The sequence below is a fragment of the Pseudochrobactrum algeriensis genome (genome assembly GCF_018436245.1).
Taxonomy (GTDB): Bacteria; Pseudomonadota; Alphaproteobacteria; order Rhizobiales; family Rhizobiaceae; genus Pseudochrobactrum; species Pseudochrobactrum saccharolyticum.
Genome location: NZ_CP075361.1, coordinates 2,067,752 through 2,427,500 on the forward strand (window position 1 = coordinate 2,067,752; position 359,749 = coordinate 2,427,500).

Sequence of the window (359,749 nt, forward strand, 5' to 3'; positions counted from 1 at the left end):
CACGAGAATGGGCAAACTGGCGCAATTCATTACGAAGTTCTTCTTCACTCGCATCCAGATCCAGCCACTCCACCTCATTACGCGGCGTCATGATGGATCGCACCGGACGATCAGCCAGATCCAGCACGCCGCGGATCATTTCCTTTTCTTCCGGACGGAACACATCTGCCGCAGCAGTATGTTCTGCAATCACGTCAACAGTTTCCGACAGAGCATTGTCGCTGCCGCGGCCACCGCCAAGAAGGCGCAGCACGGCACCGGCAGTGCGTTCACGCAGATCATTGGTCGTCACGCGTTTTTCACGATTGTGACGGCCGACCTGATTGGCAGCTTCGATAAGGATCGAGAAGCCGATTGCCGCATAGAGATAGCCCTTAGGCACGTGATAACCGAAGCCTTCAATCACCAGACTGAAACCGATCATCATCAGGAAGCCAAGACACAGGATAACCACGGTCGGATGTTTGTTGACGAATGTCATCAGCGGCTTGGAAGCAACCATCATCACTGCCATAGCAACAACGACAGCAATCATCATCACCGGCAGATGCTGCACCATGCCCACAGCGGTAATCACGCTATCGAGCGAGAACACGGCATCAAGAACAACGATCTGCGCAATAACCTGCCAGAACACCGCATGAACCGGATTACCTTCCTTGACGGCATTTTCACCTTCAAGACGCTCATGGAGTTCCATCGTACCTTTGGCAAGCAGGAACACACCACCGACGATCATAATGATATCGCGGCCGGAGAAACCAAAGGAGAAAATGGTAAAGAGCGGCTGTGTAAGCGTTACGATCCACGAGATCGAGGCCAGCAAACCAAGGCGCATCAAAAGCGCAAGCGCAAGGCCGAGCAGTCGCGCTTTATTACGCTGGCTCGGTGGCAATTTACCGGCAAGAATAGAAATAAATACGAGATTGTCGATACCAAGAACAATCTCAAGAACAATCAGAGTAACCAAGCCTATCCAGGCATTGGGATCGGCAATCCATTCCATGGGTTGTCGTTTCCTAGAATTTCTGTTGCGGGATGCGGTTGCAAGCCTGTTTTTGGCCAGCCAAACGCGCAAGCACTGGTTCGGCACTGAATCCGGTTACCAAAAACCGTATCAGTTCCGTTCCGCTACCGGTTTTGAAATCAGATAACCGGACATGCTTATTGGCAGTGTGATTTCCTGCTGATCGTGCAGGATCATAAATCCCTTTCTTCAGAGCCGCTTCAGGCACCTGAAATAAGGCTTGATACATCACAGAGAAAAACAGAAGGATTTTATCCCGCGGGCCGGTCTCCTTTGCAGAAAACAGGCGGGCGATGACAGCTGCAGCACCGGCAGTCTTATCACGCAGAAATTGTACAGGACGGGAAACATGCACAACCGGTGGAACAGAGGTCTGATATGTCAAAGACCTGTTTTGTCTGCCAGCGGCGTGCAGGAAAATTGTGTTTCGGATTGTTACCAGTTCGGAGCGGCAACAATCCGGAATAGACGAATCGTCAGAAGTATCTTCCGGCATCGGAGTTTTTAAAGACCCATTTTAGGCGCAATTTGCGCGGTTAAACATTTCATATTCAGCGTAAAGCTTATTAAAAATCAGACCATTGCACGATGAAAGGCTGTCTGCTGGACTGATAATTTGCATTTATAATGAATACAAATGCAAATCTAATCAAGTTCGTCCGGTGATTATTTTGCCAAACCTCTGGTAATACGGCAACAATTTTACGTGTCTGTGTATATCAGACACTGCCCCGACATTTATGACAGGAACTATTATTCAGCCGGTGTTGCAGAGATTTTATTCTTCGCGGCACCGCGCCTGCGCTCATGTTTAGGGCGTGCACGCATAAAGCGGACACCAACAATACTGACAACTGTCGCCAGCACTGTAAGAGCAACAGCCATCCATACCCAGTCAGTACCATCGAGACGTGCAAAAATGCCCGCCCCTTTACCGGCCAGCCAGCCCGGCAGGATCATGACCGGCGCCCAAACCAGCGCGGAGGTAATATTAGCGGTCTGAAAACGCTTCTGATCCATGGACATCATGCCCGCAACCAGCGGCACGGTACAACGCACAGGGCCGAAGAAACGGCCAAAAAACACGGCAGCAAAACCATATTTGCGGAACAGCAGGCGTGCCTGCGCAATATGAGAACGGTATTTGTTCAGCGGCCATTGATGAATAACACGACGTCCGAGCCACCAGCCGAGCAAATAGGAAATAACATCGCCGATAACGGCACCGATAACAGCGCCGATCATGACGGGAATAGGATCGATAATACCGGCCCCGACCAGACCGCCGATTGCCAGCATGATTGGTGTTGCCGGAATCAGCATACCGATCACAGCCAGAGACTCACCAAATGCTATCAACCCGACAATCGGTCCGGCCCAAGCCTGATTGGCCGAAATAAACTGCCCGAGATCGCCGATAAAACCGTCCATTGAACCCTCAGATCATGCAAAGCATGAAAATTTCCGCGCTGCTTCGCCATCATTCCTGTAAATGATTAATACTGCCCGGAAGGCGGATTAACCAGAACCATAGCAGACGCTATGCCAGTTTTTTTGCGCCTAATTATGGCACAAAGACAAAACTCTGATGACAAAACCAGTCAGCAGCAACAATATTCAGCAGTCTGTATAGCTGTTAGATTATTAAAAATCCGATATGCAGGCTGAAACTTAATTCAGCGTGATATACCTATATGTCTGCAATGCAAACTATATGTGCAATGATTTATCACGTATCAAGGCTATTTAGCCGCCTGTTTTGCGGTTTATGAATCGAAACATCTTAGTCAGGCGTAAAAGCACAATCCGGATCAGTCACTTGCCTGCCTCACATCACAAGACATGAAAATTGCACATTTTTTTCAAAAAAATAATTTCATGACTAGACAGGCCTTCGGCTCCACTTTATAGAACCGCTCACTTACTGAATGATTATTCAGAAAAGTGGGTGCGTAGCTCAGTCGGTAGAGCAGCTGACTCTTAATCAGCGGGTCACAGGTTCGATCCCTGTCGCACCCACCAAGCTTTTCAATAGCTTAGTGGAATCCTCCCCAGAACGAACTGCTGTAGCTTACAATCAGTTTACAGATTTTGTGCAATCTCACTCCCTAATCAGCATGAGATTGAATGCACTAGAGCACTCTTTATGCATCTCTGGCAGGAACATAGATGAGCTGGAAGATTGCCATGCAGTTCACAAACAACCCCATCTAAATGAAATTGAAACCGTGTCCGATGCAAGGCTAGAGGCTGCAAAGGTCAGATGCGCATAGCTATGGTCAGGCTGGATGAACTGTCCGGCTTTACCTCAGGGGTGGTATGAGTAGAGTAACTCACGCTGTATTAGATAGTTTTAATTTTGTGTTGCAACACGAAGTGCAAGGCCTGCAAAAATAGTTCCCATTACCCACTGCTGCATCTTGATCCACCTAGTGTGACGCAACACGACAAAGGAAATTGAACCAGCTGTTACTATTACTACTGACTGAACCGTAATTGCCGACAGTATCTGCACTAAGCCTAGTGTCAAAGACTGCACAAACACACTCCCTTGTGCTGGGTCAATAAATTGAGGGAGCAGCGCTAAGTAAAGCATCGCAACTTTTGGATTTAATAAATTTGTCAAAAACCCAACTATAAAAAGCTTTTGATAACAATCAACATCAACTCGACGAGGTGTTAACGAAAGTGTTTTCTTTGGCCGCAGGGCTGCCCACGCCAGGAAAAGCAGATACAAAGCCCCCCAGATAACGCAGCACCTCATAAGCGTAAGGCACTGCGAAAAACGCCGCAGTTATTCCCAAGGCACTGCACAAGACATAAACAACAAACCCCATTGCAATACCGAAGAGAGAGATAAAACCTGCTGTTTTTCCCTGACAAACAGTACGTGAGATTAAATAAATCATATTAGGCCCCGGAATGAGAGCCATTCCAAATGTCAAGCTTGCGAAGGCTAATACCGTAGACATTGTCGGCAAGGAGTGATCTCCAATAAGCGCCAGATAACGATGAGTTTATGAATGGCAACTATTGAGAATTAATCAGTTTTTCGTCCGTACCCAACTTGCAACGCTTAACTCAAAAACGGGTCGATGGATGTTACTTTTCTCCTGAGCTAAAACAGCCAACACCTAGTCGAGACCCTTAATTGTCTCTTTGGCACTTTCCCACGTCTCTTCCTTTAGCTTTTTCATACCTTCGCGCAATTGATTGACACGCCCATCAAAGTCAACACGACGTACGTAATCATCACGTGTTCTGTTGATCCTCTTGTGCAACGCATCGTCACCAGACTTGATAGACGCAGCAAGAGACCGGAATGAAACGGCTATAGAGGTAGATATCCCGATCAGCCATTGATATCATCCGAACAACTATCGGCATTAGCCACGTAAACCACCAAGCTCAACACTGCCTAGGCCGTCGATTGCCTCATTAATACTTATCCTGCTCTGTATTTAGCCCACACCCTCCATCAAAAGGCTAATATTGTACTCCGTTTAGCTAGCTTACTTAAGCGTCGCTGCCTTGTTAACTGTCATAGGTATCAAGCTAAACGGAGAGAAAAATGATAAGGTTTGTTACAGCGACTTTCATTATTGTTTTTGCAAGTACAGCAATAGCAGCCGACAAGGCCAGCGTGGAAGAAGGTGCGCGTATCGCTGTGACCGGCGGATGCCATGACTGCCACACAGAAGGCTTCGCTGAAAGTGGTGGTAAAGTCGATCCCAAGAAAGCGCTGTTAGGAAATCAAATCGGGTTTCAAGGGCCTTGGGGGACGACTTATCCGGCTAATTTGCGTATTTCCCTCTCCAAAATGAGCGAAGATGAGTTCGTAAAATACGGACATACAATGAAAGCCCGTCCACCTATGCCGTGGTACGGAGTAAATGCCATGACTGACCATGAGTTGCGGTCATTATATCAATATGTGAAGTCACTTGGGGAAATTGGGCGTCCCGCCCCAGAATATGTGGAACCAAACCAGACATCAAAAACGCCGTTTATTGTCTTCGCTCCACCCAATATGCCCGCTCATTAATTTGCAATTCCCGCATCGCAACCAATAGCACAGTTTGTCTATTTCCTTCGTGCCCTCTAATCAGAGGGGCAAGGGTGAGCAGTATCGTATTCACCAATTTTTCAATAGCTTAGTGATTTCTCGCAAGAACATAACAGCGTAGCTGCATATAAAAACCGTGCATATTTATATGTGATTTTAGCGACAGGTTCGCATGTTACAAAGCTCTGCCATTGTTATTTATTCCTGCCCTGTGGCTCCAGAAATTGCCCTTATTGCAACAGCAATTTCAGCAGCAATGCTTTTATCGAGCGGTAAGAACGGGCGTGGAAGCACAGCATCGGACAAAGACAGCTGATTAAGCATTTCATAAACAACACGCAGGCTGCCATGTCGTTGAAACAAAGACCAAACCGGCTGCAAAATCCCGTTAAGTTTATGTGCCAGCTCTGCATCTTTTCTTTCAGATGCCCGTGTTAAACTGACACAAATCTCAGGCAACACGCCTCCCAAAACGCTATACCAAACATCCGCTCCTTTGAGCAAAGCTTCGGAGCATTTCCAGTCACCGCTATAGCCACACGAGAACTCCGGCGGAACTGAAGCGCGTTGCTTCAGTATATGCTGCTCCACATTACTATCTGCCGGCAATGCATTTTTGATGCCGACAATCCCCGTCACTCTGGATAGACGGGCTATTAACGCATCAGAGAAGTTAAAGTGCGTCGTTCCCGGATTGTCGTAGATACAGATCGGCAGCTGACTATCTCTAGCAACACTAGCATAGTGCTCAAAAACCTCGTCCTGCGTTAAACTTGTGTATGAAACAGGCGCTAAAAGCCCTACTGTAGCTCCTAAAGACTTCGCGTCCTGTGCAAATTTAACGGCATCATCAGTCCGCAGAGCGCTTACGCCGACAATTAGCGGCACCCTGCCTTTAATTTGCTGATGCGCTGCTTCTATCGCCTTTTTTCGCTCTGCATAATTCAGATACATATATGTACCTGTACTGCCGAGAAGCCCGATTGAATCGACCCCGGCGACAATCATTCTTTCGATTAGCGAACATAGGTTTTCTATGCAGACTTCGCCATATTCATTGGCAGGCGTGATCGGAAACGCAGAGAGACCGGTTAATACTGACATAAAATTTCTCGCACCTACCGGTTAAACCACGGTTTTTTGTATGAGTATTTCACTATTCGGTGCCATTTTCCTGATCCCGCTCACAAGCATATCCCCTGCTTCATCAAGAGCAGATGCAGGCATTGCTTTTAAACTTTCCAATATAAACCACATACGGCCTCCAGCATAATCAAGCCGCGTCCTACTTCCTTGACGCCAGTTCCAGCGCCTGCATGTAACACCCAGATCATCACGCCAAATCACCTCCCCCGGCATCGGGTTCTCAATGACGTCCTCGCCGTTATTCTTAGTGTCAAAAATCTCGGTTCCTTCAGCAAGCATCAATTGAGGACGCCCTACATAGGCATCGTAATTTTCCCCGCCTACCGGCAGCGCATAGCGCAAGCTAATTGCATTATAGAGGTCAACAACAGGACTGATTGCAGGAATGCGCCCCTCTTTCAAAACGCGTTTTCTAAGTGCCTGAGCAGAACATGGAGTGCGATTAGGCTTCGCACCAAATCTCAGATAGATGTCGGCCCAACCAGCCAGGTGATCCTCTGCCCATGATGGTCCGCCTGCCAGCACATAAGCACACGCATCGTCCAGAATAACTGGATCAGCCTCATTCATGACACCCGCTTTGGTATCGACATAGATACTCAGCGCACGAAAATCCGGCGCTATTGCCATTATTTTCTCAGAAATAAACGGGGCTTCAGGCATTCAGTTAAACTCCGGTAATTTACTCACGAACCAATAAGAAGGCGGGCAGCAATTCCCCACATTACAAATGCAATAATAACCTCAAGAATTCTCCACGCTGACGGCTTTGCGAATAAAGGCCGCAACCACTTTGCCCCGTAACCAAGCGAAAAGAAAAATAAAAATGAAGCTAAGATTGCACCGGCAGCAAACATAAACTCAAAACCTGAAAACTGGGTCGAAATAGAGCCGAGCAGCATCACCGTATCGAGATAAACATGCGGATTGAGCCATGTGAGCGCGAAACAAGTCAACACAGCTGCTTTTAAGCTTTGCTTTTCAGCAGAATTACCGGATGCAAGGGTTTCAGATGATCGCAATGCCGAGCGCATATTAGCCGCTCCATAGAATATAAGAAATGCGGCTCCGCCATAGCGCATGACCGGATCAAGCCAGGGCGCCATGCCGATAATCGTACCAAAGCCCGCTACCCCCAATGCGATCAGAATTGCATCGGACAAAGCGCAGGTTAAAGAAACGGCAAAAACATGCTCATTGCGCAAGCCTTGCCGCAGCAGGAAAGCATTTTGCGAACCAATGGCAACGATCAGGCTCAGCCCCATCGTCATGCCTGTAATGAATACTGATAAGCTCATATCTGAATTTTAAACTCGGCTGGAATTGCAAACCGTGTTATCAGAAACGTGGGTTTAGTAAAATTAAACAATCTAATTCAAAGTAAGGGAAACTAATGCATGATTGACTATCCTGCCGCTCTTGCTGTCAAGATGGTTGTACAAACCGGCAGTTTTGAACAGGCTGCCAAAGCTCTGCATGTTACACCCTCTGCAATCTCTCAGCGTGTGAAAATCATAGAGGAACGTCTCGGCGTGTCTTTGATCGAGAGAGGAAGCCCGTGCGTGGCAACAGAGAAAGGTGAATGGCTTTGCCGGCATCTGGAGCATGTCAGCATGCTTGAAAGCGAGCTGGCCAAGCATTTGCCAAATCTGGCTGAGATGCAAAACTCAGCGATGCAACGAATTACCATCAACATAGCTGTAAATGCAGACAGTATAGGCACATGGTTCCTAAAGGCTATGGCTCCTTTTGTGCAGGATACAGGCTATTTACTGAGCATTGCGATTGATGATGAAGACTATACGGCTGAATGGCTTGAGCGCGGCCGGGTACTTGCGGCAGTTACATCACTTTCAAAGCCAATAAAGGGCTGCCGTGTTTCGCAGCTGGGAGCATTGCGCTATCAGGCAACGGCCACCCCCGCCTTTATTGAGAAGCATTTTACCAATGGTATTGCAGAAGGAATTGCTAAAGCACCGGCACTCTCATTCAATCAGAAAGACCGGCTGCAACAGGAATGGATTAACCGGACAATGGGGCGTACTATTAATATACCCACGCATCGGATACCTTCAACACAAGGTTTTATCGATGCCTGTTTAGCCGGAATGGGCTGGGGTATGAATCCGGTTCATATCGTGCATGAACACATCAAATCTGGTTATCTGGTTGAACTGGTTCCTGACAGTGCTTTGGAAATTCCTCTGTTCTGGCAGGTCAACCATCTGGCAGCGAATGAACTGACCAATCTCACCCATCAGGTTACACAGGTTGCAAAGCAATTTTTGATCCAGCCGTGAATTTGCTTTCAAAACATGCCCGTTTTGAGTACAACCTGCTATATCCTTCCAACAAAAAGCACACCTTACGTCGGGCAGTGCTTCCTGTACCGGTTATGACTGTTCTTATTAATCAACCGCATCCATCCATCGACAAAGCGTCAATCCAGATTTTGGTTGCCAGATTTTACGGCCGTGCCCGTGAAGATGCATTAATTGGCCCGATCTTCGCAGATGCAGTGCATGATTGGGATCATCACATCACGCAGATTTCAGAATTCTGGTCGGCGGTCATTCTCAAAACCGGTGGCTATGAAGGTCGCCCGATGCCGCCTCACCTGAAGCTCAATTTAAAAAGCGAGCATTTTGACCGCTGGCTCAGCTTGTTTGAGCAAACTGCACGGGAAATTTTTCCTGAGGAAGCCGCCATTATCTTTATTGATCGGGCGCGCCGCATTGCCGACAGTTTTGAAATGGCGATTGCCGCCCATGCCGGAAAAATAATTGCACCGCGTCATTCCCGCCGGATTGTTTAACTATTCACTAAAGCAGACATTCTACACAATTCTGACTGACTTCGGATATTGAATCCGCACAATCATTTCTTTGCTTGAAGACATAGATCGCCACCTGCCGGAAGCTCAGAAAACAGTTTAACATCAGCATCATAGCGATAGGCTATGATATGTGTCGTACAGTTATCCTCATACCGTGCGCAGGTTTGCATCGATACACAGAGACGGTCACCGGCACCCCAGACTTTAGCGGGTGGCCTGTCATAAATCCCCTCATAAATAGTCTGCGACTGCACCTCACCATCAGTCCAGTTCAGCATAATTTCCGAACGGGAATGGTCATAACCGATACTGCTATAGCCGATCTTATATTCAACAGTAGCAGGATTGGACATAAATGCAGTGCCTGAAGCTATATTTTCCCAGTCTGCAACATCTTCGGCATAGGCAGAAACCGGGGTAAAAATAGCAACAACACAAAGCAGGTAGACAGCCCTTCTTGCAGACAAAAAATGAGCAACATCCTCTGCGAAGAACCGGCTGAAAATCATTTTACCCCAACTATCCTCTTCATGCATATCCCGACACCTAGAACGGTTTACGTCCAGATTGGATCATTGCGCTCGTTCTAGATTCTTTATTTGCTCGCATTATCACGGGCGTCAAGTTGATCCAACTTGCTGTGAAATGCTCTAGAACGGCATGCCTTCGCTTACCGGTCTTAACTGATTACCTGCCTGTAGAACAAAACTTTCACAGCGAACAAAACTACAGAAAATTATAGCTGGGCAACACGCCCTTTGACTTGCCATTCTCCACGGACAGGAGATTGATATGGCAGGGTTCTGGATATGTATTTTTGTGATACTCGCCATAAACGGGGCAATCGCACTTTATTATGCTGGTGGCAGACGCGACAACTAATTGGTCAGCCGGACCGTTGCAGTTCCACATGCTATCGCCTCTTGCTTTACTCCGGAAGCCGCGTTTTATTCTCCTCGGGTTTTAATATTTAAATCGGAGGGCAGAATGCGGCAGATTTATTTTCTATTGATGATTATAGGCGCAGTATTCCCTTTATATTTTTTCTGTTTGTTCCTGATCGAAAACAGGTTCAACTCAGCTTTATTTTTTGAGCATTTATTTGCAAACAATATCTCACGCTTCTTCGCAGCAGATGTCGCTATATCCGCACTGGTACTGATTATCTTTATCATTCATCAGAGCCGGAAACTTAAAATGCCTTCCGGATATTATGCTCTGATCGGCTTAGCTGCGGGCGTATCCTTCGCGCTGCCATTATTCTTATATCTGCGGGAAGGTCATATTGAGAAAATGAGCATCCGCGCGGAACTGTAAGAGCTTCTGCCACAACCACTTCTTTGGAACATTCTGCAGATCACCACGTTTTCCTCTTCATCACCACAAAGATGCGAGGAAGCGAATGGAAGCGTTTCAGGCAGCAATCACAACCACGTTCAGCGCCGATAATTTCAATGTCTGGCCGCATGTTATCGCCCTTGCTGCGGCCTATATATTGGCTTTGCCCATAGGCTGGCACCGGGAAAGAGAGGAAAGAAGCGCAGGCCTTCGAACTTTCCCCTTAGTTGCCGTAGCCAGCTGCGGCTTTGTTCAAGCGGCTGAAAGCATCACTGCAGACAATCCGGAAGCGCTTGCCCGTATTATAGAAGGTGTCATCACCGGCATGGGATTTATCGGCGGCGGTGCAATTTTACGCCTCAGCACTTCAGTCAAAGGGACAGCAACAGCCGCAAGTCTTTGGGCCACCGGTGCTGTCGGCATCGCATGTGCGATGGGCACATTTGATGTCGCAATCATCATTGTGGTTTTCGCATTACTGACCCTGTGGATGTTCTCCAACGGAAAATCTCAGACAGATGATCCCGATACCTCCGCGCCTGAAACAACGACCAACAAAAAAGGCAGCCAATAAATAGCTGCCTTCCCATCTCGTAAGATCAAACCGTCAGTACCGAAAGATCACGGGCATTCCTGATCCCGGACAAAACGGGCTTTAACAAAACCGCGCAATGTACCGTCTTCATAGGAATAGCTGACCGGACACCAGCGCTGCCCCCACGGAATTGTCTTCGGTGTGCATTCCCCCTTCAGAGCCAGAACACCATAATTATTGGCAGGAATTGAAATCACAATTCTGCTTTTTGCAGAGGGTCTCGCACGAACATTCAGCGCATCACCGGCATCAACATTCACAACGCGAAGACAACCCGGCCCTGTTGTTGCATGTGCCGAAACCGGAAAGACTGCCAGTGCCAAAGCGATAATTATAGGTTTTGAAAACATACCGGACTTCCTGTCGTAAATTACAGTTGCACAATAACATTCAAAACTGTACCGGGCATGAACATAGCCTCAGTAATACCAAATTATTTGATTTGTTTACTTTTTCGACACATGAAAGTTATACGCCCCTTTATCAATATTCATAAATATGACTGAGGTAAAATGTTAGGGCGTATTCTGAACGGTGTTGAACGCACATATCTGATCCGTGCCTGGTTAATTGGTGCTTGTTTCTTCGCTTTAATGGTCACGGTAGCTTTGCAGGCAAAAAACGGCGCACAGTTCGCCCCGCTTTTCTATTTTGCAATTTGCACGCTTATGTTCCCGTTTTCAAAACTCGTCTGGGATGAGCTGAAAAATCTCGTCATGGGACAGAATATATTCCTGATGAATGCGCTGATCCTGATGATGCTGAAAGTATTCATCAATGCGCTGCTATGGGCTTTCGCACCATTTATCGCCATCATTGGTATCGGATATATTTGGTATCGCACCAAATCGAATGATTGAGAGCACTCAAAATCATCAGCAAAAAGGCAGCCTGAAGGCTGCCTTTTTCATTTTATCAGCGCTTTAAACAACCATCAGCCTTTGGACATATCCAGCGGCGGCTCAACGCCTTCGCTCAGTGGGCTGATATAAGGTGTGCGGGTGGTCTGCGCCGCCAATGCTGCCTTGGCATCTGCCATCAGCACCGGATCACTCAGCACGGCAAGACCGGTTGCGGCCATTGCTTTTGCCACATGCACCATAGCTTTATGTGCTGCCGGTGATTTACCCTGCGCCACCACCTGCCATGTGTGAAAAGGCGTACCAATAGCCACTGTCGGCGCATGAACCTGCACAGTCGGCACCACCCAGCTGACATCGCCAATATCAGTCGAGCCGATCTGCGGCTTATGTGGCTGATCAAGCGGCACCAGAAACTCGGCCAGTGGTGCATCGGTCTCCGGCATACCAATCACATTATAAACGGAAGAGATTTCTTCCGATGAAAGCGTTGCGCGGATTTTGCGGGCATAATCACGATCCTGATCGTCAAATTCCGGTGCGCCCAGCTCCTGCATGGTGCTATACAGTGCCTGTTCCAGCGGCTTGTTGCCCAGCGTATTGGAAACCGCGCTGACGATCTTCATCTCCATACGGGTTTCGGTCATCATCGCAGAACCTTGCGCAATCTTATTCACGCGGTTGACCAATGAAAGCATAGTCTGCAAATCCATCGCACGGATAGAATAACGCACGCGTGCATGGGCTTGCACCACATTCGGCGCAATGCCGCCGGTATCCAGCAGCGCATAATGGATACGCGCATCAGACGGCATATGCTCGCGCATGTAATTGACACCGACATTCATCAGTTCCACAGCATCGAGTGCACTGCGTCCAAGATGCGGCGCAGCAGCCGCATGAGAGGCACGTCCGGTAAAGATGAAATCCGCACGGGTATTGGCCAGTGACAAAGCCGGAGCCACTTCCCAGAAGCTGTAAGGATGCCAAGAAATCGCAATATCTGCATCGTCAAAAGCACCGGCACGCACCATGAAAGCCTTGGCCGCACCGCCCTCTTCCGCAGGGCAGCCATAATAGCGCACACGCCCCGGAATTTTATGCTCAGCGAGATAGTTTTTGAGTGCAACTGCCGCAAGCAATGCGCCAGCGCCCAGCAGATTATGGCCGCAGCCATGGCCATGACCACCCGCTTCAATCGGCTGATGCTCAGACGCACCGGCTTCCTGACTGAGACCCGGCAGCGCATCATATTCGCCCATAAAAGCAATAACCGGCCCGCCTTCGCCGGCCTCGCCGATCACAGAGGTCGGAATACCGGCAATGCCCTCGGTCACACGGAAACCATGATGCAGCAGCTCGGCCTTATGTTCAGCCATAGAGCGCTCTTCGGTATAGCAAACCTCCGGCATTCCCCAGACGCGGTCGCTCATTTCGATGAGGCGCTGCTTTTCGTCCTCAACCTTCTGCCACAAGTCCTGACGGTCATTCATGCTCATTGGATCATTCCTGCATAAAATTAGAGATTGGTTGCTTCTTCAAAGACCAGTTCGGATGCAGGCGGGATACGCCCCTCAAACCAGTAAGCCGCGGCTGCACGCGACATAGCCGCACCATCATGACCAACGCCGGCCACATCAATCAGCTTCCAGTTGAACGGCATGCCTAAGCGCTGCGCCTGTTTCTGCGCAAAATCATAGACGAAATATGCGCGTTTATAGCGGGAAGGTCCCTGCGCGAATGCTTCCGGCTGATCCGGCAAATTGGGATCAGCCTCATCAATATCCTGATCACCGGCGAAGATATGCATCGGATAGGCAAACCAACGGGCAAGCTGTGTCTCGTCGAGACCAATACCGCCCATGCCCTCCGGAAATTTACGTGTCAGATCAGGCAAAGTGTACCAGCCCGGATTGGCCGCAACAACGTCAGAGAAAATACCGTGATCCTGCGTGGCAAGCAGACGGTGCGAGAACTGACCGCCAGCCGAATGGCCATATAAACGCGCCTGTTTCTGCGTGGTCACACCTCCGGCCTGAAGGGCTGCAAGAACACGCGCAGGCACACCATAAAGCCAGCCCTGCTTTTCACGCACAAGCCCTGCACTTTCATCGAGGATCAGCCCGTTATTATAGCTTTCCGCCATCGGGAACTGAGCATCAGGGAATGTCGGCGCAACAATCAGCAAGCGGTGTTTTTCAGCTGCCGGAATCCAGAAATCACGATATTCATCGCCATTGCGCAGCATACCATGCTGCACGATAATCACCGGATCTTCAGGACGATAGCTTTCAGGGCGGTAGAAGTTTACTTCCAGCGGTCTGTCCGGATGATACTGATCAACAAACGGCAGCGTGCTGCGTCCGGTTTCTGGACGAAGAATGGTGGTAGTCATTATGTCTCCGGATTATGCAAATGACAGGCAGCGCTCTGGTCGGCTGTCACATCTTTTAGTTCGGGGCGGCGCTCGCGGCATACCGGCATGGCATGGGCGCAACGCGGATGAAACGGACAGCCGGAAGGCGGATTAAGCGGTGATGGCAGATCACCGGTCAGCGGCTGGAAATCGCGTTTGCGACGGCTGATCGACGGGCTGGCATTAATCAGTGCCGCGCTATAGGGATGCGCAGGCTTGCTGAAAATTGCAGATGCGGAACCAATCTCGACAATGCGGCCGAGATACATGATGGCAATCCGGTCGCTGATATGCCGGACAACACCAAGATCATGGCTGACAAACAGATAGGTCAGCCCGTAGCGGGCACGCAAATCCATAAACAGATTGATCACCTGCGCCTGAATAGACACGTCAAGTGCGGATACCGGCTCATCACAAACCAGAAAATCAGGTTTCACTGACAAAGCGCGGGCAATGCCGATACGCTGACGCTGGCCACCGGAAAACTGGTGCGGATAGCGGTCACGATAGGCGAGATCCAGCCCCACCTCTTCAAGCGCTTTGTTAACCGCACCGGCAATCTCGGCTTTCGGCATCAGGCGATGCACCTTCAGAGCCTCGCCGACAATTTGATTGACCTTCATGCGCGGATCAAGTGAGGCGTAAGGATCCTGAAAAATCATCTGTACTTTCAAAAGAAAGTCGAGCTTTTCACGGCCTTTGAGTTTTTCAACGGCGCGACCGTCATAAAGCACATTGCCTGCGGTCGGCTGATAAATACCTGTAGCCATACGGGACAGAGTGGACTTCCCGCAGCCGGATTCCCCGACAAGTCCCAACACTTCGCCGCGTTTGATACTGAGATCAACACCATCTACCGCACGCAAAACCCGCGCCGGTGCAGCCTGCCCTGTCAGGCGCAGAATGCGGTCAGCCATTGTGGATTTGGAGTGAAAATGCTTTTTCACCCCGCGCATTTCAAAAAATGCATCACTCATGGTCTTGCCTCCTGAGAAAATGCCTCACGGACAGGCAGCGATACCGGATTGTGACAACGGAAAACCCGCCCGTCGATCACCTGCTGTTCGGGATTAACTTCTGTACAAACCGGTTTGGCGCGCTCACAGCGGGTGCGGAACGGACAGCCGCTTGGCCGGTCATCAATGCGCGGTGCATTGCCGTCGATCTGATGCAGGCGTTCCCCGGGTTTTACCATGCCGGAAGACGAGTTCAGCAGACCTTGCGTATAAGGATGCAACGGTCTGTCCAGCACATCATCGACCGCACCGGTTTCAACAATCTGCCCCGCATACATCACCGCCACACGATCAGCGAGTTCTGCCACCACAGCCAGATCATGAGTAATCCACAACACGGCCGTGCCGGTTTCCCGTGCCAGCTTCTGCACTTCATAGAGGATCTGGCTTTGAATGGTCACATCCAGAGCCGTGGTCGGCTCATCGGCAATAATCAGATCGGGATTGTTGAGCAAAGCGGTGGCAATTGCCACGCGCTGGCGCATACCACCAGAGAACTCATGCGGATATTGTTTCAGCCGTACTTCCGGTGAGGAAATACCGACCCGACCCAGTGCGTCCGCAGCTTCTTTCATCGCCTGCGCTTTACCACAGGAACGATGTTCAAGGATCGCCTCACACATCTGCTCGCCGATGGTCAGCACCGGATTGAGCGTGGAGAGCGGGTCCTGAAAGATCATCGCAATGCGGTCGCCGCGTAAATTACGCAGACGTTCATCGGATGCTTCACGCAGATTTTCGCCATTGAACAGGATTTCGCCTTCAACAATTTCCCCCGGCGGATCAATCAGTTGCACCAGAGAAAAACCGGTGACAGATTTACCGGAACCGGATTCTCCGACGAGGCACAGCACTTCGCCACGCGCAATGCTCAGATCAATGCCGTCAACTGCCGACCATGCGCCACCCAGCAGGTGAAATACGGTTCTTAAGCCCTTTACTTCAAGCAAAGCTGTCATCACACGCCTCTCACATTAAAGCTGCGACGCAGGCGGTCACCAACAAAATTGAGCGAGATAATCAGCAGAACCAGTGCAATCCCCGGAAACACGGCAATCCAGTATTCGCCCGACAACAGATAATCAAATCCATTGGCAATCAGAAGGCCGAGCGAAGGCTGCGTCACCGGCACACCAACACCGAGAAACGACAAGGTGGCTTCCAATGTGATGGCACTGGCAATACTGATGGTGGAGATTACCAGCACCGAGCCGATAGAGTTCGGCAGCAAATGCCGGAGCATAATATAATGGGTCGGCAGACCGAAATTGACAGCCGCTTCAATATATTCTTTACGGCGTTCAACCAGAGCAGAGGCACGCATCAGGCGGGCATATTGCGCCCATTGCACCAAAATAATCGCGAGGATCACTTTATCAACACCGCGCCCGACCGAGGCTAGCAGCACCAGTGCCACCAGCATTGACGGAAAGCCGAGCATAAAATCCACCACACGCATGATAATCGCATCGGCAACACCACCAAGTTGTGCGGCCAGCAATCCGGCACTCACACCGATGGTCATGGCACCAAGTGTCGACAGCAGACCGACCAGCAGGCTGGTACGCAAACCATAGAGGATGGCGCTGACCATATCGCGGCCTTGCGCATCCGTGCCCAGCCAATAGACGGAACCGGTCATACTTGCGGAACCCGGTGCAAGGCGGTTATCCATCACACTGAGGGAAGCCAGATCATAAGGGTCTTGCGGGGCGATAAAAGGTGCCAGCACCGCCAGCAGAACCAGCAGCCCGAGCAGAATACCCGCACCGCGTGTTGTCGGCCTGTTGCGGATGCTGCGCAGCACTTTCTGGCGCAGCGGTGTATTGGCATAATCCGGAATAATCGGCTTATTCATACCATATCTCCGGACAGTTTAACCCGCGGGTCGAGAACCGCATAGAGCACATCGACCATGAAATTCACGGCGACGAACAGCAGCGTGGCCAGCAGCACATAGGCAACCACCACAGGGCGGTCGAGCTGGTAGATACTGTCAATCAGCAGCTTGCCCATGCCGGGCCACGAGAACACGGTTTCGGTAATGGTTGAGAAAGCAACGAGACTGCCGAATTCAATGCCGACAACAGTCACAACCGGTATCAGAATATTGCGCAGCACATGACGGTTGACGATGCGCTTGCGGCGTACACCTTTGGCGCGGGCGAATTTCACATAATCCTGTGTCATCGCTTCCGTAGTGCCGGCGGCCACAAGACGGATCATCAGCGCCATATTCGGAATAGCCAGATTAAGCGCAGGCAGGATCAGATGCCGCAGACCATTGGTGGTAAACAGACTGGTCTGAATGCCCAGCACAGAGACCGTTTCGCCCCGCCCTGCGGTCGGCAGCAAGCCAAGTGCCACGCTGAACAGCAGTACCAGCATCATACCTTTCCAGAAACTCGGTAGCGAGAAACCGATGACTGTTCCCGCCATGATGAAACGCGACGGGCGGCTGTCCGGATTGAGACCAGCCAACAGTCCGAGCGGAATACCGACAACGGCGGCAACTGTCATCGACAGCAGCACCAGTTCAAATGTTGCAGGCAGGCGGGCAAGAATAAGCGAGACCACCGGCACGCCGTGAACGAAAGATGTGCCGAGGTCGCCTTTCAGGGCATTGCCCAGAAATGTGAAATATTGCTGCCATACCGGCAGATCGAGCCCCAGCCGTTTGATCAGAGCCAGCCGTTCGGCAGCACTGACCTGCGGTGGGACAAGAAGTTCAATCGGATCACCAATGCCATATACGGCAAAGAAAACAGCGACCGACACGGCAAGCAGCACCAAGGCGCTCTGGATAAGTCGCTGCAAAATATAAGCTGTCATGACATGCTTCTCGGACTATCATTCTGTCAGGATGGCCGAAGCATGACGCAGTGAAATGAGCTGATTTAACTGCGCCATGCGGCCACGAAAGAATCCGGAGCGGTCTCAATATTCCAGCCGGAATGTAAACCGCTCTGGCTTAGCCTTCAGTTACTTGGCCGGCTTGGCAGACATAGCCATCGTGAACTGGTCTGAACGACCGGTATAAGTGACATTGGCCTTATGCGCCCAGATACCGCTTTCGAAATGCAGCGGAATGAAAGCATAGTCTTTCATCACTTCGGTCTGCGCCTGCTGAAGCAGTTCCGAACGCTTGTCATTGTCCATTGTTGCAACAGCTTCATAGATCAGCTTGTCAAAAGCAGGGTTGGAATAGCCGCCATAATTGGAGCCGCCCAAAGTGCCTTCTTCATTCGGCTTTGCAGGCCACTGGCGCAGGAAGGATGAAGCCTCACCACTGGTGGAACCCCAGCCGCCGATTGCCACACTCAGCTCTTTCTTGGAACGGCGCGGGAAATAAATGGCGCGGGTCATCGCATCCACATCCGATTTAATGCCGATCTGCGTCAGATATTGTGCCACAGCCTGCGTGATCTGGCTGTCATTAATATAGCGGTCATTGGTGGTGGAAAGTGTCAGCTGGAAACCGTCCGGATATCCGGCTTCAGCCAGCAGTTTCTTGGCTTCCGCAGGATCATAACGCAGTTCCGGCGGGTTTGGCAGCGTACCGAACATGCCCGTAGGCAGGAACTGATAGGCAGGTTCCGCCGCACCGTCCATCAGACGGGAAACAATAGCATTACGGTCAATCGCCAGCGACATAGCCTGACGGACACGCACATCTTTCAGCGGGTTTTTGCCGTCAGCAGCTTTGACATAAGGGCTTTCATCACGCGCCACATCAAGCTGGTAATAAATCACACGTGTTGAAGGTGTGATCGTATAACCGAAACGCTTGTCATCCTTGATGCGGGACAGATCGCGGGCAGCGGGATTTTCAATAATATCATAGTCACCGGCGAGAAGACCGGCGAGACGCGGACCGGCATTCGGAACCGGCAGGAAGCGTACAGCTTCCCATGGCTCGGCCTCGCCCCAATATTTATCGTTGCGTTCCAGCTCGATAGCAGAACCGCGCACATAGCTTTTCAGCTTGTAAGGGCCGGTGCCGATTGCAAGTTTGCCATCATTGAAATCACCGACCACCGGCCATGCACCGGTCACACCGCAATTCTGCTCCGGTGCGAAACTGATCTTGTCGTGTTTGACGATTGACGAGCTCAGAATACCCACAGTACCGATAAAGGACGGAAGCAGCGGCTCAGGCGCTTTGGTCTTAATCACCAGTGTCTGCGCATCAGGTACTTCAACAGACTCAAAATTCGCGGTAATGTCCGCAAAGGAACCGGCAATCGCTGTTTCGTTTTTCAGCGTGCGGCAGAAAGTAAAGATCACATCATCGGCAGTAAAAGGTGAACCATCAGAGAAAGTCACGCCTTCCCGCAGTTTGAATGTCCAGGTATTCTTGCCGTCATTCTCCCATGAACTTGCAAGAGACGGATGTACATTCTGCTTTTCATCCTGACGGGTCAGTCCGTCAAATATATGGACTGCCAAAGCATTATTCGGTGTCAGATCATGATAATGCGGATCAATTGCAGTCGGTTCTGATCCGAGCGCAATGCGCAGTGTTTCAGCCGATGCCGCACCGCTCATCAAAGCAGAGCTCAGCAGAGTTGTTCCCAGCAGACTCGCCACGAGCATTTTTTTATACATAAAAGTCTCCGTTCCCCAACGAATGTCATTTTTGATATGATTGTCATTATATTTGACATGGTTATTTTCAAAAATAGAGTATATGAAAATTTTATGCCGTCAACACCGGAAACCATCATGTCGCAAACTTTGAATCCCAAGTCCGATTTTGCCAACCGCATGTCTGCGGCATATCCTTCTTTCAGCAAATCCTATCGCCGGATTGCCGATTTTGTTCTGGCAAAACCGCTGGATGTCGTTGCAATGTCTATTGAAGGGCTGGCTCATGCCAGTGGCAGCTCGACCGCCACAATCACCCGTTTCGTGCGTGCGGCAGGCTATAGCGGCTATGGTGAGTTTCGTGAGAAAATTGTCTCGGATTTTCAGTTTTCACCGTCAGAAAACAGATTAAACAGCGCTGAAAACGCCCAATCCGGCCAGCAAAGTGCCTATTTGCATACTGTTCTGGCCGATTGTTCCGACAATATCAAAGACACGATTGCCAATATTGATACGCCTTCATCGGAGGCATTTATTGAAGCCATTATTAATGCCAGACGCATCATCATTCTTGGTACCGGCGCCAGCCATTATGCAGCGACATTGTTGGAAGAAGGACTGGCTCTCTATACGGAGAAAAACGTATCCAATATTCTGTCGCGCGGCGCATCCCAATATTCCAACAATTTTGTGCGCTCGGTGGATGAAGGTGATGTGGTTATCGCTATTTCCATGCCGCGTTATTCCAACAATACCGTGCAGCTTTCCAAAGCTGCCAAGCAAAAAGGCGCAGTGATTCTGGCAATCACCGACAGCCCGACATCACCGCTCGTTCAGGTTGCTGATACGATCTTTTTCGCACCGGCACGAAACCGTTTGCTGCCGAACTCTCCGGCAGCAATCTTTGCGCTGGCAGATGCCATCGTGACAGCGGTCGCGGCACGCCGCCCCGACATTGTCGCCTCCACAATCGGAAGCCCGCCGGAAGATCTGTTTTTATAAATAAAACAACATCATCCGGCAGATTATTGAATCAAAATCAGATCTTTACCCGTTCGGATTTCGGATCATAAGGGCTGCGTAAATGTATCTGCGCGCGATAGCGCTGACCGGCAACATCAACCTCAAAATCCCCCTGCTCCAGCCAGTCTTTACTAGCGCTCTCCGCATGACTGACCAGCCCCAGTGCAACAGCACAGCCCAATGTATGACCATGAGCGGCAGAGCGGATTTCTCCGGCAGGCACGCCATTGCGCAGGATCAGTTCCCCGCCCCACAAAACGGCATCTGCATCATCAAGTGTCAGTTGCACAATGCGCCGCTTCAGAATATTATCCGCCTTGAATTTCACCAGCGCATCCCGCCCGATAAAACCACCGGCCTTATCCATCGCCACGGTAAATCCTAGTCCGGCCTCATAGGGATTAATATCCGGCGTCAGTTCGCGGCTCCATGCACGATAACCTTTCTCAAGACGCAGGGCTTCCAGCGCATAATATCCCGCATCACGCAGGCCGAATTCCTGCCCCGCTTCCTGCAGCGTTTCATAAACACCAACAGCAAATTCAACAGGCACAATCAGCTCCCAGCCAAGCTCCCCCACATAAGTCATGCGGTTGGCAAAAGCGGTTGCATAACCCACGCCGATTTCACGCACCTGACCAAACGGAAATACTGCATTGCTGAAATCCGTATCGCTCAGTTTTTGCAATAGGCTGCGCGACTGCGGCCCCATCAGTGCCAGCACTGCATAGGCGGAGGAAACATCGGTGACCGTTACATAATCTTCGTCGTTGATATGCCGGTTAATCCAGTCCGCATCATGCACTGCCTGCGCGGAGCCGGTAATAATCAGAAACTTCTCAGCGCCAAGCCGCAGCACAGTCAGATCTGTTTCATAACCGCCGCGCTCATTGAGCATGCCCGTATAAACCGACGACCCCACCGGCACATCAATATCAGCGACACAGAGATGGTTGAGAACCCGACAGGCATCACGCCCCTGTATCAGCAGCTTGGCGAAGGAACTCTGATCAAAGAGAGCAACACGCTCGCGCACAGCCTGCATTTCACGCCCGACATTCTCATGCCAGTTCTGCCGCCCGAAACTATAGACCGTCTCCGGCTTCTGCCCCTTATCCGCAAACCAGTTCGCGCGTTCCCAACCCATTTTCGAACCGAAACAAGCTCCCTTCGCCTCCAGAAGATGATAAAGCGGCGACCGGCGGAACGGCCGTGCCGTATCAAGCTCACGGTTCGGCCAGGGCATGGCATAATGCAGACCAAGTGTTTCTTTAACGCGGTCATGTAACCAGCGCTGATTATTGTTGAAACCGGCAAAGCGACGAATATCCACCGGCCATAAATCCATCGTCGGCGCACCATTGATAATCCATTCCGCGAGCGCACGTCCTGCACCGCCGGCACTGGCAATACCCATAGAGTTAAAGCCCGCACCGACAAAGAAATTCTTCAGTTCCGGTGCCTCACCGAGAATAAAATTATTATCGGGAGTGAAGCTTTCCGGCCCGTTATAAAACTTCTTCACTTCTGCTTCCGCCAGTTGCGGCACGCGGATCAGAGCGTTTTCCATCAACGGCTCAAACTGATCCCAGTCATCTTCCAGCAAAGCAAATTCAAACTTATCGGGGATACCCTGCATACCCCATGGTTTGGCCTGCGGCTCAAAACCGCCCATGACCAGACCACCAACCTCTTCCTTGAAATAAATATAACCGTCCGGATCACGCATAACCGGTAAATCCGGATGCACGCCTTCAATCTTGCCGGTGACGATATACATATGCTCGGCAGAATGCAGCGGAACCGTTACGCCGCACATCTGTCCGACTTTACGCGCCCATTGCCCCGCGCAATTGACCACGATTTCTGCAGTAATATTCCCGCGATCCGTTTCAACACCGCAAGCACGGCCATTTTTCACGGTAATACCGGTCACCTGAACCCGTTCCAATATTCTGGCACCGCGCATTCGTGCGCCGCGCGCCAAAGATTGTGTCAGATCACTGGGATTGGCCTTGCCGTCATCCGGCAGCCAGACAGCCCCCTGTAAGTCATCCGTGGCCATAACCGGCCAGAGATCGCCTGCCTCACGGGCTGAAATCACCTCGACATTAACACCCTGCGCACGGGCAGAGGCAGCGGTGCGCTGCAAAACAGTCATGCGATCTTTGCTGCGGGCAACAGACAGGGAGCCGCATTTCTTCCATCCGGTCGCTAAGCCGGTCTCTGCCTCAAGTTCGCTGTAAAGCTGTGTGGAATAGCGGATCAGGCCGGTCATATTGGCATGGCTGCGCAACTGCCCCACCAGTCCTGCCGCATGCCATGTTGTGCCGCAACTCAGACTGCCCTGCTCCAGCAACACAACATCTGTCCATCCAGCCTTGGTCAGATGATAGGCAACGGAACAGCCGATAATGCCCCCGCCAATAATCACCACCCGCGCTTGAGACGGAAAGCTGTCTGCTTTGTCTTTATGATCTGCATTATGCTCTGTCATGACCTCACTCCCTCCGGTTGAGATCACTATAAAAATAAAGCAACAAAAAACAACATTAAATGCAACAAAAAATCACATTTATGAAATATGTAAACGGAGACCCTTCTCAGCCAGTGCTGCCACAAACTGCGGCTCCGGTCTGTGATCTGTAATAATACCTGCGGCTTGCTCATAATGTGCAACACGAAGCGGCGTCATGCGCCCGAACTTCTCCGCACTGGCCAGAAACCATGCTTCACCAGCAACAACGGCAAGCCGTGAGCGCAATTCCGCACCATTACGGGTAAAGTCCGTAATCTCGCCCTCGGCAGTAATGCCGCCCGTGCCAAGAAATGCCAGATCAAACCGGAAATGCTCCAGCGCCTGCAGCACATCAATACCGCCGCTGGCCTCTTCCTCAGGGCTGATCTCACCGCCTAAAATATGCACGCGTATGGTCGGCACATGGCAAAGCTGCAATGCAATTCGCAAACTTGTGGTGCAGATTGTCAGATTTTCCGGTGCTTTATCCTGTTGTGTTAAAGCCTGTGCAAGAGCCAAAGTCGTTGTGCCGGAGTCCAGAAAAACTACCATGCCGGAACGGATCAGAGCACAGGCGGCTTGACCTATCGCGGCTTTGCCTCCGCTATTTTCCTGACTACGCAACCCGAAGGCCGGCTCATGAAGCTGGATTTTTGTTGCCCCGCCATGAACCAGCGCCAGCAATCCCCGCTGTGCCAGCAGTTTCAGGTCACGGCGGATTGTCTCCCGTGAGACATCAAAAAACGCAGCAACCTCACTGATCCCCGCCACGCCATCTTCATTCAGCCTGCGCAGAATTTCATCATGACGCTGCGATGCCAGAATCCGTTGCCCTGACAGGTTTTGAGGATCAGATTGCGATGAGGTTTCTGTCATAGACAACTCCAGATACAGAAATGTTGCATCTTGTGACTTTTAGCAAGAACCAGCCACGCAATGCAACATGATCTAAATCTTCAGATAGCCTTCGGCAACCTTAACCGCACTGCCGCCGATACGCGCACCGGTTAGCTTCTTCGCAGCCACATCCAGCTCCAGCCGGATGCGCGATGGTCTGCCCATCTGAATACCCTGCTCGATCCATAGCTGCGTAAGCCCGTCTACAGGCTGGTCAAATTCGTTGATAGCACCGGCAAAGGCGGCAACCGCAGAGCCGGTGGCCGGATCTTCATAAACATGCTTGCCGGATGTGAACATCCGCGCATGATAATTGCTCTCAAAAAGCCGTGTCTCGCGGGTATAGATGTAGAAAGGTATCGCACGACCTTCGAAGGCCTGCATATGATCTTCCACAAAAACCGGATCGACCACAACTTTGGCAGCGGCAATCATATTCTTCACCGGCACCAGCACAAACGGCTTACCGCCGCTCCACACCGAAGGCACGTGATTTTCAAAGCCGATTTCATGTGTATTGAGGCGCAAGGCAGCGGCGGCCTGCTCTTTCTCTACGGTGATATTCACGCGCTCAGGCAGGCGTGGCAGGTCAAACTCGGCGAAAGCCGCCGACGGTCCTTCCGTGTCGCCGGAGCCTGCGCAATGAACCGCAACACGTACCGGCCCGACTTTTTCCTCAAGTGTCATAATCAGGTCGGTCTGAGGTTTCTGCCCGTTACAATTTTTATAGGCCAGCGCAACCGCCGTACCCACAGTCGGATGACCGGCAAAATTCAACTCATAATCCGGCGTAAAAATCCGTATCGAAGCTGTGTGCAGCGGATTGACTGCGGGAGCAACAAACACGGTCTCCGAGAGATTGAACTCGCGGGCAATGGCCAGCATCGTGGCATCATCAAGCCCTTCAGAATCATGAACAATAGCAAGCGGATTACCGTTTAGAGCTTTCTCTGTGAAAACATCATAGATCTCGTAGAAACGCCCCTGTACAGCCATGCCGTTCATATTCCCTGCCCTTTAAGATGATCCATGTCCGCCCCGCTCCGGAACTTTCGAAAGTACCGTATCTGATTCAACACATTTGCATTGCCGGTTAAAACATTCAAATGATTCATGAAGTGCATAATATGCAATTCAAATCTCAGCCGCCCGCATCATATGCCGTTACTATTGCGCAAAATACCAGTCGGTGAAAGTACGAATATAATCGGGACTGCGTTCATCCAATATGCCGCCCTGCCCGATCATCAGCACCCGCGATAATTCCGGTTGCCTTTGCGCTGCGATAAATTCCTCCGCCTGCCTCTGCAATTCATTCGCCGTGCGGTCGAAATAATAACAACGGAACAGCGCCAGACTGCGATCACACATAACCAGACTATAGCCGCCGGTGCGCACCGCATGGTTCAGATCAATTCCGGTTTCCTCCAGCACTTCACGTCTGGCATTTCCGTCAAGATCAACCACACCGTCAACAATATCCTGATCGTCATTGGAGCCCGCCGGAAAATAAATCCGGCCGCCGACAGCGTTGTGTGAGGCCATTTGTCCGAGCAATAGCTGATTATCTGAGGAGACGATGACACCGCTGCCGAAAATATGAAACGGCTTGTCCGTACTTTTGTCTTTGCGCCAGTAAAGCAGACTGCGAAAACTGGTACGCTGATAGGGCGCACGCAAAATACCGTCTGCTAAAACGGCCTCTGCCGCCAGATAAATTTCTCCGTCATAGAGTGTCGGATTGCTTGCTACTTCCTGCTGCCAGTTTTCATCAATAGCCTTCTGATTCCGGACAACATAATCAGGAACACCGTCAACAACCTGTATCCTGACGTCACGGACAGGATAAACCCTGTTCTGATCTCTGCTTTGCATTCGTCTGCTCCGTTAGACTGAGCCTGTCCTTAAAGCTCAAGTGTGACGGCAACAGGACAATGATCACTTGCTTTTGGTCTGTCCCAGCCTATACGCGGGAAACGCGCCACATCCTGCCCTTCAGGAAATAAGGTGCGGTAAGGCTGCCCATTGCGGATAATTTCCGGCACAGCCTGTGCATTGCGCTGCGCCAGAGCCGGTGATGCCCAGATATAATCCAGCTGGCACAGGTGGCGCTCCTGCGGGCCACGTGTGTGATACAATGTCCAGCGATCGAGCTCCGGCCGCCGCTCTACCAGATTGACCGCAAAACCGTCATTCAGAAACACATTCAGGCAATTATCCGGCTCCTGAACCGGCGTAAAATCATAGCCGCCCCACTGGTCGCCGCTTATCGCGAGCTTCTCGTAATAATCATTGAAATCACCGCAGATCACCCATGAAGCATCCGCAGCACCGTCACGGCCAAATTTTTTCTCGATAATCATACGAACCGCCTGTGCCTCGGCCAGCCGTACCGGCAGCGTTGTCAGCTTCGGATCCTGACCATAGCGCACACCGCCCATGGATTTGAAATGCGTAACAAAGACCGTCAGCGGCTTGCCGCCGATGCGCAGATCCAGCATCAGACAATCGCGTTTAAACACCCGCTCATGGGCTTCAATCCCCACGGAGGACAGTACAGGATCATAAATACCAAGATCCTGATAGGTCAGATGCGCATTGCTCTCCAGCTTCACCAGCTCAATCGTGTGGCCGCTGCGCGTTACGTCACGCATCATCACGCTGACATCAATACCGCGGCTGTCATTGCCGTCGATCAGATATTTATGTTTGTAGCCCTGCCCCACCATCTTGAACAAATAGCCATATTCAAAAGCGTTCAGCGCAGCGAGATCATCAACCTCCTGCAGGCAGAGAATATCCGCCCGTGTCTGCGCAATCGACAGAGCAGATAATTGCCGCGTATCATCCGTATGCGCCACCATCCGCGCCTGTTCGAGCTGACGGTATTGTGTTTCATTATCAATGGCAAAGAGCTGCAATGAGCGATCCTGCCGCAACTCATTGCGATAACCGGTAAAATCAAACCGGCGCATCAGGTTTTCAATATTGAATGTCGCTAAGGTGAATAATACCGGCCCTTCTGGCTGAACATTATCCATAACCGGTGTTGATTGCGCAGAAACCGTCTCAGACATTAAGCTACTCATCATTGCGTTCACATCAGGCTTACAGGATAAACCGGCGCTCCAGAGCAGTTTACGACCGGATTGGATCACAGCGCTCGCTCTATTTCCTGTTTACGTATGCCGTTATCGGAAAACCGATGCCCGCTCTTCCGCAGCATGCGATAACTCAACCTAAACACCATATGTTGAATTGCAATCAGTGATATTGCCTGCAACTGATTTTCTTCAGAAAGCCTGCCTCTTAAATTGGCAGCATTTTTATACTATATTAGCCTTAAGCTATATAAATTCACGAACGGATATCCCTATGTCCAGATTCATTCTGAAAACCGCATTCACAGTGGGCATTGCCCTGCTCTCCGGTGCATCGGCCTATTCAGGCGGCAACCAGATCAGCGGCGGCATTCCCTCTCTGAACCCGACCGGCCTTCTGATTGTCGGCGGCATTACCGGCGGCAACCGCGCAGACCCTGCCAGCCGGAACTGTTACGGCTCCACACTCTGCAAAGAAAGCGGTGCCTATTATACGGAAGACGGCGTGCTGCATTATAAAAACGGCGATCCGCTGGTACAGCGTGGTGCTACAAAACGCATCGGCTCGGCAAAATCAGCCAATGCGGGCGATAATATCAATCATATGCAGTGGTGCAGCAATCAGTACCGCTCATATCGGGCGTCCGATAATACATATCAGCCTTTTGCCGGCAGCCGCACCACCTGCAATTCGCCGTTCTGAAATTGACTTCTCAAATAATTATGCCCCTTCAGCCATTGATCGCGGAAGGGGCATAAATGATTTACAGCAGGCGCTGAAGCTTAGTCTTTGCTGACTTCGGTAATATAGTTGGCATCAGCCACCATATTGAAGTTCTTGACATTTTTGGCAGCAACAGCCGTTTCAATCTGCTGATAAAGCATCACGAACGGGCTTGTCTCCTGAAAATCCTTCTGGATTTTGTGATACATCTGCTCGCGTTTTGCAGTGTCTGTTTCTTTTGCCGCATCCATGGTTTCCTTGGACATTTCCGGAATGTCCCATGAACTGCGCCATGCTGTCGTTTTCATCGACACTTCATCGCCATTATCCGGATTATAGGAGAAGGTCGATGCATTGGTATGCGGATCCCAGTAATCAGGACCCCAGATACCCAGCGAAAGCTGATGTTTGCGCGCACGCACTTTTGTTGTCGTCAGCTTGCCGTCACCCTGCAACAGCTCAACTTTGATGCCCGCTTTGGCAAAAGTCTGCTGAATGCTTTCAGCAATACCAACGCCTGGCTGTGTATTCCGCACATCGAGCGTCACACTGAAACCGTCTTGCAGACCGGCATCGGCCAGAAGCTGCTTCGCCTTATCAACATCCAGTTTGAACGGCTTGTCATCAATCGCGCCGAACATGCCAAGCGGCAGGAAGGACTGATGTGTGCGGCCGATACCTTTAATCAGCGTATTTTCAATCGCATCATAATCAACGAGATATTTCATCGCCTGACGCACTTCCAGCTTGGCAAGGTTAGGCACATTCTGGTTGGCAGTCAGATAATAGGTGCGCCCCTTCGGAGCACTGAGAATATTGAAATCGCTGTTCTTGGCAAATTCTGCAATATCACCCGGCTCAAGGTTACGGGCGACATCAATATCACCGGCCTGCAACAGCAGACGCTGCGACACGCTTTCCTTCACATGACGATAAATAGCACGTTTTACAGCCGGTTTTGGGCCACTGTAATTCTCATTGCGCTCCAGCAGGATCACTTCATTCGAGCGCCACTCTTTCAGGCTGTAAACACCGGAACCGGCATAATTACGCTTGAGCCAGTCATAACCGAAATCTGTATCAAACGGCTTGGCTTCTGTTTTCTCGGTTTTAACCGCATGTTCTTCAACCAGCTTGCTGTCGACAACAGAAGCCACACTGGAAGACAGCCCATTGAGCACGAAGCTCGGCGCGAAAGTTTCTTCCGTGGAGAACACGACCGTATAATCATCCGGCGCAGTCACCAGCTTTTCCACATTGTCTTTATTCAGACCAAACTGGCTGATGATGAATGCAGGGCTGAGATCAAGCTTGATCGCGCGGTGCAGGGAATAAACAACATCCTGCGCCGTCAGCGGATTGCCGGAAGCAAATTTCTGCCCCTGCTTAACCTTGAAAGTAATGGTCTTGCCATCTTCCGAGACCACCCAGCTTTCCGCAATCTGCGGAATGATCTTGGTCGGATCTTTCGGATCTGTGGTCACCAGACGCTCATAGGTGTTGGTCAGAATTTCCGACGTGGTGATCTCGAAAATTTCTGCCGGATCGAGAGAAATCACATCATCAATGGCCATTGCCACAACCAGCGTATCCGCCGGCGTTGCCGCCTGTGCAGCAACCGCTGACAGACCAAGCACCGACGCACAGGCCAGAGCCAGCGTGTATTTTTTAATTATAGTCATGAGTTTCCCCTCAATCTCTCCGCCTGAATCCTGTCGCTGTATAAGGACTCAGATTTATAAAATTATAACAAGGTCAGGCTACAGGATTGCCGGACAAAGCCAAGCATCTTTTTGCAAAGAAAGCCGTAAATTCAGCAGGTTAAGCACCAAAGCATATCGCAATTAAATACATCCATTTAACGGTGATATACTTCAGCTGAAACTCTGTCCGTGAAGATATAAAAAAGCCGGAGCAACGGGCTCCGGCTTTTTTTCATTCAATGAGATTGCTTATTCTCAATTTTTCTCATGGGCACGGATCAGATTGCCAAGGCGCTTGATGCCCTCATCAATCATCTCGTCATTGGCACAGGAATAAGCGAGACGCAGCGTATTGGCACCGGTGCCATCCGCATGGAATGCTTTACCCGGAACAAAAGCCACTTTCTCTGTCTCAATCGCAGCGGCCAGGAGATCAGCACCATTCATATAATCCGGAAGATTGACCCAGACGAACATACCGCCCTCAGGCTTTGTCCATGTGGCCGATTTCGGCATATATTTATCCAGCGCTTCCAGCATTTTATTGCGGCGGTGCGAATAGACAGAACGGATTTTTGCAATCTGCGCATCAAAACCATTGGCAGCAACATGATGCACAGCCAGCTGATTGATGGTTGAGGAATGCAGATCAGCAGCCTGTTTCATCAGTACCAGTTTGCGGATGACTGTCGCATTGGCAACGACATAACCAACACGCAAGCCCGGTGCCAGTGTCTTGGAGAAGCTGCCGGAATAAATGGTGCGGGTATTTTCAATCGAGCCTTTGCGCTCAATTTCCAGCGCTAGAACCGGCGGGATCGGCGTGCCGTCAAAACGCAGATACTGGTAGGCAGCATCTTCGATCAGCGCGATATCCATTTCATCGCCCAGATCGATTAGCTTTTCACGGCCTTCACGATCAATGGTTTCACCGGTCGGATTGCTGAAATCAGCCGAGAAATAGGCAAATTTTACCTTACCTCCAGCCTTCTCTGCAGCTTCTTCATAGGAAGCCGGAGTGCGGTTGCCGTTTGGCTGCAATGTATCATAGGTCGGCTCATAGGCATTGAAAGCCTGCAGCGCACCGAGATAGGTCGGACGCACAACCAGCGCCGTATCATTCGGCGACAGGAACAGCTTGCCGAGATAATCCAGCGCCTGCTGCGAACCGGAAGTGATGAAGATATTTTCGGCAGTGCAAGGCACGCCGATTTTTGCCATTTCACCCTGCAGCCATTCGCGCAGCGGCTTATAGCCTTCACTTACCGAATATTGCAGCGCGGCATCGGATTTGCCCGTGGCGAAAATATCGGCATAAGCTTCTTTAAACTCTTCAGCCGGAAACAATTTCGGATCAGGAATACCACCCGCGAAAGAAATAATATCCGGACGCTCAAGCAGTTTCAACAATTCACGAATTTCCGACGCTTTCATACGCGATGAACGTGTTGCGAATATTTTTTCCCAATCCAGCATGGGGGTTCCTCATAAAGTCAAAAGAGATGCCGTGAAATAGACCATAAAACTTAACTAAAAGCTGTGTGCCTTTGGTTATCACCTTATGCGTATTTCACAACAAAACAAGCAAAATATGTCAGCAATACTGACCTTTATTCATTTTATTGCGATTTGGCAGACGAATTCGTTACATTTGAACAAAACCACCCGTACAAAACTAATAATCATGCATTTTCAGCAAGCGATCGCACCATCATCACTTCGTCATACATTTCACCATTCAACGATATCCAGTTCGGCCGGCGTCCGAATTCCGTATAACCTTCGCGCATATAGAGCTGCAAAGCAGTTTTGTTTTCAGCAAGTACACTGAGTTCAAGCTGACTGAAACCATTATCACGCGCATAGATCTCAACAGCCTGCATCAGCTTCTGACCAATATTCCGGCCACGCATTTCGCTTTTCACATAGACCATCACAACAATCGCACGATGGGATGTCCGCGCGCCATCCTGAGGCCACAAACCAATTAGCCCGACAGCTTTACCGCCGTCGAAAGCAGCAAAAACCGGTGTGCTTAACTTTGCACGCCAGTCAGCTTCAGAGAATTTCACCCAGTCCTCATAGGCCGAACTATAGGCTTCCGGATGCAGTTGCAGAGCTTCCAGCCTGATCTCGCGCATGATTGCAAAATCATCAGGCATCAGCTGCCGGATTGTTATTCCTGTCATTTTTCCGTCCTCCCGCTAAAGCGGTTCCTGTTAATATTGAATCAGCAGAACCGCTCTATCTTTTTATTTTTACGCGTATCTTATCCGATCGTAGCGGGATTAAAAAATCAGTCCAGTGGACTGATTTTCCCGCGAAGGCGGTTCCCGCTTTTCAGGATACGCTCTAGCAGTACTGCCAGAAATAATCAGGCCCGCACAAACAAATCTTTGTGCGGGCCTGATCTTCATAATTTTAGAATGCCAGTTTGGTTGCAGTTCTTACAACCAGTATGCCTCTTAGCAAATTAGTTGCGGGCCTTGTCAACCAGCTTGTTCTTGGAGATCCAAGGCATCATGCCGCGCAGCTTGGCACCAACTTCTTCGATCTGGTGATCGTCGTTCATACGACGGATACCCTTGAAGCGTGCAGCACCGGCACGGTATTCCTGCATCCAGTCGGATGTGAATTTACCGGTCTGAATGTCGTGCAGAACGCGCTTCATTTCAGCTTTGGTTTCTGCAGTGATGATGCGCGGACCGGTTACATATTCGCCCCACTCAGCAGTGTTTGAGATCGAGTAGTTCATGTTGGCGATACCGCCTTCATAGATCAGATCAACGATCAGCTTCACTTCGTGCAAGCACTCGAAATATGCCATTTCAGGTGCGTAACCGCCTTCAACCAGCGTTTCAAATCCGGCGCGGATCAGTTCAACCAGACCGCCGCAGAGAACTGCCTGCTCGCCGAACAGATCGGTTTCGCACTCTTCCTTGAATGTGGTTTCGATAACGCCGGAACGACCGCCGCCAACGCCCGAAGCGTAAGACAGAGCCAGATCATGGGCATTGCCGGAAGCATCCTGATGGATAGCGATCAGGCAAGGTACGCCACCGCCCTTCTGGTATTCGCCGCGCACGGTATGACCCGGGCCTTTAGGCGCGATCATCACAACGTCGACAGTCTTTTTGGTTTCGATCAGACCAAAATGAACGTTCAGACCATGAGCAAAAGCAATGGCAGCGCCGTCACGCAGATTGTCATGGATGTGTTCTTTATAGATGTCAGCCTGCAATTCGTCAGGGGTTGCCATCATCATCAGGTCTGCCCATTTCGCAGCATCTGCAACGCTGAGAACTTCAAAACCGTCAGCTTCAGCTTTTTTAACAGTGGCAGAATCCATGCGCAGCGCGATGCGGACATGTTTGGCACCGGAATCCTTCAGGTTCAGCGCATGGGCGCGACCCTGGCTACCGTAACCAACGATAACAACATTTTTGCCTTTAATCAGATTTACGTCTGCATCACTGTCATAATAAACGCGCATAGGATATTCCCTTCCTTCTATGCTATTAGTCTGTGCCGTTTTTCCTCAAAACCGGCACTATTCCACACCGGCAAAATCAGGCACCGGCTTTATTTCCGTAAAGAGCAAAAAACTGTCGTGTTGCCGTTCTGGCATCACGGATAATTTCTGCATCACTGACCTCATGACGGTCGCCGAGCAGCAGACGGATCTGCATATCGCGCACCACAAGGCCGAAGAACGAGGCAAAAGCCTCATTAATATCATCAAAGTCCAACAGACCTGCATCGCGTCCGGTTTCAAGCACCGGCTTGAGACGACGCGCCATAGCGATCGGACCATTATTCAGAACGATCTCACCAAGATCCGACTTACCGGAACCCGCATGGCTGACCGCTAAGCGGTTCAGTGCGATGGATGTGCTTCCGGACAGAACCAGCAACCAGTCGCGGGCAAAATGCTCCAGACTGGTAAAGAGAGATTCTTCATCCAGCCCTTCCCGCGCCACCGGCACAACACGCACTTTCGACGCCTGCCACTGCACAGTTGCGGTCAGCAGACCGTCACGGTCGGTGAACCATTTATACAGCGTTTCCTTGGAGCAGCTTGCACGTCGTGCAACACCTGCCATCGTAAGACTGTCACCACCCTCAACGAGGAGTTCCAGCGCGGCATTCAACACATCCTTCTGACGATCTGTCAGATCTGTGCCGGTTCCGACATTGCTCACGACATTCTCAGGTTGCTGCAACTGCACGCTTCCACGCTCCTTAATTCTTGTCTGAACAGCAGCCTAACGAGATTCTCATCATGCGTACCGTACGTTACGGTTCGGACTATGCCGCCAGTTTACCAACAATGCAAGAGGGATTTTATGCCGAAACAAATTTTATAGGCTATTTCCCCTGCCCGCTACAGGCAGGGGAAAATAATACAGCATTCTCAACACCGCAAAGGCCGGTTTATGCCTGAGGCCAATATCGCCATTCGCAACCATGTCCGGTGTCTTTTTGGCCAGACACTCAGAGATTAACCTGTGTACCGATCTCCACCACACGACCGGTCGGAATCTGGAAATATTCCGTGGCATCGGATGCGCTGCGGGCAAGCGTAATAAACAATTTCGCCTGCCAGAGCGGCATTGGTGAACGCGGAGAAATACGCAAGACGCGTCGCGATAGGAAGAATGACGTGGTCATGATGTCATATTTCCAGCCAAGCTTGCGACAAATCCCCAGCGCGCGCGGAATATTCGGCGACTGCATATAGCCGAAAGTCAGTGTCACCTGCATAAACCGGTCGCTATATTGCGAGACGCGAGCACGATCATCCTCATCCACCCAAGGGCGCGGTGCTGTCACCACGGTCAAGATCACATTGTTCTCGTGCAGAACCTTATAATGTTTGAGACTATGCATCAGGGCGGTCGGCACACTGGACGGATCACCGGTCAGAAAAACCGCTGTGCCGGGCACGATAACCGGCTCCTTACGCGCCATCTGGCTGACAATAATATCCAGCGGCACTTCTGTTTTGCGGGTTTTCTGGAACAGATGGCGGCTGCCGCGCACCCATGTCCACATCACCAGCAGCACCAGCGCGGCCACAACAATTGACGCCCAGCCGCCCTGATGCACTTTGACCAGATTAGCACTGAAGAACATCAGATCAACAATAGCGAAACCGGCAATCGTCAGCACCACAACCGGCAGGCTCCATTTCCAGAGACGACGCATAACAAAGAACAGCAGAGTTGTTGTCACCAGCATATTACCGGTCACCGCAATACCATAGGCTGCTGCCAGATTTGTCGATTTCTGGAAGGTTACCACCAGCAGAACGACGGCAATGCCAAGCAGCATATTGATGCGCGGCATATAAATCTGGCCGTGCAATGTTTCCGATGTATGCAGCACTTCAAGCCTTGGCAGAATATTCAGCTGCACCGCCTGCCGCGCCAGCGAATAAGTACCAGTCAAAACCGCCTGACTGGCAATAACCGTGGCAACAGTTGCCAGCAGCACCATCGGCAGCAGCGCCCAATGCGGCATCATCTGGAAAAACGGATTGCGTACTTCCTCGCCGCCCGCAGCGCTATGCGTCAGAATGAAAGCACCCTGCCCGAAATAATTGAGGATCAGGCTCGGAAACACAACCCACAGCCATGCCCGCACAATCGGCTTGCGGCCAAAATGACCAAGATCGGCATAAAGCGCCTCGGCACCGGTAACCGCCAGAAAGATCGCACCGATCGTGGCAAAGGACGTGGCCGGATTACCACCAAGAAATGCAAAAGCGTAATAAGGATTAAGCCCCGCCAGAATGCCCGGATCATCAAAAATATGGATAAAGCCTGTGAGACCAAGTGCCAGAAACCAGATCAGCATTACCGGTCCGAAAATACTCGCCATACGTCCTGTACCGTGCTTCTGGACAAAAAACAGCACAACCAGAATAGTGATCGTAATCGGCACCACATAGGGCGTCATATCCGGCGCAACAATTTCCAGCCCCTCCACTGCGGAAAGTACAGAAATTGCCGGTGTAATCACCGCATCACCGAAGAACAGCGACGCACCGACAATACCGATGCCGAGAATAATATCCGGACGATTGGCAAAACTGGAGCGCACCAGCGCCATCAGCGAGAGAATACCACCCTCGCCGTTATTGTCCGCACGCAGCACAAACAACACATATTTCACGGTCACAATCAGCGCCAGCGACCAGACGATCAGAGAGATCACGCCAAGAATTTCAGTGCGCAGCAAATTGCCGTCGGTGATTGAAGCGTGCAGCGCCTCACGAAATGCATAAATCGGGCTGGTACCGATATCGCCATAGACGACGCCAAGCGCGCCCATCATTAAAAGCTTCAGATTTCCCGTATGATTATGAGGATCAATAATTTCCTCATCTGCGCTGACCGGCGCATCCTGATTGGCAATATCTTCACGCTGCGCCTGATTCATAAAATACCTTTTAAATACCTTTTGATACAGAATGAGCACAGATAGCCGGATATAATTACAAGAAAACAGACTTATCCGATGCTCAGTATAACCATGTTCCGGCCATAAAGAAAACTGCCGGAAAGGCCGTATATAAATGCTCAATCCTACACAAAAACAATGTGCATCAATGCATAACTGCCCTGATGAGGCATAACAAATACGGATAGCTCATCAGGGCATAAATTGAATAAAATCAAAATATTACAAAAGAAAACTGAATCAAAACACAAAAAGCACTTTAGCCGAGTGCTTTGATAAAACGCTGCACCGACTGGCGCATACCATATTCCAGTGCATCTGCTGTCAGGCCATGACCGATAGAAACTTCGCTCAATGTCGGCATGACTTTTACCAGTGCAGGCAGATTGGCAACCGTCAGATCATGCCCCGCATTAATGCCTAACCCGAGTTCCGCAGCTTTCAACGCGGCCTTTTCCAGCAATGCCAGTTCATGCGCCTGCGTTTTAGGATCAGCATAAGCGCCGCCATAAGGGCCGGTGAAAAACTCCACGCGGTCGGCACCGGTCTCTTTCGCAATCTCAAGACCATCCGGCATTGGATCAGCAAACATTGAAACACGCATGCCGCGGGATTTCAGCCGCTTGGTCACTTCGCTCAGCATCACCTTATGTTTGGCAAAATCCCAGCCGTGATCCGAGGTATTCTGCGCCGGATCATCCGGCACCAGTGTCACCTGTTCCGGCTCGTGTTGCTCCACCAGAGCCAGAAACTCTTCCGACGGATAGCCTTCAATATTGAATTCAGCCTGAGGGAACTCATCATCAATCAATGCACGAATATCTGCCAGATCAGAAAAACGGATATGGCGCTGATCAGGGCGCGGATGCACAGTCAGACCGGAAGCACCGGCATCAAGTGCAATACGCCCCAGACCGGTCACACTCGGCCAAGGCAGATCACGGCGGTTACGCAACATTGCCACCGCATTAAGATTAACCGACAGAGTTGCAACCATGATCCGAGCTCCCTGCTATGTTCGCCATCGCAATAAAGCAGTTCCATTTAATTTTAAAACGTTGGAACCGCTCTGGCTTCTTATATTTACGCATTATCCCACGCAAAACCGCTTCACACTTTTGCTGGAAATGCTCTAGCGAACGATTGTTAGTTTTTCCGCCGCACGGGTAATTGCCGTATAGAGCCAACGCTCACGCGTATCGCGGAAAGCATAGCTCTCATCAAACAACACCACATTATTCCACTGCGAACCCTGCGCTTTATGGGTGGTCAGCGCATAGCCATAGTCAAAATCATCAAAACGCTTTTTAGTCTGCCAAGGAATTTCCGCATCCGGATCTTCAAACTGCGCCTTCAGAAGCTTGATCTTGGCAACGCCGCGACCCGGCTCTTCATCCTCCGGTGCAATCAGCAAATTAATGCCGGGCTTCACGGTTTCCTTGGAAGATGTCATCACCTTCCAGAGCGAACCGTTGAGCAGCCCCTTGGCCGGATCATTGCGCAGGCAAACCAGCTTGTCACCGGATTGCGGATATTCTGCCGTAAAGCCTTTGAGCTCACGCAGACGCTGATTATAACGCTTACGGGTGCGGTTAGTGCCGACAAGCACCTGATCGGCATCCAGCACTAGTTCCTGATTAACTTCCGCCTTGCTGATGACCCGTGCGGCACCGTAATCGCCATAAGGGATTTCGCGGCCTTCACGCACATCCAGTGCCAAACGGATAATCGGATTATCCTGAGCCTGACGGTGAATTTCTGTCAGCAGATAATCCGGCTCGTGTTCGGTAAAGAAGCCGCCACCGCTGATCGGCGGTAACTGACCCGGATCACCAAGCACCAGAATTGGTGTGCCGAATGTCATCAGATCGCGGCCAAGCTGCTCATCGACCATCGAACATTCATCAACAACAATCAGTGCAGCTTTGGCAACAGGGCTTTGACGATTGAGCGAAAAAGTCGGAGAGATCGACGTTTTACCGGTTGTCTCATCCTCAATCGCTTCTTCGCCTTTCGGGCGGTAAATCAGCGAATGCAGCGTGCGGGCATTGCTTGCACCTTTGGAGCGCAGCACCTGTGCAGCCTTACCGGTGAAAGCCGCAAACTGCACCTCACCATCCACATGCTCGGCGAAATAGCGCGCAAGCGTGGTCTTACCCGTTCCCGCATAGCCAAAAAGGCGAAAAATCGGTGAACGGCCTTTAGCCAACCATTGCGCAACAGCCTGCAGCGCGTTGTCCTGTTCCGGTGAAAATTCCATTATGCCTCTGCCATCATGCCTTCCATTGACCGGATTCGTCCCGAAAGAGCAAGGTTTATCACTTCAGCATCGGCCACAGGCTGACCACCAGCAGAGCCGCCATCGTCAGATTGAACCATTTAAGCCGCACCGGATCTTCCAGCCACTGACGTAACAAACTGCCGAAAGCCGCCCATGACGACACGCTCGGCACATTAATCACAGCAAACACAACACCAATCAGCAGCACGGAAAGCGAATAGGCATCATGTACCGTATAGCTCGCCATTGCTGTGACAGCCATCACCCATGCTTTCGGGTTCACCCATTGAAACAACCATGCCTGCATGAAACTCATCGGCTGTGCACTCTCATCATCGACACGACCGACAGACGTCGATGTGGCGATTTTATAGGCCAGATAGAGCATATAGGCACCACCGGCGAATTTCAGCCCTACATACAGCGCCGGCGCGGTTTCAAGCACAGCACCCAGACCATAGCCGACGCCAAGCAGAAGCGACAGAAAGCCGATGCCAATTCCCAGCATATGCGGAATGGTACGGCGGAAACCGAAATTTACGCCGGAAGCCAGCAACATCAGATTATTCGGCCCCGGTGTGATGGATGTCACAAAGGCAAACACCACCAAGGCCATAAAAACATCATAAGAAAGCAACATCTTGAAAACGCTCTCGTTGCAAAAAACAACACCGCTGTCTCAGACAGAGAACAGCGGTGCCGCTTTCAATCACTTATCAGAAAGAACTACATTCCTTCTGCGCCGCGGATCATAGCAGCTACGCCGGTGCGGCAAACCTCAATCAGACCGAGCGGCTTCATAATCGCGATAAATTGATCGATCTTCGCGCCTTTACCGGTAATTTCAAAAATGAAATGTTCGACCGTTGCATCCACAACTTTGGCTTTGAAAGCATCCGCCAGACGCAGCATTTCTGCACGGTCATCACCTTTGCCAACCACTTTGATCAGTGCCAGCTCACGCTCCACAGGACGTTCATGACCAAGCTGCTGGGCATGATAGGTCAAATCAACCACGCGATGCACCGGAACAATACGTTCCAGCGAGTGACGGATCTGATCCAGCACATTGGCTGTGCCGCGCGTTACAATGGTAATCCGCGACAGATGCTTTTCGTGCTCGGTTTCAGAAACCGTCAGGCTTTCAATATTGTAACCGCGACCGGAAAACAGGCCAATAACACGGGCAAGAACACCCGGCTCGTTATCAACCAGTACCGATAGTGTATGTGTTTCAACTAGCTGGGTTTCTTCGGTCAGAAAGTAAGCTGAACCGGAAGCTGCATTTTGTGCGTTCATAATGAATATCCTTGTTCCGGTATTAGACGAGGTGACGGTCTTTGGCGTCAATGGCATTGGCAACAGCTTCATCCGTCGCTTCATCCGGCAACAGCATTTCATTATGCGCCTTGCCTGAAGGGATCATCGGGAAGCAGTTCGCCAGATTGGCAACGTGACAGTCAAAAATCACCGGACCGTCTGTTTCAATCATTTTCATGATTGCATCATCCAGCTCATCCGGCTTGGAGCAACGGATACCTGTGCCGCCATAGGCTTCAGCCAGTTTAACAAAGTCCGGCATCGCTTCTGTATAAGAATGCGACAGACGGTTACCATGCAACAGCTGCTGCCACTGGCGCACCATGCCCATATACTGGTTATTCAAAATGAAAATCTTGATCGGCGCATTATGCTGAATGGCCGCAGACATTTCCTGAATACACATCTGTACCGAAGCATCACCGGCAATATCAATAACCAGCGCATCCGGATGGGCAATCTGTACACCCAGAGCCGCAGGCAAACCATAACCCATGGTGCCCAGACCGCCGGACGTCATCCAGTGATGCGGCTCCTCGAATTTCATGAACTGAGCAGCCCACATCTGGTGCTGGCCAACCTCTGTGGTGATATAGGTCTTGCGATCTTTGGTCAGTTCCTGCAGACGTTCCAGCGCATATTGCGGCATAATCACATCGCGGCTGTGCTTATAGGCCAGAGAATTGCGCGCGCGCCATTTATTGATCTGCTGCCACCATGCGCCCATGTCCTTTTTGTCAGGACGCTGAGCAGAGGCACGGTACTGACGCACCATATCTTCCAGAACATGTGCAACATCACCGATAATCGGCACATCAACGCGAACGGTCTTGTTGATCGAAGACGGGTCGATATCAATGTGGATCTTCTTGGAATTCGGTGAGAAAGCATCAAGACGACCGGTGATACGGTCATCAAAACGCGCACCGATACACAGCATAACATCACATTCATGCATGGTCATATTGGCTTCGAATGTACCATGCATGCCGAGCATACCCAGCCAGTTCTTGCCCGATGCCGGATAAGCACCCAGCCCCATCAGGGTCGATGTGATCGGGAAATCTGTAATCTCAACCAGTTCACGCAGCAGTTTCGAGGCTTCAAGACCGGAATTGATAACACCACCGCCGGAATAGATAACCGGCTTCTTCGCATTGGCCAGCAGTTCAACAGCAGTGCGGATAGCACTCTGATCGCCGTTCAGAACCGGATTATAGCTGGTGCGCGGGCTGGTTGCCGGTGGCGTATACATGCCGGTAGCAAACTGGATGTTCTTCGGAATATCGATAACAACAGGACCCGGACGACCGGTACGCGCCACATGGAATGCCTCGTGCAGAACACGCGCCAGATCATTCACATCCTTAACCAGCCAGTTATGCTTGGTGCAAGGACGGGTAATACCGACAGTATCGGCTTCCTGAAACGCATCTGTACCAATGAGACTGGTCGGAACCTGACCGGTGATGCAAACCAGCGGAATGGAATCCATCAGCGCATCCTGCAAAGGTGTTACCGCATTGGTGGCACCCGGACCGGAGGTCACCAGCATAACACCGACTTTGCCGGTTGAGCGGGCATAGCCTTCAGCGGCATGGCCTGCGCCCTGCTCGTGACGCACCAGAATATGCTCGACTTTTTCCTGCTGAAACAACTCGTCATAGATCGGAAGTACCGCACCGCCCGGATAGCCGAAAATATGCTCAACGCCCTGATCGATCAGTGCCTGCACAACCATTTCCGCACCGGTCATTTCCCGTTTGCCGGTTTCGTTCTGCGCTGCGGCTGTGGTGCCACTTGTATCTGTACTCATTGTCTTTCGATGTCCCGTCTGCTGTTCCGGTGATTACTTCCCTGATATCCACCGGAAGTCCCGTACTGTTTAGCTATATTCGTTGTGTGAAGATAATAAAAAAGGCCCCCCTGAGGGAGCCTGTGTTTCGCGCATGGGAGCTTTCGCCGGATGGTTACACCATCCTGCCCATACGCTTACCCACCACGAGAATAATTTTCTTAGCCATAAGGGGAGATTAAACAGCTGTTTTTTTCACGTCAATGGCAAAAAACGTAATCTTGTTATTTTCTTTGCCGGTTCGGACAGAAAAGCACCGCTTGATGCCAAGCCTGCGTCCTTCATGAATCTAACAGACAAACAAGGCCTGCAAGCCATTGAAATATTAGAGCATAATTCCTTAAACCTGGATCAGTTTAAGGTAAAATTATGCTCTAATTTTAAAGTGTTAGAGCGACCTTTGTGTGCCAAGTCTGGCACACGGCGCTCTAAAGAAAAATCAGCGGCCGGTCATCTTCTGCAAAGCAACACGCGCCTTTTTATAAAGAGCCGGTGCTTTATCCTTACCATTCCATTCGGCAACCGCAGACACCGCATGAATAATATGGCTGTCATGCCCCATCCGCAATTCGCAGGCTTCCAGCTCCTTGCAGATTCTCGCCGCCATCTTCTCTGCATCCCTTTCCTGCAGATCCGGCACGATCAATGCGAATTCACCATCGCCCATATGTGCCAGAACATCATGATAGCGGGTGCAATTGCGGATACATAAAGCCGCTTCCATCAGCAAGCGGTCAGCTGTATCACGGCCACGCTGCTCGCACAGCAATTGCAGTTTCTCAATACCAATCAGCAAAACGGTAACAGGGTGATTGATCTTGCCGAATTGCAGCAAATATTCGTGCAGAGCGGCATCGAAATAAGGACGGCTTTGCAGCCCCGTCAAAGGATCATTGAAGCTGATCTGATCCAAATCTTTGGAGTTGCGCGCAATCATCCATGTGATGATTTTCAGCTGGCCTTTGTTTTTGACCTGCATACGGATTTGCGGCAACAGCATCAGGCCACCGGCTGCCCCCGCAGCCACCAGCAACAGCAAGGCAATGCCCAAAGGCGTATCCGACAGGGAGCCGGATTTATACGGTTCACCAAGATCATGCATCAGCCGGTACTGCATAAACAGCATCAGGCCTGCGCCGCAGAGCAGCACAATCATGATGATGAAAAACAGTTCAGCCCGCAGATAACGCATGATCCCCCCGTTGACCCGTTGTATCACAACAACAGATTTAGGTGGGAGATTAAATCTTAAGTGTTTCACCTGCGTTAACAACAAAGCCTGCTCAGGCGAAGTAATCTTCCGCCCGTTCCAGACGCCGCCAGTCATCACCAAACTGGTTACGGAACCATGTCATTTGCCGCTTGGCATATTGGCGCGTGGCAATCACCGACAGTTCCACCGCCTGTTCGCGCGATATCTCACCCTTGAGCCAGCTTTCGATCTCGCGCACACCAATGGCTTTCATCACCGGCAGAGCCGCATCCGGCTGCAAAGCCAGCAACGCCTGCACTTCCTGCACGGCGTTACCCTGCATCATCAGATCAAAGCGCTGCGCAATACGCTGGCGCAACCATGTCCTGTCCGGCATCAGCACCAGTTTCTCTGCGCTGTCGGGATCAATCAGCGCCCTGCCTGTACTATTTTGCCATTCAATGAGAGAGCGTCCGGTACTGTCGACAACCTCCAGCGCGCGGACAATGCGCTGACTATCACCCGCCTTCAGCCGCTCCGCCATTTGCGGATCGCGCTTTTGCAACTCCTCATGCAGAAGCGGCGCACCATCTTGCGCCATACGGTTGCGCCAGTAATCGCGCACTTCGTCTTTCACCTGCGGCATATCCGAAAGACCGCCGAGCAGCGCTTTAAAATACAATCCGGTGCCGCCGGTAAAGACTGCGACGCGCCCCTGCAATTCAGGTTTTGACAGCAGTGCTTCCACTTCCTGTAGCCAGCGACCGGTGGAATAAAGTTGCAATGGCGAGACATGGCCGTAAAGATAATGCGGAACAGTTTGCAGATCATCGGCTTGAGGACGTGCCGTCAGCTGATTCAGCACATCATAAACCTGCATGGAATCACTATTTATGATATAGCCGCCGCAATCCCGCGCGAGCCGCAATGCCAATGCTGATTTACCGCTGGCAGTCGGCCCCGCGATCAGAATTGCCTTTTGCTTGTCTCTCTGCTCTATCACTCACGACTCTCCAAACGCACAAAGCGGAACCGGTATTATGTCCCAGCCAGCCTCACTTGTTGCCACACTGATCTGCAATCCTGCCAATCCGGTTCTGACACCTGAATTGGGGCATAAAGCCTGCGAGGCGGCTGATACGCAAGCCCTTTACTGGCTTGCAGATGGTATTGCCTGTGATCTGCCGCTGAAAACCGGCACAGATATCACAGAAACTGCGGCAAAGATCAGAGCAGTTCTGGGCGACGCCCCTGTGGATATTATCATTCAGGAGCAGGATACCCGTCGCAAGAAGCTGCTGATTGCAGACATGGATTCCACCATGATCCAGCAGGAATGCATTGACGAACTGGCAGAAGAAGTTGGCCTGCGCGAACATATTGCCGGTATCACCGCCCGTGCCATGAATGGTGAAATTGCTTTTGAACCGGCATTGCGCGAGCGCGTTGCCCTGCTCAAAGGTCTTCCGGTCAGCATTATCGATCAGGTCATCGCCAACCGCATTACACTGACACCGGGCGGGCGTGAGTTGATCGCGACCATGAAAAAACACGGTGCCTATACGGCGCTGGTTTCCGGCGGCTTCACCAGCTTCACCTCCCGGATTGCTGCGCAACTCGGCTTTGACGAAAACCGCGCCAATATTCTGCTGGATGATGGTGCACATCTCACCGGTCTGGTTGAAGAACCGATCCTTGGCGCTGATGCCAAGAAAGTCAGCCTTGATGATATCTGTGCCAAACTCGGCATTACCGCTCGGCAAGCGATGGCAGTGGGCGATGGTGCCAATGATCTGCCGATGATTAAACATGCAGGCAGCGGCGTAGCACTTCATGCCAAGCCTGCTGTTGCAGCACAGGCGCGCATCCGCATTGACCATGGCGATCTGACTGCCCTGCTCTATATTCAGGGCTATCGAAAAACGGATTTTGTAAAATGACCGCTATTATTGAAACGCCCCGCCTGATCCTGCGCAACTGGCAGGAAGATGACCGTGCATTTTTTCACGAGATCAATTCCAATCCGGTGGTGATGGAATTCTTCCCTGCCCTGCGCAGCCGTGAGGAATCCGATGCACTGATGGATCGCATTGTGGCCATGGTCAGAGAAGACAATTTTGGCTTTTACGCCGTGCAGGAAAAAGCAAGCGGCAATGTCGTCGGCTTCACCGGATTGATGAAAACTGATATCCCTCCATTTGTACCAAAGGGTGTGCTGGAAATCGGCTGGCGCTTAGCACAACGCTATTGGGGCAAAGGTTATGTCACCGAGGCAGCGCTTGCCTCATTGGCTTATGCTTTTGAGAAACGCGGGCAAGATGAGGTGGTGTCCTTTGCCGTGCATAATAATCACCGCTCAACATCGGTGATGAAGCGCATTGGCATGGTCAACAAGCCGGAACGCGATTTCGACCATCCGAAAGTGCCGGATACACATCCGCAACTGAAACGCCACGTGCTCTACACGATCAACAAAGAGCAATGGTTGAATCAACGTGACAAGACGACTGCTTAAACCATTCAACTGATTCAATATTTCAAAATAAAAAGGCCGGAGGATGCGCCCATCCTCCGGCCTTTTCTGCATTCTTGTTGATGTCAGATCAGTCAATGCGCAGGGTTACAAAGCGCAGCTCACCGCTTGGCGCGGCCAGCATCAGCAATGCATTTTTACGTCCCTGCTGACGCAGTTTCTCGATTTTCTTTTGAATGTCGGCAGGCGCCTTCACAACTTCCTGCGCGAATTCAACAATCACATCGCCTGCATTAACCCGCTTTTCTTCGGCGGCTGATTTGCCTTCAACAGCACTAATCACCACACCTTCTACATCGGCGGAGATTTCATACTGCTTGCGCTGCGCGTCATCCAGCTTGCCAAGCGTCATGCCGAGCACCTTTACTGTCTCAGCCTCTTTGGCCTTAGTACTGTCCTTGGCAGCCGCAGCTTTATCTTTATTCTCATAATCTTCGAGACGGCCGAGTTTGATCTTCACAGTCTGCTCTTTGCCTTTGCGCAGCACCAGAACGCTGACCTCTTTGCCCACCGGACTTTCAGCCACGACACGCGGCAGGTCGCGGGCACTTTCCACATCCTTACCGTCAAATTTCAGAATAATGTCGCCTGGCATCAATTCTTTATTCTCAACGCCGCTATTGGCAATCAGTCCGGCAACCAGCGCACCCTTAGGCTCACTCATGCCAAAGCTCTCAGCCACATCGTCCGTTACCGGCTGAATGCGCACGCCGAGCCAGCCGCGGCGGGTTTCACCAAATTCTTCCAGCTGCTGAATAACGGAAACAGCCAGCTCAGACGGAATAGCAAAACCGATACCGATAGAGCCGCCGGTCGGAGAAATAATCGCGGTATTAATGCCTATGACCTTGCCGTTCATATCAAACAACGGGCCGCCGGAGTTACCACGGTTAATCGCCGCATCGGTCTGAATGAAATTATCGTAAGGCCCCGCCTGAATATCGCGGTTGCGGGCAGAAATAATACCAAGGGTCACAGTACCGCCAAGGCCAAACGGATTACCGATTGCCATCACCCAGTCACCGATCCGAGATTTCTCTGAATCGCCAAATCCTACTGCTGTGAGCTTGTGTTTCGTCGGATCAACCTTCAGCAGCGCAATATCGGTTTTGGTATCCGTGCCGAGCAGTTCTGCTTTCAGCTTTTTACCATCGGTGAAATTCACCTCGATTTCATCAGCATCGGCAATGACGTGATTGTTGGTGACAACCAGCCCCTTCTCCGCATCTATCACAAAACCGGAGCCCAGCGACTGCATCTTGCGGGCAGCACTGCCACCGTCTTTTTGATTTTCCTCAGAGAAGAAATCGTCAAAAAATTCCTGAAACGGCGAGCCTTCCGGCAATTGCGGCGCAGGCTCGGCCTTTTCCTCTCCGTTTTCATCTTTCACGGTTTGGGATGTGGAAATATTGACAACAGAATCCAGCAAGCCCTGCGCCAGATCGGCAATGGAAGCAGGTCCCGCAGTGGCAGTTCCGGCAGCCAGTCCGAGCGGCGCCAGCTTGCCGGCAATGGCCGGCTGTGGTGCCTGCGGCGGGTTTGCAGCGGTCTGCTGCTGCGCCTGAGCTGTCATAGCGCCCAGCAGCACCGTGCTTACAGACAAGGCGGCAAGTGCGGTACGCAGGGGAAATGAAACCGTGCTTTTAGTCTGATTGCGAACCATCTGAAACTCCGCCTGTTTTGTTATTTAGAGCGCCGTGCACCCGATCGGGCGCACAAAGGTCGTTCCAACTCTGATACTTACAACGGATTGCAAGCAAAATACGGCCAGAGCATGTCGCAGTTAAATGTCTTCATTTAATATCCGCAACATACACTCACCTGCAATCCGAAGCGCCTCTATGAGCTGCCTGAATGCAATACGCTCAGGTTTAAACCCATTATGCTCTGCTTTTAAAGTGTTAGAGCGACCTTTATGCGCCCGATCGGGCACGCGGCGCTCTGAAGCACATTATCAGAAGTTTGAAGCCCAAGCAGTCGCTATGATTTAATGCTGCAAATTCTGAAAAAAAGAGGCGTATGAAATATCATACGCCTCTTTGTAATTTTATCCGGCAGATCCGCCTCTGACCAGCCATATCACCCCGACGCCAAGCGCCAGTGCAACAATACCTGCTATTCGCAGATAATTTTCCGGAGCTTCTGACACGTCTTTAGCCATACGTCTGGCAAAGTGCGGGAAGCCGCCATAGAGAAGCCCCTCTAAAACGAGGAGCAATCCTATGGCTGTAATCAGGTCACTCACAGCGGCATCCGGTCCTTACTGTACGCTCTGACCGGCATTCGCAGGCTGCTGCGGCAGTTTACCGGCGGCATCCTTAAAGAAGCGGAAGAACTGGGAATCCGGCGACAGAACCATGGTTGTGCCTTCAGCCTGCAAGGACTGACGATAAGCATTCATCGAACGGTAGAATGCATAGAAGTCAGGATCCTGTTTTGCAGCTTCCGCGAAGATACGACCACGTTCACCTTCACCCTCACCGCGCAGCACTTCAGAATCGCGGTTGGCTTCGGAAACGATTTCCACAACCTGACGGTCAGCAACAGCTTTGATACGCTGGGCTGCTTCACGACCACGGGCACGCAGACGCTCAGCTTCGGCAAGACGCTCGGCCTTCATACGGTCGAAGGTCTGCTGGGAAACTTCAGCCGTCAGGTCAGTACGGCGAATACGCACATCCTCAATGGTCAGACCAAGGGATTCCGCATCCGGACGCAGCTGGTCGCGTACTTCACGCATCATACTGCCACGTTCTTCCGACAGCGCCGATTCAAAGCCGCGCAGACCATAGACCTGACGCAGAGCCGCATCAAGACGGGTACGCAAACGCTGTTCAGCAAGCATTGTATTTGCCGAAACAGTCTCACGGAATTTACGGGCATTGGTAATGCGGTAAACGAGGAACGCATCCACATCATAGAATTTACCGCCGGAAACCTGAACGCGGATATCGTCCAGATCAAAGCGCAGCATACGGTCATCAATGATCTGCACATTGTCTGCTTCAGCGAAAGCAAATGGCAGTTTGAAGTAGAGACCAGGCTCTGTTTTCACGTCAACGATCTGACCGAAACGCAGAACGATAGCCTGCTGGCGTTCATTCACCACGAAAACCGAGGAATAAACCAGAAATGCGACAACAGCGATCGCACCAACAATAAAAGGCAAACGATTCTGATTCATTACTGGTTGCCTCCTGCTTTGCCCTGCTGACGCATCAGTTCAGTCAAAGGCAAATATGGCATGACATTATTGCCGCCTTCGATAATCACTTTATTGCTGTCTTTCAGCACCTGCTCCATGGTCTCAATGAAGAGACGGTCGCGGGTAACATCAGGAGATTCTTTGTAAATATTCAGGACAGAGTTAAAGCGCTGGCTTTCACCTTCCGCTTCCTGAACCATACGGGTTTTATAACCGGCAGCATCTTCACGAACCTGCGCAGCCTCACCGCGTGCCTGACCCAGTTTCTGGTTGGAATACTGGTTAGCTTCTTCTACAAAGCGGTCTTCATCCTGCTCAGCACGTTGCACTTCGTCAAAGGCATCAGCCACTTCACGCGGCGGTGCGGCATCTTCGATGGAAAGAGCAGTTACCTGAATACCGGCGCCATAGCCGTTCAGTGTATCCTGAACAATATCACGAACCGACTGGGCAATCGCCGCACGGTTGTCACGAAACACATCCTGTGCAGGACGACGGCCGACGATTTCACGGATCGCGCTTTCAGAAACCTGACGAACCATATTGTCAGGATCCTGTACCTTGAACAGGTAAGAACGCGGATCGGAAACACGGTAAAGTACGGAGAACTGAACATTAACAATATTCTGGTCACCGGTCAGCATCAGCCCCTGTGTGGCACCGCGAGTGCCCTGACCGCCAATATTGATCTGGCGTTCACCGGTCGAAACTTTTTCATAAGTTTCAATCGGCCAGAGATGGAAATGCAGACCCGGTTCGGAAATGGTTTCTTTCGGCACACCGAAGCGCATTTCAACCGCAAGCTCATCCGGCTGCACGGTATACATGGACTGGAACAGCCAGAAACCGGCGAGCGCAAGCGCACCGACAATATACAAAGCAGGGCCGCCGCCACCGCCGCCACCGCCCGGCATCACCTTTTTAAGGCGATCCTGACCTTTGCGCAAAATATCTTCGAGATCCGGAGGCGTTCCGCCCGAGCCGCCAGGCCCGCCGCGCGGTCCTTTAGGGCCTTGTCCCCATGGTCCGCCCTGATTAGAGCCGCCATTATTGGAACCGCCGTTGCCGGATCCGCCATTCTTATCGCCGCCGCCCCATGGGCCGCCGCCATTTTGATTACTCCAGGGCATCCTCACCTCTCGTGCCAGATGTCAGAGGCGGAACACCTCTATTCATCAATCAGTATGTTCCGTTTATAGGTACGCAAAAGCAGTCTTTCAACGCAGGACACGCAGATTCATCACGCTTTTGTAATTTTCTGGCAAAATAGTTGATCGACATGGTAAAAAACAGCTTTTTATGCAGCTGTCTTTTCGTTTAGCGCCGGTCGTAAACCACATAGCGGGTCGGGTAATTATCTTTCTCGCCCGCCGGTACGTCTTCTTCACTGGTGATCTGCCAGACCTGCGGATCAACAGGACCGAAAAAAGCATCACCATCTATGCTGGCTTTAATATGTGTCACATGCAGGCGCGTCGCCTTGTCCATTGCCTGCGCATAAATCTGCGCACCGCCGATAATGCAGATCTCATCAGTACCGGATTCGCGTGCTGCTTTTTCACCGGCAATCAGCGCTTCATCAATTGAGGGCACAACCAGCGCACCTTCCGCGCTGTAACCGGCATCACGGGTAATCACAATATTGGTGCGGTTCGGCAGCGGGCGGCCAAGGGATTCCCATGTCTTGCGGCCCATCACCACCGGCTTGCCGAGCGTAAGCTTTTTAAAGCGCTGCAAATCCGTGGAAAGACGCCATGGCATACCATTGTCACGCCCGATCACACCATTTTCTGAAACGGCGACTACAAAAGAAATAATCATGGTCATCACACCGCAATCGGCGCTTTGATAGATGGTTCGGCCTCATAGCCAACCAGTTTGAAATCCTCAAAGCGGAAGGCAAACAGGTCTTTTATATCAGGATTGATTTCCATGACCGGCAGCGCTTTCGGCTCGCGGGTCAACTGCAACTTCGCCTGATCGAAATGATTGTGATAGAGATGCGCATCACCAAGCGTATGCACAAAATCCCCCAGTTTCAGACCGGCAACCTGCGCGATCATCATGGTGAGCAGCGCATAGGATGCGATGTTAAACGGCACGCCGAGGAAAATATCAGCTGAACGCTGATAAAGCTGGCACGACAATTTACCGTCAGCCACATAGAACTGGAACAGGCAATGGCATGGCGGCAGCGCCATTTCATCAACCAGCGCCGGATTCCACGCAGATACAATCAAACGTCTTGAATTAGGATTCTTCTGCAAATCCCTCATAAGATTCGCAATCTGGTCGATATGCGCACCATCCGGCTTCGGCCATGAACGCCATTGCGCACCATAGACAGGACCGAGATCGCCATTCTCGTCTGCCCACTCATCCCAGATGCTTACACCATTCTCTTTGAGGTAGGAGATATTGGTGTCGCCACGCAAAAACCACAGCAATTCATGGATGATAGAGCGCAGATGCAGCTTTTTGGTTGTCAGAACAGGAAAGCCCTGAGCCAGATCAAAACGCATCTGATAACCGAAAACCGAGCGTGTGCCGGTACCGGTGCGATCACCGCGGTCAGTGCCATTGTCGAGAACGTGCTGAAGAAGATCAAGATATGTACGCATAGATGGTCTTTAGCCTTTTTCAGCGAAAATATCACGCGCAATCTGCGGCAATGCACAATGTGGGCATGCACAGTTATTTGATCGCAGCAGCTATAAAAAAAGCCCCGCTGAATGCGGGGCTTTTTAAACTTATCAGAGGCTTTCCAGCTTACCGAGTGCTTTTGCAGTCAGGTAATAGAAGGTCACACGCTGCTTGCTGTGATCACCCTTCATAGTTTCAGCCACACTGGCGATAACCGCATTTGCTTTTTCAGCATCTTCAATGCCGAGCTTCTTGCCGATCCAGCTGGTGCGTACACGCGCCAGTTCTTCAGGGTCGGATGCAGCAACCAGCGATGCATCGCGGCTGCGCAGAGCAATACCAAGATGTTTTACAATTTTAGCAACAACAGCCTCATCGGCAGCAGCATCGTAACGGCGTACGTCGGCTAGATAATCAGTCATGAAACCAGTCTCCTTCAATCTGACCGCTTTTACGGCCGTTAAACCAGAAAAAGTAAATAAGACAATTGCTCAATATCATAGCTGAATCGACATTCAGCCTATTTACCTCTGTATTATGGAAAGATTGACCAGCAGACAAAACCTGTCAATGCCGTAAAACCTCTATTCTTTCAGAAAACACACCAAACTGTTATTTTAGTCTTTTTCAATAAATGATTGCCCGACTTCAATAAATGATTGCCCGACAAAATCGCCGGAGTTTTATATTTTTCACAGCTGAAAGATAAGGAAAGCCCTTTCCCCTCTTTTCAAGCGCACGGAAGCCACCTATATAAACCTTGTCGGCTTGACCGGCTATGGTGATAAATGGACTGCGTAATAAACCTATTGGACCCGGGGGCGGTACCCGGCGCCTCCACCAGAATACAGCTTAAACTGAAACGGCTGTATTGTGGCGGGGGCGAAACAGGATCGACAAGGGCGTAAAGGTTGATCTTTCACTCGGCATTGTACCACCGTTATCGGGCTAATTGAGTAGTTGCAAATGACAACAAAGCTCAGGGTTATGCTCTCGCTGCCTAATGGCGGTGCGGGAAACCCAACCTAAGTCCTTAGGGTTAGCCCCTTAAGGCGGGGTTCGGAGGCACCTGGCAACAGAAGCCTCCACTTCTCCCCTTTACAAGATGGTATGAAAAAGGCACCGGAATTTCCGATGCCCTATTTTAGTCACTCAGTGAATTTCCGTCACATGCGATGACGGCTTTTTAAGCCCGTGCCGCATGATGGTCAGATAGGTCAGTACCCAGCCAGAAAAACCGCAAAGCGCAATGGCGACCAGCATCGGCAGAACATTCCCTGTCATAATGAATGAGCTGAGCGCCATAGCAGCCGCTGCGACCAGCAATTGCAATGTACCGAGCAAAGCTGCTGCCGTTCCGGCAATCTCACCATGATCATCCAGCGCCAGAACACTGGTGCCCGGCAATACCAGTCCGAGAAAACCATTACCGATGAACAGGAAGGTCATAATCATCCACAGGCTCTGTGTGAGGAATATGGCTGCAAGAACCATGATAACCATCGTCACCAGATAGCCGGTTACCGCATAGGAAACGACCTTACCCAGCCCGTAACGGCTCGCCAGCATGCCATTGAGCTGCGAAACACCGAAAAACGAAATCGCATTGAGTGAGAACACCAGCGAATATTCGCGCGGGGTCAGACCGTATTTCTCAATGAAGATGAAGGATGAATTGGCGATATAGACAAAGAATGCGGCCATGCAGAAGCCGCCGATACAGGTCAGGCCGATAAATTTGCTGTCGCGGATCAGAAATGCATAGCCGCGCAATGCACGCCCTACCCCGCCGGATATACGCTGTTCAACGGGACGCGTCTCTTCCTGCGCGAAAAAGACCAGCGCAAGACCGAGAATAGCCGCCAGCAGAACAGCCCAGAACACGCCGCGCCAGCCAAAATCTTCAATGATGAAACTGCCGGTCAAGGGTGCCAGAATTGGTGAAATCGAAAAAACCAGCATCAGCATCGACATCAGCCGTGCCGCATCCACACCGGTATACAGATCGCGGACAATCGCGCGCGGCACAACCATACCCGCACTCGCCCCCACGCCCTGAATAAAGCGGAAGAAAATCAGCATCTCGATATTGGCCGCCATTGCCGAACCGACACTGCCCGCCGCAAAGAGCGCAAGCCCCAGATAAAGCGGCAGTTTACGACCGTAAATATCCGAAAACGGCCCGCAAAACATCTGCATCAAAGCCGTCGCCAGAAAAAACACCATCAGGCTCATCTGCACGGCGGCATCATTGGCGTGTAAATCTTTGGCAATTGTCGGCAGTGCCGGCAAATACATATCAATAGCGAACGGCCCGATAGCCGAAATAAAACCGAGCACAAGAGCTGTGCGGTACAAACGAGCGGACATGCGTTTAACTTTCAGAAGCGCAATAAAAATGAAGACAGATTATTTCTCCGCCTCTGCACAGAGATCATTATCCACGAGATAAATCAGTCGCTTGTCATCGCATTCGGATTTGTCACATCATCCGGACTGACGGGAGCGCAAAAATAGAAGTGAAGCGGAAAATGGTCAACCGTCAATTTCAGGCGATTTATCCTGTAACACACGGATCTGAACGGCAATTATTTGAGAAAGTTCTTTCACCTTTCATTACAGCGGTATATTGATAAATGAGACAGGGTTGCAGCATTTTTCTCGCACAAGCGATAAAAGCTGCTGTATCAATCCATCAGATTATATTGTCTCGGCCAGAATGACCGGCGCATTTCATTTCAACGGAAATGCCCTGATCCTTGATTATCAATTGATCATACGGCAATGCTGACTTAGACAACATATATGACAACACTCCTCGAATCCGCGGGATAAGGATTTAATGGTTCAGGATCTTATCCGTTACGATATTCTTGCTCAGGATGCGCTGCGCGGCGTTATCCGCAAAGTGCTCATGGAAGTGAATAAGGCCGGTCTGCCCGGCAATCACCACTTCTTCATCACCTTTCTGACAGAGGCACCGGGCGTTCGCATTTCATCTCGTTTGAAGGAAAAATATCCTGAACAGATGACAATTGTTATGCAGCACCAGTATTGGGACCTGGTGGTTACCGAGCAGTTTTTTGAAGTCGGTCTTTCCTTTGGTGAAATCGCCGAAAAGCTGGTCATTCCGTTCTCCGCAATCCGCGGCTTCTACGATCCGTCAGTGAATTTCGAACTGGAATTTGATGTGTCTGTTGCGCTGCCGACCGGTGACAATGACACGGATGATCTGGAAATCGTATCGGAACTGCGTCTGCAGGATGATGCGGAAGAAGATGAAACAGAAGCACCGGCCAAGCCTGCTAAAAAGCCAGCCAAAAAGGCTGACCGCAGCAAGACAACGGCCAAGGAAGACAGCAGCGAAACTACAGATAAGGAAGAGGCTCCGAAGCCTTCTGCCGATGTTGTATCGCTGGATGCTTTCCGCAAAAAATAAACAGATGCAATATTCCGGCCGGCAGCGGCCGGAATATATTCATGAGAATATTCTATTTTGAGAGGGCATAGTCATGAGTGACATTATCAATCTCAAACAATTCAAAAAACGCAAAGCCCGTGCGACGAAAGAAGTTGAAGCGGATGCCAATCGCATCCTGTTCGGTCGTACCAAAGCGGAAAAATCTTTCGATAAAAATCAGAACGATAAGCAAGTCCGGTTCCTTGACCAGAACAGGCTGGAACCACGCAGCTCCGTCTCATCTGTTGATGAAAAAGAATGAGTGATAAAACCGCCCGTCCGCCATTGAGCACAGCAGCACGCAGCAAAGCACAGTTGCGTAAACATTCGATCACATTGCACGGCCATGCCACCAGCTTCTCGCTGGAAGATGCATTTTATGACATCATTGTGCAGATTGCAGCGCAGAACGGTCAGTCGCTGGCTTCACTCATTGCCATGATTGATGATGAACGCGACCGCAACAGCAATCTGTCTTCCAGCCTGCGCCTCTATGCGCTGGACTGGGTATTGAGCATCAAAGCACCTTAAGAACTGCGACATGCTCTAAAACCCAAACCGGCGGTAATTTTACTGTAACTGCGTTTCGGGCAGAGTTTGCAGAAACTCATCAAGGCTTGGTTTGAAATCAGGCGCGGTATTTGGCTGCTGCGGTGTTTCCTGCGGAAGTATTGTTCCTGCACCCGCAGCTTCTTCCGCACGTCTGCGCAAGGCCTCTTCTGCCTCAATACGCTCGCGTTTGCGGGCTTCAGCTTTCGCAGTATAATAATCAGCCTCGCGCTTCAGACGCTGCTTTTCAATAATCAAAGCCTGTGCCGCTTCTACCCGCTGTTGTTCCCGCAACAAGCCGCGTTGCGTCAGAAACTGCACCATCGGCTGATAATCGAACTGCACCTGCGGCTGCTGCCATCCGCCGGAAACCGTGAACTGCAATTGCGGGGTCACATCATTCCGCTCATGCTGCGGCAACACCAGATCCAGCCGCCCGCTGCCACCCCAGAGAAAGCGGTTCAGGTCAAACTGCAAATCCGCCTGCACAATGGCTCTTTCATTCTCTGCCTTAACAGACGGCGCACGGATAATCCCTCCGGCAAGCGACAACGGAGCCTGAATCCGAGCAGCGCTTATTTGTCCGTCCTGTGTCAGGCTTTTCGACAATGTGCTGCGCTCGGCTTCGGCCTGTTTCGGCTCAACCTGAGAGAGCGCCGTATCCGACAATTCATCGGAGCGTCGCAACAAATCCGGTAAAGCTGTGAGGTTAAATCCTGCAATAACAGGCTGCTCGACAGTCACCGTCCCCTCACCGGCCAGAGAATGCACCAGATCAGCCATCGACTTGCCGCTGCCCGTAAAGCCCAGCTTGATATCGCTAGCACTGCTCACTGGCGGCTGCATATTTTCTGGATGATAAAGCACCTGCATATCCCCGCCGGAAAGACGCAAATCCCCGTTGGTGAGCAAGGTTCCGTTGGCATTATTCAACTCCAGCTTGCCAGATAATTTGCCCTTGGCCCACTCACCGCCAATATCACTGAGCTGTAATTGCTGGTCGTTTTTGATAATACGCGCAGAGAAATCGCTGAATGTCGCTGCATCAGTCAGTGCAGCCTGTGCGGCACTCACTTTCAGATCCATACCCAGCGGAAGATTGGTTCTGTTACCAAAACCGGTCTCAGACCAGCTCCTGCCGTCAGCACCGGTGATATCTGCAACCGACAGACCGCTCATTGCCGCAAATAATGCAGCCAGATCAAAACGCTCCAGCTTTATCTCGCCACGCAATTGCGCAACCGACTGCTCGCTGAGCGAGCCGTCCAGTCTGGCACTGACAGTCTCATTATCCAGCTTGCCCTGCAAATTCGGCAGCCGGACAATATTTTTCCCAAACTGGAAATCACTGACAATATCCACCGGCAAACCTGAGCCAAAACCACGGCCAAATGGCAGGGCATAACCGGCGGTGGCCAGAAACGGCTCCAGATCATCGCTTTTCAGCACGGCTTTACCGCTGGCCGTCAGCTCATCACCGGTCAGCGTAATCACACCATCAAGACGGGCATTGCCATCATCGCCGCTGATTTCAAGAACGGTCTTCATACCGGCAACCGGCGCGCCCTGCGCCTGCAGATTAATCTCCGCCTCTCCCATCAGTCCCAGCGGCACAACAGGCAGGCCGAGTAGCGCCAAGGCAGCTTCACCCGAGGCCGCTTTGGCATTGGCCGTCAGCGATAATTGCATCGGCTCGGAACCGGCCAGTGTCCCTTTTGAGGATCCGGCTACAGACAGGATCAGCGCACCGCTCTGACCATTCAGGCTAAAAGAAAATTCGGCAATATCGGATTTTGTACCATCTGCCGAATTGCTACCCGCTTTGACACGGCTGCCCCGCGCTTTGGTATCTTTTGCTTCCGTTTTCTCGGTTCCGGCATCGTCGGTTTTCTGCACATGCGCTCCGTCTCCGAACAGGTTAACCGCATTCACAAGCAGATCGAGCTTGGTGCCGGAGAATAAATCCGGATAGGCATTGGCTCTGGCGGAAAGCGCAGAAATAAGCGGCTCACGCGGGAAAACTGCATCGAGCTGGCGTAAGACAGGACTGAGATCATCAGCCAGAATTGTCGCATCAAGAGACGCATTGACCGAATTATCAAACGGCCGCAATGATCCGGTTGCAGAAACGGTTGCGCCTTCCAGACCACTGACCAGCAGCCTGTCAAAATCCAGTTTGCCATTGCTCAGACGAAATGCGGTATCCAGCTGTTCCGCTTCCAGCCCTGCAAATTTAACGGGGCCAGCCTTGAGATTGACCGTCAGGTTTTCACCGGCAAGTGCTGACAGATCACCTTCCCGCAGGAACATCCCGCTCAGCAACTGCATTGTACCCGCATCCAGAGCCTTGCCCTGAATATTCAGTACCGAAGATGCCGCGCGGCTTTCACCGCCACTGCGTTCAAAACTACCCTGCAGAACGGTCTCACCCAGCACAATTTCCAGATCATCGACACGCTGGGCATCTTTATTCAGATTAATCTTGCCGGAAAATCCGGCGGCAGGAACCTGCCCCGCCAGCGCTTTGCCGCTATCGCCGGACAACCATGAAGCAAATCCGGCAGGCTGGCGCGAAGCCAGCAGGAAACTGCCGTCAAAGCCGAAATTTGCCCCGAGCTGCAATTTGCCCTTGGCCTCAATCTGGGTACGCCCCGGAAGATCAGCCTGTAACTGACTGATATTCCATGAGTCCTTGTCCGGTTCAGCACGGATAATCACAGAGCGGATGGTTGTTCCGCTTGCCACAATAGCTGGCAGCCGCAGATCAATATTGCCCGGAATATCCGGCACCGGAACACGCTCCAGCAATGTCTGCAAGAAATCAATTTTCTGCCGGAAAGACATCACCGGCTGCGTCGGTGCAACAGTCTCATCTTTGAGGCTGACATCCGGCTTCATCCCGTCAAGATAGACCTGCTGGCCATCCGCACTAATCATGAAATGCGGGTTCTCAGCCAGATCAAGCTGTGCCTTACCATTAATCACATAAGGAGCATCGGCATCACCCTGCTCCATCCGGAATTCTTCAATGTTGAAGCCGCTGTTCTGTGCTTCGAATTTTCCGGTCAGCCGCAGCTTGTCAAGGGTAACAGCAGAGGTAACGCCCTGCTTTTTCCGCTCTTCATCGCTTAAGGTAAGAAAGGAAAACTGCCCTTTATAAACAGGCTTGCCGTCAGCAACCGTTACATCACCTTCTGTATCCAGCGTCAGCGGCAGATCAGAAGGACGCAGGCCGATGCGCAAACGCAGCGGATTATCCGGTTTTTTCTCGGCCGTATTGATATCAACATTGAAAACCTGCCCGTCGGCCTGCAATGTGCCGTTGATACGCCACGGCCCCATCAAACTGTCCGCAGACAGGGTGGCATTGATGGATTGCAATTCCTGACGACGCCCGCGCACTTCATCCTGCAGCGTTATTTGCCCGTCGCGTAAAGTCAGCTTTTCCAGCTTTATTCTGGAGCCGGCCAGATCACTGTTTTCCGGTAAAACCCAGTTGAGATGTCCCTGCTTGTCCAGTCCTGCAAAAAGATGCGGTTTTTCCATCCGCATATCAAAAATCAGAATTTCACCGCGCAAGAAGGGCATTAATTCCGCATCCATGGAAAACTGATCCATGGTCAGGGCTCTCTGGCCGTTTTTTCCTTCAACGCGCACATCAGAAAAAGTAACGGACGGAAACGGAAAAAGCCGTGCTTTGGCTGTCCCGTTCACATGCACCGGCCGGCCTAAAATCCGGCTGGCCTCCAGTTCAAAACGGTCGCGATAGCCTGTCCAGTCGATAAAAGGCGGTACGACCAGCGCCAAAGTCAGCACCAGTACCAGCAAACCACCAATAGCAACGAACAAACGCCCCAAAGTCTCACTCCGACTGAGTACAGCCATCTACTAACAAAGCTGCTCTGCAGTCATTGTCATTTATGAATCACATTTCAGCGCGCACCATAGCGGCTCGCAGCCTGCGACAACAAGGTAATTTCACCATGACAAAGGCTGTATGCACCTGAATAGAGCCGTAAACTCGTGCCCAAAGATAAGGACACGGCTTGATCCTCTGGTATCTAACCGCTACAGCTGTCACATGACAGCCAATATCATTTTGTTTTCATATCTTCGGCCGCTTACGCTTCACACCCGAATTGACTTTATATCTGTGACATTATCATGAATTATTCAACGTCCGAGACCAATTCCCAACTTATGGAAACCATTCCTGATTTCTATGAGACAGCCGTTTTCAAGCGGGATATTTTCTCGGAAACCCGTGCTGGCTATTTTGTCGGCGAGCCGGAAACCCGTATCATCCGCCGCGTTGTCAGCGCAGCCCCGTGGTGGTCAAGCCCGCTGGCATGGTGGCTGGCGCGCCGTGAAATCCGCGGCCTCAAAAAAGTGCGCGGCATCAAAGGCACACCTCAGCTTCTGGCAACTGACAAACACGGCTTGTTCCGCACATGGACGGACGGCACGCCGCTGCATCTGGCACGCCCGTCCCATCGTGAATGGTATTTGTCTGCCCATCGTATTCTGCGCGATATGCGCCGCATGGGCGTTACCCATAATGATCTGCAAAAGCCGCAAAACTGGCTGATGACACCGGAAGGTGAAGCCGCTGTAATTGACTTCCAGCTGGCATCTGTGCATCGCCGTCGTGGCGCGTATTACCGGTTGATGGCCTATGAAGATTTCCGCCACCTCATCAAACAGAAGCGTAATTTCGCACCTGATCTGATGACACCAACGGAAAAACGCATTCTGGCACGCCGGTCGCTACCGTCACGTATCTGGCTGGCAACAGGCAAAAAAGTCTATAATTTCGTTACCCGTGGCATTTTCAACTGGTCTGACGGTGAAGGTACGGGCGACCGTATTGATAATGAAGGTCCGGCAATTATTGCGGCGCTGAAATCCGACCCGCGTGTGAAGGATGTGTCTCTGAGTCTCTATTCCCTGCCTGCAAAAGGTGTAGGGATTTATGCTTTTGTTGAAACACTGAATGCCGATGAGAAATCACTGCGTGCACGCCTTAAAGGTTATAAAGTCGAGCTGATCCAGCCGGTTGCCCATTTACCACGCCGTGAGGACGGCACTGTACGCGAAGATATTCTGCGCCTTGTTGCCATGAACCAGATGACAGAACTGGACGATCTTCTGCTGCGCGAGCCGGATATGCGCCCGCTGGTGGAGGCGCTTGCCGCGCATCGTCTCAATTTCACGGATCGCCGTATCACGCAGATGGAGTAGTATTTTCCAGCCTGTAAATTTTAAAAAACGCAACGAATGAAGTGCCTGCAAGCTCTGCAGGTACTTTATTTGTTCTGGTCTATGGCGTTTCGCTTAAGAATCATTACATTCGGAACTATGTCAGACTTTCCAGACGATATTCCCTTCTTCGGGGAGCCGGATGTACCGGCTACACCTAAACCGCAATCTGGTCCAAAAGCCGGGATTGCCGCGCGGGCTATGCAGGCGCGCAACCAGCAACGCGGTGAACCAGATTATCTGCAAGGGCTAAACCCTGAGCAGCGGCAGGCGGTCGAAACGACTGAAGGGCCGGTTCTGGTTCTGGCCGGTGCGGGCACCGGCAAAACCCGTGTTCTGACCACGCGTATTGCGCATATTATTCAGCAGGGTCTGGCATTCCCAAGTCAGATCCTCGCAGTGACCTTTACCAATAAAGCCGCACGCGAGATGAAAGAGCGTATCGGCCATCTGCTTGGCGGCGCGGTTGAAGGTATGCCATGGCTTGGCACATTCCACTCCATCGGAGTGAAGATGTTGCGCCGCCATGCGGAACTGGCCGGACTGCGCTCTGATTTTACTATTCTTGATACGGACGATGTGATCCGCCTGCTCAAACAGCTTATTCAGGCTGAAGGGCTGGATGACAAACGCTGGACGCCGCGCTCTTTCTCGATGATGATCGACGGCTGGAAGAACAAAGGTTACGGCCCGTCTGAAATTTCAGAGGGTGATGCCCGTGCTTTTGCCAATGGCAAAGGGCGTGAACTTTATTATGCCTATCAGGAACGGCTGAAAACGCTGAATGCCTGTGATTTTGGTGATCTGCTGCTGCATCCGATCCGGATTTTCCGCAAACATCCGGACATCCTGCGCGAATATCACTCGAAATTCCGCTATATTCTGGTGGATGAGTATCAAGATACCAACACCGCACAATATATGTGGCTGAGACTGCTGGCGCAAAGGCCTAAATTTACAACACCTCAAGATAACACTCCCAACGCGACCGACTGGTCGTCGGCTGACTTTTCAGCCGCCCCTGCGGAGCACAGCCGCGATAGCGGCGACAGCGTGAGCACAAAGAAAATCAACACAGACAGACCTGCGCAGCAGGTCAATCTGTGTTGTGTTGGCGATGATGATCAGTCGATCTATGGCTGGCGCGGGGCGGAAGTGGATAATATTCTGCGCTTTGACAAGGATTTTCCGGGCGCGACTATCATTCGTCTTGAGCGCAATTACCGTTCCACACCGCATATTTTGGGTGCAGCATCCTATCTGATTGCCCATAATGAAGGGCGCTTTGGCAAAACACTGCTGCCGCAGGCTGCGAGTGAAGATGACCAGAAAGTGCATGTGCATGCGGCTTGGGACTCAGAGGAAGAAGCCCGTGCGGTCGGTGAAGAGATCGAACAGGCTCAGCGTCGCGGCCATCTGCTTAATGATATGGCTATTCTGGTGCGTGCCTCGTTCCAGATGCGTGAGTTTGAAGACCGTTTCGTAACACTCGGCCTGAATTACCGCGTTATCGGCGGCCCGCGCTTCTATGAACGTCAGGAAATCCGCGATGCGATGGCTTATTTCCGCGTTGTTGCCCAGCCTGCCGATGATCTGGCCTTTGAGCGCATCGTCAACACACCGAAGCGCGGTCTTGGTGAGGCAAGCCTACGACTAGTACATGATTATGCACGTGCAAAAAATATGCCTATGCTGCTCGCGGCAGAAGACCTGATTGCAACAGAAGAGCTGAAGCCCAAGGCCCGTTCCGCACTGCGCGAAGTGGTTGAGAATTTCCGGCGCTGGCAGGGGCTACTCGACAATAAATCCCATACGGAACTGGCAGAAATCATTCTCGATGAATCCGGCTATACGGCGATGTGGCAGAATGACCGCTCCGCCGAAGCACCGGGACGTCTGGAAAACCTCAAAGAACTCATCCGCTCCATGGAAGAATATGAAAGCCTGCGCGGCTTTCTCGAACATGTGGCGCTGGTGATGGATACGGAACAGAATGAAGGCATGGATGCTGTCAGCATCATGACCCTTCACTCGGCCAAAGGGCTGGAATTTCAAACTGTGTTCTTACCGGGCTGGGAAGAAGGCCTGTTCCCGCATCAGCGTGCGCTGGATGAAGGCGGCCGTTCAGGGTTGGAAGAAGAACGCCGCCTCGCCTATGTCGGCCTGACCCGCGCCAAGAAAAACCTGCATATCTGGTTTGTATCCAACCGCCGTATTCACGGCATGTGGCAGACCACGATCCCGTCCCGCTTTCTGGAAGAATTGCCGGAAGAGCATGTGGATATTGCGGAGTCCGACAGTTCCTATGGCGGCGGTTATGGTCAATCACGCTTTGATGCTGTGGGACGTGGTGATCCGTTTGCCAATTCCTATTCCACACCGGGCTGGCAGCGGGCGCAGCAAAACCGCTCCGATGCGACACGCAACAATTGGGGTTCCCGCTCCGGTGCCAATGTCGAGCGCATCGGTTATGGCGAAACAGATTCCGGTTTCGGTGCCGGTCGCGGCTCGGTCAAAGGCAAGGTCATTGACGGCGAGCTGGTGGCAAAATCCGTTTCCTCAACACCATCAGACTTTAAGGTCGGCGACCGTGTTTTCCATATGAAATTCGGCAACGGCAATGTCGTCTCAATTGACGGCAACAAACTGACCATCGACTTTGACCATGCCGGACAAAAACGCGTCATCGACAGTTTTGTGAAACGGGTATAAAAATCTGCAGATGCCTGAGTTTAGAAATAATATTCTAACATTGATATGTATGAGAGTATAACTTCATCAAGTAGATGCCCGCCGCAGCATGACATTGCTTAACCGAGCCATGAATCTCCGTTAAATTTCGAACCAACGAGCGAAGGAGCAAATTTGCCCCTTCGCTTCACTTGTTTTGAAAGAAAAAATCATGTCCGTCGCTCATGTGAAAAAACCTTCTGCGCAGGCCAAGCCACTCTATCTGAATTTCGGTTTTCAGGTATTGACGGCGATGGTTATCGGCCTGTTGCTCGGTCTCGTTGCCCGCAATATGGGGCCTGATATCAACGGCAATGCCAACTGGCTGTCTGTAAGCTTACAAACAATCGGCTCGATCTTTGTGCAGATGCTGCGTGCGCTTGTGCCGCCGCTGGTTTTCACCGCGATTGTGGCCTCTATCGCCAATCTGGCTGCGCTTAACAATGCCGCCAAGCTGGTCTGGCAGACCCTGCTGTGGTTCGCCATCACATCCTTTATCGCTGTGCTGATCGGTATTGCGCTGGGTCTGATTATTCAGCCTGGTATCGGCTCCGGTGTAGCCGCAGAAGCCGCCAAAGCGCCAGCCTCTTCCGGCTCATGGCTCGACTTCCTTAAAGGCTTGGTGCCTGCCAATATGCTCGGCCTTGAAGCCAGCACCAAGCTGAACAACGGCGCTGCATCAACTTCGCTGAACTTCAACGTGCTGCAAATCCTCGTTATCGCCATTACCTTCGGCGTTGCGGCGCTGAAAGCCGGTGATACTGCCAAGCCTTTCCTCGCCTTCAACCAGTCTTTGCTCGTTGTGGTGCGCAAAATTCTGTGGTGGGTTATCCGCCTCACCCCGCTCGGCACTATCGGTCTGCTTGGCCGCGCTGTTGCCCAATATGGCTGGGAAACACTGGTTCAGCTCAGCTGGTATGCCGCAGCCGTCTATATCGGTCTGGCAATCGTGCTGTTCGTGGTCTATCCGGCTATCCTGATCTTCCACGGCCTGAAACCATCTCGCTTTTTTGCAGGCGCGTGGCCTGCAATCCAGCTGGCTTTCGTGTCCCGCTCTTCCGTTGGCACACTGCCGGTAACTGAAGCCGTGACCGAGCGTAATCTGGGTGTGCCGCGTGAATATGCAGCTTTTGCTGTGCCTCTTGGCGCCACCACTAAAATGGATGGTTGTGCTGCAATCTATCCGGCGATCTCGGCGATCTTTATCGCTCAATATTTCGGCCTGCCACTCGGCCTTCAGGAATATGTGCTGATCGCTTTTGTCTCGGTACTGGGTTCGGCTGCAACTGCCGGTCTCACCGGTGCGGTGGTGATGCTCACCCTCACACTCTCCACCCTCGGCCTGCCGCTGGAAGGTGTCGGCCTGTTGCTGGCGATTGACCCTATCCTCGATATGGGACGTACCGCTGTTAACGTTGCCGGTCAGGCACTGGTACCAGCCGTTGTTGCCAAGCGCGAAGGTATTCTTGATGAGGCTGTCTATAACAGCGAGAAGAATATCGACGATATCGATCCTTCACATCTGACAGCGCAAGGCGTTGCTGCTTAAAACAACCTAAAACAAAAAAGCCGGAGGAAACTTCGGCTTTTTTATTATCCGCCGGTCGCCACATCATAGATCAGTTTCAGGTTCAGCACGATCACGATCAGTGCCACAATCCATGCCGCCCCTGTCAGCCATAAAGGCGCGCGCAGAGCACCCATCTTTTGACGGTCTGATGTGAACAAGATCAGCGGCACAATGGCGAATGGCAGTTGCAAACTCAGCACCACCTGACTGAGGATCAGCAGATTGGCAGTTCCCTTATTGCCATAGAGCATCGTCACAATAATCGCCGGTATAATAGCAATACCACGCGTAATCAGCCGCCGCAGCCATGGCCGGATGCGAAAATTGATAAAACCTTCCATCACGATCTGCCCCGCCAGTGTCGCCGTTACTGTCGAGTTCAGCCCCGCACAGAGCAGCGCAACACCAAACAGGATTGGTGCCAGCGTGCTGCCAAGCAGCGGCGCGATCAGGGCTTCGGCCTGTTCAATCTCCACCACATCGGTACGGCCGACCTTGTGAAAAGTCGCTGCAGCCAGAATAAGAATAGACGCATTGACGGCCAGAGCCAGCATCAGCGCAATGGTGGAATCCCACGTGGAATAGGAAATCGCTTCGCGTTTTTCCTCTAAGTTACCGCCATATTTACGCGTTTGCACAATGCCTGAATGCAAATAGAGATTATGCGGCATCACGGTCGCCCCGATAATCCCGAGCGACAGATACAGCATTTCCGGATTGGTCACGATTTCAGTGGTTGGTGCAAAGCCACGGATTACAGCGCCCCAGTCGGGATCAGCCAGTGCAATCTGCACCAGAAAACACAAAGCAATAATGCAAAGCAAAACCAGCACATAGGCTTCAATCCAGCGGAACCCCTTGCTCTGCATATATAGCACGACAAAAACATCGAGCGCGGTCAGCAACACACCGAGTTCCAGCGGCATACCAAACAGCAGATTAAGCGCAATCGCTGTGCCGATTACCTCGGCAAGGTCGGTGGCACAGATTGCAATCTCCGCGCCGATCCATAAGAACCATGCCATCGCCGGAGAATAAGCGTCACGGCAGGCCTGCGCCAGATCGCGTCCCGTCGCCACAGCCAGTCGCGTGCAAAGTGACTGGAGCAGAATAGCCATGATATTGGAAACCAGCGCCACAACCAACAGCGTATAGCCAAAGCGTGAGCCACCGGCGATAGATGTCGCCCAGTTGCCGGGATCCATATAGCCGACCGCCACCAGATAACCCGGCCCTGCAAAGGCGGCAAATTTTCTCCACCGCGTGCCATGACGCGGAATTGTAATGGAACCATTGACCTCAGCCAGCGATTTCGCTGCCGGTTCCTGACGCCATGCGCCGGAATTATCAGCACCTTCCGCCAGTGGAAATTCATTTTTCTTCATGAAAAATCTTCGTGCGCAAATAGTAATGAAACTCATTTGCAACTAGGCGCTCAATTTTAATATCCGTCAAGAGAAAATACTGAAGTATAAAAGCAGCATAAAAAATGCCGGTTAAAACCGGCATTTTCTTATAAATAATTTATTGCGGCTTACCTTTTTCCCACATCACATCACCGCGATAAAGCGGCACGGTTGAGAGCGACGTCTTGGCAGAACCGTCCTGCACCTGTGAGGCATGTGCCAGATAAATCAGCGTATTATTGGTCTGATCATAAATGCGGGTAATCACCAGCTTCTTCCAGATCAGGCTGGTGCGCTCGGAAAATACCCGCTCACCGCCTTTGCCCAGCTTGATATCTCCGATGGTAATCGGCCCTGTCTGCTCACAGGAAATCGACGCATTGGACGGGTCTTCAAACCAGTTCCCCTTCTGCAGCCGGTCAATCATACCGCGCGAGAAAGATGCCAGATGGCAGGTCACACCCTGCACTTTCGGATCGCTGACCGCATCAATCACAATATCATTGCCGAGCCAGTCCACACCAACTTTGCCGATTTCCTCCGCCTGCACCATGCTGACACTTGTCAAAGGAGACAAGGCCAGCATTGCACCCAGAGCTGTAACGGTCAGAAATTGCTTCATAAACATCTCCTGCATTCAGATTTGAATCAAATATGGAATGGCTCACGCATCCTCTGCCAAAGGCAGCCACTTATCGAGAAAAGCATTAATCTCCATGGTCTGAATATCCGGCAGCGCTTTATAAATCAGTTCCACCGGCCAGTCCCACCATGCACTCTGCAACAGGCGCTCAACCGTCTTCTCATCAAAACGCGGTCGCAGAATTTTTGCAGGTACACCGGCAACAATCATATAGGGTGGCACATCTTTAGAAACCACTGCGTTAGCGCCGATCACGGCACCGGTGCCGATGCTCACACCGGGCAATATCACCGCGCCATGACCGATCCAGACATCATTGCCGATTGTCACCCGTCTTGAGGAACGGTGTGCACGATACTCCATATCCACACCGATATTGCGGAAATATTCATTCGGCCGGTAGGTCATTTTATGCATGGTCAGGCGTTGCATCGGATGTTCCAGCGCATTGATCCGCACATTGGAAGCAATGGAGCAAAAATGTCCGATCTCAGCATAAATTCCCTCGCCGTTGCGCTCCAGATAGGTAAAATTACCGATCTGTACATCACGCAGGATCACCCGCTCAGCGATTTCGGTATATTGTCCGAGTTTAACGGATTTCAGCTGCGCGCTCGGATGAATTTTCGGCTGCACATCACGCGAAAACTGCAAAACATCCTCACTCATCACGTTTTATTCCTGCATAAGTTCAATTTCAAAAATTTCTGAAATTTCATAAAAGATGGGAAAATCACACAGACAGCCTTTGCCAAACTGCCACAAGCCAGCTATAACATTATTATGACGACAGCTGATAGACAGGCCAACGGACACGAGAGCAGAAAATTGCTTTGGATTAGCGGCGTGGTATTAATCACCGCTCTGGCCGCTGGCGCTTTGTTTGCAGGCTGGATGAATTACAGCGACACCATATTCATGACCATGCTCATGGATGGTATTTCATGGTGCTTCTGAGGATCTGATTTATGCGTAAATATCTTCCTGTTCTGGTGCTGTTTGTTGCCGCTTTCACAATCGGCATTGTCGGCTTTCAGGCCTATCGCGACAAACAAATGGCCTCCGGCGAAGAGAGCCCCTATGGCGGCGCATTCAAGCTTGTCTCTATGAATGGCAGTGAAATCACTGATCAGTCTCTGCGCGGCAATCCTTCAGTCGTGTTTTTCGGCTATACCCATTGTCCGGTTGTCTGCCCGACCACCCTCTTCGATCTCGACAGCTGGCTGAAAGAGCTCGGCCCTGAAGGCGCGGCTATTCGCGGCTATATGGTCACTGTTGATCCTGAGCGTGACACACCGGAATATATTCAGAAATACATTACCAATGTCTCCGACCGTATCACCGGTATTACCGGCGATCCGAAGGACATTGCTGCGATGCTGAAATCCTATAATATCTACGCCAAGAAAGTTGATGAAGACGGCGAGAATTACACGATGGATCACACCGCCTCCATCCTGCTTCTCGACAAGAATGGCCGTCTGCGCTCAACCATCGCCTATGGCGAACCGTCAGAAACAGCAATTTCCAAGCTGAAACGTCTGGCAGCAGGCTGATTATAGCGGATAGCATTCGCATCTGACCAAGCTTCGTGATAGAGCAGTTTTCCTGAGTAAGGAAACTGCTCTATTCTTTTTTATAACTCCAATTCAGAGACCCCACATGGCACAGTACCGCTTATATCTCACACGGGACAAAGATCAGGCTGAGCAGATTTTCGATCTGCTGGAACCGGTATTTGAAGAAGACGGTCTGCCGCTGGCCAATACTGAAATTGATGAAGACAAGCAGATTTATGAAATCTCGCTTTATACCGAAGATAAAGCCGGTGCTGATGAAGCCCTGCCGCGCATGGCCGCTTGTCTGGGTCTGAAGCCGGAAGAAATCGGCGTGGAAGAACTGCCGGATATTGACTGGGTTCTGCATTCTCTCGAAGGTCTGAAGCCTGTTCGAGCCGGTCGCTTCTTTGTTCACGGCTCCCATGACCGCGACAAGCTGCAGGATGGCGATATCGGCATTGAAATTGATGCAGGCCTTGCTTTTGGCACCGGTCATCACGGCACTACCGCCAGCTGCCTTGAGATGATCGAAGAAATTGTTGCGCTTGAAGAGCCGAAAAATGTGCTTGATCTCGGCACCGGCAGTGCGGTTCTGGCCATTGCCGTTGCCAAGTTGCGCGATATTCCGGTTCTGGCCACCGATATTGATCCTGTTGCGGTTGATGTGGCGCAGGAAAATGTGGAGAAGAACGGCGCGGATAAATGGGTTTCCACCCTCACCGCCACCGGTTTTGACAATCCGGAAATGCAGGCGCGTGCGCCATTTGATCTGATCATTGCCAATATTCTTGCCAATCCGCTGATTGAACTGGCAAGCGAGATGCGCGCCCATGTGAAAAATAATGGCTCGCTGATCCTCTCCGGCATTCTGGAAACGCAACGCGACAGCGTGATTGCAGCTTATGAAGCAGCAGGCATCGAGCATCACAAAACTATTTACAAAGAAAGCTGGGTTGCTCTTCACCTCAAGCCAAAGCTCTGATTATAATGAGGGTCTAACCTTTTTCAGGATCAGAATCTCATGTTTCAGAACTTTGAAGTCAGCAGCAATCCGGCAACCGGTGCGCCGCGTGTAGCCAAATTGCGCGAGGAATTAAACCGTCTGCAACTGGACGGTTTTCTTGTACCGCGTGCCGATGAGCATCAGGGCGAATATGTGCCGCTGCGTGCTCAGCGCCTTGGCTGGCTGACAGGCTTCACCGGTTCTGCCGGTGCAGCGCTGATCCTGAAGAATAAAGCCTATGTCTTTGTTGACGGGCGCTACACATTGCAGGTGCGCACTCAAACAGATCCGGCCGTGTTCGACATTGAAAGTCTGGTCGACAATCCGCCTGCCTCATGGCTGGAGAAAAACGGCAAAGGTCTGGTGATCGGCTTCGATCCTTGGCTGCACACAATTGCAGAAACCCGCGCACTGAAAGCAGCACTCGAGGCACAAGGCGGTCAGCTCGTGCCGGTGCAGGACAATCTGGTTGATCTGGTCTGGACTGACCAGCCTGCCGCCCCGCTTGAACCAGTGACTATTCAGCCGCTGCAATATGCCGGTCAGGAGCCACGTGCCAAACTGAACAACCTGAGTGAAGCAGTTGCGGCAAGCGGTGCCTCAGCCACTATTCTGACAGACCCCGCCTCCATCGCATGGGCATTCAATATTCGCGGCCGCGATGTCAGCAACACACCATTGCCTTTGAGCTTTGCGCTGATTGCGGCTGACGGCCAGCACATTCTGTTCATTGATAAGCGCAAGCTGCCGATTGAAACCGAAGCCTATCTGACGCAGCTGACCAAAATCACTGCGCCAAATCTGATGGAAAACACGCTGGCTCAACTGGCAGGTGAAGGTGCAAGCTTCATGCTTGATCCTGCACTGGCTGCGGAAAAGCTGCGCATGATTATCACGCAGGCCAATGGCACAGTGGTTGAAGGCACCGACCCTGCCCGCCTGCCACGCGCAATGAAGAACAAAGCCGAACTGGACGGCTCCCGTGCTGCCCATGAGCGTGACGGCGTGGCCATGGTCAAGTTTTTCTCATGGCTCGACAGCCAGCCTGCCGGCAGCGTGGATGAAATCAGCGCCGCTCAGCAGCTGGAAGAAAGCCGTCGCACAGTCGGTGAAATGTTCCAGAAGCCTCTGGAAGACCTGTCTTTTGACAGTATCTCCGGCGCAGGGTCTGACGGCGCCATCATCCATTACCGCGTCAATACCGATACCAATCGCAAGCTCAAAGATGGCGAACTATATCTGATTGATTCCGGTGCGCAATATCGTGACGGCACCACGGATATCACTCGTACCGTGGCGATTGGTGAAGTCTCTGCTTTTGAGAAGAAGACTTTCACACTGGTGCTGAAAGGCGTAATCGCACTGTCACGTCTGCGCTTCCCTGTCGGCACACGCGGTCAGGATATTGATGCCTTTGCCCGTGCCGCTCTCTGGCAGCATGGCTATGACTATGCGCATGGCACCGGCCATGGCGTTGGCTCCTATCTCGCTGTGCATGAAGGGCCGCAGAGCATTTCCAAGCGTGGTGCGCAGGAACTCAAAACCGGTATGATCCTCTCCAATGAGCCGGGCTATTATCGTCCGGGCGAATTCGGCATCCGTATTGAAAATCTGATCATCGTCAAAGAGCCGCAAGCAATTGATGGTGGCGATATCGCGATGCATGAGTTTGAGACACTAACCTTCTGCCCGATTGACCGTCGTCTCATTGATGTTTCACTGCTCAATGCGGATGAACTGGCATGGCTCAACGATTATCATGCACAGACACGCGACAAGCTGCTGCCGCATTGCTCGGAAGACGAAAAGAGCTGGCTGATTGCTGCGACCGAAGCCCTGTAAAGCCTGCCATACAGACATAAAAAAACCGGCGATTTCGCCGGTTTTTTTGTATTTTAAAAAGGCATATATTGGCGCAGCAGCACAATCAGCACACCGCCGAAAATACACAGCGGAATAATACCGATACGGAATGCCGCCAGCGTGCAGAGCACCATAGTCAGAAACTCTTTCCATCCTGCATTGAAAGCCGCCGGAGCAACAAGCGTTGTCAGCACCGCCGCAGGCACGGCATTAAGACCGGCCTCAACACGGTAATGCACACGCTCAAACTGTGAAAGAATGAGATGCCCGCCAATACGGGTAATATAGGTCAGCACAGCCGCGCCGAAAATAATCCAAACAGTTGAAGACATTACTGCACGTCCTTCACAGTTTTCACCGGTTCATCATCCAGCGTAATCACGGTTTCACGGCCAGACAGTGGCTTGGCAATCACAACAGCCATGACAATACCGCCGATTGCACCAACGGTGACATGCCACGGCGAGCCGATCCAGAAATAAGCAGCAACGGAAGTCACAGAACTCGCCGCAACAATCGGGAACCAGTTTGTACGGGAGCGAAAGCCCATCACCAGCCCGAGGAAATAGATCGGCAACAGCATATCAAGACCGATGGCTTTCGGATCGCCGATCATCCCGCCGAAAGTCGCACCAATATAGGCTTCAATCACCCATGACAGATAAAGCGGAATGGCCAGCCCCATATACCAGACAAAGGTAATCGGCTTTTTCTGCTCCGCCTGCTTTTCACTTTCCGCATATTGAACATCGGTCAGGAAAAAGAAGGCCACAATCTGCTGCAAAGGCGTGAAATGCTTAATCAGTCGTCCTGTGCCTGCAGAATAGAGCACATGGCGGAAATTCACCGCGAAAATCGACAGCAGGATCATCCATGGTGCAACATGTTTGCCAAACAGCTCCATGCCCACCAGCTGGCTGGCACCGGCAAACAGTGCCGCGCTCATCCAAACCGATTCACTGACATTCAGGCCGTTATCAACGGCAACAACACCAAACAAAATGCCAAAAGGCGCGACCGCCGCCATAACCGGCCCGCCGCGTCTTGCACCATCCCAGAATTGTGCAAGTTTACCTGTCTGGGTACCAGACAGGATTTTTGGATTACATCCATCCATCATCATTACCAGTATTTTTCAAACGCGCCTTAAAGCCCGCGTTTACATTTGAGGAATGGACTAAAGCAGAAAACTACTCTCCGTTCCCACACTGGTTATGAATAGGCTGATGCATAAAACCAATCAAGTGCAGGGCAGACACACCTGCCCTGTCATAAAGGGTAATATTTAATCCCACCAACAAGCGTAAACCACGCATCTTCGTCGATCACCTCAATGCCCAGCTCCGCAGCTTTGGTGAGTTTTGAGCCTGCCCCCGGCCCTGCAACCACCAGATCTGTCTTTTTTGAAACCGAACCCGCTGCTTTTGCGCCATAGCGCTCCGCCATAGTCTTGGCTTCATCGCGCGACATACGCACAAGCGATCCGGTGAAGACAATCGTTTTACCGGCAACTGGTGAGCCGCTCACGATTTCGTGAACTTCATCCAGTGGTGTTACCTCTGCCAGCAATGCATTCAGCACTTCCGTGTTATGCGGCTCCTGATAGAAGTCGACAATCGCTTCAGCAACAATTGTGCCGATGCCTTCCACATCCGTCAGGTCACGCCATGCATCATTGCCCTTGTCGCTCTTATCCTGCGGCACCAGAGCGGCTAGCGCCACTTCTGCCAGCTTGGCATAAGAACCAAAGGCACGAGCGAGTTTCTTGGCATTGACCTCACCGACATGGCGAATCCCAAGCCCGAACAGAAAACGGCTCAGCGCAATCTCCCGCCGCTCATTAATCGCGGCATAGAGTTTCTTCACCGATGTCGTGCCAAAGCCCTCAATATTTTCCAGCTTCTTTAGCGATACAGCCTGTCGTTTTTCCAGCGTGAAAATATCTGCAGGTGTGCGAATTTTTAAACTCTCATCTTCGGCATTGAAGAAGAACTCAACCTGCTTTTCGCCCAAGCCCTCAATGTCAAAAGCATTACGCGAAACGAAATGGCGAATGCGTTCAACTGCCTGCGCCTCGCAGATCAGACCACCGGTGCAACGGCGCACCGCCTCACCTTCTTCGCGCACCGTATGGCTGCCACAGACAGGGCACAGACGCGGGAATTCATAGGCAACGCTCTCCGCAGGGCGTTTATCGGCGACAATATCCACGATCTGCGGAATCACATCACCGGCACGCTGAATTATGACGGTATCGCCGACGCGGATATCACGCCCTTCACGCAACGCATTGCCCTTTTGGTCAAATCCGCGAATATAATCTTCATTATGCAGCGTGGCATTGGTCACCACCACGCCCCCGACTGTAATCGGCTCAAGGCGTGCCACCGGCGTCAGCGCACCGGTACGCCCGACCTGAATATCAATTCCTTTGAGAATGGTGAAAGCACGCTCTGCCGGAAATTTATGCGCAATCGCCCAGCGCGGGCTGCGCGAGATAAAACCAAGGCGCTGCTGCAAAGCCAGATCGTCGATCTTATAGACCACGCCGTCAATATCATAACCGAGCGTGGCACGCTGTTCTTCAATCGCGTGATAGTGAGCAACCAGTTCCGGCACACTCTCAAAACGGCGCATCAGCGGATTGATTGTGAAACCATAGGATTTGAACTTTTCCACCATGCCCATTTGCGTAGTGGCAGGCATTTCACTCACCTCACCCCATGCATAGGCGAAAAAACGCAACACACGGCTGGCGGTGATTTTACTGTCCAGCTGGCGCAGCGACCCTGCTGCTGCATTGCGCGGATTGGCAAAAACCGGTTTACCGTCTTTTTCCTGTTTTTCATTAAGCGCCGCAAAATCGGCATGGCTCATATAGACTTCACCGCGCACTTCCAGCACATCCGGCGCATCGCCTTTCAACACCTGCGGAATATCGGCAATTGTACGCGCATTATTGGTGACATTCTCGCCTACAGAGCCATCGCCGCGTGTCGCAGCACTCACCAGCCGCCCCTGCTCATAACGCAGCGAGAGCGACAGCCCGTCAATCTTCGGCTCTGCGGTAATACCAAGCGGGCTGCCCGGAAAGAGTTTGAGGAAGCGATAAATACGTCCGACAAATTCACCCACATCCTCATCGCTGAAAGCATTATCCAGCGACAACATCGGCACATTATGGGTGATTTTGGAGAATTTCTCGGAAACCGCTGCACCGACTTTCAGCGACGGCGAATCTTCGCGGATCAAATGCGGAAAACGTTGCTCAATTGCCTGATTGCGGCGGCGCAAAGCATCATATTCCGCATCAGAGATTGTCGGTGCATCCTGCGTATTATAGCGGAAATCATGTTCGGCGATGGATTTAGCCAATAAGGCCAGCTCAGCTGCGGCCTGTTCTTCGCTCAAATTTTCAACGCTGATTTCGCTCATCTTCAACCCGTCTCCGTTTACGAATTGAATATAGCACCGATAGTTAAAATCAAATATTCACGGATGATTTTTATGCAGTCAGCGCGCCGTTTTCTCTTAACAATCGCTCTGCGGCAGCACGGGCTTCATCAGTCACACTGGCACCGGCGAGCATACGCGCGATTTCTTCTTGCCGCTCTGCGACTTCCATCGTGCGGATAGAAGTGCGCATCTGCTCGCTCTCCCCTTGCGCCTTGGCGATCAGGAAATGCGTTGTCGCACGGGCGGCAACCTGCGGCGCATGGGTGACAGAAAGCACCTGCACATTGGAAGAAAGACGTGCAAGACGCTGACCGATCGCATCAGCCACTGCACCGCCCACACCGGTATCAATTTCGTCAAATACCAATGTCGGTGCCGAGCCGCGATCAGCAAGCGCAACTTTGAGCGCCAGCAGGAAGCGGGACAACTCACCACCCGAGGCCACTTTCATCATTGGCCCTGCGCGTGTTCCCGGATTGGTTCGTACCCAATATTCAACAATATCAATACCTTCAGCACTGCGGTTTTCCGCATCTGTTTCGATATTGACGATAAATTCTGCACGTTCCAGCTTCAGCGCCGGCAATTCCTGCATCACAGCCTGCGTCAGCGATTGTGCAACCTTTACACGCTCTGCCGACAAAGCAGCCGCTGCCGCGTCATAAATTAGGCGATTTTCCTGAGCCTGCTTCTCCAGCTGCTCCAGCTTTTCCGCACCTGCATCCAGATCCTGCAAATCCGCATCCATCTTGTCGCGCAATGCAGCCAGATTAGCCACCGGTACAGAGAATTTACGCGAAGCTGCACGCAGCGCAAACAGACGCTCTTCTACGGTTTCCAGCACGCGTGGATCAAAATCAATCTCGCGCATTGCCGTATCAATCCCGCTCTGCGCATCGCCGAGACGATCCAGAGCCTCATCAATCGCTTTAATCACCGGCTCCAGCAGATGCGGTGCTTCCGGCATTTTGCGCTCAAGACGGCGCACCAAGGCAGCCAAAGTCGGCACCGGCGATTCATGACCGGACAGCAGATCATTGGCTTCGCTCACATCTGTCGCGATCTTCTCAGACTTCATCATGATAGAGCGCTTTTCAGCCAGCTCGTCTTCTTCGTATTCTTGCGGATTGAGCTTATCAAGCTCTTCAGCCGAGGCGCGCAAATAATCCGCCTCACGCGCTGCGGCTTCCACTTTAGCGCGATGCTTGACCAGAGCACTCTCACTGTCGCGCCATTGCTTATACAAACGACGCAGCTGCAAAGTCTGCCCGTCCAGTCCGCCAAAAGCATCCAGCAATGTGCGATGCAAATCTGTGTCAATCAGCGCACGGTCATCATGCTGGCCGTGGATTTCCACCAGATGACGGCCAAGTTCACGCAGCAAGCCAACGCTTGCCGCCTGATCATTGATGAAAACACGCGAACGGCCGTCACTATTCTGCACACGACGCAGAATAATATCGCCGTCATCATTGATTTCATTATCTTTGAGAAAATTACGGGCGGGATGATTGATGCCGACATCAAACACCGCCGTCACCTGCCCCTGCTCCGCACCATGGCGCACAAGGGAAGCATCGCCTCTGGCACCAAGCGCCAGAGACAAACTGTCGAGCAAAATAGATTTACCCGCACCGGTTTCACCGGTGAGGACAGACAGACCTTTTTGAAACTCGATATCGAGTTTCTCAATCAGGACAATATCGCGGATCGACAGTTGCGCTAGCATGGCTGCCTTTTATAGCATTTTACAGTCAAATGGCCACATTGGGCATCGTATAAATGCGGGGAAACAATAAGGCAGAGCAAGCTGAAATTATCTTGTAATCTCAACTTGCTCTGTTTTCATTAAGCGCCGCCAGTGATGAACGAAGATGCTTTGGAAAGCCACGAACCGGTGTTTTCACGCGGCTCAAGACCACCACCCTGCAAGAGCTTATAGGAATCTTTATACCAAGGGCTGTCCGGGAAGTTCTTACCCAGAACCGCAGCAGCAGTCTGTGCTTCAGAGGTCAGACCCAGAGCAAAATAAGCCTCAGTCAGACGAGCCAGCGCTTCTTCCACCTGACGGGTGTTGGAATATTCCTCAACCACATTGCGGAAACGCTTGATCGCGCCGAGATATTCCTTGCGCTCAAGATAGTAACGGCCGACCTGCATATCCTTACCGGCGAGCTGGTCGCGGGCAAAGCGGATCTTGGTCTTGGCGTCTTCAACATATTCCGATTTCGGGAAGCGATCGACAACTTCCTGCATCGCAGCAATCGCACGGCGGCTTGCCGCCTGATCGCGCGTTACATCCGGAATCTGACGGAAATAGCTCAGGCCGATAATGTAATAGGCATAAGCGGATTCATCCGAAGTCGGGTAAAGCGTGTTGTAGCGCTTAGCCATCGAAATGGCCTCTTCATAATTACCTTTGCGGTAATTGGTGAATGCGGACATCACCAGCGATTTGCGCGCATATTCTGTGTAAGGATGCTGACGGTCAACAGCGGCGAATTTCTTCGACGCTTCGTCCAGACGTCCGGCTTCGAGATTGGCAAGACCTTCATTATAAAGCTTGTCTGCCGGATCAATGCTCTCGACATATTTGGACAGGTCAACATCTTTGTCACCGGAGGCACAACCTGCAAGCGCCATTGTCAGCACGACAGCACTGGTCGCCATAGCCAGCTTGGTCATTTTACGAATTTGAGAACCCTCAGCACCAGTAATATTGGCTGCAGTATCTGGGAATTTAGAAATCGTCATGCTGTCTCCGGTGTTTCGGCAACACAAATCATGGGCAAATCATTCCTGTGTCAGAGGGTTCATAAACCATAGCTGAGAACAATCGGCAATGTTAATACAAGTTTATTCGCACTGCTTCGAGACTGCAATGCCTGCCAGACACGACTTTTTCAACCCGTACAGTCATAAAACAGCAAAATCTCTTACAAACCGCCATCACACTGCATGTGTTCGCGGCTCAATTAAGGCTGACAGAACAGACTCTCAAAGAATCATTGAGTAATTTATCCTGATTATCATTTATAGCTGTGTGCTGTGTTCTTCAGATAACAAAAACTCAGCTTTCCAGCCGATAGTGATCCGGTTTTTCCAGCAATGCCTTTACCAGAAGCGCGTTCAGCTTATGACCGCCGCGATAGGAGCGGAACAGGCCACGAAACGGATGACCTGCCAATGCCAGATCACCAACAGAATCCAGCAATTTGTGACGCACGAATTCGTCCGGATAGTGCAGCCTGTCAGGATTAAGCACCTCACCCTCATCGCCGATAGCAATAGAATTTTCCAGCGACGAGCCAAGCGCCAATCCCATGGAGCGCAGTTTTTCTACATCGCGCATGAAGCCGAAGGTGCGTGCTTTGGCAATTTCACGCTCAAAAACATCCGCATCAAGATCAAAGCTGAAAGACTGGCGGCCGATAGAGGCGACAGGAAAATCAATTTCCACCTCATAGCGGGTACCGTTATGCGGTATAAACTCTGCCCAGTTCTGTCCGTCTTCCACACGCACGGGTTTCAAAATAGTCAGATACTGACGCGGGGCATCCTGCTTCACTAATCCGGCCTTACGGAATGCACTGATAAATTCAGCCGAACCGCCACCGAGGATCGGCACTTCAGGGCCGTCAATTGCAATAGTCAGATTATCAATGCCAAGCGCTGCAATCGCTGCCATCAAATGTTCAATCGTGCTGACACCGAAATCAGCAGAACCGATAGACGTATTCAGCGTTGTCGAACCAAGCGAAGCAGACAATGCAGGAATGCTCTCACGCCGCCCCTCACTATTGTGACGAATAAAAACAATACCGTGGTTCACAGGCGCCGGACTGATATCCAGCGTAACAGGTTTGCCGCCATGCACACCAAATCCCGAGAGCGGGAATGATCCGGCTATTGTTTGCTGCATAGTTTTCATAACAATCCTGTTTCCTGTCTTATCTGCCAGTTCCATATAGGACGCTCAGCCTCAAGGCTCAATCTTGTTTCCCGATAAAACACCAGCCTTAAAACAAAAAAACACCGCGTCCCTGATGAGAACGCGGTGAAATTTAAGCAAAAGGTATTTTATCAGATCAGTTGGCCTGACGGCGCAGGAACGCCGGGATTTCAAGCTGATCATCTTCAGAAGCCATGCGCGGCTGTGCACGACCCTGACTGTCAAGCTGACCGTTGCGCGGTGCGTAGATCGAGGCATCCTGCGACAGCGGACGACGCTGTTCAGGGGCACGAGCCTGCATCGGGGCGGCTGGCATTTCACGTTTCTGAGCCGGTTCCAGACGGGCAGTCGGCTGTTCGTCATCACGGCGGGACAGGCTGGCAGTCAGACGACGCAGCAGACCAAGCGGGCCGCGTTCTTCATGTGCCTGCTGTGCCGGCTGCGGAGCCGGTGCGCGACGGGCATTCATTTCCGCCTGAACAGCCGGAGGAAAGTCCGATACGCTTGGCATACGCGGAGCCTGACGCGGCTGCTGCGGAGCCAGAGCCGGATCCATGTGCTGCTGCGGCTGGAACTGCGGCTGAGGTGCCAGATTATGCGCTGGCTGCTGCATCTGCGGCTGAACCGGAGCCTGCATCTGCGGGCGCGGAGCGGCTGGCTGCTGACGCATTTCCATCATATCCGGTGCAGGTGCCTGAAAAATACGGCTCTGCGGCTGGAAAGCAGCATCATTGGTGGCGGCTGGCGGCGCATAAGAACGCTGCTCACCTTCACCCAGATGCAGAGACTGCTGAGCCGGAGCGGCGTGTTCAACAGGTTTAGCCTGAGCAACAGGCTGCTGAACAGGAGCCTGAGCGGCTGGCTGCGGAGCTGGTTTAGCTACTGGTTTCGCTGGCTGGCGAAATTCCAGCGGCGCAGGCGCCGCGTCTCCGATCTGCTTATCGATTCCGGTAGCAACGACAGAAACACGGATCACACCTTCGAGACCTTCATCGAAGGTCGCGCCGAGAATGATCATAGCATCCTGATCGACTTCTTCACGGATACGGGTAGCAGCTTCGTCAACTTCAAACAGTGTCATGTCACGGCCACCTGTGATCGAGATCAGCAGGCCGCGCGCACCGCGCATGGAGGTTTCATCCAGCAGCGGGTTCGCAATAGCGGCTTCAGCAGCGGCAATCGCACGACCGTCGCCGGAGGCTTCACCGGTGCCCATCATGGCCTTGCCCATTTCGCGCATAACCGAGCGAACGTCAGCAAAGTCAAGATTGATAAGACCTTCTTTAACCATCAGGTCGGTGATGCAGGCAACACCGGAATACAGCACCTGATCGGCCATCGCAAAAGCGTCGGCAAAAGTGGTTTTGTCATTGGCAATACGGAACAGGTTCTGGTTCGGAATGACGATCAGAGTATCGACATTCTTCTGCAGTTCTTCGATACCCATATCAGCCGTTTTCATACGGCGCTGGCCTTCGAAGTGGAAAGGTTTGGTGACAACACCAACGGTCAGAATACCTTTTTCGCGCGCTGCACGGGCAACAACCGGCGCGGCACCGGTACCTGTACCACCGCCCATACCGGCGGTTACAAAGCACATATGTGTGCCGTTCAGGTGATCGATGATTTCATCAATGCACTCTTCAGCGGCTGCGCGGCCGACTTCCGGCTGCGAACCTGCACCCAGACCTTCGGTCACAGCTGCACCCAGCTGAATAATACGTTCAGACTTGGACATAGTCAGAGCCTGGGCGTCGGTATTGGCCACAACAAAATTTACGCCACGCAAACCGGCGTTAATCATGTTGTTGACAGCGTTACCGCCACCCCCGCCCACACCGAAAACGGTGATGCGCGGCTTCAGCTCGGTGATATCCGGCTTTTGCAGATTGATTGTCATCAGTTTCGTTCCTTTTGCCTTTCACCGCTTCGCCGCCGCGGTGCCGTATTCTGATTTATTTTTTGTACGCATACCCCGGAAGGAACCGCGTTTTCATTTTGAAATTATCCGGTCATTTACCATGATTTGGCAAAAAGCCCAGAGTGTAATCGGGTCAGAAATAAAAAATCTCAAACCCTTGTTTCAAAACTGCTTTCCTTCAATTTTACTCCTCAGGAAAGCTGCAGCACCTTCTTACTAAAAACTTGTTTTCAGCCATTGGCCGACCCGTGAGATACGTCCGCCGGAGCCGATAAGACGACCACCGGAGGCAGCACGAACAGACCGTTCTTCAATGCCTGCTACCTGCGGATAAATCAGCAGGCCTACTGTTGCCGAGAATGCCGAACCTTTTGCAGCTTCCGGCAATCCCGCAATTCCTAAAGGGCGCCCGATACGGACATTGCGCGCCAGAATACGGCGGGCAACTTCCGGCATACCGGTCAGCTGGCTTGCGCCACCTGTCAGCACAACACGCTTACCTACAATATGACCAAGTCCCGAAGCATTCAGCCGATCACGAACCAGCTCCAGTGTTTCTTCAACACGGGCACGAATGATACGGGTGAGAACTGAACGCGGATACTGGTTCGGCACATCCCGATCGTCATCGCCGATCGGCGGAACGCTGATAAGGTCACGGTCATCGGCAGCGCTTGGCAGCGCCGAGCCATACATAACCTTGAGCCGTTCAGCATCTTCCATACGGGTGGAGAACCCGCGCGCCACATCCATTGTTACATGCATACCGCCAATGGCAATGGCGTCAGCATGGATAAATTTGCCTTCCGAGAATACGGAAATCGTTGTGGTGCCGCCGCCCATATCAATACAGGCCGCGCCCATTTCCGCTTCATCATCCACCAGAGCCGCCAGACCGCTGGCATAAGGTGTAGCGACAATCGCTTCAACAGAGAGATGGCAGCGATTGATGCACAATTCGAGATTGCGCAAAGGTGCGCTGTCTGCGGTCAGTACATGCATATCAACGCCGAGTGAATCGCCCAGCATTCCCATCGGATCGCGGATACCGCGTTCACTGTCGAGCGTGTAACCAATCGGCAGCGAGTGAACCAGATGACGCTCAGCCTGCAGCGCCTGTTTGGCACCGGCAGCAAGCACACGGCGGATATCGGTTTTCTCTACTTCATGGCCGCCCAGATCAATGCTCGCATTGAAGGTTTCGCTTTTCAGGCGACCGGAAGAAATATTGACGATCAGCGATTCAACGGTCAGACCGGCCATACGTTCAGCCGCATCAACGGCCAGACGGATCGACTGCTCGGCCGCATCCAGATCAATCACCACACCGGATTTAACGCCGCGGGATTTCTGATAGCCGATACCCAGCACATCCATACGATGCGTACGGCCCGGCAGAAACGCGCTTTCATCCCGTGGGCGCAGACGCGCAATCACGCAGGAAACCTTGCTCGATCCGACATCAAGCACAGTCAAAAGTCGCGTGCGGCGACCTGAAGATGCGGAACCGGAAGTGTTTTTTGCAGACCAGATACTCATACGCGCCTACCCGCTGCCTTGGCAGCCTTCGCAGCTTTTTCACGGTCTTTCAGCATTTTCTCACGGCTTTCCATACCGGTCGGTGTGAGCTGTACAGTCACACGGTCATCCAGACGCATGTCGAGGCTGAGAATATCCCGACCAAGAATATTTTTAGTCCGCTGCAGGGTTTCAACCTCTGCCAGAGCACGCTTTACATCCTGCTCAGGCAACAAAACCCGCACACCATTATCAAACAGCAGATCCCAGCGACGGTCAGAAACCCGCGCATAGGCACGCACTTTGGCGGCCAGATCAGGATAGGCTGCGACTGTTTCAATAAAAGCCTTGCCGCGCTTCTGCGCACCTTCGCCCACCACCAGCGGCAGCGAGGCATAACGGGAACCGTTCAGCGGAACGATCGGCTTGCCTTCTTCATCCACCAGCAGCAAATCACGGCCGGACTGCCAGACTGCAAATGCCTTACGCTCCTGCAGAGAAACCACAACCGAGCCCGGATAGACTTTGCGGATTTCAACACCGGCCACCCAAGGCAATGTTTCAATCGCCTGACGTGCCTCATCCGCATTGAAACCGATCAGAGATGTCTCTCCGTCCAGTCCGAGCTTTTCAAGAATATCAATTTCAGAGGTTTCATTATTACCGGCAACGCTCACCTTCTCGATTGCAAAACCGAAAGTTGATGCCGTTGCCTTCACAACCTCATGCGTATGGTTACCAATGACCATACCGTAAATGCCGGTCGCACTCAGAAAACCGATCATGCCGAAAGTGCCCGCATAACGCGGAACATTAACCCCGCCGCCGAACAGGCGCGAGGCAATACGGAAAGGCTTGCGCAGAAAACGCGGAAGAACAAAAGCACCACCGTGCGAAAGTGATGTACGGGACATCATCGCATCACGATTACTTCTGTCAGATCTCGCCTTTATCGCATGCACGAGGCATCCTCCACCATCCAGCTCAACAACTCACCGAATGAATACCCTTCAGCCTTGGCAATATCCGGCACCAGAGAGGTCGGCGTCATACCCGGCTGTGTATTCACTTCAAGCCAGATCAGCTCACCGTCACCGGAGCTGCCCTCATCAAAACGGAAATCGGAACGACTCACGCCGCGACATCCGATTGCCTGATGTGCCTGAAGTGCCATTATTTGTATTTTTTGGTAAATATTTGGTGAAATTTTCGCAGGACATTCATGCCGCGAGCCACCATCTGCATATTTTGAGTCATAATCGTAGAAGGAATGTGCCAGCGGAATGATCTCACACACTCCAAGGGCGCGATCACCCATCACAGCGCAGGTTAATTCACGTCCGGCGACATAGCGCTCGACCATAACCTCGTCGCCGTATTTCCATTCATCCGAACCGAGAATCTGCGGCGGAGCGCTCTGCCCTTCGCGCACGATCACCACACCGAAGCTGGAACCTTCACGCACCGGCTTTACCACATAAGGCGGCTGCATCGGATGCTGATTACCGATATCAAAACGGTTCATCACGCGCGACGGCGCGACAGCCACACCGGCAGCACCGGCAACAAGCTTGGCGCGACCTTTATCCATTGCCAGCGCCGAGGCCAGCACACCGGAATGCGTGTAAGGAATTTGCAGATATTCGAGAATACCCTGAATGGCACCATCCTCACCAAAAGGACCGTGCAATGCGTTAAACGCAACATCAGGCTTCAATTCAGCAAGCACAGCAGCCACATCGCGGCCGACATCAACACGCGTCACACGATAGCCCTGCTCTTCAAGCGCTTTGGCGCAGGCAGCACCCGAGGAAAGACTGACCGGACGCTCCGATGAAAATCCGCCCATCAAGACAGCAACATGTTTACCTGTCATTTTAACCATGTCCCCTCTGCCAGCAACGCTGATACACATAAAACAAAAACTCTGAGCCCGCCGGAGCTGAGCCGCATGTCGAACAGACACGCAAAACACATTAAAAATATTCCCTGGCACGCCGTACAATCAAAAAACTGAACCAAAATTCAGACAATCATACAGCGCTCCGGCGGAAGATTTCCGCAGAACCCCAAGGCAAAATTAACTTGCCGACCCAAATCACTAACGCTTGTTCACTATAAGAATCAGAGAGTTGATTCTATGGCAAGCCCTTACAAAAAATTACGCCTGCAAGATCCGAATCAGATTCGGGTGAAACTACTGATTTATTATGGTTTTTTGATAATTAGTTTGTGCGGAAATTTATTTTAGCAAAATGCAAAGACAGGACTCTTGACAGGGGCAAATCACCCGCAAAACCGCGTAAAACGCCCCTCAAAAACAAATCACCGCTGCCCTCCCAAATCAGAGAAAACAGCGGTGATTTTACAAAACTTCAGCGGCCTTCCCAAAAACAGAACGACCACTGCAAAAGAGTAAAAGATTAATCGAGAAATTCGGTGACTTCGCGCCCTTCGAGGAACTGGCCGAGACGGCGGATTTCCCAATGGAGATTAATACCGGAATTCGCACGCACTTTATTGCGCACAGTCTCGCCCAGCAGCTCCAGATCATAACCGGTGGCATTATCGCCATTAATCATGAAATTGCAGTGCATATTCGACATATGCGCACCGCCGACAGTGAAACCACGGCAACCGGCTTTATCGATCTCTTTCCACGAAGATGTACCTTCAGGATTTTTAAAGGTTGAGCCGCCGGTCTTCTCGCGGATCGGCTGCACAGTCTCACGATGGTTCTGCACTTCATCCATGGCGGCGCGGATTGCAGCCGCTTCGCCACGCGGTCCTTCAAACAGCGCACTGGTGAAAATCAGATCTTTCGGCGCGGAACAATGGCGATAGGCATAGCCCATATCCGCATTACTCAGAATGTGCAGATTGCCTTTACGATCAAGCGCGCGCACTTCGACAACACGCTCACAGGTTTCAACACCATTGGCACCGGCATTCATGCGCAATGCACCGCCGATACCGCCCGGAATACCGTGATAGAAATGGAAACCGGCAATTTCAGCTTCAAGCGCAGCCGCAGCCACACGTTTGTCAGGCGTTGCCGTACCGGCACGCAGTTGCGTATCCGAAACCCGCTCGACCTCACCAAAGCCTTTGGCAGACAAACGCACCACAAAACCCGGAATACCGCCTTCACGCACCAACAGGTTCGAGCCGATACCGACAGTCATCACCGGAATTTCTTCCGGCACATTTTTCAGGAACTCTGCCAGATCATCTTCATCGGCAGGCTGAAACAGAACTTCCGCAGGGCCACCGGCACGAAACCATGTGATCTTATCCATGCCGGAATTTGGTGTCAGACGTCCGCGAATACCGGACAAAGGTTTTTCGAGCTGCTTTAACAGCGCTTCACCATCAAGCTTTACAGCCATTTTCAACCATCTCTCTTAAATCGATCCGGACTTCAAATTTTCCGGATTATAAGCATCGCAATAATTCGGATAAGGTCAGGAGAAAGGCGGCAGGATCAAGGCATTATCCCTGATCCGTACCGGTATTTTTTTAAGTCCGCTACATTTCAGTGTCTGAATCAAAAAGCGGCAGACGCAAGCGAAAATGGTGATTTTAGAGCATCCGAACGGAGCGTACATATTGTACGTGAGTACGGAAGCGGAGAAAATTGCCATTTGCAGCCAAGTCGGGCGACTTTTGGATCAGACACTCAGGCTGCGCTTGTACCACCTAACTGCTTAGGCAATGCGTATGCCCATTGCGTGATATTACCGGCACCGAGGAACACGACAAAATCGCCTTCCTGTGCCAGCGCTTTAATCGCTTCAGGCAAATGCGCAGGATCTTCCAGATAACGTGCATCGCGGTGACCGGCAGTTTTGATCTTGCTGACCAAGGCCTCCGAGGTCACACCCTCAATCGGATCTTCACCGGCGGTATAAACCGGCGCAATCATCACTGTATCCGCATCATTGAAGCAGGTGGAGAAATCGTCGAACAGGCTCGCCAGACGCGTAAAGCGGTGCGGCTGGGCAATCGCAATCACGCGCTTCGGCGCGGCTTCGCGGGCAGCTCTCAGCACAGCTTTGATTTCCACCGGATGGTGGCCGTAATCGTCAAAGATTTCAACGCCGTTCCACGAACCGGTATGGGTGAAGCGACGCTTCACACCACCAAAACCCGACAGACCTTTGCGAATATCATCGGCAGTCAGACCAAGCTCATGCGCCACAGCAATGGCTGCAGTCGCATTGGACACATTGTGACGACCCGGCATCGGCAGACGCAGATCTTTGATCTCAACGACTTCGCCCTTGCGATCACGGATTACGACATCAAACACCGAAACGGCACCATCCATGCGATGATTGGAGAAACGCACATCGGCCTGCGGATTTTCACCATAGGTGATCACGCGACGGTCTTCGATACGGCTGACAAGTGCCTGCACTTCCGGATGATCAAGGCACATAACACCGAAACCATAGAATGGCACATTCTCAACAAACTGACGGAAAGCCGCACGTACATTATCGAACGAGCCGTAATGGTCGAGATGCTCAGGATCAATATTGGTGATAACCGCAATATCCGCAGGTAATTTGAGGAAAGTACCGTCGCTCTCGTCGGCCTCAACCACCATCCACTCACCCTCACCCATACGGGCATTGGTGCCATAGGCATTGATGATACCGCCATTGATAACGGTCGGGTCCAGATGACCGGCTTCCAGAAGGGTAGCAACCATCGAGGTCGTGGTGGTTTTGCCATGGGTACCGCCGATGGCAATTGCCTGACGGAAACGCATCAGCTCGGCCAGCATTTCCGCACGACGCACGATTGGCAGCAGATTTTCCCGCGCTTCAACCAGCTCCGGATTATTCGGACGGATAGCAGTAGAGACAACAACCACATCAGCCTTGCCGATATTTTCAGCTTTATGACCGACAAAAACCTCAATGCCCTTGTCACGCAGACGCTGCACATTGGCGCTGTCAGCCTGATCTGAGCCCTGAACTTTGTAGCCCAGATTATGCAGCACTTCCGCAATGCCGCTCATGCCAATGCCGCCGATCCCGATAAAATGAACCAGACCAATATTCAGAGGCATTTTCATGCGCGTTTTCCTTCTTTGTATTCAGAAACAGACAATCCCGCTGCAATAGCTTCTGCAAGATCAGCAAGCAACCGTGTTGCATCAGGACGACCGGAACTTTTTGCCCGCGCTGCCATATCTGCCAGCCGTTGCGGCTCATTCAGCGCTGCAATCAGGATTTTTGCCAGTTTTTCCGGTTTCAGGTCTGCCTGACGGATAACCTCGCCGCCACCGGCCTTTGCCAGCGCCTCGGCATTGGCGGCCTGATCGTGGTCAAGCGCAAACGGAAACGGCACCAACAGGCTCGGACGGCCAATTGCTGCAATTTCAGAAACCGTGGAAGCGCCGGAACGGGAGAGAACGAAATGCGCCTGCGCCATCATCTCCGGCAGATTGCCAAAGAATGGCGCGACCTGCGCTTTAACGCCGAGCTTTTCATAGGCTTTACGGCAAATCACTTCATCTTCAGGACGCGCCTGCTGAGTGACAAACAGTCGTTCACGCTCATCAATTTCAAGCAGCGCAATAGCTGCAGGCACAACGGTTGAAAAATACTGCGCGCCCTGACTGCCGCCAAACACCAGAAAACGGAACACATCCGGCTCGGTAGAAGGCTTATAGGCAACACCAGTCTGCGCCATAACGCTCGGGCGCACCGGATTACCTGTCTGCACCGTTTTAGCCGCATGAGTGCCGCTCTCGGCCGACAGGAAACCACCGGCAATCGCTGTCACGCGGGCGGACAGGCCTTTATTGGCACGCCCCATCACCGCATTCTGCTCATGAATAATGGTCGGAATATTCATGCGTGATGCCGCATAGAGTGGCGGCAGCGTCGGATAGCCGCCAAAACCGACAACCAGCTTGGGATTCAGACGGCGGAAAAGCTTGCGGCAATCGAGATTACCCTGCCACAGGCTGTAAAATGTCTTCGCCAGTGCAATCGGATTTTTACCGGCAATGGTTGCGGAACGCACGACATGGACATGGTTTTCATCAAAACCGGAAACAAAACGCTGCGCACGTTTATCCGTTACCAGATGTACATCATAACCGTCATTTGTCAGCTCATGCGCGAGCGCTTCAGCAGGGAATAAATGCCCGCCGGTACCGCCCGCCGCCAAAACGATAACACCTTTTGTCATCATCATCCGTTCTGTATTTTTTAACAGGCAGCCCCGAACAATCATTCGCCGGAACTGCGCAATTCGTCTAATAATTTAAAGCACAGGAATACGTTCGCCCGCGCCTTTCAGCGAGGCAGACATACGGCGCTCAGGATTTTGACGTGTCAGCGCCAGCAGGAAACCCATCGTAATCGCTATCGCCACCAGCGATGAACCGCCATAGGAAATAAACGGCAGTGTCATCCCCTTTGCAGGCATCAGATGCAGATTCACTGCCATATTAATGATCGACTGGAAGCCAAATAAAATCACGATACCGGAAATGGCCAGACGCGAGAAAGCATCACGCTCTCTCATGGCAACAACAAGCCCGCGAATAACGATAAAGGCAAACAGCAGCATAATCAGAATACACAGGATAATACCGTATTCTTCCGCAGCCACCGAGAAAATAAAGTCCGTATGACTGTCAGGAATAATACGCTTGATCGTCCCTTCACCCGGCCCCTGCCCGAACCAGCCGCCGCTGATAATCGCTTCGCGGCCGGTATCAACCTGAAACGTATCACCTTCACCGGTCATAAAGCGGTCAATACGGCCCGCCACATGGGGAAGGAATGTATAGGCACCCAACCCCAGCACGACCGCACCACCGCCGAAAACGACAATCCACATCCATGACATGCCCGCCAGAAAGAACATAGCGCCCCAGCTCACAGCGGTCAGCGTGGTTTGCCCGAAATCCGGCTGCGCCATCAGCAGCGTTGCAACCAGACCGAACAGGATAAGCGCCATGAAACTGCCCGGCATATCGCCGCTGCGCTCTTGTTCGGAGAACAACCATGCACAAATCACCACAAAAGCCGGTTTCATAAACTCGGATGGCTGGATAGAAACTCCGGCCAGAGAGACCCAGCGCCGCGCACCTTTGACTTCAATCCCGAAAAACAGGGCTGCAACCATCAGCAACAGCGAAATTCCAAGCAGAGCCAATGCAAAACGGCGCACCAGACGCGGGCTGAGAAAGGACGTGCCGATCATAGCGATCAGCGCAGGGATCATGAAAAAGATCTGGCGCTCAACAAAGTGAAAGCTGTCGAGACCAATACGCTCCGCCACCGCAGGACTGGCGGCGTAAGACAGCAAAATGCCAAGCCCCATCAGTGCCAGACAAGCAGCCAGAAAATAACGGTCAATCGTCCACCACCAATTGGCGACAGGGCCTCTGTCTACGCGGCTAACCATCAGTCTGCCCTCCCGATCGGTGCAAATCCCTGCAGCGTCATAACTTTATCGCGGAATGCTGCGCCGCGTTTTTCAAAATTCGGAAACTGGTCAAAACTGGCACAGGCCGGTGACAACAGCACAACCGGCTCATCAGCCGCATCCTGTGCCGCATCCAAGGCTGCATGATCAATTGCAGCATCCAGCGTATGACTGATTTCAAACGGCACATCATTGCCCAAAGTGGCCGCAAATTGTGCTGCCGCCTCACCGATCAGATAGGCTTTGGTAATGCGCGGGAAGAAGGTGCGCAGACTTTCAATGCCGCCGCTTTTCGGCAGGCCGCCCGCAATCCAGTAAAGTTGCGGGAAAGACGACAGCGCGGGCGCGGTTGCTTCCGCATTGGTTGCCTTTGAATCATTAATAAACAGGGTTTTACCCTGATGGCCGACCTGCTCCATACGATGAGCAAGCCCCGGAAAACTACGCAGACCGGCGCAGATCTGGTCAAGGCTCAGACCGACAGTCAGGCAGGCGATGATTGCGGCCAAAGCATTTTGTGCATTATGCGCGCCGCGCAGAGAACCGATACCCTCCAGCGACAACAGCAATTCAGCCTTACCATTCTGTGCACGATAAATCTGTGCGCCCTGCGCATAATAACCGTCCTGCAAAACCTGATCTTTGGAGAAACGGATCAGCTTCTTGCCAGCTTTTTCCAGCCGGTCGGCAACGGCAACACAATAAGCATCATCAATGGCGACAATCGCCGTATCACTGCCTGCAACCAGACGCTCTTTAATGGCGGCATAATTTTCCATCGTGCCGTGACGGTCGAGGTGATCGGGCGTCAAGTTCAGTAAAATACCCGCTGTCGGATTGAGTGAAGGCGCCAGATCAATCTGATAGGACGAACACTCAACCACATAATTACGGCCATCTGCCGGTGCTTCAAGCGACAGCACAGCAGTACCGATATTGCCGCCAAGCTGCATATCACGGCCTGAGGCTTTGATAATATGGGCAATCAACGCAGTCGTGGTAGATTTGCCATTGGTGCCGGTAATGGCAACAAACGGTACATCATTGCCTGCAGCCAGCGCTGCATTGCGCTCACGACAAAACAGTTCGACATCACCGATAACCGGCACCTGCGCCTGATGTGCCAGTTCCGCGCTCCAATGCGGCTGCGGATGGGTCAGCGGCACGCCGGGAGAGAGGATAAATGCACTGAAACCTGACCAGTCTGCCTCGCGCAAATTCTGTGTGAGAATGCCTTCCGCTACCGCACGGGCAACACTGTCCGGATTGTCATCCCATGCTACAACCTTCACGCCACCGGCGATCATAGCTTTTGCCGTTGCAATACCGGAACCGCCAAGGCCAAACAGCGCAACAGTCTTATCTTTAAAGGTCAGGGTTGGGATCATGGTCAGGCCGCCAGTCGACAATGCGTTCAGTCAATAATGTAAAAACAACTTCGCCGGATTATCGCTCCGGCATCTTTATAAACAATGAAGCTGCCCGTATTACGGGCAGCCTGATTATTGTAATCTTAACGCAGTTTCAGCGTTGAAAGACCGATCATCGCCAGAATAATCGCGATGATCCAGAAGCGGATAACCACCTGACTCTCAGTCCAGCCTTTTTTCTCAAAATGGTGATGGATCGGTGCCATCAGGAACACACGCTTGCCGGTCAGCTTGAACCAGCCAACCTGAATAATCACCGACAATGCTTCCATAACGAACAGGCCGCCGATGATTGCCAGCACGATTTCATGCTTGGTCGCAACCGCAACCGCACCCAGCATACCGCCCAGTGCAAGCGAACCGGTATCACCCATAAAGATCGCGGCAGGCGGAGCGTTGAACCAGAGGAAGCCCAGACCGGCGCCGATCACAGCACCGAGAATAACAGCCAGCTCACCGGTGCCTGGTACAAAGTGGATTTGCAGGTAATCCGCAAAAATCGCGTTACCCGACAGATAAGCAATAAAACCGAAAGAAGCTGCGGCAACCATCACCGGAACAATCGCCAGCCCATCAAGACCATCGGTAAAGTTGACCGCATTACCGGAACCAACCATGACAAAAGCGGCAAAAGGAATGAAGAACCAGCTCAGATCCAGCAACATGCCTTTCAGGAACGGGAATGTCAGCGAGGACGAAAACGGCTCCTGACCGGTGCGCATGATGACATAGGCAGCAATTGCAGCAATGATGAACTCAAGCCCGAGACGCGCTTTGCCGGAAAAACCTTTATCCGACTGTTTTGTCACTTTCAGATAGTCATCGTAGAAACCGATAGCACCGAAGCTGATTGTTACCAGCAACACAACCCAGACATAAACGCTTTTGAGATTGCCCCAGAGCATGACCGAAGCCAATGTTCCGAACAGGATCATCAAACCGCCCATGGTTGGCGTACCGGCTTTCTTGAAGTGAGTCTGCGGGCCGTCAGCACGGATCGGCTGACCGCGCCCCTGCCGGACGCGCAGACTGTCAATAATGCGTGGCCCAAGTAAGAAGACCAGCAAAGCTGATGTAATCAGTGCACCGCCGGTGCGGAAAGTAATATAGCGGAATACGTTGAAAAACGACAGATGATCCGCAGCATTGGCTAATAACATCAGCATCGGGTGAATGCCCTTCAGGTCGGTATCGGCACTTTAACACATCGCATTACACAAGAAATGCAGTGCTTAGTTCCTGTTATTCTTTAGCAGCCAGCTATGACTGTATATGAAAATCCGGTTTTACACTTTGAACATAAAACCGGCCTGTTTATTCTGCGGCCTCAGAGACGGCATATTTTTTCAGCAATGCATTGACGATTTTCACAAAGCCGATCGACTTTGACGATTTAATCATCACCACATCTCCGGGACGCACTGCTTTGACTACAAGTGGAAGCAGTTCGTCAACGCTTTCCCGATACTCAACCTGAATTTCTGCAGGCATTGCGGATTTCAGGGCACTCATATGCGCGCCGCCGATGAAAAGCATATTCACATGTGCATCCACAATCGGACGTGCCAGATCCCCATGTAGCTTGGAAGATTGTTTGCCCAGTTCCAGCATATCGCCAAGCACTGCAATGCGCCGTCCCTTCTCAATCCCCTCGCCTTGCGGCTCTGTAGTCTCAAGCAGTGACAGTGCAGCGCGCATGGATGCCGGATTGGCATTATAGCTTTCATCAATCAGCGTGAATGTGCCGTCACCGTGACGCAGACGATATTGCGCGCCGCGTCCGGCTTCAGCCTGCAGACTTGCCAGCGCCAGCACAACCTTCGTCATATCCGCGCCAACCAGATGTGCAGCGCCCATCACCGCCAGCATATTCTGTACGATGTGCCGGCCGGGAGCGCTGATTTTCACAGCCGCTTCCTGACCGCCGAGCGAAACCGTGATGCAGGAGCAATCCGTCTTCATCACCAGATCACGCAGCTTGTAGGTTGAACGGGCATTTTCACCGAATGTGGTGATGTGCTCAATACCGGCAGCAGTTGCCAGCGCCTCCAGCTGTTTGAAGCGTTTGTCATCGCGGTTCAGCAATGCATAACCACCGGGCAGCACGCCTTCAAAAATCTCCGCTTTGGCAACGGCAATTTCTTCGAGATTAGCAAAATGCCCCAGATGTGCAGGCGCAATCAGCGTAATGACAGCCACATGCGGCTGAACCATTTTCACCAGCGGGCGAATTTCATCATGATGGTTCATACCGATTTCAAAAACACCATAATCGGTATCTTCCGGCATCCGTGCCAAAGTCAGCGGCACACCCCAGTGATTATTGAATGAAGCGGCGGAAGCATGAACCTTGCCGCAATCAGACAGAACATGGCGCAAGGCTTCTTTGGTGGTGGTTTTACCCACAGAGCCGGTAACAGCAATGATCTGCGCTTTGGAGCGTGCGCGGGAAGCAATGCCAAGGCGGGTCAGTGCGGCCAGCACATCATCCACCACAATCATCGGCACCTGTAATTTACCCAGAGCAGGCAAACGCGCTTCGGTCACAACCAGCAGGCCTGCACCGGCAGCCATAGCAGCGGTTGCAAAATCATGCCCGTCAAACACATCACCTTTAATCGCGAAAAAGGCTTCACCCTTTCGCAGCGTGCGGGAATCGATCGAAATACCGGTAATACCTTCAGGAAGGTGACCGACCGGCCGCCCTTCCATCGCTTTTACCATGTCAGACGATTTCCAAAGCAAATCACTCATTTAAAACGCGCCTCAAGCGAACGGGCAACTTCTGCATGATCGGAGAATGGCAGTGTCACATCATTGATGGTCTGCCCTTCTTCATGCCCCTTGCCCGCAATAATTACTGTATCGCCTGCCTGTGCGAGCAGCACAGCATGGCGGATAGCTTCATGACGGTCACCGATTTCCAGTGCATCCGGTGCCGCAGCCAGAATTTCTGAGCGGATAGTAGCCGGTACTTCCGAACGCGGATTATCGTCGGTGACAATCACCACATCGGCCAGACGGGTGGCGATTTCCCCCATGATCGGACGCTTGCCTTTATCGCGGTCACCGCCACAGCCAAACACCACAATCACACGACCGGTGGTAAACGGGCGAACTGAAGTCAGCACATTTTCCAGCGCATCTGGTTTATGGGCATAGTCCACATAAACAGGCACGCCGTCTTCAGTGGAGCCGACCAGATCCAGACGACCCGGCGCACCTTTCAGACGCTCCAATGCTCGGAAAGCCGCATCCGCTGGCACACCGGAAACAATTGCCAGACCGGCTGCAACCAGTGCATTCGCCACCTGAAAATCACCGGCCAGCGGCAAAGCAAATTCGTAAATCTTACCGGCATGGCTCAGCTCAACATGCTGGCGATGGCGCTCGTGTTCCACGCGTTTCAGCGTAATGAAATCACCTTTACGACCAACGGTTTTGACATCAGAACCGGCAGCAACAGCGGCTGCAATCGCCTGCGATGAAAAGGCATCATCGGCAAAAATAATCGCCGGAGCACCTTTTGGCAGCAGCGTATCAAACAGGCGCATTTTGGCGCCGAGATAATCTTCAACCGTCGGATGATAATCCATATGGTCGCGGCCGAGATTGGTAAAGGCTGCGGCTGTCAGCTTCACGCCGTCCAGACGACGCTGATCCAACCCGTGCGATGAGGCTTCCATACAGGCATGGGTCACACCTTCATCCGCCAGTTCTGCGAGAAGTTTCTGAAGCTCCACCGGATCAGGCGTTGTCAGCGAGCCATATTCATTCCGTGTCGGGGAGAAAACGCCGGTTGTACCGATGCTTGCTGCCGCAAAACCTGCATAGGCCCAAATCTGCTGGGTAAAGGAAGCCACAGAGGTTTTGCCGCTGGTGCCGGTAACGGCAGTCATTATCTGCGGTTGTTTGCCATAGAATGTTGCAGCAGCCATTGCCAGCGCATGGCGCGGGTCTTTGCTGCGCAGCACAGGCACAGTGATGCCTTCGGCATTCATGTCTTCATCGGCCAGAATTGCAACTGCACCGCGTTTGACAGCATCAGCCGCATAGGCCGAACCGTCATTTTTCACGCCTTTCAGAGCCGCAAACAAGCTACCCTTCTGTACCTTACGGGAATCGGAACTCAATCCGGAAATCTCAGTCTGCGCGACTGAGTCCGTCATATCATTTACATAGGCTGCGATATCTTGAAGTTTCATGCCATTCAGATCCCGATTTTGAATTCATTTCATGTGACATAATAAGTGCTCAAGGCATTATTACGTCACATTGATCCCCTGCTCAGATCAGTCATTCTCATAAGCTGCCAGAATTGGTGCATTATCCTGCGCAAAATCAGGCGACACACCCAGGAATGATGCTGACCGGCGAATGATATTTGCAACCATTGGGGCAGCATTGAGTCCGGCGGTCGCAGAAAGTTTGCCTTCCTCCGGTTTTGGCTCATCAATAATGGTCAGAACCACATAGGTCGGGTCATCCATCGGGAATGCAGCAAGAAACGCATTAAAACGGACATCTTTGGAATAACGGCCGTTAATAACCTTTTCCGCTGTACCGGTTTTACCGCCAACACGATAGCCCTTTACCTCAGCACGACGACCGGAACCGATCTCGGAATTGAGACGATAGAGATAACGCATATCATCGCTGGTTTTAGGTTTCAGCACCTGCGTGGCAACAGCATTGGCCTCGTCTTGTGTGCGTGGCAGGAATGTCGGCGGAATGAGCTTGCCGCCATTGACCAGCGCCGCAGCAGCAACGGCTGTCTGCAAAGGTGTGGTCATCATACCGTGACCATAGGAAATGGTAATGGAGTGTACCTTCTTCCACACGCGCGGCTCAACAGGACGTGCCACTTCCGGCAGTTCGGTCTGCATACGATCCAGCAAACCGACGCGCTTCAGAAACTCGCGATGGCCTTCAATACCAATCGCGTCAACTTCTTTACCCGAACCGATATTGGAGGAATAAATAAACACTTCTGCCAGTGTCAGCCAGCGTGCCTTACCGTGGAAGTCGCGAATGGTCTGACGACCGATCGTAATCGGGCGGGTCGCATCAAATTTGCTTTCCAGATTGAACTTACCGGAATCCAGCGCCATCGCTGTGGTGAAGCTCTTGATCGTCGAGCCCATTTCATAAGTACCGGCTGACATCCGGTTCAGACGGTCTTTCTCCAGCGCATTATACGGATTATTCGGATCAAAATCCGGCACCGAAGCCATAGCAACCACTTCACCGGTCTTGGCATTCAGCACCACGGCTCCGGCAGCAATCGCACGATATTTTTCAACAGCGCGCACCAGTTCGTCGCGCATAATATGCTGCACACGCAGATCAATCGACAGGCGGAACGGCTCGAGATTGTCCGGCTGGGCAAGGCCTGCCATACGCAGATCGCTCAACCCCTGACTATCGATATATTTTTCCATACCGGCAATGCCCTGATTGTCGATATTGACCAGACCGACAATATGAGAAGCCGTAGGCCCGCCCGGATAGAAACGGGATTTCTCTGTGCGGAAACCGATACCCGGCACACCCAGCGCCATGATCTGGCTCTGCTGACGCGGTGTCAGACCGCGCTGAATCCACACAAAACCCGCACCGCTTTTCAGACGGCGATAGGTGCTTTCCCAGTCAAGATTAGGCAGAACCGTTGCCAGCAGTTCCAGAGTTTCGTCCGGATCGGCAATCTTTTTCGGCTCGGCATAGAGCGAAGCGGTTTTGATATCCGTCGCCAGCACTTCGCCATTGCGGTCAAGAATATCCGGCCGTGCTGCAAGCGTGCTGGCCGCACCGGCGCGATAACCCTCATTATCGCCGCCCTGCATACCGTAATAAACGAGACGGCCGCCAATCACCGCATAAATACCAACAAAGCAGGAAATCGCCATAATCAGACGATTACGCGCGCGGTTTCCGTGTTTCTTGCGGTTTCCGGCAAAGGCAACACTGTCATTGAGCGGAGACGTGGCAATGCCGCGCTCACTCTCGAGCGCGGCACTGTCAAATTCAGGTGCCTGCCCCAGAACCGGAGCATCATCTGATGAGGATTTTTTGTTTTTACGCCGGAACCAGCTGCTTTTTCCGCTCATGGCCGCACTCCCGGAACCACAACACGCATCGGTGCCGCATTTGAAACCGCACCCGCCGGTGTAGTTTGCGCAACGCTGCCTGTGCTCATCGTATCAACAGATGCAATCAGATCGGCACTGCCGCCGATCAGTTTTTCAATATCATCAGCCTGTTTCATCGGAATATCATCGAACAGACCGATCTGCGTCACATCAACCGGCTGCAGTTTCAGCTGTGACTGATAAATATCGGACAGACGCTGCAAACGGTTCGGCTGGGTCATCAGGCTCCAGTCTGCTTTCAGCAGATTGATCGTGTCTTTTTCAAAAGCGATCTGACGCTGAATTTTCTTGATCTCAACCACCTGCTTTTCAGCATCATGTTTGATCTTATAGGTCACGGTTGCCGCCACCAGCATGACTGCGATCAATATAATATCTATAGTTCGCATCATGATGATTTCCTCTTCGCATTATCAGTTTCTGGCAGAACAGGCAGGGTTGGCAGGCCGAAAATACTGTAATCCGCTTTAAGCGGCGGATATTCTGTGCGTATACCGGCGCGTAGCTTGGCCGAACGCGCACGCGGATTGCGCTCCGCCTCTTCCTCGCTGGCACCCACTGCTCCTTTGACTGCAGGCGCGAAACTGCCCTGACGCATATGCGCCTCCGGCAAATGGCGTGAGCCGCCGCCGCCGCCCGCACGGTCGGCAAAGAAGCGCTTCACAATACGGTCTTCCAGCGAGTGGAATGTCACAACAACCAGACGGCCACCCGGCTTCAGCGAACGTTCTGCAGCAATCAATGCACGCGCCAGTTCACCCAACTCGTCATTCACATAAATACGCAGTGCCTGAAAAACACGGGTCGCCGGATGAATTCGGTCTTTCGGATGACGCCCGACCAGCATCTCAATCGCATTGGCGAGATCACGGGTGCGGCTGAACGGTTCGCTCTCACGGCGTTTTTCGATCATGCGCGCAATGCGTCCGGCATGACGTTCCTCACCGAGAAAATTAAAGATGCGTGCCAGATCACCCATTTTATACTGGTTAACCACATCAGCAGCACTCAGGCCCTGCGAGGACATGCGCATATCCAGCGGCCCGTCTTTCTGGAAAGAAAAACCGCGGTCAGCCTCGTCAATCTGCATAGAGGAAACGCCGATATCCAGCACAACACCATCAGGCTGCACATCGCTCAGCACATCTTCCATCTGGGAGAAGCGTGCCTGCACCAGACGCAAACGTCCCTGATATTCTGCAACCACCGCCTGTCCGGCAGCAATTGCATTCGGGTCGCGGTCAATGGCCAGAACTTCGGCACCGGTTTTGAGAATTCGTTTTGTGTAGCCGCCAGCCCCGAAAGTGCCGTCCACATAAAGCTTACCGGCTTCAGGCTGCAAAGCACTGACAACCTCTTCCAGCATAACCGGAATATGGCGGGAATAGTCTTCATGCTCTGATGCGCCCGCCTGTGTATCAGCGTGCGGTGTCAGTTTGTCTGCCTGCGCTTCCGGAACCATAATTTCCTTCGGTCCTGTCATTGTTTTGCTTTCTTCAGCGGACCCAGCGTGAGAACGGCAGATCCTTGCCCGCCAGCGGTTAAACCGCGGCTGCAGATTTCAGCATTTTGCATACCGGCCAATGCCGGATGCAGCACAAAATGTCTGGAAACTGAACAAAGTCTGGACGCAACAAACTGCATTAAGAAATACCACCGGGGTAAGGTAGGCGTCAACGCAGGCGCAAAAACCGCTCCGAACGTTGCCATATTATCGATTTTTGCGACTGCGCAGCCGGCCGGACACGCAATACGCCGTGAATAAATTTATCCAATATTAATATTAAGGAAGGGTTATTATACGGGCACAGTTATGATTTATCAGCGGTTAAAATGACGCTTTGTGCAGCATCTTTTGCCGAAATATTTAAACAGAATTGTCAGCCGGTCTGTAAGCCGGGTTCTGTATGGCCGGACTGTTTCCAGCCCGACGCGGCAGCCATTCATCTGGGACGGATGTCGCCACCCGCCTCTTGCAACCCACCCGGACGGCTATCCGGAAACTGATTACCAGACCGAAGCCTGATGCGCCGTCCCTATTCGGTCTTGCTCCCGATGGGGTTTACCGTGCCACTCCCGTTACCGGCAGCGCGGTGGGCTCTTACCCCACCCTTTCACCCTTACCTGCCCGATGCCCTTACGGGCGATGGCAGGCGGTCTGCTCTCTGTTGCACTTTCCCTGAGGTCACCCTCGCCGGGCGTTACCCGGCATCGTGTTTCCATGGAGCCCGGACTTTCCTCACTTGCCACCTTTCGGTATTGAACAAGCGCGGCTGCCCGACCGGCTGACATGCGTCTATAGGCTTGATCTGTCATAAAACGCAATAAAAAAGCTGGGCTCCGGCGACGGAAACCCAGCTTTTGTATAAAATCTCAGCCCTGCTGTGTAAGGGCTGTTTAGATTTAGGTTATGGCGTACAAATTGTCCCGCCAGAGCCTGAATATAAACAGGCATAGAGCATTTGCAGTTAACTGACCTCAGTTAACGGTCGCAATTGTGCTCTTAGAATGAACGCATGAAGTCTTTAACTTTGCTGCAATATTTTGCAGATGTCGGGTTCATACGCTTGGCACCGTGACCGGCATTATATTTCAGAATTGTGCCGCAGGTTGTACCGCCGCCGAGCTTCTGAGCCTGCGCAAGATATTTCATGCCATATTGCACATTGGTTGCCGGATCATAGAGGCCTTTTGCCGAACCGGTATAACCCAGACCGCGTGCAGTACCGAGCTTGATCTGCATCAGGCCGATTTCACCGGCGCTGCCACGAACATGTGCCTGATAATTGCTTTCATTGCGCACAACCGCATGAGCCAGTGCCAGCGGCACACCATAGGAAGATGCATAACGGGCAATGATGCCGGAATAAGGCTTGCCCGACTTGTCTGTCTGCGCCTGCTTGGTTTCTGCTTTGCCGCTGATCTGATTATTCAGATCAATGCGGGTGCGAGCGGAACGACGCTCAATAACCGGCATTTTGGCAGTACGGGAAGCCTGTTTCTGATAGGCAGTACGGCTGGTATCAGCCTTGTTTTTAGTCGCGTCATTCTTCTTTGTTGCAGTCTTTTCTGAAGCTTCTTTTTTCGCTTTCAGGATGTCTACAAGATTTGTTTTTTCAAGTACCGGTGCACTCATGGCTGGTGTCAGACCGAACGAAACCACCGCCCCGCTGAGAGCGCATAAAAATCCAATTTTTTTAATCATAAACCTTAACCGTTGGAACTGTTGCATAATCCGTCGAAAGGTTTTGCAAGACATGCAAAACCAGCTTTCAACGCCCTTCCTTCTGGGAAACAGTCCGCCCCATCACCAGACTTGCTCAAGGAAATTGAGGTTGTATCTGACGGGGAAATGCAGCCGAAGATTGTCGGGGCAAGTCACAGATTGCAAAAACCTGTAACATTAGCGGATTATTTCTTGCGGCCAACAATAAGGTCTTTTTAAAAATCAGCTGGTTACGGTTTCACGCAAATTCGTAGAAATAAGCTTGTGCAGTGTCTCAATTGTCGAGATATCCGCCACACCATCAATCTGAATCGGGCGAAAATGGCGCTGAAATGCGCTCAGCACCACTTTGGTCCGCTCGTTAAACTCGCCATTAATGGTGATATCATAGCCATACATTGCCAGCATGGACTGCAAGGCCTCAACCGGCTGCCCCTGATCGCCCATGGCAAAAAACCGTCCGCCGCGGATCGGAGCCGGTTCAACCCAATGACCGATCCCTGCTTTAAACAGGGTCTCCCACGGAAAATTCTCGCCCGGATCAATCTTGCGTTCCGGTGCAATATCCGAATGGGCAAGCACATTCTCCGGCGCAATATTATAGCGTTCGCAAATCGAGCGGCAGAGAGAGATCACAGATGAAATCTGCGCATCAGGAAAAGGCGGAAAATTCTCCAGCACACCCGGATTGACGATCTCGATACCGATAGAGGCAGAATTGATATCCCGCTCCCCTTTCCAGCAGCTCTGGCCTGCATGCCATGCGCGTTCGCTTTCCGCGACCATCTGCACAACCTGACCATCTTCATGCACGAGATAATGTGCCGAGACTTCACGTTCAGGACATTTGAGAATATCCAGAGCCTCCTGCGCAGTCGCAAGCCCTGTATAATGCAGGATCAAAAAACGCGGTTCTTTACCGTCTTTGCGCGGGCCGAAATTTGCAGATGCATCAATAACAGCGCCCTCATAGTCAGCTTTGCTCAGCAAGGCGCGCGGGGCGGCCTGATTATTCTGCGCCAAACCGGCCTCCGGTGTTGAATTATCCTGCATAGTCATGCTGACCCAATTGTTTCTCAAGTGTCGCCCAGGCTGCATTGATCGCAGCCAGACGGTGATTGGCTATTTTCTGAAATTCATAGGGCATACCGCGGGCAATCACCAGATCCGGATGGTTCTGACGCACAAGTTTGCGATAATGCTGCTTGGCCTCAGTAAATCCTACACCGCGCGTCAAACCCAGAACGGCATAGGGATCGGAAGGGCCGAGATTGACATGCCTTCCGGCGATCAGCAAAAACTCGTCTTCCTCAATACCAAAAATTTCAGCTACACGCCTCAGGAACTGCATTTCCTTATCGTGTACATAGCCATCGGCTTTGGCGATATAGAACAAACCGTCGAGAACATCGGAAAGCGCACCGCAAGGCTCATCCGCTCCGTTTTGCTGCGAGGAACGACACAGTGAAGCAATTTGACGGGCATAGCTCTCAAAACCGGCCACATCCTGTTTGGCAAGATTATACAGCCTTGAGACGTGATCCGCCTCTTTTTCCGGCACTTCAAAAATATCCTGAAAAGCCCGTACTTCGTGCTGTGAGACAATGCCATCAGCTTTGGCCATTTTGGCAGACAGCGCGATCATAGCGATGGAAAAAGCAACGCGACGGCGTGTTTCCGCATCACCCTCAAAATAGGTGCGGACGGCTTCAATCACTCCGGAAAACGCACTGTAAGCCGTCTGCGTTAAAAAATCAGCGATACTGGACCAAATCGACATAAGCTTATGTAATTCAAAACAACTCTGATGAAAACCATCAAGCGCGAAGAGTTGAATGAAATTCAGCCGACATTGCTTATGGTCAATACCGGAACGCTACGAGCCTTGCCCGGAACGAGGCGTGTAAAAGCATAAAGCAGAGAACATTTCCGGCAATTCACACCAAACCTGAAATGCTCTTATAGTCTTACATCAGGCTTACATGGATTTTGCAGATGACTGTTCCGTGCGCATCTGACTTTCCATGCGCACACGTACAAAATCTTCTGCAGTTTTTTTAGCTGCCGCAGCCTGATCTGACGTCTGACCGACACTCAAAGCAGTTTTCTCCGCATCATCACCGGCTTTTTGCACTGCAACCCTCACATCTTCTTCCGTGAGCGGTTTCTTCAGCTCAGGTAAAAGCACGGCAGGACCTGCCACACTGTTCTGCGACGCTTTGGCATCAATTTCAGCCAGTTCCTGATCGGCCTTTGACTGCAATTCCTGCTCCGAATGAGCAATTACGGCTGCAACACTGTCAGTCTGTTTTTCTGCGGTCTTGTCATGCGTCAAAAATCCGCCGGAAAAGACCAGACCGGTCAGCACACCGACAGCAAGTATAAAAGCCAGCAGACGATACATTTGACCTCCTCAACCGCCTTCAGCAAGGCGGTTTACAATCTCTCGTTAATGCCGGAAATATTTAATTGTTCCGCTTTTTATTCCGGCAATTCTGACAGTATCCCCGTCAAACCTGTATAAGTTATGACCCAACTAATCAAAAAATATTTATAAATCAAACAGTTTGGCACAAGACATTGACCGCCTGAGACAAGATGCGCACGTCGGCATCCCGCTGGTGGGAGGAATTATCCTTATTCCTCTAAAGGAAAAATTTAACCTTTTGCAGTAAGAAAGCATTCATGATTTCCCTGTGATTGTTGTGAGATGATACCCGATGAAGCCAGCAGCACTTGCCGTTCTCAGCCTTGTGCTGAGTGCATGTACATCTGTGGATTATGATTTTTCAGATGTAAAACCGTCGGCAGGTTCTGTCTCCGGCACAGGGATTGCTCTTCCTTCTTCCAGCGCCAAGGCGCCGCGTTTCTATGATCGCAAGCCTCATGACTATACCGGTAAAACCCCTTGGCATTATCCGGTCCATGGTACGGATGTCTCCAAATATCAGGACAAAGTTGACTGGCAGCAGGTGCGCAACAGCGGCATTTCTTTTGTCTTTATTAAAGCGACAGAAGGCGGCGACCGCGTTGATGACCGCTTTGCGGAACATTGGGCAGGTTCACGCGCAGCCGGTATTCCGCGCAGTGCCTATCATTTCTATTATTTCTGCCGCAGTGCAGCCGATCAGGCACGCTGGTATATCCGCAATGTACCGAAAGACCCGAACGCCTTGCCGCCGGTTCTGGATATGGAATGGAACCCGCTGTCACCATCCTGTAAACTTCGCCCTGATCCGGCTGTTGTGCGCAAGGAAATGCGTACATTCCTGACCATGATCGAGCGTCATTACGGTAAGAAGCCGGTCATCTATACCACGGTTGATTTCTTCGATGACAATGACCTGCGCAGTTTCAGCGATTATCCGTTCTGGCTGCGCTCCACAGCCGGTCATCCGGATGAAAAATACGGCCCTCACCCGTGGGTCTTCTGGCAATATACCGGCACAGGCACAATTCCGGGCATCAAGGGTGACGCTGATATTAACGTATTCGCGGGCAATCATGCCCAGTGGAGAAAGTGGCTGGAAAGCAACAAAGTCAGATAAAATCGCCTTCACTGCGTGAATCTGACTTTACCATCTTCTTTTTCACAAAATGTTTATGCAGGACATAATTCAGAAAACTTGAACGCTCTGGTCAAAACCGGCCCGATCAACCAAAACAGCAAAACCTTACCGAGGTTTGCTGCAGAAAGAACTGAGTTATGTCACGCCCTGCCTCCCTGTCTGCCTTCAGATCAGTTTTTAAACCACTTCTGACTGCCGCTACTCTTCTCTCTACTGCAAGCTTTGCTTTTGCTACTGCGACACAGCCTGCGGCTCCCTCGGCAGCACCATCCGCACCGGCCGCTGTCGCGATTGAAAAGCCGGCCTGCGGCGGTGATTATAATGTCTGGCTTGAAGGCGTTGTCACTGAAGCCAAAGCTGCCGGTATCTCAGACAAGGCACTTACAGAGCTGCATAAAGCCCAGCTTGATGAACGCACATTGAAGCGTGACCGCACGCAGACCGTTTTCAACCTGACCTTTGCCGAATTCTCCAAACGCCTGATTTCCGAACAGCGCCTGAAAAAAGGCCGCGAAAATCTCGTTAAATATGCAGATGTCTTCAAGAATGCCGAAGACACCTATGGCGTTCCGGGGCCAGTGATTGCTGCATTCTGGGGTCTGGAAACAGACTTCGGCGCTATTCAGGGCGATTTTGACACGCTGAACTCGCTCGTTACGCTGGCTCATGATTGCCGTCGTCCGGAGCTTTTCCGTCCGCAGCTGATCGCTTTGCTGAAACTGATGGATAAAGGCGTTGTGGATGCCGGTACCATGGGCGCATGGGCAGGCGAAATCGGCCAGATGCAATTGCTGCCGAAAGATTATCTGGAACGCGGTGTCGATGGCGACAATGACGGTAAAGTAGATTTGCGCAACAGCGTGGCTGATGCAGTAATGACTGCAGCCCGTATGTTGTCTGAACTCGGCTGGCAGCGCGGCGAACCGTGGCTGGAAACCGTGCAGCTGACACAGGATCTGCCATGGGAGAATTCCATCCGCACCTATCGCCTGCCACATTCGAAATGGAGCGGCTGGGGTGTAAAGTCTGTCAATGGCAATGCACTCGGCGCTGATGACGGTGACGCCTCCCTGCTCATCCCTATGGGACGCAAAGGACCGGCATTCCTCTCCTACCGCAATTTTGATATTTTCGTCGAGTGGAACAAATCCATTGTCTACGCAACAACTGCTGCCTATTTCGCATCGCGTCTGGCTGGCGGTGAGCCTTTCCTGCTCGGCACACCAGAGGCCGGTCTTTCAACAGAAGAGCTGAAAGAACTGCAGAACAAGCTCGTTGTACGCGGCTATGACATGGGTCGAATCGATGGTGTTTTCGGCACCATGACCAGAGATGCCGTGCGCACTGAACAGCTCCGTTTGGGCATGCCTGCCGATTCATGGCCGACACGTGAATTGCTCGAAAAGCTATAAATTTAGTGGGATTTTGATGCCGTCTGTAAAAAAATTTACGGCGGCATCAAAACTTTTGACACCTGCCTAACATATTGTATTTTTTACAAGTTTAAAATTCTGCATTGATTGCGAAAGCCGCCTTCGCCGCTCCGCCCAGTCCCCTCCCATGAAATTAGACTTTTCTTTGGCCGTTTATGTCGATAAAATGACACAAACGGGAAATGTGCTGACACAGTTAAAAAACAGTCAATTTGATCGTGAGACCATGCCTCTTGCATGGGTGGTTAAAGAGACTGGAAGCGGCATTTCCGGTTTAGAGTTAAGAGAAGCGGCTCCGGCATATTCCCTCAGATCGGGTTCTGTCAGGAGTGACTTTCCGGCCTTTGAATGTTGTTCATACGGCATTTGAAAACTGAACTTACAACCTGCTCAGGAGGCAATCCATATGGGTTTAACGCGTTCAATCAATGCCTTGGTATTTTGCGCAGCTTTTGTTTTTGTCGCAGCAATGATTGTCGGTGTATTTCCCTGACCTCGCATATTCACCATCTGAATTTCAGATGCTGACCTGATATCTGCATTTCGGTTTCATAATCAGAAAATATACAGATTACGGTCTTAATCAGAGACATTTTGCAGGCATCACTTTTACAGATACCACCGGCATATTTGGCATTCCGCAAAAGTAGATAAATCAAGTCCTGTCATTTTTTAAAAACGAAAAAGCCCTGCGGAAACATTTTCCGCAGGGCTTTTTCGTTTCATCCCATATATTTTAAGCTGCGACCGGCGCCCTCACCCCAAGCAAATGGCAAATCGCAAAAGCCAGATCCGAGCGGTTCATGGTGTAGAAATGAAAATCATTCACACCGCGCTCGATCAGATCATTCACCTGTTCGGCTGCAAGCGCCGCTGACACCAGCATATGTGTCTGCGGATCATTCTCCAGTCCGTCAAAACGATCTGCCAGCCATGCCGGTATGCGCGTTCCTGCGCGTTTGGAGAAATTCGCCACCTGCTTGAAATTATGGATCGGCAAGACACCCGGAATAATCGGAATATAAATGCCTGCGCGGCGCACACGCTCTACATAACGCTCATAAAGATCATTATCGAAGAAGAACTGCGTAATCGCGCGGGTTGCACCATTATCGACTTTGCGTCGCAGCATTTCAATATCAGTAGCAAAATCCGGACTTTCCGGATGCTTCTCCGGATAGGCAGAGACGCTGATATCAAAATTGGCAATGGATTTAAGACCGGCCACGAGATCGGCACCATTCTGATAGCCACCCGGTGTCGGCTGATAGGCTTCACCGATGCCGCTTGCAGGATCGCCACGCAGCGCCACAAAGCGCGTCACACCCAAAGAGGCAAAGGAGCGAACAATCGAATTGACCTCTTCCTTGGTTGCATCCACACAGGTCAGATGCGCGGCAGGCGTAATGGATGTTTCTTTGATGATACGGGCAATGGTTTTATTGGTGCGCTCGCGGGTCGAACCGCCCGCACCATAGGTCACCGAAACAAAAGCCGGATTAAGCGGCGCCAGACGTGTCACTGTCTCCCAGAGACGATCTTCCATCTCTTCGGTTTTCGGCGGGAAAAACTCGAAGGATACACGGATCGGATGCGCGCTCTCGGAACGGCGCTGCTGGCCAAAACTAGACATCGGAAATCTCCGTTATTCTTGCCGTCATAGTTTGCACCATGGGGCAAATATTCATGGTCACGTCACCATGAAGAAAATCAAAACTGCGCCTGCCCGCGCCTGAATGGCGCAAAGCTAAACATTAGAATGCTACTCAATATTGCCGATGCCCCTCAAAGTGCGCCTCAAAGTGTGCCTCAGGCAGCATCGGCGATCAGCATTCGCGGATCACGCGCAAGCCACAGTTTAATCACCAGTCCGGAAGCCTGCCCGCCCTGCGGCTCAAGCGCTTCAATCTTTTCCGGTTCAAGCCCTGCAGCTCTCATCCAGCCGGTCATTTGCTCGTCGCTGAAACCAAGTCGCAAATGGGCATGTTCGTCACGCAGGAATTCGAGATCATGCGGCGCAAAATCCACCACCAGTAAACGCCCCTGCGGGCGCAGCGCACGCGCAGCCTCACGAATGGCCGATTGCGGCTCATCAAGGAAGTGCAGAACCTGATGGATTGTCACCAGATCATAACCGTCGCGATCAACCGGCAGCGCATAAATATCGCCCTGACGCACCTGCGCATGGGCAACACCAGCCTGATCCAGATTGGTACGCGCAACTGTGAGCATATCGCGGTTGATATCAATGCCCACACCGCGCACATAAAGCGGGCTGAACATTTCCAGCAAACGGCCGGTACCGGTGCCGATATCCAGCATAGACTGGAAAGCCTGTTCACCGACAATACCACGCAGCGCATCTTCAACCATTGTTTCGTCAATATGCAGCGAGCGGATCTGATCCCAGCTTTCTGCATTGGCGCTGAAATAGGCAGTCGCACGCTCATGGCGCTCGGCCTTCACCTGTGCCAGACGCTCCTGATCGCGCAGCAGCAGCGGATCCTGATTATCCTGCCAGCCGATCAGTGCACGGGAAAGCCCCTGATGGATCGGCGTTTCCGACAGGCGGAAATAGGCCCATGACCCTTCCTGATAGCGGCTGATTAAACCGGCTTCACTCAGCAATTTGAGATGGCGGGATACACGCGGCTGCGACTGGTTGAGAATGGATGTCAGATCAGAAACTGTCAGATCACCACCGGCAAGCAGCGTCAGAATACGCAACCGGCTTGGCTCTGCCGCAGCCTTCAGCACTTCCACCATTTCTTCCAGAGCCAAAGGCTTGCCAGTCATACCGCACTCCGCATTTAAAACACATAAAGATATGTTTATGTGATCTATGCGATTATTGCAACTAAAATCAACTGATAAAAGTTTTAAAATACCATATTTGATTTAAGCATAATCACGGCAAAGCACATTACAGGAAGCTTCCATGGCCGCATCCGCAAAACGCCGCAAAGAGATCGAACTGGCGCTCCGCTTATTGGCACCACATACGCCTTATTTTGATACAGAGCAAATCCGCGAAGCAGCTGCCGCGCCGCATATGCGCAGCCTCACCGCACAAAATGCTGTACGCCTGACACTGCTCGCATATATCCGACACAGCTACACAGATTATGACAGACTCCGCGATGAAGGGCTGGATAAAGACAGCGCACTTTACTGGATTCAAGATCAGATTTCAGAAAAACTCACAGAATGGCAGGCATTAAACTTACTTCCTGACAGTAATTACAGTGACCAATAAAATAAATATATGGAAGATTAAAAATGTAATTTAAATCATTAAGAGGGTTTTTAAATGCCATATACATTTCAAATACAGTCATCATTAAATCAAAACTATATTATTCCCAACACGAGTACCTTAAAAAACAGTTTTATTAATTACACGATACAAGGAATAGACAAAGCTGGAAACAATAAAAAATTAGAAACATATTGGATTTCCAAAACAAATCCAAAACTTTTAACTGCAGAATTAAGTCAACCAGTACTCATGTACAATCCAAATAAAAATCTCTTCTTTGGCGATAGCGAACAAATCATACCGATGAAATCCCCCAATCAAGGAAAAACTGGATCGGTTGCCGGCGCCTTTAATTTTACAACCTCGGACATATCGCCAAGGTTTATTTTCAAACTTGTGGGTTCACAATACGAAATTTTTCTCGATGACTACCGTGTAACAGATAAAACAGCGCTTACAAAAAAACTTGTTATGGATAAAACCAATGCAAGTCGAGTATTAATTACAGACGCAGAAATACTTCGCGACGGACTTAATGTAGACGACAAATGGATAGTCACGATTGTTTCTTAATTTCTATGTTTTTAAATAAAAGGCTTTGAAAATGTCACAATACTTAAATATATACCTGTACGACAATAAAGCAATCAGCCAATTCCAGCTTGCTATTGATTATATTGGCGACGGCAACAATCTGCTTTTAATGGAATATCAAGCCGAAGCAGTATCCCCGTTTTATCCTGACGCCACAGATAAGGGGCAGTATTTTGTGGTTGACAGTTTCCCGGATTGGAACACTGTCACCAATGGGGAAAGAGTAAATATCCCTGAATTCCCGATTTATAATCCCTGGTCTGGCGGTTTCTTAAACACAACAGGCCAGCAGACAGGTGATACAACAAATGCTGGCGGAACCATTGTAGGAACTTCAACTTTCTTATCCCCGAATAGTGTTGATAAATTCAACGTTTTTGCCCTTAACTCTTTTGGAAGTTGCTATATTTATAAAGTTGTAAAAACCCCAAATGCAGCAGGTACCGGAACTGTTGATACCATACATTATCTTGCATATGACGTGGTAAACCACACAATTTGTTATTTTCCAACAACTAAACCTGATGAATCAGGAGGTCAATACTTTGTGGAATGGAGAATTGAAAAAATAGATACTACTCCTATACCTTCCGCTTGAATAATATCTCTAAAAAATAAATTTATAAGCTACGCGCTCCAATCCGGCGCGTAGCAGATTTGTTCCAGTATTCGTACAGCTACCTTATCAGAAGCTGCAGCTGCACCTGTGCGCTCTACCCAGCCGGTCTGACCACGCAGATATTTCGCTGCTTTTACAAAGTTAAGCGCCAACACAGCCTCATTCTGAGCGCCAATATGCTGCGCAATTGATGTTCCGGCGATTTTGCACGGTGCATTCAGCCCGTTCAGCTTCAGTGTCAAACCACTGTCAAAAAACAGCACCGTACCGGCAGGCAGCAATGTGAAATCTGCGATGCCCTCCACCACAATATTGGCCCCGATCCATTCCGGCCTGATCGCATCAAGCCCCATTGCCGCAGCAATTTTTTCCAGTTCTTCAAGAGAAATCAGAGAGAGCTCACGGTCATTACGGATCACCGTGCCCCGCTGATACCACGGCTCACGGCCACCGGCTCTACGCGTCATTCCATAATGATGATCACCAATAATGCCACCATGATCACAGTGCAATTTGTCTACTGCTTGCGTGACAAAATCCTGCCCTGAAGCAATATAAAGACCACGGACACGACCTGTAACTTTGCGTGCCGCTATGCGTTTGCCATGAATATTATCAAACAAATCTGTCATCGCGGCTCAGCTTTCACCGCGGACAACAACCATAAATACGCGCGGGAAGTGCAACAGCACCTTGCCGTCCACCGTCAGCGGATAATGTTCTGCCAGCCGCTCCGTATATTCTTCCAGATAATCGCGTTGCTCTTCTTCATTCAGCGGATTTAAAAACGGACGCAGGCCGGTGCTTTTTACCCATTCAGTAATTGCTGCATGCCCCTCAAGCGGGTGATTATAAATCGTGCGCCAGATGTCGATATGGGATGCGAGTGGTATCAGAGCATCATAATAAGCATTCACACTCGGCATTGGCGGACGAGGCGCTTTATTGAGACGTTCAATCCAGCGACTGTCTTTTGCCACTTGTCGCATCATACGATGGGACGGTTCATTCCAGTTATCCGGCATTTGTACAGCCAGTGCGGCACCTGATTTCAGCCCCTTCAACAAGCGCTGCAAATGCTGAATATGCTCCGGTATCCACTGGAACACCGCATTTGAAAACAGCAGATCAACATCCGCATCCGGCTGCCATTGCGTTACATCGCTTAAATAAAACGGCACATCAGGCAAACGCGCCTGCGCCTTTTCAATCATATCCGGCGACGCATCAAAACCGGATAGTTGCGCCTGCGGCCAGCGCTTTTTCAAGGCCTCAGTGGAGTTACCGGGGCCGCAACCAATATCAACAATGATGGCAGGATCTTTCAGCGGAATACGGGCGATGAGATCATTAACCGGTCTTGTGCGCTCATCCTCAAATTTCAGATATTGCTGTGCCGACCAGTCTTTCATCGTGATGCTCCTCTGTCTTACCTGTAACAAGCAATCTATAGCACCGGTGCATTTTGCCAAGCACTTTACAAACAAAAACGCCCTCCTTTCGGAGAGCGTTTCCATAACTTCAAATCTGGAGTCAAAAACTACAGGCAGTGCCATTTGCAGCCCTGCATGCGGCTTTTGAACCAGAAATTTTAGCGTGTCAGCGGCTTATAGGTCACCCGCTTCGGATTGACGCTTTCAGGTCCGAGACGACGTACCTTATCTGCTTCGTAATCTTCGAAGTTACCTTCGAACCACTCCACATGGCTGTCGCCTTCAAAAGCCAGAATATGCGTGGCCAGACGGTCGAGGAACATACGATCATGCGAGATGATAACAGCGCAACCAGCGTATTTTTCCAGCGCATCTTCTAGCGCCGCCAGTGTTTCTGTGTCCAGATCGTTGGTCGGTTCGTCGAGGAGCAGCACGTTGCCGCCAGCCTGCAACATCTTTGCAAGATGCACGCGGTTACGCTGACCGCCGGAAAGATTGCCGACTTTAGCCTGCTGGTCGCCGCCCTTGAAGTTGAACGCACCGCAATAAGCGCGGGAGTTCATTTCAAACTTGCCGAGCTTGATAATATCGTTACCGCCGGAGATTTCTTCCCAGACATTCTTGTTCGGGTCGAGGTGGTCGCGGCTCTGGTCAACATAACCGAGCTTAACAGTATCACCGATACGCACGCTACCGGTATCCGGCTGTTCCTGACCGGTGATCATTTTGAACAGGGTCGACTTACCGGCACCGTTCGGACCAATAACACCAACGATACCGCCCGGAGGCAGTTTGAATGTCAGGTTGTCGATCAGCAAACGATCGCCAAAGGATTTGGACAGGTTTTCAACTTCGATAACCACCTGACCAAGACGCTCACCCGCAGGAATGAGAATCTGTGCATCGCCCGGACGCTGATTTTCAGCCGCTTCAACCAGCTTGTCATAAGCTTTAATACGGGCTTTCGACTTGGACTGACGTGCCTTAGGGCTCGCTGCAATCCACTGGCGTTCACGCTCAAGAGCTTTCTGGCGGGAATCGTCTTCACGGCCTTCCTGAATCATGCGCTTAGCCTTGGCTTCCAGATAGGCAGAATAGTTGCCTTCATAAGGAATACCGCGACCGCGATCAAGTTCGAGAATCCAGCCGGTCACATTGTCAAGGAAGTAGCGATCATGCGTGATGAGCAACACAGCGCCCTTATATTCACGCAGGTGCTTTTCCAGCCATGCTGTGGTTTCAGCGTCCAAATGGTTGGTCGGTTCGTCGAGCAGCAGCAGGTCTGGCTTGGAGAGCAGCAGCTTGCAAAGTGCAACGCGGCGACGCTCACCACCGGAAAGCGTGGTCACGTCAGCATCTGCCGGCGGGCAGCGCAGCGCTTCCATTGCCATTTCAACCTGACTTTCCAGATCCCAGAGATTCTGGCTGTCGATAACATCCTGAAGCGCCGCACCTTCGTCAGCAGTTTCATCAGAATAGTTCATCATCAGCTCATTATAACGGTCAAGAATGGCCTGTTTGTCAGCCACACCTTCCATCACATTGCCGAAAACAGTCTTTTCAGGATCGAGATGCGGCTCCTGAGCCAGATAACCACAGGTCGCACCATCGGCGAGCCAGGCTTCACCGGTAAACTCTTTATCGAGACCAGCCATAATCTTGAGGATTGTCGATTTACCGGCGCCGTTAGGGCCGAGAATACCGATTTTCGCATCAGGATAAAATGACAGGTGCAGATTTTCGAGAATCTTCTTTGTGCCGTAGTTTTTATTCAAACCCGACATATGATAAATAAATTGACGTGCCATTGGGTGGCTGTTCTCCGAGAATTTGAGCCCGTAATGTGTGGGAATTCGCTTTGATGCGCTATTTAGGCTAAATATTGCGCAGGGGCAATGCCAGAACAGAGGCGAAGCAGGCGCGATAAGCATCTTCCCCTGTTTAACCTCTGAGGGTCTGAATAAAAAATCACCATTTGCAGCCAAGTGGGCGACTTTTGGATCAGACACTGAATAGCTATTATTATTACAAGTATAGTCTCCGCACTCCTGAAACAAGGTTTCACAATGCCGTTTGACAATCCTGAAATCCTGTTAAGTCCGAGCGGTGCAAAACTGGCATTGCGTTTTCAACCGGCGAAGAAAACGGCAATCGGCAATATACAGATCAGCCATGGCCTTGCCGAACATGCTGCCCGCTATCAGGAATTTGCGGATTATCTCGCGGAGCATGGATTTAACGTCTATGCCCATGACCATCGCGGACACGGGCTTACCAGCGCACCGGATGCACCGCTCGGCCAGTTCGCAGCCAAAGATGGCGATGAAAAAACTCTGCAGGATATCGGCTTTGTTGAAAAGACAATCCGCGAAAGACATGAGCAACTGCCGCTCATTCTCTTTGGCCACTCCATGGGGGGATTGGTAACACTGGCCGCTTTATGCGGAAAATTCTGCACGCCCGATGCAGCGGCCATATGCAATTCCAATTTTGCTAATGTCTTAAATCAGACGCTGGCTTTCACTTTACTCAAAGCCGAGCGCATGTTTCTCGGCTCCGATGTACCGAGCCATTTCCTGCCAGCCATGACTTTCCGCACATGGGCAAAGCAGGTGAAAAATTACCAGACGCAATTTGACTGGCTGTCCCATGATACAGCGGAAGTTGCGCTCTATAATAATGACCCGCTCTGCGGCTATGATCCGTCCGTCAGTATGTGGATCGATGTTTTCCGTTTTATGCGTCGCTGCAACAATCCTGCACCGCAACAAGCGATACCGCTACATATGCCACTTTATTTACAGGGCGGCGGACAGGACCCTTCAACTGAAGGCGGCAAATCCCTGCTTGCACTGGAGAAAAAACTGAGAACCTCCGGCTTCAGCAATATCACCACACAGATTTATCCGGATATGCGTCATGAAAGCCTGCATGAAACAGATCGCGCGCGTTTCACGCAGGACTTTACAGCATGGGCATTAAAGGCAATCGCCTGACAGAACTTTAAGCCAACCACTTGTCATAATCAGACACCAACAAATGCAGTGGCTGGACATCATCTTCCACATCAGAGAACCGGCCGATCGGTTCACGGAAGATATTATCCGTCAGATCATCATTGACGGTTGAAACCTCGCCGATCAGCACATCACCACCCTCGCCCCAAAAAGCATGCCAGTTACCGGGCATCAAGGTCACGCTTTCACCCGGATCAAGCTTCAGCAAACCTCCGGCAGACAGGCGCTTGATACGTCCGTCACAGGCAACAACTACGTCGCTTTTATCGTCAATCGAGCCATCCGGATTGGAATTGAACATTTCCAGTACCAGCTTGGCACCGCCGCGATTGATAATATCCTCTGCTTTCACCACATGGCGATGCATCGGCGACAGCTGGTTCTCGCGCGAGATCATGATCTTCTCCGCATAAAGCATACCGGTACCTTTTTGCAGATCTCCGGCCTGTCCGTTGCGCACGGTAAACAGGAACAGTCCCATTTCATCGAAACGCCCCTGCCCGTAATCAGTAATATCCCAGCCGAGACGCGCATTGCGGATTGCTGCACTGTCATCACTCACACGGGTGCGCATTTCCTCCGGCGACCAATAGGCAAAAGGCGGCATGACAAAACCGAAAGACCGGATAAAGCGGTCACTTTCACGGATAATTTCATTAATTTCCGAGCGTTTCATAAATGTTTCCTCCAGCGGTCATCCGTTTGATACGGGTCTTGTCTGCGCAACAGAAAAGCACGGCCTGCCCCGTCTGACCAGTCCCTTTTCGGTTACAAAATATTGCCGCCGATAAATTTCCGGATGCGGCGGTTTGGCGTGTCGTCTTTACGCGAAGCCCATGTCGTTTTCGTATGCGCGTCCGCCATATTTCAATGGTTGAATACGGATAATCAGAGCAGATTTTTTGAGAAATATTCTGAGACTTAACTCTTGTCGTCAATCTTAATACCCATACGGGATCAGGCTTTTTCATGTCGCACATAAGCCACTCCGGCAGCGACATATTTTAAAGTCCGGCACCCCCGATGAACAACGCTATGCGAGGCATATTATGGACGTCCGCAATCAGATGCTGAGTGACTTGTTGGGGCGCGACCCGAATTTCAGTCTCGGACAGAAATTCTACACAGATCCGGACTTTTACAAGCTGGATCTTCAACATATCTGGTACCGTGAATGGGTTTTTGTCGGCCATGATTGTGAACTGCCGAAAGCAGGCAGCTATATCACTGTGCAAATCGGTGATTATCCGGTGATTGTCGTGCGTGACAGTCAGGGCGGCATCCGCGCTTTTCACAATACCTGCCGTCATCGCGGCTCGCGTATCTGCACTGCGGAAAAAGGCACCGCTGCCCGCCTCGTCTGCCCTTATCATCAGTGGACTTATGATCTGGATGGTAAGTTATTGTTTGCCCGTCAGGTCGGACCGGATTTCAAACCGGCAGATTTCGGCCTGAAAACCGTGCATTGCGAAACTGTCGCCGGTTACATTTATATATGTGTCGCGGATGAAGCACCGGATTTCAACGCTTTCCGCGCAACAGTTGAGCCTTATCTGGCTCCGCACCAGATTAAAGATGCCAAGATCGCCTTTGAAAGCACGATCATTGAAAAAGGCAACTGGAAGCTGGTCTGGGAAAACAACCGCGAATGCTACCATTGTGCCGCCAACCATCCGGAACTGTGCCGCACCTATCCTGAAGCTCCAAGCGCCACCGGCGTACAGGGCATGATGGAGGATGAGGAAACCAACCAGCTCTGGAAGCGCTGTGAAGATACCGGCCTGCCTGCCAAATTCAATATGTCCGAGAACGGCCAGTATCGTATTGCCCGCATTCCGCTGCTGCGCGATGCCGACAGCTATACAATGTCCGGCAAGCCCGCTGTGGCGAAAAGCCTGAGCTCTGAAGTCAGAGCGTCCAAAATCGGCGCGATGCTGCTGTTCAACTATCCGTCCACATGGAACCATGTGATGATCGATCATGCGATTTCTTTCCGCGTGCTGCCGATCAGCGCCGAGGAAACCATGGTCACCACCAAATGGATGGTCAATAAAGATGCGGTTGAGGGCGTCGATTACAATCTCGATGAACTGACCCATGTCTGGATCGAGACCAATGATCAGGATCGCCGGATTGTGGAAGAAAACGCCCGCGGCATCCGTTCACCGGCCTATCAGCCGGGGCCTTATTCCGTGGAGCATGAAGGCGGCGTCATGCAATTTATTGAATGGTACGCCAATTTCATCACCCCACGCCTGCAAGGCGAAGTTGCTAAACTCAGCCGCGTGGCCTGATGCTCAACGCAACATCCCGGAGCGCAACACAGCGCTCCGGACAATATCATGACAGGCAGGTTCACTATGAACCCACCTCAAGCCCCCTTCAGGTGAAGAGCAGCACGAATGAAATATCTTGATGAAATGCTGCCGTGGAACGACAGGCTTCAGGTTCTGGAATGTGATGCGGCGATAGAAGAAGCGCCGGACGTGATGACTTTCTCGTTCCGCACGCCGGAGAATAATAACTGGTTCCGCTATATGCCGGGTCAGTTCATCACGATTGAGATACCCGCAGCACCGGAACCGGTCATGCGTACCTATACGCTGTCTTCCACGCCGTCGCGCCCTTATTCCGTGTCCATCACCATTAAGGCACAGGCGGGCAGTATCGGCACCCGCTGGATGCTGGATAATATGCGTCCGGGTATGCAGCTGAAAGCTTTTGGCCCTGCCGGTGACTTCTCGCTCGTTTCGCATCCGGGCAAAAAATACCTGTTCATCTCGGCCGGTTCCGGCATCACACCGATGATGTCGATGACCCGTTTCCTTTATGATACGCAACCGGCCAGCGATGTGGTTTTTCTCAATTGCGCCCGCTCACCGGATGAAATCATTTTCCGTAAGGAGCTGGAACTGCTTGCCAGCCGCATGGATAATCTGCGTCTGCAGCTGGTTGTCGAGCGTTCCATCGCCCGTAATGTCTGGAGCGGCGTTCATGGGCGCATCAGCCACAGTATTATTGATATTTCCGCGCCGGACTTCAAAGACCGCACAGTCTTCTGCTGCGGCCCCGAGCCGTTTATGCGCGCTGTACGTGACATGCTTGAGGCCAATGGCTTCAACATGGACAACTATCATCAGGAAAGCTTTCAGCCGGCTTCGGAAGCACCCGCCATACCGGTACCTGCTGCACTTGAAGCCGCAGCCGGTGATGCGGAGACCGAAGCGCCGAGCGTTATTTTCACATTATCCGGCATGGAAGTGCAATGCAGCCCGACAGATACTGTGTTGCTGGCAGCTCGTAACGGCGGGTTGAAAATACCAAGCGCCTGCGAGTTTGGTGTCTGCGGTACGTGCAAAGTCAAATGCCTCAGCGGCGAAACCGTCATGAATCATAATGGCGGTATCCGCGATGATGAAATTGAAGAAGGCTATATTCTTGCGTGCTGCTCGCATCCTTTGGGTCGGGTGGAAATCGAAGCCTGATCCTCTTGACCTTTCCGCGTGCTTTCGTCACTGATCGCTCTCAGACGTGACGCAGCGGGAGAATGGGATGCCACAACACGATCAGAAAAACTCCGCCTTTATTGTGATTGATATTCAGAATGATTTTTGCCCCGGAGGCGCGCTGGCTGTAGCCGGCGGGGACAGTATCGTTGCAGGCATCAATCAGGAGATTGAGCACTTTGACCATGTCATCCTGACACAGGACTGGCACCCCGCAGGTCATTCCAGCTTCGCCTCGACCCATGAAGGCCGCGAGCCTTATGAAATGGTAACAATGTCCTATGGCAAACAGACTTTGTGGCCGGATCATTGCGTACAGGGAACCCATGGAGCGGAGTTTCATAAAGACCTGCAATGGACAAAGGCCGAGCTGGTGATCCGCAAAGGCTATCGTAAAGCTATCGACAGCTATTCCGCTTTCTTTGAGAATGACCACATGACCCCGACCGGTCTTGGCGGCTATTTGCGTGAACGCGGCATTAAACATGTAACACTGGCGGGTCTGGCCACGGATTTCTGTGTGGCCTATTCGGCACTGGATGCAGCGGCACAAGGTTTCAAGGTCACTGTGTTGCCGGATTTAAGCCGCGCCATTGATATTGGCGGCTCGCTGCAGACCATGATGAGCCAGATGCGCAATGCGGGCGTAGCGTTCCGTTAAAACTGCTTTCACTCCGCAATTAACAAGGCAGCGCTCGACGGCTGCCTTTTTTGCTTTATATAGACGCCTTTATCCTCCTACCCGTTTTCCGGAACAGAAAGCCTCACCGTGATTGAGAAAAAAGACGTTGTAATTATCGGTGCAGGCGCAGCCGGAATGATGTGTGCAATCCGTGCCGGTCAGCGCGGACGTTCCGTCGTACTGATCGACCATGCGAAATCCCCTGGTGACAAAATCCGCATTTCCGGCGGCGGCCGCTGCAACTTCACCAATATTCATGCAACGGCAAAAAACTATCTGTCTGCCAATCCGCATTTTTGCAAATCCGCGCTGGCACGCTTCACGCCGCAGGATTTCATCGCCATGGTCGATAGTTACGGCATCAGCTGGCATGAAAAAACATTGGGGCAGCTGTTCTGTGACCATAGCGCCAAAGACATCATCAATATGCTGCGCACGGAAATGCAGCAGGCGAATGTGCGGCTCGACCTCAACACCACGGTTTCGGACATCAGCAAAACCACAGACGGTTTTCTGATCACAACAAGCTATGGCAAAATCGAAGCGCAATCGCTGATCATTGCCACGGGCGGCAAATCCATTCCGAAAATGGGAGCCACTGGTTTTGCTTACACTATTGCCGGTCAGTTTGGGCACAGCCTGATTGAACCCCGCCCCGGTCTTGTACCCTTGACGCTGGAACCCAATCTGCTGGAACAGCTCAGCCCGCTTTCAGGGATAGCCGTCGATGCCGAGCTTAAACATGGCAAAACCCGATTCCGAGAAGCACTGCTTTTCACCCATCGGGGTATGAGCGGCCCTGCGATTCTGCAGATTTCATCCTATTGGCGCGAGGGCGATGAGGTTGTTTTGACCATTGAACCGGACTTTGACTTCCTCACATTGTTAAAAAATGCACGAAAAACGACTGGCAAACAATCTGTCCAGACAGCCCTTGCAGAAAAACTGCCCCGCCGTTTAGCCCAGTTTTTCACGGAAAAGACACAATTGAACAAGCCTCTGGCTGATTTGTCCGACAAGATCTTAACAAATCTCGTTGCCGCAATTCAGGATTGGCATATCAAACCGGCAGGTTCCGAAGGATATCGCACGGCGGAAGTTACACTCGGCGGTATCAGCACTGATGAGCTCGACTCAAAGACGATGGAATCCAAAAAGGTACAAGGCCTTTATTTCATTGGAGAATGTGTGGATGTAACCGGCTGGCTTGGCGGATTTAACTTCCAATGGGCATGGGCATCGGGCCACAGCGCAGGTCAGGCCGCATAATATTTACGTGACAAATCACACGTTTTCGTGAGCGGCGCGCAGAATTACATTGTGTCCAAAAGGTGTCAAGACGATCACATTTACTTCAAGTCGATAAGAGCTTGCTGTTGCATATTTGTGACAGACATTTCCGAGGGTATATTTTATGTTTCTAACGAAATCTAAAAGGAGTTCATCACATGAAATATACAACTCTGGCAGCTGCTCTGCTTCTCTCCTCCACAAGCGCTTTCGCAGCTGATGCTATCGTTTACAACGAACCAGCTCCTGCTGTTGTAGCTGACACTTTCTCCTGGACAGGCGGCTATATCGGTCTTAACGCCGGTTATGCAGGCGGCAAGAACAAGTTCAACGGTTACGACAACTTCGCAGTATCCGCTAAAGACAATGCAAGCGGCTTCCTCGGCGGTATTCAGGCCGGTTACAACTGGCAGTTCGACCAGACCGTTGTTGGTATCGAAACCGACTTCCAGGGCGGTAACCTGAAATCCGATGCAGAAGTAACTTACGGCGCGACCACATACGGTGCAGAAGCCAAAATCAACTGGTTCGGTACAACCCGCGTTCGTCTCGGTTACACACCGGTTGACCGCTTCATGGTTTACGCAACAGGTGGTGTTGCTTACGGTAAAATCAAAGCTTCCGCTTTTGATGGCACAACAAGCTTCTCCCAGTCCGACACTAAAGTTGGTTACACTGTAGGTGCCGGTGCAGAATACGCTGTTACAAACAACGTAACTCTGAAGACCGAATACCTCTACACCGACCTCGGCAAGCTGAAACTGGATGATGTTAACGGCGTTCGCTTCGGTGAAGTTAAGGCTCCGTTCCACACAGTACGCGTTGGTGTGAACTACAAGTTCTAATCCATACTGGCGAACTAAAAAAAAAGCCCCGCATTGCGGGGCTTTTTTTTATTTCTGAACAGCCAACTCAAACCGGCAGCAAAAACGCCGTCACAAAAGGTCTTGCAATTCCCTGCCGGTGGTCAGCCCGTATTCTTTATCACCATACCCATATTATAATCCCCGGCACCTACCCCTCGGCATGGTTTATGCTTATCTATACATCAGCACTATGATGTATAGGGAGAGATATGAATAAGTCCTATTTCGCAATTCTTCTGGCTTGCAGCCTGTTTCCGTCTTCACTTCATGCCGCCCCTATCGGCGAAGTGATTGCCGAAATGGCAGGTAAATGCTGGAAATTGCCGGAGAAAATTGACTATCAAAAAGCATCAGCCATTTTTGAAGTCACTTATAATGCGGATGGTGAGTTATTGGAGATCATCACTGTCGAATATCGTCCTGTGCGGGAAGCAGGCAAAGTCTTTGCTCTCAGCGCACAACAGGCACTTCTAGATTGCGCCAATAAAACCGATGTTAAATCCAGAACAATACGGGTGGTCATGAATTACACCGCGCCAAGATCCAATGAGCCCCTGATTATGAAAAGGTCTCTGCGGTAATATCGGCGCAAATTTCCCGAACAGAAAACCTATATCAGTAAGCCGAGTTCTTTTTGCTTTTTCTTTGACAGTCCCTGCGCAACAAGATGGTAAGATTGCAGGATATAATCCTTCAGCTCATCATCATTGAGACCCGGCTCCGCATAATGCTGTATCCACTTCATGCCGCGTGAGGCAAGATATGGCGCAGGGCGCAACCCCGGCTGCTCTTGCAGCATTTCAAATGCAATATGGCTGACTTTGAAACTGAAACTCGGCTGGTCATTATGCCAGCCGCCGATGACAAAAACCTTGCCGCCGACTTTCCACACATGTGAACCACCCCATTGAACAACATAAGTTGTTGCCGGCAAGCTGCTGCAAAAGGCATTATATTCGTCATAAGTCATAGCTACTCACCACATCAAAAAATGATCTGCACGGATCAGAGATAATATCTTACTGTTTTTAAACACCAAGATGTTAAACTACGCACTTCCGTCCTTTTCACCATTTAAGAAGCATCCGACATTTATGGCCAGTGAATTATCAAACCTAGAATCCGCAACAAAATATCTTTCCCCTACCGACAAGGACCGCTTCTTCAAAATTAAGCGCGACATGGAAGCATCCGGCGCTTCACGAAAAAGCATTGAGGAACGCCTACGCGCCTTTCTATGGGATGTTGTTGAATCCGATGATGATGATGAAAACGAGGAAGACGCGCTTTAAGCAAAAGCCGTCTCCATGAAACCAGTTATGAACTCGGCTGCAACTCTTATAATATTGGCTTTGCTGCACGGAAGCAGCAAAGCTCTCGGGAAGGTTGTTTCGGGAACAGATGTCTCTGAAATACTGATTAGCTTCACCGGAGCCATATTTATCGGTACTGCCGTAACATGGGCTGTGGTCTGGTTTGTTTTAAGATTGCTCCAGAAGCAGGAACTCACAATCACAGTGACCAACTGGATTTTAGCCGCAGCAACAATCACCAGCTTTGCGCTGGCAATAATGCGCATATAATAACGCTAACAAATCCAAGTGAGGATGGTGGGCCCGGAGGGACTCGAACCCCCAACCAAGCGGTTATGAGCCGCCGGCTCTGACCAATTGAGCTACAGGCCCACGCAATTCCGATCTACCTGAATCGAAACATGATCGCAAGACTAACTCGCTTATCAGCCAAAACATTATCAATCAGTGTTTAAAGACATACCGGATATTGACGGTGACCCAGCATATCATTCTGTAAAACAAGATATTTCCGTAATCTTAGCGCCCAAAGCTGTATTCTCATCCGCATAAAAAATCAGGCTGCGAATCTGTTCGATTCACAGCCTGACAGGAAATCAATTCAACCGGTCAATGCCGGATTAGCGCAAGATCGGGCAACCGCGCGCTTTACCGAAGAGCACGCTCACCGGACGGCCATGGCGATAACCGGAGACGCGGATCGTTGAGCGGTTGCTATGCACACGCATCCCGCGAATGCCCATACGCGATGCTTTGGAGACCGCATTGCGCGGTGTGCAGGAATAGCGGTTCGGACGATATTGCGGACGGTTATAATGGCCATGACGATGGTTCACCTGCACCAGCCGCGCACCGGTTGTCGCCACACCGCTGACGGCGAGCGATACTGCAGGCGATGCGGCTTGTGCCGATGCACCCGCCGAGAAAACACCGGCAAGACCGATCAGGCCGGAAACAATTGCTGCCTTCATTGAGAAACCCGACATATTGTCCTCCTTGGATAATTCTTTGCTTGTTGCGATATCCAATATTTAGCAGGCTATTTCTGAATGCAGCAGCAATCAATCATTCATTTGCAGTTCATCTGATCACTTTTTATCAGGCAATATGACCGGTCATATGTTTCAGATATGCCTCTTCATCCGGCAGATCATGATCATAGGCAGTGATCTTGCCACGCACGGAAATACCGGCTTCATGCACTGTTTCTTTGGAGCCGGAAACAAGCGGATGCCACCACTCCAGATCCCTGCCCTCTGATACACGACGATAACCGCAGGTTTCCGGCAACCAGCGCACGGTCTCAATGATTTTCGGTGTCAGAAATACGCAATCCGGCACGGTTTTTCTGCGGTTCGGATAATCCGAGCACTGGCAGCTTGTACCGTCCAGCAAAGTACAGGCAACACTGGTGCCGTAAATCTCGTCAGTATCATCATCCTGCAATTTATGCAGGCAGCACTGGCCGCAGCCATCACAAAGGCTTTCCCACTCCTGCTTGTTCAGCTCACGCAATGTTTTGGTTTGCCAGAATGGTTTCTTCATAACGTCCTCACCTTCCCGCAGCATTTTAGCAAATTTACTGCAGCCGGATAAATCAATTTCAAAATAAAAGGCCCGGTAAACCGGGCCTTATGTCTCGTCAATTTCGCCTCGGTTTAACGAAATAAATTGTCGCCCTGCTCGTCAATAATCTGACGGGCTTTGATGAGGGTAATATTTACCGCATCATCCATGGTTGCGAAACGATCCGCGCGGATGAATTTATGTTCTTTCATCTCGCCAGCGATTTCCTTGCGGATCAGACCGCAGGTCTGAAACTGTCCGGCTTCGGCAAACGGCGTTGCCAGAATAACAAAACCTTTATGCTCACTGCTGACCGGCTCAGCCTGAGCCTTGCTGTCTGCTGTCTCAGAAGAACCAAAACCGAAAAGGCGTTTAAGAAAAGACATTCTATCCCCTAGAGCATTTCGCAGTTAAATGGGATCATTTAACGTCCGCGACAATGCGACAGTTAAAAGAATTTAGAGCGAGCGCAGCGGCTAGTATTAAACACGACACGCTCTAAAAAATGCCGCCACCACAGGGATGACGGCACTTTCTTATGCTTTTTAGCTATCCAGGAACGAGCGCAATTTACGCGAACGGCTCGGATGCTTGAGCTTACGCAGTGCTTTCGCCTCGATCTGACGGATACGCTCACGGGTAACCGAGAACTGCTGACCAACTTCTTCCAGCGTGTGGTCGGTGTTCATACCGATACCAAAACGCATACGCAGAACACGTTCTTCACGTGGGGTCAGCGATGCCAGAACACGGGTCGTGGTATCACGCAGGTTTGCCTGAATGGCCGCATCAATCGGCAGCAGCGCATTCTTATCTTCAATGAAGTCGCCCAGATGTGAATCTTCTTCATCACCCACCGGCGTTTCAAGGGAGATAGGCTCCTTGGCGATTTTCAGAACCTTGCGCACTTTTTCAAGAGGCATAGCCAGCTTTTCAGCCAGTTCTTCCGGTGTCGGTTCACGGCCGATTTCATGCAGCATCTGGCGCGATGTGCGAACGATCTTGTTGATCGTTTCAATCATATGCACCGGAATACGGATGGTACGCGCCTGATCCGCGATAGAACGGGTGATCGCCTGTCTGATCCACCATGTCGCATAAGTTGAGAACTTATAACCACGGCGATATTCGAACTTATCAACCGCCTTCATCAGGCCGATATTGCCTTCCTGAATAAGATCAAGGAACTGCAAACCACGGTTGGTATATTTCTTAGCGATGGAAATCACGAGACGCAGGTTTGCTTCAACCATTTCCTTCTTGGCAATGGTTGCTTCGCGCTCGCCCTTCTGCACCTGATTAACAATGCGGCGGAATTCGCCGATCGATATCGCGGTTTCAGTGGCCAGATTCTGAATTTCCGAACGCAGATTATCAATGCCGCGTTTTTCCTTGGCGACAAAGTCCTTCCAGCCGCGGGCTGTCAGGGTTGCAAGACGGTCAGTCCAGTTCGGGTCAAGTTCATTGCCCTGATATTCTTTGAGGAATTCTTCACGGCGCACGCCGAAAGATTCCGCAAGACGCAGGAGTTTGCCTTCGTTCTGAACGAGACGTTTGTTAATGTCGTAGAGCTGCTCAACCAGCGATTCAATACGGTTCTGGTTCAGCGACAGCGACTTAACGGCCTTGATCAGCTGATCTTTCAGTTCCTTGTAGCGGCGCTCCTGAGAGGTCGACAATTCACCGGCAGCAGCCAGACGGCCTTCAACCTGCTGATCCTGCAATTTGCGCAGTTTCTTATAGGTATCAGCGATCAGATCGAGGGTTTCCATGACCTGAGGACGCAATTCGGCTTCCATCGCAGCAAGCGACAGATTGGCCTCATCATCTTCATCCTCGTCATATTCTTCCTGAATTTCACCGCCGACATTGGTGATATCATCGTCATCGCGTGAGCGACGGCCACCCTTGTCATCACCGCGCGCAGGCTGTTCTTCCACACGCTCGATAACCGGTGCCTGTTTGGCTTCAGGACCCGCATAAGTAGTTTCAAGATCAATGATTTCGCGCAGCAAAATCTGCTGGTCGTTCAGTGCTTCACGCCAGATAATCAGAGCCTGGAATGTCAGCGGGCTTTCGCAAAGCCCTGCAATCATAGTTTCGCGGCCAGCTTCAATACGCTTGGCAATCGCGATTTCACCTTCACGCGACAGGAGTTCAACCGAACCCATTTCGCGCAGATACATACGCACCGGATCATCGGTACGGTCTGTCGGCTCTTTTTTGGTGGTCGTTGTCGCCAGCGCGGTACCGCCGGCTTCTACCAGATCACCGCCGCTTTCTTCGCTGTCATCGTCGCGCTCTTCTGCGTCAGCATCCTGCTCGTCATCTTCAACAACATTGATGCCCATATCGGACAACATCGACATTGTATCTTCGATCTGCTCGGATGTGACTTCCTCAGAAGGCAGCACGGCATTCAGCTCGTCCATCGTGACATAGCCACGCTTCTTGGCGAGCTTAATCATCTTCTTGACAGCGTCGTCCGAAAGGTCGAGAAGCGGCCCATCGGTCGCGCCATCGCGCTCGACTTCAGCTTCTTCGTTTTCCTTTGCCTTCGTTGCCATATATTTATCTCCAGACGATCGGTTTGTTTTGTCCATCGGGCAGAATGAACAACAAAACAAACGATTCGCGTTATGCCCCGTGACTATCGATAGTATCGGCAATAGCGCTTTCGCGTTAAAACCGGATTAACCGTGCTGATTACCGGCTGCGGCAATTAAAACAACGGTTTGCAAATTTCATATTTACAGAGCCTTCTCAGCCCCGTATTGACCTCATACCGGTCATAAACTCCGGTCATGACATTGTTCAGATGCTGTGTATTATCGCCTTTCAGCGACGGACAGGCTCTCACCGATACAATTAAAGAATGCGACTCATATGATTCGCATGGAAAAAGCGAATCATTTATGCAGATTCGCGACAGAGTGACGCCGGTTAAGCACCGAACAATGCAGTTCTGAGCAGTTTTTGTTCAAATTATCTCTGTTTGGCGACCTTATTCACATATCTGCTTATCCTCAGAAACCGCCGGGCGGGCGTCCTGAAGACTGACCGAAACCTTCAATAAGCGCTTCGGTTGCATCGGCCTTGCGAATTTCGCTCTGAATATCAATCAAACGCGCAAAAACCTCGGCTGACGCTTCAGTAGAAAGAGCTTCTTCTACGGCTCTTAGTTCCTTATGTAGTGTCCGTGCGCGCAGATGCAAGTGCATCGCCTGTTTGAGGGCTTCACGGGCATCATCTTCGGCTGCCAGCAGCGTTGCAGGCCACAGACGCGCACGGCGCACCACCAGCTCCAGCTCATCCAGCAATTCTGAAAAACCGTTTTCATTGAGGATTTTACGCATCATCTTACCGTCTTCGGCAAGATGGCTGGCCATCACATCCAGAACCGCGGCATGAAGCGCCGTCAGCCCCGCATGGGTCAGTTCCAAAGTGGCTACAACCTCAAAATTCTCATCAATCAGCGCCGGATGATTAATCAGCGTCAGAACGATCGTCGCCTCGCGCAGACTTGGTGCGGATGAACCACCTTTCACAATCGCGGAACGGGTCAGACTGTCAGAAGCCTTGGTTGAGGCCGCATTGCCAAAGCCACCACCGAAACCGCTACCTTTACCGCGCTGCGGCTGGAAATTGCCCTTACCGCCGAAGCCGCCTGCCTGCTTACCGGCATTCTGCCGCCCCCATTTAGGACCGAAGAAGCTCTGTGACTTCTCACGCATATGCTGGCTGTAATAATGCTTAACGCTTTCGTCTTTGATGCGCGCCACATGGGTGCGCATCCGTGCATCAAGTTCAGCACGGCGCTCCGGCGTTTCAAAATTACCGCCCGCAGTTTCCCGCATCCACAGCATTTCCGCCAGCGGCTTGGCATCCTGCAACACAATTCTGAAAGCAGAAGCGCCCTGCTCCTTGACCAGATCGTCAGGATCCTTGCCCTCAGGCAACAGAGCAAAAGCCAGCGATTTACCCGGCTGCAAATTCGGCAAACCGGTATCCACCGCACGATAGGCTGCGCGAAGACCGGCCTGATCACCGTCAAAGCACAAAACCGGCTCAGGGCTGATCCGCCAGAGCAAAGCCATCTGCTCCTCGGTCAGCGCTGTACCAAGCGGCGCTACAACCTCGTTGAAACCGGCCTGAGCCAGTGCGATCACATCCATATAGCCTTCAACGGCAATGACCGGTTTGGCTTCTTCGCCATTTTGCGCCTGACAGGCACGGCGCGCGCGTACCATATTGTAGAGCACGCGACCTTTATGAAATAGTTCGGTTTCCGGTGAGTTGAGATATTTCGCAGGCGCATCCGGTGACATTGCACGTCCGCCAAAGGCGATCACGCGATTGCGGCTGTCAGTAATCGGAAACATAATGCGGTCGCGGAAACGGTCATAAGACACCGCAATGCCTTCGCCATGCACAACCATGCCGCATGCTTCGATCTGCTCACGGGTTGCACCTTTAGAGGCCAGATATTCCTTGAGAATATTGCGCCCTTCCGGCGCATAACCAATGCGGAACTCAGCCTGCGTCTGTGCATTCAAACCACGGTCGCGCAAATAAGAGCGGGCTTTGGCACCAACGGATGCCTGCAACTGATCTTCAAAAAATGCTGCGGCCAGTTCCATCACATCATAGAGCGTGCCGCGCTTTTCCTCGCGTCTCTGCTGCTCGGCATCCATAACCGGCATCGGCACACCGGCCATATCGGCAATACGTGCGACAGCCTCGGGAAAGTTCAAACCTTCAAGCTCGGTGAGAAAACGGAAATGATCGCCCGTCACACCACAGCCGAAACAATGATAGCGGCCTTTGCGATCCTCACAGTGAAAGCTCGGGCTTTTTTCACCATGAAAGGGACAACACGCCCAGAAATCCCCCTTGGACGCATTGGTTTTCTTGCGATCAAAACTCACGCGTGTCCCGATCACAGACGATATCGGAACGCGGTCGCGGATTTCATCAAGGAAGGACGGGGGGAAACGCATGCGCCTTTAAATTCTCTCTCAGTTCTCTTGCCAGAACAATACTGACTTCGGGGGACATCAAACTTGTCCCCTCACCTTAATAGCACGGAATACAGAAAAACACGCCTCAACAACGCATCTTTCCCCGATACTCACATGCCCGCTCCTGTGCAAGTGCAGCCTCTCCTATAAGCGGGCAGCACAGTTGTCATAATTATCGCTTATCATCGTATACAACGGGACAGCAATATTATCCTTCAGCACCTGAAAATGCAGGATTTTGATTTAGTCGGCTAATTGTCATAAATTTGTCATAAAAACTTTAAATACCATCTGTTAGAGGTAAAATCCCTCTTCCAAATTAAGCATAATGTGCCTAGATTGATTAGCCAGTGCATGATTTTCGCACTGCATTTTTATCCGTCCTGAACATTCCGCCAAATCACTGCAGCAATGCTGTGCATGCGCGAACAGGAACGGAGCATCCGGAGACAATCCGGGGAACCACAAAGGATGAGCTAATCATCCGGTAATAAAAAAGGAATACGCATTTGAATGGTTCAGTCGTCCTCCTGCATCTTGCAGGGGCAGTCGCGTTGCTCTTATGGGCAACCCGTATGGTTCGGGCAGGCGTTGAAAGCGCCTATGGCGACCGGTTACGCCGACGACTGCGCAAATATATGCAAAAACCGCTTCTGGCGGTCAGCTTCGGTGTTTTGCTGGCTGTATCCCTACAAAGCTCCACGGCCGTCACTTTGCTGGTCGGCTCTTTTGTCGGCGCAGGCTTTGTCAGCGGTGTGGCCGGCCTTATGGCCGTGCGCGGCGGTGAGCTCGGCTCTGCCCTTGTCGTTAAAATCCTGAGCTATGACCTGACTTTGCTGGTGCCTTTGGCACTTGTGGCAGGCACATTCATTTCCATGTCTTCCGAGCGGCTGTTCTGGCGGCAAAATGGTAAGATTCTGGTCGGCATTGGTCTGCTTATTCTCTCGCTTGAACTCACAGGGGAAGCGACAACGCCATTGCGCGACAGTCAGTTGCTGCCGGTGATTGTCAATTATCTGGCGAGCGATCCGGTCACCACCTATCTGCTTGCAGCGCTGATGACATGGCTGTTCCATTCATCAATTGCCGCGATCATTCTGCTGACATCTTTCGCCTCACGCGGCCTCATTCAGCCGGATCTGGCGGTGGTGATGGTGCTCGGCGTCAATCTTGGCTCTTCTATCATCGCCCCCCTGCTCACACGCAATGCCCCGCCGGAAACCCGCGTGGTGCCGCTCGGCAATCTGCTGATGCGCGGCGCAGGCTCTCTCGTTATCCTGATCCTGTTTCTGTCCTTTAAGCCTCCGGTCGAGTTTCTCGGCTCCGATCCGGTCAGTCAGGTTGTGAATGCGCATATCCTGTTCAATACCATTATTCTGATTGCAGGTATTCCGCTGTCAGGACTTGTGCTGCGCGCTACGGAAGCACTGGTCAATCTTAAAGCCAAACCGGAAGCACCGGCAGAAACTGTTTTCACGCAGGAAATCAGCGCGCTGGATATGAGTGTCATCAACTCCCCGCCGCTTGCCCTCGGCAATGCAACCCGTGAAGTTGTGCGCACCTGCGAAACCGTTGACGTGATGCTGCGACGGATTATGGATCTTTATGAAAAGCCGGATCAGGTCGGCATTAATGAACTGGCAAAACTGGATGACCGTCTGGATGCCCGTCATGCCGCAATCAAGCTTTATCTGGCGAAACTGGCTACCAAAAACCTGAGCGAAGATGAAGCTCTGCGCACGCAGGAACTACTCGGCGCCTGCGTTAAACTGGAACAGGTCGGCGATATTATTGTGCGCAATATGCTTGCCCATGTGCAGAAGAAAATGGATCGTAAGCTGGAGTTCACCGAAGAAGGCTGGGACGAACTGACCGAATTCCACGCTATGGTTGTTTCCAATGCGCATCTGGCCTTCAACGTATTGGTGTCACGCGACAGCTATACGGCGCGCCAGCTCGTGCATGAAAAAGACCATCTGCGCGATATGGAGAAACGCACCAGCGAAATGCATTTCCAGCGCCTGCGTGAAGGAACTGTGCGCAGTGTCGAGACCAGCTCGATCCATCTGGATACGATCCGCGATCTCAAGCAGATCAACTCGCTGCTGGCTTCAATGGCCTATCCGGTACTGGAAGAAAAAGGCATGCTCGGCGGCACCCGCCTGAAAACAGTAACGGAAAGCTGAAACAAAAAAGCCCGCTTTAATCGCGGGCTTTTTCTCAATTATTCAGGATCAGCTACCGAGCAGTTCTTTCAGCACACCGCTGGCCTTAGCGAAATCCATCTGGCCGGTATAGCGCTCTTTAAGAACCGCCATTACCTTACCCATATCGCGCAGGCCTTCCGCACCGACTTCGGCAATGGCGGCGGCGCTGTTGGCGCGAATTTCTTCATCGCTCAACTGCTGAGGCAGAAATTCTCTGATGATCTCGATTTCAGCGCGTTCATTTTCAGCCAGTTCAATACGATTGCCTTCTTCGTACATCTTGGCGGATTCTTCACGCTGCTTGATCATCTTGGCAAGAATTGCCAGAATTTCATCATCCGATACAGGGTCTTTGCCTGCACCGCGATTGGCAATGTCGCGATCCTTCAGAGCAGCCATAATCAAGCGCAGCGTTGAAGCACGCATTTTTTCATGGGCTTTCATAGCCGTTGTCAGAGCTTGCGAAATTTCCTGACGCAGCATTTCTTATCTCCTTGGCAGGACAGCATTATATATTCGTATCCGGCCTGTTAAATTTATAAAATCCGGTCAGAGCAAGGCGCGGTCAGTTGTCTTTTTATGATCACGCGCGTGATGCAAATTTTTACAGAAATCAGAGCGTGCGCGCAGAACAGAATAAAGGCGATACGCTCCTGAATGCAATAAAGCTGGCCGGAATAAGCAAATCAAAGGCCTTATAGCGCAATTTGCAGTCTTGGCAAAACCATCCGCTTATTTTCTTCGCGCAGCCTCATTATTGTCTCTGCAATATACAAGCAGAAAGCGGCTCATTCAGACTGTTTTTATGAAGGCAAACTACAGGCCGCGTACTGGTCGCCGCTTTTCCCGCGAAAATATCCGTCACAGCAATTGACCGCAGGGCAAGATTTCTTTACATTATTAATCTTAGCAGAAGATTTTTTTCATTCTCGCGACGGAGCTCATTGTATCCGGCGCGTTTTTGCACATCTGGTGTTTATCATACCGGGTTGCATCTGCACATATAACACATAGTTGCCGTTCAGATGGCCGACCACAAAGCCGGTTCCGGACGCGACATGCCCCACAGCACAGCGCGCAATTTTGATCAGGAGTGCCTCAATGACCGAAACCACACCCAAAACCGCACCCTGGACGACTTCCAAGCCAACAGCTGTTCTTGTTTTGGCGGATGGCACAGTGATCGAAGGCAAAGGTGTCGGCGCAGTCGGTGCGATTGAAGCGGAAGTCTGCTTCAACACCTCCCTCACCGGTTATCAGGAAGTTCTGACCGACCCGTCCTATGCAGGCCAGATCGTGACTTTCACATTCCCGCATATCGGCAATGTCGGCACCAATGAAGAAGACAGCGAGCGCCTCAATCCGGCCAGCCGCTCCGGTGCAGTCGGCACAATCATCAAGGCTGATATTACTGCCCCTTCAAACTACCGCGCCACTCAGGATTTCGACAAGTGGCTGAAGCAGCACGGCATTATCGGCCTCAGCAATGTTGATACACGCGCACTGACCGCCCTGATCCGTGAAAAAGGCGCAGCCAATGCCGTGATCGCTCACGATCCGAGCGGCAATTTCGACATTCCGGCTCTGAAAAAACGCGCTAGCGCTTGGGCAGGTCTCGTAGACCTCGACCTCGCCAAAGATGTTACTTCCGGCCAGTCTTCTGTATGGACAGAAAAGTCATGGGTCTGGAATGAAGGCTATGGCAGCCAGACAGAAGAACAGTTCCATGTCGTTGCGGTTGACTATGGTATCAAACGTAACATTCTGCGTCTGTTTGCAGATCTTGGCGGCAAGGTAACGGTTGTTCCGGCCACGGCAAGCGCTGAAGATATTCTGGCACACAATCCGGACGGCGTATTCCTGTCCAACGGCCCTGGCGATCCGGCAGCTACCGGTGAATATGCAGTGCCAACCATTAAAAAGCTGATTGAAACTGATATTCCGCTGTTTGGTATCTGCCTCGGCCACCAGATGCTGGCACTGGCAACAGGCGGCAAGACAGTGAAGATGCATCAGGGTCATCACGGCGGCAACCATCCGGTGAAAGACCACACAACCGGTAAAGTTGAAATCGTATCGATGAACCACGGCTTTGCGGTGGATGCGGACAGCCTGCCTTCAGGCGTGGAAGAAACCCACATCTCGCTGTTTGACGGTACGAATTGCGGATTGCGGATTATCGGCAAGCCGGTCTTCTCGGTACAGCACCATCCGGAAGCTTCTCCGGGTCCAGAAGACTCGTTCTACCTGTTCCGCCGCTTTATCAACCTGATCCGCGCACGCAAAGGTCAGGAACCTCTGCCGGAACGCGAAGCGGCCTGAGCTTAACAAGCAGGACACAAATAAAAAGGCCGGTGATTTTCACCGGCCTTTTTCTATACTCGTAGTTTGATTTTTCTATCAAGCGCGAGGTCATATTCGGGATGATGACGTGGCGAAAATAGTGTCTTACGAGAACCGGAACGGAGCGTACTATAGTACGTGAGTACCGGAAGCGCTGGAAGGCGCTATTTGCAGACCGTCAGCACCCGAATATATTAAATGGGGTTGTTGAAAGTATCACAAGCATCAACCCGCCCTGTGTCAAAGCCGCGCTTAAACCATTTGGCACGCTGTTCAGAGGTACCGTGGTTGAAGCTTTCCGGCACAACATAGCCCTGCGAGCGCTTCTGCAAAGTATCATCACCGATCTGATGGGCGGCGTTCAGAGCTTCTTCGAGATCGCCTTGCTCCAGCAGACCTTTCTGCTCAGTGAATTTACCCCAGACACCGGCAAAACAATCGGCCTGCAATTCCACGCGCACAGACATGGCATTGGACTGTGCTTCGCTCATACTTTGGCGCATCTGGTTAAATTTCGGCAGAATACCGAGCAGGTTCTGCACATGATGGCCAACTTCATGCGACAGCACATAGGCATGGGCAAAATCGCCGGAAGCGCCGAAACGCTTGTCCAGTTCACGGTAGAAACTCAGATCGATATAAACCTTCTGGTCGCCCGGGCAGTAGAAAGGCCCCGAGGCAGCAGAAGCAAAACCGCAGGCAGATCTTACCTGACCGTCAAACAACACCAGAACCGGCTTTTTATAGGTCTGACCCGCAGACTGGAAAATACCGCTCCAGACTTCTTCTGTTTCTTTCAAGACAACACGACTGAAACTGGCCGCTTCATCATCGGCGCGCGGCGTGGAAGCACCAATATTGGAAGAGCCGCCGGATGTCTGTGTGCTCTGGATAGAACCGTCACCGAACAGGATAGGCAGCGGATTAATACCGGCCATCCATAAAACAAGTGCCATAACACCCAGAATAAGAATGCCGGAAAGCCCGCCGCCGCGCACAACACGGAAACCCGGCCCGCCGAGTCCGCCACCGCCTCTCAGACCACCTCCGCCATTCCCACGGCGATCCTCAACATTGTCACTCTCTTCGCGACCTTGCCAGCGCATCAGCGCTCTCCTTATTTTACATAATTCTGTGGCAGCTATAATAAAACGGAAATGCTCTGCCCGCTACTCTGCCCGCAGTCTATTTAGCAAAGATAAAACACAGGACATTTCAAAACAGGCTGACAACCGGTCAAATTTCAATAAGAATTGTTATAAACGCATATTTTCTCCCAAATAACGTATTTAAGGGGTTACTTTCCGCAAATTGATTACCTATAAGACACGCTTAGCCCAGACGCATCATATAGCCTCTGAACCCGACGGTCATACCGTTCGGGCTTTTGTCGCAGAGCCGAATAAGCGCTAAACACAGGATGAGACCATGCCAAAACGCACAGACATCAAATCGATTCTGATTATCGGAGCGGGACCAATTGTTATCGGTCAGGCATGTGAATTTGACTATTCAGGCACACAGGCCTGTAAAGCCCTGAAAGAAGAAGGGTACCGGATCATTCTGGTGAATTCCAATCCGGCCACGATCATGACAGATCCTGATCTGGCGGATGCTACATATATTGAGCCGATCACACCGGAAGTTGTTGCCAAGATCATCGCCAAAGAGCGCCCTGATGCGCTGCTGCCAACCATGGGCGGCCAGACTGCACTAAACACCGCGCTATCGCTGAAGCGCATGGGTGTGCTTGACCGCTACAATGTGGAAATGATCGGCGCAGACGCCAAAGCCATTGATAAAGCCGAAGACCGCGCACTGTTCCGCGAAGCCATGGCAAAAATCGGCCTTGAGACACCAAAGTCCATGCTGGCCAATGCCACAGACGTTAAAGACGAAGACCGCAAAGCCCATAAGATCAAACGCGAAGAGCTGAAAGCCAAGCTCTCCGGCGACGATCTCGACAAAGCACTCGACAAGCTGGAAACCGAATGGCAGCTCGGCGAAACCGACCGCAAGCAGCGCTACATGACCCATGCTATGGGTTTGGCAGCACAGGCGCTCGATCATGTTGGTCTGCCTGCCATTATCCGCCCGAGCTTTACCCTCGGCGGCACCGGCGGCGGCATTGCCTATAACCGTTCGGAATTTTTTGAAATCGTCGAAGGCGGCCTTGATGCATCGCCAACCACCGAAGTACTGATTGAAGAATCTGTGCTCGGCTGGAAAGAATATGAAATGGAAGTTGTACGCGACAAAGCGGACAACTGCATTATCATCTGCTCAATCGAAAATATCGACCCGATGGGCGTTCACACCGGTGACAGTATCACTGTCGCCCCTGCCCTGACGCTGACTGATAAAGAATATCAGATCATGCGCGATGCCTCGATCGCAGTGCTGCGTGAAATCGGCGTTGAAACCGGTGGTTCGAACGTACAGTTCGCGGTTAATCCTGAAAATGGTCGTCTGATCGTTATTGAAATGAACCCGCGTGTGTCCCGCTCGTCAGCGCTGGCATCCAAAGCAACCGGCTTCCCGATTGCTAAAGTCGCCGCCAAGCTGGCTGTCGGCTACACCATGGACGAGCTGGAAAACGATATTACCGGCGGTGCAACACCTGCTTCGTTTGAACCAAGCATTGACTATGTTGTTACTAAAATCCCGCGTTTCGCTTTCGAGAAATTCCCGGGCGCCAATAATGTTCTGACCACCGCGATGAAATCGGTCGGTGAAGTGATGGCTATCGGCCGTACCTTCCAGGAAAGCCTGCAGAAAGCTCTGCGCGGTCTGGAAACCGGTCTGACCGGTCTTGATGAAATCGCAATCCCGAATATTGAAGACGGCGATGAAAAAGGCGCAATCCGCGCAGCTATCGGCACACCGACACCGGATCGTCTGCGTATGGTTGCACAGGCCATGCGTCTCGGCATGCCGCTTGATGAAATTCACGCAGCCTGCAAGATCGATCCTTGGTTCCTTGAGCAGATGGCCGAGATCGTTGCGACTGAAGATCGTGTCCGTGAACACGGCCTGCCGCAGGATGCGGAAAATATGCGCTATCTGAAAGCCATGGGCTTCTCAGACAGCCGCCTTGCAAGCCTGATCCGCAAAGATGCCAAGGATGTTGCCAAACATCGTGCAGAACTGAGCGTGCATCCGATTTTCAAGCGCATTGATACCTGCGCTGCGGAATTCTCTTCACCAACGGCTTATATGTATTCGACCTATGAAACGCCGTTTGCAGGTGTTGAAGCCTGTGAAGCGGATGTATCCGAGCGCAAAAAAGTTGTGATCCTCGGCGGCGGTCCTAACCGTATCGGTCAGGGTATCGAGTTCGATTATTGCTGCTGCCATGCGGCTTTCGCGCTGAGCGATGCCGGTTATGAAGCGATCATGATCAACTGTAATCCGGAAACGGTTTCCACGGACTATGACACATCGGACCGTCTGTATTTCGAACCGCTGACCGATGAAGATGTGATCGAAATTCTGCGCAAAGAGCAGGAAAAAGGCACTCTGCACGGCGTGATCGTGCAGTTCGGCGGCCAGACCCCGCTGAAACTCGCCAATGCACTGGAAAAAGCCAATATTCCGATCCTCGGCACCTCACCGGATGCGATCGATCTGGCGGAAGACCGTGACCGCTTCCAGAAACTGCTGATCAAGCTCGGCCTCAACCAGCCGAAAAACGGCATTGCCTATTCCGTTGAACAGGCACGTCTGATCGCTGCAGACCTCGGCTTCCCGCTGGTGGTTCGCCCGTCTTATGTTCTGGGTGGCCGCGCCATGCAGATCATTCATGACGAACGTATGCTGCAGAAATATCTGCTGGAAACCGTGCCTGAACTGGTGACCGAAGATATTAAAGCCAAATATCCGAATGATAAAACCGGCCAGATCAACACCCTGCTGGGCAAAAACCCGCTGTTGTTTGATACCTATCTGACCGATGCTATCGAAGTGGATGTCGACTGCCTCTGCGACGGTAAAGACGCTTATGTTGCCGGTATCATGGAACATATTGAAGAAGCCGGTATTCACTCCGGTGACTCAGCCTGCTCCCTGCCGGTTCACACATTGAGCGATGAAATCGTTGCTGAACTCGAACGCCAGACCATTGCTATGGCCAAGGCGCTCAATGTCGGCGGTCTGATGAACGTGCAATATGCGATCAAAGACAATGTAGTCTATGTGCTGGAGGTCAATCCGCGTGCATCGCGTACCGTGCCTTTTGTGGCTAAAACCAACGGCACACCGATTGCCAAGGTTGCAGCACGCATTATGGCCGGTGAAAGCCTTGAACAGGCACTCGCAGCCTATGGCGGCAAGCCTGATGTGAAAGCACAGCGCCACATCGCCGTGAAGGAAGCCGTGTTCCCGTTCGCCCGCTTCCCGGGCGTAGACACCCTGCTCGGACCTGAAATGCGTTCGACCGGTGAAGTCATGGGTCTCGACTATGACTATGCACTGGCCTTTGCAAAATCACAGCTCGGCGCAGGCGTTGATCTGCCACGCGACGGTACAGTGTTTGTCTCCGTCCGCGATGAAGACAAAGCGCGCATCGTAGCGCCTGTTAAGCGTCTGGCAGACCTCGGCTTTAAAGTTCTGGCAACCGGTGGCACACAGCGCTATCTGGCTGAACAGGGTATCGAAGCCACCAAGGTCAACAAGGTTCTGGAAGGCCGTCCGCATATTGAAGACGCCATCCGTAACCGTCAGGTGCATATCGTCTTCAATACCACAGACAGCGTCAGTGCGGTTTCCGACAGCAAATCGATCCGCCGTGCGACCCTGATGCACAAACTGCCATATTACACCACACTGGCTGGTGCAGAGGCGGTTTCTGAAGCGATTGCCGCGCTCAAGGCCGGATCACTGGAAGTTCGTCCATTGCAGGATTACTTCAAGAAAGCCTGATAAGCACATAAACGATCAAGCAAAAGGCAGCCTTATAAGGCTGCCTTTTGTGTTTTCAGCACTGTAATTCCTGCTCCGGATACATCGCTCCCCTGCATTGAACTCTACAGAGATACTTTTCGGAGAGTGGCAATTTGCAGAAATATTCTCACGCGTTGTAAAGGTTTGCCGGAGATTTATTCTCCGTCCATGTGCGTTTTCCTGAGAAGCCGCCTTGTATTGGTCAAAAATGTCGCATATGTTGAGTTCATCGAATTTTCGGTCGAGTGATTTTGCGGCCCGCACGGCAACGCCTTGCTTCTCATGATCTTCCATCAACAACTTCGATCCACCGGGAACGTCGCAAGGCGAACCTGAATTTACTATGAACTTGAAGGAATTTCCCATGGCTACGGGAACAGTTAAGTGGTTCAACACGACCAAGGGTTTCGGTTTTATTCAGCCTGATCAGGGCGGCACAGACGTGTTCGTTCATATCTCCGCTGTACAGCGCGCTGGCTTGGCTCAGCTCGATGAAGGCCAGAAAGTCACCTATGAAATCGTGCAGGACCGCCGCTCTGGTCGTTCATCTGCCGACAACCTTGTTGCAATGTAATTTGCGATAAGGTTAAGAGCTGCATTTCATGCGGCTCAGGGTTGAGATACAGGGCGTTGAGGTCACACTGACTGACAATCTGGGATCGAATAAAAGGCGGGTTTTCCCGCCTTTTCTTTTTTCTGCACATCCCAAATATAAAACGCCGCAATTACGCTGCGATGCAAAAGCTTTCCTTGCACTTTGCCTGTGATTGCGACATAAAGCTGTAGCCTCTGACTGAACAGTCCGGCTCTATATCAGCGTTGCTCCCCACCGGCATAAACAGCCTCAAAACTGTAAACTCCCCGGATATCATATGCGACCAGATCAATCTGCGCTCGCGAAGGGCTCAACAACGTCGCTATAGCGGCTGCTCAGGCACCGGCAGCAACGCTTAAACACACGCGGTTGAGGAGATTGCGCTGTGTTTTAGGTTTTCTTTTATCCTCCGGCTCATCAGCCGGATCGCCAGTTCCATTCAGGAGTAATGATCATGGCATTCCTCGCCGACGCACTGTCCCGCGTAAAACCATCTGCCACAATCGCTGTCAGCCAGAAAGCACGTGAGCTGAAAGCTAAGGGCAAAGATGTTATCAGCCTTGGTGCAGGTGAGCCGGATTTTGATACCCCTGATAATATTAAGCAGGCAGCCATCGACGCAATCACCCGCGGCGAAACCAAATACACCCCTGTTTCCGGTATTCCTGAACTGCGCAAGGCAATTGCTGCGAAGTTTAAGCGTGAAAACGGTCTGGATTACACCTGGGAACAGACCATTGTCGGTACCGGCGGCAAGCAGATCCTGTTCAATGCATTGATGGCAACCCTCAATCCGGGTGATGAAGTTATCATCCCTGCGCCTTACTGGGTAAGCTATCCGGAAATCGTTGCTCTGTGCGGTGCAACACCGGTAACTGTTGAAACCACAATGGACAACCAGTTCAAGCTGCAGGCTGCCGATCTGGAAGCTGCGATCACGCCAAAAACCAAATGGCTGATCCTCAACATGCCTTCCAACCCGACAGGTGCCGCTTATTCTGAAAGCGAAATCAAAGCGCTCACCGATGTGCTGCTGCGTCATCCGCAGGTCTGGATCCTGACCGACGATATGTATGAGCATCTCGTTTACGGCGAATTCAAATTCATGACCCCTGCGCAGGTTGAGCCAAAGCTCTATGACCGTACCCTGACCATGAACGGCGTTTCCAAAGCCTATGCCATGACCGGCTGGCGCATTGGTTATGCAGCAGGCCCGCTGCAGCTGATTAAAGCTATGGATATGGTTCAGGGTCAGCAGACCTCCGGTGCCTCCTCCATCGCACAATGGGCAGCGGTTGAAGCTCTCAACGGCCCGCAGGATTTCATCGAAAAGAACAAGGCAATCTTTCAGGGTCGCCGCGATCTCGTTGTTTCCATGCTCAATCAGGCCAGCGGCATCACCTGCCCGACACCGGAAGGCGCATTCTACGTCTATCCGTCCTGCGCAGGTCTGATCGGCAAAACCGCACCTTCGGGCAAGGTTATCGAAACCGACGAAGATTTCGTTTCCGAATTGCTGGAAGCAGAAGGCGTAGCCGTTGTTCACGGTTCAGCCTTTGGTCTCGGACCAAACTTCCGTATTTCCTATGCGACTTCAGAAGAGTTGCTGGAAGAGGCCTGCATCCGCATTCAGCGTTTCTGCGCTTCCCTGCGCTAATACGAAACGCATAAAGTATCTGAAGCCCCGAACATATCGTTCGGGGCTTTTTTATTGCGCACAAAACTCTGCCTGCATAAGCAGGGTCACATAGAATACGGAAAAAGAGATGGCTTTTGTCGCCCTGAAATTTGGACAAAAAAAAGCCGGACATAAGCCCGGCTTGGAATTTTGAAGGCGTCATATGGACAAGCCTTCAGAGGGGAACACTTAGGATGCGCAATGGGAGGAGGAGACGCATCACTAAGATGAGTTGTATATGCTCCTTTAAGCCTGGTTTCACAACGCCCGATATTGCAAAGCAGCCATGCATTTTCAGATAGCTCAGCATCTTGAAACCGGTTTTTCTGCACAGATGGGCGTTAAACAACAAAAAAGCCGGTAAAACCGGCTCTTTTTAACGTCAATTGGTCTGTTTCAGAAGGACCAGTTTCTCGCTTTGGAGAAAATGAAATCACGGAAAACATGCAGCTTGGCCGCATTTTTCAACGCTTCCGGATAACAGAAGAATGTATCGAAGGAAGGAATCTCTCCCAAAGCCGGCAACAAACGCACCAGCCCTGATGTTTTATCGACCATATAATCCGGCAGAACCCCGATCCCGACACCGCTGAGAACCGCGCGGCGAATGGAAAGCAGATTATTGACCTGCAAGGTCGGAATGCGCGCACCGCCATCAGTGCGACCTGCTGTTTCCAGCCAGTTCAGCCCCATCAGATAGGACGGTGCGGATTCACCAAAGGTTACAATGCGATGCTCATCCAGCTCTTCAATAGCATTGAGCTTACCATATTTGGCAATATAGCCTTCAGATGCATAAACATGCATATGCACGGTAAACATGCGGCGCTGGATGAGATCCGGCTGCTGCGGCTGGCGCAAACGCAAAGCACAATCCGCATGACGCATGGTCAGATCAAGCTCTTCATCATCGAGAATGAGTTGCACCTGCACATCAGGATAGAGATCGGCAAATTCTTCCATCCGCTCGATCAGCCAGCCGGAACCAAGCCCGACCGTTGTCGTCACACGCAGGCGACCGGAAGGCTTTTCACGGTTTTCATTGAGTTTGGAGCGGACATTTTCCAGTTTCATCAGCACATCATGTGCTGTGCGATACAAAACTTCGCCCTGTTCAGTCAGAATAAGGCCACGCGCATGACGATAGAACAGCGCCACACCGACATCCTGCTCAAGCGCGCTGACCTGACGCGAAATCGCAGATTGCGACAAGTGCAATGTCTGCGCCGCATGGGTAAACGAGCCGGCCTCAGCAGCGGCATGAAAAATGCGTAGCTTATCCCAGTCAAGTGGTGCCACCACACTATCCCCTTTTCATGCAATGCCCGCCTTTATAGCAACGGACATTGCTTTTCATCCTCCGGCACAATGCGGTTCATCCGCTATGCACTTCCCATTTCAACTTCTCGCCGATGTCCGACAGTAAATCAGAATCAGCTTATAACTGCCACAAGACAAAGAACTAAATTTTGTGGCAACTTTAAAGAGCCAGAGCATTTTCAACAAAAACGAAAACCGGTTTTGCAAAGAAAATGTAGCCGAAACAAAGAAACAGAGCGGTTTTACGATTCAGGGTCATTCAAAACCGCTCTGCAGTGCAGAATTATCAGGTGCCGGTTGTTTAAACCACGAGCTTTACCACTCAGGCTTCCGGTTGTGCTGCCAGCCAGCGCTCAGCTTCAAGCGCAGCCATACAGCCCATACCTGCCGCGGTCACAGCCTGACGAAAAATATCATCCGTCACGTCACCGGCAGCAAATACACCTTCAATGCTTGTCGCGGTTGAATCCGGTGCAGTCCACAAATAACCGCTATCCTTCATCTTCAGCTGATCTTTGAACAATGACACCGCCGGTGCATGACCGATTGCGACAAATACACCATCAGTTTTCACTTCGCTGATCGCACCGCTCACCGTATCTTTGAGCTTTGCTCCGGTTACAACCGGCCCCATCGGCGGATTGGCAGGATTACCGGTGATTTCCTCAACCGCATGATTCCAGATGATTTTTACATTTTCGCGCTTCAGCAGACGTTCCTGAAGAATTTTCTCGGCACGGAAACTGTCACGGCGATGCACAACAGTAACTGATTGAGCGATATGCGAAAGATACAGTGCTTCTTCGACAGCAGTATTACCGCCGCCGACAACAATCACATCCTTGCCGCGGTAGAAGAAACCGTCACAGGTTGCACAAGCAGACACACCGCCGCCCATGAAATGCTGTTCGCTTTCAAGACCAAGCCATTTGGCCTGCGCACCGGTCGCAATAATCACAACATCACTGGTAAACACCGCACCGCTGTCGGTTTTCGCCGTGAACGGACGCTTTGACAGATCAACTTCCGACACCAGATCATAGACAATTTCAGCGCCGACATTTTCAGCCTGCTTGGCCATTTGTTCCATCATCCACGGCCCCTGCACGGTTTCTGCATAGCCCGGATAATTTTCAACATCGGTGGTAATCATCAGCTGACCGCCCTGCTCCAGACCGGTGATGATAACCGGTTTCAGCATGGCACGAGCCGCATAAATAGCTGCCGTATAACCGGCAGGTCCTGAACCGATAATGAGGACAGGAACATGGCGCTGTGTCATAGACTTTTCTCTTTCCGCGTAACTTCATTGCCGCGCATTACAGAATAAAATCCGTATTGCACCCAGATAGTGTGAAACTAGGTTTCGCAGTCTCCGATTACAAGCTGAAGCGGGGCTTAATCACAGGCAAGTTTATCCATCAGTCAGAAAACTGCGCTTGTGTTTCTGAGAAGTCACAAATCGGCTTTTGTGTCTGCCCCCCATAGGAAATGCATAAAAATTTTGCTAGATTCCTATAGTTTTCCTATAGAGTTACCAAACCCGTGCTGCTTTACGCATAAACAGGCAGTCCTGCTGACGGGAAGAGTTATTACAGCCGAGAGGGCAGGATCATATTTCGCTTCGTTAGTAATATTTGCGCGCGTTTAGGCATGATGATGGCCGTCGCCATGCTGTTTCCTGCAATGTTTGATTTGCGCGACGGTACACCGGACTGGCTGATTTTCATCCGCTCCTCCCTGTTTACCGCCGTTGTATCGTCACTGGTCTTTCTCTCCACGCAAAACAGCCATGTCCGCTTTTCGCCGCGTCTCGGCTTTCTGCTCACAGTCTCACTCTGGGTAACGGCTGCCCTGCTCGGCTCAATTCCGTTTTACTTCTCCCATCTGCCGATCAGCTTTGCGACAGCCCTGTTTGAATCCACATCCGGCATTACCGCCACCGGTTCCACGGCATTGACCGGTCTCGACCAGATGCCGCGCGGCATTCTGATCTGGCGCTCATTGCTATGCTGGATCGGCGGTATCGGGTTTATCGGTTTGGCGCTGTTACTGCTGCCGTCTCTGCGTATCGGCGGCGTCCAGCTTTTCCATATGGAATCTTCGGACAAGTCCGAGAAAATTCTGCCGCGCGTCAATCAGCTAGCGATCGGCATCATTGTCGCTTATTGCGGCCTGACCATCCTGTGTATTGTTGCATATTTTGCCGCCGGAATGGGCATGTTCGATGCCATCAATCACGGGCTGACCACGATCTCCACGGCCGGTTATTCGACACATGACAGTTCTTTCGGCTTTTTTGATGGTAATAAAGCCATTCTGATTGTGGCTATGGTCTTTATGACGCTCGGCTCCCTGCCGTTCATTCTTTTCATCAAAGCTGTCATTCCGCAGCAAATGCCCAATCTGCTTGATCCGCAGGTCAAGCTTTTCCTGTCATTGATCCTTATCTTCACATTCGGGCTGGCAGTGATGCTGCGCATCAGCTCCGATATGCCTTTCGGCACTGCTTTGCTGACCGCGGGCTTCCATTTCATTTCCGTTATCACCACCACCGGTTTTGCAATGGAGGATTACACACTTTGGGGCCCTGCGGCTGTCGGCGTGTTCTTTCTTGCCTCCTTTATCGGCGGCTGTGCCGGCTCCACTTCCGGCGGCATGAAAATCAACCGCATCATCATTTTGTGGCGCACCACACAAGCCAGCCTCACCCGTCTGGTCATGCCGCATGCGGTTGTCAAAGCCCGCTACGGCACATCAGAAATCACCCCGGATATTGCCCAGAGCGCCCTGCTCTATCTGTTTCTGTATTTTGCCTCGCTGGTGCTGGGCACGATGGCATTGTCCATCTTCGGGCTGGATTTTGTCTCCGCCTTTACCGGCGCGCTTACCGCCCTCTCCAATGTCGGCCCCGGCCTTGGCGAAACCATCGGCCCTGCAGGCAACTTCTCCACCATCAATGACAATGCGCTCTGGGTGCTGAGCTATCTGATGCTCGCCGGACGTCTGGAGCTGATTACTGTGGTCATTCTGTTCACCCGTGCCTTTTGGGTACGCTGAACAGTGACAATCACGAAAAACTGATCCGGTTCCGGAAAAGAAAATGATGCAGAATGGTTGATAATTTCAATTAAGCATTCTCATTGTTTCATTCATGATATAATGCAATGACTCTAAAGCAATTCTTGGAAAGCCCGTCACTGGCACTGAGCCTTGCATTGTTGTTATATAATTGCTTTATGCACTTCTGAGACTTCCATTCTGCCTCCGGCAGTTCACAGCCCTTTTATTGCCACCCTCTTACGGAGTTCCTATGCCGATTAAGGTTGATCTTGATGATATTGACTGGAAAATTCTGCGGGAACTGCAAAATGACGGGAGGATGACAAATGTCGAGCTGGCGGAACGCGTCGGCATCTCGGCACCGCCATGCCTGCGCCGTGTTCGCAAGCTTGAAGAAAGCGGCATCATTCAGGGCTATCAGGCGATCATTAAAGGTGAAGCTGTCGGTCAGGATCTGGTGGCTTTCTGCTCAGTCGGTCTGAAACACCAGTCCGATGGCGAATTGAAAGCCTTTGCCGAGAAAACCAAATCCTGGTCGCTGGTGCGCCGCGCATGGATGGTGTCCGGTGAATCCGATTTTCTGCTGCATTGCGTTGCACCAAATCTCAACGCGTTCCAGACTTTTGTGATTGAAGAACTGACCGCGACGCCGAATGTGGATTCCGTGCGCACAGCACTGACCATCAAGCCGGTCAAAGACGAAGTTCTGATCGCAATTTAAACGCGACACATCTCAGAAAATGAAAAAGCCGGTGAAAACCGGCTTTATTTATGCCTGCTCGAAAATCCGTTGGTAGAAATCACCGATTGTTTTCGCTTCGCGTTCCAGCGGGAAAAACTCGCGCACCCGCTGCAAACCTTTTTCCGCATGCTGTGCGGCAAGTGCGGGGTCGCGCAGATAATTTTCAATCGCAGGCGCCATAGTCGCACCGGACGGCACAACATAACCGGTTTCACCTTCAACCACAATTTCCGGATAGGCACCGGCATCGCTGGTCACCACTGCGGTTTGTGAAGCCATGGCTTCAAGCGGCGTCAGGCCAAAACCTTCGGTACGGGACGGCGCAACATAGACATCCAGACGGCGATACCATGCACTGATACTGTCGCCCGCAGGATCGGCACTGACAAACGGCACCTCACCCAGAAAAATAATCCGGTCAGCCAGACCCGCTTTTCTGACCTTTTCCTGCAGTTCTTTTTCAAAGCCAACATGCTCGGCTGTAGCACGCCCTGCCACCACGGCCGTCCAGTCAGGATAGCGCGGCAACAGCTCAATCATCGCATCGACAAAAAGATCGGTGCCCTTCTGATGCCGCACACGGCCAAAACAGCCAATAGCATATTTTCCGGGCAGACCGGTTGCCGCGAAACGATCCTGCGCGCTTTGCGGCGGGCGGAACTGTTCCAGATCAATACCGTGCATGCTGACAGTATTCGGCACGTCCAGATAGCTCGCAGTGCGGCCACTGGTTGCCAGAACACCGTCCATACGACGGATCAGCCATTTGGTAAATTTCTTATGATGGCGTTGTGAAGCCGAGGTAAAAATCACCTTCAGCTTCATCCGCAGCACATCACGCATAATAATGCCGGCCAGCATTTCAACATTGCGGCGGGCATGCCAGATGCGGAATTTTTTGCCGGACGCAGGCTTGCGCCATAATCCGGCAAGATCACGCAAATTCACATGCGGAAGATCATCCGGCAATCCCCGCCCGACAGCTGCAATCCTGATCCCCATTTTGCGTTGCACCGGCACCAGCTGGACAATCGTCGAGGTGACGCCGGAGAGACGCTTTTTAAAATTCGGAGCCAGAATATCAGTGTCAAAAAGGGATACGCGCACTGGTTAAATAAATCTCATACCAAGGATTTCATAGGAACGGGCGCCGCCCGGTGCATTGAATTCCACAGTATCGCCTGCGCTTTTACCGATCAAGGCACGCGCAATCGGTGACGAGATAGAAATGCGGCCTTTTTTAACATCCGCTTCCTGATCACCGACAATCTGATAAATGCGCTCTTCTTCGGTATCTTCATCAATGAGCGTAACAGTCGCGCCGAATTTGATGGTCGTACCTGTCAGCTTTGAAATGTCGATCACTTCAGCACGGGCGATAAAGTCTTCAACTTCACCGATACGGCCTTCATTGAGGCTCTGTGCTTCTTTGGCTGCATGATATTCGGCATTTTCAGAAAGATCGCCGTGCGCGCGCGCTTCCGAAATCGCCTCGATAATGCGCGGACGCTCTTCCTGCTGACGCCAGCGCAGTTCCTCTTTCAGCTGATCGAAGCCAGCCTGTGTCATAGGGAACTTTTCCATGCCCTGTCCTTTCTCATGCCTGATGCGCGGTCTTCAATCGCGCTAAAGCACTCCGCAGCCTTAAAACCACGAAAATGCAGAAACAAAAAATGAGACTATCTCCCGGCTAGCAGAGCACCATGCACCCTGTCGGGTGCACAAAGGTTGCTCTAACATTTATATTTGCAGCGTAATTTTACCTTAAACTGTTTCAGGCTTAAGGAATTATGCTGCAGCAGCCGGAGAACACCCCCGAGACTCAAAAATAAAACGGTCGCCGAAGCGGTGCTTCGGAACCGTTCATCATTCATCATCTGTTTCAGTTATCGTGCCAGCTTTGCAAACAAAAAGAAAGAGCAAAAAGCATCGGCAAAAAACTTGTGAAAAACTCGGGGCCTGCCCGCCCCACGCCAAGCTTTTCTGAAACATTTTTTTAAAAAAACAGATCTTTTTTACTGAAAACCTGAGACAGCTTTTACATGAACACAACACCATGAAAACGCTGAAACAATATATAAGACTTCAGTATAAAGTATTATAAGTCCGAAAGTTTCAAAAAAACTACAGCTGACAGCGTGAGAATCATTTCGGATATACGTTGTAACATCATATATTATGCTGAAATCCGGCTTGCTTTCCTGCAATAATACAGCATAGTGGCCGCGGTTCAGCACATAGTGTCAGCCTGCTCAGATCCGGTTTGCCCTCAGCTTTGTTGCCTATCATACAGAGAAAAGCAGTTCCGGCCTGCCGGACAGTTCCGTCTTCCGCAAGACAAACATGATCTGAACTGTAACGATCCACGTTTATTGCATTCCGCAGGCATATCATGACCCAGTCACGCGCTAATTTATTGCTTCTTTTTGCCGGCCTGATCTGGGGTCTTGGCTTTGTTGCCCAGTCAACCGCCATGGAAAATATCGGCCCGCTGACCTTTATCGGTCTGCGCTTTATCGTGGCCACTGCAACAGTTGCACCTTTTGCCTTTATGGAAGCCGGACGCGCATCCAAACCACTGTCCTTTTCCGATCATAAAGCCTTCATGATTCTCGGCAGCATGTTGTTTTCCGGTATGGTTCTGCAGCAAACCGGCCTGCTCACCACTTCAGTCACCAATGCAGGCTTTCTCACCGGTCTTTATGTTGTGCTGGTGCCGATTTTAGGCGTGATTTTATTTTCCCAATGGCCGCATCCGGTCGTATGGATCTGCGCAGTACTCAGTCTTACAGGCATATTCATGCTGTCCGGCGGTTCGCTTGACGGTTTCAGTCAGGGCGATTGGCTGATGATTGCCGGTGCATTTTTCTGGGCTTTGCAGGGATTGTTCATTGCCCGCTATGCATTGCGCATCGGCAGACCGGTCACCATGGCCTGCGTTCAGTTCGCAGTCGTTGCATTTGCCGGCATTGTTTGCGCTGCGATTTTTGAACAGATCGAATGGCAGACCATTCAGGCCGCAGCGCCGGAAATTCTGTTTACCGGCATGTTCTCATCCGGCGTGGCGTTTACATTGCAAGCCATCGGCACCCGTTACACCAGCGCACCACAGGCAGCTATTTTCCTGTCTTCCGAAGCTTTATTCGCAGCCCTGTTCGGTGCAATCCTGCTCGGTGAACGTCTGCCATTCATCGGCCTTGCCGGTTGTGCGCTGATTTTCCTGTCCATGCTGATGGTCGAAATTGTACCCCGTCTGCGCTTCAAAAAACCGGCAACCGGCAAGACAAGTCTTTCAGAGGTTCCGGCAGAAAACCTGTAAGGCAAGCCGTTACAGCTATGGTTTAAAAGACACGACAGCACGTTAAACCGCCGGATTTATCAGTGCGGTTTAGTTTTACAGATTGCCAGACTTGTTAATTACTGCTTTTAAAAACACTGAACATCCGGTTACGTACACGGAAGATGTTCCGCTTGGTTGAACAGTAACAGGCTTGGCAAGGATAGAGCAGCGAATGACTCGTATTTTGTTTCTGGCATTCGTTTCCATCATTATCAGCGGCTGCACCGGCTCCCGCGCGGTACTCTGGCACGGCCCCAATTCCAATCCGGCTTCTGTAGCTGCAGCCAATGCTGCCATTATCAAACCGGCTCAGCCAGCTTCCGTCGTCCCTGTTTATGTAGCCACAAGCCGTCAGCGCAGCGATGATTTTTCAATGCCTTACAATGCGAAACGTTCAGATAAGCTGAATTTTTCACGCGTTGATATCGGCATCCCGAAATCCCATATGAAAGGCGTTGTGGAAAAGACCGGCTATAAGCCGGATCCGGCTAAGCATTTCGCGGCAGTCAGCTTCCAGCCTTTTGATAACAGCCAGATTTTCGTCAATCAGCTGAATCAGGCTCTGGATCAGCACTCGGCAAAAGATCAGGAACTGCTGATCTTTGTGCATGGCTATAACAATAATTTTGCAGACAGCACGTTCCGCGCTGCCCAGTTTACCCATGATTACGGGTTGAAATCCGTAACCGTGCATTATGCATGGCCGTCTGCGGCCTCGCTCGGCCTTTATGTCTACGACCGCGACAGCGCCAATTTTGCGCGCGACGGTCTGGCAGAATTGCTGAAACTGGCATCAAAGACCAAAGCCAAGCGGATTTTGCTGGTTGGGCACTCCATGGGCAGTTTCGTCACCATGGAAGCCCTGCGCACATTGGCACTCAATGAAGAACGGACTGCACTGAACCGTCTGACCAATGTTCTGCTGGCTGCCCCTGACATTGATCTGGATGTGTTTGAAAAGCAGGTCAAAGATGTGAAGCCTCTGCCTCCTATGGCCGTTCTGGTTTCGCGCAATGACAGTGCGCTGAATATTTCAGGCCGCATTACCGGCGGACATTCCCGCGTCGGCGACGGTTCCAGCATTGAAACGCTGCAGAAATATGGCATTGCCGTGCTGGATGCCAGCACGGTTGACGGCGGAGATCACAGTGTCTTTGCCTCTTCGCCAACGCTGATGGCACTGGTTAGTGACGGCAGCCTGTCCTTCAATACTTTGAAAGGCGAAGGTCAGACATCCGGTCAGGCCATATTGGCCGATGGTACAAATGTGATTACCGGTGCCGCTTCTATGGTTATCTATCTGCCGGGACGTATTTTAACTGCGGCTGCCACAGGCTTCCAGCAATAGTTTCAAGCTCTCACACCATCCCCGACCTGTTTTGACTTCGGGGATGGTGTAAAATCTGTTTTCTGCAGTAACCACATTTTGCAATATTGATTTTATCCCTATCAATAAAAGCCTATATTGAGCCGGTAAGCATTCAGGCTGCATTCACATAATTCCGTATATATTCTGACAAACGAAAAAGCTCCGCTATCCGTCCGTCCACATTCCGAATGGATGTATGACGGAACCGGAACAGGTGCTTATTCGTTTATAATTCATGGCGCCCTTTGATGCTCTGAGCTCAGAAAGCCTCTGACATGAAAAGCGCGCAGATTGTTCTGCTGCAAAAACAGACAATTCATCACGGGGAGACCGAAAAATGAAACTTGGTATCAAATCGGCAATTATTGCCCTTGCTTTATTCTCCGCCACAGCCGCACAGGCTGCGAATGCGATTGTAACAACCAATCTTAATCTGCGTACCGGCCCCGGCACGAATTATCGTACGCTCGGCTCTATTCCGAACGGTGCACGCGTTGATGTAAACGGCTGCACCAGCGGTTATGGCTGGTGTCGGGTCAATTACGCAGGGCGCTCGGGCTGGGCATCTTCACGCTATCTCGCAGTGCGTGAAGGATCATCCGGCAACTACAGTAATAATAATTTCGGCAACACAGCTGCCGCCATCGGCATTCCGCTGATTGCCGGTGTAGTTATCGGCTCGGCGATCAACAATGACAGGTATGACCGCTGGGATCGTCCATATTATCGTCCGCACCGCCCATATTACCGGCCGAATTATCGTCCGGGCTGGAACGGTCACCGTCCGGGTCGCCCGGGCTGGGAAAACGGCCATCGTCCGGGACGTCCGCACTGGAACCGCCCGCGTCGCGGTGGTGATGGTCCGCACGGCCAGTAATCACTAAGCCTCTAAAAACGCCGCAGAGATTTTCTGCGGCGTTTTTTTGTTTCTGATAATTATCGGTCAGAATGAAAACGTACCCTTTTCGTTCTATACTTATATGCCTATATTCGCTAATGTCTGACTACCCGCTTTCTTTTGATCGGGTTACAGACTGGCTGTATCCATCACCTGTCCTTCGCTTCTGCTTGCCGAGAGAGTTCTGACATGTCCAAAAAAGATAAGTCATCACAGCCCCCTGCTGATTTGAACAAGCAGAAACAGGACGCTGGTTTCGGTGAAACACCTCATAGCTCAGGTTTCGGCGAGGTGCCTCAGGCAGAATTTTCAGGCATTCCGCTCTCCTCTTCGGTCGGAGACTGGTCGCGGATGATCAGTGAAATGGCGGAACAGCCGGAAGCCATGCCTTCCGCACCAGTCGCTAAAAAACCGGCAGCAAAAAAGACAGAAGCGAAAAAAGCACCTTCATCCCGCGCCAAGGCAGCCACGCTGAAAGAACGCGTCGCGGCAGGTCTGAATCCTGTCTCCGGCATGGATATCACCATGGAAGATGCAGCCAATATGCCTTCCAGCGGTGCCACCGCAACCGTGGAAGCTCTGTCTGCTTTGATTGAATCCGGCAATCCGCTGTTCAAAAACGGTAAACTCTGGACACCGCATCGGCCGGAACGCCCTGCCAAATCTGAGGGCGGCATCCAGATTAAAATGGAAACCGAATATACTCCTTCCGGTGACCAGCCGACAGCCATCGCCGATCTGGTAGAAGGTATTGAAAACAGCGATCAGACACAGGTACTGCTCGGCGTGACCGGTTCAGGTAAAACCTTTACCGTTGCCAATATTATTGAGCGCACCCAGCGCCCTGCTCTTATCCTCGCGCCGAATAAAACACTGGCCGCCCAGCTTTACGGAGAGTTCAAAAGCTTCTTCCCGAATAATGCGGTCGAATATTTCGTTTCCTATTATGATTATTATCAGCCGGAAGCCTATGTGCCGCGCTCCGATACCTTCATTGAGAAAGAATCCTCGATCAATGAAGAAATCGACCGGATGCGCCACTCCGCAACCCGTTCGCTGCTGGAGCGCGATGATGTGATTATCGTCGCCTCGGTCTCCTGTATTTACGGTATCGGTTCGGTCGAAACCTATACGGCAATGACCTTTGAAATGACCATCGGCGACCGTCTCGATCAGCGCCAATTGCTTGCCGATCTGGTGGCGCAGCAATATAAGCGTCAGGATATCAATTTCGTGCGTGGCTCTTTCCGTGTGCGTGGCGATACGATTGAGCTCTTCCCTGCCCACTTGGAAGACCGTGCATGGCGTATCTCGCTCTTTGGTGACGAGATTGAAACCATTACGGAGTTTGACCCGCTGACCGGTCAGAAAACCGGCGATCTCAAATCCGTTAAAATCTATGCGAATTCGCACTATGTGACGCCGCGTCCGACCCTTAATCAGGCAATCAAATCCATCAAGGAAGAGCTGAAGCACCGCCTCGTCGAGCTGAACAATGCCGGACGCCTGCTCGAAGCCCAGCGTCTTGACCAGCGCACAACCTTTGATCTGGAAATGCTTGAGGCGACCGGCTCCTGCGCCGGTATTGAAAATTATTCGCGTTATCTCACCGGCCGCCAGCCGGGTGAACCGCCGCCGACTTTGTTCGAATATATTCCTGACAATGCTCTGGTTTTCATCGATGAAAGTCATGTTACCGTTCCGCAGATCGGCGGCATGTATCGCGGCGACTTCCGGCGTAAAGCGACACTGGCGGAATACGGCTTCCGTCTGCCTTCCTGTATGGACAACCGCCCGCTGCGCTTTGAGGAATGGGATGCCATGCGGCCGCAAACAGTCGCAGTTTCGGCAACGCCGGGCAAATGGGAAATGGAGCAATCCGGCGGTGTATTTGCCGAGCAGCTGATCCGCCCTACCGGCCTGATTGACCCGCCGGTGGAGGTGCGCTCTGCCCGTTCGCAGGTGGATGATGTGTTGGGAGAAATCCGCGAAACAGCAAAGAACGGCTACCGCTCTCTGGTTACAGTGCTGACCAAACGCATGGCCGAAGACCTGACAGAATATCTGCATGAACAGGGCGTGCGCGTCCGTTACATGCACTCGGATATTGATACGCTGGAGCGTATCGAGATTATCCGCGACCTGCGCCTTGGCGCATTTGATGTGCTGATCGGGATCAACCTGCTGCGCGAAGGTCTGGACATTCCGGAATGTGGCTTCGTCGCTATTCTCGATGCGGATAAAGAAGGTTTCCTACGCTCGGAAACCTCGCTGGTGCAGACAATCGGCCGTGCAGCGCGAAATGTCGATGGCCGCGTTATTCTTTATGCCGATACAATCACCGGCTCTATGCAGCGCGCGATGGAGGAAACCAGCCGTCGCCGTGAGAAGCAGGTCGCCTATAATACCGAACACGGTATTACTCCGGCATCGGTGCGCAAGAATATCTCGGATATTCTCAATTCCGTTTATGAGCGGGATCATGTGCGCGCGGATATTAGCGGCTTTGCAGAACAAGGCGGCATGGTCGGCAATAATCTCGGAGCACATCTTGAGCATCTTGAGAAGAAGATGCGTGACGCCGCAGCCGATCTCGACTTTGAAACAGCCGCAAGACTGCGTGACGAAATCAAACGTCTGCGAGAAAAAGAACTGGCTATTGCCGATGATCCGCTGGCGCGTGAAGCGGAGCTGTCCCTTGAACGGCCGTCCAGAGGTGGCAGAACATCGCCGTCGCCATCACTGTTTAAAAAGCCGTCGCTCGACAATATGGGGCCCGGAACGGATATGGCGAAACCGCTCGGCCCGCAGAGTGACGATGATCCGGCTCCGGTCAGACGGCATCGCGCCGGTGCAGGCTCCTATGAAGATCCGGTGGATGTGAAGCGTAAAACCCGCCGCTCCGGCAAGACCGGACGGCCCGGCAAATAGCGTCTGCTTCTTGACCGTATTGACAGCACAAGACGGAAAACGCATGAAAGCGATGTGCGTTTTCCATTTCTTAGAGCGTCGCGCACCCTTTCCGGCACACAAATATCGCTCTAACACTTTATATTTGCAGTATAATTTCACTTTAAACTCATTCAAGTTTAAGAAATTATGCTCTGGCATTAACATATGTCTCAAAACCCGCGCAGGACTTTTGCGATATATTCTGACAGGATCAGCCTATGCGCCTTCCGGCCGGATTATTTGCTGCACTCATGCTGTCTGTTCCGGTCTCTGGTCTGTCTGTTGCCTTTGCACAGCAGCAGCAGGAAAAACCGGCTGAATCTGCCCCTCCCGTAACGGAGAAAACACAGAGCGAGAAGTCTGACACCGCTGCGAAACCTGCGCCGGATGTTGCGCAAATCTGCCGCCTGATTGCCGGATCGGCTGAAAAACATGGCATTCCGCCGAATTTCTTTGCCCGCTTGATCTGGAAAGAAAGCCGCTTTGACCATCTGGCTGTCAGCCCTGTCGGTGCGCAGGGTATTGCGCAGTTCATGCCTTACACAGCCAAAGAACGCGGCCTGACCGATGCTTTTAATATTGAACTGGCGCTACCCGCCTCAGCATCATTCTTGAAAGATTTACATGGCAGTTTCGGCAATTGGGGGCTGGCAGCAGCGGCCTATAATGCAGGGCCGACACGCCTATCCAATTGGATGAAGAATGGCGGTTTTCTGCCGCTGGAGACAGAAAATTATGTTCTCTCCATTACCGGCAAAAGCGTGGATCATTTCAGTACCGGACAAGAGCTGACTGACACGCCGCTGGATGACAAGCTGCCCTTTCAGCAAGCCTGCCAGCTTTTACCCGTCATCAAATCCCGCTCAATCTCTATGGCACAGCTTAATCCGTTTCCATGGGCGGTTCAGGTGGCAGGAAATTTCCGTCAAAGTGTTGTCAGCGCGCAATGGAACCGCTTGCGCAAACAGAATCCGAAACTGTTCGCCGGTCGGGAAATCTATATTTCCCGTGTGCGCAGCCCAATCGGCAGAAGAGGAATCTATGTCGCCCGCCTCGGTGCGAACAGCCGTCAGACAGCGGATAATCTCTGCCAGACCATCAGAATCAGTGGCGGCTCGTGCATTATTCGCAGAAACCGCTGAAACTTTCAGAGCCTTTGTCGACAGTGAATGTGAAATACACGGGGCTGCATCACTTTCCGGAATAAGCGACAACCCGAATACACAACCGGAATGCCAGCAAATGTTCAATTTCAGCAGTGAAAACAACGCTCTTTAAAATCGAAAGCAGCCTTTTCGTGTATTTTTTTCTCAAAATATGCGATTTTTTAAGTGATCCGACTTCTTCCAACCATAAAGAACTACATAATTCAGTTATTATACAACAATTTTCAAAACTAAATAAAACTTAAGTCATCTTGAATTTCTTTTTAGTGAAGTATCTTTGTATTTATGACTATTTAATTTTTATTACAGCCCATCTTGGCAAAGAAAAAACAGCGTCATAACAAAAATTTGCTTGCCAAATACCTCTCTATAGATCAGTCTTCAAATGTTCGGGCATTTGGCGAACAATGGAAGACTGGAAGAACGGCGCGCCGGAACCGCTATAAGCTCCGGGTCAGGCAACTGACAATGATCGGCTCCTTTCCTGATTTCGATAACTGCCTGCATACCCCTACCGCTGGGCGTGTGGTGCGCATAGCGGTTCGAAAAATTCCGTTGCGGCTGAAAGGCCAAGACGGCGCCAAGGAAAAGGAACGTATCCCATGGCACAAACCGGCGTAGTCAAATTCTTTAATGGTGAAAAAGGCTTTGGCTTTATCAAACCGGATAATGGCGGACCAGATATTTTCGTACATATCTCTGCTGTTCAGGCTTCCGGCCTCACAAACCTCGCTGACAATCAGAAAGTTTCTTTCGAAACTGAACCGGATCGTCGCGGCAAAGGCCCTAAAGCTGTAGACATCAGCATTACCGAGTAAAAAGCACCAACTGCCTATATATGATTTCTGCGTGACATTCTCACAGAAGTCAGATTGTAAGCAGTGCTTTATCCAGAAACCCCGGTTCCGCCGGGGTTTTTTATTATCTGCAGAGCGGCTCCTGTGAACGCTCGCTGTTCACTTTCTGATACAGTCTGAAAACCAAAAAAAGGCGGCTCAAGTCAGCACGCAGAGCATTACGGGATTGCTCCTTTCATTAGAGAGTCTCCTATCCCGTTGTTTTCATGAATGTCTTACAGCTGAAGCCCGCCTCCCTCTAAGCAATGTGTCCGCACGCTCTCAAAGCGCATGAAGCCATGTTTTCAAATCCACGCTGCTTGTCATTAATCGTGACATACGGAGATATTTAAAAAGCTGAACATTCCCCCTATTTTCTGTTCAGCAAGCATTCATATGCCCTGCTCTAATGATTGGTCATCATCTTATCACAGCACATAAAGTTGCTGCTGAGAGAAGACCAAAACCGGCATTATCGAATGCGTAAAGCTTCGTAAGGAGGCACAGATTATGATGAATAAGTTGACCAAGACCGCTCTGATCGCAGGCCTCTCCATTGCCACGATAGCCGGCAATCTTTCAGTTGCATCCGCTGATGACTGGGGACGCCGCCACGGTGGCTGGAACAATGGCGGCTGGAATCATGATAATGGCTGGCGTAACCGTGACAGAGACTGGGATCGCCGCGACCGCCGCCGTGATCGCAACAATGCGATAGCCGCAGGCGTGCTTGGCCTTGCAGCCGGTGCGATTATCGCCGGTGCCATGTCGCAGCCGCAACCACAACCTGTTTATCGTGAACCTATTTACAATGCACCGCCACCGCAGACTTTCTACCCGGCCCAGCCGGCACGCGGAAATTATGGCCGCGACTATCGTGGCTCTTACCAGCCATGGACACGCGAATGGTATAACTGGTGCTCCCAGAAATACCGCTCCTTTAATGCCCAGTCCGGTACATTCCGTGGCTATGATGGTCAGGATCACTTCTGCGTCGCAAACTGATCCCGTTCAGATGAAAAAACCGCCGGTCACTCCGGCGGTTTTTTTATGAGAGTTTTGGGTGCCTGTGGCAACTCAATCAAACCAGAAACGGATTGCCTCTGCGCTCATCACCAAAGCGGCTGCCTGCACCATGACCGCAGATAAAGCTGAATTCATCACCAAGCGGCAGCAGCTTCTCCTTGATGGAGCGGATCAATATATCATGATCTCCGCCCGGCAAATCCGTCCGGCCCACTGATCCGTTGAACAAAACATCGCCGACAATTGCAAAATGCATGGCTTTATTGATGAAAACTACATGTCCCGGCGAGTGTCCCGGGCAATGCAGAACTTCAAAATCCTCACCGGCAACCTGTAGAACATCGCCTTCTTTCAGCCAGCGATCCGGCTGAAAATTGCGGAAGCCGTCTCCCAGACCAAATTTGGCCGCCGAGGCTTCCACATTGTCGTAGAGAAACGCATCCTCTTCCTGAGAGCCAATAATCGGCACCTGTAATGCATCACGCAGATCAGCGGCAGCACCGATATGATCGACATGACCGTGGGTGATCCAGATCTCTTCGATCTTCAGCTGATTGTTCTCGATCACATCTTTCAGCGCATCAACATCACCGCCCGGATCAACAACAACGCCTTTTTTACTGTCCTTATCGAACAGGATTGTGCAATTCTGCCGAAAAGGCGTGACTGCCACTATGATTGCCTGAAGCTTGCTCATTTATCACCCGATTATCGTTTGCGTGCTCTGACCGGTTTTCGTTTAACTGGAACATGTCTGGTTCAAATGGATTCATTTGAGTTCCCGCGAACATGCGACTATAGAAAAATCCAGAGTAAGTGCCATGCGTATAATTAAGCGCGGCACGCTCTGGTGCAAACAAAAAGGACAGCCGTAGCTGTCCTTTATATAGGCCGGATAAATCAAAAAAGCAGTGCATCACGCACCGCCTGAAGAAAAAACATATTCATAAGACCGGCACGACATCCCGCCCTGCCGGTCATAAGGTAATTAATCCCGAGTTTTTACGGTCAGGCTTTATTAGCCATGCTGTTTTTAATCAGACCGATCACGGCTGTCAGAACGGCACCACCGGCACCGCCGCCGATCAGCTGTCCGACAATACCGCTCAATGCAGAATCGACACCGCCACCGGCCAGCATTGGCAGAAGCTGACCGAGGATCAGACCGCCGATACCACCGGCAACTGTATTGCCTGTTGTTCCAAGGCTGAGATTCTTAACTGCACCGGCCAGGTTGCCGCCGACAGCACCGGCGACTAACTGTACAAGAATAGGAATAATGGCATCCATAATTGTCACCCCAATTAATGTTAAACATCAAAGTAGAACGCCTTGACATCTTGATGATGACAAGAAAAAGGAGACTGTCAATTCTTATAATTATTACCTGATAAATTCAGCATGTTTCATCCCTCGGCGCTGCCCGCAATCATACAGTTTCACACAGAATCAGATTTAAACGGCAGATAGTGTGAAAATGCAGCGTGTTGCGCCGCAAAATATTGCCATGGTTGTTTCTAAAGCGGATAATCGAAAGTAAGATGCAGATAATCTATCCGCATAGCAAACAGGCTGATAGAACTAGCAGGCTGAAATATGAATGAACCGGAGACCGGACGTGCGTTTCAATCACAATGATACTACTATTCGTGCTGCCCTCTCAGAAGATGAGGTCAACGATCTGGGCATCATTGAACTCCTGTTCTTTTCCTATCGCGATTTTACAGCTGATCCCGATAAGCAGCTTGAAACCATGGGCTTCGGCCGTGCGCATCACCGTGTCTTATATTTCGTCAACCGCAAGCCCGGCATGAGTGTTGCGGAATTGCTGGATGTTTTGAAAATCACCAAACAAAGCCTTGCCCGCGTTCTGAAACAACTGGTTGATAACGGCCATATTATCCAGCTGACCGGTGAAACAGACCGCCGCCAGCGGGAATTATATCCGACTGTTTCCGGCCGCGAGCTTATTCTTTCTCTGACACAACCACAGTCAAACCGCATTGCCGCGGCTCTGGCTGAAAGCAATGTCACGGAAAAACAAATTATCCAGAATTTCCTGAAAGCCATGGTCAACAGTGACCAGCGCGATCAGATCGACAGCCTGCCGCTCAGCCGGTAAATATAAACAGCCTTCATTCACATAGTGTGTATATCCGAAGGCCGTGCACACAGATAAACAGACTGCAGAAGCCGAGATAACAAGCTGAATACACGCCTCGCCTGAGGCAGGAAAAGCTCTGTACTGAAAGGGTAAACCAATGACCAGCGAAGACACAATTCTGTCCGACGATGCCCCGCACCTGCTGGTGGTTGATGATGATACCCGTATCCGCAGCCTGCTCTCGCAATATCTGAGCACCACCGGTTACCGTGTCACAATGGCAGCCAATGCGCAGGAAGCCCGCCGCAAGCTCGAAGGCATTGATTTCGATCTCATTATTCTCGACGTCATGATGCCGGGCGAAAGCGGTGTGGAGCTGACCCGCTCGCTGCGTGAACAGAAGAATGTGCCCATTCTGATGCTTACCGCGCTTTCTGAAACCGACAGCCGTATCAGCGGCCTCGAAGCTGGTGCCGATGACTATCTCTCCAAACCGTTTGATCCGCGTGAACTGACACTGCGTATCAATAATATTCTGCGCCGCGGTGCCCAGCCGACACAGCATATTATTGAGCAGATTGTTTTCGGCCCTTACACTTTTTCCATTCCGCGCAAGGAACTCAAACAGGGCGGCGAAGTTATCAAACTGACGGATCGTGAACAGGATATTATGACGATCTTCGCTGAACGCGCCGGTGAGACAGTGCCGCGTCATGAACTGACAGGTCAGGACGGGGAAGTCGGAGAAAGAACAATCGATGTGCAGATCAACCGTCTGCGCCGCAAGATTGAAGTCGATCCTGCCAATCCGATCTGGCTGCAAACAGTGCGCGGCATCGGCTACAAGCTGAGCATTGAGCAATAAAAGCGCTCGTCGCCAATAACATAATCCTGACGGACAGGAGAGAATAGCAGTTGCTCTGGAAAAGGTTTTCCGACTGGCTGGCATTGCGTATGCCCAAGCGGCTTTATGCGCGCTCGCTCATCATCATCATCGCTCCGATGGTGCTGTTGCAGTCGGTTATTGCCTTCGTTTTTATGGAGCGGCACTGGCAGATGGTCACAGAGCGTCTGTCCACTGCGGTCGTGCGCGACATCTCTGCTATTATTGATATTCTGGAAACCTATCCGCAGGAACCCGATTACGCGAATATTATCCGCATTGCGCAACAGCGGCTGGATCTCAACGTATCTGTTCTGCCGCCCTCGCCGCTGCCACCGCCGGGGCCAAAGCCGTTTTTCTCCATCCTTGATTATTTTCTCAATGAGGAAATCACCCGCCAGATCAATCGCCCGTTCTGGATTGATACGGTCGGCGATTCTGACTTGGTAGAAATCCGCATTCAGCTGGATGACAAAGTCTTACGTGTTTTTGCCAAGCGTAGTCAGGCTTATGCATCCAATACGCTGATCTTCCTCACATGGATGATTGGCACCGCTCTAGTCTTGCTCACCATTGCGATTGCCTTCCTGCGCAATCAGATCAAACCGATCCAGCAATTGTCAGAAGCGGCTGAAAGCTTTGGTAAAGGCCAGCCGATGCCTGCCGGTTTCCGGCCTCATGGTGCTGAAGAAGTGCGCAAGGCGGGCATTGCCTTCATTCAGATGCGCGAACGCATTGAACGGCAGATTGAACAGCGCACAGCCATGCTCAGCGGCGTGAGTCACGATCTGCGCACCATTCTCACGCGCTTTAAACTGCAGCTGGCCATTGCAGGCAGCAAGATTGATACGGTGCCGCTCAATCAGGATATTACCGACATGCAGAATATGTTGGAAGGCTATCTGGCTTTTGCACGCGGTGAAGGCAGTGAGGAGCAAGGCGTTCTGGATCTGCAAATCCTCATCACAAAACTGGAAGAAGAAGCGCGGCTGCGCAATCGCGGCTTCTCCGCCGAGATGCACGGCAACAGTAATATTCACGTCCGACCGAATGCATTCACACGGCTGGTCAGCAATCTCGTCGGCAATGCTTTCCGCTATGCGCAATCCGTGCATTTAACGGCAACCCATGAGAATGACTGGCTGACCATTGTTGTCGATGATGACGGCGCAGGCATACCGGAAGACAAGCGGGAAGAAGTTTTCAAACCTTTTGTCCGTCTGGATGAAGCCCGCAATCAGGATGCAGGCGGCACCGGTCTGGGCTTAGCGATTGCCCGTGATATTGCCCGCAATCACGGCGGCGATATCACACTGGACAGCAGTCCGACCGGCGGTCTGCGCGCCATTGTCAGCATTCCTGCCTGATGCCTTCTCAAGCGGTTTAAATGAGACAGCGTAACGCGGTATAAGACTAGATCAGCTTCTGCCCGTTCGGCACATTTCGCTCTGTTGCCGCCAACACAATATCACCATTTTCATCAGCAAATCCGAGCGTCAGAACTTCAGACATGAAAGGGCCGATCTGACGCGGCGGGAAATTGACAACAGCCAGCACCTGACGACCAACCAGCGTTTCCGGTGTATAATGCACCGTAATCTGTGCAGACGATTTTTTAATACCTATCACATCGCCGAAATCAATTTTCAGCTTGTAGGCGGGCTTACGAGCCTGAGCAAAAACTTCCGCTTCAATAATCGTCCCGGTACGGATATCGACTTTTTCAAAATCCGCAAAACTGATTTCCTGCTGCTCAGACACGACACCCCCGCCCATACTTGTAGAGCGTGTCGCGTGTAATTTTATCCACTGCGCCCGCTCTGTCTCCAAGTTTTTACACATGTCACTATCGGAAAACCGGTAGCCGCTTTTCCGCGACATGCGCTAGAGCATAATTCCTTAAACTTAGATCAGTTTAAGACAAAATTATGCTCTAATTTTAAAGTGTTAGAGCGACCTTTGTGTGCCAAGCCTGGCACACGGCGCTCTGCCGCTGCCTTTTTAAACAGGCAGCGCTTGTTTTATCACCTTAAGCCCGGCCGACTGTTTCAAACAGCACGCCCTGCAAAGCTTCTTTCGCCGGCACACCCGACCACACTACAAACTGGAAAGCCTGATAATAGCATTCACAGGCTTCCAGCGCGCTGGCCAGCAATACTTCGACCTGACGACTGGTTGGCTTAGCGCCGCCCGCCAGCAACAGGGACTGACGATACATAATCGCCCCTTCCTGACGCCACAGATCAAAATGCCCCATAAGCAGCTGCTCATTAATAAGCGAGAGCAGACGCATGACTTCATTCACGCGCGGCTCACTCACCTTTACATCAAAGGCGCAGGCCAGATGCAGCGCTTCAAACTCTTCCATCCACGAGAATGAAAGATGATAATCCGTCCAGTTACCGACAACAGAAACCGCAATCTCATCGTCACCGGTACGGTCAAAAGCCCAGTCATTGGCATGCGCAACCTGTTCAATGACATCCACCGGATGTGCATCGCGAGCGATATCGAGCTCAAGAAGGTTCATGTTCGTTCCCTGTTTTTGGGCTTACCCGCAAGAGTAAAACCCGGATTCCGGCTGTCATAAACACGCAGCCGGAATGTATCCCCCGCAGCAATTGCCACAAAAAAGACACACTGGTTAATAGGCCGAGACAAATGTTGCCAAACGCTGCAACCCCGCCTCCAACACACGCGCAAACACATGACTGTTACACTGATGCATCAACCGGATCTGTGCGGCTGAACTTATTGTCCTGCCGCTCCCCGCTTCTGCCATGCTTCATGACTCAATTACGAATCATGCAGTGTTTTCAGTCTATTGATGCTGAGTCAGAGTACCAGTCCTTTTTGTCAAAACTCTAAGAAACCATGTGGAAAGAACAAACGGCGCCCGAGTGGGCGCCGCTGTAACCGATTCTGGAATAAGGGCTTTTAGGCATTCGCCCCTGTGAATAAAAAGTTAAAAAATCTTTGAGATTTTTAGACCTTAAGCGCCTTTTTTCGCTGGTTTTTCTGCCAGTGCTGCTTCGATTTTAGCAATACGCTCTTCGAGCTCGGCAATTTTGACCGTCAGGGCACTGTTTTCGGTGCGGGTTTTAACTGCCATTTCACGCATGGCTTCAAAATCTTCACGCTGCACAACATCCAAAGTATTAAGCAGTTTTTCACCCTGAGAGCGCATTGCTGTTTCAACTTCACGACGCACGCCCTGCGCGGCACCCGCAGCATCAGTGACGAGTTTTGCGAGTTCATCAAGAACTTTACCGGTTGCATTACTCATTGGATCACCTCTTTTTAGCCGCCACAGGCGGAAATAATTTCTGCTTCTGAGATAAGCCCGCATTATATCGTATGCAAGACTTAAACAGCCTTACTTTGTCAGACATTTAAGTTCGGCTTAAGGCTAAAACCCGAATAAAGCCATAAAAGCAACGGACTTTTATCCTGAACAAAAATTCGCTATGCCTCATTAACAAAAGCATCAACCAGTGCTGAAACACATGATAGCAGACGCAGCCATAACGGAGTGAAGAATGACCGAACCGCAGATCATGATGGCTGCACTGCCCTTCCCGAATATTGATCCTGTGCTGTTTTCCATAGGGCCGCTCTCCGTGCACTGGTATGGTATCGGCTATGTCATCGGCATTCTGTTTGCGTGGTGGTATGGCAAGAAACTCGTAAACACAGCGCGTCTGTGGCCAAACAATAATGCGCCGATGGATCCGCTGGCTCTGGATGATTTTGTGCTCTGGGCAGCCCTTGGCGTTGTGATCGGCGGCCGTCTCGGTTACGTGCTGTTTTATAACTTCGGTTTCTATATCAGCAATCCGCTGGAAATACCGGCTGTCTGGGACGGCGGCATGTCTTTCCACGGTGGCATTCTCGGCACGACCGTTGCGATGATCCTGTTTGCCCGCAAGCGCGGCATTCCTGTCTGGAGCATGTTCGACACCATCGCCGCCGGTGTGCCGATCGGCCTTGGCGTCGTGCGCATTGCCAATTTCATCAATTCAGAACTCTGGGGTCGTGTCAGCGATGTTTCATGGGCGGTCTATTTCCCGAATGGCGGCCCGCTGCCACGCCACCCGAGCCAGCTTTATGAAGCAGCGCTCGAAGGTTTTGTATTGTTCTGCGTACTTGCTCTACTGATCTGGAAGGGCAATAAACTCAAAGCTCCGGGTTTCATCGCCGGAGCCTTTGTCGCCGGTTATGGCTTGTCACGTATTCTGGTGGAATTCTTCCGCGAGCCGGACGCACAGCTCGGTTATCTCGTCGGCGGCTGGATGACCATGGGCATGGTTCTGTCCGTACCAATGGTGCTGCTTGGTGTCTGGGCAATGTGGCGCGGAAACCGTGCTGCGGCAAAGGCATAAACAATGGCAGAAACGACAATCCCCGCCGCAGACAAGCTGAAACAGCGTCTGATCCGTCTTATCAGCAATGGCGGGCCGATCAGCGTGGCAGATTATATGGCTTTCTGCCTCGCCGATCATGACGGCGGCTATTACATGACCCGTGAGCCGTTCGGGGCGAAAGGTGACTTCATCACTGCGCCGGAAGTTAGCCAGATGTTTGGTGAACTGATCGGCATTTGGGTCGTCAGCCATTGGGAAGCTCTGGGCAAACCGGAAAACTGCACCATTTGCGAGATTGGCGGTGGTCGCGGCACATTGATGAGCGATCTGCTGCGCGCGGCTGGCAAACTGGCACCGGACATGCTGCGCACCATCCATATTGCAATGGTGGAAACCAGCGACCGGCTGACAGGCGTGCAAAAGAAAAAGCTTGAGGGCGCCGCCCCTCACATGGCTTGGTATAAAAGCTTCGGGGAAATCCCGCAAAACACGCTGATCCTCGTCGCCAATGAATTGTTCGACGCGCTGCCCGATCATCAATATGTCAAACATGAGGGACGCTTTGTTGAGCGCATGGTAGCGACCTGCAATGAGGCAGCGCCGGAACTTTGCTTCACTACCGGAACCGGCGGCATTGACCTTGCCCTTCTGCCGAAAGGTCATGAAGCAGCACCGGAAGGCGCTATTTTTGAAGCCTCACCAGCGCGTTCTGCGCTGATGCAACAAATCAGCGAACATATCCGCAAGCACAAAGGCGCGGCGCTGTTGATTGACTATGGCTCTCATGAAGCCGGTTTCGGCGACACTTTGCAGGCGCTCTATCAGCACGCCTATCAGAATGTTTTTGCCGCTCCCGGTCAGGCCGATATTACTACCCATGTAGATTTTGCCGCTCTCGCGCAAATTGCTTCCGGCCTCGGCTGCACGACAAAAGCTGAAGAACAGGGCGATTTCCTGCTGAGAATGGGGCTGCTCAGCCGTGCCGGTCAGCTTGGTGCCGGTAAATCTGCCAGCGTGCAGGAGCAAATCCGTGATGATGTCGAGCGGCTGGCTGCGCCAAACCAGATGGGCAGCCTGTTTAAAGTCTTAAGCGTCACTTATCCCGACCTGAAAACAATCTGATATTTCATTTTCCAGAGAGACTATCATGACCAATATGCCTGATCCGATCCGCTCTCCTTTGCTCGAAACCAATGACCGCATCGCACATGGTTTTTTCACCCGTCTCGGCGGCGTATCTTCCGGCATTTATGACAGTCTCAATGTCGGCGCAGGTTCTAAAGATGATCCTGATGCTGTTGCAGAAAACCGCCGTCGCGTAGCGGCCTATTTCGACCTCCAGCCGGAAGATCTGCAAACTCTCTATCAGGTGCATTCACCAACCGTTCTGACCATCACTGAAGCCCTGCCTTCGCCACGGCCGCAAGCCGATGCGATGGTGACCAATGTACCGGGACTGATTCTGGGGGCATTGAGCGCCGATTGTGGTCCTGTGCTGTTTTGTGAGCCGGAAGCGGGCATTATCGGCTCCGCACATGCCGGTTGGCGTGGTGCGCTTGCCGGTGTTCTGGAAAACACCGTGGAAGCCATGATTAATCTGGGTGGTGAAAGGTCAAAAATCCGCGCAGTTCTGGGGCCGTGCATTGGTCAGGACAATTATGAAGTCGGCGCTGAATTCGTTGCGGAATTCACTGCCCGCGATCAGACTTATGAACAATATTTCCGCCCATCGAGCGATCCGGCACGTAAAATGTTTGATCTTTGGAGCTTTATCGTTGATCGTCTGTCAGCCTGCGGTATCCAGACAGCGTCTCTTGATCTCTGTACCTATGCCGATGAAGCGCGGTTTTTCTCTTATCGCCGCACCACCCATCGCAAGGAACCGGATTACGGACGCCAGATCGCCGCTATTGCCATCCGGAAGTAAGCGCTTCCGGTTCTGAAAACATGCATGATCCTGCCGGACTGCTCGCAGAGCGGTAACCGGCACGGTCGTTTGTCCAATGCGGAGACAAATATGGCACTTCATTTTGCACCGGAAGAATTTGCGGCACGCCGTGACCGGCTGATGCTCTGCATGGCTGAGAACAAGCTTGATGCATTGCTGCTGTTTTCTCAGGAAAGCATGTATTGGCTGACCGGCTATGACACTTTCGGCTTTTGTTTTTTCCAGTGTCTGGTCGTCAAGCAGGACGGCAGCATGGTGCTGATGACACGCTCCGCCGATCTGCGTCAGGCGCGCCACACTTCTACGATTGAACATATCGTGCAATGGACAGATCGCGAAAACGCCAATCCTGCGGTTGATCTGCGCAATCTGCTCAATGATATGGATCTGCTTGGTGCCCGCATCGGCGTTGAATATCAGACCCACGGGCTTACCGCCGCCAATGGCCGCAAACTGGATGAGCAGCTGAACAGCTTTGCCAAAGTCATCGATGCTTCCGGTATGGTTGATCGCCTGCGTCTGCTGAAAAGCCCTGCGGAAGCCGATTATGCCCGCAAGGCCGCAGCATTGAGCGATGCGATTTACGACGCCGCACTTGATCAGACGCGCAAGAATGCCAATGAGGCGAATATTCTTGCCGCGATGATGGAAGCCAATTTCCTCGGCGACGGTGATTTTCCGGCCAATGAATATATTATCGGCTCCGGCCCTGATGCTCTTCTTTGCCGTTATAAATCCGGCCGCAGGCAGCTGCACAAAAATGACCAGCTGACCCTTGAATGGTCCGGCGTCTACCGCCATTACCACGCGCCGATGATGCGCACGGTACTGACCGGTAAAGCAACCAAGCGTCACGAGGAGCTGTATCAGGCTGCACATGAAGCCCTGATGGCTGTGGAAGCCGCCCTCACCCCTGCCTCGACATTCGGCGATGTTTTTGAAGCCCATGCCAAGGCACTGGAAGCGCATTCGCTGACGCGGCACCGCCTCAATGCCTGCGGTTATTCCGTGGGTGCACGTTTTACGCCGTCATGGATGGACCCGCAGATGTTCTATGCGGGCAATGCCGAGCGCATCGAGCCGGATATGACGCTGTTTGCCCATATGATTATTATGGATTCTGAAACCAATACGGCCATGACCTTAGGCCAGACCTATCTGACCACCAACGGCCCTGCCGAAAGCCTGTCGAAGAGCAGTCTTGATCTGGTGATTATTTAACGGGAACTGAAGCCGATGCCGGTTACTTTATCTGCCTCTGTTGATGCTTCTTTAAAACAGAAAGCAACACCGCTGTTGCTTTTTAAGTCTTCCGCAACAGTACCGTTGCTGGCATCAGTCCTTCTGCTGGCTGGCTGCTCCGCGCAGACGACCAGTGAGAAAAGCGCGGCGCTTGCCCCGCTGACCTCTGATTTTGGTCAGCCCGCACAGGTTGCTCAGGCACCTTTGAATATGGCCAAAGTGCGTAATTACAAACTCTATATTGCACCGATCATCGGCGCACCGCTGGAGATTGTGACACCGCTCTCATTGCGTTTTGACGACATCCTCAAAACCCAGTCCATTACTCTCGCCTCGAATATGGAAACCGAAGCCGATTATATTCTCAAAGGCTATCTGTCCAACCTCACCGAGAATAATCAGACTTCTGTGCTTTATGTCTGGGATGTTATGGATAAGCAGGGCAATCGCGTACATCGCCTGCAAGGTCAGGAGAAAGTCTCCGGCAAAAACGGCTGGTCTTCCGTTCCTGCGACTGTGATGGGCAAAATTGCCGACGATACGCTGGCGGACTATTTCCGCTGGGTCTCGGCCAACGCTCCGTAAACAGCTTCAATCGCGATCAAACATCAGGTGAGACTCAGTTTCACCTGATCCTGCCGGTCATGTTAAGCCTGTTCTCAGAAACTTCACACAAACGTGTCTTTTTGGCCTATAGAGAGCATGAAAATGCAGCTTTTGTGAAATATCGGGACATTAATGCTGCCCTGCGGCTTTTGTACCCTTGCAATACTGGCCAAGCTTTGTAAAAGGCCGCTCATCCAGCCAGTGTTGTATGAAGAAATGATGCATAGCTGCTGAAGTTGAAATTCTATGAGACGGACGGGTTGCAGACCCTGAACTCTCACAATCAAACCCGGATACAGGGAATCCGCGCATGACCAATGCAAAATGCATTCAAGGTTTATGCGCTAGGCAAACCAGCGCCAGAGGCAAAAAAGCATGAAACTTTTCGCGGGCAACTCCAATCGTGTCCTAGCAGAATCCGTCGCAAAACATCTGAATATTCCGCTCGGCAAAGCCGTTGTGAAGCGTTTTGCCGATCAGGAAATCTTCGTGGAAATTCAGGAAAATGTGCGTGGTGAGGACGTTTTCGTTCTGCAGTCCACCTCTTATCCGACCAATGACCACCTGATGGAACTGCTGATCATGATCGATGCATTCCGTCGCTCTTCAGCACGCCGCATCACTGCAGTGCTGCCTTATTACGGCTATGCCCGTCAGGATCGTAAACCAGGCCCGCGCACACCGATTTCCGCCAAGCTGGTTGCCAATCTCATCACTGAAGCCGGTGCAAACCGCGTTCTGACCCTTGATCTTCATGCCGGTCAGATTCAGGGCTTCTTCGATATCCCGACCGATAATCTCTATGCTGTTCCGGTTATCGCCCGCGATGTTAAAGCCAATTACGACACATCCAATGTGATGGTGGTTTCGCCTGACGTTGGTGGTGTGGTACGCGCCCGCTCGCTGGCGAAGCGCATTGATGCGCAGCTGGCAATCGTTGACAAACGCCGTGACCGTCCGGGTGAATCGGAAGTTATGAACGTCATCGGCGACGTGACCGGCAAAGACTGCCTGCTGTTTGACGATATTGTTGATTCCGGCGGCACACTTTGCAATGCGGCTGAAGCTCTGCTGGCCAAAGGCGCAACCAGCGTTACCGCCTATATCACCCACGGTGTTCTCTCCGGCGGCGCGATTGCCCGTATCACCAATTCCAAGCTGAAAGAACTGGTTATCACCGATTCCATCCAGCCAACCGCTGCAATTGATCAGGCACACAATATCCGCGTTCTGTCGATCTCCGGTCTGATCGGTGAAGCGATTGCCCGCACCGCTGCGGAAGAATCCGTATCCAGCCTGTTTGACTAAAAGCTGCTGGTCATCTGAATTGAAAAAGCCGGATCACTGATCCGGCTTTTTTGTTTTCTTCTTCACAAAGACAGTGCATTCTTTCTCTCAAACGGAGGAGAATGCATCATGTCAGATCCCATACTCTATACAAATCCGATGTCGCGCGGACGTATTGCCCGCTGGATGTTGGAAGAAACCGGCTCTCCCTACACTACACAGATCGTCCCTTTCGGTCCGGTTATGAAAGATGCGGAATACCGGTCAATCAATCCGATGGGCAAAGTACCGGCATTGCAGCATAACGATCATATCATCACCGAAACGGCTGCAATCATCGCCTATCTCGCCGATGTTTTTCCGGATGCTAAACTCGCACCAACCGCAGACGAGCGGGCAAAATATTATCGCTGGCTGTTTTTCGGCGCAGGGCCTGTGGAAGCGGCTGTCAGCAACCATGCCAGCGGCTTTAATCCGACAGAAGAACAAGGCCGGTTTATCGGATACGGCTCCTATGAAACCGTTATGGATGTGCTGGATCAGGCGCTGTCAGAAACGCCTTACATCACCGGCGACCGCTTTACCGCAGCCGATGTCTATGTCGGTGCGCAAGTGAATTTCGGATTGGGGTTCAATACAATTGAAAAACGCCCGAGCTTTATCGCTTACAGCCAGAGACTTCTGGAACGCCCTGCCCTGCAACGGGCAACAGCGCTCGATGATGCCGACATGGCGAAAATGAAAGCCTGATTATTCTGCAGCCTCAGCGCCGTCTGCGCTTTCATCCGGCCCGTTCGGATCACCGGCTGCGGTTTCACAACCCATATCGGGAAATGCAACAATACGCATGCCCTTGAAGTCATTTCGCACAACCAGCAGACCGCGCTCTTCAAAATAAGTCAGCAGACGACGGGCGCGGCTGGTGGAGTGGCTGCCATAGGCACGCGCCAGCGTGGCATCAGACGGACATGGAGCCCCTTTAACCGCAGCCTGCGCCACAATCAGGAACACGCCCTGCACATCATCCGTCAGGCTTTCTGACAATTGCAGTGCAGTCTGCCACTTTTCATCATCAATCAGCTCATCCCCGCCGCTGGCTTGTGCTACAGCAAGACGACGACGGAATGCCGGTAACGCCAGCGGTTCCCCCGGCACACGATGAATACGGCAACGTACCAGAAAATCCTGATACAGCACGGCCACAGTGCGATAAGCGGCTTCCGGATCTTCGATGATCTCGGTCATCACCTTATCCAGCAATTCCTCACGCTCGGCTTCCACCAAGCCCGGGAACAGCGGCTCATCCGGCACTTCGGCTTCCGGTTTGGCTTTCACCACCTGTTCCAGAATTTCAGCAATCGGGCGCGGCGGTGGTGGCGGTGGTGGCGGACGACGCACAATCATCTTCGCTTCAGCCGCACTTGGCGTAAAAATCAGATCAGCCGCATCAACCGGAGAATCCGGCAATGGCATCAGTTTCGGGCTGGATGAGCGCGCAGAGGTCTCAACCTTGCCGATTTTCACCGGCAGCGGACGGCGCGATAAGGCAGGCCCCAGCGCCACAAAATGACCGCGCTGCAAATCACGGAACTGTTCTGCCTGACGGCGATCCATACCAAGCAGATCGGCCGCACGCGCCATATCAATATCAAGGAATGTACGCCCCATCAGAAAGTTGGAAGCTTCAGCCGCCACGTTCTTGGCAAGCTTTGCCAGACGCTGCGTGGCAATGACACCGGCCAGTCCGCGCTTACGGCCACGGCACATCAGGTTGGTCATAGCGCTCAGCGAGATTTTACGCGCCTCGTCTGACACTTCGCCACCGACAGAGGGCGCAAAAAGCTGCGCTTCATCGACAACCACCAGCATCGGATACCAGTAATCACGGTCAGCATCGAACATACCATTGAGGAATGCGGCAGCGGCTTTCATCTGCTGGTCAATATCCAGACCTTCGAGATTAACCACCACAGACACACGGTGCTGACGGATACGCTGGGCAATACGGGTCAGTTCAGCCTCGGTGCGTGCAGCATCAACCACCACATGGCCGTAAACATCGGCCAATGTGACAAAATCGCCTTCAGGATCAATGATACATTGCTGCACCCACGGGGCGCTCTGCTCCAGCAAGCGGCGCAGCAGATAGGATTTACCGGAGCCGGAATTGCCCTGAACCAGCAGACGTGTGGCCAGAAGCTCTTCGAGATCGAGCATAGCCGCGGTGCCGTTCGTTGTGGCTCCCATGTCGATGCCGACCTTCATATGACCTCCTGAAATACACGTGAAAAAACACCCTGATGAACGGGTGTGGTAAAATAAGATTCGGGATATGGAACTTGTCTATCAGCTATGTATCATAACACCAAGTCACGAAGCTTGCGCATTTATCACGATCGCCTCTGAATACACAATGCCACCGTTATGCCAGTAAAAAATACTGTTTTTGAGCACAAAAACTTGCACAATCCGGCTTAATCCCCTATGAGAGCGCATCCGCGTAGACACCCTTGGAGGCAACGCGGAATGATATGCCCGCATCATCGCTGTTTTTGCTGCGTATTTCGCGGATATATCATGTTTCGGAATCTCACCTGATTTTGCGGAACACTCCAAATTACTTGATAAGGAAAAGCCATGAGCGAAGTTAAAACTCTCAAGGCCGTAAAACGCGAACGGGCTGGTAAGGGGTCCTCCCGTGCACTTCGCGACAACGGTCAGATTCCAGCAGTCATCTATGGTGACAAGCAGCCTGCTATTTCGGTCGCTATCGACTATAAAACAGTTTACTATCTGATTTATGGCGGCGGCTTCAAGTCTACCGTTTTCAACATTGATGTTGACGGCCAGACCATCAAAGTTCAGCCTAAAGACTACCAGATGGATCGCGTTAAAGACACGCCTCTGCACGTAGACTTCATCCGCGTAGCATAAATTTCAAGCCTTCAGGCTTCTGATTTATCAAACATCTCCGGTGCAAACCGGAGATGTTTTTGTTTGTGATACCAGCACAGCCTGATAAAACGCTTGCCATATCTTATTCTCGGAGACGACCATGCTGCTGATAACCGGCCTCGGCAATCCCGGTGCGCAATATGCGCGAAACCGTCATAATATCGGTTTTATGGCCGTGGATGAAATTCATGCCCGCCATCGCTTTTCGCCATGGTCGAAAAAGTTTCAGGGTTTGATTTCCGAAGGCATGATCGACGGCGAGAAAGTACTGCTGCTCAAGCCGCAAACTTTTATGAACCTTTCCGGTCAGTCTGTCGGCGAAGCCATGCGCTTCTACAAACTGGCAATCAGTGACCTTGTTGTGATCTATGACGAACTTGATCTGCCGCCTGCCAAATTGCGTGTCAAAGCCGGTGGCAGCGCCAATGGCCACAATGGTATCAAGTCCATCGACCAGCATATGCACGGGTTGCTGAACTCCAAGGAATATCGCCGTATGCGCCTTGGTATCGGTCATCCGGGCTCAAAAGATCTGGTGCATCATTATGTGCTGGGTGATTTTGCCAAAGTCGACAATGAATGGCTGGATCTGCTCTTTACCGGTATCGCCGATAATCTGTCCTATCTCATCAAAAAAGACGATAACGGCTTCATGAATAAGCTTACGCTTGCCATGGGCGGCAAGCAGGATGCCAAAGCGGAAGCACCGGTAAAAGCTGCACCAAAAGCTCAGAGCCATATTCGTCAGGCACGGCAGAATAATACGATTGCCCCCAAAGTTCCGACAACCGGCCCTATGGCCGATATGCTGGCCAAACTCTTTGGCAAGAAAGACAGCTAAACAGACTTTTAGATCACAAGCGGCAATTTTCAGCAGCTTTTGCCCGCAATTTACGCCACTGCCCTTGACCTGTGCTTGCCCCATAGCGCATAGGCAATGGCAATATTCATTACGTTTCATGCTGAAGGATAAGGGCTGAACCGCATCATTGTCGGTCGTTCTTAAAATTCGCTCCAGACCGGATAAGGTTCTACCATGGGTTTCAAATGCGGTATCGTTGGCCTGCCAAATGTCGGCAAGTCCACTCTCTTCAACGCACTGACCAAAACTGCTGCTGCACAGGCTGCAAACTATCCTTTCTGCACCATTGAGCCGAATACCGGTGAAGTTGCAGTGCCGGACAGCCGTATGCGCCAGATCGCAGACATTGCCGGTTCAAAAGAACTGATCCCGACCCGTATCAACTTTGTTGATATTGCCGGTCTGGTACGCGGCGCTTCCAAGGGTGAAGGTCTGGGCAACCAGTTCCTCGCCAATATCCGTGAAGTCGACGCGATTGTTCATGTACTGCGCTGCTTTGAAGACGATGACATCACCCATGTTGAAGGCCGTATTGATCCGGTCTCCGATGCGCAGACTGTTGAAACAGAACTGATGCTCTCCGATCTCGAAAGCCTTGAGCGCCGCATCGTGCAGATACGCAAGCGCGCAACCGGCAAAGACAAAGAAGCAACAACCGTTCTGCCGATGATGGAAGAATCCCTGAAGCTGCTTCAGAATGGTGAGCCTGTCCGTATGCTGCTGAAAGGCATTGCACCGGATGATCTGCTGATCCTCAAAGGCCTGAACCTGCTGACTTCAAAGCCTGTGCTTTATGTCTGCAATGTCGCTGAAAGCGATGCAGCAAACGGCAACGAGCACACCGAAGCTGTCGCCAAAATGGCAAAAGAACAGGGTGCGGAAACTGTTATCATTTCCGCGGCGATTGAAGCGGAAGTTTCGCAGCTGCCTGATGAAGATGCACAGCTGTTCCTTGGTGAAATGGGTCTGGAAGAGCCGGGTCTCGACCGTCTGATCCGTGCGGGCTACAGCCTGCTTGATCTGATTACTTATTTCACTGCCGGACCAAAAGAAACCCGTGCATGGACTGTGCATCGCGGCGCTAAAGCCCCGCAGGCAGCCGGTGTGATCCATACCGATTTTGAACGCGGCTTCATCCGCGCGCAGACTATCGCGTTTAATGACTACGTTACCTTTAAGGGTGAAGTCGGCGCCAAAGAAGCCGGTAAAGCCCGTGATGAAGGCAAGGAATATGTGGTGCAGGACGGCGATGTGATGCTGTTCAAATTCAACACCTGATTTTATATATCACCGAATTTAAAGCCCTGCTCTGCAGGGCTTTTTTGTATCTGTGCAATTTAACAAAACATCATTTGACGTTTACGTAAAAGATCATAGGATACAACACCGAAAACAAAGCAGCCACATATCACTATTGCACGGCAGCTTGTCATATAAACGGAGGAGAGCGCCGTTGAGCCAGCCCCATTTCACCTATAATGATTTTATCGTCGGCGACAGCCTGCAACTCGGCTCCAAGCTGGTGACTACAGAAGAAGTCATTGCCTTTGCGAGCGAGTTTGACCCGCAGCCTTTTCATATGAGCGAAGAAGCAGGCAAAGCGTCTATTCTCGGCGGCCTCTCCGCTTCCGGCTGGCATACCTGTGCCATGCTGATGCGCATGATGGCTGACCGGTTTATCAGCAATTCCGACAGTCAGGGTGCACCCGGCGTGGAATATGTCAAATGGCTGAAACCTGTATTGGCCGGAGACACAATCAGCGCAACCACAACAGTGCTGGAAAAGCGTATCTCCCGCTCGCAGCCTGCACTCGGCATCATCCGGCTGAACCACAAGATCACCAATCAGAATGATATTCCGGTTTGTGAAGCGCAGGGTTCAATTTTCATGCGCGTAAATATTCAGGAGGCGTGATGATGGAAAAGACCAGCAAGCCATCCATTCTTGAAGAGAATATCGGCAAAACCGTTACCATCGGTTCTTATGAATTTACCGAGGCAAAAATTATCCGCTTTGCTGAAAAATATGATCCGCAGGTCTTTCATACTGATCCCGTTGCAGCCAAAGAGAGTTTTTTCGGTGCACTCTGTGCCTCAGGCTGGCACACGACTGCGGTCTGGATGCGCCTGAATGTGCAGTCCATGATTGGTATAGTTAAAACCTGCATGGAGCGCGGAGAAACACCGCCGGTTTTCGGCCCCTCACCCGGCTTTGAAAATCTGCGCTGGGAGCATCCGGTCTTTGCAGGCGATGTGATCGCTTATACTGCACAGATCACCGGTATTCGCCCGCTGGCGACGAAGCCGGGCTGGTCTATGCTCAGTCACCACTCCACAGGCACCAATCAGCATGGCGAGCGCGTGATGCAATTTGACGGTGCCGCTCTGGTAAAGCTGCCCTGATCGTAAGCACATTAGAAATATAAAAAAGCCTGCCTGATTGCTCAGGCAGGCTTTTTATTAGAGCGCCGTGCGCCCGATTGGGCGCTACACAAGGTCGCTCTAACACTTAAAAATGAGAGCATAATTTTTACCTTAAACTGATCCAAGTTGAAGAAATTATGCTCTCATCTCACAGATAAGCAGACTTAATCGCCTTCAAATTCCAGCAAGGTGCGAACCTGCACACCAAGCTCTTCCAGTTTCTTGCGTCCTCCAAGATCAGGCAGATCGATAATGAAACAGGCAGCAACAATTTCAGCTTTCATCTGACGCAGCAGATTGACCGCAGCAACAGCTGTACCGCCGGTTGCAATCAGATCGTCAACGAGGATGACCCGTTCGCCCGGATGGATCGCATCGCTATGCATTTCCATTTCATCAAGGCCATATTCCAGACTATAGGCAATACGCACAGTCTCATAAGGCAACTTGCCTTTTTTACGGATCGGCACGAAACCGGCCGACAACTGATGCGCCATTGCGCCGCCGAGAATAAAGCCACGGGCTTCTACGCCGGCAATCTTGTCAGCCTTGCCACCGGCAAAAGGAAATACCAGTTCATCAATCGCACGACGAAACGCTTGGGGATTACCCATCAGAGTTGTTACATCACGAAACATCACGCCCGGATGCGGATAATTCGGAATTGTACGCAACGAAGCCTTCAGAAACTCTTTGGTTTCATCATTCATGGCAAATCCTCATTTGTAACTCTCTGGTTGGCTCTATCCGTTCAATCCTCTGTTGAGACAGATAATCGCCATCCGGCGTTATAGCGCTCTGTTTACCGGCTACGCACAGTAAGCAGATAAAACAGATCAAACTTCACATAAAAAAGGACGCCTTAAGCGCCCTTTTTCTTATTTATAGGATCACACGATCAGTGTGAAGCCAGATAGAGCATAATTTCATAAACTTGAAACAGTTTAAGTTAAAATTATGCTCTCATTTTAAAGTGCTAGAGCGACCTTTGTGCGCCCAATCGGGCGCACGGCGCTCTAGTGCTTAATACCCGCAAAAACACGACGTTTCGTTGCGTAAACAATTGCACCCAGCAACAGCAGGAACACGATAACGCGGAAACCGGTTTTCTTACGATCTTCCATATGCGGCTCAGCAGCCCACATCAGGAACGCAGAAATATCGCGCGAATATTGTTCAACTGTTTCCGGCGAACCGTCATCATAGGTCACCTGACCATCGCTGAGCGGCTTGGCCATAGCAAGCGACTTACCGGCGATAAAGGCAGGGTTATAATGCGTACCTTCCGGAATCTGCATACCTGCAGGTGGTGTTTCATCATAGCTGGTCAGCAGGGCATGAATATAATCAGGACCCGCTTCCGCATATTGCGTGAAAATATCAAACACAAATGTCGGGAAACCACGCTCAACACCACGCGCTTTGGCGATCAGCGAGAAATCCGGCGGAACTGCATTATTATTGGCAGCGGCCGCGGCTTCCGCATTCGCGAAAGGTGACGGGAAATAATCGCCCGGACGTGCAGCACGGGTGAACATTTCACCGTCAGCATTCGGGCCGTCCTGCACTTCATATTCCGCAGCAAAAGCTTTGATCTGGTCATCATTATAACCAAGATCGCTCAGCGTGCGGAACGGTACCAGTTTCATCGAGTGACAGGCGGAGCAGACTTCCTTGTAAATTTTCAGGCCGCGCTGCAACTGTGCCTTGTCATAAGTGCCGAAAGGCCCTGCGAATGACCAGCTTTCCTGTGTCGGATGCTTGATCGGGTAATGTGCCGGTTCTGCTTCACTGCCCGCAGTCTCAGCCTGTACAGCGCCCAGTGTGAGCGCTGTGGCCAGACCGAAAGCAGCAAGACCGGTAAAGAACATTTTCATAACTGTACTCTTCCTATCTGGTGCTGCAATCAGGCTTTAGCATCTGCTTTTGCAACTTCATCATCCGAACCGAGAACCGCTTCAGTGATGGAGTTTGGTATACGCTTCGGCTTTTCAACCAAACCGAGTACCGGCAGAATGATGATAAAGAATGCGAAATAATACAGCGTGCCGATCTGCGCCATCAGGGTATAGACACCCTCAGCAGGACGGGAACCGAGCCAGCCGAGGAAAATCGCATTGGCGACAAATACCCAGAAGAACATCTTGAACCAAGGACGATAAACCGCCGAACGTACCTTCGATGTATCAAGCCATGGCAGCACAAACAGGATAGCAATCGAACCAAACATCACCAGAACGCCGCCGAGCTTGGAGTCGATCGGGCCGATATTGAAGGTAATCGCACGCAGCATCGCATAGAACGGCAGGAAGTACCATTCAGGGACGATATGCGCAGGGGTTACCATCGCATTTGCTTCAATATAGTTATCCGGATGGCCAAGATAGTTCGGCATATAGAAGACGAAATAGGCGAAGAAGATGAAGAACACGACCGCGCCGAATGCGTCTTTGATCGTCGCATAAGGTGTGAACGGCAGTGTATCTGTCTTCGTTTTCACTTCAATACCGGTCGGGTTTGTCTGACCGGTCACATGCAGTGCCCATACGTGCAGCACAACAACACCGGCAATCATGAACGGCAGAAGATAGTGCAGCGAGAAGAAGCGGTTCAGTGTCGGATTATCCACGGCAAAACCGCCAAGCAGCAGCTGCTGGATCGGTTCACCGATAATCGGAAACGCCGTAAAGAAGCCGGTGATAACGGTCGCACCCCAGAAAGACATCTGTCCCCATGGCAGCACATAGCCCATGAATGCGGTTGCCATCATCAGCAGGAAAATGACCACGCCGAGGATCCACAGCAGTTCGCGCGGAGCCTTGTAGGAACCGTAATACATACCGCGGGCGATATGCAGGTAAACCGCAATGAAGAAGAAGGATGCACCATTGGAGTGCATATAACGCAGCAACCAGCCGGAATTGACATCACGCATGATCTTTTCGACCGAGCCGAAAGCCAGCTGGGTGGATGCTGCATAATGCATAGCCAGCACAATACCGGTCAACAGCTGAGCGATCAGCATGAAGGCCAGAATGCCGCCGAATGTATACATATAGTTCAGGTTACGCGGAACCGGATAAGCAATAAACGAGTCATAGACGAGGCGCGGCAGAGGCAGCCTTGCGTCAACCCATTTTTCGATACCGGTCTTTGGCGTATATGAAGAGTGTCCGCCGCTCATAAAATTTCTCCTCAGACCACTCAACCGACTTTAATGACGGTATCGGAAATGAATGCAAATTCCGGAATGTGCATGTTTTCCGGTGCCGGACCACTGCGGATACGGCCAGCCGTATCATAAGTCGAACCGTGGCACGGGCAGAACCATCCGCCGAATTCACCGGCTTCACCAAGCGGCACGCAACCCAGATGGGTGCAAACGCCGATCATGACGATCCAGTTTTCTTTGCCTTCACCGGCAGTGCGTTCCAGATCCGAAGCCGGTGCGTCTGCTGCCAGATTGGCATTACGCGCCAGAGGGTCCTTCAATGCAGACATCGGCGTGTTTTTGGCATCTTCGATTTCTTTAGCCGTACGGTTACGGATAAATACCGGCTTACCGCGCCATTTTACTGTCAGCGATCCGCCTTCCGCGAGGGACGAAACGTCCACTTCAATGGATGCCGCCGCAAGGGTTGAAGCATCCGGCCGCATCTGGTCGATAAATGGCCATGCCAAGCCGGCAGCACCGACTACGCCGGCCATTCCCGTCGCTATGTACAGAAAATCACGCCGTGTCGGCTCAGCTGTGTCGTGTGCGCTCACGTACCACTTCCTTTTTGACTTGCATGTTGAACTGTCCTCTGTTGTCCGCGAGCACATTCGTCCGTAATTATGTGACGTTTTGTGCTGAGAGCTGTAAGACCTGAAAACAGATACAAACCGGACATAACTCCCCCACCTTGTTCAAGGTTTAGGCATGATAAAAAAGCTTGTCCAGTCATCTGAGGCACTTACGGCACCATGTCGCAGGCATGGAAACCGGCAAAGTGAAGGCCGCACTATGGTCAAAAAACGGCTTTCCTCACCCGTATCAATGGCAAAGCACCTGTGACCATTTCGTGCAAAATCACACGGGGCAGAACAGACAAACGGCCATTCCGCACCTGTATAAAATTACCTGAGAACAGTTTTAAAAATAAAGCGGGGCTCTGCCCGAACCGGTCAGGAAATCCGGTTTACTGATATGCAATATAAAATATGAGAGGGCAGACTGCAGATGCAACAACCGCATAAAGAGTTACAAAAACGTCATAAAACACTGCATTTCCGTCATCAACCGGCATAAGAACTCTGTTTTGACCGATCACGCGCAAAGTTCACGCGGGGAGAATTTTCCCCGCTATTCAGATTTCCTCATCGGCCTCACCAAGAAAGCCACCGGACTGACGCGCCCATAAACCGGCATAAATGCCACCCGAAGCAATCAGTTCGTCATGAGTGCCGCTTTCGGCAATCCGGCCATGATCCAGCACAACCAGACGATCCAGCTGCGCAATTGTCGACAGGCGATGCGCAATAGCGATCACGGTTTTACCCGCCATCAGCCGTGCCAGATTTTCCTGAATGGCTGCCTCGACCTCTGAATCGAGAGCCGAAGTGGCCTCATCAAGAATAAGAATCGGCGCATTTTTCAAAACGGCACGGGCAATACTGATTCTCTGCCGCTGTCCGCCAGACAATTTAACGCCGCGCTCGCCGACAAAAGCATCATAGGCTTTACGTCCTTTGTAATCCTCCAACGCGCCGATAAATTCCTCAGCTTCGGCCTGACTGGCGGCAAAACGCAGCTCTTCCTCAGATGCATCGGCTTTTGCCAGCATAATATTGTCCCGCAAAGAGCGGTGCAGCAGTGCCGTCTCCTGACTGACCACCGCAAAAGCCGCACGCAATGAGCTTTGCGTCACATCGCGCACATCCTGCCCGTCAATGCGTACAGAGCCGGTATCTACATCATAGAGCCGCAGCATCAGATTTATCAGCGTGGTTTTACCAGCACCGGAGTGACCGATCAGACCGACACGCTCGCCGCCGCGAATGGCAAGGCTGATATCACTCAGCACACCGGCCTTCATCTTGTTTTCATTCTCGGAGCCATAACGGAAAGTCACATGCTCAATATCAATAGCACCGGAGGTCACCTGCAGCGGTTTGGCATCGCGTTTGTCTTCCATGCCAAGCGGTGCAGAGATCAGCCGCATGGAGTTTTCAATCACACCATAGGAACGCAGCATACCGTTCATCTGCATCATCAAACGGCCAAGCAGCATATTCAGACGCAGAACCAGACCGAGCGTAAAAGCCACCTCACCCACTGTCGCCTGACCTTTGGTCCACAAATCAATCGAGAATGCCGCAACCAGCACAATCATCAGGCTGGAAAGTGCAGTCATGGAAACACGCATTCCTGTGAGCGTGCGCATGAAAGGCAGCATGGTCTTGATATAGCTGGCAAAGCCTGACCGCAGATAGGCCTGATCCATATCCGGCGTATTCAGCTTGATGGTCTGAATATTGGTATAACTATCGACGATACGGCCGTTGATCAGCGAGCCGGCCTCAGCACTGGCCTCAGCCTGTTTACGCATAGTCGGCAGATAGAGACGTGCGATCCATGCAAACAGCACCATCCATACCACCACCAGTACCGCAAGCCGCCAGTCGAGCTGACCGAACAGCAGCAATGTTGTGATGCTGTAAATAATCATAAACCAGACAACCTGAATGAAACTGGTAATCAGATCACCGGCCGCCTGCCCTGCCTGCCAGACTTTGGTAGCGATACGCCCTGAAAAATCATTCTGGAAAAACGCATAGGACTGACGCAACACATAGGAATTGGCCTGCCAGCGGATCAGATTGTAAAATCCGGGCGTGATTGTCTGGTCATCCAGCAAGGAGCTGAGCGCGGTCATCAGCACCCGCACCACCAGCACGATAAACCCCATCGCCAGCAATTCATAACCGGCGCTGATATAAAGACCGTGCCAGCTACGCTCCATTGCGCTCTGGTCAAGAATATCAACAATGCGTCCGGTAAAATAGAACAGGCCTGCTTCCAGAAGCGGCAGAATACCACCAACGATCAGAGCCAGCAGCAAAGGCCAGCGCGCCTGATAAATATAATGCCAGAGAAACCGCATTGTGGTTTGCGGCGGGCGTTTACCGTCGAAATCCTGCAACGGATCAATCCAGTTTTCAAACAGACGGTAAATCATATTCATCGGGAAGGCCTTTCCGCAGCATCCCGCAATCATTACAGGCAGGAAGGCGCATGCAAAACAGAATCGGCAAGCAAGTTGCTGATGTTTTTAATATATAAAATAAAAAACTTTCCGTCCGCGATTAACGCCGGACGTCATCTTTAAAAGACTGAAAACGTACCCGCCGCCGCTCGAGTAGAACGGCGGCAGGTATTTTTCTCTGCTTGAACAGTAATCATTCAGCAGGCTCAGGCAGTGCCTGTTTTTCTTCCTCATCATCAAAGCCGAGGAACCCGCCGGACTGACGCGCCCACAACGAAGCATAAATGCCGCCCTGCGCAATCAGTTCTTCATGGGTGCCGTCTTCGATAATGCGTCCCTGATCCATGACGATCAGACGATCAAGCGCGGCAATGGTCGACAGGCGATGGGCAATGGCAATCACAGTCTTGCCTTCCATCAGCCTGTACAGGCTGTCCTGAATTGCCGCTTCCACTTCGGAATCAAGCGCAGATGTCGCTTCATCCAGAATAAGGATCGGCGCATCCTTCAGGATCACACGAGCAATGGCCACACGCTGGCGCTGACCGCCGGATAGTTTCACACCACGTTCACCGACATGCGCGTCAAAGCCCTGACGGCCTTTCGGGTCAGTCAGATGCGGCAGGAACTGATCGGCCTGCGCCTGTGCAACCGCTTCCAGCATCATTTCATCCGTTGCATCAGGACGGCCATAGCCGACATTATCCCTGACGGAACGATGCAGCAGCGAGGTGTCCTGCGTCACCATACCTATATTGGCGCGCAGACTGTCCTGTGTGACTTTGCAAATGTCCTGACCGTCGATCAGGATTTTGCCCTGCTCCAGATCGTAGAAACGCAACAGCAGATTGACCAGTGTGGACTTACCCGCGCCGGAGCGGCCGACAAGACCAACCTTCTCACCCGGACGGATATTCAGCGACAGATCATTGATGATGCCTTTGCCCTTGCCATAGTGGAAACCGATGCGGTCAAAGGTGATCTCACCGGAACGCACATGCAGCGGCTTTGCACCTTCATGGTCGATCACTTTGCGCGGCTGTGCGATCGAACGCATACCGTCTTCCACTGTGCCGATATTTTCGAACAGTGCCGACATTTCCCACATGATCCACTGGGACATACCGTTCAGACGCAAACACAGCGCAATACCGATGGCCACCGCACCTACAGAAGCAACATTGTCCATCCACAGCATGATACCCAATGCACCGACTGAGAACAGCAGCAAAGAATTCATGAAATAGAGTGAACCGAAGAACTGCGTCACCATACGCATCTGGCGGTTTACTGTACCCTGAAACTGCTCAAGACTGTCACGGACATACCCTTCCTCGCGCTGTGTGTGCGAGAACAGTTTGACCGTGGCAATATTGGTATAGCTGTCAACGATACGGCCGGTCATCTCGGAGCGGGCATCGGCCTGCGCTTCGGAAATCACCCGCAGGCGCGGAATGAAATAGCGAAGCAGACCGACATAGGCCAGCAGCCAGACAATGAACGGGATCATCAGGCGCCAGTCAGCCGTGGCTGCGATGAAAATTGTACCGGTAAAATAGACCGCTACATAGACCATCACATCCGCAAGTTTGATAACCGTTTCACGCACAGCCAGTGCTGTCTGCATCAGCTTGGTGGAGATGCGTCCGGCAAATTCATCCTGAAAGAATGTCATCGACTGACGGATCAGATAACGGTGCATCAGCCAGCGTATGCGCATCGGGAAATTCCCGATCAGTGTCTGGTGCAGAACCAGAGATTGCAGCAAAACAATCAATGGCAAAATCACCAGAACAACGCCGCCGATCAGCGCCAGTTTCCAGCCCTCCTGCTGCAGGAAGGTTTCACGATTATGCTCACTCAGCCAGTCCACGACATTGCCGAGAAAAGCAAACAGCGACACTTCAAAGATTGCGATCAGCGCTGTCAGAAAGGCCATCACAATAATCCAGCCCCACGCGCCGCGGCTGTAATACATACAGAATTTGAACAAGCCCTTCGGCGGTTGTTCAAGCGGAACATCCGGATAGGCGTTCAGCTTCTTTTCGAACCAACGAAACATTTTCGACCTCAAATACGGGCTATCCCGTGCGAAAACCAATTCCCCCGCATCATTTTCGTAAAACGAAGACGGCAGGGGTCAGTTTTGATTCATTTGGGTTCTGCCATTCACTTCAGCAACTGAATATGAGGCAGAATTTCAGCATTTTTAAAGCATCGGAAAATCAACGGGCACAGAACCCGAAACACTCAGATGCGGTTTGAGGATTAAATGCGTGAGTACACTTAACCGGAAGATAGATGGAAGAATCGTATTTGACCTGCGGATCCGACGGCACAACTCATCATCGGTTTCAGGCTATCAGGTGGTTTGCTACAGCAATCTGATATATACGCTCATTTTAACAGTCCCGTTCAGCGCAACGCCCGCAAAAACAATTCGGGAAAAGATACCACAGCTTCGATTGGTGCGGTACCCGCCATGAAAGCTACCGGAGCGGGGTTAATCACGCCGGATACAGGTGCGGCTGCAACTGGGCAAAGATTCAAAGAAATCTTAATATTCATCACAGCCTCCTTCAAAGTCAATCTGATAAAATGGATGATCCGTATAGCACTATGTTATTTTACCGGCTAGTCACTGCAGGTTCTTTTCTCTTCACTTTACCGAGAACACATTAAACTGTGACAGATTGCACACAATTCTTATTGTTTGAAATTATATGCTATAGGCCGCTTATCTGATGTCACCCGAAACAGAAGCAAAAGCCTGATGACAATACATATCGCCCTCTTCCAGCCTGATATTCCCGGCAACACCGGAACCATCCTGCGTATGGCAGCCTGTCTCGGACTGGCGGTGCATGTGATTGAACCTGCCGGTTTTGACCTCTCCGATCGCGGGCTGAAACGGGCGGGCATGGATTATCTGGAACAGGCAGCGCTGACCCGCCATCTCGACTGGGAGCATTTCAACAACTGGCGCTTGTCTGAAAACCGCAGGCTGGTGCTGCTCTCCACCAAGGCGGCGCAACCCTATACAGATTTCAGCTACCGGCCGGACGACATTTTGCTGTTTGGCCGTGAATCTGCCGGTGTGCCGGACTATGTGCATGAGACCTGTGAGGAACGGATCATCATCCCGATGGTCGAAGGCGCGCGCTCACTCAACCTCGCGCTTTCGGTGGCGATGGCCGCCGGAGAAGCTATTCGACAGGTTAAAGGCTAGAAGCTATTCGACAAGGTAAAAGCTAGAATTTATTAGACAGGGTAAATTTAGAATAAATCTTAAAATATCAGTCAATTAAAAAGAAAAACAGAATCATATTCTGATCCTCTTGAATCAGAATATGAGCAAACAGCGCTAACCTGTTTAGTCAGAGCTTGGCAGACGACGGATGGTGAATTCGATCACATCATTCGGGCGCACATACCAGCTTTCAATTTCTGTCCAGTAAGCAGCTTTCGGATAGGTTTCAAACCATTCCCGCGCCTTAACCCGCGCTATGCTGCGTGGCAGTGAAAATGTTTCGCGGATATAGCCGTCGCTGATATTCGGCTTCACGCCGGATGCTGCTTTGTGCATCTGCCTGCGCAAACCTTCCAATGGTGGCTTTGGCGGAATGGATGTCATAAGCGATTTCCTTTACAGCGCCGCAACGGGGCAAAAGACAAAGCGGACATAAATTATGAGTTACAAAGGGTTACAATCCACAGATGCACCCATCACAACCATATCTTGTAATTTACAGCAAAATCTCATCCGAAACGAGTCATTTCCGCGCCTGTTATCGCTGTAAAGTATGAACGAAATCTGTCATTTTCCGAAAAGCAGAAAGCTTTCATAAACATAATCCCGTTTATGAAGACTATATAACCTGTTGACAGCTGCTGATATGCTGGCGCTGCGGCTTCGCCCAAAGCACCCAAAACATAATAAGGAACCAAGCATGCAACGTCCGGATCTTCCAGCTCATCTTCCAGATAATCTTGATGACAAAAAACAACTGGCACAAAACTGGTTCGAAGAATTACGTGACCGTATCTGCTCCCTGTTTGAAACCCTTGAAGACGAACTGACAGGCCCGCTCAGCGACCGTGAAGCCGGCCGCTTTGTCCGCACCCCTTGGGCAAAAGACGAAGGCCGTGGTGGCGGCGGTGTTATGTCGATGATGCATGGCCGCGTTTTTGAAAAAGTCGGCGTGCATGTCTCCACTGTCTATGGCGAGTTTTCGCCGGAGTTCCGCGCCCAGATTCCGGGTGCCGATGAGGATCCGCGCTATTGGGCGAGCGGTCTCTCGCTGATTGCCCATCCGCAGAACCCGAATGTTCCGGCAGTGCATATGAATACGCGTATGGTTGTGACCACACGCCAGTGGTTCGGCGGTGGCGCCGATCTGACCCCTGTGCTTGACCGTCGCCGCACGCAGGAAGACACCGACAGTCAGGCTTTTCATAAAGCGCTGAATTTCGTCTGTAACAAACATGCAGGCATTGCCGATTACGACCGCATGAAACAATGGTGCGATGAATATTTCTATCTGCCGCATCGTCAGGAACCGCGCGGTATCGGCGGCATTTTCTATGACTGGCTGCACTCAAGCGATGAACAGGGCGGCTGGGATGCAGACTTTGCATTTACCCGCGATGTTGGCCGCTGCTTTGCCGTGGTCTATCCGCATATTGTGCGCCAGAACTTTAACCAGCCTTGGACAGAGGCTGACCGCGAGGAACAGCTGATCCGTCGCGGGCGCTATGTAGAGTTCAATCTGCTGCATGACCGCGGCACGATCTTCGGTCTCAAGACCGGCGGCAATATCGCGTCGATCCTGTCTTCCATGCCGCCGGTGGTGAAATGGCCTTAATATAAAATCAGAACGGGGGGCATCAGCCCCCGCTTTTTATTGGTCGAAGCTTTGCAGAAATTGCCCGCGGATCAGTAGTCCAGGGCTGGTCTTTAATGCCTTGTCAAAGACCTGCATATTCGCAAAAACCAATTGACGGCCATCCTTTTCCGCCCAGCCAACAAACCAGCCTAAGCGCTGCTCCCCTGCAAATTTGCCATTTGCATCACGCAACCGCGCAGCGCCGGTTTTGCCGGTAACTTTCCAGCCCTTTTCCGATGTAAAAACCGTCATGGCAGCTTTGGTTTTCTGCTGCGCCTGCTTGGAAACCGGCAAAGTCTCATGCACAAGTTTATTCAGAAATTGCACCTGCTCGTCCGGTGAAATCTCCAGTGAAGAGCCGATCCATGAACCTGTCAGCCCGTCCTTTTTTCCGGCTCTGCCAGAAACATCCTTATTCCCGTAATCAAGAGCTGCAACAGCTTCGGAAAACTGCTTCTGTCCCAACTGTTTTGTAATCTCACGCGAATACCAGACAACTGATTGCTCCAGCCACCGTGCCGGATCAACGGCAATCCGGTCACGTTCCGGCGCTTCCATTTCAGGCTTCCACTGCCAGACCGGATCATGCTCAGAGCGAAGGATATTTTTATCATAACCGATCACGGCAAGCGGCACTTTAAACGTCGATGCCGGTGTAAAGCGTTTGTCGCAGACACCTTTACGGGAAAGGATTTTCTGCGTTGCGGCATCCATGACCACAGCACATTCCGTTACAATCCCCTTCTCTCCGGCCTGAGCCTGAAAACTCGTGCCGCTTGTCAGCGCAAAAGCCAATAATGCCGCTGATCGCAATTTTTTATCCATGATACGCAACTCCGGAATTCTGAAATTATTTAAATCACCTCAGATGAATCATAACCTGCAGAAATCGCATTAATCATCTGAACCGGCAGCTAAAAACAAAAACGGGGCGGAATTTCCGCCCCGATATGTCAGGATAATGTTGCTAACAAATTTTCTTTACTGAGCTCAAATCCGGAAGCCAGCCATGCCGCCTCCAATGCTTTGAGCTGTTTGCCAAGCTCGGGGCCTTTCTCAAAACCCAGCTTCATCAAATCAGCTCCGCTGACCGGAAATACCGGTATTTCAGCCTGCACTGCCACATTCAGCAAACGGCTGTACTGACCTGCCCGCATCATCGCCTGATTATCATTTTCCGCCTCTGCACGCGCAGACACCAGCGCCAGCTTAATCCGGTCAATCAAAGCCTGCCGTGAGCCGCTATAAATCAGCTTAATCAAACCTGTCTCCGACAGTTCCGGCTTAGGCAGATCAGCCAGCGCCCAGCTTTCCAGACGGGCTTTATCGGCATTGGACAGGCGCAGTCTTTTGCCAAGCTCGGCCATGCGTGCTGCATCCGGCGGCACAATCGCCTGCAAGCGCAACAGAGCATCCGGCTTCCAGCCCAAATCGCGCTCAGAGCGCACCAGCGCATGAATAGCATCAATGCCCCATTTCTCACTCTCCGGCAAAATCTGGGTCAGCACACCGGACTGACGCATCCATAGCAATGCGCGTGACGGATCAGGAGCAGAAAGCAGCTTCTTCAGCTCTGACCACACCCGCTCAGCGGACAATGTCTGTAAATGGTTTTTCAGCTTGGCACAGGCTTTCAACCCCGCCGCATCCGGCCGCCCCGAACCATACCAGGCGAAAAAACGGAAGAAGCGCAGGATACGCAGATAATCTTCCGTAATCCGCGTTTCCGCATCGCCGATAAAACGCAACTCGCGCTTTTCAATATCTGCAAGCCCGCCGACATGATCCACCACATCACCATTGGCACGCACATAAAGCGCGTTGACGGTAAAGTCCCGCCGCTCGGCATCAACCTGCCAGTCACGGCCAAAAGCGACCGTGGCCTGCCGTCCGTGCGTTTCCACATCGGCGCGCAGCGTCGTCACCTCATAGGGCACACCATGGGCAACAACAGTCACAGTGCCATGGTCAATGCCGGTCGGTACAACTTTAAAACCGCATTTCTCGGCGCGCGCTTTTGTCTCTTCCGGCAGGGTTGTGGAAGCAATATCAATATCGCCCACCGGCTCGCCCAGTAAGGTATTGCGCACGGCACCGCCAACCACCCGCGCCTCTTCACCATCTTCAGCCAGTGCTGCCAGCAATTGCTGCAAAGACGGCACGGCAAGCCACTCCGCACGATCTGCAATATTCAGCACAGTTGTTGTCTTTTCACTCACGCATAGAGCCTTTCATAGAGGCTGCGGATAATCCCCGCTGTTGCGCCCCAGATATTCCGATTCTGATAATGGATGGCATAGAAAAACCGCTCATGCCCCGCAAACATCCGGCTCTCACGCTGATGCTCACGCGGGTCCATCAGAAAATGCAGCGGCACTTCAAAAATATCCGCCACCTCGTCGGGATTGGCATGGAGTTCAAATGGTGTCCGTATCACCGCCAGCACCGGCGTAATCGTATAGCCGCTGCCGGTCATATATTGCGGCAGACGGCCGAGTGTCTGCGTCTGCCTTGCATCCAGTCCGATTTCCTCATGGGCTTCACGCAGAGCCGCATGTTCAGGACTCAGATCCTCAGCATCAATCTTGCCGCCGGGGAAAGCAACCTGGCCGGAATGGCTGCGCATCTGCGCATTGCGCGTGGTCAGCAGCACACTGGCATGGTCACCGTGATCCACCACAGGGATCAGCACCGCCGCCGGTTTGAGCTTAATTTTCAGCCGCGGATCAGCTCCCGCCATCACATGAGAGGCAGTCCATTGGGGATTGAGCGCATGATCGCCGGACAAAGGCAGGCCGCCTGAATCAAATTCATCAGCAACCGTCATAAAACTTTGTTTTTGTTCAACTCTCCGCATCAGATCCTGTGCGGTAAAACCTGTATCAGTCATCAAGTTTTTCATTGTATCACTGTAATTGTTCAACCGGCATCACCGGAAATATCCGGCCATTGGAGCGCAGGGCAAACATCAGTTTTCCGTCAATCATCAGTTCTTCTCCGAGTGCTGCCAGATCATACATGACCGCACGGCTGATCAGCGCCTCCAGCCGCCCTCTCACCAATATATAAGGTTTGAAACCGCCGGTTTCACTATCCGTTACAAAACGCAGCGGATGCTGCTCCCCCGCCTCAACTACATCCCCGACATTGGTGCGGAAGGTGAGAACCTGCGTCTCCCCCTCGCCGGAAACATGCATCTCCACGGCATTGAAATGCGCATCTTCCACACGGATAGCGATTTTCTCCACCGGTGTTACCAGATAGGTTTTACCGTCGGCATCTTTACGCAACACGGTTGAGAACAGGCGCACCAATGCAGGGCGACCGATCGGCGTGCCCATATAGAACCATGTGCCATCGGCTTTTATTTCCATATCCAGCTCGCCGCAAAAATCCGGCTCCCAGCGTTCCACCGGCGGCAGACCTTTGCCTTCTTTTCCTTCAGGCAACTGGCTGGCGGCACGGCGCATCAACGCATCAAGCCCGCTTGCAGAGCTCGTGGCAGAACTGGTGACAGAACCGGCATCAACATCGGCAGTTTCTTTATTTTTCGATATATTACCGCTGTTCATTTCAGTTTCCTGTTAAGACCTGTGCCTGACAGTCCGGTGCATTCCGGTTAATGCGAACTGTGCCATTTACGCTCCCGTCAGCATGACATAGTCTTGCCCGATGATTCAAGTAAACCAGATAAAGCATCTGATCTGGAATAAAGAGGACATCATGAATTTTACCGCTGCGTCGAAAATTGATCCTGATGCCGTGATACGGGCTGCCGATCAGGCTGCCAGTGACATTAATCTGATCCGCCAGCAAATCGGACAGGTTATTTACGGTCAGGAGCAAGCGGTTGAAAATACGCTGGTCGCATTGCTGGCCGGTGGCCATGCCCTGCTCGTCGGTGTGCCGGGGCTTGCCAAAACCCGTCTGGTAGAAACGCTGGGCACTGTCCTCGGCCTTGATGAAAAACGCATCCAGTTTACACCTGATCTGATGCCGTCCGATATTATCGGCTCTGAAGTCATGGATCAGGACAGCGACGGACGCCGTTCATTCCGTTATATTAAAGGGCCGGTTTTCGCCCAGCTGCTGATGGCCGATGAGATCAACCGTGCATCGCCGCGCACGCAGTCTGCTTTGTTGCAGGCGATGCAGGAATATCATGTCAGCGTAGCCGGTCAGCGCCATGATCTGCCAAGCCCGTTCCATGTGCTGGCGACCCAGAACCCGCTGGAACAGGAAGGCACCTATCCGCTGCCGGAAGCTCAGCTCGACCGTTTTCTGATGCAGATTGATCTGGATTATCCGGATATTGATGCGGAACGTGCAGTGCTGCTCAACACCACCGGCACTATGCAGGCACGGCCAGCCAAAGTGATTGAAGCCACGCGCCTGCAGGAAATCCAGCAGCTGATCCGTCAGATGCCGGTGCCGGAAACTGTGCTTGAAGCTATTCTGAAACTGGTTCGCTCAGCCCGTCCTGATGCTGATAATGACCATGCGAAAAACCATATCAGCTGGGGTCCCGGCCCGCGTGCCGGACAGGCGCTGATGCTCTGCACCCGTGCGCGCGCGCTCTATGAAGGGCGTCTTGCCCCTTCTGTTGATGATGTGAAAGCCTTGGCAGAGCCGGTTCTCCAGCACCGCATGGCTCTCAATTTTGCCGCGCGTGCCGATGGTGTGGGCGTGCGTGATGTGATTGCCAAACTGACACAGGCGCTCAACTGATGACAGCAACCGGTGCCATAACCCGTTCTGAACAGGCCGTTGACCTGCTTGCGCCATCGCGCAGGCAGGCGGCACTGATGCCTGATCTGATTACGCAGGCACGCCATATTGCCGGCTCTGTTATCAATGGCTGGCATGGCAGGCGCAAACGCGGCACCGGCGATAATTTCTGGCAGTTCCGTCCATACGCGCAGGGCGACATGCTCTCGCGCATTGACTGGCGGCGCTCAGCCCGCGACGATCATACCTATATGCGCGACCGTGAATGGGAAACGGCACATACAATCTGGCTGTGGTGTGATCCGTCGCCGTCTATGCTCTATCAGTCCCGTTTCAGTCCGGTTTCCAAACAGCATCGCGCATTGGTGCTGACACTGGCACTGGCCGAATTGTTCAGCCGCTCCGGTGAGCGTATTGCCTATCCTGATGTGCTGCCGCCATTGCTCGCCCGCAATGGTGCAGAGCGTCTGGCAACCGCCTTGTTGCAAACCGGCTCTTTGGCAGCGCAACCTGATCTCCAGCCTTTGCAGCGTTTTAATGAACTGGTGCTGATCAGTGATTTTCTGCAGCCTGCCGATATACTCAGCGCGCAGCTTGATCAGATTGCCAGACGCGGTATCCGTGCGCATCTCATCGCCATTGCCGATCCTGCGGAGGCGGATTTTCCGTTTTCCGGCCGCACAGAATTCAGAGACCCTGTATCCGGTCAAATTCTTGTCGCCGGTCGGGCGCAGAATTATGCGGAAGATTATCGCAGGCTCTATCAGGCACAGCGCGAATTTCTGCGTGAAACCTGCACCCGTTTTGGCTGGAGTTTTATCACCAGCGCTACAGATAAACCGGCAGCACAGGCTCTGACCACACTCCATGGCTTTCTCGGACATCATTCTTCCACCGGCGGAGGCGCCGCGTAAATGCCGCTGATTTTTACTGCCCCGTGGCTGCTTGCCGGTCTTCTCACTCTGCCCGTTATCTGGTGGCTGCTGCGTGCAACGCCGCCGAAACCGGCACAGGAACCGTTTCCGCCGCTGGCTATTCTGGCAAAAATTGCCCGTCACGATCAGGAAGCCAGTAAAAGCCCGTGGTGGCTGACGCTGTTGCGTCTGGTTCTGGCCGCTCTGGTCATCTTCGCCGTTGCAGGGCCGGTGTGGAAACCGCAGCCGATCACTTTCACCGGTGCGCAGCCGGTTGTCATCATGATCGACAATGGCTGGGCTTCAGCGCCACAATGGGCAGCCTATGAAAATCAGGCGCAATGGCTGATCTCCAATGCTGAGAAAAATGATGCGCCGGTCTATCTGATTGCCACTGCCGACCCGCAAAACACAGCAAGCGGGCCTTTCACGGCCGCACAAGCGCTGGAACGTTTGCAGGCACTGGAACCGCGCGCTGTTCCGGTCGAACGTCTGGCTGCTGCTGAACGTCTTGGCACTGCTCTGAACAATATACCGGAAAGCCGTATTTTTTATCTGAATGACGGACTGGAGACTGCGCAGGATCAGCAAGCCTTTACGGCTCTCGACAAGCTGAAAGCCACGACCATCCAGCTGATTATGCCGGACAGTCAGCAGCTTTTTGCTGTTCAGGGTGTAGCCAATCAGCAGAATGCATTGGTGATTGATCTGTTACGCCCGTCCAATGATGTGCAGGCAGCCAAAGTTCAGCTCAGCGCCTATGATAATCAGGGGCGTGTGCTGGCGCAAACACAGGCGGATTTTGCTGAGAAAGAAACCAAGGCCGTGGCGCAAATGACCATTCCGGTTGAGTTGCGCAATGATATTGCCATGGTGCGAGCAGATCAGATGCGCCATGCCGCGGCCACGTGGCTGCTGGATGAGAATAACCGCCGCCGCCGTGTCGGCCTGCTGGATGCAAGCAATGCCGACAAGGCACATTCGCTGTTGTCGCCATTGCATTATATTTCCTCGGCACTGGCACCTTTTGCTGACCTTATTAACGCCAATGACCGCGACCTGAGCCAGTCAGTTGAGCGCCTGCTGGAGCAGAAACCCTCCGTCATTGTCTTGTCGGATATTGGCAGACTGCCGGAAAGCACGGCTGCAAAACTGATGCAATGGGTTGAAAACGGCGGCACATTGCTGCGTTTTGCCGGCCCGCGTCTGGCGGCAGCGCAAAGCGATACGGACACCAAACGCGATCCGCTGCTGCCGGTGCAGCTGCGCAGCGGCCAGCGCAATCTTGGCGGCACTTTATCATGGTCAACGCCGCAGCCCGTCGCTCCCGCACCGGAAAACAGTCCGTTCCGCAATATTCAGCTGCCTGATGATGTCACAGTATTGCGCCAGGTTCTGGCTGAACCGTCACCGGATCTGATGCAAAAAAGCTGGCTCAATCTTGCCGATGGTACACCGCTGATTACCGGTGAAAACCGTGGCGCGGGGCGCTTGGTTCTGTTTCATATCGCACCGGATATCGGCTGGTCTAATCTGCCACTCTCAGGCGGATTTGTTGATCTTCTGCGCAGGCTTACCGAAACATCAGGCGCACAGGCTGCCAATGCAGCCGGTGAGCAAGCAGTGACACTGCCTGCCTATCGCCTGCTGGATGCCGCAGGTAATCTGACAGGCCAGCCTGCAGCCGCGCAGCCGCTGGTGATTGAAAAAGGCAAGGCACCGGAAGCATCACTGCTTAATCCGCCCGGACTTTACGGCACAGAACAGGCTTATAAAGCACTGAACCTGATGAAGAGTGACACAGTTCTGAACCCGCTTACCAAACCGGAAATAACGACCAATCTTGCAATGGTACCGGCCACCAAGGCACAGACCGTTAATCTGCAAGGTCCGTTCTTTGCGCTGGCCGCAATATTGCTCGCGCTTGATGGCTTGCTAATGCTGTGGATCGGCGGCACCTTCTCGCGGAACAGGTCGCGCAATTTCACCGGCAAAGCGTCCGGCACCGTGAAATCCCTGCTTATCCTGTTCGCTTTATCCGCAAGTCTGACAGCTATGCCCTTCATAGTTCAGCCGGTTCTGGCGCAGGAAACGCAGGTCAGAGACGATAGCAAGCCCGACGATCAGGCAAAGATTGACGTGCTGGATGTCACACATCTGGCTTATGTGATTACCGGCGACAAAGCGACAGATGATGTGAGCCGTGTCGGGCTTAGCGGTCTCAACCAGTTTGTTGCGGATAAAACCTCACTGGAACCCGGCGCGCCGGTCGGTATTAATCCGGAAAAAGATGAACTCGCCTTCTATCCGATGATCTATTGGCCGGTTGATGAAAAAGCACCTTTTCCAAGTGAAAAAGCGCTGCAGCGCATTGATGCCTATATGCAGCAGGGCGGCACGGTAATTTTTGACACCCGCGACCAGCTATCCGGCGACACCGGCGGGTTGAATGGTACCAGCCCTGCTACCCAGCGGCTGCGTGATATGCTGGATGCGATGAATATCCCGCCGCTTGCACCCGTTGCTGATAATCATGTGCTGAGCAAAACCTTTTTCCTGATGCCGGATTTTCCCGGACGCTACCGCGGCAGCCCGCTTTGGGCGGAAGCCCCTGCCGATAATCCGGATGCCGCTGAACAACCCGCCGACAGGCCTGTGCGCAATGGTGATGGTGTCAGCCCGATCCTCATCACCGCCAATGATCTGGCCGGTGCATGGGCGATGGATGAAAACTGGCAGCCGCTATATCCGACCGTGCCGAATGATCCGATGCAGCGCATTTATGCGCTGCGCGGCGGTGTGAATATGGTGATGTATGTGCTCACCGGTAATTATAAAGCAGATCAGGTGCATGTGCCTGCTTTGCTGGAACGGTTGGGGAACTGATGATGAGTCTGTTTTCCCTGCATTTCTCTCCCCTGCTCTCTCCGCTCTGGCTCGGACTTTGTCTGGCTCCGCTGGCATTCATTACTCTGGCTGGCTTGTTCTTGCGCAAACGCGGCAGCTGGCTGCGTTTTGGTGGTTTTGCAGCACTTGCACTGGCCTTGTTTAATCCGGAGATCACACGCGAGCAGCGCGAGCAGCTCAAAACCATTGTCGGCATTGTGGTTGACCGCAGCGCCAGCCAGTCTCAGGGCAGTCGTACACAGGATACGGATGCCGCGCTTGAAGCGCTGAAACAAAAGCTCGGCGCACAATCCGATATTGAAACACGGATTATCGAAGCCGGTTCCGGCACTGAAAACCGTGACAATACACGCTTATTTACAGCCCTGAATGAAGGCCTGCGTGACGTGCCGCCGTCACGCATCGGCGGCGCGGTTATGATTACCGATGGTCAGGTTCATGATGTGCCCGCCAAAGCAGACGAGCTGAATTTCAAGGCACCGCTTCATGCGCTGATTACCGGCACCGGCGATGAATTCGACCGCAGTATCCGCTTCATCCGCGTGCCGCGCTTCGGCCTCAGCGGCAAGCCGCAGGAACTGGTTTTCCGTGTGGAAGATGCCGGTAAAATTCCGGTGGATGCATCACAGTCCAGCGTCACCATCCGTATCAATGGCGAACTGGTCGCCACAGTTCCGGCAGCCATTGGTCAGGATGTCAAAACCGAGATCACCCTGCCCCATGCCGGTCGCAATATTGTGGAAATCGCCACAGAACCGCTGAGTGGTGAAGTCACCGCCGCCAATAATCAGGCGGTGGCACTGATTGATGCCATCCGCGAAAATCTGCGTGTGCTGCTGGTATCCGGTGAACCGAATAATGGCGAACGCACATGGCGCAACCTGCTGAAATCCGACACCTCTGTCGATCTCGTGCATTTCACCATTCTGCGTCCACCGGAAAAGCAGGATGACACGCCGATCAATGAATTATCGCTGATTGTCTTTCCGACGCGCGAATTATTCGTCGATAAGGTGGAAGATTTCGATCTGATTATTTTCGACCGCTATCAGCACCGCAATGTGCTGCCGCTGCTCTATTATGATTATATCGCCCAATATGTGCAAAATGGCGGTGCTCTGCTGATCGCCGCAGGCCCTGAATATGCAGACAGTATGTCGATTGCACGTACGCCGCTGCTCAGCGTTTTACCTGCATTGCCAACCGGTGATGTCACGGAAAAAGGCTTCTATCCGCGTCTGACGGAAGCCGGTAAGCGCCATCCTGTCACACGCGGGCTGGAAGGCAGTGAACAGGAACCGCCGCAATGGGGACGCTGGTTCCGCTCGATTGATATTGCCACACCGCAGGGCGAAACCGTCATGCAGGGGCCTGATAACAAACCGCTGATGGTGCTCGGCCATCAGGGCAAAGGCCGTGTCGGCATGTTACTGTCCGATCAGGGCTGGCTCTGGGCGCGCGATTTTGAGGGTGGCGGGCCTTATGCATCGTTCTATCGTCGCATGGCGCATTGGCTGATGCAGGAACCGGAACTGGAAGAAGAAGCTCTGACGGCCAAAGGCACTGCGGATCGTCTGGAGATTACCCGCCAGACCATGAGTGACAAGGCCGCTCCGGCCAAAGTCACCACGCCATCCGGCAAAATCATTGAAGTGCCGCTGACGCAATCCGTTGCCGGACAGTTCACAGCGCAATTACCGGCCGATGAACAGGGACTGTATAAGATTGAAAACGGCGATTATTCCGTGCTCGCCCATGTCGGCAATGTGGACACGCCGGAACTGCGCGACAGTATTTCCACAACACAAAAATTGCTGCCTGTGGCGCAAGCCAGCGGCGGTAATGTTCTACGTCTGAAAGAAACGACTGAACAGGCTGCAATTTCCGTGCCGGATATTTCACTGATGAACCCATCGCAAAAACAAAGCCCTGCCACTCTTCTGGGGCTGCGGCCTACTCAGGATACAAGTCTGGTGGCAGTGCATCGCATTCCGCTTTTCACCAGCCTGCTGGCTTTAGCGGCACTGCTGCTTATTCTCGGCGGCACATGGTATCGCGAAGGGCGCTAAACAAACAAAGAAGCGGTTTCAGATCACTGAAACCGCTTTTTACATCAAAGCTGGTTGAAATGCTTAACCTGTCCCGCAAGCTCATTGAGCGCAGGGCCTGACAGAGTTTTTGCCCCTGGCAAAATACAGGCAAGCAGCCGCTCCGGATTAACCGGTGCAGGCATAATCACCTTATTGGCATCCACTTTCACAAAGCCGAACGCATTATAATAAGGCGCATCGCCGACCAGCAGGCTCAGCCTGTGCCCTGCTTTTGCTGAGGCTTCCATCGACTGGTTCATCAATATCCGGCCAATGCCGCGGCTTTTCCAGCCATCCCGCACGACCAGCGGCCCCAGCAGCAACGCAGGTGTTGTACCGATAGCAATCGGTGTCATTCTGATTGAGCCGATCAGCCTTCCGCCATGAAGCGCCACAAAAGACAAATCGCGGTCATGCGCCCCGCCCTCGCGGATACGCGCTGCCGCGCGGACAAATCTGCCCGGGCCAAAAGCTAGCGCATTGATTTCTTCGATTTCCGCATCGTGGGCGCAGGTTTCCTGCGTGTAAGTCAGTTCAGACTGCAACATGGCACTTCACTATTTCAGAGATTTAACTTCAGAATTATCGCGTGATTTGTCGCCGCTATGGGGCATAAAAACGCAAACAGGTATCCACCGGTGCCGCGCACCGTTTACAATTTCATCGTCGGATGAACTGCAGACCTGTCAATTCCGTTCTCCTGAAAGGTGAATAGCCGCAAACTGATGCGGTGTGTTTGCTTAACATCATTTTTTTTGATCGTAAAGAGCCGTGCCGGAAAACAGTCCAAACAAAACATCGTCCTGTTTTCAGGACAGCGTGTTTCGTAAAAACAGCCAGATCAGGCGAGACTTTCCCGCATTATGTATTACATTAAGGATCAGAATTCTCTGCCGCTGCCGTTGAGTTATCCGGATTAACGCGGCCAATATAAGGAATATTCTTATGGGTCTCTTAGTTGACGGCAAATGGCACGACCAATGGTATGATACGAAAGCCACAGACGGTCGCTTTGTCCGCTCCGCTTCGCAATTCCGCAACTGGATCACAGCAGATGGCAGCGCAGGCCCCAGCGGCATTGGTGGCTTCAAAGCCGAAGCCGGACGCTATCACCTCTATGTATCACTGGCCTGTCCGTGGGCGCATCGCACACTGATTTTCCGCGCGCTTAAGAAACTGGAAAATGTCATCAGCGTCTCAGTTGTTGATTATCTGATGGCGGAAGAAGGCTGGACACTGACCGGCAAAGACGGCGCAACGCCGGATCATCTCTATGGTGCCAAACGCCTCTATGAAATCTATACCCGTGCCGACCCGAACTATTCCGGCCGCGTGACTGTTCCGGTTCTCTGGGACAAACAGCAACAGACCATTGTCTCCAATGAATCCGCTGAAATTATCCGTATGCTCAACACTGCTTTCAATGAATTCGGTGACGCGTCGCTTGATTTCTATCCGGAAGATCTCCGCGCAGAAATTGATGCAATGAATGAGTTCGTCTATCCGAACATCAATAACGGCGTTTACCGAGCAGGCTTTGCCACCTCTCAGGAGGCCTATGAAGAAGCCTATAGCAATGTATTTGATGCTCTGGACAAGATTGAGACCATTCTTGGCAAACAACGCTATCTCACCGGATCCCGTCTGACTGAAGCGGACTGGCGTCTGTTCACCACGCTGATCCGTTTTGATCCGGTCTATGTCGGTCACTTCAAATGCAATAAAGCACGGATTGCCGACTATCCGAATATCTCAAACTATGTGCGTGAGCTTTATCAGGTGCCGGGCGTTGCCGGTACGGTGAATTTCATACATATCAAAAACCACTATTATATGAGCCATAAGACAATCAATCCGACCGGTGTTGTCCCTCTCGGTCCGCAGCTTGATTATAATGCACCGCATGACCGTGCCCGTTTCAGCTAAGCTCACATATTAAGTGACAGTTTTATCACACCGCATAGCGAACATCCCGCTATGCGGTGTTTTATTATCTGCAATTGATTTCAATCAATGGAAAGCCGCCTGCCCGCTGTCAGTTTGCCTTCATTCTCAGACTTTAAGGAAAACAGACATGGCTATCCTCCCGGCAAATCGTCATACATGTGCTCTTCTTGCTGCAACTGCTCTCACCGCAATCGCTATGCAGCCTGCACTGGCCGCAGATGCGGTTATCGCACCGGTTGAACCGCAGGTATCGGAACCGCTTCCGGTAGCGCTCAGCCCGTGGCAGGTTCGTGTACGTGCGCTTGGCGTCATCACAGAAAACAAAGGCCATGTGAATGAAGTTCCGGGTTCCGGCCTGAAATATTCCAACACAGTGGTACCGGAACTCGATATTTCCTACTACTTCACCAATAATATTGCAGCTGAACTGATCCTCGGTACAACCTATGCCAATGTTGACGGTAAAGGCGCGATCGACGGTCTGGATGTCGGTAAAGTCTGGCTGCTGCCACCAACTCTGACCCTGCAATATCACTTCACAGATTTCGGCGCGTTCAAGCCTTATGTCGGTGCCGGTGTGAATTACAGCATCTTTTACAACCAGAAATCTCATGATGCTGATTATCTGAAAGTTAAAAACACTTTCGGTGGCGCATTACAGGTTGGTTTCGATTATATGATCGACGATCATTGGGGCTTCAACTTCGACGTGAAGAAACTCTATCTGCGTCCTGATTTTGATGTAACCGTTGGCGGCGCACAGATGAGCGGTAAAGCCAAACTTGACCCATGGCTGATCGGTACCGGTATCACCTACCGCTTCTGATATGAGTCATTAAAAAAGCCCGCTGAAAAGCGGGCTTTTTTTTGTAATGCGATTTTCTATTCCGCACCGATCCAATCACCCCAGTCGGCGCGACGCGCCTGTCCGAACAGGTCTTTATCCCGCTTGGTAATCAAATGTTCTGCAACCTGTCCGTCAGTGCTGCATAGTTTAGCAATAACTTTCCCGCCACCGGTTTTCGGCTGCATCAGCACCCGCTGACCTGAAAGGGATACCGGCTGACGGCTGACAGCCAGATAGCTGAACTTCTCATCCTCCCAAGGCACATCTGCCTCTTTGGTCAGACGGTGGATTTTGGAACGTGCCACGCGACGGGAGAAATGACACCAGTCCGGTGCCTGCACAGCACAAGCCTGACTATGGGTGCAAGGCGCTGCAATATGCGCGCCCAGAGCCTGCAATTGTGCTCTGGCATCGAGAATGCGCTGCCAGCCTGCCGGTGTTCCGGGCTCCACAATCACAAACATACCTTCCGTCAGGCTCCATAATTGCGCAATCAACTGTTGCCGTGCAGGCTCATTCAGTTCATCCAGCACATAGGCCAGTGTCACAAGTTCTGCAGCTTTGGCATCTTTCAGCCCCGTTGTCACATCGGCGGCACGCCATTGCACATCGGCCACCGGCGCATGAGCAGAAAGCTTCTCGCCCACAGCACGGATTGCATTGCTGCCTTCCAGAAGAAGCGATGTTTCAATCTCCGGCCAGACGGCAGATGCCGCCCATAATGCTGTTCCCGGTCCTGCACCAATATCCAGATGACTGCGCGGGGCAAAGTCTGGGATGATATCGGCCGCATGTTGCAAAGCAGAGGTCACAGCAGCAAAAGTCGCAGGCAAACGCGCGGCCAGATAGGCATGTGCTGCCAGTTCGTCGGATAGATGCCATTTGCCATCGCGCGTCTCGGCACGGTAACGACGGCTGAGGATGCCGGAAGCCCGCTGCAGATCCGCCAGCGCCACACCCTGCAACTGCGCATCCACAGCCTGTCTCAATGCCGCCGGTAATTCCATAATTCTATCTCACGTAAAAAAACTCTGCCGCGCTATAGAGCATTTCCAGCAAAAGTGTGAAACGGTTTTGCGTAGGATAATGCGACAAAGAAATAAATAGAGCGGTTCCCTTAAACAGGAACCGCTCTAACACGCGGCAGAGCAATTTAAAACATTAACAATTGCGGCAATCAGCGTTCAAGAACCTGACGGATATCCACCAGATTGGAGCGTACGCGCAGAATGTGGAAACCCATTGTCGTCAGATGGGACGGCGTGAACCATGCATCCTGACGACCATTGGAAACGATGGTTGGCTGCATATCCAGTGCCGAGCGCAATTGCTGCTCCATTGTATCCCACAAACCATCGAGATGTTTCTCAGCCAACACAGCTTTAAAGTCGGAATGCGTTGCGCGGATCAGCCCGTAATAAGCGTAGAGCTGACCATAGGCGAACCAGAACCGGTCGTCGGCCCGTGTGTCAAACCAGCCTGCATGATAATTATCAGAGCGGTCTTTCAAAATGGCAGATGTCGAGCCGAGATCGCTGGCAATACGATCTACATACTGGATCAGATTGTCTGCGCGAGCATCGAAAGTTGCCTCGCATTTTTCAAGGCGCGCATTGAAGGCACGCAGCTCTTTAATGGCGGAACGATAATAGCTTGGTGTCGGCGTTTTCGGGCCAAACGGGCTTAGACCGAAATACCATGTATCCTCACGGAACTGCATGTTTCCGCGCGCCTTTTGCAGATCATTATCAATCTGCGAGGTGCCGCGCAGGCGGCCGAGAGAATCCACCAGTTCAATCGTTGTGCGGCGCACTGCCGAATGCACACCGCGCTGGAACGAGGCTTTATTATCCAGAAACGGTGTCCGGTCCCAATCCAGCCCGAAGAAACCTGTTTTATAAAACAGCATGGAAGAGACCCATGCATTCTGGTTCACATTGAAATCGGTCAGTTCAGCAGTCACTTCGGCCAGAGCCGATGGTGCACAAACCCGCGCCCCTGCCGGCTGCGATAAGGCCATTTGCGGCGCAGGCTGCTGACTGGCTGGCTCAGTTGAAGGTGCCGCATTATTTGTCGTGCTATCAGTATTCCCCGTGGCACCTTCCGCTGGCAGTGCCGTCGGATTGGCTGGCGATGTGCTTTCTGCCGATGATGGTGATGGGGCTGCCGGTGGTGTAAGCGCTTTTGACGGCTCAACAATTTCACCCGGTGTAACAGCACTTTGATAAGCATATTTTGCCGGATAATCCGGATCAAAATTCGTCCAGACCTGTGTCTGCACTACGAAATAGCCATACAGTCCCGCCCAACCGATAACGGCTACGGCGATAAGGGTTTTCCACAAGACGCTGAGGCTCTGATAAACGCGCCACAAAGCGCCGAAAGGCACTGCGATCAGCCGCAACAGCGCTGCAATCATACGCCCTATAAAAGCAAAGATATTTCCGATGACCGTCACGATCTTGTCCTTTGTGTCAGCTCTTGCCCCGCATCCTGAACAGAACGCAGCCCGAAAGGTATTTTTCCTGTAAACCCTTGCATAGTTTCAAAGAAATACGCAACAGCGCCGGATTTTTTAAACAGCAATCATTCAATCCGGCACAAATCGTTGAGCACGCTTTACCTGAAACCGGCACAAGCAGCTTCCGCATAACCGGCACCGGCGCCTTACAAATAAATAATGCCATTACGACTTTGATATAAACCGCAACAGCGCAGGTTCAACCGGTGAGTCTGAATTTAATTTTCAGCTTTAGCCTTGAAATTACTGCATATTATTTTTAGCCTGCCTCATTCCGACGTTAATTGTCGTGTTTGCGGATTCTAGGATCACAAAACTGCTTGAAGACTCCGGACTTTGATGCTTGTTTAGATTTGGGGCCGGGACATGTCGCGCAAAACAGTGCTGCGGTTTTCTGTTCAAACTGCATAAAAACAAACAACAGAGCAGTTTCGGGGAAGCGGAAATGCTCTGCTATAAATAAATATAATCCCGTCGATGGAGATATTCATGCGTTTTCTGCCAGTGAAACATCTGTACCCTGCCAACCTGTCCTTAGCCAAAAGCCACAAATCCGTGCTGGCGCTCACCTGTGCCGCTCTTATGGCGGGCAGCGCAGGCGGTGCATGGGCGGCAGAGCCTGAAGCCTGTTCCACAATCCGCTTTTCTGATGTCGGTTGGACAGATATTACCTCGACCACAGCGGTTGCCACAGAAATTCTCAAAGGTCTTGGCTATAAAACAGATATCAAAATCCTGTCTGTGCCGGTGACCTATGCTTCGCTCAGCAAAAAAGATATCGACGTTTTCCTCGGTTTCTGGAACCCGTCCATGGCCGCTGATCTCCAGCCATATCTTGATGACAAGACCGTCATCACCCTGCGCACCAATCTGACCGGCGCGAAATACACATTGGCAGTGCCTGCTTTCGCCTATGATGAAGGCCTGAAAAGCTTTGCCGATATTGCAAAATTCAAAGATCAGCTCGGCAATAAAATTTACGGTATTGAACCGGGCAATGACGGCAACCGCCTGATCCTCGACATGATTTCCAAAGGTGCTTTTGATCTGAAGGGCTTTGAACTGGCGGAGTCTTCCGAGCAGGGCATGCTGGCGCAAGTTGCCAAAGATATTAAAGCCAAGAAACCGGTCGTTTTCCTCGGCTGGGAACCGCATCCGATGAATTCCCGTTTTGAAATGCGTTATCTGGAAGGCGGCGACGACTTTTTCGGCCCTAATCTTGGTGGTGCGAAGGTCGAAACCAATGTCTGGAACGGCTATACGGAACAATGTCCGAATGTCGGAAAGTTCCTGACCAATCTTGAATTCACCCTTGAGATGGAAAACCAGATCATGGGTAAAATTCTGGATGATGGTGAAGATCCGGCCAAAGCAGCAACGGCATGGATCAAAGCCAATCCGGATGCGCTGAATGCATGGCTGAAAGACGTTACCACTTTGGACGGCAAAGACGGCCTTGCGGCTGTTAAACAAACTTTCGGTCTCTGACCGCACACAGACAATCTGCTGCCGGTATCACACCGGCAGCAGATTTACCGTACGACTATTCATGGTTTTCACAAACCAAACCCGATTGAAAAATAGACTGACAGGAAAACGGGGACCTGACTTTTGGACTGGCTGACATCACAAAAAATTCCCGTCGGGCGTACAGCGAAGAATGTTGTCACCTGGTTAACTGAAAATCTGAGCTGGCTGTTTGATGGTATTGCCGCCATTATGCAGACATTGATTGACGGCTTACTGGCCGCACTCAAATTTCCGCATCCCTTTATTCTGATTGCCATTTTTGCCGCGATCGCATGGGGGCTGCAAAGAAAAATCTCGACTGTCATTCTGACGATTATCGGATTTTTATTCATCCTCAATCAGGGCTATTGGGATCAGACGCTGGAAACCCTGACGCTGGTTCTGTCGGCCTGTTTCATCTGTATGGCGCTTGGCGTACCATTAGGCATCGCAACGGCACACCGGCCAAAGCTTTATGCGGTGGTGCGCCCGATCCTTGATCTGATGCAGACATTGCCGACCTTTGTTTATCTCATTCCGGCGATTGTGTTTTTTGGCATTGGTATGGTGCCGGGTCTGCTGGCAACAGCCATTTTTGTGCTGCCCGCGCCTGTCCGCCTCACCCATCTCGGTATTTCTTCAACGCCGGAACATTTAAGAGAAGCCGGAGAGGCTTTCGGCGCTTCGCGCCGCCAGCTGCTCTGGAAGATTGAACTGCCCTATGCCATGCCGCAAATTCTGGCTGGTCTCACCCAGACCATCATGCTCTCTTTGTCGATGGTGGTGATTGCAGCGCTTGTCGGCGCCAACGGTCTTGGCGTGCCGGTTGTGCGTGCCCTTAACTCGGTCAATACCGCGCTCGGTTTTGAAGCGGGGCTGGTGATTGTGGTTGTCGCCATCATCCTCGACCGCATTTTCCGTCCGGGCAGGGAAAAATAATCATGGCCTCTATCAGTCTTCAGAATATCAGCATTGTTTTCGGCAATAAAACGGACAAGGCGCTGGATCTTGCCGATCAGGGCTTTACCCGCTCGGAAATTCAGGCAGAAACCGGCCATATTCTCGGCGTGCATAATTGCTCCCTCGATATCCGCGAGGGTGAGCTGCTCGTCCTGATGGGATTGTCCGGCTCCGGAAAATCCACGCTTTTACGCGCGATTAATCGCCTGAACCCGATCAGCCGCGGTTGCGTCACCGTCTATAATCAGGGTGACGAAATCAACGTAACCGCAGCCGGCACTGCACAATTGCGCGCGCTGCGCACCCATGTGGTTTCCATGGTGTTTCAGCAATTCGGTCTGCTGCCATGGCGCACAGTCGAGGACAATGTCGGCTTCGGTCTTGAAATTGCAGGCCTAGGCAAACAGGCACGCAAGGAAGCGGTACAGAACCAGCTGGAGCTGGTCGGATTGCAGGATTGGGCAAAGCGCAAGGTCGGTGAATTATCCGGCGGCATGCAGCAGCGTGTCGGTCTTGCCCGTGCCTTTGCAACCGGCGCACCGATCCTGCTGATGGATGAGCCATTCTCCGCGCTTGATCCGTTGATCCGCGCGCGCTTGCAGGATGAGTTGCTGCATTTGCAGGATCATCTGAAAAAAACCATTGTCTTTGTCAGTCATGATCTGGATGAGGCGATGAAACTCGGTAACCGCATTGCTATCATGGAAGGCGGCCGTATTATTCAATGCGGCAGCGGACAAGATATTTTGCTCAATCCGGCTAATGATTATGTGGCGGATTTTGTGGCCAATATGAACCCTCTGGGTGTGCTGCTCGCCGCCGATATCATGTCTCCGCTTGACCGCAGTGCGCCGCCCCGCCCTTTTGCAGCAACGGCAAAACCGGAAACTGCAATTCAGGATATTATGCAGGCGATGGTGCGCAATAATGGCGATGTCGGTGTTGTGCATAATGGTGCGATTGTCGGCAAGATTTCTGCCGATGATGTGGTGCGCAGCCTCACCCGCCACCGAAGATAATTTAAAACCTGCAAACAAAAACGCCGCGCTGATCTTATCAGCGCGGCGTTTTTTTATCACTGTAATCGCGGTTTAGGCTGCAGAACGTTTTTTCGCACGTTCAGTCACACGCTGACGAATACTTTCTATATCCGAACGCGGAGTGGCCCCGAACAGCTTCTTCGTATAGTCATGACGCGGATGATTAAACACCTCGTCACGTGTGCCATATTCAACAACCTCACCATAATACATCACCATCACCTCATCGGCGATATAGCGTACCACAGACAAATCATGGCTGATGAAAACATAGGTCAGTTCAAACTCTTCCTGCAGATCCGCAAGAAGATTAAGCACCTGCGCCTGCACCGAGAGATCGAGTGCCGAGACCGGTTCATCCAGCACCAGAAGACGCGGGCTGAGCATCAATGCACGGGCAATAGCAATACGCTGACGCTGACCGCCAGAGAACATATGCGGATAGCGATTGAAGTGCTCGCGGCCAAGACCGACCTTGAGCAACATCTGCATCGCTTTTTCCTGACGCTCTTCCGCTGTCATATTGGTATTCAGCAGCAGTGGTTCCGCCAGCACATCACCGATTTTCTGACGCGGATTGAGCGAGCCATACGGGTTCTGAAACACAATCTGCACACGCTGGCGCATTTCGCGGGTCAGACCATCGGTGGCAATATTCACCGGATGACCGTCAATCAACAATTCGCCGGATGTCTGCGGGTCAATCAAAGTCAGGATGCGGGCAAGTGTTGACTTGCCGCAACCGCTTTCACCAACAATAGCCAGTGTCTTGCCCTTCTCGACCGAGAAGCTGACATTTTTCACCGCATGCACAGTTTTCGCCTTGGAAAACAAACCGCCGCCAGTGTGATAATCCCGCACGATATTACGGGCTTCAAGAACGATCTCACTCATTGGGCAGCTCCTGACGATGCGGCATTCTGCAAGACAAAATCCGAAACCGTTGGCAAACGGTCACCGGTTGCATTTTCCGGCAGGGCTGAAAGCAGTGCTTTTGTATAAGGGTTCTGCGGATTCTCAAACAATGAGAGCACATCCGCATCTTCCATCTTATGACCTTTGTACTGCACGATAACGCGGTCTGCGGTTTCTGCCACAACACCCATATCATGCGTGATCATAATCAGCCCCATACCGTGCTCTTCCTGCAAACGCATCAAGAGATCAAGGATCTGCTTCTGAATGGTCACATCAAGCGCAGTTGTCGGTTCATCCGCGATCAGCAATTTCGGATTACAGGCAATCGCAATGGCAATCATCACGCGTTGGCACTGACCACCGGACATCTGATGCGGATAGCTGCCCAGACGCTCAGAGGCATCACGGATGCCCACCAATTCCAGAAGCTCAATCGCACGGCTACGGCGCTGTGCTTTGCCCATATTCAGGTGGAAGCGCAGAACTTCCTCAAGCTGGAAACCAACGGTAAAGCACGGGTTGAGACTGGCAATCGGTTCCTGAAAAATCATGGAGATTTCACGACCGATAATCGCGCGGCGTTCTTTATCGCTCATATTGAGCAGATCACGGCCGTCAAACAGCATCTTGTCCGCAGTGACTGTTGCAGTCTTCGGCAACAATCCCATCACCGCCAGCATACCAACGGATTTACCCGAACCGGATTCACCAACGATGGCCAGAACCTCACCGGCATCGACAGAAATATCGATGCCGTCTACGGCTTTGAAAGCACCTGTTGACGTATCAAAGGCAACTGTCAGGTTTTTGATTTCTAAAAGAGCCATTATCAGCTCCTCTTCAGTTTTGGATCAAGCGCATCGCGCAGACCGTCGCCAACCAGATTGATCGCGAGAACCGTAATCAGGATAGCAAGACCCGGGAATGTAACAACCCACCATGCACGGGTGATAAATTCACGTGCTTCAGCAAGCATTGTACCCCATTCCGGTGTCGGTGGCTGTGCACCCATACCAAGAAAGCCCAGAGCAGCAGCATCAAGGATCGCATTGGAGAAGGACAAAGTGCCCTGCACGATCAGCGGTGCCATGCAATTCGGCAGAATAGTCTTGAACATCAGGCGCAGACGGCTGGCACCGGCTAAGCGGGCAGCAATCACATATTCACGGTTCTTTTCCGCCATCACGGCTGCACGGGTCAGACGTGCAAAATGCGGCTGCAAAACAAGCGCGATAGCGATCATCGCATTCATCAGACCAGGTCCGAGAATTGCCACAAGAACCAGCGCCAGAATAAGCGACGGGAAGGACAGGATGATGTCCATCACGCGCATGATGATTGTATCAACCACGCCACCGAAGAAACCGGCGATCAGACCAACGGTCACACCGGAAACCAGCGACAGAACAACAACCACAAGGCCGATAAACAGTGAATATTGCGAGCCGTAAATCAGACGGGACAGAACATCGCGGCCAACCGCATCGGTACCGAGCAGAAATGCAGCTTTACCGCCCTCTTGCCAGACCGGAGGGGTCAGCAATGCGTCACGATATTGCTGTGTTGCATCATGGGGAGCCAGCAAAGGTGCAAAAACAGCCACCAGAACCAGCGCGACGAAAACGATCAGGCCGAGAACCGCACCGCGGTTCACGCTGAAATAATACCAGAAATCGGCAAGCTGGCGTCGCAAAGACACATCAACTGACTTTTCCATTGGTACAGTAGAATTACTCATTGGAAGCCTCACTTATGCCGGATGCGCGGGTTGATTAAGCCGTAAAGCAAATCAACAGCCAGATTAACGACCATCACAAGGATGGCGATCAGAAGCAAACCGCCCTGAACAGATGGATAGTCACGACGGAAAATACTGTCGATCATCCATTTGCCGATCCCCGGCCAGGAGAAAATAGTTTCAGTCAGAATAGCACCGCCAAGCAAAACGCCGACCTGCAAACCGATTGTGGTAATAACCGGAATAAGCGCATTGCGCAGAGCATGCAGCCCGATAACACGACGCTGGCCAAGGCCTTTTGCGCGCGCTGTGCGGACATAATCCTCACCCAAGACTTCAAGCATAGCCGAGCGGGTCTGACGTGCAATCACCGCCATCGGAATTGTTGCCAATACGACTGTCGGCAGGATCAGATGCGAAAGCGCAGAGGTAAAAGCCCCCTTCTGCCCCGACAGCAGACTGTCAATCAGCATAAAACCGGTAACCGGCGGGAAAAAATACATCAGTGAAATACGGCCGGAAACCGGTGTCCACTGTAAAATACCCGAAAACAGAATGATAAGCAGCAGGCCCCACCAGAAAATCGGCATGGAATAGCCGACCAGTGCTACGCCCATCGATGTCTGATCAAACCACGAACCGCGCTTAACCGCCGCGAAAACACCGGCAGGAATACCGATCAGAACGGCAAGCACAATAGCACACAGCGCCAGTTCGACTGTCGCCGGAAAAAGCGTGAAAAACTCGGTAATAACCGGTTTTTTGGTAACCATGGACATGCCGAAATCGCCGTGTAGCAAATTCCAGATATAATCCAGATATTGCTGCCACATCGGCTTGTCAAAACCGAACTGCTTCATCAGCTCCGCATGTCGCTCCGGCGATACGCCGCGCTCACCTGCCATCAGCAGGACCGGATCACCCGGCAAAACGCGTACGAAGCCGAAAGCAAGAATAGTGATGCCGAAAAATGTCGGTATCAGATAGGCAATTTTGCTTAAAATGAATCGTATCATGAATATAGCAAGACCGGGCGCTGAAATATTTCATCCAGCGCCCGGTCATTCTCCTTTTAAGAATTACTCGGAAATATCAACACCGTCGAAACGGTAATCACCGAGCGGGCTCATCTTAAAGCCCGTAACTTTGGCAGACATCGGCACATAGACTGTGGAATGTGCCAGTGTGTTCCAAGGAGCCTGCTCCTTGAAAATTACCTGTGCCTGCTCGTAAAGCTTAACGCGCTCTGCCTGATCGGAAGTCACTTTGGCCTTCTGGATCAGATCTTCAAATGGCTGGTAGCACCATTGTGCACGGTTGTTGCTGCCAACACCGGAACAGCCGAGCAGAACGCCGAGGAAGTTATCCGGATCACCATTATCACCGGTCCAGCCGAGGATAACCGCACCGTCACGATCCTTTTCGCCCGACTTCTTGAGATACTCACCCCATTCCATCGAAACGATTTCAGCTGTTACACCGACTTTGGCCAGATCGGCCTGCATCAGCTCAGCTGTACGACGTGCATTCGGCATATAAGGACGGCTTACAGGCATAGCCCAAAGCTTCATCTTCAGATCTTTAACGCCGGCAGCTTCCAGAGCCTTTTTCGAGGCTTCAGGATCATATTTGTCGTCTTCAATCGCGTTATTGTAACCCCACATTGTCGGCGGGATCGGGTTTTTGGCAACCTGACCGGAACCCTGGAACACGGCGTCAATGATCGCCTGCTTATTCACAGCCTGATTGAGTGCCTTACGCACTTCCGGCTTATCGAAAGGTGCAACAAGCGTATTATATGCAAAATATGCAATATTCAGACCGGCCTGTTCATCAACCTTCAGATTGCTGTCAGCCTGCAGGCCTTTGATATCTGCCGGAGCCGGATAAGACATCAGATGGCATTCGCCGGCTTTCAGCTTCTGCGCACGAACTGCAGCATCGGTTGTGATTGCGAAAACCAGATCGTCGATTTTCTGCTTTTCACCCCAGTAATCAGGGTTCGCTTTGAAGCGGATAACCGCATCTTTCTGATAGGCTACAAAAGTAAACGCACCGGTACCCACTGGGAACTGGTTAAGGTTTTCTCTTTTACCATCTGCGTCCAGCTTGTCCGCATATTCTTTCGACATAATGGATACAAAAGGCATCGCAATATTGGCGAGGAATGGTGCTTCAGGACGTGTCAGCACGAACTTAACGGTATTATCGTCAACCTTGACGATATCCTTGATCAGCGTGCCCATTTCCATACTGTCGAAATATTCGTAGGAAATACCGGCAGTATACTGGTGCCAAGGATTGTCTTTGTTACGCTGACGGTCGAATGAGAACAGAACGTCATCGGCATTGAAATCACGGGTCGGTGTAAAATAATCCGTTGTCTGGAATTTTACGCCCTTACGCAGATGGAATGTATATTCCAGACCATCTTCGGACACTTCCCATTTCTCAGCGAGACCTGGCTCAACAACAGTTGTGCCGTTCTCAAATTCAACCAGACGGTTATAAACCGGATGCGCAGACGCATCAAAAGTATCACCACCTGTATAAGGTGCCGGATCAAATCCCTCCGGCGATGCCGGCGAGCAATATACCAGCGTCTTTGCGGATGCAGCGCCGGAAAAACCCGCCATCATGGCAGCGGTCAGCGCAGTCGCAGCAAGAAGTTTAGTGTGAAATTTCATTATAGGCCTCCACCCGATAACAAGCTGCAACGCCTCACGTCGCAGTCTGAGGCGTAAAGAAGCATTTTGCGCGGCAAAAAGGCAAGTTGAATTTACGTCTTGGTCAACGGCGCAGAAAAAATAATTCCGCTCCATAATTAGACATAAAAAATATATATTTGATTTTTAATGATAATTTCGGCTTTTCAACCGTTTCAATTTCACAAAGCACGCAGGATTTTTTTGTGATTAGCTGCTAGTAATCAGCCTGTTTGCGCCGGTTCCTGTCAGAATCGGAACAGTACCGGACGTTACGCAAGCTATTGATAGATCAGGACAAGACACGGAAAATGAGGCAGGATTATGAGTGAAAAGAAAGACGTCATCCAGCAGACAACAGAAGAAGCACGTGTACTCGCTGTTCAGCTGATTACAAATGCTACTTACGGCTCACTCGCAGTACTTGATCCGGCAACCGGCCGTCCGAGTGTAACACGCGTTGCAATCACCACCGATACGGATAACACTCCCCTGCTTCTGGCATCCGGTCTTGCCACCCATACACCGGCCTTGGATGCCAATCCTGTCTGTTCGCTACTGCTTGGCGAACCGGCCGATAAAGGTGATCCGCTGGTTCATCCGCGTATTACCCTTGCCTGTTCAGCAGAGAAATTCATGCGTGGTCAGGAGGGATATCAGCGCCTGCGGGATTTGTTCCTCGAAAAACGCCCTAAAGTTAAACTTTATATTGATCTCGGCGATTTTGTTATTTTCCGCCTCAATGTGGAAAGTGCCGGCCTCAATGGTGGTTTCGGAAAAGCTTTCCACTTAAAAACCGAAGATATTGTACTGCCGCAATAAATATCGATGATTTTCCCTATGTCCCGCATGCGACATTTGCGTCTTAAATGATAATTTTTAAATGACATGGCGGAGCTCAATTGGATTGAGCTTCGTCTTATCTGCCTGTGTTTGACTTAGATTTTTTCTCTATCAATACTCTAAATTAACAAGATCACAAAAATGTGTACTTACTCAAAAGCCTGCTCATAAATTTTGAAATTCAACGATTATTTTCTTACCCAAAGCGCCAATATTTATTATTAATATTTTAGTTTAAAATGACATTTTCAATATTTTAGCAATCACTAAATATAAAATAAACAAATAATTTTGAAATCGATTTATCACTCCCTTAAAGAGTAATTATTCTGTACGTTTTAATATAATTCTTGCAAATATCAATTCTATTGGTAGTTGTAATAGTGCGCTGATTTCTTTCTTATAAGCGCACTATCAAAATTGCTGTCATACGGGGGTAGGACTGCACATGAAACATGATAATATCTACGCAAATCTTGTCGATAACGCGGATCAGGCTGCCGACTTCCTGTCGGCTCTGGCGAATAATAAAAGGCTGCTGATCCTTTGCAAGCTGTTGCATAATGAAATGTCTGTGGGGAGTCTTGCAAAAGCAATCGACCTCAGCCAGTCTGCATTATCACAGCACCTTGCAAAACTGCGCGCACTCAATCTTGTTTCCACAAGACGGGACGCCCAGACAATCTACTATGTTGTTTCATCTCCGCATATTGAGCTGGTGCTTTCAACATTAGGCAGTCTGTATCTGGCACGCAGCGAGAAAAGACGGGAAGCGTTTGCTTAAACTGAACTGATGCATAATCAGACTAAAAATAATTCCGTCATATTTATTAATGACTTAGCAGATAAGCGCCTCGGCGCTTATCTCAATATTAAAGAAAAAGACCTTACAGGGCGCGAGTCCCGCTTCATTGCAGAAGGCAAGGTCGTCTTACGCGTTCTGCTGAATTCATCGCAGTTTGAAGCTGAATCTCTTCTTATCACCGAAAACAAACTGGCCGGCCTTCAGGATATTTTGCCTTTGGTTCCGGATCACGTCCCTGTTTATGCAGTTTCGCCATCCGATATGGATCAGATTGCGGGCTTCAATGTCCATCGTGGCATTCTCGCTGTAGGGCAAAGAAAAACCCTTCATAACATCCAGAATCTCATAGAGAATTTGCCGGATAATGCCCTTATCCTGATACTTTGCGGCATATCCAATCATGACAATATCGGATCAATTTTCCGCAATGCCGCCGCCTTTGAAGCCAGTTGCGTAATGCTGGATGAAACATGCTGCGATCCGCTTTACCGTAAAGCAATCCGTGTTTCAGTCGGCGCAACATTACAAATGCCCTATGCCCACAATGGCAAGATTGACGATATTGTAAAAACCGTTGCCGAGGCGGGCATCAACCTCATTGCACTGTCACCGCAAAGCCCGCAATCGCTCTATGATCTGCCTGTAAATGGGCGAACCGCGCTTTTGCTGGGCACTGAAGGCGAAGGACTGCCGCAGCATCTGCTTACCTCCCTGCAAAGCGCCCGCATTCCTATGTCCCGCCGGTTTGACAGCCTGAATGTAGCGACAGCCTCCGGCATCGCATTATCCTGCCTGAGCCGCGCAAATTTTGATTAAACTACCTGATTTCAAACTGAAGCCGCTCGTTTCATACCACCGGAAACAAACAAATCATTTCACTGTAACGCGGGCAATGCCGCAAAACCTCAGCATCAATTGACTGAACAGAATACTGGATACATACAACCTGAAATAGAATTATTAAATTCTAAATTATCAGTTCAATAAATCATCAAATATATGAATTTCAACACTCTTTTCCGGGTGAAAATCTAAGCTCAATTTTATTGATGAAGCGTATCAATTCTGAAAATATTGGCTTCAGCTTCTGGCTGTTACTCAAGTGCCGTGTATTTCAGGAGTTTTTTGATGCCGGCTATATCAGATCAAGATGAAATACTTATCTGACAGGTTATCGCAATCACAGGAGCGATGAATATATCCAAAACACAGCTTTGCAAGCATATATATTCTGAAGATAAGTTTAGCACATAAATAATCCGGAGCAAACAAATGTATCATTCATCTGTTTACTCCGGATCATAGTCTTCAACACTCATATGCAGCTCAGGCTGCGGACACTGAGCCTGATGTCGCTCCTGCGCCATTGCCGGTCAGTTCACGCAGCATTTTTTCGGCTTCCGGAGCACGTTCGGAACGGGCAATAAAACCACCGCCGAATACGCGCGCCGTATTGCTGTCGTCGGAATAGAGCACACAGGCCTGTCCCGGAGCGATACCGCTCTCACCATCAATCAGCTCAACCCAGGTCTGACCGTCCGCATGATGCAAAACAGCAGGCTTTGGCGGACGCGTTGAACGCACCTTGGCAAAGACTTCCATACCTTCCGCTGGCAGATCAGCAAGCGGACCGTCACCGAGCCAGTTCATATCACGCAGGAATACTTTATGTGTTTCAAGCGCTTCACGCGGGCCGACAATAACGCGTGCATGGGCAGCATCGAGATGCACAACATAAAGCGGTTCACCGGTCGCAATACCAATACCGCGGCGCTGGCCAACCGTATAATGAACAATACCGTCATGGTCACCCAGAACACGACCGTCAATATGCACGATATGGCCGCGTGTCGCCGCTTCCGGCTTCAGGCGCGAAATAATATCGGAATATTTACCCTGCGGGACAAAGCAAATGTCCTGACTGTCCTGCTTCTTGGCAACAGTCAGCCCCATTTCCTCAGCCATTTCACGAACCTGCGCTTTTGGCAGATTACCAAGCGGGAAGCGCAGATAATCGATCTGCTCCTGCGTGGTGGCGAAAAGGAAGTAGCTCTGGTCGCGATCCGCATCAACTGGGCGGAATAGAGCTCTGTGAGCGCCGTTTGCACCGCTGCGGATATAGTGACCGGTCGCAAGCGCTGCCGCGCCCAGATCGCGCGCTGTGGCCAGCAGATCAGCAAATTTTACAGTCTGATTACAGGCAACGCACGGGATCGGCGTTTCACCGCTCACATAGCTGTTGGCAAAAGGATTGATAACCGCTTCACGGAAGCGCGCTTCATAATCCAGTACATAATGCGGAATACCAAGGCTTTCGGAAACGCGGCGCGCATCTTCAATGTCCTGTCCTGCGCAGCAGGAACCGGCACGGTGCACGGCAGCGCCATGATCATAGAGCTGAAGGGTTACACCAACAACATCATAGCCTTCACGCTTGAGAATACCGGCAACAACCGAAGAATCAACGCCCCCTGACATTGCAACAACAATGCGCGTATTTTCCGGCTTTCCCGGCAAATCGAGGCTGTTCAGTTTCATGATTAGGTCCATATCCGGGGTCAAAGCCCGATATCTTGCTTCAAATTCTCCCCTTATATAGGCCATTGTAACCCGCCTTGCCAAGATGCCGCAGGGAAAAGGAGATTTTTTAATAAAATATTTTGAGCCGAAAACGAGTAAAAAAGCCTCAAAACGGCTTAAATATGGCGTTCTCAAGCTCTTTCTACATAATCTTTAATGAAAATTATTATTTATTACCAGAGCCTTACCGAGTGCTTAGCTCTTTTTTAAAGCTGTGACGCTATCGTGAAGCGTGATTAGGTCCTTGAGTGTTGTGTAGAGAGTACAATGACCGATCTGGTAAGACCACGAGTAAAGTACGTCATCGGTCCGGACGGAAGTCCGCTCACCGTTGCAGATCTTCCGCCGTCGAATACACGGCGCTGGGTTATCCGCCGCAAGGCTGAAGTTGTTGCCGCTGTACGCGGCGGCCTCCTCAGTCTTGAGGAAGCCTGTCAGCGTTATACGCTGACAGTCGAAGAGTTTCTGTCTTGGCAGTTGTCCATCGACGAGCATGGTCTCGCCGGTTTGCGGACAACACGCATTCAACAATACAGACACTAATTTCATCTCCCCTCTTTTAAGGGCTGATGAAAACAAAATAAGGATATGCCGTACGCGGCGCATTCTACAGATCAAGCCGGAGAGTTCTGCTCTCCGGCTTTCTTTGTTTTCAGAGGCTTAAACAAACCTCACCAACAATCCCCAAATCCAAAAACAAAAAAATGCATAATTCCTTAGACCGTGTGGTTTAAGGAATTATGCATTTGTAAAACTGTATCTCATCATGCCCGAGGAAGCAGAACCGGTCAGATTTTGGTTATGATGAGACGAAAATGGTGATTTTCGAGCCCCGAAGCGGAGCGTACTTACAGTACGTGAGCATCGGAAGCGGAGAAAATTGCCATTTGCAGGCCATCAGAGCCGAAATCTTCAGCCGATCATGACGCGACGATCGTAGACCGGAGCCTCTTCAATCTCTTTGAGCTTGCCGTCACGGGTTTCGAGGGCTTCGGCGCGGGAGAGATCGGCTTCGGCTTCCAGAAGTTCGGCTTCGGCCGCTTCTTTCTGAGCGGTCAGATCGCGGATCGAATCAAAAAGATTGTCGCGGCGCTGACGGGCAGCTTTGGCAAAGGTCGGATAAGCAAAATGCGTGGTATCCGTAATCCCTGCTTTACGCTCTTCTGACTGGATTTGCGCATCAAGCTCACCGGCCATCCGCTCAAACTCGCCCATCATCAGGTCCAGCTGACCAATTTGCCGGCGCTTTTCTTTAACCTGAAACAGTTTCAGCCGGACAAGACTCTCACGTGGCTTCATACGCATTACTCCTTGAACACCAAGTTCCCAGGCAATTTTTCAACACTTGCTGCCTGCGACCACCCTCTACGCAAAGAAATCACTTAATTTCGAAACAAAAAATTAAGATTTCGGGCTTTTGGTAACCATTCCTTTACGTACAGCGTTAATCATAGCCGTTAGGACTTAAGGCTAGGTAAATTAACTGTGTTTTTTCAGCAACATTAAAACTTTGAATCCAATGAGTCACTTATAACGATTTCTTAAACTAATTTGTTAAGAAATTTTTCGAGTGATTATCCTGTAAATTCAATTAGTTAACTGAAAATTCTATAAGACTCATATTTACTATTGCCAATGAGAATCATATTTTGTTAACCATTCGGTGGCAGACTTGGTTCAAAGCGAGTGCTGTTAGGCAATTAACTGCTGGATCAGGTTAAGCGGCGGAAAAAAGGATTCTGAAGATGCGCGTTCTTTTGATTGAAGACGATAGTGCAATCGCACAAAGCATCGAGTTGATGCTCAAGTCAGAGAGCTTCAATGTTTATACGACAGATCTGGGCGAAGAAGGCATCGATCTGGGTAAGCTCTATGACTATGATATCATTCTGCTCGATCTTAACTTGCCGGATATGTCAGGTTATGAAGTGCTGCGCACACTGCGCCTGTCCAAGGTAAAGACACCTATCCTCATCCTGTCCGGTATGGCTGGCATTGAAGATAAGGTTCGCGGCCTCGGTTTCGGCGCTGACGACTATATGACCAAACCTTTCCATAAAGATGAGCTGATTGCCCGTATTCACGCAATCGTTCGTCGCTCGAAAGGCCATGCACAGTCTGTTATCACCACCGGCGATCTGATCGTTAATCTGGATGCCAAGACTGTTGAAGTCGGCGGCCAGCGCGTTCACCTCACCGGCAAAGAATATCAGATGCTGGAGCTGCTCTCCCTGCGTAAGGGTACAACCCTCACCAAGGAAATGTTCCTCAACCACCTCTATGGTGGCATGGACGAACCGGAACTGAAAATCATCGACGTTTTCATCTGCAAATTGCGCAAGAAGCTCGATGCTGTTTCCGGCAGCCAGAACTATATTGAAACTGTCTGGGGTCGTGGCTATGTGCTGCGCGATCAGGACAGCATGGATCACCGCGAAATCGCATAAGTTCTTATGCAATTCAGGTTTCAAAAAGCCCCGCTTCAGCGGGGTTTTTTATTGCCCTGTGTCAGCAATATTAAAAAGCCGCGCAATTCAAAACTGCGCGGCTTTCAAATTTAACTGAGAGTCAGAGCTGATTAATCGTCAGCCAGTGTACCGGCATCGGCGGCGAGTGTGCCGTCATCGGCTTCAGGCACATCGCCCTGAAAAGCCGGTTCGACTTCTGCTTTCTGCGCACGGAAGACGATTTCTTCTTCGCTCACATCAATAATGATTTCCATACCGGCTTCCTGTGCCAGCAACAGCGTGTAGTAAGGCTGCACGGAATGCGCATCAATTGCCTCATCCGGAATGATACCGTCGTGCAATTCCTTAAATTTCGGCGGAACGCGCAGCATACGGCCGCGTGTTTTAATGCTGATTTTCGGATCGGTTTCCGCATCTTCCAGCACCACATCCAGATTTCCGCCACGCGGAATGGAAGAAATACCGATCAGGATCAGGTTCAGCAGCAGTTTCACCTGATTTTTAGGCAGGAAAGCGCGGTTGCCGGTCCAGGTAAATTCAGGCTTTTCATTCGCCATATAAGCGGTGGCAACATTTTGTGCATCACCTGTATCAATCTGCACTCCGGCAGAACCGGCAGCACCGAAAGCGATACGGGCAAATTGCAGACGGGCAGACGCATTACGCGCGCTGGCAGCAATCAGCGCCATTGCATCTTCATCCGCACCGCCCTCTTCCAGCAATTCCAGACCATTATTAATCGCACCGACCGGTGAAATAATGTCATGGCAAATGCGGCTGCACAGCAATGCGCCGAGATCAACCGCGGAAAGAACAACAGGCAAGGACATTGATTGCATCTCCAAATTTCATATCTGCCTGCCGGCAGGCTTCGATCAAAGTTCCGGCTCAGCCTTGCGGGCAAAATCTGGCACATCGCAAAACGAATCACCGGAACATAAACTGATAACAGGACGCCATGGCATCCTTGTGCCGCGATTATGCGCCAATAGGCTTAATGATTACCAAATAACAGGACAAAAACAGCTTTAATGCTTTTTCATTAAGCCATTGAAAGGACAATTTTTCATATAAACAATTCGACAAGGTTTTTGACGCTACAATAAGGGTCATATCCGTGCGGAAGGCTATAAAAATCAAACAGCCGTTTCGCCAAACCACCGTATCCTGCTGTTCCGGCAAGATACATACCGGATAAAGCAATCATCAGAATTGCGACTCCGGACAGGGATTTAAGCATGTGTAGTAATCATTTGCGCATGTTTGGAAATACGGACAACAGCGCCTGTTCAGGGCGCTCATTGTCCCGTCAGACAGAATGAGCCAAGCAGCCAGAAGGATTTTTTTATGGCTACCCTAAACCTGTCCTCTTTCCGCATGCATATTGCATCGGTCATAATGGGATTACTGGCTCTGATCAGCGTCGTACCGCAGCAGGCCAAAGCCAATGAAGGCTTCAGCATGGAGGAAATTGTTGCCTCCGGCCATCGTTTCTTTGGCTCAACCTCAGGCGGCATTGCCTCCGCCATTGAAAAAGCGTTCCAGAGTTACGGCCTGCCAAACGGCTATATTCTGGGTGAAGAAGGTTCCGGCGCCTTTGTAGGCGGCCTCACTTACGGTGAAGGCACGCTCTATACCAAAAATGCCGGCGATCACAAAACCTACTGGCAGGGGCCGTCCCTTGGCTGGGATTTTGGCGGTCAGGGTTCGCGCGTCATGATGCTGGTTTACAATCTTGATGATGTAAACATGCTCTATGGCCGCTATGCGGGCGTTTCCGGCTCTGCCTATATTATTGCCGGTGCAGGTTTTAATGTGCTGAAGCGCGGCAATATTCTGCTGGTACCGATCCGTACCGGTGTCGGTGGCCGTCTCGGCGTCAATATCGGCTATCTCAAGCTGACACCAAGCGCGACATGGAACCCGTTCTGAGCGCAGACATATGACCGGAGAGAGAATTGGAAAATTCTCTCTTTTACAGGCGCATCCCGTATATTTTGCGGATCAGATACGCATTCAGTCAAAGGGACAGAGCGGCAATCCGGTTAAATCATACCGGATGCACTCTGAATGATTTAAATTTCATGCATTCATGTCATAATCTGAAAGCACCGGAGATCGGCAGATCGTGATACAATCCGTACTGGTTTTCCTGCTGGGCTTTTTATGCGCAGTCTTTCTGATTTTGCTGGCAGCGCCATTGTTCTGGCGACGCGCGAATTATCTGTGGCAAAAACAGATGAATGCCCAGCTGCCGCTTTCGCTGACAGCCATTGAAGCCGACAGGGATATGCTGCGTGCATCCCATGCCGTTGCGCTCCGTAAAGCGGAAATGCAAGCCTCGGAAATCCGCGAGAAGCACACTCAGGCATTGTTGAAAATCAGCACGGATCGTCATGAAATTGAGAAGATTCTGCCTTTGCAGCAGGAGCTTGAAATTGCCAGAATACAGCAGAAAGACGACCGGCAGACTTTAAACGCTGCGCAGGAGCAGATGAAAAAGCTTCAGCAGAAACAGCAGGCGTCCTTTGAGGAAAACGGCCGGATGCAACGCCAGAATGAAGCCCTGAGCCATCTCAGTGATACGCTGCGTGAAGAGGTCTCCCGTCGTGAAAGCGAAGCAGACCGGTTGCGGCGTGAGGCAGGCGATCTGCGGCAGGAAAAGAAACAACTTAACAGCTTGAAGTCAGAACTGGCTTCTCAGGTGGCATCATTGAAAACATCTCTTGAAAGCGAGAAACAGCGTAATCAGGCGCTTGAGGAGAAACTGCATCGTCTGATTTCAGAACTCTCTGATGCGCAGGAAAAACTCGAACGACAGAGCAAAACCATGCGCTCCAGCGAAAAATCCGCTGAGAATGAAAGCCGGACGCTGAGTGATGAAGATAATCAGCTACGGGAAACCATCAGCGATCTCGCTGCTGAAATGGTTGCCAGAACAGCTGCTCAGGAAGGTGAAACCTCCCCTATCCACACATTGCTGAAAGAGCCGGACACAGAACCGGATGCTCCAGCCAAAAGCACCAAAAAAGCAAAAGCATCAAAACAGAAAAGTCTGGCCGGACGCATTAAAAAGATCACAGCCTGACATGAGAGCGTCGTGTGCCGGACCTGGCACACAGGTCGCCTTAACGTCAGGCAGTAGCTTTCCTTGAAATCACACAGCCAAAGCCATCCGCTTAATGGTCATCCGTAACACCACGCCGCCAATAGGCAACCGCCATGTGGTCATCGCGTTTCAGGCCGCATTCTTTACGCCAGAAGCCGCGAATAGCTTTAAAAGCATCGAACTCACAGCCAGCCCATGCAAATAACCGGCGCCCTTCGCTTTGCACCGGTATGGCCTGCTTTACCGCATCGATCAGCAGCGTTGTTGTTCCGGCTTCCGCACCATTACGATGCAGCCATTTCAGATCAAGCTGTGCCTGAGTTTCCAGTAGCTGCTCTTCGGCACTGTCGGCCACTTCAATACGCACGATTGCCGATGCCGTCGCCGGCAGTCTTTCCAGTATACGGGAAATAGCGGGTAAGGCAGTCTCGTCGCCGACCAGAATAAAATCATCACCCGCAGGCATATCCCCGCCACCGGGGCCGGTCATGCCGATAATATCACCGGTCTGCGCCTGCATGGCCCATTCTGTTCCCGGTGCTTCAACCGTGCTGGGATGCACGACCATATCAATATCAACCCAGCCCTGCTCAACATCAATGGTCCGGATTGTATAGACACGGTTTTGCAGACGGTGCTCACCATCCGGCCAGACCGGACGACCGTCAGCACCCAGATGCGGCCATTTTGGTTTGAGCGGCGGTTTAGGCGGCAATATCAGGCGGATATGAAGCCCGCCGCTGGCATAACGCCCCAGATCATCGCCCTGCAATCTGATCCGGCGCATATGCGGCGTAATATTGCGCACGGCAATGACCTTCATTTCACGGAAAAACGGTGGCAGGCTGCCCTCGCCCGCGCCGTCGCCTTCCCAGCGGAAGCTCACAGCTTCGGCTCCCGCATGGTGGACAATACCTTCCGCGACAGCAAATTTCAGATAAGACAGATCGCTTTCATTGGCAGCCTCGGCGGTTACGGTAAAACGCTCCTGTTCCAGCCTGAGTTTTGCCACACCCATCAGCAGCGGAATTGTACCTTCATTCCCTGTGCGCTCCACGGCATAATGTTCGCCATAAACACGCAGCAGATTTTCGAAAATTATCTCTGCCTGCGCGGAGGAAACTTCCGTTTGTGCAATAAATACAGGCTTATTCATCATCTCTCCTGCAGTCTCTGCCGATTAAAACCGGCGGGTTATCTGCAGCTAACACCCGATAATATGAATTTTCAATTCATATTTTAATTTGCAGTCACACTGACTGCCCGCCTGAAACAGCAAAAAGGCCGGATGTTTCCATCCGGCCTTTAAGATCATAACTGAAAGCGGAAAATTCCGGTTACTTACCGTGGAACTCACGAATCGCAGCAATTACGCGTTCCTGATCTTCCTCGGAGAGGTAAGCATGCATCGGCAGGCTGAGAATGCGTGAAGGCAGAGCTTCAGACACCGGCAGACCACCTGGTGCTACCATATAATGCTTATAAGCAGTCTGCAGATGCAGCGGCTTCACATAATAGATAACCGAAGGAATCCCCTTCGCCTGCAGATGGGCTTTCAGCTCATCACGGCGTTCGGTTTCAATCGAATATTGCGCCCATGCGGAACGGATACCGGCAGCCGGACGGGTTACTTTAACAATGTCACCCAAGCCTTCGGCATAACGATTGGCAACCTTTTGACGGGTTTCCATTTCGTCTTCGAGAATAGCCATTTTTTCCAGCAGAACCGCAGCCTGAATTGTATCCAGACGGGAGTTCAGACCAATGCGCACATTGTCATACTGGGTTTCGCCTTTACCGTGGAAATGGATGGAGCGCAGAACATCGTTCAGCTCGTCATCATTGGTAAAGATTGCGCCGCCGTCGCCATAGCAGCCGAGCGGCTTGGCAGGGTAGAAGCTGGTTGCACCGACATGACCGAAAGAACCGCACATGGCATTGTCACGCTTGCCGCCGATCGACTGGGCAGCATCGGAAATAACCTTGAGGCCTTCTTTATCAGCAATTGCCATAATGGCACGGTAATCAGCAGGCAGACCGAACAGATCAACCGGAATGATCGCCTTTGGTGTCAGACGGCCTTCCTTGCGCACTGCATCAATAGCAGCCTGCAACTGTTCCACATTCATATTGTAGGTGTCTTCTTCGACATCCACAAAAACCGCTTCCGCACCAACCAGCGCCACCACTTCAGCGGTTGCTGCAAAGGTAAAGCTCGGGCAGAAAACTGCATCGCCGGGGCCGACGCCCATAGCCATCAGCGGCATCTGCAATGCGTCTGTACCATTGGCACAGGCCAGAACATGTTTGACGCCAACATAATCAGCAAGCTGCTTCTCAAACTCAGCAACTTCAGGTCCGAGAATATACTTGCCTTCCGCGACCACTTTAAGAACAGCAGCGTTAAGACGGTCTTCAATGCGAGCGCGCTGGCTCACAAGATCAATGAATTGCATGTCGGCTCCAATATCAATTGATCCGCATCATGCACGCGCACACCCGCGAATCGAGTAGTATGTAGTCCCTCATAAGAGACTTCGCCATGGTGCATTCTTCACTGTTTGGCAAACAATGTAACACAGCTTGAAGCAATGGCGGAACATCGCGTCTCCCTTGTTCCGCACAGCAGTCGCGAAGACCGGCTCGCCGGTTCTTATACCAGAAAAGCCGCTCAATCGCGTTGTTTTATTCGCATCCTGCAGTCTGTCCACATAGATACAGTCTGATTATCCCGTTCAGCCCCTCAGACTATGAGCCAATCTATCAGTACCGTCAGCATGACAAAGAGCCGGATATCTCAAATATCTGTGATTCCGGTTAGCGTACCGGATGGTTCACAGTGCCTTTGGTCAAAATCCGCAACACACTCACAGCTTCTTCACCATTGGTGCGCGGTGTTTCACGCGTTTCAATGCAATGAATGAAATGTTCCAGCTCACGAGTCAGCGGCATGCCTTCCTGTACCGGCACATATTCCGGATCAGCCTTGGTGAATGCGATCTGCCCGTTCTCCTGCCAGACTTTATGACGATACAGGGTCAGCTTGCGTTCCCACGGCTCAGCATCGTCAAAAACAGCCATCGCCTTATCACCGACAACCGCAAGACGGCGATCCATGATCGGGTTCAGGCGTGAAGCGAACAAATGACTGCGAATACCATTCGGGAATTCCATATGCAGATGGGCAAAATCGCTTAAATGATCGATTATTGCCGCACCTTCACCACGCACAGCGGAAGGCTCAGAGCCGGTCAGCGCCAGAATCATCGACAAATCATGCGGTGCGAGATCCCAAAGCGCATCATTCTGACCGTGGAACTTACCAAGACCAATGCGATGCGCCTGAATATAACCGATTTTGCCGAGTTCACCGCTTTGTGCCAGTTCCAGCAATTTCTCGAATGCCGGATGGAAGCGCAGAATATGACCAACCATAAACACACGGCTATGCTTCTCAGCCGCCTGTATTGCGGCTTCACCATCCGCAACAGTCAGAGCGATCGGCTTTTCAACCAGCACATCCTTGCCGTTTTCAACGGCGCGGATGGCATATTGCGCATGAAACTGCGCAGGCAGCGCCATAACAATCGCATCGATGTCTTTTGAAACAAAAAGATCATCAACACTGATTTGCGCCACATCATAATCCGCAGCAAATTTTGCGGAGCGTGCCGGATCAATATCACTGACAGCAACGAGTGCGCCCAGACCTTTAAGAGTGCGGATATGATTGTTGCCCCAATAGCCACAACCGAGAACTGCGATACGCGGTGCCATATTTTCCTGCCTTTGCTTGTTGAAAACTCAATAACTTTGCAAAAGTTGGATTTCAATACCGATTAATGCATAACAGTGCTTGACAGCTATGCGCATACCGACTTATACGACCCCCGTTCCCAACGAGAACATTGCTTCGCGAAGCAGCTGAAAAGCTCTGAAGCATCGTGGGGCGGAGTAGCTCAGTAGGTTAGAGCAGAGGAATCATAATCCTTGTGTCGGCGGTTCGAATCCGTCCTCCGCTACCAAAAAATTACAAAACAAAATCAAATAGTTATAAAGCACGTAGCTGGAACATGATGTAAATTTCATGTCGCATCGTGTTGCAAATGGCATTCTATAAATTTCAATGAGTTACACTGGTACACGGTAGCTCCACGCGACATGCCGTGCAACATGCCCCGTCGAATCGTTGTGACACTCAGCCCAGATTTGGACTGAGCAACCTTTCGCTCAAATCGAAGGGTTGAATTCAGCCGAACCAGATTTGGTTTGGCCTGACATGCCAGCTTGAGCGGCAACTTGCTGGCGGATAACTTGGGGCGGCGACTATCAGAAGTTACAAGATCATTTCGAGTCCCCTATTGCGGCACAATCTGCTTGCGGAATTCACCTGCCCAACGAATAGTGTAATTCAACTTCCTCAATTTAAGGAAGTTGAATTGTTCATCCACAATTTGTGGACGTGCCCTAAATTTGGGGCATCATCAATTCAGTGATACCTTTTACTCAAATTTCAGTAAAAGTCCGCACCATAAAATGATGGAGTGGGAGATGCGTCCAAGGTTGGTACGAATTTCGCCCATTCCTGACTTCCGATAACCAAAATGATATGTTCGGCCGGATCAGTAGCTATAACATCAACACATACAAAGGACGGATATTTCTCGAAGATGAGAAAAGACCAGTCCCGTTTATTTTAGTAGATATGTGCCGAGATATTGCCACAAGAAATCTGATTGTTTCGAGCCTGCGCGCAAACAATAGAGACAGAATATCACCCGATGGTCGGATCTCATGTAGTGCTTTCAAATTTGTTAGCAGTACGGAGCGTTAAAGAATATTCTTATTACCAAAGTGGAACGGCCTTAGAATAAATAACTGATTAGCCGCCCTGTTCCAGTCGGGCGGCTTTTTTATTGCTGACCGGTCATAGCGACTTCAAGCCTTCACCGATCAGAAAGCCACGAACGCCGTTTAAGCCACTTGCGCCAGTCTCATGGCATTCAGCGCGGTCTCATATGGCAGTCCGGTCTTATCGCGTACCCACGGCCCAAATTCGCCGTGCGGAAGCGATAGCTTATTCTGGATGAGAATTGCCCTATCTCGATCAGCTCCGCTTCTGTGTGGCGCGTATAGGGCTGGAATATAGGCCTCTCGTCTGAAATGGCGACTGGTTCCTTCGAGGTTGCCGTGTGGCGTGCTTTCTCGCTTTTGTAGGTCGCATGAGTGCTTTCAGTTGGGGCGACTGGCTACAGAATAAACTACGCCGCACACACTGGCGCAAGCAATCCTTCAAGCTCCGAAAGTATCAATGTGCGTAGTGTCCCGCGTACCGGCCACGGCCTGAGCGCTAGAGAGCGACCACGGAGCACGGCAAGGTCTATCTGATCAAAAGCCGCCATAAAGTCACCAGCACGCCTCTCTGCCCAATCTGGGCGCTGCAGCACTATGTCTGAGACTGCACCGATTGTTTCAGACCACAGCTCATCAATATTACCGGCGCTTTGCTTTATGGTTTTCACAACAAAGACCAAATGACCTTCGCCGTGTGCGTCCCTTATGGCTTTCATTGTGCCCCGTGCATGGCTCTGGCCGCGCGCTCTGCGCCGGTAGGTAGGCACCAATTTAACGCCCAATTGATCCATTAAACTATCAAGACGACCTTTAGCCATAAAGCACCTCTCATATTAGTTTATTACAGGCAGTATTCCCACCTTCTAGGATATTGTTATGCTGACGGATAGACGCAGTTCTCCGCCCCCCCCCATTTGTCAGGAGTCGTTTTCTCCGCCGGCTCCCAAAAGATCGCTGCCAGATCGTAAAGCCTCACCCGCTTCTCTGAACTTGCCTTGTGATTGAGCAAACGCCCCATTTAATCCCTTCTCAATCTCCGCGCGCAATTTCACATCGCGCGTTACCGCTACGGGGATGCCGGTAAGTTCTGCGCGTAGTGTTGCAAAAACATTTGAGACGACGGCTTCAACGTCTTCCATATCGACGAGACGACCTTCCTCTTTCCCGATCCGGAGTTCGACCTCTCTTTGCCGTGCGGCCTTAAGGCCGCTGTCGGCTGCTGCTTTAGATGACCTTCGTTCCTCGTCTTTAAGGGAGCGGACATAACCTTGTACAACAGCAACCAGTGGGTACTTTCCCTTGATTGCCACGGGGATATAACCATTCGCCGATAGCTGACGAAGCCATTGAGATGTAATACCCAACAGTGAAGATGCCCCACTCGTTGACAGCATTTCTTCACCCGTAAGGTCGATGATTGCGGACGAGGTCGAAGATGTTGTGGCCTTTTTTGCCATTTCGATTTTCCTCAAAATGCAAAGCAAACTCCGATTTTCCAAATTTGGAAAACGCTCATATTTAGGGGTGCAGCGTGACCGCACAGCTTGCCTATGGGGTAAGGTACCTTTTCTTTGCCCCTTGACGTCGCGATGCAGAGGCGCACAGAGGGGGGGAAGGCAAATGAATGATTTACTACCATGAACCGTTCCGCGCTTGTACAGCCCGTTCAATCGCACAAATGGGCAAGCTTGTTGTTGGATTGTTCAATTCGAGTAAGGGTGCGCGGATAGAGATCGACATGTCGAGTAACTGGCCATCCACTGACTTCAGTCACAACAATAAGAACTTCCTCCTGAGGTTCAAGTTCAAGACGTTTATGTAGAGTCGCACGACTCGCTGTATGCTGTTCGGCGAAGGTCATTGCGCCATTAAAGTCCAGATCGGCAATCATTTGATCTACCTTGGCCTTTAATTGGTCTTGCAAAATTCATATCCAAATATCGCTTCCATTATTGCCTAGGATCACGTCATGCGTCAAAAAAGAAGAAACTCAATCCATAATAGCACAGATATTGTCCGATTTAGACTGGAACCAACATAAATAAAAAATGATGCTTTTTGGGGCAGAATGTAACTTTTATTACAACAAAAAGAAATAAACAGTATTGACTGCAATCAATGACATTTATTGATTCATATAACACCTCATAGACAAAGTTTCATATAAACTCAGGCATAGTAAATGATCAAAAGCAAATTGATTCGGTTTAAGAAATACACTTTTGTTGTCGTTACAGTCCTGCTTGCTGGAGGCGGATATTATACATGGCAACAACTGAATAATGACAACCTACCCGAAGGCATTGCCTCCGGAAATGGACGTATTGAAGCCGTTGAGGTCGACATTTCCACCAAAAGTGCCGGTCGTATTCGTCAAATTCTGGCGGATGAGGGTGATTTTGTGAATGCCGGCGATGTTCTGGCGCAGATGGATACCGATCAGGCCGAAAGCCAGCGTCGTCAGGCTGAAGCACAGTTGCGCCGTGCAGAAATCAGTATTGAAACAACCCGTAGCCTTGTAGCACAGCGTGAAGCAGAACAAAAAGCAGCTGCTGCCATCATCGCACAACGCGAAGCACAACTAGATGCCGCGCAGCGCCGCTTGGTACGCTCGCAGCAGCTGAATGAATCCCGTACTGTCTCCCAGCAAATTCTCGATGATGACCGTGCCAATGCCCGTGGCGTTGAAGCGGCCGTAAGTGCTGCCAAAGCGCAGCTGGCTGCAACTGAAGCCGGTATTAGCGCCGCCAAAGCGCAGGTTGTTGATGCGGAAGCAGCCGTTGATGCTGCTAAAGCCGCGATTGCAACAATTGCCGTTGAGATCAATGATGCCAGTTTGAAAGCACCCAAACCGGGTCGCGTTCAATATCGTATTGCCCAGCCGGGTGAAGTGATTGCTGCCGGTGGCCGTGTGCTCAATCTGGTTGACCTGAGCGATGTTTATATGACGTTCTTCCTGCCAACTGCACAGGCCGGACAGGTCGCAATCGGTGCTGAAGCCCGTATCGTTCTGGATGCTGCACCGCAATTTGTTATTCCGGCCAAAATCAGTTTTGTTGCCGACGTTGCCCAGTTCACGCCGAAATCCGTTGAAACGGAAGAAGAGCGCCAGAAGCTGGTGTTTCGCGTAAAAGCCAAAATCCCGCAGGAACTGCTGCAAAAACATATTCAGCAGGTCAAAACCGGTCTGCCGGGCACTGTCTATGTTAAGCTGAACTCTGAAGCCACATGGCCACAGAACCTTGCGGAACCTGTACAATGAACATGGATCTGGCGAGCGATAACAGCGCGGACGATGAACCTGTCGTCCGCATACAGAATGTCAGCCTGACCTATGGCGCCAAACAAGCCCTGTGTGATCTGACGCTGGATATTCCGACTGGTCGCATGATCGGCCTCATTGGCCCTGACGGCGTGGGGAAATCCAGCTTGCTGTCACTGGTTGCTGGTGCGCGTATTATGCAGCAAGGGCGCATTGACGTGCTGGGCGGGGATATTGCTGACAAGCGCCATCGCCAGTCCGCTTTTCCTCGTATTGCCTATATGCCGCAAGGGCTGGGTAAAAACCTATATCCGACCCTGTCGGTCTTTGAGAATATTGAATTCTTCGGCAGATTATTCGGCCATAACAAGCATGAACGTGAGCGCCGAATTACGGATTTGCTGGCACGCACCGGCATGTCGCCCTTTGCGGATCGTCCTGCCGGCAAACTCTCCGGCGGGATGAAGCAAAAAACCAGTCTTTGCTGTTCGCTGATCCATGATCCTGACCTGCTGATTCTTGATGAGCCGACCACCGGCGTTGATCCTCTGTCGCGCCGCCAGTTCTGGGAGCTGATCGACGATATCCGCAAAGATCGCCCGGGTATGAGCGTGATTGTTGCCACGGCCTATATGGAAGAAGCCGAGCGTTTCGACTGGCTTATTGCTATGAATGACGGGCAGATCCTCGCCAGTGGCACACCAAAAGAGCTGATGCAACAAACCGGCACATCGAATGTGGATGATGCCTTTATCGCCTTATTGCCGGAAGAACTGCGCCAAGACCATCATAAGGTGGTGATCCCGCCGCGTGATGAAAGCATCACGGATATTGCCATTGAAGCCGAGCATGTCACCGTGCGTTTTGGTAAGTTCACAGCCGTTGATAATGTCAGCTTCCGTATTCCGCGCGGCGAGATTTTCGGCTTCCTCGGCTCCAATGGTTGCGGCAAATCCACGACCATGAAAGTGCTGACCGGCTTGCTGCCTGCAAGTGATGGTATTGCCCGCCTGTTTGGCCGTGAAGTTGATACCAAAGATATCGATATCCGCCGTCGTGTCGGCTATATGTCACAGGCTTTCTCGCTCTATTCAGAACTGACTGTGCATCACAATCTGGAACTCCACGCCAAATTATTCGGCATGGAAGAGGCCAGAACCAAACAGCGTATTACAGAGCTTTCACAGCGTTTCGATCTGACCGAGATGATGGATATTTACCCGGATGATATGCCGCTCGGTATCCGTCAGCGTTTGTCTCTCGCGGTCGCCCTGATCCATCAGCCGGATATTCTCATTCTCGATGAGCCGACTTCCGGTGTTGATCCAGTGGCACGTGATGCCTTCTGGCAAATCCTCGCCGATCTTTCGCGCAAGGATAATGTGACGATTTTCGTCTCCACCCACTTCATGAATGAAGCAGAGCTTTGTGACCGGATTTCCCTGATGCATGCCGGTAAAGTGTTGATCAGTGATACACCGGCTGCAATCACTGCCAGCTGTTCGGCAGCAACACTGGAAGAGGCGTTCATCGGCTATCTTGAAGATGCCATTGGCGAAACCGCACCTGCGCCGCAACCTGCCCATACAGCAGTTGCAGAACAGACAGCACAAACAGTAAAACGGGTACGAGAGCTTCCGGCTCCGTCTGCAAGCTGGATGCCTGATCTGCGCCGTATGCTCGCTTATACCAGACGCGAAACGCTGGAACTGCGGCGCGATCCGATCCGCGCCACACTGGCAATGCTTGGCAGTGTTATCCTGATGTTTGTGATCGGTTTCGGTATCAATCTCGACGTGAATAACTTAAGTTTTGCAGTGATTGACCGCGACGACACAACGATCAGTCGTGACTATATCCTCCAATTCTCCGGCTCACGCTATTTTATCGAAAAAGATCCGATCCTTGATTATGACGATCTCGACCGGCGCATGCGAAACGGCGAGATCAGTCTGGCGATTGAGATACCACCGAACTTTGCCCGCGATGTCGAACATGGACGTCCTGTTGAAGTCGGCGCATGGATTGACGGTGCAATGCCGACGCGGGCAGAAACCATTCAGGGTTATGTGCAGGGCACGCATCTCAACTGGTTGTCGCAAAAAGCCCGCGAGCTCTATGGCAACACCACGGCCCTCACCAGTTTCAATATGGAAATCCGCTATCGCTATAATCCGGATGTGCAAAGTCTGGTAGCCATGGTGCCAGCGGTTATTCCGCTGTTGCTGCTGGTTATACCGGCCATGCTCTCGGTGCTGAGTGTTGTGCGCGAAAAAGAACTGGGCTCGATTATCAATTTCTACGTGACACCGGTCACGAAATTCGAGTTTCTGATGGGTAAGCAGCTGCCTTATATCGGGCTGGCTTTCTTCAACTTCCTGATGCTGACCGCCTTCGCAGTGTTCATCTTTCAGGTGCGGTTTACCGGCAGTTTTCTGACCTATTCAACGGCTGCCTTGCTCTATGTGATTATCACAACAGGCATGGGGCTGGTGCTCTCCACTTTCATGAACAGTCAGATCGCCGCTATCTTCGGCACCGCCTTGATGACGTTGATACCTGCCGTGCAATATTCGGGTATCATTGATCCGGTTTCTTCTTTGCGTGGTGCAGGGGCTTTGATCGGTCAGATTTATCCGACAACCTACTTCACCACCATCTCGCGCGGGACGTTCTCGAAAGCGCTCAGCTTCTCTGATCTGGGCATGCCTTTTCTGATGTTGCTGATAACCATTCCGGTGCTGATGGTGCTGGGTATTGTTCTTCTCAAGAAACAGGCGCGCTGAGATGAGGATTTCCAATATATTCCGTCTTGGCATCAAGGAGCTACGCGGTCTTGCCCGCGATCCGATGCTGATGATCCTGATTGTTTATGCGTTCACACTGGCAATCTATACGGCTTCCAAAGCAATGCCGGAAAACCTAAACAATGCGGCGATCGCAATTGTTGATGAGGATCAGTCCCCGATCTCCGGCCGGATTACCACCGCATTTTATCCGCCTTATTTTGTGCCGCCGAAACTCATCTCCACTTATGAGATGGACAAGCGCATGGATACCGGTCTGGATACATTTGCGCTGGATATTCCGCCGAACTTCCAGCGTGATCTTCTGGCCGGACGCAATCCGACTATTCAGCTGAATATTGATGCGACGCGTATGAGTCAGGCCTTCAGCGGCGGGCGCTATGTGCAGGCCATTGTGACCAATGAGGTGAGCGAGTTTCTCAATCATTATCGCAGTGCCACTAAAATGCCGGTCGCGCAGAACCTGCGTGCGCGCTTCAATCAGGATCTGAACAAAGGCTGGTTCGGTGCGGTTACCAACGTGATTGCCTCGGTGACGATGCTGTCAATCATCCTGACCGGTGCGGCACTCATTCGCGAGCGTGAACATGGCACGATTGAACATCTGCTGGTGATGCCGGTCACCCCGATCGAGATCATGATCAGTAAGGTCTGGTCTATGGGGCTTGTGGTGCTGGTTGCCACGGCAATGTCCTTGCTGTTCATCGTCAAAGGTGTGCTGTCGGTACCGATCAATGGATCGATCATCCTGTTCCTGCTCGGGGTGGCACTCCAGCTTTTTGCCACCACCAGTCTCGGCATTTATCTAGCAACCATTGCCGGTTCCATGCCGCAATTCGGACTATTGATTGTGCTGATCCTGCTGCCGTTGCAGGTTCTCTCCGGTGCAATGACACCGCGTGAGAGCATGCCGGAAATCATTCAGAATATCATGCTGGCAGCACCAAACACGCACTTTGTGATTCTCGCGCAATCGGTGCTGTTCCGCGGTGCAGGATTAAGCGTGGTCTGGCCGCAGTTCCTCGCCCTCATGATTATCGGTTCCGTGCTCTTCTTCTTCGCACTCAAACGTTTCCGTAACTTCCTGAGGTGAGCTGACACAATAAAGCCTGCCTCACTTTTCCTGCAAAGCTGTTGATTATGGAAAGACTTGGAATGAATGATTTAATTCTCACATTCAATACAGGATCATCGACCGTCAAAATCGGCAGTTTTGAATGGAACGGCTCGTCTTTGCATAAATCCGCTAAGGCTGGCATTGATTTTGCCGCGTCTCCTTTGAGTTTTCATATGGAGCGCGGCAAAGAACGGCTGGATTTGCAACTGCAATCTGAGGCTTCTGCGGATATAGTCAGCGTGTTGAGCGAGGTTTTCGATAAGCTTTCTGCGCATATAGACCTGACCCGTATCAAAGCCATTGGTCACCGTGTGGTGCATGGCGGCGATGTTTTTACTGGTCCTGCATTGATTGATGAACGCTCAATTCAGGCCATTGACGATTTGTCGGCCTATGCGCCGTTGCATCAGCCTAAAAGTCTGGCGCTGATTAAAGCGATCCACCAACTTTTCCCTAATATTTTGCAAACAGCCTCTTTTGATACAGCCTTCCATCGCACCATGCCGGATGTGAACCGCCGGTTTGCCATTCCGCGGGAAATGCATGACCAAGGCATCAAGCGCTATGGTTTTCACGGACTCTCTTATCAATCCATTGCACAACATTTTAACGAGCTTGACCCGGATTTAGGCCGTAAGAAACTTGTTGTTGCCCATCTTGGCAGCGGCGCCAGCCTTTGCGCACTTAGAGAAGGCAAAAGCGTTGATACCAGTATGAGTTTCTCCACGCTGGACGGTATTCCGATGGCAACGCGCTGCGGAAATCTAGATGCGGGTGTGCTGCTGCATCTGTTGAGCCAGCAGAATATGAACGCCGATGAGTTGACTGATATGCTTTATCATCGCTCCGGTCTGCTCGGTGTATCCGGCATCAGCGGAGATTGTCGTGACTTGTTGGCAAGTGAGGCACCTGAAGCAAAGCAAGCTATTGATCTCTTCACCACACGCATTGCCGGTGAAATCAGTCGTCAGGCGACCAGCCTTGGCGGGTTGGATACCATTATTTTCACCGCAGGTATTGGCGAACATCAGCCCGAAATCCGCACCCATATTGCCAGAAAATTACAATGGCTGGGCGTCGAACTGGATGGTGTGGCCAATGATAAAAATGCTTTCCGCATTAGTACACAATCAAGCAAAATCGCGGCTTTCATGCTCGCAACTGATGAAGAGCAAGTGATTGCTGCGGAAACCCTCACTGTTTTAAACCAATCCTCCCAATAGGTTAAGGAATTTTGGAATGAATAATCAGACTGGCGCCCAGCCGCTTACTCCGGATCAGCTGAAACTGACCGACCGCTATTGGCGCGCGGCCAATTACCTCTCCGTCGGGCAGATTTATCTGATGCAAAATCCGCTGCTGCGTGAGCCTTTAAAACCTGAACATGTCAAGCCGCGTTTGCTCGGCCATTGGGGCACTACACCCGGTTTGAACTTCATCTATGTACATCTCAACCGCATCATTAAAAAGCGCAACAAAGATGTGCTGTATGTCTGCGGCCCCGGTCACGGTGGCCCTGGCATGGTGGCGAATACCTATCTGGAAGGCACTTATACGGAAACCTATCCCGATATCACCGAAGATGTTGACGGAATGCAAAAACTCTTCCGCCAGTTCTCGTTCCCGGGCGGTATTCCAAGCCATGTGGCACCGGAAACTCCGGGTTCCATCCATGAAGGAGGCGAGCTTGGCTATGCGCTTGTGCATGCTTATGGCGCAGCTTTTGATAATCCCGATCTCGTCGTTGCCTGTGTTGTCGGTGACGGTGAGGCCGAAACCGGCCCCTTGGCGGCTGCATGGCATTCTAACAAATTCCTCAACCCGAAGCGCGACGGCGCGGTGTTGCCGATCCTGCATCTGAATGGCTATAAAATCGCTAATCCGACCCTGCTTGCTCGTATGTCAGATGAGGACTTGTACAGCCTTTTCACAGGCTATGGCTATGAACCATTTTTCGTAGAGGGCCACGAGCCGGAAGCCATGCACCAACTGATGGCTGCAACTTTTGACCGTGCTTTTGATCGTATCAAAGCCATTAAAGAGCAAGCCGATCTTAAATCTCCGGAGCGTCCGCGCTGGCCGATGATTATCTTCCGCAGCCCCAAAGGCTGGACAGGGCCAAAAGTGGTTGACGGCAAAATGGTGGAGAACCATTGGCGCTCCCATCAGGTGCCGGTTGCCAATTGCCGCGCAGATGATGCCCACCGCAAAATCCTTGAAGACTGGATGCGCAGCTATGATCCCGAAGATCTGTTTGACGCAAGCGGCAAGCTGAAACCGGAACTGCGCGCGCTCGCACCAAGCGGTGAAAAACGCATGGGCGCTATTCCGCATTCCAATGGTGGCTTGCTGCGTAAAGACCTGAAAACACCCGATTTCCGCAAATATGCAGTCAATGTTAGCGTGCCGGGTGCGGTACAGGAACAAACCACCAAAATCCTTGGTGATTATCTGCGCGATGTCCTCCGCCTCAATGATGAGGATAAAAACTTCCGTGTCTTCGGGCCAGATGAAACGGCGTCCAATCGCCTTGGCAGTGTTTTTGAGGCAACCGACCGCGTCTGGATGGCTGAAACGCTAAACAGTGATGATCATCTGGCCTCCGACGGCCGCGTGATGGAAGTGCTCAGTGAGCATTTGTGTCAGGGCTGGCTGGAAGCCTATTTGCTGACCGGTCGTCACGGCTTCTTCTCCTGCTATGAAGCCTTTATCCATATTGTGGATTCAATGTTCAACCAGCATGCCAAATGGTTGCAGGTCGCGCGCGAACTGCCATGGCGCAAACCGGTTTCATCGCTCAACTATCTGCTGACCTCCCATGTCTGGCGGCAGGACCACAACGGCTTCTCCCATCAGGATCCGGGTTTTGTCGATCTGGTCGCCAATAAGAGCGCCGATATTGTCCGCGTTTATTTCCCGCCGGATGCCAATACACTGCTTTGGGTGGGTGACCACTGTCTCAAAACATGGAACCGTGTGAATGTGATCGTTGCCGGTAAGCAGCCATCACCACAATGGCTAACCATGGATGAAGCAGAAAAGCATTGTGAGGCCGGTCTTGGTAAATGGGATTGGGCAGGCAGCGAAGATGGTATGGAGCCTGATCTGGTGATGGCTTGCGCCGGTGATGTACCGACCATGGAAACTCTGGCCGCCGCCGCAATGTTGCGTGAAGCGCTGCCGCATTTGCGCATCCGCGTAGTCAATATTGTTGATCTGATGGCACTGCAATCACCGCAGCATCATCCGCATGGTATTGCCGACAGTGAATTTAATGCGCTTTTCACCACTGATCGTCCGGTAATTTTCGCTTATCACGGCTATCCGTATCTGATCCACCGGCTGGTTTATAAGCGCACCAACCATCCGAACTTCCATGTGCGTGGCTTTATCGAAAAAGGCACAACCACAACGCCCTTTGATATGGCTGTGATGAACGAACTTGATCGTTATAATCTGGCGATTGAAGCGCTTAACCGTCTACCTTTGGCTGCCGGTATAGCAGACCCGATTATCGCGTATCTTCAAAAAAAGCTTCAGCAGCATCATGACTATGTGCGTGAGTATGGTGAGGATATGCCGGAAATCCGTGACTGGAAATGGCCGCATAGCCGCGTAGCCAAGAGCTGATTGCAGATATTTACCGGAGCGGTACATACCGCTCCGGTCTTTGAGTTTTATTCTGATGAACAGTGAATGGATATGTTAATATGGCTCTGCACTCTGCTGAGAAACGTCTGACCATTCCTCTGTTCGGCAATGAAGATCTGGCACGCGCGATTGCCGCCGCAGGTAATTATCAGCTTGGATCGCTGGAAACCCGCAATTTTCCGGACGGTGAGAGTTATCTGCGGTTTCTTGATGATGTGGAAGGCCGCGATGTGGATCTCATCTACACACGGCACATCCCAATCATAACTTCCTATCGTGATTTTTTGCGGCGGATGCAGCTCGCGAGTTTAAAGACCGTTCTGTCAATCTGGCCCCCCCCTTTCTGGCCTATTGCGACAGGACAAACGCTTCAAATCCGGTGATGTGATCATTGAATAACCCTAGATTTGTAGACACCTTGTGACTTTAAAAAAGGTAAAGAGCTTACGATGAGTAAAGCTAATTTCACCGACGAATTTAAATTGATGCTGTTAAACAAATAACTGAGCGCGGTTATTCCGTAGCAGATGTTTCGCGTCGCTTGGGCGTAAGCACTCATTCACTTTATAGCTGGATGAAGCATTACAACGCCCCTGAGAAAGCAGCTGCTCAGGATGATCAATTGTCAGAGATCAGGAGTGGACTTGCTGTCCAAACCGAGTTGCGAGACTGACTCGACTGGCAGGTATCGTAGCTTAGATTGGCTACATCAAAACATATGTGAACGGTGCTATTCTGGCTGTCGTAGTCGACATTTTGACAGACGTTTTATTGGCTGTTCAATACAATCGCACCAAACCACAGACCTGGTCTTACAGGCTTTTTGGATTGTCGTGTGGCGACGTATACCAAAAGAGCTAGTACTGTTTCATTCCGACCAAGGCTCCCTGTTTACAAGTATGAACTGGGTTCATTCCTGAAACAGCACAACTTCTGCACAGTATGAGCCGGCTTGGGAATTGTCACGATATTGATCTAGCTGATAGCTTTTCTAATCGACTTGATAGAGAATGTGTTTGGCGCAAAGTAGAACACGATTGAAAGGAAGGCAAGATTGCCTGATGCAGTCTACAATTGTCTGTTTAACATCGGAGCAAGCCGCTAAAAATCACGATACCTTGCTAGATAGGAATCTGAATAAATTTTACATTTACACCCGATCTAGACTGCACATTTCTTTTAATAGAACAGATTCCAATACCTTTATTCCCGCCTCACTATCATTCAGACATGGTATAAAAGTGTATTCTTCCCCACCGTGTTCCATAAAGTACTCCCGATTTTCCACCGCAATTTCTTCCAGTGTTTCCAAACAATCGGAAACAAAACCTGGGGTAATAACCGCGATTTTTTTAACACCACTTTCAGCCAGTGACTGAATTGTTTTGTCTGTATAGGGCTTAATCCACTCTTCTGGCCCAAAGCGAGACTGAAAGGTAACAATCAATTGCTGTTTTGACATGCCCAATCTTTCACGCAGTAAGCGAGCTGTCTTCATACAGTGACAATAATAAGGGTCGCCCTTATCAAAGTAGTTCTGCGGAATGCCATGAAAAGAGGCTACAATAACCTCAGGCGTCCAACTAATAGTGCTCAGGTGTTGAGTTACAGAATTATACAAGGCGTCAATATAAACAGGATCATCATAATAAGGCGGCACTGTTCTTATGGCGGGTTGCCAGCGCATATTTAATAATTTGCGATACACCGCATCATTAACCGATGCTGTTGTAGCCGCCGCATATTGAGGATAAAGAGGGAAAATAATAATACGCTCAGATCCGGCACGTTGCAGTGCATCTATGCGGTCTGCAATGGAAGGGTTGCCATAGCGCATAGCCCAATCGATGATAATGTTATCATTATCGTTGAATTTCTCGGCAATAAGACTTGCCTGATTTCTGGTGAACGTACGAAGATAACTTTCATTCAGTTCGTTATTCCAGATAGATTTATAGGCTTTGCCAACCTTCTGCGGCCGCGTATTGAGCACAATGCCAAATAGAATTGGGTACCACTTCCAAGGCGACCATTCTATAACCCGTTTATCCGTCAGGAACTCTTTGAGATAAACACGAAGTGACTTGTAGTCTGTCCCTTCAGGTGTGCCGAGATTAATAAGCAAAACCCCGATTTTCCCGTTTTTGACATCAGGATGTTGTACGGGATTGCCATTATAAACAAGACTATGTTTCACTGAAAATACATCCGATTTTTTGGTTAAGTAACTATCTAATCATCCTTTACGTTTGCCTGAACAAAACGGATCACCGGAAAATACGCATAATTACAATCAGAGTGCCGTGCGCCCATCTGACATACTAAAATTTACGTAAAATCGACCTTAAGCTGAAATCAGAATAAGGCTTTATGCTCTAAATCTCGTTCTTCATAATCATCTTGAAGAACCTCTGGCTTTCTGCAATATCCGCAATCGGCAACGGATAATCGGTGCCCAATTTCAGTTTTGCTCCGCGCAAGACATCAGCAGGCGCTTGCTCCGGACTGTGTATCCATTTTGTGGGCAATAAGCGCAGTTCAGGCACCCATTGACGCACGTAAGCACCTTCTGGATCGAAGCGTTTTCCTTGCACGACAGGGTTAAAAACCCGAAAATACGGGGCAGCATCCATCCCGCATCCCGCAACCCATTGCCAACTGGCAGGATTGCTGGCCACATCAGCGTCAACCAGCGTATCCCAAAACCACTCTTCCCCAAGACGCCAGTCGATCATAAGATTTTTCGTCAGAAATGACGCCACAAGCATTCTGACACGATTATGCATCCATCCTGTTGCCCACAATTGACGCATTCCAGCATCAATAATCGGTATGCCGGTCTGTCCTTTTGTCCATGCAATGAAAGATGCGGGATCCTTGCGCCACTCAATTGGTTCAAGTGTCGGGCGCATATCATGCGTGGTAATATCTGCTCTGTGATAAAGTTGATGGTACTGGAAATCACGCCAGATCAACTCGGACAAAAACTTATCAGCACCATTTGCCACATGCGGATGCTGCTGCGTGAACTGAACAACTTCATGCCATATCTGGCGCACACTCATCTGCCCGAAGCGCATATAAGGCGAAAGTTTTGAAGTGCCGTCAAGAGAAGGACAGTCGCGGTCATCCGCATAAGACCGGACCAGATCTTTCAAAAATACGGTCAAAAGCTGGTAACCCACCTCCTCGCCGGTTTGCCAATGCTGGGCAATTGTGTGTGCCCAGTGCGGTTGTTTATAAATCATAACCGGCTGGTGCTGCACGCAATTTCTGGAGGCTGCCATCTGAGCCGATATAGCACGAGGCTGAAGAACACCTTGCCGGCGCAAGGCTTTGGCATAGGGTGTATAAACCTGATAGGGGTCACCGTTTCCAGTCATAACCTCCCAAGGTTCGATCAATAAATTACCCCTGAATGAGGCAACATGGATACCTTTGCCTTTGAGGTTATGTTTTATATCTGCGTCGCATTCACGCTCTGTATGCGCATAACGCCTGTTCCAGAAGACAGCTTTAACATGCTCCGTTGTTACGATATGTTCTATGATAATCGCCGGATCACCTGTCTCAATTATTAATTCGATATTTTTTTGCGCCAATTGCGCAGCAAATTTTTCAAGGCTTCTCTCAAGCCACCATCGCGCAGCGCCGCCAGGACAGCGCGAAATTCCTGTTTCCTCATGGATATAAACGGCTGTAACAGATCCGCCCGCTAACAATGCCGCATCAAGTGCCGGATTATCTTGCATTCTAAGATCATTGCGCAACCATATAAGACTATGATTTTTCATAGAAAATCCTGAGAGCTAAGAGAAAGAGCGGATGATGGATGAACCGCTGCCACCCCTGTTGCGTATAGAGAATGTAAAGTTTGTCTAATGAGGTGAATGTAATGGAAGCTCATATACATAATAAACTTGTATGGATAACGGGTGCCGGCACCGGAATGGGGCGCGCTTTGGCAATAAGGCTTGCCAGCCAAGGCTGGAAAGTAGCAATCAGCGCCCGCACAAGAGCGCATCTTGAAGAGGTCGCCGCACAAATACCGGACAAGATTTTTGCTTTTCCGATGGATGTGACGGACCACGCAGCGGTACCGGCTGCATATGCCGCGATTGAAGCACAGCTTGGCCCTGTTAGTGTCGCAATCCTCAATGCAGGCATATATAAGCGGGACAATGCGTTTAATTTTGATGCTGCGCTTTTTGAGGAAACGGTCAATGTCAATCTTATAGGAACTGCCTATTGTCTGGGCGCCGTTATGGAGCCCATGCTCAAGCGGCAATCGGGACGCATATTGGTCGTCTCCTCCGTTGCAGGATATACCGGCCTGCCAGGTGCAGCAGCATATGGCGCGACCAAAGCCGGTCTCATTAATATGTGTGAGGCCCTTTATCCTGAGCTGCGACGTAAGAATGTGCTTCTCAGCGTTGTTAATCCCGGTTTTGTAGATACGCCGCTCACACAAAAAAATGACTTTCCTATGCCTTTTATAATTTCAGAGAATGAGGCCGCTGATCACATCATTCGCGGCCTGAATTCACATCGTTTTGAAATTGCATTTCCGTGGAAGATGGTTTGGCTTACCAAATGTCTGGCATGTCTGCCCGCTGGATTGCGATTTGCAATTACGCGCAAATTGTTACGTTAATCCTGATTGACGCAGAGCTGACGGAAATGAAACTGCCCGACATCAATGCGCTGCGCTCTGAAACCGGCAGCGCAATAATGGAAATAATATCGCCACATCCGCTTGAAACGCGCATCAAAGCCGAGTGGCTCGATAGTGCACCATTGCTTTATGAATTGATCATCCCATTGAAGCAGCGTCTTCTCATAATCACGTCCAAACATCAGCTGGTCAGTCAGCTTTAAATTATGTCTTCGTGCGACATCAATAAGTGCGTTGCATGAAGGCAGCATACCGCCCGGAAAAATATAGGTCTGAATGAAATCAGCATTGCGCCGGTATTCATCAAGGCGGTTATCATCGATGGTAATAACCTGTAGCAAAGCCTCGCCGTCACTCTCTAACAAGGCTTGCAGTCTTGCAAAATATACAGACCAGTTCTCCTCGCCGACAGCTTCAAACATCTCGACAGATACGATTTTGTTGAAATGCCCCTCACAATTTCTGTAATCTTCAATACGAATTTCAACACGATCAGATAGGCCCGCTTTCATCATGCGCTCTCGCGCAAAATGTGCCTGCTCCTGAGAAAGTGTCAGGGCTACAATGCTGCAACCGGTTTTACGCGCAGCATATTCCGCAAATCCGCCCCATCCGCAGCCGATCTCAAGAACACGGTCATTTTTCTGAATATTCAATTGCCTGACGATGCGGTCATATTTGGCATTTTGCGCATCAGATAAGGACTGTCCGGCCGTTTGGAACAAGCCGGAAGAATATGTCATGGTCTCATCCAGCCACTGAGCATAGAATTGGTTGCCCAGATCATAATGGAAAGCGATATTGCGCTTGCTTCCTGTAGGCGTATTGGCACGGAGACGATGGCGCAAATTGGCCATCAATCTTGCAAGTGCCGGCAATGCGAGAACCGAATTTAAATAATCCTCATTGAAAATTCCCAGATCCAAAACAGCACCAATATCTGGACTATCCCAGTTATTATCAATAAATGCGCGCGCCAGCCCGAGTTTTCCTCCGGAGAGGACTTGCCACACAAATTTCGGCGAACGAATGATCATTGTTGCATCAGGGCCCGGTCTTGAGCCTTTGACATAAAAACTGTGCCCATCAGGAAACTCAACAGTCAGTGTGCCGAAAGCAATCCGGCCAGCCCATTTCTGCGCAATGCGCATCCATAGCGGCGGACGTTCGTTGAGCCCTGCTTTGACTTCCCTCTTGATGTTCATTGTCTCTTCAGTGGTGCTCATCAGGATTTAACTCACGGGGCTGATTGATCGGAGTGGGGTTTGAAACAACAGTACTGTCGACCTTGCTGGCCGCCGCCTTATAGCGATAAATGGTAAGGCCTTTTCTCCAAAGGCGCAGTGCCTCCCAATAAATGCTCGCGCTGACTTTCAGGGTCATCAACGGGTGACGCAACAATGCCAAACCAAGCGTGCGGTCATTTATGGGGCTTCGTGTCGCTTCAAAATTTGCAACAAGCACCATGCCATCAGCATCTTCCTCATGGATACGAACCAGCAGCTTTTCATCGGGAGGCTCAATGTAAAAATTATAGAAACAGTCCATCGGCAAAAAAGGAGATACATAAAAATCCTTCTTACATTGCTGGTGAAAGCCCTGTCCTGTCAGCTTCCCCTCGAGAACACGCATAATATAGGTATGACGTTCTGCGAATGTATTGCTGACCTCATAAAGAACAGCGCGCAGCCCTCCTTGCGCGTCATAACAAAAATAGAGTGTCAGCGGGTTGAAGACATAGCCATAAATGCGCGGATAACAGAGAATATAAATACTCATCCCTGCCCCCTGAAGACCAGCACGGGCTAGTTGCCCTTCAACCCAATGGCGCAATCCGCCCTTTGTGCCATCTCCGTGATCTTTATCGTGAAAGCTCACAATTGCGCGGCGATTATAAGCAAAAAGACGCTTTGCCTTGTCTAATGACGGAAGCTCATCAATATTCAGCAGCAATGAAAATACACGATAAGTGAAGCGATGCCGTTGAGGACGCAACCGCATATGCATCACTTTGCCTGTATAAAGACCTGACTGTATCTTCTCACTAGAGCGCATTATTATGATGCCTCACTCTCAGACGGCTGTGAAATTCTGGAGGATGCGTTTGGTACATTCCAAGGTCGTTTCAAACCAGCCAGCCCTTCTGCCACTGCAAGCCCTGCCTGCAAACCATCCTCATGAAAACCATAGCCAAAATACGCACCACAGAACCATGTATTACGCTTGCCTTGCAGGACATGCAGCGCACGCTGCGCTTCCAATGCTCGAAGGTCAAAAAGCGGGTGCTCATAATCAATCACCTTGATAATTTTTTCACCGGCGATCGGCTTAGTCGGATTAAGCGTAACAAAAAGCGGGTATTTCCTATCAAGAGATTGAAGCTTATTCATCCAATATGTCACACATAAAGGTTGCTTTTCTGCATTCTTTTGATCGCCGGTATAATTCCAGCTCGACCAGATCCGCCTGCGCCTTGGCATAAGTGACATATCGGAGTGCAAAACGGCGCTATTGGCTGTGTAACGAAAAGCACCAAGCAGTTTCTGCTCCTCAAAGCTGGGATCATCCAACATTGCAAGCGCCTGATCCGCATGCGCGGCAATAACCACATCGGTAAAACGCTCTGTATGGCCTTTGTTATCTGTCACCATGACGCCGTCAGGAGTGCGCTTGATGCGCACAACCTTGGCATCAAGCCTGATGTCACCGGATATTGCCTGTGCCAATCGCTCAACATAACGGCGGCTGCCACCCGTAACAGTGCGCCATTGCGGGCGATTTTTAAGACTGAGCAATCCGTGGCTGACAAAAAAGCGCACAAAGGCTTGCACAGGATAAGCCCGCATTTCATCCGCGCCCGCAGACCAGATTGCAGCCCCCATAGACAGCAGATGATTTTCAACAAAATCATTACCATAATTATGAGAACGAAGATATTCGCCAAGGCTAGTCTGCGCGTAATGTTCACTATCCAGAACAGAAGGCGCCTCGCGGTAAAACCTCAACACATCCCTGACCATAAACCAGAAACGGGGACGAATGATATTACGCCGCTGACCAAGCAAACCGTTGATGCCAGAACCGGAGTATTCCAGCCCGCCCTCATTGAGTGATACGGCAAATGACATATTGGATTTTTGTGTCTCAACCCCGCATGTTTCAAATAATGCGACAAGATTGGGATAATTCCGCTCATTATAAACAATAAAGCCCGTATCAACGGCAATCTCGTTTTGTCCGCACGGAACCATAATCGTATTGGAATGCCCGCCTAAGCGGTTATTCTCTTCATAAATGGTGACCCGCGCAGTTTTGCTCAACAGCCATGCTGCAGACAATCCGGAAATACCTGATCCGATGACAGCAATGTGTTTTTTATTTTCAGAGAATGAGTGAGAACTGCTCACGGCTATTCCTTTTGTTTTTTATATATTCCAATACGCGCCGTACGACGTTTCGGATCTCTTTTTTTAAATTATTTTGATGTCGTGATCCGTTTGCTGATTTTCTCCGTAAAGATGGCATGAAAACAAACATTTCCATCCAGCCGCAATCGTGGCACAACAAATACAAAGGAATTGCAGAGCGCAGATCTATGCTGCTCCGATTCAGGCGGGAATGTTTCAAAATGAAAAAAACCACCCCCAATGCGGAGATTGGGAAACTCGAAGTATTAATGAAAGCTGTCACATTGGATCGCGATATTGATGCTTATGAGGTGATTTTTAAATACTTTGCGCCGCGTGTTAAATCTTACATGTTGCGGCTTATGACCGATGAACAGCTCGCAGAAGAGCTGATGCAGGAAACAATGATCACTGTATGGCACAAAGCGGACCGTTTTGATCCGCTCAAAGGAGCGCTTTCAACATGGATTTTTACGATTGCACGAAATTTGCGCATTGATGCTGTAAGACGAGAGAAAAGACCCGAATTTGACCCGGATGATCCGGCTTTTGTTCCTGATGAAACAATACCCGCTGATGCTCTAATCATAATGCAGCAATCAAGTAATGAATTACAGCAAGCAATGGAAAAATTACCGAAGGAACAGTTCGAGCTTATAAAAATGTCTTTTTATGATAATCACTCTCAAAGTGCTATTGCCGAGAAAATGAATATTCCGCTTGGTACAGTTAAATCACGAATGCGACTGGCATTTGAAAAATTGCGTCTTTCCCTCAAACACTTAGGGAGAGCGTCATGAATATACATCATCATTTAAGCGATGCGTTGCTTGAAAGCTATGCTGCCGGCACCTTAAGCGAGGGCTGGAGCATTGCCGTAGCCACACATTTATCATTGTGCCCTTCATGCCGTTTTCGTCTTAAAAACTATGAATGTCTGGGCGGAAAATTGCTTGAGGAACTACCTGCTGATACGTCTGTGGATAAAGCATGGGAGGCTGTTCGGTCGAGATTGGCAAAGACATCACTAAAGACCAAGCAAGAACGACCGGAACCACAACCTCAGGCACCTGTTTTACCTCAGCCATTACGCTCTTATCTCGGAGGAGATGTCGATAAGCTGAAATGGCGCGCTCTTGGTCGCGGAGCAAGTCATATTGTCATTCCGACCAGCGACAATTCATCAACCGTACGCCTGCTCAAGATACCTGCCGGCAAGCCGGTTCCTGAGCACGGTCATGGCGGACGGGAATTGACACTTGTTCTTAGCGGAAGTTTTATCGATGGCGACGAGAGTTTTACTCGCGGCGATATCGAAGAGGCAAATTCCGATATTATTCATCAGCCTATAGCTACATCGGACGCTGATTGCATTTGTCTGGCGGTTACAGATGCCCCGTTACGTTTCCGCTCATGGATTGTTCGTTTAGTGCAACCTGTGCTTGGAATTTAGCGGCTAACGAATTCTGAATATAACAAAGATGAGATCTGCAATGTTAAAACAGGCCATAATTGCATATACTACGACTGCCATAGTGTTCTTTGTTGTTGACTTTATCTGGCTGTCAAAGATGACAAGCTTGTTTTACCGCCCACGAATGGCCAACATCCTAATTGATCAGCCAAATTTCACTGTAGCGGGTCTTTTCTATCTCGTTTATGTAGGCGGGATTATTTATTTTGCGGTAATACCTGCTCTCAACTCAAACAGCTGGCTTACTGCTGTTATTAATGGTGCCATTCTTGGGCTTATTGCTTATGGAACCTATGATATGACAAATCTCGCTACGTTAAAAAATTGGTCCTTATCAGTAAGTATAGTTGATATGGTGTGGGGTCTGCTTCTCACTGCTATGGCTAGTTCAGCAGGATACTTTGCAACATCGTTTATTCTCCCCAAAATATAACAAATTAGATGTGTTTTTTAGCTGCAGAATTACTATTTATTCCAAAACATTAGTGGAGTGAACCGACGCCGACCTAAACAATCTTCGCAGCTATTTATTACGAGTATTATCTTTCAGAAGATTTTGATCGGCAAAGACGCTTATCGTACTTCTAATTGGGTCGCTTAAGAGTCTCAACCCGTTGAGCACCACAAGAACCGTGCCCCCCTCGTGGCCAAGTACCGCCAAAGGCAATGGCAATTCAAAAAAAGCTGCACCCACAACCAAAACACACATCATACAAATCGCAAAAATAAGATTTTGACGAATTATTGATACGGTTCGCCTGGCAAGACGATGGGCTGCCGCTAATCTTTCCATATTCTCTGAAAGCAGAGCGACATCAGCAGCCTGTAAAGCAACTTCAGATCCTGCCGCCCCCATCGCAATGCCGACATCGGCGCGCGCTAGTGCCGCTGCATCATTCACACCATCACCAACAAATGCAACTTTCCCACCACTAGCCATTTCTGCAACCAGCCTCACCTTATCCTCTGGCAACATCTCGGCATGAATCTCATCTGGCTTGAATCCAAGCAGCTTGCCAATACGCAGCGCCACTGCCTGTCTATCGCCTGTCATCATTGCGATGGTCTTAACGCCGTTTTCTCGCAAAGCGACAAGTGCTCCAGCTGAAGTTTCACGTACTTTGTCCGCGATACTGATCGCACCTAAAACAAGCGCCCCACGCCCAAGATAAACAACTGTCTCTGCTCCGTCCTGTAAGTTTTTAAAGCGCTCATCATCAAGAAGAGCACCCATATTATGGGCCATTCGACGATTACCTGCCCAAATAGGGCCGTCCATATCACGTCCAACAATGCCAGCGCTTGGAATTGTTTTCACATCATAAACATCATGTAGTTTCACCTCTCGACGGAGCACTTCGCGCCTCAGGGCGTCGGCAATATGATGCTCGGAATTGGCTTCAATACTAGCTAGTGCGGATAAAAAACTCATCTCATCATCAGCTAGAGGAACAACTCCAGTTACTTCTGCACGCCCGGTTGTCAACGTTCCAGTCTTGTCGAAAGCAAAGATATTAACTGCTGCAAGTGTCTCAAGCGCTGCCCCACCTTTAAATAAAACGCCTCCCCGTGCAGCTGATGATAGAGCGGACAAAATTGCTGCTGGCACCGAAATGACTATCGCACACGGGCTCGCGGCTACAAGCAAAGTTGCTGCAAAGTATAATGCAGCTTCCCAGTCATGCCCAAACCAATAGAAAATGCCAAGAGCAATCAGCGAGACCATTAAAACGGCAACTGTATAACGTTGCCCAAACCAAACACTGAACCGTTCTGAAGGAGCTTTCGCTGCCTGAGCTTGTGTGACTAGCTCAATCATGCGTGCCACAGTACTTTGTTCAACAGTTTTAGTAATCCTAATCTCAAGTACGCCATCAAGATTGACCGTTGCCTCAAAAACTTTAGCACCAGTTTCTTTGCGCACAGGCATAGATTCACCCGTAATCGTAGACTCGTCCAGCGCTCCACTTCCGCTTGCTATTGTTCCGTCAGAGGGTATTCGTGCGCCAGGCCGAACGATAACAATATCTCCAACACGAAGACTTGCTGCCTGCACTTCTTTGATCGAACTATCTGCTAGTTTAAGTAAAGCGATTTCAGGCCGTAACGCCATCAATGCTTCAATGGCGCGGCGCGCTCGCCCCATGGCACGCTCTTCCAATGTCGTGGACAAACTAAACAGCGTCAGCAAAATAGCACCTTCGACAAACGCACCAACAATCGCCGCAGCAATAGCTGCAACAATCATCAACAAATCGATGTCGAGTACGCGCTCATGGACCAACACACTCAACGCCCGCCATCCGGCGGGAACACCGCCAGCAAGATATACCAGTACCACGCCGAAACTAGTCAATGCGAAAGCCAATGCACCACTGAATAGCCATGTCCCAACCAAGGCCAACAAAAGCCCCAACACGGTTGCAGAAGTAAGAGCAACTAATGGATTAGTTAAAAATCGATACATTGATACATTGCTCCACTTCGCTAATGAACTAAGAATGTTCAAACAGCTGCGCCAATGATCCTATCATAACTAAAGTCGCCGCAAGGCGTTTTGGAACCAACTCCATAGAAGTTATCCCGGCTGCGACTATGATCACACCATACAGTGCAATCGCAGCGTCACTGAGCATACTAAAAAATTCAACAAGGTTAGTTGTTTGCCATAAAGTCGTATGAAACACAGCCATCGTCCGTGAACGGGACTTATTATGCAGAATATTTTTTATTGCATTGATTGCAAGCAGAACAAAAACAAAACCGGTTACTGGAAAAAATGCTGATAGGACCTTTTCAGGTCAAAACCTCTCGATGACTGGCAAGAGACTTCAAATTTAATAGTTATTTCAGAATGTGCGTAATATTTTTTATCATTCGGGGCAGTCATTAATTCCTGCCTGCGCCATGATAACGGGCGGATATTACGGCGTAGATTGTGATCAATCTGTGGTGAAGTTTCAACGTTGATTAAACCGCGGAAAACTCTCATCCTAAATACTGTAATTACAAATTTTATAAGGATTGGTGAGTTCTACTCTAATTAATCTAAGCTGTCATTTCTAAGGCAATGAAACTGATAAATATTATGCCACCCCTCCACCCCATAATGTTGCAATGCTATTCAACTCTTGCTGGACAGCGCGCGAAAAGCCTGAAAGCTGTTCATGCTGCTGCTCGGCCGTCAGACCAATTCGGATGAGGTGTTTGCGGTTAGCAGCAATGACCTGTTTCCAATACAGCTCTGCATCTTCACCATGTTTTTTATAGAGCAGAGAGGCAGTACGCCGCACCTTTCCAATTCTGGCATCGAGTGGGAATATTATTATCTTACAAAAATCTATACTCATGCTGCACCAAGGTTCTTGTTGCTTCGCAATATGAGGATTTCATCCTCAAACTCCTGACTGGGGGATAATCCCCCAGACCCTGACGACCCGCTACGCGGATCGTTTTGGTTGACTGCGTGTTTGCTTCTACCGAGCACGAACTCGCAAAGGCATTTACCAGTTAGGCTTTTGAGAAAAGGATCTACTTGGGGATCTACCGGTGTGCCTGCCGGGCGAGAGAAGCAGAACTCTAAATCACAAATAGCAACGTTAATTTCAGCTTCAGCGAGGTCTTTCGTCTCGTGCCGTCCTAGGTCAAGTTCTTCGCCATCAACCGTAAGCATTGAGCGCCAAAGTTCACGATTACTGTCCCACCAAATTCTCCCAATGCAGCGATGGTGTAGTGCGCCGTCATCACCGTATATATTCTTCCTTATATAGGAAATCGTGGGCGCACCGGACATTTGTCCGCTTAATACGCCATGGGCAGCACCGGACAAATGTCCGGTTAATGCGGCGTTGTTTTTTGCGGACAAAATGACATCCTTCGGTAGGTTAAAGTCGAGATCAAGTGATAAGTAAATCGTGTCTGTCGACCGCCCCCTCTTGCCCCACTCAGACTGTTTTGATCGGTCAATTACTTCAAGCGCTTCTAATGCTGACAGACCACGCCGAACATGGCGTTCGGACATGCCGACCTTCTTAGCAAGGCGCATCTGAGTAATTTGACATACCCCACCAACAGAGGAGGCTACCAAACCTACCAATATCGTGTTTAGTGACTTGTCATCAATTTTTTGACGCTTAAGCCAGTCCTTTGCGGATTTACTCATGCAGACCTCTTTCTGGCCTGCGCGGACTTGGCGCAGCGGGTGGCCTGTCTATGATGCCAATCGGCAATTGCGAAGTGAGCGCGACCTATAAGAATGAGGATTAAGCGCATTGGCCTGCTCCCGCGCTGTGATCAAGGGCTTCATTCCATGTATCAAGACTGGACTTGATGAAGCGCTGCAGCTGGCCGGCCGCAAAAATGATATTCGAGGCATCACTTTCAGACACAAAGTAAAACTCACGATTGCCGGTTACGGACGAATGATCTTTGTCGAATACATCATGGAGCAACCCACCGAGGATTGAAGCCATATTCTTTGAATCGTTGATCGGATTCTCAAGATTGAACAGAGCTTCGTTTATCTTGACCGTTGCACCTGTAGTTGCCTGCGGAACACCCTTTGTGTTATTCCTCTGCATGTTCTTCATTCCTGCGATGGTTTGGCTTGAACTCTGGCTCGGTTTTGAGGTTGCCGCCTCTGCCGAGCCTTTTGATTTCTGGCTCATGCCGCATCATCCATGAAAAATGCAATCAGCTTGCTACGTTCAGCGACCCATCTGCCACCCACCTTCTTCGCGGGAAGCTGGCCAGTATTGAGCAAATGGAACGTCTGCCGCTCATTGCGCCCAATCAGCTTTCCAATTTCTGAAACTTCCCAAATTAGTTCCATTGAATTTGTATTATTACTCATGACTTAAATTCCCTATATGTTCATGGGTGCAACTCGCATCATCATTCAATGGCTACCATCAATTAACCATGATATCAAGTCGCACTCTTGACATTTTTGATGGCAAGTTGCACTCATTGCAAATGAATGAAAAAAATAAGTACCCAAGTGAAATCGCTGACCGCTTTCAACTCCGACTTCCTCCGGGGCTGAGAGACCGTATAAAAGTCTTCGCGGAAGCACACGGTCGCTCAATGAACACAGAAATAGTGCGTGTTCTTGAAAAAGAGTTCCCTGAGCCAATGCCTCTTGATGTTAGACTGAATGAGTTGCTTGGCCTATTTACAGCGCTTCGTAAAGTCAGAGGACATGAAGACGCTATCAACGAATTAACTGACGGTTTGTTAGAAGCGGTCGAAGGGATTGCCTCTGGCCGTGTCCCCGACATCGACGAGGTAACACGACAACGCATTCGAGAAAGCCTCGACGACTGGCATCTTGCACGTATTGAAGAGGCTCAATTTTCCATCGATCAAATTGATGAGAAGTATACTCCCAAAACAATAAATCCAGACCTCACTGATTAAGCAATGTCGATACGCAAACGCAAATGGACTAACCCAAAAGGCATTATTAAAGAGGCGTGGGTTGTCGACTACGTTGACAGTCAGGGCACACGCCGCCTGAAAACATTTGCGAAGAAAAAAGAAGCGGATGCATTCTCAGCCACTGCTAAAATTGAAGTGCGCGAAGGCGTTCACGTTGCAGATAGTGCAAGCGCAACAGTTGCACAGGCAGGCGGTTTCTGGATCGCTAGCGGTGAAAATGACAGCTTAGAGCGCTCCACCATCAACCAGCGCCAAAGACACGTAAAACTGCATATTGACCCGTTCATAGGCAATACGTTGCTTTCGCGTTTGAATGTTCCCGCTATTCGAGAGTTTGAAGATAAGCTCCGCGACGAAGACCGATCGCCTGCCATGATTAAAAAAATCATTGGCTCTCTTGGTTCAATCTTAGCCGATGCGCAGGAGCGCGGCCTTACCATTCGCAATCCGGTCAAAGATATGCGCGGTACACGCCGTACGGGGAAAGATAGACAGGCAGACCGCCGTCAGAATGGCCGTATCAAGGTCGGCATAGACATTCCCACCAGAGAAGAGATCAAAGCTCTTATTAACGCCATAGACGGCCGCTGGAAGCCATTGCTCATCACTGCAATCTTTACAGGCATGAGATCATCCGAGCTACGAGGTTTGCGCTGGCAGGATGTGGACTTTGAAAAGCGCGCTATCAATGTACATCAGCGCGCTGATGAATTTGGAGAAATTGGTCGACCGAAGTCTGGTGCAGGCGAACGGACTATTCCAGTACCACCACTTGTCATAAACACATTGCGTGAATGGAAATTAGCCTGCCCTCGCAGAGAAACCGTGAGACTGGATCCTAACGGCAATCTTGTCACGGAACTTCACTATGTATTCCCGAACGGTTTAGGTAAAATCGAGAGCCACGCAAACATCATCAATCGCGGCCTGATACCCGTTCAGATAAAAGCCGGCATCACCCAACAAGACGGACAGGAAGTGAAAGCCAAATATACAGGCCTTCATGCTCTGCGCCATTTCTACGCGTCGTGGTGCATTAACCGCCTAGAAGATGGAGGCCTTGGATTACCTCTCAAGGTCGTTCAAGAGCGCATGGGACACTCATCAGTCACCATGACTGCAGATACATATGGGCACTTATTTCCCCGTGGTGATGACGCTGCTGAGCTTGCAGCGGCCGAGCATGCCCTTTTAAGCTAACTGCGGGTGTTAAAGCTATTAAACGCGACATGAGCGCAACATGAATATAAATTACCTTATAAAATCAATGAAGATATAAGGCATCATAATCCTTGTGTCGGCGGTTCGAATCCGTCCTCCGCTACCATTTTATTTTTCATGAAAAATCAAGCATTTATCGTACCGCAGGGGTTCCGGTAATTGTGATACATCTCACGCTCATGTACGCGGAGATGTCATGGCTCGCTCTTCTTATCTGACCCGGCGCGATGGCCGATATCATATTCAGATTCGCTTTTCATCTACGCTTATGCCACTGATTGGCCGACCACTTTATCGAGCGTCTTTACAAACCAGCGATTACAGATTGGCGTTGCTAAGACTTGCAGAATGTTTGGGATGGTTCCACCGAATGAATGATAGTGCCGATTACGTAGCCTTGTTTCAAAAGAATACAAAAGAGCTTCAAATATATCTGCGTGACTCATGGCCCATTACAGATGAGCGACTGTTTGCTCGTGCCTGCTTTGAGGACCTTCTTAAAGGCCTTAACCGGAAAGCTAGAGCAATCAATTGCGATCCGGATATGATTGAGCCGGAATTTTCCAAACTGCTTAAGCTATTCATCCAGCAAAATGTCGAAGCAGAAGCATATCAGCGCAAAGCAGAGCGCGTCATAGAATATGAACGTGGCCGATCAGATATGAGAGCTGCAATTGAATTTGGTGCAGTACCGACCAGTTTTCAACAGCCTGCAAGCCTAGCTGCTCCCTCCGTTATACCTTACACATCATCCCCTGCCCCTTCTGATAATCTCATCCCCACAAGTACCAGCCCCATCTTTTCAGTGGCATTGGCGGAATATCTCGAAACCGCAGACGGCAGCAAAGACAGTCGTCGCGACGTCGAGCTCATTGTGCAGTTTCTAATTGATCAGATGGGTGATAATCCAGTGCATCAATTCAGTGCGGAAAATGCAAAGCAGCTTGATCAAATGCTGCCAGATATTCCAGACCGCGCGCGCATCCCTCGCGATCAGTGCACATCTCTATCAACAAGATATGCATATGCACAGCAATATGGATGGGAAAAACTCAAGCGTCTGACCGAAGCACGTCTTCGCAATGGCTACCATAATTCATTATCAAAATTTTTCGGCTGGCTTATCCAGAAGGATTATTACAAGCAGCCAAAACCGATCTTCAATACTGTTAGCGGTAAAAATCTGACGTCGCTCACACGTGATGCTTTTGAATATGACGAAATCGTCAAAATTTTCTCTCAGCCCTTATTTCAAGGTTGCAAAACAGAAAAACAAATATGGCAGCCTGGAAAGGTTTTCGTCCAGTCGCATCTCTATTGGGGTTACATTATCCTGATCCTACACGGCATGCGTATTGGTGAATTTGGCCAGCTTGATGCCAGCCATATCAAAGAAGTGGATGAGGTTTTCTATTTCGACTTGCGATCATTCGATCCAGAGAAAGGGCGAGTACCACTAGAAGAAGTAGTTAAGCTTAAAACTAGCGGCTCCGAACGCATCATTCCCATTCATCCTCTCGTTCTTGAACTCGGCCTATTGGATCGTGTGAAAGAACTGAAACAGCGTGGCTGCACAGCATTATTTCCAGAATGGGAACCATATCCAAAGCCTAATGGCGAAATACGCTGGGGGCAGCCGATCACTAAAAGCTGGCAATATCTCAAACAAAAAATAGGTATCCAACGTGCCAACGTCACAGCCTATTCGGCACGTCACTCATATGCACAATTTTTGGATTCCACAGGCATCAGCAATAGAGGCCGCAACATGCTTATGGGGCATTCTATACGGAACGATATTCCAGCACATTATGGCTCGAAAAAACGACTATCACCGCGCGACCTTAAAGAACTTACCGAAACCTCATCGCGTGAGATTCAGTTCATGACCGAGACGCTTCTTGCCACTAAAGAAAAAGCAGATGCGGGAGAATTGTCTATTGTAAAGCCATGGCTACAACGCACGAACTGGTCAGAGTTTTATCGTCAAAAATTTGGTTGATACGTTGAGAAAAGTTGATTTCATAAATATCAATGAACGATGCAGGAACTTTCTATAGCAGAAACTATCAACTCTTATATCCAAATTGATAACGACACGCCTCTTCATGAGCCTACGTTACTCCTCTTGCGTTCAACCGCCCGGACAACATTAAGGTCCCACCCAGACTGCCTACTCATCATTAATGGATGCATGAAAGCATCTGATCGCCTATGACCAACGAAATATCATTTCTGTGTCTTTCAGGAGAGGAGTAGATTTCAGCGCGAATATTAAATCGTATCAGACGGCTTCTCTGAAATGTCACGAGTTATAGCAATCACTTTCTTACCGTCATTGCGTACTTGATTTATTGCCGTACATTTCTCTTGTACACATTTTACGAGCTCCTCGAAGTTAACAGCCTTACCATCGACAGTTTTCCGGAAAGCGCTTCTTTTTACCTTCTTAGTCTTCTTGTCTTTCTCAACCTTTCTAGGATGAGAAGCATTGACTAGTACATAGATACCGGTGTGAGATGACGTCTCGAAAAGATATTGATTTGAAAGTTGTTCACTAGGAGTACTCACCAGTTGATTCCCAGTCCAATGTTTCATTTCAGCAAGTTTAATCTCGACCGACACTTTCCCCAAAAATTCAAATCTTGAATGCAACCTTAGATCAGGCCGCTTCTCGCCTGCAACTTCTTGCTCCCGTATAACGGTATAATAGCGTTCCCCAACATCTCTAAGGCGGCCTGCCAACCAGTTCCTTAGGTCGCCTTCCTTCGCGTGTCCACGTCTAAAGAATGCGCTTTCATCATCGTCAGAGGTATGAAGTTTTTCTAATAATGCCTCTAAATGTATTTGGCAGAGTTTTCTGAACTCCTCCACGCTTGCAGGCGGCTTGGATTGATCGTTCAGAAACTGAATCGCCTCATCGCGCGAAAGTTCTGCGCGTCTACCCGACTTACGTCTCATCAATTCGATCTGATACAGAAACGTATCTCGGTAACTGGAAAGCTGCTTTGATCGTGACAGCCGAGCAAGTGCATCTATCGCATCAGGCGTTTGCAACGCCACCAACATATTGATGTAATTTCGTCGGCTACTCTCTGCATGGTCATTTTTTCCCGGTGAATAAACACTCTCGTGCCTTACATCCTTCTCAGGCGGCCATGCTAAATATGATGCCCGAACCAACCACTCCAGCAGATTTGAATCCCGGCCATACTCTCTTCGCACATGGCCCGCACCTTCCACGAGAGCAGGCTTGTTCTCTTCGCGCGCCAAAAATTCGAAGTAGAGCGCTTTCTGCGCTACGCTGTCCAATTCAGTAAACGTTAAGGCCAAAACGTTTATCGCGGCACCGGAGTTCGCATTCATTATCCCACCAAGCCACTCCCACGCCTCGCGGAAATCGAAACGGGTAGTTGCAGCCCGATAGCCCGAGACAAGAAACCTAGATAGGCGGTTTAGCTCGACAGTTGGGGCCCGAGCCACGATATCAAGGCAGAGCATTCTATCGCGACGGTTTCTTGGAAGAGCAATCATCAGCATCCGCAGAAGCATCGGAGCCACAAGGTTCCTGATTCCGCTGCCAGAGTAGGCGATTTTACTTATGCAATCTGATACTTGGTCGCCGCCGTCACAGTGCTCAGAGTTAAAGTCCGCCAACAATGCACCTTTGACTTCGGAGCAAAATTGAGTTGGGAAGTTAGTCGCCAATTCCTCAACCCACTCGGGAAAGCCGTTTAATTCGTGGAAAGCGTAACGAAAGGCCTTTCGCGCAAGATCGGCGTCACTAGGCAACTCCCCATATGAATAATCCAGGTTGACGCCGGCTAGGCCTATGTGGCCTAGGTATGTTCGTCTTTCAGCGTAGCTGGTGTCATGGGTCTTCCAATATTGCCGCAAGCCATCGCTGAATAGATTGGCAATCTCAACACCATATTCTTCATTGACAGCACGGATAGTTCCAGTCCCAAGCTCATTTGGTGCTTTTTCAAAAAGCCAAATGGCGTTGCTGTTGTCGAAGTCACCTGCAGAAATCTCTCTGCGGTTTTTCATTATGAACTTTCGATTCTTGCGAGCTGATCTCCAAGACTGCAAAGCTTCCTTCTTGTCCTTAAGCCACCTGTCGACGTCATAGCGATATTGATGCTGGCAGCGCGATTTCGTTCGAAGAAGCCAACCATGGATACCGAATTGGCGCGTTTGCTCCTTGTCTCCATATTTCTTGAGGCACTGCCTAAACTGACCTAACGCATACTCGTGATCATCTCCTCGGAGGTTTCTTAAAATTGTTCCCGCCAAATCGAGATATAATACCCGCTTGGATAGATCGGTTGCTTCCGATGCAAGCTCACAATAGTGAGATACATCAGAGTGGTGGAAAAGGTATCCGTTTTCTTCTTTGTCACGGATCTCCAAGGGGTAGATCGCTCCGAACGGAACTCGGCTTCTCTGAACGCACTCAGGGAACAAAGCGACTCGTCGTTGAATGAGCGCGTGTTTCACTTCGGATCTTGACCGGAGGCCATCAGTTAATCTCTTCATTGGTGTATTGAGACTGAATACGTCGATCCTATCATCTTTACCCAACGCCATCTCGACGGCGTCGAGCAAGTCACTGTCGTCAGAACGAACATCTTCATCAACAACTAGTTCGGTCGCTAGGTAAACAATTGCTGGCACAAACCTTTTGTATCGAGCCGAAGCATTGGGCATTCGGTACCGGTTCTCGTCACGGCCAGAAAACGCAAAGCGCAACAAAATGGACAACCAAATCTGCTTCTCCGATTTCGATAGACCATCAACTATTTCGATCAAATACTTAGACGTTGCTGATGAATAGTTCGCGCGCTCCCTTTGAATTCTTGAAAGAATGGCAATAGCGTCGAGCAGTGTGGCTTCGCCAAGGACGTATTTTAGAGCCTTCAGCTGAAACATATTCCAGTCCGGTGCGGCGTCAGCATCCTCTACGTTTGGTGTTGTGGCCATCAGAGCTTCTAACAAGATATCTGCTCGGAAGCTTTGGTCCCCAAATTCATCAAGGGCTGCGCATGCTTCCGCTTTAGTCCGATAACCAATGTCTGGATTTCTAACATAGCCCACCAGTTTTGGGGCAAGCGACTTCATTTGACCAAAACGTGCAATCTCAATTAAAAAATCCGTCAGCTCAGGAGAACTAGATTTATCTAGGAGTTCATCAACTACAGGCCACAACTCAGGATGAGTGAAACGCTTTACATCATCATGCGAGAACCACTCACCTCTATATCGGATGTCGTCATAGAGACGCGCTTGATTACGTAGAGCGACCTCCTTGTCACCTATAGATAATGACTGTGGGTCTCCGGTTTCGATGAGAAGGGCGGGTCTTACGTTTGCCACAACCGCCTTTGCCGAAGAGTTCAGGGTGGCTAGCCAGCCCATGACATGTTCAGTCGATTGCGGGATCGAACGCTGTCCCAACCCCTCGGCAAGGAGCGGCGCGATTGTGCGTTCGGAATGCGCTCTGGCTCGCAAACTCTCATCGAAATGCTCAGCCGCAAGAAAGTCCTGAATCTCTCGATGCGCGAACCTGATGCGTCCACCGACTGATGGCTGGAAAAGCCCGCTGGCGAGTAGTTCCCGGACTTCCGAACCAGTCCATGAATCCACGTCCGTAGACAGTATCTGAGCTGCATTGATGGCATCACCTGTAGTCAACGGGAGTGCCTTGAAATCCCGCTCGCCAGACAAGACTACGAAAGCGGCGAGCTTAGCCGCGGCCTTCCTCGCTCGGTTAATATCAATGTTTAACCGATCTTTACTTTCGGATCTGCCGAATAGCCGCCACGCAACCAAATCGCGCATGACTTGAAGTCGAGACTTGAAAACCTCCTCGGGTGTTCGGCCTTCATCAACGGCCTTTTTCCAAACATCCAAGAATAGATGCGCATCCAACGGTTGCTGAATGAGATCAATGGCAAGATTAGCGCTTACTGCGCTAATGAAGTCCGATGAATTGACGCCGCGAGCCACAGCAAGTTTCTCGATGTCTCCGGTAGTAAGCGGTGCAAGGCGAAAAGTTCTGCAACTTGGATCGCTTACCGCCAAGTCTTGTTTGGCATTTCGTGTCTGTCTAATGAACCGAGTTAGACGTCTTACATCGCCATCCCCAAACCACTCACTTGGACGACTTGTGATCACAACATGTATAGGTCCCAGTCGTCGTCCGATTTCTCGCGAAACAATGTCGAGGGCTTTCTCAAGCGCACTTTCATTGCGTGACGAAGGTAGACGAGCCTCATCCAAAGCGTCAAAAAACAGAACTCCACCTTTTTTTGATCGCTTCCAAATGTCGAAACGCTCTCCCTGGTCATCTAATCCGAAGTCGAATGAACCCACCAAGGAGTCGTCTTGTAGTGCCTCCAGTCGCATTAGGAATGCGTCTTGTCCTGCCTCAACGAGGTGCTGCACTTGCTGTCGAACTTCAGTTGTCTTGCCAGAGCCAGCTGTACCAAGGAGAATAGATACATCATTTGAGAGAATTTCTTCCCACGTTTTTCCAGTTTTGCGCATTGCAAGCGAAGCCCAAATACTGTCCGGTTCATTCTCAAAATCTGTCGATTGAATTTCGACAAAACGTCGTGACAATGAAATATACTGACTGTTATCCAAAAGTGCCCCCTGATACTTCTGAGTTTACAATATCAAGAGCCAGGCGCAGGTGCCATATAAGATTGCTAAATATTCTGTTTTTACAAGATGAAGGAGAGTAGAGGTCAAGACGAACCTTCCTTCTTCTCGATTCTGTCATTCCGTTTACTTCGACCATGGTCCAACAGGTCCCCTCGGACTCTGGCAGAAAAGCGATATCCCCCAGTCCACTCGCAAATGTTTAGCACTACCTAAGTCTGGATGCTTGGCACGTTTGTTAAGGCCTCATTTATAGCTTCATTGGCTGTAGTTTTTTCAGCATCACATTCAGCCTGCCATGATGCGATTACTTTGGCATCATGCATGCCAAGGCGAACATGTACTGCAAGGCGATTAATTCTCTCCTGGTGGATTTGGTCAATGATCCAACCTCGTAATGCAACGTCATCAATACGCGCCAACAAGAACTGCATCGCAATCTCTCGTGCAGAAGGGCGACGAAGATCACGCATCAGGCGTTTCATCGACGGCTGCTCACTATAGCGTTCACGACGGGGCTTTGGTGAGGTGGTGTAACCGCGCTCGTAATCCGAAATCGGCCAATCATTATCGACATCAGATTGCTGCGGCATAGATGGCTGCATGACGAGTGTGCGGAGCGATAGTAGTGTTGCAATGAATGCCCACCCAATCAAAATGGGATGCTTTTTCTGACGTCGCGCCTGGCACGCCCGTACCAGAGCAATTTCCCAACAGCTCTTTTGGCGTCGTTTTCTCTTTTCCATAATAATTCCCGATTTTCTGCGTTGAGATAATTATGAATGGAAAAGCCACCGGCGGCAGATTTTTGGGCTGTTTTTATGACCTGTAAACATTCTAACGCACAGAAACAGGGCATTGAGCGCGAAGATTGATGTCGCATGATGTTTAGGTCATCCAATTTTCGGACCATTTGCCTCAAAACGCTCATCTTCAACATGAAGCAGCCGATCCCGTTGACGTCGTAATTGATCACGATCACTGCGAATGGCTTGCATGGACTGAGTGGTATTGGAAAGTCTGGTTTCGACAGACGTCCGACGTCGGATTTCATTCTGTAGACGATTTTCGGCATCAGTTGTGCGCTTGCGTTCACCCTCGATTATTGGCAGAAGCTCGTTCCAGAGAGATTTACGGATTGATGATATGCGCAAGCCATCCCAAAAATTCCGCAGCCAATTCGCAATAGAACGGGCTTTCCGTATCTCAGCGTCGACACGAGCGACTAGTTTATCGGATTGATACTGCGCATCCTGCACAATAGACTTAGCTTCCACTTTAGCATTGGCAACGGTCTTTTGTGCTGTCGTTTCGTGCTGCTTACGATTGACATCGGCTGCTCTCGCAGCCTTCATTGCTGTTGCTGCCATCGTTTGCGCTTGCTGAACGCTTTTGGCTGCAGCCTTTTCCACCATCCACTCTGCACGTGTCAGACGACGTCGCGCCGGACCAAGGCGGGTCAGCCCATGTGGCAAGCCAACATCGGTTGAATATGAATCCTGCCATATTCGCATGGTTTCCACATAGGCTTTGTCGCCCATGGCGTTCGCAGTTTTCTTTTCCTGCCCGTCCGCAATGGCAGCTTCCACAGCTTTTTTCTTGAACACTTTGCCAGGGTGCAACCGATCAGCATTGCCGGAAGGATGGAGACCGTAAGCATGAAGGTGCACATGTGTTTCATCTAGATGCATGATGACGGTTTCTAACGTACCGCCGCGCGTTTCGAGATCATGGCGCAGCCATTTCACGGAATCCCGTGCCCACGCTTCAACGGCAGCTTTGACGTCGGTGTCGTTGCGGCATTCATCTGGCGTCGCGGGATGCGACAAAACACACGTAAAAAGCGAGCCTGTATCTTTTCTAACTGCCCGCGTTTTGCCATTGGCCAGAGTTTCCTGTGCGTGATTGATTATCGCGTCGTGACGGCGCACAAGCTCATCAAAATCACAGCCGAACACATGAATATGAGCTTTGGGGTTTTCAACATGCAAAGAGGCTTCCGGTGATCGCCGTGCCTCGGCAATAATTTCCGCTATAGTCAGCTTTCCGCTACGGCCACCTGATCGAGAGTAAGTTTCGACATGAGCGAATTGAAACCCCATTTTTGTTATCGTTTCGATGCAATGCTAGCAGCAAGCTGGCGTTCTGTTTCTTGTATCAGCTTCCACACAGCATTGAGATCAGCATGAATTTTCATAAGACGGGAATCCAACTCTTTGCCATTTGACCAACCAAGCCAATGCAGTTGTTCAAAACCACGCGCAGCCGAGCGCAATTCATCCATGATATAATTGTAACGGGTATGGTTGAGAGGGAATTCTTCGAATGGGATTTCAAGCAGATTCATAGTCCAGTCTCCTATCATAGAGGTTAGACTAAAATGATCACCTGTCGGCGTGAATGAAACAAGAACGAAAAGATGTAGTGACCGACTACGTCTATTCGTTTAACGCCTGTGGCTACTCATAGACATCGGTTCTCCGAAGGCCATTGCATGGAGCCCTGTTCAAAATATAGCGTATCTTGAAAAGGATTTTTTAAGCTAGACCGTATGGCTCCATGCTTTTTATCAATACACCGTTTTTTACATCCTGAGATTAATCGGATTTTCTTAGTGTCTTGTCATTTGGTTTTCTTGAGACATCCGAATTTATTGGAGAGTTCCGGCCAATATTTGTTGATTGTTGGACGGCTAATCCCGCATTTCCGCGCAAGATTGGCTTTAGTGACACCAATGCCTTTCTCGGAAAGGCTTTTAATCGCATTTTCAATGCTGTTTAACGTGCGTTCTGCGTTTTTCTGGGCAGAGTATCGCGCAGCAGTCAATTGCCGTTCTTTCAAGGTTTTCTGGCCTTCAACAACATGCATGAGAACTCCACGGTTCTTTTTTGATTGCTGCAAGACATCAGGGTTCCAATGCGAAACCGCATATTCCGCAATCTTTGCAATGATCAAAGACGCATGCTCTGCATCACTGCGTTTAGATTGTGCTGCACCAGTTATTAGAACGTTTTCAAGTTCAGCATGCAGCCGATCAACGATCAAACCAAAGGATTTGTTTTGATAGTCAGTATTGAATTGGGCGTCGGCAGAAAAATGCCAGCCATTCAAAATCTCATAAGCCTTTTTCTGGCAGAAATTAAAAAGCTCATTACTAGCAACAATGCCCATACCTGATTGAATGCACGCTGCTTTGCGCAGTAGCATCTCACGGTTATGATTCAGTTCGAGATATTCGGCATGTTCGGACACGTCAGGGAAACGGACGTCTTGCGGACAAACAGTGTGCCACTCTGGTGAAAGCGGACATTTCACCTGCTGCGATGCAGCTGGTGCGCCAGCATCGGCACCCGCTTCGAGCAATGCATGACAAAGACCGAAATAGACCGAATGGAACAGATCAACAGGGCCACGTTTCCAACCCTGCTTGCCCGGTTCATTCCAAACTGCACTTCCACGGGGCAGCATCCAGATTGCGTGAGGTCGGATAAAACGACCATCATCCAATTTCAAACCCACTAAAAAATGTGGCTCGCAAGCTATTTGTCCGTCATGAGCAAGCAGACGATAAAACAGACAACATTCCTCAACCGACGCCCAAATGCGATCCGTGTCTATACGTAAAAAGCCGAGAAATTTGCGGTTACCTTCAACGTAAGGTTCGTCCAGCGAGAAGAGTTTTTGATGAAGCCGCTCCAACGTGCCCTTTCCCCAATTGCTTCGCAAACTTTGGGCTCGCGGCACAGCAGCCACGAACAGTTCACCAGCTTTGGATTTTAGCGTTTCAGAACGTAAGCCCTCTTCACACACCGGTCCAACTTGATGGCCGGAAAGTTCTTTAAAGCCGCGCCGACGGTAACCAAGCTCAAGTCGTTCTTTCACAAGGGCTTGTTGATCTTTATAGCACTGATGGAAAAATTCTTTGTCTTCTGCACGGCGCGTCATAAACGCTGGCGGCAAAATTTTTATCTGCGGCAACTCTGCTGGATTAGAAAAATCCAGACCAGTTCTGTGTTTGTCAATATTTTTGGTTTGTGGGGTAGAATTATCTTGATTGCTGAATACGGGAGTATTCAGCGCCGCGCTCAACGCAGCATCACAGGGTGCTTTACTTTTCTTCCGCCGTTAAGCATCATAAGAGACCTCAAAAACAAACTCCGTGCAGGGTTCCAGCCCTTTGACCACGGAGTTTTATTTTGCTCGGAACATTTGGACACTGTCAAACAAGCCAATCCGCCGACAGAAATTTTACTGTCCGCTCAATCCCGTATTCCTCAGATATCAATATGGGATTGCGCCGGCGATTATTCTGGCGAAAACTATGAATGCAGCATCCCTCCCCCTCCCCATTCATATGATGCTGTAAAGCGGCCTTAGAACAAAAAAGAGGCCGCTTTTATATTCCCCTTCTAATCACCGTAAGCACCGTATTCACCACTCATATCAAAGCGACCACAGGGGGCATTTTCGATGTAGAAGTGGATGCTGCCGTTGTTAAAAGCCAAAAGCCAAACAAGTGGATCGTCCTTATATTCCCCCACCAAAGCATCCGCATATTGTTCCCGTGCTGTAAAAGTTAAACTATCCCGTTTCATCGGGATTTCAGCTTTGCAAAGGGTTTTCCGTGTATCCATGGGATCGGTTGCTGTGAAGCGCAAATGATAGTTTTTGCCTTTCTTTTTCGTAATCTCGATGAAACATTGAGCCTTTTCACAATTGCCCACATACTCACCAATATAGGGATCACTTGCAGCAATTGCGGAGAAAACGGACGTCGAGATCGCCATAGCAGCACCCAATGAGATAAGAAGTTGCCGCATATTACGCTCCGAGCTGAGATTTCAATGTAATCACATTCTGATCGACTTGCCTCCAAGCACGATTGGCAGCACCAAAAGAGCGAGCAGCAAGATAACAAAAACCGGATGCCAAGACGACCAGCGTAATGATCGGCCCTGGATGGCCAATTGGCACACCTCCAAAAGCGCATGATAACGGTGATGTCAGGAGTAGAAAAACCGGCAAAACTTTGATCCAGGTTTTTCGATCCAAATGACCGAGCGGATTAGCATATTTAATCCCCCCATCCGTCTCGATTGCAGTGATAATATGAGTTCCAGAGATTTTCGTTAGATAGATTTTTTGAGCCTGATTAGAAAACAGATAGTTTTGCAAAGGGTGCGGAACGACTGTTTTTTTCAGAAGCTGATCTTCAACGTAGAGGTATTCATATACATCACCAACGTTCGCGTCAGTTCGATGCCCGCTCCTATTCGTTACTCTTCCTGAAAGCGTGAAGATATTTTTCCCAACCGTAAGCTTATTCATCTCTGCCCCAATAAAATTCAGGGCTAAATAAACGCCCCTCACAATACAAGGATTGTAAAGGGAACCCTTATCAAAGGAATTCAGCGAAATATTGTTATTGAATAATCAATTCAAAGAATCCTTGCAAAATGGCCGATAAAAATAAAACCAAATAAAATTTCACATCAATTTTGTTGACGATACTTGAATTTATAAAGGCTTCCCTTTTCGTCAACAAATTTGAGGCTAGAAAATCATGAAAATCAATCAAATACTAAGAGAAAGGCGCAGGAATGATCCATTGAAAGATAAGAATACTTCAAAGAAAAATGACAATAACATCCGCAATTCTCCTCTAAAAATTGGCTATGCACGTATTTCTACTGACATGCAGCGCTTGGACTTACAGCTGGATGCGTTAACCCAAGCAGGGTGTGACCGGGTATTTAAAGATCATGGTATATCAGGTGCCTCAACCGAACGACCTGGATTAAAACAAGCAATGGATATGCTGCAGGAAGGTGATACCCTCATCGTCTGGCGTCTTGACCGACTTGGACGCTCCCTTGTGCATCTCGTTGAGCAGGTAAGTGCGTTAGGGAAGCAAGGCATCGAGTTCAGATCATTAACCGAAAGCATCGACACAAGTTCTTCAGGCGGAAAACTGATGTTTCATCTGATTGCTGCATTGGCTGAATTCGAACGTTCATTAATCAGCGAACGGACAAAAGCAGGCATGGCAGCAGCAAAACTACGGGGTAAGCACGTCGGACGTCCGCCTCGGATCAAGCCAACTTAGTCATCAAAAACCACTTCAAAGCGGCATGAGTGAATGCTTCTAAAAAGTCCGTCCTTGATTTTTTGTACTCACTCTTGTACTCGGGTACATATCTTAAAATCGTGAGATAATCATGATTTTTCTATAAAAATATCAAGGACTTATAGTCCATCGGAGGACATCATCCGTCCTCCGCTACCAACAGATTTTCCCAATCATAGAACAATATTATGAATGTCTCTTCTGTTTTAAGCATGAGATATTTGCTTCACTTCGACGGTATTTTTGTAAAATGCTTCGTGCATGAGCAATTTGTTCCCGTTTCGGGAATCACTTGAGAATCAATCGGATAGACCTGTAAATTTCACAAGACCGGTGCCGGAAGATAATTCCGGCACCGGTTTTTCATTTCGGCTGACTGGAGCATTTCACAGTCAAGTTGGATCAACTTGGACAGTCCGAGATAATGCGACAAACTAAAGAATCTAGAGCGAGCACTACGATCCAACATGGACGTAAACCGCTCTAGTCATTTTCAGCAGCATCAATGTCCGCCGAGCACCAGCACCTGTACCGGCATCATAATCGCCTGAATACGCAGAATGACAGCATGAACGAGGCCGGTGGCATCCACTGCGTGCAGGAATGCCGAACGCAATGGCCCTGCGGTGCCTGCCTGTAGCTCTTCATGATTGCTAGTATAGGCATTGGCAATGCAATTGCTGCCCGGAGGCACATTGCCAAAACTATTTTCATAAAGAGGTTCCAGCGTCGCGGTAATCGTACCAGGACGGCTCAGCTGCTGCACATCAACCAGTTGGTCACTGGCACGCACCTGCCCGCCTGCAATCACATCCTGAACCTCTGTCACCACCATCGGCACGACAGTAAAAGGCTGACCGATACAGGTAACTTCGGCGATCATGCCGGTCTTGATGACCTGTGTCTCAATCTGGTTGAAACCGGCAACCAGCCTGCCCCGTCCGGCATCATCCGGCACCAGAACACCTGCAGGGCGCAACAGCGGGTTCACCACCTCACCCGTGCGCAAGGTAAACTGCTGCACGGTACCGGACACACCGGCGCGCACAGTGGTTTTATCCAGCTGCACCCGTGCTTCTTCCAAGGCGGCCTCTGCACTGGCTTTTTGCGCAGGCAGTAAAGTACTGATCTTGGTCTGCAATGTCTGCTTTCTGGCAATTGCCTCAGCCAGTGCACCTTTGCGTCCTTCAAGGCTGGATGTCAGGCGGTCAATCTCGCGCTGAGCAACCACATTCGGATTGCGGCGTTGCAACTCAGTCTGTGTATTGAGATCAATCTGCGCCTGCAAATAGGCGGCCTCAACTGACTGTATCGCACCATCTGTTGCAGCAATCTCAGATTTCGCCACCTCAGTTTCTGCCTGCACTTCAACAATGCGCTGCTCTGCAGTTTTCATCGCAGCTTCCTGTTTGCTGCTGTCAAGGCGGAACAGTGGATCACCGGCTTTCACTTTCTGAAAGCGGGACACATAGACCTCTTCAACACGCCCCGGAATTTCCGGCAGGATTGTCACTGTGCGATAAGCCGCGGTCACATTGGATGTGGAAGGATGATAATAAAAGATCATCGTAATCAGCGAGATTGTCAGAATAAGACAGGCTGTAATCCCCCAGCGCAGCTCAAACCACACGGAATAAAGCGTGATATGGTGACCGATAAGTTTACCCTGACCATAACGCCGGAACAGATAATCCGGCAAAATCGTCACCATTGAACAGAGAAGAAATTCCAACATTATTGCTTCTCCCCGTTCTGATCCGGATTATGAGATGAATGCTCGTCTTGTGCTGCCTGCGGTTGCACTGTTTCCGCTGGTTTAGCGGCAGCTTCCGCTACAGGAGCAGGCTGTTGCGCGGCCGGTGCTGATACAGGCGGATAGTTCTGCGGCACATAAGTGCTGCGCGCAATCCTGTTCAGAGACTTGGCCATCGAAGTGACCGGCGTAATAAAATTCGGCAGTTCAATCATCGCCAGCAACAGGGCAGCAATCCAGAAAAGCTGATTATGGGTAAAGAGCGCAATCAGCGCCAGAACCGCAACAACTTGCAACTGCACCTTATTGGTACGATGCGCCATTTGCTCCGGCAAAGCATGAAGCCGGAGATAGAGGGTGCCAACGGCAAAGATCATGCAAATGAGAAAAACAATGACGAAATTAAACAGAATATCGGTCTGTCCCGGTGCCGTAATAAATGCGGGCACATGATCAATGGCTATGGGGTGTTTACTCACATCCATAATTTGCCTGGCTCCTGATCTGAAGATTAAGTTTCAGTGATTAAATACACTCAGCGAAAAACAGGCCGCACTTCCTGTGCAAACAAGGCCAAAAAATGTTGGTTTTAGTGCCAGAACAAGGCGCATATGAGTAAAACGGCATTAACGGCTGCTGATAACGCTAAGTTGAAAAGTTCCGTGCGTCCTCATCATGAGTACAGCAAATATTTTATCAGAATTTTGCAATACACAAAACAATATTGCTCAGTCGTGAAACTCTCTGCGTCATATTCCGGGAAGGATATGATTCCCGCCTTCAATGCGCCGCATCAAAGCTCTATGATAAAGGCGTTATTATCAGCATGAGATTCTTATGACAGACATTACCAGACGGATTGCCGCCATCATTGCCGGTGAGATCAATGCCAAACAGGAACAGGCGGTTGCCGCTATCGGCTTGCTTGATGAAGGCTCGACCGTGCCGTTCATCGCCCGCTACCGTAAAGAAGTGACCGGCGGTCTTGATGACACGCAATTGCGCAATCTGTCCGAGCGTCTGACTTACTTACGTGAACTGGAAGCCCGCCGCAGTTCCATTCTGGACTCCATCCGTACACAGGAAAAACTCACACCGGAGCTGGAACTGAAAATCGCGAATGTCAGCACCAAAGCTGAACTTGAAGATATCTACCTGCCATATAAACCAAAGCGCCGTACCCGTGCCGAGATCGCTCGTGAGCGTGGCCTTGGCGCATTGGCGCAGGCTATCCTCGATAATCGCGCTGCGGTGCCTGCCGAACTGGCAGCAGCCTATATCACGCCGGATGTGGCCGATGTGAAAGCCGCCCTTGAAGGTGCGCGCGATATTATCGCCGAAGGCATTACCGAAAACGCTGATCTGCTTGGCCGCCTGCGCTCTTATATGAAGGACAATGCGGTTCTGCAGTCTCGTGTCGTTGCCGGCAAAGAAACTGAAGGCGCAAAATTCTCCGATTATTTTGCCCATAGCGAACAGTGGAACAAGGTTGCCGGTCACCGTGCGCTTGCCATGTTGCGCGGCCGTAATGAAGATTTCCTGACATTGGATATTGTTGTTGACCAGCAGGATACATCGCCGGTCAAACCGGTTGAGCGGATGATCGCCCATAGCTATCAGGTCGGCGGCACGCTGGCCGGTGATAAATGGCTGATGGAAGTGATCGGCTGGACATGGCGCGTTAAGCTCTCACTGTCCCTCTCCCTCGATCTGATGCGCGATCTGCGCGAACGCGCGGAAGAAGAAGCGATCAATGTTTTCGCCCGCAATCTGAAAGACCTGCTGCTGGCAGCACCTGCCGGTTCCCGTGCTACCATGGGTCTTGATCCGGGTATCCGCACCGGCGTGAAAGTGGCGATCGTTGACGGTACCGGCAAGCTGCTGGACACTGCAACGGTCTATCCGTTCCAGCCGCGCAATGATCTGCGCGGTGCACAGGCTGAAATCGCCTCGCTGATCCGCAAGCATAAAGTAGAGCTGATCGCTATCGGCAACGGCACCGCCAGCCGCGAGACCGAGCGTATGGTTGCTGACTTATTGGGCGACATGCCTGCTCCGAAACCGCTTAAAGTGATTGTTTCAGAAGCCGGTGCATCGGTTTACTCAGCATCGGAAACAGCGGCAGCAGAATTTCCGCAGCTTGATGTGTCGCTGCGCGGTGCGGTTTCTATCGCCCGTCGCCTGCAAGACCCGTTGGCAGAACTGGTGAAAATCGAACCAAAATCCATCGGTGTCGGCCAGTATCAGCACGATGTGGATCAGGCGCGCCTCGCCCATATGCTGAATGCCGTAGTGGAAGATGCGGTGAATGCTGTCGGTGTTGATCTCAATACGGCTTCCGCATCATTGCTTGCCCGCGTTTCCGGCCTTGGCACATCGCTTGCAGAAGCCGTTGTTGCGCACCGCAATGAAAACGGCCCGTTCAAGAAACGTAAAGACCTGCTCAAAGTCGCCCGTCTCGGCAACCGCACATTTGAACAGGCAGCGGGCTTCCTGCGTATCCCGAACGGTACCGAGCCGCTTGATGCCTCATCCGTGCACCCTGAAGCCTATGGCGTGGCCGCCAAAATTGTTGCCGCTTGTGGCCGCGATGTGCGCTCACTGATGGGCGATGCCGGTGCTTTACGTGCGCTTGATCCGAGGCTCTTTGTTGATGAGCGTTTTGGTCTGCCAACGGTGAAAGACATTTTGTCGGAACTGGAAAAGCCGGGTCGCGATCCGCGTCCGGAATTTAAAACCGCGACTTTTGCTGATGGCATTGATGATATTAAGGACCTCAAACCCGGCATGTTGCTGGAAGGCACCGTAACCAATGTTGCCGCCTTTGGTGCCTTTGTTGATATCGGCGTGCATCAGGACGGCCTCGTCCATGTGTCCCAGCTTGCCGATAAATTCGTCAAGGATCCGCATGAGGTGGTGAAGGCCGGTGATGTGGTGAAAGTGCGTGTGACAGAAGTGGACGTACCGCGCAAACGTATTGGCCTGACCATGCGTAAAGACGGCGGCGGTGAAGCTGCGCCCAAGCCTATGGGTGAGCGTGGACAGCGTCCGGCACAGAAACATTTCACAGCCAAGCCGCAGGAGAAACCTGCTGAAGCTCAGGGCGGTTTTGGTGCAGCACTGCTGGAAGCCATGAAACGCAAATAATCCAAATAATAAGGCCGCTCAATTGAGCGGCCTTTTTCATATCTGAATCGAAAGAAGAACTTATCTATCTAAGTGTCTGAATCAAAAAGCGGATGACGTGAGCGAAAATGGTGATTTACGAGCATCGGAACGGAGCGTACAAAGAGTACGTGAGTACCGAAACACAGAAAAGCGCCATTTGCAGCCATGTCAGGCGACTTTTGGATCAGATACGAAAGACCTGATAAGACTCTCATTTAGCTCCGTCTCACCAAACCAGTTGAGCCGGTTGATGCAGATGAAACCGCGATCAATCAGATCATTATCATCACCTTCGGAAGATGAATGCGGGCGACCGCGCGGCACCAGCAGCACTGTCTCGGCCCCATCTGTGCTGACCACCTCAGATGATGATGCAATCTTGTCCCGACCGATACGCGGCTGGGCAATTGGTGCAGGCAGACTATGCGGCAGATTGATGCTCAGCCAATGCCCTTCGCACTGCCAGTCGGTGCGCTGCTCTAACAGGTTGCGCAATAATTGTACCAGCGCGGTCAGATCATCTTCGCCACGGCGTGGCTGTTTGACCTGTGAAAAACCAATCGCGAGGATGCCCCAAAATGTTGCCTCACGGGCAATACCAAGCGTGCCGGAATAGGCCAGATCTTCAGCCACATTGCGCCCGTCATTAATCCCCGCCAACACCAGATCAGGCTTGGCCTGATCTTTGAACAGCCAGCTCATCGCCGACACAACGCAATCTGCGGGGGTACCGGAACAGGAGTAACGCTGTTCCGCGCGCTTCACCATGGTCAGTGGTTTGCCGATAGTGATGGATGCACCCGCAGCTGTACGCTTGCCATCCGGTGCCACCACCCACACATCATCACTCAATGCCCGTGCAGCACGTTCCAGAAAAGCCAAACCTTCGGCATCAATACCGTCATCATTGCAAAGCAAAATACGCATCAGGCTGCTCCCAATTCTATCATGTCACCGCTCTTCACATCCTGACGCACAACTGGAATATGCTCTGCCAGTTCACTGAGCAATGCAGCGGAACAGGAATGGCCAAGCATATCAGGCTTACCCGCCTGCTCCCAAAGTGCAACCATACCGCTCAGTGTCGGATGGGTTGGCAGTCTTATCCAGTCCGCCAGTTCATCACGCAGCATATCAAAAGCCGGTGTATCTTCCGGCACATGACCGGTGAGCAAAACCGGCCAGCCGGTGCGCAGCGCACGATTCATCGCATAGGCCGAAGGCCCTGCCTGCCCCATCGCATCGAATGTCAGCAGCGGACAGCGCGGTAGCGCCTGATCTTCACGCCAGTCCTGCGCATTATGCAGCAATTGTTTCAACCGTCCCGCCACACCGTCCCGCAGCGCACCAGACGTTGCAATCTGCTCAGCCAATGCAGCACGCATATCCGCATGAATGGCAAAATTGACCGGCATCAGCGCCATCAGTTCCAGCGAGCGGCCGGAGAGTGGTGTTGGCAACAGACAACCGTCACGGTTCTGCATAATCCATTCGCGGATTTGCTCCGCTCGCGCAGCACCCGAAACCGTATCAGCACCATAAGACGCATCCAGCAGCAACAGATCACAGTGCGGAAATGCATCCATCTCAAGCACCGGACTATCCGGTACGACATCGCCGCTATAGAGAACCTTGTGCCCTTCGGCCTCAACACAGAACCACACGCCTCCAGCCACATGACCGGAGCGACCGGTGGTGATTTCTGCATCACCAATGGCTAGCACATCACCAGCTTTGAACAGTTCAATACATTCATGAGGAAATGCAACATTCTCCAGATGCTGTTGTTCGGCATAGTTCTTCAGGGTCTGAGCTGTTTCTGCCAATGTCTCGGCGGTCATCAGGATGCGCCCCTGAAAACCCTGCGCCAGCAACCACAGCAACCCGCCGACATGATCTTCATGGGCATGAGAGATCAGCACCGCATCAAGTGTGGCAATCGCATCGGCCTCAATCAGCGGATAATAATCGCGCCCAGTGGCTCCGACCTTAATGCCGATATCAAACAGCAACCTGGTTTTAGTTGTGCTGATACCAACGCCTAAGCGTCCTTTTTCAGCGAAACCACCATAGAGATTGATCTTCATACGGCACCTGCTTCCGGTATTACCCAGCCTGACCGGATACGTAATTGCGCTGTATCATCCGTTTTGAGATGCAGCGGATCCGGCAGATTGAAATGCAGGTTCAGTTCCGGTGCCTGTTCGGCAACGGCTTCAATCCGCGATGCACCACCCTGATAGACCGAACGTGTCACCCGCACGGCAAATCCGTCCTGTTTCACCAATTCCAGATCATCTTCACGGATACAAATCTGTGCGTCTTTGCGCACCACTTCATCGGCACGGCAACGCAAACGCACCTGCTGCCCCAGCACCAAGGCCTCACAAGCACCACTGCCATTGACGCTCAAAATCTCCGCAGGCAGTACCATGCCCTGCGCGATAAAGGACGCAACCATCGCATTGGCCGGTTCATTATAGAGCGTTTTCGGCGAGGCAAACTGCATCAACCTGCCTTTGTCCATCACCGCAATACGGTCAGCCAGCGCCATCGCCTCGGCCTGATCATGGGTAATATAAACAATCGTCGTGCCGGTACGTTTATGGAAGCGCGCAAATTCATCTTCCATCGAAGCACGCAGATGCACGTCCAGATTGGCCAGCGGTTCGTCAAACAAAACCAGTGAAGGCGCCGCCACCAGACAACGTGCCAGTGCCACGCGCTGACGCTGCCCGCCGGACAGGTTCGCCGGACGGCGATCCCCATAGCCCTGCAGATCAACCAGTTTCAGTGCCTCTTGCACACGGCGCTCACGCTCAGCTTTTTCCACCTTGGCGATTTTCAGACTATAGCCGACATTTTCCGAAACGGTCATATGCGGCCAGAGCGCATAGTTCTGGAACACAATACCGACACGGCGTTTTTCCGGCGGCACGAATTGTCCTTTGCCTGTCACCAGATTATCGCCGACATAGATCACACCGTCATTCGCCTGTTCAAATCCGGCAATCATACGCAGCAATGTGGTCTTGCCGCAGCCGGAAGGCCCCAGCACGGCAATGAATTCACCATTGGCGATATCCAGCGACACATCGGTCAGCACTTTGGTGTCGTTAAAGCTTTTGGAAAGCTGAGAGATAGTCAATCCCGCCATGGCAGAACTCCGTCAGGCAGATATCTGGCAAACATATTGGTCACCAGCATCAGTAAGAATGTAATCAACACGACCAGCACAGATATTGCAGCCGCATAGGGTGAATCGCCACCCTGTTCAAAAGAGAAAATCACCACGCCCAGCGTTTCCGATCCCGATGACCACAATAGCGCAGAAACAGTCAGCTCCGAAAAGGCGGTCATGAAAATCAGTACACCACCAGCCAGTGTCGCCGGTGCCACCAGCGGAAACACAATGGTGCGCAACCGTGTCAGCAGTCCAGCACCGGCCACCTGTGCCGCCTCTTCCAGAGCACGGTCAATTTGATGCAGACCGGTAATGGTCGGGCGCAGCGCCAACACCAGAAACCGCGCCAGATAGGCGTAGAGAATAATCCAGATCGTATTATAGAGATGCAGTCCGACAACCGGCAAAGGTTTGAGGAACATCAGCAATGCGGCGATCGACAGCACCACACCCGGCAAAGCATAGGGTAGTTCGGCTGCGAGATTGAGCAAGCGTGTCCACCAGCGCGACCGCCATGTGATGAGATAGCCGAGCGGCACCGCCACCAGCACCGCGAAACCGGCTGCGGCCAGCGACAGTGTGAATGAATTGACCAAAGCACGGCGAGCCCCTGCATGATCCAGCAGCACAAATTTCAGATTATCCAGAGTTGCGGTATGCCAACTCAGCGGAATACCAAAAGCAGGCACCAATGCGGTGAGCAACAGGCCAAACATCGGCAGCACCAGCACCACAGCAATCAACAGCCAGCAGGCTATCTCAACAGTCAGACGCCATGAGCCAAGTTCAAAAGGCGCGGCAGGCAGTGAGGTTGAAGCGATACGATAATCGCGGCGGCGTGCCATATAATCCTGACAGAGAATACCCGCCATCGCGATAACGCCGATCAGCAGCGAAAGCACAGCGATTTCCGACAGCACTGATGGTCCGCCACCGGCAAGCTTCTGGTAAATCAGGGTCGGCAGCACCAGCACATTGGCCGGAATACCTAAGAATGCTGGAATACCAAAATTGCCGACACAGGAAACAAAAGCCAGTGCAGAAGCACCGATTACCGATGGTGTCATCAGCGGCACAATGATTGTGCGCGTTACCTGCCATTTGCTGGCACCGCTGCTCAAAGCGGCTTCAACCAGTTCACGCGGCAACTTACGCAAACCGGCACGCACAATCAGGAACACCAGCGGCGCATATTGAATGCCGAGCAGTGCGATAATGCCGGTGGTCGAATAGAGCGGATTACGGCTGCCAAGCTCCGGCGCCATGCCGATCATTTTGAGAAACGGGCTCGCGGGACCAAAGAGTTGCAGCCATGCCAGCGCAGTCACCTGCGGCGCAATCAGCAGCGGCACCACAAACATCAGCACGAATACGCCGCGTCCGCGAATATTGGTCAGGCTCACCAGCAGCGCCACGGCACTGCCAAGGATAACAGCAGCAAGTGTACCGCCAAATCCGGTGATTAAAGAATTACGCGTGGCAACCCATGTGGAAGTTGAAGAAAGCGCCGAGCGCAATGCACTGTCAGAGAGCTGACCATTCGGCGCGATGATCTCGCTGGCCAGCCGTAACATCGGCCACAGAGACAGCGTGAACACCACTGCCGCCACAAGAAAAATCAGAGCCGTATCCCGGCTCTGATCTGATTTTCTGAATATCATATGCGCGTGCCTTAACCGCCGAACAGTTCAGAAAAACGCTTCTTGTCGGCTTCTGTCACACCCAGAACTTTGAGTGTATCAATCGACATGATGTTGATTTTTGTACCTTCCGGCAGCCAGCTCGGGCGACCAACAGATTCTTTCGCTGGCAGATAGCCCTGCTCCAGTGCCAGTTTCTGACCATCATCAGAGAGAATGAAATCAACGAATTTCTCCGCACCAGCAACATTCTTGGCAGTCGCCATGATTGCAACAGGCTCAGTTACCGCAGGCACACCTTCTTTAGGGAACACGAACTCAACCGGCGAGCCTTTGGCTTTGGCATTCAGCGCCATGAAATCCACGAGGATACCGTAAGGTTTTTCACCGCTGGCAACGGATTTCAGCACCGCACCATTGCCGCGCACGCTGATAAGCTCATTGGCCTTCAGCTTTTCGAAATAATCCCAGCCAAGCTCCGAGTTCAGCGCAAAGCCGGAGAGAAGATAGGCAGCCGCGCCGGAATAAAGCGGGCTTGGCATCACGATCTGGCCTTTATACTCTTCTTTGCCGAGATCAGCCCAGCTTTCAGGCTTGCTTTTCGCCTGTGTGTTATAGGCGATACCGGTGGTGATCAGCTTGGAACCGAAATAGGTTTTGTCCTTGTCGAACGAACCTTCGGTCAGACCCTCTGTCTTTGCACCTTCATAGGCTTTCAGACGATTGTCTTTTTTCAGCAATTCCATCGACACGGCATCGGCAATCAGCAGCACATCCGGCTGCGGCGCACCGGCAGCAAATTCAGCAGCCAGCTTGCTGAGAATATCGCTGGTGCCGGAACGGAACACCTGCACATCAATATCAGGATTGGCTTTGCGGAATGCTTCAACGGTTTTGGTCGCATCAGCTTCCGGCTGCGAGGTATAAAGATTAAGCGTTTCTGCATTCACCGCAGTTGCGCCCATAAACACTGCCAGAGCAGTCGCCAGAACTGTTTTACGTGACGTGCGTTTCTGCATCATGATTCTTATCCCTGAAATCATTTATCCGATACCGGAGAACCGGTTATTCGCCGTTCATTTATTAAATGAACACTACAAGTTTATGACAAACAATAAACTCACCACAGAAAACAAAAAGAAACAGGGCATTGCTCCAGCAATGCCCTGTTAAAACTTCGATTACGCCTCTTTAAGCGCTCAGAAGCGAGCGCCGGCAAAATGTGCAATCTGTGCGCCGGTTTCATAATAGGCTTCGCGGATACCGAGGAAGGACTGTGTTTCCGGCTCAGTCACCGGCAATGGCAGATCAGCTTCGCTGATTTCACCGCTGATATGACGTGCCAGCACATTGCCGAATACAGTACCGGTGGCAATGCCGCGGCCATTATAACCGCTGAAACCAATCACATTCTTATCAAAGCGATGGAATTTCGGCAGGCTGTCATTGGTCATGCCGATCAGACCGTACCATTCATAATCAAATTCGACTTTACCAAGCTGCGGGAACAGACGCTTCATTTCGCGTTTTGCCCATGCCGTATGAATACCTGTGCCGGTATTGCGCAATGCACCAACGCTGCCGAACACCAGACGACCGGACTGGTCATAGCGATAAGACGACAGCACCTGTTTGGTATCCCATACGCCCTGACGTTCCGGCAGAATCTGTGCCTGCTGCTCTTTGGTCAGCGGCTTGGTAGCAAGATTGAAATAAGGCAGATGCATAATCTCTGCACGAATCTGCGGCCATGGTGCCTGTGTATAGGCATTGGTTGCCACCACGATCCACTGCGCACGCACTGAACCCTTGGCAGTGCGAACCACCCAGTCATTGCCCACACGTTCAGTGGAAGTCACCGGAGAACCAGTGAAAATCTGTGCACCCGCAGCAAGTGCCGCATGAGCAAGGCCACGCACATAGGCCAGCGGCTGAATGGTGCCTGCACGCATATCCAGCAGCGAACCGCTATAGGCTTTAGTACCGACTTTCTTTGCGGTTTCTTCGGCGCTCAGCAGAGTGACCGGCGCACCACGGCGCTGCCACTGCTCCGCACGATCCTGCAATTCGCGCAGGCCCTTCAGGCCGACAGCGCAATGCAGCGTACCGGTGCGGGTCGCTTCACAGGCGATATTATGTTTTTCAATACGCTCGAAAACCATTTTCGGGCCATTGCCGAGCGCTTCGAGCAGACGGTCACCATACTTCTGACCAAGCACACCCGGCAGATCATCCGGCATAACCCACATACCGGCATTGACCAGACCGACATTGCGGCCGGAACCGCCGAAGCCGATTTCAACGCCTTCAAGCACGGCAACTTTGCTGCCGCGTTCGCTCAAATTCAGTGCAGTTGAAAGGCCGGTAAAACCACCGCCGACAACAACCACGTCAACGTTTAACTCGCCTTGTAGGGCAGATGTAACCGGAGCGGCAGGAGCGGATTTTTCCCAGAGACCGTGAGAGCGGGGATTATTCAACATGTCAGTTCATTTCTCAAAAACAACGTTGCCACTTATGTCAGCCTGTATTGCAGCAACAAGCCTACGATTATGCGTCTGAAATATACGCACCACGCAAAAGCGGCTCAGACAAAAGGTCAACGATCAAAATGGATAAAGAGCGCCGTATATATAATGCGGATACACACACAACACTCTGAGTGTTTGAAATTTGAAGCACAACACGGAAAATCATCCGGCTTGTTATTTACCAGTGTTATTATCGTCTTTTTCTTCTGGCGCCTGAGTAGCCATACACCTTTCGGTTTTGGCAAAAGTAGCAATTTTTGCGCAACAGATCATTCATTTGCGGAATGACCTGTTCTACTTAAATTGCATTACATATCTTATTCTGCGTTCAGATGCACCAGCGCCATATAATCATGCTGGCCGACCTGCCCGCGAATCCAGCTGGAAAATGTCTGTATCAGCGGATTTTCATGTTTGCCTTCCGGCACCACAAGATAATAATCATTCTCGGTACGCATCGGCTTATCAAACAGAATTCGCAGGCGACCTTCCTGCAACTCCTGCTCAATCAGATAAACCGGCAACAACCCGATCCCAAGCCCTGCAGCAGCGGCCTCGATCACCATAGAGAACTGATCGAAACGATGTCCGCTATAAGTGCTGCGCGCATCCACTTCGCAAAGTTCAAACCACTGCGTCCACATTTTCGGACGCGTTGTCAGATGCAGCAGAGGCTCTTTCTGCAGGTCTTCCGGCTCAACAATGCGGTGACTTTCAATCAGCGCATTGCTGGCGACAGGCACCACCATCTCACTGCACAGATAGTTGCAGGTGGCATGTGCCCAAACCGGCTGACCATAATGAATAGCCATATCAAACGGATATTCTTCAAAATCGAACACGCCGGTGCGTGAGCCAACATTAAAAGCCACACCCGGATTTTCTTCGATGAAATTCGGAATACGCGGCATCAGCCAGCGCGCGCCGAATGTCGGCAATGTCGCCACGCTGAATGCTGAAGACGACTGTGCTGAAGCCATCGCCCGCAGCATCGTGTCTTCGGTCTGGTTCAGCAGACGGCGCACTTCCGGCAAAAACTTGCGTCCTGCATCGGAAAGCAGGATGCGCTGACGGATTCGCTCAAACAGCAAAACGCCGAGCTGGCCTTCCAGATCCTTAATCTGACGACTCACCGCGCTTTGCGTCAGGTTCAGCTCGTGGGCTGCCTGTGTAAAACTTCCGTGACGTGCAGCGCATTCAAAAGCCTGCAAAATGGCGATATCCGGTATCAGTCGTCGGCTGAGCTTCATTCCTGCCTCGCATAAACATAGTCGGTTTCGTCGCAATCATGCGGCCACTACAGCTGATATGATCAATTTTAGTCATGATATCAACATCTGATACGTGTTTCTGATAGTCGAAAATCGATTTAAAAAGAAATTACGCATCAAATTTAAAGCATATCCCGAAAACTGGCTGACATTTTTCGGATCAGATAGGCCTTTATAACAACATCAGGATGGTTTTGTGCGACTCCCAAAGAGCACAAATCAACCACACTAAGCAGTTTTAGGGCAGTTTCAGGAAAAACGTCATCCGCTTTTCTTTATGGAACTGCACCAAGAGCAAAACAGACAGGGCTTTATCTTCTCCCAAGACAGATAACAGCTCGCATACGGAAAGCCCTCAAGGAGGCAAACCATGAATTTCGTATCAGCCGACAGCATCCGCGCTGCATTCTCAGCCGCAATGTCCGCAATGTACCGTACAGAAGTGCCTGCTTACGGCACGCTGATGGAACTGGTTGCAGATGTTAATGCTGCGACCCTGAAAGCCCAGCCTGAACTGCTCGCCCGTCTCGAGGATACCGATTCTCTGGATCGTATTTCCGAAGAACGTCACGGCGCGATCCGCCTCGGCACCGCCGCTGAACTTTCCATGATGCGCCGTGCTTATGCCGTTATGGGCATGTTCCCGGTTGGTTACTACGACCTGTCCGCTGCCGGTGTGCCTGTGCATTCCACAGCTTTCCGTCCGGTTGATGATGCATCGCTGAAGATCAACCCGTTCCGCGTTTTCACCTCGCTGCTGCGCCTCGACCTGATCGCTGACGAGAAGCTGCGCAAGGAAGCTGAAGAAACACTCGCAAAACGCAATATCTTCACTGCCGGTGCGGTTGAACTGATCGAGATTGCTGAAAAACAGGGCGGCCTCACACAGGAACAGGCTGACAAATTCGTTTCCGAAGTTCTGGAAACATTCCGCTGGCACGATAAAGCCAATGTGAGTGCAGAACTCTATCATCGTCTGCACGACGCCCATCGTCTGATTGCTGACGTTGTGTCTTTCAAAGGCCCGCATATCAACCATCTGACACCGCGCACACTCGATATTGATGCCGTGCAGGCGCAGATGCCGGCGCGCAATATTTCGCCTAAAGCTGTTGTTGAAGGCCCGCCAACCCGTAAATGTGCGGTTCTGCTGCGTCAGACCTCGTTTAAAGCGCTCGAAGAATCCGTTTCTTTCACTGATGCTGCAGGCGAATGGAAAGCCGGTACACACACTGCCCGTTTTGGTGAAATTGAACAGCGCGGCATTGCACTGACACCAAAGGGCCGCGGCCTTTATGATGCGCTGCTCGACAAGACCCGCGCACGTATCCGCCCTGCGCCGGATGGCTCGAATGCTGCTGAATATGTTCGCATTCTCGGTGAAGTTTTTGAAGAATTCCCGGATACATGGGCAGAAATCCGTGAACAGGGTCTCGGTTACTTCGCTTACAGCGTTGCAGACCGCTCGAAAGCCAAGAGCGAACTGACTGCTGCCAATCTCGACAGCCTGATTGCTGAAGGTGCAATCCAGTTTGACCCGATTGTCTATGAAGACTTCCTGCCGGTCAGCGCCGCTGGTATCTTCCAGTCCAATCTCGGCGACGATGACACTCAGGAATTCACTGAAAGCCCGAACCAGAAGCGTTTTGAAGCTGATCTCGGCGCAACCGTGCTCAATGAATTTGAACACTATGCACGCATCGAGCGCGAATCTGTTGAGGGTGCATTGAAGGCTCTCGCCTTTAAAGCTGCAGCAGAATAACTAGATAACATATGAAAACGGCAATCTGCCCTCAAAGCGGATTGCCGTTCAGCTGTTTATACCGGAGCAGTAATCTGCTCCACCGCATCAGATAGAATATCAGGTCTGCTCACTTACCCGAGCGAAGCGCCTGTTATTCTGAACGATAAACAATAGGGAATGCGATTTATGAGCACCGAAAATAAAAAAGTGAACGTTAAGCAGGAAGCTGCTGACATTCTCGCCAAGCTTGGCGTTGACAGCGCAGCCTATACAGGCGGTGATCTTGCCTCGTTCAGCCCGGTTACCGGCGAACAGATCGGCGCCCTCAAGACTCATTCGGCTGCAGACACTGCCCGCATGATCGAAGAAGCTGATGCAGCATTCCGCACATGGCGCGATGTTCCGGCTCCACGCCGCGGTGAGCTGATCCGCCTGCTCGGTGAAGAACTGCGCGCTTCCAAAGCTGATCTCGGCCGTCTCGTTTCGATCGAAGCCGGTAAAATCATCTCCGAAGGTCTCGGCGAAGTTCAGGAAATGATCGACATCTGCGATTTCGCAGTTGGTCTGTCCCGTCAGCTTTACGGCTTGACCATTGCGACTGAGCGCGCCGGTCACCGCATGATGGAAACATGGCATCCGCTTGGCGTTGTCGGCGTTATCTCTGCCTTCAACTTCCCTGTTGCTGTCTGGTCATGGAACGCGGCTCTGGCTCTGGTTGCCGGTGACTCTGTTGTCTGGAAACCTTCCGAAAAGACCCCTCTCACAGCTCTGGCTTGTGAAGCGATCTTCAACCGTGCAGCTGCCCGTTTCGGCGCAGATGCTCCTAAGGGGCTGTCCGCTGTTATCATCGGCGACCGTACAATCGGTGAAGTTCTGGTTGACCATCCGAAGGTTCCGCTGGTTTCCGCAACCGGTTCAACCCGCATGGGTCGCGATGTAGGCCCTCGTCTGGCCAAGCGTTTCGCACGCGCTATCCTCGAACTCGGCGGCAACAATGCCGGTATCGTCTGCCCGTCAGCCGATCTCGACATGGCTCTGCGCGCGATTGCTTTCGGTGCCATGGGTACTGCAGGTCAGCGTTGCACCACCATGCGTCGTCTGTTCGTACACGAAAGCGTATACGACACACTGGTACCACGTCTGGTCAAAGCCTATCAGAGCGTATCCATCGGCAATCCGCTGGAAACCCCTGCACTGATCGGCCCGCTGATCGACAAGGCTTCTTTCGATGGTATGCAGAAAGCGCTTGCTGAAGCTAAAGCACATGGCGGCAAAGTTGTCGGCGGTGAACGCGTATCCGTTGGTCCGGACACAGGTTACTACGTACAGCCAGCCATCGTTGAAATGCCAGAACAGGCAGGTCCGGTTCTAGAAGAAACCTTCGCACCGATCCTCTATGTGATGAAATACAGCGATTTCGACAACGTACTCGAACTGCACAACGCAGTTGGTGCCGGTCTGTCGTCTTCGATTTTCACACTGAACCTGCAGGAAGCTGAGCGTTTCCTCTCTGCATCCGGTTCGGATTGCGGTATCGCCAATGTCAACATCGGTACATCCGGTGCTGAAATCGGCGGCGCATTCGGCGGTGAAAAGGAAACCGGTGGCGGTCGTGAATCCGGTTCGGATGCATGGAAAGCTTACATGCGCCGTGCAACGAACACAGTAAACTACTCGAAGGCACTGCCGCTCGCACAGGGCGTATCCTTCGATATTGACTAATCATCTCAGTACTGATGACAAAGAAAAGCCCCTCTCGCGAGGGGCTTTTTTATTGACTAAAATCACACGCAGGTCTCTATTAGACGCAGCATTCACGCATATCTTGTCAAAATTCTCCGCAACGGAGGCTCACATGCGTTTATTTTTAGCAGCCCTGACGACTATTATTTATACTGCGTCTCTGCCCGCAGCGCATGCGAGTGAGAATAATGCTGTATTTTGCACCAAGCTCGGGGAGCTTGCGGGACGGTCGATGGCGGCACGTTTACAAGGAAAGCCGCTGGCTGATCTTTTGCAGGTCAAGTTTGATCCGGCGGTGCATGAGATTTTTCAGACGGTCATTTTGGATGCCTATTCCAGACCTCTGGTTGAGGGGGAAAATGCGTGGGTGAGAAATATGTCTGACTTCAGAAATGCGGTTGAAGAGAAATGCCAGTCATCTCTGCAAAAATAAAAGCCGGAATTTCCGGCTTTTATTTTCTCTACACTCAACCTTCTCAACCTGCCGGCGCCCCAACAAAGCGCGACACTTTGAATTTTGGTTATGGCGCGGCGAAAATGGTGATTTTTTGAGAACCGGCGCGCAGCGTACTTATAGTACGTGAGCACCGGAAGCGGAGAAAATTGCCATTTGCAGCCCGCCAGAGCCGAAATTCCTTAGCCCATACGTTCAGAGGCGTACGACCCTGGTGACGCCGGGAATACGACTGTCCGGTTACCATTAAGAAACACGCGGTGGTGAATATGCGCGTGAATGGCACGTGCAAGTACCTGCGCTTCGACATCACGACCGATGGAAACATAATCGGCAGCCGATTGCGCATGGGTAATACGGGCAACATCCTGCTCGATAATCGGACCTTCATCAAGATCAGCGGTCACATAATGCGCTGTCGCACCGATCAGCTTCACGCCACGCTCATAAGCCTGCTTGTAAGGATTGGCGCCTTTGAAAGACGGCAGGAAGGAGTGGTGAATATTGATGATCTTACCGGACATTTTCTGGCTCAGTTCATCAGATAGCACCTGCATGTAACGCGCCAGAACCACCAGCTCCGTGCCGGTCTGGTTGACGATATCCATCATTTTGGCTTCGGCTTCAATTTTATTCTCTTTCGTCACCGCAATGTGATGGAAAGGAATATCGTGATTGACCACAACCTTCTGATAGTCAAAATGGTTGGAGATCACGCCGACAATATCAATCGGCAGACCGCCGATTTTCCAGCGATAGAGCAGATCGTTGAGACAATGGCCAAAGCGGGAAACCATCAGCAATGTTTTCACCGGCTTGCGGGTATCGTGGAAATCATAATCCATGCCGAACTTATCTGCAGTTTCCTGAAAACCGCCGGCAATTTCTTCAAAGCTTTTGCCCTGCTCGGTAATAAAGCTGACGCGCATAAAGAATTTATCAGCACCGAGATCATCGAACTGTGCGCTGTCAACGATGTTACACCCCATACCCGCGAGATATCCGGAAATAGCGGCAACTATACCGAGGCGTGACTGGCAACTGACGGTCAACACATAATTCTGCATGGGAGTGTCCCTTAAGCTTCAACAGTTCAAATGAGAATGAACCGGAAAATTCCGGTTCCGTATGAAGCTCTTACACAGAATTTCAGCGCTTAACAGTCCCGATTACGCTTTTGTTTGACGGATTCCTGCCATTTGCAGACAAATCTGCATGACCCATAATCTCAGGTTACAGGTGATGATTTCCTGACTTATGGGCGGTATGCAAAACTCACAAATGCGGATTGCGGGTCTTATATTTTTCAATCAGCCGGTCGTTAATTTCCGTAGCACCCGGCATATTCGCACTGCGATAGACCGGAACATCCCCGCCCTCTTCCGCCAATTCAGCAGCAACAGCGGTAAAGATTGCGTGGAGAATGGTGGCACCAACAGCGGTGGAAACCGCGCCCGCTTTCATCTCGCTGTTTGGCAACTGCATCATCGCATCACCGGCCGGAATTTCATTATCCAGCACCAGATCAGCCAGCTCAGACAGACGTACACGACCATTGGCGGCACTGGCAGAATAGGAAACTGATGTCAGCGCGATAATTTTTGCACCGGCTTCACGGCCAAAGCGTGCGGCTTCAACCGGCGCGGCATTAACACCGGAATTGGAAACAACCAGCAGAATATCACCGGCACCAATATCATAGCGTTGCAGCAAAGGCTGAACCATGCCGCTGATACGCTCGAATTTGGTGCTGGAAGATGCGCCTTCATGCAGCATCGTGAAAGCCGACAGAACCGGTACGGTAATCGCCAGACCACCGGCACGATAATGCACTTCTTCGGCAAGCATATGCGAATGACCGGTGCCGAACACAAAAACACGCTTATCATTGCGCGCAGCCTCGCCGATCATGGCAACAGCCTGCGCCATAGCCTCAGCCTGACTGTCACGCAATTGCGTGAGATGCGCTGTCAAGCTGTCGAAATAGTCATTGATAATACTACTCATGCCTGCTGATCCTGTCGCACACCGGAAATCCATGTGGCACGGACATGGCACTGATCGTCCAGCCAGACCAGATCAGCACGCTTTTTCGGTGCCAGCACGCCACGGTCTTTGAGCTGCAAAAACGCAGCCGGATAGGATGTCGCCATGCGCAGAGCTTCTTCGGAAGAGAGATCCAACATTGCCATACCATAGCGAATACCCGATGCCATATCGAGATCAGAACCCGCCAGCGTAGTTCGATCTTCCAACACCAGTTTTGGGCAATAACCACCCTCGACACGATAGACTGTGCGGCCGTTGAGTTGGAATGTATCGCGGCCGGAACCGACCAGCGACATCGCATCGGTGACAAAGAACAATCGCCCCTGCCCGCGCTTTGCCCGCAGAGCCACGCGCAAAGCTGCAGGCTCGACATGATGCCCATCAGCAATAATGCCGCCCCAGACCAACGGATGATCAAGTGCCGCGCCCACGAGATTTGGTGCACGATGACCGAACTGGCTCATCGCATTAAACAGATGGGTTACGCCCTGCGCGCCCGCATCGAACCGCGCCATTGCAGCTTCATAAGTGCTGTCACTATGGCCGATGCTGATAATAACACCGCCTTCGGTCAGCTCACGCACCTGATCGGGTGTGACCTGTTCCGCAGCCATTGTCACCAGCAGACAACCGATTTTCTGCGCCGCTGCAGTCAGCGCCTGAATGTCAGCTGCCTCTACAGGGCGCATCAATTCAGCCAGATGCGCACCTTTTTTCGCCGGTGCCAGATGCGGCCCTTCAAGATGCAGACCGGCAACGCCCTTGTCAGCCTGCACCGCAGTCACGGCGGCAGTCATTGCCTGCGCCGTCACATCACCGGTATCGGTAATCAGGGTTGGCAACAGGCTGGTTGTGCCATATGGGCGATGACCTGCCGCGATAGTGAACATGATTTCCGGCGTCGGGCCGTCATTGAGCATTGCCCCGCCACCGCCATTGACCTGCGCATCAATAAAACCGGGGCTGAGCATACCGCCCTCCAGTTCAATAATATGCAGATTTTCCGGCAATGCGTCACCATCCTGAACCAGACGGACAATTTTGCCCTTCTCGATCAGAACGGCTGTCCGCTCATGAAAACGATGACCGTCAAAAACACGCGCACCACGCAGCAGCTGAAAACCCATCAGACAGTCTCCGTTACCTTATTCAGATTAAGCGGCTTATCAGGATTAAAACCACGGCGGCGCGTCACCGCTTCGATCACACGATAATAGGCACCGAGCGATACCAGCGGATCAAGCAGAGCCGAACCCGTTGCCGGTGTTTTAATCTGGCTCCATGGCAGATCCAGTGGTGAAATCGCCAGAATATTACCGCCAATGCTTTCCAGATGTTTCAGCGCCTGCAGATTATGCTGATAGGCCTGATCCTGCGAGACAAAGGCCACAATCGGGAAGCCTTTTTCCACCAGACGCATCGGGCCATGCATCAGCTCTGCCAGCGAGAAAGCTTCCGCATGAATGGCTGAAGTTTCCTTGGCTTTCAGTGCCGCTTCAAGCGCAATCGCCATTGAAGGGCCGCGACCGCCGATAAACAGCGACTGTTTTTCAGCCAGAATATTCTCAAGCGCATTGCCTGCATCAACCTGAACCGCGCCCAGTGCGTCCGGCAGCTGATCAAGCCCGCCCTGCATTGTGCTGTCTTTGCTCACTGCAGCAATCACACCGGCCAGAGCCGCAGCAGAAGCGATAAAAGATTTGGTCGCAGCAACACTTTTTTCAGGGCCTGCACCGATCCCCAGCACGATATCAGCTTCATTGCCGAGCGGGCTGTCGGTCACATTGACCACGGCGACAGTGACCGCACCGCCTTTTTTAGCCGCTCGCTGCATGGCAACGATATCAGGGCTGGCGCCGGACTGCGAAACCGTGAAATGCACAGCAGAACCAAGCTGCAACGGCGCATCATAAACTGATGCCACCGACGGGCCGATTGCTGCCACCGGTAAACCCAAACGGATTTCTGCCAGATATTTGAAAAATGTTGCCGCATGGTCAGAAGAACCGCGTGCACAGGTCGAAATCAGCGCGGGCTTACGGGAGGCAAAGACCGCCGCGATTTCTTCAAAAACCGGCTTCTGGTCTTTTAACATGGCTGCAACAACTGAAGCAGCCTGTTCGGTTTCCTGAAGCATAAGTGTTGGTGATACGGTCATCGGACCCCTCCCGTTTTCAATTCTGCAATAAAGTCATAAGCATCGCCGCGATAAAGCGAGCGGGTATATTCAACAATCCGGTCTGTCTGTGTGCGTGATACGCGTTCCATTTGCAGGGCAGCAGCCTTGTCAGCCACACCAAGCAAACGCGCATTGACCGGATCAAGCACAACAGCGGTCAGACGCTGCAAAGCGCGCACCGGTTTGTAGCCATGTTGTTCGAGTGCTGTATAAAGCGACAGCGCACCGCTGAGCACAGCCTGTGCCAGTTCCGTTTCCTGTCCGGCAGCAGATAATGTAGCGGTACCCAACAGACGCTGCGGCACCACGGCACGTTCAATTGCCATCGGCATATCATCGGCAAGGCGCAGGCGCTCCACCCGCACCACCAGATCCTGCATGGAAATGCCAAGCTGGAATGCCTCTTCCGGTGACGGCTGCCCGATACCGCCGGATAGAATACGTACCCCTGGTACTTTACCACGGGCGATCATATCCTGCGAGAATGAGGTAAGCTGCCAGAGCGGCTGACTGATCTTTTTCGGACGTTCGCAAATATAGGTGCCGCTGCCATGACGGCGTTCCACCAGCCGGTTTTCAAGCAATGCCTGATAGGCCGAACGGATGGTGACCCGCGCCAGACCAAGCGCCTGCGCCAGTTCACGCTCGGGCGGCAGACTACTGCCAGCGGCAAGACTGCCATCCTCAATCAAATTGGTAAGCACGACGGAAACCTGCTTATAGAGCGGCCCGCCGGTCGTTTGCGCCGCTAATCCGCGCTGAAGAAGAGGAAGTAATCTGGTATTATCCATACCCAGACTATAATACCTTTTTAATACCAATGACAAATGGAATTATCTGCCAGCTCAAAATAAAAAGGGCAGCTTCTGTTGAGAAAGCTGCCCTTTAGAGCATTTCACAGTCAAGTTGGATCAACTTGACTTCTTGATTATGTCAAGTTGGATCAACTTGACGCCCGTGATAATGCGACCAAATAAAGAATTGAGACGCGAGCGCTATGATCCAATCTGGACGTAAACCGCTCTAGCATTTGAGCTATTGTACTGGCACCGGCTCAGCCGGTGGCACCTCGGAGCTATCTTCCGGCTCCGGATGCTCAGGCTCTTTCACACGGAACCAGGCCACATAAAGCGCAGGCAGGAACAGCAGTGTAATGACCGTTCCGGCAATAATCCCGCCCATCATAGCATAGGCCATCGGCCCCCAGAACACTTCGCGGGAAATCGGGATCAGCGCCAGACTGGCCGCCGCTGCGGTCAGCGCAATCGGACGCATACGATGCTGGGAAGCCTGATAAACAGAATCCCACGGATGCATCCCCTCTTTGATATGATCCTCCACCTGCACGATCAGGATCACCGAGTTGCGGATCAGGATACCGATCAGCGCCAGCACACCGAGAATAGCGACGAAGCCCAGAGGTTTGCCGCTTGGCAGCAAGGCCGCCACTACACCGATCAGACCGAGCGGAGCAACCGCCACCACCAGAAACAGTCGCTGAAAGCTCTGCAATTGCAGCATCAAAATCGTCGCCATAACGAACAGCATCAGCGGCACAACAGCAGCAATCGGCCCCTGACTTTTGGCGCTTTCTTCCACAGTACCGGCAATATGCACGGAATAACCAAGCGGCAGTTTCTGCGCAAATGCATCAACCTGCCCCTTCATCTGTTCCACCACCGTATCCGGCATGGTCTTGTCGAGAATACCGGCAGAGACTGTGATCGTCGGCAGACGGTCCCGACGCCAGACAACCGGCTGCTCAATCTCGTAACGGAAATTGGCAATCGAGGCGAGCGGGATAGAATCCCCGTTGCCGGTACCGATCTGCAGATTGCGCAGAGTTTCAATCCGGTCACGCTCCTGCGCCTGTGCCCGCACCACCACATTAATCAGATAGGTAGCATCGCGCACCTGTGTAATCGCCAGACCACCGACCACGCTGTTGAGCGTCATCGAGATGTCTTTGGAAGAAACACCGAGTTTACGCGCTTTATCCTGCAACACATCAACCCGCACCACACGTGCCGGTTCGTTCCAGTCATAGGCCACAACACCCAGACGCTGATCCTGCGCCATGATAGTGGAAACCTGATGCGCATAGCCGCGAACAGTCTGAATATCCGGCCCGCTGACGCGATATTGAACAGGACGGCCAACCGGCGGTCCCAATTCAAGGAATTTCACATAAGCATCGGTGCCGATATAATCTTTACGCAGCACCGCATCGAATTTCTGCTTCAGCCGGTCGCGCGCCTCCACATCCTTGGCGACAATAATCATCTGACCGAAATACGGATTAACCGGCTGCACATCGAAAGTCAGCACGAAACGCACTGCACCCTGCCCGATATAGCTGCTCCAGTGGTCTATATCCTCATTGCCTTTGAGCATCGTCTCTTCAAAACGCAGCATCTGCGCCTGCGTTTCGGCAATTGAACTGTTTTCCGGCAATTTCCAGTCAATCACCAGTTCCGGACGATCCGAAGACGGGAAAAACTGCCGTTCAATCAGCGTCATACCGCCGAGAGAAATCAGAAACAGCACAACCGTGGCAAAGATTGTTGTCCAGCGATGGCGCATGCACCACAGCAAAGCCGCAGCAAAAGCCTTGCCGACACGGCGCGGCTTTTCCTCATGTTTTTTCATCGTTTTTGGCAGCAGCGTCACGCCAAGCAGCGGCGCAAACAATACAGCCACCACCCATGACACGACCAGCGAGACCGCAATCACCACGAACAAAGTATAAGTATATTCACCTGCCTGACTGGTGTTCAGACCGATCGGGATAAATCCGGCAATCGTCACCAGCGTACCGGTCAGCATCGGAAAGGCGGTGTGAGAATAGACATAGGTCGCCGCTTTATTGATCGGATCGCCCGCCTCAAGCCGTGCAACCATCATCTCCACGGCAATCATCGCATCATCCACCAGCAGGCCGAGAGCAATAATCAGCGCGCCCAGTGACACGCGCTGCAGCGAAATATCCATATATTGCATGGTGAGGAAGGTGATCGCCAAAACCAGCGGAATAGACAGCGACACCACAAAACCGGCACGCACGCCAAGGCTTATAAAGCTCACAGCCAGAACAATAATCACCGCCTCGAACAGGGCTTTGGTGAAACCGGAAACAGCCTCATCCACCACATCCGGCTGATCGGCCACCTGATGCACGCTGATACCAACCGGCAGTTCCCCTTCAACGCGCGCCATCAAATCATTGAGCGCCTTGCCGAAGTCCAGCAGGTTTTCATTCGGCTTCATGCCGATAGCCAACCCGATGGCCGGTCCACCATTCACGCGAAACAGGCTTTCCGGCGGATTGGTATAGCCGCGCTTGATTTCCGCCACATCGCTGAGACGGAAGAAGCGGTTATTGACCCGCAGATTGACGGCTTTCAGACTTTCTTCTGAGGTAAACTGCCCGCTCACCCGCACAGAAACCCGCTCCGGCCCTGCATTAATCACACCAGACGGAGTAATCGCATTCTGATCCTGAAGGCTCTTTAAAATCGCCTGCTGATCCAGCCCCAGCGCCGCAATCTGACGGGATGAAAATTCGAGATAAATCACCTCATCCTGCGCGCCGATCAGATCAACTTTACCGGCACTCGGCAATTGCAGAACCTGTGTGCGCACAGTCTCTACATAATCACGCAATTGCCGGTGGCTCAGACCATCAGCCGTGAAGGCGTAAATATTACCAAACACATCGCCGAAGCGGTCATTATAAAAAGGCCCGTAGACGCCTTCAGGGAAATTCCCTTTGATATCATTGATCATATTGCGGGTCTGGAGCCAGATTTTCTCCACATCCCGCGCTTTGGTCGTCGCTTTCAGATTGACAAAAATCACCGCTTTACCCGGCGTTGTAACCGATTTGGTAAAATCGAGACTGTCGAGTTCCTGCAGCTTTTTCTCAATCCGGTCAGTCACCTGATTGATTGTCTCATCCACCGATGCACCGGGCCAGTTGGCCTGTATCAGCATGGTTTTAATGGTAAATTGCGGGTCTTCCTCACGCCCGAGATTGATATAGGCGGCAATACCGGCAATCAGAAATACCAGCATAAAATACCAGACCAGCGAGCGGTGATTAAGCGCCCAGTCAGAGAGATTAAATTTCTTCATTATTCCTCTCCCTGCGGCAGCTTAACCTTCTGGCCATCCTGCAAACTGTTCACGCCTGCACTGACAATGCGCTGACCGGCTTCCACGCCTTTGGCAATAAATTGCCCGTCCCTGCGGCTGACAACTTCCACAGCCTGACGGCGCACAGTCTGGCTCTGCGGATCAGCGATCCAGACATAGGTCTTGCCCTCCAGCTCCAGCAAAGCGGATAGAGGCAGGGCAATCTGTTCCTGATGGTCACCATTACTGCGCAGCGCTGTGATTGTTGTGCCTAAACGGAAAGCTTCCGGTGCATCATCAAGCGTGATTTTTACACGGCGCAAACGCGTGGCATTATCCGCCTGCGGTGCAATTTCCCGCACATGACCTTCTGCCTGCACAGTCGGATCAGCCTGCAGGAAAATCATAAATCTATCGCCGTCTTTGACCGTCTCCGCAATGTGATCCGGCACATCGACAACGGCTTCACGCACATCCGGCCGCGCCACGGTCAAAACACTCTGTCCGGCAGCCACAACCTGCCCGACTTCGGCATTTACCGCAGAAACAACACCATCAAAATCCGGATCCAGTTGTGCAAAACCACGCTCGTCTTCAGCCTTTCGTAAGGCGGCACGGGCTTTTTCCAGACCGGCAGCCGCAGTGTCGCGCCCCTGTTTGGCACTATCATAAACCGCCTGCGGAATACTACGCATGGCCAGCAAACGCGCCTGCCTGTCCTCTGTGGCCTGTGCATTCACATATTGTGCCTCGGCACTGGCCATATCAGCTTTGGCTGCCTGCAAATTCAGATCAAGCTGCGCGGGATCAATCATCGCCACAACCTGATCTTTTTTGACAAAATCACCGATATCCACATCACGCTGGATCAGCCGCCCTAAAACGCGGAAGGCAAGATCCGTGCTGAACTGCGGCTCCACAGATCCGGCAAAACCGCTTTGCTGTGAGGCCTCCGCTTTTGCGATAACAAACAATACCGGCCGGACAACCGGCTCTTTCGCTTCATCAGCCTGTTCACCACAGGCTGCCAGCATCAACAAAACTGATCCTGCCGCAGCTGTTCTGAAAATTCTGCGCTTCATCGTCCAACCCGTCGCCCGCATCACTGTGTTACTTTCTGCTCATCAGCCACCAGAAGCTCCACAACAGCGCCTTCACTCAGCAACTGCCCGCCGCGGGTTATGACCATTTGCCCGTCCTGCAAACCTTCAGAAATAATGATTTTTTCCCGCTCATAGTCCATAATCCGCACCAAAGCGGAAGAGACCGTTTTCGTCTGCGGATCAAGTACCCACACAGCCGGTTTTCCGCCCTGTGATGTCATCGCACTCCATGGCAAAATCACAGCGCGCACCACTGGCAATTGCAGACTGCCGGTCACCGGAGCCGCGAGTGTCATGGCTGACGGCGGCGTATCCAGTTCAACCTTGATCCGCACTGTGCCGGTTGTGGCATTTACCACCGGTGCAACCTCACGCACATGGCCGGTTGCAGTGACGGACGGGTCAGAAACCAGTGTCAGACTCACCTGAGGCAGCGCCTGTTTCCCGCCTTGTTGTTCCATGGACTCCGCATGGGCAGCCAGCGCTTCCTGCACATCAAAAACGGCGTCCCGCTCACCATCGGCAGCAATCACAAAGGCAGTTTGTGCCGCCTGCACCAGTTGTCCCGTTTCAATATTACGGGCAGTCACCACACCGGCGCGCGGCGCGCGCAATTCCGTATAGCTCATCATATCCTGCGCATTTTTCATCTGGCTTTGTGCACTGATCAGAGCTGCCTCGGCACGCTGCTTGGTTTCCTCCGCAGTGCCGAACTGACTGCGCGTGGTGAACCCCTGATCCAGCAATGCCTGTTGGCGTGTATAATTGGCAGTCGCCTGTATTAATTGCGCCTGCGCCGCATTCAGAGAGGCCAGAGCCGAACGTAATCCAGCTTGCTGCTCCACAGCATCAATACGCGCCAGCAATTCACCGGCTTCAACTTTTTGCCCCACATCAGCGCTGCGTTCTGTCACCTGACCGGAAGCGCGAAAAGCAAGATTGATAAGATTGCGGGCTGCAATTGTACCAGTCTGCACCAGTTTCGGACGATAATCGCTGACACGGACAGTCTGCGCGCTGACTGCAACACTATGGGCATTCGTGACAGGCTGCTCCGAGGGAGGATTGGCCTGAGCAAAAACACTGCAAACAGATGCAAACATAAAGGAAGCGAGGGGAACAGGAAGAAGAATGTGTCTGCGCCGTCTGACCATCAAATTCACAACCTTTAAAATACCTATTGCATTACAGCAAACATAGCGGATCATTCCGGTATTAATAGCCTTTCTGAGCCTGACTTTATAAAATCGGGATGATAATAACTCTTTAAAACTGAATTTAGAAAGCAACTGATATGAGTACTGTTCTGGAAATCGCCGATCTGAAAAAACTGGCGCGTCACCGCGTGCCAAAGATGTTTTTCGATTACGCAGATTCCGGCGCATGGACAGAATCGACCTATCGGGCGAATGAAAGTGATTTTGCCAAAATCAAACTGCGTCAGCGTGTACTGGTAGATATGACCGACCGCTCTCTGGCAACAACCATGATCGGCCAGAATGTGGCTATGCCCGTAGCCCTGTCTCCGACAGGTCTGGCAGGGATGCAGCATGCGGACGGGGAAATTCTGGCAGCGCAGGCAGCACAGGAATTCGGCGTGCCTTTCACCCTTTCCACCATGAGCATCTGCTCGATTGAAGATGTTGCCGCGGCAACGAAAAAGCCTTTCTGGTTCCAGCTTTATGTGATGAAAGACCGTGACTTCGTCCGCAATCTGATTGAGCGTGCCAAAGCCGCCGGTTGCTCGGCATTAGTCCTAACACTTGATCTGCAAATTCTTGGCCAGCGTCACAAAGATTTGCGCAACGGTCTGTCGGCTCCGCCGAAATTCACGCCGAAACATATCTGGCAGATGATGACCCGCCCGCAATGGTGTCTCGGTATGCTGGCAACGCAGCGCCGTACCTTCCGTAATATTGCCGGTCATGCCAAAGGTGTCAGTGACCTCTCATCCCTGTCCTCATGGACGGCCGAGCAGTTTGATCCGAAACTGAACTGGGATGATGTGGAATGGATTAAGAAACTCTGGGGTGGCCCGCTGATCCTCAAGGGCATTCTCGATGAAGAAGATGCGCTGATGGCAGCCAAAACCGGTGCCGATGCGATTATCGTCTCCAATCATGGCGGTCGCCAGCTCGACGGCGCACCATCATCCATTTCGATGTTGCCGCGCATTGTCGATACAGTCGGTGACAAGGTGGAAATCCATCTTGATGGCGGTATCCGCTCCGGTCAGGATGTGCTCAAAGCCGTGGCACTCGGCGCGAAAGGCACCTATATCGGCCGGCCGTTTCTCTATGGTCTTGGCGCCATGGGCAAAGCCGGCGTGACTAAAGCACTGGACATCATCGCCCGTGAGGCGGATGTGACTATGGCTCTGTGTGGCAAACGCCGTATCACGGATGTGGATGCCTCAATCCTGCATAAAGACTGAGTATTCTTACACGAATAGAGCGCCGCTCTAATTTTTAGCTGACGCATTATCGTATCCATCAAGTTGTTTCAACTTGATGGCGAAATGCTTGTACCGGCGCTCTGCTCAGCAGCACACTGCGGATCGAGAAGCTGGAGTGAATACGCACCACGCCTGGCAGGCGTGAGAGAATTTCTTTATGAATGACCTCATAAGCTGCCGTATTTTCTGCCTCGGCACGCAGGATATAATCGGCATCACCCGTCATCAGATAACATTCCTGAATTTCCGGATGACGGCGCACCGCTTCTTCAAAACGATTGAGATATTCCTCCGTCTGCCGCTCCAGCGTAATACGCACCAGCGCCACCAACCGGTCATCAGCATCGGGTGCCGCAACAATCGCCGTATAACCGCGGATAACCCCGCTTGTTTCCAGCAATTGCACACGCCGCAGGCACGCCGATTGCGACAAACCGACCTCTGTGGCCAGCTGACTATTGGTCATACGCCCGTCGCGGCGCAGACAGCGGATAATATTACGATCAATAGCATCTAAGGTCGACACGCAGAATCTTCCAATTCATAGTATTTTATCGTGCTGATTTAGCTACAATTCGCATAAATTGCGAAAAATAGCAAAAACATTCGAAGACTATTCGACTACACTGAGAAATAGGGAGAGAGTTTCGGCACGTGATACCGCTCGTAAAGTTACGAAGCTGAACGATGCTGCCTCTTATAAAATTTGTTTGGCATCTCTGGCATGGTCTGCATGCAGAGCATAACCTGAAACTGTGTTATAGTTTTCCGGATATGCATACTGGCAGCCAACCAACTTGTTGAACATGACAATGCGGAATTGCTTATGTCTGTACTCTTTTCTGAAACCCGTGCGGCAGCGCCTGTTGATACAACTGCCGGTGAAAATCCGGAAATCCTCGCGGCCGGCGGTATTCTTACCGTTGATCTGGCCGCTTTGCGCGCGAACTATAAGCTGATCGCCGATGCATTGAGTCCGACCAGAGCCGCAGCCGTTGTGAAAGCCGACGCCTATGGTCTGGGTGCGGATAAAGTCGCCCCGCAATTTTATGCCGCCGGTTGTCGCGATTTTTTCGTTGCACATCTGGGAGAAGCACTGAAGCTGCAACCGCATATCGGCAAAGATGCTGTTATTTACGTCCTCAACGGCCTGCAGCCGCAGACAGAAAAACTCTGCGCGGATAATAATATTATCCCTGTTCTGAATTCGCTGGAACAGCTGCGCAACTGGGCAGCTCTGGGCAAGGCCGGCAACCGGAAGCTTCCGGCACTGCTTCAGCTTGATACAGGCATGTCGCGTCTCGGTCTTTCCGAACAGGAATTGAAAGAACTGCTGGCAGATATTTCCCTGCTGGACGGCATTGATGTAAAATTCATTATCAGCCATCTGGCTTCTGCTGATAATGTGCAGAGCCCGCAGAACCACGCCCAGCTGGAGCGCATGCAGGCAGCTCTTAAACTTCTGCCGCATTATGCCGTTGCTTTTTCCAATTCCGGCGGCAGCTTTATGGAGCGCGGCTATCATTTTGATCTGGCACGTCCGGGCATCGCACTTTACGGCGGCGCACCACAGGAAAATGCACCAAACCCGATGCAGCCGGTTGTGTCACTGCAGGCGCGCGTCATTCAATGCCGCACCGTTCCGGCACATACTCTGGTGGGTTATGGCGGCAGCTATGAAACACAGGGCGAGACACGGATTGCCACGATTGCCGTCGGCTATGCAGATGGCTGGCCACGGCATTTAAGCAATAAAGGCGCAGCATATTATGGTGCTGTGCGCCTGCCTATTATCGGCCGTGTTTCCATGGACTCCATTACGCTGGATGTCAGCGCCCTACCGGAAGGCACATTAAAGCTCGGCAGCCTTGTGGAACTGATCGGCGCACATCAGAACCTTGAACAAGTGGCACAGGATGCCGGAACAATTTCCTATGAGATTCTGACATCTCTGGGGAACAGATATCATCGCAATTACATTAACGACATTCTTGCCTGAAGAACCAACAAGCCTGCACATGCGGCATCAGACAGGATATGACAGAGGCAGACCATGAAAGTTACAATACTCGGCAGCGGTGTGATCGGCGTAACGACCGCCTATTATCTGGCAAAAGCCGGCCATGAAGTGACTGTACTTGACCGTCAGGAAGGACCGGCACTCGAAACCAGTTTCGCCAATGCCGGTCAGCTTTCCTATGGTTACTCGACCCCATGGGCTGCTCCGGGTATTCCGCAGAAAGCGGCAATGTGGCTGTTTAAAAAACACTCACCGTTGATTTTCCGTCCGACCTGCAATCCGGCAATGTATAGCTGGCTGATGTCCATGCTGGCCAATTGCACCGCATCGGCCTATGCGACCAATAAAGCCCGCATGCTGCGCATTTCCAATTACAGCCGCGAATGCCTGACCGAACTGCGCAATGATACCGGCATCACCTATGATGAAGGTTCAAAAGGTACTTTGCAGCTGTTCCGCAGTCAGAAAGATTTCGACGCGGTAATGACCAAGGATATTGAAAGCCTGCGTCAGGACGGCATCAAATTTGAAGTGCTGGATGCCGAAGGCTGCACCAAGGCAGAACCAGCCCTTGCCAATGTAAAGCACATGATCACCGGCGGCCTGCGTATGCCGGATGACGGCACCGGCGATTGCTTCACCTTCACCAATAAACTGGCCAAAATGGCTGAAGAACTGGGCGTAAAATTCCACTATAATGTGGATATTAAAGGCTTCCAGCTTAACAGCGGTAAGATTGTTGCGGTTGAAACCAATAAAGGCATCTTCACTGCTGATCGTTATGTAGCTGCACTTGGCAGCTTCACGCCGCAGCTGGTCAAAGGTCTCGGCCTCAATGTGCCGATCTATCCGGTTAAAGGCTATTCGATCACTATTCCGATTGTCGATGAATCCCGCGCACCGGTTTCCACCATTCTGGATGAAACCTATAAGATCGCGATTACCCGTCTCGGCGACCGTATCCGCGTCGGCGGCATGGCTGAAGTCACCGATTATGTGACACGTCTGCTGCCTGAACGCCGCGAAACGCTGGAGCTCTCCGTCAGCGGTCTGTTCGGCGGCGCCGGTGACCTGTCCAAGGCAACTTTCTGGTCGGGTCTGCGTCCGATGACACCGGATTCAACACCGATTATCGGCGGCACAAAATACGACAATCTCTATATCAATGCCGGTCACGGCACACTCGGCTGGACAATGTCTGCCGGTTCTGCCCGCGTTATGGCCGACCTGATTTCCGGCAAAAAACCGGATATTGATACTTCGGATCTCGGCCTGTCACGCTACAAATAAAATTACATCCTCCGCTTAAACGCCGCCGCAAGATTTTGCGGCGGCGTTTTGCATTTCAGAGCAGACCAATCAGATGCGCCTTCATCACCGCATGAACCTTGTTGGAAACAATCAGCTTATTCAGAACATTATTCATGTGAAAATGCACCGTGCGCGGCGTGATATTGAGTATGATTGAAATATCCTCAGCGGTTTTACCGTCACCGGTCCATCGCAATATTTCCCGCTCCCGCAGTGTAATAATCTGATCCTCAGTATTATAGGTCTCATCCAGCCGATAAAGATCATAAAATCTTGTGAACAGAGACAGGCTCAACTCGCGCAATTCCGGCTCCAGCTCTTTCAGCTCGGCTTTGCTGATTGCATCGCCGACACGACTGAAAGACAGAAAACCGGCAACCGATTGCGGCCCCCAGCAAGACTGCGTAATCCCCACAGAATGGCCGTCACGCCTCATTTCCTGCCACAGAATTTTATTCTGCTGATAGAGTTTCTCAGTCCAGACTACCGGCTTGGAAGACCGCATCGCCTGCTGAATTGCGGGATCGGTCAAAATACATTCATTACGCACATAATAATTGCGCCAGCCTTCAGAATAATTGTCGAAACCCTGAATTTTCGGGCGCGTCAGTGACTGCGGGATACGAAGAACAAAACTGTAATAGTCAAAGCCAAGCCGCACCGCATGACTACTGATAATATCGACAAGTTCAATTTCCTGTACATCTGTTAAATTGACACCATAAAGTATTGGCCGCGATATATTCATCGGAAAACCTTATCTTATTTTAAAATATCAATAAAAATAAAACAGTATTAAAAATCAGGACACCCAAAGAATAACAATTCAAATAAAAAATGACAATCAATTATAATAAATTTCACAAAATATGTTCACATCTTAAGAAAGATACAAATATTTAAGAATAATCATGAAAATTTATTGAATAACATAGATTGATAAATCTAATTTTCTATAAGATGAAAAGCTGCATGAAACGCTTTTTACAAGACGTGACATTTTTGCCATGAGCTTTGACAAGGCGAATGCGACCTTTAACGCCGCTATTCCCGCTAATGATTCTTATTACGAACCAATAAAAAAGCCCGCCAAAGGCGGGCTCATTTGATGGAGCAATCGTGCTGCTGATTACTTTTTCGTGCTCAGCACCTTCACCAGACTATATTTCAGGCTGGAACTATCCATAGGCGGATTTTTGATTTTGCTCACATTCACTTTCAGCTTGTAGCGATAACCCGGCTCATAGCGAAAACCGTCAATACCGCCATAGAACAATGTCCACTCGCTTTTCGGGCTTTTGCGCACCTGCATACATTTTTGCGGCCCTGCACCAACACAATCAACCAGCTTGTTATTGATATAAAGCACCTCATTCTTACCGGCTGCACTCGCCTGCTGCATCGACAACAGACCGGCACCAACAATGGCCGCAGTTACAACAGGTATAATAAAGGTCTTTTTCACAGGCTTCTCCGTCTTCGCTTCTTACTTGCGTCAGCACTGAACTTAGCTAAAACAACCTGAACAGCAGGTGAACCGGATGACATCTCAAAACACAACTACCAAAGGCAAGACCATTGCCATTATTGGCGGAGGTCCTTCAGGCCTTGCTGCGGCAGAAATTCTGTCCGCGCACGGGCATGACGTCACAATTTATGAAGCCATGCCGACTGTTGCACGCAAATTTCTGCTGGCAGGCAAATCCGGTTTGAATATCACCCATTCAGAACCCTATGAACGCTTTCGTACCCGCTATGGTTCCGCCGGCTCGCGTCTCATTCCCGCACTTAACGCTTTTACACCTGAAGATATTTGCCAATGGACAGAAGCGCTGGATATCGAGGTCTTTACCGGCAGTTCCGGCCGCGTCTTTCCGAAACGGATGAAGGCCTCGCCGCTACTTCGCAACTGGGTCGCACGACTGGAAGCGCAAGGCATCAAAATCCTGAAACGTCATCGCTGGAAAGGCGTCAGCGAAGACGCTCTTTTGTTTGACACGCCGGAAGGTGAAAAGCAGATCAGCCCTGATGCCACATTACTGGCTCTGGGCGGCGCCAGCTATCCGCGTCTTGGCTCTGATGCCGCATGGGTGCCGTGGCTTACGGAAAAAAATATCAATATCGCACCTTTCCAATCGGCCAATTGCGGATTTGATGTTGATTGGAGCACAGTCTTTCGCGAGCGCTTTGCAGGTGCACCGATAAAATCGGTTACCGTCACATCTCCGACAGGCCGGATTGAGGGCGAATTTGTTATCTCGCAGCATGGTATTGAAGGCAGTCTGATCTATGCCCACACCGCTGCTTTGCGCGATCAGTTGAATAATACCGGCACCGCCAGCCTCTATCTTGATCTGACACCGGCACGGTCAGTTGAACGGCTGATACGCGACCTTATCAAACAAGGCAGCAAAAGCAGCTTCTCCAACCGCCTGCGCAAAGCCACCGGCCTTGAAGGTGTGAAAGCAGCTTTATTGCGCGAACTGGTACCGGATGCTCATATGCTCTCCGCAGAAGATCTCACGCAGCAAATTAAAAATCTCGCAGTGCCATTGCTGCGTCCGCGCCCGATTGCAGAGGCGATTTCCTCTGCCGGCGGCATTGCCTGGGATGAGGTCAGCGACAATTATATGCTGCACAAATTGCCGGGTGTTTTTGTTGCCGGTGAAATGCTGGATTGGGAAGCGCCGACCGGCGGCTATCTGCTCACTGCCTGCTTTGCAACAGGCAGAGCCGCCGCGCAAGGTATGCTGAATTGGCTGGAAGTTGAAAATCTCAAATAATCTTCGCTTTCACAAACACATCATAGCGGGTGCTTTTTCCTAATATCTGATGCGAAGGTTTGCGGATACCTGCCATTGGTTCCGCACGCAGCGGCCATTTCAGTACAACACGGTTTTGCGCGGCTTCCAGTGCCACCTGCATCAGCCTTTCCGCATCAGGGTCAGTGCCGACAATCTCGCGGATCTGGCGCATTTCTTTTTTGACCAGCGCCGTATTTCCGCGTGGCGGATGCATCGGATCAACCAGAACTACCTGCGGCTTCAGGGCCGGCAACAATGCACAGGAGTCACCAAAGAGCAGCGTCATCCGCGCCACGGTCTCCGCCAAACGTCCGCCTTCTGCCGAAGCGCGTTCCAGCCCTGCGGCCAGCAAAGCATGCATTTTTTCTGATCGCTCAATCAAGGTCACTTTTGCGCCAAGCGATGCCAGCAAAAACGCATCGCGGCCAAGTCCGGCTGTTGCGTCCACAATATCCGGCGTTGCACCACGCACCAGCCCTGCCGCTTTGGCAAGCGCCTGCCCGCGCCCCTCACCGGAGCGGAAACGATGACCGACAGCCCCGCCGACAAAATCAACAATCAGGTCATTATCATCTGCTTGCTGCATAGGTTCTCTCAAAACGGGCAAGGTATGGTAAAAGTAACAGCACGGCCATCAGGATGACGGAAGCTCAGGCTCTCCGCATGTAACAGCAAGCGATCTGCCGCCTGCAATGCAGCACCCTCTGCATAGAATTCATCACCCAGCATCACATGACCGATGGCCTTCATATGCACACGCAACTGATGCGTCCGGCCGGTCAGTGGAAATAAACGCAGCCTTGTTGTCTGCTCTCCGCGTTCCAACACCTGCCAGCGGCTTTGCGCCGGTTTGCCATGTTCGTAATCCACACGATGACGCGGTTTATTGTCCGGATCAATCGCCAGCGGCAGATCAATCAGACCTTCATCCTCAGCCACATTACCCCAGACCACAGCAACATAGGACTTCTCCGTGCTGCGTTCTTCAAACTGTCTGGCAATCTGCGCATGAGCTTTGCGGTTCAGCGACATCAGCACCACGCCGGACGTGTCTTTATCCAGCCGGTGGATCATCAGTGCCTTTGGAAACTGCTTCTGCACCCGTGTTGCCAGACTATCAGACAAAGCAGGGTCGCGCCCCGGCACGGACAGTAAACCGCTTGGCTTATCCAGCACCAGAATATCCGCATCCTGATAGATCACCGATACAGGATCCATAGGCGGATTATAAACAGGAGAAGCGGAAGAGTATGTGCTCATGCCCCCCTCTAACATAGTTTATCCGCCGCATAGAAGTGCTGACTTTCAGGAGAAACCAAGAAAAACGGGAACTGAAACGGCAGTTCAGCGGTTTACCCAGGCATTCCCTGCAAAATCAGTCGTGATTTTGCACTCACGGAAAGGCTTTTGATGCGATATTTTCTGCCCCTCTGTTTGCTTGCAGTGCTGAGTAGCGGCACTTGGATGACAATACCGGCCACAGCGAAAACTGTTCCGATACCTGCACAAAAACCCGCAGCGGAAGTGAATAAAACCATTACCCCTGCCCTAAAACCGGAACTAAAAGAACCGCCCGTTACCCCAAAACCGGATATATCAAAACCGGAGATACCGAAAACCGAACGGATTTATCAGGCTGCCTGCCTGCCATTAGTGCAAAATGAAGTGACCGGCAAAGTCATCCCGCCTGTCAATGAAGGGCAATGCCAGATCAGAAGCCCGCTGGAAATCACGGCCTTCACCAAACCTGTCCCGATAGAACTGGATCAGCCGGTTACAACCAATTGCACGATGACTGTCGCTCTCACTGAATGGATGCAGCAGGCCAACAAACTGGCCAAAAACCATCTCGGCAGTGATATCAAAACCATCGGCACCGGTTCGCATTATCAGTGCCGGAAAGTGAATAACGGCTCGGCAGGGCGTGTATCCGAACATGCTTTTGGTAATGCTCTGGATATTATGTCTTTCACACTCGCCAATGGTGAAAAGACCACACTTGCCACAGACTGGAACGGCAGCGAAAAACAAAAGAAATTCTGGCGTGAATTACATAAGGCAAGCTGCTCGCTGTTCATGACCGTATTGGGACCGGAGGCCGACAGCGCCCATGAAACCAATCTGCATCTTGATATGGGATGTCATGGTAAATCCTGTACCTATCGCATCTGTCAGTAATCTGATGAAACAGAAAAATAGACGCCCGATTTCCGGCGGCACAGGAGGCAAATCATGATAAAGTCTGTTTATGCTATTTTCTTTACCTGACCCTAAAATTCTTTATCAGGCACTTCTTGATCGTGACCAGTCCTATGACGGCCATGTTTTTGTCGGTGTGACCAGCACCGGCATCTTCTGCCGCCTGTCCTGTCCGGCGCGTAAACCGAAATTCGAGAACAGCCGCTTTTTTGATCATCCGGCCGCCTGTATGGAAGCGGGCTTCCGGCCGTGTCAGCGCTGCCGTCCGCTGGATTTTTATCGTGGCAAGGAACCGGTTGTCGCCAAATTGCTGGATTGTCTGGATGCCCGTCCGGATCATTTCTGGTGCGAAGATGACCTCATCGCCATGCAACTTGATCCTTCCACAGTGCGCCGTGCTTTCAAACGCCATCTGGGTATGACTTTTCTGGATATGGCACGACTACGCCGCAAAGCACGCGGGCTTGAAAGCATTGCCGCCGGTCATTCCGTGATCGATGCCCAGCTTGAGGCCGGTTATGATTCCGGCAGCGGTTTTCGCGAAGCCATTACGCAGCTAATCGGTGATACGCCTGCCCAACTGAAAGGGCGTGACCTGCTGAAAGCCGACTGGCTGGAAACACCAATCGGCTCCATGCTCGCCGTTGCCGACCAGCATCATCTGCATTTGCTGGAGTTTTTTGAGCGCAAAGGCCTGCCCAATGAGCTGAAAAAACTGCGCCTCTACACCAAATCATCCATCAGCTTTGGCCGTCTTGCGCCGATTGATCAGATTGAAGCAGAGCTGAAGCTCTATTTCACCGGTGGCTTTACCGGCTTTAAAACACCCTTGGCGCTTTATGCTCCGGCCTTTACCCGCTCGGTCTGGGATACATTGCAGGAAATTCCGTTGGGTGAAACCCGTTCTTATGCCGAGCTGGCAGAGTTGACCGGACGTCCCGATGCCATACGTGCCGTGGCCAATGCCAATGGTGCAAATCAGCTGTCGATTATTATCCCGTGTCACCGCACCATCGGCTCGGACGGATCACTCACGGGATATGGCGGCGGTCTATGGCGCAAACGCTGGCTGCTTGAGCACGAGAAACGTATGGCTGCCCGTTCCGCCGCCTGAATGAGATCAGAATCCTGTATGAGTTTTCAGGAATTCGGTTTCTTCCGGTGTGTTTTTGCGGCCGAGAACGGCATTGCGATGCGGAAACCGTCCGAATTCCTCGACAATATCACGATGCTCTCTGGCAAAACCGAGAGCAAAATCATTGCCGAGCGCTTTATAAAGCTTCACGCATTGCTCCTGATCTTCAATCACCTCGCTATGCATCAGCGGCAGATAGAAAAACTGCCGTGCTTTCTCATCCACAGCCATGTCGTAATCATGTTCCAGCGCATATTTTGACAGTGCACAGGCAAGCGGATCACTCGCAAAAGCCTTAGGATCACCGCGGAACATATTGCGCGGAAACTGATCAAAAATAATGGTCAGAGCCAAAGCGCTTTTGGCATCATTCCTCCAATGCGCAAGCTCACCTTCCACTGCCTGCTCATATACCGCACTGAAACGCTGTTTGATTTGCTGGTCAAGATCATCAGAACGGACAAACCAATGCGCTTCCGTTGCATCAGAAAACCAGAAATCCAGAATATCCTGCGGGGTTACCTGCGTCATAGATCATCTCTCCTGTCTTATTTTCATACATAATACATAGAGCAAATCTTCAGGCTTACCAGTTTCAGAACGTTTACATATGCGCATCAACAAAAAAGGAGCCGCAAGCGGCTCCTTTTGCAAATCATCTTCATGAAATGATCAGGAAGAAAACTCTTTGTCTTTATGACCGAGAATGGCCAGCAAAGTAATTGCCGCCGCAGCCAGCAAATACAGACCGACATAGCTAAGGCTGTAGGTTGTAGCCAGCCATGTCGCAATATATGGCGCCAGCGAAGCACCGAAAATACTGGCCATGTTAAAGGTCATGGAAGCACCGGTATAACGCACGGCAGTCGGGAACGGCGAAGCCAGCGCCGCACCAATCGGACCATAGGTCATGCCCATCAGTGCGAAACCGATGATCGAGCACATCACAGCGCCGACAACACCGGCACCCAGCAGCGGCGCCATGAACAGGCCGAATACACCAATACCGATTGTAGTGAGGATCATGATTAAGCGGCGTCCAAAACGGTCAGACAACAAACCGGACACCGGAATCAACAGACCAAAGAACACAACACCAACCATCTGGATGAACAGGAATTGCTCACGGGAATAGCCCATGCCGGCCTGTTCAATCGGACGTGTTGCCCATGACAGCATGAACACGGTCATCAGATAGAACAGCACAAAGGTAGCCAGCGCCGAGAAAGTGCCGAGAACCAGCGCGCGCTTGTGATGTTTGAAGACTGCTGCCAACGGCACCTGAACGCGCTCCTGCTTGTCCATCGCCTTCTGGAATTCAGGTGTTTCGGTGATCTTGATACGAACATAAAGACCAACAGCAACCAGCAGGATCGAACCGACAAACGGAATACGCCAGCCCCAGCTCATGAACTGCTCATTGCTCAGTGTTGCACCGAGAATAATAAATGTACCGGCAGAGAGGATAAAGCCGATCGGCGCACCAAGCTGCGGGAACATTGCATACCATGAACGCTTTCCTGCCGGAGCGTTTTCGGTTGCCAACAACACAGCACCGCCCCATTCACCGCCAAGGCCAAGTCCCTGACCGAAACGGCACAGTGCGAGCAACAGCGGCGCAACCACACCAATTTGTGCATAAGTTGGCAGCAAGCCGATGATGACGGTCGAAAGACCCATGGTCATCAGCGCGGCAACCAATGTTGCCTTACGGCCGATTTTGTCACCGAAGTGACCGAAAACCATGGCACCAAACGGACGGGCAAAGAAAGCAATCGAGAATGTAGCAAAAGATTGCAACATTGCCGAAGTCGGATCGCTGGCCGGAAAGAACACAGCCGGAAACACCAGAACGGCAGCCGTTGCATAAACATAAAAATCGAAAAATTCGATGGTTGTTCCCACGAGGCTGGCAAACAGCACACGCGCGGGTGAATTCAAGGCCGGAGCTGCCTCGCCGTTTTTACCGGCAACAGCACTCCGGGGGGCACCGGAAACACTCATTTTTTTATCCTGTTTGCGCAAGTTTACGAGGGTAAAATCCGATCCCGCAGACCTGCTGAAATATCAACACAGAACAGCCGTTTAAAAAGAAAAAGACTGACCTGAAATTATGTGTCGCCGACACCGAAAACCGAAGTCCGGGACATTCTGATCGCAATGGTCTATCCGATAAAAAGCAAGAAAACTATCAAAGATATCAGGGTTTCTTTTTAAAATTGCGCAAAATGCACGTTTATTTTGCAGTTCGCCATGCCACATGCATTTTCGCGTAATAGTCTGATAGCGACATTTCAATCCGGCCATGCATATGACGCGAACCGGTGCCGGACTTATCACAAATGCGTTGCACAACAGTCATACGCTGTTCATTGAAATTGCAGAGAATGCGGCAGTCCTGTTTTTCGGAGATTCCGGCCATGCATCCGCCCTCGGAAAATACCAATCGCAGAAAACAACCGCCACCGGTCAGATCAAACAATAATAATTGCTCTTCCGCCATCTGGTTTCCGCGCTGGATACCGCACAACACAAAAAGAGCGCTGCCCGTCAATGCGCCTGTCAACCGCGTCTGGTGAACTAGCATTTATCTGACAAAAAAGCCCTTGTGCAGAACACAAGGGCTTTTCATTTTTAAAGACTGAACAATCAGAACTTCGAGGTCATGCTGACCCAGAGACGGCGTCCGTCAACCGAAGCGTTGAAGTCACTCTCTTCAATACGCTTGTCGAACAGATTGTAGAGTGCCGCATTGAATGTAACATTCTCGCTGAACTCATAGCTCGTACCGATATCAAAGGTCATATAGGCATCATATTTGCGGGCAATGACCTTGCCGTTTTTGTAAACCGGCTTGCCGTTGCTGCCGATACGGGCTCCGGCATTCGTTTCCGAGCCATGGTAATTGGCAGCTGTCCATGCAGAAAGACCTTCAACCGGTGTAATCCAGTCCGCACGGATATTACCCATATGTTCAGGTGTACGTGTCAGTGGCAGACCATCATAGTCCCCGCCCTTCTGACGGGAATGTGTATAGGTATAGCTGGCGCGCAAACGGATGTCAGATGTCGCTTCCCAGTTTGCAGTCAGTTCCACACCCTGCATCACGGCATTATCGATATTGAAGCTGCTCCACAGAACGTAATTTGTATTTTCGCTCCAGCGGATCGGCTTGCCATTCGCATCAAGCATCTGCTTGTTGGAGATCTTGTCCTTGAAATCCGTGTAGAAATACGTCGCACCAAGCTGCAAACCGTCCTGATTGTCCCACAGGGCACCCAGTTCATAGCTCGTGCTCTTTTCTGCTTTCAGGCTTTCATCACCAATAATCACGCCGCAAGGGTTTTTGCCGGATGGCAGGCTCGCTTCAGGACCATAGAAACAGCCGCCGCCGCCGGTTGTATAAGCATAGCCCGGTGCGATCGTGCGGATTTCCGGTGCTTTAAAGCCTGTGGAAATACCGCCTTTCAACGTCAGTTGCTCCGTTGCATGCCACACGGCATAAGCACGCGGGCTGAGATGGGAACCGTAGATTTCATGGTCATCCATACGCAGACCACCGGTCAGCGAGAAGTCCGGTGTAATCCACCACTCATCCTCAGCAAATATCGCCCATTGGCGAATGCTGAATGTCTCATCGAGACCGGTGCGGCGTCCCGGATTCTGATCTGTCAGTTGTGCATCAATGAACTGACCGCCGGTGACCAGCGTATGATCGCCGTAAAACTCAAACGGTGTGGTGAATTTGCCGTCGAGAACAGAGTTGCGGATTTCCGGTGAACGCAGATTTTCCACATAGGAGCCCTGAGCTTTATCCCAGTTGAAATTGGTGCGTTCTGCCCATTCCTGCGAGAACGAGAAATCAGACGTTGTCGGACCCCAGCGGCCGGTATGGCTGATCGACCAATGTCTGCGGTCGTTGTAATTATAAGTATCTGTTCCGGTCAAAGCGATTGTATCACCGACATTGCCTTCACGACGCACGCGGGTGACACCGCCTTCGATGAAAATGTCATGATCTTCATTCGGCGTAATTGTCAGCTTTCCGCCCAGATCACCATCGCGCTGTTCCTGCGTACCATTGAGGAATTTATCCTCACTGCGCTTCAGACCACGTCCCCAGGCCTGAACACCGACAACGTCAGGTACCAGTGGTCCGCTGACATAGAAGGAAGCCTGTCCGCTGTTGCCGTAGCGTGATTTGGTCTGCACGGTACCGTCAAGCGTCAGTTCCCCATGCCATGCATCATCAACTTTACGGGTAATAATATTGATAACGCCACCCATGGCATCCGAACCATAGAGCGAAGACATCGGGCCGCGCACCACTTCAATCCGCTCGATGGCCGATGCAGGCGGAACAAAACTCTGTTCAAAACCGGCATTACCATTGGTGCGGGCATCACGGGTGCTCTGGCGCTTACCGTCAACCAGAATAAGTGTATAGGCACCCGGCAAACCGCGGATATAAATATCCTGCTCATTGGCGATACCCGTCACGCTGACACCCTGCACGCTGTTAAGCGCATCAGTCAGGTTGCGGAAAGCACCTTTTTCCAGCTCTTCGCGCGGTACGACAGTAATGCTGGCCGGTGCGTCTTTAACATTCTGTTCAAAGCCGGTAGCTGTGACAACGATCTGATCCAGACGCACAGTACCTGCCGGAGCTGCAGCCTGCTCAGCGGACTGATCCGCAACCTGTTCCGCAGCCTGTTCGGCCTGCGCTTCTGCCGCAACCGGCTTCTTTTTAACAGCCTGTGCCTGAGCCGGAAGGGCGAAAGACAGCATTGTTCCGGCCAGAATTGTGCCGCAAGCAAGAGCTGCGAGACGACGCATTTTGACCTGTTTTAACATCTCAGATCCGGAAACTGTCTGAATTTCCGCTCTTGAATGTCCGATATCTGTCATTTCAATTGCCCTCTGCCACAAATATGAGTTATTTACTCCCCTTATGTGTGGCAAGGTAACAGGTCAATCGCCATGTTTCAGACTTATTCCAACATCAGCTTTTTGCATTCCGCATAATGAAGATATCGCACCGCCTGAAAAAAGCTTTGCTCTGCACCAAAGCCGGAAGGAACAGTTAAATGCGTGAAAAGACTGTGCCTGATGACAAGAAGTCAGCCAAAGACAGCACAAACAGCGCCTTGCCCGCGTCCCGCTTAGGGCAGTTAAGGCTGTTGATAGCTTTGGATACATTGCTTGTGGAAGGCAGCGTGCAACAAGCTGCCAAGCGCATGAATCTCAGCGCTCCGGCGATGAGTCGCCTGCTCAACCAGATTCGGGAAGCCTTTAACGACCCCATTTTAGTACGTTCCGGCCGCCGGATGATCCCCTCTCCGCGCGCGGAGATGCTGCGCCTGCGCCTGCGTGCTCTTGCGGATGAGGCTGAAAATCTGCTCAGCCCCGATATACCGGCAACGCTGACACCGGCGGAAACCGGCTGGCAGCAACAGGCTTTGCTCGCCGTTCCGCCTTTATCTCTCAGAACACCGCTGATCGGCGGGCAACCCAGCCCCAAACAACTGGCCAATCAGCTGGCAGATCTGAGCAGCAGCCATGATCCTGTTTTACGCTTTTCTCGGTTTTTAGGCATACTCGGCCGTGGTGCAGGAAACAGCCGTCCGCTGACGATTGAGGAGGCCGAAGAAGCCTTTTCCCTGATCCTGCAGCAACAGGTTGATCCGATGCAGGCCAGCGCATTTTTCAGCCTGATCCATTATCGCGGAACAGCCGCTCAGGAACTGGCAGGTATGGTCAGGGCTGCAAGCCAATATTATCAGCTGGATGATACATTCAGTCCGCAGGCGGATCTGGACTGGCCGGCCTATCTCTCCCCCAATTCACCACGTGCACCATGGTTTTTACAAGCAGCCAAACTGCTCGCACAGGCTGGATATAAAATCGCACTCCATGGCAGCAATGGCAGCGGTATGAATAGCGGTAAGATTGAACAGGCAGCGCATGCGCTTGGCATTCCTGTCGCACAGAACCTTACCGATGCGCGCCAAACACTGAAGAACAGCCACATTGTCTATATGTCGTTAACAGGTTTTGCGCCTGCTCTTGCATCCATGATGGCGCTCTATCCGCTATTTGCCGCACGTTCACCGGTGGGCGACTGTGTGCATCTTCTCAATCCGTTGCAAGCGCGTGCCAGCCTGCTGGGTGTATCCCGACCAGCCTATCGGGAACTGCACAGAGATACGGCAAAGCTGTTGCAGGAACTGCCGGAAACGCATAGCACTGCTGTTTATGGAAACAGCCAGCGACAATTGACCGTTCTCAGCGGCAATCGCGATGTTGCGGAGTTTTATCCTTTCCGTGTGGCAACACTTTTAAGCCTCAGCGGCACGGAAAGCTCTGACATTATTATAAAAGCACTGCATGAGCCGGAAGCCCTGCCCCGTATCGGCATGGATTCCTTTGAATATTGGCAGGCTATCTGGGCAGGAACTGCCATTGACCCGCGTCTTGAAACCGTTGTCACAGCAACAGCGGCGCTCGGCCTGATGACATTGCACAATGATCCCGACTTCAGCGCCTGCCACACCAAGGCAAAGCAACTCTGGCAGCAGCGCCACAATAAATAAACGGCACCTCCCGAAGAAGGTGCCGTTTAATCACTGTCAGGTGCCCCGCCATTTCTGTGTCTTGCGCAGCAGCATTTGCGACAAGCCATAATGCACAAGTCGTGCCGCGACATTGGTATAGAAGATCATCATCCCCATAGCGGCAGCGGGTGCCACATCCCCTGCATCATCCATATTCAGCACGGCCACGGAAGCCAGCGTAGTATGAGCAGAATACAGGAACACCACGGCGGAGACTGTCGTCATCGCATTGACGAACAGGTAGATTGAAATATCCAGGATGGCTGGCAGACATACCGGCACGGTCACCCGCGCAAATAATTTGTAGAATGGCTGTTTGAGTGATGCCGAAACGGATTCAAATTCCGGATCCATCTGTTTCAGCGCAGTCAGCGCCGTCAGATGAGACACCGTATAAAAATGCGTTACGGTACAGATGACAAGAATAATCATTGTCCCGTAAATAGTGCTCAGCGGGTTGGCCGGATTATTGAAGAAAAAGATATAGGCAAGCCCCAGCACCATACCCGGCACAGCCATTGGCAGCATGGCCAGAAACTGAAACAGCGCACGGCCTTTGGCAAAGCCCTCGGTCTTCTCAACCGCATAGGCACCGACAAACACAACCACGGTTCCGATAATCGCTGTCAGAAAAGCCAGCTGGATAGAATTATAATAGGAACTCCAGCCACCGCCATCCATACGCCCGAACTCAAAATTGCGCAGACTGAGGCTCAGATCATAAGGCCAGAATTTTACGATGGCCGCTAATTGGCAGACCAGCAAAAGACCGGTGATGAAAACAGCTATCAGAGCGCAATAAAGCAGGCACAGATTGTCAAACAGCGGTTTCTTTTTCGGGGCAAACGGCACCGCACGCGCAGATAACAGAGCAACCTGTTTGCGCTGGATAACTCTGTCGACGGCAAAAGCAATCACAGCGGGAAACAGCAGCATTACAGAGACAACCGCACCGATTTCAAAATTCTGCTGGCCGATAACCTGCTTATAAATATCCACCGCCAGCACATTATACTGACCGCCGATCACTTTCGGCAAACCGAAATCCGTAATAACCAGATTGAACACCACAAAAGCTGCTGAAATCAAACCATAGCGGGCACCCGGTACAGTTACCGTCCAGAATGTGCGCCATTTGCTTGCCCGCAGGGAATCTGCCGCCTCATAATGACGGGCATCCGACACAGCCAGAGCCGTTGAGATAATCATCAGCGCATGGGGAAACGTAAAGAACACCGATCCCAGCACAATGCCCAGAGGTCCGTAAATCGGCAGACCGAACAGCAGTTCTTTCAAAATTCCCTGATTACCGAACAGATAGATCAGCGCAATCCCCGGCAGCAATGACGGCACAAGAATTGGCATCACCGCCACCAGCTTGAAAAAGCCTTTAAAGCGCATTTTGGAACGGTTGAGCGCATAGGCAAAACCAAAAGCCAGTGAAACGGTGAGCACCATGCTGACCAGCGCGATCACCAGAGAATTCCTGATCGACTGAAACAGCGCGGGTGATGAAAAATAAGTGCGGTAATTATCCAGCCCTGTCGTTTGATGCGGCATCAGCATGACACGGCGGAAATTATTGGAATCCACCTCCTGCCATTCCTGCCCCTGATAGGGAGCAGAGCCGATCAGAAACCGGCTGTTATCCGTCAAACCACGGATGCGATAATGCTCTGGCCCGCGAAAGCTGAATTCCGGAAACAAGGCAACCGGAGACAAACGACCGCTATTGGAGGTTGCCAGCTCATCTTCTGAAATGGTTTTCAGACCGGCATTCAGCTGGCTCAAAGACTGAGCAGGAGCCCAGTTGCCTTTGCCGTCACCAACCTGCACTTCATAATTTTCCAGCTGAAACTGGTAACTGGCAAAGGATTTGGACAGCATCACATAGAGCGGCGCAGCCAGTGTAATCAGCAGGTAAGCGCCGATAATCAGCATCATACCGCGCTTGGTCCAGTCGTCCGAACTGACCTTCTGACGGATAGCCTTGCCCGCCGGCATGAGCGGAGCGGCAGAATAATCGCTTACAGCGCTCATCGCCTGCCCTTTCCGTCAAAAATCAGCAAACGGCTTTTCGGCAATTCAACAAGAATAGTCATACCTTCTGTCAGGCCGAGGCGCCGCTCCGCATTGATGGAAAAGTCGGCAATCAGCTGCTGGTTTTGCAAATAGGTGCTGCGCATATGCGTGCGCCAGAAAGAGCCGAGAAATTCCATGGCTTCGATTTGCACCTCAATCAGATTTTCCCCGTTTCCGGCAGAAGAACTCGCATCCACAGCGCGGCCATGGGGGATCACATCATTCGGCCTGATCACTGCAACCGCCTCGCTACCCTCCGGCAGATTATGCTCATTGCATTGCAGAACCAGATCACCGGAAAATGCGGTGCCATCCGCACCAATTGTGACCGGATATTTATTGGTCTCTCCGATAAAATCCGCCACAAACAGGCTGCTCGGTTGGCGATAAACATCAAGCGGCGTGCCAACCTGTTCGATTGTCCCTTTATTCATCACCACGATACGATCAGCCATAGCGAGCGCTTCTTCCTGATCGTGGGTGACCATGATTGTTGTCACGCCGAGCTTGCGCTGCAATTCTTTAATCTCGTGACGCAGATGCACGCGCACTTTGGCATCAAGCGCAGAAAGCGGCTCGTCAAGCAGCAAAAGCCCGGGAGAAATCGCTATCGCCCTTGCCAGCGCAATACGCTGCTGCTGTCCGCCGGAAAGTTGTGAAGGGTATTTTTTCGCCTGATCTGCCAGTCCCACCAGTTCCAGCAATTCGGCAACACGCTGCGTAATCTCGGCGCGTGATTTCTTCATATTTTCAAGCCCGAAGGCGATATTCTTTTCAATGGTCAGATTGGGAAACAAAGCATAGGACTGAAAAACAATCCCGTAATCGCGTTGGGCAGGCGGCAGGCAGGAAATATCTTTGGAAGCCTGATGAACCGTCCCCCTTGTCTGCAGATCCAGTCCTGCAATGGCACGCAGCAATGTGGTCTTGCCGCAACCGGAAGGCCCGAGAAAACAGATAAACTCGCCTTCTCTGATTTCCAGATTGATGTCTTTCAGCGCATAAAACTCTCCGAAAGCTTTCCAGAGGCCGTCAACCTTGAGATATTCCTGTCTGTTTGCTGCCGCATCGCCGGCATTATATGCCTGCTGACCGATACGAACAGCATCTGTAGCCATTTCATGTTTCACGAATTCATTCCTCTGGACTGACATGGTCACACTCCCTGAACGAACGCGGAAAAGCCCGCGTTCGCAGTCGCATTATGCGTGTCTGTTAGAGCAGCTTCGGAAAACACGGGAACCGGTCTGTGTCCGAAACCATATGAAGACAGAAATTCTGCCGCTCAATGAGACAGCGTTCCGATCAGCCTTTGGATTCAGATTTTGAATCGTACCGCTTCGACCATTCTTCCAGAATGGCTTTGCGGTTATTCGCCGCCCATTCCAGATCATTTTTAATCATCTTCTTTTCGAGATCAGCGGGGATATGTTCCACAGGCTTGGCAATGCCCGGCAACGCGACCACGGCAAAACTCTTATTGAGCGCTTCCATGGCATTCGGTGTCAGTGTCCAGTCCATCAGGGTTTTGGCGGCATCCATATTCGCTGTACCGGCCATAATTGCTACGGCCTCGGACTCCCAGCCGGAACCTTCCTCAGGGAAAATAATATCCACCGGCGCACCGGCACTTTTCACCTGAGAGGCAGGGAATTCAAAGGAAACGCCGATCGGTATTTCACCCGCACCGGCCATTTTGCACGGTTTGGAGCCGGAATGCGTGTAATTGGCGATATTCTCATGCAGGGCATCCATATAGTCCCAGCCGCCCTTTTCGCCGAACATCTGCAACCATGACGAAACATCGAGGAAGCCGGTGCCGGACGATGCCGGATTAGGCATGACCACATGGCCTTTATATTCAGGCTTGGTCAGGTCTTTCCAGCTTGCCGGCGGTTTCAGGCCAAGTTTCTCTGCTTCAACCGTATTGAAACAGACCGCGGCCACATAGGCATCAAGCCCGATCCAGCTGGTCGGGCGATCCTTATCCACAAAACGCGGATCCAGCTTATCGACATCTTTCGGCGTATAAGGCTCTAGCATGCCTTCATTTTTAAGGATCAGCAGCGATGTGGCCGCAATACCCCAGACAATATCTGCCTTAGGATTGTTTTTCTCGGCCAGCAGCTTGGCGGTCATGACTCCTGTGGAGTCACGTACCCAGTTCACTTTAATATCCGGATGATCCTTATTAAAAGCTTCTGCAAAACGTTGCAGATCAACCGCTTCAAAAGCAGTATAAACAGTAAGTTCTGTTTGTGCATAAGCACTTGATGCCAAAGCAATACCGGCAGCAAGGGACAGAATAAAAGCGCGATGCTTTTTCATTTCATATTTCCCCATTGTTATATCAGCTTTTTGTTATGTGTTTGATAGCTGATTGCTTATTTTTATACCTGCTTTTGCAGGCTGTTCCCTCTTATGGCTCCTCATAGTGCGAACCGCAGTTCAATAAGTAAAATCTATTTATTTTATACATCGCCCTCCAGAACTTATAGGTTAGAGGGCATTTCTTCAGAACAGAAAAATCTATGCGCGTTCCAATATCGCTCTTTCGACAACGGACAGCGCCTGTTCAAGCTCCTGCTGCGTAATGATGAGCGGCGGTGATAAAGTCAGCACATTGCCCTGACTGATCTTGAAGCTGACGCCGCCCTCCAAACAGCGATAATAAACCGCCTCAGCCAGAGCATTATCCGGCTCACGGCTATGCCGGTCGCGCACCAATTCCACGCCGAACAGCAAGCCACGACCACGCACATCTCCCACATGCGGTGAGCGCAACTGCAACTCCCGAAGACGGTTCATCGCATATTGGCCAAGCTCGGCCGCACGCTGAACCAGCCCTTCTTCCTCAATAATCTGAATTGTGGTGAGCGCGGCGCGCGTCGTCACCGGATTTTTCTCATGGGTATAATGCCCGATCGCATAATCACCGCATACATCCAGATCGCGGCGCACAATTGCCGCCGCGATCGGCAGCATACCGCCACCCAGCGACTTACCGAGCACAATCATATCCGGTGTCACACCATCATGATCGGACGCAAAAAACTTACCCGTCTTGCCAAGTCCGGTCGGAATTTCATCAAAGATCAGCAAAGTTCCGTGACGGTCACAGGCCTCACGCACTTTTTGCCAGAAACCAGGCGGCGGCGGATAGGGTGTGGCGCGCATCGGCTCTGCCACCACAGCGGCAATATCGCCTTCACGTTCCAGTACAAAAGACACAATATCCGCACAGGCAATGCCGCAGCTCTCAGGCCCTTTATGCTTGTAATGACAACGATAACAGGCAAAAGGCGGCACATGTTCTGCGCCCGACAATAAAGGCCCTGCAATACCCGAACGGAATGTTGCTTCCCCGCCGACTGAAGATGCGCCAAACCCTGCGCCATGAAAGGCATCCCAGAAAGACAGGGTTTTAAATCGTCCTGTGGCTGCCCGCGCCACTTTCAGCGCCACCTCAATTGCATCTGAGCCGCCGGTGGTGAACAGCGTTTTGCCCAGATTGCCCGGTGCTATTTCTGCCAGTTTTTCAGCCAGTTCAATTGCCGGTTCACAGGTAAAACGGCGTGGTGCAAAACTCAGATCATCCATTTGCTGTTTCACAGCAGCAATCAGTTTGGGATGGGCATAGCCGATATGATGAGCACTGTTACCGTGAAAATCCATAAAACGGCGCCCGTTAGCATCCTCAATCCAGATACCCTGCGCCTTAACAATCGCTGTGAGGCAAGGACTGGAAAGGCTCTGATGCAGAAAAACATCCGCATCACGGCGCAGCACTTCCTCCATATGAGGACTGTTTTGCTGCGTCTGCCATCGCTGCCTTGCCTCGGAGCGGTTGGACTCGCCCTCTGTGTGCACTGCCAGTTTCATACTCGCCGCCTCCCCGAACGGTTTTCAGATAATGTGGCGGTTGCGATACGTATGCCTGTTATAATTTATTGCATTTTACGTATCGCGAACCTTGTTTTAAGCCCTTCTCCCGCGTCTCACTCCCATGGCAGTGAGAAGGTTTTAACATTGGTGAAGCTTTTCATCGCTTCAATCACACCTTCTTTATAACCATTGCCGGAATCTTTAATCCCGCCGAAAGGCGACATCTCGATACGGTAACCCGGCACTTCCCAGATATTGACCGTACCGACATTGAGCCCGCGGATGTATTTCTGCATACGCCGGTAATCATTGGTGCAAACACCGGACGACAAGCCGAAATCTGTCGAGTTGGACAGTGCAATCAGCGCATCATCATCATCCGGCGCGCGAATAATCGGAATAACCGGCCCGAATGTTTCCTGCATCACCAGCTCCGAGCTGTGTGGCACTTCGTCAACCACAATCGGTGGCAGTAAAGCGCCCTGACGACCCGGATCATAGAGAATTTTTGCCCCCTGCTCGGCTGCCATATAGACCAGTTTTTCAAACCGTGCGGCAGCCTGTTCATGTACGACGGTACCGAGTTCTGTTTTCGGATCCATCGGATCACCAAAGCGTATTTTCTTTGCCCGTTCCAGCACCATCGGTACAAAACGATCGGCCACGCTTTCCTGACACAAAATACGTTTAACGGCCGTGCAGCGCTGGCCGGAGTTTTTTGTCGCCCCCGCCACAGCAAGATCGGCCGCTTTTGCCAGATCATCGTCACTCAGATCATTGAGAATAATCAGCGGATCATTACCGCCGAGCTCCAGTACTGTGCGTTTATAGCCCGCAGTATTGGCAATCATCTTGCCCACAGGAACGCCGCCGGTAAAGGTAATCAGATCAATATCCGGATTGGTAATCATTTCCGAACCGATATCTTTCGGCAGGCCTGTCACCACCGACAGCATTTCCGGCGGCAATCCGGCTTCATACATAATATCGCACAGCAGCAATGCGGTCATCGGTGTCAGTTCGGTCGGCTTTACCACCACACAATTATTGGTGGCAATCGCCGGTGCCACTTTATGCGAAACCATATTCAGCGGATGATTGAACGGTGTGATTGCCGAAATCGCACGTAATGGTTCACGGAATGTGAAAATCTTACGGGCCTTGCCGTGCGGTGTCAGATCACAGGAGAATATCTCACCGTCATCATGCAGGCACATCTGCCCTGCAAGCGTAAATACGTCATAGGCACGGCCGACTTCGTAATAGGAATCCATCTTGGAGATGCCCAGTTCCGAAGTAATCAGGTCAGCCATTTCCTCTTTGCGTGACACCAGCAATTCAGCTGTGCGCAGCAGGATTTTCTGGCGTTCATAGCGTGTCAGCTTCGGCTTATAGGCTGCAGCAATCCTGAAAGCCTCGCGGGCATGTTCGGCACGCCCTGCCGGAACCGTACCGATGACCGCATTTGTGTAAGGATAATGCACATCAAAAACGGCATCTGCGTCGACCTTTTTACCGGCGATACGCATAGGCTCATGTCTGGTTTTAATGATTGTTTCCGGCTTCACCACAAAGGCTCTCCCTTCAATTCACCTCACCGGTAAACCGGTCTGATTTTAAAATCAGAGACCGGTTTACCGGCACGGGGGAATGTTTTCCCTCAATTTACGACTGAGCTACCGCAGCTGTAACCGCATAGAAAAACGCATCAAAATTGCGCAGAACCGGTGCTTCCGGCAGGTCCGGCATCTGACGGTTCACAATGAAAGGCACGGCCTGTTCTGTCAGCCCGCCATGCGAGCGCAGAGGCTCGTTCAATGCTGCAAGATCATGGCGATGCTCACTGGTACCGATGGCTTTATTCTCCGATGATACCAGAACAATATCGCCGATACGGTCTTGGGGCAGTTCAAAACGCTCAGCAGCATCAGCATTGTTCAGCACCACATCAATGCCTTCAATAGCCGCCAGCCGCTTCATAATATCACTTATATCCGTACCATCCGGCAGATAGGCCGTTGCAAAAGAACCAAGCGCGCCGTGATGCACCACATAAGGATCTGTAATCGGCAGAATAACCCGCGCTGCATCTTTGCCCAGCCAGTCGTCAAGAACGTCCTGCACATAAACCACATCCGGTGAGCCATCAGCCTTATGTTTCGGCTTCATGCCGTGATCCGCAGTCACCACAATGGCCGCACCTAAAGCATCCAGCTCGGCCAGATATTTGTCGAACATTTCATAAAACGCATTGGCCTGCGGCACACCCGGTGCATATTTATGCTGCACATAGTCAGTTGTGGTCAGATACATCACATCAGGCCGGAAAGTTTTGAGCAGCTTCACACCGGCAGCGAACACAAATTCTGAAAGCTCTGCGGAATAAACCTCCGGCACCGGCATACCCAGCCATTGTGATGCATTATCAATGCCGTTTTCCGCTTTCGTTGTCGTATCGGAACGCTCTGCCGAAAAACAAATCGCGCGATTATCACCAAATTGCAGGCCTGCCCCAGCAAAGCTCGCAGCTTGTCTTTGGCAGTAACAACCGCGACTTTCGCACCGGCATCATAGAAGCCTTTGAAAATAGTCGGCGCACGCAGAAAGCGCACATCATTCATCATCACTTCCGTACCGGTTTCGCGGTCATAGAGATAGTTTCCGCAAATGCCGTGCACTGCAGGCGGGCGCCCCGTGGCGATGGAAAGATTATTCGGATTGGTAAAACTCGGAATAACACTATGGGCTGTGCGCACCGTGCCTGTTTCTTTAATGCGTTTCAGTGTCGGCATCAGCCCCGCAGCAATTGCCTCATCCAGATAAGCCGGTTCGCACCCGTCAAGGCAGATCGCGATAGCGGGGACGTTCGGCCAGTTATAATCACGGCCGTTTACGGTTACGGTTACCTTGGTCATCTTGTTCACTTCATTATCCTCCGCAGGCGGCATTGCGCTAACCTGCTGTTTTAAATTTAAAACTCAGGCTGCGAGCTTGGCACGCTCATCCAGTGCTGCGGCTGGCGGGGCAGCTGTGTCCACACCCATTTCTGTCAGGCTGTCTGCGGCAGCGGCAACGACCTGCCGCATGATATTGGCATCCATGCGACCGATGCAGCCGACACGGAAACTGTCGACAACAGTCAGCTTACCCGGATAAATGATGAAGCCTTTATCCTTCATCAGATCATAGAAGCGGGAAAACTCGAATTTCGGATGAGCAGGATTGAAGAAGGTTACGATGATCGGCGACAGCCAGCGATCTCGCAGCAGTGTTTCAAAACCCAGCTGGCGCATCCCCTCCACCATCACATCACGATTATTGGTGTAGCGTGCCAAGCGTCCTTCAGCACCGCCTTCGGCTTCATGCATCCGGAGCGCGACCAAAAACGCAGCAACCACATGGGTCGGCGGCGTATAGCGCCACTGACCGGTTTTATTCATCGTTGCCCATTGCTCATAGATGTCGAGGCTCAGAGAATGGCAGTTGCCTTTGGCGGCTTCCAGCTCACTCTTGCGGGCAATCACAAAGCCAAAACCAGGCACACCCTCAATGCATTTATTGGCCGAGGATACCATGGCTTCATAGCGGATTTTATTCACACTCAGATCAACCGCGCCAAATGCGCTCATACTGTCGACAAGCAGCTTGCGCCCCTTGGCGTAAACAACTTCTGAGATTTCCGCGACCGGATTGAGAATGCCGGAACTGGTTTCGCAATGCACCACAATCACATGTGTAATTGCAGGATCAGCATCCAGCGCTTGTGCAACTTCATCTGCACGCGGCGGCAGATAATCGCCCTTGTCGATTTTGCTATAAGCACGTCCCAGATATCCCAAAGTCTGCACGATACGCTGACCATAGGCACCGTTCATCAACACCAGAATTTTACTGTCTTTCGGGAGAAATGTGCCGAGCATCGCTTCAACAGCAAAGGAGCCGCTGCCCTGTATCGGCACACAGTCAAATTCATGCTTGTCATCACCGGCCACACGTAACAAACGTTCACGCATTTCTGCGGTCATTGCCCGAAAATCACCATCCCATGAGCCCCAGTCACGTAACATCGCCTGCTTCACCGCATAATCGGTGGTCAATGGCCCCGGTGTCAGCAAATAGGGTTCTCCCAATGCCGGCGCCAGAAACTGATTGGCTTTCCAGTGAGGAAGCATATCTGCTTCTGACTGCGGTCGTTTTTCACCGGCTGATTGCATTTCCTGTCCCTCCGGATAGCTTGCATAAATGCGGATTTGCTTCATCCTCAGGCAAAGGTAATTATTTGTAAAATCGTTATTTCAAATCAAACTATAAGTTTTACAGATGCATATTGTGCTAGAAAATTGCTGTGCTAAGCTTGGCTCTCAAATCAGAAAAACACTCTGCATCAGGAGAAATCCATGCGCTATGTTCAGTTACGGGCATTTCATTATGTGGCGGTTTCCGGCGGATTTTCCCGCGCTGCGGAAGCTTTATGCCTGACGCAGCCCGCTATTTCTGATCAGGTGCGCAAGCTGGAAGAGGAATATGATGTTCTGCTGTTCAATAGGCATAAAAAACAAGTCAGCCTGACCGATGCCGGTGTAAAACTGCTGGAGATCACGCACCGGCTATTCGAAGTGGAGCAGCAGGCACTGGATTTCCTGTCAGAATCGCGAGTGCTGCGTGCGGGCAAATTGCGTATTATGGCTGATGCAGCACATCATATTCTTGGTATTCTCGGAGCCTTCAGGGAGAAATATCCCTCCGTGCAAATCAGCGTGCAAACCGGCAATAGTGAGGAAGTTATCTCCAGCCTCTATCGCTATGAAGCAGACATCGGCGTGCTGGGAGAAGTCCCTAAAGCACGGGACTTTCTCATCCACAAGCTGAACTCTTCGCCGATCATCGCCTTTGTCGCCAGAGATCACCCGCTTAGCCGTCATTCTAATATTGATCTGGCAGATTTACTGCAATGGCCGCTAGTCTTCCGTGAAAAAGGCTCGAAAACGCGTCAGAAGCTGGAAGATCTCGCGCTTGAAAAAAATGTCGTGCTGAAACCTGCTATTGAGGCAGAAGGACGCGAAGCCGTTCGTGAGATTGTAGCAGGCGGTGCCGGTATCGGCTTTGTTTCATTAGCCGAATTTAGCAATGACAGCCGCTTGCATCCGCTTTCGATCAATACGCGTGAAGAGCTGATGGATGAAACACTGATATGCCTTCAGGAACGCAGCAATGGCACGCTCATCAATGCTTTTTTTAAAATTGCTTCCGAAAGTGAGACACATAATATTATCAAGAATTAACAAGTAAAAACCCCGCCGGAATGATCCGGCGGGGTTTTAATATCAGACTTTTTTATAGATTATGCCGCGGGCAAGCCAGCAGCCGATTGTCAGCCCCGAGATCGCACCGGACGCATCTCGTTCGGCCACCACAGTCCAGTCTCCCGGCGCCGGTGCATCCATTCCGCGCTGACATGGTAAAAGCCAGATATCTTCAGCAATCGCATAAAGCGGTTGCATTGGCCCTTTACCTAAAAAGCCTTCAAATGCTGCATAGGCGGCAGTGCCTGCAATTTCACAGACAAAATCAGCATCCATTTCCGCGCAATGATAACGTCCGGCAATATCCTGTCGCCCGTTTCCGCAAACACGATGCAATTTTGCAGAGAGGTTTTCCCCATCGCGACGGAGAACAATCTCATCACTTTTACGTTGCAAAACCATTCCCGAAGATTGCAAACTGCCATCAACCTGCATATCCATCATTTCAGGGGATGTACCAAAACGTGCATGAACCTGCCCACCGACAGCTGGCGCAAGACTAAGGCTCAACTTGGTAGCAGGATCGAAGTAATTACCATACCAGCCTGTATCAACTGGCAGTACTTCAGTCTTTGCTTTCGGAATACCCAGAGCAGCACGCATCAACTGCTCAGCTGCACCATAGGCGCTGGCCTGATGATTAAACATCACAATAACAGATACACGTGCATCAGCCGCATGGAACCGCTGGCAGCGCCAGCCGCGCAGCGCCCCGCCATGGCCGGTAATTTTAACACCGTCAAAATTTACATGGTTAAGGCCATAGCCGTAACAAGCCGGTTTACCATCCGTGTAAAATTGCGGGCGGGACAAACGGTTATAAATACCGTTTTCGTCTTCACGCGTTGCATCAATAAACTGATCCCACGTAATCATATCATCCAGAGAGGCGCAAACGCCTGCATCCCCGCTCCAGTGAATATTATTCACTGCCGGTGTAAAACCGGAGACAATATTGCCCTCATAACCGATTGCATCACCAGGCGTCACAGATGTGTCAGGGAAAAGTCCGGCAGTTTTCATGCCCGCAGGCAGGAAAATACGCTCGCGCAGAAGTTCATCCAGTGAGCGGCCGGTTTTCTCTTCAATCAAAAAAGACAGCAGACGGAAATTGCCGTTATTATAGGAATAATGCGTACCGGTTTCAAAATGGGTTGTCCGGATTTTTCCAAGAAGCTGACGAGCATCATCTGCCGTAAAAACACCTTCCGGATCGGCACCACTGATCACAGTCAGCGCCCAGTAATCCCGTAAGCCGGACTGATTGTTGCATAGATCAGCAATTGCAGGGCGTCTCCCCTCAAAGTCAGGTAAATAGGTAGCAAGCGCTTCATCAAGAACAGATGTCTCACCAAAGACATCCAACAAGGCTGCACAGGTAAATTCTTTACTGACAGAGCAGATCGGCATCATGGTCGCCGTACTCATCGGAACTCTTTTTTCCAGATCGGAATAGCCCCAAACCTGTTTTGCTATAACCTCACCGTCTTTGAGAACCGCAGCAACGCCCCCCGGTCCTTTATATTGTTCGGAGAGGCTCAGCATCACAGCATCAATTGCTGACTTATCAACGGCTTGCATAAATTTCATTCCCGCTTATGTGTCTTTGCAATCAGGCATAAGCCACTCACCTTCACAGCTCAAGAGGGATTATCTGCCTGTAATGCCGCAGGATCAGGCATGAGCATTAAATAACCTGCAAAGCAGCTACTAAACCAACCACACCTCCCCTCCTCTTGCATGTTTTAAACACAAAAAGCCCCGCGCATTTCTGCCGTGGCTTTATTGCTTTGAGGGGATTTGGTTGCGGGGGCAGGATTTGTGGTTTTGTATCCCGCTTAGTCGGCTTTGCTTCCTTGCGGGCCCTTGACTAGGCTTAAAATCTACGACCCGTTACCAAAAAAAATCCCGCTCAAAGAGCGGGCTGTTTGTTTGGTTGCGGGGGCACGCAACTACCGATACCGACACTTATTCTCAATTGAAATTTAAGCCTTATCTATTAAAATAAGCACCGAATTGATGTCACACAAATAACTGTCCATTTGTGGAAGACAAGTTATTAAAATTTTCAGTGCTACATTAGAAAATATAGCTATTTTACTAGATGTAATAAGCGGAGACGCGCAGCACGCCACTACCGCGCCTAAACACACTTAAAAAGTTGCGTTGATAGATATCTAGCCGCCTTATCAGCTAGCTGGTCTATGGAGAGACAAAATAGCTGGCACAACTTTAATGTCCGTGACTATCGGAAATTAAAGTTGTGCCATAATCACTTTTACGACGGTTTTTCCTGGCGTTGATGAAATTTCTAACTTGCCACCAACTTTGAGAATTCTTGTCGTCATACTTCTCATACCAACACTGATATTAGCTGTTTGTACCGCTAAAACATCAAACCCAATACCGTCATCTTCTACCTCAAGTACGAGTTCATTTGGGCTTTGCTGCTGTAACCGAAAGCACATCTGCTGCGCTCGACTATGCTTTATGAGGTTTGTTAATGCCTCTTCAACAACACGTGTGAGTGCCAGACATTGTAATGTGCTGGGTGTACTCCGCCAAGCCGATGGAAATTGCCAGTCGGACTTAATGCCAAGCTCATCAAAAAGAATGCTAAACCGATGACGTAACGGGGCAATCCATTCCTGCGGCGTAGCTGGAACTTTAGTGCTAGGGCTGGAATTATGATCGATGGTTTGACGCAAGTCATCCCGAAGCAATTTCAACATTGAAATGACTTGGGGACGGTGAACCTGCTCACTGCCTTGTTCAACTTTTGCCATCATATGAACGAGCGTTCCACCGATACCATCATGAAGATCATGGGCGATATCCAAACGCTCTCTTAATTTTGCATTTTTTAACTCTAAGAAATGTTCTCGCTCTAATGTAACGGCTAGTTCTGAACGTGCGTTCGCAATGCTCTCGGCTAATTCAACATTAAACCGTTCAATGCGTCTAACATTATGCGCCTGACGCAACCCCAGTATCCCCGCCAGGCACAATGTGATGACAATATTCGCATATGGCAATATTGGAAATTTTTCCGGATCAGGCCGAAAGAGGAGGAACGCATCGTACTGAATCGTCACGAAAAGTACCAATAAGCAAATTGAGAACAAAAAATATTCGTTATTGCGCTTTTGAAACGTCAATACCGGAAACTGCAAACAGTTAAACAAGAAAAAGCCTAATGCAACGAGTACACTCGATATTTGGATCGCACCAAGATAATCTTGTGGTGTAAGAATGAGTGCGCCAATAAATACGCTAAAAATCCCCCATAAAAAGCGTTCATAATGCTTTAAAACCAGCTCGCCAAAGCGCAATGTAAACATGCAAAAACATGCAATATTCAGCAATAAAGCAATTGCGTTAACTCTTACGAATGTTACAGAATTCGAAAAAGGCCAAGGCGTGGTCACAAGAATATTAGCTATGAAGACAAGCCAGAACAGTGACGAAAATGCATACCACCCGTAGTAGGTCTGATCACGGCGTATGATCCAGATACAAAAAAACAAGATACCGATAACGCCGGAAACTATCACATTTGCAACATATAAAGTCCGTTGCCGCCACCAGTAGTTGTCATAAATACTTTGGACCTGCGTTGGCTCACCAATGATAACAGAGCCTAGCCCAAGTGCTTGTCCTTTGACACCAACAGTTTTAACCCAAAGTGTATTGATACCTTCAGTCAGCCATGCATTATGCAGAACCCAATAGCGCGGCATATTCCAGCTACGCGATAATGGTTCTGTCAGATTCTTATCACGCCAGAGAAAATGGTCATTAACGAAAACCTCTCCGGCCATATTGATTGTCTGTATGAACAATGCAACAGGATTATGACCTGCTTCAGAACATGTCTGTCGCCAATGAATGCGATACCAAACTTCATCTGAATATTCTGAATGTAGTTGGTTCCAATAATTTGGTAAAGTTACGGCTTCCCACCGTAAATTTTCAGATTTACGTCCATCAGGACCAGCTTTTGCGGCAGAAATATCAATGATCTCTGCGGAACATTGCGCTGAAGTGCTCTCTGCCAAAGCTGGCATAGCAAAAAGGCCAAAACATATAATAAGCAGCCACTTCACTTTAACAAACCACGCTCTCTCGCCGCATGAATAGCACGTGTGCGTGAAGAGACTGCGAGTTTTCGGTAAATATGTTTAATATGGCATTCAACTGTATAGCGCGACAAAGAAAGATGGTCTGCAATATCCTTATTGCCAAGTCCGTCGGCGACCAGCAATAAAATTTGATTTTCGCGTGCCGTCAAAACTTGCTGACATAAGTCTTTATTGTCTCCGTCTTTTTCAGGGGTTTTGGAAGGCAGTTCATCGATAATTCGCTTTGCAATAAAAGGATCTATCGGCGCCCCCCCGCGTAAAACACTACGCAATGCAATAGCAATCTCCAGATCATCCCGCTCTTTAAGCACATAACCGACAGCACCGGCGCGCAAGGCACCTAGAATGACGTCCTCTGTGGCCCATGCCGAGATAACCAAAATGGAGAGGCCAGGATCGCTCGTGTTCAGCTCGGATATCAAATCTATACCACTACCATCCGGCAAGCCAATATCAATCAGCGCCAAGGCGACTGGCTGGTCTGACAATTGTGCGCGCGCTTCACTCAGTGAAGCAGCAAAAATAAGGGCATCAATTTTATAGCCAAACTGTAGCAGAAGATTTTCCAGCCTCAAGCGAACCTGCATATCGTCCTCAACGATAAGTACCGGCGCAGGCAAAATGAGATTGACCGCTATTGCACCTAAAGACATAGGTTGGCTCCTCAAGAAGGCCGTAAGGGTTACACAATCTAATACAAGATAATTTACCCGCATGAAACTTAACGGCTAAATTTATCTACATACAGCTCTCCAAATCCAGTTTATTCTTACTCACTCTCAAAACTTCACGCTGAAATTGGCATTCACGCCGTTTTGAGTGACACCGGAACCAAACTGCCCCTGATATGAGACACCAAGTTTGGAATTTTTCGTAATGGCGAAATCAAGTCCGGCTTCAATCAGTGCGGTATCTTTGCCAATCGGACTGCCCGATGCTGTGAACGCATTGGAGCCTGCAGCAAAGCTCGCAGTCGATGACGGGATCACATCGCCAAAAGCATGCCGCCAACCAAGATCAACACGAGCGGTTGTCAGTGTATTACCAAGCTCAAAGCTGGTTGAGAGACGCATGCCGAGGGTTGAGAGGGTTGTGTCCATCGTACCGGATTGTACGCTGAGCGCTGCACCATTATGGCCTGTTTCGGTAAAACTATCCGTTCTGACATTGACATATGCAAGATTGGCATAAGGCTCGATGATCGCGCGCGGGCTGAGATCATGCTTATAGCCCAACTCGCCAAACACCTGAAACGTACCGCCATTGTAATCAGCGGACAGCTTGTCGGAATAGCCATTAAAAGCAACCGAGCGGCTCATCTCGATATTGTGCCAGGAATAAGAAAGCCCTGAGCGGAAACCGATGGAACCTTGGCCCGTCGCCCATTCAGTGCCCGCATAAGCACCAAGAGTATAATTATCGCTGGAACCAGATGAAGAAAGGCTTGGTGTTTTAAAGGTTGAACGGCTGTATCCGGCCATAAGACCCAAGCGCCAATTATCATAAACATCACCGTCAATACCGGTGATGAACCCACCAATGGTCGACTTGGTGCGTGCGGCATTATCTGTAGCAGATTGTGTGGCCCAACTGCCAAAAGCGGCACCCCATGCGGCATAGCGCTGAAGATCATCAACATTAACCGGAGCAACATGATCAATGGCATTGCCTGCCTGGCTGGTTTCGGTTTTCGGACCATAGGCCATCACAGACACCGGATTAACCGGTGTACCGCCAAATGCCTGAGACAGGCGATTATTGACCGATGACCGGGTGATGCCATTGGCATTGAGCAAAACGCCACTTGCGGATGCATAGGCCTCACCACTTAGTTGCGGCAGGCTTGAGCGAATGGTTGAGCCGTCAGGTGCAGAAAAATCCAGTGCTGCGAGCAATGGTTTAAACTCTGCCGCAGCATTATTGGCGAGACTATCCAATGCAGCGCCAACTTCGCGGTCGTCGTTATTGTCTGCATATTGCGAATAGGCATTCGCATCACGGCTCAATGATACGGTATAAGACAGATTACCATTATCTGTCGCACTCGCGTTAAGTGTCGGCGAGGTCAATGTGGTGCTAGCATTTGTGAAGTTACCACTCACTGCGTCCACTTGTAACCACTCGTTTGAAGTGACGGTGAAACCATCACGATAATAACCCCGATCAGGTGCAAAGCTGATCGTGCCATTAAGACCAGCACTACCGTTTACAATTAGGCTGCTGATGTCAGACTGATCATTGAATGCGAGTTGCAAGGTGCCTGTAGCAGACTGAGTATAATTGCCGTCAATAGTGATTGCCGTTCCAGCAACAGAAGGATTTAATATCCCGCTATTGCGGAACTGCTGAGCTGCATCTATCTGGTAAATCCCTTGACCGGAAAGCATTGCCGTTTGCGCCACACCGACATCAAAGACTTGATGGTTGCCAGTCAGAACAGATGTGCCGCCATCAAGATGCAGCGAAATATTCTTGCCCTTGATATTGCCACCGTAAGCCAGTCTGAAATCCGTATCAGCTGTGCCAGTCGAATTCCCTTGTGCATCAGCCTTCAAACCGAAACTCAGCTCAGTCAGGCGCAGATGGCCATCTTCATCTGTTTGATAATAATCAGAGATAATATCCCCGAAAATGCTGGCACCTTGCATGACATTGATCTGTCCCACCAAGGCATTTTCTGACATGAAGATTGCAGCCTTGTTACCTGCAACACGGCCGGTCAGGTCGAAGGTGGAAACTAAGGCCCCATTCAGCTCCTCAAAAATAGTAGCGCGCTGATCCTCCACTCTGTCATCAAGTTCCAGAATATAAGAGCCACGATAGCCCGTTCCGTCACCACGCGAGTTATGACCAAAATCAAAGCTGACCGCGATACCATTTTCACCCATTGCTTGCACATCACCACGATGGGTTAATGTGTGATCTTTACCATAAGCAAACATGATGCCACGGCCATTCGCACCATTGGCATGAACCCTCACATCAGGGGCAACAATCAGATTATTGGCTGCGCCATCGACACGGATGCCACCGCCGCCAGACCCTACGGACAGTAAATCGGCATTCTGGGTGATAGTATTATGACTGCCATAGACATGAAGTCCCAAGCCCAAAGTGGCAGTATTATATGTATTATTGATATAGGCTGTGCCTTCCGCATTCCGTCCAAAATACGGGTTATTATTGATGATGGTCAGTCCGTTGCCGTAAACAGAATGCCCATAGAAATTACGTCGGTCGATTGTGTAACCAATATCTTGTAAAGCTGCGAGCTCTGCTTCCATCAGCGTGCTATAATTGCGATATAGCTGATGGCTCATCAAACTGTTTTTAAGTTCGATATGGCCGAATAAAGGGGAATCATAGGGCCCGTAATCCGTGGCAACACGCATAGGCAGCCCCTTCATCGCCCCGTTCAGTACCTCGCTCACATGGGCGCCGGTAAAATAGGCCTGATCTTTACGAACATCAAAGGCATCAGCAATTGCTGCGGGAGGAAGCCAACAGCCATTGCAGTTTATCCATTGATTTGGTCTTGCTGCATTATCATTATCGTCACGCAAATGCGTGCTCCAAGCATCAAATCCACCGCCAAATCCTGCGATTTGAACACCGTTATCATCATCGAAAAAGCTAAAAGCATTCGCAGCTATACCAAGAGCATGGCCGATTTCATGAATAAGCACTGTGCCGAGTGATGTTTCAGCTGTCAGCGCAATATGAGACGGCGTATATGGAGCTTGTGACCAATCCTCAGTCCCGACTTTATTCGCAACCACAATATAACCATGCGCCCCATTCGTCAGGTTCGTATAATACTGATTGGTCAATGCTGCTTGCACAGTTGTGGGGGAACCATTTTGCATAGTCGCATTCGGACTTGAAGCCGCCGCGCCCCAATCGGCTGTATTAGTACCCACATTAATAATTGCAGGATTTTCACCTGGTACAAGTTTTATAATTTCCGACCAATAGCCTGTCGCGTTAATAATCTGATTTTTATATATATCAGTGATATTCCAAGTCGACTGATTATTAACATCAAAATCACCATCCCCCACATCGAAAAACCGCAATTGAATAAAGGGCGTGCCTTGCGGGTCATTGACCACATGCGTGGTTATCGCAACTGCAGGATTAATCATTGCCCCATAGAGAGCACCTGTGGCCAGACAAGTTGACATGGTCAGTTTGTCGATCAGTCTGGATGTCATTGCTTTCCCCTCAAATGCTGCATTCCCAGCATGACATTGTCTTAGACAGAATGTCTTATTCTAATCTATGTCGTCATTTTTATTGTAAATCCATCCCTGAAAACTGGTAGTTTTACTATAAAAAGTGTTTTCAAGTGATAGCTAGTTATCCCGGCAATCGCTGTCAGCACCGATGTCTTGCATCAATGATGCCACTGCCGCCTCCAATTGCGGATCAGACGTCATACTGTAGCGGTTTGGATCGAATTCCACGACGATATCCGGTGTAATGATACCATTTTCATATTTGCGCCCGTCAGCATGCCGATAAGGCAAAACCGGAAATCTATATTGCAGTCCGGGTACGATTTTGCTGTTGACGGTAGTTACTGCGGTACCCGTATTAAGGAGCACATCGCCAATCACTTTGCCAAGTTTACGATCCTGATAGGCTTGCGGAAAAATTGACCCATCAGAATAACTGAAACTGTCAACCAATACTGCACTTGGCCAGAGCCAGACATTGTCAGGGCCGTCTTCACGAGGACGGTCATCTACTCCGTAGCTGAAGGCTGGTGTACCACTGAGCAGCGTGATCAATTCACGTGTCAAGTTACCACCGGTATTGGATCGAACATCTATCAGGGCAGCTTTCGCAAGACCTCGTTGTGACAGCAAAGCACCGAGTAACGACAGGTAATTGTCATTATCCATCGCATCCAGAGACTGATAGACAATACACTGGCGAGAAAGCTTACTGACCATAGCACGGCGATTATCGCTCAGATTTTTACTGGCCAAAATCAATTCGTCACGCCAATGGATGGGGGTAACCTCAATAAGACGCTCGCCATTATCACTGTTATCCGCTACACCAATAACGACCTGCCGTCCCGCATTGATATCAAGCAAACGGTCAATACCACCAGCCTCCGGAACTAGCTGTCCGTTTATCGAGGTGATGATATCACCTGCACCAATATTTAGTTTTTGCCGATCTAACGGTCCGCCGGGCAGGATGGCGGCGATTTTACGCCCTGCACCGTTGTAATCATTATCCAGATAAATCCCCAAAGCATCATTCTGTGTTCCCATCCCAACAAGGGCAGGATCAGGTGCTGTCATATCCGTAAAGAGATGCGACGCTGACAGTTCGCCAAACATGGCGGCCAGCAGACGTTCAAGATCACGTGGTCCGGCAATAGAGGGCAGATAAGCTCGGTACTTGGCACCAATCTGCTGCCAGTCACGATTTTCATGTGCCGCATCATAATAACGGTCATTAATATCAGCCCAAGCCTGTTCAAAGGCGGCGCTCAACGCAGCATTTTCATTTCGGCTGAACAAGATTTTAAGCGGTATTTCCACCCTCTGCGCCGGATCCTCTATAGAGCTTCGGATGATATGCGTGGGTGTTTTAATATCAACTGTTTGTATAGCAGGGTTGTGGCGGATGAATTGTATCTCTTCCGAGTTAGCCACCGGAATTGTTGTAACTTCCTGTAAATCACCATTCTCAAGGCTGATCAAATTCACCGACAGCCCCTCATCCATTGCGGAAAAACCCAGCAAATTTTTACCATCCGGTGCAGTGGCCAGCAATTCCATTTTTGGCAAGTTGCTGGTCAAGCGCTCTTCAAGCAAAAAGCTGCGCTGACGATCCGGCGTATATTGGGTGAGCAGTTGCTCCCCATCATTCGGATCGGTTTCGTCCTTGGCATTTGCCAGAAAATCCTGCCGTGACTGCCCAGACAAAAAGGCGCGATAAAGATCAAAGCGCGAATTCTGATGGCGATTATCAGCGCTGCGTGCAGTATAAAGCGTCGTTAAGCCAATAATTTGTGTGCCATCCGCACTCCACAAGCCATCATAAAAATTAGGGACAGCCAGTGCCAGCGGGCGCATCGGGGCACTGCCATCAGCGGGAACGATTGCAACACGATTCAATCCTGATCCGTCAATACTACGCCATGGAACAAGTAAATCTTTTGAGGTCGGAGACCAGCTGAACTCACCATTTCTGTCAAAGTAATCCGAGTTATAATCTGTCGGCTGATACAGCGTGGCAATCTCTCTGCTGGTCAGATCTAAGACTTTGATCTCGCGACGATCCGACCAAAAAGCCAATTTACTCCCATCAGGCGAGAATTTAGGATCGAGAGCATCACTATTGGCAGACACAACAAGCGGAACTTCATCGTAGGTCAGGCCAAGCTTGCCATTTGCCTGATCTTCAGAAAGATCAATGCCATAAATGCCCCATTTATGATCGCGCATTGCCGCATAGGCTAGCATGCGACCATCAGGTGAGAAAACAATATCGCGTTCCTCGCCTGCTGTTTTAGTCAGTTGCCGGTAATTACCTTTCAAATCAATAAGAAAAACATCTGCATTGATTATCAGTGCAAAATACTGCCCGTCAGGAGAGCTTTGAAAATTCTGACTGCTCAACGCTTGATAATTCACGAGATGGTTCATCCCCTGTTCCAGCGTATTGATATCAACCAGCTCTGCTTTATCCGCACCCGCTGCGAGCGTATGGACCTGACCATTGAAAGAAAAGGCAATTGTATTGTCATCAGCAACGGTTAGGTCGCGCACCGGAGAGCCCTCAAAATGAGTAAGCTGCTCTTCGCGCTTATTTTCCAGATTTAGCTTCCAGACATTTAGCCAGCCGGAAGCTTCAGACAGATAATAAAGCGATTGACCATCTGCACTCCAATGCGGATCAAGCCGATCAATGCCATCAACAGCAAAAAGGCGCTCATATTTGTCGCTAGCCCGCTCATAGATCCATAATTGACGGGCATTTGCCGCAACTCTATGCTGGCGCTCTATGGGGTCACCTGACGGGTCATAACTATAAACCAGCTTGGTAGCATTCGGATTCCAGCTGGCTTCAAGCGCAAAATTCGGCAGCACCAGTGACTCGCGCCCGCTGGCAATATTTACGGCGTAAAGCTGGGGCTTCCAAGTTGCAGCCCCCTGCACACTGCGTTGTGCATCTCCTAGCCGAAGTGCCGTATAAAGTACGCTTTTACCATCCGGAGAAAAGCTCGTCGGTACTTCTCTCGCCGATGAATAGGTCATGCGCTGCAATTTACCCGAAAAATCAGCCAGATAAACATCATCATTGCCGTTCACATCTGAAGCAAAAGCCAGCCGCTGAGAATCCGGAGCCCAGACAACACTATGACTATAAGCATTGGCCGGTGAAACTGCGACTGACAACCCGCCATCATTATCCGTCAGAAAAACCTGACCGCGATGGGTGAAGGCGATCAGTTTGCCATCTGGTGATAGCGCCGGCTTTTGAATCCAGCGCGCCGGCTCACCGTCAAAATCGGCTTTTGTTTGATTGGGGGCAATCACGGTCAGGGTTAGTAATGCAGTAAAAATTACCAAGTTTTGCATTATCATGACCGTCTCCGTCAGAATTTCACGCTGAAATTTTCATTCACGCCATATTTAGTAATACTAGAACCAAACTGCCCCATCCGTCGAAACACCCATACCAAGTGTCGACAATGAAGCATTCACTAACTCTGATTTCTCACAAATTGCTGCACAATTACTGCCTGTTTTTGTAGAACTAACTGTTCTGACGTTGGCAAGATTGGAAGAAGGCGCAGAATTTTCCGAATGGTTAAACCGTCAGGCATAGAAAGATCCATCACCGCGATCAATCTCGAGGCTTTTTCCTCTCATATACTACATTTTCAGCTTAACTATCGACTACGACACGTCGAAACGAATGTGAGAACTTCTAGTATTATTTATAACACTATATTTCCTGCAAAAATATCCCTGAAAACTGGTAGTTTTCAACAATTACTAAGAGGGTAAATACATAAGAAACAATTACAAATAATAATTATAAAACCAATATACCAGTTTTCAGGGATATCTATTGACCGTGCGTGATGATTAACATTCTTAAATTAAATGTTCATTCTGCAAAAAAATATCGCGGAATATCTTTTTCTTAGAGGAAGTGGAAGTTATGTCTCTTATAAAGGTTGGTTTAAAATACCTGACGTTAACCACGGCACTTGCAGCGCCAGCTTTTGTCCCAACCTTTGCCTATGCACAAAACGCCGAAGCCATTCCACCAGCCGCTGATGCGGAATATCACGCCAATTGGGGGCTTGATATGATCAACGCCCTGCCCGCCTATCTTAAAGGCTTTACAGGTAAGGGCGTTACAGTTGCGGTTATCGATACAGGCTTTGATATAAATCACCCTGAATTTAATGGGCGAATTTCGCCATTTTTTTATAATTTTGGCAACGATCAGGCTCCTGATAATCTTTTTCCTGCGCATTTAAAGAACGGTTTGCTGAACGGGCATGGTGTTCATGTTGCGGGTACCATTGGAGCTGGCCGTAATGGATTTGGTATGCAGGGTGTGGCATATGATGCGATGATCATGCCGTTACGCGGAGTTGAAGTCGATAGCACGCAAGACGATGTTCTCGCGGAGAATGAGGCCATTGTTCACGCTGCTGATAATGGCGCTCAAGTGTTGAATGGCAGCTATGGCCCCGGTGCATTTCCCGTTCCAAAAATTGATGGGCAGCCAAATCCTAATTATCAGGTTCTCGACTATCAGTTAGTTGATTCTAATCCATATTTTTTTGAACAAACTTATGAAGCCTTAAAATATGCGGCTGCCAAAGATGTCGTTATGGTCTTTGCCGCAGGTAACAGCCGTATGGTCCAGCCTGGTTATTATACGTCTATTCCCGGCGGAAATGGTATGTTTCCGCTTGTGACCCCAGAGTTCATTCGTAGTGGAAAGATCAGGTTTATCGATCACGAAAATCCTGATCTGGTTCTAAACAACCCATCAACTTATACTTTCCTTGATCCGGCAGACTCTGATTTCGATGACATGGATTTTTCCGATCTGAAAGGGACACTTATTGCCGTTGTATCGGTAGGACCTGATGGGCAAATGGCACCCTACAGCAATGAGTGTGGTGAGACTGCAGAGTGGTGTTTGGCCGCGCCCGGTGGTCATATGACGATAGAAGGTGATCCAAATGGCATCTATTCTACCTGGCCGGAAGGCGATTCAAAAAATGGCTATAGCGAATATCGCTATTCGCAAGGCACTTCGATGGCATCGCCGCATGTTGCAGGTGCTGCAGCCGTGGTGCGTTCGGCATTTCCTTACTTAAATGCTCGTCAGACGATCGAAACAATTCTCACAACTGCGACCAAAGAAGGCTTCGAAGACGAAACAAAATTCGGGCAAGGCTTGTTGAATCTCGGAGCAGCAGTCGACGGACCGATGGCGTTTCGTTACGCTGGTGTTTTTGATGTGGATACACAAGGTTATTCTTCAATCTGGTCAAACTCCATTTCCGGCATAGGTGATCTCACCAAGCGTGGCGATGGTATTCTCATCCTTGCGGGGCAAAACACCTATCAGGGACCAACCAATATTGTTGGCGGAGGTCTGGAAGTACAGGGAAGTATTACATCGGAAAGCCATATCTCGCAGACAGGCCAATTGTCCGGCAGCGGCTCTGTTGGCAATGTAATGCTGGCAAAAGGTGGCAAGATCTCTCCGGGCAGTGCGATTTTTGCAGACAATGCAATCGGCACTTTAACAGTTAATGGAAGTTTCATCCAAACAAGCGGCTCAACCTATATTGCAGGTCTGGCAGCCGCTAATGGCACTGATCACATCAGCATCAATGGTGTAGCTATATTTGGCAGCAATAGTTCATTGGAGCTTGTGCGCCAAAGCGCCGGACGTGGCACTGCTGCTGGACGCTACACGTTACTTACAGCCCGTGACGGTGTTATCGGTACCTATGATAATTGGGGCGGCAGCTTGGTTACGCAAACGCCGTTCATCGATTTTGCCTTAGATTATGATAGCAATAATGTCTTTTTAGAAACCAGCCGCTCAGATGTGGCTTTTGCAGATATTGCTGTTACGCATAATCAAACAGCCACCGCAACCGCCTTGGAAAGTCAGGGCGAAGGAAGCATCTTATATGACCACATGTTGTTTTTAGCTGCAACAGAAGCCCGGCAGGCCTATGATCAGCTCTCGGGCGAGGCATATGCCTCGATACAATCCTCATTGATCAATAACAGCGCATACACCCGCTCAGCTATTTATAATCAATTGACCCGAAGCTTTTCCAAGTCTTCAGGCATTGGTGAAACAACAATCGGTTATCTGGATCAGCCGAATTTCTGGATGCATGGCCTTGGTGAATGGACAACACAATCCGGCAACGACAATACGGCAAAAACAAGAAACAGTATTGGCGGTTTTCTGACCGGTATTGATGCACAGGTTTGGGATAATTGGCGGTTTGGCTTACTGGCTGGTTACAGCTACAGTAAGTTCCGCATTCATGAACGCATGTCTTCTGGCAAAAGTGACGATTACACCATCGGTTCTTATGCTGGCACTGAAAAGGCCTATAATCAAGGCACTTTGGCGTTCCGGTCGGGGCTCACATATACATGGCATAATATTGATATGAAACGTGGTATCGCCTTCGCCGGCTTTGAAGATAAGCTATCATCGGATTATAAAGCGGGAACGTTCCAAATATTTGGAGAACTCGGCTATAAGCATCAAACCACAGAACAATTCGCTATCGAACCCTATGCCAATCTTGCGTATGTGCATTTGAGAGCAGATAAATTCAGCGAAGACGGCCGTAATGGCGCAGCCTTGAACATTTATAAATCCACAATGGATACGGCGTTGGCATCGCTCGGATTTCGGATCTCGGCCGACCTTAATCAAGGGGTTATCCCGGTTAAAGCACGTGCGGACATTGCATGGCGACACGCTTTTGGCGATGTGACACCAACATCAAAAGCAAATTTCACCGGATCTGATGCTTTTACTATCAATGGCATGGCTATTGGTCGCAACACCGCACTTATCTCGACCGGACTGGATTTCCAACTTGAAAAAAATGCAGTTCTTGGAGTTACCTATCAGGGGCAATTCGGTTCCGGCATCACGCAAAATGGTCTGAATGCCAGCTTGAAAATCCAGTTCTGATGAATTTACGTTAAAACATGTCGCTATGCAGCTTACTCGTGCAACGTCTCCTTCTCTCCCCGTTGTGGGACAGAAGGAGATGTTAATGAACATGGGTGACCGCGATATTTTGCGCCCATCCATAGTCATATCCGTGGACGTGAGAATGTCTTCACTTCATCGAAAACAGAAGCGATTTTTTCATAAGCTTTGTATGCCCAATACTTAAATCTGAGGCAACTTGGCGGCGCGGCAAGTCACTGTCCAGTGCGATGCAAACCGTATCACGCTTAAACCAATCACTTTGCCATAATGACATACATGGTCTCCTGGACAACTGAATAGATGGAGTGGTTGCCGCCCTACTACCTAAGCGACAATTCTTGGGTGAAGATTGTTGCATTCAATCTACTCGATGGGAAGGATGGCAGACATAACTACAGATACAATGCTCGGGATCGATTTGGCTAAAAGCGTTTTTCAGGTGCACGGAGCATCGATGACAGGGCAGATAAAATTTCGTAAAAAGCTATCGAGGCTACAATTTCGTAAGTTTCTGGCGGAGCACCCCTCGGCGACCGTGGTTATGGAAGCCTGCGGCAGTGCGCATTATTGGGCACGAGAGATAGCCAAACACGGTCATGTGGTAAAACTGATTGCTCCCCAGTATGGACTTGCTTCGTAAAAGTGGAGAGGCGTTTTATATTAAACTGCCATTCTCTCGAAGTGAGCTGGGCTCATATAGTCGAGTGAGGAATGCCGACTTATGGGATTATAGAAGCGGTCAATATATTGAGCAATGGCTTTTTGTGCATCATCACGTGTATGGAATACGGTTCTCCAAATCATCTCTGTTTTCAATGTCTTAAAGAAGGTTTCAACCATGGCGTTGTCGTAGCAATTGCCTTTGCCGGACATGGAGGTCATGATACCATTTTCCTTCAGCTTTGCCTGATAATCAAAGGAACAATATTGGCTGCCACGGTCCGAATGATAGATCAACCCTTTTGGCGGTCGCCGCATTGTTATAGCTTTCTCGAGCGCCTGAAGAGCCAGCTTACGGTGTAAACGATCACTTACGGCCCAACCGATGACACGACGCGTGAACAAGTCAATGACGACCGCAAGATACAGCCATCCCTCGCACGACCATATGTATGATATGTCGACACCCCATTTCTGATTAGGTCCTGTTGCTGCAAAATCTTGTACGATGATGTTGGGCGTAATCGGAAAGCTATGATAGCTGTCTGTCATCTTCTTAAAGCGGCGTTTTTGGCGGGCGTATATTTTGTGGACTTGCGCCGCTTACGTTCCGGTCTACTGCTCACATTATGCGGCTTTTTCCTCTCTAGCTACTTAAATTATTATCGAATTACGATATAAAAAGCAGGACCTCAGGAAAAGCTATCACTGAAACTTGGTAGAAATAAAAATATGTCATTGCCAAGTTTACGATCCTGATAGGCTTGTGGAAAAATTGACCCATCAGAATAACTGAAACTGTCAACCAATACTGCACTTGGCCAGAGCCAGTCATTGTCAGGGTGGTCTTCACGAGGTCGGTCATCATCCCGTAGCTGAAGGCTGGCGTACCACTGAGCAGTGAGATCAATTCGCGTGGTATGTAGGCCGCACGAAACTGTTGCGCCTTTGCTCATGCGGTCATTTCCGCAGTGTAGTCATGCCATAATGCAAATGCATCGATATGTGCATGGCGGTAGGAATGAGCTGTGAGTTTATGGCGACGCGGACGGAAAATCAGGTTGATCTGATCGTGAGCGACAAGGAACCTTTGCGCCTGTCGCGCTGACTTGAACCGACCCAATATCGTTTCCTGTTTTCGCGTTGGCCTATGAGAGACTTCTATAGCATTATTCAAGCCTTTATGAACCCGGTGATCCGCATCTGCTGAAAGGTTTTGTATCGGCTCAATGTAACTACGCAGCTTGTCCGTCACGATCACACGTGGTTGACGAATTGCTTCACCAGTCTGGAGAAAAACCGTTTGGCAGTCTTAGTATTTCGACGCGTTTGAACTATAATATTAAGAACATCGCCATCTGCATCAATTGCCCACCAAAGCCAAAACTTCTTTCCTCCGATAGTAATGAAAGCCTCATCAAGGTCCCACTTGTCTTTTGGCTTTGGTAGACTCCTGCGGATACAGTCGGCTAAATGGCGACCGAAGCGATTAATCCAGACGCAAACGGTTTCTCGGCTGACAAACTCGCCACGCTCAGCAAGAAGATCTTCCACATCGGCCGTGCTCAATGCAATTCGGTGATAGGTCTAGACAGCGTAAGCAATAAATTCACGCGGAAAACGCCCCCCCCTACCTCAAACAACCTGGCAATGATGTCATATGCCTAACATTACTCCTCACCCTCAATTAAGGGTGAGAAATAACCGAATAATTCGGGGCTATTACAATTTATTGCACAGGTACCAGTTTTCAGGGATGGCTTTGCTGAATTCTCAGGGACATAAATCAAGTGAAAGTAGGTTGAATATTCATTTTGCGTCGAGGATCAGAAATATGCCCAGCCACAAAGTCAAGTCTCCTTCAGCTCTCACGAGACGGACTTTTTTATGCTCGTCCTCGGCAGCACCTCTTCTTGCATTATTTCCCCTGCCAGTTTGGGCGGCTACATCAATTTTTGATGTCAACTCATTCATGAGACTCTCAGAAAAACAACTGGGACAGACCGGACTTTCTAAGGACATGGCGACCACAATTATGGAAGTCTATATCAGACTTGGCAAAGAAGATGATCTCGTCCAACTGGCAGCAGGTGATGACAATCAAGATCTATCTGATTCATTGGTTGCCACTTGGTATACAGGTGAATCTCCAAACCCGGATGATCTGGTGGTGGTAGAATATACGGATGCGCTGATCTGGCAGGCGATGGATTACACCAAACCAATGGGATACTGCGGTGGCACAATTGGCTATTGGTCTGAACCGTCAGAAGCTTAATTCCGTTAATCGGGGCACTAGGGATTGTTACATGTCGGAAAATATTTCTGTTGATGTTTTGATTATCGGAAGCGGTATTGCTGGTGCAATTGCTGGTGCAAAATTGGCGCAAAAGGGTATGAAAGTGGCCTTTTTGGAAAGTGGAAAGCGTATTGATCGTTTTGATGCCGTCGAAAAATTCTGGAATGCGAAAATTAAGGTTCCGGAGTCGGCTTACCCGAATGATCCGACTGCCCCGCATCCGTTAGCTCACAGGATTGGTGATTATTATCAACAAATGGGGCCTGAGAATTTCAAATCGACTTATATCAAGGTTGTGGGCGGAACCACCTGGCATTGGTTGGGAACGACACTTCGCAATGTGCCTGCTGATTTCAAGATGAATTCACTTTACGGACAAGCGGTTGACTGGCCATTCGACTATCATGCGCTTGAGCCTTTTTATCTGGCGGCTGAACAGGAAGTCGGCGTAGCAGGTGATAGCACTGAGGACCTTGGCTCACCAAGATCGGGTGATTTCCCGATGCCGCTGATACCGCAGACATATCTCGATAAACAATTCACAAAAGCACTGGAAGGATCGAAATATCAAGTTCGATCCACGCCTCAAGGTCGCACCTCTGTAGCAATAGGCGATCGGCCTGAATGTTGCGGCAATGGCTCGTGCATCCCTGTCTGTCCGGTGCAGGCGAAATATGATGCGACTATCCATCTGGATCAGGCAGAAGGTGCGGGCGCGGTTATCTATGATCAAACGACAGCAACAAGATTGAACCTCGCGCCAGACGGGCAAATTGCCTCTGTCGATTTTCGGCGTGCTGATGGCAGCACTGGAACGGCAAAAGGCAAGGTGGTTGTTGTAGCTGCTCATGCTATTGAGACGCCACGCTTATTGTTAAACTCTGCTCAGGAGGGTGCCGCAAATGGTGTTGCCAATAGCTCCGATCAAGTTGGTCGCAATTTGATGGATCATCCAAGCAAATTAAGTTGGGCAGAGGCTAAGGATCCCGTCTGGCCTTATCGTGGACCGCTTTCCACATCAGGAATTGAAAATCTGCGTGACGGTGAATTTCGTAAAGACCGTGCGGCCTTTAGAATAGAAATTGGCAATGATGGTCATAATTGGCCAACGGGTGCGCCTTTGTCGACGGCGGTAGAATTGGCAAAGCAAGGATTACGCGGTGCCGAGCTTGACGCTGCAATCAGACAGGTGACTTCGCGACATATCCGCTTGGCTTCTCTGGTAGAGCAATCGCCCGAAGCCAGTAATCGCGTTACACTCGATCCGGAAAAGCGTGATGCCAATGGCATGCCACTGCCACGGATAGAGTATAATTATGATGAATATACGCGAGCCGGATTAGCTGAAGCTGAAAAGGCTCATACGGAAATATTCACAGCTTTAGGTGCAACAAACATCAATCATGCTAAGGACATACAAGGATCGGGTCACGTAATCGGTACGGTTCGTATGGGGACGGATGCTGCCAGTGCAGTCGTTGATGCTGATCTTCGTAGCTTCAATCATCGGAATTTATTTTTATTGGGTTCAGGGACATTTCCAACATCAGCGACGGCCAATCCTACACTCACAATTGCTGCCTTGTCATTGAAAGCAGTGCCGGCAATAGCTGCGACGGTAAAATTTTGACTTTAAGGTAAGAGTTATCAGACCATGACCTTCCTTCTGTGTTTTCTATCTGCGATTTACATTTGTGTTGATTTGGCAGGAGTTTAGCGATGGCCACTTCAATGGAGTTTCTCAAGGGCTCTGACTCAGATATCCGTGGGAATGCTTAGTGGCGCTGGACAAAATATATAAAGACGTGGTTGTTTTGGAAAAGCTTAAAGCTTGGAGCAGTAGTGAATGCAGTTGCCGCCCGCTACAGACTTCGGATGTACCATCTTTCTGAATGGCGCAGCCAGGTGCATTGCCGAAATCGTGTGGGCGATTAGATCATTCTCATGATATTTGACCTGCTGATGCACCAGTTCATCAGGGCATTTGCCTTCGGCCTTCAACTGCGTGATGGCAATCCCGTAGGTTGGTGCTTTATTAGTGTTGATGACACATTGCTTTCCCCAGTCTTTCAAGCTATTCAAAGCCTTCCCCAAGAAGCGCTTGGCTGCTTTGGCGTTGCGCGTCGCAGACAGGTAGAAATCGATCGTGTTGCCGAATTTGTCGACGACTCGGTAAAGGTAAGTCCATTGTCCCGGGACTTACACATAAGTTTCATAAACTCGCCGACTCGGGGGGAACGCGAACGCCGTCGGCAGCCATGGAGAAAAGAACACCGGTTAGATCCTCAACATTGGATAGTATGATGGCTTTGGCGATCAGGCTGGTGTATTTGACCTGTTTTTCTTGCTCGACTGGATCGCCGCATACGACGACCCTGACGAAATGGCAGGCTGGGTGAGTATGGCCTATAATGCAGCAGTAAGAGCCAAAGCATAATCGCCTTTCATACATTTACTATTGCGGACGCTAAAAGCTTCTAGCCATTCATAGGCCCCTAAATGGTACCGAACTGCGTCATAATAAAAGTCATTTGGCAAACGATCGCTAGAACGAGAAGAACCGATTGCGATTTCTGCTGGCGCGCATAGATAGCGGCACTACAAACTACAACCAAGAATAAATTGCGCAAAGGATATTCCAGCCCGAGAGAGAGGAAATGATCCATACCTTTTAACGCAGTATCGACAAAATCCATTAAGAAAACTGATATCAAAATGCAAAAAAACCAGCCGCGCTGTGACGTAAAATAATGTTGAAAGCCGGAATAGCCTTCCATGTTGTCTGGGAATAGCAAACTACAAGCTAGAAAATGCAAGCTGGCGAAGAAGATAAGGAACAGGTAGGCCTCAAACCTCCACACTAGTGTCTGGTTCAAATATAATTCATACCACCAAAAATGTACAACTGTCAGAAAGGTAAATAATACCCATCCCAAATGAATCAGATATATATTCTGGCGCTGTGGATGCTGAATAATACGACAAACACCCGTTAACAGCCTTGAAATACTTAGACCAAGTACAATGCCGATAATGACGCGTACATGGGTAAAGACTTCTACACTCGAAATATTAACATCCATCCCCCCGCCCCCCTTTGCAAATCCCCAAAGTGCTTAGAATGACAATTGCGCGCGCGCTTCACTCAGTGAAGAAGCAAAAATAAGGGCACCAATTTTTTAGCCAAATTGTAGTAGAAGATTTTCCAGCCTCAAGCGAACCTGCATATCGTCCTCAACGATAAGTACCGGCGCAGGCAAAATTAGATTGATTGCTATTGCACCTAAAGACATAGGTTGGCTCCTCAAGAAGGCCGTAAGGGTTACACAATCTAATACAAGATAATTTACCCGCATGAAACTTAACGGCTAAATTTACCTACATGCAGCTCTCCAAATCCAGTTTATTCTTACTCAGTCTAAAACTTCACGCTGAAATTAGCATTCACGCCGTTTTGAGTGATACCTGAACCAAACTGTCCTTGATAAGAGACACCAAGTTTGGAATTTTTCGTAATGGCGAAATCAAGTCCGGCTTCAATCAGTGCGGTATCTTTGCCAATCGGACTGCCCGATGCTGTGAACGCATTGGAGCCTGCAGCAAAGCTCGCAGTCGATAACGGGATCACATCGCCAAAAGCATGTCGCCAACCAAGATCAGCGCGTGCGGTTGTCAGTGTATTACCAAGCTCAAAGCTGGTTGAGAGACGCATGCCGAGGGTTGAGAGGGTTGTGTCCATCTTACCGGATTGTACGCTGAGCGCTGCACCATTATGACCTGTTTCTGTAAAACTGTCCGTTCTGACATTGACATAGGCAAGATTGGCATAAGGCTCGATGATCGCGCGCGGGCTGAGATCATGCTTATAGCCCAACTCGCCAAACACCTGAAACGTACCGCCATTGTAATCAGCGGATAGCTTGTCGGAATAGCCATTGAAAGCAACCGAGCGGCTCATCTCGATATTGTGCCAGGAATAGGAAAGCCCTGAACGGAAACCGATGGAACCTTGGCCCGTCGCCCATTCAGTGCCCGCATAAGCACCAAGAGTATAATTATCGCTGGAACCAGATGAAGAAAGGCTTGGTGTTTTAAAGGTTGAACGGCTGTATCCGGCCATAAGACCCAAGCGCCAATTATCATAAACATCACCGTCAATACCGGTGATGAACCCACCAATGGTCGACTTGGTGCGTGCGGCATTATCTGTAGCAGATTGTGTGGCCCAACTGCCGAATGCTGCCCCCCATGCGGCATAACGCTGAAGATCATCAGCATTAACCGGAGCAACATGATCAATGGCATTGCCTGCCTGACTGGTTTCGGCTTTCGGACCATAGGCCATCACAGACACCGGATTAACCGGTGTACCGCCAAATGCCTGAGACAGGCGATTATTGACCGATGACCGGGTGATGCCACTGGCATTGAGCAAAACGCCACTTGCGGATGCGTAGGCCTCACCACTTAGTTGCGGCAGGCTTGAGCGAATGGTTGAGCCGTCAGATTCAGAAAAATCCAGTGCTGCGAGCAATGGTTTAAACTCTGTCGCAGCATTATTGGCGAGACTATCCAATGCAGCGCCAACTTCACGGTCTTCACTATCTCCCGCATATTGCGAATAGGCATTCGCATCACGGCTCAATGATACGGTATAAGACAGATTACCATTATCTGTCGCACTCGCGTTAAGTGTCGGCGAGCTCAATGTGGTGCTAACACTTGTAAAGTTACCACTCATTGCGTCCACTTGTAACCACTCGTTTGAAGTGACGGTGAAACCATCACGATAATAACCGCGATCAGGTGCAAAGCTGATCGTGCCATTAAGACCAGCACTACCGTTTACAATTAGGCTGCTGATGTCAGACTGATCATTGAATGCGAGTTGCAAGGTGCCGGTAGCTGACTGAGCATAATTTCCATCAATGGTGATTGCTGCTCCAGCAACAGAAGGATTTAATATCCCGCTATTGCGGAACTGCTGAGCTGCATCTATCTGGTAAATCCCTTGACCGGAAAGCGTTGCTGCTTGCGCCACACCGACATCAAAGACTTGATGGTTGCCGGTCAGCAGTGTTGTGCCGCCATCAAGATGCAGCGAAATATTCTTGCCCTTGATATTGCCACCGTAAGCCAGTCTGAAATCCGTATCAGCTGTGCCAGTCGAATTCCCTTGTGCATCAGCCTTCAAGCCGAAACTCAGCTCCGTCAGGCGCAGATGGCCATCATCATCTTTTTGCTGATAATCAGAAATAATATCCCCGAAAATACTTGCCCCCTGCATGACATTGATCTGTCCCACCAAGGCATTTTCAGACATGAAAATGGCAGCCTTGTTACCTGCAACACGGCCGGTCAGATCGAAACTTGAAACAAGTGGGCCATTCACTTCATTCAGAGCCGTTTCATAATAATCGGGAAAATAATTTTCTAAATCTCGTTTTCCCGAGGTTACAAAATAAGAACCGCGATATTCATTGTTGTCACCTAGTGAATTATGGCCAAAGTCAAAACTGACCGCGATACCATTTTCACCCAGTGCTTGCACATCACCACGTTGAGTCAGGGTGTGATTTTTTCCGTACGCAAACAACACACCAAGACCGTTCTCACCGTTGGCGTGAACCCGTGTTCCGGGCAAAATAGTCATCGTATTGCCGATACCATCGACACGAATACCTGCACCGCCCGCCCCTGCGGATAGCAAATCTGCACGTTGGGCAATTATATTGCCGCTTCCATAGATATGAAGGCCGAGCCCCATGGTCGCGGTGTTATAGCTGTTGGGGATATAGGCAGTGCCTTCACTATTGCGAGCGAAGAAGGGATTATCATTGATCAAGGTAATGCCATCATTATAGACCGAGTAGCCAAACAGGTTACGGCGATCAATTGAGTAGCCAATATCTTGTAAGGCTGCGAATTCAGCCTCCATCAGCGACATATAATTTGAATATTGTTGATGGCTCATCATACTGTTCCTAAGCTCAGTATGCGAAAACGGGTCGTCCTTATAGCCAGGCACCAGATTTGAATCAACACGCACAGGAACACCCGGCATGGCACCATTGAGCACTGCATCTACATTCGACCCTGCGAAATAAGCAAATCCGTCACCGACATCAAATGTATCAGCTCCTGCCGCAGCGGGTTCACAAAAATTACAAATGATCGTTTGATCAGGTGCGGCAGCCTTGCCATTGACATCAATCAGATGGCTGCTCCACGCATTCAGGACGGGTGCAAACTTTGCCTTAATAGGGTTGTTGCCTGATTGTTGAGAATAGACTGATGCGGATATTCCGAGCGCATGGGCTATCTCATGTATGAGCGTGCTGGTCATATCGACCTTAGGGGTTTGGATCAGTTGTGATGGGACAAAGGGCTGCTCCCAATCCCAGTCCATTTTACCAATCCATATCACCCCATGCGCGCCGACCACCAAGTGCGTCGGGTCGATTTCTCTATTATTTAAAGCGGCCTCAATAAGTGTTCCTGCACCATTTTCATCTCTGGCAATCGGGCTTGTCGCGGCAGCATTTTCTACATCTTCAGTACCAATATTAAAGATGGCAGGGTTTTCCCCCGGTGTGATCTTGATGATGTCTGCCCAATATTGCGCAGCGGAATAGGTGCGCTCCAGCGTTGCAGGATCAAAGACCCAGGTTGAGGTATCATCCCTGAAAAATTTCCCGTCTTGCGGATAAAACATCCGCAATTCAAAAACGGGATTGCCGTTCGCATCAGTAATTATATGGGGGGTGAAAGCATAAGCGCTACCGGAGTAAAGACTCGTCAACAACCCCGCTGATAAACAGGTTGTCGAAGCCAATGCCAGTATAGAACTCAGTTTCATCAAGATACCCCTCTGCCTGCTTAAATTATTATCGAATAACGATATAAAAAGCAGCATCTCAGGAAAAGCTATCACTGAAACTTGGTAGAAGTAAAAATACTATCATTATAAATATATCTGATGAACAATGAAGCCATGACTACATAATTAAAACCAAACTTAATTTTGGGAAACCCAAACCTGACCTAAACCATCTGAATTTGCACCCAAACAGTCATTCGTTTCTAATCGCAAGAGATGTCATTCAGAGAACTGAAACATATAGAAAAACAACCCTATTTCCATGAGTAATAGTATCAGATTTAAAATTAGCTACGGCATCAATTAGACTAAAGGCACACAGATTACTGCACACAAAATATCGCTAAAACAGATACCTGCACCCATTACGGTCATTAAATATTATATGTGGTCCGCTACGCCCCGATTTGAACCTATTTTACCTAAGGCACTGTTATAACTGATAAAAAGAGATTTCGATACATTTCGGGTTTTTTTGAAATACAAAAACCATCAACTAACTATTTGAATTAATTGAGAGTTCTCGGTTCTATTTAGTTGCGGAGGCGCGCAGCCACCGATACCGACATTTATTCTCAATTGAAATTTAAGCCTTATCTATTAGGCTCCAGTCTCATTGAGTTTCACAGCCAGAAGATAACGATTGCGGCGAGGAGGATGGCTGAGAGTAAAGTCTCCGGACATCGGCGGATCGCGTTGCAACGCGCCGCCAGTCCTTGAGGCGGCCGAACATGATCTCGATGCGATTGCGTGTTTGTAGCGCCGCTTGTCATATTTGCAGTTTCGCGCCAGCCGAACCTATCATTTCAAGTGAATGTGAAAGTGAAAGTGAAAGTGAAAGTGAACCCAAAATCCATGAATTTGCATCATTACAACACCAGACAGATCATATAAGCGAGATCGCGCACCAGCAAGACACCCTAAGATATGAAGCTGAAATATGAATGCTTATTCTTTTGCGAATATAGGGCCTGACAATTGAGGAAAAATTTTTAGCCCGGAATGGAGCCGATAGGCCAATCACCGAAACTCACCTCAATCTCCGAAGCTTCGGATGGACACATCATCACAAGTGAAAATGCTTTTTCACCCTCTGCATACCAAGCTGCCTCTTGGGCATTCTTGTCTGCAAATTGTCCATAGCAGACCGCAGCCACACTCCCGTCAGCGGCGATCATCACGCCCCAATTCACGTCACCACCACTCGCTGGCTCAAAACCACGTGTATAAAGAAGTTTTTCACCCACCTTCATGATCGGTGTGGCGTCCGCACTTCCGTATAAAGAATATCGCGCACGTCCCCAGTCGGCACTGCGGCTTCAATAGCAGCGCGCACCTGCGGGTGGTTCAGAAAACGCGTGCCATCCACTTCATCATAGACATATTTTCCAGCATAAACAGCCAACGGCGGCGTAGCCGAAACCATTTCAGCCTGTGCGAATACATTGGAAATCGAGAATAGATTAACCAATAAAGGGTAACAATTTCATTAAAACAAATCTTTTAAATGTTATAAAATCTTAAGCCATTACTCACCTATTTGCGCTGATTACCACGATAGACTTTTTGATCAAGATACGCACAGGCTCTCCTATAGGAGAGCCACAAGCACGAAATTTTATATGCGCAGAGCTTAGTTCTGCATTTTTTTCATCTGTTCGCACATGGTCTGCTTCTGACTTGCACTGCCTGCAGCAATTTTAGCTTTGGTTTCTTCATAGCCTTTGGTAAAAATTGTGTCGAACTCTGCTGATGAAAGTCCGCCAGCGGAAGATGCAGATTGCTGTCCTGCCTTCATTTCTTTCAGCTGATCAGCAGAATAACTACCACATTCTTCAGCCATGGCATGCATCGCGCCGCCGAACTCGGCGATTTTTGCCATATTTTCTTTTTCCTGCGCCATAACAGCACTTGGCACAAACACAGTCGCGCATAAGGCGGCCGCAAATAGCGTTTTTGTTACACTTGAATAGAACATAGAAATTCTCCCACAATAAATAGCCGAATAAAAGCTGCTGGCCTGCGTAAAGCACCCTGCAATAGCTTTCAATGATAAAATTATAGTATCGTGTAAGTATTATTGGCTTTTATTCTCACAGCGCTGCCATTCAAATTTACCTGAATCATAGCACCAACCAGCTTGCTCCATGGCATCTTCAAGCGCGAATAGCGGGGCAATTTTGGTTTGCCCATCACGCTGACAAGTGAAGGACGCGATATCCTCGTCCCCTTTGAAGATGTGAACACCTGCTTCCAGCTCGGCCCCCTCATCAAGCCGGTCAAAACTCTGCCAGACCTGATATTTATAGCCCTCATTATTAAAAGTAACGGTTGAGGTAATGGCTCTGCCAACACCTTTCCATGGTGAGACGGTTTTGGCAGAAAAAGCCTCACTCAACGAGAGCCCGTCTTTGCCCTTTTCGGTAAATTGATAAGTAAATTTCGGGGCTGCATCACCATTCTCCGGCTCAATGCAAATTTGGAGATGCTTATTCTTGGCAACATTACAGGAAATAAATGTTTCACCCGAGCAATCAGGCGCAGCGAATGCAAGTTCCGTATCAACCACTGCTAGCCCGCCGCCCAGTGCCAGCAGTGTTAAAAAGGAAGTAACAAGGCTTTTATTTCTCATAAAGATAAACCACAAAATAAAGAAACTTATATACTTGAATCAACGTGCATTAAGATTGACACATAGGGCGTATACATTAAGCATTTGCATTTTGAAATAACGAATCAAGGATACTTATGCAAAAACCTGTCTTCATTCTGATAGCCAGTCTGGTGCTTGGTACTATTTTTGGTTTTCTGGATGTCAGCAGTTTTATAGCTGATCAAGGCTTGAGCAATATTACCGGCTACGGTATTGGTGCTGCAGCAGTAACTATTCTTGGTATTGCCGGATTAATACGCCTGTCATGGGTCATTGCAGGCGCTGTTATCAACGGCTTACTCATTGCGGCTTTTGCCTATTTTGCATCCAACGGTATTCTGACAGGTGAATTTACCGGGCAAACAGTGGTAGCCACACCGCTTTTGATGATCATTTTGCTGCCGCTGCCATTTTGGGTTTCTTATGCGCAGACCCGTCATTTTGATTATGCAATCGTCTATCAATCCGCATGGAATATTTGCTGGCGCGTCTTCGGAGCGCTTGCCAGCCTATTTTGGGTCGCGATTTATTCAACCGCCTCGGGCATCGGTTCAGATATTGTCGATCCGGAACTGATGCGCTTTTTTCCATGGCTCATTGGTGGAGCGATAGCCGGTGTGGTTGCCATATTAACAGATCGGCTTGAGCCATCTTTCATCTCGCCAAGATCGCGCTTCATTGCACATCTGATCGGGCCGCAGTTGCTGTTGCCGCTCATGGCAATGATGATGCTGATCGTATTTTTCAGCACAGAAGCGGTCAATGACTCTCAGTTTTCAATCAGCCTCACTTTATGGGCCATGCTGAGCTGGTCAATTATTGCCACCATCATTGCCGAGCGTAATGAAGCAGAGCGTCTGCAAGGTGGTTATGACAGGCTAGGCAAAATCGCAGTGATTGCTGTTTTGGCTTTCGGGTTCCTGACCGCATGGCTGCTTTATGGTGATTATCAAAGTTTCGGTCTGGTGCCAGTTGATGTCACATTCATTTACCTGACAGTCATCGGGCTTATCTACGGCTTTGCCTATCTATGGGCACTAACCGGCGGAGCAGCATGGGCACAGCGTTTACGCTGCATCAACCTTGTCATGGTGCTTCCGGTTTACTGCATTTTTGCTCTGGCTTTGACGGATGCGCTCTCGCCGCTACGAGTTGCCGCACAGCAGCAAGTGAGCATGGCCTTGGCGGGAGATGCGCGCTTTACCGAACATAGTGTCAAGCAGCTGATGAAATGGGGGCAACCCGGTGCCGATGCCCTCAAAACCTTAAGAGAAGCTGTTGTCGACAAGCCTGAGCTTGGAAAACTTCTGGGCACGCTGCTCCCTGAAAAATCCAAACCACTATCCGTACCGGAACAAGTCATCACGCCTACACAGGGGCTTAAACTGCGCGATCAGCTCATTGAGCAGGCGGTTTTTGTGCCGGACAATGAGGAAATCCAGCAGATAACCCGCAATGCTTTTACGCTGATGCCGGATTATCTGTTTCAGAATTATGCGAGCCTATGCGCAGTAACGGAAGCGAATACAGGCTGTACCATTTATCTGGCCGATTTTCTTCCCCAAGCCACAGGCAAAGTGATCCTGATTGATAGCGGCAAAGCGGATCCGTTGCGTTTTCAGGCTTTACAGGTCAATGGAACAAATTCTGCGTCGCTGCAAACCTTTGTTCATGGCGACATCACCGATGAAGACAAAGGCGGCGCAATGGTTGCTGTTGCAGGATGCGACGTCAATGCTATGCAATTTGGCAAGGCACTTGTGTTGGCTCTCGATGGATTTGATAAGAAAAAGGCATGCCAATTATGAGCAATAGATTCACCTTTAAAATTTTGTCAGGTCTGATGCTCGTTGCAGCCTTAAGCCTGTCGCAGCCATTATCTGCAAAGGCGGATGCAGCAGAAGGCGATCTGGAAGGCGCCAAACTCAGCGAATTGCTGGAGCAATCCGGCATTCAATGCAGCGATACTAAGGGGCTTAACTGTAGCGCAGGAAATTACGAAGTGACCATTCATAGTGATTGTGCGGTTGCACCCTATTATGGCGCGATCTATGGCGGGCCTGCCAAGCTCAGCGCACGCGCTGGCGGCAGTGATCAGAAAATAGTCGCCAGTCTGGCCGAGGATCAGCTCATCTGCATCAAAGCGACAGCCAAAACCGGTATTTCAGATGCTGAATATTTTGTCATGGCAATGCCGATAGATCGGTTCGGTAAATGCGACGGTGTGAATGTTTTATGCCGCGTCTCTGCACCATTGCCGGAGCCTTACCGCACGACTATGGAAAATTGTAAACAGCTGAAGAACGGCGAAATTTCATCTTGTCCGCAAGGCTGGGTACAGGCCGATGCGATCGAGCCTTATCCGAACGGCTTGGAATAAGAAGGGTACGGGAATCATGATCAATTACAAGTCATTATTAGCGAGTGCCTGCCTCGCCTTCTCATTCACCAGCACTGCTGTGGTCAGTGCACAGACACCACAACAGCAAGAAGCCAATTTCGAGCGCTACGGGCCGTTTTTCTTCTTTCCAGATAAGCCTGAGCTTCTCATTTATACCGGTCAGGTGGGCGCAAATGACCTGCTCAATCTTAAAAAAGCATTGCGCGAGAACCCTGCTGTCAACACGCTTATTTTGAGCAACAATCCAGGTGGTCTGGTTCATATCGGGCTGGTTATCGCGGAAGAAGTCTATGAGCGGGGCATGAATACTTATATTCCGCCGGATTCATATTGCGCTTCAGCCTGCTCCTTTGTGTTCTTTGCCGGCAAAAACCGTGTTGCCGATGGCCGTCTTGGCGTTCACCAGATTTCCGCACCGGAACTCAGCGGCGAACAAGCGCAATTTGGCGTATCGGATATTGTGGCGACTTTGCCAAAATATGGCGTATCAGCCGATGTGCTGGGCATTATGTTCAGCACACCAGCCAAGGATATGTATTATTTCAGCCCGCAGGAAGTGGTGAAATACGGTATCAACCGCACCGGTGAAACCCAAGTTGCCTCAGTGCAGCCGGTCCAGCCCAATAGCGGCAATGTTACTACACCAAGTCATGTTAGTCCGGCTCAGGCACCGCAACAAGCCGCCCGCCCGAGTGATGCCAATGCCAATCCTCAGCAACAGCACAATGCGCCAAGCGCCATGCCGGCAATGAATGATGAGAATAAGGCCATGAATGTTGCCGCCCTCATGATCCAGACTGGCAGTGCCAATAATGATGATGCGATGGCATTCGTTAATGAATATTACGCCGATACTGTCGATTACTTCAAAAAACGGCGCCCCAAAGCAGAAATTTTGCAGGATAAAAACAGTTATTTCAGCCGTTGGCCGGTCAGACGTTTTGTCGTTGATGAAAGCTCACTGAAAGCCAAATGTGAAAATGGCCTTTGTGCAGTCTACGGTCTTTATGATTACACAGTGTCCAGTCCTGACCGCAACAAGCAATCCAGCGGAACCTCGAATTTCACTTATGTACTGGACCTACAAGACAACTACCGCATTGTCCATGAAGATAGCGAAGTAGTTAAGCGTTAAGGCTCTCCGCCATATTCTGATGTGCCAGAAAGTAGACTATCTGCCTTCTGGCACATCCACATCAGAGCAAATGACCATACGCCACTTACTTAAGACACTGACACTGACACTGACACTGACACTGACACTGACACTGACACTGACACTGACACTGATCACCTCATGAAATTCAAGTTTTGGCAAGACCAGACCAAGATCATCCGCAATTTGTTACAATCCAAGCGTGATATCCTGACAGGCAAACGCAAAATCTTCTGTTTTCAGCCATAAACGCAGCGAACTATCGCAATATTGCAACGCCCGATAATCAAGTATGGATAACCGTGCTGTAGTCATGATTTGCCGGATCGCGTCAGCCGGGATCAGGCGGCGCTTACCATTTTTCCTCTACCAATACAGCAGATCATCAAGACGGTAGAAGATAAACGGCAAGGTTTCGCGTAGCCAAACCACTTTCAGCGCATATATGCTTAGTGTTCTAATTCGCTATGATTTACTATTGAATAGTCTGCCATCTTTGCATGTCACGCTCACAATTTTGACTGCTTGGGCTCTCTGGAAAAAATATTGCCCCTTACGCAATCTTATAAGCACCGTTTAGAGCATAACGATTGCGGTTTACATTTTGCAGCTTTATCGCCATCAATTTATTGACGCTTTCGGCGGAACCATTCTGGCTTGTTCGGCTGGTTGGCTGGCGTAAGCTTTGCTCACTGCAAATGCTGAACACTGCAAGAGAAGCACCATATAAAAGTGTTGAGATGCGCTATTTTTGCGCAGGGCACAGCCTATATCAACGCAATTTCAAGCCGTCGTCGAAATGAAACCTGTCCGACGTAAGTATTTTAAGCTGTGCTTCATTCAAAAATTCTGCACGTAGTTCAGGTTGCTCGTATTTTGCTTTCAATGAATATTCATCGCCACCAATTAATTTTGGTTCTGAAAATTCACATTGAATTTCAGCTATTCTAATCATTTGATTGCTAATTTATGCCGCGTTTTTATTGCCAACCGTTTTACAAAATGTGCCTTCAAGATTATAGCGCCCGTCTGCCAAGGGCAGCTGATCATCAGCAAAGCTTGGCAATGTAAAAAAGCATAAGATCAAAAACTACGTATCATCAAACCCACCATCAGATATTAATCCCATTTATGTAGCGGCTGCGGTGGTGGCGGAAAGCTTTCTGACCCCAAAATCGTATAGCGCTCTGCCAACATAGCTAGTTCTTTGCATTCAGAAATTATGTTCGGTAAGATTGCGCCACCCCCAGCTTCTTTATCAGCATCCGCATGACAGCGGGCCTGAAGCTGTTTCTTCCACGCAGCATAATCGCTATCTGTCTTAGCACCAGTCATTTTGATCGCATCACCCAGCAACAATTCCGCCTGAATAGCACGCTTAAAAGCACATAGATTCATATTGCGCTGATTTAATTCACAATCCACGAGCACAAGTTGCAAATCATCAGCCGAAACACCGCTTCGGTTTGCAAGCTCGGTTAACACGCGTTTCTTCACGTTTTCTGAAGGATTTCCGGCCATTACACTTGACGGTAAGAAAATCAGTGCGGCGGTATAATATAATATTTTATGCATAATGTAGTTCTCAATCCCCAGCACTAACACGGAAACACTCGCCCATCAGCTCTTGTTACCACTTGAACCGGCCTCATCACAATAAGGCTCTGGAGGACGGCAAGCCGTCTTTGTTGTTCTAAAATAAACGGACCACCAAAATCGTCAATCGTCGCTTTTCGTCATTAGTTAAAGATATCACATACTCAAAGTTGCAAAGCCAAGAGCCTGTCACCAGATTAAACCCACTGGCTTTTACTAAAGGCTAATCCAGTGTTTTGACCTATTTCATAGGTTGCAGAGCGTGCACTTAGAAAGATCTGTTGATCTACCCCAAGCGCAGTTTGCAAAGAGGGTAATGGTAGCTTGATCATGGCGTTAAAAGCAGTTGTCATCGCGCAATCAGCTTTTGCCAAGGTCACCGTCCAGTTGATCAGCGGTATAACAAGGTTGCTTTCCGAAACAGTCTTTCAGCTTGCAAATTTTTCGGCAGCTCGAACATCCAACATGGACGAGCAAAGCTGCCTTTCGATTATCTTAGGGCTTCAACAACCTGCGTTAGACGAACATCATCATATACCACCACGCTCGCACCTTTTGGGTTCTCCGCCCCCCAAACTACGATCATTAAATATTGTATGTGGTTGCGTAGTTCGTTACCCCCGATTTGAACCTGTTTTAGCTAAAGCACTGTTATAACTGATAAAACGAGTTTGCGATGCTTTTCGGGGATTTTCGACAAACAAAAATCATCATCCAATTATTTGAATTAATTAAGTATTTTGAATTTTATTTGGTTGCGGGGGCAGGATTTGAACCTGCGGCCTTCAGGTTATGAGCCTGACGAGCTACCGGGCTGCTCCACCCCGCGTCAAAGTTAGTACAAGCCTTTGAGGCCCGGGAGCGAAGTCAGCCTCTTTTTCAGGTTATGGGCCTGATGAGGTGAGGCCGTATAGCAATCGATTGATTATCGATTGTAGGCCGAACGGGCGCTCCACCCTAGATATATGATCGCTTAAGATTTGCTTTGAAGATTGTCTTATCGGTAAGCGATTGATTTGCGCGTTTAGCGCTGAATGTTTGAGAAGATGTTTTGATTTCTGTGCCTTTTGCAGACCTGGCAGCGACCTACTCTCCCGTGTCTTAAGACAAAGTACCATCGGCGCTGGAGCGTTTCACGGCCGAGTTCGGAATGGGATCGGGTGCAGCCGCTCCGCCATAACCACCAGGTCAGCAAAGGGCACAGAAACAAATAAGAAGCTGGGTTTTTCGTGCATAAGATCTTAGCGCCTCGGTCACGAACACACAGTGTTCGCAAGTGCGACCGCACGTCGGCCACTTTTGGCCGCCCTCGCGGAGGATCAGCAGCTTTAGCTGCGTACGATCCGTGAGCGCTAGTCTAATTCTATCAAACTCATCCATTGGATGAGCTTGATGGATATTGATAATGAGAACAATCAAGTCGATCGAGCTATTAGTACCGGTCAGCTGCATGCATTACTGCACTTCCACATCCGGCCTATCAACGTGGTGGTCTTCCACGGCTCTGATAGGGAATACTCGTTTTAAGGTTAGTTTCCCGCTTAGATGCCTTCAGCGGTTATCTAGTCCGTATATAGCTACTCTGCTATGCCGTTGGCACGACAACAGATCCACCAGAGATACGTCCATCCCGGTCCTCTCGTACTAGGGACAGATCCTTTCAATATTCCTACACCCACGGCAGATAGGGACCGAACTGTCTCACGACGTTCTGAACCCAACTCACGTACCGCTTTAAATGGCGAACAGCCATACCCTTGGGACCTGCTCCAGCCCCAGGATGCGATGAGTCGACATCGAGGTGCCAAACAACCCCGTCGATATGGACTCTTGGGGGTCATCAGCCTGTTATCCCCGGCGTACCTTTTATCCGTTGAGCGATGGCCCTTCCACACGGGACCACCGGATCACTATGACCGACTTTCGTCTCTGCTCGACTTGTCTGTCTTGCAGTCAGGCGGGCTTATGCCATTGCACTCGACGAACGATTTCCGACCGTTCTGAGCCCACCATCGCGCGCCTCCGTTACTCTTTAGGAGGCGACCGCCCCAGTCAAACTACCCACCATACACGGTCCTGGACCCGGATATACGGGTCGCAGTTAGACATCTATGACGATAAGGGTGGTATTTCAAGGATGACTCCACGAAGGCTGGCGCCTCCGCTTCAAAGTCTACCACCTATCCTACACATGTCGCCACAAATGCCAGTGTAAAGCTATAGTAAAGGTGCACGGGGTCTTTCCGTCTAACCGCAGGAACCCCGCATCTTCACGGGGAATTCAATTTCACTGAGTCTGCGTTGGAGACAGCGGGGAAGTCGTTACGCCATTCGTGCAGGTCGGAACTTACCCGACAAGGAATTTCGCTACCTTAGGACCGTTATAGTTACGGCCGCCGTTTACTGGGGCTTCAATTCAAGGCTTGCACCTCTCCTCTTAACCTTCCAGCACCGGGCAGGCGTCAGACCCTATACGTCGTCTTGCGACTTCGCAGAGCCCTGTGTTTTTGGTAAACAGTCGCTACCCCCTGGTCTGTGCCACCCTCATCTGCTTGCGCAAACAAGGGTCACGCTTCTTCCGAAGTTACGCGTGCAATTTGCCGAGTTCCTTCAACGCAGTTCTCTCAAGCGCCTTGGTATACTCTACCAGTCCACCAGTGTCGGTTTAGGGTACGGTCTATATGTGGGAGCTATTTCCTGGAACCGCTTCGCTGCAAGATCAATCCAATAAGACCTTACAACACACGCGATCCGTCACTACCCACAGGCCCACGAATATTAACGTGGTTCCCATCGACTACGCCTTTCGGCCTCGCCTTAGGGGCCGGCTAACCCTGCTCAGATTAACTTTAAGCAGGAACCCTTGGACTTTCGGCGAGAGTGTCTCTCACACTCTTTATCGTTACTCATGTCAGCATTCTCACTTCTGATACCTCCAGGATCTCTCACGAGTATCCCTTCACAGGCTTACAGAACGCTCCGCTACCACGCACATACGTGCATCCACAGCTTCGGTGTATGGCTTTAGCCCCGGTACATTTTCGGCGCAAAGACCCTTATCTAGACCAGTGAGCTGTTACGCTTTCTTTAAATGATGGCTGCTTCTAAGCCAACATCCTGGTTGTTTTGGGATCCTCACATCCTTTCCCACTTAGCCATAACTTAGGGACCTTAGATGGTGGTCAGGGTTGTTGCCCTCTTCACGACGGACGTTAGCACCCGCCGTGTGTCTGCCCAGTAGTACTCTCAGGTATTCGGAGTTTGATTGAGATCAGTAAGACGGTGAGTCCCCATTACCCATTCAGTGCTCTACCCCCTGAGGTATTCGCTGGACGCTCTACCTAAATAGATTTCGCGGAGAACCAGCTATCTCCGAGTTTGATTGGCCTTTCACCCCTAGCCACAAGTCATCCCAATCTATTGCAACAGATATGGGTTCGGTCCTCCAGTTGGTGTTACCCAACCTTCAACCTGCTCATGGCTAGATCACTCGGTTTCGGGTCTAATCCGACGAACTGAACGCCCTGTTCAGACTCGCTTTCGCTACGCCTACACCTACCGGCTTAAGCTTGCTCGTCAGACTAAGTCGCTGACCCATTATACAAAAGGTACGCTGTCACCCAGAACTAATCTTGGGCTCCAACTGTTTGTAGGC

The 359,749-nt window shown here is 50.8% G+C and carries 296 protein-coding genes, 4 tRNA genes, 2 rRNA genes, 2 other RNA genes and 17 pseudogenes (2 of these 321 cut by a window edge); 125 read left to right on the forward strand and 196 right to left on the reverse strand.

The genetic code is table 11. The annotated features are described in order from the left end of the window. Together KHQ09_RS11720 and KHQ09_RS11725 are read right to left on the reverse strand one after the other, a co-directional pair. On the reverse strand, nt 1-1,006 hold the 5' portion of the coding sequence (locus KHQ09_RS11720) for a TerC family protein (protein ID WP_075656249.1). 554 nt of this gene lie to the left of the window's left edge; only the first 1,006 of its 1,560 coding nucleotides appear in the window; its start codon is at nt 1,004-1,006; its stop codon lies beyond the left edge, outside the window. A gap of 774 nt (nt 1,007-1,780) precedes the next feature. After that, the gene (locus tag KHQ09_RS11725) at nt 1,781-2,458 is read right to left on the reverse strand and encodes a DedA family protein (RefSeq protein ID WP_022709872.1); all 678 of its coding nucleotides are present in this window, start codon (nt 2,456-2,458) and stop codon (nt 1,781-1,783) included. A 515-nt stretch (nt 2,459-2,973) separates the two neighbouring features. Here KHQ09_RS11725 and KHQ09_RS11730 point away from each other — a divergent pair. Continuing rightward, nucleotides 2,974-3,049: transfer RNA gene (locus tag KHQ09_RS11730), tRNA-Lys, on the forward strand. A 331-nt stretch (nt 3,050-3,380) separates the two neighbouring features. Here the strand turns inward: KHQ09_RS11730 and KHQ09_RS11735 are convergent. Continuing rightward, a pseudogene (locus KHQ09_RS11735) lies at nt 3,381-4,008 on the reverse strand (LysE family translocator). Between the two features lie 590 nt (nt 4,009-4,598). On the opposite strand from KHQ09_RS11735, the gene KHQ09_RS11740 reads away from it, so the two are divergent. Then, nucleotides 4,599-5,072 (forward strand): c-type cytochrome, encoded by a 474-nt coding sequence (locus KHQ09_RS11740; RefSeq protein WP_213598372.1) that lies wholly within the window; start codon nt 4,599-4,601, stop codon nt 5,070-5,072. Nucleotides 5,073-5,291: 219 nt separating this feature from the next. Here KHQ09_RS11740 and KHQ09_RS11745 read toward each other — a convergent pair whose 3' ends face one another. The 3 genes from KHQ09_RS11745 to KHQ09_RS11755 are packed head-to-tail and all read right to left on the reverse strand — an operon-like array spanning nt 5,292 to nt 7,537. After that, entirely contained in the window at nt 5,292-6,197 is a 906-nt protein-coding gene (locus KHQ09_RS11745) for a dihydrodipicolinate synthase family protein (RefSeq protein ID WP_213598373.1), read from the reverse strand. 21 nt (nt 6,198-6,218) lie between these two features. Beyond that, nucleotides 6,219-6,902, reverse strand: a complete 684-nt coding sequence (locus KHQ09_RS11750; protein WP_213630839.1) for a B3/B4 domain-containing protein — start codon at nt 6,900-6,902, stop codon at nt 6,219-6,221. 23 nt (nt 6,903-6,925) lie between these two features. Next, nucleotides 6,926-7,537, reverse strand: a complete 612-nt coding sequence (locus tag KHQ09_RS11755) for a LysE/ArgO family amino acid transporter (RefSeq protein ID WP_213598375.1) — start codon at nt 7,535-7,537, stop codon at nt 6,926-6,928. Nucleotides 7,538-7,636: 99 nt separating this feature from the next. Between KHQ09_RS11755 and KHQ09_RS11760 the strand changes: the two genes are divergently transcribed. Together KHQ09_RS11760 and KHQ09_RS11765 are read left to right on the forward strand one after the other, a co-directional pair. After that, the gene (locus tag KHQ09_RS11760; RefSeq protein WP_213598377.1) at nt 7,637-8,539 is read left to right on the forward strand and encodes a LysR family transcriptional regulator ArgP; all 903 of its coding nucleotides are present in this window, start codon (nt 7,637-7,639) and stop codon (nt 8,537-8,539) included. A 95-nt stretch (nt 8,540-8,634) separates the two neighbouring features. Beyond that, the gene (locus KHQ09_RS11765) at nt 8,635-9,054 is read left to right on the forward strand and encodes a group III truncated hemoglobin (RefSeq protein WP_213598379.1); all 420 of its coding nucleotides are present in this window, start codon (nt 8,635-8,637) and stop codon (nt 9,052-9,054) included. Nucleotides 9,055-9,116: 62 nt separating this feature from the next. On the opposite strand, the gene KHQ09_RS11770 is transcribed toward KHQ09_RS11765, so the two are convergent. Further along, nucleotides 9,117-9,611, reverse strand: coding sequence for a hypothetical protein (locus KHQ09_RS11770; protein WP_213598381.1), 495 nt, complete (start codon nt 9,609-9,611; stop codon nt 9,117-9,119). A 346-nt stretch (nt 9,612-9,957) separates the two neighbouring features. On the opposite strand from KHQ09_RS11770, the gene KHQ09_RS11775 reads away from it, so the two are divergent. Continuing rightward, entirely contained in the window at nt 9,958-10,392 is a 435-nt protein-coding gene (locus tag KHQ09_RS11775; protein ID WP_213598383.1) for a DUF2834 domain-containing protein, read from the forward strand. 85 nt (nt 10,393-10,477) lie between these two features. Then, the gene (locus KHQ09_RS11780; RefSeq protein WP_213598385.1) at nt 10,478-10,987 is read left to right on the forward strand and encodes an MgtC/SapB family protein; all 510 of its coding nucleotides are present in this window, start codon (nt 10,478-10,480) and stop codon (nt 10,985-10,987) included. A 47-nt stretch (nt 10,988-11,034) separates the two neighbouring features. Here KHQ09_RS11780 and KHQ09_RS11785 read toward each other — a convergent pair whose 3' ends face one another. Further along, a complete protein-coding gene (locus tag KHQ09_RS11785; RefSeq protein WP_213598387.1) occupies nt 11,035-11,358 on the reverse strand; it encodes an SH3 domain-containing protein in 324 nt (107 codons plus the stop codon). Between the two features lie 162 nt (nt 11,359-11,520). On the opposite strand from KHQ09_RS11785, the gene KHQ09_RS11790 reads away from it, so the two are divergent. Next, nucleotides 11,521-11,868, forward strand: coding sequence for a hypothetical protein (locus tag KHQ09_RS11790; RefSeq protein ID WP_213598389.1), 348 nt, complete (start codon nt 11,521-11,523; stop codon nt 11,866-11,868). Nucleotides 11,869-11,942: 74 nt separating this feature from the next. Here KHQ09_RS11790 and KHQ09_RS11795 read toward each other — a convergent pair whose 3' ends face one another. The 7 genes from KHQ09_RS11795 to KHQ09_RS11825 form a co-directional block, all read right to left on the reverse strand. Then, a complete protein-coding gene (locus KHQ09_RS11795; RefSeq protein ID WP_213599966.1) occupies nt 11,943-13,361 on the reverse strand; it encodes a M20 family metallopeptidase in 1,419 nt (472 codons plus the stop codon). A 26-nt stretch (nt 13,362-13,387) separates the two neighbouring features. Continuing rightward, entirely contained in the window at nt 13,388-14,263 is an 876-nt protein-coding gene (locus KHQ09_RS11800) for an alpha/beta hydrolase (protein WP_213598391.1), read from the reverse strand. Beyond that, nucleotides 14,263-15,264: an ABC transporter ATP-binding protein gene (locus tag KHQ09_RS11805; protein WP_213598393.1), complete on the reverse strand. Its 1,002-nt coding sequence runs from the start codon at nt 15,262-15,264 to the stop codon at nt 14,263-14,265. Before KHQ09_RS11805 ends, KHQ09_RS11800 begins: the two co-directional genes overlap by 1 nt. Beyond that, complete coding sequence (locus tag KHQ09_RS11810; RefSeq protein WP_213598395.1) at nt 15,261-16,262, reverse strand: ABC transporter ATP-binding protein; 1,002 nt, start codon at nt 16,260-16,262, stop codon at nt 15,261-15,263. Before KHQ09_RS11810 ends, KHQ09_RS11805 begins: the two co-directional genes overlap by 4 nt. Further along, entirely contained in the window at nt 16,262-17,161 is a 900-nt protein-coding gene (locus KHQ09_RS11815) for an ABC transporter permease (protein ID WP_213598397.1), read from the reverse strand. The genes KHQ09_RS11810 and KHQ09_RS11815 overlap by 1 nt, the downstream gene beginning before the upstream one ends. After that, entirely contained in the window at nt 17,158-18,135 is a 978-nt protein-coding gene (locus tag KHQ09_RS11820) for an ABC transporter permease (RefSeq protein WP_213598399.1), read from the reverse strand. Before KHQ09_RS11820 ends, KHQ09_RS11815 begins: the two co-directional genes overlap by 4 nt. A 150-nt stretch (nt 18,136-18,285) precedes the next feature. Further along, on the reverse strand, nt 18,286-19,911 hold the full coding sequence (locus KHQ09_RS11825; protein WP_213630840.1) for an ABC transporter substrate-binding protein: 1,626 nt from the start codon (nt 19,909-19,911) through the stop codon (nt 18,286-18,288). A gap of 117 nt (nt 19,912-20,028) precedes the next feature. Here KHQ09_RS11825 and KHQ09_RS11830 point away from each other — a divergent pair, with 117 nt between their 5' ends. Beyond that, the gene (locus KHQ09_RS11830; protein ID WP_213598403.1) at nt 20,029-20,892 is read left to right on the forward strand and encodes a MurR/RpiR family transcriptional regulator; all 864 of its coding nucleotides are present in this window, start codon (nt 20,029-20,031) and stop codon (nt 20,890-20,892) included. Between the two features lie 37 nt (nt 20,893-20,929). Here the strand turns inward: KHQ09_RS11830 and KHQ09_RS11835 are convergent, their stop codons facing one another. From KHQ09_RS11835 to KHQ09_RS11855, 5 genes are all read right to left on the reverse strand, one after another. Then, complete coding sequence (locus KHQ09_RS11835; protein WP_213598405.1) at nt 20,930-23,410, reverse strand: GcvT family protein; 2,481 nt, start codon at nt 23,408-23,410, stop codon at nt 20,930-20,932. Between the two features lie 78 nt (nt 23,411-23,488). Then, nucleotides 23,489-24,307, reverse strand: coding sequence for a DeoR/GlpR family DNA-binding transcription regulator (locus KHQ09_RS11840; protein WP_213598407.1), 819 nt, complete (start codon nt 24,305-24,307; stop codon nt 23,489-23,491). Nucleotides 24,308-24,379: 72 nt separating this feature from the next. Further along, on the reverse strand, nt 24,380-25,333 hold the full coding sequence (locus KHQ09_RS11845; protein WP_213598409.1) for a PhzF family phenazine biosynthesis protein: 954 nt from the start codon (nt 25,331-25,333) through the stop codon (nt 24,380-24,382). 162 nt (nt 25,334-25,495) lie between these two features. Further along, nucleotides 25,496-26,203: an NUDIX hydrolase gene (locus KHQ09_RS11850; RefSeq protein WP_213598411.1), complete on the reverse strand. Its 708-nt coding sequence runs from the start codon at nt 26,201-26,203 to the stop codon at nt 25,496-25,498. 29 nt (nt 26,204-26,232) lie between these two features. Further along, nucleotides 26,233-27,369 (reverse strand): endonuclease/exonuclease/phosphatase family protein, encoded by a 1,137-nt coding sequence (locus KHQ09_RS11855; protein ID WP_445482790.1) that lies wholly within the window; start codon nt 27,367-27,369, stop codon nt 26,233-26,235. A 334-nt stretch (nt 27,370-27,703) separates the two neighbouring features. On the opposite strand from KHQ09_RS11855, the gene KHQ09_RS11860 reads away from it, so the two are divergent. Beyond that, the gene (locus KHQ09_RS11860) at nt 27,704-28,132 is read left to right on the forward strand and encodes a BA14K family protein (RefSeq protein WP_213598414.1); all 429 of its coding nucleotides are present in this window, start codon (nt 27,704-27,706) and stop codon (nt 28,130-28,132) included. A gap of 80 nt (nt 28,133-28,212) precedes the next feature. Here KHQ09_RS11860 and KHQ09_RS11865 read toward each other — a convergent pair whose 3' ends face one another. From KHQ09_RS11865 to KHQ09_RS11885, 5 genes are all read right to left on the reverse strand, one after another. After that, nucleotides 28,213-29,835, reverse strand: a complete 1,623-nt coding sequence (locus KHQ09_RS11865; RefSeq protein WP_083647063.1) for an ABC transporter substrate-binding protein — start codon at nt 29,833-29,835, stop codon at nt 28,213-28,215. A 276-nt stretch (nt 29,836-30,111) separates the two neighbouring features. Next, nucleotides 30,112-31,332, reverse strand: a complete 1,221-nt coding sequence (locus KHQ09_RS11870) for an aminotransferase-like domain-containing protein (RefSeq protein ID WP_121991425.1) — start codon at nt 31,330-31,332, stop codon at nt 30,112-30,114. A 206-nt stretch (nt 31,333-31,538) separates the two neighbouring features. After that, nucleotides 31,539-32,045, reverse strand: a complete 507-nt coding sequence (locus tag KHQ09_RS11875; protein ID WP_213598416.1) for a GNAT family N-acetyltransferase — start codon at nt 32,043-32,045, stop codon at nt 31,539-31,541. Between the two features lie 284 nt (nt 32,046-32,329). Continuing rightward, entirely contained in the window at nt 32,330-33,349 is a 1,020-nt protein-coding gene (gene ilvC, locus KHQ09_RS11880) for a ketol-acid reductoisomerase (protein WP_022711410.1), read from the reverse strand. A 76-nt stretch (nt 33,350-33,425) separates the two neighbouring features. After that, nucleotides 33,426-34,058 carry a TetR/AcrR family transcriptional regulator gene (locus KHQ09_RS11885; RefSeq protein WP_238481728.1) on the reverse strand — a complete coding sequence of 211 codons (633 nt, stop codon included), beginning with the start codon at nt 34,056-34,058 and terminating at the stop codon, nt 33,426-33,428. Between the two features lie 80 nt (nt 34,059-34,138). On the opposite strand from KHQ09_RS11885, the gene KHQ09_RS11890 reads away from it, so the two are divergent. Further along, on the forward strand, nt 34,139-34,300 hold the full coding sequence (locus tag KHQ09_RS11890; protein WP_213630841.1) for a hypothetical protein: 162 nt from the start codon (nt 34,139-34,141) through the stop codon (nt 34,298-34,300). A gap of 50 nt (nt 34,301-34,350) precedes the next feature. Here the strand turns inward: KHQ09_RS11890 and KHQ09_RS11895 are convergent, their stop codons facing one another. The 8 genes from KHQ09_RS11895 to miaA form a co-directional block, all read right to left on the reverse strand. Continuing rightward, nucleotides 34,351-36,195: a potassium transporter Kup gene (locus KHQ09_RS11895; RefSeq protein WP_238481729.1), complete on the reverse strand. Its 1,845-nt coding sequence runs from the start codon at nt 36,193-36,195 to the stop codon at nt 34,351-34,353. Between the two features lie 385 nt (nt 36,196-36,580). Beyond that, nucleotides 36,581-37,318 carry a pyridoxine 5'-phosphate synthase gene (locus KHQ09_RS11900; RefSeq protein ID WP_213598420.1) on the reverse strand — a complete coding sequence of 246 codons (738 nt, stop codon included), beginning with the start codon at nt 37,316-37,318 and terminating at the stop codon, nt 36,581-36,583. Between the two features lie 135 nt (nt 37,319-37,453). Beyond that, nucleotides 37,454-38,581 carry an ATP-dependent DNA helicase gene (locus KHQ09_RS11905; RefSeq protein WP_022711406.1) on the reverse strand — a complete coding sequence of 376 codons (1,128 nt, stop codon included), beginning with the start codon at nt 38,579-38,581 and terminating at the stop codon, nt 37,454-37,456. A gap of 58 nt (nt 38,582-38,639) precedes the next feature. Beyond that, nucleotides 38,640-39,242, reverse strand: coding sequence for a LysE family translocator (locus KHQ09_RS11910; RefSeq protein ID WP_075656185.1), 603 nt, complete (start codon nt 39,240-39,242; stop codon nt 38,640-38,642). A gap of 86 nt (nt 39,243-39,328) precedes the next feature. Beyond that, on the reverse strand, nt 39,329-39,901 hold the full coding sequence (ilvN, locus tag KHQ09_RS11915; protein WP_022711404.1) for an acetolactate synthase small subunit: 573 nt from the start codon (nt 39,899-39,901) through the stop codon (nt 39,329-39,331). A gap of 22 nt (nt 39,902-39,923) precedes the next feature. Continuing rightward, complete coding sequence (locus tag KHQ09_RS11920; protein ID WP_213598421.1) at nt 39,924-41,738, reverse strand: acetolactate synthase 3 large subunit; 1,815 nt, start codon at nt 41,736-41,738, stop codon at nt 39,924-39,926. A 478-nt stretch (nt 41,739-42,216) separates the two neighbouring features. After that, complete coding sequence (locus KHQ09_RS11925; protein ID WP_213598424.1) at nt 42,217-42,969, reverse strand: GGDEF domain-containing protein; 753 nt, start codon at nt 42,967-42,969, stop codon at nt 42,217-42,219. 91 nt (nt 42,970-43,060) lie between these two features. Then, nucleotides 43,061-43,969 (reverse strand): tRNA (adenosine(37)-N6)-dimethylallyltransferase MiaA, encoded by a 909-nt coding sequence (gene miaA / locus KHQ09_RS11930; protein ID WP_213599970.1) that lies wholly within the window; start codon nt 43,967-43,969, stop codon nt 43,061-43,063. A 40-nt stretch (nt 43,970-44,009) separates the two neighbouring features. Between miaA and serB the strand changes: the two genes are divergently transcribed. Next, the gene (gene serB, locus KHQ09_RS11935; protein ID WP_213598426.1) at nt 44,010-44,909 is read left to right on the forward strand and encodes a phosphoserine phosphatase SerB; all 900 of its coding nucleotides are present in this window, start codon (nt 44,010-44,012) and stop codon (nt 44,907-44,909) included. After that, nucleotides 44,906-45,484, forward strand: coding sequence for a GNAT family N-acetyltransferase (locus tag KHQ09_RS11940; RefSeq protein ID WP_213598428.1), 579 nt, complete (start codon nt 44,906-44,908; stop codon nt 45,482-45,484). Before serB ends, KHQ09_RS11940 begins: the two co-directional genes overlap by 4 nt. A gap of 88 nt (nt 45,485-45,572) precedes the next feature. Here the strand turns inward: KHQ09_RS11940 and KHQ09_RS11945 are convergent, their stop codons facing one another. The 7 genes from KHQ09_RS11945 to KHQ09_RS11975 all read right to left on the reverse strand — a co-directional run bounded on the left by KHQ09_RS11945 (nt 45,573) and on the right by KHQ09_RS11975 (nt 51,772). Beyond that, nucleotides 45,573-47,075, reverse strand: coding sequence for a Do family serine endopeptidase (locus KHQ09_RS11945; protein ID WP_213599971.1), 1,503 nt, complete (start codon nt 47,073-47,075; stop codon nt 45,573-45,575). A 474-nt stretch (nt 47,076-47,549) separates the two neighbouring features. After that, a complete protein-coding gene (locus KHQ09_RS11950) occupies nt 47,550-47,747 on the reverse strand; it encodes a DUF2065 domain-containing protein (protein WP_022711399.1) in 198 nt (65 codons plus the stop codon). Nucleotides 47,748-47,762: 15 nt separating this feature from the next. Next, on the reverse strand, nt 47,763-48,686 hold the full coding sequence (hflC, locus tag KHQ09_RS11955) for a protease modulator HflC (protein WP_022711398.1): 924 nt from the start codon (nt 48,684-48,686) through the stop codon (nt 47,763-47,765). Next, nucleotides 48,686-49,837, reverse strand: coding sequence for an FtsH protease activity modulator HflK (hflK, locus tag KHQ09_RS11960; protein WP_075656173.1), 1,152 nt, complete (start codon nt 49,835-49,837; stop codon nt 48,686-48,688). Before hflK ends, hflC begins: the two co-directional genes overlap by 1 nt. A gap of 187 nt (nt 49,838-50,024) precedes the next feature. Then, on the reverse strand, nt 50,025-50,537 hold the full coding sequence (locus KHQ09_RS11965; RefSeq protein ID WP_213598430.1) for a dihydrofolate reductase: 513 nt from the start codon (nt 50,535-50,537) through the stop codon (nt 50,025-50,027). Further along, entirely contained in the window at nt 50,534-51,328 is a 795-nt protein-coding gene (locus KHQ09_RS11970; RefSeq protein WP_213598432.1) for a thymidylate synthase, read from the reverse strand. Before KHQ09_RS11970 ends, KHQ09_RS11965 begins: the two co-directional genes overlap by 4 nt. Before the next feature lie 132 nt (nt 51,329-51,460). Then, nucleotides 51,461-51,772 (reverse strand): DUF2853 family protein, encoded by a 312-nt coding sequence (locus KHQ09_RS11975; protein WP_022711394.1) that lies wholly within the window; start codon nt 51,770-51,772, stop codon nt 51,461-51,463. A 301-nt stretch (nt 51,773-52,073) separates the two neighbouring features. On the opposite strand from KHQ09_RS11975, the gene ssrA reads away from it, so the two are divergent. After that, nucleotides 52,074-52,440, forward strand: a transfer-messenger RNA (tmRNA) gene (ssrA, locus tag KHQ09_RS11980). Nucleotides 52,441-52,502: 62 nt separating this feature from the next. Here the strand turns inward: ssrA and KHQ09_RS11985 are convergent. Continuing rightward, a complete protein-coding gene (locus KHQ09_RS11985) occupies nt 52,503-53,720 on the reverse strand; it encodes a multidrug effflux MFS transporter (RefSeq protein ID WP_075656169.1) in 1,218 nt (405 codons plus the stop codon). 472 nt (nt 53,721-54,192) lie between these two features. Here KHQ09_RS11985 and KHQ09_RS11990 point away from each other — a divergent pair, with 472 nt between their 5' ends. The 3 genes from KHQ09_RS11990 to KHQ09_RS12000 all read left to right on the forward strand — a co-directional run bounded on the left by KHQ09_RS11990 (nt 54,193) and on the right by KHQ09_RS12000 (nt 55,341). Continuing rightward, nucleotides 54,193-54,789 (forward strand): SspB family protein, encoded by a 597-nt coding sequence (locus KHQ09_RS11990; protein ID WP_022711392.1) that lies wholly within the window; start codon nt 54,193-54,195, stop codon nt 54,787-54,789. Nucleotides 54,790-54,862: 73 nt separating this feature from the next. Then, nucleotides 54,863-55,072: a DUF4169 family protein gene (locus KHQ09_RS11995; protein ID WP_022711391.1), complete on the forward strand. Its 210-nt coding sequence runs from the start codon at nt 54,863-54,865 to the stop codon at nt 55,070-55,072. Then, nucleotides 55,069-55,341, forward strand: a complete 273-nt coding sequence (locus KHQ09_RS12000) for a ribbon-helix-helix domain-containing protein (protein ID WP_213598434.1) — start codon at nt 55,069-55,071, stop codon at nt 55,339-55,341. The genes KHQ09_RS11995 and KHQ09_RS12000 overlap by 4 nt, the downstream gene beginning before the upstream one ends. Before the next feature lie 39 nt (nt 55,342-55,380). On the opposite strand, the gene KHQ09_RS12005 is transcribed toward KHQ09_RS12000, so the two are convergent. Continuing rightward, a complete protein-coding gene (locus tag KHQ09_RS12005; protein WP_213598436.1) occupies nt 55,381-59,244 on the reverse strand; it encodes an AsmA family protein in 3,864 nt (1,287 codons plus the stop codon). A 279-nt stretch (nt 59,245-59,523) separates the two neighbouring features. On the opposite strand from KHQ09_RS12005, the gene KHQ09_RS12010 reads away from it, so the two are divergent. The 4 genes and pseudogenes from KHQ09_RS12010 (at nt 59,524) to KHQ09_RS12020 (ending at nt 64,897) form a co-directional block, all read left to right on the forward strand. Continuing rightward, nucleotides 59,524-60,600, forward strand: coding sequence for a serine/threonine protein kinase (locus KHQ09_RS12010; RefSeq protein WP_028233748.1), 1,077 nt, complete (start codon nt 59,524-59,526; stop codon nt 60,598-60,600). Between the two features lie 117 nt (nt 60,601-60,717). Further along, a pseudogene (locus KHQ09_RS18595) lies at nt 60,718-61,582 on the forward strand (ATP-dependent helicase); the annotation flags it as partial. Nucleotides 61,583-61,713: 131 nt separating this feature from the next. Next, a pseudogene (locus KHQ09_RS18600) lies at nt 61,714-63,330 on the forward strand (3'-5' exonuclease); the annotation flags it as partial. A 190-nt stretch (nt 63,331-63,520) separates the two neighbouring features. Continuing rightward, nucleotides 63,521-64,897, forward strand: a complete 1,377-nt coding sequence (locus tag KHQ09_RS12020; protein WP_213598440.1) for a dicarboxylate/amino acid:cation symporter — start codon at nt 63,521-63,523, stop codon at nt 64,895-64,897. Nucleotides 64,898-64,941: 44 nt separating this feature from the next. Here KHQ09_RS12020 and KHQ09_RS12025 read toward each other — a convergent pair whose 3' ends face one another. The 3 genes and pseudogenes from KHQ09_RS12025 to KHQ09_RS12035 form a co-directional block, all read right to left on the reverse strand. After that, entirely contained in the window at nt 64,942-66,303 is a 1,362-nt protein-coding gene (locus KHQ09_RS12025; protein WP_213598442.1) for an Nramp family divalent metal transporter, read from the reverse strand. Nucleotides 66,304-66,442: 139 nt separating this feature from the next. Continuing rightward, nucleotides 66,443-66,874 (reverse strand): annotated as a pseudogene (locus tag KHQ09_RS12030) (CreA family protein); the annotation flags it as partial. A gap of 114 nt (nt 66,875-66,988) precedes the next feature. Next, nucleotides 66,989-67,636, reverse strand: coding sequence for a DapH/DapD/GlmU-related protein (locus KHQ09_RS12035; RefSeq protein WP_213598446.1), 648 nt, complete (start codon nt 67,634-67,636; stop codon nt 66,989-66,991). 159 nt (nt 67,637-67,795) lie between these two features. Between KHQ09_RS12035 and KHQ09_RS18505 the strand changes: the two genes are divergently transcribed. The 4 genes from KHQ09_RS18505 (at nt 67,796) to KHQ09_RS12050 (ending at nt 71,371) form a co-directional block, all read left to right on the forward strand. Beyond that, a complete protein-coding gene (locus KHQ09_RS18505; RefSeq protein ID WP_255560626.1) occupies nt 67,796-67,924 on the forward strand; it encodes a hypothetical protein in 129 nt (42 codons plus the stop codon). A gap of 11 nt (nt 67,925-67,935) precedes the next feature. Beyond that, complete coding sequence (locus KHQ09_RS12040) at nt 67,936-68,523, forward strand: SCO family protein (RefSeq protein WP_022711382.1); 588 nt, start codon at nt 67,936-67,938, stop codon at nt 68,521-68,523. Between the two features lie 106 nt (nt 68,524-68,629). Next, nucleotides 68,630-69,508: a 50S ribosomal protein L11 methyltransferase gene (locus KHQ09_RS12045; RefSeq protein ID WP_213598448.1), complete on the forward strand. Its 879-nt coding sequence runs from the start codon at nt 68,630-68,632 to the stop codon at nt 69,506-69,508. Nucleotides 69,509-69,547: 39 nt separating this feature from the next. Next, on the forward strand, nt 69,548-71,371 hold the full coding sequence (locus tag KHQ09_RS12050; RefSeq protein WP_213598450.1) for an aminopeptidase P family protein: 1,824 nt from the start codon (nt 69,548-69,550) through the stop codon (nt 71,369-71,371). Nucleotides 71,372-71,424: 53 nt separating this feature from the next. Here the strand turns inward: KHQ09_RS12050 and KHQ09_RS12055 are convergent, their stop codons facing one another. From KHQ09_RS12055 to KHQ09_RS12180, 26 genes are all read right to left on the reverse strand, one after another. Then, complete coding sequence (locus tag KHQ09_RS12055) at nt 71,425-71,724, reverse strand: AzlD family protein (RefSeq protein ID WP_022711379.1); 300 nt, start codon at nt 71,722-71,724, stop codon at nt 71,425-71,427. Next, nucleotides 71,724-72,512, reverse strand: a complete 789-nt coding sequence (locus KHQ09_RS12060) for an AzlC family ABC transporter permease (RefSeq protein ID WP_225688488.1) — start codon at nt 72,510-72,512, stop codon at nt 71,724-71,726. Before KHQ09_RS12060 ends, KHQ09_RS12055 begins: the two co-directional genes overlap by 1 nt. 149 nt (nt 72,513-72,661) lie before the next feature. After that, nucleotides 72,662-74,827 (reverse strand): NAD-dependent DNA ligase LigA, encoded by a 2,166-nt coding sequence (gene ligA / locus KHQ09_RS12065; protein ID WP_213598452.1) that lies wholly within the window; start codon nt 74,825-74,827, stop codon nt 72,662-72,664. Nucleotides 74,828-74,897: 70 nt separating this feature from the next. Next, on the reverse strand, nt 74,898-76,577 hold the full coding sequence (gene recN / locus KHQ09_RS12070; RefSeq protein WP_213598454.1) for a DNA repair protein RecN: 1,680 nt from the start codon (nt 76,575-76,577) through the stop codon (nt 74,898-74,900). Between the two features lie 119 nt (nt 76,578-76,696). Next, nucleotides 76,697-77,533, reverse strand: coding sequence for an outer membrane protein assembly factor BamD (locus KHQ09_RS12075; RefSeq protein ID WP_213599973.1), 837 nt, complete (start codon nt 77,531-77,533; stop codon nt 76,697-76,699). Nucleotides 77,534-77,918: 385 nt separating this feature from the next. Next, nucleotides 77,919-78,779 (reverse strand): UDP-3-O-acyl-N-acetylglucosamine deacetylase, encoded by an 861-nt coding sequence (lpxC, locus tag KHQ09_RS12080; protein WP_213598457.1) that lies wholly within the window; start codon nt 78,777-78,779, stop codon nt 77,919-77,921. 157 nt (nt 78,780-78,936) lie between these two features. Continuing rightward, complete coding sequence (gene ftsZ, locus KHQ09_RS12085) at nt 78,937-80,700, reverse strand: cell division protein FtsZ (RefSeq protein ID WP_075656143.1); 1,764 nt, start codon at nt 80,698-80,700, stop codon at nt 78,937-78,939. A 237-nt stretch (nt 80,701-80,937) separates the two neighbouring features. Next, nucleotides 80,938-82,260: a cell division protein FtsA gene (gene ftsA / locus KHQ09_RS12090; RefSeq protein ID WP_213598459.1), complete on the reverse strand. Its 1,323-nt coding sequence runs from the start codon at nt 82,258-82,260 to the stop codon at nt 80,938-80,940. Continuing rightward, nucleotides 82,257-83,201 carry a cell division protein FtsQ/DivIB gene (locus KHQ09_RS12095; RefSeq protein ID WP_420801446.1) on the reverse strand — a complete coding sequence of 315 codons (945 nt, stop codon included), beginning with the start codon at nt 83,199-83,201 and terminating at the stop codon, nt 82,257-82,259. Before KHQ09_RS12095 ends, ftsA begins: the two co-directional genes overlap by 4 nt. Next, a complete protein-coding gene (locus tag KHQ09_RS12100; RefSeq protein WP_213598463.1) occupies nt 83,189-84,115 on the reverse strand; it encodes a D-alanine--D-alanine ligase in 927 nt (308 codons plus the stop codon). Before KHQ09_RS12100 ends, KHQ09_RS12095 begins: the two co-directional genes overlap by 13 nt. Before the next feature lie 547 nt (nt 84,116-84,662). Continuing rightward, nucleotides 84,663-85,628 (reverse strand): UDP-N-acetylmuramate dehydrogenase, encoded by a 966-nt coding sequence (gene murB, locus KHQ09_RS12105; RefSeq protein ID WP_213598465.1) that lies wholly within the window; start codon nt 85,626-85,628, stop codon nt 84,663-84,665. A 290-nt stretch (nt 85,629-85,918) separates the two neighbouring features. Further along, nucleotides 85,919-87,325: a UDP-N-acetylmuramate--L-alanine ligase gene (gene murC / locus KHQ09_RS12110; protein WP_151159847.1), complete on the reverse strand. Its 1,407-nt coding sequence runs from the start codon at nt 87,323-87,325 to the stop codon at nt 85,919-85,921. Further along, complete coding sequence (murG, locus tag KHQ09_RS12115; protein WP_420801499.1) at nt 87,322-88,455, reverse strand: undecaprenyldiphospho-muramoylpentapeptide beta-N-acetylglucosaminyltransferase; 1,134 nt, start codon at nt 88,453-88,455, stop codon at nt 87,322-87,324. Before murG ends, murC begins: the two co-directional genes overlap by 4 nt. A gap of 69 nt (nt 88,456-88,524) precedes the next feature. Then, nucleotides 88,525-89,676 carry a putative lipid II flippase FtsW gene (ftsW, locus tag KHQ09_RS12120; protein WP_022711365.1) on the reverse strand — a complete coding sequence of 384 codons (1,152 nt, stop codon included), beginning with the start codon at nt 89,674-89,676 and terminating at the stop codon, nt 88,525-88,527. After that, nucleotides 89,676-91,085 (reverse strand): UDP-N-acetylmuramoyl-L-alanine--D-glutamate ligase, encoded by a 1,410-nt coding sequence (gene murD / locus KHQ09_RS12125; protein ID WP_213598467.1) that lies wholly within the window; start codon nt 91,083-91,085, stop codon nt 89,676-89,678. The genes ftsW and murD overlap by 1 nt, the downstream gene beginning before the upstream one ends. Nucleotides 91,086-91,210: 125 nt before the next feature. Then, nucleotides 91,211-92,293: a phospho-N-acetylmuramoyl-pentapeptide-transferase gene (gene mraY / locus KHQ09_RS12130; RefSeq protein ID WP_022711362.1), complete on the reverse strand. Its 1,083-nt coding sequence runs from the start codon at nt 92,291-92,293 to the stop codon at nt 91,211-91,213. 148 nt (nt 92,294-92,441) lie between these two features. Beyond that, nucleotides 92,442-93,881, reverse strand: a complete 1,440-nt coding sequence (locus tag KHQ09_RS12135; RefSeq protein ID WP_075656123.1) for a UDP-N-acetylmuramoylalanyl-D-glutamyl-2,6-diaminopimelate--D-alanyl-D-alanine ligase — start codon at nt 93,879-93,881, stop codon at nt 92,442-92,444. Then, nucleotides 93,878-95,332, reverse strand: coding sequence for a UDP-N-acetylmuramoyl-L-alanyl-D-glutamate--2,6-diaminopimelate ligase (locus KHQ09_RS12140; RefSeq protein WP_213598469.1), 1,455 nt, complete (start codon nt 95,330-95,332; stop codon nt 93,878-93,880). The genes KHQ09_RS12135 and KHQ09_RS12140 overlap by 4 nt, the downstream gene beginning before the upstream one ends. 87 nt (nt 95,333-95,419) lie before the next feature. Further along, nucleotides 95,420-97,234, reverse strand: coding sequence for a peptidoglycan D,D-transpeptidase FtsI family protein (locus KHQ09_RS12145; RefSeq protein ID WP_022711359.1), 1,815 nt, complete (start codon nt 97,232-97,234; stop codon nt 95,420-95,422). Further along, on the reverse strand, nt 97,231-97,668 hold the full coding sequence (gene ftsL, locus KHQ09_RS12150) for a cell division protein FtsL (RefSeq protein ID WP_238481627.1): 438 nt from the start codon (nt 97,666-97,668) through the stop codon (nt 97,231-97,233). Before ftsL ends, KHQ09_RS12145 begins: the two co-directional genes overlap by 4 nt. Continuing rightward, nucleotides 97,665-98,642: a 16S rRNA (cytosine(1402)-N(4))-methyltransferase RsmH gene (gene rsmH, locus KHQ09_RS12155; RefSeq protein WP_238481733.1), complete on the reverse strand. Its 978-nt coding sequence runs from the start codon at nt 98,640-98,642 to the stop codon at nt 97,665-97,667. Before rsmH ends, ftsL begins: the two co-directional genes overlap by 4 nt. Before the next feature lie 510 nt (nt 98,643-99,152). Then, nucleotides 99,153-99,565: RNase P RNA component class A (gene rnpB / locus KHQ09_RS12160), an RNA gene on the reverse strand. A 214-nt stretch (nt 99,566-99,779) separates the two neighbouring features. Then, nucleotides 99,780-100,481: a lytic transglycosylase domain-containing protein gene (locus KHQ09_RS12165; protein WP_213598471.1), complete on the reverse strand. Its 702-nt coding sequence runs from the start codon at nt 100,479-100,481 to the stop codon at nt 99,780-99,782. Nucleotides 100,482-100,724: 243 nt separating this feature from the next. Beyond that, nucleotides 100,725-101,555: an N-acetylmuramoyl-L-alanine amidase gene (locus KHQ09_RS12170; protein WP_116087781.1), complete on the reverse strand. Its 831-nt coding sequence runs from the start codon at nt 101,553-101,555 to the stop codon at nt 100,725-100,727. Next, complete coding sequence (locus tag KHQ09_RS12175; protein ID WP_213598473.1) at nt 101,545-102,282, reverse strand: J domain-containing protein; 738 nt, start codon at nt 102,280-102,282, stop codon at nt 101,545-101,547. The genes KHQ09_RS12170 and KHQ09_RS12175 overlap by 11 nt, the downstream gene beginning before the upstream one ends. A 198-nt stretch (nt 102,283-102,480) precedes the next feature. Then, the gene (locus KHQ09_RS12180; protein WP_121991467.1) at nt 102,481-102,906 is read right to left on the reverse strand and encodes a hypothetical protein; all 426 of its coding nucleotides are present in this window, start codon (nt 102,904-102,906) and stop codon (nt 102,481-102,483) included. A gap of 316 nt (nt 102,907-103,222) precedes the next feature. On the opposite strand from KHQ09_RS12180, the gene KHQ09_RS12185 reads away from it, so the two are divergent. The 3 genes from KHQ09_RS12185 (at nt 103,223) to KHQ09_RS12195 (ending at nt 105,874) form a co-directional block, all read left to right on the forward strand. Continuing rightward, nucleotides 103,223-104,050, forward strand: a complete 828-nt coding sequence (locus KHQ09_RS12185) for a glycoside hydrolase family 25 protein (protein ID WP_022711005.1) — start codon at nt 103,223-103,225, stop codon at nt 104,048-104,050. A 158-nt stretch (nt 104,051-104,208) separates the two neighbouring features. Next, on the forward strand, nt 104,209-105,483 hold the full coding sequence (locus KHQ09_RS12190) for a lytic murein transglycosylase (protein ID WP_213598475.1): 1,275 nt from the start codon (nt 104,209-104,211) through the stop codon (nt 105,481-105,483). Between the two features lie 148 nt (nt 105,484-105,631). After that, complete coding sequence (locus KHQ09_RS12195) at nt 105,632-105,874, forward strand: hypothetical protein (protein ID WP_139316405.1); 243 nt, start codon at nt 105,632-105,634, stop codon at nt 105,872-105,874. Between the two features lie 366 nt (nt 105,875-106,240). Here KHQ09_RS12195 and metF read toward each other — a convergent pair whose 3' ends face one another. Together metF and KHQ09_RS12205 are read right to left on the reverse strand one after the other, a co-directional pair. Then, entirely contained in the window at nt 106,241-107,137 is an 897-nt protein-coding gene (metF, locus tag KHQ09_RS12200; RefSeq protein WP_022711001.1) for a methylenetetrahydrofolate reductase [NAD(P)H], read from the reverse strand. 176 nt (nt 107,138-107,313) lie between these two features. Next, nucleotides 107,314-108,300 carry an ArsR/SmtB family transcription factor gene (locus KHQ09_RS12205; RefSeq protein ID WP_022711000.1) on the reverse strand — a complete coding sequence of 329 codons (987 nt, stop codon included), beginning with the start codon at nt 108,298-108,300 and terminating at the stop codon, nt 107,314-107,316. 142 nt (nt 108,301-108,442) lie between these two features. On the opposite strand from KHQ09_RS12205, the gene KHQ09_RS12210 reads away from it, so the two are divergent. The 3 genes from KHQ09_RS12210 to KHQ09_RS12220 are packed head-to-tail and all read left to right on the forward strand — an operon-like array spanning nt 108,443 to nt 109,955. Continuing rightward, nucleotides 108,443-108,760, forward strand: a complete 318-nt coding sequence (locus tag KHQ09_RS12210; RefSeq protein WP_213598478.1) for a DUF2293 domain-containing protein — start codon at nt 108,443-108,445, stop codon at nt 108,758-108,760. Between the two features lie 54 nt (nt 108,761-108,814). Beyond that, complete coding sequence (locus KHQ09_RS12215) at nt 108,815-109,336, forward strand: hypothetical protein (protein WP_213598480.1); 522 nt, start codon at nt 108,815-108,817, stop codon at nt 109,334-109,336. Between the two features lie 31 nt (nt 109,337-109,367). Then, nucleotides 109,368-109,955: a hypothetical protein gene (locus tag KHQ09_RS12220; protein ID WP_213598482.1), complete on the forward strand. Its 588-nt coding sequence runs from the start codon at nt 109,368-109,370 to the stop codon at nt 109,953-109,955. A gap of 29 nt (nt 109,956-109,984) precedes the next feature. Here KHQ09_RS12220 and KHQ09_RS12225 read toward each other — a convergent pair whose 3' ends face one another. The 3 genes from KHQ09_RS12225 to ettA all read right to left on the reverse strand — a co-directional run bounded on the left by KHQ09_RS12225 (nt 109,985) and on the right by ettA (nt 113,217). Continuing rightward, nucleotides 109,985-110,608, reverse strand: coding sequence for an MOSC domain-containing protein (locus KHQ09_RS12225; RefSeq protein WP_213598484.1), 624 nt, complete (start codon nt 110,606-110,608; stop codon nt 109,985-109,987). A gap of 6 nt (nt 110,609-110,614) precedes the next feature. Further along, nucleotides 110,615-111,388, reverse strand: a complete 774-nt coding sequence (gene tam, locus KHQ09_RS12230; protein WP_213598486.1) for a trans-aconitate 2-methyltransferase — start codon at nt 111,386-111,388, stop codon at nt 110,615-110,617. Nucleotides 111,389-111,567: 179 nt separating this feature from the next. Continuing rightward, complete coding sequence (gene ettA / locus KHQ09_RS12235; RefSeq protein ID WP_213598488.1) at nt 111,568-113,217, reverse strand: energy-dependent translational throttle protein EttA; 1,650 nt, start codon at nt 113,215-113,217, stop codon at nt 111,568-111,570. Nucleotides 113,218-113,475: 258 nt separating this feature from the next. Here ettA and KHQ09_RS12240 point away from each other — a divergent pair, with 258 nt between their 5' ends. Further along, the gene (locus KHQ09_RS12240) at nt 113,476-114,405 is read left to right on the forward strand and encodes an alpha/beta fold hydrolase (RefSeq protein ID WP_213598490.1); all 930 of its coding nucleotides are present in this window, start codon (nt 113,476-113,478) and stop codon (nt 114,403-114,405) included. Nucleotides 114,406-114,412: 7 nt separating this feature from the next. On the opposite strand, the gene KHQ09_RS12245 is transcribed toward KHQ09_RS12240, so the two are convergent. Continuing rightward, complete coding sequence (locus KHQ09_RS12245; protein WP_213598492.1) at nt 114,413-115,102, reverse strand: D-lyxose/D-mannose family sugar isomerase; 690 nt, start codon at nt 115,100-115,102, stop codon at nt 114,413-114,415. A 373-nt stretch (nt 115,103-115,475) separates the two neighbouring features. Between KHQ09_RS12245 and KHQ09_RS12250 the strand changes: the two genes are divergently transcribed. The 6 genes from KHQ09_RS12250 to KHQ09_RS12275 all read left to right on the forward strand — a co-directional run bounded on the left by KHQ09_RS12250 (nt 115,476) and on the right by KHQ09_RS12275 (nt 121,351). Continuing rightward, the gene (locus KHQ09_RS12250) at nt 115,476-116,720 is read left to right on the forward strand and encodes an aromatic ring-hydroxylating oxygenase subunit alpha (RefSeq protein ID WP_213598494.1); all 1,245 of its coding nucleotides are present in this window, start codon (nt 115,476-115,478) and stop codon (nt 116,718-116,720) included. Nucleotides 116,721-116,828: 108 nt separating this feature from the next. Then, on the forward strand, nt 116,829-117,911 hold the full coding sequence (locus KHQ09_RS12255; RefSeq protein WP_075656095.1) for an FAD-binding oxidoreductase: 1,083 nt from the start codon (nt 116,829-116,831) through the stop codon (nt 117,909-117,911). Nucleotides 117,912-117,978: 67 nt separating this feature from the next. Beyond that, nucleotides 117,979-118,593 (forward strand): bifunctional nicotinamidase/pyrazinamidase, encoded by a 615-nt coding sequence (gene pncA, locus KHQ09_RS12260; RefSeq protein ID WP_022710989.1) that lies wholly within the window; start codon nt 117,979-117,981, stop codon nt 118,591-118,593. Nucleotides 118,594-118,701: 108 nt separating this feature from the next. Then, nucleotides 118,702-119,883 (forward strand): BaiN/RdsA family NAD(P)/FAD-dependent oxidoreductase, encoded by a 1,182-nt coding sequence (locus tag KHQ09_RS12265; RefSeq protein ID WP_213598496.1) that lies wholly within the window; start codon nt 118,702-118,704, stop codon nt 119,881-119,883. Nucleotides 119,884-120,062: 179 nt separating this feature from the next. Continuing rightward, on the forward strand, nt 120,063-120,749 hold the full coding sequence (locus KHQ09_RS12270; protein WP_213598498.1) for an outer membrane protein: 687 nt from the start codon (nt 120,063-120,065) through the stop codon (nt 120,747-120,749). Between the two features lie 230 nt (nt 120,750-120,979). Beyond that, the gene (locus KHQ09_RS12275; RefSeq protein ID WP_213598500.1) at nt 120,980-121,351 is read left to right on the forward strand and encodes a hypothetical protein; all 372 of its coding nucleotides are present in this window, start codon (nt 120,980-120,982) and stop codon (nt 121,349-121,351) included. Between the two features lie 29 nt (nt 121,352-121,380). Here the strand turns inward: KHQ09_RS12275 and KHQ09_RS12280 are convergent, their stop codons facing one another. Beyond that, nucleotides 121,381-121,740, reverse strand: a complete 360-nt coding sequence (locus KHQ09_RS12280; RefSeq protein ID WP_116087801.1) for an MmcQ/YjbR family DNA-binding protein — start codon at nt 121,738-121,740, stop codon at nt 121,381-121,383. 124 nt (nt 121,741-121,864) lie between these two features. Here KHQ09_RS12280 and KHQ09_RS12285 point away from each other — a divergent pair, with 124 nt between their 5' ends. After that, on the forward strand, nt 121,865-122,062 hold the full coding sequence (locus tag KHQ09_RS12285; protein ID WP_213598502.1) for a hypothetical protein: 198 nt from the start codon (nt 121,865-121,867) through the stop codon (nt 122,060-122,062). 27 nt (nt 122,063-122,089) lie between these two features. Continuing rightward, a complete protein-coding gene (locus tag KHQ09_RS12290; protein ID WP_213630846.1) occupies nt 122,090-122,353 on the forward strand; it encodes a hypothetical protein in 264 nt (87 codons plus the stop codon). 25 nt (nt 122,354-122,378) lie between these two features. On the opposite strand, the gene KHQ09_RS12295 is transcribed toward KHQ09_RS12290, so the two are convergent. The 6 genes from KHQ09_RS12295 to dnaG form a co-directional block, all read right to left on the reverse strand. Then, nucleotides 122,379-122,455, reverse strand: a tRNA-Ile gene (locus tag KHQ09_RS12295). 248 nt (nt 122,456-122,703) lie between these two features. Next, entirely contained in the window at nt 122,704-123,069 is a 366-nt protein-coding gene (locus tag KHQ09_RS12300; protein WP_213598506.1) for an antifreeze protein, read from the reverse strand. A 112-nt stretch (nt 123,070-123,181) separates the two neighbouring features. Next, the gene (locus KHQ09_RS12305; protein ID WP_213598508.1) at nt 123,182-123,628 is read right to left on the reverse strand and encodes a YcgN family cysteine cluster protein; all 447 of its coding nucleotides are present in this window, start codon (nt 123,626-123,628) and stop codon (nt 123,182-123,184) included. Between the two features lie 113 nt (nt 123,629-123,741). Continuing rightward, complete coding sequence (locus KHQ09_RS12310; protein WP_213598509.1) at nt 123,742-124,035, reverse strand: HlyU family transcriptional regulator; 294 nt, start codon at nt 124,033-124,035, stop codon at nt 123,742-123,744. 159 nt (nt 124,036-124,194) lie between these two features. Further along, a complete protein-coding gene (gene rpoD / locus KHQ09_RS12315) occupies nt 124,195-126,216 on the reverse strand; it encodes an RNA polymerase sigma factor RpoD (RefSeq protein ID WP_022710979.1) in 2,022 nt (673 codons plus the stop codon). Nucleotides 126,217-126,675: 459 nt separating this feature from the next. Next, a complete protein-coding gene (dnaG, locus tag KHQ09_RS12320) occupies nt 126,676-128,649 on the reverse strand; it encodes a DNA primase (RefSeq protein WP_213598510.1) in 1,974 nt (657 codons plus the stop codon). Between the two features lie 530 nt (nt 128,650-129,179). Here dnaG and KHQ09_RS12325 point away from each other — a divergent pair. Further along, on the forward strand, nt 129,180-130,856 hold the full coding sequence (locus tag KHQ09_RS12325) for a Na/Pi cotransporter family protein (protein ID WP_075656065.1): 1,677 nt from the start codon (nt 129,180-129,182) through the stop codon (nt 130,854-130,856). Nucleotides 130,857-130,904: 48 nt separating this feature from the next. Here the strand turns inward: KHQ09_RS12325 and KHQ09_RS12330 are convergent, their stop codons facing one another. Then, entirely contained in the window at nt 130,905-131,360 is a 456-nt protein-coding gene (locus KHQ09_RS12330; RefSeq protein ID WP_022710976.1) for a GatB/YqeY domain-containing protein, read from the reverse strand. A gap of 618 nt (nt 131,361-131,978) precedes the next feature. Between KHQ09_RS12330 and carA the strand changes: the two genes are divergently transcribed. After that, entirely contained in the window at nt 131,979-133,199 is a 1,221-nt protein-coding gene (carA, locus tag KHQ09_RS12335; protein WP_075656063.1) for a glutamine-hydrolyzing carbamoyl-phosphate synthase small subunit, read from the forward strand. 215 nt (nt 133,200-133,414) lie between these two features. Here carA and ypfJ read toward each other — a convergent pair whose 3' ends face one another. Then, a complete protein-coding gene (ypfJ, locus tag KHQ09_RS12340) occupies nt 133,415-134,326 on the reverse strand; it encodes a KPN_02809 family neutral zinc metallopeptidase (protein WP_116087806.1) in 912 nt (303 codons plus the stop codon). A 322-nt stretch (nt 134,327-134,648) separates the two neighbouring features. On the opposite strand from ypfJ, the gene carB reads away from it, so the two are divergent. From carB to KHQ09_RS12355, 3 genes are all read left to right on the forward strand, one after another. Continuing rightward, nucleotides 134,649-138,140, forward strand: coding sequence for a carbamoyl-phosphate synthase large subunit (gene carB / locus KHQ09_RS12345; protein WP_151159818.1), 3,492 nt, complete (start codon nt 134,649-134,651; stop codon nt 138,138-138,140). A gap of 385 nt (nt 138,141-138,525) precedes the next feature. After that, on the forward strand, nt 138,526-138,735 hold the full coding sequence (locus tag KHQ09_RS12350) for a cold-shock protein (protein WP_022711712.1): 210 nt from the start codon (nt 138,526-138,528) through the stop codon (nt 138,733-138,735). A gap of 475 nt (nt 138,736-139,210) precedes the next feature. Beyond that, nucleotides 139,211-140,413 (forward strand): pyridoxal phosphate-dependent aminotransferase, encoded by a 1,203-nt coding sequence (locus KHQ09_RS12355; RefSeq protein WP_116087809.1) that lies wholly within the window; start codon nt 139,211-139,213, stop codon nt 140,411-140,413. A 417-nt stretch (nt 140,414-140,830) separates the two neighbouring features. Here KHQ09_RS12355 and KHQ09_RS12360 read toward each other — a convergent pair whose 3' ends face one another. Both KHQ09_RS12360 and trxB read right to left on the reverse strand, forming a co-directional pair. Beyond that, nucleotides 140,831-141,736 (reverse strand): LysR family transcriptional regulator, encoded by a 906-nt coding sequence (locus KHQ09_RS12360; protein WP_022711710.1) that lies wholly within the window; start codon nt 141,734-141,736, stop codon nt 140,831-140,833. A 340-nt stretch (nt 141,737-142,076) separates the two neighbouring features. Continuing rightward, nucleotides 142,077-143,036, reverse strand: a complete 960-nt coding sequence (gene trxB / locus KHQ09_RS12365; RefSeq protein WP_213598512.1) for a thioredoxin-disulfide reductase — start codon at nt 143,034-143,036, stop codon at nt 142,077-142,079. Between the two features lie 377 nt (nt 143,037-143,413). Here trxB and KHQ09_RS12370 point away from each other — a divergent pair, with 377 nt between their 5' ends. Continuing rightward, nucleotides 143,414-144,814 (forward strand): TrkH family potassium uptake protein, encoded by a 1,401-nt coding sequence (locus KHQ09_RS12370; protein ID WP_213599979.1) that lies wholly within the window; start codon nt 143,414-143,416, stop codon nt 144,812-144,814. 253 nt (nt 144,815-145,067) lie between these two features. Next, complete coding sequence (locus KHQ09_RS12375; protein ID WP_022711706.1) at nt 145,068-145,538, forward strand: Lrp/AsnC family transcriptional regulator; 471 nt, start codon at nt 145,068-145,070, stop codon at nt 145,536-145,538. A gap of 48 nt (nt 145,539-145,586) precedes the next feature. Here KHQ09_RS12375 and KHQ09_RS12380 read toward each other — a convergent pair whose 3' ends face one another. Continuing rightward, entirely contained in the window at nt 145,587-146,666 is a 1,080-nt protein-coding gene (locus tag KHQ09_RS12380) for a glycosyltransferase family 4 protein (protein WP_213598513.1), read from the reverse strand. A 3-nt stretch (nt 146,667-146,669) separates the two neighbouring features. After that, nucleotides 146,670-147,143 carry a transcription elongation factor GreA gene (gene greA, locus KHQ09_RS12385; protein ID WP_022711704.1) on the reverse strand — a complete coding sequence of 158 codons (474 nt, stop codon included), beginning with the start codon at nt 147,141-147,143 and terminating at the stop codon, nt 146,670-146,672. 808 nt (nt 147,144-147,951) lie between these two features. Between greA and KHQ09_RS12390 the strand changes: the two genes are divergently transcribed. From KHQ09_RS12390 to KHQ09_RS12420, 8 genes and pseudogenes are all read left to right on the forward strand, one after another. Further along, entirely contained in the window at nt 147,952-148,878 is a 927-nt protein-coding gene (locus KHQ09_RS12390) for a DMT family transporter (RefSeq protein ID WP_022711703.1), read from the forward strand. Nucleotides 148,879-149,071: 193 nt separating this feature from the next. Then, nucleotides 149,072-150,247 (forward strand): alpha/beta hydrolase, encoded by a 1,176-nt coding sequence (locus KHQ09_RS12395; protein ID WP_213598514.1) that lies wholly within the window; start codon nt 149,072-149,074, stop codon nt 150,245-150,247. Between the two features lie 358 nt (nt 150,248-150,605). After that, complete coding sequence (locus tag KHQ09_RS12400; RefSeq protein WP_213598516.1) at nt 150,606-151,145, forward strand: SH3 domain-containing protein; 540 nt, start codon at nt 150,606-150,608, stop codon at nt 151,143-151,145. Between the two features lie 210 nt (nt 151,146-151,355). Then, a pseudogene (gene uvrB, locus KHQ09_RS12405) lies at nt 151,356-153,860 on the forward strand (excinuclease ABC subunit UvrB); the annotation flags it as partial. Between the two features lie 45 nt (nt 153,861-153,905). Beyond that, nucleotides 153,906-154,097: pseudogene (locus tag KHQ09_RS18605) on the forward strand (hypothetical protein); the annotation flags it as partial. Nucleotides 154,098-154,336: 239 nt separating this feature from the next. Further along, nucleotides 154,337-155,260 (forward strand): lytic transglycosylase domain-containing protein, encoded by a 924-nt coding sequence (locus tag KHQ09_RS12410; protein WP_238481629.1) that lies wholly within the window; start codon nt 154,337-154,339, stop codon nt 155,258-155,260. Nucleotides 155,261-155,886: 626 nt separating this feature from the next. Next, the gene (locus KHQ09_RS12415; protein ID WP_022710150.1) at nt 155,887-156,102 is read left to right on the forward strand and encodes a cold-shock protein; all 216 of its coding nucleotides are present in this window, start codon (nt 155,887-155,889) and stop codon (nt 156,100-156,102) included. 531 nt (nt 156,103-156,633) lie between these two features. Next, nucleotides 156,634-157,125 carry a BA14K family protein gene (locus tag KHQ09_RS12420; RefSeq protein ID WP_075656380.1) on the forward strand — a complete coding sequence of 164 codons (492 nt, stop codon included), beginning with the start codon at nt 156,634-156,636 and terminating at the stop codon, nt 157,123-157,125. Nucleotides 157,126-157,201: 76 nt separating this feature from the next. On the opposite strand, the gene KHQ09_RS12425 is transcribed toward KHQ09_RS12420, so the two are convergent. Together KHQ09_RS12425 and KHQ09_RS12430 are read right to left on the reverse strand one after the other, a co-directional pair. Further along, nucleotides 157,202-157,843: an MBL fold metallo-hydrolase gene (locus KHQ09_RS12425; RefSeq protein WP_213598520.1), complete on the reverse strand. Its 642-nt coding sequence runs from the start codon at nt 157,841-157,843 to the stop codon at nt 157,202-157,204. Nucleotides 157,844-158,154: 311 nt separating this feature from the next. After that, nucleotides 158,155-158,436 carry a hypothetical protein gene (locus KHQ09_RS12430; RefSeq protein ID WP_022710147.1) on the reverse strand — a complete coding sequence of 94 codons (282 nt, stop codon included), beginning with the start codon at nt 158,434-158,436 and terminating at the stop codon, nt 158,155-158,157. A gap of 310 nt (nt 158,437-158,746) precedes the next feature. On the opposite strand from KHQ09_RS12430, the gene KHQ09_RS12435 reads away from it, so the two are divergent. From KHQ09_RS12435 to KHQ09_RS12445, 3 genes are all read left to right on the forward strand, one after another. Beyond that, nucleotides 158,747-159,268: a MarR family winged helix-turn-helix transcriptional regulator gene (locus KHQ09_RS12435; protein WP_051138994.1), complete on the forward strand. Its 522-nt coding sequence runs from the start codon at nt 158,747-158,749 to the stop codon at nt 159,266-159,268. Nucleotides 159,269-159,407: 139 nt separating this feature from the next. Then, nucleotides 159,408-160,115, forward strand: coding sequence for a response regulator (locus tag KHQ09_RS12440; protein WP_022710145.1), 708 nt, complete (start codon nt 159,408-159,410; stop codon nt 160,113-160,115). A gap of 89 nt (nt 160,116-160,204) precedes the next feature. After that, nucleotides 160,205-161,500 carry an ATP-binding protein gene (locus KHQ09_RS12445; protein WP_213599982.1) on the forward strand — a complete coding sequence of 432 codons (1,296 nt, stop codon included), beginning with the start codon at nt 160,205-160,207 and terminating at the stop codon, nt 161,498-161,500. Between the two features lie 46 nt (nt 161,501-161,546). Here KHQ09_RS12445 and KHQ09_RS12450 read toward each other — a convergent pair whose 3' ends face one another. The 3 genes from KHQ09_RS12450 to KHQ09_RS12460 form a co-directional block, all read right to left on the reverse strand. Further along, entirely contained in the window at nt 161,547-161,894 is a 348-nt protein-coding gene (locus tag KHQ09_RS12450; RefSeq protein ID WP_238481630.1) for a tRNA-binding protein, read from the reverse strand. A gap of 268 nt (nt 161,895-162,162) precedes the next feature. Further along, on the reverse strand, nt 162,163-162,663 hold the full coding sequence (locus KHQ09_RS12455; RefSeq protein WP_022710142.1) for a type III secretion system chaperone family protein: 501 nt from the start codon (nt 162,661-162,663) through the stop codon (nt 162,163-162,165). Nucleotides 162,664-163,125: 462 nt separating this feature from the next. Beyond that, nucleotides 163,126-163,419: an accessory factor UbiK family protein gene (locus KHQ09_RS12460; RefSeq protein WP_022710141.1), complete on the reverse strand. Its 294-nt coding sequence runs from the start codon at nt 163,417-163,419 to the stop codon at nt 163,126-163,128. A 253-nt stretch (nt 163,420-163,672) separates the two neighbouring features. Here KHQ09_RS12460 and lgt point away from each other — a divergent pair, with 253 nt between their 5' ends. The 7 genes from lgt to KHQ09_RS12495 all read left to right on the forward strand — a co-directional run bounded on the left by lgt (nt 163,673) and on the right by KHQ09_RS12495 (nt 170,330). After that, nucleotides 163,673-164,515, forward strand: coding sequence for a prolipoprotein diacylglyceryl transferase (gene lgt, locus KHQ09_RS12465; protein ID WP_213598524.1), 843 nt, complete (start codon nt 163,673-163,675; stop codon nt 164,513-164,515). Nucleotides 164,516-164,518: 3 nt separating this feature from the next. Further along, a complete protein-coding gene (locus KHQ09_RS12470) occupies nt 164,519-165,619 on the forward strand; it encodes a class I SAM-dependent methyltransferase (protein ID WP_213630848.1) in 1,101 nt (366 codons plus the stop codon). 25 nt (nt 165,620-165,644) lie between these two features. Further along, nucleotides 165,645-166,424: a peptidoglycan editing factor PgeF gene (gene pgeF, locus KHQ09_RS12475; RefSeq protein ID WP_075656036.1), complete on the forward strand. Its 780-nt coding sequence runs from the start codon at nt 165,645-165,647 to the stop codon at nt 166,422-166,424. Nucleotides 166,425-166,514: 90 nt separating this feature from the next. Then, nucleotides 166,515-167,666: a M24 family metallopeptidase gene (locus tag KHQ09_RS12480; protein ID WP_028233440.1), complete on the forward strand. Its 1,152-nt coding sequence runs from the start codon at nt 166,515-166,517 to the stop codon at nt 167,664-167,666. 15 nt (nt 167,667-167,681) lie between these two features. Beyond that, nucleotides 167,682-168,272 carry a hypothetical protein gene (locus KHQ09_RS12485; RefSeq protein ID WP_213598526.1) on the forward strand — a complete coding sequence of 197 codons (591 nt, stop codon included), beginning with the start codon at nt 167,682-167,684 and terminating at the stop codon, nt 168,270-168,272. 396 nt (nt 168,273-168,668) lie between these two features. After that, the gene (locus KHQ09_RS12490) at nt 168,669-169,601 is read left to right on the forward strand and encodes a ribose-phosphate pyrophosphokinase (RefSeq protein ID WP_075656032.1); all 933 of its coding nucleotides are present in this window, start codon (nt 168,669-168,671) and stop codon (nt 169,599-169,601) included. 108 nt (nt 169,602-169,709) lie between these two features. Next, nucleotides 169,710-170,330: a glutathione S-transferase family protein gene (locus tag KHQ09_RS12495; protein ID WP_213598528.1), complete on the forward strand. Its 621-nt coding sequence runs from the start codon at nt 169,710-169,712 to the stop codon at nt 170,328-170,330. Here KHQ09_RS12495 and KHQ09_RS12500 read toward each other — a convergent pair whose 3' ends face one another. Then, complete coding sequence (locus KHQ09_RS12500; RefSeq protein ID WP_213598530.1) at nt 170,331-171,845, reverse strand: ATP-binding protein; 1,515 nt, start codon at nt 171,843-171,845, stop codon at nt 170,331-170,333. A 372-nt stretch (nt 171,846-172,217) separates the two neighbouring features. Between KHQ09_RS12500 and rplY the strand changes: the two are divergent. From rplY to KHQ09_RS12525, 5 genes and pseudogenes are all read left to right on the forward strand, one after another. Next, a pseudogene (gene rplY, locus KHQ09_RS12505) lies at nt 172,218-172,511 on the forward strand (50S ribosomal protein L25); the annotation flags it as partial. Nucleotides 172,512-172,635: 124 nt separating this feature from the next. Further along, nucleotides 172,636-173,376, forward strand: a complete 741-nt coding sequence (pth, locus tag KHQ09_RS12510; RefSeq protein ID WP_213598532.1) for an aminoacyl-tRNA hydrolase — start codon at nt 172,636-172,638, stop codon at nt 173,374-173,376. 195 nt (nt 173,377-173,571) lie between these two features. Next, nucleotides 173,572-174,675, forward strand: a complete 1,104-nt coding sequence (gene ychF / locus KHQ09_RS12515) for a redox-regulated ATPase YchF (RefSeq protein WP_116087826.1) — start codon at nt 173,572-173,574, stop codon at nt 174,673-174,675. A gap of 175 nt (nt 174,676-174,850) precedes the next feature. Further along, complete coding sequence (locus tag KHQ09_RS12520; protein ID WP_213598534.1) at nt 174,851-175,312, forward strand: MaoC family dehydratase; 462 nt, start codon at nt 174,851-174,853, stop codon at nt 175,310-175,312. A 2-nt stretch (nt 175,313-175,314) separates the two neighbouring features. Then, nucleotides 175,315-175,800, forward strand: a complete 486-nt coding sequence (locus KHQ09_RS12525; protein ID WP_122093919.1) for a MaoC family dehydratase — start codon at nt 175,315-175,317, stop codon at nt 175,798-175,800. Nucleotides 175,801-175,985: 185 nt separating this feature from the next. On the opposite strand, the gene KHQ09_RS12530 is transcribed toward KHQ09_RS12525, so the two are convergent. The 7 genes from KHQ09_RS12530 to KHQ09_RS12560 all read right to left on the reverse strand — a co-directional run bounded on the left by KHQ09_RS12530 (nt 175,986) and on the right by KHQ09_RS12560 (nt 184,637). Continuing rightward, entirely contained in the window at nt 175,986-176,531 is a 546-nt protein-coding gene (locus KHQ09_RS12530) for an adenine phosphoribosyltransferase (RefSeq protein WP_116087828.1), read from the reverse strand. Nucleotides 176,532-176,837: 306 nt separating this feature from the next. Then, nucleotides 176,838-177,698 carry a cytochrome c1 gene (locus KHQ09_RS12535; protein WP_022710125.1) on the reverse strand — a complete coding sequence of 287 codons (861 nt, stop codon included), beginning with the start codon at nt 177,696-177,698 and terminating at the stop codon, nt 176,838-176,840. Between the two features lie 29 nt (nt 177,699-177,727). Continuing rightward, nucleotides 177,728-179,005 carry a cytochrome b gene (locus KHQ09_RS12540; RefSeq protein WP_022710124.1) on the reverse strand — a complete coding sequence of 426 codons (1,278 nt, stop codon included), beginning with the start codon at nt 179,003-179,005 and terminating at the stop codon, nt 177,728-177,730. A 20-nt stretch (nt 179,006-179,025) separates the two neighbouring features. Further along, complete coding sequence (gene petA / locus KHQ09_RS12545) at nt 179,026-179,589, reverse strand: ubiquinol-cytochrome c reductase iron-sulfur subunit (protein ID WP_028233437.1); 564 nt, start codon at nt 179,587-179,589, stop codon at nt 179,026-179,028. A gap of 581 nt (nt 179,590-180,170) precedes the next feature. Further along, nucleotides 180,171-182,048 carry an ABC transporter ATP-binding protein gene (locus KHQ09_RS12550; protein ID WP_213598536.1) on the reverse strand — a complete coding sequence of 626 codons (1,878 nt, stop codon included), beginning with the start codon at nt 182,046-182,048 and terminating at the stop codon, nt 180,171-180,173. Between the two features lie 214 nt (nt 182,049-182,262). Continuing rightward, on the reverse strand, nt 182,263-184,131 hold the full coding sequence (locus KHQ09_RS12555; protein ID WP_022710120.1) for an ABC transporter ATP-binding protein: 1,869 nt from the start codon (nt 184,129-184,131) through the stop codon (nt 182,263-182,265). A gap of 353 nt (nt 184,132-184,484) precedes the next feature. Then, entirely contained in the window at nt 184,485-184,637 is a 153-nt protein-coding gene (locus tag KHQ09_RS12560) for a hypothetical protein (RefSeq protein ID WP_213598538.1), read from the reverse strand. A gap of 205 nt (nt 184,638-184,842) precedes the next feature. On the opposite strand from KHQ09_RS12560, the gene KHQ09_RS12565 reads away from it, so the two are divergent. Then, the gene (locus KHQ09_RS12565) at nt 184,843-185,298 is read left to right on the forward strand and encodes a tRNA (cytidine(34)-2'-O)-methyltransferase (RefSeq protein ID WP_022710118.1); all 456 of its coding nucleotides are present in this window, start codon (nt 184,843-184,845) and stop codon (nt 185,296-185,298) included. A gap of 144 nt (nt 185,299-185,442) precedes the next feature. Here the strand turns inward: KHQ09_RS12565 and KHQ09_RS12570 are convergent, their stop codons facing one another. After that, nucleotides 185,443-185,703, reverse strand: a complete 261-nt coding sequence (locus tag KHQ09_RS12570; RefSeq protein ID WP_213598540.1) for a hypothetical protein — start codon at nt 185,701-185,703, stop codon at nt 185,443-185,445. Between the two features lie 316 nt (nt 185,704-186,019). On the opposite strand from KHQ09_RS12570, the gene hemF reads away from it, so the two are divergent. Further along, the gene (gene hemF, locus KHQ09_RS12575) at nt 186,020-186,934 is read left to right on the forward strand and encodes an oxygen-dependent coproporphyrinogen oxidase (RefSeq protein ID WP_213598542.1); all 915 of its coding nucleotides are present in this window, start codon (nt 186,020-186,022) and stop codon (nt 186,932-186,934) included. A gap of 36 nt (nt 186,935-186,970) precedes the next feature. Here hemF and blaOXA read toward each other — a convergent pair whose 3' ends face one another. From blaOXA to KHQ09_RS12595, 4 genes are all read right to left on the reverse strand, one after another. Further along, entirely contained in the window at nt 186,971-187,780 is an 810-nt protein-coding gene (gene blaOXA / locus KHQ09_RS12580) for a class D beta-lactamase (RefSeq protein ID WP_213598544.1), read from the reverse strand. 128 nt (nt 187,781-187,908) lie between these two features. After that, a complete protein-coding gene (locus KHQ09_RS12585) occupies nt 187,909-189,150 on the reverse strand; it encodes a CCA tRNA nucleotidyltransferase (protein ID WP_213599984.1) in 1,242 nt (413 codons plus the stop codon). Between the two features lie 20 nt (nt 189,151-189,170). Continuing rightward, on the reverse strand, nt 189,171-189,782 hold the full coding sequence (locus tag KHQ09_RS12590) for a CoA pyrophosphatase (RefSeq protein ID WP_370627098.1): 612 nt from the start codon (nt 189,780-189,782) through the stop codon (nt 189,171-189,173). 79 nt (nt 189,783-189,861) lie between these two features. After that, nucleotides 189,862-190,425, reverse strand: a complete 564-nt coding sequence (locus KHQ09_RS12595) for a DUF1285 domain-containing protein (RefSeq protein WP_238481735.1) — start codon at nt 190,423-190,425, stop codon at nt 189,862-189,864. Between the two features lie 253 nt (nt 190,426-190,678). Between KHQ09_RS12595 and KHQ09_RS12600 the strand changes: the two genes are divergently transcribed. The 4 genes from KHQ09_RS12600 to KHQ09_RS12615 are packed head-to-tail and all read left to right on the forward strand — an operon-like array spanning nt 190,679 to nt 197,573. After that, nucleotides 190,679-191,683: an AAA family ATPase gene (locus KHQ09_RS12600; protein WP_075656366.1), complete on the forward strand. Its 1,005-nt coding sequence runs from the start codon at nt 190,679-190,681 to the stop codon at nt 191,681-191,683. After that, complete coding sequence (locus tag KHQ09_RS12605; RefSeq protein ID WP_213598550.1) at nt 191,683-192,597, forward strand: DUF58 domain-containing protein; 915 nt, start codon at nt 191,683-191,685, stop codon at nt 192,595-192,597. Before KHQ09_RS12600 ends, KHQ09_RS12605 begins: the two co-directional genes overlap by 1 nt. Further along, nucleotides 192,598-195,483, forward strand: a complete 2,886-nt coding sequence (locus KHQ09_RS12610) for a DUF4159 domain-containing protein (RefSeq protein ID WP_213598552.1) — start codon at nt 192,598-192,600, stop codon at nt 195,481-195,483. Between the two features lie 2 nt (nt 195,484-195,485). Further along, complete coding sequence (locus KHQ09_RS12615; protein ID WP_213598554.1) at nt 195,486-197,573, forward strand: glutamine amidotransferase; 2,088 nt, start codon at nt 195,486-195,488, stop codon at nt 197,571-197,573. A gap of 44 nt (nt 197,574-197,617) precedes the next feature. On the opposite strand, the gene KHQ09_RS12620 is transcribed toward KHQ09_RS12615, so the two are convergent. After that, entirely contained in the window at nt 197,618-198,142 is a 525-nt protein-coding gene (locus tag KHQ09_RS12620) for a GNAT family N-acetyltransferase (RefSeq protein ID WP_213598556.1), read from the reverse strand. 397 nt (nt 198,143-198,539) lie between these two features. On the opposite strand from KHQ09_RS12620, the gene KHQ09_RS12625 reads away from it, so the two are divergent. Continuing rightward, nucleotides 198,540-199,520 carry a glutathione S-transferase family protein gene (locus tag KHQ09_RS12625; protein ID WP_213598558.1) on the forward strand — a complete coding sequence of 327 codons (981 nt, stop codon included), beginning with the start codon at nt 198,540-198,542 and terminating at the stop codon, nt 199,518-199,520. A gap of 148 nt (nt 199,521-199,668) precedes the next feature. Then, entirely contained in the window at nt 199,669-200,367 is a 699-nt protein-coding gene (locus tag KHQ09_RS12630) for an OmpW/AlkL family protein (RefSeq protein WP_213598560.1), read from the forward strand. A 56-nt stretch (nt 200,368-200,423) separates the two neighbouring features. On the opposite strand, the gene KHQ09_RS12635 is transcribed toward KHQ09_RS12630, so the two are convergent. Beyond that, entirely contained in the window at nt 200,424-201,395 is a 972-nt protein-coding gene (locus KHQ09_RS12635; RefSeq protein WP_213598562.1) for a small ribosomal subunit Rsm22 family protein, read from the reverse strand. Nucleotides 201,396-201,565: 170 nt separating this feature from the next. Next, complete coding sequence (locus tag KHQ09_RS12640) at nt 201,566-202,807, reverse strand: DUF2333 family protein (RefSeq protein ID WP_213599986.1); 1,242 nt, start codon at nt 202,805-202,807, stop codon at nt 201,566-201,568. 684 nt (nt 202,808-203,491) lie between these two features. On the opposite strand from KHQ09_RS12640, the gene KHQ09_RS12645 reads away from it, so the two are divergent. The 3 genes from KHQ09_RS12645 to choV all read left to right on the forward strand — a co-directional run bounded on the left by KHQ09_RS12645 (nt 203,492) and on the right by choV (nt 206,397). Further along, a complete protein-coding gene (locus KHQ09_RS12645) occupies nt 203,492-204,397 on the forward strand; it encodes a choline ABC transporter substrate-binding protein (RefSeq protein WP_084664666.1) in 906 nt (301 codons plus the stop codon). 123 nt (nt 204,398-204,520) lie between these two features. Continuing rightward, complete coding sequence (choW, locus tag KHQ09_RS12650) at nt 204,521-205,357, forward strand: choline ABC transporter permease subunit (RefSeq protein ID WP_022710101.1); 837 nt, start codon at nt 204,521-204,523, stop codon at nt 205,355-205,357. A 2-nt stretch (nt 205,358-205,359) separates the two neighbouring features. Then, complete coding sequence (gene choV / locus KHQ09_RS12655; RefSeq protein ID WP_116087842.1) at nt 205,360-206,397, forward strand: choline ABC transporter ATP-binding protein; 1,038 nt, start codon at nt 205,360-205,362, stop codon at nt 206,395-206,397. A 72-nt stretch (nt 206,398-206,469) separates the two neighbouring features. On the opposite strand, the gene KHQ09_RS12660 is transcribed toward choV, so the two are convergent. The 5 genes from KHQ09_RS12660 to KHQ09_RS12680 form a co-directional block, all read right to left on the reverse strand. Next, nucleotides 206,470-207,312, reverse strand: coding sequence for a dipeptide ABC transporter ATP-binding protein (locus KHQ09_RS12660; RefSeq protein WP_022710099.1), 843 nt, complete (start codon nt 207,310-207,312; stop codon nt 206,470-206,472). Continuing rightward, complete coding sequence (locus KHQ09_RS12665; RefSeq protein WP_022710098.1) at nt 207,309-208,163, reverse strand: ABC transporter ATP-binding protein; 855 nt, start codon at nt 208,161-208,163, stop codon at nt 207,309-207,311. Before KHQ09_RS12665 ends, KHQ09_RS12660 begins: the two co-directional genes overlap by 4 nt. A 2-nt stretch (nt 208,164-208,165) precedes the next feature. Next, nucleotides 208,166-209,074, reverse strand: a complete 909-nt coding sequence (locus tag KHQ09_RS12670) for an ABC transporter permease subunit (protein ID WP_028233427.1) — start codon at nt 209,072-209,074, stop codon at nt 208,166-208,168. An 8-nt stretch (nt 209,075-209,082) separates the two neighbouring features. Continuing rightward, a complete protein-coding gene (locus KHQ09_RS12675) occupies nt 209,083-210,090 on the reverse strand; it encodes an ABC transporter permease subunit (protein ID WP_022710096.1) in 1,008 nt (335 codons plus the stop codon). A gap of 63 nt (nt 210,091-210,153) precedes the next feature. Beyond that, nucleotides 210,154-211,761 carry an ABC transporter substrate-binding protein gene (locus KHQ09_RS12680; protein ID WP_075655989.1) on the reverse strand — a complete coding sequence of 536 codons (1,608 nt, stop codon included), beginning with the start codon at nt 211,759-211,761 and terminating at the stop codon, nt 210,154-210,156. 342 nt (nt 211,762-212,103) lie between these two features. Here KHQ09_RS12680 and KHQ09_RS12685 point away from each other — a divergent pair, with 342 nt between their 5' ends. The 3 genes from KHQ09_RS12685 to KHQ09_RS12695 all read left to right on the forward strand — a co-directional run bounded on the left by KHQ09_RS12685 (nt 212,104) and on the right by KHQ09_RS12695 (nt 214,243). After that, a complete protein-coding gene (locus tag KHQ09_RS12685; protein WP_022710094.1) occupies nt 212,104-212,601 on the forward strand; it encodes a HugZ family pyridoxamine 5'-phosphate oxidase in 498 nt (165 codons plus the stop codon). A gap of 469 nt (nt 212,602-213,070) precedes the next feature. Further along, the gene (locus tag KHQ09_RS12690; RefSeq protein ID WP_022710093.1) at nt 213,071-213,406 is read left to right on the forward strand and encodes an ArsR/SmtB family transcription factor; all 336 of its coding nucleotides are present in this window, start codon (nt 213,071-213,073) and stop codon (nt 213,404-213,406) included. A gap of 9 nt (nt 213,407-213,415) precedes the next feature. Further along, the gene (locus KHQ09_RS12695; protein ID WP_213598564.1) at nt 213,416-214,243 is read left to right on the forward strand and encodes a TrmH family RNA methyltransferase; all 828 of its coding nucleotides are present in this window, start codon (nt 213,416-213,418) and stop codon (nt 214,241-214,243) included. Between the two features lie 510 nt (nt 214,244-214,753). Here KHQ09_RS12695 and mnmA read toward each other — a convergent pair. Then, nucleotides 214,754-215,965: a tRNA 2-thiouridine(34) synthase MnmA gene (gene mnmA, locus KHQ09_RS12700; protein WP_213598566.1), complete on the reverse strand. Its 1,212-nt coding sequence runs from the start codon at nt 215,963-215,965 to the stop codon at nt 214,754-214,756. Between the two features lie 309 nt (nt 215,966-216,274). Between mnmA and sciP the strand changes: the two genes are divergently transcribed. Further along, complete coding sequence (sciP, locus tag KHQ09_RS12705) at nt 216,275-216,550, forward strand: CtrA inhibitor SciP (RefSeq protein ID WP_075655983.1); 276 nt, start codon at nt 216,275-216,277, stop codon at nt 216,548-216,550. A 369-nt stretch (nt 216,551-216,919) separates the two neighbouring features. Here sciP and KHQ09_RS12710 read toward each other — a convergent pair whose 3' ends face one another. Continuing rightward, the gene (locus KHQ09_RS12710; protein WP_213598568.1) at nt 216,920-217,306 is read right to left on the reverse strand and encodes a flagellar export protein FliJ; all 387 of its coding nucleotides are present in this window, start codon (nt 217,304-217,306) and stop codon (nt 216,920-216,922) included. A gap of 446 nt (nt 217,307-217,752) precedes the next feature. Here KHQ09_RS12710 and ctrA point away from each other — a divergent pair, with 446 nt between their 5' ends. After that, the gene (gene ctrA / locus KHQ09_RS12715; RefSeq protein ID WP_022709454.1) at nt 217,753-218,454 is read left to right on the forward strand and encodes a response regulator transcription factor CtrA; all 702 of its coding nucleotides are present in this window, start codon (nt 217,753-217,755) and stop codon (nt 218,452-218,454) included. Between the two features lie 224 nt (nt 218,455-218,678). Here the strand turns inward: ctrA and chpT are convergent. Beyond that, nucleotides 218,679-219,305, reverse strand: a pseudogene (gene chpT / locus KHQ09_RS12720) (histidine phosphotransferase ChpT); the annotation flags it as partial. A 236-nt stretch (nt 219,306-219,541) separates the two neighbouring features. Beyond that, nucleotides 219,542-219,682, reverse strand: a complete 141-nt coding sequence (locus tag KHQ09_RS12725) for a hypothetical protein (RefSeq protein WP_213598570.1) — start codon at nt 219,680-219,682, stop codon at nt 219,542-219,544. Between the two features lie 140 nt (nt 219,683-219,822). Here KHQ09_RS12725 and KHQ09_RS12730 point away from each other — a divergent pair, with 140 nt between their 5' ends. Together KHQ09_RS12730 and KHQ09_RS12735 are read left to right on the forward strand one after the other, a co-directional pair. Next, the gene (locus tag KHQ09_RS12730; RefSeq protein ID WP_213598572.1) at nt 219,823-220,407 is read left to right on the forward strand and encodes a DUF1134 domain-containing protein; all 585 of its coding nucleotides are present in this window, start codon (nt 219,823-219,825) and stop codon (nt 220,405-220,407) included. A gap of 196 nt (nt 220,408-220,603) precedes the next feature. Continuing rightward, nucleotides 220,604-221,563, forward strand: a complete 960-nt coding sequence (locus KHQ09_RS12735) for a coiled-coil domain-containing protein (protein WP_213598574.1) — start codon at nt 220,604-220,606, stop codon at nt 221,561-221,563. A gap of 91 nt (nt 221,564-221,654) precedes the next feature. On the opposite strand, the gene KHQ09_RS12740 is transcribed toward KHQ09_RS12735, so the two are convergent. The 3 genes from KHQ09_RS12740 to KHQ09_RS12750 all read right to left on the reverse strand — a co-directional run bounded on the left by KHQ09_RS12740 (nt 221,655) and on the right by KHQ09_RS12750 (nt 225,361). Beyond that, on the reverse strand, nt 221,655-222,743 hold the full coding sequence (locus tag KHQ09_RS12740; RefSeq protein ID WP_238481793.1) for a siderophore-interacting protein: 1,089 nt from the start codon (nt 222,741-222,743) through the stop codon (nt 221,655-221,657). Between the two features lie 178 nt (nt 222,744-222,921). Then, entirely contained in the window at nt 222,922-224,040 is a 1,119-nt protein-coding gene (locus KHQ09_RS12745; RefSeq protein ID WP_213598578.1) for a DegT/DnrJ/EryC1/StrS family aminotransferase, read from the reverse strand. Between the two features lie 361 nt (nt 224,041-224,401). Next, nucleotides 224,402-225,361 carry a Gfo/Idh/MocA family protein gene (locus KHQ09_RS12750; RefSeq protein ID WP_213598580.1) on the reverse strand — a complete coding sequence of 320 codons (960 nt, stop codon included), beginning with the start codon at nt 225,359-225,361 and terminating at the stop codon, nt 224,402-224,404. 171 nt (nt 225,362-225,532) lie between these two features. Between KHQ09_RS12750 and KHQ09_RS12755 the strand changes: the two genes are divergently transcribed. Together KHQ09_RS12755 and KHQ09_RS18640 are read left to right on the forward strand one after the other, a co-directional pair. Beyond that, a tRNA-Met gene (locus tag KHQ09_RS12755) sits at nt 225,533-225,609 on the forward strand. A 584-nt stretch (nt 225,610-226,193) separates the two neighbouring features. Then, the gene (locus tag KHQ09_RS18640) at nt 226,194-226,418 is read left to right on the forward strand and encodes a DUF7947 five-stranded beta-barrel domain-containing protein (RefSeq protein ID WP_445482805.1); all 225 of its coding nucleotides are present in this window, start codon (nt 226,194-226,196) and stop codon (nt 226,416-226,418) included. Between the two features lie 427 nt (nt 226,419-226,845). Here the strand turns inward: KHQ09_RS18640 and KHQ09_RS12760 are convergent, their stop codons facing one another. The 3 genes from KHQ09_RS12760 to KHQ09_RS12770 all read right to left on the reverse strand — a co-directional run bounded on the left by KHQ09_RS12760 (nt 226,846) and on the right by KHQ09_RS12770 (nt 228,329). Then, the gene (locus KHQ09_RS12760; RefSeq protein WP_022709461.1) at nt 226,846-227,256 is read right to left on the reverse strand and encodes a hypothetical protein; all 411 of its coding nucleotides are present in this window, start codon (nt 227,254-227,256) and stop codon (nt 226,846-226,848) included. A 99-nt stretch (nt 227,257-227,355) separates the two neighbouring features. Continuing rightward, nucleotides 227,356-227,895 carry a terminase small subunit gene (locus tag KHQ09_RS12765; protein ID WP_213598582.1) on the reverse strand — a complete coding sequence of 180 codons (540 nt, stop codon included), beginning with the start codon at nt 227,893-227,895 and terminating at the stop codon, nt 227,356-227,358. Between the two features lie 209 nt (nt 227,896-228,104). Further along, complete coding sequence (locus tag KHQ09_RS12770) at nt 228,105-228,329, reverse strand: hypothetical protein (RefSeq protein ID WP_139316401.1); 225 nt, start codon at nt 228,327-228,329, stop codon at nt 228,105-228,107. A 291-nt stretch (nt 228,330-228,620) separates the two neighbouring features. Between KHQ09_RS12770 and KHQ09_RS12775 the strand changes: the two genes are divergently transcribed. From KHQ09_RS12775 to KHQ09_RS18440, 7 genes and pseudogenes are all read left to right on the forward strand, one after another. Next, nucleotides 228,621-229,700 (forward strand): HlyD family secretion protein, encoded by a 1,080-nt coding sequence (locus KHQ09_RS12775; protein ID WP_213598584.1) that lies wholly within the window; start codon nt 228,621-228,623, stop codon nt 229,698-229,700. A 2-nt stretch (nt 229,701-229,702) separates the two neighbouring features. Then, nucleotides 229,703-232,486: a ribosome-associated ATPase/putative transporter RbbA gene (gene rbbA, locus KHQ09_RS12780; protein ID WP_213599988.1), complete on the forward strand. Its 2,784-nt coding sequence runs from the start codon at nt 229,703-229,705 to the stop codon at nt 232,484-232,486. A gap of 1 nt (nt 232,487) precedes the next feature. Beyond that, nucleotides 232,488-233,600 (forward strand): ABC transporter permease, encoded by a 1,113-nt coding sequence (locus KHQ09_RS12785; protein ID WP_116087852.1) that lies wholly within the window; start codon nt 232,488-232,490, stop codon nt 233,598-233,600. Nucleotides 233,601-233,662: 62 nt separating this feature from the next. Next, nucleotides 233,663-234,847, forward strand: a complete 1,185-nt coding sequence (locus KHQ09_RS12790) for an acetate/propionate family kinase (RefSeq protein ID WP_022709468.1) — start codon at nt 233,663-233,665, stop codon at nt 234,845-234,847. Nucleotides 234,848-234,863: 16 nt separating this feature from the next. Further along, the gene (locus tag KHQ09_RS12795; RefSeq protein ID WP_213598585.1) at nt 234,864-237,254 is read left to right on the forward strand and encodes a phosphoketolase family protein; all 2,391 of its coding nucleotides are present in this window, start codon (nt 234,864-234,866) and stop codon (nt 237,252-237,254) included. 80 nt (nt 237,255-237,334) lie between these two features. Continuing rightward, nucleotides 237,335-237,658 (forward strand): ribose-phosphate pyrophosphokinase-like domain-containing protein, encoded by a 324-nt coding sequence (locus KHQ09_RS12800; RefSeq protein WP_075655961.1) that lies wholly within the window; start codon nt 237,335-237,337, stop codon nt 237,656-237,658. A 66-nt stretch (nt 237,659-237,724) separates the two neighbouring features. Next, nucleotides 237,725-238,304: pseudogene (locus KHQ09_RS18440) on the forward strand (DDE-type integrase/transposase/recombinase); the annotation flags it as partial. 121 nt (nt 238,305-238,425) lie between these two features. Here the strand turns inward: KHQ09_RS18440 and hemH are convergent. Together hemH and KHQ09_RS12815 are read right to left on the reverse strand one after the other, a co-directional pair. Next, a complete protein-coding gene (gene hemH, locus KHQ09_RS12810; RefSeq protein ID WP_213598589.1) occupies nt 238,426-239,472 on the reverse strand; it encodes a ferrochelatase in 1,047 nt (348 codons plus the stop codon). A gap of 178 nt (nt 239,473-239,650) precedes the next feature. Beyond that, entirely contained in the window at nt 239,651-241,069 is a 1,419-nt protein-coding gene (locus KHQ09_RS12815) for a cryptochrome/photolyase family protein (RefSeq protein WP_213598591.1), read from the reverse strand. Between the two features lie 101 nt (nt 241,070-241,170). Between KHQ09_RS12815 and KHQ09_RS12820 the strand changes: the two genes are divergently transcribed. After that, nucleotides 241,171-241,929, forward strand: coding sequence for an SDR family NAD(P)-dependent oxidoreductase (locus KHQ09_RS12820; protein WP_083647038.1), 759 nt, complete (start codon nt 241,171-241,173; stop codon nt 241,927-241,929). Here KHQ09_RS12820 and KHQ09_RS12825 read toward each other — a convergent pair. From KHQ09_RS12825 to KHQ09_RS12835, 3 genes are read right to left on the reverse strand one after another with little or no spacing between them, the layout of a single operon-like run. After that, on the reverse strand, nt 241,926-243,155 hold the full coding sequence (locus KHQ09_RS12825; protein WP_213598593.1) for an SAM-dependent methyltransferase: 1,230 nt from the start codon (nt 243,153-243,155) through the stop codon (nt 241,926-241,928). The two genes, KHQ09_RS12820 and KHQ09_RS12825, sit on opposite strands and share 4 nt — an antisense overlap. Nucleotides 243,156-243,162: 7 nt before the next feature. Continuing rightward, nucleotides 243,163-243,951, reverse strand: a complete 789-nt coding sequence (locus tag KHQ09_RS12830) for a DUF1365 domain-containing protein (protein ID WP_238481780.1) — start codon at nt 243,949-243,951, stop codon at nt 243,163-243,165. Between the two features lie 56 nt (nt 243,952-244,007). Then, the gene (locus tag KHQ09_RS12835) at nt 244,008-245,363 is read right to left on the reverse strand and encodes an NAD(P)/FAD-dependent oxidoreductase (protein WP_370637829.1); all 1,356 of its coding nucleotides are present in this window, start codon (nt 245,361-245,363) and stop codon (nt 244,008-244,010) included. Between the two features lie 215 nt (nt 245,364-245,578). Between KHQ09_RS12835 and KHQ09_RS12840 the strand changes: the two genes are divergently transcribed. Genes KHQ09_RS12840 through KHQ09_RS12850 form a run of 3 tightly spaced genes read left to right on the forward strand, consistent with a single transcriptional unit; the run spans nt 245,579 to nt 247,264 of the window. Beyond that, nucleotides 245,579-246,157: a sigma-70 family RNA polymerase sigma factor gene (locus tag KHQ09_RS12840; RefSeq protein ID WP_213598597.1), complete on the forward strand. Its 579-nt coding sequence runs from the start codon at nt 245,579-245,581 to the stop codon at nt 246,155-246,157. Then, the gene (locus KHQ09_RS12845) at nt 246,154-246,810 is read left to right on the forward strand and encodes a ChrR family anti-sigma-E factor (RefSeq protein WP_075655955.1); all 657 of its coding nucleotides are present in this window, start codon (nt 246,154-246,156) and stop codon (nt 246,808-246,810) included. The genes KHQ09_RS12840 and KHQ09_RS12845 overlap by 4 nt, the downstream gene beginning before the upstream one ends. 40 nt (nt 246,811-246,850) lie before the next feature. Then, a complete protein-coding gene (locus KHQ09_RS12850; protein ID WP_213598599.1) occupies nt 246,851-247,264 on the forward strand; it encodes a DUF2177 family protein in 414 nt (137 codons plus the stop codon). 90 nt (nt 247,265-247,354) lie between these two features. Here the strand turns inward: KHQ09_RS12850 and KHQ09_RS12855 are convergent, their stop codons facing one another. The 5 genes from KHQ09_RS12855 to KHQ09_RS12875 all read right to left on the reverse strand — a co-directional run bounded on the left by KHQ09_RS12855 (nt 247,355) and on the right by KHQ09_RS12875 (nt 251,683). Further along, nucleotides 247,355-249,298, reverse strand: a complete 1,944-nt coding sequence (locus tag KHQ09_RS12855; protein WP_022709077.1) for a heavy metal translocating P-type ATPase — start codon at nt 249,296-249,298, stop codon at nt 247,355-247,357. 619 nt (nt 249,299-249,917) lie between these two features. Beyond that, nucleotides 249,918-250,181: a DUF6074 family protein gene (locus KHQ09_RS12860; RefSeq protein ID WP_022709078.1), complete on the reverse strand. Its 264-nt coding sequence runs from the start codon at nt 250,179-250,181 to the stop codon at nt 249,918-249,920. Further along, a complete protein-coding gene (locus KHQ09_RS12865) occupies nt 250,178-250,993 on the reverse strand; it encodes a hypothetical protein (RefSeq protein ID WP_213598601.1) in 816 nt (271 codons plus the stop codon). Before KHQ09_RS12865 ends, KHQ09_RS12860 begins: the two co-directional genes overlap by 4 nt. Before the next feature lie 100 nt (nt 250,994-251,093). Next, complete coding sequence (locus tag KHQ09_RS12870; RefSeq protein ID WP_139316400.1) at nt 251,094-251,498, reverse strand: hypothetical protein; 405 nt, start codon at nt 251,496-251,498, stop codon at nt 251,094-251,096. Beyond that, nucleotides 251,495-251,683 (reverse strand): hypothetical protein, encoded by a 189-nt coding sequence (locus KHQ09_RS12875; protein WP_022709082.1) that lies wholly within the window; start codon nt 251,681-251,683, stop codon nt 251,495-251,497. The genes KHQ09_RS12870 and KHQ09_RS12875 overlap by 4 nt, the downstream gene beginning before the upstream one ends. Before the next feature lie 122 nt (nt 251,684-251,805). Here KHQ09_RS12875 and KHQ09_RS12880 point away from each other — a divergent pair, with 122 nt between their 5' ends. The 3 genes from KHQ09_RS12880 (at nt 251,806) to KHQ09_RS12890 (ending at nt 255,493) form a co-directional block, all read left to right on the forward strand. After that, nucleotides 251,806-252,249 (forward strand): Arc family DNA-binding protein, encoded by a 444-nt coding sequence (locus KHQ09_RS12880; protein ID WP_213906855.1) that lies wholly within the window; start codon nt 251,806-251,808, stop codon nt 252,247-252,249. A gap of 3 nt (nt 252,250-252,252) precedes the next feature. Then, the gene (locus tag KHQ09_RS12885) at nt 252,253-253,470 is read left to right on the forward strand and encodes a tyrosine-type recombinase/integrase (protein WP_213598603.1); all 1,218 of its coding nucleotides are present in this window, start codon (nt 252,253-252,255) and stop codon (nt 253,468-253,470) included. Between the two features lie 217 nt (nt 253,471-253,687). After that, the gene (locus tag KHQ09_RS12890; RefSeq protein WP_213598605.1) at nt 253,688-255,493 is read left to right on the forward strand and encodes a site-specific integrase; all 1,806 of its coding nucleotides are present in this window, start codon (nt 253,688-253,690) and stop codon (nt 255,491-255,493) included. A 272-nt stretch (nt 255,494-255,765) separates the two neighbouring features. Here KHQ09_RS12890 and KHQ09_RS12895 read toward each other — a convergent pair whose 3' ends face one another. The 7 genes from KHQ09_RS12895 to KHQ09_RS12925 all read right to left on the reverse strand — a co-directional run bounded on the left by KHQ09_RS12895 (nt 255,766) and on the right by KHQ09_RS12925 (nt 265,485). Beyond that, the gene (locus KHQ09_RS12895; RefSeq protein ID WP_213598607.1) at nt 255,766-260,139 is read right to left on the reverse strand and encodes an NACHT domain-containing protein; all 4,374 of its coding nucleotides are present in this window, start codon (nt 260,137-260,139) and stop codon (nt 255,766-255,768) included. Nucleotides 260,140-260,369: 230 nt separating this feature from the next. Next, a complete protein-coding gene (locus tag KHQ09_RS12900; RefSeq protein ID WP_213598609.1) occupies nt 260,370-260,903 on the reverse strand; it encodes a hypothetical protein in 534 nt (177 codons plus the stop codon). A 147-nt stretch (nt 260,904-261,050) separates the two neighbouring features. Further along, the gene (locus tag KHQ09_RS12905; RefSeq protein WP_213598611.1) at nt 261,051-262,259 is read right to left on the reverse strand and encodes a plasmid recombination protein; all 1,209 of its coding nucleotides are present in this window, start codon (nt 262,257-262,259) and stop codon (nt 261,051-261,053) included. 5 nt (nt 262,260-262,264) lie between these two features. Beyond that, nucleotides 262,265-262,504, reverse strand: a complete 240-nt coding sequence (locus KHQ09_RS12910) for a hypothetical protein (protein WP_213598612.1) — start codon at nt 262,502-262,504, stop codon at nt 262,265-262,267. A gap of 275 nt (nt 262,505-262,779) precedes the next feature. Beyond that, on the reverse strand, nt 262,780-264,246 hold the full coding sequence (locus KHQ09_RS12915; RefSeq protein ID WP_213598613.1) for a hypothetical protein: 1,467 nt from the start codon (nt 264,244-264,246) through the stop codon (nt 262,780-262,782). A gap of 320 nt (nt 264,247-264,566) precedes the next feature. Then, nucleotides 264,567-264,977: a hypothetical protein gene (locus KHQ09_RS12920; protein WP_213598614.1), complete on the reverse strand. Its 411-nt coding sequence runs from the start codon at nt 264,975-264,977 to the stop codon at nt 264,567-264,569. 1 nt (nt 264,978) lies between these two features. Further along, the gene (locus tag KHQ09_RS12925) at nt 264,979-265,485 is read right to left on the reverse strand and encodes a hypothetical protein (RefSeq protein WP_213598615.1); all 507 of its coding nucleotides are present in this window, start codon (nt 265,483-265,485) and stop codon (nt 264,979-264,981) included. Nucleotides 265,486-265,852: 367 nt separating this feature from the next. Between KHQ09_RS12925 and KHQ09_RS12930 the strand changes: the two are divergent. Continuing rightward, a pseudogene (locus KHQ09_RS12930) lies at nt 265,853-266,251 on the forward strand (recombinase family protein); the annotation flags it as partial. Nucleotides 266,252-266,786: 535 nt separating this feature from the next. Here KHQ09_RS12930 and KHQ09_RS12935 read toward each other — a convergent pair. Both KHQ09_RS12935 and KHQ09_RS12940 read right to left on the reverse strand, forming a co-directional pair. Beyond that, nucleotides 266,787-268,019: an HlyD family secretion protein gene (locus tag KHQ09_RS12935; RefSeq protein WP_116087858.1), complete on the reverse strand. Its 1,233-nt coding sequence runs from the start codon at nt 268,017-268,019 to the stop codon at nt 266,787-266,789. Next, complete coding sequence (locus KHQ09_RS12940; RefSeq protein ID WP_213598617.1) at nt 268,019-268,522, reverse strand: hypothetical protein; 504 nt, start codon at nt 268,520-268,522, stop codon at nt 268,019-268,021. The genes KHQ09_RS12935 and KHQ09_RS12940 overlap by 1 nt, the downstream gene beginning before the upstream one ends. Nucleotides 268,523-268,648: 126 nt before the next feature. Between KHQ09_RS12940 and KHQ09_RS12945 the strand changes: the two genes are divergently transcribed. Next, nucleotides 268,649-268,867, forward strand: a complete 219-nt coding sequence (locus KHQ09_RS12945) for a hypothetical protein (protein ID WP_213630850.1) — start codon at nt 268,649-268,651, stop codon at nt 268,865-268,867. A 7-nt stretch (nt 268,868-268,874) separates the two neighbouring features. Further along, nucleotides 268,875-271,184, forward strand: coding sequence for a Tex family protein (locus tag KHQ09_RS12950; protein WP_213598619.1), 2,310 nt, complete (start codon nt 268,875-268,877; stop codon nt 271,182-271,184). Between the two features lie 189 nt (nt 271,185-271,373). On the opposite strand, the gene KHQ09_RS12955 is transcribed toward KHQ09_RS12950, so the two are convergent. The 7 genes from KHQ09_RS12955 to KHQ09_RS12985 all read right to left on the reverse strand — a co-directional run bounded on the left by KHQ09_RS12955 (nt 271,374) and on the right by KHQ09_RS12985 (nt 279,810). Continuing rightward, entirely contained in the window at nt 271,374-272,132 is a 759-nt protein-coding gene (locus KHQ09_RS12955) for a 5'/3'-nucleotidase SurE (RefSeq protein WP_213598621.1), read from the reverse strand. Next, on the reverse strand, nt 272,132-273,292 hold the full coding sequence (locus tag KHQ09_RS12960) for an MBL fold metallo-hydrolase (protein WP_213598623.1): 1,161 nt from the start codon (nt 273,290-273,292) through the stop codon (nt 272,132-272,134). Before KHQ09_RS12960 ends, KHQ09_RS12955 begins: the two co-directional genes overlap by 1 nt. Next, nucleotides 273,289-274,362 (reverse strand): ABC transporter ATP-binding protein, encoded by a 1,074-nt coding sequence (locus KHQ09_RS12965; protein WP_213598626.1) that lies wholly within the window; start codon nt 274,360-274,362, stop codon nt 273,289-273,291. Before KHQ09_RS12965 ends, KHQ09_RS12960 begins: the two co-directional genes overlap by 4 nt. Beyond that, nucleotides 274,350-276,050, reverse strand: coding sequence for an ABC transporter permease (locus tag KHQ09_RS12970; RefSeq protein WP_213598628.1), 1,701 nt, complete (start codon nt 276,048-276,050; stop codon nt 274,350-274,352). Before KHQ09_RS12970 ends, KHQ09_RS12965 begins: the two co-directional genes overlap by 13 nt. A gap of 11 nt (nt 276,051-276,061) precedes the next feature. Beyond that, nucleotides 276,062-276,994, reverse strand: a complete 933-nt coding sequence (locus tag KHQ09_RS12975; protein WP_121991670.1) for an ABC transporter substrate-binding protein — start codon at nt 276,992-276,994, stop codon at nt 276,062-276,064. Between the two features lie 234 nt (nt 276,995-277,228). After that, nucleotides 277,229-278,512 carry an NAD(P)/FAD-dependent oxidoreductase gene (locus KHQ09_RS12980; protein WP_213598631.1) on the reverse strand — a complete coding sequence of 428 codons (1,284 nt, stop codon included), beginning with the start codon at nt 278,510-278,512 and terminating at the stop codon, nt 277,229-277,231. Between the two features lie 365 nt (nt 278,513-278,877). Further along, a complete protein-coding gene (locus tag KHQ09_RS12985; protein ID WP_022709344.1) occupies nt 278,878-279,810 on the reverse strand; it encodes a LysR family transcriptional regulator in 933 nt (310 codons plus the stop codon). A gap of 391 nt (nt 279,811-280,201) precedes the next feature. Between KHQ09_RS12985 and hglS the strand changes: the two genes are divergently transcribed. From hglS to KHQ09_RS13000, 3 genes are all read left to right on the forward strand, one after another. After that, on the forward strand, nt 280,202-281,593 hold the full coding sequence (hglS, locus tag KHQ09_RS12990) for a 2-oxoadipate dioxygenase/decarboxylase HglS (protein WP_213598632.1): 1,392 nt from the start codon (nt 280,202-280,204) through the stop codon (nt 281,591-281,593). Between the two features lie 168 nt (nt 281,594-281,761). Continuing rightward, entirely contained in the window at nt 281,762-283,297 is a 1,536-nt protein-coding gene (amaB, locus tag KHQ09_RS12995; protein ID WP_022709346.1) for an L-piperidine-6-carboxylate dehydrogenase, read from the forward strand. Continuing rightward, a complete protein-coding gene (locus tag KHQ09_RS13000; RefSeq protein WP_213598633.1) occupies nt 283,290-283,751 on the forward strand; it encodes a hypothetical protein in 462 nt (153 codons plus the stop codon). Before amaB ends, KHQ09_RS13000 begins: the two co-directional genes overlap by 8 nt. Nucleotides 283,752-283,954: 203 nt before the next feature. Here the strand turns inward: KHQ09_RS13000 and purU are convergent, their stop codons facing one another. The 8 genes from purU to KHQ09_RS13040 form a co-directional block, all read right to left on the reverse strand. Next, nucleotides 283,955-284,839: a formyltetrahydrofolate deformylase gene (purU, locus tag KHQ09_RS13005; protein ID WP_213598634.1), complete on the reverse strand. Its 885-nt coding sequence runs from the start codon at nt 284,837-284,839 to the stop codon at nt 283,955-283,957. Between the two features lie 208 nt (nt 284,840-285,047). After that, nucleotides 285,048-285,779 carry an SIS domain-containing protein gene (locus KHQ09_RS13010; RefSeq protein WP_213598635.1) on the reverse strand — a complete coding sequence of 244 codons (732 nt, stop codon included), beginning with the start codon at nt 285,777-285,779 and terminating at the stop codon, nt 285,048-285,050. Beyond that, nucleotides 285,776-286,948, reverse strand: coding sequence for an N-acetylglucosamine-6-phosphate deacetylase (gene nagA, locus KHQ09_RS13015; RefSeq protein ID WP_213598636.1), 1,173 nt, complete (start codon nt 286,946-286,948; stop codon nt 285,776-285,778). Before nagA ends, KHQ09_RS13010 begins: the two co-directional genes overlap by 4 nt. Then, nucleotides 286,948-287,979 carry an SIS domain-containing protein gene (locus tag KHQ09_RS13020; RefSeq protein WP_213598637.1) on the reverse strand — a complete coding sequence of 344 codons (1,032 nt, stop codon included), beginning with the start codon at nt 287,977-287,979 and terminating at the stop codon, nt 286,948-286,950. The genes nagA and KHQ09_RS13020 overlap by 1 nt, the downstream gene beginning before the upstream one ends. After that, nucleotides 287,976-288,791 carry a GntR family transcriptional regulator gene (locus KHQ09_RS13025; RefSeq protein ID WP_213598639.1) on the reverse strand — a complete coding sequence of 272 codons (816 nt, stop codon included), beginning with the start codon at nt 288,789-288,791 and terminating at the stop codon, nt 287,976-287,978. The genes KHQ09_RS13020 and KHQ09_RS13025 overlap by 4 nt, the downstream gene beginning before the upstream one ends. A gap of 244 nt (nt 288,792-289,035) precedes the next feature. Next, a complete protein-coding gene (locus KHQ09_RS13030; RefSeq protein ID WP_213598641.1) occupies nt 289,036-292,134 on the reverse strand; it encodes an efflux RND transporter permease subunit in 3,099 nt (1,032 codons plus the stop codon). Beyond that, a complete protein-coding gene (locus KHQ09_RS13035) occupies nt 292,134-293,216 on the reverse strand; it encodes an efflux RND transporter periplasmic adaptor subunit (RefSeq protein ID WP_213598643.1) in 1,083 nt (360 codons plus the stop codon). The genes KHQ09_RS13030 and KHQ09_RS13035 overlap by 1 nt, the downstream gene beginning before the upstream one ends. A 20-nt stretch (nt 293,217-293,236) precedes the next feature. Further along, complete coding sequence (locus KHQ09_RS13040) at nt 293,237-294,340, reverse strand: efflux RND transporter periplasmic adaptor subunit (RefSeq protein ID WP_213598645.1); 1,104 nt, start codon at nt 294,338-294,340, stop codon at nt 293,237-293,239. 191 nt (nt 294,341-294,531) lie between these two features. Here KHQ09_RS13040 and KHQ09_RS13045 point away from each other — a divergent pair, with 191 nt between their 5' ends. Continuing rightward, nucleotides 294,532-295,671, forward strand: coding sequence for an alpha-hydroxy acid oxidase (locus KHQ09_RS13045; RefSeq protein ID WP_213598647.1), 1,140 nt, complete (start codon nt 294,532-294,534; stop codon nt 295,669-295,671). Between the two features lie 58 nt (nt 295,672-295,729). Here KHQ09_RS13045 and KHQ09_RS13050 read toward each other — a convergent pair whose 3' ends face one another. Then, complete coding sequence (locus KHQ09_RS13050; RefSeq protein ID WP_213598649.1) at nt 295,730-296,218, reverse strand: Lrp/AsnC family transcriptional regulator; 489 nt, start codon at nt 296,216-296,218, stop codon at nt 295,730-295,732. Between the two features lie 300 nt (nt 296,219-296,518). On the opposite strand from KHQ09_RS13050, the gene alr reads away from it, so the two are divergent. Both alr and KHQ09_RS13060 read left to right on the forward strand, forming a co-directional pair. Next, entirely contained in the window at nt 296,519-297,691 is a 1,173-nt protein-coding gene (gene alr / locus KHQ09_RS13055; protein ID WP_213598651.1) for an alanine racemase, read from the forward strand. A 54-nt stretch (nt 297,692-297,745) separates the two neighbouring features. After that, nucleotides 297,746-299,002 (forward strand): D-amino acid dehydrogenase, encoded by a 1,257-nt coding sequence (locus KHQ09_RS13060; RefSeq protein ID WP_022712270.1) that lies wholly within the window; start codon nt 297,746-297,748, stop codon nt 299,000-299,002. A gap of 55 nt (nt 299,003-299,057) precedes the next feature. Here the strand turns inward: KHQ09_RS13060 and KHQ09_RS13065 are convergent, their stop codons facing one another. Both KHQ09_RS13065 and KHQ09_RS13070 read right to left on the reverse strand, forming a co-directional pair. Continuing rightward, on the reverse strand, nt 299,058-299,771 hold the full coding sequence (locus KHQ09_RS13065) for an autoinducer binding domain-containing protein (RefSeq protein ID WP_213598653.1): 714 nt from the start codon (nt 299,769-299,771) through the stop codon (nt 299,058-299,060). A gap of 381 nt (nt 299,772-300,152) precedes the next feature. Further along, entirely contained in the window at nt 300,153-300,488 is a 336-nt protein-coding gene (locus KHQ09_RS13070) for a DUF4377 domain-containing protein (RefSeq protein ID WP_213598655.1), read from the reverse strand. Nucleotides 300,489-300,564: 76 nt separating this feature from the next. Here KHQ09_RS13070 and KHQ09_RS13075 point away from each other — a divergent pair, with 76 nt between their 5' ends. Beyond that, a complete protein-coding gene (locus KHQ09_RS13075; protein ID WP_213598657.1) occupies nt 300,565-301,806 on the forward strand; it encodes a TIGR03862 family flavoprotein in 1,242 nt (413 codons plus the stop codon). Here KHQ09_RS13075 and KHQ09_RS13080 read toward each other — a convergent pair. Together KHQ09_RS13080 and KHQ09_RS13085 are read right to left on the reverse strand one after the other, a co-directional pair. After that, nucleotides 301,799-302,413 carry a class I SAM-dependent methyltransferase gene (locus tag KHQ09_RS13080; protein ID WP_213598659.1) on the reverse strand — a complete coding sequence of 205 codons (615 nt, stop codon included), beginning with the start codon at nt 302,411-302,413 and terminating at the stop codon, nt 301,799-301,801. The two genes, KHQ09_RS13075 and KHQ09_RS13080, sit on opposite strands and share 8 nt — an antisense overlap. An 8-nt stretch (nt 302,414-302,421) precedes the next feature. Next, complete coding sequence (locus KHQ09_RS13085) at nt 302,422-303,087, reverse strand: pseudouridine synthase (RefSeq protein WP_213598661.1); 666 nt, start codon at nt 303,085-303,087, stop codon at nt 302,422-302,424. Nucleotides 303,088-303,291: 204 nt separating this feature from the next. Between KHQ09_RS13085 and KHQ09_RS13090 the strand changes: the two genes are divergently transcribed. Together KHQ09_RS13090 and KHQ09_RS13095 are read left to right on the forward strand one after the other, a co-directional pair. Beyond that, entirely contained in the window at nt 303,292-304,005 is a 714-nt protein-coding gene (locus KHQ09_RS13090) for an extensin-like domain-containing protein (protein ID WP_213598663.1), read from the forward strand. A 70-nt stretch (nt 304,006-304,075) separates the two neighbouring features. Next, a complete protein-coding gene (locus KHQ09_RS13095; RefSeq protein WP_213598665.1) occupies nt 304,076-305,140 on the forward strand; it encodes a bifunctional transcriptional activator/DNA repair enzyme AdaA in 1,065 nt (354 codons plus the stop codon). A 6-nt stretch (nt 305,141-305,146) separates the two neighbouring features. Here KHQ09_RS13095 and KHQ09_RS13100 read toward each other — a convergent pair whose 3' ends face one another. The 4 genes from KHQ09_RS13100 to KHQ09_RS13115 form a co-directional block, all read right to left on the reverse strand. Further along, complete coding sequence (locus tag KHQ09_RS13100; protein WP_213598668.1) at nt 305,147-305,692, reverse strand: DUF924 family protein; 546 nt, start codon at nt 305,690-305,692, stop codon at nt 305,147-305,149. A gap of 141 nt (nt 305,693-305,833) precedes the next feature. After that, entirely contained in the window at nt 305,834-307,165 is a 1,332-nt protein-coding gene (locus tag KHQ09_RS13105) for an MFS transporter (protein WP_121991586.1), read from the reverse strand. 232 nt (nt 307,166-307,397) lie between these two features. Continuing rightward, the gene (locus tag KHQ09_RS13110; RefSeq protein WP_213598670.1) at nt 307,398-307,664 is read right to left on the reverse strand and encodes a hypothetical protein; all 267 of its coding nucleotides are present in this window, start codon (nt 307,662-307,664) and stop codon (nt 307,398-307,400) included. Between the two features lie 146 nt (nt 307,665-307,810). Then, complete coding sequence (locus KHQ09_RS13115; RefSeq protein WP_238481631.1) at nt 307,811-310,015, reverse strand: TonB-dependent receptor domain-containing protein; 2,205 nt, start codon at nt 310,013-310,015, stop codon at nt 307,811-307,813. A gap of 233 nt (nt 310,016-310,248) precedes the next feature. Here KHQ09_RS13115 and KHQ09_RS13120 point away from each other — a divergent pair, with 233 nt between their 5' ends. Next, a complete protein-coding gene (locus KHQ09_RS13120) occupies nt 310,249-311,754 on the forward strand; it encodes a glycosyl transferase family protein (RefSeq protein WP_213598673.1) in 1,506 nt (501 codons plus the stop codon). Nucleotides 311,755-311,790: 36 nt separating this feature from the next. Here the strand turns inward: KHQ09_RS13120 and KHQ09_RS13125 are convergent, their stop codons facing one another. From KHQ09_RS13125 to KHQ09_RS13155, 7 genes and pseudogenes are all read right to left on the reverse strand, one after another. After that, on the reverse strand, nt 311,791-313,815 hold the full coding sequence (locus KHQ09_RS13125; RefSeq protein ID WP_238481632.1) for a putative 2-aminoethylphosphonate ABC transporter permease subunit: 2,025 nt from the start codon (nt 313,813-313,815) through the stop codon (nt 311,791-311,793). Beyond that, nucleotides 313,812-314,975 carry a putative 2-aminoethylphosphonate ABC transporter ATP-binding protein gene (locus KHQ09_RS13130; protein ID WP_121991674.1) on the reverse strand — a complete coding sequence of 388 codons (1,164 nt, stop codon included), beginning with the start codon at nt 314,973-314,975 and terminating at the stop codon, nt 313,812-313,814. Before KHQ09_RS13130 ends, KHQ09_RS13125 begins: the two co-directional genes overlap by 4 nt. Before the next feature lie 187 nt (nt 314,976-315,162). Then, complete coding sequence (locus KHQ09_RS13135) at nt 315,163-316,185, reverse strand: putative 2-aminoethylphosphonate ABC transporter substrate-binding protein (protein ID WP_022711017.1); 1,023 nt, start codon at nt 316,183-316,185, stop codon at nt 315,163-315,165. A gap of 201 nt (nt 316,186-316,386) precedes the next feature. Further along, nucleotides 316,387-317,739, reverse strand: coding sequence for a (R)-1-hydroxy-2-aminoethylphosphonate ammonia-lyase (pbfA, locus tag KHQ09_RS13140; protein WP_213598675.1), 1,353 nt, complete (start codon nt 317,737-317,739; stop codon nt 316,387-316,389). A 116-nt stretch (nt 317,740-317,855) separates the two neighbouring features. Next, a complete protein-coding gene (gene phnY / locus KHQ09_RS13145) occupies nt 317,856-319,313 on the reverse strand; it encodes a phosphonoacetaldehyde dehydrogenase (protein WP_213598677.1) in 1,458 nt (485 codons plus the stop codon). Between the two features lie 94 nt (nt 319,314-319,407). Further along, nucleotides 319,408-320,666, reverse strand: a pseudogene (gene phnA, locus KHQ09_RS13150) (phosphonoacetate hydrolase). Between the two features lie 54 nt (nt 320,667-320,720). After that, on the reverse strand, nt 320,721-321,914 hold the full coding sequence (locus tag KHQ09_RS13155) for a 2-aminoethylphosphonate--pyruvate transaminase (protein ID WP_213599998.1): 1,194 nt from the start codon (nt 321,912-321,914) through the stop codon (nt 320,721-320,723). Between the two features lie 225 nt (nt 321,915-322,139). Here KHQ09_RS13155 and KHQ09_RS13160 point away from each other — a divergent pair, with 225 nt between their 5' ends. Beyond that, nucleotides 322,140-323,024 carry a LysR substrate-binding domain-containing protein gene (locus KHQ09_RS13160; RefSeq protein WP_213598679.1) on the forward strand — a complete coding sequence of 295 codons (885 nt, stop codon included), beginning with the start codon at nt 322,140-322,142 and terminating at the stop codon, nt 323,022-323,024. Between the two features lie 42 nt (nt 323,025-323,066). Here KHQ09_RS13160 and KHQ09_RS13165 read toward each other — a convergent pair whose 3' ends face one another. The 5 genes from KHQ09_RS13165 to KHQ09_RS13185 all read right to left on the reverse strand — a co-directional run bounded on the left by KHQ09_RS13165 (nt 323,067) and on the right by KHQ09_RS13185 (nt 334,800). Beyond that, nucleotides 323,067-324,626 (reverse strand): D-aminopeptidase, encoded by a 1,560-nt coding sequence (locus KHQ09_RS13165; protein ID WP_213598681.1) that lies wholly within the window; start codon nt 324,624-324,626, stop codon nt 323,067-323,069. Between the two features lie 674 nt (nt 324,627-325,300). Continuing rightward, nucleotides 325,301-327,151 (reverse strand): sensor histidine kinase, encoded by a 1,851-nt coding sequence (locus KHQ09_RS13170; protein WP_238481633.1) that lies wholly within the window; start codon nt 327,149-327,151, stop codon nt 325,301-325,303. After that, complete coding sequence (locus KHQ09_RS13175; protein ID WP_238481634.1) at nt 327,148-327,840, reverse strand: response regulator transcription factor; 693 nt, start codon at nt 327,838-327,840, stop codon at nt 327,148-327,150. The genes KHQ09_RS13170 and KHQ09_RS13175 overlap by 4 nt, the downstream gene beginning before the upstream one ends. A gap of 126 nt (nt 327,841-327,966) precedes the next feature. Beyond that, a complete protein-coding gene (locus tag KHQ09_RS13180) occupies nt 327,967-331,401 on the reverse strand; it encodes an autotransporter family protein (protein WP_238481635.1) in 3,435 nt (1,144 codons plus the stop codon). Between the two features lie 141 nt (nt 331,402-331,542). Further along, nucleotides 331,543-334,800 (reverse strand): S41 family peptidase, encoded by a 3,258-nt coding sequence (locus KHQ09_RS13185; protein ID WP_213598685.1) that lies wholly within the window; start codon nt 334,798-334,800, stop codon nt 331,543-331,545. 583 nt (nt 334,801-335,383) lie between these two features. On the opposite strand from KHQ09_RS13185, the gene KHQ09_RS13190 reads away from it, so the two are divergent. Beyond that, the gene (locus tag KHQ09_RS13190) at nt 335,384-338,425 is read left to right on the forward strand and encodes an autotransporter domain-containing protein (RefSeq protein WP_213598687.1); all 3,042 of its coding nucleotides are present in this window, start codon (nt 335,384-335,386) and stop codon (nt 338,423-338,425) included. Nucleotides 338,426-338,574: 149 nt separating this feature from the next. Here the strand turns inward: KHQ09_RS13190 and KHQ09_RS18445 are convergent. After that, nucleotides 338,575-338,723: pseudogene (locus KHQ09_RS18445) on the reverse strand (IS3-like element IS1133 family transposase); the annotation flags it as partial. A 129-nt stretch (nt 338,724-338,852) separates the two neighbouring features. Here KHQ09_RS18445 and KHQ09_RS13195 point away from each other — a divergent pair. Continuing rightward, nucleotides 338,853-339,074 (forward strand): annotated as a pseudogene (locus tag KHQ09_RS13195) (IS110 family RNA-guided transposase); the annotation flags it as partial. Between the two features lie 35 nt (nt 339,075-339,109). Here KHQ09_RS13195 and KHQ09_RS13200 read toward each other — a convergent pair. Continuing rightward, nucleotides 339,110-339,688, reverse strand: a pseudogene (locus KHQ09_RS13200) (IS3 family transposase); the annotation flags it as partial. Between the two features lie 373 nt (nt 339,689-340,061). Further along, nucleotides 340,062-340,714: pseudogene (locus KHQ09_RS13205) on the reverse strand (IS6 family transposase). A gap of 229 nt (nt 340,715-340,943) precedes the next feature. Between KHQ09_RS13205 and KHQ09_RS13210 the strand changes: the two are divergent. Then, on the forward strand, nt 340,944-341,387 hold the full coding sequence (locus KHQ09_RS13210) for a sugar dehydrogenase complex small subunit (protein WP_210207363.1): 444 nt from the start codon (nt 340,944-340,946) through the stop codon (nt 341,385-341,387). A 31-nt stretch (nt 341,388-341,418) separates the two neighbouring features. After that, nucleotides 341,419-343,038 (forward strand): GMC family oxidoreductase, encoded by a 1,620-nt coding sequence (locus tag KHQ09_RS13215; protein WP_116088964.1) that lies wholly within the window; start codon nt 341,419-341,421, stop codon nt 343,036-343,038. A gap of 316 nt (nt 343,039-343,354) precedes the next feature. Here KHQ09_RS13215 and KHQ09_RS13220 read toward each other — a convergent pair. The 8 genes and pseudogenes from KHQ09_RS13220 to KHQ09_RS13255 all read right to left on the reverse strand — a co-directional run. Beyond that, nucleotides 343,355-343,637: pseudogene (locus KHQ09_RS13220) on the reverse strand (DDE-type integrase/transposase/recombinase); the annotation flags it as partial. Nucleotides 343,638-343,903: 266 nt separating this feature from the next. Then, nucleotides 343,904-344,491, reverse strand: a complete 588-nt coding sequence (locus KHQ09_RS13225) for a hypothetical protein (RefSeq protein ID WP_113946508.1) — start codon at nt 344,489-344,491, stop codon at nt 343,904-343,906. A 335-nt stretch (nt 344,492-344,826) separates the two neighbouring features. Next, nucleotides 344,827-348,267: an autotransporter family protein gene (locus KHQ09_RS13230; protein WP_238481636.1), complete on the reverse strand. Its 3,441-nt coding sequence runs from the start codon at nt 348,265-348,267 to the stop codon at nt 344,827-344,829. A 644-nt stretch (nt 348,268-348,911) separates the two neighbouring features. After that, nucleotides 348,912-349,065 (reverse strand): annotated as a pseudogene (locus tag KHQ09_RS13235) (transposase); the annotation flags it as partial. Between the two features lie 215 nt (nt 349,066-349,280). Further along, nucleotides 349,281-349,541 carry a hypothetical protein gene (locus KHQ09_RS13240; RefSeq protein WP_151160386.1) on the reverse strand — a complete coding sequence of 87 codons (261 nt, stop codon included), beginning with the start codon at nt 349,539-349,541 and terminating at the stop codon, nt 349,281-349,283. Next, a complete protein-coding gene (locus KHQ09_RS13245; RefSeq protein WP_151160385.1) occupies nt 349,538-349,759 on the reverse strand; it encodes a hypothetical protein in 222 nt (73 codons plus the stop codon). The genes KHQ09_RS13240 and KHQ09_RS13245 overlap by 4 nt, the downstream gene beginning before the upstream one ends. Before the next feature lie 162 nt (nt 349,760-349,921). After that, nucleotides 349,922-350,338 carry a hypothetical protein gene (locus tag KHQ09_RS13250; RefSeq protein ID WP_151160384.1) on the reverse strand — a complete coding sequence of 139 codons (417 nt, stop codon included), beginning with the start codon at nt 350,336-350,338 and terminating at the stop codon, nt 349,922-349,924. A 27-nt stretch (nt 350,339-350,365) separates the two neighbouring features. Further along, complete coding sequence (locus tag KHQ09_RS13255; protein WP_213598688.1) at nt 350,366-350,920, reverse strand: hypothetical protein; 555 nt, start codon at nt 350,918-350,920, stop codon at nt 350,366-350,368. Nucleotides 350,921-351,036: 116 nt separating this feature from the next. On the opposite strand from KHQ09_RS13255, the gene KHQ09_RS13260 reads away from it, so the two are divergent. The 4 genes from KHQ09_RS13260 to KHQ09_RS13275 are packed head-to-tail and all read left to right on the forward strand — an operon-like array spanning nt 351,037 to nt 354,643. After that, the gene (locus tag KHQ09_RS13260; protein WP_151160382.1) at nt 351,037-352,749 is read left to right on the forward strand and encodes a hypothetical protein; all 1,713 of its coding nucleotides are present in this window, start codon (nt 351,037-351,039) and stop codon (nt 352,747-352,749) included. Beyond that, nucleotides 352,746-353,321 (forward strand): hypothetical protein, encoded by a 576-nt coding sequence (locus KHQ09_RS13265; protein WP_116089492.1) that lies wholly within the window; start codon nt 352,746-352,748, stop codon nt 353,319-353,321. Before KHQ09_RS13260 ends, KHQ09_RS13265 begins: the two co-directional genes overlap by 4 nt. A 16-nt stretch (nt 353,322-353,337) precedes the next feature. Next, nucleotides 353,338-354,477: a COG3904 family protein gene (locus tag KHQ09_RS13270; protein WP_213598689.1), complete on the forward strand. Its 1,140-nt coding sequence runs from the start codon at nt 353,338-353,340 to the stop codon at nt 354,475-354,477. Nucleotides 354,478-354,496: 19 nt separating this feature from the next. Then, complete coding sequence (locus tag KHQ09_RS13275) at nt 354,497-354,643, forward strand: hypothetical protein (protein WP_213598691.1); 147 nt, start codon at nt 354,497-354,499, stop codon at nt 354,641-354,643. A 974-nt stretch (nt 354,644-355,617) separates the two neighbouring features. Here KHQ09_RS13275 and KHQ09_RS13280 read toward each other — a convergent pair. From KHQ09_RS13280 to KHQ09_RS13295, 4 genes are all read right to left on the reverse strand, one after another. Beyond that, the gene (locus KHQ09_RS13280; RefSeq protein ID WP_213598693.1) at nt 355,618-356,073 is read right to left on the reverse strand and encodes a hypothetical protein; all 456 of its coding nucleotides are present in this window, start codon (nt 356,071-356,073) and stop codon (nt 355,618-355,620) included. Between the two features lie 773 nt (nt 356,074-356,846). After that, a tRNA-Met gene (locus KHQ09_RS13285) sits at nt 356,847-356,923 on the reverse strand. Nucleotides 356,924-357,167: 244 nt separating this feature from the next. Beyond that, nucleotides 357,168-357,282: ribosomal RNA gene (rrf, locus tag KHQ09_RS13290) — 5S ribosomal RNA — on the reverse strand. Between the two features lie 223 nt (nt 357,283-357,505). Continuing rightward, nucleotides 357,506-359,749, reverse strand: a 23S ribosomal RNA gene (locus KHQ09_RS13295); it runs 564 nt beyond the window's last position.

Bases quoted from the DNA above. Each gene is read 5' to 3' on its own strand.
- KHQ09_RS11725 (WP_022709872.1), bottom strand. From the start codon at position 2,458: ATGGACGGTTTTATCGGCGATCTCGGGCAGTTTATTTCGGCCAATCAG.
- KHQ09_RS11740 (WP_213598372.1), top strand. From the start codon at position 4,599: ATGATAAGGTTTGTTACAGCGACTTTCATTATTGTTTTTGCAAGTACA.
- KHQ09_RS11745 (WP_213598373.1), bottom strand. From the start codon at position 6,197: ATGTCAGTATTAACCGGTCTCTCTGCGTTTCCGATCACGCCTGCCAAT.
- KHQ09_RS11750 (WP_213630839.1), bottom strand. From the start codon at position 6,902: ATGCCTGAAGCCCCGTTTATTTCTGAGAAAATAATGGCAATAGCGCCG.
- KHQ09_RS11755 (WP_213598375.1), bottom strand. From the start codon at position 7,537: ATGAGCTTATCAGTATTCATTACAGGCATGACGATGGGGCTGAGCCTG.
- KHQ09_RS11760 (WP_213598377.1), top strand. From the start codon at position 7,637: ATGATTGACTATCCTGCCGCTCTTGCTGTCAAGATGGTTGTACAAACC.
- KHQ09_RS11765 (WP_213598379.1), top strand. From the start codon at position 8,635: ATGACTGTTCTTATTAATCAACCGCATCCATCCATCGACAAAGCGTCA.
- KHQ09_RS11770 (WP_213598381.1), bottom strand. From the start codon at position 9,611: ATGCATGAAGAGGATAGTTGGGGTAAAATGATTTTCAGCCGGTTCTTC.
- KHQ09_RS11780 (WP_213598385.1), top strand. From the start codon at position 10,478: ATGGAAGCGTTTCAGGCAGCAATCACAACCACGTTCAGCGCCGATAAT.
- KHQ09_RS11785 (WP_213598387.1), bottom strand. From the start codon at position 11,358: ATGTTTTCAAAACCTATAATTATCGCTTTGGCACTGGCAGTCTTTCCG.
- KHQ09_RS11790 (WP_213598389.1), top strand. From the start codon at position 11,521: ATGTTAGGGCGTATTCTGAACGGTGTTGAACGCACATATCTGATCCGT.
- KHQ09_RS11795 (WP_213599966.1), bottom strand. From the start codon at position 13,361: ATGAATGACCGTCAGGACTTGTGGCAGAAGGTTGAGGACGAAAAGCAG.
- KHQ09_RS11800 (WP_213598391.1), bottom strand. From the start codon at position 14,263: ATGACTACCACCATTCTTCGTCCAGAAACCGGACGCAGCACGCTGCCG.
- KHQ09_RS11805 (WP_213598393.1), bottom strand. From the start codon at position 15,264: ATGAGTGATGCATTTTTTGAAATGCGCGGGGTGAAAAAGCATTTTCAC.
- KHQ09_RS11810 (WP_213598395.1), bottom strand. From the start codon at position 16,262: ATGACAGCTTTGCTTGAAGTAAAGGGCTTAAGAACCGTATTTCACCTG.
- KHQ09_RS11815 (WP_213598397.1), bottom strand. From the start codon at position 17,161: ATGAATAAGCCGATTATTCCGGATTATGCCAATACACCGCTGCGCCAG.
- KHQ09_RS11820 (WP_213598399.1), bottom strand. From the start codon at position 18,135: ATGACAGCTTATATTTTGCAGCGACTTATCCAGAGCGCCTTGGTGCTG.
- KHQ09_RS11825 (WP_213630840.1), bottom strand. From the start codon at position 19,911: ATGTATAAAAAAATGCTCGTGGCGAGTCTGCTGGGAACAACTCTGCTG.
- KHQ09_RS11830 (WP_213598403.1), top strand. From the start codon at position 20,029: ATGTCGCAAACTTTGAATCCCAAGTCCGATTTTGCCAACCGCATGTCT.
- KHQ09_RS11835 (WP_213598405.1), bottom strand. From the start codon at position 23,410: ATGACAGAGCATAATGCAGATCATAAAGACAAAGCAGACAGCTTTCCG.
- KHQ09_RS11840 (WP_213598407.1), bottom strand. From the start codon at position 24,307: ATGACAGAAACCTCATCGCAATCTGATCCTCAAAACCTGTCAGGGCAA.
- KHQ09_RS11845 (WP_213598409.1), bottom strand. From the start codon at position 25,333: ATGAACGGCATGGCTGTACAGGGGCGTTTCTACGAGATCTATGATGTT.
- KHQ09_RS11850 (WP_213598411.1), bottom strand. From the start codon at position 26,203: ATGCAAAGCAGAGATCAGAACAGGGTTTATCCTGTCCGTGACGTCAGG.
- KHQ09_RS11855 (WP_445482790.1), bottom strand. From the start codon at position 27,369: ATGGATAATGTTCAGCCAGAAGGGCCGGTATTATTCACCTTAGCGACA.
- KHQ09_RS11860 (WP_213598414.1), top strand. From the start codon at position 27,704: ATGTCCAGATTCATTCTGAAAACCGCATTCACAGTGGGCATTGCCCTG.
- KHQ09_RS11865 (WP_083647063.1), bottom strand. From the start codon at position 29,835: ATGACTATAATTAAAAAATACACGCTGGCTCTGGCCTGTGCGTCGGTG.
- KHQ09_RS11870 (WP_121991425.1), bottom strand. From the start codon at position 31,332: ATGCTGGATTGGGAAAAAATATTCGCAACACGTTCATCGCGTATGAAA.
- KHQ09_RS11875 (WP_213598416.1), bottom strand. From the start codon at position 32,045: ATGACAGGAATAACAATCCGGCAGCTGATGCCTGATGATTTTGCAATC.
- ilvC (WP_022711410.1), bottom strand. From the start codon at position 33,349: ATGCGCGTTTATTATGACAGTGATGCAGACGTAAATCTGATTAAAGGC.
- KHQ09_RS11890 (WP_213630841.1), top strand. From the start codon at position 34,139: ATGCGTACCGTACGTTACGGTTCGGACTATGCCGCCAGTTTACCAACA.
- KHQ09_RS11895 (WP_238481729.1), bottom strand. From the start codon at position 36,195: ATGATGGGCGCGCTTGGCGTCGTCTATGGCGATATCGGTACCAGCCCG.
- KHQ09_RS11900 (WP_213598420.1), bottom strand. From the start codon at position 37,318: ATGGTTGCAACTCTGTCGGTTAATCTTAATGCGGTGGCAATGTTGCGT.
- KHQ09_RS11905 (WP_022711406.1), bottom strand. From the start codon at position 38,581: ATGGAATTTTCACCGGAACAGGACAACGCGCTGCAGGCTGTTGCGCAA.
- KHQ09_RS11910 (WP_075656185.1), bottom strand. From the start codon at position 39,242: ATGTTGCTTTCTTATGATGTTTTTATGGCCTTGGTGGTGTTTGCCTTT.
- ilvN (WP_022711404.1), bottom strand. From the start codon at position 39,901: ATGAACGCACAAAATGCAGCTTCCGGTTCAGCTTACTTTCTGACCGAA.
- KHQ09_RS11920 (WP_213598421.1), bottom strand. From the start codon at position 41,738: ATGAGTACAGATACAAGTGGCACCACAGCCGCAGCGCAGAACGAAACC.
- KHQ09_RS11925 (WP_213598424.1), bottom strand. From the start codon at position 42,969: ATGCGTTATCTGCGGGCTGAACTGTTTTTCATCATCATGATTGTGCTG.
- serB (WP_213598426.1), top strand. From the start codon at position 44,010: ATGTCCCAGCCAGCCTCACTTGTTGCCACACTGATCTGCAATCCTGCC.
- KHQ09_RS11940 (WP_213598428.1), top strand. From the start codon at position 44,906: ATGACCGCTATTATTGAAACGCCCCGCCTGATCCTGCGCAACTGGCAG.
- KHQ09_RS11945 (WP_213599971.1), bottom strand. From the start codon at position 47,075: ATGACAGCTCAGGCGCAGCAGCAGACCGCTGCAAACCCGCCGCAGGCA.
- hflC (WP_022711398.1), bottom strand. From the start codon at position 48,686: ATGAATCAGAATCGTTTGCCTTTTATTGTTGGTGCGATCGCTGTTGTC.
- hflK (WP_075656173.1), bottom strand. From the start codon at position 49,837: ATGCCCTGGAGTAATCAAAATGGCGGCGGCCCATGGGGCGGCGGCGAT.
- KHQ09_RS11970 (WP_213598432.1), bottom strand. From the start codon at position 51,328: ATGCGTACATATCTTGATCTTCTTCAGCACGTTCTCGACAATGGCACT.
- KHQ09_RS11975 (WP_022711394.1), bottom strand. From the start codon at position 51,772: ATGACTGATTATCTAGCCGACGTACGCCGTTACGATGCTGCTGCCGAT.
- KHQ09_RS11985 (WP_075656169.1), bottom strand. From the start codon at position 53,720: ATGTCCGCTCGTTTGTACCGCACAGCTCTTGTGCTCGGTTTTATTTCG.
- KHQ09_RS11990 (WP_022711392.1), top strand. From the start codon at position 54,193: ATGGTTCAGGATCTTATCCGTTACGATATTCTTGCTCAGGATGCGCTG.
- KHQ09_RS11995 (WP_022711391.1), top strand. From the start codon at position 54,863: ATGAGTGACATTATCAATCTCAAACAATTCAAAAAACGCAAAGCCCGT.
- KHQ09_RS12000 (WP_213598434.1), top strand. From the start codon at position 55,069: ATGAGTGATAAAACCGCCCGTCCGCCATTGAGCACAGCAGCACGCAGC.
- KHQ09_RS12005 (WP_213598436.1), bottom strand. From the start codon at position 59,244: ATGGCTGTACTCAGTCGGAGTGAGACTTTGGGGCGTTTGTTCGTTGCT.
- KHQ09_RS12010 (WP_028233748.1), top strand. From the start codon at position 59,524: ATGAATTATTCAACGTCCGAGACCAATTCCCAACTTATGGAAACCATT.
- KHQ09_RS12020 (WP_213598440.1), top strand. From the start codon at position 63,521: ATGTCCGTCGCTCATGTGAAAAAACCTTCTGCGCAGGCCAAGCCACTC.
- KHQ09_RS12025 (WP_213598442.1), bottom strand. From the start codon at position 66,303: ATGAAGAAAAATGAATTTCCACTGGCGGAAGGTGCTGATAATTCCGGC.
- KHQ09_RS12035 (WP_213598446.1), bottom strand. From the start codon at position 67,636: ATGAGTGAGGATGTTTTGCAGTTTTCGCGTGATGTGCAGCCGAAAATT.
- KHQ09_RS12040 (WP_022711382.1), top strand. From the start codon at position 67,936: ATGCGTAAATATCTTCCTGTTCTGGTGCTGTTTGTTGCCGCTTTCACA.
- KHQ09_RS12045 (WP_213598448.1), top strand. From the start codon at position 68,630: ATGGCACAGTACCGCTTATATCTCACACGGGACAAAGATCAGGCTGAG.
- KHQ09_RS12050 (WP_213598450.1), top strand. From the start codon at position 69,548: ATGTTTCAGAACTTTGAAGTCAGCAGCAATCCGGCAACCGGTGCGCCG.
- KHQ09_RS12055 (WP_022711379.1), bottom strand. From the start codon at position 71,724: ATGTCTTCAACTGTTTGGATTATTTTCGGCGCGGCTGTGCTGACCTAT.
- KHQ09_RS12060 (WP_225688488.1), bottom strand. From the start codon at position 72,512: ATGATGGATGGATGTAATCCAAAAATCCTGTCTGGTACCCAGACAGGT.
- ligA (WP_213598452.1), bottom strand. From the start codon at position 74,827: ATGAGCGAAATCAGCGTTGAAAATTTGAGCGAAGAACAGGCCGCAGCT.
- recN (WP_213598454.1), bottom strand. From the start codon at position 76,577: ATGCTAGCGCAACTGTCGATCCGCGATATTGTCCTGATTGAGAAACTC.
- KHQ09_RS12075 (WP_213599973.1), bottom strand. From the start codon at position 77,533: ATGACCAAGCTGGCTATGGCGACCAGTGCTGTCGTGCTGACAATGGCG.
- lpxC (WP_213598457.1), bottom strand. From the start codon at position 78,779: ATGAAAACTATGCAGCAAACAATAGCCGGATCATTCCCGCTCTCGGGA.
- ftsZ (WP_075656143.1), bottom strand. From the start codon at position 80,700: ATGACAATCAATCTGCAAAAGCCGGATATCACCGAGCTGAAGCCGCGC.
- ftsA (WP_213598459.1), bottom strand. From the start codon at position 82,260: ATGAGTATCTGGTCTGCAAAAAACACTTCCGGTTCCGCATCTTCAGGT.
- KHQ09_RS12100 (WP_213598463.1), bottom strand. From the start codon at position 84,115: ATGACAGGTAAACATGTTGCTGTCTTGATGGGCGGATTTTCATCGGAG.
- murB (WP_213598465.1), bottom strand. From the start codon at position 85,628: ATGGCTGTAAAGCTTGATGGTGAAGCGCTGTTAAAGCAGCTCGAAAAA.
- murC (WP_151159847.1), bottom strand. From the start codon at position 87,325: ATGAAAATGCCTCTGAATATTGGTCTGGTTCATTTTATCGGGATCGGC.
- murG (WP_420801499.1), bottom strand. From the start codon at position 88,455: ATGATGATGACAAAAGGTGTTATCGTTTTGGCGGCGGGCGGTACCGGC.
- ftsW (WP_022711365.1), bottom strand. From the start codon at position 89,676: ATGGTTAGCCGCGTAGACAGAGGCCCTGTCGCCAATTGGTGGTGGACG.
- murD (WP_213598467.1), bottom strand. From the start codon at position 91,085: ATGATCCCAACCCTGACCTTTAAAGATAAGACTGTTGCGCTGTTTGGC.
- mraY (WP_022711362.1), bottom strand. From the start codon at position 92,293: ATGCTGATGTTATTAGCCAATGCTGCGGATCATCTGTCGTTTTTCAAC.
- KHQ09_RS12135 (WP_075656123.1), bottom strand. From the start codon at position 93,881: ATGAGTGATTTGCTTTGGAAATCGTCTGACATGGTAAAAGCGATGGAA.
- KHQ09_RS12140 (WP_213598469.1), bottom strand. From the start codon at position 95,332: ATGAAACTTCAAGATATCGCAGCCTATGTAAATGATATGACGGACTCA.
- KHQ09_RS12145 (WP_022711359.1), bottom strand. From the start codon at position 97,234: ATGAGCGGAAAAAGCAGCTGGTTCCGGCGTAAAAACAAAAAATCCTCA.
- ftsL (WP_238481627.1), bottom strand. From the start codon at position 97,668: ATGATGCGAACTATAGATATTATATTGATCGCAGTCATGCTGGTGGCG.
- rsmH (WP_238481733.1), bottom strand. From the start codon at position 98,642: ATGCTGGAAGAGGTTGTCAGTGCTTTGCAGCCTGAAGCCGGTAAGCTT.
- KHQ09_RS12165 (WP_213598471.1), bottom strand. From the start codon at position 100,481: ATGATTAAAAAAATTGGATTTTTATGCGCTCTCAGCGGGGCGGTGGTT.
- KHQ09_RS12170 (WP_116087781.1), bottom strand. From the start codon at position 101,555: ATGCAGGATAATTCAACACCGGAGGCCGGTTTGGCGCAGAATAATCAG.
- KHQ09_RS12175 (WP_213598473.1), bottom strand. From the start codon at position 102,282: ATGTCGATTTGGTCCAGTATCGCTGATTTTTTAACGCAGACGGCTTAC.
- KHQ09_RS12180 (WP_121991467.1), bottom strand. From the start codon at position 102,906: ATGTATCGTCTGCTGGCTTTTATACTTGCTGTCGGTGTGCTGACCGGT.
- KHQ09_RS12185 (WP_022711005.1), top strand. From the start codon at position 103,223: ATGAAGCCAGCAGCACTTGCCGTTCTCAGCCTTGTGCTGAGTGCATGT.
- KHQ09_RS12190 (WP_213598475.1), top strand. From the start codon at position 104,209: ATGTCACGCCCTGCCTCCCTGTCTGCCTTCAGATCAGTTTTTAAACCA.
- KHQ09_RS12195 (WP_139316405.1), top strand. From the start codon at position 105,632: ATGAAATTAGACTTTTCTTTGGCCGTTTATGTCGATAAAATGACACAA.
- metF (WP_022711001.1), bottom strand. From the start codon at position 107,137: ATGTCTAGTTTTGGCCAGCAGCGCCGTTCCGAGAGCGCGCATCCGATC.
- KHQ09_RS12205 (WP_022711000.1), bottom strand. From the start codon at position 108,300: ATGACTGGCAAGCCTTTGGCTCTGGAAGAAATGGTGGAAGTGCTGAAG.
- KHQ09_RS12210 (WP_213598478.1), top strand. From the start codon at position 108,443: ATGGCCGCATCCGCAAAACGCCGCAAAGAGATCGAACTGGCGCTCCGC.
- KHQ09_RS12215 (WP_213598480.1), top strand. From the start codon at position 108,815: ATGCCATATACATTTCAAATACAGTCATCATTAAATCAAAACTATATT.
- KHQ09_RS12220 (WP_213598482.1), top strand. From the start codon at position 109,368: ATGTCACAATACTTAAATATATACCTGTACGACAATAAAGCAATCAGC.
- KHQ09_RS12225 (WP_213598484.1), bottom strand. From the start codon at position 110,608: ATGACAGATTTGTTTGATAATATTCATGGCAAACGCATAGCGGCACGC.
- tam (WP_213598486.1), bottom strand. From the start codon at position 111,388: ATGAAAGACTGGTCGGCACAGCAATATCTGAAATTTGAGGATGAGCGC.
- ettA (WP_213598488.1), bottom strand. From the start codon at position 113,217: ATGGCACGTCAATTTATTTATCATATGTCGGGTTTGAATAAAAACTAC.
- KHQ09_RS12240 (WP_213598490.1), top strand. From the start codon at position 113,476: ATGCCGTTTGACAATCCTGAAATCCTGTTAAGTCCGAGCGGTGCAAAA.
- KHQ09_RS12245 (WP_213598492.1), bottom strand. From the start codon at position 115,102: ATGAAACGCTCGGAAATTAATGAAATTATCCGTGAAAGTGACCGCTTT.
- KHQ09_RS12250 (WP_213598494.1), top strand. From the start codon at position 115,476: ATGGACGTCCGCAATCAGATGCTGAGTGACTTGTTGGGGCGCGACCCG.
- KHQ09_RS12255 (WP_075656095.1), top strand. From the start codon at position 116,829: ATGAAATATCTTGATGAAATGCTGCCGTGGAACGACAGGCTTCAGGTT.
- pncA (WP_022710989.1), top strand. From the start codon at position 117,979: ATGCCACAACACGATCAGAAAAACTCCGCCTTTATTGTGATTGATATT.
- KHQ09_RS12270 (WP_213598498.1), top strand. From the start codon at position 120,063: ATGAAATATACAACTCTGGCAGCTGCTCTGCTTCTCTCCTCCACAAGC.
- KHQ09_RS12275 (WP_213598500.1), top strand. From the start codon at position 120,980: ATGAATAAGTCCTATTTCGCAATTCTTCTGGCTTGCAGCCTGTTTCCG.
- KHQ09_RS12280 (WP_116087801.1), bottom strand. From the start codon at position 121,740: ATGACTTATGACGAATATAATGCCTTTTGCAGCAGCTTGCCGGCAACA.
- KHQ09_RS12285 (WP_213598502.1), top strand. From the start codon at position 121,865: ATGGCCAGTGAATTATCAAACCTAGAATCCGCAACAAAATATCTTTCC.
- KHQ09_RS12290 (WP_213630846.1), top strand. From the start codon at position 122,090: ATGAACTCGGCTGCAACTCTTATAATATTGGCTTTGCTGCACGGAAGC.
- KHQ09_RS12300 (WP_213598506.1), bottom strand. From the start codon at position 123,069: ATGTCGGGTTTCTCAATGAAGGCAGCAATTGTTTCCGGCCTGATCGGT.
- KHQ09_RS12305 (WP_213598508.1), bottom strand. From the start codon at position 123,628: ATGAAGAAACCATTCTGGCAAACCAAAACATTGCGTGAGCTGAACAAG.
- KHQ09_RS12310 (WP_213598509.1), bottom strand. From the start codon at position 124,035: ATGTCTTTTCTTAAACGCCTTTTCGGTTTTGGTTCTTCTGAGACAGCA.
- rpoD (WP_022710979.1), bottom strand. From the start codon at position 126,216: ATGGCAACGAAGGCAAAGGAAAACGAAGAAGCTGAAGTCGAGCGCGAT.
- dnaG (WP_213598510.1), bottom strand. From the start codon at position 128,649: ATGCGTTTCCCCCCGTCCTTCCTTGATGAAATCCGCGACCGCGTTCCG.
- KHQ09_RS12330 (WP_022710976.1), bottom strand. From the start codon at position 131,360: ATGCTGCGTCAGGAAATTTCGCAAGCTCTGACAACGGCTATGAAAGCC.
- carA (WP_075656063.1), top strand. From the start codon at position 131,979: ATGACCGAAACCACACCCAAAACCGCACCCTGGACGACTTCCAAGCCA.
- ypfJ (WP_116087806.1), bottom strand. From the start codon at position 134,326: ATGCGCTGGCAAGGTCGCGAAGAGAGTGACAATGTTGAGGATCGCCGT.
- carB (WP_151159818.1), top strand. From the start codon at position 134,649: ATGCCAAAACGCACAGACATCAAATCGATTCTGATTATCGGAGCGGGA.
- KHQ09_RS12350 (WP_022711712.1), top strand. From the start codon at position 138,526: ATGGCTACGGGAACAGTTAAGTGGTTCAACACGACCAAGGGTTTCGGT.
- KHQ09_RS12355 (WP_116087809.1), top strand. From the start codon at position 139,211: ATGGCATTCCTCGCCGACGCACTGTCCCGCGTAAAACCATCTGCCACA.
- trxB (WP_213598512.1), bottom strand. From the start codon at position 143,036: ATGACACAGCGCCATGTTCCTGTCCTCATTATCGGTTCAGGACCTGCC.
- KHQ09_RS12370 (WP_213599979.1), top strand. From the start codon at position 143,414: ATGGCCGTCGCCATGCTGTTTCCTGCAATGTTTGATTTGCGCGACGGT.
- KHQ09_RS12375 (WP_022711706.1), top strand. From the start codon at position 145,068: ATGCCGATTAAGGTTGATCTTGATGATATTGACTGGAAAATTCTGCGG.
- greA (WP_022711704.1), bottom strand. From the start codon at position 147,143: ATGGAAAAGTTCCCTATGACACAGGCTGGCTTCGATCAGCTGAAAGAG.
- KHQ09_RS12390 (WP_022711703.1), top strand. From the start codon at position 147,952: ATGACCCAGTCACGCGCTAATTTATTGCTTCTTTTTGCCGGCCTGATC.
- KHQ09_RS12395 (WP_213598514.1), top strand. From the start codon at position 149,072: ATGACTCGTATTTTGTTTCTGGCATTCGTTTCCATCATTATCAGCGGC.
- KHQ09_RS12400 (WP_213598516.1), top strand. From the start codon at position 150,606: ATGAAACTTGGTATCAAATCGGCAATTATTGCCCTTGCTTTATTCTCC.
- KHQ09_RS12410 (WP_238481629.1), top strand. From the start codon at position 154,337: ATGCGCCTTCCGGCCGGATTATTTGCTGCACTCATGCTGTCTGTTCCG.
- KHQ09_RS12415 (WP_022710150.1), top strand. From the start codon at position 155,887: ATGGCACAAACCGGCGTAGTCAAATTCTTTAATGGTGAAAAAGGCTTT.
- KHQ09_RS12420 (WP_075656380.1), top strand. From the start codon at position 156,634: ATGAATAAGTTGACCAAGACCGCTCTGATCGCAGGCCTCTCCATTGCC.
- KHQ09_RS12425 (WP_213598520.1), bottom strand. From the start codon at position 157,843: ATGAGCAAGCTTCAGGCAATCATAGTGGCAGTCACGCCTTTTCGGCAG.
- KHQ09_RS12430 (WP_022710147.1), bottom strand. From the start codon at position 158,436: ATGGATGCCATTATTCCTATTCTTGTACAGTTAGTCGCCGGTGCTGTC.
- KHQ09_RS12435 (WP_051138994.1), top strand. From the start codon at position 158,747: ATGAACCGGAGACCGGACGTGCGTTTCAATCACAATGATACTACTATT.
- KHQ09_RS12440 (WP_022710145.1), top strand. From the start codon at position 159,408: ATGACCAGCGAAGACACAATTCTGTCCGACGATGCCCCGCACCTGCTG.
- KHQ09_RS12445 (WP_213599982.1), top strand. From the start codon at position 160,205: ATGCCCAAGCGGCTTTATGCGCGCTCGCTCATCATCATCATCGCTCCG.
- KHQ09_RS12455 (WP_022710142.1), bottom strand. From the start codon at position 162,663: ATGAACCTTCTTGAGCTCGATATCGCTCGCGATGCACATCCGGTGGAT.
- KHQ09_RS12460 (WP_022710141.1), bottom strand. From the start codon at position 163,419: ATGAGTAATGCAACCGGTAAAGTTCTTGATGAACTCGCAAAACTCGTC.
- lgt (WP_213598524.1), top strand. From the start codon at position 163,673: ATGACCGAACCGCAGATCATGATGGCTGCACTGCCCTTCCCGAATATT.
- KHQ09_RS12470 (WP_213630848.1), top strand. From the start codon at position 164,519: ATGGCAGAAACGACAATCCCCGCCGCAGACAAGCTGAAACAGCGTCTG.
- pgeF (WP_075656036.1), top strand. From the start codon at position 165,645: ATGACCAATATGCCTGATCCGATCCGCTCTCCTTTGCTCGAAACCAAT.
- KHQ09_RS12480 (WP_028233440.1), top strand. From the start codon at position 166,515: ATGGCACTTCATTTTGCACCGGAAGAATTTGCGGCACGCCGTGACCGG.
- KHQ09_RS12485 (WP_213598526.1), top strand. From the start codon at position 167,682: ATGCCGGTTACTTTATCTGCCTCTGTTGATGCTTCTTTAAAACAGAAA.
- KHQ09_RS12490 (WP_075656032.1), top strand. From the start codon at position 168,669: ATGAAACTTTTCGCGGGCAACTCCAATCGTGTCCTAGCAGAATCCGTC.
- KHQ09_RS12495 (WP_213598528.1), top strand. From the start codon at position 169,710: ATGTCAGATCCCATACTCTATACAAATCCGATGTCGCGCGGACGTATT.
- KHQ09_RS12500 (WP_213598530.1), bottom strand. From the start codon at position 171,845: ATGAAGGTCGGCATCGACATGGGAGCCACAACGAACGGCACCGCGGCT.
- pth (WP_213598532.1), top strand. From the start codon at position 172,636: ATGCTGCTGATAACCGGCCTCGGCAATCCCGGTGCGCAATATGCGCGA.
- ychF (WP_116087826.1), top strand. From the start codon at position 173,572: ATGGGTTTCAAATGCGGTATCGTTGGCCTGCCAAATGTCGGCAAGTCC.
- KHQ09_RS12525 (WP_122093919.1), top strand. From the start codon at position 175,315: ATGGAAAAGACCAGCAAGCCATCCATTCTTGAAGAGAATATCGGCAAA.
- KHQ09_RS12530 (WP_116087828.1), bottom strand. From the start codon at position 176,531: ATGAATGATGAAACCAAAGAGTTTCTGAAGGCTTCGTTGCGTACAATT.
- KHQ09_RS12535 (WP_022710125.1), bottom strand. From the start codon at position 177,698: ATGAAAATGTTCTTTACCGGTCTTGCTGCTTTCGGTCTGGCCACAGCG.
- KHQ09_RS12540 (WP_022710124.1), bottom strand. From the start codon at position 179,005: ATGAGCGGCGGACACTCTTCATATACGCCAAAGACCGGTATCGAAAAA.
- KHQ09_RS12550 (WP_213598536.1), bottom strand. From the start codon at position 182,048: ATGAATATGATTTACCGTCTGTTTGAAAACTGGATTGATCCGTTGCAG.
- KHQ09_RS12555 (WP_022710120.1), bottom strand. From the start codon at position 184,131: ATGTTTCGTTGGTTCGAAAAGAAGCTGAACGCCTATCCGGATGTTCCG.
- KHQ09_RS12560 (WP_213598538.1), bottom strand. From the start codon at position 184,637: ATGAATATTAAGATTTCTTTGAATCTTTGCCCAGTTGCAGCCGCACCT.
- KHQ09_RS12565 (WP_022710118.1), top strand. From the start codon at position 184,843: ATGACAATACATATCGCCCTCTTCCAGCCTGATATTCCCGGCAACACC.
- KHQ09_RS12570 (WP_213598540.1), bottom strand. From the start codon at position 185,703: ATGACATCCATTCCGCCAAAGCCACCATTGGAAGGTTTGCGCAGGCAG.
- hemF (WP_213598542.1), top strand. From the start codon at position 186,020: ATGCAACGTCCGGATCTTCCAGCTCATCTTCCAGATAATCTTGATGAC.
- blaOXA (WP_213598544.1), bottom strand. From the start codon at position 187,780: ATGGATAAAAAATTGCGATCAGCGGCATTATTGGCTTTTGCGCTGACA.
- KHQ09_RS12590 (WP_370627098.1), bottom strand. From the start codon at position 189,782: ATGACGGTTGCTGATGAATTTGATTCAGGCGGCCTGCCTTTGTCCGGC.
- KHQ09_RS12595 (WP_238481735.1), bottom strand. From the start codon at position 190,425: ATGCGCCGTGCCGCCAGCCAGTTGCCTGAAGGAAAAGAAGGCAAAGGT.
- KHQ09_RS12600 (WP_075656366.1), top strand. From the start codon at position 190,679: ATGAATTTTACCGCTGCGTCGAAAATTGATCCTGATGCCGTGATACGG.
- KHQ09_RS12605 (WP_213598550.1), top strand. From the start codon at position 191,683: ATGACAGCAACCGGTGCCATAACCCGTTCTGAACAGGCCGTTGACCTG.
- KHQ09_RS12610 (WP_213598552.1), top strand. From the start codon at position 192,598: ATGCCGCTGATTTTTACTGCCCCGTGGCTGCTTGCCGGTCTTCTCACT.
- KHQ09_RS12615 (WP_213598554.1), top strand. From the start codon at position 195,486: ATGAGTCTGTTTTCCCTGCATTTCTCTCCCCTGCTCTCTCCGCTCTGG.
- KHQ09_RS12620 (WP_213598556.1), bottom strand. From the start codon at position 198,142: ATGTTGCAGTCTGAACTGACTTACACGCAGGAAACCTGCGCCCACGAT.
- KHQ09_RS12625 (WP_213598558.1), top strand. From the start codon at position 198,540: ATGGGTCTCTTAGTTGACGGCAAATGGCACGACCAATGGTATGATACG.
- KHQ09_RS12630 (WP_213598560.1), top strand. From the start codon at position 199,669: ATGGCTATCCTCCCGGCAAATCGTCATACATGTGCTCTTCTTGCTGCA.
- KHQ09_RS12635 (WP_213598562.1), bottom strand. From the start codon at position 201,395: ATGGAATTACCGGCGGCATTGAGACAGGCTGTGGATGCGCAGTTGCAG.
- KHQ09_RS12640 (WP_213599986.1), bottom strand. From the start codon at position 202,807: ATGATTGCAGCGCTGTTGCGGCTGATCGCAGTGCCTTTCGGCGCTTTG.
- KHQ09_RS12645 (WP_084664666.1), top strand. From the start codon at position 203,492: ATGGCGGGCAGCGCAGGCGGTGCATGGGCGGCAGAGCCTGAAGCCTGT.
- choV (WP_116087842.1), top strand. From the start codon at position 205,360: ATGGCCTCTATCAGTCTTCAGAATATCAGCATTGTTTTCGGCAATAAA.
- KHQ09_RS12660 (WP_022710099.1), bottom strand. From the start codon at position 207,312: ATGAGTGAGATCGTTCTTGAAGCCCGTAATATCGTGCGGGATTATCAC.
- KHQ09_RS12665 (WP_022710098.1), bottom strand. From the start codon at position 208,163: ATGGCTCTTTTAGAAATCAAAAACCTGACAGTTGCCTTTGATACGTCA.
- KHQ09_RS12670 (WP_028233427.1), bottom strand. From the start codon at position 209,074: ATGAGTAATTCTACTGTACCAATGGAAAAGTCAGTTGATGTGTCTTTG.
- KHQ09_RS12675 (WP_022710096.1), bottom strand. From the start codon at position 210,090: ATGATACGATTCATTTTAAGCAAAATTGCCTATCTGATACCGACATTT.
- KHQ09_RS12680 (WP_075655989.1), bottom strand. From the start codon at position 211,761: ATGAAATTTCACACTAAACTTCTTGCTGCGACTGCGCTGACCGCTGCC.
- KHQ09_RS12685 (WP_022710094.1), top strand. From the start codon at position 212,104: ATGAGTGAAAAGAAAGACGTCATCCAGCAGACAACAGAAGAAGCACGT.
- KHQ09_RS12690 (WP_022710093.1), top strand. From the start codon at position 213,071: ATGAAACATGATAATATCTACGCAAATCTTGTCGATAACGCGGATCAG.
- KHQ09_RS12695 (WP_213598564.1), top strand. From the start codon at position 213,416: ATGCATAATCAGACTAAAAATAATTCCGTCATATTTATTAATGACTTA.
- mnmA (WP_213598566.1), bottom strand. From the start codon at position 215,965: ATGAAACTGAACAGCCTCGATTTGCCGGGAAAGCCGGAAAATACGCGC.
- sciP (WP_075655983.1), top strand. From the start codon at position 216,275: ATGACCGATCTGGTAAGACCACGAGTAAAGTACGTCATCGGTCCGGAC.
- KHQ09_RS12710 (WP_213598568.1), bottom strand. From the start codon at position 217,306: ATGAAGCCACGTGAGAGTCTTGTCCGGCTGAAACTGTTTCAGGTTAAA.
- ctrA (WP_022709454.1), top strand. From the start codon at position 217,753: ATGCGCGTTCTTTTGATTGAAGACGATAGTGCAATCGCACAAAGCATC.
- KHQ09_RS12725 (WP_213598570.1), bottom strand. From the start codon at position 219,682: ATGATTGCTTTATCCGGTATGTATCTTGCCGGAACAGCAGGATACGGT.
- KHQ09_RS12730 (WP_213598572.1), top strand. From the start codon at position 219,823: ATGGCTACCCTAAACCTGTCCTCTTTCCGCATGCATATTGCATCGGTC.
- KHQ09_RS12740 (WP_238481793.1), bottom strand. From the start codon at position 222,743: ATGATGAATAAGCCTGTATTTATTGCACAAACGGAAGTTTCCTCCGCG.
- KHQ09_RS12745 (WP_213598578.1), bottom strand. From the start codon at position 224,040: ATGCAATTCATTGATCTTGTGAGCCAGCGCGCTCGCATTGAAGACCGT.
- KHQ09_RS12750 (WP_213598580.1), bottom strand. From the start codon at position 225,361: ATGGCACCGCGTATCGCAGTTCTCGGTTGTGGCTATTGGGGCAACAAT.
- KHQ09_RS18640 (WP_445482805.1), top strand. From the start codon at position 226,194: ATGTTCGGCCGGATCAGTAGCTATAACATCAACACATACAAAGGACGG.
- KHQ09_RS12760 (WP_022709461.1), bottom strand. From the start codon at position 227,256: ATGGCTAAAGGTCGTCTTGATAGTTTAATGGATCAATTGGGCGTTAAA.
- KHQ09_RS12765 (WP_213598582.1), bottom strand. From the start codon at position 227,895: ATGGCAAAAAAGGCCACAACATCTTCGACCTCGTCCGCAATCATCGAC.
- KHQ09_RS12770 (WP_139316401.1), bottom strand. From the start codon at position 228,329: ATGATTGCCGATCTGGACTTTAATGGCGCAATGACCTTCGCCGAACAG.
- KHQ09_RS12775 (WP_213598584.1), top strand. From the start codon at position 228,621: ATGATCAAAAGCAAATTGATTCGGTTTAAGAAATACACTTTTGTTGTC.
- rbbA (WP_213599988.1), top strand. From the start codon at position 229,703: ATGGATCTGGCGAGCGATAACAGCGCGGACGATGAACCTGTCGTCCGC.
- KHQ09_RS12785 (WP_116087852.1), top strand. From the start codon at position 232,488: ATGAGGATTTCCAATATATTCCGTCTTGGCATCAAGGAGCTACGCGGT.
- KHQ09_RS12790 (WP_022709468.1), top strand. From the start codon at position 233,663: ATGAATGATTTAATTCTCACATTCAATACAGGATCATCGACCGTCAAA.
- KHQ09_RS12795 (WP_213598585.1), top strand. From the start codon at position 234,864: ATGAATAATCAGACTGGCGCCCAGCCGCTTACTCCGGATCAGCTGAAA.
- KHQ09_RS12800 (WP_075655961.1), top strand. From the start codon at position 237,335: ATGGCTCTGCACTCTGCTGAGAAACGTCTGACCATTCCTCTGTTCGGC.
- KHQ09_RS12815 (WP_213598591.1), bottom strand. From the start codon at position 241,069: ATGAAAAATCATAGTCTTATATGGTTGCGCAATGATCTTAGAATGCAA.
- KHQ09_RS12820 (WP_083647038.1), top strand. From the start codon at position 241,171: ATGGAAGCTCATATACATAATAAACTTGTATGGATAACGGGTGCCGGC.
- KHQ09_RS12825 (WP_213598593.1), bottom strand. From the start codon at position 243,155: ATGAACATCAAGAGGGAAGTCAAAGCAGGGCTCAACGAACGTCCGCCG.
- KHQ09_RS12830 (WP_238481780.1), bottom strand. From the start codon at position 243,951: ATGCGGTTGCGTCCTCAACGGCATCGCTTCACTTATCGTGTATTTTCA.
- KHQ09_RS12840 (WP_213598597.1), top strand. From the start codon at position 245,579: ATGAAAAAAACCACCCCCAATGCGGAGATTGGGAAACTCGAAGTATTA.
- KHQ09_RS12845 (WP_075655955.1), top strand. From the start codon at position 246,154: ATGAATATACATCATCATTTAAGCGATGCGTTGCTTGAAAGCTATGCT.
- KHQ09_RS12850 (WP_213598599.1), top strand. From the start codon at position 246,851: ATGTTAAAACAGGCCATAATTGCATATACTACGACTGCCATAGTGTTC.
- KHQ09_RS12855 (WP_022709077.1), bottom strand. From the start codon at position 249,298: ATGTATCGATTTTTAACTAATCCATTAGTTGCTCTTACTTCTGCAACC.
- KHQ09_RS12860 (WP_022709078.1), bottom strand. From the start codon at position 250,181: ATGAGTATAGATTTTTGTAAGATAATAATATTCCCACTCGATGCCAGA.
- KHQ09_RS12865 (WP_213598601.1), bottom strand. From the start codon at position 250,993: ATGAGTAAATCCGCAAAGGACTGGCTTAAGCGTCAAAAAATTGATGAC.
- KHQ09_RS12870 (WP_139316400.1), bottom strand. From the start codon at position 251,498: ATGAGCCAGAAATCAAAAGGCTCGGCAGAGGCGGCAACCTCAAAACCG.
- KHQ09_RS12875 (WP_022709082.1), bottom strand. From the start codon at position 251,683: ATGAGTAATAATACAAATTCAATGGAACTAATTTGGGAAGTTTCAGAA.
- KHQ09_RS12880 (WP_213906855.1), top strand. From the start codon at position 251,806: ATGAATGAAAAAAATAAGTACCCAAGTGAAATCGCTGACCGCTTTCAA.
- KHQ09_RS12885 (WP_213598603.1), top strand. From the start codon at position 252,253: ATGTCGATACGCAAACGCAAATGGACTAACCCAAAAGGCATTATTAAA.
- KHQ09_RS12890 (WP_213598605.1), top strand. From the start codon at position 253,688: ATGGCTCGCTCTTCTTATCTGACCCGGCGCGATGGCCGATATCATATT.
- KHQ09_RS12900 (WP_213598609.1), bottom strand. From the start codon at position 260,903: ATGGAAAAGAGAAAACGACGCCAAAAGAGCTGTTGGGAAATTGCTCTG.
- KHQ09_RS12905 (WP_213598611.1), bottom strand. From the start codon at position 262,259: ATGGGGTTTCAATTCGCTCATGTCGAAACTTACTCTCGATCAGGTGGC.
- KHQ09_RS12910 (WP_213598612.1), bottom strand. From the start codon at position 262,504: ATGAATCTGCTTGAAATCCCATTCGAAGAATTCCCTCTCAACCATACC.
- KHQ09_RS12920 (WP_213598614.1), bottom strand. From the start codon at position 264,977: ATGCGGCAACTTCTTATCTCATTGGGTGCTGCTATGGCGATCTCGACG.
- KHQ09_RS12925 (WP_213598615.1), bottom strand. From the start codon at position 265,485: ATGAATAAGCTTACGGTTGGGAAAAATATCTTCACGCTTTCAGGAAGA.
- KHQ09_RS12935 (WP_116087858.1), bottom strand. From the start codon at position 268,019: ATGTTGGAATTTCTTCTCTGTTCAATGGTGACGATTTTGCCGGATTAT.
- KHQ09_RS12940 (WP_213598617.1), bottom strand. From the start codon at position 268,522: ATGGATGTGAGTAAACACCCCATAGCCATTGATCATGTGCCCGCATTT.
- KHQ09_RS12945 (WP_213630850.1), top strand. From the start codon at position 268,649: ATGAGTAAAACGGCATTAACGGCTGCTGATAACGCTAAGTTGAAAAGT.
- KHQ09_RS12950 (WP_213598619.1), top strand. From the start codon at position 268,875: ATGACAGACATTACCAGACGGATTGCCGCCATCATTGCCGGTGAGATC.
- KHQ09_RS12955 (WP_213598621.1), bottom strand. From the start codon at position 272,132: ATGCGTATTTTGCTTTGCAATGATGACGGTATTGATGCCGAAGGTTTG.
- KHQ09_RS12960 (WP_213598623.1), bottom strand. From the start codon at position 273,292: ATGAAGATCAATCTCTATGGTGGTTTCGCTGAAAAAGGACGCTTAGGC.
- KHQ09_RS12965 (WP_213598626.1), bottom strand. From the start codon at position 274,362: ATGGCGGGATTGACTATCTCTCAGCTTTCCAAAAGCTTTAACGACACC.
- KHQ09_RS12970 (WP_213598628.1), bottom strand. From the start codon at position 276,050: ATGATATTCAGAAAATCAGATCAGAGCCGGGATACGGCTCTGATTTTT.
- KHQ09_RS12975 (WP_121991670.1), bottom strand. From the start codon at position 276,994: ATGGGCGCAACTGCGGTGAATGCAGAAACGCTTAATCTTTATACCTCG.
- KHQ09_RS12980 (WP_213598631.1), bottom strand. From the start codon at position 278,512: ATGTTGAATAATCCCCGCTCTCACGGTCTCTGGGAAAAATCCGCTCCT.
- KHQ09_RS12985 (WP_022709344.1), bottom strand. From the start codon at position 279,810: ATGAAGCTCAGCCGACGACTGATACCGGATATCGCCATTTTGCAGGCT.
- hglS (WP_213598632.1), top strand. From the start codon at position 280,202: ATGAATTTCGTATCAGCCGACAGCATCCGCGCTGCATTCTCAGCCGCA.
- amaB (WP_022709346.1), top strand. From the start codon at position 281,762: ATGAGCACCGAAAATAAAAAAGTGAACGTTAAGCAGGAAGCTGCTGAC.
- purU (WP_213598634.1), bottom strand. From the start codon at position 284,839: ATGCAGAATTATGTGTTGACCGTCAGTTGCCAGTCACGCCTCGGTATA.
- KHQ09_RS13010 (WP_213598635.1), bottom strand. From the start codon at position 285,779: ATGAGTAGTATTATCAATGACTATTTCGACAGCTTGACAGCGCATCTC.
- nagA (WP_213598636.1), bottom strand. From the start codon at position 286,948: ATGGGTTTTCAGCTGCTGCGTGGTGCGCGTGTTTTTGACGGTCATCGT.
- KHQ09_RS13020 (WP_213598637.1), bottom strand. From the start codon at position 287,979: ATGACCGTATCACCAACACTTATGCTTCAGGAAACCGAACAGGCTGCT.
- KHQ09_RS13025 (WP_213598639.1), bottom strand. From the start codon at position 288,791: ATGGATAATACCAGATTACTTCCTCTTCTTCAGCGCGGATTAGCGGCG.
- KHQ09_RS13030 (WP_213598641.1), bottom strand. From the start codon at position 292,134: ATGAAGAAATTTAATCTCTCTGACTGGGCGCTTAATCACCGCTCGCTG.
- KHQ09_RS13035 (WP_213598643.1), bottom strand. From the start codon at position 293,216: ATGAAGCGCAGAATTTTCAGAACAGCTGCGGCAGGATCAGTTTTGTTG.
- KHQ09_RS13040 (WP_213598645.1), bottom strand. From the start codon at position 294,340: ATGTTTGCATCTGTTTGCAGTGTTTTTGCTCAGGCCAATCCTCCCTCG.
- KHQ09_RS13045 (WP_213598647.1), top strand. From the start codon at position 294,532: ATGAGTACTGTTCTGGAAATCGCCGATCTGAAAAAACTGGCGCGTCAC.
- alr (WP_213598651.1), top strand. From the start codon at position 296,519: ATGTCTGTACTCTTTTCTGAAACCCGTGCGGCAGCGCCTGTTGATACA.
- KHQ09_RS13060 (WP_022712270.1), top strand. From the start codon at position 297,746: ATGAAAGTTACAATACTCGGCAGCGGTGTGATCGGCGTAACGACCGCC.
- KHQ09_RS13065 (WP_213598653.1), bottom strand. From the start codon at position 299,771: ATGAATATATCGCGGCCAATACTTTATGGTGTCAATTTAACAGATGTA.
- KHQ09_RS13075 (WP_213598657.1), top strand. From the start codon at position 300,565: ATGACATCTCAAAACACAACTACCAAAGGCAAGACCATTGCCATTATT.
- KHQ09_RS13080 (WP_213598659.1), bottom strand. From the start codon at position 302,413: ATGCAGCAAGCAGATGATAATGACCTGATTGTTGATTTTGTCGGCGGG.
- KHQ09_RS13085 (WP_213598661.1), bottom strand. From the start codon at position 303,087: ATGAGCACATACTCTTCCGCTTCTCCTGTTTATAATCCGCCTATGGAT.
- KHQ09_RS13090 (WP_213598663.1), top strand. From the start codon at position 303,292: ATGACAATACCGGCCACAGCGAAAACTGTTCCGATACCTGCACAAAAA.
- KHQ09_RS13095 (WP_213598665.1), top strand. From the start codon at position 304,076: ATGCTATTTTCTTTACCTGACCCTAAAATTCTTTATCAGGCACTTCTT.
- KHQ09_RS13100 (WP_213598668.1), bottom strand. From the start codon at position 305,692: ATGACGCAGGTAACCCCGCAGGATATTCTGGATTTCTGGTTTTCTGAT.
- KHQ09_RS13105 (WP_121991586.1), bottom strand. From the start codon at position 307,165: ATGAGTGTTTCCGGTGCCCCCCGGAGTGCTGTTGCCGGTAAAAACGGC.
- KHQ09_RS13110 (WP_213598670.1), bottom strand. From the start codon at position 307,664: ATGGCGGAAGAGCAATTATTATTGTTTGATCTGACCGGTGGCGGTTGT.
- KHQ09_RS13115 (WP_238481631.1), bottom strand. From the start codon at position 310,015: ATGTTAAAACAGGTCAAAATGCGTCGTCTCGCAGCTCTTGCTTGCGGC.
- KHQ09_RS13120 (WP_213598673.1), top strand. From the start codon at position 310,249: ATGCGTGAAAAGACTGTGCCTGATGACAAGAAGTCAGCCAAAGACAGC.
- KHQ09_RS13125 (WP_238481632.1), bottom strand. From the start codon at position 313,815: ATGAGCGCTGTAAGCGATTATTCTGCCGCTCCGCTCATGCCGGCGGGC.
- KHQ09_RS13130 (WP_121991674.1), bottom strand. From the start codon at position 314,975: ATGGCTACAGATGCTGTTCGTATCGGTCAGCAGGCATATAATGCCGGC.
- KHQ09_RS13135 (WP_022711017.1), bottom strand. From the start codon at position 316,185: ATGAAAAAGCATCGCGCTTTTATTCTGTCCCTTGCTGCCGGTATTGCT.
- pbfA (WP_213598675.1), bottom strand. From the start codon at position 317,739: ATGAAACTGGCAGTGCACACAGAGGGCGAGTCCAACCGCTCCGAGGCA.
- KHQ09_RS13155 (WP_213599998.1), bottom strand. From the start codon at position 321,914: ATGCTTCCTCACTGGAAAGCCAATCAGTTTCTGGCGCCGGCATTGGGA.
- KHQ09_RS13160 (WP_213598679.1), top strand. From the start codon at position 322,140: ATGCGCTATGTTCAGTTACGGGCATTTCATTATGTGGCGGTTTCCGGC.
- KHQ09_RS13165 (WP_213598681.1), bottom strand. From the start codon at position 324,626: ATGCAAGCCGTTGATAAGTCAGCAATTGATGCTGTGATGCTGAGCCTC.
- KHQ09_RS13175 (WP_238481634.1), bottom strand. From the start codon at position 327,840: ATGTCTTTAGGTGCAATAGCGGTCAATCTCATTTTGCCTGCGCCGGTA.
- KHQ09_RS13180 (WP_238481635.1), bottom strand. From the start codon at position 331,401: ATGACATCCAGACTGATCGACAAACTGACCATGTCAACTTGTCTGGCC.
- KHQ09_RS13185 (WP_213598685.1), bottom strand. From the start codon at position 334,800: ATGATAATGCAAAACTTGGTAATTTTTACTGCATTACTAACCCTGACC.
- KHQ09_RS13190 (WP_213598687.1), top strand. From the start codon at position 335,384: ATGTCTCTTATAAAGGTTGGTTTAAAATACCTGACGTTAACCACGGCA.
- KHQ09_RS13210 (WP_210207363.1), top strand. From the start codon at position 340,944: ATGCCCAGCCACAAAGTCAAGTCTCCTTCAGCTCTCACGAGACGGACT.
- KHQ09_RS13215 (WP_116088964.1), top strand. From the start codon at position 341,419: ATGTCGGAAAATATTTCTGTTGATGTTTTGATTATCGGAAGCGGTATT.
- KHQ09_RS13225 (WP_113946508.1), bottom strand. From the start codon at position 344,491: ATGGATGTTAATATTTCGAGTGTAGAAGTCTTTACCCATGTACGCGTC.
- KHQ09_RS13230 (WP_238481636.1), bottom strand. From the start codon at position 348,267: ATGAAACTGAGTTCTATACTGGCATTGGCTTCGACAACCTGTTTATCA.
- KHQ09_RS13240 (WP_151160386.1), bottom strand. From the start codon at position 349,541: ATGAAGGTGGGTGAAAAACTTCTTTATACACGTGGTTTTGAGCCAGCG.
- KHQ09_RS13255 (WP_213598688.1), bottom strand. From the start codon at position 350,920: ATGAGAAATAAAAGCCTTGTTACTTCCTTTTTAACACTGCTGGCACTG.
- KHQ09_RS13260 (WP_151160382.1), top strand. From the start codon at position 351,037: ATGCAAAAACCTGTCTTCATTCTGATAGCCAGTCTGGTGCTTGGTACT.
- KHQ09_RS13265 (WP_116089492.1), top strand. From the start codon at position 352,746: ATGAGCAATAGATTCACCTTTAAAATTTTGTCAGGTCTGATGCTCGTT.
- KHQ09_RS13270 (WP_213598689.1), top strand. From the start codon at position 353,338: ATGATCAATTACAAGTCATTATTAGCGAGTGCCTGCCTCGCCTTCTCA.
- KHQ09_RS13275 (WP_213598691.1), top strand. From the start codon at position 354,497: ATGTGCCAGAAAGTAGACTATCTGCCTTCTGGCACATCCACATCAGAG.
- KHQ09_RS13280 (WP_213598693.1), bottom strand. From the start codon at position 356,073: ATGCATAAAATATTATATTATACCGCCGCACTGATTTTCTTACCGTCA.